Below are 461,373 nucleotides of genomic sequence, written 5' to 3'. Positions count from 1 at the left end.
CGAAGCCGACCTCGAGACCCTGGCCTCCGACCAGGCGTTCGTGGCCGAAGTCGCGTTGGCTGCCGCCGAGCTCGATGCCTACCTGGACGCCCAGGCGCCAGACCATCCGGGGATGAGCCGCGACAACCCGGTGGCGTATTTCTGCGCCGAGTACGGCATCCACGAGAGCTACGCCCAGTACTCGGGTGGGCTCGGCATCCTTGCGGGCGACCACTGCAAGGAAGCCAGCGACATGGACCTGCCGTTCGTGGCAGTGGGGCTGTTCTACCACCTGGGCTTCTTCAGGCAGCTGCTCGACCCTTCGGGCCGCCAGGTCGAGGCCTATCCCAGGTACGACCCGCGGCTGGCGCCGCTGCGCCAGGTGCTGGACGCACAGGGTGGCGAGCCCCTGACGGTCAGCATCGAGTTCCCTGGTCGACAGGTTCACGCCGGCGTGTGGCTGATGGAGGTGGGTCGGGTTCCACTGCTGTTGCTCGACACCGACATCGACGCCAACGAGCCTGCCGACCGGGCCATCACCGCCCAGCTCTACAACGCCACCCGCGAGATGCGTTTCCAGCAAGAGGTCGTGCTGGGCGTCGGCGGAGTGAAGGTGCTGCGCGCGCTGGGCATCGAGCCTGGCGTGTGGCACATGAACGAGGGCCATTCTGCGATGTTGTTGGTCGAGCGAACGGTCGAGGCCATGGCCGCCGGTGCCGATTTCGAGACCGCCACGTCGTCGCTGGCCGACTCGTCGATCATCACCATCCACACACCGGTTGCCGGCGGCAACGAACGCTTCGGTGCCGATCTGGTCGCCGAGGTGCTGGCACCAATGCTGGCCGCGACCGGAGCCGACATCGACGCCCTGCTGAAGCTCGGTCGCGACTCGCAGGACGATCCCGGTGTGTTCGACATGACGGCGTTCGCGCTGCGCCTGTCGCGCCAGGCCAACGGCGTCAGCATCCTGCACGGCGAGACCGCCGACGACACCTGGGCCGAGGTCGTGGGCATGCCTGTGGGCGCTGTCACCAACGGTGTGCACATGCCGTCGTGGCTCGGTCCCGAGATGGCGGCGGTGTTCGGCTCGGTTGGCGCCGAACTGGTCGGGCAGACGTCGCTGGCGTTGAGCCCAGCCCAGGATGCGCCCGCCGCTGGTGTCGAGCCCAGGTCCACATGGGAGGCCATCGCCCAGGTTTCCGACGCCGACCTGTGGAACGCCCACGTCGCACAAAAGACGCGCCTGTGCGAGTTCGTCACCGAGCGCCTGCGGCGTCAGCACGTGCGATATGGCGAAAGCCCAGAGCAGCTTCGCGCCCTCGACGGCGTGCTCGACCCGAACTCGCTGATCATCGGTTTCGCCCGCCGGTTCGCGGCCTACAAGCGCGCCGACCTGGTGTTGTCTGACCTGGCCAAGCTGAGCCAGCTGGTCGGCGACGACGAGCGACCCGTGCAGATCGTGTTCGCAGGCAAGGCCCATCCCCTGGACGAGGAGGGCAAGGCGATCATCTCGAAGGTGTACCAGGCGTCTCAGAGCACCAAGCTGGCCGGCAAGGTGGTGCTGATCGAGGACTACGACATCTCGGTCGGCCGGGCCCTGGTGCAAGGCGTCGACGTGTGGCTGAACAACCCGCTGCGGCCGCTGGAGGCGTCGGGCACCAGCGGCATGAAGGCCGCCGCCAACGGCGTACCCAATGCGTCGATCCTGGACGGTTGGTGGGACGAGGCCTGCATTGGTTCGGGCCCGCTGCAGAACGGCTTCGACATCGGCGCCCGCAAGCCGCGCCGCACCCGTGCCGCCCAAGACCGCTTCGATGCCGACGAGATCCACCGGGTGTTGTCACAAGAATTGGTGCCGCTGTTCTTCGACCGCACCGACGGTGTGCCCAGCGGCTGGGTCCAGGTGATGCGCCGATCGATCGCCACGAGCGTGTACGCGTTTTCCACGCTGCGTATGCTCGAGGACTATCGCGACACGATGTACACACCCGGCTCGACGTTCTCCTGAGCGTCACGCGTGAACGAATCGGGCATCGAGCACTTCGCCAACCTGGTCGAGGCTGCCGCCGACGGCCAGCACGTGCGGCTCGCCGAGATCGCCCTGGCGCTGGCGGCAGTGCTGGCACCAGACGAGGTCGACATCGACCATCGGCTCGCCCAGCTCGACTCGATTGCCCGTCTGGTTCTGACACCCGATCTGGCGGGTGTCAACGAGTTGTTGTTCGACGAGCTGGGGTTTCGTGGCAATAGCGGCCAGTACTACTCGCCGGCCAACAGCCGCCTCGACCTGGTTCTAGACAACCGCACGGGCATTCCGATAACTCTCGCTGTGCTGATGGCCGACGTGGGCGGTTCGGTGGGCCTCGAGCTGTCGCTGACCAATTCGCCAGGCCACGTGTTGGTGGTCGACCGGCTGTCGGGCCTCTGGTACGACGCTTTCAACCGGGGCGCCGAGCTGAACCGTGACGGTGTCGAGGCACTGCTGTCGCCCTTCGTGGGTGGGCGACGGGTTACTCCTGCGATGCTGCGGCCCGCACCCCCTCTGCAGGTGGTTTCGAGGATGCTCAACAACCTGCGGGCGATCTACTCGGGTTCCGACGACCGGTCGGGGCTGCTGGCCGTCGAACGGATGACCTGCGCCATCCCGGGCGCCGATGTGCGCCACCACCTGGTGCTGGCGAACCTCACCGCCGACACTGGCGACCTGGCCGGCGCCGCAGCGTCTCTGGAGGCGGCTGCCGAGGCCAACCCCGGCCGCTCGAACGACCTGCTGAAGCGAGCCACCATCCTGCGGGCCAGACTCAACTAGAAAGGTGCCCAACCCGCACCTTCGCGAACACCGGTGTTCAGACGTCGCCTGGCGCCCTGTGAACACCGGTGTTTGAGGCGAGACGCAGTCGAGGAGCTTCTGTCATGACAGCCTGGCAACGACCCACCGAGGTGAAACTGCTGTCCGGGGACAATCCCCAGGTTCCCAAGGGTGACGGCGAGGAGCCGGTGCGGTTCTACATCGAGCACATGCCGGAGTGGAAACGAGACATCGGCGAACGCATCGACCGGCTCATCGTCGACGCAGTCCCCGGCGTGTACCGCAAGGTCCGTTGGAACCAGCCGTTGTACGGGGCCGACGCCGACACGGTGTTCGCTTCGTTCCGCTGCTTCACCAAGAAGGTCCAGATCGCTTTCCACAACGGCGCATCGCTCGACCCCGAACCGCCCAAGTCTGCCAAGCACCCCAGCGTCCGCTACCTGGACATTCTCGAAGACGATGAACTCGACGAACAACAGCTTTCCGAGTGGTTCCGGCAGGCGTGCGAGCTACCAGGCGAGAAGCTGTGAAACGCGACCATGACTTCCCACAGGGCGTGGTCAGCGGGTGGCTCAGCCGCCGAGGGCGAGTACCCAGGAGACGAACTCGGCGGTGGTCTCGTCGCGGTAGCGGTCTTCGTTGAAGAAACCGTGACCACCACCGGCGGCGACGCGGTACTCGCAGTCGTCGCCCATCGACACGCACAGATCGAGGACGTCTTCCATCTCGACAAGGGCATCGCTGTCGCCGTGCATCACCAGGGTTGGCACGGTGGGTGTGTCGGGCGGCCAGCGCACCAGACCCAGGGCCGGGTTCAACCACACGAACGAGTTGGGTCGAACCCCGGCGTCGTCGTTGTCGGTCAGCGACCTGGACGCTGCCCTGGCACCCGCCGACGCCGCCGCGACGGTGATGCGGTTGGGGTCTATCCCCAGGTCGTCGGCGTTGTTGCGTACGAAGCTCACCACGTCGAACAGGTCTCGAGCCTGTCGTTCGGTGTCGGCACCTTCGGCGAACGTCGAATACTCGACCAGCACGCCAATGCCCCCGGCGTCGGCAAACGCCTGGGCCTGGGTCTGGAAATCGCCCGGATTACCCCGGGCGCCGTGAACGAACAAGATGGCGGGCAGAGCCGACTGCTGCACCTGATCGCTGCCGAGCAGGTGCAGGTACAACGGCCTGTCGTCGTTGGCGCCCCATTGCACCACCCGAGCGCCGACGTCGAGTTCGGGGTATCCGATCGGGTCGGGCAGGCGCGAATCGGCCACGCGAACCCATATCACCGCCCCGAACGCGAACACGATGCCGATGGTGGCCGCAATGCTGAGCCATCGCTTCGACGGCTTCATGGGTTACTTGAAATCGCGGGGGTGGGGGAGCGACCGGATGTGGGCGGTCTCGTTGATCGACATCAGGCTGCGCTGACCAGACGACGCCACCAGCACCCGGCTGATCGACGTGTAGTCGACGTTGCAGAACATGAAACGGTCGCGGCCACGCTCGAGCACGTCGTTCAGATAGGCGTTGATGACACCGCCGTGGCATACCACGGCAACCCGTTGACCCTTGTGGTCAGAAGCGATGCGCGCGACCTCTGCCAGCACCTTGTCCTGGAAGGTGGTGGAGTCGCCCATGCCCTCGTACCCGCCCTGCATCAGGCGCTGCCAGGCTTCGTAGTCGGTCTGCTTCAACACATCGGAAGGGATGTAGGAAGTGTGGTGCCGGTCGAATTCGGCCAGGTCGTCGCGGACGATGGCTTCCATCTTCAGCGCCCATTCCAGCGGCTGTGCGGTTTCGCGGGCCCTGTTCATCGGGCTCACGTAGATGGCATCGATCTGTTCCTGCGTGAGCCATGCGGCCATGGCCTCGGCCTGACGGCGCCCCAGCTCGGCCAGGGGTGGGTCGGCGGGCGACCCGTCTTCGGTTTCGATGTGTTCGGGAAGTCCGTGACGGACAAAAATCAGCTCCACGTGCGCCGAGGCTAGCGCGGTACCCTTCCGACCTATGACTCGGCGCACGAAGATCATCGCCACGATCGGCCCCGCCTCGAATGACGACGCGATCCTCAAAGAGATGATCGTCGCCGGAATGGACGTGGCGCGCATCAATACCTCCCATGGCCACCTCGACGATCACCTCGAGACGATGTTGGCCGTGCGTCGCGCCGCCGAGAACGTCGGCAAACACGTGGGTGTGCTGGCCGACCTGCCAGGCCCCAAGGTTCGCACCGCCCCGTTCCCCGAGGGTGGCGTGACGCTGGCCGAGGGCGACCGGGTGCGGGTCACCGCGGGCTCCAAGGCGTCGAACCGCGAGATGATCGAGGTCGACTACGAGACGATCGCCCTCGACATGCGCACTGGCGACAAACTCGCCTTCGGCGACGGCCAGGTGATAGCGGTGGTCGAGGCCAAAGACGGCGACGACCTGATCGCACGCGTCGCCTACGGCGGCCTGCTGGAGGGGCGCAAGGGTCTGCACATACCCAGCGATCGCCTGCGCGTCACCGCCCCGACCGATGTCGATCTCAAATATCTCGACGCGTTCGTCGAGCACGGCGTCGACATGGTGGCGTTGAGCTTTGCCCGGTCGGCCCACGACATTCGCCGCCTCGGGGTCGAACCGGCTCCGCGCGGCCCGCTGGTCGTGGCCAAGATCGAGACTCGTGCCGCGGTCGAGAACCTCGAGAGCATCATCGATGCCTCCGGCGCGGTCATGGTGGCCCGCGGCGACCTGGGCGCAGAGTGCCCCATCGAGGAGATACCGCACCTCCAGAAGGAGATCATCTCCGAGTGCATCGCCCAGGGGCGGCCCGCCATCACCGCCACCCAGATGCTCGAGTCGATGATCACCTCGCCCACACCCACCAGGGCCGAGGCATCCGACGTGGCCAACGCCGTTTTCGACGGTTCGTCCGCAGTGATGCTGTCTGGTGAGACGGCCGTGGGGCACGACCCCGTGAACACGGTTCAGATCATGGCCCGCATATGCCAGCGCGCCGATGCCGCGTTCGACTACGACAAGTGGGCCGAGCGCATCACGTCGATCCGCAGCCAAACCGCGGGGTGGTGCAGGCATCCGATCGCACCACAGACGCAATCACCCGCGGCGTGGGAGGTGTCGCGCCAGCTCGACGCTGCGGCCATCATCTGTTTGAGCCGCACCGGCTACACGGTGCGCTCTATCGCACGCTTTCGGCCCGACACACCCATCCTGGGATTCAGCTCAGAAGACCGCACCGTCAGCCAGCTGTCGCTCAGCTGGGGCGTCAAGCCGGCATTGCAGCCCGACCGCACCACGTCGCACGAGATGGTCCAAGACGCCCTGCACATGTCGCGCGACATGTACGGCCTGCGCACCGGCGACACGGTGGTGGTGATATCGGGTCACAGCACCGAGACCCGGGCCACCGACACCCTTCGGGTGATGACCATTCCCTAGACCCGGCAGGGGTCGGTCAGCGATCGAGGATCGAGCCGATGATGGCGCCCACGTCGAGCGTCATGGCCGCGTCGCCACACGCCGGATTGTCGGGCACCGTGACCTCTTTGCCGAACAGGCTGCAAGAGCACGTCGCCTGGCATTCTTTGAGGGCATCGCGTTGGGTCCACACGGCGAAGATCGCCAGGGCTATCAACAACAGGTAGACGGTCTTGGTGACCACGGTCTTGACGATCTTGGCCACCATCACGGCGGCCACCGCCAACAGGAACATCACGCCCATGCTGATTTGGGCGAGGCGTTCGGCATCGAGCCATTCGGGCATGTTCGCGGAGAGTACCGCGCAAACGTCAGCTTTCGAGGTCGGTCAGAAGATCGATGCGGCGCTGGTGACGCCCGCCCTCGAACTCGGTCGCCAGCCACAGATCGACGATCTCTTCGGCCATGAACGGGGTGACAACCCGGCCTCCCATCGACAACACGTTGGCGTCGTTGTGCAGCCTGGACATGCGGGCCATCCACAGGTCGTGGCACAGCGCGGCCCTGACGCCGGCGACCTTGTTGGCGGCGATCTGCTCGCCCTGACCCGAGCCGCCCATCACGATTCCGCGGTCGGCTTCGCCGGCCACCACCGCACGTCCGACCGCAGCACAGATGGGTGGATAGTCGCAGCTCTCGGTCGAGTTGGTACCGAAGTCGGTCACGTCGTGGCCTTCGGATCGAAGGTACTCGACTAGGTGTTGCTTGAGCTCGAAGCCGGCGTGGTCGGAACCGATCGCTATACGCATCCAGGAGATACTAAGGGCTGCCGCGCTAACGTTTCGACTATGAGCAACGTCAGCCTGACACCCTCGGGACCGCCCGAAACGATCATCGCTGAGGTGCCTGCCGAGCAATCGCAGGCTCTGGCCGCGGCCCTCTCCCGGCCCGCCGACCAGCAGAGGGCGGCGGTGGCAGAGGTCGTGGCCCGCTATCCGCGTTATCTCGATGCTTGGGCTGCGCTGGGCTGCCTGGGACGCGACCCCGTCGAGCGTTATGCGGCGTTTCGTGTCGGCTATCACCGGGGCCTCGACACCCTGAGGGCCAACGGCTGGCGGGGCAGCGGTTATGTGAGGTGGGCACACGACACCAACCGCGGGTTCTTGCGTTCGTTGCTGGGCCTGCATCGCTCTGCGGCCGAGATCGGCGAAGCCGACGAGGAAGAGCGCTGCGCCCAGTTCCTGCTCCAACTCGACCCGTCAGGGGTTCCCGCTGGCGAATGATGACCTCGTAGGCGCGGTGCTGGCCGGAGGCCGGTCGACGCGCATGGGGTCCGACAAGGCCTTGGTCCCGGTGGGCGATGTGCCGATGGTGCGAATCGTGGCCGACGTGTTGCGTGCGGCAGGTATCGAACGCGTCTATGTGGCCGGTTCGATGTCGCGGCGTGCCGGCCTTGTGGCGGGGTGCGAGGTCATCGACGACATAGCCGAAGGTCGCGGCCCCCTGGGCGGCGTGGCCACCGCTCTGGCATTGGCCGACACGGTGATGGTCTGCACCTGCGATGTTCCGGGCATCGACGCGCACGATGTACAGACTCTGTTGGCTGCACTGCGCAGCCAGCCGGCCGCCGACGTCGCCGTTGCCCGCTCGGGCGTGCAGATCCACCCCCTGGTGTCGGTGTGGAGGTCTGGGCCGACCCGGCCCATCGTGCTCGATGCCATCGCCGAGGGCCCCGCTTCGGTCATGTCGGTGCTGGACCGCCTTGCTAGCGTCGAGGTCGAACTGCCGGCCACACATCTGGTCAACATCAACACGCCGGGCGAGCTGGCAGAATTTGTTCAGCAACACTCGGGTCGTGCCGAACGGTAACGTCTGTGTCCGCTGTACATCCGAACACCCCAGGAGTTACCCCTGATGCCTGAAGTCGACACAACGGTGGCTGAGGCTCCGTGAGTCGCGCACGAAAGGGGAACAACAAGCCCGAACGGCGCACCAAGCCCCGCGCCGCCGGCGAGAGCTACCGATGGGTCGACACCGAACAAGGCCTAGACGAGGTCGTCGAGGCGATCTGCGAGGCCCCCAGGTTCGCGCTCGACACCGAGTTTCACCGCGAGCGCACCTACTACCCCAAGGTTGCGCTGGTCCAGTTGGCGTGGGACAACGCCGAACATGTTGTGCTGATCGACCCATTGGCCGTCGACATCGCCCCGCTGGCGAAGGCTCTCGAAAGCCCGGGTGTGGTGGTCATGCATGCGGCACAACAAGACCTCGAGGTCTTGACCCGGGCCTGCGGCACCGTTCCGACCGACCTGTTCGACACCCAGATAGCCGCAGGTTTCGTGGGTCTCAGCTCACCCTCGCTGTCGACCCTCTCCGATCGGTTCCTGAAGCGGCGCCTGCCCAAGGGCGATCGCCTCACAGACTGGTTCCAGCGCCCGTTGAACCAGGCCCAGCGCGAGTACGCGGCGTCCGACGTGCTGCATCTCGAAGAGATCCACGATCTGCTACTCGCCGATCTGGAACAGCGTGGGCGTGTCGCCTGGGCAGCGGGCGAGTGCGAGAAGCTGCGAGCCAAGCCCATAGCCGACGGCGACCCCAACCTGGCCTGGTTGAAGATCAAGGAGGCCAGGCATCTTCGCGGCCAGGCCAGATGTATTGCCAGCGAACTGGCAGCTTGGCGCGAGCGCACCGCCAGGGCCACCGATCAACCGGTGCGTTTCGTGTTGTCTGATCTGGCGCTGGTGACCGTCAGCCAGAACGCACCCAAGACCATCGACCAGCTCAAGGCGGTGCGGGGTCTCGACGGGCGCCATCTGAAAGACGGGGCCGGGCCCCAAATACTCGATGCGGTGGCGCGCGGCGAGCAGATGCCCCAGAGCGACATCGAGAGCACGTCTTCGACGACACAAACCCTCGAGCGGCGCCTGCGCCCGGCCGTTACCCTGGTTTCGGCGTGGATCAGCCAGCTGGCCAGGGACGAAGACCTCGATCCGACGCTGCTGGCCACCCGGTCAGACATCGTGTCTTTCCTGCGCGACGAACCCGACGCCGCCCTGCGCGAAGGCTGGCGAAACGAGCTCATCGGCACACGCGTGCGAGCCCTCGTGGAGGGCAAGGCGGCCCTCGCTTTCGACGATGGTTCGCTGGTGCTCGTCGAGAGGTGAAATCGCTGTGACCTGCGGTTTTTCGGGCTTCGTGTCGTGTTCTGGGTCGCCTGTGGCACTACACTCGCCAAGGTCCGCGGCCAGGAGGGCGCCCACGTGGTGAAGAAAGGTCGACATCGCCGCTACGAAGAAGCACGGCGATTTCAGCGTTCCTCGAGTTTCAACCTCGAGGAGTTCGATCTCGACGCTCCCGACCCGTTCGCCCTGCCCGACACCGGCGTCAACTTCGACGACGACGATGACGAGTACGACGACGAGGAAGACAAATACGCCGAGCTGGCCCGCAAGTACGCCGATTTCGACGACGGCGAGGGCGACGACTCCGAGGACGACGATCGCTCCTGATCGCACTCGGCCGACTTGGGGCCGGGTTCAGATCCCCAGGGCTGCCATTCCGGTGGTCAACCACGCACTGCTCGAGCGGGGCATCACCACTTCTTGAATCAGGTCGGTCATCTCGCTCATCCGACGCTCGTGGTCTGACCTGCGGGTCAATCCGTTGGTCAGATACACGCCCACGACACCATCGGCCGGGTCGCAGAACGCCCTGCCCGCAATGCCGTCGTGACCGAAGGCCCGGTGCCCGAACGATCCGCTGAACGATCCGGCCACCTGGAAACCCAGCCCCCACGGAACCGGCGCGCCCAGCGTGCGGTCGCGTACCCCGTAGCGGTGCACAGCGTGGAACAGCTCGGCCGTGGTCTCTGACACGATTCGGTGGTCGGGCCCTGTCAGAGCCTCGTACAGGCGTCCTAGGGCACGTGCCGAACCCCAAGCGCTGATTCCCGGATCGACCTTGGCCATGTGCCAGGTGGTGTTGTGGATGCTGTCGCGGCGGTGCTCAACACCTCCGGCGGTATAGCCCCTCCAGTGAACGGGCGAGATCTTGCCGCTGAGGCGCTCGATGTCGCGCGGACCCAGCCCCAATGCGATCTGGCCCACCAGGCCGGCGGGCTTCAAGACGTTTCGGTGCAGCAGCTTCTCGATGGGCTTGCGCTCGGCGCTTTCCAGAACCGCTTGAAGCACCTTCCAACCAGGCGACGAGTGGAACGCTGCGGCGACGCCGGGAGGGTGCTCGGCGCGGTGCTGACAGATCTGGGCCAGGGCATCGGGGCCGTCGAGGTCGCGGTCGCCCAGTTCGGCGCCTGCGAACCCGCCCATGTGCGTCAGTACGTGGCGAACGGTGCACGCCTCTTTGCCGTTGCCCCACTGGGGCAGATGTTGTGCGATCAGGTCGTCGAGGCCGATCTTGCCGCGTTCGACCGCCTGGGCCACCAGCACCGTCGTCAGGGGCATGCCGGCCTCGTACAGGCGCAGAACATGGTCGGTCCCCAGGGGATGATCTTGAATCAGGTAACCGTCGGCCATGTCGACCAGCGGTTCGCCACCCACCGAGACGTAGAGCTGTGATCCGGCCTGGAGGCCCCGCTCACGGTGGGTGGCCATGAGGGCGCGTAGCGACTCGATCGAAGCCATGTCGGCTATGTCGGCCGCGACCTCGGCCACATCAGCGGTGGGCTGGCCTTGCCCAGCTCGTCCATGCGTCGTGCCAGCTCGTCGTAGATGTGTTCACCACAGATCGCCACCAGCTCGTCGCGCAAGCTCACATAGGCCGGGCGGGCGTGGTTCAGTGCGCTGGGGTCGGTGGTGCACCACCAGCCGAAGTCGGCACCTCCCTCGCCCCAGTCGCGGCGGGCCCACTCTCGAACCATCGTGTAGATGTGGCCGGTTTCGGTTTCGTGGTCTTCTCGGCGAACCGGCACCTGCCAGCACACTTCGGGCTTCAGCTCGTGAGGCGAGACATCGCCGTCGAGCGCGGCCAGGTGAAGTGCACAGCCCGCACCTCGTGCAAAATCGGCCCGGTTCAGGAACACGCATGCGCCGTCGACCACCTTGGTCTTGCGCGAGGTCGAAGCGTCGTCGGCTTCAGGATCCGATGACACCGTCTCGAACGGGTCGTCGACCTGCAGCTGCCAGTTGTCGGGCCCCAGGTAACGAGCGACAGCGTCGGTCACGGCGCGCTCGTCGGCTTCGTCGCTCATGTATGCGCCATGCTCGCAACAGCCGATGGCTTCGTCGGGTTCGGGGCCGATGCCCTGGCAACCTCGCCCGTAGATGCACCCATAGCCCGAACCCAGAAACGTGACGTCGAACATCCATGTGCGTTCTTCGTCGGGGTCGTCGAACGAGATCCACTCGCGGCGATCTTCCACGCCGAGAGAGTAGGCCAGTCACACCCCGCCGGTACCGTGTTGACGATGAAAGGTCATGAACTCCAGGACGACCTCGACCGCGTCGCAGATTCGCTCGACACGCTCAGCGAGGCCCTCGCCGAGCTGGGCATCGCGGCGCTGCGTGCCGCCATCGACGATCCAGACTCAGACGGCCGACGTCCAGAGGTCGAAAAGCGCATCTCCCGTGCCCGCCGCAGCGTCGAGAAGGCCGCGGTGATACTGCGCAACGAGTCGACGGCGGGAATGCTGTGACGGATCCGTCAGGTCCGGTGGCCGCGGGCCCCACGGCCGAGCAGCTGATCGAGGCTCTGGCAGACGACGTCGGCAACGCCAACCGGCGCCACGTCGTCGAACTGCTGGAGGCTGCGGTGGGCCTGGTGTCAGATCATCCCAGCCGGCTCGACCTCAAGATCGCATCTGCCGCGCTGACCGAGATGCGTCAGGCGTTCGCCACCTTCGCTCCGTATCACGACCGCCGCAAGGTCACTGTGTTCGGTTCGGCGCGCACCACCCCCGACAGCCCGGCCTATACCGCGGCCCACGACGTGGCCGCCGAGATGGCCAGCCGCAATTGGATGGTCGTGACGGGTGCCGGGCCGGGCATCATGCTGGCCGCCAACCATGGTGCCGGACGCGAGATGAGCTTCGGGGTCAACATACGCCTGCCCTTCGAGCAGGAGGTCAACGCCTTGTTGCACGGCGACGAGAAGCTCGTCGAGATGAAGTACTTCTTCACCCGCAAGCTGATGCTGATGAAGGAGTCCTCGGGTTTTGTGGCCCTGCCTGGAGGTTTCGGCACCCAGGACGAGACCTTCGAGCTGCTGACCCTGCAACAGACCGGCAAGGGCGAACCCGCGCCCGTCGTGTTGCTCGATGTGCCTGGTGGCACCTACTGGCAGCGGTGGGTCGACTTCGTCGTCGACGAACTCGAAGGCGGGGGCATGATCAACCCCCTCGACCACACCCTCTACACGATGACCGACGACGTCCAGGTCGCCTGCGATGCGGTGACGTCGTTCTGGCACAACTATCACTCGATTCGTTATGTGGGCGACCGCCTGGTGGTGCGGATGCAGCGCCGCATCCCAGACGAGGCCATTGACGAACTCGGCGACCGGTTCTCGCACCTGCTCGACAGCGGCCGTTTCGAGCGGTCAAAACCGCTGCGACCCGAGGTGATCGACGAAGACTTCGTCGATCTTCCCCGAATCGCTTTCAACTACGGTCGCCGCCACTACGGCAAGCTGCGCGGCCTCATCGACGTCGTCAACCGCTACTAGGAGCATTCACGCGAACCCGAAGGGTTCAAGTGAAGATCACCTGGGCGCCCTCCGACAGTTCGATGAAGTCGGTGGCGGTGATGATGTCGCTGACCTCGTCGGCCAGGTCGTCTTTGGTGTAGCCCATCATGTCGACCGACATCTTGCATGCCCACAGCTGTCCGCCCGCGGCCTCGATCATCTCGATGAACTCGGGGATCTCTGGGACTTCCAGGTCGTGGATCTGCTTCTTCATCATCTTGGTGGCCATCGCCGTCATGCCCGGCAATCCGGCCATGCCCTGGGGCATGTGGAACCGGCCGCCTCCCGGAGGATGCATGGCGGTGTTGCCCATCCAGGTGAACTGCAGGTCGTGCATGTGCTTCTTGGTCACTATGTCGAGGCCCCAGAAGGTGAAGAAGATGTGGGTCTCGATGCCCTCCATCAGGGCGGCGTTGGCCATCACCAGCGACGGATAGGCCATGTCGAGGGTGCCCTTCGAGGCGATGAAGCAGATCTTGCGATCGCTGTCGTCGTCGCCGAAATCGGGAACCAGTGGCTTGTCAGACATTTCGGATCCTTTGGATCGGTTGAAGGCTGAGTTCAGACGCAACCGTGCGGCTTGGGTACGCCGGCGATGTAGGACATCTTCTTGGCCGGCTTCTTGGGGAACAGCTGGAACAGTTGCTTGGTCGGCACACCGCCGACGTTGGCGACACGGCGAAGCATCGGGGTTTCGCCCTGCTCCTTGTAGTCCTCGCGGAGGAACTTGATCACCGGCCAGTGGTCTTCGGTCATCTCGATGCCGATGTTGGCCGCCAGTTCCTTGGCGATGTCTTCGTTCCACTCTTCGTATTCGGTCATGAAGCCCTCGTCGTCGACGTGGACCTCAACTCCGGCGATGGTGGTGGTGCTCATTTCTTGTCTCCTGTTTCGATAGTGGGGCGGGTGGGGTCGACTTCTGAAACGACGCCCAAGGTGTTGAGTGCACGGCCGAGGCCCTTGCGGATCTCGGGGTCGCGCATGCGCTTCAGAAGCTGGAAGAAGCTGGGAGCCTCGGCCGGCTCGAGTTGCATCTGCGCCTGCTGATGCTGCACGGCTTCGATCATGCGGTACAAGACCGCCATGATTTCGGGCTGGGTCAGTTCTTTGACGGTGTTCAGGATCAGCACGACGTTGTCGCCCAGTGCCTGCACATCGTCTTCGGTGAAGTTGGTGACGACCTCGTCCACCACTCGCATCCCGCCCTTGGCAAAGGCGAAGTAACCCTTCTGGTCGGCCTCGACCAACCGGTCGGTGGCGAAATCCATCACCTGGTCGCTGAGAGGCCACATGTCCGATGCCAGCTCGGCGAACACCTCGAGGTATCCAAGCGCCTGGTCGAGTATCGGAGCCACCCGAACCACCCGGCGAAGCAGCTGGGCGAAGTCGGCGATCTCGACGTCGGCGCTGAGCTCGTCGAGCTCTCGGCTGACCACTTCGAGGAAGTCGCCGGCGATGGGCATGGCGTCGGCCTGTAGCTCGGTCCACATCTCGCGGCGCCGTTTGGCCTGCATGGCCTCGTCGGCCAGGAATGCGACCTGTTGGGTCAATACGTCGATCTTGGCTTCCAGCTCGGCGATCGACGGAGCTTGCGCCACGGTCATCGCAGGTCCTCCCTGACCTTGCCCGCCATCGACATCAGGGCCGGGATGGGCATGGCCTTGCCTTGCAGCAGGACGTTCCAGTAGATCCACTTGAACATCAGCTTGCCCCAGTGGTTTGCCTCGGTCTCCTCCAGCAGCGAGAACGGGCCTATTCCTGGCAGCGGGTACTTGCCCGGCAGGGGCTCGGTGTCGTAGTTGAAGTCGATCAGCAGGCCCTTGCCGTGGCCCGACTCGATGAAGCAGTTGGCGTGGCCGTCGAAGACCTCGCGCATCGGCTTGCCCTCGATGTAGTCGAGGAAGTTGTCGGTGAAGATGTCGATGGCGAAGTGGGCCACCGATCCGGCCTTCGATGTGGGTAGCGCCGCCGCATCGCCCAGGGCGAAGATGTTCTCCCAGTCCTTCGACAAGAAGTTGCCCTTGTCGACCGGAACGTGGCGCAGCTCGTCGCCCAGGCCGGAGCGGCCGATGTATTCGGCGCCCATGTTCACCGGCACGGTCACCAGCAGGTCGTATTCGACCTCACGTTCGTCGAAGCTGATCAGCTTGTGGTTCTCGCCATCGACCTGCTCGAGGAAGAAGTCTGCCTGCAGACCGATCTTGCGCTCGTCGAGCATGGCGCCGAGATGCTTCGACGCCACCGGCTTGGTGAATGCACCTGGCAGGGGAGTGACGTATTCGATTTCGACCCGGTCGCGCATGCCGCGCTCGGTGAAGAACGCGTCGGCCAGGAACGTGAACTCCAGCGGGGCCACCGGGCACTTGATGGGCATCTCGATGATCTGAACCACCAGCTTGCCGCCGTCCCATGTGTCGAGCTTGTCTCGCAGGGCCTCGGCGCCGTCGATGGTGTAGAAGTCGAACACCGACTCGTACCAGCCGGGCTCGCCTGCGCCCAGTCCGGGCGTTTCGTCCGGTGTGGCGTGGGTGCCGGTGGCGATGATCAGGTAGTCGTAGTCGAGGGTCTGGCCGTTGGTGAGCTTGACCGTGTTGTTCTGGGGCTCGACCAGGTCGATCTCGGACTTGATCAGCTCTACGCCCCGCGGCATGAACCGGCGCTTGGGCTTCTCGAGTTCGGCTCGGCTGTATCCGCCGAAGGGCAGGAACAGCAGGCCTGGCTGGTAATAGTGGGTCTCGTACTGGTCGACGAGGGTGATCTTCCATTCGTGTTCGTCCAGAACTGGGCGCAGCTTGTTGGCGACCATCGTTCCGGCGGTGCCGGCTCCGAGCACCAGTAGCTTCTTCACGGCTGACTCCTTTGGAATCGTGTGTTGTTCGTCATGTCGCCGTTCCTGCGATGGCGGCGATCGATTCGAGCTTGTTGACCAGCTGGCTGTGGTCGTCGGCCAGCCGCGAGATCAGGTCGCTGAACTGCGACAGGTTGCGTGCGATCCAGTCCTGGTGGGGCCGGTCGATCCAGTAGACCTCCATGGCGTGACCGGCGACCGTGGCCAGGGGTGTTGCGGTGTCGTCGGCGATGCGGGCGAGCTCGTCGTGCGACGGCGGCCACACCTGGGGTGCCACACCTCCGACGATGACCATTCCGCTGAGGGTGCTGCCGGTGCGGATGAAGCTGCGGGCGCACAACACACCCAGGTGGCTCTGGACGAAGTGTGGTTCCAGGTCGATCTGCTCGCCCAGCCGGCGCCAGCCGGCGCTGCAGCGGTCGGGGGCGTCGACGCTGTCGTAGATGGCTTTGAAGTATCCGCAGGGGTTGGCCACCGTGGTCAGCGCATGGCCGGCCATGTCGGTTACCACGGCCATGACGCCGAACAGATCGGCGGCCAGATCGGCTATGGCCTGCGCCGTGTCGGTTGGGATCAGCCGTTCGAGGCTCAGCGTGGAGGACCGCTGCACGGCGTGGGTCGCAGGCACCGGCTCGGTCGCAGCTGCAGGTGAACCACCACCCAGCAGCACCTGGACCTGGTCGGATGGGAAACGCCATTGGCGACCGACCTTGACGGCGGGGAGGCGCCCGTCCTCGGCCATCCGATAAACCGTCGACCGGTCGACTCGGAAGAGGTCTTGGACTTGGCGTGAGGTGAGCAGGGTCACCGGGTGCCTCCTATGCCGTCTAATGCATCATGTGCCTACTGATGCACCATCACCTAGAGGCATAAGGCCCTGCTCGGCTATCGCGATGGGCGATGTCCTATTTGTTCGAGGCGGCGACCACGTATTCGACCGGAATGAGCTTGCGGCGGCTTTCCTTGAGCCCGTCGACGCGCTGGCGCGTGACCTCGGCGACGTCGAGCTTGCCGTCGGCGCGGCCGTAGCTGGTGGTGCGCTGCTGAAGGGTGCGACCGAGCGGATCGACGAGGTTGCGGAAGTCGGCCTCGGTGAGGCCCTGGCCATGGCTGGCACCCGCGGCGCGGCTGATGTTCTCGTCCATCAGGGTGCCGCCCAGGTCGTTGGCGCCCGCCATCAGGATCTGCCGTGCGCCCTCGATGCCGATCTTCACCCAGCTGACCTGGACGTTGTCGATCAGGCCCCGATACGCGATGCGGCCCACAGCGTGCATCAGCAGTGTTTCGCGGAAGGTCATGCCTCGGCGGGCGCGTTTGTAGAGGTACACGGGTGCGGCCATGTGTACGAACGGCAGCGGAATGAACTCGGTGAAGCCACCGGTGCGCTTTTGCAGCGAGCGGGTGCGCACCATGTGGCGGGCCCAGTGCACCGGGTTCTCGACGGACCCCGCCATGATGGTGATGTTCGAGCCCAGGCCCACACTGTGGGCGGCCTCGTGCACGTCGAGCCACTCGTCGGTGGTGACCTTGTCGGGGCACAGCACGGCACGAATCTCGTCGTCGAGGATCTCGGCCGCAGTGCCAGGCAGCGAGGCCAGACCGGCGTCCTTCAGCATCGTCAGATACTCGACCAGGTCGACGCCCAGACGTTTGGCGCCCTCGTGCACCTCCAGGGCCGTGAACCCGTGCACGTGCATACCCGGAACGGCTTCCTTCACCGCCCGGGCGACCTCGATGTAATAGTCGCCGTCGAAGCTGGGGTGGATGCCGCCCTGCAGTGTCACCTCGGTGGCGCCCAGTTGGGCGGCCTCGATGGCGCGCTGCTGAATCTCTTCGAGGGTCAGCAGGTACGGCGTGCCGCGCAGGTTGTGGCTGAGCTTGCCCTTCGCGAAGCCGCAGAACGTGCACTTGAACGTGCACACGTTGGTGTAGTTGATGTTTCGGTTGTGGACCCATGTGGCCGTGTCGCCCACAGCCTCGCGACGCAGCTCGTCGGCCAGGGCCGCCACCGCAGTGACCTCGGGCCCTCGGGCACCAAACAGGGTCACGATCTCGTCTATGCCGACCTCTTGGCCGGCGCGCACACCGTCGAGGACCTCGGCCACGGGCCCTCGAATGGGCGTCGTGGTGCCCGGCAACAGGATGGGTGGGGGATTGGACGCGCCCGAGTACCAGGCGGTGTTGTCCTCGCCCACCACGGTGTATTCGGCGCCGTCGCCCACCTGCATGGCTTCCTCGATCTGTTCGGGGAAGTAGCCGCCGGGATCGTCGCGGCCGAGACTTTCTGCATCGCTGCGGTCGAGCACTGCGAAGCGGTTGGATTCGGCCAGCCAGGTTTGGGGATCGAGTGCGAACTCGGGGTAGATGGTCAGCCGTGGGGCCAGGACATGGCCCTTGGCCTCGGTCACCTCGCGCAGCCGGTCGAGCGCCGGCCATGGGCGTTCGGGGTTCACGTGGTCGGCGGTCACGGGCGAAACCCCGCCCCAGTCGTCGATGCCGCAATCGACGAGGCCACCGAAGTCGTCGGACAGGTTGGGTGGTGCCTGTAGGTGGATGTCTGGCGGCAAGATCAGGCGGGCGAGGGCTATCGCTTGGGCGTATTCGTCCGGAGGGCAGGCCGGATACTTGTGCATTGCCGTGCCCTGCTTGGGCAGGAAGTTCTGAACGATTACTTCTTGGATGTGGCCGTGGCGCCGGTGCGACTCGGCGATGGCCCACAGCGCCTCTACCCGGTCTTCGACCGTTTCGCCGATGCCGACCAGGATGCCGGTGGTGAATGGAATCTGCAGCTCGCCCGCGTATTCGAGGGTGTCCAGGCGACGCTGGGGAACCTTGTCGGGCGAGCCCCTGTGGGCGTCGAGGTCGTCGCGGAGGGTTTCCAGCATCATGCCCTGGCTGGGGGCGACCTCGCGAAGCAACTCGAGCTCGCTGCCGAACAGGGCTCCGGCGTTGGCGTGGGGCAGCAGCCCGGTTTCGTCGCGCACCAGCCGGCACATGGCGGCCAGATAGTGCACGGTCGACTCATAGCCGTGATCGTCGAGCCAGCGACGGGCGGCCGGGTATCGCTCTTCGGGGCGCTCGCCCAGCGTGAACAGGGCCTCGTGGGTTCCCATCGCGGCCCCGGCCCTGGCGATGGCCAGGACCTCTTCTGGGGTCAGATAGGGGCTGTCGAGACGAGCCGGCGGCTGGGCGAAGGTGCAGTACCCGCACTTGTCGCGGCACAACATTGTCAGGGGGATGAACACCTTGGGCGAATAGGTGATGCGCGTGCCGAAGTGCTGGTCGCGCACCGCCCCCGCCAGGGCCACGAGGTCGGCTAGGGGAGTGGCGAGCAGGCGCTCGACGGAAACTGTCGACTGGCTGGTTCTGGTCGGCATCGGTATCAGGCAGCCTCGATCTCGGTGGCGGGCACTTCGACCCCACAATTGGGGCAACTGACGGCGAGCGACACCTCGGTGCCGCAGGCCGAATGGTTCAACACGACCGGCCGTTCGCCGTCGGAACACCAGCGGTCGCCCCAGCGCATCATGGCGATCAGGGCGGGCGACAGCTCGCGGCCGCGCTCGGTGAGGTGGTACTCGTGCCGCAGCGGCCGTTCCTGGTAGGGGACCTTGTGCAATATGTCGGCCTCGACCAGCTTCTGAAGTCGGTCGCTCAGGAGGTTCTTTGCTATGCCGAGGTCTTCCTGGAGCTGCGAGAACCTGCGCAGTCCACGAAACACGCCACGGATCACCAGCAGCGTCCAGCGGTCGCCGACGATGTCGAGCGTGCGGGTGATGCTGTCTGTGGGCGGAGTCGGTCACGGTCGCGCCGCACCGTAACGCAGTAGGTTTCGATTTGCAACCTAGCTGGAACGTCGAGGATGGCGTGCCACCGAGTGTGTTCAGGCCGCTCAGCCTGACTGCGTGGTTTGGTTTGGCGGTTTGGCCCTCGTTGTTTTCGTGGTGGTGGTTTGGTCCATTCCCTGATGACAGCGCCGTGGCTATCCTCGAGTCGCCAATCGTCTGCTGTGTGGCCCATGAGCAGCCGTGCGTTCATGGCGTGTAAGCGGTCGTGGTGGTGTGGGCATAGCAGCGCCAGGTTGTCGAGGTCGGTGGTTCCTCCGTGTTCGCGGTGGTGTAGGTGGTGGGCTTCGCAGCGTGTGGCTTCGGTATCGCAGTGCCGCCACCTGCATGTGCCATCACGAACGGCCAGGGCGAGTTTCTGTGTTGGTGTGGCGTATTCGACGTCATATGCCAGGTCCAGCAGCCGACGGTCCGCCTGCTGAAACCAAGCATTGATCTGGGCCCTGCGCAACATCCCCGAGCGATAGATGCCGGTATTTGGGTTCCGTCGAGGGTGTAGGCCGATCCGTCGGGTTTGTCGAGTTGGTCGATGTCGATGATGAGGTTCACGCTGCCCCTGGCCTCTGCGGGGTGGTGTGTAGGAGGCCGTCTGTGAGCATGCTTGCGATGACGTCTGCGCCGCGTTGTTGGTGTGATCTGCGCTTTCTGAGGTCTGTGATGGTGCGCATGTCGTGGTGAAATGCGGCGCGTTCGCGGCGGTCGTATTCGGCTTTCAAAGCCGCACCAGTGACCGGGTCCAATGTTGCGGTGAACCAGATCATGTCTTCATCGTCGATCCCACAAGACCCACGCCGGCGCGTCCGCTGACGGGCCAGGCGGTCTTCAGGGTTTTCGCGGGTTTGTTCGCGTTCGGCCTCACGAACCGCCGCCTTGGTCTCATCCGCCGACTGACCCATGGCTTCATCCAGCAGGCGGGCTTTGATGTCGTCGGGCAGATCGGTGCTGGTCAGGTAGTCGGCCTGCTCGGAGTTGATGTCTCCAGCCTCCAACGCCTCCGCAACATCGGGATTCGTCGCTAGACGCTGTGACCTGGCCTCGGCCTCACGCTGGGCCTTACGCGACGGCGCAGGAGGCCCAGGATCCGGCTTGGACCCACCCTCCGACTCCTTGCCTTTACGGTTCGCAGCACGCTGACGGGCCTTGGTCAACGCGCTCAACAAACGAGCCTCGTGACCATCCAAACGTGCACGCACGCGACGAAGGCCGCCGAGCTCGGCTTCGAGCCCGGCGACATCCATCACTGCTAGTTGCTCGGCGCCGCTAAGCACCACCCGCACCGCTGTCACGCCACAAACCCTAAACAGGGGGTGGGACAACCAACCCAAGCCCACTCAGCAGCGGCGCAGAAACCTCAGTTGTCGCAAAGATGCGGGCACTAGGCGATGGGTCCCATCACCGCACCCAGCGCATCAGCAGCTGCTAGCTGCCCCTGGTGCACACAGTCGGGAACGCCGACACCTCGGTACGCGCTGCCGGTGACGAACACACCCTTGGGAAGGGCGGCCTCGATGGCGTCGATGCGGTCGAGATGGCCCACGTCGTACTGGGGGTTCGACCGGTCCCATCGGAAGATGCGGTGAAACACCGGTGTTGCTGTGACGTCCATGATGTCGGCCAGTTCGGCCCGAACCGTGGCGACCACCTCGTCGTCGGCCTTTTGCATCATCTCGGGCGTGCGCGACCCACCGAAGAAAACCCGTATCAGAACGTGGTCGTCGGGGGCTCGCTTGTCGAACTTGGTCGAGGTCCACGTGATGGCGTTTATTCGCCGCTTTTCGCTGCTGGGGATGACTATGCCGAACCCATCGAGGGGATGGCCGACCTCGGAACGTCGAAAAGCCAACGAGATGGTGCCGGTGCTGACGTAGCGAATGTCGGCCAGCATGGTGGCGGCCTCGGGCGCAACCGCAGCCAGCAGCGGCGCAGACGTGTGGGCGGGCGTCGCCAGCACCACGGCGTCTGCATCGAGCGTCGAACCGTCGGTGAGCGACAGCCGATAGGCCGAAGCGCCCTCGGCCGATGCACGCTCGATCGACTCGACACCCACACCCAGGCGCAGATCGCCGCTGAGCCGCGAAACGACGGCGTCGACCAGGGTGCTCATACCCTTGTCGAAAGACGTGAACATCGACATCGGCTTGCCGGTGGATGCGGGCGCGGGCGCGCTGGAGCGGGCTTTCTGCCCGGCCAACATTCCCTTGATGAGGCTGCCGTGTTCTTTCTCGAGCTGGCGGAACCGGGGGAAGGTGGCCATGATGCTCTGCATCTGGGCGTCCGCGTTGTGGATGCCCGACAGAAGCGGCTCTGCCATGCGATCGAGAGCCTCCGACCCGAGACGCCGCTTGATGAACTCGGCCAGCGTCTCGTCGCCATCGTCGGTGCGCGGCTTGATGAAATAGTCCATGCCCATGCGGATCTTGCCCCAAGGCGAGATCATGCGCGACTTGACGAACGGCATGACCTTGGTGGGCACGATCAACAGCACGCCGTCGGGCAGGGGAGTGGGCCGACCCTTGCGCAGCACCAACGTCTTTCGACGGTCGTCGTTGGTGGGCAACAACTCGTCGTCGAGCCCCAGTTCGCGAGCCAGCTGAAGCGCCCACGGCTTCTGGTTGATGAACGAGTCGGGGCCGCCTTCGATGACAAAGCCGTCCTCGGAGACCGACAGGATCTTGCCGCCCCACCGGTCGTCGGCGTCGAGCAAGGTGTAGGTGACGTCGGCGCCGGCCTCGGCGGCGCCCTTCTGCAGGTGGTACGCCGCGCTGAGGCCGCTGATGCCACCACCCACTACAACGACATGTTTGGTCTGCCCGGGCGACGAGCTCAAGCCGATCCGGCCTTGCCCTCGAGAGTGCTGATGAGGTCGTCGAAGGAATCGATGAACGCCTTGACCCCCTCGGCCTCGAGCACCTCCGACACGTCGGCGAGATCGACGCCCGCAGTGCTGATCTGCGACAGGGTCGCCAGCGCCTCGGGGATACCGACATCGATTGAACGGCTGGCCTGCCCGTGATCGAGGAACGCGTCGATGGTGGCGTCGGGCATGGTGTTGACGGTGTCAGGTCCTATGAGCGTGTCGACGTACAGGGTGTCTGGGTAGTCGGGGTTCTTGGTCGAAGTCGACGCCCACAGCGGTCGCTGCACACGGGCCCCACGGTCGGCCAGCGCCTGCCAACGCGGCCCCGAGAAGGTGTCGAGGAACGCACAGTAAGCGGCCCTGGCCTGGGCCACAGCGCCCTTGCCGCGCAACGCCAGCGCCTGGTCGGTGCCGATCGCATCGAGCCGCTTGTCGATCTCGGTGTCGACCCGCGAAATGAAGAACGAAGCCACACTGGCGATTCCCGAAAGGTCGCCCTCGGCTGCCTCGAGGCCCGAAATGTAGGCCTCCATCACGTCGCGGTATCGCTCGACCGAGAAGATCAGCGTGACGTTGATGGAACGCTTCTCGGCGATCATCTGGCGGATTGCCGGCAGGCCGGCCTCGGTGCCCGGAATCTTCACCATCAGGTTGGGGCGATCGATCGACTGATGCAGATGGCGGGCCGCTTCGATGGTGCCATCGGTGTCGTTGGCCAGCGAAGGATCGACCTCGACCGACACATAGCCGTCGACCCCGTCGCTGGCATCGTGAACGGGAGCCAACACGTCGAGGGCGCCCTCGATGTCGGACGTGACCATGGCCCAATAGGCCTCGTTCACCGACCGGCCCTCGCCGAGCAGCGACGAGAACTGCTGGTCGTACAGCTCAGACCCCGAGATCGCCTTCTGGAAGATCGAAGGGTTGCTGGTGAGCCCTCGGATTCCACCCTCGACCCAGCGGCTGAGGGTGCCGTCCTGCAGCCAGTCTCGGCGCAGGTTGTCGAGCCACGGGCTCTGTCCCAGTTCGGTAAGCGATTCGAGCGATGCCATTGGACGGCTCCTCAGTCGACAGCGGTGTTGTGTGCTTCGTCGAGCAACCGGCGGGCGGTGTCGACGACGTTGTCGACGGTAATGCCGCATTCGGCCATCGCCTCATCTCCCGGCGCCGACAGGCCGAAGCGGTCGATGGCGACGTGGGCGTGGGCATGTGCGGCCCAACCGAAGCTGGTGCCGGCCTCGACCGACACCGTCGGCACATCGCCTGGCAGCACACTGTTGCGATAGCGGGCGTCCTGGGCGGCGAAGCGCTCCCAGCAAGGCATGGACACGACGCGTGCATCGATTCCGTCGGCGGCCAACCGGGCGGCGGCGTCGACCGCAAGATGAACCTCGCTGCCGGTGGCGACCAATACCACCGCGGGGTCGTCGGGGGCCGAAGACTGCACCACGGTGTAGGCGCCCTTGGCCACCGCCTCGGCCGAGGTGTGCTGAAGCACAGGCACGTTCTGGCGGGTCAGGATCATCGCTGCGGGCCCGTCTCCGTCGACGGCGGCAGCCCACGCGCCGGCCACCTCGGTGCCGTCGGCAGGCCGATAGACGTCGAGGTTGGGGATGGCGCGAAGCGCGGCCACCTGCTCGATGGGCTGATGCGTGGGCCCGTCTTCTCCGACACCCACAGAGTCGTGCGACCAGACGTACATGACCTTGGCGTCAGACAGCGCGGACAACCGCACGGCGCCGCGCATGTAGTCGCTGAAAACCAGGAACGTACCAACCGCGGGCAACACGCCCCCGTGCAGCGCCATGCCGTTGGCAATGGCGCCCATAGCGTGCTCGCGCACCCCGTATGCAACCAGGCGGCCGTCGGGATGGTCGGCGGTCATCATCTCGGCGTCGAGGTCGGTGCCGGTGTTGCCGGTGAGGTCTGCACCACCCGACACGAGGCCGGGCACCATGTCGGCGATGGAGTTGATCACCTTGGTATTCGCCTTGCGGGTGGCCACCGACGCACCCGGCTCGAAGGTCGGCAACGAGTCGAGCCAGCCCGTCATACCCCGGCCTGCGAGGCAGGCGTCGAACCGTTCGCGGTTGCCGCCCCAGTCGGCTAGGCGCTTTTCCCATTCGTCACGAACCGACGAGCCCCTGCGGCCCGCGGCGCGGTAGGCGTCGAGCACGTCGTCGGCGACGTGGAACGGCTGGTCGACAGGCAGGCCCATGATCTGCTTGGCCCTGGCGATCTCGTCGGCGTCGGTGATGGCGCCGTGGGCGGCAGAGGTGTCGATCGAATCGGGCAGCGGATAGCCGATGTGGCTGCGCAGCACGACCAGTGAAGGGGCGTCTTCGACCTCGAGCGCCCGGCGGATGGCGGCCTCGAGGGCGTCGAGATCGTTGGCGACCTCACCTATGTCTTCGACGTGCCATCCGTAGGCGCGGAAGCGGGCCACCGCGTCGTCTGTCATGGTGATCTCGGTCGGACCGTCGATGGTGATGTGGTTGTCGTCGTAGATGCACACCAGGCGGCCCAGCTGCTGGTGGCCGGCGAACGACGCGGCCTCGTGGCTGATGCCCTCCATCAGGTCACCGTCGGAAACGATGGCGAAGGTGTTGTGGTCGACCAGGCCGGCACCGAAACGGGCTCGCAGGTGCCGCTCGGCCAGCGCCATGCCCACCGCGTTGGCGATGCCCTGACCCAGCGGGCCCGTGGTGACCTCGACGCCGGCGGTGTGGCCCACCTCGGGGTGTCCGGGGGTGGCGCTGCCCAGCTGACGGAACTGTTTGATGTCGTCCAGCGTCAGGCCATAACCCGTCAGGTGCAGCATCGAGTAGAGCAGCATCGACGCGTGGCCCGGCGACAGAACGAACCGGTCGCGATCTGGCCACGACGGGTCGGCGGCGTCGTACTTCATGATGCGGGTCCACAGGACGTGGGCCAGAGGAGCCAGGGCCAGAGCGGTGCCTGTGTGGCCCGAGTTGGCCTTTGCGACCGCGTCGAGCGCGAGTCCTCTGATGGTGTTGACCTGCATCAGCTCGAGGTCTGGTTCAACGGCGGGGCTCAATGTGGGTGTCCTTCCGGGCGAAACGCGCGCAAACCCTAGCGCGCGGTCAAATAAACAGGGCGGTGTCGGCTTCGGTGTGCAGGTGGGGGCGTCCCAGACGCCGACCCGCGGGGCCGACCTGGCTGGTGCACACCACACCGGCCATGGCGTCGACGCCCACCTCGGCCAGCTCGCTCAGGTCGTGGCGGCCAGGAGCTGCGGCCACGAGAGCCGTAGACGCGCGGCACGCAACGGCGGCTGCCGCCAAGGCGGTGCAGGCGGGGTCGCGCGGCATCAGGTGAAACTGGACCGCCGTGCCCACGGCGATGTCGCGGTCTGTCTGGATGGTGCCCTGAAGACGATCGGCCTCGACGACGCGTCCGAGCACGAAATCGGCCCCGACATAGTCTTCGTCGTGTTCTTCGAGCACGACACCGATCCTGAGGTGCCTTCGAATGGTGTCGGGATCGGCTCCCTCCCACTGGGGCCCCAACAGTTCGGTGGGACCCAGCACCAGCCGGTCGAGGGCATCGGTGGCCTTGGCACCTGCCAATGCCTGGACAGATCGCCCGACCGCAGCGGTGACCACCATCGCCTGCCCCACCGGGCTGGCGCCGTGGGCGGTGGCGGCGGCGGGCACATGGTCGTCTTGTGCGCCTAGCAGCAGCCCGACGGCGCCGTCGTGATGCAGCTGGCCGTCGACCCACATCTGGGTGGTCTGGGCTGCACCGGCCGAGATCGTGCCGCCAGCGATGCGCAGGTGCGAGTGCCTTCCGTGCAGCGCGCCCACCACGGCTTCGAGGGCAAAGTCTGGCGCGGCCAACACGAAGGCCGCGTCGGCGTGTTCGAGCTGCACCGACTCGACGCCGCGCATCGCCCGCTCGCCGCCGGGCGCACCCGTTGGTTCGAGGCTTAGATGGAAAGGTGTCGCCGCCGAGGTGATCGCCGCCCACACGCTGATGGCCGGCGTGTTCTCGACGACCCGTCCGTTGCCGATGACCGCAGATGCGCTGGCGCCGACCGTCACGCCGACGCCGGCCAGATCTCGAACCGCCGAGCAGATCGGGGCCAACAGGCCCGCGTGGGCGCCGGCCACCAGCACCACGGCGGCGTCGGGCGAGTCGCCCAGCGTGTCGAGCAGTTCGCCCACGATCTCGCCGGCGGCGGTGGGGGCGTGAGGGTGGGTCGATAGCGACGACGCAAACCTCATCGCGGCCGTGTCAGGGCGCAGGGGTGACGGTCAGGGGAACGATGGTGGCAGGTCCAGCGTCGATCTGGCAGTGCGCCTCGATGGTGCCGGGCTCATCGAACGTCAGCTCGGCACGCACCAGGCGATAGTTGAACTTGCCGGGCTCGACCTGCAGGGGCTGGCGGTTCTGGGCCACCATCTCGAGCTCGCCGTCGGCGCCCGGCCTCATGAACTTGACCACCAGTGCGCCCATGCCCTTGTGATCGGCCGGGCATCGCACCAACACCAGCAGATGGGGTTCGAGGGTCACCGGGAAGGGGCCCGGCGCCGAGGTGGAGAAATAGACCCCTCCGAGGTCCAGGCGGGCCGAGCCCGACGGGCTCTGGCGCATGTCGAAGTTCTCCACGAAAAGGGCTGAAACGATCTCCACCTGTCACAGGCTAGCCAGCCGATCCGCGCGTCACGGTGCCTACATTTCGACCCAAAGCTCATGCCGGAACCTCATGGATGTGGCCCGCGGAGCCGAAGGAGGCTCGTGTGGGTTAGTGGCTCTGGAAGTGATACGCGGGTGAAGCGTCCGCGGCGCAGCAAGCTCCTGCTGGGAGCCGCGGTCGCGTGTGCGTCGCTGGCAGCTTCGTTGGGCATTGCCGCTGCCAGCCCCGAGGCCGAGTCGGCCCCGGTGGTGAGCACCAACCCGCGAGTGCAGCCCGAGGGGCTACACAACGAACTAGTCGACGTGGTGGGCGATATCGGCGAGGCGCTGGTGATATCGCGCTGAGCCCTAGGCCGGTTTGCCCTCTATCCACACACCCACCACCGAGTGGTTCGGATCGAGGGCGACCAGGTCGCCTCGGCGACCAGCGACGATGGCGCCACGGTCTGCCAACCCCATTAGTGCGGCGGGGTTGGTGGACGTGGCCATCGTCGCAGTGACCGGTCGGCGCCCGCCAACAGCAGGTTGCGAAAGCAGCCGTCCATGGTGACCGTGCTTCCGGCGATCGTGCCGTCGGGCAGGCGGGGCCGGCTTGCCGCCACCACCGTCGCGAAGTCCGGATTTCAGGTGGGCCACCGAGTCGGTGACGGCGATGATCGCCTGGTGGGGTTTGCACCGCAGCGCCATCTGCACCGCCCGCATCGACACGTGGTGAAGGTCGATTATGACGCTGGCGGCGACGCCGTCGGTTGTCAGCGCCCAAGCCGCCACGCCCGGCTCGCGATGGCTGACGCCGGTCATGGCGTTGAACAGGTGCGTCACCAGCGAGGCTCCGGCCTGGCGCACAGCATCGAGGCGGTCGTCCTTGGCGGCGGTATGGCCGATGGCAACCCGCACGCCACGATCCACCAGCACCCGCGTGGCCTCGACCGCGCCCTCGGCTTCGGCGCCCAGGGTCACCAGCTTGACGATTGGGGGCAGCGACGCGACGAATCGTTGGTCGACCGGCTGGATCAGGTGAGTGGGGTGAGCACCGGGCCTTTCGCCCAGGAACGGCCCCTCCAGATGCACCCCGGCGATGTCCGCCACCAGCGGCGACCAGGGCTCGGCGGCACGGTCTGCAGCCGCCTGGATGCGCTCGAGGATGGGCATGTATTCGTCGATGGCGCGGGTGGTGACGGTGGGAAGCCAGGTAGTGGTGCCCGTCGACAGCTGGGCGCGGCCGATCTCGTCCCACTGCTGATCCGTGGTGGCCGACGCCACGTTCACGGCACCAACGCCGTTGACCTGCAGGTCGACGAAACCAGGCACCAGGGTCACGTCGGGGACCGAGCCGTGCGCAGGCCTCACCACGGCTATGCGCCCATCGCGTATCTCGACGGCGGCGGGCCCGACGATGCCGTGTGGTGTAACGACCCTTCGGGCGCGCAGTGAGGTGTCGGCCATCCCAGAACGCTACCTTCGTGCGGGTGAGCAGCCCTACCGACACACCCTCCGACCCTCTGGTTTCGGCCTCTGCGCAGCGGTCTACCTACACACTTTCCGAGGCCGAGTCCAAGCGTCTGTTGGCCGGCCACGGAGTGCCCATCGCACCCGAGGCCGTGGTCGACGACCCCGAGGCCGCCGTGGTGGCTGCAGCGGGCCTCGGGTTTCCGGTGGTGGCCAAGCTGTGCGGCGATTCGATCGCACACAAGACCGAGCGAGGCCTGGTGCGTCTGGGCCTGGTCGACTCGGCAGCGGTGCAGGCCGCGGCCGGCGAGCTGTTGTCGCTGGCCACCGTTGACGACGGCCCTGTGCAGGTGCTGGTGGCACCCATGATCAAGGGAAGCCGCGAGTTCATCGCCGGGCTGCACAACGACCCGGTGTTCGGGATGACGGTGATGTTGGGTGTGGGTGGCGTGCTGGCCGAGGCCATCAAGGACGTTTGTTTCCGGCTGGTGCCTATCTCGGAGAGCGACGCCAACGAGATGATCGACGACTTGCGTTCGCAGGCGCTGCTTGGCCCCTTCCGCGGCGAGCCCGAGGTCGACCGCGCATCGCTGGTCGCCGTATTGATGGGTCTGTCGGCTGCGGCCCAGGCCGACCAGCGCATCGTGTCTGTCGACCTGAACCCCCTGATCATCGCAGACGGCCGGCCCGTGGCCGTCGACGCGCTGGTCGAACTGGCCGCCGAAACGGGCGAAGGGAGCGCACAGCGATGATCGGTGCAGCGCATTTCAAAGCACTGTTCGAGCCAGAGGGCGTCGTCGTCGCCGGGGCATCGACCCATCCGGGCAAGTTCGGCTTCGTGTCGTTGCACAACCTGCTGCGCGCCGGCTATTCGGGCCGCGTGTATGCCACCAACCTGGCGGGCGAAACGGTGCTGGGAATCGAGACGGTGCCGTCGCTGGCCGACCTGCCAGACGGTTCGTTCGACCTGGTGTTCGTTTGCACCCCGGCCAAGACCAACCTCGAGTTGCTCGAACAGGCCCACGCCAAGGGGGCCAAGGCCCTGTTCCTCACTTCGGCGGGCTACGGAGAGGCGGGCGCCGAGGGTCTGGCCGCTCAGCGCGCCCTGGTGCAGCGCGCCGACGAACTCGACATGTTGGTCGCCGGGCCCAACGGCCAAGGAGTTGTGTCTACACCCGTCGATCTGTGCGCCCAGATCGTTGCCCCCTACCCGCCCAAGGGCAACATCGGCATCGCCAGCCAGTCCGGCAACTTCGTCAGCTCGTTCATGAACTACGCCAACGCAACCGGCATCGGCATCAGCCGCGCCGTTTCGGCCGGCAACGCCGCCCAGGTCACCGTTCCCGACTATCTCGACTTCTATGCCGACGATCCGGCCACCTCCGTTGGTCTGGCTTATGTCGAGGGAATCTCGGACGGGCGAGGCTTCTACGAGCGCATCCGGTCCATCGCCCAGCGCATGCCGCTGGTGTTGGTGAAGGGCGGTGCCACCGAGGGAGGGGCCTCGGCCGCGGCCAGCCACACCGGTGCCCTGGCCGCCGACGATGCCGTGTTCGACGGCATGGTCCGCCAGGCGGGTGCGGTGCGCGCCCCCACCGTCGAGTCGGCCTACGAGATCGCAGCGACATTCGCCACCCAGCCACTGCCCAAGGGCCCGCGCACTTGCGTGTTGACCACGGCCGGCGGGTGGGGTGTGGTCACCGCCGATGCCATCTCGAACTCGTCGCTCGAGTTGGCCCAGCTTCCCGACGACCTGGTGGCGGCGATCGACCAGCACCTGCCACCACGCTGGAGCCGTGGAAACCCGGTCGATCTGGCAGGCGGAGAGACCCGCGACACCATCCCCGAGGTCATGCGGCTGATCGCCGAACACCCCTCGATCGACGCCATCGTGTACCTGGGGTTGGGCATCCAATCGAACCAGGCCGAGTTCATGAAGACCGGCCGTTTCTATCCCGATCATGGCCTCGAGCGCATCGTCGACTTCCACGAACGCCAAGACGCCCGCTACGCACAGGCCGCGGCCGACATCAGCGCCCAGACCGGCAAGCCCATTCTGACGGCGACCGAACTGGCCATGTCCAACCCCGACAACCCGGGCCCGGCCACGGTCAGAGCCACTGGACGAGTCTGTTATGCGTCGGCGAACCGTGCGGTAACGGCCCTCGACGCCATGTGGAGACACGCCAAACGCAGGGCCTGAAACACCCGTGGCGCTCGGCATCGGTGGCGGGCGCCAGGGGTTGCCAGATGGTACCTATGGCGGTGTGAAACCGGCTTGGGTGCATAGGGCTGTCTACGCGGCGGGCTCGGCGTTGGTCGCGGGCCTGCTGATCGCTCCGATACCCAACCTCATCTCGGCCAGGCAGGCGGCCAACGAGGCCGACCTGGCCGCCGCCACGAACATCGTTCAGAACCTCGCCGAAGGCGCAGACACCGATCAGGTCGAAATAGACGGCGACCTGCTGACCGTGCGCCGGGTCGCCGAGCGGCTCGCCGTGCCGGTGCGCGAACGAAACATCGAATCGACCGAGGGTTCGGTCGTGGCCGACTATCCCGAGCCGGCATGTCTGGTGGTCAGCATCGACGGCATCGCCACCGTGTCGGTTGGTACCACCGACGCCTTGATCCCAGCGTCGGTACAAAAGCTGCTGACGGCGGTGGCCGCGCTGGAGGTGATCGGGCCCGAAACCACGTTCACGACCCGGGTCGAAGCGACCGCAGCTCCGTCGGCCGATGGCGTGGTCGCCGGCGACCTCGTTGTCGTCGGTGGTGGCGACCCGGTGATGGCCGAACGCGAGTATGCCGACTCCTATAGCCGCCAACCCCAGGTGCTGACCGACATAGGGGTTCTGGCCGATGCAGTGGCAGAAGCCGGCGTGACCCGCATAGAGGGTGACCTGCGGGTCGTCGACGACCGCTACGACACCATCAGGTACGTCGAGTCGTGGCCCGAGCGCTACTTCGACCAGCACAACTCTGGACCCATCGGGGCCTTGACGGTGAACGACGGCTTCGTCGCATGGGACCCACAACGGGTCGAGGCCGACAATCCTGCCGTCTACTTCGGTGAGGTGTTCAGACGCTTGTTGGCCGAGAGGGGTGTGGTGATCCAGGGCGCCGTCAGGTACGGATCAGACTCGGCGGCTGTCGCCGAGATCGCCTCCGTTCAGAGCCCTCCGCTGGCCGAGATCGTTCAGGGCATGTTGCGCGAGTCAGACAACAACACCGCCGAGGCACTGCTGAAGGAGATCGGGTTTGTTTCGGAGGGCACTGGTTCGACAGCGGCGGGAGCGAGTGTGGTCGAACGGGTCGTCAGCGCCAGGGTGGCTGACGCATCACAGCTGGTCGTGGTCGACGGGTCGGGGCTGGATCGGGGCAACAGGGTGACCTGCGCCATCTTGGTGACGCTCCTCGACCAGGAGGGCCGCCACTCGGTGATAGGTGACGGGCTGGCGGTTGCCGGCCAATCGGGCACGCTGGGGCACCGGTTCGCCGACACCCAGGTGGCCGGGCGCCTTCACGCCAAGACAGGTCTGTTGAACAACGTCAACGGTCTGGCCGGCTTCGTCGAGACGCTCGACGGCAACACGGTCACCTTCGCCCAGTTGCTCAACGGGATACCGCTGAACAGCCGCCTGGGAATCGAGCTGCAGGAAGACCTCGCCGCACAGCTGATCGAGATCGCTGCGGGGCCGGGGTTGGAGGAACTGGTTTCTCGGGCCAGGCTTGACCCATGACCGACACCAGCCCAACTCCGATGTTTCCCCTCGGAGCGGTGCTGTTGCCGGGCGCAGTATTGCCGTTGCACGTGTTCGAGCCGCGCTATCGCGACCTCATGGCCTTCTGCATCGAGAACCAGACCCAGTTCGGCGTGGTGCTGATAGCGAAGGGCCACGAGGTCGGCGGGGGAGACATCCGCCACTAGATGGGTTGCCTGGCCCGCATCGACCAGGCCGCACAAACCCCCGACGGCCGGTGGGGCCTGCTGTGCGTCGGAACGCAGCGCATCAGGGTTCTCGAATGGCTCGACGACGATCCATACCCTCAGGCTCTTGTCGAGACGGTCAGCTTGCCCCGCTTCGATGCCGAGGGGTCGCCCGAGACGGTCGAGCGAGTCGAGGCCCTGAAGGTGCTGTTGCGCCGGACGTTGGCCCTGGGGTCTGAGGCCGGGCTGCAGTTGGCGCCCGCCACCATCGATCTGCCTGACGACCCGGTCGAGGCCGTGTGGCGCGTGGGCGAGGTGGCTCCCATATCTCAGCAGGATCGCTATGAGCTGCTGGTCAGCGACGATTGGGACGACCGCGTCGAGCTGTTGTTCCGCACCATTGCCGGTGCGCGCGAAATCATCGAGTTCCGACTCAAAAGCAGTGCGGGCGAAGACTTCGGCGCCTGAAGGGCCCGCGCGCGTGGCATGCTGACGCCGTGGCAAATGAGGAACAGAACGGACTGGTGGGCGAGGCCAAGGATCTCTTCAAGCTCGTCCAGGACTATGCCAAACAAGAGACGGTAGAGCCGCTCAAGGGCCTGGCCCGCTACGTCGGCTTCGGTGTTGCCGGATCTCTCATGATGACCATAGGTCTGGTGCTGTTGGTTCTGGCCGGGTTGAGAGCACTGCAGACACAAACCGGCTCGGCCCTCGATGGCAACTGGTCGTGGGCCCCGTACCTCATCATGGTCGTGGTTGGAGCACTGATCATCGGGTTGGCTGCGCGTGCCATCGTCCGCGACCCCAACTCCGACTCTCAGGAGGCATGAAGTTGAGCAAGAAGAAGCAGGACGCGGCCGTCGAACCTTCCGACAAGATCACCCGCGACGATCTCGAAGCCAAGTTCCGCCAGATCACCGGCGAGGTCAACGAAAAGGCCCAGACCATGACCAAGGTCGGCATGGCCGCAGGCGCTGCCGCGCTGATCGCCCTGCTGATCATGGTGTTCCTGGTCGGGCGGTCGAAGGGTCAAAAGAAGACCACGGTTGTCGAAATCGTGCGGGTTTGACGTTGTCTCAGAGGCATTGACGTGAAGAAGCTCATAGCCGGTCAGGCGGCAAAACAGTTCCGGCGCCTCGGCGACACCGGCCTCAAGAGAGGTGCGGGTGGCAACGGCGTGTGGCTTGGCATCTGGTTGGTGGTCGGCGGCATCCGTTTGATGTCCAGACTGGGTGCCCGCAAGCGAGAGGTGGTGTTCAGTCGGGTGCTAGAGCCCGGCGAGACCCTCAACATCGCCCACCTGCTCGAAGACATGAAGGGTCGGCCAACAAGTTGACCGACACGCCACCCGCGGGCCCCAGGCCCTTCGCCGAGGGTGAGCGGGTGCTGCTGGTCGACTCCAAACAGCGCCGCTACCTCCTAAACCTCCAGCCGGGCGCGCAGTTCTCGAGCCATGCGGGCGTCATCTCCCACGACGCCATCATCGGGGCCCACGAGGGCATAGAGCTGCGCACCAACTCCAACGCCAAATATCTGGCGTTGCGCCCCACACTGGTCGATCACGTCCTGAAGATGCCTCGGGGCGCTCAGGTCATATATCCCAAGGACATCGGGCCGATCCTGGTGCTGGCCGACATCTTCCCAGGTGCGCGCGTGCTCGAGAGCGGCGTCGGATCTGGTGCGCTGTCCACCGCCCTGCTGCGCGCTGGCGCCCACGTCACCGGCTACGAGATCCGCGACGAGTTCGCCGATGTCGCCAGGTCGAACGTCGCCGGGTTCCTCGGAACCGAGGCTCTCGAGCGCTACGACGTTCAACTCAGATCGATCTACAAGGGCATCGACGGTGGCCCTTACGACCGCATCGTGCTGGACCTGCCCGAGCCATGGCACGTTGTCGAACACGTCGAGGCCGGTCTGGTGCCAGGCGGCATCATCTGCGCCTACACGCCCTCGATAGTGCAGGTGACCCAGTTTCGCGAGGCACTCGACGCATCGCGGTTCACGATGATCGAGACCACCGAGGTACTTCATCGGGGCTGGTATGTAAACAAACTGGCCGTTCGTCCCGATCATAGGATGGTGGCCCACACCGGTTTCCTGACCCACGCCCGCTTCCTGGGTGCGTGAGAATTGATGTCATGAGGACGCGGTATTGACCGTTCTCGACCTGCTGGTCGTCTTGTTCGTCCTGTCGGCCGGCTTCGGCGGCTACCGGGCGGGCTTTGTCGCGCGCCTCAGCGGCTGGGCCGGCTTGCTTCTGGGCGTGTCTGTCGCGTTGGCCGTGATTCCGCTGGTCGTGTCGATTCTCGACGGCGCCGACGATGCGTGGATACTGCTGGCCGCGCTGGTGGTTCTGGTTGCGTCGGCAGCCTTTGGCCAGGTTCTTGGCTTGCAGCTGGGCGAGCGGCTGCGGGGCAACATCTCGGGCCGTGTCGGATCGGCCGATCGGGTCGCGGGCGCCGTCGCCGGTTCGGTGGGCGTCCTGGTGGTGTTCTGGTTGCTCGTACCGACGTTGGCCGAGGTGCCGGGCTGGATCTCGGCCCAGGTGCGGGGCTCGTTTGTGGCCGAGGTCATCGAGGAGCGTCTTCCCGAGCCGCCTGACGCGCTGTCGGCACTGCGCGACGCGGTCGGCGAGAGGTCGTTCCCGACGGTGTTCGACGAGGCACCCGATCTGGCCGACCCCGGCCCGGCTCCCACCCAGGTGCCACTCGACCAGCGCACCCAGGCGCTGGTGGCCGAATCGGTCGTTCGTCTGCATGTGCCGGCGTGCGGCCGCATCCAGCAGGGCACTGGGTTCGTCGCCGCCGACCGAATCGTCATCACCAACGCACACGTCGTGGCCGGCGCTTCGGAGGTGACGGTCATCGACGACGTCGGCGTGAGGCACGCAGGTGTCGTTGTGGGGTTCGACCCCGAACGCGATCTCGCCGCGGTGAGGGTCGACGATCTCGACCGCCGCCCGTTGGTCACCGCGCCGGTCGAGCCAGACACCCTGGCCGCCGCGTTCGGCCATCCCGGAGGCGGCGAGCTACGAATAGCCCCCGTCCGAATCGCCGACGTGCTGAAGGCCAAGGGGCGCGATCTGTATGACGAGGTCGAGACGCTGCGCGAGGTCGTGGTGATGGCGGTGAACCTGCGCCTCGGCGACTCGGGCGCTCCGGTGGTCGACCAACGCGGCGCGGTGGTGGGTGTGGCGTTCGCAGTGGCACCAGACGGCGACGAGACCGCCTATGGCGTCACGGTGGCCGAACTAGACGCATTCATCGCCGCACAGGCTCCGGGCGGCCAGTGGCGGCCGAGCGCTGCCAGCGACTGCCTCTGAACGACGAAGACCCCGACCGGGTCGGTCGGGGTCTGTCGTACGAGAGTTGGCTAGCGGCCGTGAGCCGCCGCGATCAATCGGGTTCGATGAAGATGCACTCGCCCGGGCACTCTTCGGCCGACTCGATGACCGCATCGAGCTGCGAGTCGGGGAACGAGGCAAGACCCTCGGCGCCGCCCGGATCGGAGAAGACCTTGTCGCCTTCCTTCACGTAGGCGAGCCCGTCGTCGAGCAAGGTGAATACGTCGGGGGCGATCTCTTCGCACAGGCCATCGCCGGTGCACAGATCCTGGTCGATCCAAACCTTCATCTCTGGTGTTGCCTTCCTTTGGCCGCCGCGCTGCGGTGTTGCTTCCGGCATTGTACGGACACTGGACGTGCCGAGTTGACACCCTAGGGTCACCCGCCGACGAACAGCGTCCTTTGCATTGTCGGCTGTTCCGCCGTGGGTCTAAATGTAGCGGTTCGGCGCCGAGGTCAACGCGCAAGTCGCGTGTATCGTCGCCGACTGGAGCGCATGGCAACCGCGTCGAGGCTATGGGAGGACCGATGCCGTCGAGCAGGGACGATCACAGTCGGGGGAGCAACGGCGAAGCCGACGCTGTCCAGCGGGCTCAGCTGCGTGCGCTCGAAGAAGAGGTGATCCTGCTGCGCAGTCGCCTCCAGGATGCGCCCAAGCGGGTGCGCACCCTCGAGGAGAGGCTGCTCGAGACCAAGGGTCAGCTGGCCCAGGCGGTTTCGCAGAACGAGAAGCTCACCTACACCCTGCGCGAGGCCCGCGAACACATCGCGGCCCTGCGCGAAGAGGTCGACAAGCTCACCCAGCCACCTTCGGCCTACGGCACGCTGATTGCCATCAACGAAGACGGCACCGTCGATGTGAACGCCAACGGCCGCAAGATGCGGGTCACCTCGCACCCCGAGTTGGGTATCGACGACCTGGTTCCCGGTGCCGAGGTGGTGCTGAACGAGTCGTTCAACATCGTCCTGGCCCGCCGCCCCGACACTTCGGGTGAGATCGCCACCCTCAAAGAGGTACTCGAAGACCAGCATCGGGCCATCGTCATCGGACGGGCCGACGAAGAGCGTGTGGTCGAGCTGGCCGCCGCGCTGCGCGAGACCAAGATCAAGTCGGGCGACGCTCTGCTGATCGACACGCGGGCCAACCTGGCGCTCGAGAAGCTGCCAAAGGCCGAGGTCGAAGAGCTGGTGCTCGAGGAAGTGCCAGACGTCTCCTACGAAGACATCGGCGGCCTCAGCGACCAGATCGAGCAGATCACCGACGCAGTCGAGCTGCCGTTCCTGCACAAGGATCTCTACAAGGAGTTCGATCTGCCCGCACCCAAGGGCATCTTGTTGTACGGCCCTCCAGGCTGTGGCAAGACACTCATCGCCAAGGCGGTCGCCAACTCGCTGGCCAAGAAGGTCGCGGCAGCGTCGGGCGATGCAAGCGGCCGCTCGTTCTTCTTGAACATCAAGGGCCCCGAGCTGCTGAACAAATACGTCGGCGAGACCGAGCGCCAGATCCGCCAGATCTTCCAGCGGGCCCGCGAGAAGGCCAGCGAGGGTTGGCCGGTCATCGTGTTCTTCGACGAGATGGAGTCGCTGTTTCGCACCCGCGGGTCTGGCATCAGCTCCGACATGGAGTCGACGGTGGTGCCCCAGCTGCTGGCCGAGATCGACGGTGTCGAGGGCCTACAGAACGTCATCGTCATCGGTGCGTCCAACCGCGAAGACCTCATCGACCCCGCGATTCTGCGCCCCGGCCGCCTCGACGTGAAGATCAAGATCCAGCGGCCCGACGAGTCTGCGGCCAACAGCATCTTCAGCACCTATCTCACCGCCGACCTGCCGATCGACGACAACGAGATCATCGACCTGGGCGGTGGCGACCGTGACAAGGCCGTTCGAGTGATGATCGAGCAGACCGTCGAGGACATGTACCGCGAGGACGAGGCCAACCGGTTCCTCGAGGTCACCTACCAGAACGGTGACAAAGAGGTCATGTACTTCAAGGACTTCGCCTCGGGCGCCATGATCGAAAACATCGTGCGCCGCTCGAAGAAGCTGGCCATCAAGCGGGCCATCGCCGGTGGCAGCCAGGGCATCCGCCTCGAAGACATGATCGCTTCGGTCAAGCAGGAGTTCCGCGAGCACGAAGACCTGCCCAACACGACCAACCCCGACGACTGGGCCAAGATCTCGGGCAAGAAGGGCGAACGCATCGTGTTCATCCGCACCCTGGTCGGCAACGACGACGCCCAGAAGTCCACCGGCGGCCGCGCCATCGAGCGGGTTCAGACCGGTCAGTACCTCTAGCGCGGGCTCGCCTTCCCGATATGGAGGCGATTTCCCCTCGAAATCCGGGGCAAACCTGCCTCCATATCGGAGGAGGTCGGCTTCGCCGGCGGACTCGGGCGCTAACGTCGTGCGCCATGCCTCAGCACATCAAGTCGCCCTTCGTCGTACCCGGTGTCGAGCCCAAGCTCATCGAAGAATACGTCGGCGGGGTCAACACGTCGGCTTCGCACGTTTCGGTTGCCCGAATGGTGGCGCCGGGTGGTTGGGACGAGCCGGGCCAGACACCCGAGTTCGAAGAGGTCACCGTGGTGTTGCGCGGCACGCTTCGGGTCGAGCACGAGGGCGGCCACACCGACGTCAAGGCTGGCCAGGCGATTGTGGCGTCGGCGGGGGAGTGGGTCAGGTACTCGACCCCTTTCGAGGGTGGCGCGGAATACGTAGCGGTGTGCATGCCGGCGTTCTCGCCAGACAGCGCCAACCGCGACGAATAGCCACCATCACCTCGATGTGAGAACATCGCCGACATGGGTGAGATGGTTTCTTTCGCAAGCAATGGCAACGATGTACGGGGTTACCTTGCGGTGCCCGAAGGCGGTACGGGCCCTGGCCTGATCGTGGTGCAGGAGTGGTGGGGCCTGAACGACCAGATCAAGGGAACATGCGACCGCCTCGCAGCCGAGGGTTTCGTGGCGCTGGCTCCCGACCTCTACCACGGTGAGCTGGCCGGCCACGACGAGATGGACAAGGCCGGCCACCTGATGACCACCCTTCCGCCAGACCGTGCGGCCCGCGACATGAGCGGCGCCGTCGACTACCTGGCCGAGCACGAAGCCACCACCGGCGACGGAATCGGCGTCATGGGCTTTTGCATGGGTGGCATGTTGACGTTCATCCTGGCTGCCCAGCGGGGCGACAAGATCAAGGCAGCGGTGCCGTTCTACGGCTTCCCGGCCGGGGAAGGCGAGCCCGACTGGAGCGGCCTCACCGCCGTCGTCAGGGGCCATATGGCCAACCCAGACGACTTCTTCGGCCCCGAGGCCGCCCGTGATCTCGAGTCGCGCCTGCAGGCGATGGGCAAGGACGTGCAGCTCACGATCCACGACGCGGGCCACGCCTTCATGAACGAAACCGATGCCATAGGCACCTACGACGCCGAGTTGGCTGCCCAGGTGTGGCCCGAAGCGGTCGGTTTCCTGCACGGTCAGCTCGGCTGATCGCCCATCGGACTGAACGGGCGTTCACTTTTGGAGAACTGAACGCCACCTATTGTTGGCGCCGTGATTCAGCGAGTAGGTGTCGACCCGGGTTCGCAGGCCCGGTCGCGCGCGGTGTTCGAGCGCATCGTCGATGCGACCGAGGCGATGCTCGATGGTCGCGACTGGGAGTCGATAACCGTCGAGGACGTGTGCCTTTCGGCCGACGTGTCGCCCTCGTCGTTCTATAGGCGGTTCAGTTCCAAGGACGCGTTGCTGGACGAGATCCACAGCCGCTGGCTGACCCAACGCCTCGACTCGGCCAACGCGTTGGTCGAGTTGTTGCCGTGGGACACGGCCGAAACGCCGGAGCTGCTCCGAATAATCGCCGAGGTCTACATCGCCGACAGGGGCGAGGTTTCGGACCGGGCTCTATCCATGTTCCGGGCCCAGGTCAGCAACCCGCGGCTGGCCAAGGCCAGGATGGACACAGACCGGGCGATCATGTCGATAGTCGCCGACAGGTTGGCCGCTCATCTCGGCGCAGAGGCCGACGAGGTGCGTTTTGCCCTGATGATGCTGTCGGCAGGAATTCTGGCCGCGGTTCAGCCGCCGTCGCCGTTCGTCGAGTTGCTGGATTGGACCAACGAGGACCTCGCCGACAACTGCGTCACCATGTTCACCCGCATGTTGGGAATCTCAGAACAGGAGTGATCCCTCCCGTTTGGATCTGTACCTAACCAACTCATGCTTTCGACCCGTTTCAGCCGTATCGCCATTTCCTCCCTTCTCGCCGTGGGCGCCGTCGCCGGTTGCTCGAGCTCGGCCGAGGACCTCAGCGACGAAGAACTGCGCGATCAACTCATCGAGACGTTCACCAGCGGTGACGACGCTCTATCCGACGAACAGGCAACCTGCATCGCCGATCAGCTATTCGAGCGCGTCGAACGCGACGAGCTGAACCGCCTGGCCGACGCCGACGACGTCAACGACTTCACCGAGGAAGACACCGCCCTCATGATCGAGATTGCGTTCGACTGCATCTGATCCAACGCAGATACGCCTGATCACCTGAATCAACCGAATGGGGCCCGGCACAAGCCGGGCCCCATTTCGGGTTTTTAGCGCTGAGGAGGGGAACTATGGCAGCGGTGCCGCCGGGTCGAGGTTGCGCCCGGCCGTGACCACCAGCGACGCGCCGCGTTCGTCTTGAACCCAGAATGCTGCGAGGCCGTCGAGCAGACCGATGGGCTCAGCGGTAGCTGGCACCAGGGCGGCTTCGGGCAACGCGGTCGTCAGATGCTGCGACACCCGCTCGATGGGCAGCCATTGCCCGCCGGCGTCGAACGACACCGCAGACCAACCGGCCGCGTCGGCCACCATCACGGTCCACCGGTCGCTGACCCATCCCACGGCCGCAGCGGGCACGTCGACGTCTGCCCAGGTGAGGCCGTCGTTCGACATGACGGGTGCGCCTTCGAGGACAGCCAGGAACGCCGAGCCGAAGCCCGCGACCTCGCCAACGGCGGGTTCGATCTCGCTCCAGGACCCGTCGATCAGCGCCCAGCTGAAACGAACGGGGGTCGGGTCGCTGTAGGCATCGGCCCACAGGGTTCGCTCGGCAGCCGACAGTCCCAGTCGTTCCAGGTCGATATGCACGTGTTCGCCGCCCAGCAGGGCGATGACCGACTCGGCCGAGGCCCCTCGCACCGAGTAGCGGGGTATGTCGCTGCGCTCTGCAACACACTTCGGGTTTATCTGCGGCATCAGCTCGAGTCCCAACACCAACCCGGCGTTGCCGGCGGCGACGGTTGCCCGAGAGGACAGGGTCACGACGTTGGTGCCGAGCTCGACCTGGGGCCAGGGCGGCTGGACGTGCGTCCAGGTCTGTGCCGCATCGTCGGATAGGTACAGCGTGGGGGTGGCATCGGGGCCGCATGCTGCCGCGCGCTGGGGGTCGGGTCGGGCGACGGCTGCCACGAACGCCCCGCTCACGGTGAGCGACTCGACCTGTACCTGGGCGCCGCCTGGCCCGTTGCCCGAGGTCACCGGGCTCGGTTGCATGGTGACCGAGCCACCGGTCGGCTCTGTGGCTCCGGTCCAAACCACCTGGTCGACAAGGGCGTAGAGCCGATCGTCGCTCGAAAGCACGACATCGGGGTCGATCGGGCGCCCTGAGGGGTCGACCAGCAGGGCCGAGGCCCACTGGATGGTGTCGAGCCGCGGCGCGGTGGTGCTCGTGGTCGTCGGCGGACCTCCCGAGTTGCCTCCGCTGACAACACCCACCGCCACCAGCACGAACAGGCCGAGGGCCAGCACGGGCACCGCCCACGAACTCCGCGACCCACGCGGGTCGACACCGTCCGGGCCTGGGTCTTCGAGGATCAGGATGGGTCCGCGGTCGTTTACCCCCACATGTCGAACCTATCGGTACCCTGGCGGCTGTGGCAGTCCACAAGGTTTGCGGCATCGAGACCGAGTTCGGCATCCTTCATCGAAACCCCGACGGCGACAGCAATCCGGTGTCGGCGTCGTCGATGCTGATCAACGCGTTCGTCAACGACCGCCTCGACGGCCGCATCGGCTGGGATTTCGAGGACGAGTCGCCGGCCAACGACGCCAGGGGGTTCAACGAGTTCGACGCCCTGGCACCCGAGATCGAAACCCACCTGATCAACGCAGTGCTGACCAACGGGGCGCGCTACTACGTAGACCACGCCCACCCCGAGATGTCTTCGCCCGAGTGCTACGACCCGCGTGAGGCGGTGGTGTACGACGTGGCCTCCGAGCGCATCTTGCAGGCGTCGATGGCAGTCGCCGCCCGCCTGTTGCCCGCCGGCCAGGAACTGATTGTCCACAAGAACAACTCCGACGGCAAGGGCAACAGCTACGGCACCCACGAGAACTACCTGATGGATCGAAACACGCCGTTCGGGCGCATCGTGTCGAACATCACGCCGTTCTTCATCACCCGTCAGCTGTTCACCGGCAGCGGCAAGGTCGGCTCCGAGGCGCCGGGCTTGGGCATCGCAGAGGTGCCGTTCCAGCTGACCCAGCGCGCCGATTTCTTCGAAGAAGAGGTGGGGCTAGAGACCACCCTGAAGCGTCCGATCGTCAACACCCGAGACGAGCCTCATGCCAACTCGCGCCGCTATCGCCGTCTGCACGTCATAAACGCCGACGCCACCCAGGCCGAGGTCGCCACCTATCTGAAGGTCGGCACCACGGCAATTGTGTTGGCGATGATCGACGACGACGTGTTGCCCCGCGATGTGCAGTTCAGGCATCCGGTGCCGGCGATGCGACACGTCAGCTACGACCTGACCCTGACCGAGACCCACGAGATGCTGACGGGTGGTCGTATGACGGCCCTGGAGGTGCAGTGGGAGTACCTCGACCTGGCGCGCAAGTACGCCGAAGAACGCGGCCTCGACGTCGTGGGTGGCGAAGATGTGGGCCTCGACATCCTCGAGCGTTGGGAGCAGATCCTCACCGGCCTCGAAACCGACCCGATGTCGTTGGCCGGCCAGCTCGAATGGGTCGCCAAGCTTCGCCTTCTGCGCGGGTTCATGGACCGCCACGACTGTGGCTGGGACGATCCGCGTATCGCGGCGCTGGCCTTGCAATACCACGACCTGCGGCCCGACAAGAACCTGCACCAGCGGCTGGGTATGGAGCGAATAACCACCGATGCCGAGGTCGAGCACGCGGTGATGAACCCGCCCACGCGCACCCGCGCTTATTTCCGCGGGCGTTGTCTCGACAAGTTCAAAGACCAGATAGTCGCAGCCAACTGGGACTCTCTCGTGTTCGATGTGGGCACCGATCCGCTGAGGCGGGTACCGATGCTCGAGCCGCTGCGCGGAACCGAAGCACACGTGGGTAACTTGTTGGACACATGCGATTCGGTAGCCGAGCTGTTGGACCAGCTCGGGGCCTGAACAGCTAGAGAACGAGGCGGAGACCAATGGCTGAACGCGAACAGATCAGGCGCCCCGCACGTCGCGACGAACAACAAGACGTCGCCGAGGACGCCCCCGCGGCGTCCGAGCGGGGAAACGAACTGAAGGCCGACATCGACGACATCCTCGACGAGATCGATGATGTGCTCGAGACCAACGCCGAGGAGTTCGTGAAGAACTACGTACAAAAGGGTGGTCAATAACCCCCATGTCGATGCCCTACTTCACCCCAGGCGACGACCCGGGTCCCAACTTCGTCAGGTTGCTGGAACGCACGGGCACACAGGTGTTTCGTGAACTGCCAGGCCAGATAGACGCAGGCCACGCCACCACCGTCCTCGCGGTTCGCACCGCTCGTGGAGTTGTCATGGCCGGCGACCGCAGGGCAACTGCCGGCCACCTCATAAGCCACCGCACCATCGAGAAGGTCTTCGAGGCCGATCGTCACAGCGGCGTTGCCATCGCAGGTGCTGCGGGCCCGGCTATCGAGATGGTCAAGATCTTCCAGGTGCAGCTCGAGCACTACGAAAAGGTCGAGGGCAAGGAGCTGAGCCTCGAGGGCAAGGCCAATCAGCTGTCCGGCATGGTCAGGGGCAACCTCCCTGCCGCAATGCAGGGTTTGGCCGTGGTGCCGCTGTTCGCCGGATACGACGACCGGCGGGGCATAGGGCGCCTGTACCAGTTCGACGTCACCGGTGGCCGCTATGAAGAGCGCGACTACGCCACCAGCGGCTCTGGCAGCCTTCACGCCTCGACGGTGCTGAAGCTCGGGTTCCGCAACGACATGGACGCCGACGCAGCCATCGATCTGGCCCTTCGCGCCCTTTGGCATGCCGCCGACGAAGACTCGGCAACGGGCGGCCCAGACCCGATACGGGGCATTTACCCGATCGTGGCCACCATCGACTCGGACGGTTTCTCGAAGGTCGCCGAAGAACACGTCGCCGAGCGCGTCGCAGTGTTGACGGACGGGCTTCGAGGTGTCGACTCGCTGGGCGCCGACCAGGAAGGCGGCGACTGACATGGGCATGCCCGGCTTCTACGTTTCTCCAGAACAGCTCATCCAGGACAAGGCAGACTTTGCCCGCAAGGGCATCGCCCGAGGTCGCGCCCTGGTGGCCATGCGCTACACCGACGGCATCGCATTGGTGGCCGAGAACACCAGCGCCACACTGCGCAAGGTCAGCGAGATCTACGATCGCATCGCGTTCGGTGGTGTGGGTCGCTACAACGAGTTCGATCAGCTTCGTATCGCCGGCGTGCGTCACGCCGATCAGAAGGGGTTCGTGTACTCGCGCGAAGACGTCGATGCCAGATCGCTCGCCAACCAGTACGCCCAGATCATGGGCCAGATCTTCACCCACGAGCCCAAGCCGCTCGAGGTCGAGATCCTGGTGGCCGAGGTCGGGGTCGAAGCCGGCGACGACCGCATCTTCCACATCCTCTACGACGGCACTGTGGTCGACGAGACCGACTTTGCCGCCATCGGTGGTGATAGCGAGGCCATCCTGGCCCGCCTCGAGCAGGCCTGGTCGGCAGGTCTCGACTCGGCCGGCGCCGTCAGAGCTGCAGCATCGGTTCTGGCCGGCGAAGACCGTGCGTTGGCGGCGAGCGACCTCGAGGTCGCCCTGCTGGCCCGTGGCACTCACCGGCGCAGCTTCAAGCGGTTGTCAGATGCTGAGGTAGAGCAGCTACTGGGCTGATCGCGAACGCAGCGCGTGTTTTTGATTACGCGTTCAGTTTCGTAGCCGACTGGAAGCACCGGATCTCAGGAGGTCTGGTGCGCCCAAACGTCAAGCGCTTGTCCTCAACCTGTTTCGCCGCGTGCGCCCTTGTTGCGTCCGCCGTGTTTCCCGTCGGTTCAGCCGGGGCCGTCGAGCCCCACGTTGCCGACGAAATCGCCTCGTACGCACGCCCCGACATGGTGGTGCCCTCACCTCCAACCCCCGACTTTCGAATTGCGGTGACGTCCACCGTCGACGGGCCGTCCCAAGACACCGATGTGACCCTGCGCGGAGCCGTCGACCTGGCATCGCTGTTGGGTGGAACGGTCGAGATCGTTCTCGAACCGGGAGCCGACTATCGGCTGGGTTGCGGAACCGGCGAAGACCACAACCTCGACGGCGATCTCGACTACACCGCGTTGGGAACCTTGGTGCTTTCGGGAAACGGGGCGTCGATCAGCCCAGCGTCCGAGCTGTGCAGTCCCGACCGCCTGCTGCACGCGCCCAACGGGGGCATGGTGGTGGTCGTCGACACACATCTCAGCGGGGGCAACGGCACCGGTGACGGCGGAGCGATTCGGGCGTCGAGGGTGGCGGTCTTCGACTCGGAGCTCGTCGCAAACAGCGCGGCCGCAGGTCGCGGAGGTGCGGTATTCGCCGAAGAGTCGCTCACCATCGTGGGTTCCACCTTCACCGGCAACGAGGCACGAGCGTACGGCTCGGGCCGGCGCGGCCTGGGCGGTGCGGCGATGTCGGCGGGCACCCTGGTGGTGTTCGACTCGTTCTTCAGCGCCAATACCGCCGTATACGACGGGGGAGCGCTGGCGGTTTCGGGGTCGCCGCTCGCCGTGGTGTCCGGCTCGACGTTCGAGGCCAACGACACCTATTTTGGCCGAGGCGGCGCCCTCTTCGCCGGTGCGGGTGCCGACGTTGCAATCGTCGAGTCGGTGTTTCGCTCGAACAGGGCCAGCGCGACTACCGCTGGCGGCGGAGCGGTCTATGTCGACGGCTCGCTCGAGGTCTACGACAGCACCTTCGAGGCCAACGAGGCCGTCAGCCTTCCGGTGAGCCCCATTATCGAGATCGGTGGTGGCGGTGGCGCAATCTATTCAGAGGGCGTGTTGGCCGTGGTTTCGACCAGCTTCATCGAGAACCGATCGGGGCGTACGGGTGCCGGCGGCGCCGTCAGCCACAAGGGTTCGTTCGTTCTGATCGGTTCGATCCTGCGGGGTAACTCGGCGGGTGGGGCCGGTGGTGCGGTGTTTGCAGGCGGTGGCCGCTCCGACAACGACCACATAACGATCGACACCAGCGTGCTGACCGACAACGAATCGAGGTGGGCCGGTGGCGGGGCCTTGTTCCTGTCCAGCCCGGGCCACATCTCTGTCAGCAACAGCCGAATCTCGTCGAACCAGGCGATGCACACGGGAGCCAACGGCGGCGGGGTGCTGGTGAACGGCTCGGCGGTGATCGAGCGCACCACGGTCGACGACAACCGAGCGCACCACGCCGGCTCGGGCGGCGGGGTCCACGCCGATGTTGGTTCGAGCGTGACGCTCGACAACTCGACGGTGTCTGGTAACTGGGCCGGCTCGGGTGGCGGCGTTGGGGCAGGCACCAGCCCCAGTGGCGGCGTTCGGCTGCTGCACAGCACGATCGCCGGCAACGGCGCGCTGGTTGGTTCGAACCTGTCGGTCGGTTCCCTGCTGCAGGCAGCGGGCTCGATAGTGTCCGATCCGATCGGCCCCCAATCCTGTGCTGTCGGGCCCAGGCCGTTGAGCCTGGGAGGCAATATCGATGGTGATGGCTCTTGCGGGTTTGACGGCGCGGGCGATGTGGTCGTTGCCGACACGCCCGTCACGGCCGACCTGGCCGAGGTGGATGGCGTCGCCGTGCGCGAGCCTGTGGCGGTCGCAGCCCTCGACAATCTGCGCGGCCTTTGCGCCACGGCGGGGCTCGACCAGCTGGGCAACAAGCGAGGCGACGCCTGCGACAGCGGCGCGGTCGAGATGCCAGGCCTGCTGGCGGTCGACGACCAGATAGCTCTGCGTTCGGGGGCTGCATTCACCGTGAACCTGCTGGCCAACGACACCGTCGGTAACAAGCCGATAGTCGCCAGGTTCGTCGACATCCAGCCGGCGAACGGCGTGACCATGTCGGGCAGTCCCGAGGCCTTGACCCTGAAGGTTTCGCGACGGGCCCAGCCGACCGTTCTGGGTACCTACGAGATCTGTTACCCCGACGGCGCTGGGTGCTCGAAGGCCACCTTCGCCCTTGTCGACTCGACGGCTGTCGGGTTGGGTATCGCCTCGCTGAGGGTGCCCAGCACCGGTGCAGCGGGCCTGGCCAGGTAGCCTCACCCAGATGGAGCGGCGCATCTTCGGTATCGAGAACGAATACGGCGTCACATGTACCCAACGGGGGCAGCGACGGCTGAGCCCCGACGAGGTGGCCCGCTATCTGTTTCGACGGGTCGTCTCGTGGGGTCGCAGCTCCAACGTGTTTCTCGCCAACGGTGCCCGGCTGTACCTCGACGTCGGCAGCCATCCCGAGTATGCGACGCCAGAATGCGACACCGTCTACGACGTCGTGGTTCACGACCGTGCCGGCGAGCGCATCCTCGAACAGCTGATCGTCAACGCCGAGGAGCGCCTGAACGAGGAGGGCATCCGCGGCACGATCCACCTGTTCAAGAACAACACCGACTCGGCCGGCAACTCCTATGGCTGCCACGAGAACTACATGACCAGCCGCACCGACGATTTCAGTCACTACGCCGAGGTGTTGATCCCGTTCTTCGTGACCCGCCAGATCTTCGCCGGTGCCGGCAAGGTGCTGCACACCCCACGTGGGGCCATGTACTCGATCGCCCAGCGCGCTGAGCACATCTGGGAGGGCGTATCCAGCGCCACCACACGCAGCCGGCCGATCATCAACACTCGAGACGAGCCCCATGCCGACGCCGAGCAGCATCGGCGGCTGCACGTCATCGTCGGCGACTCGAACATGTCCGAGTACACCAACTTCTTGAAGATCGGGTCCACGTCGATCCTGTTGCGGATGCTCGAAGATCCGGCGGTGGTGCTTCGAGACATGACCCTCGAGAATCCCATTCGGGCCATTCGCGAGATCAGCCACGACATCACCTGCCGGCGCAAGGTGCGCTTGGCAAACGGCCGAGAGGCCTCGGCCTTCGACATCCAGAGCGAGTACCTCAACCGGGCGCTTCGTTATGCGGCCAACCACGAACTGCACCCAAACGAGGTGCAGGCTCTCGAGATGTGGGAGCACTGCATGACCGCTATCGAGAACGATCCGTTGACCCTCGACCGTGAGGTCGACTGGGTTATCAAGTACCACCTCATCGAGAAGTATCGGGCCAAACACGGCCTCGACCTCGATTCGGCCAAGGTGGCATTGCTGGACCTGCAGTACCACGATGTCAATCAGGAACGCGGCCTGTACTACGTGCTGCAAGACCGTGGCGCGGTCGAGCGGGTCTGCAACGACGACGACATCTATCACGCGGTCGAGAATCCACCCGCGACCACCCGCGCCCGTCTGCGGGGCGAGTTCATACGAAAGGCCAAGGAGCGCAAGCGCGACTACACCGTCGATTGGGTTCACTTGAAGGTGAACGATCAGGCCCAGAGAACCGTGTTGTGCAAGGACCCGTTCAAGGCTTACGACGAGCGGGTGGAGAAGCTCATCGAGAGCTTGTGACATGGCCAGCTTCCGAACCGGCGTGGTGACCGAACTGATCTCGTTGCGTCCGGGGATGCAAAGGGTGATGGTCGACGGCAGGCCTGCCTACGCACTCACCCAGATCGTCGGCGAGTTGGCTTTGGCAGATCGGGTCGTGGTGAACACCACGGCGCTCGACAGGGGGTTGGGCACCGGCGGCAGCGATGTCGTGCACTGGAACCTGTCTCGCGACTCGCTGAGTCTTCCCGGCCCCGGCCATGTCATGTCGGTCCGGTACACGTCGGTCCAACACGATGCGGGCACGTGGGACACCGACGATGGTCCCGGGGCGGCGGATGGGCCTCACGACACCAGGTCGCTGGTGCACGGTGTTCCGGTTGTGGGGTGTGTGCTGCACAGCCATGCCATGGCGTTGTGCGCAGCGATCTGTGCCGCCCAGCCGACAGCGCGGGTTGCGTTCGTCATGAACGAAGCCGGGGCGCTGCCGCTGGCCCTATCCGATCTGCTGGCAGCTTCTGTCGAAGCGGGCACGGTTAGCGTCACGGCTTCGGTCGGCCAGGCATTCGGCGGTGCGGTCGAGGCGGTCACAACCCCATCTGCTGTTGCCGGCTGCGTGCATGCAGGGGCAAATGTGGTGGTGCTGGGTCCTGGCCCCGGCCATGTCGGAACCGCCGACCCGCTGGCGTTCAGTGGCCTGTCGCTGGTGGGCGACCTCGATCTGTTGCGTGCTGTCGGCTGTCGCACCGCTCTGGCCCTCAGATGGTCCAGCGCAGATCTGCGCGACCGGCACCGTGGCCTTTCGCACCACAGCGCGACCCTTCTTGAGTTGATGGCCCGCGATCACGAGGTGCCTGTGCCAGATGCCGACTTCGCTGCGGCGGTCGAAGCGGTCGTTGCGAGCGCAGGCGCCGGTAGCTCACCGGTGATATCCGACCCCGTCGACGTAGCCGCAGCTTGTAGTGCATTCGGCCTCGAGGTCTCGACCATGGGACGCGCGCTCGCCGACGACCGAGGGGCACTGTCGGCAATAGGTGCTGCGGCGCGGTGGGCTGCGGGGCTTTCCTCGAAGGTTTCAGGGTCGACCTACAACGGGTGAATTGGCTGACGACCGACCTCTCCAGCACCTTGCGGCTCCTGTAGGCTCGGCGCTCAGTGACCTCCACCGACGCCGACAACGCCGAATCAGCCTCGGCTCCGTCGTACTTCGATGTCTCGGCAGAGTGGAATGGCCACGAGGATGACATCTTCGAGGACACTCCCGAGCTCGAAGAGGGCCGGTCTGCGTTGCGCCAGACGCTCGAGTGGGGTGCGGTCATCATCGGTGCACTCATTGCCGCGCTGGTAATCAAGACTTTTCTGTTCCAGGCGTTTTTCATCCCGTCGAGCTCGATGGAGCAGACGCTGCAGATAAACGACCGGGTCCTCGTGAACAAGATCGCCTACCAGTACGGGGACATCTCGCGAGGCGACGTGATCGTGTTCCATCGTCCGCCGGCCGCCGCCCCCAGCGACACAGACGAGTTCATCAAGCGGGTTATTGGCCTGCCGGGCGACACGCTCGAGGGCATCGACGGGGTCGTTTACGTCAACGGCGAGGCGATCGACGAGCCGTACATCGACCCCGGTGATCTCACTTACAACCTCCCGGTCACCGTTGTACCCGAGGGCCATCTGTGGGTCATGGGCGACAACCGCAACAACTCCCAGGACAGTCGGTACTTCGGACCGATCTCTCAGGACTTGGTCGTCGGCAAGGCCTTCTTGATCGTGTGGCCGCCCGGGTCGATCGGAAGCCTGTAACCCTCTCGCCGCGTGGCGCCACCTGTCTTCGTGCCCGCATCTTTGCGACAACTGATGTTTCTGCGCCGCTGCTGAGTGGGCTTGGGTTGAGTGATGCTCCTATGGGGTGTATGTGTCAAGCGGCTGACAGAGGTGCGGGTGGTGCTTAGCGGCGCCGACGAACTAGAGGTGATGGGTGTCGGCGGGCTCGAAGACGAGCTCGGCGGCCTTCGTCGTGTGCGTGCCCGTTTGGACGGCCACGAAGCCCGTTTGTTGAGCGCCCTGACCAAGGCCCGTCAGAGGGCCGCGAACCGCAAGGGCAAGGAGTCGGAGGGTGGTTCCAAGCCGGACCCTGGGCCGCCTGCTCCGTCGCGTAAGGCCCAGCGTGAGGCCGAGGCCAGGTCACGGCGTCTGGCGACCAATCCCGATGTTGCCGAGGCGTTGGAAGCAGGTGACATCAATTCGGAGCACGCCGACTACTTGACCAGCACGGACCTGCCCGATGACGTCAAGGCCGGCTTGTTGGCTGACGCGATGTGCCAGTCGGCTGATGAGACCAGGGCGGCGGTTCGTGAGGCCGAACGCGAGCAGACCCGCGAGGACCCTGACGAGCGGCTGGCGCGTCAGCGGAGGCGCCGGCGTGGGTCGTGTGGGATCGACGGTGACGACATGATCTGGTTCAACGCAGCATTGGACCCGGTCACTGGTGCGGCGTTGAAAGCCGAGTACGACCGACGTGAGCGTGCTGCGTTTCATCACGACATGCGAACTATCACAGACCCCAGAAAGCGGCGCAGCCATCAGCAGCGTGGTGCTGACGTGATCGCCAGCATGCTCACAGACGGCCTCGTACCAGCCACCACCGCCTCAGATGCCAGGGGCAGTGTGAACCTGATCGTGGACATCGACCAACTCGACAAACCCGACGGATCGGCCTACACGATCGACGGCGCACCGATACCGGCATCGATCGCACGTTCGATGCTGTGTCGGGCTCAGATCAATGTTTGGTTTCAGCAGGCGGACAGGCGACAGTTGGACCTGGCATACGACTGCAACACCGAAGCCTCGCGATGTGAGGCCCACCACCTGCACCATCGCGAACACGGCGGATCGACCGACCTCGACAACCTGGCGCTGTTATGCCCACAACACCACGACCGGTTGCACCAAACCGGCAACCGCCTGGTCATGGGCGACACGCCAGACCACTGGCAACTCCAAGACAGCCACGGCACCGTCATCAGCGAATGGACCAAACCACCACCACGACAACAAGAACGCGCCGGCAAACCGCCAAACCAAGCGGCCTGAGGTGTGGCGTCAGTGGGCGTTGATGGAACCCATCAGGCGGTCGACGTGGTCGCTGAATATGCCGTCGACACCGATGCGGACCAATTCGTCGATCTCGCGTTCGTGTTGGGCATCCCAGCCCAGCGCGTACCGGTCGAAGCGGTGGAACAGGGCGGCGAGTCCGCCAGACCAATCCTTGCGATGCATGTTGATGGCGTCGATTCCGGCCTCGGTTATCAGCGCCGCGCGCCGTTCGGGGCCTTCCTTGATGCGCGCCAGCCGGGTTGAATCGACGAGCTTGGCCGACGTCATCGAGCGCCACGACGCCACCAGTTTCCACTCCCAGTGGCACAGCCACAGCCGGGGCTCGGCACCAGCACGACGGGCAACATGCACCACTTCCTCGACGGCGCGCGGATCCTTGATGTCGAGCGACAGCTCGAAGTCGGTACCGCACTCGGTGTAAAGGTCGGCGAGCGAGGGCACGTGCTCTGGCAGCTCGGCCCGGTGCATCTCGGCGATTGGCCGCTTGAGCACACCAAAGACACCGTGGCGGAACTCGCCGTCGTGGTCCAGCACGGCGTGGCCGTCGACGGTGAGCCAGACGTCGCTCTCCAGACCAGAGGCGCCCATCTCGAGGGCCGTCTTGAAAGCCTCGATGGTGTTCTCGGGCGCGTGTGCCTTGGCTCCGCGATGTGCAAACCCGATGGGTGGCGTGCGAAGAGAGGGGAGTCGGGGCGCCATATCGGCAATTCTCGCGCGTGTTGAAGGCAAACGCGACGAGCCAGCAGCGTGAAATTGTTCCGCGCGAGGTATTCACAATCACGCTCGTCATGTCCTCAACGGTGGGGACACGGCTTCCGATGGATCAGGGCAAGTACCGAAGAGTCGGAGTCGAAGTGGCGAAGATCAGGGCCAGCTGCCCCACATGCGGCGACGTGGAGCTCACAACCGACGACGTTGTCGTTCGGGTGTGCGCTGATGACAACTCAGGGACGTACACGTTCTCTTGTCCGTCCTGTGCTACCAACGTCGTGAAGCCAGCAGAGCAGCACATTGTCGATCTCCTGGCGGCGTCGGGGGTGAAGGTGGTCGTGTGGACACTGCCAGCCGAGCTGAACGAAAGGCCGGTAGGCGAGCCGTTCACCCACGACGATCTGCTCGACTTCCATGCGATGTTGCACGACGACGGCGCCCTGAGCGCCGCGCTGGCGGCCATAACCCGTCACGCCTGAACTGGTGTACGCCACGGGTAGGGTTCTGTACGTGAGCCCCCTGTGGATCGTTGCAGCCGCCGTGCTGGTCGTCGGCGCCGTGCTGATCGGCCGTGCGGCAGTGCTGTGCGACTACGAGGCCCGCGGTGCCCAGGCCGACCTCGACGACGCCGCAGCCGCCCTGGCGGCGCTGGGCGTGCAACGCACCGGGTTCGACCAGGCCATTGGGCGACTCGGCCGAACGGCCCAGGCGGTCGGCGGCCCGGTCAAGGCTTCCCAGGCTTCGGTGCGCATCGCGCGCAGCTGGTGGCGTCGGGCACGTACCCTTTGATCCGATGAGCGTTTCCAGCACAGAGATCATCGTCGTCTTGTTGGTGGCGCTCATCGTGCTGGGCCCAAACCAGCTCCCCGATGCGATGCGGCGGCTGGGGTCGGCCTACAGAGAGTTCAAGAAGATCTCGTCGTCGGTCCAAAACGAGATCAACTCGGTCGTCAGCGAGACCACCGGCATGTTCACCAGCACCGCCGACACCGTTTCGGGCCGTGCAGAGGTGAAGAGCACGGGCGGTAGCGACGACCAGGACGACTTCGATGGCACGCTGCCCAAGTCGAACCAGAGCTACCGCCCTGCCGACGAGGATCTAGACGCTCCCGAGGACGCATGACGGCAGCCCGATCGCCCGCCCAGCGCAAGGCCGGCGAGATGACCTTCTGGGAACATCTGGCCGAACTGCGGACCCGCCTGATTCGATCGTTGCTGGCCATTGCGGTTGGTGCCGCCGTGGTGATCGCCATGTGGGACCCGATCTCGAACTTCTTCATCGAGCCCTACTGCGATGTGTTGGCCGACATCAGACCCGACGCCGACTGCAGCCTGTTCATCCGCGATCCGGTCGAGGGTTTGCGGGTGCGACTGAAGGTGGGCTTCTTTGGCGGTCTGGCCCTGGCGATGCCCGTGGTGTTGTGGCAACTGTGGCGCTTCGTCACACCCGCCCTGAAACCCAACGAAAAACGCTGGGCCATACCCTTCGTGACCGCGGCATTGATCCTGTTCGCATCGGGCGTTGCTCTGGGCTACTGGACGTTCCCCCGAGCACTCCAGTTCTTCGTGGACGTCGGCGGCGACAACATCGATCCGCTGTTCGGGCCGGCCGAATACTTCGACATCATCACCTTCCTGATGCTCAGCTTCGGCGTCGGGTTCGAGTTTCCGATCCTGATGATCTTCATGCAGCTCGCCGGTGTGGTGCAGCCCCGAACGCTGGCCCGATTCCGGCGCCACGCGATAGTCGCCATCGTGGTGTTGGCGGCGGTAATAACCCCCACGGGCGACCCGTGGACCCTCAGCGCACTGTCGGTTCCGCTGTACATCTTCTATGAGGCCAGCATCGTGGTCGGCTGGTTCCTGACGCGCAACCGCCGCGAAGACCCGCCGCCGGCGCTGCGCGACCGGTTGCCGCGCTGGCTCGGCGGGCGCAAGAACACGTGACCAAGGTGCGCGAGGCGTTCCTCGGCCGGCTCGGTTTCACGCCCGACGACTTCCAGCTGGCCGCCTTCGACGCCATCGACGATGAGCGTTCGGTGCTGGTCGCAGCCCCGACCAGCTCTGGCAAGACCCTGGTGGCCGAGTACGCCATTTCGGTTGCGCTCGAGGCCGGTCAGCGCGTGTTCTACACCACACCGATCAAGGCACTCTCGAACCAGAAGTTCAACGACCTGTGCGGCTGGCTCGGCTCTGAACGTGTGGGCCTGCTGACCGGCGACAACGTGATCAGGCCCGACGCCGACATCATCGTGATGACCACCGAAGTGCTGCGCAACATGATCTACGCCGGTTCGGGGGCGCTGAGCGACCTGGGCGTGGTGGTGCTGGACGAGGTGCACTATTTGCAGGACACCTACCGCGGCCCCGTCTGGGAAGAGGTGATCATCCAAACCCCCCAGCAGGCCAGGCTGGTGGCACTGTCGGCGACCGTTTCGAACGCGCAAGAACTGGCCGAGTGGATCGCCACCGTGCGCGGCGACTGTGAGTGCATCGTCGAGACCACGCGGCCTGTGGTGTTGCACCAACGCTTTCTCGTGGCCGACCGCGCCGAGCACAAGCTGGTCGACATGCGGGTGCTGCGCGGGCCAGACCCAGATCGTCACACCGCCAGGTATCTGGCCAAGCATGCCAGCGGGCCACGCGCCAGGGGGCGCAGGCGTTTGGCCAGGCCCCGTCGCAACGAGGTGGTCGAACATCTGCATCAGCAAGATCGTCTGCCCGCGATCTTCTTCATCTTCAGCCGTCAGGGCTGTGACGACGCCGTGCAGCAGTGCCTGCACGCTGGCATCGAGTTCCTCGACGCGACCGAACAAGCCCGAGTCGCCGCAATAGCCGCACACCACACCAGCGAACTGACCGATCAAGACCTGAAGGCGCTCGGGTACCGGAACTTCCTGGCCGGTTTGCAGGCTGGGGTCGCATCGCACCACGCGGGCCTGGTGCCGCCGTTCAAAGAAGCGGTCGAGGAGTGTTTCTCGCTGGGCCTGCTGCAGGTGGTGTTCGCGACCGAGACGCTGGCGCTTGGCATCAACATGCCGGCCCGGTCGGTGGTGATCGAGCAACTCAGCCGGTTCCGTGGCGAGGGGCACGTGATGTTGACTCCGGCCGACTATGCCCAGCTGACGGGCAGGGCGGGCCGGCGGGGCATCGACGACATCGGCTACGCGTACACACTGTGGAGCCCCTACGTCGAGTTCGACCAGGTCGCCGCGCTGGCAGGCAGCAAGGAGTTCTCGCTGCGATCGGTCTTTCGGCCCACCTACAACATGGCAGCCAACCTTGTCGCGACCCGAACCGAAGAGGGCGCGGTCGACCTGCTACAGCGTTCGTTCGCGCAGTTCCAAAGCGACCGCAGCATTGTTCGCCTGACCGGCGAGCTGGGCCGGGCCAAGGATCGCCAGGCCGAGCTGGAGGCAGCGATGATCGAGCGGTGGGGTCGCACCGGCCCGCCGCCGTCGCCCACCGGACGCCCACAGCGCGCGGCCGAGGTCGTCAAAGCAGACCCTCACGAGATCGACCGGTCGCTTTCGAGGTGCCGCCCCGGTGACGTTGTCGAGCGAACTCGCGACGGCAGTGTCGATCTGCTGCTGGTGCTGGGGGTGTCGCAGCGCCGGCACGGCGGGAGCCGCCTCCGGGTGGTGACGACGCGGGGCAAGTCGATGATGGTTGCCAGCCCCGACTTCGACCAGCCGGCAAAGGTCGTCGAACGGGTGAGCCTGCCCACCCCATACCAGCCGGCCCGACGCGAGTTCCAAAAAGAGGCGGCCGCCCAGCTTCGCAACGCCGAGAAGATCTTGAAGGCTCAGAGCTCAGAAGCCCCCGAACAGACCCAAGACCGGGGTGGTCTCGACGACCAGCAGCTGAACGAATGGGCCGCAGACCACAACCGCCACCTCCGTGCCGTGCGCACGTGTGAGCGCATAGAACGCAGGCTCGAGAACGCGGCCGACGGCCTGGGGCAGGCCTTCAGGGCTGTCGTAGCGGTGCTGCGCGAACGCGATTGTGTCGATGGCTGGTCGCTGACGCCCAAGGGAAGGCTGCTTCGCAAGGTGTTTCACGAGCACGACCTGTGGATCACAGAGGCGGTCGCAGCAGGGGTCTTCGACGGGCTCGACCCGGCCCGCCTGGCCGGCGTCGCCTCGGCCATCACCTTCGAGCGGCGGGGTGGTGGGCCGGGCCCCACACCATGGTTTCCCGACGATGTCACCAAGGGGCGGGTCGGCGAACTGAGGGGCATCTCCAGGTCGTTGGCGGCCGCCGAGCACCGAAACGGCATCACCGAGACCCCAGACCCCGACGCCGGGTTCTTGGCCGCGGCCCACGCCTGGGCCCTCGGCATCGACGTCGGCGAACTGTTGGCCGAAGAGGAGCTGTCTGGCGGCGACTTTGTTCGTCAGATCCGCCAGCTGGTCGACCTGTTGCGCCAGATCGCAGCCATCGCTCCGCTGCCAGAGACCGCCGAAGCGGCGCGCAAGGCCATCGACGACATCGACCGCGGGCTGGTGTCTGCCGCGACCCGCCTCAGCGAAGGCGAAGCCCTGTGAACCGGCGAAACCCTCGATGACCATCGAGAAGGGGGCGGCCTGGGGTCACCAGGGGGTGCTGGCCGAGGGGTCCCCGGTGTGCGCGACCGACGCCGAGCTACGCGAACTGGTGGTGAGCGCACTGTCGCACGGCGGCGACATGCCAGGCCAGGTCGGCCTCACCGGGGGAGACCTGTGGCGTACCTGCGGATCGCCCGGAGGTGGCCTCGACCGGTTGCACACCCAAGCCCTGGTAGCTCCCATAGACGTGGTGCGGGTCGATTTCGACGGTTCGGTCACCTGGTTCGTGGCCCACCTGGTGTTGCGGCGCTCGTGGTGGTACGGGCGCGTCGTCGGGGCCATGAACGCCGAGTTCCTGGGCAACTGGGACGTGGGCACGCGAACCCACCCCAACGACGGGCGGGTCGACGTGTACGACGTCAGCATGGACGTCGTACAGCGGTGGAGAGCGTGGCGCCGCCTGCCGACAGGACGCCACGTGCCCCACCCCGCAATATCGGTGCGCCGGGTCAAGAACATCGAGATCGAGCTCGACCGCGCCGCCGACCTGTATCTCGACGGCGAACGTGTAGCCCGCACCCGCAGGGTGGGTCTCACCGTTCTCCCCGACGCGCTCACAGTGGTGGTCTGACCGCCTAGGCGGGTCCACGACCATCGTCTGTTTCTCTCGTACCATCACTGTCCGTGCACGGGTACGCAACCGAGACCTTCACGGTCGAAGAACAGGACATTCTGAGGCGTTACTTCACCAACCTCGACCAGCCGGTTTTCGCCCTCGTGAACCTGCCCGAGGTGGTCAAGGGCGCCTTGTTCGCCAGGTATTCGCGAACCCACAAGAGCCTGAGGCGCCTGTTCCTGGACGAGTTCGTGCTCGATCTGGACGTCACCGGCGACTCGACCATCGACGCCACCGTGGGCCTCGAGCGTGCCGACGAGCTGTATCAGAAGGTGTTCTTCGAATACGGCGACGACTCGGTCGCCCAGCTGGGTGGAGTTCACCTGGCGTGCGAACAGGCCTCGAACCTGCTGACGAAGGTGCTCGAATGGGGTCGGCTGATGTCGTACCTCGAACAATCGACGCGCTATCTGGCATACGACACTCGTATCGAGGGCCGCTATCGCTACTTCCGCGACCCCGATCTGTTGGCGTCGTCGATGGGCACCAGGTACGTCGGCGACATGGACCGCATGTTCGAGTCTTATGCCCACGCCCTGCCGCTGCTGCAAGACCATTTCAAGGCGTCGCGGCCCAAGTCCGATGGCGAGAGCGACTTCGTGCATCGCCAAACCATCAGGGCCATGAGCTTCGACGCGGTGCGGGGGATGCTTCCCGCGGCCTCGATATCGAACGTGGGCATCTATGGCACCGGTCAGGGCTACGAGGCCCTTCTGCTGCGGATGAGGGCCCATCCATTGCCCGAGGCCCGCCAGTACGCAGACATGATGCTGACCGAGCTGCGCAAGGTGATTCCTTCGTTCCTGCGGCGTGTCGACGTCGCCGACCGCGGCGGTGCCTGGTCGGCCTACATGGCAAACACCCGATCGGCGATGGAAGACATCGCCGCCGAGCTGATCGACCAGTCGGGTCACGACATGGTCGACGGCAGCCCCGGCGTGCACCTGGTCGACTGGGATCCCGACGGCGAGAACAAGGTCATCGCCGCCATGCTTTACCCCGACACGCATCTGCCAGAGGCCACCCTCATGGCCCGCGTCGAGCAGATGACGGCCGATGAACGAATGAACGTGGTGCGCGCCTATGCGGGCGAACGTGGCAACCGCCGCCACAAGCCCGGCCGGGCCCTCGAGCGCACCTTCTATCGCTTTGACGTGCTCAGCGACTACGGCGCGTTCCGCGATCTGCAACGCCACCGGATGCTGACCGTCGAGTGGCAAGATCTCTCGCCCCTGCACGGATATGTTCGGCCTGCAGCGGTAGAGGCCGCCGGAGCAGACGACCTGTTCGACCGGGTCATGGACCGCTCGGCAGCACTGTACGAAGACCTGATGGCCGAGTATCCGCGCCAGGCGCCTTACGCGGTGTCGATGGCGTTCAGGGTGCGTTATGTCATGCAGCTGAACGTGCGGGAAGCCATGCACATGCTGGAGCTTCGCTCGGCACCCCAGGGGCATCCTGCCTACAGGCGTGTCGCCCAAGAGATGTACCGCCAGATCTCCGATGTGGCGGGCCACAGGGCCATGGCTTCGCTGTTCAAGTTCATGGACATGTCGGCCGGCGACCAGGGCCGCTCGGACGCCGAGGCACGCACCGAAGCCCGCCGCAGCTCGTAACTGCAGCGAACCTGCAACCAGCCCCTGGTTGGTAACCAGACGCCGGACGGCCATCCTTTAGGGGTGACGACAGAGCGCAATTCGGCCGAGCAACTGCTCGATGTGTTTCTCTACGCCCCGGTGGGCCTGGCCCTCGAGATGTGTGACCGCCTTCCCGACCTGGCCGACAAGGGCAGGCAGAGGCTGGGCAATCAGGCTCCGGCCGCCCGCCTGATCGGCGAGATGGCGGTCACGGCAGGCCGCAAGAAGCTCGAAGACATGTTGGCGGGCCTGCGCGAGCAGACCAGCGCCGAATCGGCACAGCCTGCCGAGTCACCTGCCCCCGCCGACGACGTAGTCGACACCCAGTCGGGCGAGCCCTTCGGCGGTTACGACGCCATGACAGCGGTCGACATCATCGGCCGCCTGGTCGACCTGTCCGACACCGAGAGGGCAGCGGTGAGGAGCTACGAAGCCTCCCACAAGGGCCGTCGAACGGTACTGGGCAAGCTCGATCAGCTCGACGGCCGAGATGGCTGACGCCCGTGTGGCGACGCTCGCCGACATCGACTCGATAGTGGCGCTGGCCCGCGACGGCCTTGACGAACAGCGCGACGCCCGCGGCGGGTCGATATTGGCGGTCCGCGAGACCCGATCTGCGCCCTATGAGCTGAGCTTGCGCGAGGCGATCTCCGATCCCGACGCCGAGGTGTTCGTCGCCTGTATCGACGAGGTGGTCCTGGGCTACCTGGCTGTGCGGGCTGAACACCTGCGCTCGGGCGACGCGTTGGGGGTCATCGACGACATCTTTGTCGAACCCGAAGCCCGCGAGGTCGGGTTGGGCGAGGCCATGGTCGAGTTGGCCGTCGAGTGGTGTCGGCAACGACAGTGCATAGGCATCGACGCCCACGCGCTGCCCGGGAACCGGGCCACCAAGAACTTCTTCGAGAGTTTCGGGTTCAAGGCCCGGCTGCTCGTGGTGCACCGACCACTGTTATGAACCCGTCACCCACCCTCGGCGTGGGCGGCATTGCCGTGCACCGGGGCCGCGTGCTGCTGGTGCAGCGGGGCAAGGATCCCGGACGTGGGCTTTGGGCGTTCCCTGGCGGCAAGGTCGAGGTGGGCGAGACCATGGCCGAGGCCGTAGTCAGGGAACTCGCCGAGGAGACCGGGCTGGCGGTGCGGTGTGGGCCATTGCGGGGTTGGGTCGAGCGCGTCGGCCCCGGCTATCACTTCGTGATCCTCGACTTCGACGTCGAGGTCGTGGGAACGATCGAACCCGTGCCCGGCGACGATGCGGCCGACGCAGGCTGGTTCAGCGCGGCCGACCTCACAAACCTGCCCCTGGTGGCAGGCATGTTCGAGTTCATGGCCGAGCACGGGGTTCTCGATCAGCTGAGCTGAGCCCGGGTCGGGCTCAGCCGTCTTCTGCTTCCTCTTCTGCCGACAGGCTGAATGCGCCCAGTTCGTTGATCTGGTCCTGTGTGGCCTCGTAGTTGTTCGAGATCACTCCGTCGACGAAGTAGGTCCAGCGTCCTGTCGGGCGTTGTACACCGAGCGAGTAGCGCCCGGCGGGCACCTCGGTGAACTCGAACCGCCCAGACGAGTCGGTGGTGGTCTCGAACACGACGGCCTGGCCGGTGCAGGGTGTGGTGCGGTTGTCGTCGATGGCGTCCAGGCAGATCTCTACCGGCGCGCCTACCAATGGCGAGCCCGTGGCGTCGAGGAACACACCGGCCATGCCGGCGAGAGGTTCTTCCTGGGGCTCGGGCAGGGCCACACCCGGGCCGGCAGTTGCCACCAAATGGGTGCGGTTGTCGGAAAGGTCTGAGTTGTCCATCCGGTACCCGACGAGATCGTCACCGTCGAGCACGGTCAGGCCGGCCTGGGTCGCAAACCAGACCCGGCCGTCGGAGTCGACGGTGATGTCTTTGACCTCGATGCTCGTCATGCCCTGCTCTGGGCCCAGGGCCGAGCCCAAGCCGTTGTCGAACACCCGCACGCCCGCCTGGAACTGTGAGACGTAGACGACGCCGTCGGACACCGCCAGGGCGTCGTCACCGCTGAGGTCGAGGTCGGTGGCCGTCCATTCGGTGCCGTCGAACGACAGCAGGCCGCGGAATCCTGATGACACGTAGACCGTCGGGCTGTTGTCGTCGAATGCAATGGCGCTTGGGAACACGTCGTCGTCGAAGCCGTTGTCGGCCCACCATGCGGTCCACTCGCCGTCGAGATACCGGGCAACCGAACGCCCGGTGGCGACCCACGTCGCACCGTCGGGGCCGATCTGCACATCGCTGATGTTGGAGACGAACTCGGTGTCACCCAACACTTCCTCGGCCTCGAAGACCGTCCATTCGCCATCGGCGACGAAACCGACGTACTGGAATCCGCCCAGCCAGATCGCATCGCGGCCACACGCTATGTGGTCTGGCCCCTGGAGATCGGGGTCGATCACCATCGTGCTCCAAGAGTCGCCATCCAGCACCGCCAGCTCGTCGAAGTCTTCGGTTACGACCCGCCCGTCGGGGCACACGTCCATGGCTTGGAACTTGCCCCGAACCGCCGAGTTGGACGCGTCCCAGGTGCTCCAGCCATCGTCGGTCAAGCAGTCGAGCGAGCTGTTCGACATGACGCACACGATGCCGGCATCGAGGGTTTCGACCGGCGCTTCGGTTGTGGTTGTGGTGGCCTCGGTGGTCGTCGAGGTCGTCGAGGTCGTGGTGGCCGGTTGGGTGGTGGTGGTCGCTGCCTCGGTGGTGGTCGTGGTCGCGTCGGCGTCGTCGGCGCCTTCGTCGGAGTCGCCCGATCCGCCGCACGCGGCAGCTACCAATGCGACCGCCAGCGCCGAGATGGCCACCCGTTTGTTGAAGCGCCCCTTTGCGCCATGCCGGCAGAATTTCATTTCACAGCCTCCTGGTGATTGCGAGGCGGATGCCCCAGCCCATCGGGCTATCCGACAGCGTGGGCGTTAACCGACCATTAACGAATCGGAGACAGCCCTAGGGGCGCGCTGTGATGCCGAACTAGCGTGGCGACATGCAGGCCGCCGATCCCTCAGATGTGCGCCGCTTCGCGCCGGCCGCTCCTGCGGTCGAAGTCATAGAAAGACATCATCTGTCAGAGGTACTGGCCGGCAGGTTTTTGCGGCGGCTCACCGTATTGCGCGCCGGCGCCGGGTTTGGCAAGACGACCCTGTTGCATCAGGCGTTGACAACCGAGGCCTCCGCAGGCATCGACCTGTGGCTCGACCTGGGCGGGAGGGCGGCCGCCCACTCGAACATCACAGAATTGCTTCGAGACCGGCTCTGGGCCCTGGCCGAGAGCCACGGGACACCGATTGGCTTGGCAGCCGACGTTGCTGATGCTGTTTGGCAGCTGGCTCCCACGAACGTGGCGCTGGTCATGGACAACCTGCATGCGTACCGCGACCAGGACGAGCTGGGGAGCATGCTCGAACGCCTGCTGAGCGAGCTGCCCACCAACGGCCATCTGGTGTTGTCCAGCCGGCGCGAGCCGCCTCTGAAGTACCGGCGATCGTTGGCGACCGGCGAAGCCGTGCTGATCGACGAGAACGACCTGAGCTTCGACAGCGAGGCCATAGCCAGATTCGCGGCGATTCGCGGCGTGGATCCCAGCGACCTGGGCGACACCGGCTGGCCCGCCCTCTTGGAACTGAGGGCCAGCGCCGGCACCGCGGCCGAACGCGAGTACATAGCTGAGGAGGTTCTTGCCGCACTGGGCGAGCAACGACTAGATGCGGTCGCAAAGCTGGCATTGCTGGGCCGATTCGACGACCGCATGGTGCGTGCCGTAACCGGATCGGACGCGAGGGCCGCGGACCTGGCCGACGGACTGCCCCTGACCAGTCGCGCGGCCGACGGCTCGATCGTGCTTCACGACATGTGGGCCACGCTGTTGCCTGCTCTTCCGCACGACGTCGAGGTCGAGGTGCTGGCGACCATGGCCGACGAGCTGAGAGGCCGCGATCAGCTGCCGACGGCCCTGTCGCTGTACGCACGGGCTGGCCGGGTTGGTGCCGCCCGCGAGCTGTTGCGCCCAATCGCCTGCGACTACGCCCTCAGATATGGCCTGTCCGAGCGTCGCCAGATGCTGGCCGCCGTGCCAGCCGAGCTGCAGAAGCTGCCCGAGACCGAGCTGATACGGGCCGACCTGGTCTTTGCCGCCACGCCGTCGGCGTCGGTGGCCATGCTCGAGAGCGCGCAGGCCGCGGCGCGCGAAGCGGGCGATTGCGAGCTGGAGCTGCAGGCGCTGCTGAGGCTGGCGGAGGTTCAATACCGAAGCGACGACAACGCGGGCTTGGCAAGCATCGCCGACCGGGTGCAGCAGCTGGCTCGATCCGACCTGGTGGCCGGGCGCGCCGTATTGGCCCTGATCGACATCTGGCGCAACATGTCCTCCGATTCATACTCGGCCGCCCTCGACCTGCTGTGTGAGGGCTGGCTCGAGCGATACGCACCCACCAAGACGATCGGCCACTACTACCGGGCGGTGCTGCCGGGGCTGATGGGCCACGCGCAGGCATCGCTGGAGGCGCTGGATCAGGTGATCGGCGACCTGCACGGGCGTCACGGGTCGCGGGCGGCCGGTCACCGATCGATCATGCGGTTCTATCTGGGCGACCTCGACCAGAAGGCTCGCGACGACGTCTGGCGGCTGGTCGAGACCATCAAGGAACAGGGCCACGTTCACCTGTTCATCGAGGGTGCGTGCACCTGTGCCATCTACAACGTGGTTGGTGGCTCGCCCGAGGACGCAAGGCATCAGCTCGAACAGGCCGTCGACGCCGCGGCGGGGTTCGCCCAGTCGTCCTGGGCTCATCACATGGTGTCGATAGCCGAGGCCACACTTGCAGCGTTCGACGGCGATGAAACCAAGGCGGCCCGGATACTCGATGACACCATGCCCGCCGGCGGCCCCTTCGACGGCTTGACCCGTCACGTCTACTACAACATCGCAGGCCTGGTGTACCTGTTGGTGCCCCGTTCGCGCCCCCACTGGGACGCAGACGACTGCGGCCCCGCGATGCGACTGGCGCGCGACGTGGGCCGGGCGATGGTGGCCCTGCGCGAACACTCCGACACGGCCCCTGCCGCCGCGCTCGATTGGAGCAAACCCCACCGGCTCAGAACCTGGGCGATAGAGCCCCACCTGGCCGAGTTGGCCGTGGCAGCCCTCAGCGCAGGCAACGAGACCGCCAGGGGAGTGCTCAGCGAGCTTCGCCATGATCCACACAAGGCGCTCACGTTCGTGGGTGATCGTCACGCTGAGACGCTTTCGCAATCGACTGGTGCGCTGCTGGTCGGTGTGCCACGGCGGCCAACCGAGGTCGTCGAGCTGTCGGTGTTGGGGCCAACCGTGCTGCGCACCGGCGCGACCTCGACGACGTCGGCCCAGATGCGCCGCCGGGTCAGGGAACTGCTGCACATCCTGGTCGATGGGCGCCGGGTACAACGCAGCCGCGTCCTGGGCCTCCTGTGGCCCACTCTCGATCGTCCCAAGGCCTTGAACAACCTGCGTGTGAACCTCAATCACCTGAACAGGCTGCTCGAGCCCCATCGAGCCCCCAACGAGGCGCCGTGGCATGTCAGGCGCGACAACGAGTGTTTGATGTTGGCCCAATCGCGGCTGTTGCGAATCGACGCCGATGTCTTCGACGACCTTCGCGCCAGGGCGGCTCGGGCTGAGAAAGAGGGCTCACCGGGCGATGCGGTCGAGAACTACTTGCGCGCCTGCGCCCTGTATCGCGGCGACTATCTGGTCGAATCGACCGACTTCGACATCGGTTTCGAGGAGCGCGAGCGTCATCGAATCAGCTTCACGGCCGCCGCCACCCGCTGCAGCGAGCTGTTGACCGCCCGCGACCGGCCGGACGAAGCCGCGGCGTTGGCCCAACGTGCCATCGACGCAGATCCTCTGTACGAGCCCGCCTATCGGGCCCTGGTGTCAGCGCTGACCCGAGCGGGGCTTGCCGGCCAGGCACGCGACGCTGCGCAGTCTTGTATTGCACTGTTCACGGCCGAGGGCCTCGCCCCTCCGCATTTCGCGACCAACGCCACACTTGGCAGGTCGATGCCCGGAATGCTGTGAGAGTTGCCACAATCACTCAAGTGACACAGCGCCGCGGCCGAAGGCAAACAGCGTGATCGGCGTTCAAGGCATTCAAGGTTGCGACCACGCAGGCGGCGCGACCGTGCAGAAGATGTATCTGCCCAGCGAGAAGATCGACCTATGCCGTTGCACCAAGTGCAAGGCAGAGTGGGACGAGCCTCACGCTTCTGAGGTGTTGTCCTCTTCGGCTGTTGCCTGAGCGCCACCGTCCTCGCCGGCCTCGGCAGTAGCGACCGCTTCGGCGGTCTCGACTGCTTCGACGGCTTCGACGGCCTCGGGCGCTTCGGCAGCTGGCAGGGCTTCGTGGGTTTCGGCTGCTGGCAGGGCTTCGTGAGCCTCGGCGGCCGGCAGCGCCTCAGGTGCGGGTGCAGCTTCAGGGACAGCCGCGGCCTCAGGTGCGGGTGCGGCCTCAGGTGCGGGTGCAGCCTCATGTGCGGGTGCAGCCTCAGGTGCGGGCGGGGCGGGCGGTGCCGGTGGCTTCTTCGAGCGCCGCGGGCGCCTGGACGGTGTCACCCCGAACTGGGTGGCAACCTCTGGCAGCTGCGAAGCGACCTTGCGCACCGTCTCGAGCAGTTCGTCCGAGGGCTTCTCGGGCACGTGCTCGAGCTTGAAATGGGGGCGCACCACCGAACGGCTCACGGCGTCGAGCACCGTGGCCAATCGCTGCTGGCCGGTCTCGGCGGTGACCGACGCATTGGTGGCCTCGATCAGGCGCTGCAGCAAGTCGTCGGGAAGGCGTGCCCCGGCCTTGGGCGAGCGTGAGCTGACGCGCAGGGCCCGCACGACCCGGCCGTCGGCCAGGGTGGATGCCACCTCGTCGACCCACTCGGTTTGGGCCCGCTCTACCCGGGCGTTGAGCCCATCGCGCAGCTGGTTGGCGAGCTCGCGGCTCTCCTTGTCGTGGGCCGACTCGGCGGCAACCACGCTGCGCAGGTCGCGAAGGTCGATCTCGTCGATGTCTGCCAACGCGGCCTCGGCGCGGTCGCGCCACTCTGCGTCGCGCAGCTTGGGCATCAGGGTCTCGGCAAGCGCTACGAGCGCCGAACCGTCGATGGGGTTGGTGCCGTCGGCCTTGGCCTTCTCGTTCTGGACATCGATTTCCTTACGAACGGCCTGAAGGCCGCCGCGCGACAGCTGCTCGGCCACGACCTTCTGCTCTTCGGGCAAGGAATCGATCCAGGCCTGACGATGAGCCCGGCCGGGGCGCAGGCGCTTGGGCTTCGGGCGCTCTTCGCGGGCTTCTCGCGGCTCGCGGCGCGGGCGCCGGTCGCCACGTTCGCGGCGACCGCCTTCGGATTTCTCGCCACCCTCGGGGCGGCCGCCACCTTCGCGATCGCGATCGCGACCTCTGCCCCGACCCTTGCCCTTGCCCTTGTCGCCGCCCTTGCGCTCCTTCCAGGTGGTGGTGACACCGCCCTCGAAGCTGCGGCCGATGAGCTCGATGGTCTCGTCTGGCTTGCGGCCCGAGCGAGCCTTGGGGGGCAGGACGTTCTCGAGGAACACACCGTCGAGGGCGAAATCGGCATCGGCGCGACACACGTCGCCAACCTGGGCTCCGTCGTAGAGGGCGCTGGTTTCTACCGTTCCCTTGGGCAGCTTGGCCCCGGCAGCACGCCAGGTCCAGGTTCCGTCACCGCGGTCGCTGGTGAGCTCGATGTCGATTCGGCGGGTCATGACGAACTCCATTGGGAGTGGGGGAGGGGCAGTGCCCCTGCGTTACGGGCGCCAAGGGTACTCAACCTCCTGGGCCATGAGATCCCTCGACGCAAAAACGCGTATGGTTGCCCGGGCCGATGGCTTCGTAGGGGGAACCACAGTGAGTACAGATCCGCTCGGCGACATCAGGGTTCTCGAGATCGCCAACTGGGCCGCGGCGCCGTCCGCCGGCGCGATCATGGCCGACCTCGGGGCCGATGTGATCAAGGTCGAAGCGCCATCTGGCGACAGCATCCGAGGGATGATGCGCCAGGCGGCGGTGCCACCCGAGCAGAACCCCGACCATTCGTTCCAGTTCATGAACCGTGGCAAGCGCTCGGTGGCACTCGACCTGGGATCACCCGAGGGTGCGGCAGCCGTTCGCCACATCGCCACCACCTGCGATGTCGTCATCACCAACCTCGTTCCCGAACGCCGCAAGCGCTTCGGCCTCGACGTCGACGACTTCCTGGCCGTCAAGCCAGACCTGGTCATCGGGCTGTTCAGCGGCTACGGCGAGGAAGGCGACGAGTCATCGCGCCTGGGCTATGACACCACGGCGTTCTTCGCTCGCAGCGGCATCCAGGGTTCGATTCCCGGGCCCGAAGGGCCGGCCCGTTTCCGGCCGGGAATGGGCGACCACACGTCTGGCCTGTCGCTGTTCGGGGCCTTGATGGCCGGCCTTCGCGCACGCGACCGCACCGGCGAGGGCCAGGTGGTGGAGGCGACCCTTCTGCGCACCGCAATGTGGACAGTGGCCATCGACGTGGTGCCAGCCGTCGCAGACGCCAAGCCGGCCAATCCTCGGCTGCGCAGCGAAACGGTCAACCCCATGGTCGAGCCGTTCAAGTGCGCCGACGGCAAATGGATACAGCTCACCAACCCCAACCCCAACGTGTGGGATCGCTTCTGCGCCTCGATCCGCAGACCCGATCTGGCCGAGGCGCCCTACGACACCCCCAAGGGGCGTTTTGTGCGCAACGCCGAGCTGATGAACGAACTGGACCGCGAGTTCGCCACCAGGGCGCGGGCCGCCTGGGGCAAGCTGCTCGACGCGGGTCGCATCACCTGGGCGCCCATCAACGACACGGTCGAGGCCCTCAACGACCCGCAGGTCAGGGCCACGGGCGCTTTCGAGCCCATCGACCACCCCACCTACGGCACGTTCGACACCGTGGCCTCACCGTTTCGGATGCGCACCGCCACCTCGAAGGTGCGCGGGCCGGCACCGGGAGTCGGTCAACACACCGCCGAGGTGCTGGCCGAGGTGGGCATGGACCCCGCCGACATCGAAGCGCTGAGCTGACGTGGGCCCGATCTCCGGTATCTCGAGCCCAGAGGCACTGCGGCGAGCCGTCGCCGACGGTTCGATCGACACGGTGATCGTGGCCTTCACCGACCATTTCGGCAGGTTGATGGGCAAGCGATTCGACGCCGAGTTCTTCTGCGACGATGCCCTCGGGCACGGCACTCACGGCTGCAACTATCTGCTGACCGTCGACATGGACATGGAGCCCGTCGAGGGATATGCCTACGCCAACTGGTCGAAGGGCTACGGCGACTTCCACCTGGTGCCCGACCTGTCGACCCTGCGGCTGGCCGGATGGACGCAGCGCACGGCCCTGGTGTTGTGCGACGTGGTCGAGGGCCATCCAGAGGCGCCCGTGCCTGTGGCCCCGCGGTCGATCCTCAGCAAACAGATCGACAGGCTGAACGCCGCCGGTCACGTGGCCAAGGCTGCCAGCGAGCTCGAGTGTTTCGTGTTCGACGAGTCGTACCGCGACGCCCACGATGTCGGGTACCGGGGGCTCACCACGTCGGGTTGGTACAACGAGGACTATCACCTGTTGCAGGGGGCACGCGTCGAACCCTTCATCGGCGCGGCCCGCAGGGCGCTGAAGGCGTCGGGGATACCGGTCGAGAACTCCAAGGGCGAGGCGGCGCCAGGCCAGCACGAGCTGAACATCCGCTACGCCGAGGTCATGGACATGGCCGACCGGCACACCATCATGAAGCACGCCATGAAAGAGCTGGCCGACGCCCAGGGCATCTCGTGCACGTTCATGGCCAAGCCGGTCGAGGGTCAATCGGGCAGCAGCTGCCATATCCACCTGAGCTTGTGGGACCAATCGGGCAGCCCGCGCTTCGCAGACTCCGACGGGCCCACCGACGCCTTCAGGTGGTTTCTGGGCGGGTGGATGGCCCACATCGAAGAGCTCATGGTCATGTACGCACCCACGGTCAACTCGTACAAGCGGTATCAGCCCGCGTCCTGGGCGCCGACGAAGATCGCGTGGTCAACCGACAATCGCACGGCAGGTTTTCGCGTGGTGGGGTCGGGGCCCAGCCTGCGCATCGAATGCCGCGTACCCGGTGCCGACGTGAACCCATATCTGGCATACGCGGCCGCTTTGGCCAGCGGTCTCGACGGCATCGAGAACCGCATCGAGCCACCGGCCGAGTTGAGGGGCGACGGTTACTCGACGGCGGGGGTCCAGGCGTTGCCAACCCGGCTGTCCGACGCCGTCGACGCGTTCGAAGGGTCGCAGTTCGCAAGGGACGCCTTCGGATCAGACGTCGTGGATCACTACGTCCACTTCGCCCGCCAAGAGGACGCGGCCTGGCGCACAGCGGTCACCGACTGGGAACGCCAGCGCTACTTCGAGCGCATCTGAAGGCCTAAAGACTTCGGCGGTGGAGGCCGAAACCTCGACCGGGCGGAGAATCGATTGGGGACATCGGTGATTCGGTCTTTTCGCGGACCCGGGTTCGGGTGTCGTTGTGCGCAGATGCTCGTCGAGTGCCGCCATTGCGAGCGCGCCAACCGCAAGGGGGCGCTGTTTTGTGCCGGCTGCGGCACGGGTCTTGCCGAACGGTGCCACCAGTGCGGGGCTGCGGTAGGCGAAGACCACCGGTACTGCGATGTGTGCGGCGAACCCATACCCAAGCCCGTTAGGTGCGGACCCTCAGAGCTGCCACCAGGTCGCCGCCCGGGTGCCATGGCCGCCCTGCCGCCCGCGCGGGCGCTGATGGCATTGTCGCCCGGGCGGGCGCAGGTGGCATTGTCGCCCGGCCGGGCGCTGATGGCATTGTCGCCTGCGGTGAGCCAACCGGTGGTGGTGGCTCCCAGTGGGCCGACGCCGGCCGACCCCAGGGTCCTGCACTGGTTGCAGCAACTCGACCGGGCGGTGTGCCAGCGAGATTGGGAGACCTACCGCACGCTGTTGTCCGACCATTTCGTGCACCGCGATCATCGGCTGGGGCAGGTCGGCTCGACGACCCCGGACGAAGCGGTTGTGGCCGAACGCCAGACCGCAGCCTTGTTCGGCGCCATGCAGCCGAGCCAGGTGGTGTCGGTTGGGCCTGGACGAATCGCCATCCGTTCCGGCGCGTATGGCTCGTCGCGGGTCATGCCTTTCGTCAACCTGGTTCTGTTCGACGAGACCGGCCTGGTGTTGCGCAGCGAGACCTTCGACTCGCAGCAGTCGTACCGGGCCTTCGCCTTGGCGTCGTTGTGGGATCGGACTCTGGCTCAGGGGAACGAATGTTCGGTCGGGTCCGCATGATCGTGCCAAACGCGTTCTATCTTGGGACGAATGGCTCGTAAACGAAGCGGACCACAGCTCCCAGACAGCATTGCGCGCGACATCATCGACATCTCGGTCGAGAACGAGATGCGCGACTCGTTCATGCCCTACGCCCTGTCGGTCACCACCGCGCGGGCCATCCCCGACGTACGCGACGGCCTCAAGCCCGTGCAGCGCCGCATCTTGTACGTGATGAACGAGTTGGGGCTGCGGCCCGGCACTCCGTTCCGCAAGTCGGCTACGGTCGTGGGCGAGGTGATGGGCAAGTACCACCCTCACGGAGACAGCGCCATCTATGAGGCGATGGTGCGGATGGGTCAGTCGTTCGCCATGTCGGTGACCCTGGTCGATCCCAAGGGCAACTTCGGCAGCCTCGACGATCCGCCGGCCGCCTACCGCTACACCGAGGCCCGCCTCACCGAGGCGGCGATGACGATGGTCGACGAGATCGACGAGGACACCGTCGAGTTCCACCCCAACTACGACGGCGAACGCGACGAGCCAGAGTGCCTCCCGGCCAAGCTGCCCAACCTGCTGGTGAACGGGGCCAGTGGCATCGCTGTGGGCATGGCCACCAACATCGCCCCTCACAACCTGGCCGAGGTCGTCGACGCTATCAGGCTGGTGCTCACGCAGCGCCGGCCAAAGCCCACCGTCGAAGAGCTGATGGAGCATCTGCCCGGCCCCGACTTCCCCAGCGGCGGCATCCTGGTCGACGATGGTGCGCTGGCCGAGGCATACCGCACGGGCCGCGGGGCGGTGCGCATCCGGGCCCGAGCCGAGATCGAGCCCATCAGCTCGCGCCGGCAGGCCATCGTGGTGACCGAGTTGCCCTACATGGTGGGCCCCGAGCGGGTGCTCGGCAAGGTCCGCGAGCTGGCCAGGGCCGGCCGCCTCGACGGCGTTCACGACATCGAAGACCTCTCCGACCGCAACCACGGGTTGCGGCTCGTCATCGAATGCAAGCCGGGCGTCAACCCTCACGCCCTGTTGGCCAAGCTCTACAAGCTGACCCCGCTGGAGGACACCTTCGGCATCAACAACGTGGCCCTGGTCAACGGTGTGCCCACCACCCTGGGCCTCTACGACATGTGCCTGCACTATGTCGAGCACCGACTCGACGTTGTCGTGCGGCGCACCGAGTTTCGCTTGGCCAAAGCCAAGGCGCGGGCCCACATCGTCGAGGGCCTGCTGATCGCCCTCGACAACATCGAGCTGGTCATCCGCATCATCAGGGGATCGCGCGACGTCCCAGAGGCCAGGCACGAGTTGATGACCCAGCTCAGCCTCAGCGAAATCCAGGCCAACCACATCCTCGACATGCAGCTCAGGCGCCTGACAGCGCTCGAGATCGAGAAGCTGCGCGCAGAACTCGAGGAGCTTCAGCGCCAGATCGACGAGTACGAGAAGATCCTCGCCTCCGACACGCGCCGGCGCACCATCGTGGCCAAGGAGCTCGACGACCTGGTCGAGCGCTTCGCCACCCCACGGCGCACCACCATCGTCCACGCCGACGATGTCGTGGTGCACGTCGACGAGGCCGTTGTCGAAGTCTCGGCCGACGATGACGACGATCTGTTGTGCGCCGTCACCCTGTCGACCTCGGGATCTGTGGGCCGGATGCCGGCGGGCGAGCAGTTCCAGGCCAAGCCAGGCCGCCACGATGTGCTGCAGGCGGTGGTCGAGGCCTCGACCTCGTCGATGGTGTTCGCCTTCACCGATCGTGGTCGCGTGCTGTCGGTCAGGGTGCGAGACATTCCCGAGATGGTCAGGGGCAGCAGGGGAGCGACCGCCACCGAGATGTTCGCCCTGGGCCGAGGCGAACGGTTGGTCGGCCTGGTTTCCGACTCACCGGCGCCGGTGGTTCTGGTCACCCGTGACGGGGTCGCCAAACGGATCGCAGCCGAAACCCTGGCCGGCACCCGCAGTGCCAACCCCGTCATCTCCATGAAAGAGGCCGATCGCCTCGTGGCGGCGTTCCACGCTCCCGACGAAGCCGAGGTCGTCATCGTGGCTTCCGACGGCCAAACCCTTCGTACCGCTGCTTCGGGTATCTCGGTGCAGGGTGCCGCAGCATCGGGCGTGGCGGGCATGAAGCTCAAGTCGGGTGTATCGGTTGTGGGCGCCGGGCTCGTCGAGTTCGGTTCGCTGGTGGTGGTGGTCACCGACGAGGGCACCATCAAGGTCACGGACGTCGCCGAGATACCCTCGAAGGGCCGCGCCACCGGCGGAGTGCGCGTGGTCAGGTTCAAGGGCTTCGAAACCAACGTCGCCTACGCCTGGGTTGGACGCAACCGCCAGCTCGCCGCCATCGTCGCCGACCCGTCCGATATCAAGAAGACCGACCCGACCCCAGTGCCGGTGACACTCGAAGCTACGCGCCGCGACGGCTCGGCCGTCGACTTCGGCCACCGACTCCTGGCTCTGGGCGAGTATCGCCTCGAAGGTGCCATCTAGATGTCTGCATCAAAGAACTACGACGCATCACACATCGAGGTCCTCGAAGGCCTCGAGGCAGTACGCAAGCGGCCGGGCATGTACATCGGCGGCACCGGATCGGGCGGTCTCACCCACCTGTTGTGGGAGATCATCGACAACGGCGTCGACGAAGCAGCGGCCGGCCACTGCGACCTGATAGAGGTCACTTTCCACCCCGATGGCTCATACGAGGTCTCCGACAACGGGCGAGGCATCCCGATCGACGTCAAGAAGCAGGGCAAGGACGGTGAACCGATAACGGCCCTCGAGGTCGTGTTCACCGAGTTGCACGCCGGCGGCAAGTTCGGAAACGGTGCTTACGCCGCATCGGGCGGTCTGCACGGCGTGGGTGCCTCGGTGGTGAACGCGCTGTCCAGCCGCATCGTGGTCGACGTCGACCGTGGGGGCGCCACCCACCGGCTGGCATTCGATCAGAGGGTGGCCGGGCACTTCACCGCCAACGGCGGTTTCAAGCCGTCGCACAAGCTGGCCAAGGTGGGCACCGTGCCCAAGACCCGCACCGGCACCACTGTGAGGTTCTGGCCAGACACCGACATCTTCGACCCAGAGGCCGAGATCAAGTACGAAGAGGCCCGCGAGCGGGTGGCCCAGGTCTGCTTCCTGGTTCCTGGCCTCAAGATCAGGCTGATCGACAAGCGTCGAGGAGCCAGCGGCCGGCCCGAGGAGTTCGTCTCCAAGGGCGGTCTCAGCGACTACGTCGAGTTCTTGTCGACCCCCGCCCCCGCGGTCAACGGCATCGTACGTCTCGAAGGGCACGGCACATTCGTCGAGAAGGTGCCGGTGCAGGGCAAGCTGACCGAGGTCGAGCGTGACTGTGTGGTCGACATCGCTCTGCGCTGGATCGCCAACTACGACACCAACATCGTCAGCTTCGTCAACACCATCCCCACACCGGACGGCGGAACCCACGTTGCGGGCTTCGAGCGGGCGCTCACGTTTGCGGTCAACGACGCCTTGAAGACGGCCGATCCCCGCAAGCTGAAGAAGCTCAAGGACAACGGCAAGGCCCAAAAAGAAGACGTACAAGAAGGCCTGGTCGCGGTGGTCAGGGCCACGGTGCCAGAGCCTCAGTTCCGAGGCCAGACCAAACGCGAGCTCGGCACACCCGACGTTCAAAAGATCGTGTACGAGGTCGCCAAGAACGAGCTCAACGAGTTCTTCTCGGGCAAGCAGCGCGGAACCAAGGCCCAATCCAAGGCCGTGCTCGACAAGGTCACCGAGGCCATCGTCAACCGGGTCAGCACCAAACAGGCCCTCGACACCAGGCGCAAGGCTGCGTCGCTGGGCAACAACGGCATGCCAGACAAGCTCGCCGACTGCCGCATGCACCCCCAGGGCGAGCTGCTGATCGTCGAGGGCGACTCGGCAGCTGGGCCTGCCAAGCGGGCCCGCGATGCCAACTGGCAGGCCGTGCTGCCGTTGCGTGGAAAGGTCGTCAATGCGGGCAAGGGCACGGCCAAGGCAGTGCTCGACAACGCCGAAGCTGCAGCGCTGTTCACCGCCATAGGCGGTGGGTCGGGTCGCGACTTCGATCTGTCAGCCAGCCGCTACGAGCGCCTGGTGTTGTTGGCCGACGCCGATGTCGACGGCAGCCACATTCGCTGCCTGGTTCTAACCCTGGTGTTTCACTACATGAGGCCACTGTTGGAGGCCGGTCGGGTCTACGCTGCTCAGCCGCCGACCCACTCGGTGACCGTCGGTCAGACCAAGACCTACGTCTACAGCGAGGCCGAAAAAGACGCCATGCTGGCCGAGTTGCATGCCAAAGGGCGCAACCCCAAGGTCACCCGCTTCAAGGGTTTGGGCGAGATGGACGACGGCGAGTTGCTCGAAACCACCCTCGATCCCACCACCCGTGTATTGCGGCGCATCACACTCGAAGATGCCAAGGCGGCCGAGCGAGCCTTCACCGTGATGATGGGGGCTTCGGTGGAGCCGAGGCGCGAGTTCATCATCCGGCACAGCCAGGATTATGGCCACGCACTCGATGTCTAGGACCATGTAGGTCATGACTAACGTGCACCCGCTGACATTGGCCGAGGACATCCTCGAGAACGGCCAGGGCGACCGGCCGACAAACCGCATCACCGAGGAGCTCAGCGAGCTGGCCGACGGCGTCTCGCTGATCGAGTCTTTCAGCCACGTCGTCACCCTCGACACACAAGACGGGCTGGTCTGTTTCGACACCAGCGGCAGGCGCAGCGGCAAGGCGGTGGTGTCGGCGCTGCGCGGTTGGTCTTCCAAGCCGGTGCACTCGATCGTCTACACGCACGGCCACGTAGATCACGTGGGTGGCAGCTCGGTATTTGCCGCAGACGCCGCCGACAGGGGACACCCGGCCCACAGGGTGTTGGGGCATCGGGCGCTGAACCCCAGGCTCGACCGCTACGACTACACCAACGGCTACAACCTGGCCATCAACATGCGCCAGTTCGGTGGCGCACCCAAGGGCGAGGGCATGCAGGGCAGCTTCGTGCCCGACGGCACGTTGCGGGTCGACACCGACTACGAGTCGGTGATGATCGACCAGGTCGGTGGGGTCACCTTCGAGCACAACCACGCCATGGGCGAGACCGACGACCATACGTGGACCTGGGTGCCCGAGTACCGCATGATCACCGCAGGCGATCTGTTCTGCTGGATGTTCCCCAACTGCGGCAACCCGCAGAAGGTTCAGCGTTACCCGCTCGAGTGGGCGCAGGCCCTGCGGGCGATGGCGGCCAAGGAACCCGACCTCATCGTGCCCGCTCACGGTCTGCCGATAGCGGGTCGCGACCGCATCGTCTCCAACCTCGACGTGGTGGCGTCTGCGCTCGAGCAGCTGGTGGCCGACGTCGTCGACGCCATGAACACCGGGGCCACCCTCGACGACATCCTGCACACGGTGCGCGTCGACCCGGCCTATGCCGACTCGGTGTTCTTGCGGCCCCAATATGACGAACCCGAGTTCGTCATTCACAACATCTGGCGGCTCTATGGCGGCTGGTGGGACGGCCACCCGGCACGTCTCAAGCCTGCGCCAGACGCAGCCATTGCGGCCGAGGTCGCTGGGCTGGCCGGTGGTCACCAGCCGCTGGTCGACCGAGCGGTGGCGCTTGCCGCCGCCGGCGAGTTTCGGCTGGCCTGCGAGCTGATCGAGTGGGCCGTGCGGGTTGCGCCCGACGACCGCGAGGTTCACGAAGCTCGCATCGAGATCTACCAACAGCGGCGCCGCATCGAGACATCACTGATGGCCAAGGGTGTGTTCCAGACCGAGGTTTCCAACTCGAAGCTGGCGCTGGGCCAACAGGCCGAGGCGCGCTTTCGTATCAACATCGTCACCGACGACTGAGCGTCGGGCCGCTGGTTCTAGTCGACGACCAGGATCTGGTAGATGCCCGGCGATTCGATGTCGGCGGGAATGTTGCCCTCGCCGCCCAGGCCCATGAACAGCTCGTAGGTGCCCGAGGTCAGGCTCGAGATCTGGAAGCGGAACGGCGACCAGACCTCGCCGCCGGCTAGCTCGGTTCGGTAGAAGTACCACGACCGTTCGACGGTGCCGTATGACGCTGTTCCCGAGAACACCACCTCGCGGGCCAAGGCGGTGCCGGGCTCGTCGCCCTCGGCCGGTGCGTTGCGGAAGGCGATCTCGCCCAGGCCGTTCGCCAGTCGGGCCCAACCGCTGATGACCACGACCTCGCCGTCGGCACCCGACTTGGCATCCAGGATCGACTGGCTCGAGATCACCACACCGCCACCGATGCCCGGACCTATTCCCGTGGTGTTCTTCGAGTCGATCACGATTCGGGCCGGCTCAGCGAGGAACGAGACCGTCACAGCAGAGGGCCCCCGGTCGATGATCAGGCGCACGTCGTTGGACGCGTACGACGTCAGGACCACGCCGCCACCTGGCAACTCGAGGTAGTTGAGCTCGCCCGCGTGTTCGGCGTCGTCGAGATCGATGCGCAGGAAGCCGCCAAAGTCGACCACCGCCAAGTCGTCGGGGAATGCCGCCGACAACGATGGTCCGTCTTTGGGTGCCAGCAGCAGCACCGTTCGGGTGCACTCGGCAGAGGTGTGGGTCTCGAGCGCTACCACCCCGTCGGCTGAGCCGTCGGCGGTGCCAGGGCGGTAGGCGAGTGGGGTCTGCGTGGGTTCAGCGGGAAGTTCGGCGCACGTCCGCCTGTCGAACCCGGTGGTCGATATGGCGAAGTCGGCGCTGGTGACCCACCCGGTGCCGTCGGGAGATATGGCCTCGAACCAGGTGTCGCCGCCGGTGCGATTCACCCGGCCTGTCATCGACAGCGACGTTCCCTCGTCGAGTTGTGCGCCTCCGGCATCGCCGGGCTGGGCGGCCAGGAATGTCGTACGCCTGGCGACCAGGGTGCCCACACCGTCGACGCCCGACGAACCCGCCTCTGTGCTGGTGGTGGTGGAGTCGGTTGTGGTTGTGGTCGTTGTTTGGGTGCTGGTGGTGGTTTCGGCCTGGCTGGTGGTGGTCTGGGCCTGGCTGGTGGTTGTCGGGGGTTGCGATGTTGTGGTCGAGGTCGCCTCGATAGTGGCCGTGTCGGCCGGCTCGCCGTTGGATCGCAGAGCGAACGCAATGACCACCACCGGAATCAACAACGTCGCGGCGACGATCAGGGTGCGAACCAATCGTGCCGTTGATGAGCCATCTCTCGAGAACGCGCCTGTCATCGGACCTAGTGTCCCGCGCGGAGCCCCTCGAGGGAAGGCAGACCCGGTGTTAAGTCGCGAACAATCATGTGAAGATGTAGCCCATCTCACCGTGTTCGGACACGTCGAGCCCTTCGGACTCTTCTTCGGAGCTGACTCGAAGGCCCACGGTTGCGTCGAGGATCTTGGCCAGCACGAACGTGACGGCGAACGAGAACACCATCACAACCACCATCGAGATGATCTGATTCAACAGCAGCTCGCCGCCTCCGCCATAGAACAGGCCCTCCAGGAAGTCAGAATCGGGCCCGGCCTCGGCGTTTGCGAACAGTCCGATGAGGGTTCCGCCAACGATGCCGCCGACCAGGTGCACACCGACGACATCGAGTGAGTCATCGAAGCCGAAGCGGATCTTCATTCGTGTGCCGAAGAAGCAAGCGACGCCCGCTGCCAGCCCGAACAAGATCGAGCTGAGTGTGCCCACGAACGTGACGGCCGGGGTGATGGCGACAAGGCCGGCGACGATGCCAGATGCTGCCCCCAGCGACGTGGGTTTGCCGTCGACGATGCTTTCGACGAGCAGCCAGGCGATCATGCCGGCCGAGCCGGCGATGAAGGTCGACAAGAATGCTTGGGCGGCCACACCCGGGTCGCTGGCGCCGCCGGCGTTGAAGCCGAACCAGCCGAACCACAAGATGCCGGCCCCCAGCATCGTCAACACCAGGTTGTGCGGCCGGCCCGTGGCACCCGGGAACCCCCGTCGATTTCCAAGCACCAGAACGAGGGCGAGGGTCGCAACACCCGCGTTGATGTGGATTGCCGTGCCGCCGGCGAAGTCGTGGGCCGGCAGGTCGGCGATCCAGCCGCTGTAGACCCAGAACACCACCGGGCTGTACACGACTATCAACCACACCGGCACGAACACCGCCCACGCCTTGAACTTGAGACGGTCGGCGACACCGCCCGATATCAGCGCAGGCGTGATCACGGCGAAGGTCATTCCGAACGCGATGGCTGCGATGTCGGAATCGGCTACGTCGCCGAGCCCCGCCGCGTCGAGGTTTCCGATCAGGGTGCCGCCGCCCGAGGAAGCCAGGCTGAATCCCACCAGCACCCACACCAACGGCACGATGCCGAGGCAGTACATGTTCATCATCAGCATGTTCAGGATGTTCTTGCGTCTGACCATGCCTCCGTAGAAGAGGGCCAGACCGGGAACCATGAACAACACCATCGCTGCGCAGACGAGCAGCCAGACCGTTTCGGCCATCTGAAGCTCTCCTTTGGAGATCGGCGATGCAGCGAAGGTAGGTCTCTCAACATGACCCGAACCTGAACTCTGATACAGCGATCGAACAGATTCTCGAAACACGCACGACACGAACACGAAACGTTGTGCATCGACTCACATCGCGCACGTTGCGTCATGAGGGTTTGTACGAAACAATCACTGGCTGAACTAGAGGGTGAGGTCGTAGATGTATCTGGTCGGCAAGGTCTGGCCATTCTTGTTGCCGGGATTGCTGCTGGGTGTCGCTTTGGCCTGGCTCGTCTGGCGCCAGAGGCTTCGCCAGGGCATCTGGTGGTGGCTCGCAGGCATCGCCGCCGTTGTGCTGGTTGGGCTCTGGTGGGGCGCTCGCACTGTTGAGAGCGACCTCGAGCAGCGTGCAAACGCCGAACTCGAACAGGCAGGAATCGATGCACGGGTAGTGGACGTCGATGGACAAGATGTCTACGTCTCGGGCGCCGACGCGCAGGCCGCACTGGACTTGCTCGACGGCATGTACGGAACGACGGGCGTGTTCGCGCGCGGTGGTGCAACCACGACCAGCACCACCACGACCAGCGCAACCACGACCACTGGTGTGGCGTCTTCGACGTCGACCTCGGCGCCCGACGTCACGACCACCACCGAACCTGCGCAGACGACAACCACCACCGAAGCTGCGACCACAACCACGACCACCACTCAGGCGCCCGCAGTGGCGACCTTCGATGCGCAGTTCACCGGTACCGACGTCGCAATCGGGGGAGTGGTCCCCGACGAGTCCACCGCCGAGCGTCTCGGTGTGGCCTATGCCAGCCTGGCCGAGGTCGCCGGCGGCCGGCTCACCGACGAGCTGAGCATTGAGGCCAACGCCCAAGGCGGTGGGCAGGAGCTGGTGCAGCTGGCCGCCGACATCGCCCGTTTCCTCGCCTCGGCGACCTCGGCACGGGTCGACCAAGATCTAGACCGAACACTCATCGAGGTCGAGGTCGGCGATGAAGCCGCCGCCCAGGGATTCCTCGAACTCGAGAGCTTCGTGCAGTCTGTTCCCGAGACCGCCGGGGCCATCGAACTGGCGGCCGTGGGAGATGGGGCGGCCGAGCTGATCGAAGCGGCCAGGCGGGGTGACGACGGTGCCCCCGACGTCGCCTTCGACGACAAGGCTGGCAAGCTGGCGGGCGAGGGCGAACGCAGTGTCGAATCACTCGACATTTCATGGGACGCCACCACCGTCACGGTGAGTGGTGTGGTTGTGAGCGATGCGCAACGCAGCGTGCTCGTCGATGGGGTAGTGGCCGCATTCGAGGGCCGAGCGGTGGCAGACGATTTGACGGTCGACAGCCGGCCGCCTGCCCTGGCCGGCTCCGATACCAGGGTCATCGCCATCGTCGACCGCTTGGGCGACCTGTCCGCGGTGGATCAGGGATCGGTCGCACTGCGAGGTTCGCGGCTCAGTATCGACCTGGCAGGCGCCGACGATGCCGCGACCCAAGCAGCACGGTCGTTGTTCGAGTCGGGCCTATACCGGCCGTTCCTGGCCCAGTCCCACTCGGGCGAGGCAATCGCCAGCGGTGGCGGTCTGCTGGGCACGGTGACCTTCCTGACCGACGACTCGGGCGACGACGTAGTCGACCGTGACGAGGTGGCGAGGGTGGCGGCCCTGCTGGGTACGCTGCCAGACGATGGCGACATCTATGTCAGAGGGCACGCAGACAGCCGTGGGTCTTCGGCGTACAACGATCGGCTGGGGCGGGCTCGGGCCGATCTCGTGGCAGGGCTATTGACCCAGGCCGGGGTAGATCCCGAGCGCCTCGTGATTTCGTCGGCAGGTGAGTCTGAACCGGTTGCCTCGAACAGTACGGCGGCCGGCCGTCAGGCCAACCGCCGTGTCGACATCGGCCTGATCGGAGTCTGACATGATTCAACTGATCATCAAGCTCACGATCCTTTTCCTGTTCTCGGTGGGCCTCGGCTACTTGCTGGGCTGGCTGATCCTTCGTATGTCGGCCAAGCCCCAGGCCGATGAGGCTCCAGTCGACGACCCAGAGCCAGTCATAGATCTCACCGAGCCTTCGGCCAGCTCCAGCGGGCCAGCCCAGACCGAAACGGCGCCAGAAATCGCCGCAGAGGTCGATGCCGACGTCGTCGAACCGGTACGACCAGCCATAGTCGATTCGGTCGACGATTCGGTGTTCGCAGCCGTGGCGGGCGTCTCGGTGGCCGCGGCCGGCTCGACCGCCGAAGCCAAGCCCAGGGACGACCTGAAGCAGATCTTCGGGATCGGCCCAAAGCTCGAGAAGCTGCTCAATGACTACGGCATCTTCACCTTCGAACAGCTGGCGGCCCTAGAAGCCCCCGACGTTGCAGAACTGCAGTCGTATCTGACCGAGTTCCCAGATCGCATCGAGCGCGACGACTGGGTTGGTCAGGCCCGTCGCCTCATCGGCGACTGATCCTCCCAGAACGCCGATAATCCTCATTATGTAAAGTAGATCAAAATCCCGTACACCGGTGTTGTGCGGGCGCCTGGCGCCCTGCATACACCGGTGTTCGCTGATGAGAGGTGTTTGTTGACGAGGTGGCCGGTGTCAGCCGGCGGGCCCCAAGAACACCACGCCCAGCGGCGGCAAGGTCAGCTGGATCGACTGCTCGAGACCGTGGGTGCCGATCTGTTCGGCGCTGAAGGTTCCTTCGTTGATCACGCCCGAACCGCCGAACCGGTGGTCGTCGCTGTTCAGCAACTCGACCCACGATCCGGCGCCAGGAACCCCGAACCTGTAACCAGGCCTGGGCACCGGCGTGAAGTTGATCGCAACAACAACCGGAGACGACCCTGGCGATCCGTGTCTGGCGAACACAAGCACCGAGTTGTCGGCGTCGTCGCCGACGATCCACTGGAAGCCCTCGGGTTCGGAGTCGACCTCGTACAGGGCGGGTTGTGAACGGTACAAACCGTTCAGCGCCGAAACCCATGCCTGGACGCCGCCGTGGCCATGGTCGCCCAGAAGGGCCCAGGGGAGTTCCTCCTCGTGGCTCCACTCCCCCGGCACCGCGAACTCGCCACCCATGAACAGCAGCTTCTTGCCCGGGCTGGCCCACTGATACCCATAAAGCGCCCGGAGGCCTGCGAGCTTTTGCCACCGATCGCCCGGCTGGCGCTCGAGAAGTGATCCCTTGCCGTGCACCACCTCGTCGTGCGACAGCGGCAGCACGAAGTTCTCGCTGAACGCGTAGACCAGCCGAAACGTCAGCTCGCCGTGGTGCCAACGCCGATGTACCGGGTCGTGCTGAATGTATTCGAGCGTGTCGTGCATCCAGCCCATGTCCCACTTGAAGCCGAACCCCAGTCCCCCGCTGTCTGTGGGTTTGGACACTCCCGGCCATGCGGTGGATTCCTCGGCCACCGTCAGGGTGTCTGGGTGGTGCAGGTAGATCCGCCGGTTCATCTCCTGGAGGAACGAGATCGCACCCAGGTTCTCGCGCCCTCCGTAGTCGTTTGGGATCCACTCGCCCGCTTTGCGTGAGTAATCCCGATAGAGCATGGAAGCCACCGCGTCGACGCGCAGCCCGTCGGCGTGATAGCGCTCGATCCAGAACCGGCCGCTCGACAGCAGGAAACTGCGCACCTCGTGGCGGTCGTAGTTGAATATCGCCGATTGCCAATCGGGGTGGAACCCCAGGCGCGGGTCGGCGTGTTCGAACAGGTGCGTGCCGTCGAACCTGGCGAGTCCGTGGGCGTCGGTCGGGAAGTGTGAGGGCACCCAGTCGAGCAGCACGCCGTATCCGCGCTGGTGCAAGTGGTCGATCAGGTACATGAGGTCTTGGGGTTGGCCGTATCGCGATGTCGCAGCGAAGTACCCCGTGGTCTGATATCCCCACGACCCGTAGAAGGGGTGTTCCATCACCGGCATCAACTCGACGTGGGTGAACCCGGTTTGGTCCAGATAGTCGGCCAGCTGATGGGCGATAGCCCGATAGCCGCCGGGTTCGTAACGCCACGACCCCAGGTGCAGCTCGTAGATCGAGATCGGCCGATCGTGGGCGTTCACCTGGCCGCGGCGCGCCATCCATTCGGCGTCGTCCCAGCGATAGTCCAACCGCCAGATCTTCGACGCCGTGCCCGGTGGCTCTTCGGCCGCGAAGGCAAATGGGTCGGCCTTGTCGACAGTGTTGCCGGCCCGGTCGGTTACCGCGAACTTGTACGACTGGCCTACCTCGACCCCGTCGATCCGTCCCGACCAGATACCCGAGTCGGAAGGCCACAGCGAGTGTGAACTGTGGTCCCAGCTGTTGAAATCACCGATGACGTGCACGCGGGCGGCGTTAGGAGCCCAGACACGGAAGGTGCACGAACCGCTTTCGTCGAGGTGTGCCCCGAGCAGATACGCCAGCCCGTCGTGCGTGCCTTCGGCGAATCGCCAGAGATCTTCACCCGGAATTTGCGAAGTTGGTGCGCTCATGTCTCGCCTTCGTGAGAGATTTCTGATGCAATCGGAGCATGCTCGATCAAGGAAACCGCCCGAAGGTACTCAGTGTGGTCCTCGCGGGAGGTGAAGGGAAGCGGCTGATGCCCCTGACCGCCGACCGGGCCAAGCCCGCTGTTCCGTTCGGCGGCCACTATCGCCTGATCGACTTTCCCCTGTCGAACCTGGTCAACGGTGGCTTCCGCAAGATCGTCGTGTTGACCCAATACAAGAGCCACAGCCTTGACGTTCACGTGTCTCGTACCTGGCGTCTCGCTGGATTCCTGGGCAACTACGTGACCTCCGTGCCGGCGCAGATGCGCCGCGGACCTCGTTGGTTCTTGGGTTCTGCTGACGCATTGTTCCAGAACATGAACCTCATCGATGACGAAAAGCCCGAGTTCGTGTTCGTATTCGGTGCCGACCACATCTACCGGATCGATCCGCGTCAGATGCTCGATCATCACATGTCGACCGGCGCGGGCGTGACCGTAGCTGCCATCCCGGTGTTGAAGAGCCAGGCAGACCAGTTCGGCGTGATCCAGACCGAGGGCGGCACCCAAATCTCCCAATTTCTGGAAAAGCCGGCCCCCGACACCGTAACGGCCCTGCCCGACCGACCAGACGAAGTTCTGGCCTCGATGGGCAACTATGTGTTCACCACCGAGGCCCTGGTCGAGTTGCTGAACGAGAACAACGCCAGCGACAAGACGGGTCACGACATCGGCGGCGATCTCATTCCGATGATGGTCGACAAGGGCCTGGCCCATGTGTACGACTTCGCCGAGAACGTCATTCCCGGCCAGGCGCGGGGCCGCCACTATTGGCGCGATGTGGGCACCGTCGACAGCTACTTCGAAGCCCACCAGGACCTGCTGGCCGAGTTCCCCGAGTTCGACCTGTACAACGAGGACTGGCCCATCTACACCCTGGCGCGTCAGAGCCCGCCGGCGAAGATGATCACCGACTCTCGCTTTGGGTCCTCGACCGTGCAGAGGTCGTTGCTGAGCAATGGTGTGGTCGTGTCGGGCGGCACGGTGCTGAACTCGGTGCTGTCGCCAGGCGTGCGGGTGCGGGGCGGAGCCTTCGTGGAAGATTCGGTGCTGCTCGATGGTGTGGTCGTTGGCGAAGGCGCACACGTGCGCAACGCGGTTCTCGACAAGAACGTCATCGTTCCTCCCGGTGCCAGCGTCGGCGACAATCCCGACCTCGATCGACTCCGCTACACCGTTTCGCCCGGTGGGGTGACCGTGATCAAGAAGGGTCAGATCGCCTACCTGGGCGACGAGATGCCTGACAGCTCTTCGTAGATGTCGATGTGACGCCTGGCAGGGCCGGACCACGACCAGTCGTGGGTCATCGCCCTGCGCTGAATTGCCGCCCTGCGCCCGGCGTGGCGCTGGGCCCTGACAGCTCGGTGCAGGGCATCGACCAGGCCTGCGGTGTCGACCGAAGCGGTGACGAAGCCGGTGCCCTCTGCGCGGTCTGCATCGGCGTCGATGACGGTGTCGTGGAGACCGCCGACGTCGGTTACCACCGGAATGGTGCCGTAGGCCATGGCCTGCATCTGGGCCAGGCCACACGGCTCGAACCGGCTGGGCATCACAAAAAGGTCTGCACCGGCGAAGATCTTGTGCGCCAGCTGTTCGTCGTAGCCCTCGTGGAAAAAGACCTGGTCGGGGCTCATGCGGGCCGCTTCGGCCAGGGTCCAGGCCAGGTGGGCCGAGCCGCTGCCCAACACGAACAGCCTCGCGGGCATTGCCTCGAGGAATCGCAGCGAATCGGCCACGATGTCGATGCCCTTTTGTTCGACCAGCCGGGTGACCATGCCCACGACCGGTGCCGTTGAGGGGCTCCAGCCGGCCAGCTCTAGCAGCTCGGCTCTGCAGGCCTGCTTGCCCTCGGTGCGGGTGTCGTCGTAGTTCTCGGCGATGTGAGGGTCGGTCGAAGGGTTCCACATCGAGGTGTCGATGCCGTTTCGGATGCCGACCAGCCGGTCGCCAAGTGCCTGCAAGCGTCCTTCAAGTCCCATGCCGGGGCCGGGCACGAGGATCTCGCGCGCGTAGTTGGGGCTGACCGCCACCACCCGGTCGGCCAGTGCCACGCCCCCGGCCAGGGGGTTGCACGCACCGAACCACTCGAACCGATGGGCACCTCGGACCAGCACTTTCATCCAGCCGGCGTCCATGGTGCCCTGATAGCCCAGGGTGTGGATGGTCAGCACGCTGGGCGTCTGGACGTGAACGAACCCCAGTGTGGCCGCGGTGTGCCAGTCGTTCAGGTGCAACACGTCGGGTTTCTGCTGGTCGTTCAGTGCGGCCACCGTGGCCGAGAACGCCATGAAACGCCGGTCGTTGTCGTGCCAGCCCTCGCCGTGTTGGTCGGTATAGGGGTGAGGACGGTCCATGCCCGGCACGTGAACCAGCGTCAGATCGCCGAGCACTTCGTGCAGGCCGCTGCGAACCGAGCACGGCCCCACCCATTCGGGCACGGCGACGTCGATGTGCTGCTGGTGCGAGAGCTCGGCGCCGCTGTAGTCGGGCATCACGATGGTCACATCGACACCCTGCTCACGCAGCGACTTGACCAGCCCGGCTGCGGCTTCAGCGAGACCGCCCACCCGGGCCAGCGGGGCCATTTCAGAGGTTGCGAACAAGACGCGCATGGCTACTCCCCTGTCGGCTGGACGTGACTTGATGGACCGGACATCGCTGGGTCGAAAATCAGGAGTGGTCGGTGTTCTTCAACACAATGGTGCCCCACGGGCCGACCGTAATGCGGTCATCGTCGCTGACGTGGTGCCCGACGGGGTGCCCGTCGGCGGTGTCGATCTCGACGGTCCACGGTCGTGGGCCCAGCTCGGGTGGGATCGCGAAGTCCAGCGCCTCGCCGTGGGCGTTGAACATCATCATGAAGTCGTCGTCGACGATTCGCTCGCCCCGACGACCCCGCCTGGTGATCGACTTGCCGTTCATGAACACGGTCAGTGCGCTGGCGTAGCCCACGGCCCAGTCGTCGCTGGTCATTTCGCTGCCGTCTGGCTGGTACCAGCCCATGTCGACGGCGTCGTCGCCGTGGATGTGGCGACCCTCGAACCAGCGTCGGCGCCGGAATATCGGGTGCCGCCGGCGCATGGCAATCAGATGGGTGGTGAACTCGATCAGGTCTCGGTCGGCTGTGGCCCAGTCGATCCACGACAGGGTCGAGTCCTGGCAGTAGGCGTTGTTGTTGCCGTGTTGGGTGCGACCCATCTCGTCGCCCGCCAGCAACATCGGCACGCCCTGCGACAGCAGCAACGTCGTCAGCAGCGAGCGGGTGCGGGTGCGGCGAATGCGCTTGACCTTCGGGTCGTTGGTGGGTCCTTCTACGCCCGAGTTCCACGACCGGTTGTGCGACTCGCCGTCGCGGTTGTTCTCGCCGTTGGCCTCGTTGTGTTTTTCGTTGTAGGCGACCAGGTCAGCCAGTGTGAACCCGTCGTGGGCGGTTACGAAGTTGATGCTGGCCGACGGAACCCGCCCCGACCACGCGTACAGGTCGGAGCTTCCGGTGAGCCGCGACGCGAAGTCGGCGAGGGTTTCGTCGGCGCCGCGCCAAAAGTCGCGCACACCGTCGCGGAACTTGGCGTTCCACTCGCTCCACAGCGGTGGGAAGTTGCCGACCTGATAGCCGCCGGGGCCGACGTCCCAGGGTTCGGCGATGAGCTTGACCTGGTTCACCACCGGGTCCTGGTGAATCAGGTCGAAGAACGAGCTGAGCCGGTCGACGTCGTGCAGGCCTCTGGCCAGCGTCGACGCCAGGTCGAACCTGAACCCGTCGACGTGCATCTCGAGAATCCAGTAGCGCAGGCTGTCCATCATCAGCTGCAGGGTCTGGCTGTGGCGCATGTCGAGGCTGTTGCCCGTGCCGGTGAAGTCGACGTAATAGCGCGGTTGTTCGGGGTTGAGCCGATAGTAGGCCCCGTTGTCGAAGCCCTTCAGCGACAGCATCGGACCCAGATGATTGCCCTCGGCGGTGTGGTTGTAGACCACGTCGAGGATCACTTCTATCCCCGCACGGTGGAACGCCTTGACCATCTGTTTGAACTCGGTGACCTGACCGCCCGAGTCGCCGGCCGCCGAATAGGCGCCGTGTGGGGCCAGGAACGCCAGGGTGTTGTAACCCCAGTAGTTGCGAAGGCCACGATCGACCAGGAAGTGATCGTCGACGAACTGGTGAACCGGCATCAGCTCGACTGCGGTGACCCCGAGGTTCACGAGGTGTTCGATGATGGGTTCGCTGGCCATGCCCGCATAGGTTCCCCTGAGCCCCGGGGGAACGTCTGGGTGCGCCATGGTCATGCCGCGCACGTGGGCTTCGTACACGACCGTCTGGTGCAGCGGATAACCCAGCTGAGTATCGCCTTCCCAGTCGAACTCTTCGTGGACGACTACCGAATGGGGCATGAACGGCAGGCTGTCGTCGGTGTTCATCCGGTCTGGTTCGACAGCGTCGGACGCGTAGACCGCCTCGTTCCAGGTGACTGTGCCCGACACGGCCTTGGCGTATGGATCGACCAGGAACTTGTGGGGGTTGCACAACAACCCCTGGGCCGGGCTCCAGGGCCCGTGTACCCGAAACCCGTAGCGCTGCCCCGGCATCACACCGGGCAGATAGCCATGATGCACGAATGCGGTCGTTTCGGGCAGCGGGACGCGCCGCTCGGATCCGTCGGTGTCGATCAGGCACAGGTCGACGACGTCGGCCACCTCGGAGTAGACGGCGAAGTTGGTTCCTTCGCCGTCGAAAGTGGCCCCCAGCGGGTACATCGAGCCGGGCCACGCGACCGAACGGTCGCGCCGCGCGACGGCGTCGTCGGGTGCGGTGGCCCCTGCTGGCTCGCGTGGAGTCGAATCGTCGATCTGGGTCATGGGTTCGCTCAGGTTAGACCGCGCTGATTCGGTGCGCAGCGACCTGAATAATCCTGTCGGTCGGTTACGCCGGCCGCGAGAGGAGTTACGCGACTTGCTCGGCGATTGCGTCGGCCAGAGCCTGGTGGAACAGGCCCAACGCGGGCTCGTTGGCCCCCAGGCGCAGCTTGTCTATGGCGCCAGAGGCCATTCCCCGCTGAGCGCTTTCCATGGCCGCGAAGTCCTCACCGATGACCGTGTCGATGGTGAGTTGCCAGTTCTTCTCCCAGTGCCGCTCTGACGACTCGGTGGCCGGTTGGTCGGGAATATAGAAGTCGAGGTCGACGATGCAGCGACCCGGATCGTCGCGGTCGGGGGTGACCCGCCAGGTTTCGATGTGGTCGATCTGCATGACGAACACGGTGTTCGGGAACATCACGTACACCATCGCCGTGTGGGGCACCAGGTCCCAGTCTGCGGGGTCCTGAGTGGCCATCTCGGCGAAGGTCTTGCGGGGCAGAACCTCGCGCACGTGCGGGCCGCTGCGGTGGGCGACGCACAGGTTGGCGACGAAGTAGGGGCCAACCGTTTGCTTGTGCAGCGCTGCGAAGTGGTACGGCTCGAGGAACGTGTCGATCACCAGCTTCCAGTTCATGGCCAGGTCGAAGCGGTGGGTGCGCCAGTAGCGGTGCCCGGCTATGTCGTAGTCGACGATGTCGTCTGCGAATGCTGCCATGTCGGTTCGCTCGAGGGCCGCGGCGTCGAACGCGGGGGCGCCAGGGCGCGGGTCGGCCCAGATGACCCCATCGCGTTCGACCACCGGAACTGGTGCCAGCCCCTCCGAGCCGGGGCATACGTCGGGGAACGCTCCGGCGTCGGGTACGCCGACCAGTGTCGTGGCCGAGTCGTATGTCCATGCGTGGTACGGGCACGTGTGGCGGCGGGCCTGGCCCCTGCCCGGGGCCACCACCTGGGCGCCACGGTGGGTGCACACGTTGGCCGCAGCATGCACCTGTCCGTGGGCGTCTCGGGTCAACAGCAACGGCACGTCGTATTGATCGCGCGTCACGAACGTGTTGGGCCCGGGCAGGTCTGGCGACAGCGCCACCACCTGCGGGCCCCGGAACAGGGTGTCCAACTCGAGCTGAAGGTGGGCACGGTCGGTGTAGTGAGAGGCGGGAGTTTCGTGAGGGCTGGTACGCCACGAACCACCCTCGTCGAGGTATCTGAGAACCTCGGCTACCAGTGGCTGAGCATTCGAGTTACGCATTGATCCTGTTCTGGCTCAAGAGAAGCGGACCGACACCTTGAGGGCGCCGGCGTCGACGGGCTCGTGGGCCATGTGCATGGCCTCGTCGATCTGTTCTACGTCGTACACATGGCTCAACAGTGGGGCCACGTCGATCTGTCGGTCAGCGATGAGGTCGAGCGCCTCGGCGAACGAAGCGGCTTTGGGTTCGTCTTGGGCTCCGTACACGCTGGCGGCCTTCAGACGCTTTCGGAAGAACCGGTTGAAGTCCATCTGGATGGGAGCGTCGTTGGAAGGCAGGCCGAACCACATCAGCTCGCCGTCGACTCGGGGCAACTCGACCGACGACAGGAACGTCTCGGATCGCCCCACCGCCTCGACGGCGTAGTCGACGCCACGGCCCCCGGTGAGGTCGGCTACGGCCTCGCCGAGCGAGTCGGTGCTTGCGTTGACGGTTACGTCGGCACCGTATTTGGCGGCCAGCGCCAGGCGGGCGTCGCTGAGATCGGACACGATCACCTTTTCGGCGCCGGCCCTTTTCAGCAGGTAGGTCCAGAACAGGCCTGCGCTGCCCTGGCCGACCACGGCCACGGTTTCGCCCGTGACATCGCGAGGGAACCGTTTGCGGGCCCACACCACCGTGCCCAACTGTTGGGCCATCAGCAGCTCGGTTCTGGCCACGTCGGTGTCGGGCAGCGCCATGCAGTACTTGGCGCCCACCCGTTGGTACTGGTTGAAGCACTCGCCCTGGAATGGGTTGGGAAACGTCAGAACGTGGGTGCCCGGCTCGAGGCCCTGGGCCTTGCTCTCGACGATCGTGCCTATGCCCTCGTGGCCGGGATAGCCGTGCGGGCACGGCGTTGGGTGGCTCACACCGGCGCCCATCATCACGATGTGCAGGTCGCTGCCACAGATCGATGCCATCTCGCTGCGAACCAGCACCTGCCCGTCGGAGATGGGAGGCACCGGAATTTCTTCGCAGATCATGCGGCCGACCTCGAGCATGCGGGTGGCCTTCATGGTTTCGGTCAAGTTCGTCACTCCCCGATCGGAATGGGCGTCACCGCGAACCTGCGCAGCCCCCAAAGTCTGTTGTTGGGCATCCACTCGAGGTCGCCGGCGGCCTCGAAGCCCGAATAGCGGTCGAGCAGCGCCTCCAGGGCCACCTTCATCTCCAGGCGCGCCAGGTTGGCGCCGAGGCAGAAGTGTATTCCCCACCCAAATCCGAGGTGGGGGTTGGGCGAGCGTCCGACGTCGAACTCGAACGGGCGATCGAACACCGTTTCGTCGCGGTTTGCCGACATCTCCCAGAACGTCACCTTGTCGCCGGCCCGGATGTTTGTTCCCGCCAACTCGACGTCGCGGCTGGCGGTGCGACGCTTGTAGATCGATGGGGTGGCCCAGCGAACCATCTCTTCGATGGCGGTGGGAATCAACGATCGGTCGTCGCGCAGGCGCTGGTACTGATCTGGGTACTCACAAAAGGCATGGATGGCCGACGCCAGGGCGCTTCGGGTGGTGTCGGCGCCTGCGGGGAACAACAACCCGAAGAAGGCCTCCAGCTCGCGGTCTGTCAGCTGCGAGCCGTCTTCGAGTTGGGCATGGACGATCGTCGACATGATCGCCCCGTCGGGGTTGGCCCGCTTGTCGGCGATCAGACCGGTCGCATACTGGCGCAGTTTGGCGCTGGCCTCTGCTGAGACGATCGAAGGCCCCGCATCCTCGATGCCCGCGTCTAGCCAGTCGACCAGGGCGGCCCGGTCGGGTTCGGGAACCCCCAGAACGATGCATATCGCCTGCGATGGCAGCTCGCGGGTGAAGTCGTGAACCGCGTCGAAGGTGTCGCCGCCGATGGCGTCGAGCAGGCGGCCTGTGATTTCGGCGAGCTCGCCCTCCAGGTCGGAGATCGCACGGGCGGTGAAACCCCGGTTCACCAGAGAACGCAGGCGGTGGTGCTGGTCGCCGTCGGTCATGTTCAGCATGCGCCCGGCCGCGCTCTCGTCGCGAATACCGGTGCCTCCGCGCTCGCGGATGCCGCCGCGATCAGACGAGAACGTCGTTGCGTCCATCTGCACGGCCTTCACGTCGGCGTGACGGCTGACCACCCAGAAGCCCTCGCCATCGGGTGTGGCCTGGGTGGGCTCGTGCCAATGCACCGGATCGTGTTGGCGCAGCCAGCCGAAGAAGGCATGGGGAAAGCCGGCCCGGAAGGTCTCGTGATCTGACAGATCGACCTGTTCGATGGTGTCGGTGTTCACGACCGCGGCCTCCTCTTCAGGGGCGGCACTTGCAGGTCGCCCGCCTTCAGCTCGAGCTGCTTGAGCGTTGCGTGGAACACCTCTGAGCCGAAGCCCGAGTCGACAGCGTCGCGGTACAGGTCAGCGGCCGCTGCGGTGACCGGCAGATCGAGCCCGGCTTCGGTGGCGGCGCTGCGAGCCAGCGCAATGTCTTTTGCGGCGATGTCGAGCCGGAAGATGACGTCGTCGAAGCGCCTGCTCAACAGGAGCGGCGCCAGCTTGGAGTAGGGCGCTGCCGAGCTGATCGAGATGACCTCGTGGGCGTCTGCGGGATCCATGCCCAGGGCGGCGGCCAGCGCGTATGCCTCCTGCACGATGGTGGCTCCGGCCAGGAACAGCTGGTTGTTGACGATTTTGGCGATGGTTCCCGAACCGCTGGGTCCCACGTGGACAACCGATTCGCCACCGCTGCCGAACGCGGCCAACACGGGGGCGGCGGCCTCGAACTCTTCGTCGCTGGCACCGACCAGAACAGCGAGTGTGCCTTCGCGCGCCTTGGCCACACCGCCGGACACGGGCGCATCGACGAACGCCGTTCCGGCTTGAGCGCAGGCCGATCGCAGGGAGGCCACCATCTGCGGCGAATTTGTCGAGACGTCGATCACCACGGCGGGCAGCGGGGATGCCGACAGGACGCCTTGGGCTCCGGCGACCGCCTGTTGCACCTCGGTGGGTCCCGGCAACGACAGGACCACCGCGTCGGCGCCTGCCGCGGCCTCGGCGACGGAGCCGGCGATGGCAGCGCCCGCAGCCGCCAGATCGCTGGTGGCTTCGGCGAACTGGTCGTAGGCAACCACACGATGCCCGGCCGCGATCATGTTGAGACCGATCGGTGAGCCCATCGTGCCCGTGCCGATCATGGCGATGGTCAGCGGCTTGGCAGTCGAGGTTTGCACTCCAATATGGTCGCAGGAACACCGCCCCGATATGGAATCGAGCACGGAGGCATCCATGACAAACGAAGACGACCGCCTGAACAAGGGCCGGGCGCTTGCAGCGCGCCTGTTCAAAGGGGCCCCTCGCTCCAGGCCCATGGGTCGCGAGATGACCGGGCACACCATGGCCCACCTGTTCGGCGACGTTTGGCAGGGCGAAGGCCTCGAAACCGAGGAACGGTCGCTGATCACCTGTGCCGTGCTGACGGCCATGGGCAAGGACGCCGAACTGCGCCTGCACATTCGCGGGGCGCGAAACCTGGGCATCGAGCGCTCAAAGCTGGAAGCGATGATGAACCACGTCGCTCACTACGCGGGCTGGCCCAACGGCGTGTCGGCACTGCGGACTCTCGACGAGGTATGGGAGCAGATGGACGCCGAGAGCCCCGGCTCGCAGGCCTAGCCGATCCAGTCTCTTGCCCAAGTGTTAAGGCGGCGGCCGAGCTGACGTCACTGGCCGGACACCCGGCGAACCTAGCTTCGACCTCGAGGTCGAGGACAGGAGCGTCCGTTGCGGGTGTTGATCAGTGCCGAGTCGTTCGTACCGAGTGTCAATGGGGTGGCGGGTTCGGTTCTGCAGATTGCAGACGAGCTCACTTCGGCGGGTCATGTCGTTCGAATCATCGCTCCGGCACCCGGACCATCTGAGGTTTGGTTCGGCGGCCCGGTCGATGGCCGTCGCGTCAGCGTCGATCGGGTCAAGGGCTGCACGGTACCCACCTATCCCACCCTCAGCTTCGGCCTCCTGACCGCTCGCAGCACTCGCGCGATCATCGAGAGTTTCGAGCCCGACGTCGTTCATCTCGCTGCTCCGGTGACGCTGGGGCACGCCGTGGCGCGGGCTGCCGCCCAGCTCGACGTTCCCACGGTCGCCGTGTTCCAGACCGACTTGGCAGGTTTCCTCGCCAGCCGCGGCGCCAGGGCAGCTGCGGCGCCGGTCTGGAGCTGGCTCAAGCTGGTGCACTCGTCCGCGACCCTGAACCTGGCGCCCACCGAAGGCGTAGCCCAAGAACTGCGGGCGCGTGGCTTCCACCGTGTGGGAGTTTGGGGCCGCGGGGTCGACCGGCAGACGTTCGACCCCTCTCGCCGCAGCGACACCTTCAGGCGATCGGTCGGCTGCGGCCCAGGCGACGTCCTGATCGGTTACGTCGGCCGCTTGGCCCCGGAAAAAGAGGTATGGCGGCTGGCCACCGTGGCATCCGAGGCCAAACGGCCGGGGTCGCGAGTGAAGCTGGTGGTGGTCGGCGACGGCCCGTCGCGACGCGAGCTACAGACGATTCTGGGCGGAGCCGTGTTCACCGGCATGCTCTCGGGACCCGAGCTCGGCGAAGCCATGGCCAGTCTCGATCTGTTCGTTCACACCGGTTCGCACGACACCTTCGGCCAAACGATCCAGGAGGCCATGGCTAGTCGAGTTGCCGTCGTGGCACCCGACGCGGGCGGTCCAGCAGACCTGGTAGACCACGGGCGCACCGGACTGTTGTACGACCCCACGAGTGCGAGTCAGCTCAACGACGCTGTCAGCTGGCTCGTCGACTCGCCCACCAAGCGAGCGCAGCTGGCCGAAGCCGGGTTCGAAGCCGTCCGCGAGCGCAGCTGGGGCGTCAGAACCCGTCAGCTGGTCGGATGGTACGAACAAGCCGGGGTGCTCTCGGCAGCAGCCCCGCCCAGCGGCCAACGTCCGCCACGAATGCGTCGGGCGGCTTGAGCCTGCCATGCGCAGCAACCTCGGCCTTTCGGGCACGGTTCGCCTCAGCGTGACAGACGCCAGCTATTTCGTCTGCGGACGCCGTGCTCCCTCAGCGGCTCGGACCCGCCTGCCTCGCAAAACCTCCGGCTTCGCGCGATTGCGGTCCTGGGGAAAGCGCCTGGGTGACCTGATTCACGAGCGTCCCGTACTGGCCAGCGCAGTGCTGTTCGCGCGGCCCTCGGGTCGTCACCTGGCAATAGCAGGCGCTTGCGGTGTGTCGGGTCTTCAGGCCAGCCTTTCGGCCGTACTGGGCACCATTGCCTATCTGGCCCTGATCCACCAAGGGCTCGCGTTGCTCTAGTCGCGCAGCAATTGCGCTGTGTCTCTAGTCGCGCAGCAATTGCGCTTTGAGATCGCGCTTCACGAATTTGCCGTTGGCGTTTCGGGGCAGCGGTTCGTCGCGGAACCACACATAGGCCGGAATCTTGAACCGGGCGAGCCTGTCATCGAGGTGGGCCCTCAGCTCGGCCTCGTCCAGGTGTGCACCCGGAGCCAGCACTATGGCGACTCCGACCTCTTCGCCCAAACGATCGTCTGGCACACCGAACACCGCGGCCTCGGCCACCGCTGGGTGTTCGTAGATCGCCGCCTCGACCTCGCCACAGTGAATGTTCTCGCCGCCTCGGATCACGATGTCCTTCTTGCGGTCGCGGATGTGCACATAGCCGTCTTCGTCGATGAAGGCGATGTCGCCGGTGTGGAACCAGCCGTCGCGGATGGCATCGGCGGTGGCCTCGGGCTGGTTGAGGTAGCCCTTGATGACGTTTGAGCCCCGAACGATCAGCTCACCCAACTCACCCTGCGGCATGTCGTTGCCGTTGTCGTCGACGATGCGTGCCTCCATCGAGGGCACGATGGGGCCCGCAGAGTCGGGCTTGTTGATGAAGAAGACGTCCGACAGCGACGTGACGATGCCACAGGTCTCGGTGAGGCCGTAGCCGGTTTGGGGGCTGCCACCCGACTTCGACAGGCCCTTGTCGATCTTGTCGACCAGATCCGGTTGCAGCGCAGCACCGCCACCGCCCATGGCACCGAGCGACGACGTGTCGGCATCGGCCCACTTGGGGCTCAGCAGGAGCTCGCGGCTCATCGTTGGCACGCCCGTGAACACGGTGATCTTCTCGCGCTCGATGATGTCGATGGCCTCGTCAGGGTCCCACTTGTACATCGACACCAGCTTGCCGCCGGCCAGGGTGATCGGATGCAGCACACAGTTGCACCCGGTCACGTGGAACAGCGGCACAGGCAACAACACGCTCGGAGTGGGAGCGCTGGCGGGATCTGGAACCTCCATCCCAGACATCTGCTTTGCCAGGGCCGCCGCAGTGGGCATCACGGCCATGTTCATCAGGTTCGCGACCGTTCCGCGGTGGGTCAGCTGCGCCCCCTTTGGGAACCCGGTGGTGCCAGACGTGTAGAAGATGCAGGCGTCGTCGTCGGGGTCGATGTGGGCCTCGGGCAACGCGGCGGGCGCCGTGGCGGGGTCGACGATGTCGTTCCAGTGCGCGGCGCCGTCGGGCAGCTCGGCTGCCTGATCGACACGCACAACGATCAGGTCGAGCTGATGTTCGGAGCGCAAGGTGCTGAGGTGTGGCTCGACATTGTGAAGCCGTTCACGGTCGCAGATCAGCACCTTCGGCGACGCGTCGCGCAGCCCGTACTCCATCTCGGGGCCCGTCCACCAGGCGTTCATGCCGACTATGGCAGCGCCCAACGACGTGATCGCCCAGTAGGACATGATCCACTCGGGATAGTTCCGCATCGACACCGCCACCCGGTCGCCGCGCTTGATGCCGTAGGTGTCGGCAAGAGCGTGGGCCAGCGACCTAACCCGTGCGTGGGTGTCGGCGTAGCTGTAGCGCTCGTCGTTGTAGACGATGTACTCGGCGTCGCCGTGAGCGGCCGACATCTCCCAAACGAAGCGCATGTTGGGAGGCGCCGCGGCGTAGGCCCGCAGCGGTATGCCTCGCACCTCGGTGGTTGTGATTGCGAAGGGTCCCTCGGCGGTGAGCTGTTGGATGGCGGCGGCGAAGTTGTCGGTCACGGAGGGGTTTGTATCGTCCCTGGAACCGCCGCGCAACCTGTTGGGGCTGTCTCACTGCTGGCGGTGCGAACCGACCGATATGATCGGCCGGGCCATGCTGATAGTCATCTCGCCCGCCAAGAAGCTCGACTATGAAACGCCGGTGCCGGCCAAGCGCCACACCATGCCGACCATGCTCGACCGATCGGCCGAGCTGGTCGATGTGATGGTCACCAAGACGCCCAACGATCTGGCCGAGCTGATGCACCTGTCGCCGGCGCTGGCCGACCTCAACGCCGAGCGTTTCCAGGATTGGGATCCAGACTTCGGGCCCAACAACGCCAGGCAGGCGATCTTTGCTTTCAACGGCGACGTCTATCAGGGCCTCGATGCGGCAACGTTCGATACACGCGACCTCACCGCAGCTCAGAAGCGCCTCCGGATCTTGTCGGGCTTGTACGGCGTTTTGCGTCCGCTCGACCTGATGCGTCCCTACCGCCTCGAGATGGGTACCAGGCTCGCCACGGCGCGCGGCAAGGACCTCTATGAGTTCTGGGGCGACGACATCACCGACAGGCTCAACGCCGACCTTGCCAACAACAACTTCAAGGTGTTGGTCAACCTGGCCTCGAACGAGTATTTCGGTTCGGTGCGCACCGACCGGCTCGATGCTCGTGTCGTGTCGCCCCGGTTCCTCGACGAAAAAGACGGTCAGTTCAAGGTGATGGCCTTCTTCAAGCGGGCCAGGGGCGCCATGACCGGCTGGCTCATCCGTGAGCGGATCAAGTCACCCAAGGCTCTGACCGAATTCGACGGGCTCGGATATCACTACGACCCGGCTCGCTCGACGCCAGACGAGCCGGTGTTCGTGCGACCCGAGGCCGCCCGCTGACGGCGCAATGAACCAGCACGGCTCCAACATGCCGGCCGCCGAGGTCGAGCTGTCTGTCGACCTGGTGAGGCGAATGGTCGCCGCCCAGTTCCCGCAGTACGCCGATCTCGAGGTGGTGGAGGTCGCAAACGGCTGGGACAACGTCGTCTATCGCCTAGGGGACGATCTGGGCCTGCGGGTCCCCCGGCGACAGATGGGTGCAGACCTGATCGAGAACGAGGTGGCGCTGTTGCCACTGGTCGCCCCCGATCTGCCCCTTCCCGTGCCTGCGGCGCTGCATGTCGGAGAGCCCCAGTTCGGTTATCCGTGGCGGTGGACGATATGCCCGTGGTTCGAGGGGCGTCACATGGGTCTGCAACCTCCGGCCGACGCCCAGGGCGCGGCACGAGATCTGGCCGCCTTCCTGGCGGCGCTACACCGCCCGTTCCCGGCGGCGCCGGCGAACCCCTTCGGGCGCGGCGCCCCGCTGTCCGAGCGCGACGAGCTGACTCGCCAGCGCATCGAGCTGACGGTGCCTGAGGCTCAGCGCAGGCAGGCGCTCGATTTGTGGCAGCTGTGCCTGGCGGCCCCGGTTTGGGACGGGCCACCGATGCTGCTGCACGGCGACATGCACGTGATGAACCTGGTGGTCGACGACCAGCGTCTGGTTGCGGTGATCGACTTCGGCGATATCTGTGGGGGCGACCCAGCTTGCGACATGGCCGTGGCGTGGATGTTTCCCGACGCCGAGTGCACATCGCAGTTCAGGGCCGCTTTGGCCCGTGCCGGCGGGGCCGCCGACGATGCGACCTGGCGGCGGGCGTTGGGCTGGGCCCTCGGATTCGCCGTCACTTACCTGGCCAACTCGGCCGATCACCCCGAGCTGAATCAAATCGGGCGACACACGCTCGAGCGGGCCCTACTGTGGTCTGCGTGAAGATCTGAGCCACCCCGACCCACCGCCGCGTCTGGCGCAGGCGGCTTGCTGGATGTCCGACCCTGCCCGCATTGCTGCGGCAAGTTCGATGGGACCGCTCGTGTCTGCCCAACTTCACCTATCCAATCTTTCGTTTTCTCATGGGCCCCAAACCATCTTGTCCGGTGTGAACCTGACAGTGGCCCCGGCCGACCGTGTGGGCGTTGTCGGCCCCAACGGGTCTGGAAAGTCGACGCTGCTGCGGCTGATGGCTGGCGACCTCGACCCCGACATGGGGAAGGTCAGAGCTTCGGGCACGGTGGTCTTGTTACCCCAGGTCATCGACTGGGGCCTCGATCTTGCAGCCATCGACTGGTTGCTAGAGCGCACAGGGGTGGCGGCGACTCAGCGACGTTTCGAGGCTGCGGCCACAGCGCTCGCCGACGGCGAGGCCGATGCCGCTGACCGCTACGACCAGGCCTTGGCTGCGTTGGTGGCAGCCGATCCATCGGGCTTCGAGGCTCGGGCGCGGGCTGTGGCCGAGGACCTGTCGCTTGGTGCGGTGTCGTTGGGCCAGAGCGTCGGGTCGTTGTCGGGGGGTCAACGAACCCGTCTGAAGCTCGCAGCGATACAGCTGAGCGCGGCCGACGTTCTGCTGCTGGACGAGCCCACGAACGATCTCGACCATCAGGGTCTGGCACAGCTCGAGCAGGCCCTGTCGTCGCGCCAGGGCCCCACCGTGGTGGTGTCGCATGATCGCTCTTTCGTCGAGGGGTTCGTCAACGTCGTAGTGGAACTGGACGACCACACCCACGAGCTGACCCGCTTCGATGGTGGATATCGGGCATGGATCGACGAGAGGGCGGCGGCCCGGCGCAGGGCCGAGTCTGACTTCCAGGAATGGACCCAGCAACGCGCCGAGCTGAAACAGCGTGCAGCACGACAGCGCCAATGGTCTCGACATGGCGAGGCCTCTGTCAGGAAGGGCGACGAACCAGATCGAAACATCCGCATGGCTCGTATCGAAAGGGCTCAGAAGCTGGGCAGTCGAGCTGCAACGACCGGGCGTGCCCTGGAGCGCCACGATCGCAGTCGGGTAGCCAAGCCATGGGATCGATGGGAGCTGAGGCTCGAGTTTGCCGAAGCCGGTCGCTCGGGTGACGTTGTTGCCGAACTGGCAGCGGCCGTCGTCGAGCGCGGCGCGTTTCGTATGGGGCCGCTGGAGCTCACTTTGCACGAGGGCGACCGGGTGCTGGTGCAGGGTCCCAACGGTGGCGGAAAGTCGTCGCTTGTAGGAGCACTGTTCGGCACCGTCGGCCTGTCAAGCGGAGTGTCGCGGCTGGGCCGCTCTACCAAGCTGGGAACAATGACCCAAGACCGCCGCATGTTTGGTTCTGGACCGCTGGTCGACTCGTTCGTTGCGCATACCGGCATGCCGATCGCCGAGGCGCGCAGCCAGCTGGCCAAGCTGGGCATCGACTCCGCGCGCTCCGAGCGCGACCCGGCAACGCTGTCGCCCGGTGAGGTCACCAGGGCGACCCTGGGATGTTTCGCTGCGGTGGGGGTCAACACCTTGGTGCTCGACGAGCCCACGAACCATCTGGACTTGGAGGCAATCGAGCAGCTCGAGGCAGCCCTCGGTCGCTTTGGAGGCACGGTCGTTCTGATCACCCACGACCGCCACCTTGCGAGCGCGTTCGAGGCGACTCGAACCTGGAACGTCAAGGATGGCGTGGTCACCGAGTGTGTTTAGACCGCTCAGCCTGACCGTGTGGTTTGGTTCGGTGGTTTCCCCGCCGGCCGTTGTTTTCGTGGTGGTGGTTTGGTCCACTCGCTGATGACGGTGCCGTGGGCGTCTTGGAGTTGCCAATCGTCTGGTGTGGGGCCCATGACCAGCCGCGTGTTCATGGCGTGCAAGCGGTCGTGGTGGTGTGGGCATAGCAACGCGAGGTTTGCCAGGTTGGTGGGGCCGCCGTGTTCGCGGTGGTGTAGGTGGTGTGCTTCGCAGCGTGTGGCTTCGGTGTTGCAGTGTTTCCATCTGCATGTGCCGTCGCGGATGGCTAGGGCGAGTTTTTGTGTTGGTGTGGCGTATTGGACGTCGTAGGCCAGGTCCAGCAGGCGCCTGTCTGCCTGCTGAAACCAAGCATTGATCTGCGCCCGGCACAACAACCCCCGAGCGATGGATGCCGGTATTTGGGTTCCGTCGAGGGTGTAGGCCAGCCCGTCGGGTTTGTCGAGTTGGTCGATGTCGACGATCAGGTTCACACAACCCCTCGCCCGTTCCCTGACGCCCGCGGTTGGGTCGCCATCGTCGGCTGCCGGGAGGAGGCCGTCTGTGAGCATGCTTGCGATCACGTCAGCGCCGCGCTGTTGGTGGCTGCGCCGTTGTCTGGGGTCTGTGATGGTGCGCATGTCGTGGTGGAACGCGGCGCGCTCGCGGCGGTCGTATTCGGCTTTCAACGCAGCACCTGTGACCGGGTCCAATGTGGCGTTGAACCAGATCATGTCTTCGTTGTCGATGCCACACGACCCTCGCCTGCGCCTGCGTTGACGGGCCAGCCGCTCGTCGGGATCCTCGCGGGTTTGTTCGCGTTCGGCGTCGCGGACCGCCGCTTTGGTTTCGTCCGCCGACTGGCCCTTCGCGTCTGCGAGCAGGCGGGCTTTGATGTCGTCGGGTAGGTCGGTGTTGGTCAGGTAGTCGGCTTGTTCGGAGTTGATGTCTCCGGCTTCCAACGCCTCAGCCACATCAGGATTGGCAGTCAGTCGCCTAGACCTGGCCTCGGCCTCGCGTTGGGCCTTACGTGACGGAGCAGGCGGCCCAGGGTCCGGCTTGGTTCCACCCTCCGACTGCTTGCCCTTGCGGTTGGCAGCACGTTGACGGGCCTTGGACAGGGCGCTCAACAAACGAGCCTCGTGACCATCCAAACGGGCACGTACACGACGAACACCACCGAGCTCGGCCTCGAGCCCGGCGACATCCATCACCTCTAGTTCGTCGGCGCCGCTAAGCACCACCCGCACCTCTGTCACGCCACAAACCCTAAACAGGGGGTGGGACAATCTCGTCGCTGCTAGTTCGCGACACCTGCCGGCGTCGCTCATACGCAGATCCCTCGCTGCTACCTTCGCCTCGTGAGCACCGGTGCATCAAATAGCTCGCGCGACTACTACGAAGCCGAGGCCGCAGCCGGCACCAGGCGAGAACTCCGGGGAGTGCGGCTGAGCATCCGTCGCCGCTTCGTGCAGCTACTGGTGGCCGAGGGTCGCCCGACTGTCGGCGACTTCGGCGCCGGACCCGGCCTGGACACACTCGGTTTCGCAGCTGAAGGAATAGGGGCCGTTGGCATCGACCTGGCGCACACCAACTGCGTCCGCGGAGCTGCGCACGGAGCCGCGATGGTTCAGGCCTCGGTCGACGCTGTGCCGCTCAGGACCGGCGTGTTGGCCGCTGCCTGGTCTATGAGCACGCTCATGCACCTCGACGACGCGTCGGCCCGGGCTGCGGTCGGCGAGATAGCTCGCACGGTGCAACCCGGTGGCCCTTTGCAGATCGGCGTTTGGGGCCTGCCGCAGGCGCAGTTGTTGGTGTTCAGCGACCCGTCGGGCAACACCCGGCCGTTCCACCTTCGCAGCCTTCACCAGAACTCGTCGCTGTTTGGTGCATCCGCCGACATCGCCGCTAGCGACGTCGTGCACCACGACGACAACGGTTGGGAATATCAGGTGTTCCTGCTGCGCTGTCGATGACTTGCCCGCCCGGCGTCAGCGTCGGGGCAGCATGTAGGCGGCTATGACACCCGTTGCCGAGAACCCTGCCGACAGCAGAAACACTGCAGTGAACGACCCGGTTGCGTCGGCCAGCGCTCCGCCCACCTGCGGGCCGAGCATCTGGGCGACACCGAAGGCCAACGTCGCCGCAGAGAACGCCGGGCCATAGTCGGCGTCTGATGCTGTCTGCACGATGTGGGTGGCAATAGACGCGGGCACGCCCGAGAACATGGTGCCGAGCCCCACCGCTGCCACCCATATCCATGGACTGGAGCCGGTGAGCATCAGCAGGGTGCATGCCCCGAACACGGCCGAACCCGTCATGAGAGTGGCGCGGACGCCGAAGCGTCCGGCGGCGGCACCTACCGACAGGCCACCGACGACGATGGCCACACCCAGCACCGAGAACACGGCCGAAGCGGTGTCTGGTGACAGGCCGGCGTCGTCTTCGAGCCTGGCGACCAGGAAGGCGATCACCAGCAGGTAGGCGAAGCCATAGGCGGTGTAACACGCGGTCAGAGGGGCCCAGCCGGGCACTCGTCGAAGCGACTGGAACCCTCCGATGCCTCCGCGGGCCGAAACGGTCTCGCCACGCGAGCGCAGCACCACGAAAGCCAACAGCAGCACCACGGCCCCGATTGCAGACTCGACCCGGTACACAGAACGCCACGTGTCGAGCCGCTCTGGGTCGCGAAACGCAGCCGCCAGCTGCCCTGAGAACACGATGCCTATGCCGATGCCCGAACCCACCAGACCCGCGGCCATGCCTTGCAGTCGTGGCGGCATCCTTCTGGCCGCCAGAGCAGGGGACGGTATCCAGATCAGCGCACCACCCAGGCCCATGGTGAACAGCGACAGGCCCATCACCGCCGGATGCGGCACCAGCCACATCACCGTCAGCCCGGTGAACGACAGCATCAGCCCCCGCCGCAGCATCTGGGTGAGTGAGCGTCGCGAGGCGATAACCGCCGCGGCGAAGGTGCCCAGCAGGTAGGCGGCGACGTTGAGGGTTCCCAGCAGACCGGCAAGGGTGTTCGAACCACCAAGCACGTCGTCGCGCGCGTCGGGCAGCACAACACCCCAGGTGAAGCGCCCGAATGCCTGGGCGACGGCCGCGCAAGCCATGACGGTTGCGATTACTGCTGCCGCGGGATACTCGCGCCGCGTCGGGGGCTCTGGCACTCTCGACGTTGTACCACCAACGCCGATTCGTGAACGAAACCCTTTCCCGCAAGCGTCGATCGACGACCAGCAACAGCAATCGGTGAAACAAACCGCCGGAGGCAGATCGATGGCTCGACCGCTGAGCACCCCATGGCCAACCGCTCGAGGAACCGTGTTCTTCGATGATCTTGCTTCCGCGCCAACGCTACGGAGAGCGGTCAACGCGGGCCGGATTCGCCGCTTAGCGAGTCACATCTACACCGCAGACCTCGAAACCCCCGCCGCCGACCTCGTGGTGGCAAATGTCTGGGAGATCGTTGCCCACCTGATGCCCGACGCCGTGGTGGTCGATCGAACAGCGGCCGCCGGTGGCGCCGTGGCCGAGGGCATGGTTGTGGTGGCGAGCGACCGACGCCGCTCGAACCTCGAGCTGCCCGGTTTGACCGTCGTGGTCAGGCCTCTGGAACGCTGCGACGACGACTCAGAGTGGGTGTTTGGCCTGCAGATGTCGTCACCGGCACGCACCGTAGCCGACAACCTCAGGCTGTCGCGGTCGGTTCGAGGCCGGGCCCCGCGGACCCTCACCCGCATGGAGCTGACGACCTGGGTGAAACAGAGCGCACGAACCTGGGTCGACCCGGCCGCGGTGTTCGCAGCGGCGCGGGAGCTGGCCCAGCGAAACGGCGACCTCGACGACGAACGGGCCGCGCTGTTGGCCAACCTGGCCCTCGCCGTCGGCGAGCGGGCGGAACCACGGTCCGAGGCTGTGGACGGCATAGGCGATGAAGCGCTGGCCGTCCTCGAGTCGGCTGTGCTGGCGCTTGGCGGCTCGCTCAGGCGTGTCTCGAAGGCCGAGATCGACGAGGCCGATGGCCGAGTCCAACTGCTGCAAAACCTTCACTCGGTCGTGGCCGACCTCGAACCGGGCCGGTTCCGAACCGAGCCGAACCGACTGCCCAGTTTGGAACTGGTCGATGCCGACGATGAGGTCGAGACAACGCTGAGGCACGGCCTGGCGCTGGTGTCGCCCATACGCAGTCACCTGGCACGTGCCGTAGGCGTGATGTTCGTGGTGCTGGTGGTCGACCCGTTCGCTGACGCGACAGCCGAGGTGGCGATGTTGGCCCTGAACGCCGAGCTGCGCTCGCACGGGCACGACCCCGTGATCATCCCCGCGAGCTGACCGATCGCTTCGAACGCGCCAAGCGACAGGCGGTGATCAAGGGCGAGGTCGGCCCGCTGCTGGACGTCGTGGAAGCCGCAGTGGCTCAGGTCGCAGATACCCTCCAGGGGCATGGGCTCTGACGAGGATCTGCTCGACTCTGTAACCGCCTGGACGTTCGACAACTCGTTCACCAGCCTGCTGCCGGGCGACCCCAACCCCGACAATCTGCGACGCCAGGTCCACTCGGCCGCCTACTCGCTGGTGCGACCGGCACAGGTCTCCGAGCCCAAGTTGGTGGCACACAGCCCCGAGGTCGCTGCGATGCTGGACCTCTCCCCCGCTGCGGTCGCCGACCCGGCTTTCACCCAAGCCATGTCTGGCAACGTGGTGCTCGAAGGCAGCGAACCCTTCGCCATGGCCTATGCGGGTCATCAGTTCGGCAATTGGGCCGGCCAGCTCGGAGACGGTCGCGCCATCGCTCTCGGCCAGGTCGCCACCCGCCGTGCGGGCCGCCAGATGTTGCAGCTGAAGGGCGCTGGGCCCACCCCGTTCAGCCGAACCGCCGACGGCCTGGCCGTGCTGCGCTCGTCGATTCGCGAGTTTCTGTGCAGCGAGGCGATGCATCACCTCGGTGTGCCTACCACCCGTGCGCTCAGCCTGGTGCTGACGGGCGAGGGCGTCGTGCGTGACATGTTCTACGACGGCAACGCCGAGGTCGAGCCCGGGGCCATCGTTTGTCGCGTGTCGCCCAGCTTCATCCGCTTCGGCACCTTCGAGCTGCCTGCGTCGCGCGGCGACATCGACCTGTTGAGGCAACTGGCCGACCACACGATCGTCCAGCACTTGCCAGATCTGGCCGATGGGCGCCCGGTCGGCCAGCTCGACGCCGACCACTACGTCGCCTGGTTTGAGGTGGTGCGCGACCGTACCGCCCGCCTGATGGCCGATTGGATGCGCGTCGGCTTTGTTCACGGCGTCATGAACACCGACAACATGTCGATCTTGGGCGAGACCATCGACTACGGCCCCTACGGCTGGATCGACGATTTCGACCCCAACTGGACACCCAACACCACCGACTTCTCGCACCGCCGCTATCGCTATGGCCAGCAACCTCAGGTCGCTCACTGGAACCTCATGCAGCTGGCGAACGCGATCTTCCCCCTGGTCGGCGACGTCGAGCGGATGACCGACGCACTCAATGGCTATGTCGATGTCTACAAGGACGCTTGGCGCCAGGCGGTGCAGGCCAAGCTCGGCTTGGGTAGCCACGTTCTGCAAGGCGACGTCGAGCTGGGCGACGGGGCCTTTGCCGTCTTGCAGCGCGTCGAGACAGACATGACGATCTTCTTCAGGGCATTGGGCTCGGCCGAGATGGACCTTGCGCTCGACCATGCCGAACCCCAGGTTCGTCACAACGCCATCGCCGAAGTGCTCGAGCCAGCGGTCTATTCGCCCCAGTCGTGGTCACGCGACGACATCGCAGCGTCGGTCGCTTGGGTCGAGCTGTGGGCCGAGCGTGTGGCCTCGGGGCCTGCGCCTGCCGAGCGCAGGGCTGCGATGAACTCGGTCAACCCCAAGTTCGTGTTGCGCAACTATCTCGCCCAGGTGGCCATAGACAAGGCTCACCAGGGCGATTTCGCCGAGATCGAGCTGCTGCTCGACCTCCTGCGTCGACCCTACGACGACCAACCGGATCGTCGACGGCTACGCCGCCAAGAGGCCAGACTGGGCTCGCACCAAGGCCGGTTGCTCGACCCTGTCGTGCTCTAGCTGAGCGCTCGACAGGTCATCCCCTGAACGCTGCGCTCTCGAAGGTCAGTGAGCGGCGGCAACCCCGTGACTTGCTCGCCGTGGCCGCATCGGCCAAGGCGGTGATGTTGGCAGCGATCGACTGGGCCTTGGCTGCGGTCTCGTCGACAGACTGGCTGATCTGAGACGTTGCGATCGTCTGCTCCTCCACCGCTGCGGCGATCATGCTGGAGATCTCGTCGATGCGGTGGATCGTGACGCTGATCCGCTCGTTGGCGGCGACGGCCTCTTCGGTGTCTGCCTGAATGGCCTGAATACGCCGCGACACCTCTTCGGTGGCCCTTGCGGTCTGGTTGGCCAGCCTTTACCTCGTTTGCAACGACTGCGAAACCCTTGCCGGCGGCGCCGGCGCGGGCGGCTTCGATGGTGGCATTCAGGCCAAGCAGGTTGGTCTGTTCGGCGATGGAGTTGATCACCATGATGACCTCGCCGATCTCCTGGGAGCTGTCGCCCAGCTTTGAGATGGTCGAAGAGGTTTCGCGTGCCACCTGCACCGCTTCGGAAGCGACCGTCGACGCCTCGGCGGCGTTGGCTGCGACCTCCCTGATGCTGCCGTCCATTTGATCGACCGCGGCTGCGACGGTGGACCGACGCCGACACGTCATCGCCGGCAACGGAGGCGGTGGCGGCCATCGACGTCAACGAGTCGATCATCGAGTTGAAGGACGTTCCCAACTCGCCCGGAACCGGTTCGCCCAACCTGTTGTGGTCGACGTCGTCACCGGCGATCGACCGGGCCTGTGCGGCCATTGTTGCCAGCATGCTGTGGATCTTTTTGAACGAGCGGGCCACAGAACCGATCTCGTCGGCCCGCTCGATGCCCACCGGCTCGAAGTCGATCTCGCCGGAGGCGAGGCGGTTGCCTCGGTCGGCCAGCGAGCGCAGCGTCTTGGCGAAGCCTCGTGCTATCACCAGCCCGCCTGCCAGGATTGCCAGGCCGGCAATGATGCTGATGATGGCGATCATGCGGCTGGTCGACACGGCACCGTCGAGGTCGGCCTGGAACTCGGACTGGTTCGGAACATAGATCTCTTCGACGATTCCGTCGAGAACGTCGCGAACGCCGTTGAACAGCTCACGGCTGGCCTGGATGTCTGCCAAAAGCGCCTCGTCGGGCAGGCGCTCGCCACCGTTGGCGATGCGGTCTGCCAACTCGTCGGTGGCGGCGACCCATGCCGAGCGGGCCTCGTCATAGCCGTCCCAGCGGGTGGTTTCGTCTCCGATGCCACGGCTGATCGACTTGTAGTCGTCCCAACGGCTCTGAGTCTGGTCGCGGTTGCCCTCGTAGTCCTCGACCAGACCGGCTACGTCGCCTTCGGGGGCGGTTGCCATCTGTTCGATCGCTATCTGGGCCTGGTAGGCGTCGCGATCTATGTTCAGCAGCAGGGCCTCGGCCGGCGCGTCGTGGTCGACCTGGTCTGACACTGCGTTGTTGATGTCGGAGGTTCCGCCGTACTGCATCACGGCCGCAAGCACCATCGCCAACACCGCCGCAGCGGTGACGAGGCCAACCTTGCCTCCTACCGAACCCAGGACCGAAATCAGTCCTCCGCGATTCTTCTTGCCCACGACTCCTCCAACTGCATCAGGCCGCACTACCTGGGTCTACGGTCGGCAAGCGTTGGCCGGTCTTGAGCGACCGCCGTCAATTTGGTCGATGCGTCGGTTCGGCGAGTTGGCCGATCAGCCGAACCACAGCCCGAAGCTGACGGTCCCGCGAATCTGGGTCAGCGGCAGCACTCCCATGGCGCTCATCGAGTCGTGCCGGCGGTCGTCTGTGAGGACATAGACCGATCCGGCGGGCACGATGAACGGCTCCAGAGTGGGTCCCGGGTCGTCGTTGGTCAGGTAGGCCTCGCGGACCGGCACGCCGTTCAGGAACAGGCCGCCCTCGGCGATGGAAACCGAGTCACCGCCCACCGCCAACACACGGCCCACCCAGTCTCGGTCGGTGCCAGGCCTGGTGAACACCACCATGTCGCTGTGCGAGGGGTTCCCACGGGTGTTCACCAGAACCTTCTGGTCCTGATGGAACTCGCCCGGGTTGGACGAGTCGCGGATGGTCACCACGTCGAACACCACTGTTGCGACCGCACCCAACACCGCGGCCAGAACCACAAGTGAGATTGCGCAGGGCAACACCCAGACACGCATTCGTTGCCAACGCGTCTGCATCGGTGTTTCGACGATCGGCCTCACCCGACCAATTGTGCCGGATTGATCGCTTGCCGTGGATAGGCTGAGCGAGTTCGTTTCACGAGGGGGTGCGGTCGAGATGAAGGTCGACTTCTACATCGATCCCATATGACCATGGTGTTGGGTGACGGCCCGTTGGGTCGTCGATGCTGTTGCACCAGAGCGCAATCTCGACGTCGAGTGGAAGTCGATCAGCCTCTATTTCAAGAACGAGATCGACGACGAAACGTCGCCGGTTTATGCCACGCACAGGCTGCTGCGCGTCTTCGAGTCGGTAAAGGCCTCGCTGGGCAACGAGGCCGCGCAGGCGTTCTACTGGGAATGTGGGCGTCAGATTCATCACGATGGCCGACGCGACGAGATCACGCCCGAGGGCATCTTGGAAGCTGCGGGCATCGACGTGTCGCACGCCGCTGCAGCCGACGATGCCCAGACTTGGGATCCGGTGATTCGTCAAGCCATGCAAGAGGGCCTCGACCTGGCTGGCACCGACATCGGAACCCCCATCATCGCCTTCGAGAACGCTCTTGGGCGACAAGGTCGCCTACTTCGGCCCCGTCATCACGAGGGTGCCCAACGACCAGGCCGCACTAGACCTGTGGGACGGCTTGGTGAAGATATCGACCGTCCCTGGATTCTGGGAACTCAAGCGCACCCGCACCGAACGCCCCGACTTCGGCGACCGCCCCTGAGGCTGGCATGAGCCGCGGACCCAAGCCCGAAGCGTCGCCAGACGCCACAGAACCCGTCAGCACCGATCTCGACAGCCACGAGTTCGACCAAGCGCGTTCGAGCGTAGGGTTCAGCGCGTCGGGCGGCCGTCGGTGCAGTCCCGTCAGCTGACCGGTCATTTGGGCAACATCTTGCGCAACGTCGTCATCATCGGGGGCGGCTTGGTCGCGTACCTTGCCGTGCGGGCCATCACCGCCGGCGAGGCTCACACGGCCGAGCACAATGCTTCGCTGCTGTTGCGATTCGAAAGAGCTGCCGGTCTCGAGTGGGAGGCCAACATCCAGCAGATGGCCTTGGACCACGACTGGCTGGTGTCGATCGCCAACTGGATCTACGCATTCGCCTATTGGCCGGTCATCATCGCCACCCTGGTCTTCACGTACTTCCGCCACCGTCACCTGTTCAGGCGCTACCGCAACTCGCTGTTCGTCTCGGGCCTGGTGGGCCTGCTGGTGTTCGCGATGTTCCCGGTGGCGCCGCCGCGGTTCTTGAGCGGCTACGTCGACACCGTCAACGAGGCGGCCAGGCACAACTACATCGCCCACCCCAGTTGGCTCATCAACGAGAACGCGGCTCTCCCCAGCTTCCACGTGGGCTGGGTCGCTCTCAGTGCTGTGCTGCTTTTCCGGTGTTGCAGAGCCGCCTGGCGAAAGTGCTGCTGTTGGTTCCGGCGGTGATAATGGGTGCCGTTGTCGTCGTAACGGGCAACCACTACCTGGTCGACGTCATCCTCGGGGTTGCGATCTGTATGGCAGCCCTGGCCGTGAACGTCTGGCGCGAGCGTCCGGCTCAGGCCTGGCGCACCCGACATCTGCAATGCCCACCGCTCACAGCTGGAAGCCCGACCTGTTGGAAGGCCACGAGGCCGCAACGATCGACCTGGGACTGCCTTCGACGGCGACATCGCGGCCACCCTGGTGACGTCGCCCGTACAGGCACGAGGCCGTCGTCGTGTACATCCATGGGTTCGCCGACTATTACTTCCAGGTACACATGGCCGACGCCTTCGACCGGGCCGGCTCGACCTCGTGGCCGTCGACCTGCGCCGGCACGGACGCTCGCTGCGACCTGGTAACCGTCGAAACTTCGTCGCGTCGATAGACGACTTCTGGCCAGAGGTCGACGCTGCCATCGCCGAGGCCCGCGACCACCGCCGGGTTGTGTTGCTGGGGCACTCCACCGGCGGCCTGGTGGCTTCCATCTACGCCCACCGCGGCCCCACTTCGTCACTCGATAGACGCTGTGGTGCTGAACAGTCCGTGGCTGGACGTGAAGCTGCCCCCGCTGATGCGCGTTGCGTGGGAGGTCGCCAAGCGGCTGGGTCACCTGAAGCCGCATCTCGACGTGGCCGCCGGGCCGTCGTATTACCTCGAGTCGATTCATTCGTCGCTTCGCGGCGAGTGGGACTTCGACCTGGCATGGAAGCCGCCGGAGGGCGACCCGGTGCAGCCTGGCTGGGTCAGGGCCATAGGCCGGGCGCATTCCGAGGTGCATCGTGGCCTCGCCATCGAGGTTCCGGTTCTGGTGCAGCACTCTGACCGGTCGGCCCCCAGCGACCGCTGGTCGCCCGAGTTGTTGTGCGCTGACGGTGTTCTCGACGTAGGTCAGATTCATCGCTGGGCGCCGGCGCTGGGGCCCGATGTGACCATCCAGACAATCGTCGGTGGTTTGCACGATCTGTGGCTGTCGCCGCCAGATGTCAGGGCCCAGGTGCAGGCCCGCACGATCGAGTGGGTTGCAGGCGTTCTAGGCGCCTAGTCTTTCGGGGCTAGGTGTCCCCCATTCTCAAGGAAGTGCGATGCGCCCCCCAAAGGACTTCTTCCGCCCGCTGGCCGTAGGTGCCCCCGAGCCGGTTCACGAGGTGCCGTTCAGGCCGTCGCGCATGATCCACTTCTTCCCGGCATCGAACGAGAAGGTCCGTTCGAAGCTGGCCGATCTGGCTCCGAAGGTCGACATCTTGTTGGCCAACCTCGAAGACGGTGTTCCCGGTGACCAAAAGGAAGCCGCCCGCGCCGGCATGGTCGAGGTGCGCGCACGCTCGACAAGGGCGACACCCAGCTGTGGACCCGCGTCAACAGCCTCGACTCGCCGTGGGGTCTCGACGACATCATCGCTGCGGTGACCGAGACCGACGGTGGCATCGACGTGATAATGGTTCCCAAGGTCGAGGGCCCTGAAGACATTCACTACGTCGATCGCCTGCTGGCCCAGCTCGAGGCCAAGGCCGGTTTGCAGACCCCAATCCTGGTGCACGCCATCCTCGAGACGGCCCGCGGGGTGGCCAACGTCGAAGAGATCTGTGGTGCATCGCCGCGTATGCAGGGGCTGTCGCTTGGCCCCGCCGACCTCGCTGCCAACCGGCGCATGAAGACCACCAGGGTGGGTGGAGGTCATCCGGGTTATCTGGTGCGTGCCGATCCGGGTGCAGACGCCGACGCCCCGCGAGCCACCGCCCAGCAAGACCTGTGGCACTACACGATGGCGCGTATGGTCGACGCGTGTGTCACCCACGGAATCTTGCCGTTCTACGGCCCGTTCGGCGACATCGCCGACGGAGTCGCCTGCGAGGATCAGTTCCGCAACGCCTACCTGTTGGGCTGCGTGGGAGCGTGGAGCTTGCACCCGAGCCAGATCGACATCGCCAAGCGGGTGTTTTCACCCGACCCCGCCGATGTAGAGCATGCGCGCCGCGTCATAGAGGCGATGGGCGACGGCACGGGTGCCATCATGCTCGACGGCAAGATGGAAGACGACGCCTCGGTCAAGCAATGCCACGTGGTGATGGGCTTGGCCCGCCAGCTGTCAGAACGCGACCCCGAGCTGGCCGAGCTGTACGGCTTTTGAGCCGCCGGCCAGACACGACCCCAAGCCTGAGGTACCAATGCGAGTAAGACGTTCCGTCCTGTACATGCCCGCTGCCAACTCTCGTGCACTCGAGAAGGCGGCCACCCTCGATGCCGACGCGTTGATCTTCGATCTGGAAGACGCCGTGGCTCCCGACTCCAAGCCCATGGCGCGCGATCAGGCGGTTGCGGCCGTGGCGTCGGGTTCGTACGGCCATCGCGAGCTGACCATCCGTTGCAATGGGCTCGACACACCTTGGGGCGCCGACGACATCGCTGCGGCTGCGACAGCGGGCCCGTCGGCGATAGTCATCCCCAAGGTCGCGTCAAGTGCCCACATCGACCAGGTGGCAGCGGTCATGGATGCTGCCGGCGCCGACGCCGGCGTCGCGATCTGGGCGATGATCGAGACGCCCGAGGGGATCATGAACGTCGACGAGATCGCGGCTCACCCACGCGTCGACTGTTTCGTCATGGGCACCAACGACATGGCCAAGGAGTTGAGGGCCCAGCTGGTGCCTGGTCGGGCTCCCCTGTTGGTTCATCTGGCCTCGGCGCTCTTGGCGGCGCGAAGGCATGGCATTACGGCCCTCGATGGCGTGTTCAACGATGTCAAAGACGGCGAGGCTTTCAGGGCCGAGTGTGTGCAGGGCTGGCAGATGGGTTTCGACGGCAAGACGCTGATTCACCCCAGCCAGCTCGAGCCGTGCAACGAGGTCTGGTCACCTTCCGAAGATGACGTCGTGTATGCCCAGCGTGTCATCGAGGCCTTCACCGAGGCAGAGGCGGCGGGCAAGGGTGTTTGCACCCTCGACGGACGGATGATCGAGAACCTGCACGTCGACAATGCCCGTCAGGTGCTGGCCGTCGACGCCGCCATCAAGAACCGCTGAAGGCTCGACGGAAGCGGAGTTAAGCAGAGCTGAAGGCTCGGGCTAGCTCGGGGCTGACGTTGTCGGCTTGGTCGGCGGCGGTTGCGAACAAACGGTACGAGCCTGGGGCCAGTTCGACGGCCAGGCTCCAACCGGTGGTTGTCGCGCCGGGCTCGGTGAGCTGGGCTTGCAGCTGTGTCCATGCGCCCCAGGTTCCGTCCGGTTGCAGCCACTGTTTCGATTCTCGGTCTCGTATCGCGATTCGTACCCAGCTGACCGAGGTGTCGTCGGTGGCCGTGCCGCCGAGCACGATGGTGCCGGCCGGCAGTTCGGCCTCGGCGGTCGGGGTGTCGACCACCAGCTGGGGTGCCTGATCGTCCAACCCGACGAGGAACTTGTTGTTGGCCTCTGGGGCGGCGTTACCCGCCTGGTCGCTGCCGTTGACGAACGCCGAGTATGACCCTGGTGGCAGCTGCACCGTGAGGCTCCAGTCGCTCTGTGAGCTACCTGGGGCCAACACGCTGGCCTCGAATTGGTGCCAGGCACCGAACGATCCGTCGGATCGCAGCCAGTCGCCCGTGTTGCGGTCGCGGATACCCACAAGAACCTGACCCACTGCGACGTCGTCGCCGATGGAGCCGACCAGTTCGACGTCGGGGCCTGGTTCCACTGCCCCGTCGGCCGGCGTGGCGAAGACCACCGAGGGTGCAACCGTGTCGTCTGGCCCGGTTCCGGTGTTCTGGTACACGACGACTTCGGACAAGAACAGCTGGCCCTGTCCGTCCAGCTGCACCCTGACATAGCGCGCCTGAGTCCACGCCTGGACCGTGACCTTGCGGTCTTGGGGGCCGGCGAGCAGGGTGGCGTCGACGTTTGGATCGCCTGCCAGAACGGCCGGATCGGTGCTGGCGAACGGTTGGTTGCTGGTGAACACCCACACGTCGGAGAACTCGTCCTGGCAGCAATCTGTGCGGGTCCACAGCGAGATTTCAGAAATGTCGTGCGAAGCGCCGAGGTCGACCTCCCACCACGGCTGGGTTTCGTTCTCGGTCGCGGCGATGGTGCCGGTGAACAGCTGCTTGTCGCGGTTGGCGTCGATGGCCAGCTCGGGGCCATATCCACTCCAGGTCGACGACTGGGTGGCGCTGCCCGACAGGGCCAGGTCTTCTCGGGCGTCTCGAATGTCGAAGAAGGCCATGCGGCCGGTACGCACGTCGGCTGTCCACGTCTGGTCGCCGCCCACCAGCAGGCCCGCCGGTATCACCTCGATGCTGCGAATGCCGTTGCGGGCGTCGGTGTCGGGGGCGTACTTGATGGCCTTGCCGGTGGCGGGGTCGAGCGCGGCGAAGGTGTCTCGATACACCTCGGTGGGGTCGTTGCGAGTCTTGTTGGGGCATTTGCCGACAGGTGCCGGATTGCCCCACGGCTCGGCTGTGGTGGGTCCTTCGGTCCAGCAGAAGTGCCCACCGATGTAGACGGCGTTGTTGTCGATACCAAGGGCGAAGGTCGAGTCGTGGTTGCGTGTCACCCACAGCGGCTGCGTGTTGGCGCCTCCCGCGACCGGAAACGCGGTGGCTGTATCTCGCCACGGTGGGCTGTCGCCCCAGCCGCCGCTGACCACCAGGTAGGTGCCATCGGGAGACACCTCGCCGTCGACGATCGACACCACCGAGGTGGCGTCCCAGAAGTCGGTCTGCCACGGCAGCAAAGCGGGTGGTGAGGTGCCGATGTCGATCATGGCAACCCCGCGACGCTCTTGTCCGCCCACGAACTTGGCGCGGTGCATGACCACCAGGGTCGATCCGTCCGGTGTGGCCCCTATGCGCTGCCCGGCGGTGCCAGCGACCTGGCCGATGTAGGTCTCGAGCGGGAAGTCGAAGTCGTCTCGAACCTCGCCTGTGGTCGCATCCACGGCGGCCAGCCCCAGCCTGGGCACGTCGTTGACCTCGGTGAAGCCGCCCGTCAGGTAGAGCGTATTGCCCACCAAGACCAGATCTTTCACCTGGGCGTTGGTGTGGGCGACGAATACGGGGTCGACCACGCCGGCGTCGAGGTCGAGTTTCGCGAGCTTGTGACGCGCGGTGCCGTCGATGTCGCTGAACGATCCACCGACGAAGACGTGGTCGTCTTCGGCCGCCGCAATCACAACGCTGACCCGGTCGTTGACCGTGAACTGGTGCGGGTCGAGCGTGCCTGTGTTGACGTCGAACACGTACATGTTGGCCAGGGCGATGGCGCTGGCTCCGCTGGTGGGCTCGACGGATGTGAACGTGCCGCCGACGATGATCCGGTCGCCCTGCTGGGCGCCGGCGTACACGCGCCCGTCGGTGGCGACCGGCGTGTCGGCTCTGGGCTCGGCGTTCTGCAGGCTCTGGGCGCCGTTTGCGCTCGAATCGTTGACGTCGGAGCCCAGCAGCAGGGTGGCGAAGGCCGCGCAGGCTGCCAACCCGACGACGATTGCACGTGTCCTGCGCGTCCTCGACTGTTTGATCATCGCCCGTACCCTGTGCGAGGCGGCAACCCATCATCTCGCAGAGCGTGGGAAGCCGGTTTCTGTGCGTGACGAAGCACCCACCCGAGGTGGCTAGTCCGTCACTTTCGGTACCTGTCGGACAAACCCCCTCCGGTATCCAGTGTTCGGTACCTTCGTCGGGCGTGGTGAGAACACAAACCCCCCGCTGGCAAACACAGGGAATCCTGGCCGGCAGCATCGACGACTTCAGGCGCAGGCACCCGTCTTCGTACCCCGAAGTGCAAGCAACGAAGGGCCTGGTGGTGTTCCACAACGCAAGCGGTCGCCGCGGACAGGTCGTGTCGGTCTCATCGTCGTCGGTCAAGCTCCGCATGGCCGACGGGAAGGTGTCGACATTGCGGCGCTTGCCCGGAGCCTTCCGCATCGACGGTCGCAACGTGTCGTTGGTGCCGCCCCGGCCTGCACCCGACCCCGCGGGCGCCCACACCACACGGTCGGGGTCGATCGCGGACCCGAAAGCCAAGGCCAAAGTCGCCAGGGCCGCGCGGATATGGGTCGAGGGCATTCACGACGCCGAGTTGATCGAGAAGATCTGGGGTGACGATCTGCGCCATGTCGGTGTGGTGATCGAGCCGATGCATGGCGCCGACGATCTGGCGGCCATGATCGCCGGGTTCGAGCCGGGCCCGACCAGAAGGCTCGGAGTGCTGCTGGACCACCTGGTCGAGGGCACCAAGGAGACTCGGCTGGCGGCCGCCGTCGACCAGGCCCACACCCTGATCCTGGGTCACCCGTTCGTCGATGTGTGGGAGGCGGTCAAGCCGTCGGTCGTGGGAATCGAAGCGTGGCCGAGGGTTCCCATTGGAACCGACTGGAAGACGGGCGTCTGCCGGGCTCTCGGCGTCGGCTCGCCGCCCGAGTTCTGGCGTCAGATCGTGGCCAGGGTCGATTCGTTCACCGACTTGGACGTGTCGTTGATCAACTCGGTCGAACGCCTCATCGACTTCGTGACCGAAGACCCCGGCGGCGAATAACCGGTGCACACCCACACGGCGGGCGCTAGACACTGCCGGTGGTGAATCGATCGTATGCGCGCCTGGTGGCGGCCAGCACCATCCCCAACCTGGGCGACGGCGTCGCTCTCATCGCCTACCCGTGGTTGGCATCGGCTATCACGCGCAACGCGACGCTGATTTCGCTCATCGCCGTTGCTCAGCGACTTCCGTGGCTGCTCTTTTCGCTTCCCGCCGGTGTCATCACCGACCGCGTCGACCGCAAGCGCCTGATGGTGGTGATGGACTTCACCAGGGGGATGCTGACCCTGGGCGTCGCTGCCGTCGTGGCATGGCGCAGCGCCTCTTTGCCCGGAGCTGACGAACTGGAGAACATCGTCGGCACCGATGTTGGGCTGTACCTGGTGCTGCTGGTGGCGACAGTGTTGTTTGGCTTCGCCGAAGTGTTGCGAGACAACGCAGGCCAGACCTTCCTGCCTGCAATCGTCGCCAAGGACGACCTCGAGAAGGCCAACGGCAGGCTCTGGAGCGCCGAGCAGGTCGCCAACAGCTTCGCCGGACCGCCGCTGGGTAGCCTCCTGATCGGGGTCGCGTTCGCGGCGCCGTTCTTCTTCGATGCCGCGACCTTTGCCGTGGCAGCCGCGCTGGTGGCTTCGATTCCTGGGCAGTTCCATCCCAAGTCGACGGCTGAACGAGCGCCCTGGCGCACCGAACTGGTCGAAGGCGTGCGCTGGCTCTGGAGCCACGAGCTGCTGCGGCCGCTGGCGATCACCCTCGGAGTGCTCAACGCGCTCGGCGCGCTTCCGTTCGCGGTGCTGGTGCTCTTCGGCCAAGAGGTTCTCGGCACGTCGGCCACCGAGTTCGCGCTGCTGGGCACGGGTGGTGCGCTGGGCGGCGTTCTGGGCGGGTTCGCAGCATCGGCAATCGCCAAACGAATCGGCGAGGGCGCGGCGCTGTTCCTGGTGCTGGTGGGCAGCGGTGTCATCAGCGCAGCCATAGGTTTCGCAGGCCACTGGCTGGTGGTGTGGGCGTTGTTTGCGACATCGACTGTGTTGGCCGTGGTTTGGAACGTCATCACGGTGTCGTTGCGACAGTCGATAATCCCCGACGGCCTGCTGGGGCGCGTCAACTCGGTCTACAGATTCTTTGCCTGGGGAATGATGCCCATCGGTGCGTTTGCCGGGGGTCTGCTGGTTGCTCTGGCCGACGGTCCGTTCGGCCGCACCACGGCGTTGAGGTTGCCCTGGGTGGTGTCGGGTGTGCTGCACCTGGCGCTGTTGGTGTACGCGGCGCCTCGCCTGACGTCGGCCAAGATCTCGGCTGCCAGGGCGGCCGCCGAAGCCGCCGGCTGAGTCACATCGAGCTGGCCGCAGCCTCGGCGTTGTCGATTGCCATGACGGCTCGGCTCAGCAGGTGGGGCATGTCGATGCCCTCGGTGCTCTTTTGTCCCCTGCGATAGCGGGCGTAGACCCCGTGGATGATGCACGCGGTCTTGAAATAGTTGAAGGCCCGATAGAAGTCGAGACGGCTCAGGTCGGCACCCGTGATGCGCTGGTATTCCTCGACCAGCGTTTCGGGCCCGACCATGCCCTCGGCCGTGGTCGGCGGCTGGGTGTCGGCGCCTGCCGGGCTGGCCGGCGTCGACCAGGCGTTGAGCGAATAGGCGAAATCGGCCAGTGGGTCGCCCAGGGTGGCGATCTCCCAGTCGAGCACCGCCACGAGGCTGCCGTCTGAGTCGATCATGGTGTTGTGCAGGCCGAAGTCGCCGTGTACGACCCTGGCCGGGCCTTGCGTGGGTGCCTCGGCCTGGAAACGTTCGTGCAGGGCGTGGATGCGTGCGTCGTCGTATTCGGCAGCCTCGGCAGACGAGGTCCAGGAGCCGTACCAAGTGCGCAGCTGTCGCTGAACATAGCCGTCGTGACGACCCAGATCTCCGAGGCCGATATCTACCGGATCGAGCGAATGCAGGGTTGCCAGCGTCGAGATGAAGCTGATGCCGACCCTGGGCCGGTTCTCGACGGGAATCCAATCGACGACATCGTCGGCGGTGTACAGGGCCCGGCCCCCGACCTTGCCCATTATGTAGAAGTGGGCGCCCGTCACCGACGGGTCTTCGCAGTATGCGTGTGGCGTGGCTACAGGAACCCCTCGGCCGTGCAGCGCCGAGATGATCTTGAACTCGCGGCCCATGTCGTGGGCCTTGGGCAACAGCTCACCCTCGGGTGGGCGGCGGATGACGGCCTCGACGCCGTGGGTGTCGGCGATCAGGTAGGTGAGGTTCGAGTGGCCGCCCTCCAGGCGTTCCCAGCTGAAGGGTGGCACCAGCGACGTGTGCTGCGCGGCCCAGTTCTCGACGGCAGCGACGTCGTAGCCTGGAATGTCGCTCACGGTGTCCCCCTAGAGTCTCAACGAAGTGTTGTCGCGCCCGCCCGGGCGCGAGCGGCAATAGTAATCGTCCGAGCCACGCGGAAGCACAGATGAGCGACCAGACCCGAGCCATGATCGAGCAGATCCACGCCACACCAGCGATGATCGTGCTGGTGGTTACCGGCGGTGGCGCCACCGCCATCGGCGAGTTGTTGGGCGTTGCCGGCGCATCTTCAACGGTGCTCGAGGCGACGGTTCCGTACGCGCGCACCGCTTTGGCCGGCTGGCTCGACCGAAGCGACGGCGGAGCCGATGCCGAGGCCGCCCTCGACATGGCGATGGTGGCCCACCGGCGAGCGGTCGAGCTTGCCGCGGGCCACGCGCCGGTGTTCGGGGTTGCATGCACAGCCGCGCTGGCCACACTTCGCGACCGTCGTGGCAGCGACCGGGCCCACATAGCAGCGGTGGGCGATGGCGCAGTGATAGCGCAGCACCTGCGGCTCGAGCGCACCGATGGACGCGAGGTCCAAGAGCGCCTGGTCAGCGATGCAGTCTTGGCGATGGTTGCAAAGGCCTGCGGGGTGGTTCCGGCAGAGCCCCAGGCCTAGCCGATCGATGTGAGGATACGGGCGACCTCGTCGGCACCCAGCTCGCCGGTGGCTCGCTGCACGACCCTGCCTTCACCATCGACGAACACCCAGTACGGGAACGCACTGAGGCCGTAGGCGTCGGCCACCTGGCCGGTGATGTCGACCAGAACCGGCGGGGTCCAGCCCTCGAAGTCGAGCCAGTTGTCGGGCGGGTAGTTGGCCCGGGTGGCATCGATTGCCGTGGCCACCGAGCGGATCTCGGTTCCTTCGGGCAGGCCGCCGTCGTCGATCCAGTTCTGGATTACGGGAACCTCGTTCTGGCAGTGGGGGCACCAGTGGGCCAGGAACACGATGCCCATCGGCTGGCCAGTGGGCTCGAGGACCTGGGCGTTACCGTCGAAGTCGACGCCCTCGACGAACGGGATCTCCTTGCCCACCGCTTCGTCGTTGGAGCTGTCGGTGAATATCGCAAGGGCGCGGCCCGACACCACGGCCGGTTCGATGTCTGCCAGAGCTGGGCTCTCGTCGGCGCTGGAGCCAGACATGGCGATGGCGATGACGCCGCCTATGGCCAGCACGGCGACAACCCCCAGCAGGATGATCCAGGTGCCCCTGGATGGCCCGGCATCGGCGTCGTAATGGGTGGGTTTATCGGACATAGGAAGGTCTCCTGGGTGAGAGAGATCTCAGGCGCTGACGGTAGCGGCCGAGCGGCGATTTTGGCGGGCAACCCACACAAGGGCGATTACGGCGAGGAAGGCCGAGCCGGCCATGTAGGCCAGCGACATGAAGCCGAAGCGGCGGAACAGGGCGACGGTGCACGGCACGACCACGTCGCAAGAGTCTGAGCCCCATTCGGGCTTCCACTCGATGGTGTAGTGGTATGTCGAGATTGCCAGCCCGATGCCTGCGATGACCCACGAGTACAGCGCCACCGACAGATCGCGCCTGAACGCAGCTATGGGCAGCATCACGCCTAGCGGGTACATCATGGTGCGCTGGAACCAGCAGAAACGGCACGGAATCAGGTTGCCGCCTGTCGACATCCAGAGGCTGCCGACCGAGGCAACCAGCGCCACAGCGGCGGCAAACGGCAACGCCAGCGGAGCCAGGTCGTGCAAGAAGCGCTTCGCCAGCCCCGACCCCGAGCGTGCTGCAACCGCCGCCACCACGATCGCGACAACAGCAGCGTTTGCCGCAAGGGTGAAGAAGGCGAACAGTAGCGACATCGAATCGACGGTGAACACGGCCAACACGATAAGGGCTGTCGACCGCTATGGGCCGTCATTGAAGACATGGCCGGTTTGTTCGCCCCCGTGTTTGGGCCACACTTGTCCGGTGCCACCAGCCGCAGCCATCGCCATATCGGGCGCAACCGTCAGACGTGGGGCCGTGATGGCACTGGACTCAGTCGATCTCGTAGTCGATCAGGGGACCACGACGGCGCTGGTCGGCCCCAACGGATCGGGCAAGTCGACCCTGCTCCACCTGATCGCCGGGCTGCTAGACCCGACGGTGGGAAGCATCGAGGTTGCGGCCCGGCGGGTGGGCTACGTGTTGCAGCACCACGCCGGCGAGCGCTGGATGCCGCTGACCGTGGCCGAGGTGGTGCGGATGGGACGTTTCGAGGGCCTGCTGGGCAGGTCCACGAGCGGCAGCCTGCTTGGCACGGCCAAGGGCGGCGGCTCCAAGGCCCACGACCGGCGGGTTGTTGCTGATGCGATGGAGCGCCTGGAGGTGGCGGGGCTGGCAGCGCGCCAATACAGCGCCCTGTCGGGCGGGCAGAGACAAAGGGTCTTGATCGCCCAGGCGCTGGCGCGAGAACCCCAGCTGCTGCTGCTCGACGAGCCGCTGACCGGTCTCGATGGGCCCAGCCAGGATCTCATCGTCAACCTGCTCGGCGAACTGAACGCCCAGGGAACCACCATCGTGTTGTCGACGCATCATCTCGAAGAATGCCGGCACGCAAGCCAGGTGGCGCTGTTGGCGGGTCGGCTCGTGGCCGCCGGCCCACCCGACCAGATCCTGGTGCCGTCGGTATTGCGACAGGCCTACGGGCTGAGGGTGCTCGAGACCGGCGAGGGTGGGCCCGTTCACATCGTCGACGATCACGGCCACGACCATCCACACGAACACTGATTACGAACGCCCGGCGGCCACAGCACGCTTCCGGGTCTGGCCCGCAGCGGCCGTGCACCTATGCTCGCCGATGTGAGCGACGTGCAAAAGGTTTCCGAGATCTTCGACCCCACGGCCTGGCGCCAGATCGAAGGGTTCGACTTCACCGACATCACCTATCACCGGGCACTCGACCAGGGCACGGTGCGGATCGCATTCAATCGGCCCGAGGTACGAAACGCCTTCCGGCCCCACACCGTCGATGAGCTCTATCGCGCCCTCGACCACGCCCGCATGAGCTCCGACGTCGGATGTGTGCTGCTGACCGGCAACGGCCCTTCGCCCAAGGACGGCGGCTGGGCCTTTTGCTCGGGCGGCGACCAACGCATCAGGGGCAAGGACGGCTACCGGTACGCCGAGGGCGAGACCAGCGACTCGATCGACCCGGCCCGAACCGGCCGGCTGCACATCCTCGAGGTACAACGCCTCATCCGCATGATGCCCAAGGTCGTGGTGGCCGTCGTGCCCGGGTGGGCCGTGGGCGGAGGCCACTCGCTGCACTCGGTCTGCGACCTCACCATCGCCAGCCGCGAGCACGCCATCTTCAAACAGACGGACACAGCCGTGGCCAGCGTCGACGGCGGCTACGGATCGGCATACCTGGCCAAGCAGATTGGGCAGAAGTTCGCCCGCGAGATCTTCTTCCTCGGGCACTCGTACTCGGCCGACGACGCCCACCGCATGGGCATGGTCAACGCGGTGGTGCCCCACGCCGAGCTAGAACAGTTCGCCCTGTCGTGGGGGCGCGACATCAACTCCAACTCCCCCACCGCCCAGCGCATGGCGAAGTTCGCCATGAACCTCGCAGACGACGGCATGGTCGGCCAGCAAGTGTTCGCCGGCGAGGCCACACGCCTCATCTACATGACCGAGGAAGCCGTCGAGGGCAGAGACTCCTTCCTCGAAAAGCGCGACCCGGACTGGTCTGCGTTCCCCTGGTACTACTGAGTTATAGGTGCTAGTTCGCGACACCTTTGGTGTCGCTCATACGCACATTGGTCTGCGCCGCTCGTCGGTGACACCTCCTCGCTACCTTCGGTGTCGCTCATACGTGTGACCTATCTCAAACTCCAGGGTGCGTGTGTTTGGCCGACTGGACTGTTACAGTCGGGTTTTCCGGTTTTCGCGTCGTTGTCTGACGCGCCCGTCGAGCGGGTGTCGGCGTCGCCGTTGCGCAGACCGGTAGCGACATCGGGTCGCACTGGCTCACCACTAGTGGTGGGCTCGGACGCGGTCCGTAGTCGGCACGTGTTGAACGAGTCGAGGAGGCGAACATGGCAACGAGCAGGACCAGTTACGGGAAGCTTCAGCGTGATCGCGCCAAGAAGGAAAAGGCCGAGTTGAAGCGGGCACGCCGCATGGCTCGCGAAGACGATCCAGAAGCCGCGAGCCAAGAAAAGCTCGAGGCCAACGTCGCTGCCGACCCGGCGGCATTGCTGGCCCAGGTCGAAGAACTGCACCGCCAGTTCGAGGCCGACGAGATCGATTTCGACACCTTCGAGGACCGCAAGCTGGAACTCATGGAGCAGCTCACACTCGACTGAGCTGCAGTCCCAACCAAAACGACCAGAGGGCCGCCCCGACGACATGTCGGAGCGGCCCTCGGCATTTTGGCCCTAGTCCTTCAGGTGGCGCAGAAGGGCCTCGACGGCCAGCGAGTAGCTGACCCGCCCAAAGCCCAGAATCTGTCCTAGGCACACACCGGCCAGCATTGTGGTGTGCCTGAAGCTCTCTCGCTGGTGAACGTTGGAGATGTGGATCTCGACAACCGGAACGGCCACACCGGCTATTGCGTCTCGCAACGCGATGCTGGTGTGCGTGTAGGCCCCTGCGTTCAGAACCACACCGTCGTGTTTGCCGTCGGCCTCGTGAATAGCCGAGACCAGCTCGCCCTCGATGTTGGACTGGAAGTCGACGATCTCGGCACGCCCGATGTACGCAGCCTTCAAACCGTCGACCAACTCGGCCAGGGTGCCCGATCCGTAGATGTCGGGCTCGCGGGTGCCGAGCAGGTTCAGGTTTGGACCGTTGAGTACAAGGATGCTTGGAGTCATCATCTTCTCACTGATATGGGGCCAGGGCCCGATGGATGAGTCCATCATGGCCCTTGGGGCCTAACTTGCGACGTCGATGCCGCAGATTGACAGTGCGGCGGGCAGCACCTCGACCCGGGCCGGAAGCGGGCACACGGGCTCGCCGTCGCCCCACAGCTCGAGCGCATCAGACGTCGGCTCGATGACGACCGAACTGGCCCTCGACACCTGTACGTGGCGGTTCTTGGTGTGGCGGCCGAACAAGGCCGCGGGCAGCAACCTCAGGTAGTCGCGCCTGGGCGCATCGTCCACCACGACCACATCGGCCAGACCATCGGTGGGGGCGGCGTCTGGTGCGATCTTCGTGCCCCCGCCGAAGCTGTGGGTGTTGGCGATCGCCAGCAACGACACCGCTTCTGTTCGAGACGCCGACCCGCGATCAAGGGTCAACGTCAGCTCTCGAGCCGACAGGCGCGGAAGCTCGCGCAGTGTGGCGATCGTGTACCTCAGCGAGCCGCGAGGGCGCGACATGGTGTTTGCCAGCCGGTTTACATCGACGGGAAAGCAGGCCGCTGCGATGGTCAGCACCGGTATTGACCGGCTGGGCTCGTTCAGCGGGGTGCAGCACAACACGTCGCACGGCCCTGAAGCGCCAAGCGCCAACCGGATCGACCTGTCCAACGCCCTGCCGGGTGTCGCTAGCGGTGAGCTTCGCAGTCCCAGGCCCCGAACCGCATCGTTTCCTGTTCCGGCCGCCACGATGGCCAATGCGGTCGTAGACCCCACCAGTGCCGGCAGGACGGCGTGTACGAGGCCATCGCCACCGACGCACACAACACGGTCGCTATGCCCTGCCACGGCCTCTCGGGCGACCTCCAGCGACTCAGCAGCCGACGAGGGCGAGTGCACGTGCGGGTCGAACCCTCCGAGTCTTGCTGCTTCTGCCACCCGCTGTGCCATCACCATTGCCTGGCCGCCACCCGCAGTGGTGTTGGCGACAACGTCGAGCCGCCCGCGTGGCCCGGTCACCCCTGAGCCCGGGCGCCTTGATCGACTGGGCGCAAAATGACGCCCGACCGGGCCTTGGGCGAGAAGTATGTCGATTTGGGTGGCATGATCTGCCCGGCGTCGGCGACTGCGAACAACTCGTCCATGTCGATGGGGTTCATGGCGCACAGCATGCCGCCATGGCCATCGACCGTGGCGGCCAGATCGGCCAGCGAACGGGTGCCCGGCAGATAATGCATCGGCACCGCACCCAGCCCCAGGTCGGTGATCAGACGGTCGAAGCGAACCGGCTCGAGCACGTCGAGGGCGGTGTCGGTGAACGCTCCTGGCAACTCGGCCAGCACCCAGCGCCCTGCTCCATAAAAGCCGATCTGGCCGTGCTTGCGGCGCTCGACCTCGTGAACCGTCACCCGGTGGCTGGCCAGCGAGCTCTCGATCAGAGCCAGTGTCGCCTCGGCGTCGTCGACGTGCATCCACCTGTGATGCGAATAGTTGCGCATCTCGTCTTCGGGGAAGATCGCGCTGAGCACCCACTGGGCATCGGGACCACCACTCTCGGCGATCACTTCTGAGGCGCCGGTGCGGTGATGGCCGTCGATTATGTACAGCGGCACACCGTCGAGGGCCTGCACCAGGCGCTCCGTTGCCCCTGCATCGACCTCCCAGATCGTCTGGTCGAGGCCGTCGGGCGACTCGAGATGAAGCACGGGCTCGTGCCTGGTGGCGGCCTCGATCTCGGCGCTGATGGACGCGACCGGACGATGGGCCACCACGACGGGGCTCGATTGGTGACCCACCACCTTCAGGTGTTTCGCCAGGTGATCGCGTCGACTACCGCGGACCTCCTCGTGGGCCCGCAGCTGCCCGGTGGCCCGAGATTTGGCCCACACACCACACAGCAGCCCGGTCTGGGTGTGGTCGGCGGTGCGCAGCCTGATCGCGTACATCGCAGGTTGGCGCAGGTCGCAGAACACGCCCTCGTCGAGCAATCGATCGAGGGCCTCCTTGCCGGCCACCAACAACTCCTCGTCGGTCTCGGGCGAATCGGGAGACGCATCTTCGGGGCCACGCGTCACGGCCAGATACGACAGCGGGTGCTGGGCGATGTGGGCCCGGCGCTCGGCCGGGGTCAGGGCGTCGTGTGGCGGCGAGGGAACCTCTCGGGAGAACTCGTCCTTGACGAACCTGACCTCGACTGGGCTGATGCGGGCCATCAATCACCCCCTGAGGCGAAGCTGCGCATGAACGATGCGAGGGCTTCGACCGATTCGGTGGGCAGTGCGTTGTAGATGCTGGCCCTGATCCCACCGACGCTTCGATGACCCTTGAGGTTCAGAAGCGCTAGCTCTTCGGCCGCGTTCAGGAAGGTCTTCTCCATGTCTGGGTCGGCGAGCCGGAACACGATGTTGGTGTGCGAACGATCGCTGCGGGCCACCGGGCTGCGATAGAAGCCGTCGCTCGAGTCGATCAGGTCGTACAGGATCGACGAGCGTTCGGCGGCCCGGGCCTGCATGGCCGGCACTCCCCCGTTGGCTTCGATCCACTCGAGCATCAGGCCCATGGCCCAGATCGAGAACATCGGTGGTGTGTTGGCCAGGCTGTCGGCGTCTGCGTGCACCTTGAAGTCGAGGTACTTGGGCAGGTTGTTCGGCCCTTGTTCGAGAACCGACTTGCGCACGAAAACCACAGCCACTCCGGCAGGGCCCAAGTTCTTTTGTGCTCCGCCATAGACGAGGTCGTAGTTGTCCCACGGAATCTCGCGCGTCAGATAGTCCGAGGACATGTCGGCGACCTGCGGAACGTCGAGACCGAAAAGCTCTGGCATGCGGATGCCACCGATGGTCTCGTTGGACGTGACGTGGACATACCTGGTGCCGTCGCGCACTTCGATCTCGTCGACCGACGGCATACGCGTGTAGTCGTCGGCCTCGCCATGCCACGCGGCGTAGACATCGCCACAACGGGTCGCGTCCGAGTGGGCCGCCTTACCCCAGCTGCCGCTGACGACATAGCCGGCGGTCTGGCCCGCGCCCAACAGGTTCATCGGGATCATCGCGAACTGAAGGCTGGCGCCGCCTTGCAGCAGCAGCACATCGAAGTCGTCCGGCACGGCGCAAAGCCGGCGGAGCAGGTCGAGCGTGTGGTGATGGACAGCGTCGTATTCGTCGGAGCGATGGCTCATCTCGATCAACGACATCCCGCTGCCGCCGAAGTCGACCATCTGGTCGGCGAGTTGTTCGAGTACCGAAACCGGCAGCGTGCAGGGGCCGGCGCAGAAGTTGTGGGCACGATTCATGTGTGATTCTCCTGTTGGGCCCGGGTCAGTGGGCTACCGACACGGCGATGATGTCGTCGTCGGATTCGATCTTGGCTAGAAGCTCTGGCGACAGCTCGCCTTCTACGTTGATGCTGGCGACTGCGGCTGCCGATCCGAGGAAGACCTGGTTCTGCATCTGCTGGATGTTGCAGCCGGCGTTGCGCAGATCGGCGAACACCTTGGCCAGAACCCCAACCCGATCCACGTGGCGCACCGACAACACACAGGTGCCGAGCGCCTCGTCGATGAGGTTCACACAGTTCTGGACCCGGCCGGCGGCATAGTTCTCGATGACATCGATGGTGCCCTCGGCGATGGCTCGCTGGGCCTGCTCGGTCGAGGCGCCGATGTGGTGAGTGCCGACGACCCTGGGGTGCGTCGCCAGAGTCGATTGGAACGCACCCTGCGATGCGGCCGGTTCGTTCGGGTACACGTCGAGACCGGCGCGCAGGCCGGCGTCGAGTGCGGCGAGCAGGTCTTGCCCGACCACCAGGTCGCCCCTGGCGGTGTTCAACAGGATCGCTCCGGCGGGCAACTTGGCCAGGAAAGCGGCGTCGACCATACCCGTGGTGGCCGGGCTCTTCGGAACGTGCAAGCTGACGACGTCTGCCTGGCTCAGCATCTCGTCGAGCGAATCGACCAGTTGCACCCCGGTCGAACGAATGCGTGCCAATGCGTCGGCCGTGCGTGGTTTGCGCTCGGCCAGCACCGTCATGCCGAACGCCTTTGCGCGCTCGGCCACTGCGAGCCCGATCTCGCCGAGGCCGATCACGGCCATGGTCTTGCCGTAGATGCCGTCGGCCTTGGTGTAGCGCTTCTTGTCCCACGCCTGGTTGCGCAAGTCGGCGACGTTGTCGGGTATCTGGCGGTCGATGGCCAGCAGCAGGCCCATCGCCAGCTCGGCCACGGCGATGGCGTTACGGCCTGGAACGTTGCACACATAGATGCCGCGCTGCGAGGCGGCGTCGATGTCGATGTTGTCGGTTCCGGCGCCTGCTCGGGTGATCAGGCCCAATCGATCGGCCGATGCGATGGTGTCGGCGGTGACCTTGGTCGACCGCACCACCAACACGTCGAACCCGCCGATGGCCGAGGGCAGTTCGTCTGCGCTGAGTGAAGCATCCACGACCGTTTCGTGGCCGGCGGCGCGCAGCGTTTCGAGGCGATCTTCTTCGATCGCGTCAGCGAACAGGATTCGCATATTCAGCTCCTTGTCTGTTCGACGCGGGCGGCGGCACCCGTCGGGTGCGGCCGGAGCGGGCCGAACGGAGCCAGATTAGCGCCTGCGGCGTGCTCGTCTAGCGGCTCGCTCGCCGGACTCCTCGGCCCGAGCCGTCGCGACACCGACCTCGACCTCTGGTACGTCGATGTCGCCGTCGAGAACCTTGCGCATGTGAGCCAGATGCTCGGGAGCGCTGCCGCAGCAGCCACCGATTATCTCAGCCCCCAATCCCCTGACCCGATGGGCGTGGGCGGCCATGACGTCTGGTGTGCCGCTGTAGTGCAGCTCGCTTCCGACCCACTGGGGTATGCCGGCGTTGGCCTTCGACACCACCAACAGGTCGGGGGCCGCGGCCCGTATCTCTGCGACGGCGGCCTCGGTGTCGGCGAGGTTGTTGCCACAGTTGGCACCCACCGCTGTGACGCCCATGGCCGAGAACCGCTCTGCGGCCATCGTTCCGGTGACGCCCATCATCGTGCGTCCTGCTGTGTCGAAGCTCATGGTCACGACGATCGGCAGCGACGTGACCGACCGCGCGCCTTCGACCGCGGCCTCGGCCTCTTCGAGCGAGCTCATGGTCTCGATCCAGATGATGTCGGCTCCGCCCTCTGCCAGACCCTTGGCCTGGTCGGCGAATGCGGCGCGGGCTGCGTCGGGTTCGAGGCTTCCCATGGGCACCAGCAGTTCGCCGGTGGGACCCACAGAACCGGCAACCAGCACCTTGCGGTCGACCTCGTCGGCTGCGGCCCTGGCGTTGCGCGCTGCTGCGGCGTTGATCTCGACCACGCGATCGTCGAGCGAGTGCAGAGCCAGCCGATACCGGGTACCCCCGAAAGAGTTGGTGAGAACGATGTCTGATCCCGCGGCCACGTAGGCGCGGTGCACGTCGGTGACCGCGGCGGGGGCGTCCAGGTTCATTCGCTCTGGTGCATCGCCCGGTTCGAGACCCGTCTCGAACAGCCGTGTGCCCATCGCCCCGTCCACGAGCAGCACGTCGCGTTCGCTGAGTAGTTCTCGAAGGCAGTCCATGGGCTTTCCAGTCGTCATCTTGGCCGAGATCAGTAGTCGATTCTGGCCTGTTTCATGCGCGATGGTGCATCATCGAGCGACGAAACGGTACGCCTGGAGGTCTGGTGAGCGAAGCGATCGAACGAGAAGTTGCGGCATGGGTCGACGACAACTGGGACCCCGACGCCACCGTCGCGCAGTGGTGGCAGCGGCTTGCCGACGCGGGCCTGTCGCATCCGATGCTGCCGCCAGAGGCAGGCGGTCGCGGCTATTCGCGACCCGAAGCCCAGGCTGTCAGCCGGGCGCTGGCATCGAAGGGGGTCATCAGCCCGCCCACCGGCTTGGGCACCATGTTGGCCGCACCCACGATCGCCACGCACGGCACACCCGAGCAGATCGAGCGCTTCGTGCCTCCGATCTTGAACGGCCAGCAGGCCTGGTGTCAGCTGTTTTCCGAGCCAGGCGCCGGATCTGACCTGGCCGGTCTGAACACCAAGGCCGACCGCGACGGCGACGAGTTCATCGTCAACGGCCAGAAGGTGTGGACCTCGGGCGGCCACATCGCAGATATGGGCATGCTGATCGCCCGCACCGACCCCGACGCTCCAAAGCACAAGGGAATCTCGTATTTCGCCATCGAGATGAACCAGCCGGGCGTCGATGTCAGGCCACTTCGCGAGATGACCGGCCGAGCCCTGTTCAACGAGGTCTTCCTCACCGATGCCAGGGTCGATGCAGCGGCAGCTATCGGCGGCCTGGGCGATGGCTGGCGGGTTGCTAACACCACCCTGATGTGGGAGCGAGCCAGCCTGGGCACCGGGTCGGCTTCCATGCCCCAGTGTGCGGCCGGCCAGATAGCGGGCAACCTCGACCGCAAGTGTGGTGATGTGGTGGCCAAGGCATCCCAGGCCCGGGGCGGTGGCGTCGTGGGAGTGGGCAAGTCGATGTTCGATCAGATCGTCGGTATCGCCCGTCAGAACGGCAAGATCGTCGACCCGGTCATCCGCCAGCGGCTGGTGGGTCTTCATTCGCTGCTCGAGATCAACCGACTGAACGCTCTGCGCTCTAAAGACGCCAATCAGCGCACCGGTGCCGAGGGCAACATCGGCAAGCTCCAGATGAGCGAGCAGTATCGGCAGTTCCGAGAGGTTGGTCTTTCTGTGATCGGGCCCGACGCCATGCTCATGGGGCGGTCCAGCGCGACGGGCGGGCTCATTCAAGAGGCGGCGATCTTCTCGCCCGGTCCGTCGATTTATGGCGGCACCGACCAGGTGCAGCGCAACATCATCGGCGAGCGGGTGTTGGGCCTGCCGCGCGAGCCCGGCCCTGCGGCAGACACCCCCTTCCGCGAACTGCCGAAGAATGGCTGAGCCGCACGGTGGGTGCTTCGGCCACCGGCCGTGTCTTCGGAGGTGTTAGTGCCCGCATCTTTGCGGCAAGCCACTGGCTTCGGTGTTCGCATTGCGTCTGTTGTCGCAAAGATGCGGGCAGAGGCTGACCACAACCATCGGAGGCTTTGGTGACTTCTTCTGGGCGACCCGATCCGCATTCGGTCGAACGCGCCATGAACCTGCTGGCCGAGCGTGGTGCGCTCGACTTCCACACTCATCTGGGACTGTGGGAGGTGCGCGGCCTGGCGCCCGACCTGTACCCCGGTGACGACGGTCTGGCGACCATCATCGATCAGATGCTGGCAGCGGGATGCCGCAGCGCTTCGATCAACCTCACCAGCGACATCCCGGTGATGAAGATGGGTGCGCCCGGAAATCGGTTGCGCGACTACGAGCCTGGAGAGGCATGGGCCGAGTATCAGCGCATGTTGTCGCAGTTGGCCACTCTGTGCGAGATGATGCCCCTCACGGTGGCACGCAGCGTCGCCGACCTCGAAAGAATCCACGACGCAGGCCGGCTGGCGGTTCTGCTGTCGATCGAGGGTGCACACATGGTCGAGGACGACCTGTCACGCATAGCGATCTTGGCCTCTGACGGCATCACCAAGTTCCAGCCAATCCATTACGTACGCACCAAGCTGGGTGACAGCCAGACCGATCCGCCGGCGGATGGTGGCCTGTCGGATCTGGGCAAGGAGGCGGTGCGGTTGGCCAGGGCCAACGGCATGGTCATCGATGCTGCACACGCCAGCCTGGCGTCGACCGCCGACATGGCTGAGGCTGCCGGGGGGCCGATTACGCTCTCACACACCCTGATGGCCTGCGCCGCGGCCCACGGAATCGACGTCGAGCCTCACCCCCGCTGGATCACCGAGGAGCACGCCAGGATGGTCGCCGAGACGGGCGGGATGGTCGGCACCTGGGCCGTGGACGCGCCGTTTGGGGCTGCCGACGCCGATGCGTTCGTGGCCAACGTCATGGCGATGGTCGAGGTCGCCGGCATCGACCACGTCGGTTGGGCCACAGACCACCTCCATTTCGCCATGGGTCCGTGGTTTCGCGACTATTCCCAATTCGCCGAATTGTGCGCCCGGTTCCTCGAAGCCGGCATGAGCGAGCCCGACCTGGTCAAGTTCGTCTCGGGCAACGCCAAGCGCGTTCAAGAAGAAGCCAGAACCAACTCCGAGAGGTAATCCCATGAAGTGCGGAATCATGTTCGCCAACACCGTCTTCCCAGACGGCCAGAGGGCGGCGGCGTTTGCCAGCGCGGCCGAAGAGGCCGGGTTCGAGAGCCTGTGGACTGTCGAGCACGTGGTGTTTCCCGACAACTACGGCTCGTCGTACCCCTACGACCAGTCGGGCAAGATGCCGGCTCATCCCAAGTCGAAGCTCACCGATCCCATCGTGTGGCTGACCTGGGTTGGTGCGGCTACCCGGCGCATGAAGCTGTGCACAGGCATTGTGATCTTGCCTCAGCGCAACCCGGTGGTGTTTGCGAAGGAGGTCGCAACCCTGGACCACCTGACCGAGGGTCGCGTCGAGCTGGGTGTTGGCGTGGGCTGGTTGCGCGAGGAGTTCGATGCTCTCGGAATACCGTGGGAGAACCGCGGCAAGCGCACCGACGAGTACATCGCGGCCATGCGCACGCTGTGGTCTGGGCCCTCGGTCGAGTTCCACGGCGACTATGTCGACTTCTCGGGTGTGTCGTCCTACCCGCAGCCGGCAAATGGCACCGTTCCCATCATCATCGGCGGACACAGTCGCGCTGCCGCCGAGCGGGCTGGCCGACTCGGCGACGGCTTCTTCCCGGGCAAGGGAAACATCGTCGAACTGGCAGACATCGTTCGCCAAACCGCTACCGATTGTGGGCGCGACCCCGACGCGATCGAGATCACGTTCTCGGTGCAAGGCCTGATGGGTGACGACCCGGCCGGTTCGGTCGAAGAGCTCGAAGCGGCGGGCGTCAACCGGACGATGCTGCCGGCCCTGCTGTTCCACCGCGACTTCGAGGAGAGCCTCCCGATGTGGGCCGAGAAGCTCTCAATCACCCCGGAGTGATCTGAGCACCCCAGTGCTTGGCACCGGGTCTACCAGGTGTCGATCATCGGGCGTTTCTTGCCGTCACGGGGCCGCGGGGGCCCGGCGGCGAGAAACGCGCCGGTTATCCAATGCCTGGTGTCGGCGGGGTCGATGACGTCGTCGATCTCGAACACGCTGGCGAAGTTGATTCCCTTGCCCACCTCGTACATCCGGGCAACCCGCTTGTCGTACTCGGCTTGGCGCTCGGTGGGGTCTTCTATGGCTGCCAGCTCGTTGCGGTAGCCCAGCTTCACTGCTCCTTCCAGGCCCATCCCACCGAACTCGCCCGTGGGCCAGGCGACGATGAACACCGGCGCCTTGAACGAGCCACCCGCCATGGCTTGGGCGCCCAGGCCGTACCCCTTTCGCAGCACGATGGTGCAGAAGGGAACGCTCAGCGACGATCCGGTGACGAACATGCGCGATGCGTGACGCACGGTGCCAGACCTCTCGGCCTCGGGGCCCACCATGATTCCTGGTGTGTCGCACAAGAACACGATGGGGATGTCGTAGGCGTCGCACAGCTGCATGAAGCGGCTGGCCTTGTCTGCACCGTCCGAGTCGATGGCCCCCGCCAGGTGGGTCGGGTCGTTGGCTATCACCCCAACGGGTCGCCCCTCTATGCGTGCCAGTGCCGTGACCATGCCCGGCGCAAAGCCGCGGCGCAGTTCGAGCACCGAATCGGTGTCGAAGATCAGCTCGATCGCGTCGCGTACCTCGTAGATGCGCAGGCGGTTCTCAGGGATCACGTGGCGCAGACGGCGCTGGTCGGCGGCCTCCCACTCGTCGACGGGGCCCTGGAAGTACGACAGGTACTTCTTTGCAACCTCGACGGCCTCTGCGTCGTCTTCGACGATGATGTCGATGACACCGTTGGGCCACTGGTGTTCGATGGGCCCGACCTCCGACGGGTGGAACACGCCGAGCCCACCGCCTTCGATCATTGCCGGACCACCCATGCCGACGTTGGATCCCTTGGTGGCGATGACCACGTCGCACATGCCCAGGAGGGCAGCATTGCCCGCGAAGCAATAGCCGGTGTTGATACCAACCAGTGGAACCAACCCGCTCAGGCGTCCGAAGATCCAGAACGCCAGACAGTCGAGGCCTGCGACCTGGGTGCCGTCGGTGTCGCCGGGGCGCCCTCCCCCACCTTCGGCGAACACGATCGTGGGCAGCTTCCAGCGTTCGGCCAGCTCGAACAGACGATCCTTCTTGTAGTGGTTCATGTGGCCCTGAGTGCCGGCCAGAACCGTGTAGTCGTAGGTCATGACCGCGACGCGCGGGTCGTCGAAGCGATCGGCCCCCACGGTTCCGATCCCGCCCACCAGACCGTCGCCCGGTGTCTTTTCGATCAGCTCCTGGAGCGTGCGACGCTTGCGTTGAGCGGCCAGAACAAGGGGGCCGTACTCGATGAACGACCCATCGTCGAGCAGGTCGGCGATGTTCTCGCGGGCCGTTCTGCGGCCCTGGCTGCGCCTGCGATCAACCGCGGCCGGCCGCCGGTGATCGAGCCCCACCTCGTGGCGTTCGAGGGTTTCGGCCAGGTCGGGCCTGATGTGGTCGAGGTCGATTTCGTCGGTCGTTGTCTCGCCCACGACCGAAACCGTGCCCGGCTCGATGACCACCAGAAGCGTTCCCTGGTCGATGGCGTCGCCTTCGTTGCCGTGGACTGCGGTGACGAAGCCAGACTCTGGGGCGGTCACCACATGCTCCATCTTCATGGCTTCCATGACCGCGAGCTGGCTGCCGGCGGCCACCTCGTCGCCCACCATGACGTCGAGCGAAACGATGGTGCCCAGCAGGGGCGCGCACACGCCGATGTGGCCGTCGGGAACGTCGGCAGCCGTCGGTCCGGCCGATGCCTTGTGGCCTGCCGAGGACAGCACCGCCAGCGGGTCGCTGTCGTGGGGAGCATCGGCCAGGCGCCGGCCTATCTCGACCAGCCGGGGTTCGACGGTGTTGGTGGTGAACTCGCCCGCAGCGATGTCGGGCTCGGCCAACAGGTGGCGCAGTACGGCGATGTTGGTGTTGGCGCCTGCGATGTCGAATTCGCCCAGCGCCCTGTCGAGTTTGCGGATCGCGGCGCCGAAATCGCTGCCGTGGACGACCACCTTGGCCACCAGCGAGTCATAGCGCGGGTTGATTCGCTGGCCCACGCGCGCTGCCGTGTCGACCCTGACGCCTGGTCCGGTTGGGGGCGTGAACACCTCGATGGTGCCTCCCGCGGGCAACGACTCGCCATCGGGGCTGAGGCGTTCGGCGATGACCCTGGCCTGAATCGACGCTCCGTTGGGTTCGGGGGTGAGTCCCGCGACCATGCCGAGGTCGATCAGGTGCCGCCCCGATGCGATGTTCAGCTGGGCAGCGACCAGGTCGATGCCGGTGACCGTCTCGGTGACCGTGTGTTCCACCTGCAGGCGGGCGTTGGCTTCGATGAAGAACAGGTTGCCTTCGGCGTCGACCAGGAACTCGAATGTCCCGATGCCGTGATAGTCGGCCGCCCTCGCGAGGTCGAGGGTGGCCTGCGACAGGCGGGCGCGGGTGTTTGCAGAGATTCCGATGGCCGGAGCGATCTCGACGATCTTTTGGCGCCGGCGCTGCAAGCTGCACTCGCGGTCGCCCAGAACCACCATGTCGCCGTGGGCGTCGGCCACGAGCTGAACCTCGATGTGACGGGCGGGCGACACCAGCTGTTCGACGTACAGACGCGGATCGCCGAAGGCGGTTTGGGCCTCGGAGGCGCAGCGTTCGAACATCACCGCCACGTCGGAGATCTGCTCGACGACACGCATGCCACGCCCGCCGCCCCCGGCCACCGCCTTGATCATCACCGGGCCGCCGAGCTCGGTCATGAACTCGGCAGCCTCGTCTGCGGTGGAGACGGGCTGGCCGCGGGTGATCGGCACGTGGTGTGTTGCTGCGAGGTCGCGCGCCGTGGCCTTGTCGCCGAACAGCCGAAGCGTCTCAGGCGATGGCCCGACGAACACCAGGCCCGCTGCCGCGCAAGCAGATGCAAACGCCGAGTTCTCGCTGAGGAACCCGTAGCCGGGGTGCACGGCATCTGCGCCGACCGAGCGGGCCGCTTCGACCACGGCGTGAATGTCGAGATACGCGGCCGGGCCGGTGCCTGGCACCTCGACGTGTTGGTCGGTGACCCTGGTGTGGGTCGAGTCGGCGTCGTCGGCGGGTGCGATCGACACCGTCGTCAGACCCAGATCGGCGGCACTGCGGGCGATGCGAACTGCGATCTCGCCCCGGTTGGCGATGAGAAGCTTGCTGAAGTTCATGGCCCGGCCGATGTTACGCCCGTCGCTTGCGACCAACCGCTTTCGACGCTGCGGGCTTTGCCTTGGGCCGGGTGCGGACGGGCCGTGTCGCCCCCATGGCCATCAGCGCCGAACCCGACGAGTCGAGCTGCTTGCCGACCTGATCGAGATCGTTGCCGGCGTCGACGACGCGGGCGGCGACATCGCGCAGCTGCGACGCCACCGTGGTGAGACCGGCGGCGACACCACCGACCCGATCGGCGCCGTCCTTGAGCCGGTCGGCCACCCCGTCGAGGAACGGATCGGAACCGAAGTCGATACCGGTGACGACGTCGAAGCCCATCACCTCGGTGTACCGGGGTGCAACGGTGGGAATCTCGACATCGTCGACCCGATCGCCGATGCTTCGCAGCAGCTTGGCCACATCGTCGAGCTCGTCCCAGCACGAGTCGAGGGCCTTCGCCGCGACCTCGACCAGCTCGACCACGCCATCGTCGGCCTGGCCGACCAGCCAACCCGCTGCAGTTGTGGCGCTGTGCCCTGCTTCGGTCAGCGCCTGGCCGGCCCGTCCCAATATTTCGGGCACCTTCTCCATCAAGTCGAGCAGATCGTCGCCGTGCTCTTTCACCCAGTCGAGAACCGGCACCAGACGTTCGCGGTTGGACCACACCAGGTCGACGACTTCGCCGATCTTGTCGCGATCGTCCCAGATCGTCTCGACCACATCCTTGACCTTGCCCAGATCGAGGTCGTCGAGCTTGCCGACGATGTCGCGAATGCCCACGCTCGTGTTCTCCGTCGTTTCCTCAGCGCCAGAAATCGGCCAGCACGTCGATGTACATCTGTGTGGTGAGCCGCAGCGATTCGACGTCGATGCGTTCGTTGTGGCCGTGGAAGCGAGACGCGAAGTCGCTGCCCTTGATCTCTGGGCTGAACAACCCGGTGCCATAGGCCACCGAACCCATCTGCCTGTAGACGCGTGCGTCGGTGAATCCGACGCTGAACTGGGGGCTGAGTCGGGCGTTCGCGAACGGCTTCACCACGGCGCGTTGAATGGCGTCCCAAAGTGGAGTGTCGGTGGGGCTGATGGTGGCCGCATCGTTCATCAGCGCCACCACCTCGACCTCGGTTGCCAGGTCGCCCAGCGCAGCGTCCAGATGCGCCTGAACCTCTTCGGTCGACTCGCCGGGCATGGTGCGGATGTCGACCTCGAGATCGATCGGGTCGGGTATCACGTTGGTCTTCATGGCCCCGCGGGCTGCGTTGACCGAGAAGGTCGTGTGGGTGCAAGAGTGCCAGTGGGTTGCAGCCCCGGCGTTTGGCACCGCGGCCAGGAAGTCGTCGATGCGGTCTTCGTCGAGTAGTTGTGCCTTTGCTTCCGCCGGCAGGTCGAGCGCGTGTATCTGGGCCCGCCACAGCTCGTGAAACTGAGGCTGGGGCCGATACTCGGTGAGGCGCTGCATGACCGCTCCGGCCTTCACCAGGGCGTTGTCCGACCGAAACGGCATAGAGCCGTGGCCAGGGGTTCCCTTGACGCGCAGCCTTCGCCAGGCCACGCCCTTCTCTGCGACGTTGATGCTGATGGAGGGTGCATCGGGCGATCCCGAGTGAACGCCGCCCGACTCGGTCATCACGTAGTCGGCGTAGATTGCGTCGCGGTGGTTGTCGGCCATCCACTGGGCGCCGTAGCTGCTGCCGGACTCCTCGTCGGCGACGGCGAAATAGATGACGTCGCCCTTGGGCCTGACCCCTCGCCGGGCCAGGTCTCGAAACGCCACCGCCTGAGCCGAGGTGAGGTTGAGCATGTCGAGTGCGCCCCTGCCCCAGACCTCGCCGTCGACCAGTTCGCCGCCGAACGGGTCGCGTCGCCAACCGTCGGGGTTCACCGGAACGACGTCGGTGTGGCCCATCAGGCACAGCGAGGGGGCGGCGGGGTCGCTGCCTTCGATTCGGGCCACCAGCGACACACGTCCTGGGGCCGCCTCGTATCGCTCGACGTCGACACCGGACCCTTCGATGAAGGTCTGCAGCACGTCAGCGCTGCGAACCTCGTTGCCCGACTGGGCGGTGCCGTCGTTGACACACTGGTTGCGGATCAGGGTCTGCAGGAGTTCGACCGTTTGGGCGGTCAGATCGTCGTCGTGGGCCACGCAGAAATGCTTAGCACTGTTCGCGCCGGCGGGTACCTGCTTGGGCTGGTCAATAGTCGATGCCGCGCTTGGCCGCGATGCCCGACTCGTAGGCGTGCTTGATCTGACGCATCTCGGTGACGGTGTCGGCGATCTCTATGAGGGCTTCGCTGGCATCGCGTCCGGTGGCGATGATGTTGACGTCGGGCGGGCGGTTGACGATGGCGCGGATCACCTCGTCGGCGTCGATCCAGCCCCAGTTCATCAGGTAGGTGATCTCGTCGAGGATCACCATCTCGTGCCGTCCGGCCTCGATCACCGAGCGCGCTTTGGCCCAAGCTTCGGCGGCGACCGCCTTGTCGACGCTGAGGTCGTCGGAGTCCCACGTGAAGCCTTCGCCCAGCGCGTGCCACTCGACCCCCAGCTGGCGGCCGACGGTTTCCTCGCCGACCTGCCACTCGCCAGACTTGAGGAACTGCAGGACCGCGACGTTCCAGCCGCGAGCCACTCCTCGGCACATCATGCCGAACGCCGAGCTGCTCTTGCCCTTGCCGTTGCCGGTGTTGACGATCACCAACGACCGGGCGTTGCGCAGCTGGGGCCTGGGGTCTTGTTCTGGTGGGGTGTCGGTCACGGTTCTGCTCCGGCTGGTAACGGGACCACGATGGGGCCCGATTCGTCGTGGAAGATGCGGACCCTGGCACCGTAGTGGCGCTCGAGGGTTTCGGCGGTGAGCACGTCGGTGCGGCTGCCTCGTGCGGCAACCGAGCCGCCATTCAAAAGCACGAGCTCGTCGCCATATCGCCCGGCGATGGTGAGGTCGTGAATGGTCATCACGATGGTGGTGCCCGAGGCCGAGTGTGCCTCGCGGACCAGCTCCAGCACCGCCTGCCCGTGGCCCAGGTCGAGGGCTGCGGTGGGCTCGTCCAGCAACAGCAGCGGGGCCTTCTGGCTGAGCGCCCTGGCCAGCGCCGCCCGTTGGGCCTCGCCACCCGACAACGACGCCATCGGACGGTGGGCCAGGTGGGCCAGGTCGAGCCTCTCGACTACCTCACCGACGATCTGGCGGTCTGAGGCGCCGGGCGCGCCGAACGTGCCGATGTGTGGTGTGCGCCCCAGCAGCACATAGTCGACCACCCGCATGTCGGGCGGCAGCGTCGGCTTCTGGGGCAGGTAGGCGACGACTTGAGCGCGAGTCCGCCCGCGTGGGTCGGCGCCGTCTATGCGCACGTTGCCCCCGATGGGCACAAGACCGGCGATGGCGCGCAGCAGGGTCGATTTGCCGGCCCCGTTGGGGCCCACAACGGTTGTCCACGAGCCGGCCGCCAGCGAAAGGTCGATGCCGTCGATGACCCGCGACGACCCCAGCTCGACCGTCAGGCCGGCCACGTCGACGGCTGCCCCACCTGCCCGGTGGCCGACCTCGGCGCTCACCACAGGGTCTTTCTGGTGGTGCGCAGCACGACTGCGAAGAATGGGGCACCGATAAAGGCCGTGACCACCCCTACCGGCAACTCTGCGGGCGAGATGACGGTGCGAGCGACCAGGTCGGCGAGCACCATGAACGCAGCGCCGACTATGGCCGACAACGGCAGAACGATGCGGTTGCTGGATCCAGCGGTCAGGCGCACCGCGTGGGCCACGACGAGACCCACGAAGCCGATCAGCCCGGCGACCGCAACCGTCGCCGCTGCGGCCAGAGATGCAAAGACCACCACGATGAGGCGCACGCGTGTGGGGTCTATGCCCAGGCTGCGCGCCTCTTCATCCCCAACCGCCATGACGTCGAGGGCCCGGGCGAAACGCAGCAGCACAGCCACGGTGACGACCGCGTACGGAAGCAGCAGTTCGACCTCGCCCCAGCCGCTGGTGCTGACCCGCCCGAGAATCCACGAGTAGACCTCCTGCACCACGTCGATGTTGCGCTGCAGAACATAGGTCTGAGCGGCGGTGAAGAAGCTCGCCACGGCGACGCCTGCCAGTACCAGGGTGACGCTGGAGCGAGCCCCGATGCTTCCCACCCCGAAAGCGACAGACACTGCGATCAGCGCGCCGATGAAGGCGGCCAGCGGCACGGGGTCGACGAAGCCGACAGCCGACCCCCAGTCGTTGACGATCGCCAGGGTTGCACCCAGGCCGGCGCCTGCGGCCACGCCCAACAGGTACGGATCGGCGAGTGGGTTGCGAAACGCTCCCTGGTACGCAGCTCCGCTCATCGACAGCATGGCGCCGACCAGTAGGCCCAGGACCACCCGGGGCAGGCGCACGGTGGTGACGATGGTGTGCTGCACCGGATCGAGTCCGTGGTCGAGGTCGACCCATGGCAGCTCCGACAACACCGCAGCCGCCACGCGATGAGCTGCGATGTCGACCGGGCCGACGCCCAGCGCCACTACCGACACCAAGACCGTGAAACCGATCGATCCGGCAACCCACGCGCCCCTCAATCGGGTTGGCGTGATGGTTTCGGTTGCGGTGTCGATGGTGGTCTTCAAGGTTGCTCGCTGCGGCCCGAGGTCATGGCGTCACCGGTGTCAGAGCGCGTTGACGGCGTCGACGACGGCTCGCACGAAGTCGACCACGCGAGGGCCCCACCTAGAGGCGACATCGTCGTCGAGCTCGATCACGTTGCCGGCCCGCACTGCGCTCAATGCATCCCAGCCCGGTCGTTCGGCCACCGTCTGCGCGGTCTGGCCGTAGCCGATGGTGTCGGCCAGGAAGATGATGTCTGGGTCGGCGTCCAGGATGAACTCCTCGCTGAGCTGTGGGTATCCGAAGAACTCGCCGTCGGGGTCGGCCGCGTCGGCGATGTTCTCGAGACCCAGCAGGCCGTACACCTGGCCGATGAACGTGGTCGACGTGGCCGTGTACAGCTCGGTGCCGAGTTCGTGGAAATAGGTCACCGGCTCGTCGCGGGGCTGCACCGACGACACCAAGGCGTCCAGATCGGCTCGCATCTCGGCAACGGCGGCCTCGGCCTCGTCTGTGGTGCCGGCCAGCTCGCCGATTTCGAGCATCTGGGCGTAGATGTCGTCGAAGGTGGTGGCGGCGAACTGATCGACGATCTGCACGCCGGCGGCGTCCAGCGAGGCCCGCACATCGTCTGGACCGCCCTGCCACACGACCACATCGGGTTCGTAGGACAGGATCGCCTCGACGTTTGGCGTATAGCCGCTGAGCTCGGTAACTGGCGCCTCTGGCGGGTAGTACGAGAACTCATCTACGGCGACCACCATGGGGCCGGCCCCCACCGCGAAGATGATCTCGGTTGCGCTCGGCGACAGCGAGATGATTCGCAGCTCGGGCGTCTCGGCCGGCACGGTTGCGTCTGCGGCGGTGCTGTCGGCATCTTCGCCGCACGCTCCCAGCAACAACAGCAGTGTCAGCAAGGGCAACAGGAATCGTCTGATCATGGGTGCTCCTTTGGCCGGGTACGGTCGACGCAGGCAGCACCTGACGATCGAACCTGCCCTTCCGCGAGGGTTGTCGGTTCGCGCCCCAGGTGGTTCGACCGGACTCGTCCTCGAATAGAGGCTCAACCGTTGCGGGACAGTGCCGGGCTCTAACCGGACTTCGTCCACCAGGGGAACTCGATCACCCTACACCCCAGCGCCTGGGCGCTCAGGTTCTGTCGAAAGCCGTCCTCATGGCGAAGTTCGACCGGATCTTCGACACACCGGGCAGGCGCGATAGATGAGCGGTGTGCACCCGCTCGTAGCCGGCCACCCCGTCGGCTTGAACTCGCAGCAGATAGTCGGCGTCACCCGAGATGAGGTGGCAGCCCACTATCTCTGGAACCTTCGACGCGGCTTCCTCGAAGGCCTCCAGAACGTCCTCTCGCTGGCTTTCGAGGCTGACCTCGACGAACACGGTGGTGGCCCGGCCTAAAGCCGCAGGGTCAACAACGGCGCGATACCCGACCACAACGCCGGTCTCTTCGAGCCGGCGGAGCCTGCGCAGGGTCGCCGAGGGGCTGAGACCCACGCGGTCGGCCAGCGCCGCGTTGGAGATGCGGCCCTCTGCGGAAAGCACCTGCAAAAGCGATTGGTCGAGTTCGTCGAGTCGATCGGGTGTGGCCATGCAACATCTTGTCGGCGCTGGGTTGAAGTGCGCAAGATAATGGTGTCGAACACCGCCTGGCGGCCTCAACTCTGCAGGATTCGTCTCGAGAATGTCCCTATGTTGTTCCCATAGTGCTTTCTGCGGGAGGAGCAGCGGTGATCATCGGGGTACCTACAGAGGTAAAGAGCGACGAGCGACGGGTCGGGCTGGTGCCCTCGAGCGTCAAGGAACTGGTGGGCGGTGGTCACCAGGTGCTTGTGCAGTCGGGCGCCGGGGTGGGCGCTGCATCACCAGACGACGAGTACATCGCCGCTGGTGCGTCCATCGTCGCCGGCGCCGACGAGGTGTTCGAGCGCGCCGACATGATCGTCAAGGTCAAAGAGCCTCAGCCGGCCGAAATTGCGCGTCTTCGCGAGGGGCAGATCCTCTTCACCTACCTGCATCTGGCCCCAGACCTGCCACAGACCCAGGGGCTGCTGGCCAGCGGTGTCACGGCTGTTGCCTACGAAACGGTCACCGACCAGGCCGGCCGACTGCCGCTTTTGACGCCCATGTCGCAGGTGGCCGGACGTCTGTCGGTGCAGGCCGGGGCCCGGTGCCTGGAAAGCCCGGTTGGCGGGTCTGGGACCCTGCTCGGCGGTGTTCCGGGTGTGCCATCGGGCCGGGTCGTGGTCATCGGCGGTGGTGTCGTGGGCCTCAACGCCATTGAGATGGCGATCGGCCTTGGGGCCAGCGTCACGGTTCTCGATCGCGACCTGGCAGTGCTGGATCGGCTTTCGCACCGTTTCGGCAATGCCCTCGAAACGGTGTTCTCGACCAAGTCGGCCATCGAAGACCTGGTGGCGGGCGCAGACCTGGTGATCGGCGCGGTTCTGGTGCCTGGGGCCGAGGCACCCAAGCTGGTCACCCGCGAGATGGTGTCGACCATGCGGCCTGGGTCTGTGCTGGTAGACGTCGCGATAGACCAGGGCGGCTGTTTCGAGACCTCGCGCCCCACCACCCACAACGACCCCACCTATGTGGTCGACGGGGTCGTGCACTACTGCGTGGCCAACATGCCTGGCGCGGTTCCGCGCACATCGACCAAGGCGCTGAACAACGTCACCTTGCCCTATGCCGTGCGTCTGGCCGATGCCGGCCTGGCTGCCCTGGCTTCAGATCCCAGCTTCCTTGCCGGGTTGAATGTCCACCGGGGCGTTTTGACCAACGAGGCGGTCGCCGTGGCCCACGAGATGAGCTGGACCGATCCGGCCGTCGCTTTGGCCGGCTAGCACGGGGCACGCAGGGTCAATATGTAGCCTGGGTCCATGGCTGATGCTGTCGTGCTCGAGATCGACGGGCGCGAGCTTCGCATCACCAACCCCGACAAGGTCTTCTTCGGCCGACGTGGCGAGACCAAGCTGGACCTGATCGACTATTACCTGTCCATCGCCGAGCCCGTCATGAGTTGCCTCGGCGGGCGTCCGACGTTGTTGCAGCGGTTTCCCGACGGTGCCGGTGGCAAGAGCTTCTTCCAGAAGCGTGTCGCCAAGGGCGCCCCCGATTGGCTTCACACCACGACGGTGATGACCCCCAACGGCACCCCATCCAACGCCCTGGTGCTCGAAGACATGGCCCATGTGGCGTGGGCGGTTCACATGGGGTGCCTCGGATTTCACCCGTGGCCCTTCTTGGCCGACGACCCCGGGTTCGCTGACGAACTCCGCATCGACCTCGACCCCCAGCCGGGCACCAGCTTCGACATGGCCAGGCAGGCCGCCCGCGAGGTGAAGCTGCTGTTGGACGAGCTGGGCATCGAGGGCTTCTTGAAGACCACCGGCAGCAGGGGGTTGCACGTGTACGTGCCACTCGCCAGACGGTGGGATTCGGTCGAGGTGCGGGCTGCGGCGGTGGCCATCGCTCGCGAACTCGAACGCAGGCGACCCGATCTGTTGACGGCCGCGTGGTGGAAGGAAGAGCGCGGCACTCGCATATTCGTCGACTACAACCAGAACGCGCCGCACAAGACGGTGTTCGGTGCCTGGTCGGTCAGGCCCAGGGTCGGGGCTCAGGTGTCTGCACCAATCGCGTGGGATGAGGTCGACGAGATCGATCCCGATTCGTTGACCATCGCCACGGTCCCCGAGAGGGTGCAGCGGCTGGGCGACCCTTGGCTGGGCTTTCACCAACGCCCCCAGGACATCACCACTCCCCTGGCCTGGTTCCAGCGCGACATCGACGCGGGGCTGATGGATGCGCCGTGGCCGCCGGTCTACCCGAAACAACCACTCGAGCCCCCGCGGGTCGCACCCAGCCGCGCCCGCTCGGTGCCAGACGACGAGGAGTCCTCCCAATGACAGACCCGATCAACCCGGCTGCCACCGAGGCCTGGGCTGCGCTGTCGCACCACCGCAGCGCGTTTCACGCTTCGCTTCGCGACCTGTTCCACGACGACCCGCAGCGCGCCGATCACATGACCTACCAGGTCGCAGACCTGACGGTCGACCTGTCCAAGCACCTGGCTACCAGCGACACCGTCTCTCTGCTGGTCGACTTGGCCAACAGCACGGGTGTGGTGCAGCGCTTCGAGGCCATGTGCAGGGGCGACCGCATCAACTCCACCGAAGACCGAGCGGTTCTGCACACAGCCTTGCGCCGCCAGCGTTCCGACAGCCTCGAGGTCGACGGCGTTGACGTGGTCGACCAGGTGCACGATGTGCTCGACGCCATGGCGGCGTTGGCCCAAAGGGTGCGGACCGGCCAGTGGATCGGTTTCGACGGCAGGCCCATCGACGCTGTGGTCAACATCGGCATCGGAGGCAGCGACCTGGGCCCGGCGATGGCGCTGCGCGCCCTCGAGCCTCACGTCATCGACGGGCTGAGCTTTGCTTTCGTGTCCAACGTCGATCCGGTGCAGATGAGCCAGACGCTCGCCCGGCTCGACCCGGCCACCACCCTGTTCCTGGTGGCGTCCAAGACGTTCACCACCGCCGAGACCATGGCCAACGCCCAAGCTGCCAGGCGCTGGCTGGTCGACGCGGCCGGAGGCGACAGCTCGGCTGTGTCCAAACACTTCGTCGCCCTTTCGACCAACGCAGAAGCAGTAGCCGACTTCGGAATCGACGAAGCCAACATGTTCGGTTTCTGGGATTGGGTGGGTGGCCGCTATTCCATGGACTCGGCCATCGGTCTGAGCATCATGATCGCGATCGGTCCAGAAGCCTTTGGCGAGATGCTCGACGGGTTCAGAGCCATCGACGAGTACATGGCGCACACCCCGCTGGCCCGCAACGCCATCGCCCTCAGCGCCATGTTGGGTGTCTGGTATCGCAACTTCTGGCACTGGCCGAGCCACGCGGTGTTGCCCTACGCCCAACTGCTCGACCGCTTCGCCGCCTACCTACAGCAGCTCGACATGGAATCGAACGGGAAGCGGGTGCGAATCGACGGCGAGCCTGTCGACTACGACACCGGCCCCATCGTGTGGGGCGAACCCGGAACAAACGGCCAGCACGCCTTCTACCAGTTGCTGCACCAGGGCACCTCGCCCGTTCCTTGTGACTTCATCGGGATGCTCAACCCACCTCAGGGCTACGACCAGCCCGGCGATGCCCTAGCGGCCGATCAGCCGACCCAACACGATCAGTTGTTCGCCAACATGGTGGCTCAATCGGAGGCTTTGGCATTCGGCAAGACGGCCTCTGAGGTGGCCGCCGACGGGGTTTCTGCCGGTCTGGTGTCGCACAAGACGTTTCCAGGCAACCGGCCCAGCACAACCATCGTCGCCGACCATCTGACCCCGCGGGTTCTGGGCCAGTTGATCGCTTTCTACGAGCACCGGGTGTTCGTGCAGGGCACCGTTTGGGGCGTGAACAGCTTCGATCAGTGGGGTGTCGAGCTGGGCAAAGTGTTGGCCGGTCGGGTGCTGTCGGAGCTGGTCGATGCCGAGGCACCACTGGGCCACGATGGCTCGACCAATCGGCTCGTCGAGCGCTACAGGGCCGCCCGCGCCTCTCGCTGAGACGACCAGGCGGGGTGAACGGTGGCCTTGGTTTCAACGATCCGCGGTCGGCGATGGCGAAGTCGGGCTCGCCTTCTGCGCGAACCGTGATCAGCGTCGTGTCGGCGAGTTTCACGGAGTAGCGAGTGGAGTGGCCGTAATACTCGATTGCGGTCACCACACCGCCCGAGGTGGCTTCGCCCGACGGCGAGATAGGGCGAAGAGCCAGCTGTTCGGGCCTGGCCAGCACCGTGAGCGGCCCGGCCGGCGCGCCGACGACGCGCAGCCGGCCCAGCGCGGTGTCGACCAGGGTGCCATCGGCGTCGGCCGCACTGGCCTGGATCAGGTTCGCCTCGCCCACGAAACCTGCCACCCAGGGGTTGGCGGGAGTTGCGTACAGCTCGGATGGAGTTCCGATCTGTTCGAGGTTTCCGTCTCGCAGCACGGCGACCCGATCGCCCATGACAAATGCCTCGTCTTGGTCGTGGGTGACGAACAGGGCCGTCACACCAACGTCGGACAACACCGACCTGACCTCGGTGCGCAGCATCACCCGCAGCGCAACATCGAGGCTCGAGAACGGCTCGTCCAGCAGCAGCAGTCGCGGCGATGGCGCCAGGGCCCGTGCCAAGGCCACCCGCTGCTGCTGGCCGCCTGACAGCTCCGAGGGCATCCTGGCTCCGAGACCACCCAGTCCCACCAGGTCGAGCATTTCGGACACTCTGCCAGAGCGCGCCTTGTTGCGCGCCAGACCGAACGCGATGTTCGACTCGACATCGAGGTGGGGAAACAGGGCGCCGTTCTGGAACACCATGCCGATGCCTCGGCGCTCGGGGGCCACCCACACCGTTGGCGATGCGACCACTTTCTGGCCGATGGTGACCTGGCCTGCGGTGGGTCGCTCCAGGCCGGCTATGCAACGCAACAAGGTCGTCTTGCCACAGCCGCTGGGGCCCAGCAACGCAATCGTTTCGCCTGCGGCGACCGACAACGACAGCGAGTGCAGCACCTGGTTGGCGCCGTAGGCAGCCGACAAATTCTCGACCGATACGTCGAGAGCTGTTTCGGCGGGCGGAGACACCGCGGTCACGATAGCGAGTGTGCCGTGCCCATCCGATCAGGGTCGACCCGATCCGCAACGAACCCACTGGCGGCAGCAGCGTCGGCCAGGATGGCTTCGAAGTCGCGTGCGCAACCGTCGGCCTCGGCCACCAGCTCGGCGGTCGACGATGCCGTCACGGCCTGGCCCTCGGCACAATCGAGCTCGATCCTCTCGCACACCGCGGCCAATCCGGTGGCTCCCAACAGCCGGCTGCTCGACTTGAGAGTGTGCGCCAGGCGTCGGCACGCGTCGGTGTTGCCGGCCTCGACAGCGGCGACGATCGACCCGACCTGCTTCGCCAGATCGCTCATGAACGTCTGCACCAGCTTCAGCACCGTGTCGCGATCGCCCAGGTCGGCGACCAGTCCGTCGATCTGGCGCGCATCTATGTGCCGAGACGGTTCAGGGTTGGGTTCGTCGGCCCCGGTCTCGGCCTCGGGTTGGCGAGGTGCCGCCTGTTGTTCCTGCGTCTGGCTGGAAGGCAACTCGACGTTGCGCTCGAGTACGCCTGACAGGCTGGCAAGCGACACCGGTTTGGCCACGAAGTCGTCCATGCCGGCTTCCAGGCACGCTTCGCGGTCACCCTCCATCGCCCGCGCTGTCACCGCCAGCACAGGGGTGCGACGCCACCCGTGGTGTTGTTCGAGTGCCCTGAGACGCCTGGTGGTCTCCAGGCCGTCCATGTTTGGCATGTGCCAGTCCATCAGCACGGCGTCGAAACGGGTGGCGGCCAGCAGCTCCAGTGCCGCGGCGCCGTCGGCAGCCAGAACGGCCTCGTAGCCGAGCTGCTCCAGTTGGGCCTGCGCGAGGGTGCGGTTGATCGGGTTGTCGTCGACGACCAGAACCGCAGCGCTGGAGCGACCACTGGCACGTTTGGTCAGCGGATCTGCAGCCCGCGCCTCGCTGGCGGCCGTGTCGAGCTCGAGGTCGAACCAGAACCTGCTGCCCTTTCCCGGTTCGCTTTCCAGCTCCAGCTTCGAACCCATCAAATCCAACGCGGCCTGGCTGATGGCCAGTCCCAGCCCCACGCCGCCCCGCCCGCCGTCTGGCTGTTCGAAGGCGTTGAAGATCCTGACTCGATGTTCGGGGCGGATGCCAGTGCCGGTGTCGCTGACCGAAAACGTCAGGCGACCGGGCCCCGACGAGGTGAGCTTGACCTCGATCGTGCCCACCTCTGTGTACTTGCATGCGTTCGACGCCAGGTTCACCAGCACCTGCTGGATCTTGGCCCTGGGCCCGAAGGCGTTGGCGGGAACCGAACTGCTGGCCGCCACCACGAACTCGACCCCTTTGGGGACGAGGCTCTCGACCGTCGAGCCGACGTCGACCAGCAGGCGGCGTGGGCTGAAGGTCTCGTGGGTCAGCTTCTCGGTACCCGACTGCAACCTGGTGATCGACAAGATGTCGTCGATGAGGTCCTGCTGGCTGTTGGCGAGTTGCACCATGGTGCGCCCCCGCTCGGCCAGTGCCTCGTCGCTCGAGTAGCTGATCAGCTCGGCGATTCCCATCATGGCGTGAAGTGGTGCACGCAGCTCGTGACTGACCGTGGCCACCAGCCTTTGTGCGAACAGCTCGACATCCTGGCGGGCGTTCACCGCCTCGATCTTTCGTGACACGTCAGACAGAGCGCCGAGGAAGTACAGCGGAGAGCCGGTCTCGTCGAACACCAGCTTGCCGTCGAGGTTGCCCCAGAAGGTGCCGCCGTCGCCGCGCATCAACAGCATGTCGGTGGTGATCGAATCGACCTCGCCGCGAAGCATCGCCCTGGTCAGGGTCGCTGCGTGGCGTCGGTAGGTCGGGTGAACAAAGTCTGCGACCGTCTTGGTCAAGGCGACGTCACTGGTCATGTTGAACAGGTCCGAGAACCGGGCGTTCACCCTCAAAAGTGGCCCGGCCAGATCGACTACGACGTAAGCGCTCGGCGCCAGCTCGAAGAAGTCGATGTCGTCGTGGTGGGTCATTGGTGTGTTTACCTGATCTGTTCCACCGTGTTTGGTGCAGGGCCGCGCCTTGCACTGAATGGCGTCGGCCGTCCGGGGGCGGTGATTAGGACCATCCGGTATCCTCCAACTCATGTCGGCGCCCGGATATACCTCGCCCGAGTACCACCCGGCCTTCGAGGAGTACTGCGAGGCCATCTTCGAGCTGAACGAAGACGGTGTCGACGTCATCCGGGCCCGCATCGCCGAGCGTCTCGAGGTCAGCCGGCCGGCTGTTTCGGAGATGGTGAAGCGCATGGAGGGTGAGGGGTTCGTCGATGTCACCGACGGGGCTATCTCGCTGACCGAGACCGGCCGAACGCTGGCTCGCACCGTGGTGAGGCGGCACCGCGTAGCCGAACGCTTCCTCACCGACATACTGGGCCTGTCATGGGCCGAGGCGCACCACGAAGCCGGCAAATGGGAGCATGTGATCTCGCCCACCGTCGAGGCGGCGCTGCTGAGGCTGCTGGACAACCCGACCACGTGCCCGCACGGCAACCCGATACCGGGCAGCGAATACCGGGCCCCAGAGACGGTGCCGCTCAGCGAGTTGGATGTCGGCAGCGATTTTGTGGTGTCGCGGATACCAGAAGAGCTCGAGTTCGTGCCCGGGATGCTCGAGTTCCTCGAGGGCGCAAACCTGGTTCCGGGCAGCTCCGGGGTCGTCACGGCGATATCACCCGACTCGACCATGACCGTGCGTCTCGACGACTCGGCCACCGTGGGCGTCGGCACGTTTGCTTGCGAGCGCATCCTGGTCACGCGCTGAGCCGAAGGCTCACTAGACCACGCAGAGTGAGATCAGCCTTCACAGAGAGTGGTTGACCGTCTAGCTTGTTGAATCCGAGGGCATTGCCATGCTCTCCGAGAGTCCTGCAAGCCCCAGATCGGTTCTCACATGTCGCAATCCTGTACTTCGCGCCGCTCGCGATTTGGTCGCGGTCTCGCGGCTGCCGGGTTGGCAGCGGCTTTGGTCGCTTCGGTGCTCACCCTTTCTCCGACCGCTGGCGCAGTGGGTGAGGCGCCCGGCTGCACCTTCAGCAGGGGCGAACTGGGAGTCGCACTTCAGTGGCAGCCGATTGCGGGCTGGCCGGTGGTGCGTCGCGACGGTGCGTGGTTGGCCAGCCCCGACCTGGGAGCCACCAGCTACCTCGACACCCAGGCTCCGGCCCAGGCGAGCTACTCGGTGCGGTACTGGAACGATGCCGAGGTCGCAGTCGACATCGACTGTGTCGAGGCCGACGCCGGAGCCGGCGGGCCGACATGTTCGGCGGTTCGAGACGGATCGGTCGTGACCATCCGATGGGACGTGCAGGCGGGTTCGAATGTGGTGCGCCGCGACGGGCGGTGGTTGGCAACACCGCCGGCCGGGGCCGCTTCGTTCACCGACACGGCCGCTCCCCCAGGCGCGGACTACGCGATTCGGGTCTGGACCACAGCCGGATCGACCGACATTGCGTGCGATCTGACGGGCGATCAGGTCGCGACCTGCACCCTCGAGTGGATCGGCGCCGACGCGGTGCTCAGCTGGAACGACCTCGGCGGTCGACACGTGGTGCGACTCGACGGTGAGTGGGTGGCAACACCCGGGGCCGGAAGCTCGCAGGCCACCATTTTGCGCGCCAGCCGCAACGGCATCTACGACATTCGCACCTGGTACTCGGGCGTAGCGTTCGACGACCGTGTCTGCACGTCCATCGACACCCAGAGGGTCATCCACATCAGCATCGACGGGCTGCGCTCCGACCACGTCACGGCTGCGCTCACTCCGAACCTGGTCGCCTTGATCGGCGAGGGTGCGTCAACTCTGAACGCCCGCACCGACTACGATGTCACCAAGACCCTGCCCAACCACGCGCCGCAGTTGACCGGTCGCTACGTGCTGGAGCCATGGGGTCACCAGGTTGCCGACAACCAGGACCTGGGCATGACCGTGCACGAGGAGGCCGGGTTCTACGTCTCGTCGGTGTTCGACGTGGTGCACGACAACGGCGGGCTCACAGCGATGTACGCAGGCAAGGACAAGTTCGACGTCATCGAGCGCAGCTACAACGCATTCAACGGTGCGGTCGACCGCATCGGAGCCAACGACGGTCGCAACAAGATCGACGTCTACGATCGCAACGATCCTGCCGCACTGGTCGCGCCGATGCTCGATCTGGTGGCCGCATCGCCATCAACCGAATTCGTCTTCTTCCACATCCGCTATCCGGACTCCGCCGGCCACGCCAGCGGATGGGCGACACCGGCATATCGCGAAGCTGTGCGCGACGCCGATGCGCTGGTGGGGCAGATCATCGACGGGCTCGATGCCGCCGGTTTGGCCTCGAGCACCAACATCATCGTCACGTCAGATCATGGAGGGCCCGACAACGGCCTGTTCCACGACGACCCGACCGACATCGACACTTACACGGTTCCGTTCATCGTGTGGGGGCCCGCGGTACGCCCCGGCGCCGATCTGTACGACCTGAACCGGGACCACCGGGTAGACCCTGGCACCGCGCGGCCGGACCACCTGGGTGCCCAGCCCATCCGCACCACCGAGGTGGCCAACCTGGTGACCTCGCTGCTGGACCTTCCGCCGGTTCCGGGGTCGGTGGTTGGGCGTGTGGTCAGCCTGCGCGTGGGGTGAAGCCCGCCAGACGCTGGCCCAGTTCGGCGATCTGTGACTCGGCCAGGTTGGCGAAGCTCATGCGCACCATGCGCTGATCGGTCGGTGTGAACGCCGTACCCGGAATGGTCAACACATCGTGCTCGACGATGAGCTGCTCGACCACCTGGGCCGTGTTTCCCGCACCATCGGGCGCCGACACCCACCCGAAATAGGCTCCCGCCTGCTGCAGGGTGAACCCACCGGGCCGCTCGGCCATGACGGCCTCGAACAAGGCCTGACGCTCGCGAACCCGCGCCGTCTGCTGGCGCCGCCACTCGTCGGCCATGGTCAGGCCCGCCCAGGCGGCCTCCTGGCCGATGCGGGGCGCGCAGATGGCCACGCAGTCCAGCAGCTTCATGGCTTCGGTGGTCAGTGCCGGTCCGGCCACCACAGCCCCAGCCCGGTAGCCCGGTATGGCGAACTCTTTCGAGAAGCTGTGCAGGGTCACCAGGTGGTCGCGCCAATCGGGGCGTTGGTGCAGGGTGTGAGGTGCTTCGTCGCTTGGCCTGAACGACCGATAGGTCTCGTCGAGCATCAACACCACGCCACGGCTCGCGCACAGGTCGAAAATGGCTTCGATGTCGACTGGCGACGTGGTGTGCCCTGTGGGGTTGGCGGGGCTCACGACTACGACCGCACGCGTGTTGGGGCCGAGCACTGGCTCGATCGCTGCGGCGGTGGCCTGGTCGACATAGCGGGGCACGAAGCCCTGAAGGCGAAGCCACATGTCGTGGTTGAAGTAGAACGGCACCACCAGCACGACCTCGTCGCCCGGGTCGCAAAGGGCAGACACGGTCAGGCAGAACGCCTGGTTGCACCCAGCGGTCACCAGTACGTCGGCCGTCTCGACCGTGCCGATTCCGGTGGCGGTGAGGTCGGCGGCGAAGGCCTCGCGAAGATGCGGCAGCCCTTCCTGGGGGCAATATCGGCCACCGTCGGGCGACGCCGCCACCCTGGCGATGTGGTCGGCGACCTCTGGTGCGCACGGATGGCTGGGCGCAGCCTGCGACAGGTCGAGTAGGTCCATTTTGCCGCCGCGCCTTTGCACCATGGCGAAGGCCTCACCGATGGGGCTGTGGATCTGAGCGGTGATACGGGGGCTGAGTCTCATGTCGCTATTGCTGTCTCATGTCGCTATCGCTGTCCGGCCGGGTCCTGCACCCGCGAGACGACCCACTGCAAGTTCTGCCACAGACGTTCGACGTCTTCGCGTTCGGTCGGGATGGCACCTATCGACAGGCGTACCATGCGCGACCCGTCGAGTGTGTCGGGGGTTACGAGGGCCCGCCCCGACTCGTTCAAGCGGCGGGCCCAGGCATCGGTGTATGCATCGAGCTCTGGGCCGGCCAACGCCGACAGGTCGCCACCCGGTCGATGGCGCACGCACACCGTCTGCAGGCGAACCGGCACCACCAGCTCCCAGTCGTCGGCCGCGGCAACCTGGCGGCCCAGCCATCTGGCGTTCTCGACGTCGCGCCTAAGCCTCTGACGTATGGCCTCGAGACCATCGATGCGCAGGTGCATCCAAAGCTTCATGGCTCTGAAGCGCCGGCCCAGGGGCACCGACCAGTCTCGGTACTGGGTGACCAGGTCGCCGTGAGCCGCCGACTCGGCCGATGGTATGTAGCTGGAGTCGATCGACATCACCCCTGTGAGCCGCCGGGGGTTTCGAACGAACAGCAGCGAACAGTCGAAGGCCGTGCCCAGCCATTTGTGGGGGTTGAGGCTGATCGAGTCGGCCCGTTCGATGCCTTCGAATCGCTCGGCGAACTCTGGCAACAGGGCTGCGCTGCCGGCCATGGCCGCGTCGACGTGCAGCCACATCGAGTGTTTGTTGGTGATGCGGGCGATGGCGTCGATGGGGTCGAAGGCGGTGACTCCGGTGGTTCCGAGCGTTGCCACTACCGCCGCCGGAATGCGGCCGAGGGCGATGTCTTCGTCGACCATCTCGGCCAGGGCCGAGGCGTCGATGGCCTGCTCGGAGTCGAGGGGCACGAACCTGAGGTTCTGGGCGCCATAACCCGCGGTCAGCACGGCACGCTTCACCGACGTGTTGGCAGTGGATGCGGCATAGACGATCAGGGGTGCGCCCAGCTCGCGCATGCCCCCGTGGTGCATCGACATGTTCGACGCGTGCTCGCGGGCTGCCACCATCGCCAAGAAGCCCCCCATCGACGCGGTGTCGATCACCGATCCGCGCCACGGGTCGGGCAGCCCCAGAATGTCGGCGAACCAGCCACAGACATGTTCTTCGACCTCGGTGAGGGGCGGACACGCCTCCCACGAGAGCCCCAGGCCGCCCAGACCGGTCGAGACCAGGTCGCCCAGCACCGAGGCCAGCGACACGTTGCCCGGAAACCAGGCGTAATAGTCGGGGTGTTGCCAGTGCGTCATTGCGGGCATGATCACCTGGTCGAGGTCGGCCATGATCGCGTCGAAAGACTCTGGAGTTTCAGGCACCGGACCCAGCTTTGACTTGACGTCACCGGGCTGGGCCTGCGAGAACACGGGGCGTTCGCCCACCGTTTGCCTGTAGTCGGCAATCCAGTCGATCAGCCGGTGGCCGAACTCTCTGAACTCATCTGGGGTCAACGCCAGCCTCCAAGCACGTGCAGCGACCTAATTTCCATGGTGTGAAAGGCCGACCTTATCCCTGAAAGGGTCAGTGTGGTCGAGCCGCACCGGCGGTACCGTTGTGCAGCGCGATAACAGGGAGTTTCGATGGCAGACGAGGCGACTAGCGGCGAGTCAGCCGATGGCGAAGAGATCATCCTCGAAGATCTCAACGACGACGACCTGGTCGCCCAGATGCAGGACGATCTCTACGACGGCCTGGGCGAAGAACTGGTCGAAGCCACCCATATCTTCCTGGGGCGTGGCTGGGATGCCGAGAAGATCCTGAACGACGCTCTGGTTTCGGGCATGAAGGTGGTCGGCGACGACTTCCGAGACGGCATCTTGTTCGTTCCCGAGGTGCTGCTGGCCGCCAACGCGATGAAGGCCGCCATGGAGGTGCTTCGTCCGCTTCTGGCCGAGACCGGTGCCGAACCGATCGGCAAGGTGGTCATCGGTACCGTCAAGGGCGACATCCACGACATCGGCAAGAACCTGGTGGCGATGATGCTCGAGGGCGCCGGGTTCGACGTCGTCGATCTGGGCATCAACACCGATGTCGACGAGTTCCTGGCCGCCATCGACCAGCACCGCCCCGACATCGTCGGCATGTCGGCCCTTCTCACCACCACCATGCCCTACATGAAGGTCGTCATCGACACGCTCATCGAGAAGGGTCTGCGCGACCACCACATCGTCTTGGTGGGCGGCGCACCGCTGAACGAAGAGTTCGCCACAGCCATCGGCGCCGACGCATACTGCCGCGACGCCGCCGTCGCCTCGGAGACCGCTACCCGCTTGGTCACCGAGCGCCGGGCGGCAACGGCCTGAGCCCCATGGCAACACCCGATCGCGGGGTCTGCGTCGTCGCGTGTGGTGCCTTGGCTGCCGAGCTGGTGGCTCTGAAGGCCAAACACCACCTGACCGACCTGACGATCGAGTGTCTCCCCGCCACCCTTCACAACCGACCCGAACGCATCGCGGATGCCGTGGCCGCCAAGGTGACCGAAGTCTCGGAGCGCTTCGAGCGAGTGTTGGTGGGTTATGCCGACTGCGGCACCGGGGGCCGGCTCGATCGTGTGTGCGCCGAGCTGGGGGTCGAACGCATAGAGGGCGCCCACTGCTATGAGTTCTTCGCTGGAGCAGACCAGTTCGCCGAGCTCAGCGCCGACGAGCCGGGCACCTTCTACCTGACCGACTTCCTGGCGCTGAACTTCGACACGCTGGTGTGGCGTGGGCTCGGCCTCGACCGCCATGGCGAGCTGCTCGACATGATGTTCGGCAACTATCGCCGGGTGGTGTTGCTGACCCAGACGTCGGCGGCCAAGGTCATCGAACGGGCACGCGCCGCGTCTCAGCGCCTGGGGCTGCCGCTCGAGATCGTGACCACCGGATATGGGGGTCTCGAGCCCGTGGTGCTCGGATTGACCAATCGCGCCCAGGCCGAGGTTCGGCAATGAGCCGCCGCAGACGTACCGCGGGGCCGCGCGCCACCGTCATCTGGTGGCGCGACCTGCCCGCCCAGGTCAACTGCATCGACGGAGACGCCAAGGGCCAATGGATACTGCCCGAGCGATTCCAGCACGCCATCGACCGCGCTGCGATGGTCGCCGGAGCCTCAGACACCGATACCTATGTGGCCCAGTGGCGCCAAACCACCGAACCTCTGCCCGACGCCGTATCGGTCGACGAGAGTGCCTCCGACGACGAGCCGCCCATGCAGGCGCTGGCCCGATCGCTGGCCGCGCGCTACGAATCGCACTACGACCCAGCCCGCGTTGCTGCCATAGTCGCAAACGGCGGGTGGGACCCGACGAACACATCCCAAGGAGAGTCATGACCGACACCGTGATCAGCTCGGCCACCAAGGAGGTGGTCATCGGGTTCGACCGTCCGTTCGTCATGATCGGCGAGCGGATCAACCCGACCGGTCGCAAGCTTCTGGCCGAAGAGATGAAGAACGGCGACTTCAGCCGGGTCGAGGCCGATGCACTGGCTCAGGTGGCGGCGGGAGCCCACATGCTCGACGTCAACGCGGGTATACCGCTGGCCGACGAACCGGCGTTGCTGGCCCAGGCGATTCAGCTCGTGCAGTCGGTCACCGACGTGCCCCTTGCCATCGACTCGTCGATCATCGAGGCCCTCGAGGCGGGTATAGCGGTCTACCAGGGCAAGCCCCTGATCAACTCGGTCACCGGCGAGAACGAGGTCATGGAGCGCGTGCTGCCCCTGGTCGCCAAGCACGGCGCGGCGGTGGTGGCCATCAGCAACGACGAGACCGGCATCAGCGAAGACCCCGACGTTCGTTTCGAGGTGGCCAAGAAGATCGTGCTTGCCGCCAACGATTTCGGTATCCCCACTGCGGATGTGGTCGTCGATCCGCTGGTGATGCCCATAGGTGCCATGGGCACCGCAGGCAAGCAGGTGTTTCGTCTTGTCGGGCGCCTGCGCGACGAGTTGGGTGTCAACACCACATGTGGTGCGTCCAACGTCAGCTTCGGACTGCCCAACCGGCACTCGATCACCGGCACATTCCTGTCGATGGCGATTGGGGCCGGCATGACCTCGGCCATCATGAACCCCTTGCACGCCGAGGTGAAGACGTCGGTGATGGCCGCCGACGTGTTGGCCGGCCAAGACCAAGACTGCATGGCGTGGATCCAGGCCAACCGCGACCCCAACGCCGACGGCGGTGCCAGGGCCAGGCGCGGCGGGCGCCGGCGTCGCACCGGTTGAGGCCGGCTCGGTTTCGTCATGTCCGATGAACCCCAGGCTCCCCCGTCGGGCCACCGCATCGTTTTCACCCCGTCTGGTCTCAGCGGCATCGCGTCTCAAGACGAGTCGGTGCTCGACGCAGCCCGTCGTCTGGGTGTCGACCTCGACTCGGTGTGCGGCGGCCGCGGCATATGCGGGCGGTGCCAGGTGGTGCCATCCAACGGCAGCTTCGCCAAGTGGGCCATCGAGTCTCGCCCAGACAGCCTCACGCCATGGTCCGAGCTCGAGTCGGGCTACAAGGGGCGGCGCGCCATCGTCGAGGGTAGGCGCCTGGGCTGCGGGGCCAGGGTGGTGGGCGACGTGGTCATCGACGTTCCCGCCGATTCGCAGCTGCACCGCCAGGTGATCCGCAAGGAGGTCGACGTTCAGGGCCTGCGCCTCGATCCGATCTTCACCCTGCACTACCTGCCCGATGCTCGAAGTGCTGCCCAGACCTTGGCCGACGAGTGGGACATGCCCGGTGTGACCATCGATACCCAGCTCCCTCAGGAAGGCGACTGCACGGTCGCGGTCCGCTCGGGTGCCCGGGTTGTAGCGGCCTGGCCCGGGTTCGTCGACCGTGCTGTCGGATTCGCCGTCGACATCGGCTCGACCACCATCGCCGGGCACCTCTGCGATCTGCGAACGGGCGAGGTGCTGGCCAGCTCGGGGCGCATGAACCCGCAGATCCGCTTCGGCGAAGACCTGATGAGCCGGGTCAGCTATGTGATGATGAATCCCGGTGGCGACGCCGAGTTGACGGCTGCTGTGCGTCAGGCACTCGACGAGCTGCTGGGCGAGGTACTCGACGAGGCTCAGCTGGGCCGCGGCAGCGTGGTCGACATCGTGCTTGTCGGCAATCCGGTGATGCACCACCTGGCACTCGGTTACGACCCGACCCCACTGGGCCAGGCGCCTTTCACCCTGGCTACCGAGACCGCCGAACACCGCACCGCAGCCCAGATGGGCATCGACGCACCCAACGCGTCGGTGTACTTCGGCCCGTGCATCGCGGGCCATGTCGGCGCCGACACGGCAGCAGCCATCCTGGCCGAGGGCCCGCACCGCACGTCGTCGGTACAGCTGCTGGTCGACGTGGGAACCAACGCCGAGATCGTCCTGGGCAACGATCAGACGATGTTCGCGGCGTCCAGCCCCACGGGTCCGGCGTTCGAAGGAGCCCAGATCTCGGCGGGCCAGCGCGCAACTGCCGGGGCCATCGAGAGAGTGCGCATCGACCCCGAGACGCTCGAACCTCGCGTCCGTGTCATCGGGTGCGACGCGTGGAGCGACGAAGACGCTTTCGCATCGGGCACCGCCAAGTCGGGGGTCACCGGAATCTGCGGATCGGGAATCATCGAGGTCATCAGCGAGCTGGTGCGCGCCGGTGCCATCGATCGCCAGGGTGTCATCGTCGGCGACCACCCCTCGGGATCGGCGCGCATCGTGCCTGACGGCCGCACGTTCGCCTACGTCCTGCACGGCGATACTGGCGACCCCAACGCCGTCAAGGTCGTGCAGGCAGACGTGAGGGCCATTCAGCTGGCCAAGGCGGCCCTGAAGGCGGGCATCGACCTGTTGCTGGAACACAGCGGTCTAGACGCCCCCGACGAGATCCGCCTGGCCGGGGCGTTTGGTGCCCACATCGACCCGGCCCATGCGATGACGCTGGGGCTGATACCCGACCTCGAGCTGAGCCGGGTCAAGGCGGTTGGCAACTCGGCCGGATCTGGTGCGGTGCGGGCGCTGCTGTCGGCCGAGCAGCGCGCCGAGATGGAACAGACTGTCAAGTCGGTGGTCAAGATCGAGACCGCAATCGAACCGCGCTTCCAAGAGCTGTTCGTGACCGCCCTGGGGTTTCCCCACTCTCCCAACGCCGGCTCGGGCGGTGGCGATGCCACCGACGGAGGCGCCAGGCGTCGACGCCGGCGGCCGGGGCGGGCGTGAGCGAGTTCGTCGAGTTCACGCACGACGGCACCACTTGGCGTGCAGACACCGACTTCATGGTCTCCAGGTGGCACTGCATCTGGGGCCGGGGCTGTCCGGGAATCGAAGACACGGCAGACCCAGATGCGATGCTCGGATGTTGCTCGGTGGGTGCGCAGATGGCCGACCAGGACGAGGCGATGGAGATCTCGGCCCTGGCGGCGTTGATCCCCAGGCACCTGTTCCAGCACGCGGACCACGAGGTGTTCCGCGACGATCAGCGGACGCTGACGGCCATCGTCGACGGGGCGTGCGTGTTCCTGAACCGGCCGGGCTTCGCCGGCGGCGCGGGCTGCGCCCTACACCTGGCCGCTGTCGACGCCGGCGAGTCGCCCGTCGACTGGAAGCCCGCCGTGTGCTGGCAGCTTCCGTTGCGCGTCGAGGTGTCGCCCGACGAGTCCACCGTCGTGCTGCGGCGCTGGCGGCGCGACGACTGGGGCCCGGGAGGCCAGACGATGGCGGCGATGTGCACCGATGTCGCCGAGGTTCCCGAAGCGTTCGACGGCCAGGCAGCTGCCGTCGAGACCCTGTCTGAAGAACTGACCCGGTTGATGGGCCCTTCCGCCTACTCGCAGCTGAGGGCCCGACTCCCCCGCTGAGCCTCGCCCGACAGCGCGCACCTGATCAGGGTTTTGTGCGCCGCCGTTGCAGCAGCACAGCGGCACGCTCCGACGCTCGCGCCGGGAAGGCCTGGTAGGGCGCCTGTTGATCCAGCGGAATCGCCTCGACCACGAAGATTCGGTACACCAGGAACACGGCGATCGACGAATAGGCGGCCATCTGTGCGATCCACAACAGGTCGGTGTCTATGGCCATCAGACCTGCCGTCACCAGCGGGCCGACGATGGCACCGGTGCCATTGGCGCGCACGAGGGTGGCCGACGCTCCCACGATCTGCTTGGGCTGAACCCAGTCTTGGGTGATGGCGATGGCCAGCGAATACAGCGGGTACGCGGTGGCGCCCAACATCAGCAACAGCAGGGTGCCTACCTTCGACGTGGCGTCCAGGGCGAACAGCGCGAACGACAGGGTGGCAGCGGCCACCGCCACAGCGGCGATGATGGCGCGTCGCGGAAGCCGGTCCGAAAGCCACCCGATGGGCCACTGCAAGACGATCGCCCCGAACACAGGGGCCGCAAGCCAGATCGACAGGCGGGCGCCTCCCAGATCTGTGTTGCCTGCATAGACCGCGGTGAGGCCGATCAGTCCACCAAGACCGGTTCCCGACAGGAACGACACCGCGACACCGCTGGGCGCCAACCTCAACAGCTCGCGAAACCCCAGCGGCACGGGTTCGTGCAGCGGCGGCGAACTGGTGGCAGACAGCGTCACCGGCACCAGCGAGATCGACACCAGCACCGAGGCCAACGCGAACAGGGTGAACGTTGCGGGGTCGGCCGCGTTCAGCAGGAACTGGCCGGCGGCCATGAAGCCCATCGACACCACCATGTACAGGGCCAGCAGCCTGCCGCGGTTTGCGTTGGTGCTGAGGTCGCTCAGCCACGACTCGACCACCACGTACAACCCTGCCATGCACAGGCCGAACACCAGGCGCAACCCGGCCCAGGCGTACGGGTTCACCCACAGAACGTGCATCAGGCTGGCGCTCGACGCGGTCGAGGCCAACGCTGCAAACACCCTGATGTGCCCAACGGTGCGCAGTGCGTGTTCGGCGTATCTGCTGCCCAACAGGAACCCGACGAAATATGCGGTCATGATGAGACCGCCGACGGTGACCCCGAAGCCCTCCGACTGCGAGCGTATGCCCAGCACCGCGCCCTGAAGGCCGTTGCCCATCATCACCAGTGCCAGGCCCGAGAACAATGCCCAGGTCTTGGCGGCTGTGCTGGTTTCGGCCAGTGCGGGGCCGCCCAGCACCACGTCGGGGTCGACGGCTTGAGCGGCCAGTTCGGCGGCCTGCCAGGCCTCGATGTTGGTGTCGGCAACGAGTTCGTCGAGGCCCTCGACCAGTTCGCCAAAGTCCTCGTTCACAGGTGGGTCATTATCGCAGAGAGATGCCCGCGAGCTTGGTCTCGAGGTATTCGTCGATGCCTTCGGCCGAACCCTCGCGCCCCAGGCCGCTGTCCTTCATACCTCCGAAGGGCGCCGACGCCGATGTCGGGTTGACGTCGTTGACGCCGATGATCCCGAAGTCGAGCCCTTCGACCGCTGTAATCGCAGTGGCCAGAGACCCGGTGTAGACGTAGGCCGCGAGGCCATAGTTCGTGTCGTTGGCCTCGTCGATGATGGTGTCGACGTCGTCGTAGACGATCACCGGAGCGACGGGGCCGAACGTCTCCTCGCTGCGGATCAGCATGGTCGAGTCGATTCCTGTCAGCAGGGTCGGGGCGAAGAAGTGGCCCTTGTCGAAGGGGGCCTCGGCCAGTCGGTGGCCGCCGACGGGGGCCGCAGCACCGCGGGCCAGCGCGTCCTCGACCTGGTTCTCGACCTTGGCCACGGCGGCTTCGTTCACCAGTGGCCCCACCCCGACACCGTCGTCGAAGCCGTTTCCGGCCCTGACCTTCGAGACGCGGTCGGTCATGGTCGCAATGAAGGCGTCGGCCTGAGACTCGTGCACATAGAGCCGGTTGGGGCTGATGCAGGCCTGGCCAGAGTTCAAGAACTTCAGTGCCGCGGCGCCCTTGGCCGCCTGCACCGGATCGGCATCGGGGAACACGATGAAGGGGGCATGGCCACCCAGCTCCACCGAAACGCGCTTGAGGTTTCCGGCGGCGGCTCCGGCCAGTTGGCGGCCCACCGGCGTAGACCCGGTGAAGGTCAGCTTTCGCACCCGTGGATCGGTGGTGAACACGTCGCCCACCGGGCGCGGGTCGGCTGCCGTAACCAGGTTGATGACCCCGGGCGGGGTTCCTGCGTCGGCGAACACCTCGTATACGGCCCGGGCACACAGTGGGGTGGCCTCGGCGGGTTTCAGCACAAAGGTGCACCCGGCAGCCAGCGCGGGGCCCATCTTGCGGGTCAGCATCGACACCGGATAGTTCCAGGGGGTGATCGCTGCGACCACGCCCACCGGAACCCTGATCGACAAGAACCTCTGGTCGGCGCGTTTCGAGGGCATCCACTGCCCCATCACCCTGGTGGCTTCCTCGGCGTAGAAGCGCAGGAAGTCGGCGGCGTAGGTCACCTCGGCCCGGGCCGCCTTCAAGGGCTTGCCCTGCTCTGTGGTCATCAGCCTGGCGAGGTCTTCGTGCCGCTCGTTCATGAGCTGCCACGCCCGGTACAACAGGTCGGCTCTCTCGGCTGCGGTGGTGCTACCCCATGCCTTTTGGGCAGCATCTGCCGCAGCGATGGCCTCGCGTGCGTCGTCGGCACCACCGTCTGGTACGTGGCCGATGACCTCTCCTGTCGCGGGGTTCGTCACCTCGAAGGTGTCGCCCGAACGTGCGTCTGTCCACTGCCCGTCTATGAACATCTGGCCTCCAGTCCTAGCCGCAATGGTGGCACCTCAGAACCGCCGACCGTGACCTGAGCGGAGCTGGCCCCATAATGTTACGAAACGCTTTCGATAATGTTACGACGCAGGGACGGAGCGGACTCCGCTGCTACGTTCCTAGTCCGGCCTTGGGGCCGCTGGTTTCGTGGTGCGCCGGTTTTCCGGCTGCGTAGTCGGCTGTCGCAGGGACGCAAACCGACGAGGGAGCACCGTGTGAGCGAAGGCGAGCCGATAATCCAGCTCGAGGAGGTCTACAAGATCTTCGGGCCACAACCCAGGGGGCGGGCCTTCGACCTGGCCCGGGCTGGGGTGAACAAGGACGACGTCCTGGCGCAGACAGGTCACGTCGTTGGTCTCGACAACGTGAACTTCACCGTTCGCCAGGGCGAGATCTTCGTGGTCATGGGTCTTTCGGGTTCTGGCAAGTCAACCGCCATCCGCACGGTCAACAAGCTCCACAGCGTCACCTACGGCAAGGTCATCGTCTCGGGAACCGACGTTCAACAGCTGTCGGGTTCGGCGCTGCAGGCCTTCCGTCGCGAGAAGATGGGCATGGTCTTCCAGCACTTCGCCCTGTTTCCCCATCACTCGGTCATCGAGAACGTCGGCTATGGCCTGAAGGTCCAAGGGGTCGACAAGGCCGAACGTGTCAGGGCATCACTTCGGGCGCTGTCGCTTGTGGGCCTCGAGGCCTACGGCACCAACATGCCCTCCGAGCTGTCGGGCGGTATGCAACAGCGCGTCGGGCTCGCAAGGGCCCTTGCCGCAGACCCCGAGGTCCTGTTGATGGACGAGGCGTTCTCGGCCCTCGACCCGCTGATCCGACGCCAAATGCAAGACGAGATGTTGGCAATCCAGGCCGACCTGAAGAAGACCATCTTGTTCATCACCCACGACCTCAACGAGGCCCTTCGCATCGGTGACCGCGTCTGCATCATGAAAGACGGCAAGGTCGTGCAGATCGGCACTCCAGAAGAGATCCTCACCAAGCCCGCCACCGGCTATGTGGCCGAATTCGTGCAAGACGTCGACCAAGGCCGCGTCATCGAGGTCCACGAGATCATGATCGAACCGCAGCCCCTCGACCCCGGCACCGATCTCAACACCGCCATCCGCCAGCTCGGCGACAGGGCGGGCCGATTCGTCACCGACCCCGAGGGACGCCCGATAGGTGTTCTCACCAGCGGCGAGGGCATTCGCAAGGCGGCCGAGGGTGAGACATCGCTCGCCGGCGCGTTGCGCACCGATTTCGACACCGCGCGGCCCCACGACACCCTCAACAAGGTCTATGCGGCCGCCGGTGTGGGGCTGCCCATTGCCGTTGTAGACGAATCCGGCCGCCTCGTGGGCAACCTCGATCCTCGCCACATCATGGAGGAAATGGGCCGTGTCGAGAACCTGATAGACGCCTTCGACCGGGAGGTGATCCTGTGAGCCGCATTGCTGTGCTCGCATCGGTGTTGGGTCAGTCCGATCCCGGGCTGCTCGATGACGAGGTACTCGACCAGTTCGAGATCCCATTCGGTGCCTGGATAGAACAGGCCGTCAACTGGATCACCCTCAACCTCGGCTGGCTGCTCGACGCGATCGAGTGGCCGTTCCGGTTCCTGCTCGACCGCATCGTCGGCGACTTCTTGCTGGCCGTGCCTTGGCTCGTGGTGGTGGGCGTGATGTTCGTGCTGGCGTGGCTGGTGCGAAACCTTCCGGTGGCTGTGGGTACCGCGGTAGGCCTCACGGTCTGTGGCCTGCTGGGCGACACCTACTGGGTTCAGACCGCTCGAACCATCGGTTTCATCACGGTGGCCGTCGTCGTGTCTGTGGTCATCGGCATACCGCTGGGCATCTTGTCGGGTCGCTTCGACTCGGTGTGGAATGTGGTGCGTCCGGTGTTGGACGCGGCCCAGGTCGTGCACTCGTTCGTGTACATGTTGCCCTTCATCTACTTCTGGGGGGTTGGCAACATCGGCGCCATCATGGCGACGATGGTGTTCGCCGTGCCTCCCCTGGTGCGGCTGACCAACTTGGGCATCCGCGAGGTCGACCCAGACGTCGTCGAGGCCAGCCGCGCCTATGGCGCGCCCGAGCTTCGGGTGTTGGTAGACGTCCAGCTGCCTTTGGCCAAGGACGCGATCTTGACGGGCGTCAACCAGACGCTGCTGCTGGCCTTCTCGATGTTGGGCCTGGCGGCCATCATGGGTGCAGGTGGCTTGGGCCAGCTCCTGTTCCGTGCGATCGGCCAGCAGGACGCCGCGCTTGCGGCCTCCGCAGGCCTGGCGTTCTTCATCGTCGCCGTCATCCTCGACCGCATCGCCCAACCTTCGAGCGCTGGCGGCGGCACCAGCCTGGCCGCCCGGGTCACGTCCGCGTGGCGTAACGCCCGCCAGCCCGAAGTGCTGCTGGACGACCCTGCGTTCAACCCCGGCGCCGCACGCGAGGAAGAAAAGCGCATCGACGCCGCCGCCGTCGACCGGGGAAGCATGGCGCTGGTCGGCGCTGCCGAGCGCTCACGCATCCTGGTCGCCGCCGCGGGTGGACTCATCGCTGCGGTATCGGTGTTGCTTCCGTGGGCAAACGATGCAGGCCTCATCTCGGGCTACTCACGGCGCGCCGACGAAGACCTCGCCGGCCAGTCGTTCAGTGGTCTGGCCGCCTCGGGTGGTTCGTGGTTCGGCATCGTGGTGTTGTTGTTGTCGCTGACGGTGGTTGCTTCGGCCGCCGCCTATCTGATCAAGCCCGACATGGGTGGGCGCTGGCTGGCTCCCGATGGGGCGACATTTGCGGCGGTAGCGTCGTTCATCACAGCGCTCGCCTATCTGCTGGCCCGCCCGTCGGACTTCGTTGTCGACTACAGCCACGGCGTCGGCGTGTATGTCGCTGTGCTGGGCACCCTGGTGGCGGCTGCGGGCTCGCTGGCTTGGATGGCCATCGCACCACATGCACCGAGGCGTCCCCTCAAGGTCGGTGTCATGGGCGCCCCGATAGTGATGGCTGTGTTCGCCGTTGTGCTCTCGATCGTGTCGATGCTGTCTTACTGGAGCATCGACGGGCGTCAGGACGCCGTCATCACCCCCGAGATCCAGGCCCAGATCGACGAGATCTTCGAGCGTGCCCGCAACGGCGAGGTCGAAGCAGCGGTGGCCACTACCCAGGTAGCGACGATTCGGGCCTCGGCAGAGGTCGCCGACCGCATCATCCTCGACGGCAAGGAATCTGCGGGCGCCGGCCTCGGAATATGGGTGGTCGTCTTCTCGGTGCTCGGAGCGGCCGCGGCGTTTGTTGCAGCAGGCGTTGCCGGATCGTCCGACCGGCGGCAATGGCTCGCCGGTGCCATCGCCATGGGCTGCGGATTGGGTGTCATGGGTATCGCCACCGGCTGGGTGGGCTCGCTCGCCAGGGCCTCCGACGCCAACTTCACCAGTGGCGTCGGTCTTCTGGCCGCAGGTATCTCGGGTTCGATCACCTTCGTCGCCGGCCGCCAGGTAGCCCATTGGTTCGAACGCTCGCTCGTGTACGCGCCCAGCGCGACTTCACAGCCAGTCGCAAGCCAGGAACCGATCCCGGAGGTGATACCAGCCTGATCTGATCCCGCACAGACGGGCCGACCACCCGGTCGCCCCTCTCGGCCCGATGCCGAGAGCAACGGGTATTGGCGTTCGCGCCGCCCGTACACAGAAAACGAACACACAGTACGAATAGAGAAACGAAAAGATCTATGGAAGCAAAGAAACCAAGAAAGACAGGACTGGCGAAGTTGCTGGCTCTGATCCTCGCCCTGGCGATGATCGCGGCCGCTTGTGGCGACTCCGACAGCGAAACGAGTGCCGGCGACGGTGGCGATGATGGCGGCGACGAGATGTCGATGCCAGGTGAAGGTGTCACCATCACCATGGGCAAGGCCGACTGGACCACAGAAGATCCAAACGCATACGTGGCCAAGGCCGTGCTCGAGGAGCTCGGCTACACGGTCACCGACCCGGCCGATCTCGAGCTGGGCCCGAGCAACGCCTACATCGCCATGGCGCAGGGCGACATGGACTTCTGGATCAACAGCTGGTACCCGGGCCACAAGAGCTGGCTCGCCAACGAGATGCCCGATGGCACCACCGTCGGGGACCACGTCACCGTTGTCGGCGAGATGATGATGGCTGGTGGTCTTCAGGGTTACCTGATGACCAAGTCGTTCGCCGAGGAATACGACATCAAGTCGCTCGACGATCTCAACAACAACCCTGAAGCCATCGCCGCCTACGACGCCCAGGACCCAGAGCCTGGCAACGGCAAGGCCGACATCTATGGCTGCCAGGAGAGCTACACCTGCGACGACATCATCACTTCGCAGATCGCGTTCTCGGGCTGGGAGAACATCGGCCAGGTCATCGCCGGCTACGACGCAATGGTTGCCGAGGCCATCACCAAGGCCGACGCGGGTGAGCCCATGGTGACCTACACCTGGACCCCCAGCGCCTACATCACCAAGCTGCGCCCCGGCGACAACGTCGTGTGGCTGACCGTCGACGAGGTGATCGACGACTCGAACCCCACCGGCGTCGAGGGTGGCGAGGAGCACAGCCAGCTTCCCGGCACCGCCGGTATTGGCACCGATCAGTGCCCCGGTTCGGTCGATGGCCAGTGCCAGCTCGGTTGGGTGGCCGCCGACATTCAGGCAACCGCCAACAGCGAGTGGCTCGAGGCCAACCCCGCCGCCAAGGCGTTCCTCGAACAGTTCCAGATGTCGGTTCTCGAGGTGTCGGTGATGAACGTCGAGATGGACAATGGTGCTGATCCTGCAGCGCTTGCCACACAGTGGATCGCCGACAACCGCGACGTCGTCGACGGTTGGCTCGAAGCAGCCCGCGCCGCTGCCTGATCCCTTCTAGTAATCCGGTAACCGAAGGGGCGGGGCCATTGGCCCCGCCCCTTCCCGCGCCCCTGATCCGAAGTGTCTGTCCCTGGCGCCCCTATCGGGGCGCCGGGACGCCACAGTTGTGCGGTCAAAGCCGGGTGTCCCACCCTCGTGGTTGCGTGGAATGGCATGGGACACATTGAGATAACCAACAAGGCAGCACTTCAGCATGGCGTGGTTGCGTCGTGGCAGTTCGCCGGTCTGCTCTCGGCGAAGGCCATCAGATGGGAACTCTTCTGTTCGGGCCGATGGGATCGCCTGGGCCGCCACGTCGTCCGATTGAGGGGTGCACCCGAGACGGAGGCCTCGAAGATATCGGCGGCGGTCCTGTTGGCCGGGCCGGGAGCACACCTGTGCCTCGCCAGCGCGGCTCGCCATTGGGGGTGGCCCAACTTTGCGTCGTCTCCGGTCCATGTACAGAGAACGAAATCGACCAACACGGTGGCTCACCGTGGCGACTCACGCCTTCACGAGTCACGCAGAGTGCCAGCCGGGCAGCTCGCGTTTCATGATGGGGTTCTGGTCACAACTCCGTCCAGAACTCTCGTCGACATCGCCGCCGTCGTGCACCGCGATCGTCTGGCCCGCCTGCTCGACTGGGGGTGGAACAGGCGCCAGTTGACCGGCCACACCGTCCTGGGCTGTCTGGCACAGATCGGCTCGAGGGGCCGCCACGGCGTTGCCGCGCTGCGTGAGTTGATCGAAGAACGCGGACAGCACTACTCGCCGCCTGCTACGGGTCTGGAGTCGAGGGCCGCAGCCGTCTTGCGCCGCCACGGATATTGCGGGGCGGTCAGCCAGGTGAATGTCGGAGGCAGGGTCTGGCTGGGCCGCGTGGACCTGTTGGTGGGTTCGCGGGTCGTCGTGGAGGTCCAGAGCGATCTGTTCCACAGTTCGCTGACCAGCAGGGAGGACGACAAGGCTCGCTTCGATGCCCTCGGCGAAGCCGGCTTCGAGGTCGTCGAAGTATGGGAGTCAGACCTGTGGCAGGGCGACGCCTGGGTCGTTCGTGTCGCCCGTGCCCTCGCGGGGACCAACCGTGTCGTCCCGGCGCCCCGATAGGGGCGCCAGGGACAGACACTTCGGGGAATCAGTCGGGGTTGGGTTGGACATATCGCCAGCCGAAGCGGCCCTTGATGCACAGCATCCCCGAGGTGACGTCGTGGTCGGCGGGCGAGGTGACCTTGACGATCTGGTTGTCCTGGGCATGAACCTCGAGGTTGCATCCAACGCCGCAGTAAGAACAGACCGTGCGGCTGACGGTCTGGTCCTGCGGCCGCCAGTTGCCGGCTTCGCGGAGATCGAACTCGGTGGTGAACTGGAGTGCCCCGGTGGGACACACCGCCACGCAGTTTCCGCAGTAGACACAAGCCGAGTCGGGAAGGGTGGCGTCGAACTCGGTCGAGACTCGGGCGTCGAATCCGCGCCCCGACACGGCAATGGCAAAGGTGTGCTGGGCGTCTTCGCCGCAGGCCTCGACGCACTTGTAGCACAACACGCACTTGTCGTAGGCCCGGATGTAGAGTTCGTCCTCGCGCTTGAGCGGAACCCCCGAAGTTTGCGCAGATGGCCCATATCGCGACGGGTCGGCCTCATAGCGCGTCGACCAAGATGCCAGCTCGGTGTCGTGCGCCACATCACGGGCCTGCGTCATGTCGACAGACGATTCGAGGAACTCGAGCACCATCTTGCGGCTGTGCCTGACTCGCTCTGAGTCTGTGTGAACCACCATGCCGTCCTCGGCGGGGCGTGAACACGATGGCACCAGGGTGCGAGACCCCTCGACCTCGACCACGCACAGCCGGCACACGTTGACCGGGCTCAGATTGTCGGCATAACAAAGAGTTGGCGTATCGATGCCTTGCTGACGGCAGCCGTCGAGGATGGTCTGGCCGGCGTCGAGCTGCACATCGCTTCCGTCGATGGTGATTGTGACGGTGTGTTCGTTCACCCGGAGCCCCCTATCAGGCCCAGCGCAATGGCCGATCTGACCGCGCCCGAGGCCGTGTGGCCCAACCCGCAGATCGACGCGTCGGCCATGGCCATGCCGATCTCGTCGATCAAGGCCCGTTCGCCAGCCCCCAGCGACGGTCGGTCGAGCAGCTCGACCTGGCGTTGGGTGCCGACCCGGCACGGCACGCACTGTCCGCACGACTCGTTGCGGAAGAACTGGGCTATGCGGCGAACCACCGCTGGCATGTCGACGCTGTGGTCGAAGGCCATGACCACCCCAGAACCCAGGCTGGCGCCCCGGGCTCGGGCATCCTCGACCGTGAGCGGCATGTCGAGTTGGTCTTGCCCGACGAAAGTGCCTGCCGCGCCGCCCAGCAGAACCGCTCGCAGGCGGCCACGCACCCCTCCAGCGAGGTCGAGCAGCTGGCCCAGGGTGGTGCCGAAGGGAACCTCGTACACACCGGGTACCCCGACCGAACCCGACAGGCAGAACAGCTTGGTGCCCGGCGACTGCTCGGTGCCCAGCGCCCGGTAGGCGTCCAACCCCACCTCCAGCAGATGCAGCACGTTGACCAGGGTCTCGGGGTTGTTCACAGCGGTCGGCTCACCGAACAGACCGTGGGTGGTCGGGAACGGCGGCTTGTTGCGTGGTTCGCCTCGGTAGCCCTCGATCGAGTTGAACAGGGCGGTCTCCTCGCCGCAGATGTAGGCGCCGGCGCCCCTGCGGATCTCGATGTCGAAGCTGTCGCCCAAGCGGCCGGCGCGTCGGCATTGTTGGACCGCACCGGCGAGGCGCTGCGTGGCCAGCGGATACTCGCCTCGCACGTAGATCCAGCCCTTGGAAGCCCCGGTTGCCAATGCGGCGATCATCAACGACTCGACGACCGAGAACGGGTCGAGCTCCATCAGGACGCGGTCTTTGAATGTGCCGGGTTCGCTCTCGTCGGCGTTGGCAATGACGTGGGCCCGGCGACCGGCTTCGACCTCTTGACGAACGGCCGACCACTTGACGGCCGTGGGGAAGGCGGCGCCACCCCTGCCCGACAGGCCCGATGCGCGCACCAACTCGATGAGGCGCTCTGGCCCCAGAGCCAAGGCCTCCTCGTACGCCTGGAAGCCACCGGCCGCAATGTAGGAGTCGAGGGAGGTCGGGTCGACCACACCGACCCGCCGAAGCAGCCTCAGGTGTGGCGAATCCTGCTGGGGTATCGAATAGGAATTCGAGTCGGCGGGAACGTGATCGGGGCTCTGGCGCCCCTGTACGAACACGGCGGGCGCCCGCTCGCACTGCCCCAGGCAGGGGCTGGGGTGCACGGGCGTGCCAGCAGCGGTCAGCTCGTCGAGAACTGCCTGCGATCCCGCGATCTGGCAAGCCGCATCGATGCACACGTGGGTGACCGGCAGGTCGTGTGGGGGTTCGGTGGTGCGGAACATCTCGTAGAAGCTCGCAACGCCGTAGGCCTCGGCAGGAGGCACCTGCAGCACTCGACAAACGTGGTTGAGCCCGCCCGGCGATATCCAACCGGCGTGATTGTTCAGGGCGTGCAGCGCCGGAAGCAGCAGGTGCCTTGCCTGGGCCCGCCGCCGCGTGCCGGCTCTGATAACGCGCGGATGGGGTTCGGCAACTGCGGCAGCGTCTGGCCCCAGGGCGGCATCGACCGCTTCGATCTCGCCCACGGTCGGCAGGTGATCGGAGAAGAACAGGTCAGCCACCGGCGCGCACCTTCTCGACCCGTACCGCGGCTGCCTTGAACTCCGAGGTGCCCGAACGGGGGTCGTAGGCGTCGTTGGTGACCAGGTTGGTGTCGACGAGTTCTGGGAAATGGAAGGTGGTGAACGCCAGGCCGGGCACCAGATCGGGCTGAATCCTGACACCCATCTGGACCATGCCGCGCCTCGACACGACGCGGACCACCTCACCGTCGACGACATCGAGCGCCGCGGCGTCGACGGGATGGAGGTCGATCTCGTCGCCGTACCGGATGGGCGAGTCGAAACCGCCCGACTGCACACCCGTGTTGTACGAGTCGAGCGCCCTGCCGGTGGTGAGACGCAGCGGGAACTCGTCCGACAGTTCGTCGAGGGGCCCCGCAGCGTGAACCACCGAGAACGGCGCCGGGGCGTGGCCATCGAGGCCTTCCTGCCACAGCCATCCGTGCAAGAAGGGTGACCCGGGGTGTTGCTCGTCGGGGCAGGGCCACTGCAGCCCGCCCTGGGCGTCGAGCCGCTCGTAGGACATACCGGCATGAAGCGGCGACAGCGAGCGCAGCTCGTCCCACAGATGGCGCGGATCTGCCGAACCCCACGAGTATCCGAGACGGCGGGCCAGATCGGCGATGATCTCTATGTCGTCGCGAGCACCTTGGGGCGGGTCGACGGCCTTGTGGCAGCGCTGCACCCGCCGCTCCGATGAAGTCACGGTGCCTTCGGCTTCGGCCCAGGCCACCGAAGCGGGCAGCACCACGTCGGCCAACTCGGCCGTTCGGGTCAGGAAAATATCCTGCACGATCAGGCAGTCGAGGCCCGACAACAGCTCGCGAGCGTGGGTGCTGTTGGCCTCGGAATCTGCAGGATTCTCACCGATGACATAGACACATCTGAGATCGCCCGTCTCGATGGACTCGAACATCTTGGTTAGGTTCTTCCCGGGCACTGGGTTCAGATCGGTGCCGTAGACATCCGCGAAGCGAGCCAGAGCCTGTGGGTCGGTGACGTCCTGGAAGCCCGGAAGCTTGTCGGGTAGGGCGCCCATGTCGCCACCGCCCTGGACATTGTTCTGGCCTCGCAGGGGCACCAGCCCGCTTCCCCACCGCCCGATGTGACCCGTGAGCAGCGCCAGGTTGCACAGCGCCAGCACGTTGTCGACACCGTTGTGGTGCTCGGTGATGCCGAGCGTCCACAGGATCTGCGCCCGCTCTGCGGTTGCGTACTGGTGGGCGACCTCGGCGATGACCTCGGCCGGAATGCCGGTGAGCATCTCGCCGCGCTGCAAGGTGTAGGGCTCGACCGCGTCGCGGTACTGGTCGAACCCGACGGTGGCCCGGTCGATGAAGCTCTGGTCGTGCAGGCCCGCAGCGATGATCTCTCGCGCCAGGGTGTTAGCCAGGGCGACGTCTGAGCCGACCTCGATGCCCAGCCAGACGTCCGCGAACTTGGCGCTGGACGTGCGCCGCGGATCTATCGCGTACAGCCGGGCGCCGTTGTCGAGCCCTTTGAGCAGGTGGTGGAAGTAGATCGGGTGGGCCTCGCGGGCGTTCGAGCCCCACAGGAGGGCGACGTCGACCTCCTCGATCTCTTGATACGAGCTGGTGCCGCCACCGGCCCCGAATACCGTCGCCAGACCGACGACGCTAGGAGCGTGTCAAGTTCGGTTGCAGGAGTCGATGTTGTTAGACCCGATGACGGCGCGCATGAACTTCTGCGCCGCGTAGTTCATCTCGTTTGTCGCCTTCGAGCAGCTGAACATGCCGACCGTGTGCGGCCCGACCTGGCGCGCCCGGTCGAGACCCGCCGCAGCGACCGCCAGCGCCTCGTCCCACGAAGCCTCGTGCAGGCGACCGTCAGAGCCCCGAACCAACGGCGTTGTCAGCCGGGGCCTAGGGGTGTGGCGGCGTGCCTGTCGCCGCCGCTCGACTGCGCTGATGTCGACCATGTAACCCACCCTACCGATCGCACCACACGGGCGCCCGCTCAGCCGAAGTCGTCGAACAAAGCGATGATCGCCTGGGCATCGGTGAGCGGGTTGACCACACAGATACGCAAGCACGTGCGGTCCTCGAACTCGACCGGATTGATCAGGGCACGCCCCTCGGCCGCTGTGCGCCTCGACCACTCGAAGTACTGCTGGCGGTTCCATCCGACCACCTCGAACAACACCACCGACAGGTCGGGCTCGAGCACCAGGCGCATGCGGTCGTCGGCCTTCACGGCATCGGCGACGGCGCGCGACACCTCGATGGTTCGCCGAACGGCAGCCTCGTAGGCCTCGGTGCCGTTCGCCACCAGCGAGAACCACAGCGGCAGCCCCCTTGCGCGACGCGAAAGGTGAAAGGCCAGGTCGGAGGGGTTCTGGTCGTGGCGATCGACCTCCTGCAGATACGAGGCGCGCTGGGGAAACGTTCGCCTCGCCGTCGACGGATCGCGATAGACCAAAGCCGCGCAGTCATACGGTGTGAACAGCCACTTGTGCGGGTCGATACCGAACGAATCGGACCGCTCGAAACCTGCGAAGATCGGCGACAGTTCGGGCAGCAGAAGGCCCGCACCCCCGTAGGCGGCGTCGACGTGCATCCAGGCGCCGGTCTCTTCGCAGAAGTCGGCGATCTCGTCGAGCTTGTCGACCATGCCCGTCAGGGTGGCTCCCCCGGTGGCCACGACTGCGACGATCAGGCAACCCTCGGCATCGGCGCGCCCGGCGGCGTCTCGCACGCCGGCACCGGTCAGCCGGCCCTTGTCGTCGCCGGGGGCGGTGAAGACGACCATGTCGAGCAACTCGGCGGCGCCGACCACCGAGGTGTGGGCAGCCTCGCCTGTGATCACGGCCAACCGCCCGTGCGTGCCGCGCTCGCGTGCCATCTTGCGGGCCACCGCCAAAGCCGACAGGTTGGCTGCCGAACCACCTGCGACGAAGACTCCGCCGGCCGATTCGGGATAGTGGGCCACGCCGGCCAGCCATCGCAGGGCCTCGTTCTCGGCGGCGATTGCGCCTGCCCCACCTTCCCAGTGGCCGGCGAAGATCGAGGCCACGCCCACCAGGGCGTCGCTGATCTTGGCCGACACCGACGGTGCCGTGGGAACGTACGACAGCATCATCGGGCAATCGTTGGGCCGACACGCCGGCAGCACCACGTCGCGGAACAAGGCCAGGGCTTCACGATCGCCACGTCCTGTGCTCCCGACCGATCCGTCGATCGATGCCACCAGATCGTCTACGTAGTCAGCGCCCCACTTGGGGTCTTTCGGGGTCGAGATGAGATCTTCGAAAATACTGAGCGCCAGTCCAAATTGGGCCTGGGAAGTTTCGGTCCACTGATGCATCGGTCCCCCTGGGTGCCGCGGCGCCGACGCTCGGGCCGGCGTCACCGCAGCCCAAGATAGGCACGGGCGCCCCGCGTCCGCGCGAATCAGCAGTTCGGGCGACCCCGGCAGCGATAACGTGATTGGCCATGCGTTGGTCGAACCTGTTCATTCCCACCTTGCGCGACGCCCCCGGCGACGCCGAGGCTGCAAGCCACAAGCTGCTGCTGAGGGGCGGGTTCATGCGCCAGCTTCACGCCGGCCACTACTCCATGCTGCCGCTGGGCTTCAAGGTCCACGAAAAGATCGCGGCCATCGTTCGTTCTGAGATGAACGCCATCGGCGGGCAGGAATACCAGCTGCCCACCATGCATCCGGCCGCGCTGTGGCAGCAGAGCGGGCGTTGGGAGGTGATGGGCGACGAGATGTTCAGGCTCAAGGACCGCAAGGGTGCCGAGCTCGCTTTGGGAATGACCGAGGAAGAGGTGTTCACGACCCTGGCCCTCGAGCTGGCCTCTTACAAACAGCTGCCCCAGATCTGGTACCAGATCCACATCAAGTTCCGTGATGAACCTCGCCCCAAGAGCGGGCTCCTGCGGGTTCGCGAGTTCACCATGAAAGACTCGTACAGCTTCGATCTGGACGAGGCCGGGCTGGACAAGTCGTTCGACCTGCACCACGACGCATACGTGCGCATCTTCGACCGCCTCAGCCTGCCCGCAATGCCAGTTGAGGCATCGTCCGGAGCGATGGGCGGTTCGGACAGCGTCGAGTTCATGGTCCCCTCCCCCGCCGGCGAAGACGATGTGGTTCGCTGTCGAGACTGTGGATATGCGGCCAACGTCGAACGGGCAACGTCGCAGCTCGCCGACATAGTGGATCAGCCCGGGCCCGACGCGCCCGAGCGCTTCGCCACGCCTGGCATCCGCACCATCGCGGCTCTCGAGGCGTTCGAGGGTGGAGCGTCGGCCGAACGCCAGATCAAGACCATGGTCATGGTGCTCGACGGCGAGATCGTTCTGGCGCTGCTGCGCGGCGACCACCAGCTGAATCTCCAGAAGCTTCAGGACGCCACCGGCGCCGCCGAGTTCAGGCCCGCCACGCCAGAAGAGGCGCTGGCGGCCTTGGGCGCAAACCCCGGCAGCCTGGGTGCGGTTGGCGTCGAGCTTCGGGTCGTCGCCGACCAGGCGCTGGCCGGGCGGTCGAACATGACCACCGGAGCAAACGAAGACGACTGGCACTATCGCGGCGTCTCCGTCGACCGCGACATAGCGGTCAGCCAGTGGGCCGACCTGCGCGAGGTGCAGGCCGGCGAACCCTGCCTCCACTGCGGCAACTCGCTCGAGATCGTCCGGTGCATCGAGGCCGGCCACATCTTCAAGCTGGGACGCAAGTATGCCGAGGCCCTCGATGCCAAGGTCCTGGACCCCGACGGCAAGGCCCGCACGATAATCATGGGCAGCTACGGCATCGGCATCGGTCGAGCGATGGCCGCCATAGTCGAGACCCACCACGACGAGCACGGTGTGGCCTGGCCTGTGGCGGTTGCGCCCTACGAAGCGGTCATCACCATCGCGTCGATGAAGGATGAGCGTGGCGTCGCCGAGGGCGAGCGGATTTATTCCCAGCTGCGCAGTGCTGGTATCGATGTTGTGCTCGACGACCGAGATGCCCGGGCAGGGGTCAAGTTCGCCGATGCCGAGCTGATCGGTATTCCCTACAGGGTCACCATCGGCAAGGCGCTAGCCGAGGGTGAGGTCGAGGTCACGGTCCGCGCCACCGGCGAAACCGAAAAGGTGCCGGTCGGCGATGTCGTCGAGCGGCTGGTGGGTGTCATCACCGCCCAACGCTGACACGACCGACGGTCTACGCAGCGAGGCGCAGGTGTCGTCATCCCCGACAACGAGGCAACCGACATGAAGACGACGCCCAGTCGCACGTACAGCGATTCTGAACAAGACAGGGCGGCGCTGCAGCGCCGCACGATCTGGGTGTTGCTGGCGGGCACATTGCCGGCCGGAGCTGCGATGTCGGGCGCCTTTGCAGCGGCCGCGACCCTGGGCGAGGACCTCACCGGCAGCGACAGGCTGGGCACCCTGGCCGCGGCCTGTGTGACGGTGGGTGGGGCCCTTTCTGCGGTGCCCGTGGCCCGCCTGATGGCACGCAGCGGGCGACGCCCCGGCCTGCGGGCAGCCTGGGTCACGGGGGCCGTGGGCGCCATCATCTGTGCGGTCGCTGCCATCGCCGAGATCTATCCGATACTGCCGCCGGGCCTGGCGATGATCGGTGTGGGCTCTGCCGGCACGCTGGCGGCGCGCTACGCGGCAGCCGACCTCGCATCGCCCGAAGACAAGGCCAGGGCCATCGGCATGCTGGTCTGGGGTGGAACGTTCGGCTCGGTTCTGGGGCCGATAGTCGCGTTGCAGGGCGCGGGCTCGGTGGCCGAGTCGGTGGGCCTGCCCGAGCTGGCTGGGCCATACATTCTTTCGCTGTTGTTGTTCATCCTGGCTTCGGGGGCCATCGACCGCCTGTTGCGGCCAGATCCCCTGGTGGTGGCGGGTGGTCTCGATTCCGACGCAGCCGAAGGCACGACCAAGCCTCCCCTTTCGGCAACCCTCGGGCGTATCGCCCGGGTGCCCGAGGCCCGCCTTGCTGTGTTGGCGATGATCGTGGGCCACGGCGTGATGGTTGGGGTCATGGTGGCAACGCCACTCCACATGAAAGACGGCAACCAGGCGCTCAGCGTGGTCGGCCAGGTGATCTCGCTGCACGTGGTCGGCATGTATGCATTCGCCCCACTGATCGGCCGCTTGGTAGACCGCGTTGGCGCCAAGCTGGTGGTCGCTGCGGGCGGCGTCATCCTTGCAGTTGGCGCCGAGATGGCCGCCCACACAGAAGCCCAGCACACACGCGGGGTGGCAATCGGGTTGTTCCTGGTGGGTGTCGGATGGAACTTCGGCATCATCGCTGCCAGTGCGCTGTTGACCCGTGCCTTCGACCTACACGAGCGTGTAGCGGCCCAGGGTGCCGCCGACCTGCTGATGACAAGCGCAGGCGCAGCCGCGGGCCTCAGCTCTGGATTTGTGCTCGAGCAATGGGGTTACCACACGCTCAGTCACAACGCCGGACTGTTCGGCGTGGCGCTGACCATATTCGCCGTGGTCACGCTGCTGCCGGGGCGCAGACCGGCCGCGGCCACCGGGGCCTGAACGCAGCGGCCGAAGGTGTCGGCCAGACCCACCGAACTGGCCGCCACGGCAACCATCCAGCAGGCAGCCACCAGCGCAGCCCCAGCACCGCCGCCAGGTGCATCCACCCCCGGCATCAGCGCCAGCGCTGCGAAGCCGGTCACGACCACGGCCGAACACTTCGACGGCCTGATCCTCGCCGACCACACCACAGCGGCCTCGACGACGAGCAGTCCTGCGACCACGTCGGCCGGTCGGTGACCGGTGGTCACCATGATCACGACCGCCCACGACACCAGCCCTGCCGCCAACAAGGCTCGTACGACGCGATGAGCGGGCACCTGCGTCGTAGCCCACAGACCGACGATGGTGGCGACGGCGGCAAACCCGAGGGTATGGCCGCTGGGAAGTGAATTGGAGGCCAGGATCGCGTCGTCGACGACGGGGCGTGGCAATGCGACCTTGGCCAGGGCGCCTATGACCACCGCCACCACTATCGACCATGCCACCGGGACCGACCGCAATGTCCGGCGGGCCGGGTTCGCACGGTGCCTGGCATGCAGAATCAGCCCCACGACGAAGGCCACCACCAGCGGGGTCGCCCACGTCGAGGTCGCAGCATGGTCGATCGAGCGCACCAAACGATCGGTGTCCACCGCCCACTCGGCCGGCAGCGAGCGCAGACCCTCGAGGCCCGCCGCGTCGAGGGCGCGTCCCCCTTCGGTCAACACTGCCGTGCCTGCAAACCCAGCTGGCAGCGCCAGGGCCAACAGCCGCATCATCGACTTGGCAGGCCGGTCGTTTCGAGATCGGGCGCTGTCAGGCCGGCTGCGAGCCGACCGACCAGAACCGGAGACTGGTTGCAGATGTCACCGGCCAGGTGGCGGGCCGCAGACGACACCGCGCCGCTGGAATCCAGCAACGCCTCGAACTCGACGTCGAGATAGGTCTGAACCAAAGCGAAGTGGTCGTCGAGATCGCTCAGCAGCACCGGGGCGCCGTCGCACGCCGCCAGATGGAGGCGAACCGACGCCCACGACTGGGCCACCTCACCGCTGTGAAGTACTCCACCACCCTCGACTGCAGCGTGCGTGTCGCCGAGCAATTGCATGGCAGCAAGCCGGGCACGCGTGGCCTTGGTGGGCACGAGCACGGGAGAGCCGGCGCCGGCCGACCCTCCCGTACCCACACTGCGATTGCCCGCAATCCATGAGACCAGACCCGTCATCAGCGCTATCGCTGAGACGAAACCCAACAGCATCATCGTCACTCGCCCGCTCCTTCCACCGAGTAGGGAAGGCGGATAACCGCTTCCGATTGCCTTGACACACAATTGACTATCGGTGGCCGGGGCCAATGCAGTGAGTGACTGTTTCGTTACTTGATCGTCATATAGTTCGTAACATTCGAAACCGGATGGGTGAGTGCGACGCCTCTCACAACGACCGCATCACCTCGATGCGGTTGGTGATGTCTATGAGGCGCCGGGCCAAGTCGTCGACTTGGTCTACGCGCAACCGCGAGACAGCGTCATAGCGCCGTGCCAAGGTCCAGGCATCGGAACCGTTGCGGGCATAGTCGATCGTCTGATCGATCAGATCGCCGTTGCTGTAGAAGTTCAGATCGTTCTGCACGACCGCTTTGGCGTCGTCGAACTCGGCGCTGTCGAGGCCCGCGTCCGCAATCGTCGCGAGTTCGCTGAGGACCCGCTCGTGAATCTGGTCGAGCCGTTCGGGGTCTCCGTCAACCGAGAACAGCAGCTCGATCGTCGACGTCTCGGGGTCGGCCTCTATATAGACCGACCCACCCGAATACGACGCTGCCAGTTCCTCTCGCACGGCTTCGAAGAACCGGGCGTTGAGGGCCGACTCGAGCACCAGCGCCGCGGCGCGGTCGGCGTCGGACACCCGACCCCCGACAGACATCAAGATGTCGAAACCTGCCCCTGCGCCCTCGTCGCCTGCCGAGACCTCTCGGGTGATGATGCCGGGTGGCATGGGCACGCTTCGGTCGATCGATTCGTCGCCGGGCCGGGTGGGCAACGAGCCCAGGTATGCGTCGGCTAGCTCGACCATGTCCGCGGTGTCGAAGTCGCCGACGATCACTGCGATCATGTCGTCTACCCCGACCAGCCGGCTGGTGTACAGATCCAGAGCATCGTCGGCGGTCAGGGTCTCCAGACGATCGACGTCGGGGTACACACGTCCCCATTCGCTGCCGTCGAAGCGCGCGTCCAACAATTCCGCGTAGGCCGCGGCCTGGGGCTCGGCCTCGAAGCTTCGGGCCCACGACCTGCCGCTCTCCTGCGCCGCACGCCACGCCGAGGTCTCGACGCTGGGCTCGGTGGCCAGCAGGTGCACGAGCTGGAAGGCAAATTCGGCGTCGTCCACCGCACCGCCGGCCGAGAACCCCTCGTCGACATCGCCGATGTAGGGGCCGGCCCCTACCGACGCGTCGGCCAGAATCGTGGCGACATCGACCGAGTCGAACCCGCCCACACCGCTGTCGCCAACGGCATCTGCGACCAACTCGGCGATGGGCCCGTCGCCTGGCTCCAGCAGGGACGCCCCGCCAGACGAGATCGTGTACAGCACAAACGATCCTTCTGCGATGGGCGACTCGACGAAGTACGCGACCAGCCCGTTGGCATAGGTCAGCTCTGTGGCGTCTATGGCCTGAATGGTTCGTGAGGCGACGGCATCGATGGCCTCGGGTCGGTCCATCAGCGGGTCACCGGGCGACACCGTCGACCCGGTCGAGACAGTGCCCTCGAACGCAGCCTGCTCGGCCTCGACTATCACCTCTGCCAGCCGCTCGGCTGTGGGGAAGTCGTCGTCGGGTGATCCGATTGGTACCAAGATCGGCGCCGATCGGCTCATCAGATAGCGCAGGTGCTGGTTGACGTCGTCTGCGCTGATCGACGACAGCACGGCGCTCTGGCGCTGGTGTGTTTCGGCCGGGTCGCCGAACGCGCTGCCGGTCAGGTGGTGATCGACCAAAGCCGAGGCGATCGAGGAGTCCTGGCGCGAGCCGAGTCCTTGAAACTCTTGGTCGATCCGAGCCTGCAAGGCGGCCACGGCTCTGGCTACTTCTGCTTCGCCGAACCCTTGGTTGGTGGCCCGACCGATTGCGGTCAGAACTTCGAGGCTGCCCTTGGCGACGTCGTCGGCGACGAAGTTGAAGCCGACGAAACGCCTGAAGCGTGAGACCGAGAACAAGCCACCGCCGGGGCGGACTATGTCGATCTCGCCTCTTGCTGCTCCGTCGCTGAGCATGGTGACCAGCAGGTCCGACACCAACGAGTCCAGCAGCGACAGTCTTTCTCCGCCGATGGTGGACGTGTCCCAGACGGGTATCGAGTAGTCGAGCGAGATGTTCGGCTCGGGTCCCTGGGGGTGGGTGGCAACCGCCGTGAACGGCTCGTCGAGATCGTCGACCTCGTAGTCGAAGCGGGGTGACTGCGAAGCCGGGGCGTCGAGCGGGCCGAACGAGCTCTCGATCAGTTCGACGATGTCGTCGACGTCGAGGTCACCGACCGCAACCACCGCCATGTTGTCGAGCCGGTACCAGGTGTCGTAGAAGTCTCGCAGCTCGTCGGCGGTGGTCGTCTCGACCTCCTCGACCGACCCCGAAGGATCGTGTCCCTCATAGGAGCTGTCCGCGTAATAGGCCTCCAGCAGCACCGACTGGATGCGGCCCGAGGGGCTTTCGTCGCGCAGGCGCAACTCTTCGCGCACCACACCACGCTCTTCGATGACGTCTTGTTCGTCGATGGTCGCAGCCGTGGCCCAGTCGACCAGGATGTCGAAGGCGGTTTCGACGGCGCCCTCGGTGCGGGTTGGCACCGACAGGATGTAAACCGTTTCGTCCATGCTGGTGTAGGCGTTGAGGTCTGGGCCGATCTCCATCCCGAAGCTGCGCAAAGCGCGGTCGAGTTCTAGCCCCGGGAATCGCTGCGTGCCGTTGAACAGCATGTGCTCGAGGAAGTGGGCCGAGCCGGCATCGGGGTCTGGCTGCTTGGCCGACCCGGCGTTCACCACAAGCCGCAGCTCCAGCTTGGCTCCTGGCGAGTCGTTCGACATCGCGTAGTACCTCAGGCCGTTGTCGAGAACGCCTGCAACTACCTCGGTGTCGAGGGCGATCGGCGTCGGGTCTGGGTCGGGGGTGACGACTTGGCTGACCCTGTCGATGACGGCGGCCGTCGTCGACGTCGTTTCACCAACGCCGGGTTCGGTGCTCGACACCGTGCTCGAGGTCGTGGGGTCAGCGCCTTCATCTGACCCGCCGCCCGTGCATGCCACTGCCAGCATCGCTGCGGCCAGCAGTGCCGCTACCAGCCGAAGCCGCCGTGGCAGGCCACTCGAGCGCGGGCTGGGGATGGTTTCCACCGATTCAGTCAAGATTGGCTCCTGGTCTGTTCGCCGGGCAACAGGCTCGCGCACCCGGTGATTGCACCCTCGTCGGGGGGCCGACGACAAGTACACCAGTCGTCGGGCGGGGACCGACGACAAGTACACCAGTCGTCGGGTGGGTATCGTCCTTCAGGTGTCGTCTTCCTCATTGCCCTTGCGTTTCGTGATGTCGGCGGCCAAAGAGTCGCAGCTTCCAGAGTCGCAGGCCGAGTTGGCGCTCGTCGGGCGTTCGAATGTGGGCAAGTCGTCGCTGCTGAATTCCCTGGCCAATCGCAAGAACTTGGCCCGCACGTCGAAGTCGCCCGGTGCCACCAAGCTCCTGAACGTGTTCGAGTTCGAGAACATGCCTGGCCACTGGCTCGTGGATCTTCCCGGCTACGGGTTCGCGAAGGTCTCGCCCAACGAGCGCAGACGGTGGCAGGCGATGATCGAGGGCTATCTGACCAATCGCAACCAGTTGCTGGCCGTGCTGATGCTGATCGACGGCGAGGTGGGCCCGACGGCGCTGGACCTCCAGACCCAGGAATGGCTGCAGCACATCGGGTTGGAGGTCATGTACGTGGCCACCAAACACGACAAGGTCAGGTCGTCCGCGCTTCAGAAGCGCAAGCGCGAGGTCAACTCGAAGCTGGGTGTCGACCGCGGGGTCTCTTGGGTGAGCGCCGCCAAGGGCACAGGAATCGTCGAGTTGCGACGCAAGATCATCAACCGATTGACCGGCGAAGACTAGGCAGCTAGGCGTTCTTGACCGGCCGCCCGAACGCCGATCGGCCGTCTGGGCCGTTGTCTTGGTTCTCTGCCTGGGCCGACCGGGTTATGTTCTCGACGATCTCGCGCAGCCCGGTGGGGTCGTTTCCCCACGTCAGGGCATACATGTCGGTGCTCACGCGCTCGAAGTCGGCGTCGCTGGCCGCAGCCGCTCCTGACAGGAAATCGATCAGGCGACGTCGCAGCGCCTTGTCGGCGGGGGCCTTCACCACGAACGCCCGACCGAATCGCAGCGAGGTCACCATCTCGCCGAAATCTTCGAAGGTCTCGGGTTCGAACATCTCCACTCCCGAAGCCTGGCACAGCGTTCTGATACCCGCCACAGCGGCCCCGGCGCGGCGCCATGGCGGCTTGCGTGCGGCCAAAGCTGTAAAACGGTTGTCGCCGATCGGCCACAACCTCCAGTAAGGAGCTTCACATGGGCTTTCCAAGCGACCTCGAGATCGCTCAGGCGGCCAGACTTCGGCCCTTGGCTGACGTGGCGGCCGACGCCCACATCCCCACAGAGTTGCTCGAACCCTACGGCTCTGGCGCCGCCAAGATCAGCCTCGATGCCATCGATGCAATGGCCACCAGGCCCAGGGCGAAGTACGTGATCGTCAGCGCAATAACCCCCACACCTTTCGGCGAGGGCAAGACCACCGTGTCGGTGGGTCTGGCGCAGGGGTTCAAGCACATCGGCAAGTCGGCGACGGTCGCCCTGCGCCAGCCGTCGATGGGCCCCACGTTCGGCATCAAGGGTGGCGCAGCCGGGGGTGGCTACAGCCAGGTGGTGCCCATGGAGTTGCTGAATCTGCATCTCACCGGCGACATGCACGCCGTCACGGCGGCTCACAACATGTGTTCGGCGGCACTCGACGCGCACCTGTTCCACGGAAACCAGACCGGCCTCGACATCCACAACATCACCTGGCGGCGGGTTCTCGACATCAACGACAGGGCATTGCGCAACATCACCATCGGTCTGGGCGGTCGCCTCGATGGCATCCCGCGCGAGACCGGCTTCGACATCACTGCGGCATCGGAGGTGATGGCCGCGCTGGCCCTGTCGACGTCGCTTCAAGATCTCAGACAGCGGCTGGGCCGCATAGTCGTGGGCTACACGAAGGCGCGGACCCCGGTCACCGCCGAGGAGCTCAAGATCGCAGGCGCAATGGCGGTGATCTTGCGCGAGGCGATAAAGCCCAACCTCATGCAGACGCTGGAGGGCACGCCGGCGCTCATCCACACCGGACCGTTCGGCAACATCGCCACAGGCAACAGTTCGATCGTGGCCGACCGCATCGGCATCCATACCGGTGATTTCCTGTTGACCGAGGCCGGCTTCGGGGCCGACATGGGCGCCGAGCGCTTCTTCAACATCAAGTGCCGCTACTCGGGTCTGGCCCCCGACGCTGCGGTTCTGGTTGCTACGGTTCGAGGCCTCAAGGCTCACAGCGGCAAGTACAAGATCGTGGCGGGAAAGCCTCTGCCGTCCGAACTGTTGCAGCCGAACCCCGACGAGGTCATCGAGGGTGGGGCGAACCTCCGCAAGCAGCTCGAGAACATGACCGTGCACGGGGTGACTCCTGTGGTGGCCATCAACGCGTTTCCAGACGATCACGACAGCGACATCGAGGCCATCCGGCGCCTGGCCGACGAATGTGGAGTGCGCTCGGCGGTCAGCCGCCACTTTGTCGAAGGTGGCGCGGGCGCGGTCGAACTGGCCGAGGCGGTACGCGACGCGGCCGACCAGCCCAGCGAGTTCTCGATGCTGTACCCCGACGACGCTTCGCTCGAGGACAAGATCCACAAGGTGGCCACCACCATCTACGGCGCCGACGCTGTCGAGTACTCGCCCGCCGCCAAACGCCAGCTGGCCACCTACACCGAGGCCGGCTTCGATCACCTGCCCGTTTGTATCGCCAAGACCCATCTGTCGCTGTCGGCCGACCCGAAGGCCAAGGGTGCTCCCACGGGATGGACCTTGCCCGTCCGCGAGGTGAGGGCCTCGGTGGGGGCCGGCTTCGTGTATCCGATCTGCGGCGACATGAGCACCATGCCGGGGCTGGGCGCAGACCCGGCCGCCCACCACATCGACATCGATGCAGAGGGCAAGATCGTCGGGCTTTCCTGACGTCTTGGTGCCCACCACACCCGCAACCACGAAACGAAATGCCGATGAACTCGATCCCCAAAGACCCATCCGATCAGCTCGCGCCGAGGCGTTCGTCGGGTGGGGCGGTGTTGATGGACGGAAACGACCTGCGCGACCGCATTGTCGACGAACTGGCCGCCGAGTTGGCGGCGCTCGGCAACCCTGCCGTGTGCCTCGCCACCGTGCTGGTTGGCGACGACAAGCCGTCGCACATCTACGTCAACATGAAACACAAGAAGGCGGCCCAGGCCGGCATGCAGTCTCGCCATGTCGAGCTTCCGGCCACGGCCAGCCAAAGCGAGGTCGAGGCGGCCGTCGCCGGGCTGGCGGCCGACCCCGGTGTGCACGGAATCTTGGTGCAGCTTCCCCTGCCCGACGGCCTCGACCCCGAACCGGTCCTCGATCTGATACCGCCCGAAAAAGACGTCGACGGTCTGACCGAGCGTTCGATGGGCCGGCTGGTTCGCAACAGGCCAGGTCTGGTGCCTTGCACCCCCGCCGGCGTCATGCGCCTGATCGAACGCTACGGCATCGATACTTCGGGCAAGCGCGCCGTGGTCATCGGGCGCTCGACGCTGGTCGGTCTGCCGGTTGCGCTGTTGCTGGCGCGCAAGGGCGTCGATGCAACCGTGACTCTGGCGCACAGCCGCACCGGCGACATGTCGTCCGTCTGCCGGGAGGCAGACATCATCGTGGCGGCGGCGGGCATGGCCAAGATGATCTCGGCCGAGCACGTCAAGCCGGGCGCCGCCGTGTTCGACGTGGGGGTGTCCCGAACCGAAGCCGGCATCCAGGGCGATGTCGATTTCGACGCTGTGCAGGCCATAGCGGGCGCCATCACACCCATGCCGGGTGGCACCGGGCCCATGACAATCGCCTGCTTGCTCGAGAACACCCTCGAGGCTGCAAGACTTCAAGGTGTGGTGGCGCGCTGACGATCATCGAAGCTGCGCCCTTCGACAGATTCGCCGCCAAACCCGCGACGGGCTCGGCGGCGTGTTACTGGTATGGGCAGCACGGCAGCTTCGGTTGCAGCAGGTATCGAATGGCACAACTGGAGCAACACGCCCGTACACCGATCGTCGTGGTTGTACCCGACAGCCTCGTGGGAGCGCCGGTTGTCTAGAGGGGTAGACCGCGAGTTCGACGAGTTCTTCCTGGCCAACTACGACCGGTTGCTGCGTTCGTTGACAGCAATAACAGGCCAGCGCGAGACGGCGCAGGACTGCGTGCAGGAAGCCTTCATCAAGGCGTACGCCCGCTGGCCCAGGCTTCGTACCTACGACGATCCGATGTTGTGGGTTCGAAAGGTCGCCATCAATCGTTCCCGTGACGCGGCCCGCTCGAACGCGCGGCGCAAGCGCCGTGAAGAGCGCTACGACGCAGAGCCCAGCCGCCCAACCGCCGGGGCCGACGTCGAGGGCAACATGAGCCTGGTTGAGGCTCTCGAGGTGTTGTCGCCCCGCCAGAAGATGGTCGCGGTGTTGTTCTATGTCGATGACATGGCGGTCGCCGACATTGCCAAGAGCCTCGGCTTGTCGAAGGGTGCGGTGAAGTTCCACCTCAACAAGGCGCGCGCTGCGCTGCGCGAAACGGTGTCAGAGGAGGGCGACCGTGTCTGATCCGCTCGACGAAGCCATCGCCAGGCGCATGCGCTCGGAGGTCCCGTTGCAAGCCGAGTCGTCAGCGGCTCTGGGCGAGTTGCGCGGGCCGATGTTGAGGGCCAGACGCCGGCGTGCGGCCGCCGTCAACGCGGGCCGGGCGGCCGTTGCGTTGCTGGTGGTTTCGGCCGGCGTCTTGGGCGTTGCCAGCCTCGACGATTCCGAGCCCGGTGTCGTGGCCGCCGGGTCGACCACCTCCACCGCTGCTGCGCCCGCGGGCGCGGCACCCATCACCGACGACGGTGAAGTCCAGGCACCCGATGCGTCTACCGAACCGCCGGCGACCGCAGCCGGATCCGAGCCGGGCTCGACGGCACCGACCAGCATCGGCCCTGCGTCGACGTCTGCGGCCGCCACGTCTGCGGCGCCGACCTCGGATGGGCCAACATCGACCTCGCCCACCTCCAACCCTCCCACCTCTGCGGTGGCCACGTCCGAGGCGCCGGCGTCGACTGCACCCACGTCGACTTCTTCTACATCTCCTGATCCGTCAACCTCGACCACGACCCTCGTCGCTTCGACAGGTGTCGAGACGATCAATACTGTGTGCGGCTCGATCCGGGTCAGCTGGACCGGCGACACGGTTGCCCTCGATCAGGTCAGTGCCGCCGACGGTTTCGATCATGACGTCAAGTCTTCAGGCCCAGAGGACGTCGAGGTGAAGTTCGACGGCGAATCGGGCCGCTGTGAGGTCAAGGCGAAGATCGTCGCGGGCGCGCTGTCGCCATCGGTTGTCGAGGACCTCGAGCATGGCGACGGCTCGCACGACGACTCTTCCGATTCAGAGCACAGCGACGACTGACTTCTGTGCCGAGGCGTTGTGCCTCTTGGTGCTTCTCATTGCCTGACGGGTCATTCCTAGCCCCTCGCTGCAATGCGTCTGGAATCTTTTCGTAAAGAAACTGCAAAAAACATGCCGAACCGCCAAACCGATTGCCCCGCCGGTGCCGTGGTCACACCAAACGTGCCCGACGAGGTTCAGAAAGGCCATCACGTGACAACACAGAACGCCAGACCGAGGACGATCATCGCAGCGTCGGCAGTGGCCGTCACGGCGCTGACCCTCAGCGTTGCCGTGCTCGACGAAGGTTCGCCCACCCCCACGGCATCGGCCGAGCTGGCCAGCAACTCGGCTCCAGCCCCAACAGAACCCATTCGTGTGACGGTCCAGCTCCCGGGCGACCCGGCAGCTGCTCCCACGGCGGGTGACCCTGCGGCCGCAACCGCCACGTCGGAGGCCGAGCAACAGGCGGTGTCCGGAATGGGAATAGCGCCGCCGAACCCAGTCGACGCCGGTGGCCAGTCGTCGCCCACAACTGCTGCGCCGAGCTTGCCGTCGGGCACCCAGGCCAGCACCACCACTGCAGCCACGACACCATCCACCGCTCCCGCCGACTCGCCCACATCGGCTGCGCCTGCGTCGAGCACGACCCAAGCCCCCAGCACCACGGCTGCGCCCGCCGAACAGGCTCCACAGACCGAGTACCTGTACTACACCTTCGACGGCGTCGCGTCGCAGATCATTCTCGCAGTCCACGATGGGTCGCAGCTCGAGTTCTGGTCGGTCACCCCCGAACCGGGCTGGGCCTATGCGGTCGAACAATCTCGCAACGAGATCGAGATCGAATTCCGGTCGACGTCGGGTGCGCGCTACGACGACGATGACGACGACGATGATGACGAGTACGAGGAACACGAGAGCGACGACGACCACGGCTCGTCGGGCGGCGAGGCCAAGTTCACCGCTCGGCTGATCGACGGCCAGGTTCACGTGTCGAGGGAGCGCTGATCATGACATCGCCAGAACAGTCCGATCGTCTGAAGGCGCTGATGGACCGCAGCCCCCGGGCCGAGTCGGCCCCTCGTGCGCCCCGCACGTCCGAGGCGCGGCCCCACAGCACAGAAGCACCTCAGCCTCGCACCGGCAGCGCAGTCGCGGCCAAGGCATCGATGGCAACCACCAAGATCGCCGCAGCAACTGCTTCGACGCTCACCTTTGCGGCGATCGTCGCAGCGATGGGGCCTCTGGCCCAGGAGGCAGTGCTGACAGCCGACGCCTCCGATGCCGAGGTTCCCGAACCCGATGGCCTGCCCATGGCCCAGGCCCAAGCACCAACCGTTCTGGTAGAGGTGGTCCCGCCCAGCAGCGTGGCCGCGGCGCCAGAGACCACCGAGTCGGTGCCTGGTGACCCTGCGGTGGCCGACACGGCCACAGGCGAGCCTTCCACCACCCAGGCGCCCGACGCCGCTGCGGCGCTGCCGGCGACCACCGCCGCCCCAAACGGGCACGGGCGCCCAGCCTGTTGCACCGGCGACAACGGCCGCTCCTGCAACGGCTGCACCGGCAACCACGGCCGCTCCGGCAGCAGCTGCACCGGCGACCACGGCTGCTCCTGCAACAGCGGCTCCGGCCACCACGGCCCCTCCTGCAACAGCGGCTCCGGCCACCACGGCCCCTCCGGCAACGGCAGCACCGGCAACCACCGCGGCGCCTCCCGCTCCCACCACCACGGCCGCACCACCGCCGCCAACGACGGCAGCTCCTGCGCCCACCACCACCGCTCCCCCGCGAAGCAACAAGAGCGGCTGACATGCACGACATCTATTTCAGGGCGATGGGGTGTCGGTGTCGCATAGTCGCCGACGGGGTCAGTGAGGACGAGGCGGTTCGTGCCCGCCAGACGATCGAACGCCTCGACGGGCTGTGGTCGCGGTTCCGCCCCACATCCGAGGTCTCCAAGGTCAACGGCTCGGGCGGCGCTCTGTGTGTCGTGTCGCCTGAGACCATGCGCTTGTTCTCGATGGCGGCAGCGGCACAGCGCGAGACGTCGGGCCTGTTCGATCCGTTCATGTTGAACCAGCTGGTGCGGCTGGGCTACTCGAGATCATTCGAAACCATCCGGGGCCGAGACATCCGCATCTCCCAGGGCGAGGAGCCCATCACAACCGACTCCAGCCTCTCCCGTTTACAGCTGTTCCCAGAAATCAGCGCAGTCGCTCTGAGTTCTGGATGCAGCTTCGACCCGGGCGGTATCGGCAAGGGCTTGGCCGCAGACATCGTCACCGAGCAGCTGCTGGCCGCCGGTGCCACCACCGCCTACGTCGAGGTCGGCGGTGACACCGCATTCGCCGGGACCTCCTGGACCGGTGAACAGTGGGTCGTCGAGATCGGCCACCCAGACGATGACTCGACGGTGGCTACGATCTCGTCGCCGGGGGGTGCGATCGCCACCAGCAGCACACAGGGCAGGCGTTGGCAGGTCGATGGTGTCGTCGTTCACCACATTCTCGACCCCAGTACCGGCCGGCCCGCCGACACCGATCTGGTCGGTGTCAGTGTCGCCGGCGGTACGGCTGCGTGGGCCGAGGTGTGTGCAAAGAGCATCCTGATAGGCGGCTCGCAAATGGCTCGCCACCTGGCCGACAGGTTTTTTGTGGCCGGCCTTGCGATCACCGATGAAGGAAACCTGATCGATCTGGGAACAGAATCATCGGTCGAGGTGGGCCGTCGAGGCGTGGAGGTGGCGGCATGAGCGAGCAGATCTGGTGGTACGTGGCACGCTCGGGCGGCATCGTGGCTTGGGGCCTGCTGGCCCTGTCGATGTGCTGGGGCTTGATGGTGTCGACCAGGGCCGCGAACAGCGCGGCCAGTCCCAAGAACATCCTCGGCATGCACAGGTACTGGAGCCTGCTGTCGGTTGTGTTCACGGGAGTGCACATCGCGGGCCTGGTTGCCGACAACTACGTGACCTTCGGGTGGGCAGAGGTTTTGGTTCCGTGGGCTTCTGAGTGGCAGCCGACGCCCGTGGCGTGGGGGGTCATCGGGTTCTACCTGTTGGTGGCCATCGAGGTCACCTCACTGTTGATGCGCCGGATGCCCCGGCCGATGTGGGGTGCAATTCACCGTATGAGTTTTGCGCTGTTCGTGTTCGCGACCCTGCATGGCATACAGGCCGGAACCGACATCTCAAACGTCTGGTACCGGTTGGCGCTGCTCGCAGCCATCAACATCGTTGCGTTCCTGACGGTCCTGACCCTGCTGGCAAAGGGCCGGCGAGCGGCCGACAAGGTGCCCGCACCGGCCGCCGGCTGATTAGCTACGCGGCACGCGCAGTGGCGTGCGGCGGCGCGCGCGACTACGCTAGGTGGTCATGCAGCAACGAATCCCCCGCAAGGGATCGACGCTGTGCGGCAAGATATCGATCCTCACCCTCACAACCGGCTTGCTGGCGGCCCTGCTGGGCCCACTCGCCGATGCCCCGCCGGCCTCGGCCGAGCCGGCACGCGTCGTCCAGGTCGGCGTGGCCGTCGACGGAGCCGAACCTGTTCTGGTCGAGGGCTTCGAGACCACGATCGGTCGTCAGGTCGACGTGGTGCGCGTGTTCAAGACATGGGACGACACGTTTCCCACCGCCGACGATCTGTCGCTGCTGCAATCGCGCGATCTGGCCCTGAGCATCAAGGCGGCGACCGACGCCGGGCCCATTGCATGGTCGGAGATCGCGTCTGCACAACCAGGTGACCCTCTGTACGACGACATGGTGCGTTGGGCAGACCAGCTGGCACCCTACGCCGACCAGATCCACCTGACCTTCCACCACGAGCCCGAGGCCGCGGTGAACCTCGACAACGGCTCGGCCGACGACTTCAAGGCCGCTTGGCAGCGCTTCATGCAGGTCATGTCGGACGAAGGCGTCGCACCCAAGACGCGCGCCTGGATCATGACCGACTACTCGTTTCATGTGTCCGCGGGTGATCGTCGACAGGCCGACAAGTGGTATCCGGGCGACGCGTGGGTAGACGCCATCGCGGCCGACGCCTACAACTGGTACGAGTGTCGGCCCCATGTCAGCGCCGACTGGACTCCGCTGTCGGTCAACGTCGAGCCGCTTCGCCAATTCGGTGCCGATCACCCCGACAAGCAACTGATGCTGACCGAACTGGGTTCGGCCGAGGACCCACAGGCCCCCACCCGTAAGGCCGACTGGATCGATGATGTTGCGGCCCTGATGGCCGACCCTGCGTACCAGCAGTTCACCCTGGTGTCGTGGTTCGACCTGACTCATCCGGTGCCAGGCACCGACTGCGACTGGCGGATCGAAACCAGCCAGGCCGCAACAGACGCCTTCGCCCGCCTGACCAATGCTCCGGTCTTCGGCGGAGATGGGCCTGTCCCGGCTCCCTACTGCAGCTTCGTTCGGGTCGAAGACACGGCCACGGTCTCGTGGACAGCCGACGACAGCACCCACGTGATCCGACGCGACGGCGCCTGGTTGGCGACGCCACCCGACGATGTCACCTCGTACACCGACGCCGATTCGCCACCCGGGACCTCATACGCTGTCAGGGCCTGGGTCGAGGGGATTCGTGTCGAGCACCAATGTGTCCAGCAACAGCCCGACGCGGAGGCACCCTGGTGCAGCGTAGAGAACGTAGGCGGCACGGCGGTGTTGACCTGGACCGATGATGGAGGACGGCACGTCGTGAGGCGCGACGGAAGCTGGCTGGCCACCCCCGGCCAGGGCGAGTCGACTTTCATCGACACCGATCCTCATCCCGACGCGCTGTACGTGATCAGAACGTGGAACGACGGCCAGACGACCGATCGCACCTGCGAGGGCGTCTAGGGTTCCTCGAACTCGCTCGCGGGGTCGACCAGGTGCGCCGCCAGCGGCGCGGGCAGGTCGGGATAGCCCCCCTCGAGCCACTGGCACAAGGCGGCCGTCGCACGATCGTCTGCCATACGCCCGAGGAAACGTGTAGTGCGCCCGCTGCGCACCACCACCACGTTCGACGCCGAGCACATGGCCAGGCAGTCGCCGACGCGCACCGAGCCGGAGCCGCGAGCCTCGACCGCTGCGGCGACAGCAGCGATCTGGGCTGGGTGGTCGAAGTCGGGGTGTTTGTCTCCGCCACAGCGTCCGCCACGGCACACGGTGACGACCAGGGTGTTGCGCTGGACCACGGGGCCACAACCTAGCCGACTCGCCGACGATCGGTTCTGGCGACGGTTCCAGGGACTACACTCGTGCGCCTATGGCGCGAGCCACCGATTCCTCCCCCCTCTCGGACCACTCCCTCGCCAACGCTCCTGTCGGCTCAGGCCGGCGCCAGGTTGTCGACGCGCACGGCGGTGCCGACGACAAGGCCGAGCGGGTTTTCAGCACCTCGATACTCATCTCCGCCACGCGCTGCACCCTCACCTATGTGGTGCTGCCGTGGGTGGCTCCGGCCATCGGGGTGGCCTCCGATGTCGGCCCCTTGCTGGGCCTGGTCATCGGTGTGGTGGCGATCTTGTTCAACGTGTTGAGCATTCGCCGGTTCGTGATGTCAGACCACAAGTGGAAGCGTCCGCTGGTCGCGCTCAACTCCAGCATCATCTTGCTGCTCGCGATCTTGATGGTGAACGACCTCAGAGATCTGCTGGGCTGATCGATTTCGCCCCGGCCGACGTCACGGTCCACCATGTGGCGAGGCACTTTGGACAGCAGGCAACAGAGGGTTGTGTGAAATGAAGACTGCCATCACCGAGATGCTCGGTGTCGAATTCCCCATCCTGGCGTTCAGCCACTGTCGCGATGTGGTCGCCGCGGTCTCCAAGGCCGGCGGTTTTGGGGTGCTGGGTGCCGTGGCCCACTCGGACACCCAGCTCGAGATCGACCTCAAGTGGATAGAGGACGAGATCGGCGGACGCCCCTACGGTGTCGATCTGATCGTGCCCGCAAAGTACGCAGGCGACAGCGAGGGCGGTTACACCCTCGAAGACATCAGGCGGCTGATCCCGGCCGAACACATCGCGTTCGTCGACGACATCTTGGCCCGCTACGACGTGCCTCCCCTGCCCGACGGTGAGCCCGGAGGCAGCTACACGAGCGGAGACGGCGACGCTCCGTTCTCGATCAACCGTGCCGGTTCGCAGCTCGACATCGTGTTCGCTCACAAGCCGACCCTGGTCGCCAACGCCCTGGGCCCACCTCCGGCCCAGATGATCGAGGGTGCAAAGGCCAACGGCCGATTGGTGGCCGCTCTTGCCGGCCGACCCGTGCACGCCGAGCGTCACATCCAGGCCGGGGCCGACATCATCGTCGCTCAGGGGTCCGAGGCCGGCGGGCACACAGGCGAGATCGGCTCGATGGTGCTGATACCCGAGATCGTCGACGCGGCGGGCGATACGCCGGTGCTGGGCGCTGGTGGTATCGGGCGTGGCCGCCAGATGGCCGCGGCCATGGCCTTGGGTGCAGAGGGCGTGTGGTGCGGCTCGGTGTGGCTGACCACCGAAGAGGCCGAGACCCATCCGGCGGTCAAGCAGAAGTTCCTGGCCGCAACATCGGCCGACACCATCCGGTCGCGTTCGCTGACCGGCAAGCACGCTCGCATGCTCAAGTCGGCCTGGACCGAAGAGTGGGAACGCGCCGACACGCCAGACCCGCTGGGCATGCCTCTGCAGCCGGTGCTGACCAACGCAGCCCAGGCCCGCATTCGCCGGGCGGCCAACCGGTCGGGCACCGGTGCCGAGAAATTGGCCAACTACTTCGTCGGCCAGATCGTCGGCAACATGAACCAGACCAAGAGCGCCGGCCAGGTCGTCTACGACATGATCGAAGAGTTCATCGAGTCGGTCGAGCGGATGGGCGCTCTGCTGCAGGACTGAGGCGGCTCAAGCCCACCAGCAGCATGGCTCCCACGGCCAGCATCAGGCCGGCGTGTATCGCCGTTGCGGTTCCGAAAGTGGGGTCGGCATCGGCCGCGACACCGGTCAGGTATGGCCCTGCCACTCCCCCGAACTGGGCTGCGGTGAAGAACAGGCTTCCGGCGCCTGCCATGTTGACGGGCCCTACATCGGGGTGATCCATCAGCACCAACATGGCGATCGGTACCACCGCGGCCCTGGCCAGGGTGCTGGCCACCAGCGCGGGCAGCACCAGCCAGGTCGCCGACGCGGTCAACAACAACGTCCCCGCGGCCCCCGCCGACAACAGCACAGCGAACATCAGGCGGCGTCGCCGTGGGGTGGCCAATCGGGGGATGAAGATAGTGCCCGCCATGCCGACCACCGAGGCGATCGAGGCCAGGTAGCCCGCAGCTTCGGCGCTGCGATCGCCTGCCTGCAGCAGGTCTACGAGCCACTGCCCTATCCCGTGAACGAACAAGAACGACATCACCGCCACCGCCAGGATCAGCCTCACGATGGGCCTGCCGGTCAACGAGGCGAACGACACGGGCTGGTCGTCGCCGGGCGCGCTGCGGGTTTCCAAGCCTCGGCTCGCCCAGAGCCAGAACGCCCCTGCCAGCCCGGCCAGTGCGGCGAACACCAGCATCACCTTGCGCCAGTCGTGCCCCACCATGGCGCCGACCACGCCGTTTGCGGTTGCCAGGGCGAGGGTGGTGCCCAGCGCCGGCGCTGCCCCGTAGAGGCCCACGGCACGGCGCCGGTCGGCATCGTCGAACAGAACCGCAGCGGCCTTGGGCGCACCTATCGAAACGATGGGTGCACCGATACCCAACAGGGCCACCGAACCGGCCAACGACCACAGACCCTGGGCGGCCGATCTGGCCACCCCCGACGCGACGATGACCACGATCGACACGGTCATGGCGCGCCGCAATCCGATGCGGTCGATCAGGCGCCCGGCCGGGATCGAGGCGCCGATGTAGGCAAACTGCCAGGCACCAAGCACCACTCCGATTTGGCTTCGCGACAACCCCAGGTCGTCGCGGATCGATGGCACCAGCGCACCGGTCGAACCGGCCACTAGCCCGAATGCGGCGTACAGGGCGCACACCCCACCCAGTACCCGCCAGGGAGATCCGGCTGTGCCCCGGTCGGGCACAGCGTCGTGGCTCACTCGGGAATCTGCCAGTCGATGGGTTCGCGGCCGGCGTCGATCAGGGCCTTGTTGGCGCGTGAGAATGGCTTGCTGCCGAAGAACCCGTTGTGGGCCGACAGGGGCGATGGATGCGGCGACTCGATGATGACGTGGCGGGCGGTGTCGATCATCGAGCGCTTCTTGCGCGCCGATGCTCCCCACAAGATGAACACGACTCGCTCGGGCTTTTCGTTCACGACGGTGATGACGCGGTCTGTGAAGCGTTCCCAGCCCTTGCCCTGGTGGCTGGCGGCCTTGTGGGCGCGGACCGTGAGCGTGGCGTTCAAGAGCAGCACCCCCTGTCGGGCCCAGTGTTCGAGGTTGCCATGCGAGGGTGGCGTGCAGCCCAGATCGTCGGCCAGCTCGGTGAAGACATTGCGCAGGCTGGGAGGCTGAGCGACACCGCGCCTCACCGAAAAGCACAGGCCGTGGGCCTGCCCAGGTCCGTGGTACGGATCCTGACCAAGTATCAGGACCTTTGTGTCCGCATACGGCGTCAGATGCAGCGCTGCAAACACCTCGTCGTGAGCCGGAAACACCGGCCCCGCCGCTCGCTCTGCCTGCACGAACCGTTGGAGCTCGTGCCAGTAGGGCTGGTCGAACTCGGTTCGCAGCAGAGGATTCCAGTCGGTCTTGGGGGCCACCGTTCCAACGATAGACGGCCCACAACGCGACATCGCCGCCCTCACGGGCGGCGACGTCTGCTGGTGCGTGTTGCGGGCTGGTGTGCCCTGCGCGGCTGGTTACATCTGGGCGGCGACGTGATCCCAGTTGACGAGCGAGTCGAGGAAGGTCTCGACGTACTTCGGCCGGGCGTTGCGATAGTCGATGTAGTAGGCGTGCTCCCACACGTCGATGGTCAGCAGGGCCTTGGCCGAGTGCACCATGGGCAGGTCGGCGTTGGGGGTCTTCATGATCGAAAGGCCAGAACCATCGTCGATCAGCCAGGCCCAGCCCGACCCGAACTGGGTCATCGCCGCCTGGGTGAACTCTTCACGGAACTTGTCGTAGCCGCCGAAGGCGCTGTTGATGGCCTCTCCCACCGCACCCGTGGGTGCACCGCCACCGTTGGGGCTCATGCAGTTCCAGTAGAAGGTGTGGTTCCAGACCTGGGCGGCGTTGTTGAACATGCCACCCTCGGCCGAGGTGATGATGTCCTCGAGCGACCGGTCGTCGCCGTCCTCGAGCATGCCGTTGAGGTTGTTCACATACGCCGCGTGGTGCTTGCCGTAGTGGAACGAGATCGTTTCGGCCGAGATATGCGGTGCGAGCGCATCGTCGGCGTACGGGAGTGCAGGAAGCTCGATGGCCATGGAACCATTCCTCGGTGTCTCGGGGCCTTGGCCCCATTGGTTGTGCATCGGATCCGGCCGTCTCGGCGCAACCACGCCGTAACGATCTTTTCGCAATGCCTGACTTGTGTATTCAGAGTAGGCCGACCGGTGTGCAACGGCACCCACTACCGCGAGATTTTGCGGGCTTTGTTGCCGCACCAGTGCGCCGCGGCGACAATGGGCGCCACTCACAACTGGGGGAACCATGGAAATCGACGGCGCCAACGTCCTGATCACCGGTGGATCGCGAGGTATCGGCGAGGCCATGGCCCGGCGCTTCTCGTCCGAGGGAGCCCGCGTGGTGTTGGTGGCGAGAAGCCAGCCAGAGATCCAGCGCCTGGCCAGCGAACTGGGCGGCGAGTGGTTGGCAGCCGACCTCAGCGACCCCGACCAGGTCGAAGCGCTGATTCCCGAAGCAGAGGAACGCTTCGGGCCGATCGACATCCTGGTCAACAACGCAGGCGTCGAGACAACGGCTGGGCTCAGCGAAGAGTCGATCGACACCATCCGCAGCGTCGTGCGTGTCAACCTCGAGGCCCCCATCCTGCTGACCAGGGCGGTCATCGGAGGCATGCACGAACGCGGCCGAGGCCATCTGGTGTACACGTCGTCGCTCGCCGGAACCACCGGATTCCCAGGGCTGGCGACCTACGCGGCAACCAAGGCCGGTCTGACCAACTTCGTGGCCTCCATGCGCATGGAGCTGAACGACACCAACATCGGCACCACCATCGTGGCCCCCGGCCCGGTCGACACCCGAATGTGGGACGCGCTCGAAGAAGAGACCTACAACGAAGGCCTCCTGAAGCGCTTCAACACGCTCAGGCTGATACCCAAGACCAAGCCAGACCGGTTGGCCAAGCGCACGGTGGCGGCCGTGAAGGCCGACCGACGCCACGTGCGACATCCCGCTCGCCTGTCGACCAACTTCTGGTTCAACGAAGCACCGCGCCGCGTAACCGAAGCGGTCACGGTGGGTGTCAAGTTCCGGCCTCCGGTTAAGCCGAGCTGACCCCTTCGCGAATCAGACCCTCGGAACCGGATGCGAGTGGAAGCGTGCATGGTCGAGCTTGGGCAGCACGTACTTGCCGAACAGTTCGGCCTCGTCTCGGTGGGGATATCCCGAGAAGATGAACGCGTCGATGCCGACGGCTCGGTAGGCCTCGATCTTGGCCAGCACCTGATCGGGGTCGCCCACGATGGCTGCACCGCAACCCGAGCGCGCACGCCCTATGCCGGTCCAGAGGTTGTCTTCGACATAGCCGTCGTCTGAGCCCTCGCGCAGCGCAGCCTGCCTGGCGACCCCGGCCGAGGCGGCGTCCAGCGAGCGCTCGCGGATCTTGCGGCCCTCGTCGTCGTCGAGCTTGCTTACCAGGCGTTCGGCTGCAGCTCTGGCCTCGGCTTCGGTTTCGCGCACGATCATGTGAACACGGAAGCCGAACTTCAGGGTGCGGCCGAAAGCGGCTGCACGCCGGGTCATGTCCTCGACCAGCTCGGCAGCCGCGGCAACGGGCTCTGGCCACATCAGGTAGACGTCGGCGCCTTCGGCGGCACACTGCCTGGCCGCTTCGCTGAGGCCACCGAAGTAGAACGGTGGACACACGGCGCCTGCCTTTCGAACCGCCGACGGCGGATCGAGGGTGATGTCGAAGAACTCGCCGTGGAAGTCGACAGACTCGCCCGACATCAGGGCCCTTACGATCTTCATCGCCTCGGTGGTGCGCCTGTAGCGCGGCTCTGACTCCATCTTGACCCCGGGAGGGTCAGACGAGATCCAGTTGACGGTGAGGCGCCCGTCCAACATCTGGTCCAGGGTGGCCAGCTGACGCACCAGCTGCGGCAGCCACATCTCACCGGTGCGCACGGCCAGCAGCATGTTGATCTGTTCGAGCATGGGGGCCATGCCCCCGGCGAAGGCCACGTTGTCGATACCCAGGTCGTACCCCGACGGCAGCAACACGTTGTCGAAACCGAGCCTGTCGGCGGCCAACACGATGTCGCGACAGTGCTCGAACGAGCTCTGCAGCTTGGGATCGGGTACAGCCTTCAATGTCTCCAACTGGACCAACATCTTCACGTCGCAGCTCTTCTTTGTGGCAGTTGCCCTGGTGGCGGCCGGTTTCATCGTGGGCATGGTCTCGGGCAAGAAACGCCACGGCATCAACACCTTCGAACGAACAGGGTCGTCGCTAGCCAGCATTTCGGTAGGAATCTTCTTGTTCCTGTTCGCGGCCTTCTCGGTGCTGCGAGGAACCTTCTTCAACAACCTGTGGTGGGTTCTCACAGTCACCACCATGTCGACGGTGCTCGGCCTGACAATTGCGGTGCTGGCTGAACGGTCCGGACGCCTCGAATCGCTGGCCAAGTCGTTGATCTTCATGCCGATGGCGGTTTCGTTTGTTGGTGCCTCGATCGTGTGGCGCCTCCAGTACCAGCCCCGCGACGTGTCGCGAAGCCAGACCGGCCTCCTCAATGCCGGGTGGGTCGAACTCGGCCGGTTGAGCCACTCAGGGTGGCCCAGAGTGCTGGTGTTGCTGGCGCTTGCGGGCATCTTCGCTCTGCTGGTCCGAAAGGCAATGCCACGGGTACAAGCGGGTGAAACGTTTGGTGCCTATGTCGCAGCCGGCATCGTGGTCGCCTATCTGTTCGTCGAATTGCTGCGGCGCAGCCTCGGCGGCTTCCGCTTCAACACCAACGGTGACCTGGTGCCCGACACGGTGCTGTTCATCCAGAACCAGCCGTTCAACAACGTGTTCCTCATGATCATCTTGATCTGGATCCAGACCGGCTTCGCGATGGTCATCTTGTCCGCAGCCATCAAGGCTGTGCCCGAGGAGTTCATCGAGGCTGCCAAGGTCGACGGCGCCACCGAGAGCCAGATCTTCTTCAGAATCGTTCTGCCTCAGATCCTGCCGACCATCGGCGTCATCGTCACGACCCTCATCGTGTTGGTCACCAAGGTGTTCGACATCGTGAAGGTCACCACCAACGGCAACTTCGGCACCAACGTGCTGGCCAACGACATGTACACCGAATCGTTCAGCTTCTTCAACCAGGGTCTGGGCGCCGCTATTGCGGTGTTCATCCTCATCTCGGTACTGCCCGTGATGATCATGAACATACGACGTATGCAGCAGGAAAGGAGCCTTCGATGACGGCGCTAGGTGTTGACATGGGTGCCGACACCCTCGGCAGGCGGATCTACCGCAAGCTCACCTCGGTGCCGTCGTGGGCGCTGTGGATCATCGTGGTCATCTGGACGCTGCCCAGCCTCAGCTTGCTGATCAACTCGTTCCGGGGCCGTCAAGACCAGATCAACGACGGCGTTTGGACGATCTTCGCCAACCCCGGTCAGTTCACCACCGAGAACTACGACATCGTCTTGAACCGCAGCGGATCCGGTGGACTGTTCGATTCGCTGATCAGCTCGTTCGCCATCGCAATTCCGGCCACGATCATCCCGATCTCGTTCGCGGCATTCGCCGCATATGCGTTCGCTTGGATCGAGTTCAAGGGGCGCGAGTGGCTGTTCATCGGCACAATCTCGTTGCTGGCCATACCCCTGCAGGTAGCGCTGATCCCGCTGCTGCGTACCTATGTCAACGGTGCGCACCAGAACCTGTTCGGCCGCACCCTCACGCTGATCCCCGACCTCGACCTCAACACGCAGGGCTCGATAGCGGTTTGGCTGACGCATACGGGGTTCGCCATGCCGTTCGCGATCTTCTTGTTACACAACTACATGACCGAGCTACCGGCCGAGATCTTCGAGTCGGCGCGCCTAGACGGCGCCAGCCATTTCACGATCTTCTGGCGGCTGGTGTTGCCGTTGTCTGTGCCGGCCCTGGCGGCGTTCGCGATCTTCCAGTTCCTGTGGACCTGGAACGACTTCCTGATCGCCATCACCATGCTCAGCGGTGGCGATCCTCAGAACCTCCCCACTACGGTGCGCATCGCCAACCTGGCCGGCGACTTCGGACTGAACGAGCATCTGCTGCCGGCGGGTGCGTTCGTGCAGGCCTTCGTGCCGCTGGTGGTCTTCTTCAGCCTGCAGCGCTACTTCGTCCGCGGCCTGCTGGCCGGCTCGGTCAAGGGCTGACCAAAGTCCCAACCCCCACCCACCCCTTGCGAAGTGTCTGTCCCTGGCGCCCCTATCGGGGCGCCGGGACAGGCCGGCTCCAGCCGCTCGTCACCCGCTGATGAGGGGTTCTGAACCACAGATCGCAAGTGACCCCATCTAGCGCCCCTCCAGGGGCGCTGGGGACAGACACCTCGCCGGAGGGTGGGTGTCAGGTTTCGGCGACGGTGGATGCTCGCACGATCAGCTCTGGGTTCTCGAGGCGGGTTTCGGGCTCGGTCGCAGGGTCGCCGATGGCATCCAGCAACACCCTGGCCGCCCAACGGCCGGCTTCGCGAACGCTCTGGTGAACGGTGGTCAGGCCCAGCGGGCCGGCCAGCTCGTGGCCATCGACACCCACCACGGCCATGTCGTCTGGAGCCACCAGGCCCTTGCGCCACATGGTGCCTAGAAGGCCGAAGGCTATTTCGTCAGAGACACAGAACACGGCCGTCGGCCGGTCGTCGCGGGCCAAGATCTGGGCCGCGGCATCGACACCACCGCTGGTGGTCATCTCGACGGTGTACACATCGTCTTCGCCGAACGCTACCCCGGCCTGGTTGAGCGTCGCCCCGAAGGCGGCCAACCGGGCGGCCTCGACGGGCGAACCGTTGTCGAGACCTCTGATCATGGCCATCCGGGTGTGCCCGAGCTCGAGCAGGTGCGCGGCGGCGAGTCGGCCGGCGGCGACGTTGTCGAGCATGGAATGGCTGCGGCCCTCGATGCGGTCTCCCACGCACACCAGCGGCACGGGCAGACGCTCTAGCTCTCCCCTGCCGGGCGCAGACGGGTACAGGTCGATGGTGATGACACCGTCGACGCGGCGTGCCAGGCTGCGTATCTGCGAGGCGAACTCCTCTGGCCCCGTGCGCCTGCTGATCGAAGACACCAGCAGGTCGTACTGGCCCAGGCGCAGCAGCGACTCGACACCTGTCAGGATCTGGCTGACGTACCAGGTGCCGAAGTATGGGGCGATGACGCCCACGGTCATGGTTCTGCCGGTGGCCAGGCGCGATGCGTTTGGGTTGGCCTCATAAGACAGCTCACGAGCCGCCAGTTCGACCGCTGCGCGCGTCGACGGGGCCACGTTCGCCAGCCCACGAAGGGCCCGGCTGACGGTGGCCGTGGACACACCGGCGTGTCTGGCCACGTCTTCTATTGAGACCGTCTTGTTGGAGTTCATGGTGCTTGGGGGGACCTGCTCGCGTGGGCTCGCTGTGCCAGCATGATACGCGCCCCGCAGAGGCCCGTCGGCCAGCCGGCTGTCGCCTATCTGTCGACCAGAGGTCAGAGACAATTCAGGGCCGCGAGACCAGCACCGTGTCACCGGTGGCGTCGGCTGCCGTGACCGACACGCTGACCCCGCTTACCTCGACGCTCTCGCCCACTCCAAGCAGCACGTCGGCGTCGGGGCCGTCAACACCGTGTACCCCTGCGACCTCGATGGGCCCATAGCCGCTGGCCACAGAGGCATCGACGGTGTACACGAGGGCGCCCGTCCTTGCCAGCGGCGCGTCGACGCCCACTCCCCTGCGGCTCTCGACCACCACCACACGGGTGGCCGAAACGGGCACGACCACTGCATCTGTGCCGCCTTGGGTGGCGACCGGCGACACGAGATGGGGTGTGGCGAGCTCGTCTACGCAATAGACCTGAGCGTCGTCGATCCAGTCGAGCTGCCACCGGTGCCAAGCCAGCATCTCGTTGCCGCCGCTGTCGGGGTCCAGGTTGCCCATCGGGTCGAAGATGCCGACGAAGCGGTGGAGGTCTGGGAATCCGCTGTCGTAGGCGTATGCATCGACCAGACCCAGTGTGTGGCCGAGCTCGTGATAGATGACCTCGGCGCCGTTCTGCGACCAGTCTGTGCCCCGAGCAAATCCGCTCATGATGATGTTGCCGTCGGCTTCCACACCCCACACCGGATGGTTCGGCACGAAGGCCGGGCTGACGTTCATGGACAAAGCAGAAGCCGGAGGCACGACGATGACCCCGTCGATGTCGCTGAAGTCGAACTGAGGATCGGCACGTTCGATGGCCTCGGTCATGTACCCGAACAGTGGGAAGAACAAGTCCTCTGACCGGTTGATTCGGTACTGCCACGACTGCTGGCTCATGCGCAGCCAGTTACCGATCGGCACGAACTGCACGTCGAGTCGGCCAAACGACTGGCCCTCGAGATAGGCCTCGGCTTCGGGGAAGCCAGCGTCGGTGTATCGCTGAGCTGTCGACGTAGTGGCGGCAACGTCGCTGAAGTCGACGAACAGCACCGCTATGCGGGCCGTGCCGGTTGACGGAAGGCGACGCGTCGAGCGCGGCCAGCCAACCTTGACCTCGTCGTTGTAGGGGCTGTTCAAACGGCACGCGTCGATGGTTCTGGTGCAGTCGCCTGCCGGGCCGCCAGTGGGCGCCGAGCCTCCGGGAGCGTTCCCGAACGCCACCGACCGACCCGACTCCAGAACCAGCCGGTAGCCAACAGCGTTGGGGTTGGAGAACAACGCAGCCACCGGGTCACAAACCAACGAGTCGAAGTCACTGAGGGCCGCGGCATTGCCGAACGAGTGCACCGAACCGTCGCTCCGGGCGATCCAGTAGCCGCCGTTGCCGGGCGTGGGTGCCATCGCGACCGCGTCGGCCACCGACAGGCCCAGCCCGGGAAGGCTGCCATGGAATGCGACGTCGCCGAAGCTGAAGATGCCGCCATCGCGGGCAACCATCCGATAGCCCCGGCCGGTTGAGCTGGTGGTGATGCCGGTGACGGGTTGGTCGAGGCGCTGCCCGCCCATCGACCCGTAGAACTGCGCGTCGCCAAAGCTGAATATGCCACCATCGCGCGCCACCAGCCAATATCCAGCGCCCGTGGCCGTCGGGGTCATGGAGAAGACCGGTTCGTCCAGGCGCTGTCCACCCATCGAGCCCAGGAAGGCGGCGTCGCCGTAGGCGAAGATTCCCCCATCTTCGGCCACCAGCCAGTAGCCGCTTCCCGACGGTGTTACGGCGCCACCGACGAGCGGCGCAACCAGCGCCAGTCCGGAGGCGTCTCCGAAGTGGCCTGCATCGCCGTGCGACTCGACCGTGCCGTCGGCGTAGACCAGCCAGAACCCTTGGCCTGTGGGCGTCGAGAAACCGCTGACGATCGTGTGAGGCCAGGCGTTTGCAGCGGCCTCGGCAGGCGCGGGCATTGCGATGGGCACCAGCACGGTTGCCAGGAACACGATCGACACCAGCAACCTTCGCATGGTCATAGTGTGTCGCATATGGGCGGTGAAAGAGCGCGGGTTGCGGCGATCATCGCTGTTGCCTTGTTGGCGGCCATTGGTCTGGCCGCTGCGGCTCCAGCCGAGTGGACCGGCGACTCGCGGCAACTCGAGGTCGACTACCTGGGAGACACCGTGATCTCCACGGCTGTTGGGTCGCAAGAGCTCGACTTCTCGGCGGCATTGGGTGCATCGGCTTCGGGCTCGGTATCGGTCAGCAGCGCCGAGGGGTTTGCGCCCGACGCGACGTTCCAGGTTCTGGTGACGGTGACCGACCCGCGGCACGAAGCGCAGCTGGGCGACGTCGAGGTGCGCCTGGTCGGGCCCGGAGACCAGACCGAGCTGGTGCCCGTGTTGTCCAGCGACGGCGGCACGTTCGACGCATCACGACGCGCGCCGGTGAAGGCCGGGGTGCTTCTGGCGGTTCTGGGGCTTGCGGTGGTGTTGTGGATCACCGAACTGGTTCCGCTGTTCGTCACTTCTCTGGCGATACCGGTAGCCCTTGCTGCCGCACAGGTGGGCCCGGCACGCGACGTGCTTGCGCCGTTCTTCGACCCGATAATCGTGCTGTTCTTCGGCGGGTTCTTGATGGCCGAAGCCATGCGCCGCGTCGGCCTAGACCAGATGGTGGCGGTGACCCTCGTCGACAAGGCGGGCCGCGGGCCTGTTCGGCTGTACCTGGCGATGCTGGGGTTGGCCGCTTTCTTGTCGATGTGGATGTCGAACACCGCGGCGGTGACGGTTCTGATTCCCATCGCCATGGCGGTCAGCGAGCCGCTCGACTCGCCCAGCTATCGCAAGACACTGGTGCTGGGTATCGCCTATGCGGCGACCATCGGCGGTGTCGGCAGCGCAATCGGAACGCCGGCCAACCCGCTGGCTATCACCTTCATCGAGCGGCTGACGGGGCGCCAGATCTCGTTCGTCGAGTGGTTCGCCTTCGGCTTGCCGGTGGTGTTCGTGCTGGTGCCGGTCATGGCGTTGTACCTGTGGAGGGTCGGTCGGGTCAGCGTCGATGCCGGCAAGTTCTCGCGGGCCGCCGACATCGCAGCTTCGCATCGGGTCGAATTCGGCAGGTTTACGACCCAACAGATGCAGGTACTGGGTGTGTTCAGCCTGGTGATGGTGTTGTGGCTGACCCAATCGTTCCATGAGGTGAACACCGGCATCGTCGCCCTGGGCGGTGCAGTCGTGCTGTTTGTTCTGGGTCTGTTGGAGCCTGAAGACGTCGGCAAGATCTCGTGGCCGACGCTGCTGACCTTTGGTGGCGGCCTGACGCTTGGCTCGTTCATGGTCCGCACCGGCACCTCGGACTGGATCGTCACCAGGCTCTCGGGTGTGGCCGACTGGCCTGAGATGTTGGCGGTTGCCCTGGTGGCCATGGTGGCGCTGGGGTTGACCACGGTCGCATCCAACACGGCAACCGCGGCGACTCTGATACCCCTGGCCATTCCCTTGGCCGGACTGATCGGCGCCGAGCCGGTGTTGCTGGTGGTGGTGATCGCCGTGGCATCGTCTATCGACTTTGCGCTGGTGATCGGCACACCACCGACGATGCTGGCCTATGACACAAAGCTGTTCACTGCCCGCGAGATATTGGGCAAGGGTGCACCGCTGGACGCAATCGGCATCGTCGTGCTGTTGGTGGCAGCGGTGCCGATCTGGACCCTGCTAGGCCTGCTCTGACCAGTGCGCAGCAGGCCAGCCTCTTGCAGAAGGTAGTGACGAGTCTTCGACGAGGAGCGGCGCAGAAAGATCTGCGAGGTGAGCGACACCCGAGGTAGCGACGAGTCGTCGACGAGGAGCGGCGCAGATCAGTCTGCGAGGTGAGCGACACCGGAGGTAGTGACGAGTCTTCGACGAGGAGCGGCGCAGATCAGTCTGCGAGGTGAGCGACACCGCACGTGTCGCGAGCCCGCAGCGAGTAACAGTGCCATCGGGGGAGTCGAACCCCTATATCGACGTTTCCATCGATCCGCTTCGCCGTAGCCCCGGCTGGCAACCAACACCCTATCGGTCCGATGACACCTTACCTAGAGTCGATGGACCCATCGTGTAGTGGGTCGGATCTGACACAGAGTTCGTTCGCCTCTGGACAACGAGCCCGGCCGGGCGGATGCTGCGGCTATGGCAGCACTTCAGATTCTCTCCAGTTTCATTCCGCTGCTGATCATCGGCGGAGTCGTTTGGGCCATCGTGTCGTCGAGAAGGTCGAGCCACTCCGAATGGGACCCGGGGGCGTCGGTGGGGCGTCTTCTGGTGTACGCGGTCTTGTTCGTGACGATGGTGGTGGCCTCGGCCGGCCTGTCGGGGGTTGCGGCTCAGTTGTTCACCGACGACGCGGTTGACCGCGAAGGGCTGGCGATGTCGATGGCGATGGCGATCGTGGCACTGCCGGTGTTCGCCTTGGTGCTGAGGTTCGTCCGAACGAGGCTGCGCTCGCGGCGGGAACGCCAGGCACTGTCTTGGTGGCTGTACTTCAACGTCGCCCAGCTGGTTTCGCTGGTGGTTGCTGTGGTCATGGGCGTGACCGCTCTCGAGCGCATGTTCTCGGGCGAGCTCGGCCGGGCGACGGTGGGATCTGTCCTGGCGGCCGGGGTGTGGTTCGCAATGTGGTCGCTGCATTGGTTCGGTCTGCGACGTGCCCACCAGGTGCCTGGCGACTTGCATCGCGCGGCCGCCGCAGTTGTGGGCCTGGTCACCCTTGCCGTGGGCGCGGTCGAGGTCGTCTACCACCTGTTCGATGCCCTCTACACCCAGATATCGGGCGATCCGTTGCTCGAGCGTGGCGGGCCCAGCGGGGCTGCTTCGGCCGCGACGCTGACGGTGGGCCTGGTGGTGTGGGCCTTCTTCTGGTTGCTCGACTATCGCAAGGGGCCGCGTACCACGGTGTGGTACCTGGCGGTGGTGCCCATCGCCAGCCTGGCCAGCTATGTCATGGCTGCTGTGGCCACGGCTCTGGTGGCCAACAGCGTTCTGGTGTGGTTCGTGGGCGATCCCAGCGAGACATCCGCCGTCCGCCACTTCGACCACCTGCCAGCCGAGGGTGCGTTCGCACTGGTCGGCCTGGCGGGTTGGGCCTATCACCGGTGGGTGTTCGGCCAGACCGAGCAGCGCACCGAGCCTGTTCGTGTCTATCAATACCTTCTGGCCGGGGCCGGTTTGGTCACGGGCGTGGTCGGGTCTTCGATTCTGCTGTCGTCGGCGTTGGCGCCTGCTCGCTCCGGCCGTCTCAACACGGCGATCGCCGGCGTGGTCGTTGTGGTTCTGGGTGCCTCGGTGTGGGCTCGCCATTGGGCATCGATACGCCGGGCACTGGGACATGAGCCCGACGCCGAATACGCCTCGACCAGCCGCCACGTCTATGTGTTTGCGCTGTTTGCGGCCTCGTTGGTGACGTGTGTGGTGTCGTTCATCGTGTTGCTGGCCATCGGTCTGACCGACCTGTTCGAGGGACGATTCTCGATGGACACGCTTCACCAGGCGCGGGGTGCCATCGCGGTGGTGGCTTCGGTTGCGATGGTCGCCTGGTACCACGTGCGTCTCTGGCTCGCCGAACACGATCGCTGGACCGTGGCCGAGAAAGTGGCAGCGGTTTCGTTGGCTGGGCGCCGTCACCTGATGCTGGTGGCGCCGGCGGGCACCGACGTCGAGCTGCTGGCCGGCTATGTGCCCGGCGCTACGTGGCATGTACTGGTTCGTACGGATGTGGCCGCAGCGCGACCGCCAGATGTGAGCGCCTTCTGCTCGCAGGTCGGCCATGTTGCGGGCGACGCGGTTGTGGTGGTCGAGGGCGACGGCGGGGTCGACGTGATAGCCGTCGACGACATCGATGCCGCTCTCCCCGTGGTGCAATCGACCTCACGGGTGCCGACGATCACGACTTGGTGGTGTAATTGACCCCTCAACCTAAACGAGGGGTCAGCAATGCAGAAGGTCGCAATCGTCACCGGAGCCAATAGCGGCATAGGCCGCTCGACGGCGATACACCTGGCCTCCAACGGCTGGACCGTCTATGGCACGATGCGCAACCTCGACCGGGGAGCCAAGCTGGCCGCCATGGCCGCTGAGGCCGGAGTGGTCGTCGAACCCCTGGTGTGCGACGTAACCGACACCGCAGGAGTGGAGGCCGCCGTGGCCACCGTTATCGAGCAGCAGGGGCGCCTCGACGCTGTGGTGAACAACGCGGGCATAGCCAACAACGGCACGGTCGAAGAGACCTCCCTGGCCGACTATGAGCGGGTGATGGACGCAAACCTGTACGGCATCGTCCGGATGGTGCAGGCCGCGTTGCCGCACATGCGGGCCCAAGGCGAGGGTTGCATCGTCAACGTGTCGTCGGTCATCGGCCGGTTCGCCTCGCCTGGCCAGGCGGCCTACACCGCATCGAAGTGGGCGGTTGAGGGGCTCAGCGAAGAGCTGGCACACGAGGTCGCAGCCTTCGGGATCAGGGTCGCCATCGTCGACCCGGGCGTGGTGAAGACGGCGATGTTGGCCAAGAACGTCGATGCCCCCAACGAGTCTGGTGCGTACGACCACACCTATCGCCGGATGTTCTCGTTGTACGCCGCCGGGCTGTCCGACCCCGGTAGCCCTCAAGAGGCCGCCGAGGTCATCTTCGAGGCCATCGCCACCGACGAACCCAAGCTGCGCTGGACCTGCGGATGGGGTGGTGAAGAGTTGTCGCGATCGCACTATGACGTGGCGCCTGAGGAGTTCGTGGCGCTGGGCGCACTTGACGATCAGGGCTTCTACGAAGGGTTCAAGCGGCTCTACGGGCTCGACATCGCCTGATCGGCGGCGCAGATGATCACCAGGCCGGTCTGAGGTGTGCCACCGGCTGGTGTGACCTCGACGGTACCTCCGGCCCATTGCACGAGCATCGGCCCCAGTGGCGTGCCGACGATGCCTTTGGCCCGCAGCAGGCCCCGGGTTTGGGCCAGCTCGCCGACGACGTCGTCGATCGTAACGACCTGGTCGCGGTGGCGAACGGTGATGTCAACGGTCGGTGGAACTCCCCCGGTCTGGGCCGCGGACTCATGCGGATTCGCGCGAAGACGCTCCACCGATCGACACCCCCTGTCGAACGCGACCTGGTTCGAGTCGCTGACCAGATCGGTGCGCGAGATGTGGATCACATCGGCCTGGCGAACCTGGGCCGCGGCTAGCCCGCCGTAGACCGCGTCTGACAGCATCCGCTCGATGTCGAACGGATCGACAACCGTGATGATGGTCGGCTCGGCCAGCACCTCACGGTTGCCGTAGGAGGCAACCCGTGCTGGTTCTGCAACACCCGAGGCTTCGATTAGCACCGCATCGGGCGGGTTGGGCGACGTCATCAGGTCGCGCAATGCCAGCGCCAGCGAGCCTCCGATGCTGCAACACACGCAGCCGTTGCTGAGCTCGATGGTGGCGCCATCGTGGGCCACTATCAGCGAGCCGTCGACGTCTACGTCGGCCACGTCGTTGACCAGCACGGCAAGCCGGTTGGCGCCCGCAAGACCAGCAGAAAGCGTCTGGTTGATCAGGGTGGTCTTGCCCGAGCCCAGCCAGCCGGCGACAACCGTCATGGGCACCGGCTCGGGCGCGGCGTCTGCCGTCACCCGCTGACCACCCTGCCCCCTACGACGGTTGCGACAACGTCGATTCCGCCGACGTTGGCGGCCCCGACCTCGAACGGATCGGCTGCCAGCACGGTCATGTCGGCGAACTTGCCCGAGGCGACGCTGCCGATGAGGCTGTCGAGACCCAGTTGGGCCGCGGCTTCGATGGTGACGGCCTCCAGCGCTTCTTGCGTGGTGAGGCATTCGCTGGGGCCAAGTACCAGCCCGCCACGGGTGGTGCGGGTTGCCATGTTGGTCACCGCTTGCAGAGGGTCGATGGGCCCCATCGGAAAGTCCGAGTGCACGGCCACCGACATTCCCGCCCGGCGCGCCGACCCCACTCGGGTGATGGCGCTGGCGCGCTCGAAGCCCAACCAGCGGTCCACGAACGCGTCGCCGAACATCTGAAGGAAGTACCCGTTGGCCTGAATCGACACGCCCAGTGCCGCGGCGCGCCTGACCTGGGCCTGGGTCGAAATGCCGAAGTGGTGCAGCACGGTTCTGTGGTCGAAGCGCGGCCGTTCGCGAGCAGAGCGTCGACGGCATCCAGGCACGAATCGACCCCAGCGTCGCCGTTGGTGTGGATGTTGATCTGGTAGTCGGCGTTCCACCAGGGCCTGGCCATCTTGGTGAGCTGTTCGGGCGTGGAAATCCAGGCTCCCTCGTGACCATCGATGTATCCGGGCGACCCGAGCTGCATGAGCTGTGCGATGAACGAGCCGTCGCTGAAGAACTTGGCCGCGCGCAGGAACTTGACCGCATTGGTCTCGCGCTCGCGGGCATGTTCTTCGAGGCGATCCATCAGGCCCTCACCGAAGGCGCCACGAGCACGTGGGATGTTGGCCATCAGCCACACCCTGACGTCGGGCTCCGACGAGCCGAAGACGTCGTCGATGGTGTCGAGCTCGAGGTCGAAGTCGACGATCCCGTAGCCCGCATCGGCGATGGCGGTCACCCCGCGATCGATGCAGAGCTGGGCAACCTCGCGCACGCCCTGCTGGAAACGGCCCCCGCCCACCAGGTGGGGCACCAGCGTCCGCAGGCCCCAAACCATGCCTGACTCGTAGAGCCGCCCTGTGTCGGTGTCGATGTGAGGGTCCCACTTGGCACCCTCGAACGCGTCGAGCCATTCGAGCGCGCTGGTGTTGCACCTGAGTTCGTGGAACGACCGCTGCCACAAAACCACGGGCCTGCTGTCGTCAAGAGCGTCGAGGTCGGCGCGCGTCACTTCACCATGCCAAAGCGACTGGAAGCCGAACGTGATCAGCGGACCATCGGGGTGTTCGGCGATCAGTGCTGCGAGCCGTTCGAGGTACTGGGCATTGGACTCGGTGGCATCGATGGACCCCGCCGGCAGTGTCCATGGCTCGGGGGTGATCCAGTGCATGGCCAGCAACAGCGAGGCCATCCCTGGATGCACGTGGGGGTCGATCAGCCCCGGCAGCATCACCAGGTCGGCGAAACGTTCGTCGACGACATGCTCGTGGCGATCGAGCCACGGGCGCATCGACTCGAGCGAGCCCACCTCGACCACCCGACCATCGCGGCAGGCAACAGCGGTGGCCTGCGGCATCGAGGGATCCATGGTGTGGATCTGCTTCGCGGTGAAAACGGTGATCATCGGTGCACAACGTAGCTTGGGGGCGTGAGCACCGATTGGCTCGACGAGCTGCAACTGGACCCCGCCGCACCGGCGCCGGCGATGGCCACCAGGGCGCTGGGTGCCAGGGAATGGCTGGTCGCCGACAACAACGCTGAAGCCGAGATGGCACTGAAGCGCAGGCTCAGCGGCGGCGTGCGCCATGCCGTGTTCGGCCAACTGGACGGTGCGGGTTATGAAGCAATCGGACACGATGCCGCCGGCGTGCTCGATCTGGTCTTGGCGCAAACCGGTGTGCCCGAGGCACTGAGGCCGGTACCCGACCGGGCACCTCCGCTGGAGGCTGCCGGGCTATCGACCCAGGAAGACCTGTGCATGCTGGCCAGGCGGCCCGACGGCTGGTACCTGGCGGCAGCGTCGTTGCACTTCCCGTCGCGGTGGCGCCTGGCCGACAAGCTCGGCAAACACATCAGCGCAGTACACCAACCGGTGCCCGGCTACGCCACGAGGCTGGCGAAGCGGGTCGACTCGCTGCTGGACGCCCTCGACGAGCGCCCCGTGTGGCGTCGCAACTGGTTCATCCACGAACTAGACGAGTTGCACCAGCCAACCCCTCCCCCGCCGCTTGTGGTGCCGGCCGAGGCGTGTGGCACTGCCCTGACGGTTCGAAGCGAGCGCCAGACGCTGCGCGGGGTGGGACGGTCGGTGCTGTTCACCATCAAGGTTCAGCGAACGTCGCTGGGCGAGTTCGTTCAATCACCCGACAGGCGCGAGGCGCTGGCGCGCTTCGTGTCGCAGGCTGATGCCACAAGGCTGCGCCGCCACGGCGTCGGGGCCCAACAGGCTGAACAACTGCGAATCTGGCTGTCCGAAGGGTCAGCGCGATGACTGTGTACGCCTGGACGCCTTGTCGGCGTACAACGCCTCGTCGGCAGACTCGGCGAGGCTTGCCAAGTGCTCGACGGTGTCGGCGACCGCCAGCCCCATGCTGACCCTGGGGACGACGACATCGTCGCCCACGTCGACCGGGTTCTCCACACGGTTGCGCAGGCGGGCCACGATGCCTTCGGCGTGAAGCCTGGAGGTGACCCGTGGACACACGACGACGAACTCGTCGCCACCCATGCGGACCCCCACGTCGTCGGCTCGGGTCGCCAGCTTGATGCTTTCGGCCACGTGCACCAGCAGGCGGTCGCCGGCCCCGTGCCCATACGTGTCGTTGACCGCCTTGAAGCGATCCAGATCGCAGTAGACCAGCGCCAGAGGCAGGTCGTCTTCAGAAACGTTCTCCAACACCCGCGCCAGCCCCGAGCGATTGGCCAGGCCGGTCAGGGCGTCGGTGCTGGCCTGGTGCAGCAGCGATCGGGCGTTGCGTTCCTGCAATATCGCCAGCCGGGCGAGGCTGCCGGCGAACTGGCCCGCACCCTCTGGCAGCCCCTGTTCGACAGGGCCAAACGGCAGCCAGGCGACGATTGCACCGATCAGCCCTCCGCCGATGTCGAGGATCGGATAGCTCACCACGTGTACCGCCCCGAACGCGGCGGCAAGAACAGACACTTCAGCAGGCAGTTCGGCCACGGGTGTGATCGAGACCTCGTTGAGCTTCGCCGGTCCCAGCGGTCCCCAACCATCGTTCCATTGCACCAGCGGATGGTCGTCGGCTGCCGACGCAGTACCGACGACGATGTTTCGGCCCACGATGCGCGTGGTGATCGAAGCCGCCACCGCCCCCAGGTGCTCGCCCAGATAGCTGGCGATGGCCCTCAGTGCACCTTCGAAATCGGTGCCGTCGGCCAGTAACTGGACAGCACGGTCCAGATGCGACCGGTCTGGCACCTGGCGCAGCACCACCGCCACGGCGTCGACGGCGGGTTCGCTGAGATGGCTCTCGAAGGTGGCTTCCAGCGGCACCATGCGCCCGCTGCGATGCCTCACTTCCAGCTCCACGCGCCGCTCGTTCGACGCATGTGGTCTGCCGTTGCGAGCCGCTCGGGTGGCCTCGAGGACGGTGGCCTCAACCGATGAAACGTCATCGGGAGACACAACGTCGAGCAGGCTGCATGCCTTGTGCTGTTCGGTCACTCCCATGAAGCGCCGAGCCGAGTCGCTGGCCCAGATGATGCCGAAGTCGCTGTCGATCAGCAGATACAGCGAGGCGTTCGACCGCCGCATCGCCTCGACCGCTCGCACCTCTTCGCCACATCGAGTCACCACGGCTCTCCAGTCGGACACGGCCGCTCGGGAGTGAGCGAATCGTCAAGAACGAACCAACCCCCATCGTTGAGCACGTGTGGTGGCGTCGTTTCGCGGCCCGAACTCGACAGCGCGCGTATCCTATCTGCGATGTCTCTCCACCCCGACGCCCGATTCGACCCGGCAGCCCAACAAGCCTGGGAACGCAGCGACGAGACCGAGGCAGCTGGTCGTCTACCGGCCGACCTGGTGGCCCAGATGGCTCAGGCGGGGGCGTTCAAACTGACCGTGCCCACCTGCTACGGCGGTTCACAAGCCCCGATGCAGTATGTGCTGGACACGATCGAGCGCTTCGCTTACCACGACGGGTCAGCAGGCTGGGCGGTCATGATCGCCAACACCACGGCAACTCTCAGTGCATGGATGGATCCGCATTGGGCCCAGGTGGTGTTTGGCCCCGACGGCGCCATCGCCGGCGGCCACGCCCAACCGAATGGGTTGGGTCGTCTGGTCGACGGCGGGTTGCGAGTCACGGGCAAGTGGGAGTGGGGCTCTGGAAGTTCGCACGTCACATCGATGGGCGGCGGCGTCCGGGTGGTCGACGCCAACGGTGAGCCTGCTGCTCACGCGTCGGGGGCCAGGGCGATGCTTGCGTTCTTCGACCCCGACGATGTCGAGTTGCTCGACACGTGGCACGTAGCCGGAATGAAGGGCACTGCCTCCACCGACTATCGGGTGACCGAGGCGTTCGTGCCCGACGGTCGCTGGGCCGATGTCGGCCCGCTCAGCGGCGGTCGGCCCACGGTCGACTCGGCCCTGTACCGGTTCCCGTTCTATGGGAACTTCGCAGTTTCGGTCTCGTACGTGCTGTTGGGTCTGGCCCATCGGGCCGTCGACGAGCTGGAACAACTGGGCGACAAGCGCCCGGCCGGGTCACGATCCGATCTCGCCCATCGGTCGTCGGCGCGTGCGGCGCTGGCGACGGCAGACGCCGCCGTGCGTTCGGCACGCGCCTTTGCCGAGGATGCTGTGGGTTCGGCATGGAGCTCGGCACAAGACGGCATCGCCGACATCGAGCAGCGTCGGCTGCTTCGCCTGGCCGCGTGCAACACCGCCGAACGAGCACTGTTTGCGGTGAACACATGCTTCGGCGCCGCAGGTGGCAGCGCCGTGTACAACAGGTGCCCGCTCAGCCGTATTCAGCGCGACGTGCTGGTGGGGGCCCAACACGCCATGGTGGCACCCGCTCAGCTCGACCGCATCGGCGGTGTTGCATTCGGTGCCGAGGTCGACACCCGGGTGTTCTGATACCAGGCTGATTGGATGGTGCGGCTACCCTCGCCCACAGCCTGGCCATGCCAACGTCTCTGATCACAGGAGTTACCCATGACGATGTCGGTCTCTGAAGCCGTCGACAAGCGGGCGTCCATCCGGGCGTTCCTGCCCACCCCAGTGGCAGACGAGACAATCCGCGATCTGCTGCACAAGGCGTCGCGCGCCCCGTCGGGTGGCAATGTGCAGCCTTGGCGCATCTACGTGGTGAACGGCCAGTCGATGAGCCGGTTCCGCGAGTTCATGGCGGGCCGGCCACTAGATCAGGCCGAATACGACATCTATCCCCCCGGGCTCATCGACCCGTACCGCACCGCCCGTTTCGAATTGGGCGAGGCCATGTACGCGCTGCTGGGCATCCCCCGCGAAGACAAGGCGGCGCGCCTGGCACGCATGGCCCAGAACTACGACTTCTTCGGCGCACCGGCGGCGCTGTTTTGTTACCTCGACCGCACCATGGGGCCTCCCCAGTGGAGCGACCTCGGCATGTTCCTGCAGACGTTCATGCTGTTGGCTGTCGAGGCGGGCCTGGACACCTGCCCGCAGGAGGCGTGGGCCAATCACCACACCGGCGTCACCGAATTCGTCGGAGCGCCCGAGAACGAGATGTTGTTTTGCGGAATGGCCATCGGTCATCGCGACGACGACGCCCCCGTCAACGCGCTGCGATCGGACCGCTTCTCGGTCGACGAGTTTGCCAGGTGGGTGTGACGAAACGCCCATTGGTGGTGCGCATCCGGCGTGCCGATGATGCCGAGGTTGTGCGCTGTCTGGGCGCGTACTACGCCGAACTCGACCAGCGCTTCGACACCGGTTTCGACGCCGAACTTACGCCCCAGGCCGAAATAGACGACACCACGCCGCCCGTCGGGGTTTTCTACACGCTGCAGTGGGCCGACGACGGCGACGATGCGCCAGCGCTGGGCATCGGAGCACTTCGCCCAGAACAGCCGGGCGTGGCCGAGATCAAGCGGATGTGGGTGGCGCCCGAGGCGCGCGGCCTCGGCGGGGGCCGGCTGCTGCTCGACGAGCTCGAGGCTGCCGCCAGGCGGTTCGGCTACACCGAGGTGTGGCTCGACTCGAACAGCTCGCTGACCGAGGCCATTGCCATGTACCGCTCGGCCGGATTCGTCGACGTGCCCCGATACAACACCCACCCCTTCGCCCAGGTGTGGTTGGGCAAGAAGCTCTGAGGCCGCCGGTCTGCAGGTATCGAGCGCTCAGGCGTCTTCGATGACCATCAATAGAGCGCCATTGTCGACCTGATCACCCGCGGCCACCCGCACCTCGGCTGCGACTCCGTCGTATGGCGCGCGCAGATGGTGTTCCATCTTCATCGCCTCCAGCACTACCAACACCTCACCGGCGGTGACGGGTTCGCCCTGAGCGACACGCACCTCGACCACTCGACCCGGCATCGGTGCGGTGAGGGCGCCGGCAGGCATCTCGACTTCGGGCGGAGCGAACAGCGGCACCACTGCAAGCGTGACCGTGCCGTGGGACGTGGTCAGGTGAAGCGAGTCGGCGCTGCGCGTCACCCTGACGATCTCGCGTACACCGTCCACCGCCACGTCGATCGACGTCGCATTGCTGCTGAACACCGTTGCGCTTGCGGTCAGCTCGCCGGCGCGTACATGAAAATCGCCGTTGCGGCGGCGTTGGTACGAAACATCCAGGCGGCGCTCGGAACCGTCGGCAACGTCGAACACCAGACTGGGCGCCGGAAGGCGGCCCGTGCGGAACCCAGAAGGCATGAATCGCAGCACGGGCGCCGACTCGCGGTTGGATGCCTGCAACCACAGGGCTGCCTGCACCCCAACGCGCTGCAGCGTCGCATCGTCGAGCTGGCGACGAAGGCTCGGGCCCACACGATCGATGAAGTCGGTGGTGGTGTCGGCTGCCCCGAACTCTGGCGTGCGTAACGTCGCCACCAACAGGTCGCGGTTGGTCACGACGCCGCCGATGTGGGCCCGCTCGAGCGCCGATGCCAAACACGACACGGCTTCTTGCCTGGTCGGGCCACCGGCGATGACCTTCGCGATCATCGGATCGAAGTCGGTGCCCACAACGCTGCCTGGGCCGACGCCGGTGTCGATGCGCACAGCGGGCGACTGGGCGAACTCGAACGCCTCGATGGTGCCCGTGGCGGGCAGAAAGCCGTTGGCGGGGTCTTCGGCATACAGGCGGGCCTCTATGGCATGCCCGCACAGGTCGATCTCGTCCTGGGTCCACTCGAGCCGCTGGCCCTGGGCCACCCGCAACTGGGTGCGAACCAGGTCGATGCCGGTGACCACCTCGGTAACGGGATGCTCGACCTGCAGGCGCGTGTTCACCTCGAGAAAGAAGAACTCACCTGTTTCGTCGTCGACCAGAAACTCGACCGTTCCGGTAGACGTGTAGCCGATGGCGCGGGCGAGGGCTACCGCGGCCTCACCCATCTGGGAACGCATGGCCTCGTCGACATAGGGCGAGGGAGCCTCCTCGATGATCTTTTGGTGGCGGCGCTGTATCGAACACTCGCGCTCGCCCAGGTGCACGACGTTGCCGTGCTGGTCGCCGACGATCTGAACCTCGATATGGCGGGCCCTGGGCACGTAACGCTCGGCGAACACCCGATCGTCGCCGAAGCCCGTCGCCGCCTCCCTGCGGGCCGCGGCGACGGCCTCGGTCAGATCATCTGGGCCTTCGACTATGCGCATGCCCTTTCCGCCGCCTCCGGCTGCGGCCTTGATCAGCAGCGGGAAACCGACCGACTCGAACACATCGGGGTCGTCGCTGGAGCCCAGCACCGGCACTCCCGCGTCGACGGCCCATTTCTTGGCCTCGATCTTGTCTCCCATGGCCACGATGGCCGCGGGCGGCGGGCCCACCCACACCAGACCGGCGTCGGCGACGGCCTGGGCGAAGGTCGGGTTCTCGGACAGGTAGCCGTAGCCGGGGTGAACCGCGCCTGCTCGTGTCGCACGCGCAGCCGCCAAGATTGCGTCGGCATCGAGATACGAAGGCACCTCGACAGCCATGTCTGCATCGGCCACGTGCAGTGCATCGGCGTCGGCGGCCACATAGACGGCAACGGTGCGCATGCCCATCGAATGAGCGGTTCTGAAAACCCTTCGTGCGATCTCGCCACGGTTGGCGACCAGAAGGCACCCGATCGAATTCGCCACAGCAGTCACAGCCGGAACACTCCGTAGTTCTGGGTTCCCTCGACGGGACCATTGGCCACCACCGACAGACACATTCCGAGCACGTCGCGTGTGTCGCGCGGATCGATGATGCCGTCGTCTGAGATCGCACCACTGGCCACCAAAGCCAGCGAGCCGGCCTCTTGGGCCTGCTCGACGGCAGCCACGATCTTGGCGTCTTCTTCTTCGTCGAACTCGATGCCCTTGCGGGCCGCTTGCCCCCGCCGCACGATCGACATCACGCCGGCGATCTGCGAGGGTCCCATCACGGCGATCTTCGCGGTGGGCCACAGGAACGTGAACCTGTTGCCGAACGCTCGCCCCGACATGCCGTAGGTTCCCGCGCCGTACGACGAGCCCACAATGACGGTCAGGTGCGGCACCTTCGAGTTCGACACCGCGTTCAGCATCTGCGAACCCTTCTTCACGATGCCGTTGGCCTCGAAGTCGCGCCCGACCATGAAACCGGTGATGTTCTGCAGGAACAGCAGCGGCACATCGATCTGGTTGCACAGCTGTATGAAGTGGGCTGCCTTTTCGGCCGCCTCTGGCATCAGAACCCCGTTGTTGCCCAGGATGCCGATGGGATAGCCGTGGATGCTGGCCCAGCCGCACACCAGGGTCGAGCCATAGCGGGCCTTGAACTCCTCGAACCGCGAACCGTCGACTATGCGTCCGATGACGTCGCGGATGTCGAAGGGCCGCTTGAGGTCGCGGCTCACCAGCCCGAGCAGCTCGTCAGGGTCCAGCACCGGCGGTTCGGCGGTGAAAGACGGTTCGGGCCCCTGCTTGCGCCAGTTGAGGTGCGACACGGCCTCGCGGCACATACGAATGGCGTCCATCTCGTCCTCGGCGAAGTAGTCGCCCAGACCAGACACCTCGGTGTGCATGTTTGCCCCACCGAGTGTTTCGTCGTCTGACTCTTCGCCCGTGGCCATCTTCACCAAGGGCGGCCCGGCCAGGAACACCTTGGTTTGCTGCTTGATGAAGATGTTGTAGTCGGACAGACCCGGTTGATACGCGCCGCCTGCGGTGGAAGAACCGAAGGTGACGCACACCGTCGGAATGCCGGCGCCCGAAAGCCCGATGAGGTCGTAGAAGACGTTGCCGCTCTCGGCGAAGTGGGTCGTCTGAACCTTGCGCCTGTTGCTGTCGCCGGTCTCGACGCGCAGGTCGGCACCTGCAGACTCGACGAAGCTGACATAGGGCATTTGGTTGTCGCGGGCGATCTCCATGGCGCGGGTCCACTTCTTGCCCGCGTACGGCGTCAGGGCCCCACCCAGCACCGACGGGTCGTTGGCCAGGATCACACATTCGGTCCCTGCGATGACACCAATCCCTATGACCATGCCGCCCCCGATGGTGTAGTCGGAGTCGTATCCCGCCAGCGGGCTGATCTCGAGGAACGGCGTGTCGGGGTCGATCACGTGGGCAATGCGTTCGCGCACGGGCATCTTGCCCCTCGACCGCATGCGCTCGATCGACGCGGGCCCTCCCCCGGCCTCGGCCTCATCGAGCAACTCGTCGATGACGGCGAGCTGCTCGAGCATGTCAGACCGGTTCTTTGCGAAATCGGGATCGTTCGGATTCACCGACGAACCCAACGGAGGAGCCAGGGACGTTCTCAGCACCCGCACATGGTGACACCCCAACCACAGCACGGGCCAAACCGACCTGCAACAATTGGCGCGTGACCGAATCGTTGGGCGTGCAGGATCTGGGCGGCAGTCGCCTGCGCGGCGCGGTGCCGTACGCGCCCCACGAGCCTGCGTTCCACTCCGACTGGGAGCGCAGGGTGTTCGGAACGTTGATGCCGGTGTTGCGCGCCATCGGCAGTACCCCCGGCGAGTTCCGCCACACGATCGAGCGGCTCGACCCCGCCGACTATTTCGACAACGGATATTTCGGGCGCTGGCTGGCAGCCCTCGAGCTGTTGGCCGTCGAACGTGGCCTGGTCGACTCGACTGATCTGGGGTCGACAGCGGTGGCTCGGGCCGCCCCCAGCGTGGCCCCGGCATCACAAGAGCTTCCTGAGCCCGCGGCCGGCCAGACCATCGAGGGTCGGCCGGCCAGGCGCGTCACCGACGTGCCCCCACGGTTCGCCACGGGCCAGGCCGTTCGGATCGTTGCGCCCCAGCACCAAGGACACACCAGACGTGCCGCCTACACGTTCGGACGAACGGGCCACATAGTCGAGATCCACCCCTGCGAGGTGTTGCCCGATGCCAGCGCCCATCGACTCGCCGAACGAGCGGTGTGGGTTTACACGGTCTCATTCGACGCCGCCGAGTTGTGGGGCGACGAAGCCGAGCCCGGGGTGACGGTGATGATCGATGCATACGAGCCCTATCTGACGCCCATCGACGAGGAGACGCCGTGACCGGCAGCCACGATCAGAGTCACGATCACGCCGGCGCCGACTCGCCCGCGACACGCATCGAGGCGCTGGAGGACCTGTTGGCCGAGGCCGGTCTGTTGGACCGCAGTCGGGTCGACGCGGCCATAGAACGATACGAGAACGACATCGGCCCGATGATCGGCGCCCGCCTGGTGGCCGAAGCCTGGACAGACCCCGCGTTCGAGCAGAGGCTGCTGCACGACGCCGACGGCGTCATCGCCGAGCGGGGCTTGTACGGGGCCGAGGTCGAACACCTCGAGGTCAAGGCCAATCGCCCCGGAGTTCACAACCTGGTGGTGTGCACCCTGTGCTCGTGTTACCCGTGGGCCGTGCTGGGGCTGCCACCCAACTGGTACAAGAGCCCCGAGTACCGCAGTCGTGCTGTCAAAGACCCCAGGGCGATGCTGGCAGAGATGGGATTGCAGGTCGACCCTTCGGTCGAGCTGAGGGTGTGGGACAGCAGCAGCGAAACCCGCTACATGGTGCTTCCAGAACGCCCTGATGGCACCGAGTTGATGTCTGTAGATCAGCTGGCGGCGCTGGTCAACCGAGACTCGATGATCGGGGTTGCGCTGGCGGACACGCCGTGAGCGACTTCGACTCGTGGACCGGCGACGGCGCGCCGCCAAGATCCAACGGCGAGTTGGTGTTCGACGCCCCTTGGCAAAGCCGCGCATTCGGCGTCGCAGCGGCCCTGGTCGAAGCCGGCCGGTTCAACTGGAGTGACTTCAGGTCAGAGCTGATCGTCCAAATCGCTGCCAGCGAGGCCGCAGGCGAGGAGTTCGAATACTACGGCTGTTGGTATGGGGCTCTGGAGGCCTTGGTGCATCGGCACGGTCTGGCCGACGCCCATGCGGTCGAAGGCCGGGCGCGTCAGTACGCTCAGCGATCGCCGGGACACGACCACTGAGCGTACTGCGAGGTCAAGGGGTCAGATAGCCCCGCCGCCCTCTTCACCTGAGCTGATGCGGATGACGTTCTCGAGGGGCAGCACGAAGATCTTGCCGTCGCCGATCTTGCCGCCATCGGCGGTCTTGGCGCCACGAACGATCGCGTCGATCGTGGGCTGGACGAAGTCTTCGTTGACCGCGATCTCGAGGCGCTTCTTGGGCAGTAGGTCGATCTCGTGGTGCTGACCACGATAGATCTCGGTGTGGCCCTTTTGCTGGCCGACACCGGATGCGTCCGAAACGGTGAGGCGGAACACCTCGACCGTGCTCAGTTCCTGCTTCACAGCATCGAGGCGCCAAGGCTGGATCACGGCGATGATGTACTTCATTGGGGTCTCCTGTAGGCCAGTCGCACTCTTTGTACCACCGACGACCCAACCCCAAACCGTGATCCGTGCCAGTTACGCGTCAGAATGTGCCGCTTCGCAGAAGATCTCCGACCTTTACGCGGCCTGGTTCGTCGACGATGCAGCCCAAGCCCATCAGCGACTGGCGTTGCGAGTTGATGGTGCGCAAGATCGACAGATCTCGTTCGGCTGCAGCGTGGCCGTCCGACGCCGGCAGGGGTCGCGTCACCATGACACAGCGGTCTATCCCCTTGGACACGGTCAGCTTGGTGCTCCCCAGTCGAACCGACGAACCCACTAGCTGCGACGGCTCGTCGCCGTCGATGATGACGTTGCCCCGGAAGCGGCGTCGGTCCCAGGCGCCCAGGGCGTCGGAGGCCAAGATCGACACGGCCGTGCGCCCCGAGTCGTGGAACGAATGTGTTGGGCCCTCCCAGCTGACCCAACGGCTGTTTGCCTCGTCCTCGAAGTCGGTGGCGATCTCGTAGCGCTGACCCCCGTCGACGGCGGAGCGCTCGACCAGCTCGACATCGCGCTCCAACCAACGCGACAGACCTTCGCCATCGCCGGTCTGGGTGCCGTCTGGCAACGTCACCACCAGTTCGCCCATCGGGTTCACCTGCGCCGAAGCGAACAGCAGGCGGGGCTCGCGCCGGGCGGTCAGCATCGTGGCCGTGGCAAGGTCGACCACACCCCACTGCCTGTCGCCCACGATTCCGGCCGGACCGATTTCGGCGGCCTCCAGCCGCTGACCACCCATCGACTTGACCGGATAGCGCCACAGCTCCAACACCCTCACGACAAGCCTCCGGTGCCCGCCTGCTCGGGGGCGTCTGCGGCCAGGTCGGCTTGGTAGCTGGCTTCGAGGGTGTCGTCGATGTCGGCGGGCGACATGTCCAGCGAGCTCATGTGTGAGGCCAGCAGCTCACCAGCGGTTGGTGCCCCTCCGCTCCACGAGTCGGGCTGCCACAGGCGCGCCCTGCGCAGCGCCTTGGCACAGTGCAACATGACCTCGTCGACGTGTACGCCGATGGCGCTGGTGGGCCTGCGGACCTCGTCGGTGAACATGTCGAGGATCTGCGGGTCGGTGGTGGGGTAACCCTGGCCGTTGATACGAAGTGACTCGCCGTTGGTGGGCACCAGGAACAGCAGCCCGATCGATGGGTCTGACAGCAGGTTGCGTATCCCGTCTATTCGGTTGTTGCCGTTGTAGTCGGGGATCACCAGACGTTTCTGGTCGAGAACCTTCACGAAGCCGGGTGGCCCGCCCTTTGGAGAAACATCGCCTCGGCTGTGTTGGCGGTTGGTGGTCGACACCACCACGAAAGGGCTGGCGGAGATGAACCGCTGCGACTGTTCGTCGATGTGGTCGCAGGCCTTGCCGGCAGCGATCGTGCTGGGCTTTCGGTACAGCGCGGCCAGCTGTTCTTCGCTCGTGATCGTGTGATCGAACGGGCTCGGCATGGTTACCCCCAATTGTTACGGCCCGGCCAGTGTATGAACCGCTACCGTTTCGGTGTTCGCGACTTCCCCGAGCCGGTAGGACCCATGCCTCCCCAGACACCCAACTCAGAGTCCGATTTCGTGCGAGACAAGGTCGTCGCCGATATCGAGCAGGGCACGTTCGCGGGTCGGGTACAAACCCGCTTCCCTCCCGAACCCAATGGCTTCCTGCACATCGGGCACGCCAAGGCGATCGTGCTCGACTTCGCCATCGCCGACGAGTTCGGCGGGGTGTGCAACCTTCGCTTCGACGACACAAACCCGCTGACCGAAGACCACACCTATGCCGAGAGCATCGTCGCCGATGTTCGTTGGCTGGGTTTCGAGCCGGCTCAGGTGTTCTATGCCAGCGACTATTTCGAGAAGATCTACGGGTGGGCCGAGCATCTCATAGGCAAGGGGCTGGCCTACGTCGACGATCAGGATGGCGAGACCATCTCCGAGCAGAGGGGCGGCTTCGGCAAGCCGGGCATCGAAAGCCCCTATCGCAACCGCAGTGTCGAAGAGAACCTCGATCTGTTCAGGCGGATGCGTGCCGGCGAGTTCGCCGACGGCACCAGGGTGCTGCGCGCCAAGATCGACATGCAGGCCGAGAACATGCAACTGCGCGACCCGGTCATGTACCGCATTCGCCACGAGCATCACTACCGGCAGGGCGACAAGTGGTCGATCTACCCCACCTACGACTGGGCCCACGGCCAGGGCGATGCCATAGAGGGCGTCACCCACAGCCTCTGCACGCTCGAGTTCTCCGACCATCGGGCGCTGTACGACTGGTTCTTGCAGCATCTTCCACTCGAGGGTGACAAGCCCGAGCAAACCGAGTTCGCTCGCCTAGAGCTGACCCACACCGTCACGTCCAAACGCAAGCTCAAGCAGCTCGTCGACGAGGGCGTGGTCGACGGCTGGGACGATCCACGGCTGCCCACACTGCGCGCGCTTCGCCGCCGGGGTTATCCACCCGAGGCCATTCGTGAGTTCTGCTCGTACATCGGCGTGGCCAGAACCAACAGCCGCCACGCCGTCGAACTGCTGGAATCGTTCGTACGCACGCGCCTCAATCAGGTCGCCCAAAGACGAATGGCCGTGTTGCGCCCCCTGAAGCTGGTCATCACCAACTGGCCCACCGACGCCAACGGCGAGCCGGTGGTCGAGTACCGCGAGGCGGTCAACAACCCCGAAGACGACTCAGACGGGGTGCGCCAGGTTCCGTTCTCGGGCACGCTGTACATCGAGGCCGACGATTTCATGGTCGACGCCCCGCCCAAGTACTACCGCCTCACACCCGGTCGCGAGGTCAGGCTGCGGGCCGGCTATTTCGTCACCTGCACCGGCTTCGAAACCGACGACGAGGGCAACGTCACCGAGGTGCACTGCACCTACGACCCCACCACCGCTGGCGGCAACGCTCCGGACGGACGCAAGGTCAAGGCCACCATCCACTGGGTGTCGGCAGATCACGCCGTCGACGCCCAGGTGGCTCTGTATGACCGGCTGTTCAGCGCAGAGGTTCCGGGCGCCGAAACGGGAGACCCGCTCGACGACCTCAACCCAGACTCGGTCGAGCTACTGGTGGGCTGCAAGCTCGAGCCGGCGCTGGGTCAAGCCGAGCCGGGACAGGTGGTGCAGTTCGAACGGCTCGGCTATTTCGCCCACGATCCGCGCACTCAGATGCTGTTCCACCGCACCGTGGGGCTGCGCGACGAGTGGGCCAACATCCAAAAGCGCCAAGGCGCCTAGGCGTCAGACGCCTCGTGGCGCAATCGAGTGCCAACGCAATGCACCGGCATCGGCGCCGCCCATCATTGCGCCCTCGGGTGTGGTCACCGTTCCCAGCCCGGTTACCGCTGAGTCGGCTGCGAAGGTCACGACCGGATGCGACACGGGGATGGTCACGGCGTTGTCCGACAGCGATCTGGCCACCGAGGTCAGCAGGTCGGTGAGGTCGGCTCCCGAGGCGCTGCGGGCGTCCAGCAGCTGCTGCGCTATGGCCTGGTCGTAGAAGTCGGCTACGTTCGCCGGCGAGGCGGCCGGGGCCCCTGTGAAGGCCTGCAGGTCCAGAACGTCTTCGTCGAGGGTTCCCGCCCACCAGCAGGCCACACCGAAGCTGCCGTCCAGCCCGGCCGACGCTGCCACCACAGCCTCCTCGACGTCGGAGGCCTCCGCTCGCCTGACCGACACCGAAACGGCAGGCGAGTCTGTCCAGGCCGCTATCACCGAACTCAGCTGATCTCCCAGCGGATGGTCTGTGGCGCACAGCACCTCCACCGCTATCGGCTCGCCCGGCTGTCTTGCATCGCTGCGGTTGGGATCTTCGACGTACTGGTCGATCAGCCCCAGCCCGACGCCAACGTCACGTTGGGCCGCGGCCGCCAGCTCGGCCGAGAACGACGCGGCCCCGGGTTCGAACCACTGGGTTGCGGGCGTTCCACCCAAGGCCTCGGCAGCGGCCTGCCGATCGGCTGCCATCGCCAGCCCCGACCGCACCCTCAGATCGTCGAACGGAGCCTGGTTGGTGTCGAACACCAGCACGCTCGACCTGGAGCCAACCGCCGTGTGCACCGTGAGGCCACTCTGGTCGTCGACCCTCAGATCGTCACCCGCGATCAGATCGAACCTGCCACCGGCCAGGCCTGCCAACCTCAGCGAAGGCGACGGCTCGACCTCGAACCGCAGTTCGTCGTACGTCGACGCGGGCGCGCTCGATTCGTTGTCGTGCCAGTACTGGTCGAACCGCACCATCGCCACATCACCATCAGGGTCGGACGCGATCACCACATATGGACCGGTGCCAACAGGGGCGCTCGCAAACCGCTGGGGCTCGACGGTTGCGGCGGGTTCGAACACCATGCCCAATGCCGGTGCGGCCAGCAGGGCCGGGAACGTCGACAGGGGTTCGGAGAGCTCGTACACAACGGTCAGCTCATCGACGGCTCGCACTGAGAGCAAACCTGCGGCACGCGCCAAGTCGGCGGCCGCACCCCCGGTCTGCTGCACCGTCCACATCTGCTCGATGATGCTCGACTCGAGGGGCGTGCCGTCGTGCATGACCACACCGGGGCGCAACGTGACCGTCCAGGTGGTGAAGTCTTCGTTGGGGATGGCCGATGTGGCCAGCCAGCCCACGGGCCGGCCCGCGACGTCCATCTCGAACAGCCGGTCGAATACGGCGTCGAGCACAGGGTCACAGCCCGGCGAGCAATCGTCTTGCCACGGCGCCATCGAAGCAGGCCCCACGCCGACGCCTATCGAGAGCACCGTCGAGCGGGGTGACCCTGGCGCGCCGGCGTCGACGGCCGATCCTCTTGCTGCATCACCATCCCCTTCTGCCCGCGATGTAGGCACCGGCTGGCTCGACGTGGTCGTCGACGACGAAGAGTTGGAAGACGGTGAAGACGAGCACCCGGCTATCAGCAGCGTTGCCGCCAGGGCCAGGGTCGGTATTCGACTGCCCAACACAGCACCTCTCGTGTCCTGACCGCCCGCAATGGGCGAGTGTAGAACCATCAGGCGCCGACGATGGGTCGGCCGGTTTGGCTCAGCCCAGGGCGGCCGAGCGGGCGGCGTTGCGTGCGAACAGCCAGTCGCCGACGATGTTCAACGACAGAACGGTGAGCACCATGGTGACCGATGGGTATACCAGCGGCCAGATGTTCTGGCGCATGTCGCCGCGGGCCTCGAAGATCATGGCGCCCCAGGTGGGGTCTGGCGGCTGCACGCTGAGGCCCAGGAAGGCCAGGCTGCCCTCGACCACCATGATGACGGCGGCAGCCACGAATGCGTACGCGACCAGCGCAGGCAACACGTTGGGGATGATCTCCCGGAACAAGATGCGCAACGGTTTGGCCCCGATGGCTCTGGCCGCCATGACGTACTCGCGGTTGGCCGCCGATAGTGCGTTGGCTCGAGCCACACGTGTGTACGGGGCAATCGACAGCAGGCCGATGACCACCGAGATGATCATGAGGCTGCGGGTCTCGAAGATCGAAACCATCACCAGCAGCAGGATCAGCGGTGGGAAGCCGAGGATGACGTCGATTATGGCCATCACCGATGTCTCGGTGAAGCCTCGGACCATGCCCACCAGCGAACCCAGGAAGCCGCCGAAGACGACGCCGAACGCCACAGCGGTCATGGCGACGGTGACCGAAACCCTGGTGCCGTAAACCAGCCGCGAGAAGTTGTCTCGGGCCAGCTTGTCGGTGCCCAGCCAGAATTCGCCGCTGGGGCCCTGGTTGGCGGGCTTACCCTCGAAGATGAAGTGGTTGTAGTTGGGGTCGGTGAGCCCCGGCAGCTTGGTGTTGAAGATCTCTACGATCCAGGCGCCGGCCGCCGCCAACAGGGCGATGGTGAGCCAGATCGAGGCGATCTTGATGGTGAGCGGCATCGACTTGAACAGCCCGACCAGCCCGCCGGGCTCGCTGCCGCCGGTGACCTCTTCGACTATGAGCGGCGTGATGATTTCTGGGTCCTCGTGCACGGTGGTCATGTCAGTGCCTCCTGCCGCGGATGCGTGGGTCGATGGCCAGGTAGATGAAATCGACGAAGGTATTCAGCACGACGTAGACCGAGGCGATGACCACGGTGATGCCCTGCACCACGAAGTAGTCGCGCCGCAAGATCGCGTCGTAGAGCTGGCGGCCCAGGCCACCGATGGCGAACAGTTGCTCGATCACGACCGTGCCGCCCAGCAGGGCGCCGAGGTTGAGGGCGATGACGGTGACGACGCTGAGCGAAGACGGGCGAAGTGCGTGCCGGAACAAGATGAACCGGTCGCTCATGCCCTTGGCCTTGGCCGACAGGATGTAGTTCTCCTGCAGGGTCGAGATCATGTCGGCGCGGATCAGGCGGGCGAACACCGCCATGTTGGCCAGCGACAAGGCCAGGGCAGGGAGCACCACGCCCTTGAGGTTCCCGCTGAGGCTGTCGCTTAGTCGGGTCCAGCCGGTGGCGGGAAGCCATCTGAGTTTCTCGGCGAAGATCAGGATCAGGAACACGCCGATGACGAAGTTGGGTATCGATAGTCCGGTTTGTAGCGCCGCTGACAGCGCTTTGTCTTCAGCCCGCCCCTGTCTGTAGGCGCTGAAAATGCCAACCGGTAGGGCTATCAGGACCGAGAAGAAGACCGAGAAGAGTGCAAGTTGGGCGGTGATGGTCCACCGCTCGTCGATGATTTCGCTGACACGTTTGGGTTGAGTGATGGCCTTGCCCAGGTCTCCCTGAACGGCTCCCCAAAGCCAGCGGCCGTACTGCTCGATAGAGCTGCCGTTGAGGTTGTATTCCTTCTCCTTGGCAGCGACGAGCTCTTCATTGTCGAGTTCCTCGAGGGGAACGATGAGGTTGATGGGGTCGCCCGGCAACAGCTTGAGCATGAAGAAGGTGATCGCCGACACGGCCAACAGGGTGGCGAGCATTCGTGCAAGGCGAACGAGGATGAGCTTCAGCATCTGGTTCCTCAGTTGACGGGCGGATCGATTTGACGATTCGGGGCGAACAACGGGTGGCACCGGGTAGTGCGCCCGCCCTGCGACGGGCGCACTACCCCTGTGACCAGCTAACTAGCTACGGATCAGCCGACGAAGCGGACCCGGTGCCAGCGGCCTTCGCCGCCGGGGAAGCCGGCGCCGAGCTGACCGTCTGGGGTGGTCCAGCCGTTGAGGCCGACCATGTCATCGGTGGTGGCGATGAGGGTTGCCGTGTGGCCCGAGTACCAGACCGGAGCCTGCTCGGCCAGGCGAATCATCACCTGCTCGTAGAGGCCCTTACGAGTCTCGAAGTCGTCGGTCTGGATGGCAGCGACCAGCCAGCCGAACATCTCGGGATCCCAGTAGTTGGAGAACGCCGTCGGCGAGAACGGAACCGTCGCGCCCAGTGCCTCCGAGGCCGCAGCTGCGATCTCGGGAGTGGGTGCTGCGAACTCTGAGTTCAGCGGCAGCGACGGGTCGTCGTCGGAGCTCCAGCGCCAGCAATGGGCCTGGTGGATGCCGACGAAGCCGTTCTCACGGCCAAGGGCGTTGTTGATGTGGGTTGCCTGGTCGAACTGCGTCAAGGTGACATCGACGAGACCCGATGCGCTCCAGACCTGCTCGATCACCTGCATGGCGGCGATAAGCGTTGGGTCTGGCGGGCACGACAGCTCGACAACGAGGTTCGAGCCGGGTGCCAGGCCGTCGGAACGAGCCGGGTCGTCGATGTATTCCTGAAGCAGCGCGGCGCCGCCTGCAGGATCGAACTGGATCCAAGCATCGGCAGCTGCCTGGCTGTACCAGGGGCTATCGGGGCTGAACCACTGCGTCGCCGGCAGCGAGATGCCGGTGCCGCCCAGGGCGTCGATGACGGCATCCTGGTTGTTCATCATCGTCAGACCGACGCGAACCCGAGTGTCGTCGTAGGGCGGAACCAGCGTGTTGAACATGCCGCCACCGGTGTTGTTGCCCTGGAACTCGTACAGAGTCAGGCCATCGGCGGCGTCACGGGCGTCACGGATGGTGCCCTGGCGCAGGGTCTGCATGGCGTTGATAGTGCCCGACAGGATCGACGAAAGGCGGGTGCCCTCGTCTGGGATCGGGCGGAAACGCATCTCGTCGAGGTACGGCAATTGGTTGCCGTCGTCGTCGCTGAGCCAGTAGTCGGCGTTGCGCACACCCACGGTCTCGTTGTCGACGTCGCGGCTGGCGATCACGAACGGGCCGGTGCCGACAGGTGCGTCGGCGAAGCCATCGGGATCAGCAGCAGCAGCAGCAGGCTCGAACACCATACCCAGGGGGGCACGGGTCAAGAATGCCAGGAACGCCGAGTTCGGGCTGTTGAGGGTGTAGGTGACCTCGTAGTCGCCCGTGGCCTCGACGCCCGCGAGACCCGAAGCTGCGATGGCACCCGCCGAGGCCGCACCGGCCTGCTGGATGGTGAACATGTCAGCGACGGTCTGCGCGTTGAAGTCGACACCATTGTGGAACTTCACGCCCTCACGAAGGGTGACCACCCACTGGGTGAAGTCTTCGTTGGGGGTCGCACCGGTGGCGAGCCACGGTGACGGCTGGAAGTCGCTGTTGATCTCGAACAACTTGTCGAAGAACGCGATGAACATGTTGTAGCAAGGCGGCGAGCACGAGTCTTCCCACGGGCGCAGGCCAGTGGCTTCGGCTTCGAGACCAAGGGTCACGACTCCGCCGTACTCGATTACTTCGCCCTCAGACGTCGTGGTGCTCTCGACCACTGTCTCGGTCGTGGGTGGCGACGTGGATTCGGTACCGCCGCCCTCGGTTGTGGTGCTGGCCCCGCTCTCGCCTCCGTCGTCACTGTCGCCACCACAAGCGGCGGCGATGAGACCGAAGGTGAGAAGCAGCGCAAGCAGCTTCAGGATCCGGTGTTTCATGTGTCTCCCTCCTGCGGACATCTCCTTGATGCCCAGAGAAATTGTTCTGTGTTCGATTCTGTGGATGCGAAGGCCATCTTGGACTTCGCGGAAGCCGTCATTGGTCAGCTACACCTCCACCGGCTCGATCAACGGATGGTGACAGGCGACGAAATGATCGTCGCCGACCTTGCGGATCTGGGGCTCCTCGGCCGCACAGATCTCGGATGCGTAGGGGCAGCGGGTACGGAACCGGCAGCCCGACGGTGGGTTGATGGGCGACGGCAGGTCGCCGGCCTCGACCATATCGGTATCGATGTCGACGGTGGGGTCGGGTTCGGGTACCGACTCGAGCAGCAGCGCCGTGTAGGGGTGGGCGGGCCGCTCGTAGAGCTCGTTGGCCTCCGACACCTCGCACATCTTGCCCAGGTACATAACGGCTACCCGGTCGCTGATGTTCTTGACCACGGCCAGGTCGTGGGCGATGAACACCAGGGTCAGGTTGTAGCGCTCTTTGAGGTCCTCGAGCAGGTTGAGGATCTGGGCCTGCACCGACACGTCAAGGGCCGAGACGGGCTCGTCGCAGATCAACAGCTGAGGATCGGTGACCAAAGCCCGGGCAATCGAAATGCGCTGGCACTGGCCACCCGAGAACTCGTGGGCCCGCTTCTCGCTGGCGACCTCGGGGTCGATACCGACCAACTCGAGCAGACGATCGACGATCTTCTTCTGCTCTTCTTTCCTTGGCCCCCACACGTCGAGAGGCTCGGCGACTACACGGCCGATCTTGCGCCGTGGGTTCAGCGACGAGATCGGATCCTGGAAGATCATCTGGATCTCGGTGCGCTTGTTGCGCAGGTTCTCGCCCCTCAGCTTGGTGAGGTCGGTGCCGCCGAGGCTGACCTCACCAGACGTGGGCGGCGGCAGCTGGATGATGGCCTTGCCGGTGGTCGACTTGCCACAACCAGACTCGCCCACCAGGCCCAGGGTCTCGCCGCCCTTGATGTCGAAGCTGATGCCCGACACCGCCTTGACGGTGTTGCCCCCAGCAGCCGGGAACTCGACCACCAGGTCCTCGACACGAAGCATGACTTCCGACGCGTCGCGAAGATGCGCCTTGCCAGTGCCGGCCATCAGGCGGCTCCTTCTTGCTCTGCAACCGAATCGGCGTGCAGCTTGATCGACACAGCTTGGGGAAGACCCGCGGCCAGATTGTCCTGGAACGCCTTGAGCCCCTCGGGCGACCCGACGGGGAAATGGCATCGGAACTGGTGGCCGGGGCCTGCTTCGCGCAGTTGGGGCATCTCCTCGTGGCAGATGTCTTGCGCGTAAGCGCACCGCGGCGCGAACGCACACCCCTTGGGAGGGTTGATGAGGTCTGGCGGGCGACCGGGGATGGCGGCCAATCGAGTGTGGTTGCGCTGCGTGGTGCGCGGGATCGAACGCAGCAGCGCCTCTGTGTAGGGCATCTTGACGTCGGCGAAGAGGTCGCGGGTGCGGGCCCGCTCGACCACGCGACCGGCGTACATGACGGCGATCTCGTCGGTGCGGCCTGCCACAACGCCCAGGTCGTGGGTGACCAGGATCATGGCCATGTCGCGATCGTTCTGTTCGCGGGCCAGCAGGTTCATGATCTGGTGCTGAACCGTCACGTCGAGAGCGGTGGTGGGTTCGTCCGCGAACAGAAGCTTGGGGCCACACGCGAGGGCGATGGCGATCGAGACCCTCTGGCGCATACCACCCGACAGCTGGTGTGGGTAGGAGTCGAGGCGCTCCTTGGCCTCGGGTATACGAACCTCACGAAGCAGCTGCAGGGCCACCTCGTTGGCTTCGTCCTTGTCCATGTCGAGGTGGTGGCGCAGGTGCTCGGTGACCTGGCGCCCGATCTTGACGACCGGGTTCAGCGAGGTCATCGGGTCCTGGAAGACCATCGATATCTCGCGGCCCCAGTAGTTGCGCATCTGCTTGGCCTTGAGGCCCAGGATCTCGCGTCCCTGGTAGAGGACCGAGCCGCTGGTCTGGACATTGGCGCCGAGGTTGAGGCCCATGATCGTTCTGGCCAGCACGGTCTTGCCAGAACCCGACTCGCCCACCACACCGAGCGTCTTGCCACGGTCGAGGGTGAGGCTTACACCGTCGACAGCCTTGACGTCGCCGGCCTTGAGGCGGAAGTGGGTCTTCAGATCGTCGACGACCAGCAACGGCTCGTTCGCGATCGACGTGTTGCTGATGTCGCCCAACCTTCTCCCCCTCGGTGGTTTGGAGGTGACTTTGTAGCACGTCCCGGAGCACAAGTGGAACACGTCACACCGTGTTCGGCCTGTGGCCTGGTCCGTGACCGTCGTCACATTCGGAACGCGCAGACTAGGTGCAACTAAACCTCGGGTCAAACACCCTCGGGGGGTTCGTCACCGAACCTACACACACCTACGGCGCCAGGAACTCGAGCGCCGAGTCGGCGCCCGCAGCAGAGGCCGCCGACGCCAGCTGGGCGACCGTGCCCTCGTCCAGGGGCACCGCGGCAGCCCTGGCGATGCGGGCGGCCCTTTCGGGGTCTCCGGGCATGAGCACCGACGAAACTCCAGAGCGGGTCGCAGAGCGCCTCACAGCGTCTGTGAGGTCGTCTGCAAGGGCGCGCAGCGCCGATTCGTCGCTGGTCGAGCCCGGGTCGATGGCCAGCGTCAGCATGTTGTTGATGACCGAACCATCGAGGCGTGAGCTGGTTGTGGTGGGCCCACCGATCAACGCGGCGCCCAGCAGCTCACACATCAGCGCCAGACCCGAGCCCTTGTGGTCGCCCATCGCCACCAGCGCCCCGGGAGGATCGCGGAACATCGTGGCCGGGTCGTCGGTGAGCTCGCCGTCGGGGCCCACCACCGAGTCGGTCGGCACACGATTGCCCGCCAGGTTGGCCACCCGGGCCTTGCCCAGCGCGATGATGCTGGTGGCCATGTCCAGCACGATGCGCTGGTCCGGGCCGGTACCCGGTCCGGCCGGAACGGCGATACACACCGGGTTGGTACCGAACAGGGCCTCCCTGGCGCCATAAGGGGCCACCAGGCCACGGTGGCCGACGACGTTCACGAAGTGCAGCGACACCAAGCCCGCGTCGGCACACATCTCGCCCCAGTGGCCGATGCGTCCTATGTGGAAGCTGTTGCGCAGCCCCACCATGGCCAGGCCGTGCTGCTTGGCCCTGTCGATGGCCACCAGTGTGGTCTCGTGGCCGGTGACCTGGCCGAACGAGTGGCCCCCGTCGAGCACCACGATGGCGCCGTCGTCGCGCACGGCCTCGACACCGCCGTTGATGGTGACCTTGCCGGCCAGCGCCCTGTCGACATAGGTGGGCATCATGCCGACGCCGTGCGAATCGTGGCCCGTCAGGTTGGCACCCACTAGCTGGTCGGCGACCAGGTTCTGTTCGCGTTCGTTGCTGCCCAGGGCGGCACACACCGTGGTGACGTAGTTGCGAAGCGCTTGCGGGGTCAGCTCGATCATGGCCCGAATCGTACGACGCGGCCGGGTGTGACTACCATCCGGCCATGAGCCAGACCGACATCGACACCGGCACCCAAGACCTTCTCGCCCACATCGACGGCAACGTCGGGGCCATCGTGTTCAACCGCCCCGAGCGAAGAAACGCTCTGTCAAACCCCATGTACGAGGGGTTCAGGCGTGTACTCCCCCGCTTCGCCGAAGACCCCGAGGTTCGTGTGGTCATGATCACCGGTTCGGGTGGAGCCTTCTGCGCCGGTGGCGACGTCAAGGGCATGCACGAGTCGAACGAGTCGGGTGCACCGCGCGAGGGTCGCCCTGGCACCCGCGAGGGAAACATCGACGTGTTGCGCCGCAACCAGCGCGACGTTTCGCTCTACATCCACAAGATGCAAAAGCCCGTGGTGGCCGCCATCCCTGGCGCTGCAGCGGGCGCGGGCCTGTCGATCGCCCTGGCGGCCGACATCCGATTGGCAGCCCAGCGGGCGCTGGTCGTCAGCGCGTTCTCGGGCATCGGCGCCTCGGGCGACTTCGGTGGCAGCTGGTTCCTCACCCAACTCGTTGGCCACTCCAAGGCCAAGGAGCTGTACTTCATGAACCCGCGGCTCACCGCCGCCGAGGCCCACGAGCTGGGCATCGTCAACAAGGTTCTGCCCGACGAGGGGTTCGAGGATGCCGCCCTGGCCTGGTGCCACGAGCTGGCAGCCCGTCCGCCCATCGCCATGCGCTACATCAAGGAAAACATCAACCGCGCCATCGGGTCCGACCTCGCCACCTGCCTCGACGCCGAAGCGGTCGCGATGATCACCACCATGAGCACCGAAGACCACCGCGAGGCCGCCGCGGCCTTCGTCGAGAAGCGCCAGGCCACCTTCAACGGTCGTTAGCCAACCGGGCCCGTTCCCGCCACTTGTGAAACACCGGTGTTGCGCGGGCGTCAGACGCCTCGCAAACACCGGTGTTTGATGAAGGTGGGCTCAGCCGGCCGGTGGGTGCGGGTTGGCCATGTCGAAGGCCTCTTGGGTGGGGCCGTGGGTGCGAAGGCGGCCCAAGCGCTCGGCCGCCTCGTCGACGCTCGGCGTGTGACCATCGGGCACCCACCACAGCACCGTCGTCGGCTGGGGCGGCTTCTCGAACCACTCACGCCGACGCCGCAGGTACATGCCGTGCCCAGAGCGGGCAACGTAGTGCCGCAGGCTGTCGAAGTCTTCCCAGACGCTCAGGTTTACGATGTAACGCTGGTCGTCCTCGTGACCCGGAAACCGGATGCCCGTGGCACCGGGGCCCTCGTCGTCGGCCAGTCGCCACACGAAGCCAGGGCTGGACTCGGCCAGCAGGTTCATTGCCGGAATGGCGGTCATGAACTCGGCGACCTCGGGGCCGTCGGGTTCGCCGACGAGCCTCCCCACATTCAGCTGAGCCAGATGCACGCGGCCGACCTCAGCGAGGCGAGGTCGGCGTGAACTCGGCCTTCAGGTGTTTGACGCCGTGGATGAACGACGACGCCAACACGTCGGGCTCGGATGTCGCCTCGATGTCGGGCAGCCGCTCGAACAACTCTCGGTACATGACCTTGATCTCGCGGCGCGCCAAGTGGGCCCCCAGGCAGAAGTGGGGACCTGGCCCGCCGAAGCCCACGTGCGGGTTGGGGTCTCGTCTGATGTCGAAGCGGTATGGATCTTCGAAGATCGCCTCGTCGCGGTTGGCTGCCAGGTAGAACATCAGCGCCTTTTCACCTGCCGCAACCGGCTGGCCGGCGATCTCGGTGTCTTGGGTGGCAGTGCGACGCATGTAGGTCACCGGGCTGGCCAAGCGCACGATCTCCTCGACAGCCGAATGCGACAAGCCCTCGAAATCGGCCCGCCACAGTTCGCGCTGGTCGGGGTTGGCCGTCAGATGGGTCAGACCCCAGCTGATGGCGTTGCGGGTGGTCTCGTTGCCCGCCACCACCAACAACACGAAGAAGCTGGCGATGTCGGCGTGCGACAGCTTTTCGCCTTCGATCTCGGCGTTGACCAACAGGGTGGTGAGGTCGTCGGTGTCGGCGCCCCTCTTGGTCTCGGCGATCTCCTGCATCAGGTTGGCCAGCGCTCCCCCGGCCGTCAGCAGGGCGGTCAGCGGGTCGGTGCCGTCTGGTGGCGCGTATTCGGGATCACCGATTCCCAGGATGATGTTCGACTGGTTGAAGCAGAACTCGAGCTCGCTGTCGGGGATGCCCATCAGATCACACACGATCTTCAACGGAAGCTGGGCCGCGACGTCGACGACGAAGTCGACCTCGCCGCGCTCGCAGACATTGTCGATGATCTGCCTGGCCTGCTCGGTGACGCTGTCCTCGAGCATCGCCAACATCCGCGGCGTGAACCCGGCTGCGATGAGGCGGCGCAGGCGACCGTGGCGCGGGTCGTCCATGCTGATCATCGAGCCGAAGAACTCGTTGAACTCGGGTGGCGTGTCCATGACGGTGATGCCGTTGGCAGACGACCAGATCTCGGGATGGCGCGACATTTCGAGGATGTCGGCGTGCCGGGTCACAGCGAAGGCCCCCGGCCCCAGCAAAGACAGCGTGACCGGGTCGACGATCTCCTCGTCGCGAGGCATCTCGGCGAACTTGGTCACCGGACGGCTGCGAATGTCTGCGAGGTCTGCCTCGATGTCGGCCTGTGGCCGCGACCAGAACCGGTTGAGAATGGGGTTGTGGATGTCGGCGACCTCGACGGCCTCGGTTGGCGTCAGTGACATGGGTTCTCCCTACCTCTGGGTGCCGACTCGAAGATCCTTGAACGCAACGCTGCGATCTACAGCTATGTCGCGTGGAAGGCCAAGCACTCGGTCTCCGATGATATTGCGCTGGATCTCGTCGGTGCCGCCGGCGATCGAAGAACTGAACGAGCCCACCGTCATGCGGGCCAGCTCGGCGGCCTGAGCGTCGCCTTCGACCCATGCCTGAGAAGCAGGTCCAGCCATGTTCATGAGGATCTCGCGCATGCGCCACTGGATGACCGAGCCGAACAGCTTGCCCAGCGACCCACCGGGCCCAGGGGCGCGGCCGGCCTTCATCTCGGCGCGTGTGCGCATGGCCATCAGCGACTTGGTGGTCTCCATCGAGTAGATGCGCATCATGTCCTGGCGCACGTTGGGGTCGTTCATGGTGCCACCGGCCTCGGCGGCCGCCTTCAGGACCTTGAAGTTGGGCTGGCTGATCTTGCCTCCGCCCACTGTTCCGATGGCCACACGCTCGTACATCAACATCGCGGTGGCCTGATTCCAGCCGTTGTTCAACTCGCCCAGCAGGTTGTCGGCGGGAATGCGAACGTCGGTGAAGAACACCTCGTTGAAGTGGCTGCCACCGTCGATCTGGTGGATCGGCCGCACCTCGACGCCCGGCGCGTCCATGGGCAGGATGAACATCGAGATGCCGGCGTGTTTGACAGCATCGGGGTCGGTGCGAGCGATCAGCACGGCGTATTGGCTCTTGTGGGCCAATGTGGTCCACACCTTCTGACCGTTGATGATCCACTCGTCGCCGTCGCGCTCGGCCTTGGTCTGGAGGCTGGCGACATCGGAACCGGCGCCGGGTTCGGAGAACATCTGACACCACAGGGTGCGGCCCGCGATGTTGTCGGGCATGAACGTCTTCTTCTGCTGTTCGGTGCCGAAGTCGTTCAGCACCGGCAGGCACATGCCGTGGCTGATGATGAACTCGTTGTTCATCGTCGGGAACTTCGACATCTCCTCTCGAACGATGCGGTCGTGAGCCTTGCTCAGCCCGGCCCCGCCGTATTCGCGGTCGAACACGATGCCCGCCAGCCCAGCCTCGGCGAGCTTGGCCTGGAACTGCTTCTGCTGCTCGAAATCGGCGGCAGGCACGGTGTTGGCCGCAAGGAAGCTTCGCACCTTCTCTCTGAACTGCTCGGCTTCCTCGGTGGTGAGAACGTCGTCTGCCATTTGACCACTCCTGGGTACTCGCGACCGTTGCGCTGCTGGACAACAGTATCTACCAGAACTGTATGCTGGCGAACAATCATGGGGTCAGAGTCGACGCGCCAGCCGGCACGACAACCGAACGTTGCTGCTCCACAGGCAGCACACGAGCTCGACGCGCCGCCCTGGTTGCGGGTCGAGTCGACGCTGATGGCAACAGCGCGCCTCATACGCGAGGCATACGACAAGGCCCTCGCCCCGCTGAGCCTCAACCTCACCACCGCATCGATGCTGGCCTACGTGGCCGAGCGTGGACCCACCACCCAAACCGTGCTGGCCGACCGCATGGGCATCGGTCGGGCCGCGGCCGGCACCGCCATCGATCGCCTCGAGTCCAGGGGACTGGTCGAGCGGCGACCCGATTCCGAAGACCGCCGGGTGTGGCTGGTGACCGTCACAGACACCGGTGTCACCGTGGCCGCAGACATCGCCTCGATCGACGGCCAGGTGCGCTCGCGCCTGCGCCGCGATGTCAGTCGCGAAGACCGTCAGATGCTGGCGTCGCTGCTGGTGCGGCTCCAGCACAACCTGATCTCCCCCAACCAACCAAACGGAGAACCAAGATGAGAGAAGCAGTCATCGTCGATGCCGTGCGCACGCCGGGCGGCAGGCGCAACGGCATGCTCAAGGACTGGCACCCGGTAGACCTCGCAGCCCACGTGCTGAAGGCCCTCGAGGAACGCAACGGCCTGGACCCGGCAATGGTCGACGACGTCGTCATGGGCTGTGTCATGCAGGTCGGCGAGCAGTCGCTGAACATCGGCCGCAACGCCGTGCTGGCCGCCGGCTGGCCAGAGTCGGTGCCCTCCACCACTGTCGACCGCCAGTGCGGTTCGAGCCAGCAGGCCATCCACTTCGCGGCTCAGGGTGTCATGGCCGGCGCCTACGACGTCGTCATCGCCGCTGGCGTAGAGGTCATGACCCGCACCCCCATGGGCGCTTCGGTCGTTCCCAACATGGGGTTCCCCTTCCCGCAGTCGATGCAGGACCGCTACGCCGACACCGGCCTTCCGCCGCAGGGCATCGGCGCCGACATGATCGCCGACGAATACGGCCTCACCCGTGAAGACCTCGATGCCTTTGGGGCCGAGAGCCAGCGCCGCGCCGCCGTGGCCACCGCCGAGGGCCGCTTCGAGAACGAGATCATCCCCGTTCCGGTGGTTGTCGACGGCGAGACGGTCATGATGACCAAGGACGAGGGCATCCGCGAGGGAACCACCCCAGAGACCCTGGCCAACCTCAAGCCGGCCTTCAAGGAAGACGGCAAGATCACCGCGGGCAACTCCAGCCAGATCAGCGACGGCGCGGCCGCCGTTCTCATCATGAGCGCCGAGAAGGCTGCCGAGCTGGGCCTCAAGCCCCGCGCCCGGTTCCACAGCTTCGCCCTGGCCGGCACCGACCCGGTCACCATGCTGAAGGGCCCGATCCCTGCCACCGAGAAGATCCTGGCCCGTTCAGGGCTGACGATGGACGACATCGACCTGTTCGAGGTCAACGAGGCATTCGCATCGGTGGTGCTGGCCTGGCAAAAGGAATACGACGCCGACCTGTCGAAGACCAACGTCAACGGCGGCGCGATCGCTCTGGGCCACCCGCTGGGTTGCTCGGGAGCCAAGCTCATGACCACCCTGCTCAATGAGCTCGAGCGCACCGGCGGACGCTACGGTCTGCAGACGATGTGTGAGGGCGGCGGAATGGCCAACGCAACCATCATCGAAAGGATTGGCGACTGATGCCACGCATGAATCTCGAAGGAAGCTCCTCGATCGTCACCGGTGGCGCGTCGGGTATCGGTGAGGCCTGTGCCCGCCAGCTCGCGGCGGCCGGGTCAAGGGTCGTGGTCGCCGACCTCAACGAAGAAAAGGGCGGCGCGGTCGCGTCCGAAATCGGCGGCCTGTTCGTCAAGTGCAACGTCGCCTCGGTCGAAGATGCCCAGGCTGCGGTGGCTGCCGGGTCGAGATGGGCCCCCTGCGCCCTGGTGAACTCGGCCGGCCTGGGTTATGCCGGCCGCACCGTCGACCGCAACGGCGACCCGTTCCCGCTCGACAAGTTCGAGTTCGTGCTGCGGGTGAACCTGATCGGCTCGTTCAACATGCTGGCCCAGGCGGCAGCGGCCATGGCCAAGACCGACCCGGTCGACGCCGACGGCGCCCGCGGCGCCATAGTCAACATGGCTTCGGCCGCGGCCTTCGACGGCCAGATCGGCCAGTGCGCCTACTCGGCATCGAAGGGTGGCATCGTCGGCATGACCCTGCCGATCGCCCGAGATCTGTCGGCGCTGGGTATTCGTGTCAACACGATTGCGCCTGGGCTCATCGACACGCCGATCTATGGCGAGGGCGAACAGAGCGAGGCGTTCAAGGCCCACCTGGGTCAAAGCGTGCTGTTCCCGAAGCGTCTCGGCACCGCCGAGGAGCTGGCGTTCGGTGTGATGGAGTGCATCACCAACCCGTACATGAACGGCGAGACCATCCGTCTCGACGGCGGCATCCGGATGCCGCCCAAGTAGTCCGGCCAAGAACGATCTGGGGACGATTAGGAGACACATGTCAGAAGAAGCAGCAGTACTCACCGAGCGTCGTGGGCGGGTGATGGTGATCACGCTCAACCGGCCCGACGCCATGAACGCCATCAACGGTGCGCTGTCCAACGGTTTGATGGATGCGGTCAAGGAGCTGGACTCAGATCCAGAGCTGACGGCAGCTGTCATCACCGGCAACGGCCGGGGCTTTTGCGCCGGCATGGACCTCAAGGCCTTCCACCGGGGCGAAGACATCGGACCATTGTTCGACTTCGTGAAGGTGGGCAGCCAAAAGCCACTGATCGGCGCGCTGCACGGCTTTGCGCTGGCCGGCGGATGCGAGATCGCCCTGACCTGCGACCTGTTGGTCGCCGACGCAGGCACCAAGATCGGTATCCGTGAGGTCAAGGTCGGCCTCTTCGCCGGAGCGGGTGGTGTGTTCCGCCTGCCGCTGCGCGTCGGCTACGCCCGAGCCATGGAGATGGCCCTCACGGGCGAGCCCATCAGCGCCGAGGAAGCCCTCGAAGCGGGCATGTTGACCCAGGTCACCGAGCCGGGTGGGGCGCTCGAGGCAGCTATCGCACTGGCCGAGCGCATCGCCGAGAACGCACCGCTGGCGGTGGCCGCATCCAAACAGCTCGTCAGGGCTGCGGGCATGGGCTACGACGAAGATCAGCTGTGGGAGATGCAGGTTCCCCTTCAAAAGAAGGTGTTCACCTCCAACGACGCCAAGGAAGGGCCTTTGGCCTTCGCCGAGAAGCGCAAGGCCAACTGGTCAGGCACGTGATCTGACCAAACCGGCAAACGCCGCAACTGCCGATATGGAGGCGACTTCTCCCCGGTTTCCGGGGTCTAGTCGCCTCCGTATCCAGTTTTGGGGATCCGAGCGGGCCGCCGAATACATCTGAAAGCCTTTTCATGTCACGCAGGGCGAGATAGCGTCAGATCTCTGCGGCACAAACCCCATTCCTTCGCCCTCGTTGGAGTTCTGATGCATCCATCTCGCCTCATCTGTGTGCCGCGCTTTCGCGCCTTGTTCGCGGCATTCGTTGCGCTGGCCGTTGGCACGGTGTTGCTCACTCCGGTAGCCGCTGGCGCGGTGGTCGCCGAAGAACCCCGCCTCGACGTGCCGATACCACGCGACGGCGAAGTCTGGGATGCCGAGCAGGTCGGGCCATACATGGTGGTCGCAGGCAACTTCACCCAGGTCGAGATCTACCGCAACGGACCCATCGTCAACCAACCGGGCATCTACGCCTATGAGATCGACAGTGGGCGGTTCCTCGACACCTTCAGGCCGACATTGAGTGCGGCCAACAAGGCGGTCGAGGTCCGCGACCTCGAGGCCGCACCCGATGGACGCAGCGTGTATCTCGGAGGCCGCTTCACCGCCATCGACGACCACACCGATGGGCGCACACGCACCCGCAATCGTCTGGCCCTGCTGTCGGTGCCCGATGGTCGCCTCGACCGAAACTTCGCCCAGGCTGGTGTCGACTCGAAGGTCCTGACCATCGCTGTTTCGGGCGGATACTTGTACGCCGGGGGCATCTTCCAGCAGGTTTACGACACCGCACCCGGTCGGCCACCAATCGTTCAACCCGTCCGCGGGCTCGCCCGTTTCGATGCAACGTCGGGCGCCTTTGATACCGGCTTCAGGTTCGAGACCAACGAAGACGCCGGAAGCATCAACGGAGCGATCCGCAACTTCGGCGTCTCCCGACTCGATGTGTCGCCCGACGGCAGCCGTCTGGTCGTCGCCCACCGCGGGATGCAGATCTTCAACCGGTCGAACAACACGGCGTACCGCCGACCGGGAGTCGCCATCATCGCTCTCGGCGGCACGCCGTCGGTAACCGCATTCCAGGCCCTGTACCCAGACCCGAACGACCCGGTGCAGGACTTCTACTGGGGTGGCCAGTGCAGCGGGCGCGGCATCCAGATCAAGGACCTCGAGGTCAGCCCCGACGGCAGCTTCTTCGTCACGACCCACCAGGGCGCCGATGGCGGCTACCAGTGCGACACCGCAACCAGATGGCCGATGAGCGACAATCCCAGTCGTCCCGACTGGGTTGCCCGGGCGTTCGACTCGGTCTTCTCGGTGGGCATCGACGACGACGCGATCTACATAGGCGGCCACTTCCGCTACATGGTCAGCCCTGCCGCGCCATCGTCGTATCCAGGGCGCACCGCGGCAAACGGCCAGCGCGTCGGCGACATGTATACGGCAAGTCCCACCAGCTCGCCCTTCCGCAACGATCTGATCAACCCGGGCTATGTCTATCCCGCCGACCAGATCGGTGCTCTCGACCCGGTAACGGGTAAGGGCATACCGGCGTTCAACCCAGGCAGCGATGCGTTCAAGGGCATCCTGGCCATCACTGTGGTCGACCGTGGCGTCGTCATCGGCCAGGACCGCAACTATGTGTCGGGCGAGCGAACAGGTCGCTCGGCCTTCTTCGACGAGAACCCGCTGGCCGGCGACCCCAGGTGCTCGGTGACACTGGGCGCGGACCGCAGCCCGGTGATCTCGTTCACCGACATCGGTGGGGTGAACACCTACAGCCTGGCGCGCAACGGCGCCTGGCTGTCGAATGTCGCCGGCACCACCTATACAGACACGAATGCCCCGCTCGACACCGACCTCACCTACGAACTGCGCTTCAACCGCAACGGGTTGAGCCAGACAGCGCCGTGCGGCACGGTTCGTGTTCCTTCGGTGGCCCTGGTTTGCACCGCGACGCCGCTGGCACCGACGACCGTCGAGATCAGTTGGAACGATGCCGAGGGTTCCCGATACGTCGTTCGCCGTGACGGCCTCTGGATAGCCGATGTAGACGGCCTGTCCTATACCGATTTCGCCGCAGAACCAGGTGTTGTCAACAACTATCGCATCGACGTCATCCGCAACGGACAGCTGATCCGGTCTGGCACATGCTCGACAACACCGGCCGCTCCCCCGGCGACCTGTTCGGTCAGCGTCGTCGGCAACGAGGTAACCGTCAGTTTCAACGGCGATGCCTTCAGCCGTGTCTCGGTGCGACGCGACGGGGTCTGGCAGGCGACCGTTGAGGGTGTCGACACGTACAGCCATACCGTCGAACCCGGCACCTATTCGTATTCGGTGCGCGGCACGGTGAACGGCGTCGACGTCGAGTCCGACTGCGGTTCGGTCACCATCGACCCCGCCGACGCCGCGTGCGTCATCGCAGTCGTGGGCGACGATGTGGTTATGTCGTGGCAAGACGTCGGTGCGCAGTCGTACCAGGCCCGTACCGACGGTTCGTGGGCTGCGACCCTGGGGGCCGGTGTCACGTCGTGGACCGACACCGGAGCCAATGGCCAGGGCAAGGTCTACGAGCTGCGATACCGCCTGAACGGCATCACCTCGACCATCCCCTGCAACTAGCTCTCCGGATTCATCAATTCGCTCGTGCGACGGCGGACCCTGGGGTACAGTCGCGTTCACGGCTAATCGGCTGAGAAGGGAGGACCTCGACATGCAAGCTGTGTTTGACGTCTCTCTCGCCGGTCGCGCCGTTTCCACCCTCGTGAGGTGATGTCGAGCGATCGGCGATCTGTTCAGATCCCGTTCGTTCTCACCCATCAGAGGTACCCAAATTGCGTCCGACTCCGGACTGGCTCGTTGACGAGCCCTATGACGACGTCGACCTCGGCGTCTTGAAAAGCGGCAAGGAAGCCCAGGTGAACGTCATCGAGCGTTCCGGGCCCAATGGCCGCACTTGCCTGATCGCCCGCAAGCGATACCTGCCCCGCGAGGTCAAGGCCAAGGGCACGCTGGAAGCCATGGGCGTCCAGCGTGCATCGACGTTTCGCAACGACGTCGAATATCGCGAAGGCAGGCAGTTCAGAAAGAGCCGCGACCGCCGTGCGGTCGAGAAGATGACCACACACGGCAAGCGCCTGCTGCAGGACCGCTGGACAGGTCATGAGTACGAGACCATGTCGAAGCTGTGGGAGCGAGGCGCTCCGGTGCCCTACCCCATCGACTATGGCGAGGACGTGTTCGATCTGGAATACGTCGGCGATGCGGCCAGTGCAGCGCCACAGCTGTATGCAGCTCGGCTCGACGCAGACCAGTTGATGTCGGCGTTCGATCAACTCATCGAGGGTCTGCGGACCATCACGTCAGTGGGCTACGCCCACGGTGACCTGTCGGCGTACAACCTGCTGTGGTGGCAAGAGCGGCTCTTGTTCATCGACTTTCCGCAGGCCGTCGATATCGCCGCCAACCCCCAAGGGTTGGGATACCTACACCGCGACGTGCTCAACGTGTGCGCCTGGTTTGAGCGACGTGGCGTTGCGGTGGATGCTGAGGAGGTGTTCGCCGACCTGCTGGCTTTCACCTAGGTGCCCGGGTGTACCGTCGCCGCCATGGTGTACAGACGGTTGGGCGTGGCCCTGGCATTGGCGCTCATGTGCGGCTTGCTGGCCGTGACGCTTGGCGCATCTGCCGGCCACGGCCAGAGCCCCGGCTCCTCGTTCTCGCAGGTCGACCGGATCCTGGTGTCGACCGTCGAGGACGGGGTTCAGCCGTTCTATGTGGTGCGGTCCAGCTCGGCGGTGAGCCCCGACGGGAACTGGGTCGCGTTCACCACGGGCGGCACCGGCATCCACGGGGTGCCCACCCTCGAGCGGCTGTATGTTCGCAACCTGGGTACGGGCCAGGCATGGACGCTCGACGCCGACGTGTCCAGTCGTTTCTTCCGGCTGGGCGCCGTCACCGATGACGGCGATGTGATCGTGTCGACCAATGTGGCACTGGTCGCGGACGATGTCGACACCACGGCCGACACTTACCGGGTCGGTCCCGACCTGGCCCCAGAGCTGGTCACCTCGGGCACCGACGGGTTTGCCGCGTTCAGCGATGTGGTGGCCTCGGGCAACGGCGACGTCACCGCATCGCTCGAGAAGCCCTCACCCGATGCTGCGACCTCGGTGGTGGTTCGCGATGCGTCGGGCGGGGTCGTGGTTGAGGGCGACTTCGACGACTGTGCCCCAGGCTCGTGCCAGCTGAGCCTGTCCGACGATGGGCAAACGCTTGTGGTGGCACGAACCGGTCCTGAGCCGGGTGACTGGCTGGGAAACCGGATTTCGGTTTCGGCCGCGTCCGAACTGGGGGCCAACACGGCTGGCACTCCCTTCCCCAGTACACCAGCGGCCGAGGCAGGGAGTGCCCAGCCCCGCACCAACTGGGACGGGTCGGCGGTGCTTTGGGCGCCGTACCCCGGCGATTCTGGCGTGGTCATGATGGATCGCACGACCCAAGCCAGCCGGAGCCTCCAGGTCGACGGAACCGTCCGCCCCCTGGATCTCAGCGCCGACGGCCAGTTCCTGTTGGCAGAGGTGCAGCCAGACGGCCTCGAACCCGCTGTGACCCTCATCGATCTCGGAACCGGTGACTCGTTCGCGATCGCCCAGGCAAACCTGGCCGAGGGCGTCGCCCTGGCCGACTTCGGCCGGTCGGTTCTGTGGGGCGACCAGGCCCCGACCAACAGCCGCCTGTTCGTCGACCGATTCGAGCACCAGTGCGACGTCGTCGGTGCCGAACGCAACGCAACCGACGAGCTGGTCGTGTGCTCGAACGGTCGAACGTTGGGCCACCTCGGCGACACTGCGGCGGGCTCGGCGTCGTGGCAGGCTCCCCGCGGGGCTGTCGACCTGCTGGCGACCGACACCGGTTGGTATGTGGCCGATGCCGACGGGTACGTCATGGCCCACGGCAACGCTGGCGAGGTGTCGGCGATCGGGGGTGCCCAGTTGGCTCAGCCGATCGTTGCGTTCATCGGCGACCCGACAGAGTCCCAGACGTGGCAGGTCGCAGCCGATGGGGGCGTATTCGCCTTCGGGCTCACCCAGTACTACGGCTCGACGGGCGACATCGCCTTGAACCAGCCGATCGTCACCGCCATGGCTACCCCAGACCTCGATGGCTACTGGCTGGTGGCCAGCGACGGTGGGGTCTTCAGCTTTGGCAGCGCTCAGTTCCACGGCTCGACCGGCGCCATTCGCCTCGACTCCCCCATCACCGCGGCGGTGCCCACCGACACCGGCGACGGATACTGGCTGATCGCCGAAGACGGCGGCGTGTTCACCTTCGGCGACGCCACCTTCGTCGGATCGGCCGCAGGAACGCTGGGCACGGGCGAACGGGTGGTCGACGCCGGTCAGCTGCCTCCAGGCCAGTCGGGTTATTGGCTCGTCACCAACACTGGGCGATTCATCGACTTCTCGGCTTGACGCACCCGCCCGGGCACGTGAACAGTGTCGAGGGTGACCACACCGAATGCCCCTGCGCCGACGCTAGAGCTCGTCTTGACCATACGAGCAGATATCTCGCCAGCCGTAGAGGTCGGGCCGAGCGACGGCGGTACCCGCCGGTACATACCGATAGTCGGCGGCAGCTTCGACGGCCGTGGCCTGACGGGCGAGGTGTTGCCTGGCGGCGCCGATTGGCAGCTGGATCGACCCGATGGCATCACCGAAATCGACGCCCACTATTCGATCCGCGCCGAAGACGGCACCGTGATAATCGTTCGCAATCGCGGCATTGCCGACCGAACGCGTCCGGGCGGGCAAGGGCCATACCTGCGAAGCTCGCCGCGGTTCCATGCTCCCGCAGGCCCCCACGACTGGCTCAATCGCAGCGTCTTCGTGGGCACGATCACACCCGCCGCAGATCGTTCGCATGTGATGGTGCGGGTGTACGAATCGAGCTGACACCGGCCAGGCGTCACCCGACGATCGAGAAACCCTTGCGGTACGGCACCAGGTTGCGTTCCTCGGTGAAGCCCAGCGATGCGTAAAGGCCGCGGGCGGGCGCGTTGTCGGCCCTGACGGTCAGGTGAACCCGCTTGCAGCCACGAGCAGCCAGCTCGCGACAAGCGGCCGATATGGCTGCTCGGCCGAAGCCGGCGACGGTGCGGATCCGGTCGTCGGCGCCCACCGATGCGGCGACCTTGGGCAGCAGGTGGCCGGTCGGGAAGGTGGCCGCGTGCAGCTGCTCGATGTCTGGAGCGTCGCCGGTGACGGCCAGGCGCCCGGCGTGGGCTTCGTCGGCGGCCATCTCCTCCTCGTGCACTGCCGGATCGAGTTGTGAGCGACCGGCCCGCATCAGGGCGTCGGCGACCGGGGCCCACTCGGGTGCATCGACGAACGGGCCCCACCACCAGACCCGGCCCATGTCGGGGTCGACCTCGGCCAGCAGCCAGCCGACCATCCGACCGGCCGCGGTGCGGATCTCGATCACGTGACTCCCTTGTAGTTGAGGACCGCCCTCAGCTCGTGCTCGATGGTCACCAGGTCGCTCTGGTCGGTCATCACCTGATCGATGGGCTTGTACGCGGCCGGCGCCTCGTCGACCAGACGCGACGCCTGAGCCCTTTGCCAGGTGACGCCGCGCATCTTGGCCCAGGTGTGGTCTGACCCTGCAAGCTCGCGGCGCGCCTGGGTGCGGCTCATTCGACGACCCGCACCGTGTGATGCCGAACAGTACGACGCCCCGGACCCGAGACCTCTGACGATGTATGACCGCTGGCCCATCGAGCCGGGGATGATCCCCAGGTCGTCGCGCCCGGCACGTATGGCACCCTTGCGGGTGATCCACAGGTCTCGACCATCGTGGTGTTCGAGCGCGGCGTAGTTGTGGTGGCACTGGATGCGCCGCTTCTCGATGGGCAGGCGTGCACCCTCGGCCACAGCGCCCAGGCCAATGGTTGCCCGGGCCACGGCTCGAATCGCCTGATCCATCATCAGTTCGCGGTTGAATAGCGCATAGTCCTGGGCCCACAACATGTCGGCGACATACGCGTCGAACTCTGGGGTGCCTTGGGTGAAGTACGCGAGATCCGGGTCTTCGAGCGCCTCCTCGAACCGAAGCTTGCGCGCTGACTTGATGTGGCCCTGGGCCAGCTCGTTGCCGACCCCGCGTGAGCCCGAGTGCACCACCACCCAAACGGTTTCGGTCTCGTCCAGACACAGCTCGGCGAAATGGTTGCCCCCGCCCAGGGTTCCGAGCTGATCGGCGGCCTTCGTGGGCCTACGCACCCGGGCCGGCTCTGGCATGGGGTTGTCTGCCATCCACTGGCCGGCGCGCCGGCCGCCCTTGGTAGCGGTGCGGCCCACACCCGACGGGATGTCGCGGTGCCATTGCGACAGAACGGGTTCGAGATCGTCGGGCAAGTCGCCCGCAGACAGGGTCAACTGAGCGGCGATCATTCCGCACCCGATGTCGACCCCGACCGCGGCCGGGATGATCGCGGACCGGGTGGGGATGACCGAGCCAACCGTTGCACCGATGCCGACGTGAGCGTCGGGCATCAGCGCAACCGGGCCGCTGACAGCGCGCGAGCGCGCCGTGCGCTTGGCCTGTTCGATCGTCTGGTCCTCGAGCAGGCTGGCCCACGAGCGGACCATGCGGTCTGCACCTGCTTGCATCTCGGTGGCTGACATGGCGCCCGAAGCTACAGAAGCACCAGCGGGCGGTCGCCTGAATTTCGGGGTCAGCCGTCGAGGTGCTGCAGTACGTCGGGCAGCAGCGAACTGGCACCGAAGCGGAAGGTGAACGGGGTTGCCCATGTGGGCCCCATGACCCGGTCGGCGATCTCGAGGTAGGCCGACGCTGCGGCCAGGTCTCGAACACCACCCGAGATCTTCACGCCGACGGTGTGGCCCTTCTCGCGGAACTCGTGTGCGACCTCGAGAAGGATCTCGGCAGCTTCGTGGGTGGCCGACCGTGGTGTTTTGCCCGACGACGTCTTGAGGAAATCGGCACCGGCCCCTGCGGCGGCTGTGGCGCAAGACCTGATGAGGTCGTCGTCGGCGAGCTCGCCGGTTTCGAGGATCGCCTTCAGCACGGTGTGGTCTTCGAGGGCGTCTCGCACCGCGCCGACCAGCCGCGCGACGGCCTCGAGGTCGCCGTCACGATGGGCTGCCCACGGCACCACTACATCGATCTCGGTTGCGCCGGCGGCAACGGCGCCCAGGGCTTCTTCCACCACGGCGTCGATGTCGCCGGTGCCTGCGGGGAAGTTGGACACCGAGGCGATTCCGACCTCTCCCCCGCCCAGTAACTCGTGAGCGATGGCGATCAGCCTCGGCCACGTGCAGATCGACGCGACCCCACCGTGAGGCGTCACCGCCTCAGCACAGAGGCGGGCGATATCGGCCTCGGTGTCGTTGTCGCCCAGGCTCGTGTGATCGATCATGGTGAGAACGCGACCGGCGATATCGGTGTAGCTCGGCGGTTCGGAAGGTTCCATGAGGCCATCTTCACCCATACGACACCGTTGGTCCAGCGCACCGGTGCGTTGAAAACCGGGGCCGGTGGGCTCACAATGCCACTGTGATGTCTCGCGCCGGGTCCCGCCGTCTGTTCGCACTGTTGGTCGCAATGCTGGTGGCACCCCTGGTTGCATGCGGGGACTCGAGCGACAGCACAACCACGATCGATACGACCCAGTCGACGACCACCAGTACCTCTGCGCCGAGCCCCTCGACGACGACCACTACGGTGCCGACACCGCCGACCACAGCCGGGCCGGACGGCACGACCTCTTCCACCCAGGCCACGACAACCAGCGAGGGCGACCCCTCGACAAGCACGACCACCGAAGCCGGCACCACGTCGACCACCGTCGCCAGCGAGGTCGTCGACTTCGGACCTCGTGAGGGCGACGTTCTGGCCGTCGTCGGGGTCGATCACGACGATGTGCTGAACGTCAGGTCGGGCCCCTTCCACACCTACGACATCGTGGCCACACTTGATCCGCTTGAGACCGACGTCGTGGCCGGCGGCGAGACGCGCATCGCCGGCGATCCTCCGTCGTTCTGGTACTACGTCATCACGCCCGGTGGCGCGGATGGCTGGGTCCGCGCCGCATACGTCGGCTACATCGGCTTCGGCGAGGACGCCACAGCCCAGGTCGTGGCAGATGCCGGCGAGTTGCCTATCGCCGAGACCCTGACCGACCTGGGCGTGTTGGTGGCCAACACCCTGGTTCCGCTGTCGCCGCCGCCTGATGTGGTCGTGGTGGCGGCGCCACAAGTTGGCGACGTCAACTCGATAACCGTCGACGTCATCGGCCTGCAAGACGACGCCCAGCTGGGTGTACGCCTCGAGATAACGGCCACCGAACACGAAAGTGGCGAGACGTTCGTACTCGAAACGGTAAACGCTGTTTCGTTGTGCAGTCGTGGTGTCGACCCCGGCAGCGGGTTCTGCGTCTGACCCCACCGAGGCGCAGCGTCAGGCAGCCGCAAACGGCACTCCACCCAGCACGGTGCCCCACACACCGATGTCTTTGAGCCGTTGGGGCTCGACCTCGAAGGGGTCATCGTCCAGGATCGCGAAGTCGGCCAGCTTGCCCGCCTCGATCGATCCGATCTCGTGATCCATCCGCAGTTGGCGCGCCGCTCCCAGGGTCGCCGCGTGCATCGCGCTCTCGACGCTGATCGCTTCCTCTGCCCCCAGCACCTGACCCGTAGAGGTCAGCCGGTTGACGGCGCACCACATGACGTGGAGGTGCCCCATGGGGGTGACCGGCGCGTCGGAATGGAACGAGAAGGGCACACCCAGCCGCTGGGCGGTGGCGCACGCGTCCATACGTGCCGCACGCTCGGGACCCACGGTGAGTGCTACGTGTTGATCGCCCCAGTAGAAGATGTGGTTCGAGAAGATGTTTGCCTCCATGCCCTGGGCTGCCATGCGGGCGTATTGAGCAGGAGTGGTGAGCTGGCAGTGCTGCACGGTGTGGCGGTGATCCCAGCGCGGATGGTTGCGCAACGCCTGGTCGACCGCATCGATGAACACCTCGGCAGCCTGGTCGCCGTTGCAGTGGCAATGGACCGTCAGCCCGGCGCGGTGGAACGTCTCGACCAGTCCCGGCATCTGTTCTGGCGGTATCAGCCACAAGCCGTTCTCGGCGTGGCCCTCGGGTGCGTCGAAGTAGTACGGCCAGCTGAGCCTGGCCGTGAAGCCTTGAATCGACCCGTCCAACACCAGCTTCACAATGCCGAAACGCAGCTTGTCGGACGACTCGGCCTGCAACTCGATGACGCGCTGGGCCATATCGGCTGCCCCGGCAGCGTCACCCCAAAGGCGGGCGGCCACCATGACACGCACGGGATAGTCGGGGCTGTCGGTGGCGCTGCGCCAGGCGTCGACCGCCCAGTCGGCCACAGACCCGGCGCCGAGGTCGCACACCGTGGTGTGGCCGGCGTTTCGGGCCTCGTGGGCATAGTTCCACATGGCCGTCTCGGTGCTGAAGCTGCGGCCCAGAGTCCGGAATGCCTCCTTGGCCAGGCTCATGGCCGCAGGCTCTTGCAGCTCGCCGTTGGGGCGCCCGTCCGGGCCCTTCTGCACACCTGGCGTGAGGCTCTCGGCGGTGATGCCCTCGGACTCCATCAGCGCGGTGTTGACCGTAGCCAGGTGTCCGCTGGCGTGATACACGAAGATCGGCCGCCGCTCGCTGACCGCGTCCAGATGAGCGCCCGCCAGACGCTCGCCCTCGAGGTATATGGGGTCGAGGCCCCACGCCAACATCAGCTGGTCGGGGTCGTCGATGGCATCGGATGCCTCGCGGAGCCTGTCGATGACCTCGTCGATCGTCTTGCAGCCGCTCCACACCTTGCCGGCGGGGTCGCGACGGTCGAAGAAACCGACATAGGTGTGTTCCCAGGACCCACCAGACATCAGGTGGCTGTGGGCCTCGACGAACCCGGGCACTATCACCTTGTCGGCGAAGCGGTCGTCGACGACGTGATCACCCCACCGGGCCAGTTCCTCGACTGTGCCGACCCCCAGGATCCGCCCGTCGCGCACGGCCACGACCTGGGCCGTTGGCACGGCCGGGTTCATCGTATGGATTCGCCGTGCGGTGAAGATCGTCGTCTCGGACATGGCGCCGACCGTACTGCGGGCCCGGGCTAGTTGGCCATGGCGATGGCCATCGCTGCGTACAGGGCGACGCCGTCCTTGAGCGGTTCCTCGCTGATGCGCATCAGGTTCGAGTGGTTGGGGGCGGTCGTGTGCGGATCGTCGCCTTCGGGGCAGACCCCCAGGAATGCCATGGCACCCGGCACCTTGTTCAGGACATAGCTGAAGTCTTCGGCGCCCATGACCGGTCTGGGCATTTCGCCATAGTGACCCTCGCCCAGCAGGGCCGTGGACACCCGGCCCACCAGGCCCGCCTGCTCTGGGTCGTTGATGGTGACCGGGTAGCCGGGGGTGACGTGGGTCTCGCAGGTGCAGCCGTGGGCCGCTGCGGTGCCCTGGGCGACTCGATCGATGTTGGCCTTGAGCGTGGCCCTGGTGTGCTCGTCGTGGGCGCGGATGGTGCCTTCCATGTACGCCGACGGCGGGATGACGTTGTTGGTGGTTCCGGCTTGGATGTGGGCAACGGTGACCAGGCCAGACAGCGTCGCATCGATCGAACGCCCCACCATGGTGTGCAGCCCGGTGACGGTCGCTGCGGCGGCCGGTATCGGGTCGACGGCGTAGTTGGGCATGGACGCGTGGCCACCCTTGCCGTGGATGGTCACCTCGAACTTGTCGGCGCTGGCCATCAGGGCACCGCCGCGGGTTGCGACATAGCCCGCAGGGGCGCTGGTGAACACATGGATGGCGAAGGCCCGGTCGACCCCGTCGAGCACGCCCTCACGAATCATGTACTCGGCCCCGCCGAAGCCCTCCTCGCCGGGCTGGAACATGAAGCGGATACGACCGGTGAGCTCGCCCTTGTTCGACGAAAGCAACTTGGCCGCGCTGACCAGCATCGATACGTGGGCGTCGTGACCACACGCGTGCATTCGACCGTCGTACTTCGACTTGAACGAGCTGGGGTGATCTTCCTGCATGGGCAGGGCGTCCATGTCGCCGCGCAACAGCACGGTTGGGCCGCTGCGGCCCGTGTCGAGATCGGCAACCACCGAAGTGGTCGATTCGCCGAGCTTGATGTCGAGGCCCAGTCCGGTGAGGGCATCGGTGATCTTCTTTTGAGTCATCGGCAGGTCCAGGCCCAGCTCGGGCTCGGCGTGGATGGCGCGCCGCAACTCGATGGTGTCTGCGTCGAGGCTGGCGGCGGCACTGCGGAGGTCTGGACCGATGGCTTCAATGCTCGTCATATGCAAACTCTGCCAGCTACCCCTCGCGGTGTCGAATACGGTTGCGTCGATGGCTCCGAAGTACGCAGTGGTAGGTAGCGGACTGATCGGCTCGGCCGCGGCGCGCCACCTGGCCGAGGCCGGGAACGACGTCACCCTCATAGGCGTGCCCGAAGAACGTTCGGCCGAGCTGAGCACGTTCGCCAGCCACCACGACGAGGGTCGGGTGACGCGAATAGTCGATCCCGACCCGGTGTGGTCGATCGCCGCCAGACGCTCGATCGAGCGCTACGGCGACATCGAGGCTCGATCGGGGATCAACTTCCATGACCGTGCGGGGCTGGTGTACAGCTCGGCACGGGTCGAGCTGGCCGCCGAAATAGGCGCGGCCAACGGAGCACAGGTGGTCCTGCGTGACGCAGCCTGGATAGCCGAGCGGTACGGCATTGCGTTGGCCGCCGATACACAAGCTCCGGTTGCTGTCGAGGCCGGTGCGGCGGGTGCGATCAATCCGCGTCGGATGGTCGCAGCTCAGCGGGCGCTTGCCGCGGCTGGCGGCGCCGCGCTGGTCGACGACCGCGTGACCGCTGTGGACGAGCACGCCGGCGGCGTCACGGTGGTCACCACCAGCTCGGCACGCTTCGAGTTCGACAGCGTCGTTCTGGCGACCGGGCCATATGGCGCCGCGGCCGCTGGGGTCGATCTGCTGCTCGAACGGCGCCTCCGCACAGTTGCCCTGGCCCGGCCTGCCCAGCCCGAGTCGCTGGTGTTGCCCTCGCTGATCGCCGACGACGTCGGGCGTGAAGACATCGACGGGGTGTACTGGACGCCTCCGTCGGTGTTTGCCGACGGAAACGTCTGGTTGAAGATCGGCGGCGACGCGCTCGATGTGCAGATCGCTTCGGGCGGCGACGACATAGGTGCCTGGTTCGCCGCTGGTGGAAGCCGGTCCGAGGCCGACATGTTGGCCGAGGTGCTGCAGGCCAGCCTGCCCGCTGTCGAGTTCGCCGAGTGGGCGCACAAGCCTTGCGTAGTGACCTACACCGCCCACGGTCGGCCCTACGTCGGGCAGGTCTCCGAGCGGTTGGTCGTGGCGGTGGGCGGGTGTGGCGGCGCCGCCAAATCGGCCGACGAGTGGGGCCGCCTGGCATCGGTGGCTGCAACCGGCGGGGCCGAGGACCCCGAGATCGGGTGGGACACCACCAAGCCCATATTCGTAGGCGACGGCGCCTACGCGAGCGTCCGAGACGAACGCTATTGACCGACGATCCGATCTCTAGCGCTCGCAGGCGCGCCGTTCGCGACGTGGTGCCCTTCGTGGTCGCCATGGCCCCGTTCGCCCTGGTCTACGGCGTTGCCGTAGCCGACAGCTCGGTGAACAACGTGGTTGGGGTGTCGGCTTCGTGGCTGATGTTCGCAGGCGCTGCGCAGCTGTCGGTGCTCGACTCGATCGACGCCGGCGCCGCTGCGTGGCTGACCATCGCCACCGCGGTTCTGATCAACTTGCGGTTTGGTCTGTACAGCGCAGCACTGGCGCCGGCGTACTCGCTGTATCCACTGCCCAAGAGGATGTGGCTGGTCTATGGCATGGCCGATCAGGTCGCCGCACTGGTGATGGTCGACCGCGACCCCGACGAGCAGCCGGACGCGAAGCTGGCCTACGCCATGACGTGCACGACGATCATCGTTTGTACCTGGTGGGTGGTTTCGATACTGGGAGCAACCGTGGGAGCCACCATCCCCGATGGCGTCGACATCGGGTTTGCCATGCCGCTGATGTTCCTGATGCTGGCGCTGCCCGCCCTGCGCGACCGGCCGTCGATGGTCGCGGGTGCCGTGGGTGCCACTGCGGCTGTTGTGTCCAAGGACCTTCCGCAGGGTGCCAACATCGTCGTGGGTGGGCTGCTGGGCATATCGGCCGGTCGGGTTGCACAACTGCGCCTCGCCCGACGCCAAGGCTCGGCCCGATGAGCCCGCTGGCGTTGTTCGCGCTGTGGGAGTCGCCACCCTGGCGATTCGCGGGTGGGCGGTGGTGGCTGTGAGTCTGGGCCTCGAGGTCAGCCCGGCGGTGGCCGAGACACTCAAACTGGTCGGGCCTGCGGTGCTGTCGGCCATCGCAGCCAACGCATTGTTGATCGACGACGGCAGCATCAGCACCAACTGGGCTTGGTATTTGGCCGCCGTCATCGCCGCAGCCGGGTGGCTGAAATGGCGCTCGGGTGGCGTGGCGTTTGCCATCGGTTTTGCTGCCGTGTCGGTTCTGAACCAGATCTTGTGAGGATGGGCCCATGGATCGCTCGCTTCACATAGGCCAGGGAGTGTCGGTCGATTCGTCGATCGTCACCTGGCGATTCGATACGTCCAGCGGTCCGGGTGGGCAGCACGCCAATCGATCCAACACCAGGGTCGAAGCGAGCTTGATCATCGCAGACGCCGACCTGGACGATGCGATCAAGGAACGTCTCGAGGCCAAGCTGGGTTCCGAGGTCAGGGTCAGCGTCGACGACACCCGGTCTCAGACCCGCAATCGTGACCTGGCCCTCGACCGCCTCGAGGACAAGCTGGCCAAGGCGCTGGTGCGCCCCAAGAAGCGCAGGCCGACCAAGCCGTCGCGGTCGTCGCAGCGCCGTCGGGTCGAGGCCAAGAAGCGCCGCTCGCAGACCAAGTCGCACAGGCGCAAGCCAGGACGCGACGACTGACTCCCACGCCTATAGGTTGGTTTCATGCCTGACGAAACCGCGCGAGCTGCCAGCAACGTGCTGGGCGGACAGCTCGAAGAGTGCAGCCGCGACCCCATCACCGGCTGGTTCAGAGACGGTTGCTGCAATACGGGGCCGGGCGACATGGGAGTGCACACGGTGTGCGCCGTCGTCACCGACGACTTTCTCGAGTTCTCGAAGTCGGTCGGCAACGACCTGTCCACGCCCCGACCCGAGTTGGGGTTCGCCGGCCTGAAAGACGGCGACGGCTGGTGCGTGTGCGCGCCGCGCTGGCAAGAGGCCTTTGATGCCGGTCACGCTCCGCCGGTGAGGCTGCGGGCGACACACATCGCAACGCTCGAATGGTGCTCGAAGCAAGCTCTCGAATCGCTGGCCATCGACCTATAGCCGTGGACACCTTCGACCACAGCCTCAGAACGCTCATCGGCGGGCGCATCGCAGCGCATCGCCCCCGCCTGCTGCCGACGAAGGGCTCCAAACCTGCAGCGGTGGCTGTCATCGCGGCAGCCGACGAGAGCGGCACGCCCGGGGTGCTGCTGACCCGAAGGTCGCCGCGATTGAAGGGGCACAGCGGTCAATGGGCGCTGCCGGGTGGCAGGATCGACGCCGGTGAAACCCCGCTGGACACCGCCATCCGTGAAACCGAGGAAGAGGTTGGCCTCGCTTTGACCCAGGCCGACCTTCTGGGCCGTCTCGACGACTACCCCACCCGTTCTGGGTACGTCATCTCGGGCTTCGTGTTCTGGGTCGAAGACACCTCGAATCTGCGCGCCAACCCATCCGAGGTCGAGTCGATCCACCACATACCGCTCAGCGAACTGACCCGAGCCGACTCGCCGCGAGTCATGACCATTCCCGAGACCGACAGGCCGGTGCTGCAACTGCCGGTGTTCGACGGCGAGATTCATGCGCCGACGGCGGCCCTCATGTATCAGTTCCGCCTTCTGGGCCTCGACGCCGACCACAGCCCCGTGGCCCATTTCGACCAGCCGGTCTTTGCATGGCGCTGAGCTAGAGGTTGGCCTGGGCGAACGCCGCAACCTGCTCGACGGCCTCGGCCAGGTGCTGCCTGCCGTCGGGGCCACCGAAGTAGTGGCCCGCGCCGGCGACCACGTGCTTGTACGTCACCGAGCCCGCTGGCCTGGCCAGCAGCGCTTGGTGCAGGCGTTCGGTGTGGCTGGGGGTGCAAGCGTCGTCGCATCCGGCACCCAACACCATGGCGGGCACCGACACTCCGGCGGCCGCAACCAACGCATCGGCCCGAGCGTGGTCGTAACTCCACTGGCTCAGCCAGCTGCGCAGCGTCGAGAAGCGGGCCAGACCCACCGGACCGTCGTTGACCACCTCCGGAACGCCCAGATAGCAGTGGTTCGCCGGTCGTCCGTTGGGCTCGATTGTCGTGTCGAGCCATCTGGGGTCGGCCATCGTGCCGTGAACGGTGAACGCCCGCTCTGCCATTGGCATGCGCGATGCGCGCACCTCGTCGAGCGTCTGCTGAACCCACGAAGTGATTCGCCGGTTGCGCGCCACCTGGGCGGCTCGAAACTCGGCGACGAAGTCGGCGCTGTATGGCGGCCGAGCGGGGTTGCCCGGGTCGTACAAGTTCAGCGCCGTCGAGCGCTCGAAAGGCCGCGATTCGTCGGTGATGGACGGATCGAGCCACTCGGTGAGGATCCCGTGACGGCTGATGTGGGCCGCCGACATGACGATGACATCGGCCGGGGGCATGTTGAGCGGTTCGACCTCGTAGGGGTCGCCAGCCGCGGTGTCGACGATGCCGGTGCCCGATTCGGCCACCGACTGGTACCACATCGACAGAGAGCCTCCCCCGGACCAGCCCATGAGGACCACCTTCGAATAGCCGAGTCGCTCCTTTGCGTCGCGTATCGCCATTCCCAGGTCGGCAGCGACCTTCTCCATGATCAGCGCCGAGTCGACACCGCGATAGCGCGAATTGGCCCAGATGACGTGGTGTCCGGCGCGGGCGAGACCGGGCACGATGGGCAGGTACATACCCCCGCCGGTCGGGTGCATGAACACATAGACCGTGTCCGATGGTTGCCCCACCGGGCGGACCAGATGGCAATCGAGGCCGATGATGTTGCCTCCGCCGCCATATACATCGCTGAAGGCGGCGTCTTCGCGGTGGACGACCACATACGCGATGCGCTCGCAACCATCGGGGGTTCCCGGAACTCGTGTCGACATGCGACGATCGTAGGGTGATCTTGTTCGTCGACACAGAACCCAGGCACAACCGTGACAGCCGGGTGTCAGAGCGCCTCGACGCCGCGCGCACCCGCTTGACCTATCGTCTCGAGGACCTCGCCGAGCGGCCTGTGCACCTGGTCCGATACGACCGCCTATCGCCCGAGTTGTTCCGCCAGATCGAGGTCGAGGCCATCTTCGTGTCGGGCAATTCGGTGGCGCCGGCCAGTTTCGGTGCCGAGGCCGATGCGCTGTTCGAGTTGGTTGCCAACACCGAACGCCCGACGTTCGGTTTCTGCGGAGGGCACCAACTGATCGCAAGGGCCCTGGGGGTCGACTCTGTACCGGTCGTCGACGGCGAGAACACACCCACCACCGAGTCTGGGTACCTTCCGGTCGACACGACAGCCGACCACCCGCTGACACAGGCGATAGGCCAAGCAGCAGTGTTTCGTCAGCACCATTCGTGGCAGGTTCCCAGCGAGCCCCCGGGGTTCGTCAACATGGCGTCGACGGCGCTGTCCGCAGTGCAGATGCTGGTGAACGAGGACCGACACATGGTGACAACGCAGTTCCACCCCGAGTACTGGACTTCCGAGCACCCCGCCGGAGCGGCTCTGATTCGAGCGTTTCTCGAGTGGTCGGGTGTGGTCAGCCCTGGGCCAGCAGGCGCTTGACCTCGCCGATGGCCTCCACACCTTCTTGTGCCGACCCGGCGATGGGCGTGAGGTTGAACATCGCTGCGCCGGCGTCGCGGTATGGGGCCAGGAACTGGGCGATGTCGGCCGGCGTGCCTGCCGGCGTGTATCGCTCGAACGCCCCGAACGGCACTCCGTAGAACGCCTCCATCGCAGGCCCGACCCTGCGCTTGGCCGTAGCGACGTCGTCGCCCACGCCAACCCACAACTGCATGCCGTGGATCCACCGCTCGACCTTGCGTCCCGCAGCGGCGGCCGTCTGGGACACGTCTGCCAGGGCAGACGCGAAACGGTTGGCCGAGCACCACGACGCCAGCCACCCCTCTCCCAACAGCGCAGCTCGCCGAACGGCAGCGTCCGAACGGCCGCCGACGACTATGGGCACCCGCGGCTCGGGAGCTGGCCTCACCGCCACGCCATCGAGGTTGACGAACTCGCCCTCGTAGGAAACCGCTTCGCCGGTGGCGAGCAGCCGAACGACCTCGAGGTATTCGTCTGTACGTCTACCCCGGCTGGCAGGATCGACCCCAACAGACCACATCTCTGAGCGATCCTCGCCACCCACCCCGACGCCGAACACCAGGCGCCCGGGCGCCAACTCCGACAGGGTCGACAGCTGCCTGGCCACCGCCGTGGGGTGCCTCAGCGCCAGCAGATAGACCCCGACGCACGCCTTGAGCTCGTCATTGGCCCCCAACACGTAGGCCATCTGGATGAGGCCGTCCATACCCAGGCCGCCACGAAACGAGACGTGGTCGGCCGTGAAGACGTGGTCGAGGCCAACGCCTGCAACGGCGTCAAGCCATCGCTCGAGCTGGGGCCGCCCGATGTCGTCGCCCCGGGGGATCGATACCCCCACCTCGACCGGTGTGTCAGCGCTGTTCATGGCCCGAGTGTGCACTTCGCCATCAACTCATCCCAAACCGGGTGGGCATGCGCTCTGAGCCATTGGGCGGTTGCGGACACACCTCCAAGCGCTCCAATGCCGCCATTGTCACCTTCACGTGGGCGGTCTACGCTCGCCGCTCTGTGAAGGCCGCGCTCGCATTTCCCCGTCTCCCCGACTCGCGCGACTTCAGGAAGGTCTGGATAGCTTCGATCATCAGCCAGCTCGGCGACTGGTCGGCCCGCCTCGCTATAGGCATCCTGATCTTCGATCGAACGGGCAGCGCCGTCTACGTTGGCACGGCCGCCCTGATATTCATTGCGCCCTATTTCGGCTTCGGTCAGATACTGACTGCGTGGGCCGAGCGATTTCAGCGGCGAACCGTCATGGTGAACTGCGACGCATTGCGCGGCGCCGCCTTTGTCGCATTGGCCCTTCTCGATCCGCCGCTGCCAATTTTCTTTGCGATCCTGTTCATCAGCGCCAGTGCAGATCCGGTGTTCGAGGCCAACGTGTCTGCGACCATCGTCGAGTCGGTCGACACCACCCAGTACGACGCCGCAATAAGGCTCAGGCATCTGTCGCTTCAAGCGGCGACGCTGGGCGGCCTTGGGCTCGGCGGGCTGCTGGTTGGCTGGTTCGACGCGCGCCAGGTGTTGTTGGCAGACGCCCTCACGTTTGCGTTCTCGGCACTGATCCTGGGGCGCATCACGGCCCGGCGTCACGCCGCTGGTGAGTCACCCAGCATCCGCGAGACGTTCATGGGCGGCATCGATTTCCTGCGACGCGACCAGACCTCGCGCAACGCCGTACTGGCCACGATGCTGACCATTGCCGCCGGAATGAGTGTTCAGGCCCAGTCGCCCGTCCTGGGTAAAGAACTCGCCGACCTCGAGCCCCAGATGATCGGCGTTCTGGCCATGCTGGCGCCAGCGGGAAGCATCTTTGCGATAACCGTGGTGTCGACCGCGGGCTCGGACAGGCGCCTGTACTACCGCAACCTCGTGGTCTCTATCGGTGCAGCCGCCGTGGCCGCCGTGCTGATCGGCCTCTCATCACGTCCCGTCGCGCTGTTCATCGCCTTCTTCACACTGGGGTTCGTCTACCAGACATCGATGACGTCCAACATCATCGTCGGCAAACGCATCCCCTCCGATCGGCGGGCGGTCGTGTTCGGCATGTTGCAGGCGCTGATAATCATCTCGAACGGTGCCGGAGCATGGCTCGGTGGCCTGTTCATCGAGCTCTTCGGTCCAGGGCGCGGTGCCCAGGTGGGCCTCGCCATGGCCGGCTTGGCGGCCCTGGCGGTCATTCCACGCGCCACCACACGGGTGGCGGCAGCGCCGCATGGATACACCACACGGCGTGGTGAACAACTCACAATAGACCTGAGTGACCATTCATCTATGGCTCGCACATCACCCCTGACGCAAACTTCTATGGGTGACAGCTGATCCTAGGCCTGATTGGTACAAAGAACAGGTTGGAACCCCGGCCAATCAGACACGTGGGCGACACGATCGGTAAGGAAAAACGAAAGGGCCGACCCCCAAGGGCCGGCCCCGATGTTTGTTTGAGTCTCAGCTCCAGGTCGAACGCTTCATTGTTGCGCCTCCTCCCCCGTGTTGGTGCAGCCGCACAGCGGTTGCAGTGTCTCAGTTTGCCCGCAGGTGTTCGCCTGGGATGAAGGCACGAATGTGCCCAAATCAGCCCATCCGAACGGCTACTCAGGGTGACTATTCGGCCGCTTCCGCAGCCTCATTCTCCCAAAGCATGGCGAAACCATAACGCGCGCTATGGGTGACCACAAGGCGGCCCACGAGATGAGGCCGTAGACTGCGACGGGCGTCACACCAACGAAGGGGGCTACATGGCGACACGCTGGATCATCGAGGGCGAGATCGACCCCAGATGGCCGATCAACACCCGTGGCAACGTCGGCGAGGTGTTTCCCGAGGTCGTCACCGCGCTGGGTTACGAACTGGGGGTGGTGCCCGCAGAGCGGGCCTGGCGCGAGGCCTACGCCGATCTGGGCATCTACACCGAGGGCGACTTCTCCTCTGACGATCCGGTCATCATCGGTCTCTACGGCGGCTACACCTACCTGAACCTCTCGTACCTGCGAATGATGGGCGTCCGGGCCCCAGGTTCGTCGGCCGAGGCGATCGACGTCGCCTTCTTCGGCGAGGGCAACCCGCCGCCATACGAACCCCGTAAGGGCGACAAGAGCATCAAGTCCAGCCTGCGGATTCTGAAGACGGTGTTGGGCGCCCTCGCAACCAAGGAGCTGCCCGAGATCGTCCCCGACAGCTTCCGCAAGGCCGCGGCCTACGAGGACAGGCGTCCATCGTTGGATGCCCCCGACGCCGACTTGTATGCCTATCTGATGGACTTCCCCAAGGCCTTCGGCCCACTCTTTGCCAATCACATGAAGTCGACGGCCATCGCTGCCATCGTGTCCGGCATCCTGGCCGATGCTGCCGCGGCCGCCGGCGAGCCGGGCCTTGTCACCCACCTTCTGGGCGCCTCCGGCGACGTGCTGTCTGCCCAGTACAGCCAGCAGCTCTACTCGATCGCATCGTTCGTGAAGTCGTCAACGTCATTGACTGCGGCGTTCGACGGCGGCGTCAGCGGTCTCCTCGACCGTCTCCCCGACGACGCCGACGCAGTCGAGTTCAACCGACGGTTCGGCAAGTTCATCGCAGACCACGGTCACCGCGGCCCCAACGACTGGGAGCTGTCGTCGCGAACCTGGGACAACACCCCCGAACTGGCGCTCGTGGCGATAGACCGGATGCGTCTGGCGACCAGCGACCTCAGTCCCAAAGGGCGCCTGGGCGACGACGGCTCCAAACGCGATGCGGCCGTGGCGCGGATCAGGCCCCACGTCAAGCTCCTCGACCGAATGAACTTCGACAAGGCCGTAAAGGCCGCCCCGTTCTGGTCCCAGGCCCGCGAGGCCACCCGCGATCGGGCCGTCAGGGTAGGTCTGCCGGCCAAGCAGGTTTATCGAGAGCTGGTCAGGCGAGCCGCAGAGCGCGGGGGCGAGCCCGATCCGGTCAAGGTGGCGCTGCTGTATCCCAGAACAGAGCTGGGCCAGTACCTCGAAGACCCAGCTTCACTACTTGGTGTCATCGCCGAGCGCGCCGAGTTGTTCCGGCGCTATTCAGCGGTCGAGCCGCGGTTCTTCATCCGGTCCCAGGAAGAGGTGCCGAGCCTCGAGGATCTCGAGGCCGATGCAGCGTCACGGGCTGTGGCCCAAACGGCCGGAGTCGGCGCGGTGTTGCGCGGCGACGCCGGCTGCAGCGGTGTCGCCCAGGGGCGAGTGCGTGTTGTGCTCGACCCCTCCGACGCCGTCGATCTCGAGCCGGGCGAGGTGCTGGTGGCTCCGCTCACCGATCCGTCCTGGACTCCCCTGTTCCTGCCCGCGGCCGCCGTCGTGGTGAACGTCGGCGCCCTGATGAGCCACGCGGTGATCGTTTCGCGTGAGCTCGGTATTCCCTGTGTGGTCGCCGTCGAAGGTGCCACACAACAACTGGCCGACGGGATGCTGGTCGAAGTCGACGGCACCGCCGGTTCCGTGACCGTTCTAGAAGCCGGAGACTGACCCAAATGCCCGACCTCAACACCCTCGCCGACATCACCAGGTTCCATGCCGCGAACAACCCCGACAAGGTCGCCTTGGTGGCCGGAGACGTCGAGTTGACCTATGCCCAGCTCGACGAGCTGTCGAACCGCGTCGCCAACGCCTTGGCCGTGGCCGGTGTCGGCAACCAGGACCGCGTGGGTTACGTTGCGAAGAACCTGATCGAGTACTTCGCGTTCACGTTCGGGGCGGCGAAGCTGAACGCCGTGACCGTGGCGGTCAACTGGCGTCTGGCGCCGCCCGAGATCGAGTACATCCTCGACAACGCCGAGGCCAAGGTGGTGCTGTTCGAGAACGAGTTCCTCGGCCACCTGGCCAAGATGAACCTGGCCGCCGATCCGCTGATAGTCGCCGTGGGTGGCGACGGCCAGCACGTCGAGTTCGACCAATGGATCGCCGATGCCACGACGACCGACCCCATGGTCGCCGCCACCATCGATGACACCGCCGTGCAGCTGTACACGTCGGGCACCACCGGTTTGCCCAAGGGCGCCGAGTTGAGCAACCGCAACCTGTTCAGCATCGTGGGTCCGTTGTCGTCGAAGATGGGGCTGAACTCCGACAAGGTGCTGATGCACATGCTGCCGCTGTTCCACATCGGCGGCTCGGGCGTGGCCATCATCGGCCTGTACAACGGCATGAAGAACGTCATCCACCGCGACGTCGACCCGGGTGCGATCTTCAGGGACATCCCGGCCCACGGCGTCACCCACGCGTTCATGGTGCCGGCACTTCTGCAGGTACTTCCGACGATTCCGGGCGCCTCCGACGTCGACTATTCGTCGCTCGAGCAGATCCTCTATGGCGCCTCGCCGATCACCGAGGAGGTTCTCATCGCTTCGATGGGGCTGCTGAAGTGCGACCACTGTCAGGCCTACGGGCTGACCGAGACCACCGGCGCCATCACCTTGCTGATGCCAGAAGACCACGACCCGGGCGGTCCTCGGGCTCACCTGCTGCGCTCGGCAGGTGGTCCCGTAGACGGGGTCGAGTTGCGCATCGTCGACGAGGAGGGCAACGATCTGCCCGACGGCGAGATCGGCGAGGTGTGGTGCCGCACAGTTCAGAACCTGAAGGGCTACTGGCGCAACCCCGAGGCCACCGAGGCCGTATATCCCGAGGGCCGAGACGAGACCGGGTTTGGCTGGTTCGCCACGGGCGACGCCGGCTATCTCGAAGACGGCTTCCTGTTCATCCGCGACCGGGTCAAGGACATGATCGTGTCGGGCGGCGAGAACGTGTATCCCGCCGAAATCGAGAACGTTCTGATGAGCCATCCCGAAATAGCCGACTGTGCGGTGATCGGTGTGCCCAGCCAGCGCTGGGGCGAGACGGTGATGGCGATCATCACGCCGGTGCCCGGCACCGACCCGTCGCAGGACGACATCATCGCTTATTGCACCGAGCGGCTCGCCAAGTTCAAGTGCCCGACGTCGGTCACCCGAATGGAGACGATCCCGCGCAACCCCTCGGGCAAGGTCTTGAAGACCGAGCTGCGCGAGCCCTACTGGGAGGGCATGAACCGCCAGGTCAACTAGCCCAGCACGCCAGGTCGGCTAGCCCAGCTGGCGGCGCAGTTCGCGGCGCGCTATCGACATCAGGTGCACCTCGTCGGGGCCGTCGGCTATGCGCAGGCCGCGCAAGCCTGCGAACATACGCGCCAGGGGCGTGTCGTCGCTGACACCGGCGGCGCCGTACACCTGGATCGCCCGGTCTACGACACTGGTGGCCATACGCATCACCTGCACCTTTATGGCCGACATGTGAGGCGCGGCCGCCTTGTCACCCTTGGTGTCCATCAGCCAGGCGGTGTGCAGCACCGACAGACGGCAGGCGTCGATGTCCATCCGCGACTCGGCGATCCAGTCGCCCACGTTGGCACGACTCGACACCTTGGCCCCAAAGGTCTCACGGCTGTCGGCACGCTTGCACATCAGCTCCAGAGCCTGTTCGGCCAGCCCGATGGTGCGCATGCAGTGTTGAACGCGCGCTGGGCCCAGGCGGGCCTGACCAACCGCAAAGCCACCGCCGACATCGCCCACGATGTCGTCGTCGCCGACGCGCACGCCGTCGAACTCGAGCTCGCAATGGCCGTCGGTGTCGAGATAGCCGAACTTGGGGAGGTTGCGCACCACGGTCAGCCCCTGTGCGTCGCGGGGCACGATGAACACCGTGTGGCGGCTGTGACGCCCGTCGGGCGACTCACCGGCCGTAACGGTGTTGGTCATGGTCATCAGATATGCGCAGTTCGGATGCAGCACACCGCTGATCCACCACTTGCGGCCGGTGAGTCGCCAGCCGTCTCCGTCGCGCTCGGCGACCATCGCCATGTTGGAGGCATCCGAAGAGGCGACCTGGGGTTCGGTCATGGCGAATGCCGACCTGATCTGGCCTGCGAGCTGGGGCAACAGCCATCGCTCGCGCTGTTCGGACGAGCCATAGGCGATGAGGGCGTCACCGTTTATCGAAGACGGCGCGTCGGTGTTGGTGGCCTCCTGGGCCAGCCTCGACCGACCGAGCCGTTCGGCCAGGGTGCATATTCGACCGAGCTGAGGCCGGGACCGTACTGCGGGTGCCTCACGTTGAGGTTCCACAGCCCGGCCTCCATCGCCTTGCGCTTCAGCTCCTCGACTGCCGTGGGCTGGGCGGCCGGTGCCGCTTGGCGGGCCTGCTCGACCTCGTCTTCGCGCGGCACCACCTCGTCGGCGATGAACGCTTCGAGGCGTTCGAGGTAGTCGTGCGACCGTGCCGTGTTCTCGAAATCCATGATCTCGGCTCTTTCTGGTTGTCGGCAGGTATGCCTGGTTCAGCGCTGGGTGCCCGTGCGCAGCTCGCGGAAGGGCACGTCTTTGTCGACTGCGGGCTCGCGTGGCAAGCCCAGGGCCTTTTCGCCCAGCGTGTTCTTCTGGATCTCGTCGGTGCCGCCACCCAGGCGCATGCCCCGACAGTTCAGGATCTGGAAGGCATACCAGTCGGGGTCGACGTCGCCGTCACTCCAGGCGACACCACCGGCAAACTGCAAACGGGCGGCCGTGTCGGCTGCCGCGAGCCCTTGAATCGATCTCCACAGCTTGCCGATCGATGGGTGGGTGCCCCGCTGGCGCAGGTAGCCGATGATCTGCTCGCCGGTGTAAAGCCGGGCCAGCTCCTGGCGCACCGTGGGATCTTGTGAACGCCCTTGCTGGCGGGCGAGCTCCATGAGCGTCTGTATCCGGATGGGCACGCGGCCGGTCTTGGATCTCGAGTTGGGGTCGCTGAGCGTCGACGAGACACCGGTCTGAACGCGCTCGTGCGCCAGCAGCGCCGTGCCCATCCGCCAGCCGTCGTTGACGTCGCCGACGACCCAGTCTCGGGGCACCCGCGCCTCGTCGATGAACACCTCGTTGAACTCGGCGTGGCCGGTCATCTGCTTCAGCGGGCGAACGGTGACACCCTCTTGGCGCATGTCGATGACCAGCATCGAGATGCCCCGGTGCTTGGGCTGGTCGGGATCGGTGCGCGCCAGCAAGATGGCGACGTCGGCGTCCATGGCACCAGACGTCCAGACCTTCTGGCCGCTTATGACCCATTCGTCGCCGTCGAGCACCGCTCGCGTCGACAGCGAGGCCAGGTCAGACCCGGCGCCGGGTTCGCTGTAGAGCTGGCACCAGATCTCCTCGCCGCGCAGACCCGGCTTCAGGAACCGCTGCTTCAAGGCCTCGCTGCCGTGGTCGCGGACGGTGGGCAGCGCCATTCCGATGCCGATGCCGTACGCGCCTTCTTCGGTGGGTACTCGGCCTGCGCTCAGCTCGGTATAGGCAGCCTTGAACTGCGCCCCCAGACCCAGACCTCCGTATTCGACGGGATAGTCGATGCCGGCCAGGCCCGCGTCGTACAGGGCTGCGCGCCAGGTCTTCGCCCTGGCCACCCGCCCCTGTACGCCATCGAGTGCGCTAGGCAGAACTTCGTCAAAGAACGAGTTGATGCGTGAGCGGAATTCGTCGAGTGTCACATCGGCCATCGTCGAATGATGGCACCCCGACCCGCGGACTACCTACCCGAGCTTCAGCGGAGTTCGTGCAGGAACGTTCCGGCCCAGCGGTGGACGTCGTGTGAGTGCAGGCGGCTGCGCATGGCGTCCATGCGTCGCCGCTTGTCTTCGGCCGGCGCATTGATGGCGTCCAGCAGCACCCGCTTGAGCCCATCGAGGTCGAAGGGGTTGCACAGGTATGCGTCGGTGAATTCGACGGCGGTACCCGCGAACTCCGACAGCACCAGCGCTCCCCTGCCCGACGTCTGTGCCGCCACATATTCCTTGGCGACCAGGTTCATGCCGTCGCGGTACGGGGTCACCAGCATCACGTCGGCGGCGACGTACATGGTCAGCAGCTCGTCGAACGGGAAGTTCTGGTGCAGGTAGTGCACCACCGGGGTGCCCATCGTGGCGAAGTCGCCGTTGATCACCGACACCAAGCGCTCGATGCGCTCGCGCATCTCGGCGTAGCCCCGCACGTCGTCGCGGCTGGGGGTCGCCACCTGTATCAGCGCTACGTCGCCCGCATCGAGGTCACCATCGGCCAACAACTCGTGCAGCGCTCGGAGCCGAACGTCTATGCCCTTGGTGTAGTCGAGGCGATCCACGCCCAGCAGCAGTGTCTTGGGGCTGCCGACCTGCACCCAGAGGTCGGCCGCGGCGGCGATGATGTCGGGCTCGCGCGATTTGACCTCGATGCTCTCGACGTCGATCGAGATGGGGAACGCTCCCACCGTGACCTCACGACCCTCCCAGTCGAGGGTCGCATTGTCGTCCTCGAGGAAGGTTCCTGGGGTATCGAGCATCCGACGACATACCGACAAGAACAGCTGGGCGTCTTCGGGGGTTTGGAAGCCGACGATGTCGGCGCCCAGCAGACCTTCGGCGATCTGGGTGCGCCACGGCAGGCGCTGGAACAGCTCGGCCGGAGGAAACGGGATGTGCAGAAAGAACCCGATGCGCACGTCGGGTCTGGCATCGCGAACCATCTTCGGCACCAACTGCAGTTGATAGTCGTGAACCCACAAGGTGCCGCCCTCGGCGGTGGTTTCGATGGCGCGACGGGCGAATGCCGCATTGACTCGACGGTACGCGTCCCACCAATGACGGTGGTACTGCGTGCTGAGTGCGCCCGAGTGATAAAGCGGCCAGATCGTTCCGTTCGAGAACCCCTCGTAGTAGTCGTCGATCTGGTCCTGCGACAGCGAGATCGGGTCTAGGTACAGCCCGTCGTGCTCGAATGGTTCGATGCTGCTGGGTGTGTCTGGATCGGCGGCCTCGCCGGACCATCCGATCCACGAACTGGACCGCTTGCGCATCACCGGGATGAGCGCAGTAACGAGCCCACCGGGGCTGAGGGTCCAGCCGCCCTGATCGTCGCGTCGGACGGGAAGACGATTGGCTGCGATCACGAACTCGTGAACATGTGCCACGCAGCCATGGTAACCGCCTGACCGACTCGACCGGAGATCGTCCGAGGTGCTACGAAAGCACCCGATGGAATCTGACCAGTGGCTACAGGGCGTACGAGTCCTCGACTTCACCCAATATCTCGCCGGCCCGGCGTGTACCCGGATGTTGGCCGAATTGGGCGCCGAGGTGATCAAGGTCGAGCAGCCGCCCTACGGCGACCCCAACAGGGGCGGGCGCCCGAGGCTCAACCGCAGGGCCGGCAACCACATCCAGCAGAACAGGCTGAAGAAGAGCCTCTGCGTCGACCTGTCGACCGACGACGGTGTGCGGCTGATTCGCGAGCTGGTGCCGCACTGCGACATCGTCGTCGAGAACTTCTCGAAGGGTGTCCTCGATCGCCGAGGCCTCGGCTACGACGACCTGCGCCGTATCAAGCCCGACGTCATCATGGCCTCGATCACCGGCTTCGGGCACACCGGTCCGCTGGCCGAGCGGCCGGGTTTCGAGTTCATCGCTCAGGCGATGACCGGGGTCATGCACCTGACCGGTGAGGCCGACGGCCCGCCCATGTTTGTAGGCATCGGCATGGCCGACACCAACGCAGGAGTGCATGCGTGGGGAGCAATCGGGCACGCCCTGTTTCGGCGCGAACGCACCGGCAAGGGCACCCATTTGGACATCTCGTTGGTCGACTGCCTGTTCCAGATGCACGAGACGGCCGTCTACGCCGAGTCGATGACCGACGGCCAGTTCGAGGCCATGCGCCGCGGTCGCCACTATGAGCCCATCTCGCCGGCGGGCGCCTTCCAGGGCCCCGAGGGATGGATCGTGGTCTTCTGCGCCGAGAACCAGGTCCGCAACCTGTTCGCGGCGATGGGCATGCCTGAGCTCGCCGACGACGAGCGATTCAAGGGCAACCCGGCGCGCATCGCCAACCGCGACGCTCTCACCGACATCATCGAAGAGTGGATGTCGCGGTTCGAGACTGACCAGCAGGTCATGGCCTCCCTCGAGGCGCACCGCGTGCCCTGCGGACCCGTTCTGAGCGTGTGGGAGGCCATGCACCATCCGCATCTGGTCGAGCGGGCGACGGTGCGCACGGTCGCCGACCCGCTGGCCGGGCCGGTCTCGGTGCCCGGCTTCCCGATACGCACAGTCGACCCCGCAGACCTTGCGGTCGCCGAAGGCGTGGCGCCGGCGCTGGGACAGCACAACACCGACGTACTGGGTGGCATCTTGGGTAAGCCGGCCGCCGAGCTCGAAGCCCTGGAAGCCGACGGGGTTATAGCTTCGAAGGATCGCTGACGGTCGGCGACGGCCGGCTAGGGGGAACAATGCAGGTAGTAGTGCTGGGCGCAGGATCGTGGGGAACCACCGTGGCTTCTATCGCTGCGCGGCGTTGCCCCACCTTGTTGTGGGCCCGCGACGAAACGGTTGCCGACGAGATCAACCGCGACCACACCAACAGCCGCTACCTCGACGGGTTCACGTTGCCGCGGCGCCTCGAGGCCAGCGCCGACCTGGGAGACGCGGTCAGGCGAGCGGACGTGTTGGTGGTGGGCATCCCATCGTCTTCGTTTCGCAGCGTGTTGGAGACCGCCTCGGACTTCTTGCGACCATGGGTGCCGGTGGTCAGCCTCACCAAGGGCTTCGAGCGCGACTCAAACCGCCGCATGACCGAGGTGATCAACGACGTAATGCCCGGGCATCCGGCCGCGGCACTCACCGGCCCCAACCTGGCCCGCGAAATCATGGCCAGACAGGCGGCGGCCGCCGTGGTGGCCACCTCTGACCTGTCGGTGGCAGCAAGGCTCCAGGACATCTTCAGCACCACGATGTTCAGGGTCTACCGCAACCACGATGTCGTTGGCTGCGAGCTGGGCGGGGCGCTGAAGAACGTCATCGCCATCGCCACGGGTATGGCCGATGGGCTGGGCGTTGGCGACAACACCAAGGCCATGGTCATGACCAGAGGGCTCGCCGAGCTGACCCGCCTGGGCGTGGCCCTGGGTGGCGAGCCTGCGACGTTCTCCGGCCTGGCCGGCATGGGCGACCTGATCGCAACCTGCATGAGCCCCCACAGCCGCAACCGTCACGTCGGCGAGCAGCTGGGGCTGGGACGCAGCCTGCAGGAGATCCTCGACGACATGCACATGGTCGCCGAGGGCGTCAGAACCACGGCCACTGTCGCGAAGATGGCGGGCGATCTGGGAATGACCTTGCCTGTCAGCGATGCGATCCACCAGGTGATCGAGGGCAATATCGGCCCCGCGGAGGCCTATCGAGGTCTCACTCCCGCAGCCCACGAAAGCGACGAGGGCTGACACGCGTGCCTGCCAGCCGCTAGCCGGCTCAGAGGTCGTCGAACTTGCTTTGCATGCGCGCCATCGAGCTGAGCGACCTGACCGCCACGCTCATGCCCGCCAGATCGAGGCGCCCGGCCGAGCGGATCTCTTCCAGCACGGCCTGGAATCGCGTCACGGAGCCGCTGTGGCTTTGTGACCAGGCCTCGACAGCACCGGCCGCATCCAGCGAGCCATCGTGACCCGCCATCCAACGCACCACCGCTGCCGTCAGCTCAGCGTGCTCGCGGTAGACGTCGTCGCGCAGGGTGCCTCGGGCCAGTGTCAGCCAGTGGTCGTCGCGCGGCAGGTCAGCGATATGTTTGCGCAGCCACACCAGCTCGAACGCTGCTTCGAGCTCGGCTGCAACCGACGCCACCACACGCAGGTCGGCGCCGGTCTGGCGACCGACCTCTGAAAGCTCGAGAAAGCCGAACGCACGGTCCAGCTCGTCGAGGTCGGCTTGAAGACCCGAGGGCATGCCGGTCTGGTCTACGGCCACATCGAGCTGGTGGGCGATACGCGCCCACCGCTCGCGGTTGGCCTGTTCGACCATCTCGAACAGCGCCGCCACCGGAGCCTCGTAAGTCTCGACAACTTCATCGACGTCGATGGGCAACGGCTCGTGGCGCAACAGCCACCGCGTAGCCCTCTCGCCCAGGCGCTTGATCTCGAGCTTCAGTGCTGTCTGAACCGCGGGCTCTACGATTCCGTCGAGGGCCCTGACCTGCTCGAAGCGCGCTTCCAGGTCGAATATACGCAGCGCCGCAGCGTGTGCCCGCGCGATGTCTGGCACCGACGCCGACGTCTCCTCGGTCAGCCGGTGCACCATCGAGATACCGCCGAGGTTGACCAGGACGTTTGACACCAGCGTGGCCGTCAGCTCTCGACGCAGCGCATGGGCGTTGATCAACGCCCCGAACCGCTCGACCACGTCTCGCGGGAAGTACGCGTCGAGCAGCGGCTCGAAGGCAACCTCGTCCACCAGCGAAGATGCCACCAGATCTTCGGTGAGGCTGTTCTTGACGTAGGCCAACAGCACCGCAAGCTCGGGGCGGGTGAGCCCCTTGCCTGCCTCTCGCCGCCGGGCGAGTTCGCCGTCGGTGGGCAGCGCTTCGAGCTGTCGGTCCAGCGATGCACGTTCTTCGAGCCAGTGCAACAGGCGCTGGTGAACGTCGACCATGCCGCCGGCGATGGCTTCGGCCAGGGTCAGAGTTTCGTTCTGGGACGAGTTGTTCTCGAGAACGTGGTCGCACACCTCGACCGCCAGCGAAGCCAGGAACGTGGCCCGCTCGGGCACATCGATCAGCTGCTTGGCTATCGCGTCGGCCAGGAGGATCTTGAGGTTCACCTCGTGGTCCGAGCAGTCGACACCCGCAGAGTTGTCGATCGCGTCGGTGTTTATTCGGCCACCGGCCGACGCGAACTCGATGCGGCCTCGCTGGGTGACCCCCAGGTTTCCACCTTCGGCGAACACACGGCATCGCAGCTGGGCGCCATCGACCCGCAGCGCATCGTTGCTGCGGTCGCCGACATCGACATTCAGCTCGCCAGAGGCTTTGACATACGTCCCGATCCCGCCGTTCCAGACCAGATCTACCGGTGCCTGCAAGATCCGCGAGATCAGCTCGGTGGGAGGCAGGGCGGTCACGTCTTCGATGCCGAGGACCTTGCGCACCTGGTCGGACAGCTCGATCGACTTGGCCGAGCGGCTGAAGACCCCTCCTCCTTCGGAGATGAGCTGGCGGTCGTAGTCGGCCCACGACGAACGCGGCAGCTCGAACAACCGTTGCCGTTCGTCGAAGGCTTCTGGCGGTGGGTTGGGGTCGAGGAAGATGTCGCGATGGTCGAACGCGGCCACCAGCCTGATGGCGCGGCTGCGCTGCATACCGTTGCCAAAGACGTCACCCGACATGTCGCCGATGCCCACCACCGTCAGCGGGGTCTGGCCGACGTCGTGCCCCAGCTGTTCGAAATGGTGCTGCACCGACACCCGCGCCTCTGGCGGTGATGGCCAGGGCCTTGTGGTCGTAGCCGACCGAACCCCCCGAGGCGAACGCGTCACCCAGCCAAAAGCCGCGCTCGACGGCGATCGCATTCGCAATGTCCGAGAAGGTGGCCGTGCCCTTGTCGGCTGCGACCACCAGGTAGGGATCGTCTCCGTCGAGCCGGCGAACGTGCTCGGGCGCAACGACTTGGCCGTCGACCAGGTTGTCGGTGACATCGAGCAGACCCGAGATGAACAACTTGTAGCAGCCGACGACCTCGTCGTTGATGGCGTTGCGGTCGCCGCCCGCAGGAAGTCGCCGTGCGACGAAACCACCCTTGGCGCCTACGGGCACTATCACCGAGTTCTTGACCGACTGGGCCTTCATAAGGCCCAGAACCTCGGTGCGATAGTCCTCGTAGCGCTCTGACCAGCGCAAGCCACCGCGTGCCACCGGGCCGGCCCTGAGGTGCACACCCTCGACCCTGGGCGCGTAGACGAAGATCTCTGCGTGCGGAACCGGCTTGGGCATCACTTCGATGCGATGCGGATCGAGCTTGAAGGCCAACGCATCGTGACGGGCCCACGCGTTGGTGCGCACGGTCGCGCCCACCAGCGACACCATCGCCCTCAGTATGCGGTCGGCGTCCAGGCTGGAGACCTCGTCGATGAGGCCCGCCAACTCACCTTCGAGTTCGCTGGTGAGAGCATCGTCGAACTGTTCGGGGTCGAAGCGCGCCGAGAAGTAGTCGACCAGCACCGAAACGATCTGGGGGTGAGCGACCAGGGTCTCGATGACGTAGGGCACCGAATACGAGCCGCGCAGCTGAACGAAGTAGCGCGCATAGGCCCTCACCACCGCGACCTCGCGCCAGGTCAGACCGGCCCCAACGACCAGCGTGGCCAGTCGGTCGCTCTCGGCATCGCCTCGCCATATGGCCAACAGGGTGTCGCGAAGGCGAGCCTGATCGTCGGGCTTCAGCACCGTACCGAAGTCGAGACCCAACTCGTAGATGTGTCCCAGCACGTGGGTATCGGTGGCGATGTTGTGGGGTCGTTCGTCCAAGACGACGGCGCCCAGGTCTTGCAGCATCGGTATCAGGCGGGTCAGGGTGGTGGCCCCTCCCGTGCGGTACAGGTGGCACTGAACCATGTGGGCGATGGTGGTGAACCTGACGTCGACATCGTCAGGACCCAACGCCAGTAGCCGCTCGAGGTCGTCCACTGCGCGCCGGGGCGACACCGCGGCGCGATACCCGGTCGGGAAGGCACCCGCGTACTGGGCGTATACCGCCGGGCCGTCGTCTGGACCATGCACATCGAGCGCTGCGGCCCTGAAGCCGTCTTCCCAAGTACGGATCAGATCGGTCAGCATCGACTCGATCGCGTCGATCGACGGGTCCGAGCGGGCCGCGGCGGGTGGTCGGTGGATGATCATGTGGATGCGCGCCAGGGGTGCATCGGAGATCTCGGTGGAGAACGTGGTGTGGGTTCCCTGGTATGCGTCCATGAGCGCCCGCTGGAACGCCAAACGCACGTCGGTCGAGTACCGATTGGTCGGGGCGAAGATCAACAGCGACAAGAACCGCCCGAACGCGTCCTTTCTGAGCACCACGTTGACCGACCGACGGTCTCTGATCTCGACGATCTGGGCGACCATGTGGTCGAGTTCCTCGACGTCCATCTGGAAAAGCTCGTCGCGGGGATAGGTGTTGAGGGCGTTCATCAGCCGGCTGCGATTGTGCGATGGACCCTCCAGGCCCGATCGCCTGATGATCTCCTCGACTTTTCCCCTGATCACTGGGACGGTCGACACCGCCTTGTTGTAGACGTCGGCGGTATACAGGCCGATGAAGCGACGCTCGCCCGTGACGCGGCCCGCGGGATCGATCTCTTTGACCCCCACGTAATCGAGCGGCGAGGCCCGGTGAACTGTGGAGGTCGTGTTGGCCTTGGTCAGGTTGGCCACGATCGGTCGGCGTGCCATGGCCGCCAGCTCTGGCGGATCGTGCAGCTCGCGCACCGGATTGGTCGGCTCGCCGGCCATGACACCGAGCCCAGTACCGGGCCTGGCCACCAGCCGCTCGCCGTCGATGAGGTCGTACTCGCGATAGCCGATGAAGGTGAACGACCCGTCGGCCATGAACCGCAGCAGCTCGGCGATCTCGTCGGCTCCGTGACCTATCGATCGCTCGAATCGGGCGTGGCCGGCATCGGCTTCTGCAGCCCAGCCGTCGAGTTCGCGAGCGATGCGGCGAGCCGTTTCGACCATGGCCGGCCAGCCCTCGACAGCGCTGCGAACGTCACCGACCACCGACTCGACCGCTGCGGCCAGTTCTGCCAAGCCCACCTCGCCCGACACCCTGTCGATGTGGAGGTGCACGAACGAATCGATCTCAGCAGCTGCTGGCGCCTGCTGTGGATCGGTCACCGAGGTGATCGCGGGGCCGTCGCGTTCGACCGCCGCCACCGGATGGGCCAGTAGGTCGACCACCAAGCCCATCGAGTCGAGCAGGGCCAGCACCGAGTCGACGATGAAAGGCATGTCGCTGGACACGATGTCGACCACGGTCGAGTCGAGGTGCCAACCGTCGGTATCGATGCACGGGTTGTAGACCCGAACCGCGATATCGCCGACCTGGCGCCCCAGCGCCAAGCTCCACAGCTGTCTGGCCGCTCCGAAGAGCTGGCCGGCATCCAGCCCCGATAGTTCGTCTGGCGAAACCTCGGCGTAGAGCCCGCGCACGAGCCTGGCCGCCTCTACCCCCGTTACCGTGACCGCTGCCTCGGCAGCGACCTTGGCCGCCGCGTCAAGCAGCGCCCGCTTGGCCTGCTCAGTCGCCACGAACTGCGAGGGTACTGCGGACGTCAGTCGGTGCCGTGGACCCGCACCAAACCGGCGGACGGGTCGAGGTCGACGATGGCTCCGTCGGGAATCGACGTCAGCGCGTCACGCACTCCGATTACCGCGGGCAGCCCCAGCTCGCGTGACAACACTGCGGCATGGCAAACGGGGCCGCCCTCCGCTGTGACGAGTCCACCAACCATAGACAGAACGAGGTTGTACGCGGGGCTCGTCGTCAGGGTCACCAGCACGTCGCCGGGTTGCAGACGCTCGAGCGCCTGCTCGGCGCTGGTTGCAACGACTGCGCGGCCTGTGAACGGCAACGTTCCGATGCCCAGACCGGTCAGTGACGGGCGTACATCGTCGGCCTGGCCGGCGCCCATGCCCATCTCCTCGACCGTCGTAGCCACCACCGACACCAACTCGGCCATCGCAGGCGGCAATGCATCGAGCGGTGGCGCCACGGCGGGCGGGCCAAGAGACCTGGGAGGGTCCAGATCCTTCTGAGCTCGCCGGATCGCCGCGCGAGCTGCCAGCTCCGAAGGCTTGGGCCCTGATACCTCCGATCCAGATGCCAACGCCTCCAGCGCTTCGATCGCCTCGTCCAGAGTGAACTCGAGCACGTGTTCGGCCAATTCGAGGTGGCCCGCGCTATGCAACCTCTGCCCCGTCTCGACCAGCGCCCGGCGCAGCAGGCCGGTCGGCCACTCGACCGTTATCGGGCCCTGGGCGTCGCGCATGCCCATAGCGGCCCTGGCGTCGGCCACAAGATCGTCGAACTCGTCCCTGTCGGCCTGGGGCACTCGCTCGCGCAGGCCGTCGATGGCCGCCATGTGATCCACGGTGCGTTGACGCAGCTCGCCCCTGAGGATCGTCGTGGCCAGCACGTTGGGCGTTTCGGCCATGGTCACGGCATCGAGGTCGTAGCCCGTATACAAGACCCACCCATGGCGTTCCATATAGCGGTCGATCGCTTGCTCGATGTCGGGCGAAAGCGCACGCAGGGCGTCCAGATCGGCCGGCAAGGAACCCAGGTCGGCTCCGGTTGCCTCGATGGCGGCTCGGATGCCGGCGACCTCCTCGACGGGGCCCGCAGTGTGAGGAGACGCTCCAGACAGCGTCTGCACCACCTCGGCCGCGGTTATCCCCCACTTCGAGCACCCGGCGGCAAGCCGGCCTACCGGGCCCAGGTCGTAGCCGTGGAGCCTGTGATGCTCGAAGTACATTCGCGCCGTGTGCAGATGTACCTCGGCCAGGTGGCGGGCCAGCGCCGAATCGTCCAAGTCGGCGGGCACCACGGCCTGGAAACCCAGGTTCATGGCGGTATAACGCCCCGACAGGTCGTCGAACCACTCGTCGACAACCGCCTTCCAAGGACGCTCGGAAAGAGTCTTGGCCGCGGCCGCCTCGCGCCTTCGAAACTCGGGATGCGAGCGCGCCAGCGCCCTGACCGCCCACGCCGGGGGCGGTTTCGAGCTGTTCGACTTGGCGCCAACCAGCGGCTCCTGGCGCGTGTACGCAAAGCCGTTCACCCACCGGAACCGGATCGCTCGCAGCGGCACTCCGAAGGTCTCGAACAACTGCTCGTATGCACTCTCGACACCGTCGGCCATCAGGTCCTGCATCATCGGTGTCGTGCCACCGTCGTAGTGCGACTTGTCGAGATCCCAGTGACCCGCGCCGGGTGGAGTGAATTCGAACATGGGCCAGTGTCGCACCCCACTGCTTTGCTTTCCAGATGGCATACCAAGAACGGCCAGTCGTCGGACAACCGCACCCGCTAGAGCTCCGCGGTCTCTTGACCTTCCTCATCCACGCCCGCGGAGGGGTAACGACCATCGCCGACCTCGTCGACGAGTTGGACGCCGCCGGAGTCAAGACCGCTCGCCCTGCCAGCCAGCAGATCTCCGACTCGTTGCGTGCCGAGGTCAGCCGCGGCCGCGTCGTGCGCGTCGCCCGCGGGCGCTACCGACCGGGCCACATACCGCGCACGACGCGACAACGAATCGACGCTCGGGCCAGACGAGCACTCATCATCGGGGCTCAGGCGCGCTCTGCCGAGATGGTACGCGACCCACAATCGGTGCTCGGGCCCACACCGACCGCCGCCGAGGTCGAGCAGTTCAACTCGTTGCGCCTCGAAGACGACCTCTCACACCGCAAGCTCAGCGAAACACAGGCCGCCGCTCGCCGGGCGTTTCTGATTCGGTTGAACCGAGGCTGCTGAGGCCCAGGTTGGTTGCTGCCCGCATCTTTGCGGGAGTCCACCGGTTCGCCGACCAGAAGATGACGCCCCGGTGCCCAACTCCGCGAGTTTGTCGCAAAGATGCGGGCAGCGACTGGGGTGTCGATGCTCGGGTATCAGGCGGTGCGGATCCGGTCGAGGATGGTGGCCACCACTACGGCCGCACATTCGTCGATGGTGTCCTGGGTGGTGTCTATCCGCAGCTCCGGGTTCGCCGGCGCCTCATAGGGCGCAGAGATGCCCGAGAACTCGGGGATCTCGCCGGCCCGGGCCTTCTTGTAAAGACCCTTGACGTCGCGGGTTTCGCACACCTCCAAAGGGGTGTCGACGAAGACCTCGACGAAACCGCCATCGGGATGTAGATCTCTGACCCCATCACGATCGCGCTGGTACGGCGAGATGAACGAGCTGAGCACGACTACGCCCGCGTCTGTCATCAGGCGGCAGACCTCGCCGATGCGGCGAATGTTCTCTTCACGATCCTCGGGCGAGAACCCGAGGTCTCTGTTGAGTCCGAATCTCACGTTGTCGCCGTCGAGCACATAGGCGAGAACGCCGGCGGAGACCAGGGCCTCCTCGACGGCGAAGGCCAAGGTCGACTTTCCAGAGCCCGACAGCCCGGTGAACCAAACCGTCAGGGCCGAGTGACCGAGCAGGTTCGCCCGTGCGGCCTCGCCCAGCCGTCCCTCGGCCCGAACGATGTTCTTCGAGACGGGTTCGTTCACTTGTCTCCCTCGGACAGCGGGGCTGCCGACAGCAGGCCGCGCTCGTCCAGCAGTGCAAAGACCCGCCTCACGCAGGTATCGATGTCGTCGACGCTGGTGTCGAGCACCAGGTCGGCGTCGGCGGGACGATCGTAGGTCGCCGAGACACCAGGGAACTGTGGAATCTCGCCACGATCGGCTGCCTCGTAGAGGCCGCTGTCGTCTCGTTCGCGGCACACCTCGAGGGGTGTGTCCAGGAACACCTCGACGAACCGGTCATCGCCGATGAGTTCTTTGGCCCTGGCCCTGACATCGGCCTTGGGCGCGACCAGCGAGGCGATCGCGATGAGGCCCTGGTTGTTGACCAACCTGGCCACCTCGGCCGTGCGGCGGACATTCTCGGACCGCTCCTGAGCCGAGAATCCGAGGTCGCGAGAGATACCCAGGCGCATGTTCGAGCCTGACAGGCGCACGATGGCACGCCCCCGGTCGAACATGGTGCGCTCGAGAGCCTTGCCCAGGGTCGACTTGCCGGCGCCGGTCAGGCCGGTGATGAAGATCGTGCACGGGCGCTGGCCATAGCGGATCGAGCGCTCCATGCCCGAGACCTCAGAGACCTCACGGGTGAGGCGAGCATCGGCCTGGCGATCCCAAGCCCCGGCCGCCGCCCGAATCATTCCTGCGCCCACGGTGGCGTTCGTAAGCCGATCGATCACGATGAACGAGCCGGTCTGGCGATTCACGTGATACGGATCGAACAACAACTCGGTATCGGCAGACAACGTAACCCGAGCTATGTCGTTGAGTTCGAGGGAATCGGCAGGGTTCTTCTCAAGGGTGTTGATGTCGACCCGCTCGTGGATGGATGTCACGCGGGCGTTCACTCTGCGATTGCCCTGCTGAACGATGTATTCCTTCGCCGACTCGAGCGGCACCTCGGACATCCACACGAGCATCGTGTCGACATTGTTCGACCGCTGCAGCGGGTGTGCCTGGTCTACGAGCACGTCACCCCTGGAGATGTCGACCTCTTCTGTGGTGGTGATTGTCACCGCCTGTCCGGGGCCCGCGACGTCCAGATCGCCATCGAAGGTCACGATGCGATCGACCGTGGTCTTGATGCCCGAGGGCTGGACCCTGATCTCGTCTCCGGGGCGAACCAGCCCAGAGGCGATCGTGCCCGCGTAACCCCTGAAATCGAGGTTGGGCCGAGAAACCATCTGCACCGGGAAACGCAGCCGTTCGAGGTCGCGACCCGACTGCACGTCGACGTTCTCGAGGTACGACATCATGGTCGGACCGTCGTACCACCCGAGATTCTCGCCGGCATCGACCACGTTGTCGCCCAGCAGCGCCGACATCGGCAGGAACGTGGGGTTGTGGATGCCGAGCTGGTCGGCGATACCCATGTAGTCGTTGACGATCTCGTCGAAACGCTCCTGGGAGTAGTCGACGAGGTCCATCTTGTTGATCGCCACAGCAACATGCTCGATGCCGAGCAACGAGGCGATGTAGCTGTGGCGCTTGGTCTGGGCCATCACCCCGTGCCGGGCATCGATCAGGATCACGGCCAGGTCACACGTCGAAGCGCCTGTGACCATGTTGCGGGTGTACTGCTCGTGGCCCGGTGTGTCGGCGATGATGAACTTGCGCTTGGCGGTGGAGAAGTAGCGATAGGCCACGTCGATGGTGATGCCCTGCTCGCGCTCGGCCTTGAGACCGTCGGTCAGCAGTGCGAGGTCGAGGTGCTCGCCGGCGTTTCCGACCTGCTCGCTGTCCTTCTGGAGAGCGGCCAGCTGGTCTTCGTACACCATCTTCGAGTCGTGCAGCAGCCGACCGATCAGGGTCGACTTGCCGTCGTCGACAGACCCGCAGGTCAAGAACCTCAACAGATCCTTGCGTTCGTGCTCGGCCAGGTAGGCGTCGATGTCTGTGGCGATGAGGTCTGACTGATGGCTCATTAGAAGTACCCCTCGCGCTTCTTTTCTTCCATGGACCCGGACTGGTCGTAGTCGATCACCCGACCCTCGCGTTCGGAGCGGGTGGCCAGGAGCATTTCCTGGATGATCTCGGGCAGGGTGTCTGCTGTGGACTCGACCGCACCAGAGAGCGGATAGCAGCCCAGGGTACGGAAACGAATCGAGCGCATCTCGGGCTCTTCACCGTCTTCGAAGCGGAATCGATCGTCGTCGATCATGATGATGACGCCGTCTCGTTCGACCACCGGACGCGGGGCCGAGTAGTACAACGGGACGATCTCGATGTCTTCGAGCAAGATGTACTGCCAGATGTCGAGTTCGGTCCAGTTCGACAGCGGGAACACGCGGATCGACTCGCCCTTGTGCACCCGGCCGTTGTACTGGTTCCACAACTCGGGCCGCTGGTTCTTGGGGTCCCAGCGGTGGAACTTGTCGCGGAAACTGAAGACACGCTCCTTGGCCCGGCTCTTCTCCTCGTCACGCCGGGCGCCACCGAACGCAGCGTCGTACCCGCCGGCGTCGAGGGCCTGCTTGAGGGCCTGGGTCTTCATGATGTCGGTGTAGTTCTTGGAGCCGTGATCGAAGGGGTTGATGCCCTGTTCGAGGCCCTCCTGGTTGGTCCAGCTGATGAGCTCGAAGCCCATCTCCTTGGCCATCCGGTCACGGAACTCGATCATCTCCCTGAACTTCCACGTCGTGTTGACGTGCAACAGGGGGAACGGCAACTTGCCGGGGAAGAAGGCCTTGCGGGCCAGATGCAGCATCACGGACGAGTCCTTGCCGATGCTGTAGAGCATGACCGGGTTCTCGAACTGCGCCACGACCTCGCGCATGATGTAGATCGCTTCGGCTTCGAGTTGCTTCAGATGTGTGAGCCGTTCGAGACCGAGGTCATCGACAGACGCGTGTTGGGTGGAGGCAGCCATCATCACTCTCTCTCAGTCGACGCTTGTGTAGCGCGCGTTTAGGCCGAAGCGGCCGCGAAGAGACGAAATTCTGCGAAATACCCCCGCAGGTCACCCTGCCTGGTTGCTGGCGACCTCGATCGGCGGCATCACCGCCCGCCCTCGACGGGCAGACAGCTGCTCGAGAAGCAGCGACACGCTCATCGCCGCTATGGCGATGACACCCATGATGACCATCGTGTTGGGGAGACCTATGGCCTCAGCCAGCATGCCAAGCGGCAGGCCAGCCATGCCGAACCCGGCGAACGACAGCTGCATCAATGACTGCACACGCCCTTGGTGCGACTCGGCCGACTCGCCGATGGCGATGCTGCCTGCCAGCGACTGGAAGCCCGTCGTCGCCCCGCCGATGAAGAAGATGACCACAAGCGACAGGGTCAGACTTGGAGCCGCACCCAGCAACATGACGCCCAAACCGAACCCGAACCCCGACACGGTGAACCAGCGTCCGGCCTTGGGCGAGTCGGCGATGGCGGCCACCGGGATGGCGATCAGGACTGCGCCGATCGAGCTGGCCGTGCTGGCGATGCCCACCCAGATGTCGTCCTTGTCGAACACGCCCTCGATGAGCGCCGGCAGGAACGACACGTACGGGAAAGCGATCATCACCACGACGAACATCGTCAACAGGAGCCGCGAGAGCTTGGGAACCGATGCGACGTAACGCACTCCCTCGACGATGTCGCCCAGCGGGCTCTTGTCGGACGCACCCGAAGGTTCAGGGTCGGGCAACTGCCAAACCATCAAGAAGCTGCTGACAGCGAACGTCGCGCTGACCAGGTAAGCACCGCCGATTCCGAACAGCGCTATGCCTGCGAGGAATCCGGCGAAGCTGGGAGCCACCACCCGCGTGGCGTTCATGCCCAGCATCGAAAGCGAAATTGCGTTGCCGATGCGGTCGCGTCCGACAAGTTGAGCAGCGAAGGTCACCCGGGCTGGGCCCGTGAGACCAAACATCACACCCTGGATGACGCTGGAAAGGGGCAGCATCCAAAATGCCGCAACATCGAACAGAACCACAGCGCCCATGAACACCGCGACGGCCGCCAGGATGGCCTGGCCCCACAACAACAGGGTGCGCTTGCGAAGGCGATCGGAGGCCACTCCGCCAAGCGGTGTGGCGAACAGCATCGCCAACCCGAACGCGAAGTACACGATGCCCAGCGCGCCTTCGCTCTCGGTCAGGTCCCACGCCAGCAGACCTCGCAGCAGGAACTGCATCTGCACCGACATGAACGACAGCAGGCTGCCTACCCACAGAACCCGGTAGGTCGGAATCGACAGCGAAGCGAACGACGCTCCGAAACGCCCACCGCTCGACTCTCCAGATTCTCCGTGCGGGCCATCGGCCGCGCGGATCATTTCGTCTTCGTTCGTACCTTCGGACTCACCGTTGCGCATAGTTCGATCCTCTAACCTATCGCGGCCAAGTCGTGGATACCGCCCTGGGCGGCGTATCTTCTTGCCGTGGCCTCCGACCGCTACCTGTCATTCACCCGTTCGCAGTGGGCGGCCCTACGGGCCAACACCCCCGTGACGTTGTCTGGCGACGACATCGACCGCCTGTCTGGCCTGAACGATCCCGTCGACCTGGTCGAGGTCGAAATGATCCACCTGCCGGTCAGCCGTCTGCTGAACCTGGAACACACGGCCAACTCGGCGCTGCGCGACGCCACCAGCGAGTTCCTGGGCGCCCCGGTTCCGGCGGTTCCGTACGTGATCGGAGTCGCCGGCAGCGTGGCTGTTGGCAAGAGCACGTTCGCCAGGGTGCTGCGAGCACTGCTGGCTCGCTGGCCAGAACACCCCAGGGTCGAACTGGTCACCACCGACGGATTTCTGCACCCCAACGCCGTTCTGCAGCAGCGCGGCCTGATGGAGCGCAAGGGATTTCCCGAGAGCTACGACACCGGGTCTCTGCTGTCGTTTCTTCAGGCGGTCAAGAGCGGCGTCGCCCACCTCGAGGTGCCCACCTACAGCCACGTCGTCTATGACGTGCTGCCGGATAGGCGCGAGACGATCGACGACCCCGACATCGTCATCGTCGAGGGGCTCAACGTCTTGCAGGTGGGCACCGATTCGACAGACTTCGTCAGCGACTATTTCGACTTCTCGATCTATCTCGACGCCGACGAAGACGACATCCAGGAGTGGTACATCGACCGCTTCCTGACCCTTCGCGAAACCGTGTTTCGCGACCCCGACAGCTACTTCGCCAAGTACGCCGCACTGACCGACGACGAAGCACGCGCCACAGCCACGTCGATATGGGACCGCATCAACGGCATCAACTTGCGCGAGCACATAGCCCCGACGCGCGAGCGGGCGTCGCTGATCCTGCACAAAGCCCCGGACCATCGCATCGACGAGGTCCGACTACTGCGCCGGTGAGGCGCTTGGTTCCGAAAGGTCACTGGATGTCTCGCAAGCAACCCAAACGCAAGCCCAGCCTCGACTGCCCGTGTGGCAGTGGGGACAAATTCAACGACTGCTGTGGCCCCCTGCTGCGACGCCAAGCCGAGGCCGAGACCGCCGAGCAACTGATGCGCTCGCGATACTCCGCGTTCGTGAAGCGCAACGGTGGGTACCTGATGTATTGCTGGCACCCCGATTCGCGCCCCGAGAAGGTTGGCCAGCTGCCCACCGAGGGCTGGGCGCCGCTGGAGATCCTGTCGACGGCCGCAGGTGGGCCCGACGACGACTACGGCACGGTCGAGTTCCGAACGGCATATATCCACGCCGACCACGACCATCCCGTTCACGAGGTCGCGCGCTTCGAGCGCCACGAAGGTCGTTGGGTGTACGCGGGAGGCACCGCCGGCTGAAGAGGCGGAGGCTGAGGCAGCCGGTCAGCTGACCGGCGGTATCGCCAGGTATTCGTCGAGTTTTTCCTGGGCGCGGTCAGAGAACAGGATCTGGGCCACGTCGACCAGGCCCTCGGATGCCCTGATCTCAGAGTCGCGCACGACGAGGTCGATCTTCGAGCGGCGACGCATGAAGTCCTCGAGTTTGGTGACCATCTCGGTCCGCGCTGCCATGTGCAGTTCGACTCGCAGATAGTCGGCGTTGTCCATGACATCGACGCCCATCGACGGGTCCTGTTCGATCAGGTCCAGCATCTGGAACGCCCTGCGGCCGTAGCGCCGCCACAGCCGCTCGGACAGCGGCTCGACGTCTGGTCGCTCGCGCAGATCGTCCAGCCGCATCAGGCGTGCACGTCGGAAGAACTCCTCGCGGGTGGCAGCTGCAGGTTCTCCGTACCAGTTGTGCCGATCTTTCTCGAGAGGCAGCCCGAGACGTTCGACGGCCTTGGCGACCTCCTCACCCACGTTCAGGCAGTCGGTGAGCTTGCCACCGAGCACTGTGACGACCTTGCGTTTGCGGTTGACCTCGACCTCGTGTTTGCGTGACAGCTTGGTCCAGTCGACCTGCCTGCGGTCACCGCCGCCAGCCTTCACCACCAGTGGACGCACCCCGCAACGTTCTGCGATGACATCGCTGGTATCGAGCGGCTTCTCGAGGTCGAGGCGGGCGTTGATCTGTTCGAGCAGGAACCGGCGGTCTTCGTCGTCGACAGCGGTGAAGGGGGTGTCGACCCGCGTATCGGTGGTGCCGATCACCGAGCGCCGACCCATGGGAATCACGTAGAACAAACGGTCGGTGTCGTCGAAGAAGGCCAGCACCCGATTGTCGTTGGTCAGCCTGGGAACGATCAGGTGGATGCCCTTGGAGTAGACGATGCGATGCTTGGTCTTGACATCCCACTGCGAGTTGAGATCGTCTACGAATGGGCCGGCGGCATTGACGATCATGTTGGCAGTGCACCCCAGCACTGCCGGACGGCCGTCGGCATCGACGGCGTCGAGGTCGTGGAACTTCGCCTGCCATCTGGCGCCGTCGAAGCGGGCATCGACCAGCTCGACATAGTTGGCCGCGGCGGCGCCGACGTCCATGGCCGAACGGACGAAGCTGAACACGAACCTCGAGTCGTTGTCGGCCAAGTATGCGTCGTAGTACTCGATGCCCCCGGCCAGCTCGGTGGTGTCGACCAGCGGCTCGAGCCGCTCGATCTTTTCGGGCCGGTACACGCGGGGTCTGGGCGTGCGGAAGTTGCCGATGGCCCAGTACCCAAGGGCTCCCATGTAGGCGAACCAGGGCGCATATTTGCCATCTCGCTCGAGCGAGGCCATGAACCCGATCGACTTGATGTTGTCGGGGTACGCAGACAACAACCGATTGCGAGACATACACAGCTTGCGAACCAGTGCCAGCTCGTATGTCTCGAGATATTTGAACCCGCCCCACACCAGGTTCGACGACTCCTGGCTGGTGAACGCGCCGAAGTCTCCGCGATCGACCACCGCCACCGACGCTCCGCGACCGGCCAAGACCGCAGCAGAGACCGCCCCGTTGATACCCCCACCCACGACGAGCACATCGAAATGGCCGCCATCGATGCGATCGAGGTTTCGCCGCCGCAGCGACATCGGTTGAGGCGCTGCACTGAGGGGCGTTTGGCCGACAGACGACCCGAGGACATCGTTCGAAGTCACCCCGACCAGGGTACCAACGCGCCTCGCGTGGTTGACTTGGGCGATGGACTTCAAGGGCAAGATCGCTGTAATAACTGGGGCCGGCAGCGGCATGGGAAAGGACCTGGCTCTGTTGCTGGCCGCAGACGGCTGCAACCTGGCTCTGGGCGATGTCGACGCGGGGTCGGTCGATGAGGTCGCAGCGCAATGCCGAGCGCTCGACGCCCAGATCACCGTCAGCACCGCCACCGTCGACGTAAGCGACGAGGCCGAGGTCTTGGCCTGGCGCGACCACGTGACCGAGGCTCACGCCACCGACCACATCAACCTGTTGTTCAACAACGCGGGCATCGGCGGGGGCGGCAGCTTCATCGAGCATCCGCGCGCCGACTGGGAGCGCACGTTCGGCGTCTGCTGGTACGGCGTGTACTACTGCTCGCGAGCGTTCGTCCCAATGCTGATCGCGTCGACCGAGGGGCACCTCATCAACACCAGCAGCGTCAACGGCTTCTGGGCTTCCCTGGGACCGACCCGCCCTCACACCGCCTATAGCGCTGCCAAGTTCGCCGTGAAGGGATTCACCGAAGCGCTTACGACCGATTTCGCCAAGAATGCCCCTCATGTCAAGGCGTCTGTGGTCATGCCCGGTCACATCAGCACCGGCATCACACACAACTCGACCCGCATCTTGGGACACGCACTGAGCGAAGACGTCGCCGCGCTCTCGGGCGCCTTCCAGGAGAACGCCCCAACCACCAGCGCCGAGGCCGCACGAATAATCCTCGACGGGGTTCAGGCCGGACGCTGGCGGATCCTGGTCGGCGAGGACGCACACATCATCGACGAGATGGTTCGCGCCCACCCAGAGGAGGCTTACGAGGCAACCTTCGTCAACCGCCTCCACGAAGCCGGGGCGATGCAGACGCTGATCCCTGCACCTCCCAGCGCACACATCGACTGACCGCTCGCCTACAGGTGCGCGGCGATGTGGGATGCCGCCGCCGCCACACCAGAGGCGCCCATGGGGGCGCGCATCGACACGAGCGCTGCTTCGATCGTTGCCAGCGTGCCCAGCACCACGGGTGGGTTGGTGTGGCCCATGTGCCCGATGCGAAACGACCGATCGGCCAGGTCGGCCATTCCAACGCCGAGGGTCAGCCCGGCGCCTTGCTCGCAGATGTCGCGCAGTCGGCCAGCGTCGACATCGCCCGTGCGAACCGTGGTCACCGAGTCGGCTCTGGCATCGGGATCGACGACGTAGAGCGACAGTCCGCCCAGGGCTTCCCATGCCTCCACAGCTGCACGCACAGCGCCGGCCAGCACGTTGTGCCTGGCCCAGATGTTCTCGAGACCTTCCTCTTCGATCATCTTCAGCGACTCGGCCATTCCGTACAGGTGGGTCACGGGAGGGGTGCCGCTGTATTTGGTGTACACCGGGCCGTCACCCGAGCGGCTGGCCCAATCGAAGTAGGCATTGCGCAGTGTGGCCTTCTCGTAGGCGAGCAGGGCCTTGGGGCCGGCCCACACGAAACCCAGTCCGGGCGGCACCATCAGACCCTTCTGGCTGGCGCCGACCGTCAGGTCGACACCCCAGGCGTCCATCTCGTAGCGCATACAACCCAGGGTTGCGATGCAGTCGACCATCAAGAGCGCCCGGTGCCCGACCCTGTCGAGGGCCGCACGGATGGCCGCCACGTCGTTCAAAGCCGAGGACGATGTGTCGGCCTGCACCATCAGAACCGCGTCGATCTGCTGGTCGACGTCGGCTGTCAAGCGCTGCTCGAAGGCCGCTGGATCGACAGGATGGCCAGGCGCCGAGTTCATCACCTCGACGTCGATGCCCGAGGCTTGGGCGGCGATGCCCCACAACGAGGCGAATCGACCACATTCCAGCACCAACACCTTGTCGCCGGGCGACATGGTGTTTGATATCGCCATCTGCCACGCAGCGTGGCCGTTGCCGATGACTGCGAACACGGGGCCAGACGTTCTGGCAACCGAGGGCAAGCGGTCCAGAACGAACGCGCTGACGTCGACGATCTCGCCGCCGTAGATATTCGGCATGGCCCTGTCCATCGCCAAGCGCACACGCTCGGGCACGATCGAAGGGCCTGGAATTGGAACTAGCGGCGGTCCGAACCGAAGCGACATGTTGCGCGAAGCTATCGCGCAGCGACCCGGCGGACGCGCCGCCAGCGAGATCAGCGGCCTAGAAGCCGACCCAGGAAGCCACCCGAGCGCTCACCGGTGCCACACGAGCAGCGCTCGTCGACCGGCACATCGCCGAGCACCTGCTCGACATGCATCCCACATCCAGAAAAGGTCGGGCGACCACAGCTACGGCATTGAGTCCTCTGGCACATGCCAGCCAGTATAACGTCCGAATGTACGTACAACAAGACCCGGCGGGTGAACTACGTCACTGCCCGGGAGTCGAAGACAACACCACGTCGAACGACAACAACTCGGCACCGGTCGAAACCGGCGCACTGTGCTGCTGCTCTGGGCCCCCGGTACCCCGGTGGCCTTGCTGTTCTGGGCCCCCGGTACCCCGGTGGCCTTGCTGGTCTGGGCCCCCGGTACCCCGGTGGCCTTGCTGGTCTGGGCCTCCGGTACCCCGGTGGCCGTGCTGAAAGTTCTCGCTGTTGACCCAGTTCTCGAAGTCTTGAGCCGACTCCCAGTGAGTGACGACGAAGTATCTGCGCTCGTTCTCACCGGTCGGGCGCAGCAACTCAAAGCCCAGGAAGCCCGGCTCCTTGTCGACGGCTCCGAGACGCTTCGAGAACATCATCTCGATGCGCTCGCCCATACCCTCAGGAACTTCGATTGCGTTGATTCGAACGACAGCCATGCCGCCAAATTATCGGCTCAGCGCCCTATCGCGGCCGGTCACCCTTGACGGTGATGCGTCGCACGTGGCGCCTCGCACCCGCATAGTCGTGCAACGCATAGTGCTGCACACTGCGGTTGTCCCACATTGCGATGGTGCCCGGCTGCCACTTGAGTCTGAACGTGAAGCGCTCGAGCACCGCGTGGTCGCACAAGAACTCCAGCAGCGCATCGGACTCACGGCGGTTGAGGCCCTTGATATGGCTGGTGAACGCCCGGTTGACGTACAACCCCTTGCGCCCCGAAACCGGATGGGTTCGCACGACAGGATGCTCGACCGAGGCATGCGCCATGTCGCTGTTCTTGGTGGACATGGCCTGCGAATAGGTCGACTGGCCACCGGGCGCGTACTGCTTGGCAGCGCTGTGAACCGCCACCAGACCGTCGATCATCGACTGCATGGTGGGGCTCAGTGCCTCGTAGGCCGCGATCTGGCTCGAGAACAACGTGTCGCCGCCAACCGGAGGAATCTCGACCCCGTACAGGATCGAACCCATGTCGGGCTGCTCGAGGAAGGTCACGTCCGTGTGCCATCCGCCGCCGAAGTTCACGCGATCCGACGGCTCGGTGATGATGTCGAGAACCTCGGGGTGTTCGGGCTGGCCATCGACGAATGGATGCTCGTCGAGTTCGCCGAACCTTCGGCCGAAAGCCATCTGCTGGTCGACCGTCCACTGCTGATCGCGAAACACCAGAACCTGGTGTTCGACGAACGCGGCCTCGATGGCCTCGAAATCGGTGTCGCTCAGGGTGTCGTCGAGGACCACACCGCTGACCTCGGCACCGCAAGGACCTGCGAGCGGGGTGATGCTCAGCATTGCTTCACTCCCCTATCGGCTCTCACTCGACGATCGATATTGCGTGCTCTGGGCAGTTGGCGATGGCCAGGTTCGCCTTCTCGACCAGGTCGTCGGGGACGATGCCGTCGTTGAGCGCCGTAGCGGTTCCGTAGTCGTCGACGTCGAACAGTTCAGGTGCCAGCGAGTAGCAGCGGTTGTGACCCTCGCAGGCGTCCTGGTTCACTTCGATCTTCATGAGCTGGGCCTCCAAGCCTCAACGGGTCTGCCGGATACGAATGGGAAGAATACGCGGTCCGCGCACCTGACCTGCAGCCCAGGTCACGGCGCCCGGGTCTGCCAGTTCGAAATCGGGGATGCGAGCAAGGAATTCTTCTATCGCAACCCTCATTTCGAGGCGGGCCTGGTTCGAGCCGCCACACCTGTGGATGCCCACACCGAACGCTATGTGACGGTTCTCGGCCCGGTCGATGATGACCTTGTCGGCGTCGGGGAAGGCCTCTGGGTCTCTGTTGGCCGCAGGGAAGTTCATGATGATGCGATCGCCCTCGCTCATCGGACATCCGGCGTACTCGGTGTCTGCAGCCACGATGCGGGCCATGGTCACCGGCGAGTAGGCCCTCAGCAACTCCTCCACCGCCAAAGGGATGAGGCCGGGGTCGTCCACCAATCGCTGACGGTCCTCTGGATGGCCGGCCAGATGCCAGATCGCCGAGCCGATCGAGGACCACGTCGTGTCGATGCCGGCGATCAGCAGCAGGTTGCAGGTCTGGGCGACCTCTATGGGTTCGATCGCCACCCCGTCGACCTCGCCGTGCAGCAGCTGGCTGATGAGGTCGTCGCCAGGGTTTTCCAAACGCTCGGCCACAAGCCCGATGAAGTAGTTCAGTATCGAGTCGCGAGACTTGATGCGTAGATCGTCGTCGAAGTACCCCAGCTCGAGGATGCCGCGCACCCAACCGACGAACTCGTCCGTCATCGATTCTGGGATGCCCAACAGGTGACCTATGACGCGTGGTGGAATTTGCTGGGCGTATTCGGCGGCGCCGTCGACGACGTCTTCGCCGGCCTGGAATCGCTCGACGAACCCGTCGACCAGGCGCTTGCACAGCGCGCGGGTGAACGGCTCGTCGCGCTCTTCGACCAGCTGGGGCGAGAAGAACGGAAGGATCATGCGCCGGGCGCGGAGGTGCTCCGGGGGATCCGAATCGATCGGAGGCACCCTCATCTCTATGCCGTTGTCGGGTGGTGGGTCGTCGGGCCCCGCTATGACGGCCACGTCACGCGAGCTGAAGCGATCGTGGTCGCGCGCTATGGCCCTGAGGTCGTCGTATCGCGTCGGCATGAACGAGCCGCCGTGGCGCTGGGTGTGGGCCACCGGGCACTGCTGGCGCAGCTCGTCCCATATCGGGTACGGATCGACCGCATATCGCGGGTCGAGCAGGTCGTAATCGGTCTGCCAGTCGCGTGTTGGCTCTGGTGCGGTGTCGGTCATGTGGCCCCCTCCGGGGGCAACCATACCAGCAGCTGTCAGCCGAGGGCTAGCCGGCAGACTGGCGCGCTATTTCGAGCAGATGGCCCAGTTCGGCACCGAAGTCGTCGGCCAGATCTTCGAGATCTGGCATGAGTTCTCGACATGCCACCAGCCCCAGGTCGAGACAGTTCTCGAGGCTCTGCACCGTGACGTTGAGCCCCTGACCTTCGGCGATCGTCGACACCGGGTAGTAGTGAACGAGCCGCGCCGACCCCAGGAACATCGGCTTGCGGGGCCCGGGGACGTTCGACACGATCAGATTGGACGGCTGGGCGATGTGGTCGCCCATGCGGAAGCGGGTCATGGCGCCGGCAGCCTGCGTGAACAGGGCCGGTGGCGAGAACTCCGACAGATTCACAAGCGCCTCGGCAGGCACCAACTCGAAGTTGCCCTTGGCCTCGTTCATAGCCCCTGCGGCGAACGAGATGCGCTCGCCAGGGTCGGTCAGGTGGGTGGGTATACGGGCCACGATCGACGAGACGCGGTTGGTCCACATGTCTTCTTCCTGGCCTGTGCGGATCGACACCGGCACCGCTGCGACCAGCGGCTTTTCGGGCAGGGCCTGATGCCGCTCGAGGTAGCGGCGCAGCGCGCCTGCGGTGGTGGCCATCACGACGTCGTTCACCGTGGCGCCGAAATGGTTCTTGATCTCCTTGACCTCGTCGAGGGAGTAGGTCCGGTAAGCGAATCGCCGGTTTGCGGTGATGGCGCGGTTGAACGGCGTGCGCGGTGCCAACAGACCTGTGCCGTCGTCTCGCGTCTCGCCATTGCCACCCGGCAAGGTGTTGCGGGCCATGCCGGTGACGGCCCCGGCCAGCGCTCCGCTGTTCTTCGACATGATCTCGAAGAAGTCGGCGGCCATCCGCGATTGAGCGGCGAAGAATCGCCGGGGGCGCGACGCATAGCTCATCGCGGTGCGGCCCATCATCTCGAGGGGCGTCGGAAGACGCTCGGGCGCCGGCAGCGGGGGCATGGCGAGATCGGTGCGGGCGTCCTCGGAGTCGAGCAGCATCATCATCATCTCGGCGCCCGCGGCGCCGTCGATGGTGGCGTGGTGCACCTTGGTGAGGGCCGCCCAGCGCCCGTTCTCGAGCCCCTCGATGACATACACCTCCCACAGCGGCCGCGAGCGATCGAGCGGGCGGGCAATGATGCGAGCCACCAGGTCGGACAGCTCACGAGCCCCGCCGGGCGGCGGCACAGCTATGTGACGCAGGTGGAAGTCGAGGTCGAAGTCGGGGTCTTCGATCCACCACGGATGGTCGAGCCCGAAGGGCACCTCGACCAGGCGGCGACGGAATGGGTCGAGCACCGCAAGCCGCTCCTCGAGACGGTTGCGATAGAGCTCGTAGGGGGTCTCGTCGGAGTTGGCTGGGGCGTCATAGATGCCGAGCCCGCTGACGTGACCGAAGGTAGTGGGCGTCTCCATATAGAGGAACGCTGCGTCCAGGCCTGTGAGCTGCTTCATTTCATCTTGATCCCGTGTTCGGAGAGGCGTTTGGAGAATACGTTTGATGCGGTGTTGTAGGCAGCCAAGGCCACGGCGGCGCGCTTGGACCCGTCGAGCATGTTCGGCCCCATGGTGTGCAGGTCGTCGGGGCCAGGGCGAATCACCACCGAGTGCGCGGCATCGAGCCGCGCGACCTCGCTGTCGGTCTGACGCCGTGTCATCACCCTCAACGGATGCCAGGGCCCGCTGAGGCGCCCGACGTCGTGTATCGACATAGGCGAGCTCACCACGACGAGGTCCCAGCGAACGCCGCTGATGACGTCGGCGTTGTCTGACGAATGAACCCCGCCGTCGGTGTAGGTGCGGCCGCCGATGACAACCGGTTCGAAGACCGAGGGCACAGAACACGAGGCCGCCACGGCATCGCCAAACGACACGCCGCTCTGTGAGCCGTCGAAGACGGTGCGACGGCCGCTTCGCAGATCGACTGCACACACCGAGATGTGTGGATCGCCGGGCCACGCCCACGTGCCCGCGGGCCGGTCACTGACCAGACCATCGACCAGCGCACGAATCGGCTCGACGGGCGTGGTGCCCCTGGGGGCGAGCCCCGCCAGAGCAGCGCCTGGCGACACCGAACCATCGCCGGCCAGCGCAGACATGGCCGATCGCCACATCAGATGGGGAGCAACCGGCCATCCCAACGACGAGCGGCGTGGCCCGCTGTAGCCACTGCCGACCCTGGCGCGGGCCTCCGCGAGCAGCCTGGCGCCGGCTGGGCTGAGGGTGCCGCCCGTCTCACGCCGGTAGAGGTCGTTTGGATGCAGCCGCGCACCCAGCAGCGCCCCCGAGATCGAGCCCGCGCTGGTTCCGACGATGACTTGGAAGTCTCTGGCGTCGACACCCACCACGTCGTAGAGCGCTTTGACGACGCCGGCGTGAAAAGCACCACCCAGCACCCCACCAGATCCGAGCACCAAAGCCGCCTTCATCGGCGGTACGGTAACCATATGCCTGACGCCATGCAACTATCGGTCGGGGTCAAGTCATGATCGGCATCATCTGTCCCAGCGATGACCGCGCGATGCCGCCGAGATCAGATCGATCAAACTGTGAACCGCGCCACAGGTCATTCCGCTACCCCCATCGCATGTGCAAGGCTGGGCACCGTGGATAGCTCGCTAAATGTGCCGGCGCCCAGGCCACGGACGCTGGCCCTTCCGGCCGAGGGCCCCGACGACCAATGGGACGTCGACCACAAGCTCGCCACATCATGGCGGGCCCAGAGGCTGGGCCCCACCGTCGAGCGCCTCCGCAAGCACATACTGTCCGGCGGCGAACACTCGATAGAGCCCGGGCAATTCCGTGCCCTCGACAGCATCGCGGCTCACGGTCCGTGCCCGGTTCGCGAACTGGCGATGGCGATGGACGTCGAACCGTCGACGGCCACCCGGGCAACCTCGCGCCTCGAGGCGCTAGGGCTTGTGGTCAAGCGCCGCGGCGAGGCCGACCACCGTGAGGTGTTGCTAGAACTGACCGCGGCCGGGCGCGACTTGCACACTTATTTCGTCGACCGCGCCTTCGACACCTATAAAGAGATATTCAGCGTGTTCACCCTGGACGAGCGCATCATCTTGTCCGACCTACTCGAACGAATGCTCAAGTCCACCGAACACACCCTGGCCAGACCGGAGGCCCACAGATGGCCGACACCATGATTCCGCCATTCATCCCCTCGCTGGGCGACGTCGCCGAATGGGTTCGTGGCCACTCCGAAAAGGGACTGCCCGCCGCTAAGCCGACGCCTGCAGCGGCCTTCAAGTGGGTCACCGACGAATATCTGCTTCAGATAGAACTGGCCAGCAGCCGGCTTCGAGTCCCGGATGGCTCGTTCCGCAGGAGGCTTCGCAGCGAGCTGAGCGAAGCCCACGACATGTACACAGACCGGGGCTGGATGGCCGACCCACGCAGCTTCCACCGAGATCCTCAGGGTCCGCTGCAGGATGTAGAGAGCCGCCCGGCCCGATCGGGCCCATACCGCTACGAGCACATCCGCTTCACCAGCACGTACGAGCCCTGGGAGGGCGAGCCGGGCGCCGACCGTTGGATGGACTATCGCCCGGTGCGCAAGGGCCACGTCTGGATGATGCGCCACGAGGGCGAGCCCCGCCCATGGATGGTGCTGGTCAACGGGTACCGCACCGGCAGCCCGGCCATCGACCTGGCGTCGTTTCGGGCCAGGCACCTGTTCGAGAAGCTGGGCGTCAATGTCGCAGCGGTGGTGTTGCCCCTGCACGGCCCCCGGTCGCTGGGGCCCAGTGGCAGCCGCGTGCTTCACGCAGGTGCCATGAACACCGTTCACACCCTCACGCACGGCGCTTGGGACGTACGCCACGTGATTTCTTGGCTGCGCAGCAACTACGAGGCGCCGGCGGTGGGGCTGTCGGGAATATCGCTCGGCGGCTACATGGTGTCGCTGGTGGCGGGCCTCGAGCCCGGCCTGGCGTGTGTCATCGCCGGTGTGCCCGAAAGTGACCTGGTGCGCGGATTCCGCCGCCAACTCGACCCGCTGCTGCCCCCCTTCTACGAGCAGTGGGGCCTGTCGTGGGACTCGCTTTCCGATGTGTTGCAGGTGGCTTCTCCCCTGGCACTCGATTGCCAGGTCGACCACGATCGCAGGTTCATCTACGCAGGCCTGCTGGACCGGTGGGTGCGCCCCGGCAACGTCAAGGCACTGTGGAGCCACTGGGACGAGCCCAGCATCCTTTGGTATCAGGGCTCGCACCTGTCGTTCCCGTTCGAGAAGTCGGTCACCGACTACATCGACCAGGCGATAGTCACCTCGCTGACACCAACCGCCTGAACCCGTTCAGAGACGGTCGGGGTCGCCCAGCACCCTCAGCTCGCGGCGTATGACCTTGCCCGTGGTGGTCATGGGCAGCGAGTCGACGATCCTGACCTCTTTGGGAACCATGAAACGCTCGAGATCGTGTCGTGCGAACTCGAGCAGATCGGCGACATCGAGCTTGCGACCGGCCCGGGGCACTATGAAGGCCACGACCCGTTGGCCGTATTCCTCGTCGGCAAGCCCGACCACGGCCGCGTTGTCGACATCGTCGTAGCGTTCCAGAACCTCCTCGACCCGGCTGGGGAAGACGTTCTCGCCACCGGTGACGATCATGTCGTTGACCCGGCCCTCGACGTGCAAGAGGCCGTGTTCGTCCATGTAGCCCAGGTCGCCGGTCGCCATGAGGTTGCCGAACGACTCGCTGGTGGTTCCGTCTGTGTATCCGGAGAACCGCATCGAGCTACTGAGGTGTACGCGTCCGCGGGTGCCGGCCGATACCGGCATGCCCTCCCGGTCGAGAATGCCGATGACCACTCCCCTGGGCGCCCTGCCAACGGTGCCTGGCGACAGCCGTAGTGACTCGGGGTCGGCGACGGTTCCCAGCGCAGCCTCGGTCGAACCGTAGAAGTTGTAGAGGGTGTCGCCGAAGCGATCCATCCATTCGAGGGCTACGTCACCCGACAAGACGTTGCCGCTGCTGAGCACCAGACGCGGCCGCCTGATGTCGGAGATCTCGGGCGAGCGCAGCATGCGCTTCAGCATCAGCGGCACCACGGCGACGGCGTCGAACCGCGTCGATCGCATTAGCCCGATTGTGGACTCGACCTCGAACTTGGGTCGAAGGTGCAGGGTGGACGCAGTCGACAGGGCGATGGTGGCCTGACTGAGGCCCCAGGCATGGAAAAGCGGCGGGCACACCAGCACCTGGCCGCCAGCCCTGTATGGCACCTTCGCGAACATCGACAGGGCGTCAAGCCCCGGCGCCTTGTTGTCGCGTCGCGCCCCCTTGGGCGGACCCGTGGTGCCCGACGTCAAGATGACCAGGCGGCCCCGCCTCGTGGGCGGTGGGCAGCGACGCCGCTCGGCGGCCAGGGCCTCGAGCCCGCCGGGTTCGGACGAGTCGGCGAACACCACCCGCACCGAACCCTCGTTGACTATCGGCTCGACCAGGTCGGCGAACTCGAGGTCGGCGATTATCACGTCGATGTGTTCGCGGGCGACCACGTCCAGCAGGCTCGCTTGCGGCAGGGCGGTGCTGAGCATCACTACGTCGCGCCCGGCGCGCTCGGCCCCCACCTGGGCCAACACGAAGCCTCGATGGTTGCGGCACAAGATTCCGACGGTGCCGTCGCCCAGTTGAGACGAAGCCCTGGTGCGCAGCAGACCACCGATGTTGGAGGCGTACCGATCGAGCGTTGCGTAGTCGATGCTGCCGCGATGGTCGACCACCGCAGCGCGGCGCGGATAGCGGGTGGCGCTGGCGGCCACCATCGCGGAGATGCCCGCACCCCACCTGGCCACGGCCAGCGCCCGCGCCGAATTGAAAAACGGGTCGAGGCCGCCCAAGCGGGCGGCCATCGACATCAGTTCCGTCGCCTCAGCCATGCGACACGTCCTCGAATCGTTCACGAGTGGTCACTTCGGAAGCTCCGGTACACCCCCAACAGAGCGATCTTTTGATCCTCGCTCAGATGTGGGTCGGCCTGGATCGCTTCCACGACCGTGATCTTGGCATCGTCGTCGTCCTCGATGAGACCGGCGTACGACAGCAACGTCTCGGCCCTGACATTCAGCGCCGACGCCAGGGCCTTCAGCACACGAACCGACGGCTCGTGCAGGCCCCTCTCGAGCTGGCTGACGTAAGGGTCGGACAGGCGTGTGCGCTTGGCCAGCTCTCGCTGGCTGAGCTTCAGCAGGGTGCGCTGGGCCTTGATGAACTCGCCCAGCGTCTCGAGGCCGGCCTTGGGGGAGGACCCCCGGCCGGGCTCTTGACTCACTTGGACTGCTCGGCCTCGGGCTGGTCGGCCTCGTCGCGGTTCCAGATGCCAACGAGGCGGGTGGCGAAGTCGCGGTTGGCCTCGTGCATCATGGCCATGAACGAGAAGTAGTTCTCGACGACCTCGGCGGGCTTGGGCAGGTACTGTCCGAAGGGGGCTTCGAAGCTGGGAACGGCACCCAGGACGGTGTCGGCGATGCGCTCGTTGAACGAGATCACCTGCTCTTGCACGGTCTTGACGGTGTCGATCGAACGGGTCTGTGCGTCCTTGACGGTTTCCATGACGGCCATGGTTGTTCTCCTGATGTGATTAGCGAACTGCTAAGTAGAGTACGCAACCTTCGAAGTGATGACAACCCTCGCGCTAAGAATATTTCGCACGAGCCCCATCGCGGGTCGGGTCAGACGTAGGTAGACCCCTTCATGGCGTCCTTGTCGGTACGCATCACGACGTTGACCAATGCCGGCTTGCCGCTGTCGAGGGCCCGACGGATGGCCGGACCTATCTGGTCTGGTTCGGTGACGTATTCGCCGTGTCCGCCCAACGCCTCGACGACCTTGTCGTAGCGGGTGCTGGCCAGTTCGGTGGCCACCAGGCGATCCTGGCCATAGATCATGGCCTGGGGCCTCATCATCTGGCCCCACGCTGCGTCGTTGCCGACGATGCCCACTATCGGCAGCCCGAAGCGCACGGCCGTGTCGTACTCGAAACCGTTGAGGCCGAAAGACCCGTCGCCGTACACGATGACCACGCGCTTGTCGGGATGAGCCTTTTGTGCCGCCAGCGCAAACGGCATGCCCACCCCCAGGGTGCCGAGCGGCCCCGGGTCCATCCACAGACCGTTGCGCGGCACCCTGATGACCTTGCTGGCCTGGGCGACGATGTCTCCCCCGTCGCCGATGACGATCATGTCGTCGTCGATGGCATCGGCGATCTCGCGGCACAGGCGCATGGGATCGATGGGCACCTCTGCGCTGTTCAGCTGGGCGGCCAGGTCGGCTTCGATGCGCTCTTCGGCCGCACGCAGTTCGTCTCGATACGAGCGGTGATCGATGGCCAGACCCCGTTGGGCCGCCCGGCTGGTCAGGGCCGCGAAGTTGGCTCCCAGGTTGCCGACCAGGCCAACGTCGGCCGGGCGGTTCTGGCCGATGAGGGTCTCGTCGAGGTCGAGCTGGACGATCTTCGCATCCTTGGGAATCGAACCGCCGAACTTCATCCGGAAGTCCAGCAGGGTGCCGGCGAGCACCACCACGTCGGCGCCGTCGAGCGCTTGTCGTCGGGTGCGGTTGAAGAACTGCGCATTGTCCCAGGGCACCTGGCCCCGCCCCATGCCGTTGACGAAACACGGCGTGCCCGTCTGGTCGATGAACTCGACCAGGGCGGGGCCACCCTCGCTCCACTTGAGCGAAGTGCCCGCCATGATCATGGGCCTTTCTGCGCCCGCGATCAGGTCGAGGGCCTCGTCGAGCAGGTCGTCCGGAGCCGCAGCTGCTACTCGGTAGTCGCGGAATCTGGGCATCTTCACGGCGTCGAGGTCGATCGGTGCGTGCAAGACGTCCATGGGTATCTCGAGGAAGCTGGGTCCTGGGACACCCGACAGAGCGTGCCTGACGGCCAGCTCTACGTACTCGGCGATGCGGCCGGTCTCGTAGCACGCGTCGCTCCACTTCGAGATGGGGCGCATCAGCGAAACGTGATCCATCTCCTGCAGCGAACCACGCCGCAGGTTGTTGAACGGACCCTGGCCACCTATCACCACGATGGGCGAGTTGGCGCGCCACGCATTGGCCACCCCGGTGACCCCGTCGGTCACACCAGGACCGGCGGTCAGTACCGCGACTCCGACCTTGCCCGGGTGCAGTCGGGCCCAAGCGTCGGCCGCGTGCACCGCTGCCTGTTCGTGGCGTACATCGACCACTTCGATGCCTTCGTCGATGCACCCGTCGTAGATGCCCATGACGTGGCCACCCGACAACGTGAAGATGCACTCGACACCTGCGGCCTTCAGTGCCATTGCCGCCAGGCGGCCTCCGTGCGACATGTCGGTCATGGAACCGCCTCCTGCCTCCCGACTTCGGGACGCGCAATGGTGTGGTTGAATCTGCACCCGTGATCGTTTCAGCACCGGCCAGCAGTGGCAACTTGGGCCCGGGGTTCGACTGCCTCGGATTGGCGATGGAGCTGACCCTCGACGTCGAACCGGGCGCCGCCACGCTGTCCCCGGCGGGCGAAGGTCATCCCGCCATGGTGGGCTTTCGGTCGGCTGGCGGTGAAGGGCCACTGGGTTGGCAGTCGAAGATCCCCCCTGGCAAGGGCATGGGCTTTTCCGGGGCCTCATATGTCGCCGGAATCGCTGCTGCCATGCTTCAACACGGAGCCGACCTCGACGCCAGCCGCCCCGAGATCTGGCGGCTGGCGACCGAACTGGAAGGGCATCCCGACAACGCGGCCCCCTCGACGTTCGGCGGGCTCACCGTGTCGGCGGCAGGCAAGACGGTGTCGGTGCCTTTGCCCGACGACTTGTCGGTGGTGGCGTGGATACCCAAGGGTGAGGTGTCGACCAACGCCTCCAGATCGACCCTGCCGGCGACCGTCAGCCACGCCGACGCTGCCCACAACGTGGCCCACGCCACCATGCTGGTCGCCGGGCTGGCCACGGGCGATCTCGATGTGTTGTCGCTGTGCACCGACCGTTTGCACCAGCCTTACCGCCTGCAGGCCCTCCCCCACACCGAGGCGGCAATCGAGGCTGCCCTTGCGGCCGGGGCACTGACAGCGTTCTTGTCCGGCAGCGGGCCAACCGCAGCCGCTCTGTGCCGGCGAGCCGACGCGGATCGTGTCGCCGCGGCGATGCCCACAGAGGCGGCCCAGGCCCACACCAAGGTGCTGGCGATCGGGCTGCCGGTGCGTGTCGCACACTGAGCGCTCGCCGCGCTCGGGTGCTGGCCTGCCCCTCTGTGCGCCCTAGTCTGGGTGGGTGGCAGACAACTCAGCTATCACCGACGTGCAGGTCACCTTCGAGCGTCCGTTGCTCGAGACCTGGGTAGCGGCCGCCGAAGCCGCCTTGCGAGGCCGTTCCATAGATTCGCTGGTGGTCGACGGCCCCGACGGAACCCAGATCCATCCCCTCTACACGCGCGAACAACATCAACGCCCTACCTCTCTGCCTGGCACCGGAGACCACAGGCGAGGCGCCACGGCCGCCGCGACAAGGGCCGGTTGGGACGTCCGTCAGCAGCTCGACGCCACGTCGCCAGAGGTCAACGCCCAGATCCTGCAGGGTCTCGAGCGAGGCGTCACCTCGATTGCGCTGGTCAACTGCCCCGCCGACCGCTCACAGCTGGAGGCCGTGCTCGAGGGCGTGTACCTCGACATGGCCGGTGTTCACCTCGACGGCGCCCACCCGACGCCGATGATCGAGCTGTGGAGGGCCCGCGACCTGGGCCAGATGCCCATCGGTTCGCTCGGAATCGACCCCATCGGGCGGCTGGCCGCCACCGGGTCGCTGCCCAGCACCCTCGAAGCAGCACTGCACGAGATGTCCGAGGTCGCCTACGAGGTGGGCGACATGCCCATGGTCGTGCCGGTTCGCGTCGACGGCCGTCCATACGGCCACGCGGGCGCCGGGGCAGCCACCGAGATCGCATGCATGCTGTCGACGGCGGTCACCTACCTTCGCAACCTGGTCGACCAGGGGCGCAGCGTCGACGAGGCCGTCCATGACCTCGCCTTCTCGATGACCGTCGACGCCGACCAGTTCACCTCCATCGCCAAGCTGCGGGCCGCCAGGGTGTGCTGGGCGCGAATAGTCGAGGCATGTGGCGGCCACGAGCGGGGCATGCGCATACACGCCCAGACCTCGTCGTCGATGATCACCCGTGTCGATCCGTGGGTGAACATGCTTCGCACCACCATCGGCGCGTTCGCCGCCGCAGTCGGCGGCGCCAAGGCCATCACCGTCACCCCCTTCGACGCCGCACTGGGCCAACCCGACGATCTGGGGCTGCGCATCGCCCGCAACATCCAGTTGATCCTGGCCGAAGAATCGGCTTTGGCGTCCGTGATCGACGCCGCGGGCGGTTCGTACTATGTAGAGAACCTCACCGATCAGATCGCCCAGCGGGCCTGGGCGCTGTTCCAGCAACTCGAGGCTGGGGGCGGCATCGCCGCGGCCCTGCTCGATGGGCGCTTGCAGAGCGACATCGCAGCAGCCAGGCAACGCACCGAGGCCAAGGTGGCCAGGCGCAAGCAGGCCATCACCGGCGTCACCGAGTTTCCCGACCTGGCCGAACAACAGCTCACCAGGGCACCTGCTGCTGCAGGCGGAGACTCCTCCACCGGGGTCGTAACCTGTGAACCGCTTGGCCTGTTCCGACCCGCCGAGACGTTCGAGCAGCTGCGTTCGGCGGCCCCGGCCGCCTCGGTGTTCTCGGCCAACCTGGGCTCGGTGGCAGCACACACGGCACGAGCCACCTTCGCGGCGAACCTGTTCGCCGTGGGCGGGGTTGCAACCCTGGCCACCGACGGGTTCGACGACAACGAAGCGATGGCCGAGGCATTCGTGTCGTCTGGGGCGAGCGTGGCGGTCATCTGTGGATCCGACGCCCAGTACGCCGAGTCGGCCGCAGCCGCCGCCCGGGCCCTCAAGGATTCCGGAGCGACATACGTTTATCTGGCAGGATCGCCCGGCGACAACGAGTCGGCTTGGCGCCAGGCCGGCATCGACGAATTCGTGCATCTCGGCGTCGACGTCGCCGAGGTGTTGACCCGAGCTCACCAGGTTCTGGCCCAGGGAGGCGCCCGATGACCGCGGTACCCGACTTCACCAGTGTCGACCTCGCCGGCGGATCGTCCGGCGACGAAGGCGACCTCGATCGTTGGCTGCTGATGGCCGAGGCCCAGATCGGCTCAGAGGACGTGTTCACCAACACGCCAGAGGGCATCGAGGTGGCGCCTCTGTACACGGCGGCCGACCTCGATGGCCTGGGCGACCTCGACTCGCTGCCCGGATTCGCCCCGTTCGTGCGTGGCCCGTACTCGACGATGTACACCAACCAGCCGTGGACGGTTCGTCAGTACGCGGGCTTCTCGACCGCAGAAGACTCGAACGCGTTCTATCGCCGCAACCTCGCAGCGGGCCAAAAGGGCCTGTCGGTGGCGTTCGACCTGGCCACACATCGCGGCTACGACTCCGACCACCCCAGGGTGGCGGGCGACGTCGGCATGGCCGGTGTTGCCATCGACTCGATCTACGACATGCGCACACTGTTCGGTGGCATCCCGCTGGATCAGATGAGCGTGTCGATGACCATGAACGGTGCGGTGCTGCCCGTTCTTGCGCTGTATGTCGTGGCCGCCGAGGAGCAGGGCGTCAAGCCCCAGCAGCTGGCCGGAACCATTCAGAACGACATTCTGAAGGAGTTCATGGTCCGCAACACCTACATCTACCCGCCGGCGCCCAGCATGCGCATCATCGGCGACATCTTCGAGTTCACCAGCCAGAACATGCCGCGGTTCAACTCGATCTCGATCTCGGGCTATCACATGCAAGAGGCCGGGGCCACGGCCGATCTCGAGCTGGCCTACACCCTCGCCGACGGTGTCGAGTACATCCGAGCCGGTATCGATGCCGGGCTCGGCGTCGACGACTTCGCTCCGAGGCTCAGCTTCTTTTGGGCCATCGGAATGAACTTCTTCATGGAGGTGGCCAAGCTGAGGGCGGCGCGGCTGTTGTGGTCGCAGCTCGTTTCGGGCTTCAACCCAACCAACCCCAAGAGCCTGTCGCTGCGCACCCACAGCCAGACCTCGGGCTGGAGCCTCACCGCTCAGGATGTCTACAACAACGTGGTTCGCACTTGTGTCGAGGCCATGGCCGCCACCCAGGGCCACACGCAGAGCCTGCACACCAACGCCTTCGACGAGGCGTTGGCCCTGCCGACCGACTTCAGTGCCCGCATTGCGCGAAACACCCAGCTGGTGCTGCAGCAAGAGTCGGGCACGACGCGCTCGATCGACCCTTGGGGCGGCAGCTATTACGTCGAGGCCCTCACCCACAAACTGGCCGCCCGTGCCATGGAACACATCCGCGAGGTCGAGGAGCAGGGCGGAATGGCCAAGGCCATCGATGCCGGCATCCCCAAGCTGCGCATCGAAGAGGCCGCGGCGCGCACGCAGGCCCGCATCGACTCGGGCCGTCAGACGGTGGTTGGTGTCAACAAGTACCGTCTCGACGGCAACGAGGACATTGCTGTTCTGAAGGTCGACAACGCCGAGGTGCGTGCCGCCCAGATCGCCAAACTCGAGCGACTGCGCGCCGAACGCGACCCCAGCCGGGTTGCCAGCGCTCTCGATGCGCTCACCAACGCAGCGTCGCGGGGTGATGGAAACCTGCTGGCGCTGTCGATCGACGCGGCCCGTGCGATGGCGACGGTCGGCGAGATCAGCGACGCCGTCGAGAAGGCATTCGGGCGCCACGTCGCCCAGGTGAAGACGATCTCGGGCGTGTACAGCTCTGAGATGGGAGGTTCGGCCGAGGTGACCAGCGCCCGCGAACGCATCGAGTCCTTCGAGGCACAACACGGCCGCCGGCCCCGCATCCTGGTGGCCAAGATGGGCCAGGACGGCCACGACCGCGGACAGAAGGTCATCGCCACCGCGTTCGCCGATCTGGGCTTCGACGTCGACATCGGCCCCCTGTTCTCGACCCCGGCCGAGGTTGCGCTGCAGGCCGTCGAGAACGACGTCCACATCGTCGGTGCCTCGTCGCTGGCGGCAGGCCACCTGACCCTGGTGCCAGAGCTCAAGGCCGAGCTCGCCGCGCTGGGCCGCGACGACATCCTGGTGGTGGTGGGCGGAGTCATCCCGCCTCAGGACTTCGATGCACTGCGCCAGGCCGGCGCAGCAGCGATCTTCCCACCCGGCACCGTCATCGCCGACGCTGCTCTGGAGCTGTTGGACCGCCTCGACTAGGCAGCCCCCCACATGGCGGCTTGCGCTTGTGCCGCCCCGGCACCGGCCGACAGGCTTGGCGATGTTCACGCGCCACACACCAGCTCGCGCCCTCGTTTGCCTGGTGGCCATAGTGTCTTGCGTCTTGGCAGTGGACAACGCCGGAGCCCAAACCTGGCGGGCCTCAGCGCCCACGCCCGGCGTGATAATCCCTCCGGCCGCGCTGACCCCGGTGCGGGCCATCGTCAACCCGTCGTTCGAGGTCGCCTCGGTGGTGACCAACCCGACCCTGTTCGATGCGCTCAACGGGGCTCAGTCGCCCAAGATCACCGGTTGGCAGTCGACCCACCCACCCACGGCCACAGCGGGCGGACGAGACCACCCGATCGAGGTCATCAACTCTGGCAAGTACGGCATCGCAGCCCTCACAGGTGATACCTATATCGAGCTCAACGCCGAGACGGGGTCGGCGGTGTTCCAGGATCTGTGTTTGCAGGCGGGCGAAGCCGTTGCCTGGACCGCTCATCACCACGCGCGCACCGGCAGCTTCAACGAGACCATGCAGGTGACCATCACCGAGCCCGCCGACTGGGTCGACGTCGTGCCACCCGCTTCGCCCGACTATTCGTCTGGGCCGCTAGAGGCCCGCAAGAACGAGGGTTGGAAGACATGGACCGGAACGTGGAGCGGGCCCGCCGCCGCCGGCCCATACCGCTTCGCTTTCGACGTGTTGGTCGGCGCGCCCACCGCTGACATCGGCAACCTCCTCGAGGACATCTCCGTCGACCTGCCCGCCCTGGTCGAGTTCTACGACCAACCTTCCACCAACCCGTCGTTGACCACAGAGTCGGGCGGCGCAGTGCTGTCACTGGTCGTCAACGGTGAGCTGACAGGCCCCACGACCCTGACCCTGGCGCCAACGGCTGCCAGCGAAATCACCAGTGCCGACCTCAGCATCGGCACCATCCGCGACGGCAACGGCAACCCCATCGTCGGGGCAACCACCTCGGAGGGGGCCAACGGGGCCATCTCGGTGACGCTGCCCGCCGGGACCTATTGGCCCAACGATCGTTCGGCCTATGTGCAGATACCGCTCGATCTCGTCGACGCCATCGCAGACCCAAACGAGTTGGCCGAGTGGGTCGTGCAAGGCCCGGCCGGTGTGCTCGAGGCCGGCGACGCGTTGTGCAACGGCACGCCCGACACGGTCCACTCGATGACCATCGGCGCAGGCCACGATCTCGCCTTGGCGTTCTCGACACCCGACGCACCGGCCCTGGGATCTGATGTCGTCTGGGAAGCCACGGTTTCCAATATCGACGCCCAGGACGAGCCGGGGCCGGTCTCGGTTTCGGTCACGTTCTCGCCGACGTACACCTCGCTGGGTGGTAGCGGTTTGGGATGGTCGTGTTCAAACAATCCCAACTCGATCGTGTGCTTCTTCATCAATCCGCTGAACGCGGGCGACACCACGCCACCTCTGACGATCCTGACCACCGTCGGAGGCACGGTCGGCGACGTGGCCAACGCAACCGCGGTTGCCACCGGCGTTGCCACCGACGTCAATCCTGCCAACAACACCGTCGCTGTGTCCGACACGGTGCAGAACGGGCTGCCCGGCACCGGCATCGACACCACGTCGGGCCTGTCGATGGGCACCACCCTGATCGCAGCCGGATTGGCACTGCTGTATCTCGCCCACCTGCTCGATCTCAGGGGCCGGGTCCTGAAGGCGGGCATGACGATGGTGGCGACCACGTCAGACCACTGGCGTCGCTGACGCTACCGTCGGGGCAATGCCAGCCACGCCGCCGTCCAGCGAAGAGCTCGCCGCAGGGGTGAAGGCCCAGGATCGGGCGATGCTCGGTCGTAGCATCACCCTCGTCGAGTCGACTCGCCCATCCGACCGACAGCGTGCACAGGACCTCCTCGCCCTTCTGGGGTCGGCCGAGGGGACCCACCGCATCGGCATCACCGGCGTACCAGGGGTGGGCAAATCGACGTTCATCGACGAACTCGGCACCTATCTCACCGGCCTGGGCCACCGCGTTGCCGTGCTGGCGGTCGACCCCACCAGCAGTCGCAGCGGGGGCTCGATCCTGGGCGACAAGACCCGCATGGCACGGCTGTCTGTGGATCGGCAGGCCTTCATTCGCCCCAGCCCCACTGCCGGGACCCTGGGCGGTGTGGCTCGCCGCACCCGAGAGTCGATCGTGGTCGTCGAGGCGGCCGGCTTCGACGTGGTCCTGGTCGAAACCGTCGGCGTGGGCCAAAGCGAGACGGTCGTAGCCGACATGGTCGATGTGTTCCTGGTGTTGATGCTTCCGGGCGCTGGCGACGAACTGCAGGGAATCAAGAAGGGCATACTCGAGATTGCAGACATCATCGCCGTGAACAAGGCCGACGGCGACAACGCCGCACGGGCCCGATCGGCGGCGCGCGACTACATGGCCGCCATGCGCCTGCTCGAGCCCAAGTCGCCGAACTGGAACCCCACCGTGGTGACATGCGCCGGTCTGACCGGGCTGGGTGTGCCAGAGCTGTGGCAGCAACTTCAGCTGCACCGCAAGAAGCTCACCGACGCCGGCGAGTTCGTCTCGAAGCGCAGCGCTCAGCGCGTCAGGTGGATGTGGGACGCATTTCGAGACGAGCTGGTCGACCGGGCCCTGGCCGACCAGCGGGTGGCCGACCTGGTGCCGCAACTGGAGGCTCATGTTCTGGCCGGCGACGAGCCTCCTGGCCGAGCAGCGACGCGGCTGCTCGACACGTTCCTGTCCCGCTGACGGTTTGTCGTGGGCGCGGCAACGTCGGTACGGTGCGGCCCATGATCATCATCGCAGGAACCCTCTCCGTCAACGCCGACGACCGCGACGCAGTGCTCGAGGCTGCCAAGGCCGCCATGGCGGGCACCAGCCAGGAAGAGGGCAACATCGAGTATGTGATGTCGCCAGACGTCAACGATCCGTCGACCATTCGCCTGTTCGAGATGTGGGAATCGGCCGCGAACCTGGCAGGCCACATGGGCACCGACCACATGAAGGATTTCGGTCGCGCCACCAAGGGCATGTTCACAGGTCGGTCGATCAAGATGTACGAAATCGGCGAGATCAAGGATCTGTAACGCCACAACCGGTCCCTATCGTGGGGCCATGAGTTCGTCGGACCTGCTTGCAGAGGTGCTGCTCGGGGCAATGCCCAAGGTCGACGATCATCCCGACATCGCAGGGCTGTTCCGCGACCCCGAGATTCTCCCTTTGCTGGGCCCCGCGCTGGCCCATCCTCTGCGAGACCTCGGGGTCGAGGTCGTGTTGGGGCCAGAGGCGCGGGGGTTTGCACTGGGAACCCTGGTAGCCGCCGAGCTCGGAGTCGGCCTGGTGCTGGCCCGAAAGGCCGGCACCAATCACCCAGGCGCCGACATTCGGGCCGTGTCGTCCTCCACCTGGAGGGGCCGCAGCGAGACGTTTCTGCTGAGGTCGTTCGACATCGAGCCCGGTCGGCGATTTGCCGTGGTCGACGACTGGATCACCACCGGCAACTCCACCCGGGCCCTGCGCGACGCAGCCGTTGGGCTGGGTGGCGTCTACGTGGGCTGTTCTGCCATCGTCAACAAGGCCACCCCCGCCACCATCGCCGAGCTCGGCGCCCACACCGTCGTCGACTTCGACCGCCTTTGACCCCACCCCACCGCCGGCCCTTTCACCCCTAAGCTCGGGGCATGGCCATGGCGCTCGAAGCATTCACGACGTATCCGCCCATTCACTACGCCTCGAAGCCGCCGGCACTGCCCAGCGACCCAGAAGAGGCGCGCTTCGTTCGCAAGTACGAGGCCGCCATCGGGTACCGCATCTTCGCCTCGATGCGCTGGGGTCAGCTCGGTGACGGTCACATCTCGGCCCGAGACCCGATCCTCACAGACCACTTCTGGATGCTCGGCTACGGAATCCCGTTCCACCGCGCAACCGTCGACGATCTGGTGCTGGTGTCACCCGACCGCCAGATCGTGGCCGGCCCCACCGAAGGTGGTGTCAACCACGCGGGCTACAACATCCACTACCCCATCTTCGAAACCAAACCATGGGTGGTGTCCGCGGCTCATACCCACACGCCCTACGGCACTCCCTTCAGCGCCGAGGTTCGGCCCTTCGAGCCGATCAGCCAGGAGTCGTGCTGTTTCTACGGCAACCAGTCGATCTATATGGGCGAAGACCTCGAGGTTCACTCGACCGATGGTGGCTACCGCATCTCCGAGGCGATGGGCACAACACGGCTATGCGTGCTGCGAAACCACGGGCTGTTGACCGGGGCCGAGTCACCGGCCGCGGCGGTTGGGTGGTTCGTGGTCGCCGAACGGGTCGCCGAGGTGCACATCAAGGCGCGTGAGGCCAAACCCATCGGCGACATACAGGCGGCAGATGTGGCCACCCGTATGGGCGACCCGGACCTTGGCTGGCGCATGTTCCAATGGCTGGCGCGCGACCTGGTGCCCGATCCGTCGGTGGTGCTTTGAACCACCGCCTCCGCCCGCCAGACCCGACGCGGGCGATAATCCGCCCGCTGGACCGCTCTGACTTTCCGGTGATGGCCCGCTGGCGCCGCGACCGCGAAATGGTCAGATGGTGGGGCCCCGCAGCCGACGAAGACCAACTCGAGACCGAATACGGCGACCAGATCGACGAGCGCTTCAGCGCCGACAGCGGCCCCGCACGGCTGTGGATCTACGAAGTCGACGGTGTCGCGGTCGGTTTCGGTGAGAGCTATCTGATCGACGATCACCCCCAGTGGGCTCAACGGCTGGGTGTGCAATCCGCTATCGGCGTCGACTACGCGATCGGTTCGCCACACCACCGAAGAGCCGGCCACGGCAGCCGTCTGATCCACCTGCTCATCGCGGCCGGCTTCGACGACCACCCGACCGCAAGCCGGGTGGTGTCGGTGCCCAAAGCGGCAAACACCGCTTCACGCCGAGCCCTCGAGCGAGCCGGGCTGAGCCTGCTGGAAGTGCGCCCCCTGGAGGGCGAATACCCCGCAGAAGGCGACAGCGCCATCTACTCGATGACCCGCGACGCCTGGAACGCCCTGACCTGACACCGCCCCACGCCGAACACCGGTGTACTCCGGGCGCCAGACACCCGCCAAACACCGGTGTTTGCGAAGACGATGGGGTTAGAAGTCTTCGTCGAACGAAACCTCGCCCGACACACCAACCTGGTAGGCGCTGACTGTGCGCTCGAAGAAGTTGGACAGCTCCTGGACGTCCTGGAGCTCCATGAAATCGAACGGGTTCTTCGACCCGAAGATGGGTTCGAGGCCGAGCTGCACCAGCCGCTGGTCGGCCACGAACTGCAGGTAGGTGCGCATGTCGCGAAGCGACAGGCCGGCTACGCCCTCTTTCAGGACGTCTTCGGCGAACGCGTACTCGCAGTCGACCGCCTCTTCGATCATCAGGCGAATGGCCTGCTCCATACCCTCGTCGAACAGCTCGGGCTCTTCGGTGCGGGCCGTCTCGATGACCTCGAACGCGAAGTTCATGTGGGCGCTCTCGTCACGAAACACCCAGTTGGTGCCAGCGGCGAGACCGTTGAGCAGGCCCTTGCTGCGAAGGAAGTACACGTAGGCAAATGCGCCATAGAAGAACAGGCCCTCGATGCATGCCGCGAAGCAGATCATGTTGAGCAGGAAGTTCTGGCGGTCTTCGCGGGTGCGGAGCTGGTCGAGGTGTTCGATCGAGTTCATCCACTTGAACAAGAAGTCGCCCTTTTGGGCGATCGACGGGATGTTGTCGATGGCGGCGAACGCCTGCTCGCGCTCGGCGATGTCTGGGATGTAGTTGTCGAGCAGCGTCAGATAGAACTGGACGTGCAGCGCCTCTTCATAGAGCTGACGCGACAGGTACATGCGCGCTTCGGGCGCATTGACGTGCTGGTAGAGGTTCAGCACCAGGTTGTTGGCCACGATCGAGTCGCCGGTGGCGAAGAAGGCCACCAGCCGGTTGATCAGGTGCCGCTCGGCCGGGCTGATCTTGCGGTGAAGGTCTACGAGATCGTCGGAGAAGTCGATCTCTTCGACGGTCCAGGTGTTCTTGATGGCCGCCTTGTACATCTCGTAGAAGACCGGGTAGCGCATCGGGCGCAGTGTCAGGTTGAACCCAGGGTCGAGGATGTGCTTGGCATGGCCGACGTGGCTGGCGTCGACAGAGCCGTCGGAGGGCACCGAGTGGATTGGGCCGGTCCGGGGATTCGGTTCGTAGAAGTCGTGGTCTTCGACGAGTGCCATTGGGGGCCTTTCGAGCGTGTTCGTTCAGGAGTCGGGTGGGAAAGAGGGCTTCCTCGAAGTGTGACGAGGGGGTGTGACACCCCCGCCGGTCAGTCGCAGGCTTCGCAGCTCTCGGGGTTCTCGAGCGAGCAGGCAAGGGCCTCGGCGTCGGTGAAGGTCTTCTTCGGCGCCGGCTCGGGAGACGTCGGACGGGTGCCACCGCCCGAGGTCGTCTGGTTGATGCGGGTAGCGGGCCTGGACCTCAGGTAGTAGGTGGTCTTCAGGCCCGACTTCCAGGCGTGCACGTACATCGAGCTGAGCTTGCCGATGGTCGGGCTCTCCATGAACAGGTTGAGCGACTGGCTCTGGTCGATGAAGGCACCCCTGGCCGCCGCCATGTCGATCAGCGACCTCATGGGGATCTCCCAGGCGGTGCGATAGATCGTCTTCAGATCCTCGGGGATACCCTCGACGTTCTGGATCGATCCCTCGGCCCGCTTCACTGCATTGGCCATGTCGTCGTCCCACAGGCCACGGCGCTGCAGCTCGCGCACCAGATAGCGGTTTATCTGGATGAACTCGCCCGACAGCGTCTCGCGCTTGAACAGGTTGGACACCTGGGGCTCGATGCACTCGTAGCAACCGGCGATGGAGGCGATGGTCGCGGTGGGAGCGATGGCGATCATGAGGCTGTTGCGCAGCCCGTGCTGACGGATGCGGTCCTTCAGCATCTCCCAGCGTTCGCCGTCGTGCACGGTTGCGCCATCCCACAGGTCGAACTGAAGGACACCCTGCGCGGCGCGGGTCTCGGCAAAGGCCTCGTGGGCGCCATTCTTCATGGCCAGGTCACAGCTGGCCGACAGGGCCCAGTAGTAGATCTCCTCAGAGATGCGCGTAGACAGGGCGCGGGCCTCGTCGGAATCGAACGCCATACCCATCTGGAAGAACACGTCCTGCAGGCCCATGATGCCCAGGCCCACCGGGCGCCACCGCGAGTTGGAGGCCGCGGCCTCGTCTGTCGGGTAGAAGTTGATGTCGACCACACGGTCGAGGTACGGCACCGCTGTGCGCACGACCTCGCCCAGGCGCTCGAAATCGAAGCTGGTGCTGCCGTCGCCTGCGGTGCGCACCAGGCGGCCGAGGTTGACCGAGCCCAGGTTGCACACGGCGGTTTCGGTTGCGCTGGTGACCTCGAGGATCTCGGTGCACAGGTTGGACAGGTGGATCACGTTGCCCGGCTGGCCGGTCTGGTTGGACTTGGTGTTGGACGCGTCCTTGAAGGTCATCCAACCGTTGCCGGTTTGGGCCAGGGTGCGCATCATGCGGCTGTAGAGGTTGCGGGCGGGCACCTGGCGCTCGTAGAGGCCCTGCGCTTCGGCCTCCTCGTAGGCCCGACGGAAGTCGTCGCCGTACAGGTCGGTGAGGTGGGGCACCTTCTTGGGGTCGAACAGGCTCCACTGCCAGTCTTTTTCGACCCGCTCCATGAACAGGTCGGGTACCCAGTTGGCCAGGTTCAGGTTGTGGGCGCGCCGGGCTTCGTCACCTGTGTTGTCGCGAAGCTCGAGGAAGTCCTCGATGTCGGCGTGCCAGGTCTCGAGGTACACGCACGCAGCACCCTTGCGCTTGCCGCCCTGGTTGACGGCTGCCACCGAAGAGTCGAGCGTCTTGAGCCACGGGATGATGCCGTTCGACAGCCCGTTGGTGCCCTTGATGAGCGAGCCGCGGCTGCGAACCCGGTGGTAGGCCAGACCGATGCCGCCGGCGTGCTTGGACAACCTGGCGACGTCGGTGTAGCGGTCGTAGATCGAGATGAGGTCGTCTTGGGGGCTGTCGAGCAGGTAGCAAGACGACATCTGGGGGTGGATGGTTCCACTGTTGAACAGGGTGGGGCTGGATGGCAGGTATTGCAGGCTCGACATCAGCTCGTAGAACCCGATGGCGTCTTCGGGAGAGGTCGACAGCCCGCAGGCCACGCGCATGAAGAAGTACTGGGGCGTCTCGATGACCGAGCGCAGGTCGGGGTGGCGCAGCAGGTAGCGGTCGTAGACGGTGCGCAGGCCGAAGAACTCGAAGAGGTTGTTGCCGTCGGGGTCGATGGCGTCGTTGAGCTTGCGGGCGTGGGTACGGACGAACTCCAGAATCGGTTCGCCGATGAGGCCCTGTTCGTAACCGAGCTCGATCGACTGGCTGAACGAGTAGACGTTCTGGTTCTGGACTTCCTTGTCGATGAACGTGGCCAGCAGGCGTGCCGCCAGCTTCGAGTAGTTGGGCTCCGAGACGATGAGCCCAGCGGCGGTTCGTATCGACAGCTCGTCGAGTTCGGTGGTGGTGGCGCCGTCCGACAGACCAGAGATGGTGCGAGTGGCCACACGCATCGGGTCTACGCCCGAGAGTCCGCCCGAGCAGCGCTCGACCGCCTTGACGATCTTGTCGAGGTTCACCGCCTCGAAACGGCCGTCGCGCTTTTGGACCCGCATAGTGGTTCCACCAGCATCGTCGCCACTCTCGATGTTCCTCAGCTCACCCTCGGTGATCGTCACGGTCGTCCCTTCCTGCGTCTTTCCCCGCCGGTCGGCGCCTCGAACGTGCCCTGGTCCGGCCGTTCCGACTTTCTAGCGGGCCTGTCATTACACCCGTGAAATTTCAGCGGTGTCAAGCATTGGTACAAGGGGTCTGCCACGGCCGCAAGCATTCGATGCGGCATCGCTGGAGTCACTTTCCGGGGTCGTCTCCCACCCTGCGAAACGGGCTTCGCGCCCTGAGCGCGAGCCGAGCCGATTTGTATGGTGTACGCGCCAGCTCACGCCCCGTGGCCGAGGTTGCGAGGCCACACCCGGCGCGCCGCCGAAACCGTGGTACCCCACGGGTGGAGGGTGTGCCGGGCCACGTTCTCGGCCACGCCTCGCGCGCCTGAACCCAAGCTGATCCGTGCCCCGCACAGGCGAAGCACGCGCGATATCTGGTGCCCGTGCCGACTCTGGGTGAGGTGACGAACACTTCCATTACGAATCGAGATCACCCGAGAGGTGTCGAAAAAAATTTGTGGCCGATGTGCCAGACTGCGGTTGTGACCGAGGCCGGGCAGACCCCCATCATCACAGCATCGGGTCTCACCAAGCGTTTCGGAGACCGGGCGGCCTTGGATTCGCTCGACCTCTCGATCGCCTCGGGCGTCACGGCGCTGGTCGGCGCCAACGGAGCGGGCAAGACCACATTCTTCAACCTGCTGATGGGCCTGTTGCCCGCAAGCTCGGGGACATTGACGGTAAGGGGGCTCGACCCGTTCGGCGATGGTCCGGCCGTGAGGTCGCTGCTGGGCTTCTCGCCCGAGCATCACATCCTGCCCGACGAGATGCCCGCAGACGAGTTCGTACGCCACATGGCCCAGGTGAGGGGTTTGCCCCGCTCGGAGGCCAGGGGCCGCGCGTCCGATGCGCTGTGGCTGGTCGGCCTGGGCGAGGAGAGGTTCCGCCCGCTGGGAACGATGTCGACCGGGCAGCGCCAACGGGTGAAATTGGCCCAGGCACTTGCGTCTGATCCAGCCATCATCTTGCTCGACGAACCCACCGACGGGCTCGACCCGTTCCAGCGCGACGAGATGCTGGGGCTGATCTCTTCCATACGGGCCAAGGTCGGCATCGACGTTTTGGTCAGCTCTCACCTTCTGGAGGAAGTTGAGCGCGTGTGCGACAACGTGGTGGTGCTCGATGCAGGGCGACTGGTGGCCGCCGGGTCGATCGCATCGGTGATCGGCGGCTCGACGCCTTCGATCAGGGTCGAATTCGCCGACTCGGCAGCCGCGATCAGCGCGGTCGACGCCGCGGTGGTCATAGGTGACGAGCTGCTCGGTCTGGGGTTCGAGGTCGTAGCCGAACGCACCGCGCTGTTGGTTTACGGAGACCCCGACTCGGCCTTGGCTGCGACCACCGAACTGGTGGCCAAACACGGCGTGAGGCTTCATCGCCTGGGGCGCAGCCGCAGGCGCCTCGAGGACGTCTTCGTCGACGAGGGGGTCAGCTCGTGACCAGCCCTTCGGCCGACGGCTTCGACGACACCCGAATTGTCGATCGGGGCTATCGCACCTACGACGGAGTGCGTCGGGGACAGCTGGGGGCCGCAGCGACCATCTCGGCCCAGGGTATGCGCGCGGTGTTGGGTCTGGGCCGCCGAGCCCGCTCCAAAGCGGTGCCGGTGGTGTGCATCGTCATCGCCTTCTTGCCGGCCGTGGTGTTCGTAGGCATCGCTGCTCTGTTGCCGGTCGAGGTTCTGGAAGCAGCCGAGGTGGCGAACTACTCGGGTTACTACGGCATCATCGTGTTGGCGCTGGTGCTGTTCACCGCGTTCGTGGCCCCAGAAGCCCTAACCGGCGACCGCCGCTCGGGCATGCTGGGTCTGTACCTGACCACACCCGTGTCGCGCCTCGGTTATCTGGCTGCCAAGACCGTTGCGGTCATGCTGATCCTGTCCATCGTCACCATCGGGCCACTGGTGCTGAACCTCATCGGCTACAGCTTCGAGGGTGCCGGACCCGGAGGCATTGTCGACACCGTCGAATTGCTGGTGCGCATGTTCGTTGCGGGGATGCTGGTGACCATCGTCTATACGGCGTTGTCGATGGGTGTGTCTTCCCTGACCGACCGGCGCGCCTGGGCATCAGCGGGCATCGTCGTGCTGATGATCCTCAGCTCGGTGGTGCCCAGCCTGCTGGTCGACGCGGCCGACATGTCTGACCAGCTGATGCTGCTGAACCTGCTGGTTGCACCGCTGGAGCTGGTCGTTCGCATCTATGGGGACACTCCCGAGTTTCCCGAGCTGTCCACAGCGTCGCTGGTCGGGGCGTGTGCCGCATGGGTTGCCGTGGGTTTTGCGACTGCCGTGGCGAAATATCGCAACATCGGAGGCACCCGATGACGGCACCCATCTTGTCGGCGCGCTCGGTCACCAAGTGGTTCGGCGGCGTCGTGGCGGTATCTGATGTGTCGTTCGACCTGGGGCCGGGCGTCACCGCACTGTTGGGACCCAACGGGGCGGGTAAGTCGACACTGCTACGAATGTTGGCCGGGCTCACCTCGCCGTCCAGCGGCTCGGTCGAGATCTTGGGGGTCGACCCACGCCTCGATCCGGCGGTGCGTGGCCGCATGGGTCTGGTGCCCCAACAAGACGGGCTCTTCGAGCGCCTCACCGCGCGAGAGTTCGTGAGCGTGGCCGCCGCCACCCAGGGGCTGGAAGACACAGGGCCCGCGGCAGCAAGGGCGCTGGCGACGGTGAATCTCGACCCCGACGACACCCGCCCATGTCGCACGTACAGCAAGGGGATGCGCCAAAGGGTCAAGATCGCCCAGGCCATCGTGCACGACCCCGATGTGCTGTTGCTGGACGAGCCGTTGAACGGGCTCGACCCCGTGCAGCGCCGCCATCTCATCGATGTATTCAGGCGCCTGGCCGCCGACGGAAGGTGCGTGGTCGTCTCCAGCCACGTACTCGACGAGGTCGCCCGCATCGGCAACCGGGTTCTGGTCATAGCTCAGGGCCGCCTGGCAGCCGCCGGCGACTATCGGCGCCTCCGCGAGCTCATGGACGACAGGCCTCACCGGATTCGCGTCGAGTGCGACGACCCGCGCCGTCTGGCGGCCGTCGTGATGGCCCAACCTGCCACCTCCAGCGTGCGGCTCGAGGGCGATGATCGGGTGCTGGTCGATACCGTCGACCTGGACTCCTTCGGCCGCTCGATCGCTTCGATGGCCCTGTCGGCTGGTGTGACGCTGCGGGCATTGGAACCCCTCGACGACGATCTCGAGTCGGTATTTCGGTACCTGGTGCAGCCATGACCTCGGCCTCCGGTTCCTCACCCACCTTCGCTCCCGTCGCGGTCATCCATCGGCTGATGCTGCGCTCGTCGCTGGGCCCCGCCAGGGTCGCCATGATCGCCGGGCTCGGGGCGTTGGTGCTGGCGGTTGCCTTTGCGGTCGGAGCGTCAGATGGCAACAGCCAGACCCGGGTGGCCCACCTGGTCCAAGGCCTGGGCTTGGGAATCGTGGTGCCCGTCGTGTCACTGGTGTTCGCGTCGGCCGTGCTGGGCGACCACCGCGACGACTCGACCATGGTCTACCTGTGGCTGCGGCCCATGAAGCCCTCGGTCGTGCCACTGACCGCTCTGGCAGCGGTCTGGAGCATCGTGGTGCCCGCTTGTGTGGTCATCGTGTCGGCCGGAGCGCTGGCCGCCGGTGGCGACGCCGGCGGGGTGGGCCATGCGGCACTGTCGGCAGGAGCCGGGGCCGTCGCCTACTCGGCGCTGTTCACCCTGGCGAGCCTGGTGCTGGGCCGGGTACTGATCTGGGGTCTGGCCTACATCTTGATCTGGGAGGGTTTCGTCGCCGCAGGGGCCGAGGGCGCCGCGAGGTTGGCCCTTCGGTCGTACACGATCTCGATCTTGGGCGCCGGCAGAGACGTCGACCTTTCGCTGGCGCGCCACTCGCTGTTGGTGTCGCTGATAGTGCTCGGCGCGGTGACCGTGGTGTGCGCTGTGGTTTCGGTTCGGATCTACCGGCGTCTGGACGTCGCCTGAGACGCCTTCGTGGCGGGGTCGCGCCGAACTGTGGTCCCGGCGTGTAATGATGCACCGATGCGCAGAATCGTGGCCTGTCTCGCCGCGGCCACCGTCGCCCTCGCCTCTTGTACCTACGACGACGGCCTCGAAGCAACCCCGGGCGAGCCGACCGTCAGGCCCGGCGACGCCGGTTCTGATTCGCTGGTTCCCGACATCGCCATCGGCGGAAACCTGCTGCCCGATGGCTGCCCGTTCCCCGAGCCAGACGGCACCCAGCCCGACTGTTACCGCCTGGAGGTTCCCGCTGCGTGGGACGATCCATCGCTGGGTGACATATCGGTTCAGGTGGCGGTGTTCCCGGCGACGCAACGTCCGGCCGAAGGCACCGTGCTGTGGATCGAGGGCGGGCCGGGAGTTGGCCCGCTCGAAGGCGTCGGCGGCTGGTTCGATCTGGCGTTCGCCGACATCTCGACATCTCACGATGTGGTGCTGTACGACCCGCGCGGCACCGGTTTCTCGCGACCCTCGCTGGACTGCCCCGAGATCGACGAACTGTTCGACACCGACGAGATGGTGCCGATCATCGCGGAAGCCCGCGCCGCCGACGATTGCGCCACCCGGCTGGCCCTCGAAGGGATCGATCTTTCCCACTACGGCACGCTGTCGGCAGCGCGCGACCTCGAAGCCCTGCGCAAGGCCCTGGGGGTCGACCGGTGGGACATCTGGGGCCAGTCATACGGCACGCGCATGGCCCAGACCTACGCGCGCGAGTTCGGTGATGGCGTGCGTTCGATGGTGCTCGACGGCGCCTACTCGATAGCCGACGATCCCGACGACGACTACACGACCGGTGGAGCCGAGGCGCTGGATGCGTTCTTGTCGCTGTGTGCTTCGCAGAGCCGCTGCGCCCGCCAATACCCAGATCTGGGCCAACGGATCGACGACCTCATCGCTCGGGCCGACAGCTCGCCCATCGACGTCGACTATCTGGACCCCGACGATGGCTCGACGGCATTCACCTACACCATGTCGGGCCAGGACATCTTGTCGACCTTCTACGGAGCCCTGTATTCCGACTACACCGCGGCGTCGATACCCCGGGTGGTGGCCGATCTCGAAAACTCGGTCACATGGAGCCTCGACCTGTTGGCGTCGCAGACCGGGCCCGGCTCGGGCGGCGAAGACTATGCGGCCTTCGTCGCGGTGCAGTGCATGGACGAGTGGAGCTACATCACGCCCGACCTCGACGTCGAAGGCCGGTTCGGCGAACTGCAGTCGAGTTCGAATGTCTATTGGACCTCGGTGTGCACCGCACTCGACCTACAGGATGCACCGCCGGTCGAGGACCAGTTCGTCGCCCTCGAGCAGCCCGCGCTGGTTCTGTCCGGCAGCTTCGACCCCATCACGCCACACCGCGAGGCTGTCGAGTTCGCCGGCCAGCTCGGTGCGCAGCTGGTCCAGTTTCCCCGCTCGGGCCATGGCCAGCTGGGGGTGTCGGCCTGTGCTTCGAGTCTGGCCGCCGAGTTCACGCGCACACTCGCCCAGGTCGACGCCGGGTGCGCCCAAGACGACGTCGCACCGATGATTCCTGATGCGCCGACTGCCGCCGATTTCTTCGAAGTGGCTCTCGAACACCCGGCCGGCGCCACCGCTACGGCCTTGGTGCCCATCGGCTGGGTCGGTTATGGACCCGAATCCTTCGACGGGTACGCCATCCGCGACCGGCACCTGGTCGATGTGGCCGGCTTCACGATCGATCTGTTCGACGACACCGACTCGGTCGACTCGCACATCGAGGCGGTGGTCGTCGACTGGCTCAACACCTCGGTTGGTGCGTTCGAACGCACCGGCGGCATAGCGGTGCCTCCTGGCTGGGTGGTCCTGAGCGGTGCCACCGACGACTCGCCCGTTGCGCGAGGCACGCCCGCAATGATCACGTTGGCCGCCGGTGAGATCGACGGCGAGGTCGTGGTTCTGTCGGTGTTCGGGACACCAGACGATCATCAGGAGCTGGCCAAGGCACTGATCGAGACGATGGTGCCGGCGTTGAACCCGGCGCTGCCTCCCGGATCATGATGCACCGGCGCAAGGCCCGCTGGTCGGCGCCGGTGCTCGCTGTTGTGTTGGCGATGTCGGCGTGCACGTCTGGCGGCGACACGCCGCCCGATACCACCATCGCTCAAACCACCTCTACCACCGTCGTGGTCGAGGGGTCCACCCTGACCGTCGCCACCAGAGCCCCCGAGTCGCTGGAGGCCCATCACGCCATCTCTACCCGAGCTGTCGACATCGCCAGCCTGCTGCACACGGGCCTCACCCGCATCGACTCGGAAGGTCGCGCCGTGCCGGGTCTCGCCGAGTCGTGGACATCGGACGATCTCGTGACTTGGACGTTCGTTCTTCGACCCGGATCGACGTTCTCGGACGGCACACCGATAACCGCCCAGACCTTCGTCGACTCGTGGTTTGCGCTCGCGTCGCAACGGACGAGGGGCCGCACCGCCTACCTGGGTGTCGAGGCCGGTATCGCCAATTGGAGAGACGTGCTGGCCGGCGTCGAAGGCCGTCAGCTGGGTCTGCGGGTGGTTGACGAGCGCACGCTCGAGGTGCAGCTCGAACAGAACAATCCCTGGCTGCCCGAGTACCTGGCCCACAACGCTTTTGCGCCCGTTGCTCCGTCGACACTGGCTGCCTTGAACCCCGACGGCACCAGCACGACGCCGCTGCTGGGCAGCGGGCCGTTCGTCATCGAAAGCGGCTCGCTCGACGATGCGACAATGACGCTGGCGCGCAGGGCTCCGACGGGCCAGGCGGGTGAGGTTGGCAGAATCACTCTTCAGTTCGTCGACTCCGACCAAGCCGCTGCCGATGCCGTCGGTCTCGGCACAGCCGACGTGGGCCTCGCCGACGGCGCACTCGACGTAGACGGGCTGCAGATGGCCGAGCATCCATCGAACCAGGTCTGGTACATGGGCTTCCCGACCCCACGTGGGCCCGCCTCGAGCCCCGAGCCCCGAAGGGCGTTGTCGTTGTCGATCGACCGCTCGCGGTTCGGCACCGACCTTGCGACGCCGCTGGCCACACCCTCGAATCTCTTTGCCCCGGACGCCCAGGCGAACGGCTCGCCCATGACGTGCACCTGGTGCCGGTTCGACCCAGAAGAGGCTCTGGCCGTGATCGCCGACAACGACATCGAGGTACCAGAGGACACCTTCTTCGTGCACGTCGTGGCGGGCTCGCCGGTGCAGCCGTGGGCCGAGTCGATAGCGGCCGGCTGGCGAGACAACCTCGGCTGGCCCGTCGAGGTGTTCGAGCATCCGTCTTTGCAGGCGCTGGTCGGATATCTCCAGAGCGGGGTGCCCAGCGGGCCCTTCCTGTTGCCGTGGAGCGGCGACCACGTCGGCGCCGAGGCGTTCATCGCTCCCCTGTTCGCCCCCGACAGCAACGACGCTTTCATCCGCTACAGCACCAACGAGATGATCACCCTGCTGTCCAGGCTCGACGCCACGCCAGTCGACGACCCTCAGCGCGACATCGAGATCTCGCAGCTGACGTTCGAGCTGGACGACATCTTGGCCTACCTGCCGTTGGCTGTTGTTCCCAGACGCATCGCCCACAGCGGCCGCTTCGACCTGTCCGGCATTGCCGGCGGCGTATCGCGGCTGGACCTGGCGGCGGTGGAGGCACTGCCCTGACCCGCCTGGAAGTGCTGGGCGTCACCTGGTCTGGTGGCTCTGCGGGCCTACGGGTCCGCGACCAAGCTCAGCCCGCTTCTCGCGTGGTTCCGCTGAAGGGTTCGTCGTGGCGCTTCAGGGTTACCGCTCAGCGGGTGTGTCCAGGCACGACCAAGTTCGCCGACGACGGCACCCGCAGCTTCATCGAGTGTCAGAACCCGGTGGGTCAGTCGGCGCGCTGCGACCGGTGCAGCACCATCGACACCGTCTTTGCCGCCAACATGCACCGAGCTCACAAGCTGGGCCGGGCCTATGTCGATCGTCGTTTCGCAGCCCATCTCGACCAGCCCCACCGCCTTTATGTCGCGGGCTTTGCCGACGGCAGCATCAAGGTGGGCACCACAGCAGGAGCGTCTGGTGGTGTGCGCCTGGCCGAACAGGGCGCATGGATCGCCCGATACGCGCTGGTAGCCGACGACGGCTACGTGGTTCGAGATGTCGAAGACGCTGTCACAGACGTGTTGGGGGTTTCGCAACAGGTGTCGTCTACCCGCAAGCTCGCAGGCCTGCTGTCGCCCGTCGCCACAGAGGCCCTCGAGGCCCGGGTGGCCGGCACCACCCAACGAGTGCTTCAGATGGTCGATGCCAACGCCGACTTCGCCGCCGCCACTACGCCGCTGGACCTTGCCTGGAGGTTCGAAGGTGTGGGCTCGGACACGTGGTCGGGGCTGGTCGCCTATCCCAATCGACTCGACACCGGCAACCACGCCTTCGAGGTCGCCGACATGTGCGGTCGCTTTGCCGTGCTGGCACGCGAGGGCGTGCTCGATCGGTTCGTCGCCGACCTGGGCACCCTCGAGGGCTGTGTCATCGACCTGGGCGACCACGACCCCGATCCAGTCGAAGTGCAGGCGTCGCTGTTTTGAGCCGCAGAAGTCACTAGGCTCCGACCATGCTCTGGTTGGTCGTCATCATCGTGCTCATAGTGCTCATCGGTTTGTTCCTGATGAGCGTGTACAACAAGCTCGTCAAGTTCCGCGAGAACGTTCGCAACGCGTTCGCCCAGATCGATGTGCAGCTCGAGCGGCGCCACGATCTGATCCCCAACCTGGTCGAGGTTGCAAAGGGCTACATGAGCCACGAGCGCGACACCCTCGAGGCCGTCGTGGCCGCCCGTGCGGCGGCTACACAAGCCCGCATCGAAGTCTCCGGCGACCCGCAGAACCTCGAAGCCATGCAACACCTGGCGCAGTCCGAGGGTGCGCTGGGCGCATCGCTGGGCCGCCTGCTGGCCGTGGCCGAGGCCTACCCCGACCTGAAGGCCAACCAGAACATGATGCAGCTCACCGAAGAGCTCACCACCACCGAGAACAAGATCGCCTACTCGCGGCAGAACTACAACGATCAGGTCAACAAGTACCAGACGTACAAGGTGTCGTTCCCGCCGGTGATCTTCGCCAACATGTTCGGCTTCAGCGACAGCGCCTACCTGAACCTCGAGGACGAGGGCAAGGAGTACAAGCGCGAGAACATCGAAGTGCGCTTCGATGATCGACCCCAGGACGGCTAGTCCCCTCAGATGGACTTTCAGGGGCACCAGGAAACGGCCCAGCAGAGCACATTCAAGCTGGTCGCGCTGTTCGTCGCGGGCGTAGTCGCCATCATGGCGATAGTCGCCGCGTTCGTGTCGGCGCTGTTCTTCTACGACTCACAAGAGGTCGACCCGCTCGCGGCCTTCGTCGTAGCGGCTCCGATAACGATCCTCGGCATCGGTGGCACGTCCCTGGTCAAGTCCAGCCAGATCCGCGGTGGTGGAGGGGCCTATATCGCTTCGTCGCTGGGCGGCCGCCAGATCGACTTCAACACGCTCGACCCGGTCGAACGCCAGCTGGGCAACGTCGTAGAAGAGATGGCCATCGCGTCTGGCATGCCGGTGCCCGATGTGTTCGTGCTCGACGACGAGCCCGGAATAAACGCCTTCGCAGCCGGTTGGAGCGCCGACACGGCCGCCATAGGTGTCACCCGCGGTGCTCTCAACCATCTCAACCGCCGCGAGTTGCAGGGCGTGATTGCCCACGAGTTCAGCCACATCCGCAACGGTGACACCCGGATAAAGACCCGCATCATCGGCTGGGTGTTCGGCATCACCGTCATCACGCTGCTGGGCCGGCTGCTGTTGCAGCACACCCTTTGGGCACCCAGACGCCGCAGCAGCAAGGACAACAGCGCGATGGTCATCATCCTCGTCGGTGGTGGGCTGATGCTGATCGGTGCACTGGGCACCCTGTTCGGCCGAATGATCCAAGCGGCGGTGTCCCGCCAGCGCGAATACCTGGCCGACGCCTCGGCGGTGCAGTACACCCGCGACCCGACCTCCATCGGGGAGGCGTTGGTGAAGATCGCCAGCGTGGGTTCGCAGAACCGGATACGCACCGCTCACGCCACCGAGGCCAGCCACCTGTTCTTCTCGTCGGCTCTCGGCTCGACGTTCGCCACCCATCCGCCGCTCAAGGAGCGCATCAAACGCCTGATGCCCGACTGGAACGGCGAGTTGGCGGTCCTCGACGACGCATACGGCGAATCGGTCGACGACACAACCCTGGGCGCGGTACCCCTGCTGTCGCCATCGTCGCCGTCTGGCGCTGCCGTGACCAGTTCGGTCGCAGGCGGCCCAGCCGCAGGCGGTGCGGTCGCCGCCCGCTACGAGCAGCCGTCGCTGGCCGGACCCACCGATCGCCATGTGGAACACTCGCGGACCCTCATCGCCCAGATTCCGGCGCAGACCCAGAGTTTCCTGCGTACACCGCAGGGCGCCGTAGCTGCTGTTCTGGGCTCGCTGGTGTCGAGCGACCCCGAGGTTCGGGCACGCGAGCTAGACGAGCTGGGCCGCTTCCTGTCGATGTACCCCGCCGACCTCGCCGCTGCCAGCGAGACCATCTCGAGCCTGGCTCGACCGCTTCAACTGCCCGCCATCGATGTGGCACTGCATGCCATACGCCAGACGCCGCGGCCGTACCGCGTCCGGCTGGCCAAGGCGATCCACGACCTCGAGGCTTCGCACCAAGACCAAGACCTGTTCCGGTGGGTGCTGAGACGCGTGATGTTGCGCCACATCGAAGACCAGGGAGACGATGGCGCCGATCGCAAGCAGTCGACGCTGCAACAGTTGTCGACCGAGGCCACTCAGGTTCTGGCGATCCTGGCCTACTTCAACAGCTCAGGGTCGGCCCAGACTCAAACCACCTTCGAGGCCGCTTTGCAGGTAGCCGGCTTGCAAACAGCACAAATGCCACCCAACGAGAGCCTCACCTACGACCGCCTCGACGATGCACTCGGTCGGCTGGCCGATCTCGACCCGCCGTCACGGCGAACCTTCGTCGAGGCGTCCACCAAGGTGGTGCTCTACGACGAGACTGCAACCCCAGACGAGGTCGAGCTGCTGCGCGTGGTAGCCGACGCCGTGCGGGTACCGGTGCCGCCGCTGTTGCCTGCGACATGACGGGCCTCAGGCCCGACTGGCAGAGGCCGGCTTCCGAGCGCTTTGGGCCCGATGCTCCATACTTCGACGAGGCGATGGCTCGCCACGACCGCGCTGTGGCCGAGGGCCTGTCGCTGTACCCAGACCCCGTCACAGGCCTGTATGTCATGACCGCGGTGGCCTTGGCAGCGCGCCCATGTTGCGACAACGGCTGTCGCCATTGTCCTTGGCAGCGCTGAGTACCCGGTCTTTCCATTTTTGTCACACCATCGGCATTGGGCCAGGCAAGCCGTCCGTCTTCGCGTCCGGCTCTTAGCGACAACTGGATTCTCCGTGCTGTTGTCTGGTTGATCCTGGGTTGAGTGATGCTCCTATGGGGTGTATGTGTCAAGCGGCTTGTTGGTTGGGGTGGAGGAGGAGTTGGTAGCGGTGGGCGAGGTCGGCGTCGTGGGTTAGGTTTCGTTCGAGTTTTGAGATGCGGATGGGCCAGGTGCCGAGGGCTTGGGCGACGTCTGTGAGTGTGAGGCCGGCGTTGGTGCGTTGCGTGCGTAGGTCTTTTCCGGCGGGGATGGTGGATGGGTTGGTGAGGAGTCTGAAGATCTCGCGGGCCACGTGGCGTTTTAGGCAGCGGATTATCTCTTTCTTTGACTTGCCTTCGTTGGTGCGTTTCGCGACGTAGGCCATGGTGCGCTGGTCGCAGGACATGCGCACGAGCACGATGCGCCAGAGCGCGTTGTTGGCGTGTCGGTCACCGCCTCGGTTAAGTCGGTGACGGGTGATCTTGCCTGATGATGCCTCGACCGGGCTCGCGCCGCATAGCGCCGCGAAGGCGGCTTCGGAGCGCATGCGGTGTGGGTTGTCGCCAGCGGTGACCAGCAGTGTGGCGGCGACTTCGGGGCCGACACCGCGGGCTGCGAGCAGGGCCGGGTTGATCGCTGCGCACAGTTGAGCGATCTGAGTATCGAGGGTTTCGATCTCGGCGCTGAGGTCGAGGTGGCGACGGGCCAGTGTGCGCAGTGCCGCCTTGGTCGCGTCGCTGGGATCAGTCACGTCAACAGTTCGTAACCGCGCGCACACGGTGACGCGCTGAGCAGTGTTGAGGTCTCTCAGGCGCGCCCGAAGCTGGTCGGGTCCGGTCACGATCAGGTCCCGGATCTGGTTCGCTGCCTGGGTTCGGGCCTTGATCGCGGATCGTCGAGCCAGGCGCAGGACCCGGACGCTCTCCACCGGCCCGAAGCCGCTCTTGGGGACCGCTGTTGCATCACCGTTGAGAGCGGACCGGGCAGCAGCCTCGGCGTCCACGGTGTCGGATTTGCCTCGGCGTCGACGCCGCTGCCGATCGGGTCGATTGACCTCGACAACCTCGACACCTTCATCTTTGAGATAGCGGGCGAGACCAGCACCGTAACTACCGGTGCCTTCCACACCGACTCTGACGACATCTCCGTGGCATTGCATCCATCGCAACAATCGTCGATAGCCCGCCCCATCGGCGCGAAACGACTCAGTCGCGACGATCCGCCCGATGACATCGACAACAGCAGCGACATGAACCTCGCCGTGAGTGTCGACCCCTCCTGTCACTTCCTTGCTGAGTTGGTGCATGCTGGTCACGGTCTTCCTATTCGACGCTCGGATGGGTTGGCACCACCGGCCGGGACGACGGACAAGACATCGACGGGGAACAGCCAAGCTCCTAATGAGGTCACGTTCGTCCGACCGGCTGGTGCGCGTTCGATGCCCGAGCGGATCAGCCGACCGATCAGTCAAAAGACACAAGGCCAGTCACACCCAGAGTCAGACCGACCCACTCGAACACCAAACACATCCTCCCGAACCAGTGAACGACCCCGGTGGACCCTTCGATGTCCCACCCCCTGTTTAGGGTTTGTGGCGTGACAGAGGTGCGGGTGGTGCTTAGCGGCGCCGACGAACTAGAGGTGATGGGTGTCGCCGGGCTCGAAGCCGAGCTCGGCGGCCTTCGTCGTGTGCGTGCCCGTTTGGACGGCCACGAAGCCCGGCTTTTGAGCGCGTTGGCCAAGGCCCGTCAGCGTGCCGCGAACCGGAGGGGCAGAGAACCTGACTCCGATACCGGGAGCGAAGACGAGGCGGGGTCTGGGTCCAAGCCGAATCCTGGGCCGCCTGCGCCGTCGCGTAAGGCCCAGCGTGAGGCCGAAGCCAGGTCACAGCGACTGACTGCCAATCCCGATGTCGCCGACGCATTGGAGGGTGGGGACATCAACTCCGAACAGGCCGACTATCTGGCCAACACCGATCTACCCGACGACATCAAAGCCCGCCTGCTCGCGGGCGCGAAAGGCCAGTCGGCTGACGAGACCAGGGCGGCGGTTCGTGAGGCCGAACGCGAACAAACCCGCGAGGACCCTGAAGAGCGGCTGGCGCGTCAGCGTCGACGCAGGCGGGGGTCGTGTGGGATCGACAACGAAGACATGATCTGGTTCACCGCCACATTGGACCCGGTCACTGGTGCGGCGTTGAAAGCCGAGTACGACCGACGTGAGCGTGCTGCGTTTCATCACGACATGCGAACAATCACAGACCCGCGAAAGCGGCGCAGCCACCAACAACGGGGTGCTGACGTCATCGCCAGCATGCTCACAGACGGCCTCATACCCGCAGCCGACCAAGCCGACCCAACCGCCGGCGCCAGGGAACGAGCCGCGGGTTGTGTGAACCTGATCATCGACATCGACCAACTCGCCAAACCCGACGGCACGGCCCAGACACTCGACGGGACCCAAATACCAGCATCGATCGCACGATCCATGCTGTGCCGGGCCCAGATCAACGCCTGGTACCAACAGGCAGACAGGCGACAGTTGGACCTGGCCTACGACGTCCAATACGCCACACCAACACAAAAACTGGCCCTAGCCATACGCGACGGCACATGCAGGTGGAAACACTGCAACACCGAAGCCCAACGCTGCGAAGCCCACCACCTACACCACCGCGAACACGGCGGAACCACCAACCTCGACAACCTCGCCCTGCTATGCCCACACCACCACGACCGGCTACACGCCGCGAACAAACGGCTGGCCATGGGAGACACACCAGACCACTGGCAACTCCAAGACGCCCACGGCACCGTCATCAGCGAATGGACCAAACCACCACGACGACAACGAAAACGCGCCGGCAAACCACCAGACCAGCACGCAGGGGCCGGCTAGCGGCCGAACCGTCAAGGATTTCGCGGAAGCGTCTCAGCCCACGCGAAGGCCTTTCGCCGACGGCTTCGTCAGCCGGCCAGGCCGGACAAGACGTTGCGCAACTCGATCAAGCCGTCGGCAAGGGCCTTCGTCAGCGAAGCCAACTCGGTGTCGGCCACATCGACGGTGATCGGAATCGCCAGCTTCACCGGCACCTCGGCGGTGACCGGAATGGTCTCGTTCACAGGTATCGACACGTCGAGCTGAATTGGCACATCCAGCTTGACGGGAACCTGCACGTCGACGGGGATATTTCCTAGCGGAGTGTCGATCCTGATCGTCGTGTCGATGACCTCATCGATCGGAATCGTCTCGTCGATCGGCACGTCGATGTCGCGGTCGATGACCACCTCGGTGTCGATCTGGATCGTCTCGTCGACGTCGACGTCAAACGTCAGGGTCGAAGAGCCGAAGGACTCGAGGCCGCTGATCGCCTCATCGATGCCGGCCGAGAACTCGGGCTCTAGGGCCACGATCCGCTCCTGGAAGGCTGTCACCTGGCCCGCGAACAACGCAGCCCCGGCTTCGACCCTTTGCAGGTCGTCGGCCAGTTGGTCGCGCTGGTCGGTCATTTCGTCGAGCTGTGCCTCCAGCTGCGCAACACGGTCGTCGGCATCGCTGGTGCGTCCGAAAAGCACGGCTACGGCCAGGATCGTGAACAACAGCGCCGAAGCCAGCGACGCCAGTGCGATCCGCAATAGACGGTCGTTGGGGCCCATCGTCTGCCCTCCTTGTTGTGCAAAGGTGCCGTTGGTCGCGCCGCGAACACCGGGGCGACCTTGGGTGCGGTTGGTGAGAAACATCCCCGCTATCACTCCCGCCAGCACCACCAGTGCGGCGGCCAGGAAGGTCTCGGCGATGGCGTCGGCCGTGAGCTTGGCCTGCACGGCTTGAGCGGCATCGGCAAAGCCGGGGTCGGTGATTGGAGGCAAGTCGACGGTCGAGCGAAGCTGGTCGTATCGGTGCAAACCCCAGGCGGTCAGGGCCGACAACCCGATGCTGAGGCCCACCAACCGGGCGACCATCACCAGCGACGCCGCCGCGCCGCGGTCGCCAGGCTCGGCGCTGTCGACCACGACCGCCGACGTGGGGGCAACCACCATGCCCACACCCGCACCCAGCAATGCGAGATGAAGCGCCATCGCCGCGTGAGACGTAGCGGGTTGCCACACGATGCCCATCACGAGATAGGCCACAAAGGCTGCTACCAGGCCCGAAACCACAGCTATCCGATAGCCGGACGTCTCGGTGACACGACCGCCGACGTAGCTGGTGATGGCCATGGTCGACGTGAGGGCAGCCAGCACCCAACCCGACGCCACGGCCGAGTCTTCCAGATCGATCTCGACCGCGTTGATGAACAGCGGAACGTCGACCATGGCAATCACCAGCGCGGCGCCGACAACGGCGTTCACGCCGAGCGCCAGCTTCACGTTGCGGCCGCCGAACAAGCCCCGCGCCAGCAGTGGGGATTCGGCGCTGCGCTGGCGCCGCCAGGCCACCCAGGCCGAGCCGGCGGCGGGTATCAACAACCAGCGGAAGTCGAACCCCGTCGACGGGTCGAGCTCGTCGAACCCGGTGACACTCTGGATCTCGGCATTCCCGAGAAGCGCCAGGTTCAGCGTCACCAACAGCGTGGTCAGGGCCGCTGCCCCAATCCAGTCCACCGATCCGGGACGCTCGTGACCTGCTCGGCGCACGTGCCCGGCCAGCGCCCACCACACGATCGCCATGCCAAACACGGTCATGGGTACGTTCAGCCAGAACTGCCATTCCCAGCTGAGGAAACGCACCAGCATGGCGCCATACAGCGGACCCCAAACCCATCCGAGGGTCTCGATGGCCCCCAGTGTGCCCAGGGCTCTGGCTCGTCCCGGTTCGGCGTATTCGTCGCCCACGACCGCCAGCGCCACAGGCAACATGGCTCCCCCGCCCAGCGCTGTGAGTACGCGTCCCACCAAGAACGGCCCCATCGAGGTCGAGAGCGGTATGACGACCGTGCCGACCAGAAACACGCCGTAGGCCAGCATCACGGTGGCCCTGCGGCCGATCACGTCGCTGATGCGCCCAGCCAGGGGCATGATCGCCACGAATGCGATCAAATAGGCGTTGACCGCCCAGGCCGCGTCGTCGAGACCGTCAGGCAGGGTCAAGCCCATGTCGGTAACGATGGGCCGCAGCATTGTCGACACGACCGTCAGGTCGTCGGCCGCGACAAACACCGCCCAGCCAACCGCGAACATCACCCAGCGCGAACCGGCCGCAGGCCGAGCGCTGGCGGTTGAGGCTGGCTGTGCCTCAGCCCGAGACATTCTCGGGTATCTCGATCGTCATCTCTTCGCCGTAGCGGTCGAGGTCGAGGCGCCACGAGCTGGTGCCCAGGTCGTGGTCGTTGGTGAACTCGACGCTTCGCACCAAGGCCGTATCTGTTTCGATCCAGAGGTCGAGTTCGAGATCCTGGTCGTCGACCAGGCCTGCGGTGACGTTCTCGACCCTGGACGCGGGCGCGGTACCGCGAAGGTGGTAAGTACCACCGGCACGGTCGTCCTCGCCGATCAGCTCGACGTCGGACATCTCCAGCAGCAACGGACGCCAACCGTCGACAGGGTCGAAGAACTCGGTGGGGTCGACGTCGTATCCGTCGGGCAAGGGTTCGAAGTCGCCCGTGATCGGATTGGACAGGTAGACCAGGCCGTCGACCGATACGGCGCCCAGCTTGGTGTTGATCGAGTCGTTGATCTTGACCTCCAACAACGCGTCGGCGCTGTCGGGTGCCACCCATCTGCCCTCGACCGCTTCTATTGCGATCAGGTCGGCAGGGTCGATGTGAACCGGCGCGCCAGTGCGTTCCAGCTGGAAATGAACGCTGCTGACAGCACCTATGGCCTCGGCGGCCGCGGGCATCAACACCTCGGCCGAGGCCTCCAGGGCCTCGCCCTCAGCGCTTGAACCATCGCCCGTCGCCGAGTCGTTGCCGCCCGAGCACGCCGCCACCAGCACAGCCAGAACGGCGACCAGCGATGTGAGCCCTGCCCGCTTCGGTTTCATGGCGACGAGCCTACGACCGCAAACCACCCTTCACCCGTCACCCGGTGTGGCCGACCAGCACGGTCAGGCGGGATTCGGGAACGAAGCGATGGCCGACACGATGTGCCGCGAGGGCGGCGTCGTCGACGTCGCGATGCAGCACCAGGCGCATAGACGCACCACCACGCCCGACGTTGATGCCCTGGCCCGCCATGTGCTTGGCAAAGGCAGCACCGGTGGCGGGGTCGCAGGTGAGCCAAACCATGTTGGTGTGGCTTGTTCCCTCCTTCACCTCGAAAGCCGGATGCTCGGTTAGCGCGCGGGCCACCTGGGCGGCTCGGGCGTGGTCATCGGCCAGGCCGGCAACGTGGTGCTCGAGCGCATGGAGGCCCGCAGCCGCCAATATCCCGGCCTGGCGCATGGCCCCACCGGCGAGCTTGCGAAGTCTTCTGGCCCGAGCCACGTTGTCTGCGGGCCCAACCAGAACAGACCCGACCGGTGCGCCCAGCCCCTTCGACAGGCATACCGAGACGGTGTCGGCCACGGCAGCGATGTCGCGGGGGTCGCAGCCCAGTGCGGTGGCGGCGTTGAAGATTCGTGCGCCGTCGAGGTGAACGCCCAGCCCGGCTTGCCTGGCGGCCTCGGCGGGTGCCTTCATACGGTCAAGCGAAACCGCTCGTCCGTCGGTGGTGTTCTCCAGACACAGCAGCCGGGTGCGGGGGAAGTGCTGGTCGTCGGCCTTGACGGCGGCCACAACGTCGGCCGCCTCTACCGCACCATCGGGCTGCACCGGTATGGCGAAAGGTGCGGCACTGCCGAACACCGCGGTGCCCATCGCTTCGTGTCGCAGGACGTGGTAGCTGTCGCCGATGACGTATTCGTCGCCACGCTGACAGTGCGACAACACTCCGATCAGGTTCGACTGGGTACCCGATGAACAAAAGACAGCGGCCTCGGCGCCGAGCATCTCGGCGAGGTGTCGCTCGAGCCGGTTGACCGTGGGGTCCTCGCCATAGACGTCGTCGCCGACCTCGGCTTCGGCCATGGCCTTGCGCATGGCCGCCGACGGCTTGGTGACCGTGTCGCTGCGAAGATCGACGGGCAGTGGGTTCTCAGTCATCGGAGCCTTTCACCTGATCGACCGCAAATCCGGCCGTGCGCCGGTACGAGCCGACGATTTCTTCGCGCTCACCCTCGGCGAACACGTCTTCGATGCGCTCGAAGCCGTTTGGCGCACGCTCATAGGCGATGTCGAGAACGCGTTCGGGTCCGAAGCTGCGATTGGCTCGCACCACCGCCGCTGTGGCCGGGCGGCGTTCGGCATCGTAGGCAACCAGGGCCTCGGCGACCGTGGGGTGGTCGTCGAGCGCCTGGGCCAGCACCGCGGCATCGATGATGCCCTGCGAGGCCCCGTTGGAACCCACCGGGTACATCGGGTGCGCTGCGTCACCAAGCAGGGTGAGACGTCCGTCTATCCACGTGTCGAGCGGGTCGCGGTCGACCATGGGGAACACGTATACCGGACCCGATCCGTCGCCGTCGGGCGGAGGTCCGGAACCGTCACCGATCAGCGCCGCGATGTCGAGCCAGTCCCAGTTCCAGTCGGCGAAGTGTGACTGGAACTCCGATCGTTGCCCCAGCCGGTTCCAGTCTTCGCGGTCGGGCATGTCGTTGGGGTCCATCCGAAGCTCGGCGATCCAGTTGATGTCGCACATGCCGTCATCGCCCACCTCGGTCAGCGGGTACGCGACCAACTTGACCTCGTTGGTGCCTGCCATGAACATCGTTCGGCCATCGCGGTATGGCTTCATGCGCGTGACCGATCGCCACAACATCTGGCCGTTCCACAGCGGCGGGCCCTCGTCGCCTGCGAACTCGCGCCGCACACGGCTGTGGATGCCGTCGCACCCGATGACGAGGTCGGCGACCACATCGACACGCTCGCCAGAGTCGCGGTGCTCGACCGTCAGCACGGCCTGATTGCTGTCGGGCTCGTCGCGGCCAGCCACCGCCCGCATACCCGACACGACAGCATCATCGCCCAGTCGCTCCTTGACCGCGGCCAACAGCTCGAACTGCAGCACGCCGCGGTACATGGAGACCTGCGGAACCGGATAGCCGGCCGACAGGCCGCGCGGCTCGGACCAGAGGGTCTGACCCTGGATGTTGATGTAGTCGAGGTTCGACGTCGCGACGCCCCTGGCCAGCATGCGGTCCAGCACACCCAGCCGATCGAGGTGAACAGCGCTGTGAGGCAAGATGTTCAGCCCCACGCCCAAGGGCTTGATGTCTTTGACCTCCTCGAACACCCGCACCCGGTGGCCGCGCTCGTGGAGTTCGAGGGCGGTGACCAACCCGGTGATGCCGGCACCCGCAATGGCGACTTCGTATCGGCTCATGTCGCCCATGATTGCAGGTATCGCTCGGGCTAGCGGTTGTTGCCGGGTAACGGCCGAGTCAGTCTTGTTCGCCGGCGAGCATGCCGCCCTTGGCCGCCTCGTAGGCGCGGATCACCGACTGGGCGGTCGCCACGCCCAACAGGCGCTGGTTCCAGTCGACGATGGGCACCATGGTGACGCCGCTCTCGAACAAGGCCATGCCGTCGGCCAGCGACTTGTCTGGGTAGCCGACCGGATGCTCGTCGTCGGCGACCTCGATCAGTTGCTTGGGCTGATCGGGATCGAGCTCCTCGAGGTCGTCCAGCCAAACCACCCCTTTGTACGAGCGGTCGGGCGCCACGATGAGCGCGAACTCCTCGCGGCTTTCCTTCATCAGGCGCACGGCGTCGTTGGTGGTGCGGGTACGAAACATCGACAGATACTTGGCCTCGGCGGCATGCGACAGCGGTATCGATGCCAGGTCGCTCGGGTCTGGAGGAGCGTCGATGGTCACGTGCCTTCGGCGGATCTTCTCCATGTAGATCGAGTTGGGGTTGACGGCCGTGTACACCACGGTCGCGGCAGCACAGGCCAGCATCAGCGGCATGATCAGGCCAAAGTCCGAGGTCATCTCGAACACGATGAATATCGACGACATGGGTGCCTGCGCCGCGGCGGCGAACACGGCCGCCATTCCCACAACTGCATAGGCTCCGGCGGGGGCCGAGGACCCAGGGAACAGCTCGGTGATCACGTCGCCGAACAGGGCCCCCAACAGGGCGCCGGTGAACAGGCTGGGCGAGAACACGCCACCCGAACCGCCCGAGCCCAACGTGAACGACGTCGCCAAGATCTTGCCCAACACCAACAACAGCAGGGTGCTGGTGGCGAACTGGCCCGCCAACGCCTTGTCTATGCCGGCCAGGCCTGCGCCCAACAGGTCGAACGAAGCGATACCGACGGCTCCAACCGCCAAGGCACCCACGACCGGACGCAGCTCGGGCCGTATCGGAGACTCCTCGAACCAGTCCTCGATGATGTAGAGCACCTTGACGAACAGCAAGGCGACTATCGCCGCCGAGATTCCGAGCAGGCCGTAGAACACCAACTCGACCGGTTCTTCGAGCGCGTACACCTCAGAGGTCAGAACCGGGTCGTCGCTGACCAGCACCCGCCACACGGCATTGGCCGTTACCGCCGAGATCACAACGGTGGAGAACCCGCGTGCGGTGAAGCTGCGCAGTATGACCTCTAGTGCAAAGAACACGCCGGCCAGTGGGGCGTTGAAGATGGCTGCGATGCCGGCCGCTGCTCCGGCGGCAACGAACGTGCGCCTGCGACGGTCCGACATCTTGAACGGCCGGGTGATGATGGAACCGATCGCTGAGCCGATCTGGACTATCGGCCCCTCACGCCCGGCCGAACCACCTGAGCTGATGGTTATGGCCGACGCTATGGCCTTCACCACGGGCACCCGGGCCCGTATCCGCCCGCCGCGCACGGCCACGGCCTCGATGACCTCGGGCACACCGTGACCCTTGGCTTCGCTGGCCCACCGCGTCACCATCGGCCCCACCAGCAAGGCGCCGACCAACAGCCCTGGCACCACAGCGAACCGGCCCCAACCACCGAGCGCCTCGTCGATGCGACCGAACACGTCGTGGCTCAAGAAGTCGATCATCTCGTGGAACACCACCGCCGACAGCCCACCACCGAGGCCCACCACCACGGCCAACACGGCGAACAGCTGGTTCTCGCTGAGACGAACCGGGCGGCCCATCAGCTGCACCGGGCCGGTGCGCGACACGGCGACGATCGGTCGTTTGCCGTCCCCGTCTGCCCCCAGCGCCACGGGGTTTCACCGTACACGCCACCCCGGGCACGGCCCCAAGCCGTCGTGACTTCAGGCCAATTCGTCGCGGGTCACGGCGATGTCGTGTGGGTGAGACTCGCGCAAGGCCCGCACCCGTGACCCTGGTGAGCCTGGTGCCAAAGCGCAGGTCGTCGAGGCTGCCGGCCCCGGCGTAGCCCATGCCAGACCTGAGCCCGCCCACCAGCTGCGAAACCAGGTCGCTTAGCCGACCGGCATACCGGACACGACCTTCGACACCCTCGGCTACGTGTTTGCCTGGCGCTTGACCAGTGCCATAGCGGTCGGCAGCCCTGCCGCGCATGGCGCCGGCCGAGCCCATGCCGCGATAGGTCTTCCACATCGCACCGTCGACCAACTCGAGGTCGCCGGGGGCCTCGTCGACTCCGGCCAGCAGGTTGCCCAGCATGACCGCGTCGGCCCCGGCGACGAAGGCCTTGACGATGTCGCCCGAGGTCACGACCCCTCCGTCGGCGATGATCGGGACCCCGAGTTCGCGCCCGGTTCGAGCGCACTCGAAAATGGCGCTCATCTGGGGCATGCCGGCCCCGGCCACCAGGCGGGTGGTGCAGATCGACCCAGCACCCACGCCAACCTTGACGACGTCGGCGCCGGCATCGACCAGCGCAGCCACACCCTCGGCCGTCACCACGTTGCCGCCCACCACTCGCAGGTCGGGCCAGCCCTTCTTGATGGACCGCACGGCGTCGACGACACCCCTGGTGTGTCCGTGGGCGGTGTCGATGACGACGAAATCGACGCCCTTGTCGGCGAGCGCCTCGACGCGCTCGACGGTGTCGGTCACCCCAACGGCTGCGCCAACCCGCAGGCGACCCTGCTCGTCGAGCGACGCATTGGGCTTCTCGATGCGCTTGTTGATGTCCTTCACCGTGATGAGCCCGCCTAGGCGACCAGCTGTATCGACCAGGGGAAGCTTCTCGATGCGGTGGCGGTGAAGTATCTGCACCGCCTCGTCGAGCGTGGTGCCCAGGGGCGCGGTGACCAGGCCCTCCGATGTCATGAAGTCGCTGACAGGCCGGGTGTCGTCGGCCGACGTGCAGAAGCGGACGTCGCGGTTGGTCAAGATGCCCACCAACACACCAGACGGATCACAGATGGGAACGCCGCTGATCTTGTGGCGGCTCATGACCAACTCGGCGTCGGCCAGACTCGCAGTTGGCGGCAGGCTGACGGGCGCCGTGATCATGCCTGATTGCGACAGCTTGACCCGCTCGACGTGGTCGGCCTGATCCTCGACCGACAGGTTGCGGTGCAGCACACCGATGCCGCCCTCGCGGGCGAGAGCGATCGCCAGGGGCGCCTCGGTGACGGTGTCCATTGCAGCCGACAGCAGGGGAACCCCCAGGCCCATACCGGCAAGCGAGGTCGACACGTCGACTTCGTGAGGCAACAGCTCGCTCCATCCCGGCACCACCAACAGGTCGTCGAATGTAAGCGACTCGAACCCCTCGAACAGCTTGGAGTTGTGCTCTAGAGCACGGTTGGGTGTGGTCATGATGTCACCTCTCGTCTGGTGAACCGACGTGGGCCGCGGCGGCCAGGTCGAGCTGTTCGAGGGCCGCGGCGATGGCCTCGATCAGCAGTTCGTGCTCTGCGTGGTGCATGCGCACCTCGAAGTCTTCGAGCGTGTCGCCTGGCCGGAACACCACCTCGCGGACGGCGATCACCGGCCCGGCGTCGACGGCCTCATCCGGAACCCAGTGAACCATCACTCCAGAGCGGTCGATGGCTCGATCCTGCCATTGCTGGTATGCCCGCTCGATGGCACGCACACCAGCGAACTGGCCGGGGAGGGCGGGGTGCAGGTTGATTATCGGAAACGTCGCGCAGAAGGTGCGCCCCAGCAGCCTCATCCATCCGGCCAGCACCACAAGGTCGGGGCGGTACCCCGCGAGCAGCTGGGCCAGGCGTTGGTCGTCGTCGGCGCGCTGGGCCGCGCTGCGGCCCTGGTGGCTGACGATCTCGACCTCGATGCCGGCGCGTCGGGCCCGCTCGACCACTCCGGCCTGGGCGTTGTTGGTCACCACGACGGCGACATCGGCCCCGAGCCGGCCTTCGGCGCACGCATCGATGATGGCCTGGCAGTTCGTTCCCCCGCCCGAGGCCAACACGGCCAGTCGCGCCCGCTGCGACCTCAAGACAGCTTCACCCTCGGGCCGAACCCGTCGTATTGCACGACGCTGCCGATGACCCAGCTGGATTCGTCGAAGGTGGCTTGCAACACCTCGACCTTCGCTGGTTCGACAACACACACCATGCCGATGCCGCAGTTGAGGATTTGGTGGGCGTCGTACAGGTCTAGATCGGCCCAGTCGATCAGGAAGTCGAAGATCGGCAGTCGGGGCCACGAGGTTGTGTCGATGACCGCGCCAAGCGAGTCGGGAAGCACCCTGGGCAGGTTGTCGACCAGGCCGCCTCCAGTGATGTGGGCGAGGGCATCGATGAGGCATGCCTTCAAACCCGACGCCAGCACGTCGAGGTAAGACCGATGCACCGCCAACAGCGCGTCGGCGAAGGTCTCGCCCGATCCACCGGGCAGTGGCTCGTCGAGCGATCGGTCGGCGACGGCGCGGCGGGCCAGGCTGTAGCCATTGGTGTGAAGACCCGAACTGGCCAAGCCCACCAAAACGTGACCCGCGGCTATGCCCGAGCGCGGAAGCAGGTCGGGCCGGTCGACGACCCCGATCATGGTGCCCGCAACGTCGACAGAACCTGGGGTCAGAACCCCTGGAACCTCGGCGGTCTCGCCACCGATCAGAACACACCCCGCAGCGCGGCAGGCCTCGGCCATGCCGTCGACGACCTGTCCGACGATCTCCGGATCGAGATTCGCCGCCGACACGGTGTCGAGCATGAACAACGGTTTGGCACCCTGAACCAGCACGTCGTTGATGCCGTGGTTGACGATGTCGGCCCCGATCCCGCGCCAGCGACCGGTCTGTTCGGCCAGGATGGGTTTGGTGCCGGTGGTGTCGGTGGAAGACACCAGCAACGGTCGGCTCATGCCCCCTACCGCCGCCAGGTCGAACACGCCGCCGAACGAACCCAGGCCCGACACGACGAACTCGTTGTGGGTGCTCTTGACGGCATCGGCGATGCGGTCGATTGTGGCTGCCCCGGCCTCGAGCGACACCCCCGACGCGGCATACGCATCGACGGCACCGGCCGCGGACGCAACATCAGCGGAGGTGGCGCCGGCCGCTGCTCGTCTGGGGTCGTGTCGCCAGCCGATGTCGGGGCGGGCGAACAGGCCGTCGCCCACCACCTGGTCAACCACCGAGTAGGCCGCATCGAGGGCGGGCCCCAACCCGCTGCCACGACCGGTGATGGTCAGTACCCGCCCGCCGGCGCTGACCAGACGTCCATCGGTGTCGCGCCGGGTGCCGGCGTGGAACACGGTGACGTCCCGGCCCGGCGACACGTCGGGGACGGCAACCCCCGTCGTGGGCGCTGCCGGGTAGCCGTCGGCGGCAACCACAACGCAGGCGGCTGTTTCGGGCGACAAGTGAACCTCGACGTCGGCCACGGTTCCGTTGGCCGCGGCCCACAACAGCTCGAGTACGTCGGACTCGACCAGCGGCAACAGCACCTGCGCCTCGGGGTCACCGAAGCGACAGTTGTACTCGACCAGCTTGGGGCCATCGGATGTCAGCATCAGGCCGGCATAGAGCACGCCCGCATAGGACGTTCCGTCGGCAGCCATGCCATCTATCGCTCGTTGGAGGAACACCTGGGCCAGCTGATCCTGCAACCCGGCGTCGATGCCGGGCACAGGGCTGAACGCCCCCATGCCGCCCGTGTTGGGCCCGGTGTCACCGGCGCCCACCCGCTTGTGGTCCTGGGCGGTGCCAAGAACAACGACCGAGCGCCCGTCGCTGATGCCGAACAGGCTGATCTCTTCGCCCACCATCAACTCTTCGAGAACCACCGTTGCTCCGGCAACGCCCATGGCCGCATCGACCAACATGGCATCGAGGGCCGCCTCGGCCTGGGCCCGGTCGGTCGGCACCACGACGCCCTTGCCCGCAGCTATTCCGTCGGCCTTCACCACAGCCACGCCGCCGAACGCGTCGAGAGCCGCCTTGGCAGCCTCAGCGTCGCTGAAGGTCTCGCTCCGGGGGCCGGGAATACCGTGGCGGGCAGCGAATTGGCGGGTGAACGCCTTCGAGCCCTCGAGCCGGGCGGCGGCCGCGGTGGGCCCGAATGCAGCCACTCCCCTGGCGGCAAGCACGTCGACGATGCCCTCGACCAGCGGAGCCTCGGGCCCCACGACGACCAGGTCCATCTGCTCGGCGACGCACCAGTCGGCCACCGCTTCGTGGGATGTCACGTCGAGATCGACGTTCCACACGCCGGTGCCTGCGTTGCCTGGGGCCACCGCCAGCGATGTCAGCTTTGGCGAGCGTGAAATGGCCGAGGCCAGCGCGTGCTCTCTGGCTCCCGATCCGATCAGCAGGACCCTCACGCCAACACCCCGTCGAAGCGCTGCTTGGTGCCCCCCAGCTCGAGCTGCACGGGCACCGGGTACTCGCCGGTGAAACAGGCGTTGCAGTAGCCGTCTTCGCGGCCCAGCGCATTCATCATCGCGTCGACGCTGAGGAACCCCAGGCTGTCGGCTCCGATGTGGCTGGCGATCTCGTCGACGCTCAGATGGTGCGCTATCAGCTCGTCGTAGGTACCCATGTCGACGCCGAAGAAGCACGGGTGCGATAGGTGGACATGTGATGCGCACATGCACTTCGACCGCGCCTGCCTCGCGCAGCAGCCGAACCAGTGGGCCGCTGGTGGTTCCCCGAACTATCGAGTCGTCGATCACCACAACGCGCCTGCCCATGATGTTCTCGGGCAGGGTGTTGAACTTGAGCGCGACGCCCTGGCGGCGCAGATCGTCGGTGGGCTCGATGAAGGTGCGCCCGATGTAGCGGTTCTTGACGAACCCCTCGTTGTAGATGACTCCCGAAGCCGCTGCGTAGCCGATGGCTGCCGGGGTGGACGAGTCAGGAACCGGAATCACCACGTCGGCGGCAACCGGGTGCTCGCGGGCCAGCGCCTCGCCCAGCCGCTGCCTGGCCTGGTGAACGTTCATGCCGTCCCAGTTGGCGTCGGGCCTGCTGAAGTAGATGTGCTCGAACGTGCACCTGGCGCCCCGTTCGGCCGGTGGCAGGGCGTGATACGTGCGAGCCACCGGACCCTGCAGCACCACGATCTCGCCGGGCGTGATCTCGCGAATCGACTCGCACCCCAGGGTGCGAAGGGCTCCGGTTTCGGAGGCCACGGCGTGACCGCCTGTAGGAAGCCGACCCAACGACAGGGGGCGAAACCCCCACGGGTCGCGGCGATCACCTTGGTGCCGCTGAGGATCACCAGGCTGTACGCACCGGTCCACGACGGCATCACCGAAGCCAGGCGCTCCTCCCACGACGTTCCCTCGGCTGCGGCCAACATCAAGGCCAACACCTCGCTGTCGGACGAACTCTGCAGGCCGGCACCACGTTCCAAGAGCTTCACGCGCAGCTGGTCGGCGTTCACGACGTTGCCGTTGTGTGCCACACCCAGCGGACCATGGATGGTCTCCACGACATATGGCTGCACGTTGCGCTCGTTGTTGGACCCGGTGGTCGAGTAGCGCGTGTGGCCGATGGCCAGATCACCTACCAGTGGGTCGAGTGTTCCCGATTCGAAGACCTGTGAAACCAGGCCTCGACCCTTGTGGGTGCGAATCGCGCGGCCATCGGCCACCGCTATGCCTGCGGCTTCTTGACCGCGGTGCTGCAACGTACAGCCCGAAGAACGCTCGCCTGGCGGCGTCACCGCCCGGCGCCGAAACGCCTACGACGCCGCATTCTTCCTTGGGCGAGTCGGAGTGGGCGGGTTCCTCCGCTGCGGGTGAATCGATCACGAGATCTCCTCTCTGGCCAGCGCCTCGGTGATGCGCTGCGCCGCGGGCTGTGGTCCCGGTACGAACTCGAGTCCGGTGAGCCGCTCGTATATGGCCACATACCGCTGCGAGGCAGCCGCGACCACCTCGGCGGGCAGGGCGGGCGGCGGCCCATCACCGCGGTAGCCCAGGCCTCGCAGCGCCAGACGTACAGGCTCTTTGTCGAAGCTCTCGGGCACCAACCCGGCCGCGATGCGCTCGTCCAAGGTCTCGACGGCCCAGAATCGAGACGAGTCGGGCGTGTGCATCTCGTCGATCAGCAGCAGGGTTCCGTCTGCGGCAGTGCCGAACTCGTATTTGGTGTCGGCCAGCACGAAACCCGCGGCAGCGGCCAGCTCGGTGCCCCGCTCGAACAGGGCCAAGGCGACCTTTTGCACCTCGGCCCACAACCCCGACTCGACCAGCCCGCTGTCGGCGACCTCGGCCACCGAGATCGGCTGGTCGTGCTGGCCGGCGAGGGCCTTGGTCGTGGGTGTGATGAGGGGTTCGGGAAGCAGCCCATGGGGTTCGATGCCATCGGGCAGCGTGTACCCGTACATCTGGCGAAGGCCCTGCATGTACATGGGCAACACCGATGTCGAAGTACTGCCGGTCAGGCGTCCTCGCACGACGACCTCTACCGGCAGTGGGTTGGCGTCTATGGCGATCGTGGCGTTGGGATCTGGAACCGACACGACGTGATTGGCAACGATGTCGTCGGTGCGGTCGAACCACCATGCAGCCAGCTGATTCAGCACCTGACCCTTGTGGGGAATGGCGCCGATGACCCTGTCGAAAGCACTGATGCGATCGGTGGTGACGATGAGCCGCCGCCCCGAACCGAGGGCCCACGATTCGCGAACCTTGCCGCTGCGGTGGTCGGGTAGGTCCAGTGCCAGATCGGTGAACGTAGGCAGAGGCTCCACGGGTCGATACTAATCACATTGCTGTATCTCTCCGACACAGGCCACACCGATGCAGCCCGCTGAACAGCGATGTCTGTCACATTCAGGCGACGGCCGCCACCCCAGACCGAAACAGCGGAAGGCACAAGCCACCCGCGCCGCGGCCCCTGAGTGTGTCCTGGCGCTCGAGGACGTGGTTCTCGGGGTGAGGCATCAGACCCATGATCATGCCAGTCGAGTCGGTGATGCCCGCCACATCACCTGCCGACCCGTTGGGGTTGAACGGATACGAACCCCCGGCTAGGCCACCATCGGGGCCCGCGTAACGGAAGGCGACACCGCTTCGCGCATCGATCCCATCGAGGTCTCCCGCCACAAAGCGCCCCTCGCCGTGAGCGACCGGGCACCGCAGTGGCTCGTCCACCTGCGCCAGCCACGGCGACGCGTTGCCCGGCTCTGGCTGCAAAGTGACCCACCGGCACTCGAAGCGTCCACTGTCGTTGTGCACCAGCGACGCCGGCGAGTCGCCTGGCAGCAGCCCGGCCTTCACCAAGGCCTGGAACCCGTTGCACACACCGAACACCGGTTTACCCGCTGCTACGGCGGCCATCACCTGGTCGGAGAACCAGCCGGCGAGGTCGAGGCCCAAAAGGCGACCCGCACCCAGTGCGTCGCCATAGGAGAATCCGCCCGCGACGGCCAGAATCTGAAAGTCGGACAAGCGCCGCTCGCCCGCTCGCAGCGCCGCCATCGGCACACATTCGACATCGGCGCCCGCCAACTCGAAGGCGTGCGCCAGGTCCGCGTCGCGGTTGGTGCCCAGCGCCACCGGGATCAAGACCTTGGGGTTGCTCACTGCTGCACCTCCGGCGACCGGCCATGTACGAAGGCACCCTGAATCTGGTCGTGGGTCAGGCGTACCGGCCCCACCCTGACCACATCGGTATCGGTGACCACGCCTATGCGACGGGCGAACGACACCACCTCGCCAAGACGGGGGGCCAGCTCGGGCGATACCTCCAGCAAGTACCGGCCTGCGCCCTCACCGAACAGCGAGAACTCGTCGTCGCCGATGTCGAGGTCGAGCCCCAGACGGCCCGCAAAAGCCCATTCGGCAGCAGCGACCGCGATGCCGCCCTCGCTGATGTCGTGGGCGCTAGCCACCAGGCCCTCGCGGATCGCCGCGGCGACATGATGGTGGCGCTGCACGGCGGTTATGTCGGGCCTGGGAACGTCGCCTCCGAGGTCTTCTCCCAACACCGCGTCGAGGTGAGACCCGCCCAGCGCAGCGGCCTCGGGACCCACCAGCCAGACCTCGTCGCCCGCTTTGGCGACGCCTGTGACCGGAATACGCGAGGGGTCCTCACACACCCCGACAGCGGTCAGCACCAACGTCGGCGCCACGGGATCTGGGGTGCCGTCCGGCCAGACGAACACGTTGTAGAGGCTGTCCTTTCCGCTGACGAACGGTGCGCCCACGGTGATCGCAGCGTCGTGGCAACCCCGACAGGCCTCGACCAGAGCACCCAAGGTGCCAGGATCGGTGGGGTTACCCCATGCGAAGTTGTCCAGCAGCGACAACCGGGTCGGGTCGGCACCAGCGACCACGGCGTTGCGCACGGCCTCGTCGACCACGTGCCAAGCCATCGCCTCGGCGTCTATGGCACCCAGCAGCGGGTTCAGGCCGACACCGACCACCATCGCCTTGCCAGACCGGGTACCGGCGGGCACCACGGCGGTGCCGTCGCTCGGCCCGTCGCCCGCTACCCCGCCATATGGGCGCACCACGGTTCCGCCCTGCACCTCGTGGTCGTAGGTCCGCACCTCCGCCTCGCGAGAGACGATGTCGGGGTGGGCCAACAGGGCCAGCGTGGCCCACGACGGGTCGAGGTCGTCGGCAACTGGCCGGCGTGGGAGCCTCTGGGTCGACGGCTTCAGGGCGGTCATGTGGCGCCGAGGTCGCCCGTCGTGCAAGAACCCGCAGTCGATGTCGATCACGGTTTCGTCGCCGTCGACGACCACCAGACGGCCCTTGCCGGTGAACGTTCCGATCACTGCGGCGCCGACGCCCCAGCGCTGGGCCAGCGCCAGCAAGGGCGCGGCGTCGGGTGCCGCCAGCACCATGCGCTCCTGGGCCTCGCTGAGCCAGACCTCCCACGGTGCCAGGCCAGGGTATTTGCGCGGCACGCGTGCCAGGTCGACTATCGCCCCGAGCTCCTCGGCCATCTCGCCAACCGACGAGCTGAGCCCGCCGGCGCCACAGTCGGTGATGGCGTTGTACAGGCCCGCGTCGCGAGCTGCCACGACCACGTCGATGAGACCCTTCTCGACGATGGGGTCGCCGATCTGAACCGACGAACCCGCCACCTCGGCCGTCTCGGCCTGCATGGTCTGAGAGCTGAACGTGGCCCCGCCCACACCGTCGCGGCCGACAGCTCCGCCCAACACCACGATCGCATCGCCGGGCTGGGGGCTGGTGGGGTTCGAGCCCGTGGGCAAGATGCCGAAACAACCGGCGAACACCAGTGGTGTGGTCGTGTAGGAGGGGTGGTGCACGATGGCACCTGCGATGTTGGGGACGCCGATCTTGTTGCCGTAGTCGCCCACACCTGCCACGACACCGTCGCGAACTCGACGCGGATGAAGCACACCGGCGGGCAGCGCGGCGGGGTCGATGTCGGTTGGGCCGAAGCAAAGGATGTCGCTGACAGCTGTGGGTTTGGCCGACACGCCCAGGATGTCGCGCACCACGCCACCCACGCCGGTGTTCGCCCCGCCGAAGGGCTCCAGGGCCGACGGGTGGTTGTGGGTCTCGGCCTTCAGAGCGATGTCGTGTGCCGCATCGAACTCGACTATGCCCGCATTGTCGACGAACGCACTGCGTACCCACGGTGCGCCGATGTGGTCTGTGGCCTTGCGCAGGAACTGGTTCAGCAGGCCATCGACCGTTTCGACCAGATTTCCGTCGGTGTCGTAAACGTCGATGTGGGCACGGAACGTCTTGTGAGCGCAGTGCTCGCTCCACGTCTGGGCCAACGTCTCGAGTTCGGCGTCGGTGGGGTTGCGACCCAGGTCGGCGAAGTGCCTGCTGATCACCAACATCTCAGCCGGGTCCAGACCCAGCCTGCGCGACGCATTGACCTCGGCCAGTTCGGATTCGTCGAGCCCGATCAGCTCGACCGTCTCGACCGCCGCAGATTCGACCTCATCTGCCACGAAGGCCGGCTCGAGGTGCCCGACCGCCCAACGTTCGATCACCTCGTTGTGCAGCACTCGATTGGCGACGGTGGCGATGGCATCGGTGTCGAGCACCGTTCCCTCGGCCGGATGCAGCACGAATCGTTTGCCCACCGTGGCTGCGGCCAAGCCCACACCCAGCACGGCTGCCTCGCGCACCAACTCGGCGCCCTCGCGGTCGGTCACGCCCGGGCGCAGGCCGGTCTCGACGACAACCCCTGCACCAGCCGGCGACGTCCCCGAAGCGCTCGGCAGGGTTTCCGCGGGCGCCCACCACTCGCCCACCGGGCTGGCCAGCATGGTGTCGGCTATGCGGGCGATGTCGCGCTGGGCCACGAACGCCGGCGCGTGCATGTGCACCAGACAAAACTGTTCTATCGAAGCCAGCTCGACTCCGAACATCGCGGCCGCATCGAGCATGGGCGTCGATCGGCCCGAGCCTCGGCTCTCGGTGGCTGGAGGACCAAGCACCAGGGCGTGGTTCGCGTAGATCACCGGCCAACCCTAACCCGCTGCAAAGTGCCCTAGTTGCAGTGTCGTAAGATCGGCCATTCAGCCGCTCGATCCCGGAGGGCCACCGTGCCAGACCCGACCGCCAGCACGCCCGCAGACCGCGCTGACCAGTTCGTGGCGGCCATCGCAGAGCTGGGGCCGACCTTCGCCGAGCGGGCCGAGCGCTACGACAGAGAGGCCTCGTTCCCCTACGAGAACTTCGCCGACCTGGCAGCCATCGGCTTTCTGGGGCTGTGCATACCCGAGCGCTTCGGGGGCATGGGCGCCACGTTCGCCGAATACTCTCGCGTGGCCGAGGAGATCGGCCGCTACTGCGGCAGCACGGCTCTGACCTTCAACATGCACACGGCCACCTGCCTGCTGGTGGGGCCGGTCTGCGACGACCTGGGCCTTTCGGGTGAAGAGCTCGAGTTCATCGAACAGCGCAGAGCCACCATGTTCGCCGACATCATCAACAACGGCACCATCCACGCCCAACCCTTCTCCGAGGGGCTCAGCGGCCGGGCAACAACCGGCGTGGCCACCATTGCCGAACCTGTCGAGGGCGGCTACCGAGTCAACGGTCGCAAGATCTTCGCCTCGTTGTCCGAGGCGGCAGGAATGCACGACATCGTGGCTCTGGCACCCGGCGACGACCGCATCCGCTTCATGGGCGTGCCCGCCGACGCCGAAGGGCTCACCATCACCGGCGACTGGGATCCCCTGGGCATGCGCGGCACGGTGTCGAAGACACTGCTGTTCGACAACGTCTTCGTTCCAGCCGAAAACGAGTGGATACCTCCTGGGGTTTTCAACCGCCTGGCCACCCGCTGGCCGTTTTTTTACATGACGCTGTCTTTCGCCTACCTGGGCGTGGCGCGGGCCGCGCTCGACTACACGCAGGCCTACCTGAGCGGCCAGATCGACGGCAACGACCGATCGGCTCACCCCCAGAAACAGGCGGTGTGGGCCGAGATGAACCTCACCTATCTGAAGGCGCGTGCCCTTTCCAGAGCGGTGGTGGCCACCGCAGGGGTCGATCCCGACCCGGCCGATGTCCAGGCTGCGTGGGCCTCGATGATCGCAAGCATGGAGGCGGCCCCAGACATTGCCAGCATGGCCATCAAGGCGTGCGGGGGGCGCTCGATCCTGAGGCCCCAGCCACTCGAGCGGCTGTTTCGCGACGCCCGCTGTGGCGCCACCATGCTGCCGTGGTCGGTCGAGGTGTGCATCGATCGGCTGGGCCGCTACGGCATAGTCGCCGACCAGGACGAGGATTTTGCCTGACCGGCGGCCCCGAGCCGGCCGACCGAAGGAGTTCACATGAGCACCACCGAATGGGCCTGGATTCAGCGCTACGCCCAGCAGATGCAGGCGTGCAACCTGGTCGCCGGTGAGACGGTGGTCGTGTTGTCCGAGACCAGGAGCCGCGCCGCTGTGGTCGACACCGCCAGGCTGGCAGCCCAGTCGCTTGGTGCCCACGTCGTCGACATCGTGCTGACCACCCAGCCCAACCCCGGTCCGCTGCCGATCCGCTCGACCGGGGCATGTCAGGCCATAGCCGGCCACCGCAGTGCCGTGGCCGCCTGCGCAACGGCCGACTTCGTGGTCGATTGCACCGTCGAGGGCCTGCTGCACTCGCCCGAGCTGAGCGACATCCTCGCCGGCGGGCCTCGGGTGCTGATGATCTCCAACGAGCATCCCGAAAACGTCGAACGGTGGCCGTTCGACCCCGATCTGGGCCGCCGCGGCCGCCGGAGTTCAGCTGATGAGCTCGGCCGCCCAACTTCGTGCCACCTCCCCGCCGGAACCGACATCACCGTCGACCTCGCAGGCTCGTTCGTGGCGGGTTCCGACGGCACCTGCACCGAACCCGGATCGATCGCCCACTGGCCCGGTGGGCTGGTGCTGGCCTTCCCGGCCAAGGGCACCGTCAACGGCACGGTTGTTCTGAGCCCAGGCGACGTGAACCTCACTTTCAAGGAATATGTACGCGACCAGATAGCCCTGACCTTCAGGGACGACTTCGTGGTTTCGATCGAGGGCTCGGGTCTCGATGCTGCCTTGTTCGAGTCTTACCTGGCCGCGCCTGGCGAGCCCGAGGCCTACGCCGTCAGTCACGTCGGTTGGGGCATGAACCCCGGGCGCGCTGGGAGGCGATGGTGATGTTCGACAAGGGCGACCACAACGGCACCGAAATTCGGGCCTTCGCCGGCAATTTCTTGATATCGACCGGGGCAAACGAGGTGGCCGGGCGCTTTTGCCGGGGTCATTTCGACCTCCCCATGCGAAACCACACCGTCGAGCTCGACGGCCACGCTGTGGTCACCGCTGGCGCACTTCACCACGACCTCGCCTGACACGTTCGCGTCTCCTATCATCTCCACGCTTCTGCGTACGAAGCACACACAACGGGACATAGGTTGAGCACTGCACCGAACGAACCTCCCGCGTCCATCGCCGCCGCCCAGGCCAGCATCGACGCCGGATCAAACCTGGCGGCCATGAACACCCTGGCCTCGCGATCGTCGACGCTCAACGCCGCAATCCGGGTAGCCGAACGCATCATGTGGGCCGAATGTGCCGCGCGGCTGGGAGATCTGGGAAAGGCGCTCAGCGAACTCGATGTGGCCGAAGCCGAAGCCGCTGTGCTCGAAACCCCCCTGTTGTCGACGAAGGTCCGAACCGTGGCGGCCAGCATCCTGGTGGGGCGTGGTCGAACCACCGAGGCGCTGACCTCGGCACTGGAGGCCATGGTAGAGATCGACGAGATCGAGGCCGCCGGCGACGACATCGACCGCGATCTGGTGGCTTCGGTGCGCTGCGACATCGGGGCCCTGATGCTCGAGCTGGGCGTACCATCGCGCGCCATTGACCAGCTGCGGCAGGCGGTCAACACCGCAGCCGACGGCCCGGCGTCGGCCCGGCACCGCCTGATGTTGGGGCGGGCTCAACTGGAGCTGGCGTCGCGCCAACACGACCTGGTCGATCGTCGTTGGGAGCGCTCGGCGCGCATGGCTTCCGACCAGGCCCGCACCGTCGGCGCGTGGGGTCTACGCCAGCCAGGCGTCGAGGCGGCGATCCTGCTGGCCAACGTCGAACTGTTGCGCGGCGAACCCTCGGGCGCAGGCCGGATCCTCATGGACGCGGCCGACGACCTTGCAGCAATCGACGACCCGTCAACCCACGCCAGGCACAACCTGGCATTGGCTGCGGCCCTTCGCCGTGCCGGCTACCCCGAAGATGCAGTTCGGTGGCTCCATCGGGCCTCTTCGGAGCGACAGCACAAGCCTCGACGGTTCAGGGCCGCCATCGAGTACGAGCTGTCGGCTGCTTACAGCGAGCAGGGCTCGGCCGAACTGGCGCTCGAGCACCTGCACAACGCCGTCGGCATCGAGGCCCAGAGGGGCAACGAACACATCGCAGCGTTGGTAACCCACCTCGTACAGCAGGCCGAGTTGGCCACTGAACACCGGCGCCTGGTGCGCACCAGCAGCGAGCTCGCCAACCAGGCCAGGCTCGACCGGCTGACAGACGTACCCAACCGGCTGGCGCTGAGCCTGTATGTCGCCGAACTGGCCGCGGGCGACCCGTCCGAGGTCGCAGCACTGTTCATCGACATAGACAACTTCAAGGTCGTCAACGACACCGGCGGCCACGGTGTGGGCGATGCCGTGCTGCGCAGTGTGGGCGAGGTCGTGCGCAACACCATCCGAGCCGACGATCAGGTCTTCCGGTACGGCGGCGACGAGTTCGTGGTGTTGCTCCCTGGAACCGACTCGGTTGTGGCCCACGAGATCGCCGAGCGTATACGAGCCTCGGTCGAACTCTCGGCGGTCGAGGCGCCCGACGCGGATGGCTCTCACCTGGTGACCGTGTCGGTCGGCTGCTGTGTGGGCTCGGGTGTGTCGGCCGCATCGGTCATCGCCGGCGCCGACGCCGCGGTGTATCTGGCCAAACGTTCCGGCCGCAACCGGGTTGCCGTGGCGGCCCCTCGCGCACCGATGACCATATAGGGCTGGCCCTCCACCGCTGCGGTCGGTCGGGTGCCTTATCCGGCGACGTTGCCGCCCGTTATCACCGCCACCACGGTTCGGCCCGCAAAGCGGTCGGGCGATCGTGCAATAGCGGCTACGGCCACAGCCCCGGAGGGCTCTACGGGGCCGCCCGTAGCCGCCTCTAGCCCCGCCACGGTGGCCAGTATCTCGTCGTCGTCGGCTACCAGGATGCCGTCGACGAGCCCTCGGATCAGCTCGAAGTTGGGTCGGCCAACCGTGGTACGCAACCCGTCGGCGACGGTGTGTGGAGTGTGAGATGCGACCCGCTGACCGCTGGTGAATCCGGCCAGACCATCTGCGGCCCCTGCCGGCTCGGCGCCCAGTACCTGTGTCGAAGGCGCCAGCGCGTCGCACGCCACGGCGATGCCCGCCAGCAACCCACCCCGCCCAACGGCACCACGACGACGTCGGGGGACAGCTCCTCGAGGATCTCCAAACCAACGGTGCCCTGCCCTGCCATCACAAGCGGATCCTCGTAGGGGTGAACAAAGCGGGCTCCCGTGTCGGCGACCACCTCGGCCAGACGCGACTCACGCGCCTCCAGGGTCGGCTCGCACAAGACGATGTGTGCACCGAAACTCTCGATCAACGCTCGTTTCGTCGGGTTGGCATCGGCAGGAACGACGATGTGGGCGGGAATGGAGCGCCTGGAGGCGGCCAGTGCCAACGCAGCGCCGTGGTTACCCGACGAATGGGTGGCCACACCATTGGCAGCAGCGGCGTCGTCGAGGGCGAATACGGCGTTGTGTGCCCCTCGGGCCTTGAACGCCCGAGCGACCTGGAGGTTTTCGCACTTGAGCCACAGGTCACAGCCGATGGCCTGGCCAAGCGAGGTTGCCCTCACCAGCGCGGTTCGCTCGACCATACCGGCTATGCGGGCCTGAGCAGCGGTGATGTCGCCGAGGGTGATCGTCGGGCTGTCGGGCACGGTGCAGTTCCTGTGCGTTCTAATGGCGGCCGGCAGCGCCCGAGCCGCCTTCGTCGGGATATCGGAACCAGCGAAGGTGCTCGAAGTCGGCGTTGGTGGCGGGGCGTTCGGCGCCTGCGACGTCGTCGACGGCTGCATCGAGGATGCGCGCCGCCTCGTCCAGGTAGTCGCGCAGGTCTGAGGTCTCGAACCCGGGCGCGTGCTCTTGGTAGTGCATCTGTCCCGACGAATAGTCGATGTCCAGCAACGACCGCGGCGGAGCACCCCGCCCACTGCGGTGGGTCCACAACCCGCTGTCGGGCTCGAAGCGGTATTGGGGCAACAAGGCCGCGCCCCGGTCGGCGATCAGCTCGACCGCGCTGACTATGTAGTCGAAGGTCATCTCGTCGATGAAGTAGTTGAAGTTGACCCTGACCCAGCCGGGCTTGATTCCTTCACAGCCCCGCGTGATCTCGCGCTCGAACTCGTGCGAGCGATCGAGGTCGATACCCAGCAGCCGGTGCCCGTAAGGGCCTGCACACGAGCACCCGCCCCTGGACTGGATTCCGAAAAGGTCGTTCAGGACCGCCACCACCAGGTTGTGGTGCAAGAAGAAGCTCGGACCCCCTGCCGGGTCCTTCACCACGAACGACACGATCGACAGACGTTCGGCTTCGCTGCTGCCCAGGACGAACAGGTTCTCGTGGCTGCTCCACCGCTCGATCGCACGGGTGACGAACTGCTTCTCGCGGCTGGCGATGGTTTCGACACCCACAGCCTGCTTGAGCTGGAACACCAGGCCGCATCTGATCGAACCGACGATGTCGGGTGTGCCGCCCTCTTCGCGGTGCTCGATATCGGGCAGATAGTCGTGTTCTAGGAAGTTGACGTAGGCGACGGTTCCGCCGCCGGGCGTGTCGGGCACCCGGTTGGTGAACAGATCGCGCCTGGCCACCAGCAACCCGGGGGTGCCCGGCCCGCCGATCAGCTTGTGCGGAGACACGAACACAGCGTCCAGATAGCCGTCAGACTCGGCAGAGCTGCCCATGTCGATGTCGACATAGGGAGCTGCCGCGGCAAAATCCCAGAACGCCTTCGCTCCATAACGATGCAGCAGTGACGAGACGGCGGCGGTATCGGTGACGATGCCGGTGACGTTCGACGCCGCCGAGAACGAGCCGATCAGGCGGGGCCGGTGCTTGTGGGCCTCGAGCTCTTGTTCCAGATGGGCGAGATCGACGTGGCCGTCGGCATCCTCGCGGATGGTCACCACATCGGCGATCGACTCGCGCCACACCAGCTCGTTCGAGTGGTGCTCGTAGGGACCGATGAAGACCACCGGGCGCTGCTGGGGGTCGATGTGCTGGGTGAGGTGATAGTGGTCTTCCAGCTCAGAGGCGACTTTCAGTCCCATCACGCCAACGAGCTTGGCGATGGCTCCGGTAGAACCACTGCCCGTGAACAACACGACGTGTTCGTCGGTGGCTCCGAAGCAGTCGGCGATGATGCGCCTGGCGTCCTCGCGAAACCGCGTTGTCTGCAGGCCTGTGCCCGACGATTCGGTGTGGGTGTTGGCGTACAGCGGCAGAACCACGTCGCGGATGTAGTCCTCGATGAACGACAGCGAGCGACCCGAGGCCGTGTAGTCGGCGTACACCACGGGGCGCTCACCGAAGGGGCCCTGGACCGTTTCGTTGTTGCCGATCACCGAGTCACGAATGGTGTCCAGCAGGTTCATGGAAACAGCGTACCGAAAGGCTCATATCGCCCCGCTCGTGTCCGACCAGAAGGTCAGATGGGAGGTGAGTCTCTGATGACCATGGTGAAGGTCCAGTCGCGAGTTGAGGAGGCGAGGGCAAAGCTCCGGCTGTTGCCTGGCGAGTCGATGCTGTGTGCATGTGCAAGCGCTGACGGCGCAGCCACCCAGCGCCTGAGAGCGGCAGACGTCGGGGGCTTCGTGGGCAGAGCACTCGCCAGACACAGGGTGGGCCGCCCCCCTGACAATGGTGGCCGTGCAGCGACGTTCCCAAGCGGCAACTTCTATGTGTGTTTGACGAACCGCCGCATGGTCGTCACCAACGTGGTGGCGCCCGCGATGAACCCGACTCGCATCCTGGCCGCGTACGACAAGGACGATGTGATCGCTCTGGTGTGGGACGAGGAGAGCGGCGATGGTGGGCACAGCGACAAGGTCATCGTCGCGTTCGCTGACGGCACCGCCGTGAAGTTCCCCGTGGCGCACAACAACGAGTCCGAGTGCCTGCCTGAGAAGTTCCTCGAGTGGTAACCGGCTGAGCCGCGGCGGCTCAGCCCTGGCGCAGCGGCACCATCACCTGCTCGACGAACCTGAGAATGTGTTCGGCGGTCTCCGGATGTCCGAAATCCATCACGAAATGGCGAACGCCCAACTCAACGCGGTGTGAAAGCTCGTCCAGCAATGCCTGTGACTGTTGATCGTCGGTTGGCAGCGACCGCTCGAGGGTGGTGCTGACCTCGATGTCCATCGGGTCGCGGCCGGCGGCCGCTGCCGAGGTCATGACTATGTCGAGTTTGCGCCGCCAGTCGTCGTCTGAGCCGCGCGACGAGCCGTTCCAGATGTCTGCCTTGCGGCCCACGAGGGGCAGGCCGACCTTCTCACCGCTGGCACCGATACAAACACGCGGAACCACTTCGGGAAGCGGCGGTGCCGATGCCCCCGAGATCTGGAAATGGCGCCCCTGGTAGCTCGGTTCGTCCTCGGTCCACATCAGGCGGCAGATGTCGATGACCTCTTCCAGTTGGGCAAAGCGCACCGACGGTCGAGGAAACTCATAGCCGTACGCCTCGTACTCGTGGTCGCGCCAGCCCGCGCCGATTCCCAGCACGAACCGGTTTCCCGACAGCACCTGCAGGGTTGCCGCCATCTTGGCCGTCAACGCCGGGGGCCGGTAGCCGTGCCCCAGCACGTGGTGGCACAACTCGATGCCGTCGAACTTGGCCGCCAGCCAGGTGAGTGTGGTCCAGGCTTCCATGAACGGATCGGTCTTGGCGTCGAAGCCATAGAAGTGATCGGCGATCCACAAACTGTCGAAGTGCTGAACCGCCGTCGGCAGAATGTGCTGCTCCTGGTACATGACGATCGGCTTGTGGTCGCTCCACCGGTTGCCGATGACGGGCGACAGCCAACCGAACCTGACCTGCCCTGGGTTGCGTTGCTCGGTCATTGCGCTCCGTTCTGGCTCGACCCGTCGATGCGATTGGGTCGTTACCGGGTCGATGGTCGATGATGTCGGCTGTGGGGGAAACCGCCGTTGGGCAACACAGGGTAGACGGGGCCCGGGCGTGGGTCGTCGCCGCAGCGGCGGCGGTCTCGACCTTTGCCGTGTTCGGCGTTGCCTACAGTTTCGGGGCGTTCTTTCGCGAGATGAGCGACGAATTCGGCACCAGCAGCAGCGCTACGGCATTCGTCTTCTCGCTCACCGTCAGCATGTCGTTCTTCTTCGGCTTGTTCACCGGCCGGTGGGCCGACCGCGTCGGACCTCGGCCGGTGGTGCTGGCGGCCGCGGCGTCGTTGTGCGCCGGCCTGTTGGCCACCTCCAGGGTCAGCTCCATCTGGTTGGGTTACCTGACGTGTGGGCTGGGTGTCGGCTTTGCGGTCGCGTGCGGCTACGTGCCGATGGTCTCCACAGTCGGCGGCTGGTTCGAGCGCAAGCGGGCTACGGCGCTGGGCGTCGCGGTGGCCGGCATCGGGCTGGGCACCCTTGCGGGCGCTCCCCTGGCAGCCAGCCTCATCGACTCCATCGGTTGGCGCGACACCTACGTGGTGTTCGGAATCGGCGGAGGACTGCTGCTGTTGTGCGTGGCCGCGGTTGCGCAGAAGGGTCCGGCGGCACCACCGGTGGCGCCGCCCAAGCCGTTGCGTGAGCTGGCCCGCGTGTCAGACTTCCGCAAGCTCTACATGTCGAGCCTCTGCGACCTTCGGGCTGTTCATACCGTTCGTGTTCATCGCCGACTATGCGTCTGACCGGGGTGCCAGCGACGGCTCGGCAGCGCTGCTGATCGGGCTGATAGGCGGTACCAGCGTTGTGGGTCGACTCGTGCTGGGCGGTATCGCCGACCGCGTCGGGGCCATAGGGCTCTACGTCGGTTCTTTCGCCACCATGGCGTTGGCCCATCTCATCTGGCTGACGGCTGGCGAGCGCTACCCGCAACTGGTCCTCTACACCGTGGTGTTGGGGCTGGGATATGGCGGCTTCATCGCGTTGTCGCCTGCCGTGGTGGCCGAACGTATGGGGCTCGATGGCCTGGGTGGCGTGCTGGGCACCCTCTACACGTCGGCGGCGGTCGGCAGCCTGTGCGGGCCACCCATCGCAGGCGTGTTGATAGACGGCTTGGGCTATGGCTGGGCCATTGGGTTTGCCGCCGCCATGGCAGCGTTGGGCACCTCGTTCCTGATACCGCTGCTGCGCCCCTCCTAGCGCGGCAGTCGGGGACGCAGGCTCGCCGCCAACGTTCCGTACAACACCCCGGCGACGATCACCGCTGCCCCCACCATGGTCGTCGCCTCCGGAACCTCAGCGAATGCCAGCCATGCCCACAGGGTGGCCGCAACGGTCTCGACCGGAGTGAACAGTGCGACCTCCGACGACGGCGCAAATCGGGGCGCGTTGCTGTGGGCTATTCGACCGGCCGTGTTGAACAGCAGACCCATCGCCGCAGCACACAAGTAGGCCCGCACATCCAGGCCCAGCGGATCGGCGAATGGCGCCGTCATCAGCAACGTCGCGCCGGCGCTACCGGCCAGGCCCACGAAACGGCTGAGATCTGGGTTCCTTCGCCACACCACGATGCTGAGAGCAAACGCTGCGATTGCCGCCAGGGCGGTCAGGTCGCCGTCGAGCCTGGGGGCTCCGATCGATCCGCTGACCACGATCGCGACACCCAGCACGGTCACTGCTATGGCAGCCCACACGCGTCCTGGGGTCTGCTCGCTCAGGAACGCCCAGGCGAACAGTGCGGCCATCACCGGCGCCGACGCCACTATGGCTACGACGTTGGCGACATCGGTGCGGGTAACGGCGACGATGAAGGCGGTTTGACTGACGCCGCCCAGAAGGGCCACCGAGGCGAACGCAGCCGGAGCGGCCCTGATCACGTCGAGCGGTTTCGTAGGCTCCAGACGCCTGTTGAGAACCAGGTAGACAGGAAGCGAAACCGCTGCAACCAGGAAGGCCATGTCCACGCCGCCGGCATGAGACAGGCGCACGAAGAACGAGTCTGTCGACACCAGCAGCATGCCCACGGCCGCGAGTGCCCATCCCCTGTGGCGTGCTTCGGGCATCGGGTCACCGTATCGAACAACTCGATCCGCACCCACCTCGGCCGACGGGCCTACCGTGTCAGACGTGCAGAATTCGAACGATCACGCCGTAGCGTCCGCTATCGCCACCCTCGCGGGTGAGCTTCTGGTAAAGGTCCGAGCCGACATGGCCGAGGCTGAGCCATCCGAGCGCAAGGATGCAGGTGATCAGCGGGCCCATGAATTCATCATGGAGCAGTTGCGAGCCGTCAGACCAGACGACGCCATCTTGTCCGAGGAGGGTCGTGACGATCTGGCACGCCTCGAGCACAAGCGGGTTTGGATCGTCGACCCCCTCGACGGCACACGCGAGTTCGGCGAGATCCCCAGAACCGACTGGGCTGTTCACGTGGCCCTCACCATCGACGGAGTTCCGGCGGCGGGAGCCGTAGCCCTGCCGGGTCTCGAGATGACGCTGTGCACCAATCCTGCGCCTGCCATGCCCGACGCGCACGGCGGGCCGCCTCGCGTCATAGCCAGCAGGTCGCGCCCGGGGCCCGCCGCCGAGGCAATCGCAGAAGCCCTTGGCGGAGAACTCGTTTTCATGGGCTCGGCAGGCGCCAAGGCCATGGCCGTGGTGCGGGGTGAGGCCGATATCTATGCCCACACCGGTGGCCAGTACGAGTGGGACAACTGCGCTCCGGCCGCTGTCGCGCTGGCGTGTGGGCTGCATGCTTCTCGTCTGGATGGGTCTCCCTTGGTCTACAACAACGAGAATCCTTACCTGCCCGACCTGCTCATCTGTCGGCCCGAGTACGCCGCTGCCGCGATCGAAGCCGCTCGAGGTCTGTGAGTCGACGCTGGTGTCCAGCTCTTAGCGACAACTGAGGTTCTTGCGCCGCCGCTCAGTGGGCTTGGGTCGGGTGTCCCACCCCCTGTTTAGGGTTTGTGGCGTGACAGAGGTGCGGGTGGTGCTTAGCGGCGCCGACGAACTAGAGCTGATGGATGTCGCCGGGCTCGAGGCCGAGCTCGGTGGCATTCGCCGCGTGCAGGGCCCGGTTGGACGGCCACGAGGCCCGTTTGCTGGCCGCGTTGAACAAGGCGTCAGAGGGTCGCGAACCGCAAGGGCCAAAGCACCCGACACCGGGAGCGAAGACGAGGCAGGGTCTGGGTCCAAGCCGGATCCTGGGCCGCCTGCTCCGTCGCGTAGGCCCAGCGCGAGGCCGAGGCCAGGTCACAGCGTCTGGCGGGCAATCCCGATGTCGCCGAGGCGCTGGAAGCCGGGACATCAACTCAGAGCAGGCCGACTACCTGACCGACACCGACCTGGCCGACGACACCAAAGCCCGCCTGCTCGCGGACGCGAAGGGCCAGTCGGCTGACGAGACCAAGGCCGCGGTTCGCGGCCGAACGCGAGCAAACCCGCGAAACCCGAAGAGCGCCTGGCCCGTCAACGCAGACGCAGGCGAGGGTCGTGTGGCATCGACAACGAAGACAGATCTGGTTCACCGCCACACTGGACCCCGTCACCGGTGCTGCGTTGAAAGCCGAATACGACCGGACGTGAACGCGCTGCGTTCCACCACGACATGCCGAACCATCACAGACCCCAGAAAACGTCGCAGCCACCAACAACGCGGCGCAGACGTCATCGCAAGCATGCTCACAGACGGACTCCTACCCGCCACCACCGCCGCAGAGGCCAGGGGTTGTGTGAACCTCATCATCGACATCGACCAACTCGCCAAACCCGACGGCACGGCCTACACCCTCGACGGAACCCAAATACCCGCATCGACCGCACGATCCATGCTGTGCCGGGCCCAGATCAACGCCTGGTACCAACAGGCAGACCGAACAACTCGACCTGGCCTACTGACGTCGAATACGCCACACCAACACAGAAACTCGCCCTGCGCCGTCCGCGACGGCACATGCAGATGGAAACACTGCGACACTCGAAGCCTCACGCTGTGAGGCCCACCACCTACACCACCGTGGCCCAACACGGCGGATCGACCGGACCTCGACAACCTCGCCCTGTTGTGCCCACACCACCACGACCGCTTGCACGCCATGAACGCGGCTGGTCATGGGCCACACACCAGACCACTGGCAACTCCAAGACACCCACGGACCGCATCGCGTGCCAAAACCGAGCTCCCCCACGGGCCGCCGGATCGCCGGGGCCTTTGTGGCGGGCAGCAGGGGACGGCCGAGGCCGAGGCGCTCGGTGCAGGAGATGCCGCGCCGATGGTTCGACGGTACGGGTCACCCCGCTGAGTGAGCTGCGATCGGGCCGGGTCCCAAGCGGTGGACGGCTGATCTGCCATGCACGTCGGATCGCCCGCAGGTATCCCCGGAGGATGCCCGCGTGCCGGACCGGGGCCATCGCCGGGTCCAGAGTCGGTGGGTTGGCCATCCTACCCGAGCAGGGCGCATCCGGGATCGATCTCGGATGCAGCCCTGCTCGGGTAGGATGGCCAGCTGCGCATCTGGACCCGGCGATGGCCCCGGTCCGGCAACGCGGCATCCTCGCGGGCGATACCTGGCGGGCGATCCGGCGGCCATGGGCCGATCGCCGCCCACCTGTTGTGGCACCGCGCCGATCCCAGCTCACTCAGCGGGTGACCCGTACCGTCGAACCACGGCGATCTGCCATCCCTCACCGAGCGCCTCGCCTCCGGTTCGTCGCCTACCTCGGGGCGCCCGTCATAGCCCAGGCGACCCGGCGGCCAGCGGGGGAAGCTCTGTCCGGGCAGCACCCACCAACGGCAGCCGACTCTCACCGGCCTCGCTCGTACGCCCACCCACCGAACTCGCCAGCCGGCGAGCACGCGTGGAACCTCACCCACCTCACGCCGGGCCCACCACCCACCACCGCGACCGGCGTCGACGACTCGCATCGTGTTGCCCCACCACCACGACCGCGCCGCCTGACCGGCGTAACACGCAGACCACTGGCCTCCAAGACATGGCACCGTCATCAGCGAATGGACCAAACCACCACCACGACAACGAAAACCGGCCGGCAAACCACCGAACCAAACCACACGAGCCGGCTAGGCCCGGCTTCCTGTCTTCGCGCACGTCCAGGACATCGGGCTAGCATTTGTTACACCTGCGATGTCCTCGCGGGATGGTTTGGGTGAAAGTCCCGACCGGCGGTTACAGCCCGCGAGCCCTCACCTTCGGGTGGGTGGTTGATCCGGTGAAACTCCGGAGCCGACGGTGAAAGTCCGGATGGGAGTGAGGACGCGGGCGTCGTTCGTCGCGCGCGTTCCCACGGGATAACAACCGACGAAAGGTAGACGCTCATGTTCACCGGAATGGTGGAAGAGCTCGGAACCGTGCTGGCCATAGACCGGCAACGCTTCCGTTTCGGATGCGAACGCGTCCTTGATTCGGTCGCCATCGGCGACTCGATCGCAGTCAACGGCTGCTGCTTGACCGTGGTTGCCTTCGGCGATGGCTGGTGGGATGCCGACGTCAGCGAAGAAACGCTGTCGCGGACATCGCTCGACAAGGCCTCGATCGCCGACCGGGTCAACCTCGAACGACCCGTCCGCCTTGAAGACCGGCTCGGCGGGCACCTGGTTCAAGGCCATGTCGACGCTGTGGGAGTGGTCACCCAGCCGGCGCCTGACCTGCGGGTGCAAATCGGCGGCGATCTGATGCGTTACGTCGTCGAGAAGGGCTCCATCACCGTCGATGGCGTCAGTCTGACGGTCGTAGATGTCGACGAAGACAGCTTCAGTGCGGCGATCATCCCCCACACTGCGGCGGTGACGACTCTGGGCCTGCGCCAGGTCGGCGACCCGGTCAATATCGAGGTCGACATCACGGCCAAGTACGTCGAACGGTTGCTGGCCTGGAAGCTGGAGGGCGCAGCATGAGCCCCGACACCCAAGAGCGGCCCAACGCGACCTTGCTCGATACGGTCCCCGAAGCCATTGCTGCCATCGGCCGCGGCGAAATAGTGGTCGTGATCGACGACGAAGACCGCGAGAACGAGGGCGACCTGATCATGGCCGCCCAGCACGCCACCCCCGAGGCGATGGCCTTCTTCCTCAAGCACACGTCGGGGCTGATATGCACGGCGATAACGGGCGAACGGGCGGCCCAACTCGAACTGCCACCAATGGTGGCCAACAACACCGAGTCGATGCGCACAGCATTTCTGGTCACCATCGACAAGATCGAGGGCACCTCCACGGGTATCTCGGCCCACGATCGCGCCGCAACCATCGTCTCGCTGGTCGACCCGGCGACACGGCCGGACGACCTCGCCAGGCCGGGTCACATCCTGCCTCTCCAGGCCCGCGACGGAGGAGTCCTGAAGCGCGCCGGGCATACCGAAGCGGCCGTAGATCTCGCGCGGCTGGCAGGGTGCGACCCTGCCGGGGTTCTTTGTGAGGTTGTCGACGAGGACAAGCTCACCATGGCCCGCACCCCTGCCCTGCGGCGGTTCGCCGACGAACACGGGCTGGTGATGATCTCCATCGCCGACCTCGTGGCATACAGGCACGCAACCGAACAGCTCGTCGAGCGAGTGGTGACAACGTCGCTTCCCACGCCATGGGGCTCGTTCGACTGCCACGCCTATCGCTCGGTTCTAGACGGGGTCGAGCACCTTGCCTTCACCTTGGGTGACCCGGGAAGTGCACCAGCCCCGCTGGTGCGGGTGCACAGCGAATGCCTCACCGGCGACGTCTTCGGTTCATACCGATGCGACTGCGGCCCCCAACTCCAAGCGGCCATGAAGATGGTGGCCGACGAAGGAGTCGGGGTCGTCGTCTACCTGAGAGGCCACGAGGGACGTGGAATCGGACTGGGCCACAAACTTCGCGCCTACTCACTGCAAGACCAGGGCCGCGACACAGTCGACGCGAATCTCGAGCTGGGCCTGCCTGTCGACAGCCGCGAATATGGCATCGGCGCTCAGATACTGGTCGACCTGGGTGTGTCGTCGCTCAGATTGCTTACGAACAATCCGGCGAAGTACGGCGGTTTGAAGGGATTCGGCCTCGAGGTCCTGGAACGGGTGCCCATCGAGATCAGCCCCCGGCCCGAAAACATCGCGTATCTGCGAACCAAGCGTGACCGGATGGGTCACCTGATCAACCTCGACGAGCCGGGTGTCGATTCGACTGGAGCCGCAGGCTGATGGCGGGCGCACACAACAGGCCAGACCTGCCGGAACCCGGCAGTGCGGCCGGTCTACGGATCGGGCTGATCCGGTCTCGATGGAACGCTGAGCTGGTCGACAGGCTCACCGCAGGAGCCGAGGCGGCGCTGCAGCACTGTGGGGTATCAGAAACGGTGCACGTCCAGGTAGCCGGAGCACTCGAGCTGCCGTTCGCCACCAACGTCGTTGCCCGCTCGGGTCGCGTCGATGCCATCGTGGCCATGGGAGCCGTCGTAAGGGGCGAGACAACCCACTACGAAATCGTGTCCCAGGGCTGCGCAGCCGGTCTGCAGCAGGTTCAACTCGAGACCCAGATTCCCGTGACCTTCGGTGTTTTGACAGTCGAGAACGAAGCACAGGCTCTGGCGCGTAGCCAGCCGTTTCCCGGAGCCAACGCGGCGGCCGACGCTGCGTTGGCTGCCGTCGAGTTGGCCCAGCTGGCGAAGGAGTTCGGACGAATGCGCTGAGCTCGGTCTAGAGCGCTCTGCCCGAGATGGTTTCGCTGCCCCCAAAGTGATGAGGTGTTCAGATTTCGATCAGCTTCGCGAATGACCGGACGTCACCCACGAACAGATCGGGCTGTTCATAGGCCGCGAAGTGGCCACCCTTGTCCATATCGGTCCAGTGCACGATGTTGTAGACCTCCTCGCACCAGCGGCGCGGGCGCCTGACGATCTCGGCCGGGAACGAAGCCACGCCGGTGGGCACCTCGACACGCCCCGAGCCGCCAAAGGCCCCGAAGCTCTCCCAGTAAAGGCGGGCCGACGATGCCCCACTGGCGGTGAACCAGTAGATCGATACGTTGTCGAGCAGCTCGTCGCGGGTCAGGGCATTCTCGGGATGACCATCACAATCGGTCCATCGCCAGAACTTCTCGACGATCCAGGTCATCTGGCCCACCGGCGAGTCGACCAAGCCGTAGCCGACCGTCTGAGGTCTTGTTGCCTGCTGTGTCGAGTAGCCCGAGTCCCACCGGTTGTAGTAGCGACCTGCATCGATGGCGGCCTGTTCCTCTTCGGTGTAGCCCTCTTCGCCGGGCGGCAGCGGACGCGCCACCGGCATGTTCGTATGAATCGCAACACAGCCGTTCTGCGAGCGGCCCAACTGGGTGGTCACTGCTGCACCCCAGTCGCCACCTTGGGCCACGTAGCGTTGGTATCCCAACCGGGCCATCAGCTGGTCCCAAGCCTGGGCAATCCGCTCGACGCCCCAGCCCGAAGCGCTGGGCTTGGCGCTGAACCCGTATCCGGGCAACGAGGGGCAAACGACGTGAAACGCCGGCGTGCCCGCATCGGCGCCGTGCGCTTCGGGGTCGGTCAAGGGGCCGATGACCTTCGAGAACTCGACTATCGACCCCGGCCAGCCATGGGTCATGACCAGTGGCATCGCATCGGGCCTGGGAGAACGCTGGTGTATGAAGTGAATATCCAGCCCGTCCAGCTCGGTGGTGAACTGGTCGAACCCGTTCAACCGCCGCTCGCAGGCCCGCCAGTCGTAGTCGTCGGCCCAGTATCGAGCCAGCTCACGGGCGTATCCAAGGGGCACCCCTTGGCTCCAGTCATCTACACACTCGGTCTCGGGCCACCTCGTGTTGCGCAGCCTGCGGCGCAGGTCTTCGACGGCGTCTTCCGACACATCGATGACGAACGGGACGATCTCATCGCTCACGAGACCGTTGTTAGCAGATTCACACCGACAAAGGCCTCACCTACCCCATGACGCCTGCCGATGGGACCTCGCTGACAGCGATCGGTCCCGCGGACGGGCCGGCAGTGGGAGGTTGTGTGAAAGGGATCATCTTCAACATCACCGAACTCGCCGTCACCGAGGCGCTGGGAGCCGAGGTCTGGGAAGACCTCCTCGATGCCTCCGGTGTTGCAGGTGTGTATTCGGCTCTGGGCGACTACCCGGCATCCGAGCTCGTTGCCATCTCGCAGGCGGCAGCCGACCACCTCGGGATCACCCTCGAGGAGACCCTGGTGTGGGTCGGCGAGAACGTGGTGCCGACTTTGGCCGACCGTTACCCCCAGTTCTTCGAGCACGACAACACCATCGAGTTCATCCAGACCCTCGACGGCCTGGTCCACGAAGAGGTTCGCAAGCTCTACGAGGGAGCCGACCCTCCCCGATTCGAGGTCGAGCCAGTGGGCCCCAATCGGGTCCTCATCACCTATTCGTCGCGCCGGTGCATGGCTGCGCTGGCCCACGGCATGATCCAGGGAACCGCAGCCCAGTACGGCGAGCAGGTCGTAATCGAGCGAACCGACTCGGTCGAGGATCGCGTGCAGACGGCACGCTTCTTGTGCACGTTCAGCCGCGAAGTCAAGGCCCACCCGGCCGGCACGGAACCGAGCGAAGCGATCGGCTGATGTCCACCGTCTCCACCGACGCGGAGAAGCGGGTCGCCGCGCTCGAGCGCAAGCTCGAGCGCGAACGGATGGCGCGCGCCGAAACCGAGCGCATCGCCGAGAAGGCGACCACACGGCTCTACGCGATGGTGCGCGATCTCGAGATGTTCGAACACGTTCTCGAGATCATCCCCGACCCGCTGTTCATGATCGACCTCGACTACACGCCGAAGTTCATGAACGCGGCGGCACGCAGACTGTTTCTCGGCGACGCGAAGTCCGAAGAGCCGATCGAATCGCTGAACCTCACCGAGCGCTACCCACGCTGGTCGTTGCGCCTTCTGGAAGAGGTGGCACTGCCGGTCGTGTTCGAACGTGGCGCCTGGCGGGGCGAGCTGACGATGCTGCGTGCCGATGGCCTGGAGATTCCGGTTTCTCACGACGTCGTGCGCCACACCGTCGACGATCGCCCATGCCTGACCGTGCTGGTGCGTGACCTTTCAGAATCCAAGGCCGTCGAGGCCGAGCTGCGCACCGCTGCCTATGTCGACCCTGTGTCCGGTCTGCCCAACCGTCGGGCAGCCATCGATGACCTCGCCAACCGGTTGCGCCAGGAGGACGACCGGCACGAGTCTTCGTCGGTGGGTGTCATCTCGCTGGGCATCGAGGGTATGAAGGACGTCGCCGCAAACTACGGCCACGACGTCTCCAACCGCCTGCTCATCGCCATCGCCGACCGGGTGCAGTCTGTGCTTCGCCCCGGAGATGTGCTGGCTCGTCTGGGTCCGAGCGAGTTCGCGATCTTGTGCAACCTGGGCGTCGATGGGCCAGGCATCATCGACGACCTGGTCGGCCAGGTGTTCTACGAGCTGACCAGACCCTTCGGCCTGCACGGTCGGCACCACACCCTCAGCGCGTATGCCGGTGCGGCCCTCACGACCTTCACGTCCACGACCGCAGAAGCGCTGTTGCGCGACGCAGACATCGCGGGTGCCAGGGCCCGGTCGCAGGGCAGGTTCAAGTTCTCGCTTTTCGACCCCAGCCTCAGAATCACCCGGATCTCCCAGATGGAGATCGAGCAGGAGCTCCATCAGGCGGTAAACCACGACCAGCTCCGTGCCTTCTTCCAGCCCATCGTCTCGACCCGCACCGGCATGGCCGTGGGACACGAGGCGCTGTTGAGGTGGATCCACCCGACCCGGGGCATGATCAGCCCGGCGACCTTCGTGCCCATCGCAGAAGAGAACGGCCAGATCGTCGAGATCGGCCGCTGGGTGACCCGCAAAGCGGTCGAACAGCTGAGCGCCTGGAACGCCCTTCGAGACGACGAGCCGCTGTACATGTCGGTCAACCTGTCGCCCCGGCAGTTCGTCTGGCCTGGCCTTCTGCCCTATCTGAAGAGCCTCGTCGAGACGATGTCAGACCCGTCGCTGCTGCAGATGGAGATCACCGAGACGGCCGCCATGGGCGACCCGCGCGAGTCGATCGCAAGGGTGCGCGAGATCCGTGAGCTGGGCATCCAGGTCGCCATCGACGACTTCGGCACCGGCTACTCGTCGATGACCTACCTGAAGGACATGCAGGCCGACACGCTGAAGATCGACAGGGCCTTCGTGCGCGACCTGTTCGTGTCCGAGCAGGACAGGGCAATCGCCACCGCAATCGTCGAGCTGGCCCGGGCCCTCGACATGAAGGTCGTGGCCGAGGGCGTCGAAAACGACGAGCAACTTGGCGTACTGACCGAGATGGGCGTGGCCCAGGTGCAGGGCTTCTGGTTCAGCCAGCCCGGCCCGCCCGAACAGTTCGCCGCCAACGGCGACTTCATGTTCCAGATGTAGTCACTCGCCCATCGGGGACCGAGCCGCTCGCTGTCAGGACTTGACGTCGAAGACGATCTTGCTCGCCTGACCCGACTCGAGCAGACCAAACGCCTCTTCGAAGTCGCTCAGCCCCATCCGATGGCTGATCACCGGCGCGATGTCGAGCCCGCTCTCGAGCATCGCCGTGGCCTTGTACCAGGTCTCGAACATCTCCCGTCCGTAGATCCCCTTGATGGTCAGGCCCTTGAAGATGACACGGGTCAAGTCGACGGTCGGCGGGTCCGCGAAGAGGCCGAGCAGACCGACCTTTCCTCCGTGGTTGATGGTGGAGATCACGTCGACCACTGCGCTCTGGTGCCCCGACATCTCCAGCGCCACATCGAACCCCTCTGCCATGCCCAAATCGGCCATCGCAGCACGCAGGCTGTCCTCGCCCGGCGAGGTCGCAACGTCGACACCCATGTTTCGAGCCGTTTCCAGCCGAGCGCCGGACGGGTCGGTGATGACGATGTGCCTGGCCCCTGCGTGCCTGCAAATGGCAGCAGCCATCTGGCCGATCGGGCCTGCCCCGGTGATCAGTACGTCCTCGCCCACCAGGTCGAACGACAGCGCGGTGTGTACCGCATTGCCCAGCGGGTCCAAGATGGCGGCGATCTCGTCTGGCACGAACTGGGGCACGCGGTAGGCGTTGACGGCAGGGAACGAGATGTACTCGGCGAAGGCGCCGTCGCGGTTGATGCCGATGCCGATGGTGTTGCGACAGAAGTGCCCGTCACCTGCTCGACAGTTGCGGCAGGTGCCGCACACGATGTGGCCCTCGCCCACCACCCGATCGCCCACGTCTACCAGCTGGACTTGGGCCCCCTTGTCCACGACCCGGCCAACGAACTCGTGACCGATGGTCGTTGGGGGAACCACTGTGGCGGCAGCCCAGTCGTCCCACTGGAAGATGTGCAGATCGGTTCCGCACACGGCGGCGTGAGTCACCTCGACCAGCACGTCGTTGGGCCCGCACTCGGGCTTGGCGACGTCGACCAGTTCGAGCCCTGGGCCTCGGTTCGTCTTCGCCAGGGCTCTCATCGAACAACTCCTGCCTCGCGACCGGCGGTTACGAACGCCTCCACCGCCCGGTCGATGTCATCGCTGCTGTGCGCGGCGTTCATCTGGGTGCGGATGCGAGCGGTTCCCATGGGCACGACGGGATACGAGAAGGCTGTCACGTAGACGCCGAGGTCGAGCATTCGGGCCGCCATCTGCCCGGCCACCTTGGCGTCGCCCAGCATCACCGGAATGATCGGATGATCGGCTCCGGTCAGGTCGAAGCCGGCCCGCTGCATCGCCGTCCGGAAGTGTCGGGCGTTGGCGGCCAGCCTGGCCCGCAGCTCGTCACCGGTGCCAGACCGGGCGATCGCGATGGCGGCCCTGGCCCCGCCCACCAGGCCGGGGCTGAGCGCATTGGAGAACAGGTATGGCCGGGCCCGCTGGCGCAGCAGGTCGACGACTGCGCTCCGCGCCGCAACGAAACCGCCCATTGCGCCGCCCAACGCCTTTCCCAGGGTCGAGGTGACGATGTCGACACGGTCGGCCACCCCGTGGTGTGCGGGCGTGCCGCGTCCTGCGGACCGATGAAGCCGGTGGCGTGGCAGTCGTCGACCATCACCAGAGCGTCGATCTCGTCGGCGACCTCGCAGATGCCAGGCAGATCGGCGAGGTAGCCGTCCATCGAGAACACGCCATCGGTGACGATCAGCACCGTCTGGGCGCCCTCGTCGAGCGCCTGCGTTGCCTGCGCTCTCAGGTCTGCAATGTCGCGTCGCAAGCGGTATCGCCGGGCCTTCGACAAGCGGATCCCGTCGATGATCGAGGCGTGGTTCAAGCTGTCTGACACGATGGCGTCGCTCTCGCCCAGCAGCGGCTCGAACACTCCACCGTTTGCGTCGAAGCACGCTGCGAACAACATCGAGTCGTCGGTGCCGACGTAGTCGGCGATGTCGCGCTCGAGCTCGCGGTGCTGGGTCTGGGTTCCGCAGATGAACCGAACCGATGCCATCCCGTAGCCGTTGGCCTGCATGGCGGCGTGCGATGCCGATATCAGCTCCGGATGATCGGCCAAACCCAGATAGTTGTTGGCACAGAGGTTGAGCACCTCACGGCCGGCCACCAACACCGAGCCGCCCTGGGCTCCCTCGATCAGCCGCTCGGCCTTCCACAGCCCGTCGTTTCGGATCTGACCCAACGTCTGGTCGACCCGCTCGTAGAACGCATCTCTGCCCATGCGCCCAACATAGGTCCACGCAGACCCGCATCTGGTGCCGGGTTCAGGCGTTGTATGCCCGGACGGCGTCTTTCAAGAACTCCTGCACCGGGCGGGCGATCTCCCACTGGTCGAGGATGAACTGGTCGAGTTTCTCGCTGGTGAACAGCGATGGGTCGTCGAACGACCGCCAGAACACCCACTGCTTGTTCAAGACCAGTGGCTCGACGGCCGCCAGGTCTTTCAGTTCGGCCGGGGCCCGTTTGTGTGCCTCGCCCTGCAGATCTCCAAACGTCGAGCGGTACGGCTCGGCCGTCATCAGGTCGCGAAGCCGGGCCGAATGCTCGCCGACATAGCGGCGCAGGTGGTCTCGCAGTTCGGTCGATGGTTGGTACATGCCCCCGGCAACCCACACGCCGGCCAAGCCGATCCGGCAGGTGTAGGCGGGCCAAGCCCAGTCGTGACGGGCGCTGCGGCCGACCGTTATGCCCAACTCGGTCTTGTAAGGCGTCTTGTCCTTGGCGAACCTGACGTCGCGGTTGATGCGATAGGTCGCGTACTTCGCCGGCATCTGGTACTCGGGCTCGAGTTCGGCGACCTGCTCGACCAGAGCCGCAGCCAGCGCCTGGTAGGGCTTCTTGAAGTGCTGCTCGTACTCCTTGCGGTGAGCGTCGAACCAGGCCTTGTTGTTGTTGGCAGACAGGCCTTTCAGCCACGCTGCCGACTGGTCGGTGAAGAACGCCATAGCCGAAGCGTAGCCACCCGATCTGGCATCGGCGGCCGGTCAGTGAGTCGGCTTGGATGCCTTCCACGCCTCATAGTCGGTCAGGGGCAGTCCGTCGTCTCGCCACCCGGTGAACCCGGTTTCGATGTGGCTGACCCTCGGGACACCCATGTCCCTCAGCGCCTTGCACGCAAGCGCCGAGCGCCACCCGCTGGCGCAGTGGAGGATGAACTCGCGATCTTCCCCGAAGCCGCTCTTGAAGTAGGGCGAGTCGGGGGCGAACCAGAACTCGAGCATGCCCCGTGGAGCGTGCTGGACACCCGGAATGACTCCCTCGCGCTGCAGTTCCCGGACGTCGCGGATGTCGAGGATCAGGGCGCCCTCGTCTTCGACCCGGCGCTTGGCCTCGGCGGGCGAGATGTTGTCGATCTCGGCCTTGGCGTCGTTGACTACGTCGTGGATGGACCTCACTGCCATCTCCGAAGTCTGCCACAGGGCCGGTCGTCGGCGTTCCTCGAACACCCGGCCGGTGTTGCGCTGCCCAGGTGTCGGGATTTCGCAGGGGTGGGGCCAGGGCGCCATCATTGGCGGGTTGACTCCAAGGGGGACCTTCATTGAGACGCGTGCTGATCGCCAACCGTGGCGAGATCGCCATACGCATCGCCCGGGCCTGCACCGACCTGGGGCTCGAGTCGGTTGCGGTCTTCTCGGCCGCCGATGCAAAGAGCCTCCACGTCAAGGCGGCGGATCAGGCGGTTGAACTGTCGGGCGCAGCCATTGGCGCCTACCTCGACATCGACCAGCTGGTGCGGGTGGCCTCCGACAACGGGTGCGACGGTGTTCACCCCGGCTATGGCTTCCTGGCCGAGGACGGCGACTTCGCACGGGCGTGCAACGCCGCCGGCCTGACCTTCATAGGGCCCACGGCACAAGCCCTCGACCTCTTCGGAGACAAGATCGAAGCCCGCAACGCCGCCATCGCCGCCGGTGTGCCCGTCATCGAAGGCACTTCGCACGCCGTTGGCTCGGTGGCCGAAGCCACCGCCGAGGCCGAGCGCATCGGCTATCCCGTGATGCTCAAGGCTGCCGCGGGCGGAGGCGGACGGGGCTTGCGTCTCGTCCACAACTCAGAAGAACTGCCCGCCGCCTACGAGCGGTGCCGCAGCGAGGCGGGCGCCTCGTTCAGCGCTGACCACGTCTTCGTCGAGCGTTACGTCGAGCGGCCTCGACACATCGAGGTGCAGATACTGGCCGACGCCACCGGCGCGGTCGTGCACCTGCACGAACGCGACTGCTCGGTTCAGGTACGCAACCAGAAGGTCGTCGAGATAGCTCCGGCGGCGGGTCTGGATCCTGCGCTTCGTTCGAAGATCCTCTCCGATGCGGTGACCCTGGCCGCCTCGGCGGGCTTCGTCAACGCGGGCACGATGGAGTTCCTGGTGATCCCCGAGACCGGCGAACACTTCTTCGTCGAGGGCAACGCCCGCATCCAGGTCGAGCACACGGTCACCGAAGAGGTCACCGGAATAGACCTGGTAGCGGCCCAACTGCGCATCGCCGCGGGCGAGACCCTCGCCGACCTGGGATTGGCCGACCAGCAGTCGGTGCCGCAACCACGCGGTTTCAGTGTGCAGGCCCGGGTCGTGGCCACGGGCCACGGGTCGATCACCGGGTTCCACGAACCGACAGGGCCCGGCATTCGCGTCGACTCACACGCCTATGCGGGATATGCGCCCGCGCCACAGTACGACCCACTGCTGGCCAAGGTGATCGCCACCGCACCCAGCGCCTCCGACCTGTCGCCGGCGCTCAATCGCCTGGCCCGCGCCCTCGACGAACTGCATGTGGCCGGTCTGCCCACCAACGTCGGGCAGCTCCAGATCATCATCGCCAACGAAGCGGTCCGAGCCGGCGACGCACGCACGACCTTGATGGCCGAGATCGAACCACCGTCGGCTGCGACGAGGTCGCGGTTCGGTGACCTGCTGGGGTCGGTATCGTCGGCCGACGCAGCCACGTCGCTGCGCGATCGGCTGCCCATCGCAGAAGGCCAACAGGGCGTCGCAGCGCCGATGGCCGGTGCTCTCGTGAGCCTGGCCGTCGAGGTGGGCGACGAGGTCACGGCGGGCCAGACGCTCGGTGTGATCTCGGCCATGAAGATGGAGACCGAACTGATCTCGCCATGCACAGGAGTGGTCAGGGCCCTCGCCGACGTGGTGCCCGGCGACTCGATCGGCGGCGGCGAGATCGTCGTGGTCGTCGAATCGACCAGCGACGAGGCTCTTCCCGAGCCCGACTACGAAGACACCTGGGGCCCCACCATCGACAAGGTGAAAGCTCTGCAGGGGCTGGCGCTGAGTCGCCTGGCCGACGGCAGCGAAGACCCCGGCGTGGTTCGCCAGCGCAGTCGCAACAAGCTGACGTGCCGCGAGCGAATCGAGCTGCTGCTCGACGACGGGTCGTTCCGCGAGGTCGGCAGCCTCGCCGGCTTCACGACCTACGACGAATACGGCGAGATCGCGGCGTTCACACCCGCCAACCACGTCGGAGGCAGCGGCACCATCGAGGGACGGCCCGCAATCGTGTGCGCCGACGACTTCACCTCACGCGGCGGCCACTCGGACGGATCGATCGCCGAGAAGAGCCGCTACCTCGACCAGCTGTCGATCGAGCTGCTGATTCCGTCGGTGCGCCTTCTGGATGGTTCGTCTGGTGGGGGCTCGGTGGCGTCGATGGTCCCCAAACAAAAGGCCGACGGCCAAAGTGTCGCCAAGGAGAGCAGCGGGGCCATCGAAGCCGGAAAGCCGAGGGTGTCCGGCGGTGGCGGGTCGTTCCTGCCCCCGCATCTGGGTGCCAGCGAATACACCGAGCAGCTGCAGAAGGTGCCGGTGGTCAACATGCTGCTGGGAAGCGTGGTCGGGTTGGGTGCGGCCAAGGCGGTGCTCGGCCACTTCAGCGTGATGGTGCGCGACATCGCCCAGCTGTTCGTGGCCGGCCCACCCGTCGTCGCCCACGCCGTTGGATACGAGGTCACGAAGGAAGACCTCGGCGACTGGCGTATCCACTGCACGAACGGCTCGGTCGACAATCTGGCGGTGTCAGAAGAGGACGCGGTCGAACAGGCACGCCGTTTCCTGTCGTACCTTCCGTCGTCCAGCTACGAATTGCCACCGGTGTGGCCCGTACCCATCGGCGACTCGGTCGAACGCTCAGAGCAGGAGCTGTTCACCATCGTTCCACGCAAGCGCACCGCCACCTTCGACATCAGGCGAGCGATAGAGCTGATCGCTGACAAGGGCTCGTTCTTCGAGATCGGGCCCATGTGGGGCACCGATCAGGTGGTGGGATTCGTTCGGATGGGCGGCTATCCGATGGGTGTGGTCGCCACCGACAGCCGCCACGAGAACGGCGGCGCCATGACCGCTGACGGGTGCGACAAGATCACCCGCCACATCGACCTGTGCGAGCTGTTCAACATCCCCATCCTGAACCTGGTCGACAACCCCGGATTCGCCGTCGGGATAGACCACGAGCGCGCCGGCACCATCCGCAAGGGCGGCGAGTGGATGGTGGCCATGGCTCAGATGACCATGCCGATGTACACGGTGCTGATGAGGCGCAGCTTCGGGGTGGCCGGCAACCATGTCGTGACCCCGCGGCGGCGCCACAGCAGTCGGGTTGCATGGCCGTCGGCCGATGTGGGCGGCATCCCGCCCGAGGGCGGAATCGAAGCGGCCTACAAGCGGCAATTGGCCGAGGCCGAGGACCCCGAGGCGTTCCGCCAGGAGCTGATGGCGCGCATCGAGTCTGCCCGAGGTCCCGTGGGCCCGCTCAACCGCTTCGAACTCGAAGAGATGATCGACCCTCGCGACACCCGGCGCCTGGTATGCGACTGGGTTCCCAACGCCTACCGGGTCATCGACGCGAACCTTCGGACCTCGGGCAACGGCACCAAACGCCACTTCCGCCCCTGACCCCACAACTACCGAAGTGTCTGTCTGCAGCGCCCCTGACGGGGCGCTGCGACAGGGCAGTTCAGCCGCCCGAGAGGGCGGGAAGGAAGTGAACCTCGCACGAGTCGGGCAGGTCTTCGAACAGGGCGTCTTGCACGATGTCGCCGTCGATGGCGACGGCCGTGCCCGTGGTGAGCCGCTCACCGATGCCCGGGAAGCGTTGTTCGAGCAGCTTCACGAGGGCGCGCACCGAACCAGCCTCGACCTCCAGACTGGCCACACCACCCGTCATGTCGCGCAGCTCGGCCGAGAAGTGAACCGCCACCGCCACGATCAGTCGTCCTCGGACATCAGCCTGTCGACCACCCGCGGCGGATTGATCGGCAGGTCATAGAACCGCTTGCCCGTGGCGGCACTGACGGCGTTGGCCACGGCCGCCAACGGCGGGACGATGCCCACCTCGCCCACACCGCGCACGCCATATGGATGACCAGGGTTAGGCACCTCGACGATGACGGTGTCGATCATGGGCAGATCGGACGTCACCGGAATGCGATAGTCGAGGAACGACGCGTTGCGCAGGTGGCCCTCGTCGTCGTAGACGTACTCCTCGTTCAGCGCCCATCCGATGCCCTGGGCTGCACCGCCCTGGAACTGACCCTCGACATAGCTGGGATGGATGGCCTTTCCGGCGTCTTGTGCGGTCGTGTATCGCACCACCGACACCACGCCGGTTTCGGGGTCGACCTCGACGTCGCAGACCTGGGTCGAGAACGCGGCGCCCGCTCCCCTGGCGTTGTGGCTGAACGTGGCCGATATCGGACCGCCCGTGCGGCCCCAGTTCTTGGCCAGCTCGGCCAGCGACAGCGGCGGCACCGAGCCGTCGACCTGCTGGGCTTGACCGTCGACCCACTCGACCTTGTCTACGTCTACGTCCCACGTCTTGGCGGCGCGTGCACGCAGGTCGGCGACGACCTTGCGGCAGGCCTCAACGACGGCCATGCCGGTAGCATGGGTGACTCGGCTGCCGCCGGTGGTGTCGTTGAAGCCCACGGTTTCGGTGTCGGCGATGACCGGCTTGATGCGCTCGAAATCGATCCCGAGTTCCTCGGCGGCGAACAAGGCCATCGAGGCCCGGCTGCCGCCGATGTCGGGAGAACCGACCACCACGGTCGCCGTGCCGTCTGGGTTGACGTTGACCGTCGCTGTCGAGTTCATGCCCGCGTTGAACCAGAACCCCGTGGCCACACCACGACCCTGGTTGGGCCCGAGCGGCGCCGAATAATGGGGGTGAGCCTTGATGGCTTCGAGGGTCTCGACCAGACCGATCGCCTGGAACTTGGGCCCGTACGGCGCCTGCGTGCCCTCGGTTGCAGCGTTGGCCAGACGCAGGTCGATCGGGTCGATACCCAACTCGGCAGCCAGCATGTCGACGACGCTCTCGACCGCGTACCCCGAAATCGGAGCACCCGGAGCGCGGTACGCGGCAACCCGTGGCTTGTTGACGACCACGTCGTAGCCCTCGATGAGGAAATTCTCGACCTGGTAGGGCGCCAGGCAGGTCATTGCGGCCGCGCCCACGGGCGAGCCCGGAAACGCTCCGGCCTCGAAATAGAGCTCGACCTCAGCGGCCGTGATCTTGCCTGTGGAGTCTGCGCCCATCTTGACGCGCATGCGACTGCCCGATGTGGGGCCCGAGGCCTTCAGCACCTCGGCACGGCTCATCACGAGCTTCACCGGCCTGCCGGCCTTGGCCGAAAGTGCGATGGCCAACGGCTCGAGGTAGGTGACCGTCTTGCCACCGAAGCCGCCACCGATCTCGGCCGGGATCGCCTTGATGCGGGTGATGTCCCAGCCCAGCACCTCGGCCGACAGGTCGCGCATGTCGAAATGTCCCTGGGATGAAACCCACAGGGTGCTTCGTCCGTCGGGTGTGGTGTCGGCCACGCAGGCGTGGGGCTCGATGTAGCCCTGGTGCACCGGCTTGGTGGTGAACTGGCGCTCGATGACCACGTCGGCCTCGGCGAAGCCCTTGTCGAGGTCACCTCGCTGAAGCACGTTTCGCTTGGCAACATTCGACGGCTCGGTTGGTGCAGGGTCCACGCCGGCGGTGATCATGTCTTCGTGCAGCAGCACGGCCCCGGGTGCCATGGCCTGATCGACGTCGAGCACGTGGGGCAACGTTTCGTACTGAACCTCGACCGCGGCCGCTCCGGCCCTGGCGGCCTCGCGGCTGGTGGCGGCCACCGCGGCGACCGGATGTCCCTCGTAGTAGACCTTGCCGCGCGCCATGGTGTTCTCGCCCAGGTTGCGCGCCGAGACGTCGCCTTCGACCGGGGGGAAGTCGGCGCCGGTGATGACGGCCTTCACACCAGGAACAGCCATGGCCGCAGTGGTGTCGATCGACACGATGCGGGCGTGAGCGTGGGGCGAACGAACCACCTCACCTACGAGCATTCCGGGCAGGTAGTGGTCGGCGCCGTATTTGGCACGACCGGTGACCTTCTCGAACCCGTCGGGGCGAATGGGCCTGGTGCCCACCCACTTGTAGCCGGGCTTGCTGGTCGCTGGGTCGTCTGCGATGGTCATGCCGATGCTCCCGTCTGGTCGTCTTGGCGGGCGATGGCGGCGGCGTCCAGCACCGACCGCACGATCTTGTCGTAGCCGGTGCACCGGCACAGGTTGCCCGCCAGCGCGTACCTGACCTCGGTTTCGGTGGGGTCTGGGTTCTTGTCGAGCAGCGCCTGGGCCGCCACGAGGAATCCGGGGGTGCAGATGCCGCACTGCAGCGCCGCCCCCTCGAGGAAGGCGTTCTGCAGCGGGCTGAGGTGGTCGCCCTGGGCAAGTCCCTCGACGGTGACGATGGTGGCACCTTCGGCCTCGGGAGCAAACACCAGGCACGAACACGTCAAGACGCCGTCGAGCATGATCGAACACGCCCCACAGTCGCCGGTGCCACAACCTTCCTTCGCCCCGGTCAGGCCCACCTCGTCGCGTAGAGCATTTAGCAACGACTCGCCGTCTGTAGTGAGAAAGTCGACCTCGTCGCCGTTGATCGTGCAGTGGACATGGGTTCGGTTCGTCATCGGGCCCCTCCCTTGGTTGCTGCCCGGCGGGCCGCTTCCAACACTGTTCGTCTGGCGAGCACACCCGCTACGTGGGTGCGGTATGCAATCGTGCCCCGCATGTCGTCGATCGGGGCGCACACCGATCGGGCCGCCTCGGCCAAGGCATCTAGCGCCGCTTGGTCGGGGTCGTCGCCGACCACAATCGCGCCCGCCAAGGCCTCGGCAGCGCCCGGCACCAACACCACGGTTGGCGCCACTGCGCCCAGTGCCACGGTGGCCGCCGTGCACCTGCCTTCGGCGTCGACACTGACCCGGGCTCCGCCGCCGACGATGGCGATGTCCATTTCTGTGCGGGGCGTGACCCGCTGATACGAGTCGCTGGTCGACTGGTCGGGACGATCGATGTGGAACTCGACGACGAACTCGCCTGGCCCCAGCGTGGTGCGCCCCGGACCAGCCGGTATGTCGGCGACGGCGACCGTGCGTTCGCCCGCCGGACCGGCGATGACAGCTCGAGCCGAGTTCGCCACCATCGCTGGCACCGAGTCGGCGGCCGGCGACGCGTTGCACAAGTTGCCGCCCAAACTGCTGCGGGCCTGCACTTGATCCGAGCCGATCAGGCCGGCACCGTGAGCCAACCCGGGCAGGTCGGCGACGAAATCGGCGTTGGCCGTCAGCCGGATCGTCGGCGTGGCCGCGCCGACCACCCACGTGTCGCCGTTGAGTTCGACTGCAATCAGCCGCTCGATCTTCTTCAGGTCGACAAGCACCTGTGGATTGGTGCGTCCCGAACGCATCTGGGGGATTACATCGGTGGCGCCGGCGAACACGCGACTGCCCGGCTCGGCGCCGAGCATGGCGACGGCCTCGTCGACACTCGTCGGAGAGAGATATCTCACCCGACCCTCCTCATCTTGGGTGGCGGACCCGCCAACCGTACCGCGCCCTCGCCCACCGGGCCGCAGTAACGTGCGGGCATGTCACTGCCGCTGTCTGGGGTAAAGATCGTCGAGGCCTGTCAGATGGTGTCTGGCCCTCTGGCCACCATGATGTTGGCCGAGCAGGGCGCCGAGGTCGTCAAGATCGAGATGGCCGACGGCGTCGGAGATCGTTTCCGCTACATCGCCCCGATTCATCAGGGCATGAGCGCGGCCTTCGGCAGCACCAACAGGCTCAAGCGGTCGGTCGTGCTCGACATCAAAGACCCTCGGGGCCTGGCGGCGGCCAAGGACCTCATCGCCACCGCCGACGTGTTCGTCCAGAACTTCCGGCCGGGAGCGGCCGAGCGCATGGGCCTGGGCCCCGACCAACTGGCGCAGGTGAACCCCGACCTGATCTATGTGTCGATTTCGGGGTTCGGCGACAGCGGCCCCGACGCCGACCAGATGGTGTACGACTTCGTGATCCAGGCCCGAACGGGTATGGCGGCGCTGCAGAAGGGGCCAGACGGTCAGCCCCAGTTGATCCGCAACATCGCGATCGACAAGGCCACGTCGCTCACCGTGGCTCAGGCGGTTACGGCGGCGCTGTTCCAGCGCCAGCGCGGCGAGGGCGCGCCGCACGTTCGCGTCAACATGCTGGACGTGGGCCTGTGGTTCTTCTGGCCCGACGGCATGTCTGCCGACACCTTCTTGGACGATGTTCCCGACCAGGGACACTTTGCCGACACCTACGAGGTACGAGCCACCAAGGACGGTCACATGGCCTTGATGGCCAACGGCAACCGCACGTGGCCTCGGCTCTGCGCTGCGCTGAACCCCGCGTGGGCGTCCGATCCGCGGTTTGCCACCTACGAGGACCGGGCGGCCAACAGCGCCGCTCTCAGCGAAGAGGTCTCGGTGGCCCTGGCGGCGCTGACGACCGAGGAGGCGCTGGCCAGCCTGCGCGCAAACGACCTTCCCGGAGCGGCGGTCACCCCGCTGGATCAGGTGCACCTCGACCCGCAGGCAGCACACAACGGTTCGCTCGTTGAGGTCGAGTGGAGCGCAGGCGGCCGTGTCAGGCAGGTGCTGCCCGTGGCGTCGTTCGCCGACCAGCCCAAGCCGGCCGTGGGCGAGCCTCCGGCCTATGGCCAGCACACGGTCGAGGTTCTGACCGAATTGGGCCGATCATCCGACGAGATCGAGGCGATGGCCGCCGACGGTGTGCTGGGCCCGCGGGCCGACGGCCACCGATGATGATTCGGCGCTGACGATTCGCGATCATCTGCGGCATGGATTTCTCGGCCAACCCAGACCACGAGGCGATTCGCGAAGGCATCCGGCGGGTGTGTGCCGACTTCGGCGACGAATACTGGGCCGAGAAGGACGCAGCCCACGAGTTTCCCTGGGACTTCTACGCGGCGCTGGCCGAGGGAGGCTGGGTCGGCATCGCCATTCCCGAGCAATACGGCGGTGGAGGGCAGGGCATAGCCGAGGCGTCGGTGATGCTCGAGGAGATCGCTGCTTCGGGCGCGGCGATGAACGGCTGTTCGGCGGTGCACCTGTCGATCTTCGGAATGGAACCCGTGCGTCGCCACGGCTCGCCAGAACTGGCGGCGGAGGTGTTGCCCAAGGTCGCGTCGGGCGAACTGCACGTGGCGTTTGGTGTGACCGAACCCGACGCGGGCACCGACACCACCCGCATTCGCACCAGGGCGGTGCGCGACGGCGACGAGTACGTCATCACCGGCGCCAAGGTCTGGACCACCAAGGCGCCGTATTCGGACATGTGCCTGCTGCTCGTGCGGACCACCCCGCGCGAGGAGGCATCGGGGCCCACCAAGGGCATCTCGCTGTTCCTGGTCGATCTGGACGACCCCGCCGTCGACATCACCCCCATCCCCAAGCTCGGCCGCAACGCCGTCGTGTCGTGCGAGGTCCGCTACGACGGCCTTCGGGTGCCGGCATCCAGGCTCATCGGAGAGGAGGGTGAGGGGTTCCGGTACATCCTCGACGGTCTCAACCCCGAGCGCATCCTGATCGCATCCGAGGCGTTGGGCATCGGCCGCGCCGCCATGCGCAGGGCTGTCGGCTATGCCAACGGCCGGGTGATCTTCGACCGCCCCATAGGTCAGAACCAGGGCATCGCCTTCCCGCTGGCCGAAGCCCACATGAAACTCCACGCCGCCGAACTGATCGTGCGCGAGGCCGCCTGGCGCTACGACAATGGAATGGACTGTGCCGAGGCCGCCAACACCGCCAAGTATCTGGCTTCGGAGGCAGCCTTCTTCGCCGCCGACCGGGCGATGCAGACCCACGGCGGATTCGGCTACGCCGAGGAGTACCACGTCGGCCGCTACTGGCGCGAGGCCCGCCTGATGAAGATCGCACCCGTCAGCCAAGAGATGGTGCTGAACTTCGTCTCGACCAAGGTGCTGGGCCTCCCCCGCTCGTATTGAGCACCGGCAGGTGCCCAACAACCGTCGGGAGGAAGGTGGCCGCGCCGACAGCTCTAGAGTTGCCCACATGGGATATGAGTGCTTCGACCTCGAGATTGTCGACAAGGTCGGCCATGTGAAGATGAACCGACCCGACCGGGCCAACTCGATGATCGCCGCATTCTGGCGAGAGCTTCCCCAGATAGTGGACGAGCTGTCGGCGTCGGGTTCGGTGCGGGCGATGGTGTTGTCTGCCGAGGGCAAGCACTTCTGTTCGGGGATGGATCTGGAGGTGTTCGCCGGGAACGAGACCGTCGGAACCAACGCAAAATCGAGGGGCCATCGCAGCCGCCGCAACGAGGGCTTTCGCAGCATGGCGCTGAAGCTGCAGGACTCGTTCACCGCGCTCGAACGGGCCCGCATGCCGGTGCTGTGCGCCATCCAGGGTGCATGCATCGGCGGCGGAATAGACATGGTGTCGGCCGCCGACATGCGTTATGCCGACGAGTCGGCGTATTTCTCGATTCAGGAGATCAACATCGCCATGACCGCCGACGTCGGCACCCTGCAGAGGATGCCGAAGCTGGTTGCCGAGGGCATCGTCAGGGAGCTGGCCTATACCGGCAGGCGGTGGTCGGCCGCCGAGGCGCTGGCCGCCGGGTTCGTCAACGCCGTCTATCCCGACCACGCCACCATGCTGGACGCGGTGATGGGTGTTGCAGCCGAGATCGCGTCGAAGAGTCCGATGGCGGTGTGGGGCACGAAGCAGACCATGAACTTCACTCGCGACCATTCGGTGGCCGACAGCCTCGAATACATCGCCAACTGGAATGCCGCCATGTTCGACACCGATGACATGGCCGAGGCGTTCGCGGCCAAGGTCGAGGGCCGCGAGGCCGACTTCCCCGACCTGAACCCCCTGGCAGAAGGCCTCTAGAGGAGGCCGCGTCCACATTGCCTCTAGAGGAGGCCGCATCAACAGCGCCTCTAGAGGAGGCCGCGTCCGGTCACGAGCCCAGCGAAGTGCCCAGGTTCGAGCCGATCAGGCCCAGTTGCTCGTCGGTGACCGCACGACTGAATCGGCAGGTGACCCGAAGCGTCGAGCGGCCTCGACGAACCGACTCGACGTTGGCTGCGTCGACGACAACGCCCAGGTCGGTTGCGCCCAACGACTCGGCGACGGCCTTGGCGATGGCAGCGGTCACGGCGGCGCGCGCTTCGCCGTCGGTGTCGAACACCCGCTCGACGTGTACGTCGAACTGGCGCTGGTGGCCACGCTGAGACAGGTTGCGCACCTGGAAGGCACGCCGGTTGGCGATGTGAAACGAACCGTCTTCGTTGTCGATGCGTGTCGCAAAGGCACCCAGGCGGGTTACGACCCCCTCGACCGTCTCGCCCATGTCGGTGGTCAATTGCACGGTGTCGCCCTCGCCGAAGCGATCCTCGAGCAGGATGTGCAACCCGTTCATGTAGTCGTGCACCGAGTTCTGGGCGCCGATGGCGATGGCCGCACCCAGGAAACCGGCGCCGGATACGGCGATGATGACGTCGACCTCGAGGCGCTGGAGGACGACGATCACGGCGATCAGCCACAAACCCACCTTGACCAGCCGGGTGATCATGGCGGCAGTGGCATTGACCCTGTGTTGACGCCGCAGTTCGGCTACCGGAATCGACTCGGCCACCAGCCTAGGCACACGCACCCGCCAGGTCGAATAGGCGCCGAGCAGGCTGCGCGACGCCAGCCGCCGCAGCACCGCGCCAACCACGATGCGCACGAACCGGCCGACGACGATGGTCACCACCATCACGGCGACCACGAAGATGGCGTCTTCGGCTATGACCTTTGCTGACACGGCTAACACTGCGCCGACAATACGGCTATTCCATGACTCGCAGCGTGTCGGGGATGTTCATCTTGACCAGCCGTCTGGCCAAGAACAGCGGAGCCACCGCCATGGCCAGCACACCAACCACCGCTGCGGTCACCATCGTTGAAACCGACAGGGTCGCTGTCATCAGCAACTCGGGCACCGTGGTTTCGACCAGGTTGTCGACCATCCACCTGAGGAAGCCGAATCCCGCCGCTGTGCCGATCACGGTTGCCAGCACGCCGATGAGGATGCTTTCTTTCACCACCCCTGCCAGCACCGTCGAGGCGGGAAGGCCGAAGGCCTGCATGGTCGCGTGCTCGCGCCTGCGCTCGTCGACGGTGATCCGCGAAGAGTTGAAAGCGATCAGAAGCGCCAGCACCAGCACAGCGCCGGCGGCGATGAACAACACGCCGATGAACTGTTGCAGGTACTCGTCGAACGACTCGCCCAGGCGCGACATGCCCTGAATGCTGGCGACACCGGGCTGACCGAACAGCTCGCGTTGTACGTCGGACCAGGTCGAGCCGTCGGCGGGATAGGCGTTGACGACATTGGTCAGTCCGTCCAGGCCGAACCGCCGAGCCTCGGTCAACGGCATGTAGGCGAATGTCCGCACCGGGTTGGCGTGGATCGCTGTCACCTCGACCTGCGAGGTCTCTAGACCGAAACCGTCGGGCCCTGCCACCGGGTGGCCAAGCGCCACCGTGTCGCCTACCCCCACCCCCAGATCCCTTGCGGCCTTGTCCGCCAAAATCAAACCGCCGTTTGCGTCATCGCCGTCGCGGGCGTCTCCGGCGATGATCGTTGGAGTCCAGGTTCCGTCGACAGGGTCGATCAGATCCACCAGCAGGGCCAGGGGTTCGCCGTCGTCGCCTGGCACCGAGACCATGGCCGGGAAGCGCAGACCGGGCTCGGCAACGTCGACCGACGTCGCGTCCTCGATGGCGGTCACGACCGGGTCGTCGACGCGGTGGAAGGTGTCCAGTTGCACCACGACTCGCTCGGCTTGGCCGCCGGTCAGTTCGTCGCCCACCTGGTCGATGGTGCGGTTGAAGCTGTCGAGCAGCCCGAATACCGCGACCAGGGTGGTAACCGCCGCCCCCACCCCCAGGGCGGTCAGCACGGTTCGTCTGGGCGCCCGCACCAGGTTGCGCACCGGCATCACCGCAAACGTCGAGCCGGGCAGCCGCAGTTTGGCCGTCCAGTCTCCCAGCCGGCTCTGGCGCGCTGCCAGGTGCCCCATTCGGATTGCCTGGATCGGTTCGACCGCCAACGCCCTTCGCACCGGTATCGCCGCCGCCAGCAGGGGCAGCACAACCGCCAACACAGCGGCCCGCAGGTACACACCGGCCTGGAACGGCGTCAGGTAGACGGGCAGCGGCAGGAACGAATCGAACACCCCTCTCATTGCCGACCCGATTGCATACCCCACCCCCACACCACCCACCACACCCACCAGTGCTACCTCGGCCCCGACGGCCATCGGGCGCACGGCCAGGCGCCTGCGATCGACACCCAGGGCCATGCCGATTCCGATCTCACGCCGCTGCGACTCGACGATCCGGTTGATCAGGTTGAACGCTGCCAGCGCTGCAGCCCCCAAGATCAACGCCGACACCATGGTGAAGACCTTCTGATCGGACTCGATGTCGTCGTAGAGGATCCGCACCGCGTACTCGTCGTCGCCGACCGTTCGCGTGTAGCTGAGACCCTCTTCGTCGAGGGCCGAGGCGATCCGGTCTGCCAGGGCGGTCACATCGCCCGGGCTCGCCGCCTCGCCGGCGCCAACGTGAACGACGACGTCGTTCACCTGCCCCGGCCGATCGACTATTCGCTGCAGGGCACCCAGCTCGACGTACACCGGGGCGAGCTCGCCCAACGACAACAAGCTTCCGGGCGGACCCTCGTAGTAGAAGTCTTCCGGAATCAGGCCGGTGCCCGAGTACTCGATGCTGGCTCCGCCGGCGGCCAACAACGTGCCGGTCGCATCGATGCCGGCCGCGTCGGCGAACTTGGCCTCGACCACGGCCCCCGCAGCCGCCGAGCCATCACGCAGCCACAGGTCGTCGACCCCCACCGACCCCGTCAGGTCCATCCCCACCAGCCTGGCCACCACCAGGGTTCCCCCGTCGGATGTAGCCCCGACCGTGTCGACCTGGCTGTCGACGACCAGACGTTCGGCGACCGACAGCGCCACACCCTGCGAAGCCGATTCGACCGCCTCGCGCAGCTGGCCCTGATCGGTGAAGGTGCCAGGGCTCAGCTCGAAGCGGATGTCGTGTATCGACAACTCGTCGAAGCTGTGGTCGTACGACGTCCGCAGCCACGTGGCGGTGCTGCCCAACCCCGAGTACACGCCGGCGCCGATGGCCAGCACGAAACCGATGGCGACCACCGCCACCCACTGGCTTCGAAGGTCGCGCCAGACCCAACCCAACCACAGCCGACCGGAAGGGGCGGGGCGCCTCACCACCGGAGCTCACCTATCGAGGCCCGGCCGCCCTCGGGCGGGCCGTCGCCGACCAAACGGCCCGACGACAGCTCGACGACGCGGTCCGCTATCCGCGATATCTCGCGGTTGTGTGTCACCAGCAGCACGGTCATGCCCTGTCGGGCTTGCGTCACCAGCACCTCCAAGATCTGCACTCCGGTGCGGAAGTCGAGTTCGCCCGTCGGCTCGTCGGCCAGCAAGATCGGGTTGCCTGTGGCCAGAGCTCTGGCGATCGCCACCCTCTGCTGCTCGCCACCCGACAGCTGGTGCGGGAAATGATCGGCCCGCTCGCCCAGGCCCACCTCGGCCAGCGCCGCCTTGGATCGTCCCACCGGATCGTCGGCCCGTGCTGCGTCGGCGCCGAAACGCACGTTCTCGATGGCGGTGAGTCCCGCGAACAGGTTGAACGACTGGAAGACGAAGCTGACACCATGCCGGCGCACCCTGGCACGCACCGCCTTAGACGCACCATCTATACGTTCGCCGGCAACCGCTATCGAACCCGCTGTGGGGGTGTCCAGGGCCCCTACCAGGTTCAGCAGCGTGGTCTTTCCGCAGCCCGAGGGTCCCAAGATCACGACGAATTCGCCCGGAGCGATCTTCAAAGACAGATCGTCGAGCGCTGTCACCGTGGTCTCGCCGACCTCGTATCGCTTCGACACACCAACGAGGTCGATGCCGCCACCGTCAATTCGCGAATCGTGGCCCATAGGGGAAGCCTGGCCGACACCGCCCAACTCGACCAGGGCCGATGGACACGCTGTGGGCTCGGCTCTGAGATACCTTCGCCAGGTGTGAAAGCTCCACCGTTCGAGTACCACAGGCCGTCGACACTGGATGAGGCGCTCGATCTGCTGGCCACCCTCGACGACGCCAAGGTCATCGCCGGTGGCCAGAGCCTGCTGCCCCTGATGGCGTTGCGTCTCAGCCGACCGGCTCATCTGGTCGACATCGGCGACATAGGGGTTCTCCAGTCGCTGGCCCAAGAACCAGACGGATCGCTCAGGATCGGGGCGCTGGTGACCCACCGCCAGGCCGAGACCAGCGATCTGGTCGCCCGCTGCGCTCCCCTGCTGGCTGCGGCCACGCCGCAGATAGGTCATCGGGCGATCCGCACGCGGGGCACGGTGTGCGGCAGTCTCGCCCATGCCGATCCTGCGGCCGAGTTGCCCGCCGTGGCCGTCGCCTGCGGGGCCAGGGTCACAGCCGTGTCCACGCGGGGCGCCCGCGACATCGCCGCCGCCGAGCTCTTCCAGAGCTACCTGCAGAGCTCTCTGGCCCCCGACGAGCTGCTGACGCGAGCCACCTTCCCGGCATGGCCCGAAGGTCGGTATGGCACCGTGGTGGAGGTGGCCAGGCGCGGCGGCGACTATGCGGTTCTGGGCTTGGTGTGCTGGATCGGAATCGAAGATGGCCACATCGCCGACGCCCGCCTGGTCTATTTCGGCGCATCCGACAAGCCGGCGCGCTCGATGGCGGCCGAGGACGCTCTCAAGGGCAAGTCGCCAGGCCACGATGCGTTCGCTGCCGCAGGCGAGGCCGCAGCCGAAGAACTGAACCCGACGGCAGACATTCACGGCAGCGCCTCCTACAGACGCCACCTTGCAGCTGTGCTGGCCGAACGAGGGCTGGCCGACGCCCACCGCTCGGCACCGATCGCAGGAAGGTCGCAATGACGGCACACCACAACATCACCATGATGGTCAACTCGATGCCTGCCACCCTGGCCGTCGATTCACGCACGTCACTGGTCGACACGCTGCGCGACCAGATGGGTCTGACCGGCACCCACGTGGGTTGCGAACACGGCGTTTGTGGGGCCTGCACGGTTCTGGTAGATGGCGAGCCGGTTCGATCGTGCCTGATGCTGGCGGTGCAGGCAGACGGCGCCATCATCACCACGATCGAGGGGCTGGCCGACCCCATCAGTGGCGAGCTTCATCCGATACAGCAGGCCATGCACCAAGCCCACGGTTTCCAGTGCGGCTTCTGCACACCGGGGTTCCTGATCAGCGCCGTTGCGATGCTGGCAGACAATCCGTCACCGACGCGCGAGCAGATTCGCGAGGAACTCGGCGGCAACATCTGCCGCTGCACCGGCTACCAGACCATCGTCGATGGTGTGCAGGTGGCCATCGATCTCATGCGAGGGTCCCAGGCGGACCAGGAGGCGGACGACCGATGAGGTTCGTCGGACAAAGCGTCCACCGTGTGGAAGACGACCGGCTATTGCGCGGCGCGGGCCGCTATGTCGGCGACATCAACCCGCCAGGCGTGCTTCACGCGGTGTTCGTGCGCTCGCCTGTGGCCCACGCGCACATCGTGTCGATAGATGTCGAGGCCGCCAGGCGCGGCGCGGGCGTGGTCAGGGTGTTCACCGGCGCCGAGATCAACGCCGCCACCTACCCGATGCCGCCCGTGACGATGCTGCCGCACCTGTACACGCCCCTCGTTGCTGCCATGTGTGCCGACAAGGTCCGCATGGTCGGCGACCCGGTGGCGCTGGTGGTTGCGGCCTCCAGGGCCCAGGCCGAGGACGCCGCCGAGCTGGTCGAGGTCGAGTACGAGGCATTGCAGGCCGTGCCCGACATGGCCACGGCCCTGAGATCTGATTCCGAGAAGATATGGGAGCGAGCCGACGGCAACGTCCTGTACGACAACGTCGACACCTTCGGCGAGGTCGACTCCGTGTTCGCCGCCGCCGACAGGGTGATCACCGAGCGCTTCAGCTCGCATCGCCAGTCGAACCAACCGATGGAACCCCGCGGAACGGTTGTCGAAGTCGATCCGATCACCCGACACCTCACGGTTCACAGCGCCACTCAAAGCAGCCACCTGCTGCGGTGGGCCATCGCGGCGTTGACCGGCCGCGAGACGCTTCGCAGCTCGCTGCGTGGCCTGGCGTCGAACAAGCAACGGCGCACGGCCTTCGTCGAAGCCGCAAAGCGCTTCACCAGCGACAACGCCGAGGCGCTCGGCGCGTCCGACAACACCGGTGCCATCCACCAGATCAGGCGCGACCCTTCGCTCATCGGCCAGATGAACCGAATGGGCCTGGGGCTGTTGGGCCAGGCCGACTTCCCGACCGTGGTGGCCCAGGACATCGGCGGCGGTTTCGGCTCCAAGGGCGCAGTTTCGCGCGAAGACATCGCCGTCGCAGCGGCCGCCATCGAGTTGGGTCGATCGGTCAAGTGGATAGAGGACCGCAGCGAGAACCTCGTCGATGGCGGCCAGGCCCGCGAAGAAGACATCCAGATCTCGGTGGCGGTCGATGACGACGGCACCATGCGTGGACTTTCGGTCGACCTGGTTCTCGACCAGGGCGCCTACCCGGCCTTCCCGATCTCGGCGGCCTTCTTCACGCGCATCATGAAGTTGATGTTTCCCGGGGCCTATCGCTTCGAGGCGTTCCGTATGCGTACCCGGGTGGTGGCCACCAACAAGGGACGCTATGTCGCGTACCGCGGGCCGTGGGCCAACGAGACCTGGGCGCGAGAGCGCATCATCGACGTGGTGGCGCGCGAGCTGGGCATGTCACCCGCCGAATTGCGGCTGAAGAACATGTTCGGGCCCGAACACATGCCCACCAAGATGATCACCGGCCCGTCGCTCGACGTCACCATGTCGACCAGGGCCACCCTGCAGCGGGCGCTCGAACTCATAGACGGCGACGAGATCGCCGCGATGAAGCGCAAGGCCCAGGCCGAGGGGCGCCGCGTGGGTGTGGGCCTGGCCTGCTATCACGAGGCCGCTCCGGGGCCGCCCGAATACACCGACCTGATCAACCCCGGTTCGGGCTTGTTGGCCGTCGAGACCGCCCGCACCGTCGTGCGCTCCGACGGATCCATCGTGGTGTTCACACCCCAGATGCCCCACGGCCAGAGCCACCAGACCACCTACGCGCAGGTCGTCGCAGACGAGCTCGGCGTGGGCCTGGACGATGTCGAGGTCGTGTGGGGAGACACCGACCGAACACCGTTCTCGTTGCTGGGCACCGGTGGTTCGAGGGGTGGGCCGATCGGCGGAGGTGCCGTCAAGTTCGCGGCCCGAGAGGTCAGGCGCCAGGTCGCCCAGAAGGCAGCCGAAATGCTCGAAGCATCGGTTGACGACATCGACATCGTCGACGGGAACATCCACGTTGCCGGTGTGCCGTCGAGGGGCCTGACCTACGGCGAAGTGGCGGCCGCCGTGGAAGCCGACGATGGGGAAGCGTTCGCCCACGCCCAGTCCTATACCGGCAAGGGCGACGGCGGCTGGTCGTGTGCGACCCACGTGTGCGTGGTCGATGTAGACCTCGACACCGGCCGTGTCGCGATACCCCGATACATCGTCGTCGAGGACTGCGGTCCGGTGATCAACCCCGCGATCGTCGACGGCCAGGTGAGGGGCGGTGTGGCGCAGGGCATTGGGGCCGTGCTGTACGAGAGCGCTGTGTACGACGCCGAAGCCAACATCCAGACCACCACCTACATGGACTATCTGGTACCCACCTCGACCGAGATTCCCGACATCGAGGTACATCACCTGGAGACCCTGTCAGAGGGCGAGAACGACTTTCGTGGCGTGGGCGAGGGCGGCATGATCGGAGCTCCCGCCGCCATCACCAACGCGATCGAGCACGCACTGGCTCCCCTTGGCGCCAAGGTCACATCGCAGTATCTGCCACCCACCCGCATCCTCGAGCTAGCCAGGGTGATAGATCCCGACTGAGCACCGGCACCGCGGTCGGCGCCGGGCCGGTCGAGTCGTTTTGCCCTATGCGCTCGACCCGCCTTGGCGCAAGCTGAACCCATGTATACGCGGTTGTTGGTTCCTGTTGACGGCGGCGAGCGCAGCGAGGTCGCACTCGAGTTGGCTGCCCGATTGGCGGCGGTGACAGGTGCGCACGTCGACGTCCTCGAGGTCGTAGAACCCACCGATGGCGAGGTCAGAAGCCAGGCCACCACCGAGGTGCGCTTCGGCGGGGTGTCGGTGCGCGAGAGCAAGATCGTGCGCAGCGTCAAGACCGTGGTGGGCGACGAGATCGCCCGCGAGGTACTTCTCGAAGGCGGAACGCTGGTGGTGATGGCCACAGCCGCCCGCGGACGTATGGCGGGTTTGGTCGGCAGCGTCGCCGAAGACGTGATGAGTCGCGTCGACAGCCCCGTGTTGCTGGTGGGCCCTTCGGTCGAGTTGCCCGAGCCAGATGCCCAGTGGGCAGGGCCCATGTACGTGTGTACCGACAGCTCCGACTACTCGGATCGCATCCTCGAACCGGCGGCCGAGATGTGCAGGACAACGGGGCTTCATCCCTGGATCATCTCGGTGGGCGCACCCGGCATGTCGGGACGCGGCCCACGAGGCCAACCACGTCGCCAACCTGGCCAAGCGGATGGGCCAGATGATCGGCCAGACGGTCGACTTCGACGCCCTGCACGAAAAGCACGTCGCCGAAGACATCGTCGACTACGCCACCCGTGGCGGAGCGTCGGTGATCGCCATGGCCACCCACAGCAAGACCGGCTACAAGCGCATCTTCGAGGGCAGCGTGTCGATGGACGTAGTGCACGACGCCCACTGCCCGGTGCTGGTGGTGCATCCCAGTTCCTAGGCCCACCAACCCGCGCCAGATCTAGGTCTCGGGCTTGTCGCCTTCGCCCTGGTCTTCGGCCAGCGAACCCAGGCCCATCGGGTTCCAGCCGAACAGCTTGGCGGCATTGGTCCACGCGCCATAGAACTCGTTGAGCGTTTCGGTGGCGGCCGCCAGGCGATCGACCGAGGCCGCCATACGGTCGAGCTTCTCGGACATCTCGGCCACCATCTCGCGGTGGGCGTCTATGTCGGCCTGCAGGTTCTTGACCTGGGTGGCGGGCGGACCGAACGACTCGATCAGGTCCTGCATGGCCTGCATCTGTTCGCGCGGCAACATCAGCTTGCGCAGATTCTCGGCCAGCGCCTTTTGCTGGTCGACGGGCAGGGCAAACCTGGCGATCTGCTCCTGGACCTTGCCCAGCGTCTCCTGGGCCGCCATCAGTCGCTTGAACAGGTCGGAAGGATTGGTCGCAGCCACGGCAGCAAGGGTACCGGGGCTAGAACACGGTGTAGCCGCCGTCGACGACCACCTCTTGGCCGGTGTGGTAGGTGATGGTCGGGTCGGCCAGGAAGGCCCCAACCTCGCGGAACTCGGCCGGTTCGGCCCAACGCCTGACCGGCGTTCGCTTGATCGTTGCGTCCCGGAACACGTCGTTCTGGTACCCACCCGAGGCGAGGTCGGTGATCGTCCAGCCGGGCAGCAACGAGTTGACCCGAATCTGATAGCGCGCCAAACCGACCGCAAGGGCTCTGACCAGCCCATTGAGGCCCGTCTTGGCCGTTCCGTACGCTTCGTTTCCCGCAGCACCATGGATGGCCGACGTCGACGACACCGCCACCAGGCTGCCTCCGTTTCCCTGGTCGATCAGGTGCCTGGCGGCCTCGCGAAGGGTCAGGAACACGCCGTCGAGATTGATGCGCATCACCTCGCGCCACTCGTCCAGGCTGGTGTCGACGAACTTCTTGCCGAAGCCTCCCCGGCCAGCGTTGGCGAAGCAGCCATCGATCCGCCCGAAGTCAGATCGCGAGCGCTGCATCGTCTCTACGATCTGGTCCTCGGCGCCCACATCGCAGACATAGGCGCGGGTGTCGACGCCAAATCGGGCCAGGGTTTCGAGCGCTTCGGCGTTCTTGGCCTCGTTGCGCCCCCAGATGGCCAGCGATCCGCCCGCTCTCGCAATGCCCTCGGCCATGCCCAGGCCGATACCTCCGTTGCCTCCGGTGATGACAAAAACCCTGCCGTTGAGATCGATCATGCTTTCCTCCGCGTCGAGACAGTACGCGTACTGTCGGCCCATGGCAGATTCGTGGACCAGAGTTCGATACGACCAACCGGCCGATGGCGTGGCACGCATCACGCTGGCCAGGCCCGAAGCGGCCAACGCCCAGGACTACCTGATGTTGACCGAGCTCAACCAGGCGTTCGACCGCGCCGCCCATGACGAGGCGGTGAGGGTCATCGTGCTGGCCGCCGACGGCAAACACTTCTCGTCGGGTCACGACCTGCGCGACAACCCAGACATGGACGCCCTGCCGACAATAGGCACCCAGTGCCACTTCGGTGCCGACGGCGCCGAGGGCTATATGGCCAGAGAGGCCGAGATGTACGTGGGACTTTGCTGGCGGTGGCGCAACATACCCAAGCCCACCATCGCGTCGGTGCAGGGCAAGGTCATCGCCGGAGGCCTGATGCTGGTGTGGCCCATGGACCTGATCGTGTGTTCAGACGACGCCACGTTCTCCGACCCGGTGGTGGCGTTCGGGGTCAACGGACACGAATATTTCGTGCACCCCTACGAGGCGGGTGCGCGGCTGGCCAAGGACATGTTGTTCACCGGCAGGGCCATCGGCGCCCAAGAGGCGCTGCAGCACGGAATGGTCAACCGGGTGGTGCCCCGCGATCAGCTCGAAATCGCCACCCTGGAGCTGGCGGCCCACATCGCCAAGCGGCCGATGTTCGGGCTGACCCTGGCCAAACAGTCGGTGAACAACTCCCAGGAAGCCATGGGTATGTACACCGCAATTCAGTCCGCGTTCGGGCTGCACCACGTGGGGCACAGCCACAACAAGATCAAGTTCGGCGGCCTCGTCGACCCAGCTGGTGTGCAGGTGATCCGCGACGAGGCCTGAACTCAGGAGGTCGGGCTGACGAGGGTGCGGCCCACCATGCCACCGGCCAGGATGCGATCGAGCTCGGCCGGCAGGTCGGCAAATCCGACCACAGTCGGCGCGTCGCCCTCGTCGAGTTGTGTCGGCCTCATGTCGGTGGCAATGCGCTTCCAGACCGCGATGCGCTGGTCGATGGGGTTGTTGACGCTGTCGATGCCCGCCAGCGTCACCCCGCGAAGGATGAAGGGCATCACCGTGGTGGACAGACCGGGCCCTCCGGTGAGGCCCGATGCCGCCACGGTCGACCCGTAGCGCGCTGTGCGAAGTGCGAACTCCAGCGTGGTGCCGCCCACACAGTCGACGCAACCGGCCCAGCGCTCGGACTCGAGCGGGCGCTTGGACTCTGCCGACGTCTCCGACCGATCGATCACCTCCGAAGCCCCCAACGCCTTGAGCCAATCGGCCTTGTCGGCCTTGCCGGTGCTGGCGACGATCTCATAGCCACGCTTTGCGAGCATTCCCACGGCCATCGAGCCGACACCGCCCGTGGCGCCGGTTACCAGCACGGGCCCGTCGCCGGCGCGCAGGCCGTGATTTTCGAGCGCCTCGACCGACAGGGCGGCCGTGTAGCCGGCGGTGCCCACCAGCATGGCCTGCATCGAGTCGAGGCCCTCTGGCATCGGCACGACCCAGCCAGCCGGAACGCGGGCATAGCGGGCATAGCCACCGTGGTGAGCGACGCCGATGTCGTAACCGTGGGCGATCACCTTGTCGCCCGCCGAGAAACCGCCGCCGTCGGCGACGACGGTGCCCGCCAGGTCGATTCCCGGAATCAGCGGATCGACCCGGGCCACCCGGCCGGCTTCGCTGGAAGCCAGGCCGTCCTTGTAGTTGATGCCCGAGTACTCGACCTCGATCAGAACGTCACCGGCGGGAAGGTCGTCGACGGTGATCTGTTCGACCCGGCGGGTCCACTGGTCGTCGATCTTGCCGACGAGGAATGCTTCGAACGAATCCATCCCCCGAACCTAACCCACCGCACCGGCGGTTCAGAACTCGTTCTGGATAGACAGCGCCAGAACCGAGCCCACCACGGTGAGAGCGGCCACCACGAGCCACATGGGGCGATACCCGTGATGGTCGATGATCCAGCCTGTCACCAGCGGAGCGCTGAACACGCCGACGTACACACCCATCTGTGTTATCCCGGTGGCGGCCGCCGCGGCCGCCCCGTTGGCCCTGACGATGCCGTAGTTGGTGAAGATGGGCCACACCCAGCCGCTGCCGAACGCCACGAGCGTGGCGACCACGTGAATGGCCGGTACTCCGAACGACAGCGAGGCCAGACCCAACGAGCCGATGAGGGCCAAAATCGCGCCGGCCCGAAACGGCGACGCCGACATCGAATCGAGCCGGAACCCGAAGAACAGCCGCATGCTGATGCCCGCCAGCGCCCCAAAGCTCAACAGCAAGCCGGCTGCGCCTTCGCTCATGCCCGCCTCGACACCCGAGCTGACCAGCCACGAGTTCGTCGCTCCAGCGGCAAACGACAAGCAGGTTCCGGTCACGGCGGCGATCACCAGTATCCGCGTGGGGCTTGCAGGCACCAGGCGGCGGCGCGCTGCTCGCTGCGGGTCGGGTGCGCCCAACACCAGCAGCGTCGACGCGGCTGCAACCCCTGCACCGAACACATAGGCCCAGCGCCAACCGACGGTCAGCGCCAGCGCAGGCACCATCAGACCGCACAGCAGCGAAGCGGTGGGCATCCCCGACTGTTTCAGCGCCACGGCCAGGCCCAGGCGCGGCAGCCGAGCCTGAGCGAGAAACAGGTTCACCGCGGTTTGGTTCGCCGCATTGCAGACCCCTGCCACGACCAGGAAGGCCACGATTGCGGCGAACGAGTCGGCGACCGCGGCTATGCCGAGCTGCGCCAGCGCCGAGGTGATCAGGGCCGCAACGATCTGGCGGCGAGCCCCTATTCGCTGAGCGATTTCGCCCAGCGCCACCGAGCCCAGGGTCGAGGCCAGGAAGAAGCTCCCCAACCCCCACCCGTAGATGGCCTCCGAGACGTCGAACTCGGCCCGAACCTGCACCGCCAGAGCGCCCACCAGGAACCCCGGGAACACCGCCGAGATCGTCGACATGATCGAGGCGGCCACGACCCGTCTGGCGGGTTCGACGTCGAGGGTGGAGGTCACTCGTGGGGTGAATGCGTTAGCCGAACAGGCCAAGCAGCTTGGCCGCGAGGGCGATGGCGGCGGCAACCATCACCATCCGTATCAGCCTCTCGCCACCCCTGACCGCCGCGTGGGCCCCCAGCCAGCCACCGATGGTGAGGCCTACCGCCAACGTCAGCGCCGGAATCCAGTCGACCTTGCCCTGGATGATGAACACGGGCAGCGCCACCGCGGTCAGAACCACGTTTATCAACACCTTGACGCTGTTGGCCGTGACCAGATCGAACCCGGCCCTGGTGAGTGCGGCCAGCATCACAAGGCCCACACCGGCCTGCACGGCACCGCCATAACAACCGATGCCGAAGAACACCGCCAGGGTCACCGGCTTGCTCCAGTGGGTGACCCCCTCGGTCCGGAACTTCGGTTTGCGGACCGACAGGATTATCAGCGGCACCATCAACAGACCGAACGCCGTCTCGAACGTCTCGTCGGTCAGCTGGCTGATCAGGTACGAACCTGTCAACGAGCCCGCCACCACCGGCAACAGAACCGGCGCCGCGTGCGCCACCCCGTCGACTCCCAACCGCTTGAACGAGGTCGCCGACGCCGCGTTCTGGGCCAGGATGCCAACACGATTCGAGCCGTTGGCGCTGTTGCCTGGAACGCCGGCCAGCACCAACAAGGGAACGGTCAGCGTCGAGCCGCCGCCGGCGACGGCGTTGATCATTCCGGCGACCACTCCGCCGCCGACCAGAAGCAGTGCCTGCCACCAGGTCATAGGTCGCGCAGCCTACGCCTCGCCCGACCCGGCGGGGGCTTCCATCCCTGGAGGAATCACGAACAGGGCGTGACAGTGGGTCAACACGTTGTCGCCATCGGGTCGCGTGCCGTCGGTGCATTCGCCCTCGATGAACAGCTTGCGCCCCTCCTGGCGCTCGAGCCAGGCGCTGAACGTGATGGGGTGTCCCAGGGGCGTGCCGTGGCGAAACTCGACCCGTATCCACGCGGTGAAGGCCATGGTCTGCAGCATGGTCAGCACGTATCCGCACAGATCGTCGAAGATTGCCGTGACCACTCCCCCGTGGCTGCGCCCGGGTGCACCTTCGAACGCTTCGCGCAACGAAACCGTCGTGACCGCCCGGTCGCCCTTGCGGACCACCGACAACGGGATGCTCCACGGATTGCCTGCTCCCGAAACCGGGCGGTCGAGGTGCAGGGGAAACGCCGCCTCGTCGTCCGGCAGCTCCTGGGCCCGCCTGTCCTGCGACCACCGGTCGAGCGACCTGATGTTCTTTGGGCCCGATCGGAGGTCTGGCAAGACCTCGTCCAGCATCTTCACCAGCTTGTCGAGGTTGGCCACGTCCTGGTGATGACCCATCAGGGCGTGCGATACGTCGCGCATGCGGTCGGCGGCCGCGATACGGGCCGCGTCCAGCACGGGGTCGGCCAAGGGTTCGGGTTCTGTCACCCGACGATGATCCCGCCTCGCGAGCTGCGATTCAAACCAGGCCACAACGCCAAGCGGTAGGGTCGGCACCATGGGCAACTCTCCAGATGCGGTCGTCATCGGCGCAGGCATCTTCGGATGCGGTATCACCTTCGAACTGGCCCGCAGGGGCCTCGAAGTCGTGTGTGTAGACATGAACTCGGCCCCGGGCATGGGCTCCACTTCGGCGTCGGGGGCGATACTTCGCTTCAACTACTCGACCGTCGCGGCCGCACGGCTGGCCTGGGAGGGAAACCAGTACTGGGAGAACTTCGCCGACTATCTCGAAACCGATGTCGACGGCGAGGTTGCCCGCAAGGTCACTACGGGCAAGCTGTTCCTGCGCCACATCGACGAGCTGCACGAGCTGTACGTCAGGGTGTTGACCGAAGCCAACGTTCCATTCGAAGACTGGGATGCCCAGCAGGTCGCCGACCGCTTCCCCTTCCTGTCGCTCGACGACTACGGCGGCCCGTGCCCGATCGACGACGAGCGCTTCTGGAACCCGCCCCTCGGGTCGCACAAGGGTGGCCTCTACACACCAGACGCCGGTTACGTGAAAGGGCCCCAGCTGGCGGCGCAGAACCTTCACGCCGCGGCTGTGGCCAAGGGCGCGACGTTCGTGTTCAACCGCAGGGTCACCGGGTTGGTCACCACCCCTGACGGATCCAGGGCCACGGGCGTCGAGTTGTCCGACGGCACCACGGTCGAGGCCGGCGCTGTCGTGGCCGTAGGTGGGCCCTGGTCGTCGGGTTTGGTGAAGATGGCGGGCCTCGACGGCTCGATGGCCATCACCACCCGGCCCATGCGCCACGAGGCTCACGTGGCACCGGCACCCAAGGAGATCGACTTCGATGCAGACGGGGCGATCTTCGCCGACCTCGACCAGGGCATGTACTTCCGGCCCGACGGCGCCAACACGATCTTCGTCGGCTCGGCCGACCCCGAGTGCGACGGCCACGAATGGGTCGACGATCTCGACACCATGAACCGCGAGATCACCGAGCCCATCTGGAACCGCCAGATGATGCGCCTCGCGAAGCGCATTCCCAACTTCGGAGTTCCGCACCAGCGCATGGGCGTTGCCGAGGCCTACGACGTGTCGACCGACTGGGGGCCGGTGTACGACCGAACCGACCTCGACGGCTTCTTCGTGGCCATGGGCACCAGCGGCAACCAGTTCAAGAACGCTTGCGTGGCTTCCAACCTGATGGCCGAGCTGATCACCGCAGTGGGTGGCGGACACGACCACGACACGTCACCGCTGCAGGTCCGGGCCAGGTTCACCGGCGACACCATCGACATGTCCGCGTTCTCGCGCAACCGCACCGTCAACGCCGACTCGACCGGCACCGTGCTGGGCTGAACCCGGGACCGATTCTCCCCCACCCTCGCCCGACATGTACGGTTTGGCCCATGCGTGAAGCCGTAATCGTCTCCTATGCCCGCACCGGTCTGGCCAAAGCCGGCCGAGGCGGATTCAACATCACCCCCGCTATGTCGATGGCAGCACACGCCATCAAGCACGCGGTGGCCAAGGCCGGCGTCGAGCCAGAAGCCGTCGAGGACGTTGCCCTGGGCAACGGCGCTCACGGTGCCGGCAACCTCGGCCGCCTCGCCAGCTTGTTGGCCGGCCTGCCCGTCACCACGGGCGGCAACACCATCCAGCGTCACTGCTCGTCTGGCCTCAACTCCATCGCCATCGCCGCCAACCACATCAAGAACGACGGTGTCGATGTTGCGGTCGGCGCAGGTGTCGAGTCGATCTCGATTCCCAGCCCGGGTTTCGGCGGCAGCGTCAACATGGATCCGGCCCTCACCGAGATGTACCCCGCCATCTACATGGCCATGATCGAGACCGCCGACATCGTCGCCGAGCGCTACGGCGTTTCGCGCGAATACCAGGACGAGTACTCGTTCGAGTCGCAGATGCGCATGGCCAGGGCCCAGGAGAACGACCTGTTCGCCGACGAGATCGTGCCCATGGAAACCAAGATGCGCCTCGTCAACCGCGAGACCGGCGAAGAGTCGATCGTCGACTACGTCGTCGAGCGCGACGAGTGCAACCGCCCGTCGACCACCCTCGAGGGCCTGTCGCAGCTGCAGCCGGTTCGTGGTGAGGGCAACTACATCACCGCAGGCAACGCCAGCCAGCTCTCCGACGGCGCTGCCGCCGTGGTGTTGATGTCAGACGAGGAGGCCTCTCGCCGTGGGCTCGAGCCCATGGGCGCCTTCAAGGGCTTCGCCATCGCCGGCTGCGAACCCGACGAGATGGGCATTGGCCCGATCTACGCGGTGCCACGGCTGCTGGCTCGCCACGGCCTGACGGTCGACGACATCGACATCTGGGAGCTCAACGAGGCGTTTGCGTCGCAGTGCCTCTACAGCCGTGACCAGCTGGGCATCGACCCCGAGAAGTACAACGTCAACGGCGGCTCCATCGCCATCGGTCACCCATTTGGCATGACCGGCACCCGCTGCACCGGACACCTCCTGCAAGAGGGCAAGCGTCGGGGCGCCAAGTGGGGCGTCGTCACCATGTGCATCGGTGGCGGCCAGGGCGCTGCCGGGCTGTTCGAGATCTACTAGACACCAGCCACCCTCCATTCGTCATCCAGACAGCTGGGCCGCGTGAAGCGGCCCAGCTGTCGGCGTTTTCGGGCGCCCTATAGTGGCGGGGGCACCAGCGATCGGAACAGGCATGAGCGACGTCAAGGTAGGCATCATCATGGGCAGCCAGTCCGACTGGCCCACCATGCGTGAGGCCGCCGCGGTGCTAGACGAACTCCAGGTGGGCTACGAGACGAAGATCGTGTCGGCCCATCGAACCCCCGATCGGCTCTGGAACTACGGCACCACCGCTGCAGAACGGGGCTTGCAGGTCATCATCGCCGGGGCCGGGGGCGCGGCACACCTTCCGGGCATGATGGCCTCCAAGACCCGCATTCCCGTCGTAGGGGTGCCGGTTCAGACCCGGGCGTTGTCCGGCCTCGACAGCCTCTACTCGATCGTGCAGATGCCGCGAGGGTTTCCCGTGGCCACCATGGCCATCGGCGCTGCCGGCGCTGCCAACGCCGGCCTGATGGCTGCCGCGATCCTGGCAAACCACGACGACTCCTTGGCCCAGCGGCTCGACGCATGGCGTGCCGCGTTGTCGGCATCCATCCCAGACGAACCAACCGATGACTGACCGCCTGCCCGTCGGCAGCACCATCGGCATCCTCGGTGGCGGCCAGCTGGGGCGCATGCTGTCTGTCGCCGCATCGCGGCTGGGTTTCACAACGGTCATATTCGACCCGGCTGCCGACTGCCCGGCCGCTCACGTGTCGCACCTTCACATCCAGGCTGCCTACGGCGACGCTCAGGCGCTTCGGCAGTTCGCAGATCTGGCCAGTGTGGTCACCTTCGAGTTCGAGAACATCCCGACCTCGGCGCTCGATCTGCTCGAAGGCTTGCGCCCGGTTCGCCCGGGCCGCAACGCGCTTGGCGTCAGCCAAGACCGCCTGACCGAGAAGCGATTCTTGGCCGATCTGGGCCTGCCGACCGCACCCTTCGCCCAGGTGGACACACCCGACCAGCTGCGCTCGGCCATGTCCCGCCTGGGCACACCGGCGATCCTGAAGACCCGGCGCTTCGGCTACGACGGCAAGGGTCAGGTGTTGTTGACCGACCAGCGGCAGGCCGCCGAGGCTTTGGCCGCCATCGACCATGCGCCCGCGATTCTCGAGGGCTTCGTCGAGTTCTCCCACGAGGTATCGGTCATCGCTGCGCGCAGCGTCGATGGCGCCTTCGCTTGTTTCGACCCGGGGCAGAACGTGCACCGCGACGGCATCCTGGCCACCACCACCGTGCCAGCCCACCTCACCGCCGAACAGACCGCCCAAGCCGTCGAAACCGCCCGCCATATCCTCGACCGCCTCGACTACGTGGGCGTCATGGGTGTCGAACTGTTCGTCACCAGCGAACACATGGTGGTCAACGAGATCGCACCCCGGGTGCACAACTCTGGGCACTGGACCCAGCAGGGCTGCACGGTCGACCAGTTCGAGCAGCACATCCGAGCCATCGCCGGCTGGCCCCTGGGCTCGACGACCCGCTACGCCGACGTGGTCATGGAGAACCTGATCGGCCACGACATCGATCGCACCGCCGCGATCGCGGCCGAGCCCAATGCAGCGTTGCACCTGTACGGCAAGTCAGGGGTCAAGCCCGGCCGCAAGATGGGACATGTCAACCGGGTGGTCTCGCCGGGCGGGTGACACCCCTGAGACTGCCGGACGGGCGCGCGGTGGCCGCCCCGAGGTCAGGCCTCGAACCTCGCCGACGTCAGGCTGTCCAGGCCCAGAGCGGTGCGGATGTCGCCGGAGATCTGCTGGGTGCCGCGATCCAGTGGCGTTCCGGTCGCGTCGGCGATGCGGGTCAGCATGGTGAAGTTGGCCACGACTGCGGCGGCATCGACCAGATGGTCGAAGCCGAGCGTTCGGGTCACCGCTGCTTTGGCTGCAGCGAGCCGGGCAGGGCTGTCGAAGGTGGCCTCGACGAACTCGACCAACAGCCGACCGTGGGGCACCCCGGCGCCGCTGCTGATCTGGGACGGGTCTGTCCCGTCATGCTGTCCGGAACTGCTCAGACCGAGCAGCGTGGCATGGGAGGTCGTTCAGTAGAAGCAGTCGTTCTTGATCGACGTCATCGCCGCGATCAACTCGATCTGGCGCCTATCGAGAGTGCCGCGGTTCCATTCGAGGTCGCCCATCAGAGCCTCGGGAGGAACGTATTGGGCCCGCGTCAACACCGCCCACAGGTCTCGCCCACCGGCCACACCCGACAACGCCTTCTGCACGTTGGCGCCTCGGATCGGCACCGTTGGCACCCAGTGGCTGGTGACCTCGGCGCCTTCGACCCTGTCGTGTGATGGCGGCCGTTGGTCGGCCTGACCGGGCGCCAGCAGTTCCAGGTCCATGATCTCGGCGAAGCGGTCGAGCGAGTTGACGGCAGCGGTCACCGCCACCAACTCGACGTAGTGCTCGGGCGAAGGCAGCCCGGCGACGATCGCGTCGTACCAGGCTCGCGTCAGGGTGCCCGGGTGGTTCGAGATACGCCAGATCGCGTCCACGGCAGCAGGCGGCAGCGTGTCATCGGAACCTGCGAGGCCTTCGGCCGACGATGGCGCCTGCCAGGGCGGCAAGTCTGAGTGGGCTCGGGCCCGGCGTACCTCAGCGAGCATGGCAAGGCGCTGCACGCCCGACCACCAGGGGCCAGATGCGGCGATCAGCCCCGCCGCCGTCTCGTGAGCCTCGACCAGATCGGAGCGAAAGCCCGACTCGAGCACGGTTGACATGCTCAGATCCTGCCACCTCTACCCGTACCCTTCCCAAAGTGAGCTTCCAAGAGATCTATGCGTCGGGCGCCGAGGGCTATCAGGCCCTGGTCGGGGCCGAGGACGCCGATGGCAACCTGCCGAGCGCTCTCGGCGAGCTCATCGCCCCAGGCACCAGCACCGTCGAGATCGGGGCGGGCACCGGCCGAGTAACCCGCATCCTGTCTTCGCTCGCCATACCCGTGGTGGCGACCGAACCCTCGGCGGCGATGCAGAAGGTCGCCACCCAACTGGGTCTGGGCCCGACCACGGCCCTGTGCAGGGCCGAGGCGGCGGCCTTGCCCTTCTCCGACGGCAGCTTCGAGTGCGCCGTCGCAGGCTGGGTGTTCGGTCACTACGTCGAGTGGCAGCCCGACGGTTGGCGTCACGAGATCGGGCGGTTCCTGGCCGAGTGCGAGCGCGTCACCAACGGCGGTCGGGTCATAGTCGTCGAGACCCTGGGCACCGGCCACGAGCTTCCCTCGCCGCCGGCGCCACTGGTCGACTACTACCGCTTTCTCGAGCAAGACCACGGCTTTGAGCGCCAGTGGATCCGCACCGACTACTCGTTCGCCACCATCGACGAAGCAGCGACCGTGTGCGGAAACTTCTTCGGCGCCGAGTTCGAACAAACCGTTCGCGCCAAACAATGGAGCCGGGTGCCCGAGTGCACCGGCATCTGGTCTCGCCCGGGTTCTTCCGCCGACTGACCAGCACAGCGCTGCTGATGTCGGGATTTCGCCGTTGGGGGTCGCAGCGGCCAGTATTGGCGACGATGAGCATCAAGAACGCGGCCCACATAGCCGGGGTCTACGAACACCCGGGCAGGCATCTGCCCGACCACACCGTGCCCAGAATCCACTTCGAGGTCGCTGCGGGCGCTTTGGCCGACGCCGGTCTGACCTTCGCAGATGTCGATGGGTACTTCTGCGCCGGCGACGCCCCCGGATTCGGCGGGCTCAGCATGGCCGAGTACATGGGCCTTCGGCTGCGCTACACCGACTCGACCGAGACGGGCGGCTCGTCGTACCTGGTGCACGTTCAGCACGCCGCCGAGGCCATCGCCGCCGGGCACTGCTCGGTGGCCCTGATAACCCTGGCGGGCAAGCCACGCACCGGCGGCGCCCAGCCGGGCGGCAGCGCCCGCACCACTGCGCCCGAGAACTCCTTCGAGAGCATCTTCGGGCTCAACGTCATCAACGGCTACGCCATGGCCGCCCGTCGGCACATGTTCGAATTCGGAACCACCTCCGAACAACTGGCCCAGATAAAGGTCGCCGCGTCGCTGCACGCTCAGCACAACCCCAACGCCTTCCTGCCCCAAGCGGTGACGGTCGAAGAGGTTCTCGACAGCCCCATGGTGGCCGACCCCCTGCATCGGCTCGACAGCTGCGTCATCACCGACGGTGGCGGCGCCCTGGTGGTGGTGAGTCCCGAGATCGCCGCCACCCTCGATCGCCACACCATCCCGGTGCTGGGCTCCGGGGTTGCAGTCAAGCAGACCCGCGGCCGGATCGACCTCACCCACACCGGCGCCGTCGTGTCGGGCCCGGCAGCCTTCGCCGAGGCAGGCGTGTCGCACGACGACATCGACTATGTGTCGATCTACGACAGCTTCACGATCACCGTCCTGCAGACCATCGAAGACCTGGGCTTCTGCGAGAAGGGTCAGGGGGGCCGCTTCGTGATGGATGGTGCCCTCCAGGCACCCCACGGGCGCCTGCCCTTCAACACCGACGGCGGGGGGTTGTGCAACAACCACCCGTCCAATCGTGGCGGCATGACCAAGGTCGTCGAGGCCGTCCGTCAGCTTCGCGGCGAGGCCCATGCCGCTGTTCAAGTTCCAGACTGCGAAATCGCACTGGCCCACGGCACGGGCGGCAGCCTGGCCACCCGAATGGGCTCGGCGACACTGATCCTCGGAAGGGGCGACTGATGCCAGGCCAAACCGATCTACCCACGCCAACACCCAACACGAACCTCGACGATCAGCGCTTCTGGGACGCCCTTGCCGAAGACCGCCTCGAGCTGCCGCGGTGCAACTCGTGCGAAACGGTGGTTTGGTATCCCCGACCCTTCTGCCCCGAGTGTGCAAGCACCGACGTCGAGTGGTTCGAGGCCTCGGGTCAGGGCACGGTTTACAGCTATGCGGTCACCCACAAGGCGCCCGGAAACTGGGGCGCCCACGCTCCGTACGTCATCGCCTATGTCGAACTGGCCGAGGGCCCCAGGGTCATGACCAACATCGTCGATGTCGACCCCGCCCAGATCGAGGTCGGAATGGCGGTCAGGGCCGTGTTCCACGCCGGCAAAGACGGTGGCGCCGTGCTGCGCTTCACGGCAGCCTGAGCCGCTACCCGGTCTCTGAGGCCAGACGCTCGAACACGCTGGCCACTACGGCTCTCTCGCGCGGCGCGATCCAGTCGATCATGCTGCGCCTGACCTCTGCAACGTGGCCACGGGCCGCCTGCTCCAGCGCCTCGCGCCCCTGTTGGGTAAGCGCCGCATAGGTTCCCCGGCGGTCTTCAGGACACTTCTGACGCTCTACCAGACCGCGCTTGGCAAGCCGGTCGACTCGCTGCGAAAGCCGGCTCTGCGAGTGCAACAAGAGGTCTGACAGGTCGGTCATCCTGAGCCTTTGTTCGGGAGCTTCCGACAGGTGCACCAGCACCTCGTAGTCGTCGAGACCCATCCCGGAGTCGCGCTTGAGCTGCTCGTCCACCGATTGGTGCACGCGCGCGCTGGCGGCCAGGAAGCCTCTCCAGATCTGCATTTCCTCGGCGTCGAGCCAGCGCGGTTCGTCCATCACGTCAGGTTATTCGACCGATGGTTGCTTTTCTTAATTCTTGAAGTATTGTTACTTCAAGTTTGAATTACCCCCAAGGAGCCATCATGCAGACCCTCACAGAAGCCCTCGATCGTTTCGCCGGCAAGAAGCTCGTCGCCGAGACGATGCACTCCGAGGTCGGGTTCACAGTTCGGCATCTGGGCCTGTCCAAGGTCCGCGGCCGTTTCAACCGCTTCGACGCCACGGTCGCGGTCGGCGACGACCTGAGCACAACCACCATCGAGGCCAACGTCGAGCTGGCCTCGGTCGACACCAACAACGAAGACCGCGACAACCACCTGCGCAGCACCGACTTCTTCGGGGTCGAGGCGAACCCGCTCATGACCTTCCGTTCGACTTCGATAGAAGCCGAGCGCATCGTCGGAGACCTCACCATCAACGGCACGACACGTTCGGTCGAGTTCGACTTCGAGTTCCATGGCGTGGCGACCGACGCCTACGAGATGACCCGGGCCGGCTTCAGTGCATCGGGTCAGATCACCCGCTCGCAGTTCGGCATCGACTTCAATGCGCCCCTGGGAATGGACGGCATGTTGATCGGAGACAAGGTGAACATCGAGCTCGAGATACAGCTGGTCGAGGCGCCATGAGCAGCATCGACATCAGGAGGGCCGCCGATCGGTTCACCACCCGGCTGAGCTGGCTGGAAAGCCATCACAGCTTCAGTTTCGGCCACCATCACGATCCGACCAATGTCGGCCATGGCCTGCTGCTGGTATTCAACGACGACCGGGTTGCACCAGGTGGCGGCTTCGGCCAACACGGCCACCGCGACATGGAGATAGTGACCTGGGTGCTAGAGGGAGCCCTCGAACACCGTGACTCGACCGGAACCCACGGCATCATCCGTCCGGGCGAGGCTCAACGAATGAGCGCCGGGTCTGGCATCTTGCACTCGGAGATGAACGCAAGTCAGTCCGAGCCGGTGCACTTCCTCCAGATGTGGGTGCCGCCAGACCAGCGCGACCTGGAACCCGGGTACGAGCAGCGCGCCGTGTCGGTGAAGCCAGGAGCCGGCCTGGTGGCCGTTGCTTCAGGCCGTGGACACGACGGGGCCGTCATCATCAATCAGCCCCATGCAGTGATGTGGGCCGCCGAGATGGAAGCCGGCGAGGCCGTTGTGCTGCCCGACAGCCAGCACGTCCACGCCTTTGTTGCCCGCGGCCGCGTGGCCTTGTCAGGCCACGAGTTGGCCGCAGGCGATGCGGCCAGGCTCACCGCCGCCGGCGCGTTGCCGGCGACGGCGCTAGAGCCCACGCATCTGGTCGTCTGGGAAACTGCGGCCGACTAGCTGTACTGCAGGCCGTCGTCGAGGTCGATCTCGGGGAACACCTTGCGCTCGCTCCAGTAGTCCTGGGTGTGGCGCCACGGATCACGGTCGCCCTGCTTTGGCAGCAGGTGCATCGACCGGTTGATGTATCCGGGGTTGAAGTCCTCGGGGTCGACCCACGGCAGGCGGGGCATGCCCTCGTCTTCTTCGCGAAGCTGCGGCACCACCACCGACGCACCCTTGGCATCCATGTGGTCGAGCAAACGGCAAACGAAGTGACCGATCATGTCTGCCCGCAATGTCCACGAGGCGCGGAAGTAGCCGAAGACCCATGCCATGTTGGGAATGCCGGTGAACATGGTGCCGTGATATCCGATGCGGCTCGGCCAATCGAGCGGCGCACCGTCGATGTCGAACTCGACGTCGCCCAACACGTTCATGTTGAATCCGGTGGCGGTGATGATGATGTCGGCATCGACGGTGGTGCCGTCGGTCATCTTCAGACCGGTCTCGGTGAAGGTCTCGATCTCGCCGGTCACCGCCGACGCCTTGCCGCTCTTGATGGCGTGGAACAGGTCGCCGTCTGGAACGAACGCAAGGCGCTGACGCCACACCCGGTACTGCGGTGAGAAGTGCGGCTCGAAGTCGAAGTCTTCGCCCATGATCTCGCGGATGCCGTTGAACAGCTCCTCTTTGACCATGTCGGGGTGCTCCCGAGCCATCTCGGCGATCATCTTGCCGTCGAACAGCCGCTTGCGGCGGACGATCTCGTGGATCCACGTTTCGTCGATGTCGAGCTGGCGGAGCTGGTCGGCCAGGTCGTCGACGTTGCGACCCACGGCAAAGTAGGTGGGCGAACGCTGCACCATGGTGATGTGATCGACGTCTGGGGCCATCGCCGGGATGATGGTGGCCGCCGTCGCACCCGACCCAATGCAGATCACCTTCTTGCCGGTGTAGTCGAGGTCGCGGGGCCATAGCTGGGGGTGGATGATCTGGCCCTGGTAGGCGTCCATGCCGGGCCACTCGGGGGTGTAGGGCTGCTTGTGGTTGTAGTAGCCCTGACACATCCACAGGAACCCGCAGGTGAACGTGACATCCTCGTCGGTGTCGGTGCGATGGGCGCTGATCGTCCAACGCTTGTCCTGGCTCGACCACTGGGCGTTGGTGACCTCGTGGCTGTACCGGATGTACTTGGCCAGGTCGTTCTCTTCGATCACCTCACCCATGTAGGTGAGGATCTCCTCGGCGGTTGCGATTGGCGGACCCGTCCATGGCTTGAACTCGTAACCGAAGGTGTACAGATCGCTGTCGGAGCGGATTCCCGGGTACTTGTGAGTACGCCAGGTGCCTCCGAAGCCATCCTGGTTCTCGAGCACGACGAACGAAGTGTCGGGGCGCTCCTGGGTGAGGTGGTACGCACCACCCACTCCCGAGATGCCGCCTCCGACAATGAGGACGTCGAAGTGCTCGACGCCGGTTGTTGCAGACATAGTGACCCCTTCCGCCGGACAGATTGTCACCTTGAACGCAGCGCTCCAAACCAGGGTCGAAGGTCCCAGACCGCCTCATCGCTCCAGGCCCTTCGGCGAACACCGGTGTTCACGCGGCGCCAGACGCCTGGCGAACACCGGTGTTGCAATATGGGATGGAAGTGAGGTCCCGGATCTGGTCGACGACCACCTCGGGTGTGTCCTCGAGGTGACGAATCGTGTATCGGAAGGTGCGCAGACCCATCGAGGCCAGCTCATTTTGCTGGCTTCGGTCCTTGTGGAAGCGCCCATGGTCGCTATGCCAGCGGTAGCCGTCCAGGTACACGACTGCGCCTGCCGAAGCGAAGTAGTTGTCGACGCGGCTGACCGGGCTGCCGTCGCTTCGGCGAAGCACAACCTGCGATTCGGGGAGCGGAAGTCCGTTGTCACGCAAAAGACGATGGAACATCGACTCGAGTTCGGATTCGCTGATGGCCTCCCAGCGCAACCGACACTCGACCTCGTCCAGCAAGGCGCGGATGCCGGTCCTGCCCTTGCCGGCTCGGGCCTCCAGGAATCTCTGGATTGTCGTGAGCTTGGTGCGATACCGGCGTCCCGCAGCGTCGAGCAGCTTTCCGGCATCGGAACCGTACGCAACGCAGTCGATCAGTGTCTGGATGACCGAAGTGGTGGGAATAGCCCGGCGCGAAGCACGGGCCACATCCGGGGCGTTGTGGCGCCTGTGGATGATCCATGGGCGGTCGGCGGTGAACGACTTCGTCGTCGATACCTCGATCTGATCTGGCCTGGTCTCGATCAGACCCAGCATGAACGCAGCCGTGTAGTGCGAGGCAACGGCGCCGGTGCCTGTCGACAACACCGCTGCCATTACCGACCTGGCCCACGTGGCCCCCGAACCCGCCAGGGCAAAAACCCCGGGAGCCACCGGCTCATACATTCCAGAGCGCACCCGCCGGGCGACGAAGTGAGAGTCGCCCCCAGCTTGTGCCACGTCGGCGCGCGTCAGCAGACCGAGTTGGGTCGCCGCTGTCTGCGCCAATCGAACGTCGCGCGATGGTTGGCTGCGCTGGCTGCCCAGCTCACGTCGGTTGTCCGGTGTCGGTGAATACATGCAAAGTTTCTAGACACACGGTGGGACACCGAAGGCCACGAAGAGTCCACGAAAACGCGCAACCCCGGTGTTCAGACGGCGCCAGGAGCCGCCCAAACACCGGGGTTTGGGGAAAGGTGGGTTGAGAAGAGCGGGTGGGTCAGTCGACCCAGCCGGAGACCGACTTGACCTCGAGGAATTCCTCGAGACCCCAAACGCCGCCCTCACGACCGTTGCCCGACTGGCCGTAGCCGCCGAATGGTGCACCCATCCCGCGACCCTGGCCGTTCATCTCGACCATGCCCGAACGCAGGCGACGAGCAAGCCGACGAGCCCGCTCGTTGTCGCCGGTCTGGACATAGTTGGTGAGGCCATAGCTGGTGTCGTTGGCGATCGACAGGGCTTCTTCCTCGGTCTCGAAAGGCATGATCGACAGGACCGGGCCGAAGATCTCTTCCTTGGCGATGGTCATGTCGGGCGTAACGTCGGCGAACACCGTCGGCCGCACGAAGTAGCCCTTGTCGAGGCCTTCGGGGCGGCCGGTTCCGCCGGCGACCAGGGTGGCGCCCTCGTCGATGCCCTTCTGGATCAGGCCCTGGATCTTGTTCCACTGGATCTCGTTGACCACAGGGCCGATGTGACGGCCTTCCTTGTCTGCCATGTCGACCGCGGTCTGCTCGGCAGTGGCCTTGGCCGCAGCGACGGCCTCGTCGTACTTGCCGCGCTGCACCAGCATGCGGGTGGGTGCGTTGCACGACTGGCCCGAGTTGTTGAAGCAGTGCGCAGTGCCGCGGACAACGGCCATCTCGTCGGCGTCGTCGAAGATGATGTTGGCGCCCTTGCCACCCAGCTCGAGAGCAACCCGCTTGACGGTGTCGGCCGCGTTCTTTGTGATGGCGGTGCCGGCACGTGTCGAGCCGGTGAACGACACCATGTCGACGTCGGGGTGACCCGAGAGCTGGGTGCCAACACCCAGACCGTCACCGTTGACCAGGTTGAACACACCGGCGGGGAAGCCGGCCGCGTCGATCATCTCGGCGAACAGCATCGACGACAGCGGAGCCTCCTCGGAGGGCTTCAACACCATGGTGCAGCCGGCACCGAGAGCGAATGCGACCTTGAGAGTGACCTGGTTCATCGGCCAGTTCCAGGGGGTGATCATGGCGCACACACCCACGGGCTCATAGAGGATGCGGTCGTTTGGCGCATGGTCGCCGAGCGGCTGGTCGAAGTGGAAGTTCTCGACCTGGTTGATGGCGTCCATGATGTGCATCATGCCGGCGCCGACCTGGGCCGAACCTGCGAGCTTGATGGGGGCGCCCATCTCGAGGGAGATGGCGTGGGCCATCTCTTCACGCCGTTCCTTGTAGATGCCCAGCAGGGTCTTGAGCTTCTCGACCCGCTCTTCCCTGGGCGTCTCGGCCCAGCCCCAGAAGGCGGCCTTGGCCGCGGCGACAGCGGCGTTTGTGTCGTCCTCGGATCCGAACGAGATGACAGCACAGGCCTCTTCGGTAGAGGGGTTGATGACCTCGTGATCGTTGGGGACCTTCGGGTCGACCCATTCGCCGTTGATGTAGAACTTGCGACTATCGAGCATTTGATCGGTGGTCATTGAATTCTCCGATTCGTGCGGACTTTGATGACCTACAAGCTACGCCCTCGAGAGCAGCTCTCCCACAATCGCCGCGGCGCCGCCGTCGGCCACCGCGATGGTGTAGTGGTTGACATCGTCGACGAGCCTGGCCTGCAGGTGGGCCAGCTCGTCGCACGCCTGTGCGACCTGCTGGGCGCTATAGAGGCCTGGCGTCTGGTCGAGCAGACCGCGCGGAGCCCACAGCAGTGTCGCTGGAACGTCGATGCGCTCGATTGCCGCCGCCGATGTGGGGTCGACGATTGCGGCCGCTCCGTCGACCAGCACCGCGGCCTTGGCGACGCTCGACCTGATGTCGCCCTCGTCGGTCAGCACCGCGTCGTACCTGACATAGGCCTCGACCGCCGTGGTCCATTCGTTCGGTGGCTGGAACGCGGGGTGAGAACGGAAGAAGTCGACATATGCCTCCTCGTCCGGCCACCGCTGGTTCAGGCGATCGAGAGCAGGGCCGATCACCGACTGCACGATGACCTCGATGGCGTCGTCGTCGAGGGCGTCGGGTGTGAGGCCACCGGGCAGATCCATCGCGAAAGGCAGGCCACCGTCGATCAGGACCAGGCGCTCGACCCGATCGGGGTGCCTCTCGGCGGCGTTGGCAACCACGAACCCGCCCATCGAGTGCCCGGTGAACACCGCAGTCTCGACACCCATGTGATCCAGCAGTGCGACGGCGTCGTCGGCGTGCTGCGCCAGCCCGTAGGTACCAGGAGTTGCAGCACTGCCCGCCCGCCCCCGGTGGTCGAGGGCGACGAGGCTCAGCTGTCCCCCGCTGCGTTCGTCCAACAGCTCACCGACCGTTTGCCACGATCGGTGGTTGGCCGTGATGCCGTGTGATGCCACGACCACCGTGGGCCCGGCACCCCACCGCCCCGCCACCAGCGATCCGCCCTCGACAGGCACCTGGAACAGTTCGTAGTGCGTCATGGCTCGAAGGTACCCAATGCGACAGCCAGCGTCACCGGAACACGACCTCCGGCCATCGCGGCTACGTGAACGGATCTGGAACCACCTGGGTGACCCACGCATCGATCTCGGCGACCAAGTCGACGAACCCATAGGTCGTCTGGTTGGGATCGGTACGTTCGTTCAACAGCACCACATAGTCGATGCGACCGAAGTTGCGAGCGATCGCGTAGGTGCCGGGCAGCGAGCCGTCGTGCCAGCCGTCGCAGAAGCCGTCGTTGGGCACGCCGTCGGTGCAGTACGCGGCGAGGAAGTCGAGCACCGCCGAAGCCGGCGCCACCAATCGACCGTGTGCGGTCATGGCCTCCAGATTGAAGCCACCGTCTGGCCAGCACACCTCGGGCCCGTCGAGGTCGAACACGTTCAGGAACAGGCCCTCGTTGCATCCGTACTGGACCTCGCCGGGCTGGCGCTGGGTGGGCAACGTCGAGCCCAGCACGATGTCGTCGCTGACGCCCAGGTAGTCGTGCAGCAAGTCGATGTAGGAAGTGCCCGTGTGGGTCTCGATCGCCAAGCCTGCGATCAGGTACCCGAGGTTCGAGTACGAGTAGACGTCTCCGGGCGCGTGCGGTAAGGGTTCGGCCAGGGCCCAGGCCACCATGTCGGCCTCGTCGGGCAGCCCGTCGAGGCCCATGTCGGCCGCAACCAGCAGCGGCGCGAACATCGGATCGAAACTGAGGTCGCGGTCGAAACCGGCCGTGTGGTCGAGCAGTTGCCTGAGCGTGATTTGCGAGAGCTGCTCGTTGACGGTGCGTCCCGCCGCCTCGGACTGGGCCACGACGTCGACGATGCAGTCTTCGCGAGTGTCGGGGGTGCAGATCACCTGGCTGTCGAGATCGATCCGACCCTCGGAGGCCAGCCGAAGCGCCAGGGCCCTGGTGAAGGGCTTGGTGACGCTGGCCACCCGAAACGACGAATCGACGTGCAGGGGTTGTGTGCGCTCGAGGTCGGACCAGCCCAGTGCCACCTCGACCACGGGTTCACCGTCGACGGCGATGGCCAGCACTGCGGCTCCGATGTCTCGTTCCAGCACGTACTGCTCGAACGAAGCCACAGCCTCCGCCCAGTGGGTATCCGCGATGGTTCCCTCGGCCGGGCGGGTCAGCTCAACGGCTTCGGCCACCTCGATGGCGGTGGGAGCGGGTGCAGCCGTGGTGGTGGGCGCTGCGGTTGTCGGCGCAACAGTGGTCGTTGCACCTTCGGCGGTGGTCGACGTCGTCGCGGCAACCGTGGTGCTGGTGGCTCTGGCAGCCGTGCCGGCAGAGTCGGCATCGGATGAAGAACCACCACACGCCGCCAAAATCAGCATCAGGGAGACACACGCGAAGGCAACACGATGGATTTGGCGCATGTGGCCAAAAGTTACACCGTGAGCGCGCGATCTAGATCCAGCCCACCACTCTCTGCACCATGAGATCCAGGAAGCTGTCGGGTTCGTCGGCCATCTGTGTGTTGAGGACATCGGCCGAGCACACCATGCGGTGAGCCAGCACCAGCTTGCTGACCTCGACGTCCGAGCACAGCATCTGCCACGAATAGTCCTTCACACCCGCCGCCACCAGAGCGGTGTGGTAGCGGCGCAGCATGTGCTCTTCGGCCTCGCGATGCTGGGGGTGCAGCGCTGTGGTGACGAAGTAGGCGACATCCCATCCGGGCCTGCCCCGGCCGATCAACTGGTAGTCGAGCACCACCAGCGAACCGTCGGGTCTGAACAAGATGTTGTCGAGCCGATAGTCGCCGTGCTGCAGTGTCCACGGAGCCGAGGCCAGAACCCCAAGCAGCTGGGGTATCCGGTCTTGGACGTCGTCGAGCTTGGCGACCATGTCAGCTCCGATGACCTCGCCAAAGCGGTCGACGAAATCGTCCCTGTTGCGCAGATAGCTGGCCTGCCAAACGCGAGGCGTTCGATCGAGCGGCCAGATCAGGTCGGAGGCCGTCGCCGCGGATTGTGACATCCAGTTGGATGCATGGAAACGAGCCAACACATCCAAAGATGCGAGTGCGTCTTCGAGAGAGCCGCCCTCGGCTTGGGCCGGGGGTCTGGCGTCGGCGATGTCCTCCATGACCAGCGCGTATCTGCGGCTGCTCTTGGTCGAAAAGCCGATGAAGCGCATGATGATCCAGTTGACGGCCTTCACGGGCAACCGGTCGAACAGCGACGCCACCACCTTGTCGATCCAGGGGGCGGGATGCGGGTCGAGGTCGGAATGGAAGTGTTGCGGCATCGGCAGGCCCATGTCGGAGCCGATGTCGCGATAGGCGACGATCTCTCGCTCGTAGACCTGAAGCGCCTCACCAACGCCACGGTTCGAATCGAGTTCGGCCGGCACCTTGACGATCACGGATCGTGGCAGGTCGGTGTCGCCGACAGGGCCCTGCCACTCGATACGGCATCGATACAGATCGCCGATGAAGCCGATGCCGTGGCCGACCCTTTCGATCTCGACGTCGGCTACCGACACGCCAGGCGGGGGCGAAAGGGCATGGGCGATCCACGCCGCATCGATCTCGCCGGGCGACTGAGCGATGACACTCGGCGTGCGCCTTCTGATCAACCCCATGGCTCCCCCTGGGCCGCCACACTAGCGCTGCTGTTGGGACCACCTGCTCTAGTCGGCAACGCAGCGTCGCCTTACGTTCGTCTGATGCGCGGTCGAGACGGACTGATGGTGCTGGCCATCGGAGGCCATTCGCTTCTCGATCCCGGTCGCGAGCCCACCGTCGAGAACCAGTTCGACGTGACAATGAATGCCATGGGCCCCGTCGCCGAGCTGATCGCCGCCGGAACCAGGATCGTGCTCACTCACGGGAACGGTCCCCAGGTCGGATTCATGCAGCGCCGGTCCGAGATGGCTTCGGGCGAGCTGCCCGAGGTGCCACTGGACTCGTTGGTCGCCGACAGTCAGGGTGCCATCGGATACATGATCGAGCGTTCGCTGCGGGCGCGGCTGGCAGAACGAGACCACACCGACCCGGTCGTGACGATCTTGACCGAGGTCGAGGTGGATCCGAGCGATCCGGCTTTCGACGATCCGGACAAGCCGATCGGTCGATTCCTGGACCCGGCCGAGGGTGCCGAGCTTGCCAGAGCCCGGGGTTGGCAGACCGCCTACGACCCAAAGCGCGGGGTCCGGAGGGTGGTCGCCTCACCCCTGCCCAAACGAATCGTCGAACTCGACACCATCGCCAAGCTCGTCGATCTGGGGGTAACCGTCGTGTGCTGCGGCGGTGGGGGCATACCCGTGGCCCAGATGCCAGACGGCCGCACTGTGGGTCTGGAGGCCGTAATAGACAAGGACAGGGTCAGCATGCTGTTGGCCATCGAGCTCGGGGCGCCGCGCCTCGTGATCACCACCAGTACAGACCGTGTATACACCGGCTACTACGGCCCAGATCCGGTCGGCCACAGCCGATTGTCGGTGGACCAGGCACGTGCATTCGCGGCAGCCGGTGAGTTTCCGGCCGGCAGCATGGGCCCAAAGATCGAGGCGGCGATCGGTTATCTCGAGGCCGTCGACGGCGAGGCGATCGTGTGCCAACCGGACGACTTGCTGGACGCCCTGGCCGGCAGGGCTGGCACGTCGATGACCAGAGCCAGTCAGAACCGAAACCCCATCGCCAAGTGAGGATGTCGTGCACAAGATCGAAGCACTAGACCAGGAACGTCTGAACGCCCTGCTGGGCAAGAGCCTGCTGACCACCCAGGAATGGGACGTGGCCGAGCTAGACACAGTGCGCGACCTGGCCCGGGTGTTCGCAGACCTCGACCGCCGGGGAATCAAGACCCCCGTGTGCGAGCACGAACTCGCTTGGGCGGTGTTCTTCGACCAGTCGACCCGCACCAAGAGCGCTTGGGCCGGAGCCGCCAGCCGCCTGGGTATGCAGCCGGTGATCGTCGATGGCTCGTCAACCCAGGTTTCGCACGGCGAGACGGCGGCCGAAACGGGTGCGATGCTGGGCATGAACGCCCACGCCATGGGCATTCGCCACGACCTCATCTTGGGCGAGGGCAACACGTTCATCCGCGATATCAAGAGGGGCATCGACGAGTACCTCGACGCCACCGGCGACGGGCGCAAGGTGCCGATCGTCAACCTCCAGTGCGACGTCGACCACCCCACCCAGAGCATGGCCGACCTCCTTTGGCTGGAGGAGAACTTCGAGTCTCTGGCCGGCAAGAAGATCGCCATGTCGTGGGCCTATTCGCCGTCGTACGCCAAGCCGCTTTCGGTGCCACAGTCGATCATCACGCTGCTAACGCGCTTCGGTGCCGACGTGACCCTGGCGCACCCGCCCGGCTATCAGTTGATGGACGACTGCGTCTCGGCGGCCGCAGACAACGCGAGCGACGGGGGGTCGTTTCGAATCGTTCACGACATGGACGAGGCCTTTGCCGATGCCGACGTCGTCTACCCCAAGAGCTGGGGCGCCTACGACCTGATGCTGGAACGTGTCGACGCCAACAAGGCCGGCGACTCGGCGGCGATGGCGGCCATCGAGCGGCGGGCGCTGGAACGCAACGCCGAACACACCGACTGGATATGCGACGAGCGCCGCATGTCGCTGACCCGCAACGCAGACGCGTTGTACATGCACTGCCTGCCCGCCGACATAGGAGCCGAGGTGAGCCCCGGCGTGATGGCGGCCCACACCGTGAACGTGGCCCGCGAGGCGAACTGGAAGGTCTATGTGCAGATGGCCCTGATAGCGGGCGCCAAGGTGCCCGCTATCAAGTCGGCGCTGGCCACCGTCGCCGCAGACGCCGCAGATCAGATCTGAACGAGGAGACGACCATGAACCACCTCGATGAACGCATCGGCGAGCTCAGCCAGAAGTACCTGCCCCTGGCCGCCGAGATATTGGCCGAGTGCATTCGTATACCGGCCGATCACGTCGACCGACCGGTAGAAGACGGTGGCGACCCGCTGTGTGGCCTCAGCAACCACGAGGGACCACGGCTCGAGTATCTGAAGGCCAAGATCGTCGAGATCGGTGCTGTCCGCTCGCCCGCCGATGTCTGGTTCGACGACTTCGGCAGCCTGGTGTGGACCGTCTCCAACCCCGACGATGGCGTCGAGCCCCCAGACAAGCGGGTCGTGTACATGGACGGTCACAGCGACACGGTCAAGGCGCTTCGCAGCACCTGGATCGACAAGCTGGTGGGCATCGATGCCTACGACGGGCTGGTCGACCAGTCGGCGATCGACCGCGACTATCTCAGGTCTCAGCTGGGGTACCTGCCACCAGATGACGAATGGCATCACCTGCTGTTCGGGCGGGGTTCGGCCGATCAGTTGGGCGGCGTGGTGTCGCAGGTGATCGCAACGAAGATCGCTCTCGAGCTGGCCCCAGAAGGCGCACTCGACGGTGTCATCGTGCGTTCCTACGCCACCGCTTGTGAGGAAGACAACGACGGCGCGGGCCCGATGTATCTGATGCGCGAGGTGTTGCCAGGTGCCACGCCCGACCTGGTGCCAGACGTGGTGATACTGACCGAGGGCACCGGCGACGCGCAGAAGGGCGCCCTGGGCATATACCGGGGTCAGCGCGGCCGAATGCAGATAGCGGTTGAGGTAATCGGGCGATCTTGCCACGGCTCGATGCCCTGGGAGGGCCTCAACCCCCTCGAGTTCGGGGCTGCCATCATCACCGAGGCCGCCCAGCGGTACCAACGGCGAGACGGCTTCGGCGACGATGCGTTCCTGGGGCACGGCACCCGCACCGCCTCATGGGCCCACCTGGACACGCCCAGCGATTGTGCGGTGCCAGACCGCTTCGTGTTCCGGTTCGACAGACGCCTGACCGTCGGCGAGACACCAGATGAGGCTCTGGCCGATGTCGAGCACTTCCAGTCGGTTGCTGCTGCCCGCGACGCCGGGCTGGCCGTGAACATCACCGTTCCGACCTACGACGAGGCATCGTGGCGGGGATACGTGCTGGGCAACCAGCAGATCTACATGGGCTGGGCCACGCCCGAGGACCACCCGGCCATCACCGCCGCGGTCGACGTATATCGCAGCGTCGTATCACCCAACATCGAGGCGCCGCAGAGCGCCGGCGGGGGCCTGCGCTGCGAGCCACGCGTCGACCGTTGGATCTTCTCGACCGATGGTGTGGGCTTCCCCATACCGGTCGATGACGACACCATCGAAGTGCCCCAGTCGAAGCGGTGGGTCAGCTCGGGCGACTACAAACACCCCGCCATGTTCGGATTCGGTGCAGGCATAGAGCAGAACACTCACAAGATCGGCGAGTGCACCGATCTGCGCGAGTTGCGGCTGGCCATCGGCTTCCTGGCCCGGTTCCCCAGCGCATACGCCCAGGGCTAACTTCTGTCGGATGCCCTCCAGACACGAGATCGAGATTCCGAGCCCCGCCGCGGTCAACGCATTGGTGGCCGAGGTCTACCCGTCAATTTCCACCCAGGGTTTCCGGTGCGAAGAGATGGGACCCAGCACCAGCGTGGTCCGCTGGCCTCTCGACCGGGCCGAGTTGAGGCCCGGGGGTCTGATCTCGGGCCCCACCCAGTTCGCTGTAGCCGACCTGGCGTTGTGGTTCCTGGCGTTCACCGTCATGGGGCTCGAGCCCATGGCCGTCACATCAAACGTCACCATCGACTTCCTGCGCCCGGCCGCCGGCGGCGATCTGCTGGGGCGCGGCACGCTGCTGCGCTCGGGCAGGACGAGAATGACCGGGCGGGTCGAGCTGTGGGTCGACGGAGCCCCGGAACGCATCGTCGCACACGCAACCGGCGGCTATGCCCTGCTGTCTCTCAAGGAATAACCTCGGCCAAATGGAAAATCTCGAAGGCAAGACAGCCGTCGTGACCGGTGCCGCCAGCGGCATGGGTCTTGCGTTCTCGCATCGCTTCGCCCAAGCCGGAATGAACGTCGTGATGAGCGACATCGAGGCCCCTCGCCTGACCGAGGCCGCCAACGATGTAGCCGCCCACGGAACCAGGGTCATCGGTGTTGTCACCGATGTCAGCGTCGAAGAGTCGGTCGACAAGCTCGGCGCAACCGCCTTCGAAGCGTTCGAAGACGTCCACATCGTGTGCAACAACGCCGGTGTGGCGGGCGAGCTTCGGGGCACCGGCATCCGCGCCGCAGACTGGAAGTGGGTGCTCGACGTCAACCTGTGGGGTGTCATCCACGGCCACAGGGTGTTCCTGCCCCACCTCATCGAACGCGGCGAGGGCCACATAATCAACACCGCTTCGATGGCCGGTCACATCCCGGGCCACTCGGCCTACTCGGCCAGCAAGTGGGCTGTGGTGGGCATCACGATGGGCCTTTACCAGCAGATGAAGGCCCTCGACACGGGTGTGGGCGTCAGCTGCCTGTGCCCCGGGTGGGTCAACACCGAAATCGCCAACTCAGACCGCAACCGGCCCGAGTGGGCGGCACCCAGCGCTTTGACCGAGCTCACGGCCGAACAAGAGGCACACAGGGCTTTCCTGCACGACGTTCTGCGCAGCGGCGCCGACCCCGTTTCGGTTGCCGAACAGGTCTACGACGCCGTGGTCAACGACAAGTTCTGGATCTTCACAGACATGGACATGGTTTCGCTGCTCGAGGACAAGCACGACTCGATCATCAACAACCGCAACCCAGAGGTGCGGACCCTGTTCAGCTGACCGGCACGAAGGTGTGCTGGTCGTAGGTCAGCGACCAGCCGCCGTCGCGTTGGGGCGACGCCATTCGCGCAATTCCGTGCAGCGTCGTTTCGGGCTCGGCCGAGCGCCGCAGCGCAACGCCAGACAGGTCTGCGATGGCCTGCAACAACTCGTCGCTGCGGCTGAGGCCGCCGTCGACGACGATTTCGCCGGCTACTCCCATGGTGGCGAACACCTCGCTGACACGCCGGGCGATGCCCAGCACCGCACCCCTCACGATGTCGTCGCGCGTGCTCGACAGCGCCAAGCCGCTGATGACGGCGCGGGCGTCAGGGTCGTTGTGCGGGGTGCCCAGACCGGCGAAGGCGGGCACTACATCGACCCCGGCGCGCCCCCGGCGCACCGATTCGTCGAGCAGCTCGACGCTGTCGAGAAGACCCACCGAGGTCAACCACTCGACGGTGGCGCCGGCCGCATGAACCGAACCCTCCAGCACGAACTGCTCGCCGGGCGGGGCGTCAGCGACGGGCCTCGACAGCCGCCACAGCGGCAGCACGTAGGCCCCCGAGGGCGCAGGCGAGCTGTCGGCGCCCCGGGCCGGGTCGACCATGGCCGATGTGCCCAACGTCAGCTTGGCGCGCCCTGGTGTCAGGTCGTGGGCGAACGCGGAGGCCACCTGATCGCCGCAACGGGCCGACAAGGCCACCGGATGTCCCAGCGGCGACCTGGCCGAGGTGTGCATCATCTCGTCGCTGGCGACTACATCGCCCAGGGTTCGATGGTCTATCCCGAACAGCGACAGGCTGCGCTGGTTCCAGCCGCCCGCCTGAGCCGAGTACAGACCCGTCGAGCCCGCGTTCGACGGGTCTGTGACGTGAAACGCGCCACCGCTGAGCTTCCAGCCGAGCCAGCTGTCGACGGTGCCGAAGCGCAGCACCCGAGCGCGGGCGGCTTCGGCGCATGCGGCGTCGTTGCGATTGAGCCATTCGATCTTGGTGCACGACGCCGCCGTGGTCATCGGTATTCCGACGGCCCGCAGTTCGTCGACCCGATCCGCTGTGCGCGTGTCCTGCCAACCGATGACCGGCGCCAGAGCCCTGCCGCTCGCCACGTCCCACGCCACCACGCTGGCCCTCTGGTTGGTGATGCCGACATGTCTCACCCGAGACGGGTTCACCCCGGCCAGGGCGGCACACTCGGCCAAGAGGTCGACCGCAGCCTCGAAGATCTCTTCTGCGTCCTGCTCGACGGCGTCGGCCGTGGGGTGCTCGACGCCGACGCGCCGCCGCGACTGCGCAACGAGCTGCCCAGATTCGGTGAACAACCCGGCTCGGACGCTGGCCGTGCCCGCGTCGACCGCCGCGACCAGCGACATCAGGGCACCAGAACGCCAGGGTTCATCAGGCCGTCGGGGTCGAGTGCGCGCTTCAGCGCTCGCAGCACATCGACACCCGCCTGGCCCACCTCCGAAGTCATCCAGCCCCGCCGCACCCTGCCGATGCCGTGATGATGGGCCACGCCCACGCCCAGGTTGGCCACAGCCGACATGGCGGCATTCCAGTAGGCGTCGTAGGTCGACTCGAACTGCGACGGATCCTGTGGTTGAGCGGCCACGGTGAAGTAGAGGTTTGCGCCCGACCTGTAAGCGTGCGACGAGTGTCCGCTGGCGGCGATCACGCCCGGAACCGCGCGCATGGCCTCGACCACGTCGTTGTACACGGCGGGCAGGATGCTCCATGGGGCGGCCACCTCGATGGTGTCCGACACCAGTCCCTGGCGGAGCAGTTCATCCCACGTCGGAACCGTGTTGCGGTGTTCGAACCAGCGGTCGACAGCCTCGCTGGGAGCCTCGACTCCCCCACCATCCGTGCACAACGCCCCAACCGCCGCGGCCTGCAACGGGGCCAGTCCGGGCGGTCCCTCGTGCAAGAAGATCAGCATGCAGTGGCCCTTGGGCATCTGGTCGCGGAAGTGGCGCCACGACTCGCGCCCGTCGTACAGACGAACCACCGGCGGACGCCATCCCTGCCGCATCACCGCAGCGATGGCGGCGAGGCCCGCCGAGAAGTCGGCGAAGTGAAAGGCCTGGCGTACTCCCGGCTCGGGCTGTTCCCTCAGCGACAAGGTCACCTCGGTGACCACGCCCAACACACCCTCGCTGCCCATCAGCAGGTGCCTGAGGTCTGGTCCCGCGGCCGCCCGCGGGGTGTTGCGGCTGCGATAGACAGAGCCATCAGGCAACACGGCCTCGAGCCCGTACACCATGTCCTCGATGTTTCCGTAGGCGGTCGAGTACTGGCCAGAGGCGCGGGTGGCCACCCAGCCGCCGACCGACGACAGTTCGATCGATTGAGGCCAGTGGCCGATGGTCAACCCATGCTCGGCCACGTTGTTCTCGGCCACCAGGCCGTTGGTGCCGGCACCGAAGGTGGCCAGCAGGTCTGCGTCCGACAGCTCGCGCATTCCGGTCATGCGCTCGGTGCTGAGCACCACCGATTCGGCCGAAGCCAGCACACCGCCGCACACGCCAGATCCACCGCCCCGAGGGATCATCGGTGCACCGTGGGCTCGGCAGACCTTGACCGCCTCTGCCAATAGCTCTGTGGTGTCTGGTGCACACACCGCCACTGGTGCCACTTCGGGCCTTCCGCCGGTGATGGCTATCTGGCTGCGCGACCAGGTGTCGCGGGCGCGGCTTACGCGTTCGGTTTGCTCCAGGATCAGGGCATCTCCGAGCACCGAAGCCAGATCGTCGGTCAGTGAGGTCATCGGGTCTCCTTGAATGCGAGTTCGTCGGCGAACAGGTGCTGCACACGTTCCAGTTCGGCGGTTGTGCGGGCGTCGTCCCAGCCCAGCTTCGTTGCCATCCGCCGAGCCATGGCGTCGGCAAGTTCGTTCCTGTGCGTGGGCAGGTACCACGCCACACGTGTACGCCGATAGACGACGTCCTCTAGTGTCACCGCTGCCTCGACGTCGATGGCCCAGTCGACCTCGCCCTCGACGGCGGGAACCCCCTCGACCAGCGGGTCTGCACCCAGCGAGATCACCTGCTGGGCCTCGCTGCCGTACAGCCTGGTCAGCCGACGCGCCAGCGGGTCTTCGGCCAACGGCACCGGTTCACCGCCGGGTATCGGCGCGGTTCCGGGACCGTCTGAAAGGGTCACACCCAACTGCCGACCCACCAGCTCGACGATGTCTTCAGCCATCTTCCGGAACCCCGTCAGCTTCCCACCGGCGATCGAGAGCATTCCGCCGGGCCCCGACACGATCTCGTCCTTGCGCGAAATCTCCTTGGCCGACTTTCCGGGTTCGGCCACCAACGGTCGCACCCCGGCCCAGGCGGCTATGACATCGTCTGGCGTCGGCGGCTCGACATCGAAATAGCGGCCCAGAGGGGCCAGCAGATAGTCGACGTCTGCCCGCTCGATCTCGGGCCACAGTGGCCGCGAGCCGTAATACGAGGTGTCGGTGGTGCCCACGTAGACCACCTCGCCGCGCGGGATGACGAAGATCGAGCGGCGGTCCTCGGCGTTACAGATCACCAGGTGGTTCACCGGCAGCCGGGCGCGCTCGAGCACTACATGGATCCCCTTCGACAGATGAAGGTGGGTCGCGGGTTCGGCTCCGGGCGCGACACCGTCGATCTCCATGCGGGCAACATCTTCGACCCACGGACCTGCGGCGTTGACCACAACCTGGGCGCGCACGCGCACCTCGCGACCGGTCGTCGCGCACCTGCACACAACGCCGGTGACCTTGCCGGCTTCGTGCAGCACGCCGACCATCGGCAGCCTGCTGGCCGCAGTCGCGCCGTCGCGCACTGCGGCCCGCAGCACTCCCAGCACCAGCCTGGCGTCGTCGGTGAGGTACTCGCGATAGGCCACGGCACGCGTATACGTGTCGGTCCGCAGCAGCGGCTCGTGCTGGGCGATGTCGTCGACGCCCCAGTTCTGGTGACGGTCGGCGTCACCGATTGCTCCCAGCTTCTCGTAGGTGCCGATTCCGGCACGAAACTTGGTGGCGCCCGCCAGGTTGCGCGCCGGAACAACCATGTAGCAGGGCTCGGCCAGGTGTGGCGCCATGGCGTACACCGCCTGTCGCTCGCGCGCCGTCTTGCGCACCAGGTCGACCTCGCCGCTGGCGAGATACCTCAAGCCTCCGTGTATCAGCTTCGAAGAACGCGACGAGGTGCCCGAGGCGAAGTCGTCGGCCTCGACCAGCGCGACCCGCAGACCCCTCGCTGTGGCGTCGCGGGCTATGCCAGCCCCGGTTATGCCACCACCCACCACGACGACGTCGAACTCGTCGGCCTCGAGCTGGTCGAGGTTGCTGGCGCGGTCTGAACTCAAGGCAGCCTTCACCGCGGCGAGTATAAGTCGGCCCTCCGGGCGGCCCTGTGGTCGGCCACAGCGCCGAATCGTTCGCGCACTAGTCTCGGGCGATGTTGTTCAGCAACGTCACCGTCATCGACGGCACCGGATCTGCTCCATTCGTCGGCGACGTCGAAACAGAAGGCCAGCGCATCAAGTCTGTGAGGCGAACCGATGCCGAGGGCTGTGGTCTGGCGCTGGCGCCCGGGTTCATCGACGTCCATACCCACGACGACATCCAACTGCTGCGAACACCCGACATGGCGTTCAAGACGCTTCAGGGTGTCACCTCGGTGGTCGTGGGCAACTGCGGCATTTCGGCGGCGCCCGAACACGACGGTGCGCCGATGAAGCCGACGTTCCCGACCATGAGCGCGTATTTCGGCGCGCTCGACGACGAACCGGCCGCCGTCAACGCCACGGTGCTGCTCGGTCACGGGGCCGTGCGCGCCGCGGTGATGGGCCTGCACGAGAACCGAGCCGCAACCCGCGACGAGCTGGCCGCGATGTCAGATCACGTAGCCGAGGCGCTCGAGGCTGGCGTGATCGGCTTGTCCAGCGGCCTGGCATATGAGCCCGGCCGATACACCGGTATCGACGAGATGGTCGAACTGGTACGCCTGATAGCCGATGCCGGTGGCATCTACACCACCCACATGCGCGACGAGGCCACCGGCCTGCTCGACAGCATCGACGAGTCGATCGCTGTGGCTGAGGCAACCGGAGCACGGCTGCAGATCTCGCACCTGAAGGCGTCGGACAAGTCGGTTTGGGGCATGGTCGTGCCGGCGCTGGCCCGCATCGACCAGGCTCGCGACCGTGGTGTCGACGTCATGTTCGACCAATACCCCTACACCCGGGGCAGCACGTTGTTCGACCAGGTGGTCAGCTCGGGCGCCCTCGACGGTCAGTCTCAGTTCGGGTTCCTCGAACCCCAAGACATCCTCATCGCAAGTGCGCCCGGACACCCCGAGTGGGAAGGTCTCACCCTCGACCAGGTGGCTGCGGCCGAGGGGCCCCAACCCCGCGACATGGCCGATCGCATCGCGTCCGAGCTGAACCGACGCTGCGTGGTGATCCTCGACCGGATGAGCGAAGACGATGTCCAGACCGTAATGGCACATCCCCAGCTGATCGTGGGTTCAGACGGCGTGTTCGGTGGTTCTCGCCCTCACCCCCGGCTGCACCACACCTACCCCCGGATACTGGGTCACTACGTTCGAGAGCTAGGCCTGCTGGGCCTGCCCCAGGCCGTGAAAGCGATGACCTCGACTGCAGCCCAGCGCTTCGGCTTCGCCGACAGGGGTGTCGTGGCCGAGGGTGCCTTCGCCGATCTGGTGTTGTTCGACCCGGCCACCATCGCCGACACAGGCACCTACATGAACCCGACCACGGTTCCCAAGGGCATCGACGGCGTCTGGGTCAACGGTGTGCGCGTGGTCGAGGGCGGCACCATCACAGGGGAACGCCCAGGGCACACCATCCGCCGCAACTGAAACGGACGGCTTCGGTCGGCTCACCAAGCCGACCGGCTATTCGAGGGTGGCGTAGTTGGTAGAGCGGTCATCGGTGCTTGTGCCCCTGACCTCAGCAACACACTCGGCAAGGTCAGACAGGTACTGATCGATCACGCCGGTGTTCGAGTTCGACACCGTCGAATGCAGCGAATCGGGTGGCCCTTGGCGGTCGTGGAACCAGCCGCGGCGCTCGAGTGCGTCGCCAAGAGCGAACATGTCGATGGGCGTCGGGTCGGATGGTTCGTAGCTCATCGCAATCAGCTGGAACTTGCCGTCGCCCAGCACCCGAACCCCATCGATGTCGGCGATTCCGGCTCGCATGGCATCGGCGTTGGCCAGCACCGTTCGGGTCAGGTCGACATAGCCGTCGATGCCCAGATGGCTCATGACTGCCCACGCTGCGGCCATCGGCAGACCCGACCTGGTGCCCTGCAGGTTGGGCGATCCGTAGAAGCCGCCGAGCCAGTCGTCGAACAGGAAGGTCTGGTAGCGCCTCAGCTCCTTGGTGCGATGCAATATCACCGACACGCCCTTGGGGGCATAACCGAGCTTGTGCACGTCGGCGCTGATCGAGGTGACGCCCTCGACGCGGAAGTCCCATGGCGGGACCTCGCGGCCCAACATCTCAGCGAACGGCAACACGAAACCGCCCATGCAGGCATCGACGTGACAGTTGGCGCCAGCCTCGGCCGCCAGGGCCGCGATTGCGGGTATGTCGTCGACAACACCCTGGGGATACTGGGGTGCCGAGCCGACGACCAGCACGGTGTTGTCGTTGATGTGTTCTGCCATCGCCGACACGTCGGCGGTCCAGTCGTCGGCCACGTCGACCTTGCGGATCTTGATCCCGAACAGGTGGGCGGCCTTGTGGAACGCGGCGTGGGTGCTGGACGACACCACCATCTCGGGTGTTGTGATGCCTCGCTCGATGCGCCCGCGTTCGCGCGCCGCCTTGACCCCGCACAGAATCGACTCGGTGCCGCCACTGGTCAGGAACCCCGCGGCTGTTTCGGGGCCGTTCAGCAACGAGGCTGTCCAGCCGACCACTTCTGACTGGATCTCGCCCAGGGACGGGAACGCCTTGGTATTGAGTGCGTTCTCGTGCAGGTACATCTCGGCCGCGAGCCTGGCCACTTCGTGAACGCCGGGGCCTCCGTCGTACACCATGCCGAACGCCTTGCCGTCGGCCCAGCGGACATCTCGGTCACGCTTGGCCTCCAGGTCGGCGATTACGGCTTCGACGGGACGACCCTGCTTGCTGAACGCTGCCATGGTCACAACCCTACGCTCTGTGGCGCCGAGACTCCCGTCCCGCCAGTTGATCTCGCCGAGACTCCAGTCCGGCCAATTGATCCCGCCGAGACTCCAGTCCGGCCAATTGATCCCGCCGAGACTCGAGTCCGGCCAATTGATAGAGTCCGGCCGGGTGTGCAGCCCCGGCGGTGGACCAAATCGGCGACGAGACTAGATTTGCCGTGCCACCCATGCTAAGCATTCGACCACTCTCCGAGATCGAAAGGTCGCTCAATGTATTTGCGTAGCGTCTCGAAGGCTTTCGCGGCCCTTGTTCTGCTCGTTTCAAGCCTCGCTCTTGTTGCGGCTCCGTCTCGCGCCGCGGGCGCAGATGGCTCTGGATGGCTCGTCACCGCGTCAGGTGACGTCATCGCGTTCGGCGGCGCCCCCGACTTCGGCGACTCCATGTCGGCGTCGCCTGCAGTCGGGCTGGCAGTTACATCGACCGGACAGGGCTACTGGGTCGCCCACGCCGACGGTTTGGTCACTGCCCACGGCGATGCCAAGTACTTCGGCGACGTCAGCTGGGTCGCTCTGGATCAGCCAATCGTGGCTATCGCTGCCGCGGCCAACGATGCGGGCTACTACCTCCTCGCCGCCGACGGTGGCGTCTTTGCCATTCCGGTCACGCTCCCCTGGTATGGCTCGGTACCCGAAGTTGCCGGAGACACCGGCACCCGCGCCGTGGCGATTCAGATCACCGGCGCCGGCTATCGCGTGTTCCACGATGACGGTGGCGTGTTCGCATTCGGCGACGCGACCTTTGCCGGGTCAGTGCCCGGCGTGTTGCCTCCCGGCGCAGCGCTCGACCGCCCCATCGTCGATGCAATCCAGGGCCCCGACTCCGACTCGTACGGCCTCATCGGTGGCGACGGTGGAGTGTTCGCCTTCGGCATGGTGTTCGCAGGCTCTGCCGGCGGCACCGGACGCAGCGACATCGTGGGTGCTTCGCCAGACGGCGAAGGCGGCTATGTGCTCGCGTCGACCAATGGCGAGCTGACCCGGTTCGGGGGCGACGCCGTCAGCTCGCCCAACACTCCCGGAACTGTCGACGTGGCGATTCGCACCAACATCGCGGCAACTGCGACCACCACCACAACGACGCAGAAGCCGACCACCACCACAACGACGCAGAAGCCGGCCACCACGACCACAACGCAGAAGCCGACCACCACGACCACAACTCAAAAGCCGACCACCACCACAACCCAAAAGCCGACAACCACCACAACCCAAAAGCCCACCACCACCACAACCCAAAAGCCCACCACCACCACGACGACCAACCCGCCGGTGCCGTCGGGCAACGCCGTTACGGTTTGGGCATCGCAGACTCAGACCGCGACCAACTCGGTCTATTGGACGCCGAACTGGGTTGATCACGGCAACTGGCGCAGCCCCAACATCGTCAGTGGTGGTGATGCCATTCTCGAGATCGAGATCCTCGACAAGCCCACGAGCAGAGAGGTCATCATCCAGGTGTGCATGTGGCGCTGGAAGAACGGCCGCAACTTCAGTGGCGGCTTCGACGAGACCTGCACCTCGGAACGGACCGCTGGGATGAGGTTCACCGACGAGACCGGCAAGCGCACCATCAACCTCGGCAAGCCCTCCAACTGGTGGGTGATGGGTGGCGGCTCGTTCCCATGGGACAAGGGCCCCGACGTCGTGCGCCTGATGATCAAGGACGCGGCAACCAAGACGCTGTTGATGGACAACACGTGCGGCAACTATTGCTTCTCGGGGCCAGGATCGGCTGCTGCACACACGCCAATCCGCATCCGCTCGTCGCTGACTTTCAACAACTGAGCGACGCTCAGGCGGCCACCTGCGAAGGTTGAGCACCAGGCCAGGTCCAGCTTCGGCTGGACCTGGCCTGGCCAGTTTTGGGACCGTCCCTCAGCTCGCGCCGTCGAGGGCGCCCTTGAAACCGGCAGGCTCGTAGGGTCCGATCACGATCTGTTCGAGCACTCCGATGCCACTGCGCTCTCCGTCGGTGGCTCGCACCACCTGTTGCACGTGGATGTTCTCGGGAGCCAGCAGATCGAGTTGGTCGGGCTCATAGACCTCGTGGTGGGTGGCGAACTCACCGTGATACATGCCCTGCTTCCAGGTCGGGTGGTTGTATCCCAGACCCTTCATCTGGAACCGCAGAAGCGGTTCGAGCGAAATCGTACGCTTCGACCCGTCGAGCCCAAGCAGATCTATTTCCGCAGATGAGGCCAGACGAGTGCCCTGGTGATATTCGACGCGATGAAGGGCAGTGGCCATGCGCTCGGCCGGATCGTCCAACGTCGACGGTATGTCGTGTTCAGAGTCATAGAGCGGAGCGATCAGTCCCTCTCTGGCCAACGCCTCTCCGCGCCGCCCATCGAAGAAGATCGCATGCGAAACGTGGTCGTCCCAGAACAACGGGGCCCACAGGAAGAAGAACACTCGACCGCCGCTGGGTTTACCGCCCTCGGGTTCGCCAACGCCTCGCACACCCCACGACCGATCCTTGGTTCCGTACCAGTCGTCGACCTCGAACTCGCCGTCAGGTGTCTTGACCGTGCCCGTCCAGCGGCCGAACACGTCCATGCGCGTGGCGTCCATGATCCGACGCACACCCGACCACAGAGTCTGGCGATTCTCCTGTATCGCCGACGTGCGGGCCGAGAACGTGAGGTCACATGCCAGACCGGTCTCGTTGTCGTCGAGGATCACACGGCTGCGTCGCAGCGGCTCGATGATCTCTATTCGAAACGGACCCACCTGCATGTCGGTGCGCTCCTGGGGGGCCGATCGGCTGGCGATGTACGCGTGCTGTCGGCCGCCGCGCTCGACGGTGCTGAACGCACAGTCGAGCACCCCTCGATAGGGGTAGATCGCCATCCCTATGCCGAAGTACTGGCCGCCGTCGGCCGAGTACCCGTTGAACCAGGTGCGGTCGTAGAAGTTCCGGTCGGAGTCGGCCGGGTGGGCTATCGGCTCGGGCGTCTGGTGTATCGGATAGTCATCGAACTTGTTCAGCACGCCACCTTGATAGCGGGTGTCAGCTCGCTACATCGAATCCGGCTTCGTCGATAGCCGCGACCAATGCGCCACGCTCGCCACCGACGACCGTGACCTTCTTGGTGTCGAGGTCGACGTCGACTGACTGCACCCCGTCAACCGACTGAACTTCCTTGGTGATCGAAGCCACGCAGTGGCCGCAGCTCATCCCCGGTACATCGAACACGATGGTGTCGCTCATGCGATTGCTTCCGTTTCTCTTGGCGGTTCGGTCGGCGATGCGTTTTGACCTTGCTGGCGCCCTGTGCGGGGCCGATAGCCGGCGAATCGACGCAGCCGAAGGCTGTTGGTGACGACGAACACAGACGAGATACCCATCGCTGCGGCGGCGATCATGGGGTTGAGGATCCCAAAGGCAGCCAGCGGTATCGCCGCCGCGTTGTAGGCGAACGCCCAGAACAGGTTGCCCTTGATGGTCGTGAGGGTGCGCCTGGACAAGGCGATGGCGTCTGCGACCGCGCGCAGGTCGCCAGACACCACCGTCAGGTCAGAAGCCTCCATAGCCACATCGGTGCCGGTGCCCACGGCTATTCCGAGGTCGGCTTGCGCCAGCGCGGGAGCGTCGTTGATTCCGTCGCCCACCATGGCCACGCGGTGGCCCGCGGCCTGCAACGCCTTGATCTCGTTGGCCTTGTCCTCGGGAAACACCTCGGCGATGACCCGGTCTACACCCACGGTTTCGCCGACCGTATTGGCCGCGCGCCTGTTGTCGCCGGTCAACAGGGTGACCTCCAACCCCAGCTCGTGAAACGACTCGACCGCCCGCGCCGACGACGCCTTTACGGTGTCGGACACGGCGATTGCGAGCTCTGCGGTGTCGCCCCGGCCGCCGAACACCACGGTGGCGCCGGCGCTCTCGGCCTGCTCGGCGGCCGCGGTTAGTGCGGCCGAAACCTGCTGGAAGAGCATCGGACGGCCCACACGCACCGGTTGTCCATCGACCACGCCGATGACTCCCCTGCCCGCCAGGTTCTCGAACTCCGACACTGGCGCCAGGTCTGCCGACATGGCTGCAATGGCCCGGGCGATCGGGTGTTCTGACATGTTCTCGACGCTGGCGACCATCCCCTTGACCTGGGCGGCCTGAGCTGCGTCGAGCCCAGGGGCCGAGACCGAGGCAACCGACATCTTGCCTTCGGTTACCGTGCCGGTCTTGTCGAGCACGATCACGTCGACGGCCCTGGTGTCTTCCAGTACTTCGCCGCCCTTGATGATGACGCCCAACTGTGCGCCTCTGCCGGTGCCGACCATGATCGCCAAAGGTGTGGCTAGGCCCAGCGCACATGGGCAGGCGATTATCAAGACCGCAACCGCGGCAGTAAACGCCTCGTTGGCGGGGTGCCCGGTGACGAACCAGGCGACAAGCGTCAGCAACGCGATACCCATGGCCGTCGGAACAAAGATCGCCGAAACCCGGTCGGCCAGGCGCTGAACCTCGGCGCGGCTGCCCTGAGCCTCGTCGACGAGCCGGATTATCTGGGCCAGGGCGGTGTCGGCGCCTACTCGGACGGCCTCGACCTCGATGACACCGCTGGTGTTGATGGTGGCGCCGATGACCTCGCTGCCCGGGCCTACCTCGACCGGCACCGGCTCGCCCGTGACCATCGACTCGTCCACAGCCGACCGACCGTCGACGACTACCCCGTCGGTGGCCACTTTCTCACCGGGACGCACCACAAATCGCATACCGACCTGAAGCTGCTCGAGGGCTATCTCCGTACCATCGGCCAGCCGTGCAGTGCGCGCTCCCAGGTCGGCGAGCGCCCTTATCGCGTCGCCCGAACGGCGTTTTGCCCTGGCCTCGAACCACTTGCCCAGCAAGATCAGGGTGACGATTACAGCACCGGTCTCGAAGTAGATGTGGCCCTCGCCCACGCCGAACAACAACACGACCGCCGACCACACCCACGAGGCGGTCGACCCCATCGACACCAGGGTGTCCATGGTGGTCGAGCCGTGCCTGATGTTGAGAATGGCGGCGCGATGAAAGGTGTATCCGGACCAGAAGACAACGGGCGTCGACACCGCCGCCACGACCCACTCCCAGCCTTGGAAGTGCAGCGTGTGCACCATCGAGATGACCATCGCCGGCAGGGCCAGCGCGACACCCACGATGAGCCTGCGCCTCAGATCGGCCTCGCGGCGCTCCTCGGCCGACTCGCTGGTGTCGTCGGGGTCGAGCAACCCATAGCCCAGGTCCTCGATCGCCTGCCGGATCGCTTCCAGGTCTATCGCGGGGCCGTGCACCACCGTGGCCTTGCCGGTGGCGAAATTCACGTTGGCCTCGTCGATGCCGTCCATGCGCCCGAGCTTGCGCTGAATCCGGTTGGCGCAGGCGGCACAAGTCATGCCGTCGACGCTCAGGTCTCGCCTGGTCTGGGTAGCCATGGGTCGAGTCTAAGGGTTCCAGCCGACTGGAAGGTCAAGGGTCTGAGCGAGAAAGGATCACCTGGCACCGGTTCGGGTCGGTGCATTCGGCGGGGTCGAGGGTGCTGGCCCGAGCGGCCAGCTCGGCCAGCGCCGAGCGGGTCGACTTGAGGGTCTCCAGCTGAGCGTCGATTTCGTCCAGCTTCGCCTCGATCAGACGCCGGGTATGGGCACACGAACCAGCGCCGGCACCCTTCAGCTCGAGCACCGACGCGACCTCGGCCAGTGACAGGCCGGCCGACTGGGCATCCTTTACGAACCTCAGGCGCTCGAGATCGCTGTCCGCGTACTCGCGATAGCCCGACGGCGTGCGAGCGGGTTCGGCCAACAGGCCTATCGACTCGTAATAGCGGATGGTCTTGGCGGTAACGCCGACCGAGTCCGCGAGTTCGCCGATTCGCATCGGTGAGCCTCCCGGGCCGCGTTGGGCCTACTCCCAGATGGCGAGGTGGGTGTCGTGGTCGAAGAAATGCAGGTTCTCCATGGTGATCGCGACGACCAGGTCGGTACCGGCGCGAGCCCGGCTGCGAGGATCGAAACGTCCAACGGCCATGGTGTCCTCGCCGATCTCTTCGACGGCGTCGGGGTCACCGGCATCGACAGCAGCAGCATCGAGCGGGAAGTGAGCAATGATCTCAGATCCCAGAGCCTCGATGTGAGACACCTTCGCCGGGATGGTCACCGCACCTTCCTTGGACGGCACCATCTCGAGATCTTCGAGATCCTCGGGACGGAACCCGACGATCAGGTTGCGGCCCGCATAACCGGCCAGACCCGGCCGCTCGGCGAACACCTTTTCTGGCACCTCGAGCCGGTGCGAACCCAGAACCAGGGTGTGACCGTCCAGCGACGCCTCGCGCAGATTCATCGAAGGCGAACCGATGAAGGCCGCAACGAATACGTTCGAGGGCTTGTCGTAGAGGTTCTGAGGCGAATCGACCTGCTGCAAGAAGCCGTCCTTCAGCACAGCCACTCGGTCGCCCATGGTCATGGCCTCGACCTGATCGTGGGTGACGTACACCGTGGTGACGCCCAGCTCGTGCTGCAACCGGGCGATCTCTGCACGCATCTGCACGCGCAGTTTGGCGTCGAGGTTCGACAGCGGTTCGTCCATCAGGAACGCCGAAGGCTGACGCACGATCGCACGCCCCATGGCCACGCGCTGGCGCTGGCCACCCGAGAGCTGCCCGGGCTTCTTCTCCAGCTGGGCGTCGAGCTCGAGAATGCGAGCCGCCTCGCGAATTCGCTGGTCGGCCTCCTGCTTGGGAACCCGGGCCAGCTTCAAAGCAAAACCGATGTTGTCGTAGACGCTCATGTGCGGATACAACGCGTAGTTCTGGAACACCATCGCGATGTCGCGATCCTTGGGCTCCACGTCGTTCACGACACGGTCGCCGATGCGCATCTCGCCAGAGGAGATCTCTTCGAGGCCGGCGATCATCCGCAACGCCGTCGACTTGCCACAGCCCGACGGCCCTACGAGAACAAGGAATTCCTTGTCGGCGATGTCCAGATCCAGGTCATGGATGGCATGAAACCCATTCGGATAGACCTTGTTGATCTTGTCCAGCTTCACTTCAGCCATGGATCCTCCATTCGGTTCGCGACCCGCGAGTCTATGCGATAGGTCACAGTTGTGTAAGGGCTTGCGGCCCGATCCGCCAGATTGCGACGCCCGGGCCTTCCAGATCGAACTCGAGATTGCCGTCGACACGGCTGACCGTGCCATCGCCGAACACCAGCTCGGCCTGGTTGGTGCCCAGCAGCTGTTCTGAAAGCCGCAGGGCCGGCGCGCCTGCGCGACACGCACGCACCAACATGCGCTCTTCGGCACTCTCGCGGATGAAAGCCAGCGCGTCGTCGGCCCTCTCGGCCCAGCGCAGCCCCCCGTGAGCAAGCGCCTGCGAGGAGCCTCGGAGGGCGATCAGCGAGCGATACCAGTCGAGTTCGGCACGATCCCAGCTGTCACGATTCCACGGCATGGTGCGGCGCGACTCGTGGTTGCCAACTCCGGTGAGCCCGATTTCGTCTCCATAGAAGATGCATGGCGAACCGGGCAGCGTCATCGTCAGGGCCACGCCGATACGTGCAAGCTCGGGCGATGCCGCCATCGAATGCCACCGCGAGGTGTCGTGTGATCCGATCAGTGCCATCGAGCCCAAGACGAATTGCCAGGGCACAGACGACATCACAGCGTCTATCGAGGCCGCGACGGAGCCACCGGCGCGGGCGTCGACGCCCGGGCCTGGCATGAAGGTGCGGCGCGCTGGTTCTGAACCCAACCAGCTGAGAATCGGGCGCGCCACCCCTCCATAGTTCATGCAGCCGTGCCACCCGGGGCCTGTGGCGTCGAGCGAGTAGTCGAAGAAGTGTTCGCCTACCAACCACTTGTCGGGATCGATCTGGTCGAGTGTGGCCCGCGCCGCGGAACGCACCTGTCGATTGAGGTCGGACAGTCCCAACCGACCGGTCATGTTCGCTACATCGATGCGCCAACCGTCGAGTTCGAAGGGTGCGCCGAGGAACTTGCCGAAGGCAGACCGCGGACCTTCGTACAGTCGGCGGCGCAGTTCACCCGACGAGTGGTCGAGCTTGGGCAATGAGGCCACCCCCAGCCACGCCTCGTAGTCATCGGGCTCGTCGCCGAAGAAATAGAAGCCTGCCTCGGGACTGCCGAGATCGGCCTGCGCGGCCTGAAACCACTCGTGCGAGCTTCCGGTGTGGTTGAGGGTCAGGTCGCTGATCACCCGAATTCCGGCACGGTGGCAGGCTTGGGCCAAGCGCACCAGAGCCTCGTCGCCACCCAGCAATGGGTCGACCCGGTCGAAGCTGGACGCGTCATAACGGTGGTTGGACCGGGCCTCGAAAACCGGGGTCAGGTAGATGCCGCCAACCCCAAGGTCGATCAGATGGTCGAGGTGGCCGCTGATGCCGTCGAGATCGCCGCCGTACACCTGAGACATCGCGGCCCGGCCGCGCGCTATTGGGGCATCCCAGTCGCTGTGTCGCGCCCATTCGGGCAGAGGCTTGTTCGGGTCTGCCGAGGCGAACCGGTCGGGGAAGATCTGGTACCAGACCGTCTCCGGAACCCACTTGGGCGTAGCGCCGGTGGTCGCCAGCTTGAAGTCGCTGCGATCGGTCGGGTCGTGGCCCACCAGGCCCTCGCCGGTCAACCAGTGGGGTTCGCTGCCGCCACACCAGAAGCGATAGTTGACGATCTCGTTGTGGCAGCCCAGGTCGAAGGTCCACACCGACGATGCCCCTACACGTCTCGATCGGCCCTCGACAAAGGTCGCCTCACCGTCGTGAACCGTGCGCAGCATCACCGGCCCGACGCCAGACTGGTCCGGCACGACGACGCTGACCTCGACCGTCTCGCCGGACGCAGGCGTCGGGTTCGACACCATGTAGGCGCTCGGAGAATGGTGCGGCGAGGCCAGCAGTGGCCCAGACGGGTCAGCCATCGGCGGGCACCAGCCAAACGGCCGTGTCGGGTGGCAACTGGACGACTCCGTCAGCGGGCGAGCTCAGGGGCGACGAAGACAACAGCACCAAGCGGCCGTCGGTGTTCACGGACGCGGCGGCCGAGCCCATGTTGACCACACAACGTGCACCGGTGCCACGCTCGAAGGCCACCAGGTCTGGACCCAACTCGAGCATCTCGAGCTTCTCGTCCGCTGCGAACCACTGCGAACGCAACGACAGCGCGTTGCGGTACAGGTTCAACATCGACTGTGGGTCGTTGTGCTGGGCCTCGACCGACATGGAGCCAAACGACGGCGGTTGAGGCAGCCAAGCCGGGCCACCGAACCCAAACGACTGGCCTTCGATGGTCCACGGAATTGGCACCCTGCAGCCGTCTCTTCCCTTGACCGTGTGCTCGGAGCGCTCCCAGGTGGGGTCGTCGAGCACATCCTCGGGCAGGTCCCACACCTCGGGCAGCCCCAACTCTTCGCCCTGGTATATGTAAGCGGCTCCGGGCAGCGACAGGGTCAGCAAGGTGGCCGCCCTGGCCCTTGTGGCTCCGAGTTCGACATCGAGCGCGCCGTGAGGGCCGGCGATGAACCAGTTGCGCCAGTCGGTGCCGGGCGGAAGCCCGTAGCGGGTCGCGTGACGCATGACGTCGTGGTTGGACAACACCCACGTTGTGGTGGCCCCGACCGCGCTGGCTGCAGCCGCGGATTGGGCGATGACGGACCTGAAGCCCTGCGCCGACCAGTCGGTGTCGAGGAGGTCGAAGTTGAACGACTGGTGATACTCGTCGGAGCGCAGGTACAGGGGCAGCCTGTCGGCGTGCACCCACGCCTCGGCCACCATCATCCGCTCGTCGTAGCGGTCGAGCACCTGCCTCCACCCGCGGATGATCTCGTGCACACCGTCGCGATCCCAATGTGGATGGTTGGGCACGTGTTCTGATGCCAGCACCGCGGTCTGGTGGTCTACGTCGGGGAAAGTCGGGTCCTTGACCAGGCCGTGGGCGACGTCGACGCGCATTCCGTCGACACCACGGTCGAGCCAGAACTCGAAGATGTCCAGGAACTCCTGGCGAACCTCGGGGTTCTCCCAGTTGAGGTCTGGCTGGGTTACATCGAATATGTGCAGGTACCACTGACCATCGGGCAGACGCGACCATGCCGGCCCACCGAACACCGACGTCCAGTTGGTGGGCGGCTCAGAGCCATCGGCGCCCTTGCCCTCGCGAAAGATGTAGCGGTCGCGTTCGGGGCTGCCCGGGCCGGCCTCGAGCGCAGCCTTGAACCATGCATGCTCGCTCGAAGTGTGGTTGGGCACCAGGTCGACCAACAACCTGATGCCCAGATCGTGGGCCTCACGAATGAGTGCCTCGGCCTCTTCGAGGGTGCCGAAGCCAGGGTTGATGTCGCGATAGTCGGCGACGTCATATCCGCCGTCGTGAAGTGGCGACGGATACCAGGGTGTGATCCAGATCGCGTCCACACCCAGTTCGTGTAGGTAGCCCAACCTGCTGCGCAGACCGGCGATGTCGCCGGTGCCGTCGCCGTTGCCGTCGGCGAACGAGCGTATGTACACCTGATACACGACGCCGTGGCGCCACCATGGCAGCTCTGAAGCCGAGCGGTTCCGCGAGCCGGCATTGGTGGTGAGGGTCATTGACGGTCTCCAATCGTTGCGGTTGCCCTGTCTGCCCGTGGTGCCGAGTCGCCGTCGACCACCGTGGCGATGATCTCGAGGGTGGCGCCGGGGTTCAGGTGCGAGTTGTCCCAATAGACGCGGTAGGGCGCAGCGTCGTCCACGCCAATTACCTCGGGGGTGGCGCCGTCGACCGATACGGCGAAGGTGACCTCGGCGTGACGGCTGGCGGACACGTCGGCCTCGATCCGGTAGCGATAGCTGGGTATCTCGGCGCCGTCGTTCGGCCTGCTGAGCGCTATCTCGGGACCGGTCTCGACAGGCGCCAGGGTGCGCTCAGCCCGAAACACCACTGTGGCTAGGGGTGCGATGTCGACCAGTACTTCACCGGTTGAGTCCGACATCACGGGCTCGACCACGGCTTCTGACCTGGTCCAGACGGGCACGAACGTGGTGTCGGGTGTGAGTGCCTGGAATCTCGCCGGCACCGACAGCGATGCGTTGCTGTTGGTGACCACCAGGTACTCGGTTCGCTCGTCGCGGTCGAACCTCGAGAACGCGAACACCGGGCCCGGCGCATCGTGAACGATCTGGGCGCCGGTCACCAGAGTCGGGTGCTGCGACCTCAACTCGTTCAGCTGGGCGATGTGGCGGTAGAGCGGATGGTCGGGGTCGAAGTTGTCGTCGCCAGGCGTGGCGTCAGACCCGATGTTGTCGTCGTCGATGAACTCGTCCGACTGGGCGGGAAACATCGGCGCCCGCGCCAGCTTGTCGCCGCCGCTGCCGGCGAATCCCTGCTCGTCGCCGTAGTAGACAACGGGCACTCCCCTGGTCAGGAACAGCAGGTCGAACCCCAGCCGCATGCGCTCGGTCAAGACCTCGTCGGACGCGGACGGGTTCTGGTTGCGGATCTGCATTCCCATGCGACCCTGGTCGTGGTTGCCGAAGAACTTGACCTGCATCGAGGCGTTGTTGTCGGCATCTGTGAACCAGTCGTCCTTGTCGAATGCCTGCACCAGCAGATCGCCGCCGCCTCCGCCCGCGTAGGCCGAAACCGCCGCGTTGAAGATGAAATCGAGGGTCGACGACACACCGACGTTGGTGAAGCTCGACTGCAGGATGGGGCTGGTGTTGGCAACCTCGCCGAAGATGAAGAAGTCGTCGTTTCCGCTCCGCTCGGCGGCTGCCTGCAACGCCGGCGCCCATTGTTGCCAGAACTCGATGTTGACGTGCTTCATCGTGTCGACCCGGAAGCCGTCGACACCGAATCGGTCGACGATGTCGGAGTAGATGTCGACCATGCCCTGCACCACCAGCGGGTGTTCGGTCATCAGATCGTCGAGACCGAAGAAGTCGCCCAGGGTGTCCGACTCGCCGTTGAAGGTCGTGTTTCCCCGGTTGTGGTAGAGCGTCACGTCGTTCAGCCATGCCGGTGACTTGATGGTGGCCAGGTCGGGCGAGGCGAACGTCGGGATGTGAGGAAACGAAGTGGCAGGGTCGAACAGGGGCCAATGGTCAGGGTCGGTCACCCCGGCCAACTCGGCCAGGTCGACCGGGTTGCCTTCGCTGTCGAGGTACGGACGGGCGCTCGTCGACCAGTAGACGAAAGAACCGTCGGCATAGGTGATGACGTCGCCGGTGTGGTTCACGACGGCGTCGAGGAACACCAGCATGCCGCGTTCGTGTGCTTCGTCGACCAGCTGGCGCAGGTCTTCGTTGGTGCCCAGATGTGGGTCGACGTTGTCGAAGTCGATCTGCCAGTAGCCGTGATAGCCGGCCGACGAACTGGTGATCTCGCCGCTGCCCTGCACCGGGTTGTTGGTGAATGGTGGAGTCAGCCACAACGCAGTGACGCCCATGCCCTGCAGATAGTCGAGACGCCCGATGACACCCTGGAGGTCGCCACCGTTGAAGAAGCCCTTGTCGGTGGGCAAGAACCCGTGGTCGAGCGGACCTCCCTCGATGCCTCCCGTGTCGTTGGTGGGGTCGGCGTTGTCGAAGCGGTCGGGCATCACGAAGTAGATGCTGCGTGAGGTCACCGGGTGCCGTACCGGTGCGGCCACCGGACCGGGCTGAGGGCCCGCGGGCCCAGTTGTTGTCGGGGCAGTTGTTGTCGGGTCAGTGGTAGTCGGGGCAGCGGTGGTCGACGGCTCGGGTTCTGTGGTGGGCGCGGACGAATCTTGTGAGCCCGAGCAGGCAGCGGCCACGACGATCAGTGCCGTCGTGACCGCTGCGGCCCGGAGGGACCAGCGCATCAGCCCTTGACCGAACCGCCGGTGAGTCCGGCGATGATGTGCTTTTGGGCATACAAGAACACCGCTACGACAGGAGCTGCAGCAAGCACTGCGGTGGCGGCCAGCACTCCCCATTTGGCGCCGTAGCCGTCCTGCAGGAACACCTGGAGCCCGACGGGCAAGGTGAATTGGTCGGCGCCGCTCAGCAAGAAGCTGGCCAAGATGAACTCACCGAACAGGCTGACGAAGCTGATCATGAAGATCACGGCCAACATCGGGCGGGCCAACGGGATGATGATCCGCGAGAAGATCACCCAACTGCTGGCGCCATCGATGACCGCAGCCTCGTCGAGCGAGGGTGGTATCGAGTCGAGGAAACCCTTCAGCAGGAAGGCGTTGAATCCCGCGGCGCCACCGATGTACACCAGGATCAAGAACAGGTGGGTGTTGAGACCGATGTGTTCGTTGACGTCGCGGAACTGCTGGGCCAGCACGAAGAAGGCAACAAATCCGAGGAACTGGGGGAAGATCTGCATCACCAGCAGCGACGTCAGCAGCGCCCGACGGCCGAAGAACTTGATGCGGGCAAACGCGTAGGCCGAGAACGACGCCACGACCACGTTCAAGAACGCGGCGATCAACGAGATGTAGAAGCTGTTCCACATCCAGGTGTCGACCGGCGACACGTCGTTGTTGAAGATGTCGCGGAAGTTCTGCGCCGTGACGTCTTTGGGTATGAGCGACGTCGATTGCAGGCTGTTGACGCTGTTGAAGGCGGCAGACACGACCCATGCGATCGGATACAGCGAGAACGCGCAGGCCAGTAGCGCCAATAGATGCTTGCTGCCCGATTTGCGGAACCATCGGCCGAAGCTCTGGCGTTGGCGGGTGGGCGCACCGGCGGGAGCGTCAGTTGGCATAAATCTCCTCCAGCTTCTTGGTGAGCCTGAAGCTCATCGCCGACGTGGTGGCCAGGGCCAGGAAGATCAACACGATGATGGCGGTCGACAGCCCGAACTGCTGTCCCCTGCCCGACCCCTGCGCCAGGTTGAACGTGAACGAGATCAGCAGGTCTGTGGCGCCGACGGGCACGTCGTAGCCCACCAGCGGCGGACCTCCGCCCGTCAGCAGGAAGATCAGGATGAAGTTGTTGAAGTTGAAGGCGAATGACCCGATCAGCAGGGGCGCCGTCGATACCAGCAGCAGCGGCAGGGTGATGGACCGGAAGATCTTCCACGGCCCGGCGCCGTCGACCTTGGCCGCCTCGATCAGTTCTTCTGGTATCGACGTCAGTGCACCTGACGAGATCAAGAACATGTATGGAAAGCCGAGCCACAGGTTCACCAGCAAGACCGCGGCCATGGCCTGATTGGTGCCGCCCAGCCAGTTGACGCCTGGTATGCCAAAGGTCTCCAGCAGACCGTTGACCTTGCCGTACTGGGTGTTCAGCAGGCCTCGCCAAACCAGGATGCTCAGGAATCCGGGTACGGCGTAGGGGATGATGTAGATCGACCGGTAGATGTTGCGGCCCTTCATCGCCTCGTTCTTCACCAGCATGGCCAGACCAAGGCCCAGGGCGAAGGTCATGATCACCGAGGCGAACGCGAAGAAGACGTTCCAGGCGAACACCCTCAGGAACGGGGTGCGGATGCGCTCTTCTTTGATGAGATCGACGTAGTTGTCGAAGCCGATGACCGTGCGCCACCCGGTGAAGGTGGCATCGAGGGCATAGAGCGGCACGTTGTCGCAGACGCCGTCGGCGCAGACGATGCGACTGTCGTTGGCCAGCAAGGCCACCCGCGACACCTCTTCCTCGCCTACGCCATCGCAGTAGAAGTTGCCCTCGAAGGGGCTGCAGTCGCGGTCGTATTGCAGGTCGCGTAACACGTCGGTACCCGCGTCGTAGCTGAAGCGTGCGCCCGACACGACCAGGCGGTACGAGCTGAGCGTCTCTACCCGGGCAATGTTGCCACCGGGCAGGTCGACCTCTGAGTTCTCGAGTTGGTTGGCCACCCGGGTCAGCGCCAGGCGGGTCAGCAGGTTGTAGTTGCCGATGGTCTCGGCGGGAGCCTCGGTGTCGAAACCGGCCGGTACCTCGAAGGCCGGAACCGGCTCGCCGGCCTGCCCCCTGGGTCGCGGCACACCCGCGAAGGGTTCGACCGATTCGCCTACCACCAGCAGGGCCAGTGCCCCCTGGGCGTTCTCGTAGACGAACAGATCGCCCGATTCGCCGGATTCGGCGACTCGGATCTCCTTTTCGAGGAGTCGTTCGATGGCCTGATCCTTGGTCAAGATGTTGCCGGTCTGCCAGTTCGTGAACGACACGTAGGCCGTGTACAGGACCGGGTACACCACGAAGAAGGCCATCAACACCAGGCCCGGAGTGAGCCACCTGGAAGCCCTGGCGCGCGGGCCCAGATAGGCCCAGTTCACCAGCGCCAACGCGAACGCCATCAGGGCCACTACCGACCAGGCGCCGTTGGACATGAATGTAAGGGATGCGCTGACGGCGAAGGCGTCGAATACCGCAACCGCAAGGGTGCGAACCCAAAAGGCCCGACCGGTGTATCGAGCGAAACGTCGAGCAGACTTCTCTGCGCGGATCTCGTTCACCGGTCGGGCCCCCTGGTCAGTTAGCTGATTGATTCTGGTTCAGATGATCGGTCGGCTATCAGCCGGCCACTGCGGCGCGGACGGCCTCGGCGGCAGCGGTCATGGCGTCGGCGGCTGCGCGTTCACCGTTGCGGACCAGCAGCAGGTTCTCGCCGAGCGGACCCCACACATTGTTCATCTGGGGGATGTTGGGCATGGGGATGCCGTTGGCGGCCGAGTTGCCGAAGGTCTGGACCTGCGAGTCGTCGGCGATGCCCTCGAGGACGTTCACCCAGGCGGTGCCACGGGGATCGGCGTCGTAGAAGGCCTGCATCGTGTCGTCGGTGGCGACGAAGTCGAGCAGGAACGACTGTGCGATCAGGCTCTGCTCGGAGAACGCCGACAGGAAGAAGCCCTGTGCGCCCACGAAGGGCTGGGCCGGGTTCGAACCCATCTGGGGGATCAGGGCAACGTCCCAGTTCTCGCCAACACCCTCGGCCTTGCCGTCACGAAGGTCGCCGAGCTCCCACGGGCCGGTGATCCATGCGGCGGCCTCACCTGCATAGAACAGGTTCTTGGCGGTGTCGTAGTCGGTCGAGGGAACCACGCCGGCTGCAATCTGCGCCTCGAGGAAGCTGATGCCCTCGGTCGTGGCCTCGGAGTCGAGGTTGACCTGGCTGGCGTCGAAACCGGTCGACGGATCGAACGCGAAGATCGAGCCGCCGAAGGCCGAGACGAATGGGTAGTTGTGGTAGGCGTCTGTGGCTGCGCCACCACCGGGAACCACAACGCAGTTGTCGACAGCGGCCGCTTCGCAAGCCGCGACCAGCTCGTCCCAGGTGGCCGGGGCCTCGGGGATCAGCTCGGTGTTGTAGTACATCGCGATGGCTTCGGTGACGTAGGGAACCGCATAGTTCTGGCCCTCGAAGTTGAAGCCGTTCAGAGCAACCTGCACGAACGAATCAGAGATGCTGCTGACGTCGACGGGCGAGATTACGCCGCTGGCGGCGAGCTCACCGGTCCAGTCGTGGGCGCCGGCGAAGATGTCGGGGCCTTCACCCGCGGGGCCGGCCTGGGTGACCTGCTCGCGGATGTCGCCGAAGGGAACCAGCTCGACGATGACCTCGATGCCGGTCTGCTCGGTGAACGCGGGCACCACAGCCTGCAACGGTTCGACCTTCTTCTCGTCGGCCCAGATGACCAGCGGCGGAAGCGCCTCGGCCTCGGTCGTCGTCGCCGCCCGAGTCGCTATCGCCGCAGGCTGCAGCGAGCAGACCGAACAAAGCGAGCAAGGCGATCAAAAAGCGTGAACGCTTGATCATTTCCCTCTCCTTGGAATCCGGTCGATCCCGACCGGGGCTCATCACGAGGGGACATAGATTTCCCCTCCGTTTCGGCAATCTACTCCGACCTTTCATGAAAACTCAAGCACGCTTTCAGAAAGTTGTGGGCGCCGTTCTGCAAAGTGGCTAACATCAGCCAACATGACCAAGCCTCGACTTCGAGACGTTGCCAGCCTGGCGAACGTCAGCGAGCCGACGGTCAGCCGCGTCCTGAACGGAAAACCAGGGGTTGCCACCACCACCCGCGAGCGGGTGATCGAAGCGCTCCGCCAGCTGGGCGTCGACGAGATTCCCGAACCAAGGGCCAGCCGCCGCGGCGTGGTCGGCATCGTCGCCGGCGACTTCACCAACCCGGTGTTTCCCACCTTTGTTCACCACATCTCGGCCGCTCTGGCGCGCAGGGGCATGCTGACCTCGGTGGTGCTGGCCGACCCCGACACCAACACCGAAGAGCGTTGTGTCAAAGAGCTTCAGTCCTGCTCGGTCGACGCGATCGTGTTCATGGGCGGCAGGCACGCCGAGATCGACGGCGACCTCGACCACTACTCCGACATCGTCGCCGACGGCACACCGATCGTGTTGATCAACGGCAGAGCCACCACCCTCGATGTGCCGCACATCCGCTGCGACGAGCGCGCCGCCACCAACAAGGCGGTCGACCACCTGGTGGACCTCGGACACACGCGCATCGGATGCCTCATCGGCTCAGAGATGTACATACCCACACACCGCATCATCGACGGATTCCATCAGACCCTCCGCAGGCACGGCCTGTCGGCGCCCAGCAGCGCGGTGGCGCACGCAAACTTCACCTTCGAAGGGGCACGCGCCGGCGCCAAGCGTCTGTTGTCCAGCGGCATCACAGCCATCGTGGCCGCCAACGACCTCATGGCCCTGGGCGCGATCCACTCGGCCACCAGCATGGGTCTCGAGGTCCCCGGAGAGCTGTCGGTGGTGGGCTACGACGGCACCGATCTGACGGCGGTCACCAGTCCCCCACTCACGACCATGCGCCAGCCCTTCGAAGACATGGCCGACCTCGCAGCAGAAGCCATCGTCGCCGAACTCGAGGGCTCTGATCGCTACCGCGATCACTACGTCTTCGAACCAGACCTGTTGTCTCGCTCGTCCTCAGGCCGTATCAGCCCCGGCCTCGTCCAGCAGGCCTCGCGTGTCGGGAATCTGAGCTAGCACGTCCCTGACATACAGCGGCACGGCTTCGATCAGGTCGACCTCGTGCCCCCTGGCCCTCGACAGCGACATCGCATGGTCCAGCACGCCGTAGAAGAGCTCGGCGTCTTCCATGCGTGGGCGCAGATCTGCGGGGATGGCAGCCAGGGCGGGCTCCCACCTCTCGCCCAGCCAGCGATAGGCCGCCACGGCTTCGGGTACGGCGCGTCCGTCCTTGGCCGAAAGCCAGGCTCCATAACCGTGGATCGCCGCCAGCAGCCGACGCGCCTGATTCTCGTGGGCGACGATGCCGGTGAGCCGCTCGAGCTGGCGCTTGTGATGGCCCTCCTCCACCACGGTTGGTCGAAACCGCACCTTTCCGGTGCCGGTCGGTGACATCTCGACCTCTTCGGTGTCAAAGCCCAGCTCGTTGACCCTACGTAGCCTGTCGTTTATCCGCCACAGCTCGTTGTCGTCGACCTCTTGAACCGCGGTCAGCTCGTCCCACAACTTGGTGTAGCGACTCTCGACCAGGTCGGCGACCGCGCCAGGATCTATGTCGGTGGCCAGGCGACCCTCGGCGGCCAGGTCCAGGAGCCCCCCGGCGATGTTGGCGGTGGCGATGTCGAGGTCGTGGACCCGCTGTCCGTCGCTCAGCTGTGGATGCCGCTCGGCGGTCTCGGTGTCGACTATGTAGGCGCGCAGGGCCCCGGCGTCGCGTCGGAACAGGGCATTGTTCAGCGAGCAATCGCCCCAGAAGAACCCCTCCAGGTGGGCCCGCACCAGCAAGACCGCAAGCGCGTCGACGCAACGATCGCGCGCCTCCACGTCGCTCAGCCCGCCGAACAGCATGCGGTACGGGACCGAATAGCTCAGATGGCGGGTTACCAGCACACCTTCCAGAGGCTCGCCATCATCGTCGGTTCGCTCGGTGACGATTCCCACCAGCGACACGGCGGGCAAGCCCTCTTCTCGCAGGAAGTCGAGCATTTCGTACTCGCGCCTTGCGAGGTCGTCGCTGAGCTCCTTCAGGGCATAGTACGAACCGTGGGCCTGCAGGAACCGCACCACGTGGCGGTGTAGACCTCGCGGCAACCTGACGAACTCGTCGTCGGGCCAGTGTTCGAGTGGTCGAGACCAGGGCAGCGCCAGCAGGTCGGGCTGGGGCTCGTGACTGGTTTTCATCGTGATCTTCATGGCTGTCCCGATATTGGCATCTCGCGTACGGTAGGCCGATGCACTGGCGCGTCGGAGATGTCACAGTCACCCGGGTCGAAGAGCGCATAGTGGCCGTGCCTGCGGCTTCACTCCTGCCTGGGGCAACCGTCGATCTGCAGGCTGCCACCGGCGCTTGGCTGGCCCCCTACTTCGAACCCGACGGCCGCATCCGGCTGTCGAACCACGCCTTCGTGGTTCAGACTCCCCATCGGGTGATCGTGGTCGACACCTGTGTCGGGCACGGGCGCGAGCGCCCCCTGCCGGGCGACGCCGGGTTCGTCGATCGGCTGGGCGACGCTCTCCCAAGTGGGCTGGCCGGTGTGGACGTGGTCGTTTGCACCCACATGCACTTCGATCACGTCGGTTGGAACACCGTCGAGGTCGATGGCATCGTCGTTCCGACTTTCCCCAACGCCAGGTACCTCTTTGCCCGTACAGAGCTGGCGGCGCTGCAGGCCGACGACCACTTCGATCTGCACAGTGTCAGCATCGAGCCTGTCATCGCGGCCGGTAAGGCAGACCTGGTCGACACCGACCACCACATCGACCGATGGGTGAGGCTCGTCCCGACTCCCGGCCACACCCCAGGGCACGTGTCTGTGGTCATCGAATCGCAGGGGGCCCGGGCTTTGATAACAGGCGACGCGTTCCATTCGCCCATCCAGATCGCCCACCCCCACGTGGCTGCCGAACCCTTCGACCACGACTCGGCGCAGTCCACCGCCACCCGCGCCTCGCTGTTGGACGACCTCCAAGACACCGAAACTCTGGTGCTGGGAACCCACTTCGCCCCGCCCACCGCCGGCCACGTACGCACCCGCGGGTCCGAACGAACCTTCGAGCCGGTCGACGCCCAGCCGGTTCGCCCCGCGACAGAAACAGTTCAGAGTTAACCCACGCTCTATCGCAGCCGACGGGAGCCTCGACGATGATCGAGGAGAACCGATGACCGACACACTGCCGGCCAGCACCCCCGTCGCCGACGAGCCTTCCCCGGCGTTCGACGGCCCACCCAAGCGCCGCCTGGTCGACGTGTTGGCGTACGAAAACGAGCGGCTGGTCGAAGGTCTCGGCAACATCCAGGCCAACCTGGCCGAGTCGGTGGCGTTCAACGGTGAGGTCCTGCAAGAGTTCGGCGAGGTCGAGCGAGAGTTCGACAGCCTGGCCGCCGATTCCAGGCGCATCTCCGAGGAGATCGACAGCCTCACGAACATCGTGGTCGAGTCCAAGGACAACACCGAGACCATGAACGAGCTGGTCAAGAACATCACCAAGCTGCTGCAGGTGATCGTCAACATCTCCGAGCGCACGAACCTGCTGGCGCTGAATGCGACCATCGAGGCCGCCCGGGCGGGAACTGCAGGCAAGGGCTTTTCGGTCGTGGCCAACGAGGTCAAGAACCTGTCGAACCAGACCAAGAGTGCCGCCGAGGACATCACCAAGGCCGTCGAGGAGATCAACTCTCAATCGCTGCGGGTCACCGAGAGCATGGACAACTCGGCCGAGATGTGCGAGGACATACGCACGATCATCAGCGAGTTCGATACGCGACTTCACGCCACCAACGCCGCGAATCAGCGGGCAATGAACAAGATCTACAGCACCAAGGACATGATCTTCATGGTGCTAGCCAAGCTCGACCATGTCATATGGAAGACCAACACGTATCGGTCGGTACTGCACCGCGAGCAGATGTTCGACTTTGTCGATCACCACAGCTGCCGCCTGGGCAAGTGGTACACGACCGGCGAAGGTCGCACCGGCTTCGGTCACGTCAACAGCTACCGAGAACTCGAACGGCCCCACTCGGTCGTGCACAACGGAACCAAGCGCGTGTTCGAGATGCTGGACTATGACGAGAACGACTGCGAAGAGCTCGAAGCGGCGCTGAAGGTGATGGAAGAGGGCAGCGACGGAGTGTTCCGGGTGCTCGATCGGATGTTGTCCGAGAAGCGCTGAGCGCAGACGCCCAGGCCGACGGCTAGGCAGCGGCCCTGACAGCGCGCGCCACCTCGCTCCACTTGGCCAGGTGGTTCGGGTCGGTCTGCATCTGCTGTTGGCCCAGGTACATGACGACGCGTGCAGCCGTTCCGCTGTAACGGGCGATCAGCTTGTCGGCCATGTCGTCCCACGACGCAACCAGGCCGTAGGTCTCGAGCATCTCGTCGGTTATCTGGGCCTTGACCCCGTCCAAGTCACCGGCCTTCATCTTCTCCCTGATGCGCCCGGTGGTTCCCTCAAAGCCCAGGTCGTCGAACTGGAAGGCGTAGTTGGGTGTGCTCCCATAGAAGCCGATCTGGGTCTTGGCCCGCTCGGTGTAGGCCGCCCGCTCTTCTGGCGTGTCGCCCGGACAGGCGAACACGGGGATGATCAGATCGATGTCGTCAGGATCGCGGCCCGCTCTGGCGGCGCCCTCGGCCACGCCGGGCAGCAGTCGGTTCTCGATGTAGGGCATCGAATGCAACGGGTGCACGTGTATGCCGTCGGCCACCTCGCCGGCCACACGGGTCATCACCGGGCCGACCGCCGAGATGTCCAGCTTCATCGGGTGCTGATGCGGCGGCGGCGACCACTCGGCCGGCAACAAGCTCATCTTGTAGAACTCGCCCTCGTGGTTCAGACGCTCCTCGCGGCCGAACGCACGCCAGCAGGCCTTCACCGCCAGCACATAGTCGCGCATGCGCGCTGCGGGCCTGTCGTACTCGGCCGAGTATCGGCGTTCGATGTGGGCCTTGACCTGGCTGCCCAGACCCAGCCGGAACCGCCCTCCGGTGTTGTCGGCCAGTTCATAGGCCACAGCGGCCGACACCATGGGGCTGCGGGGGAAGGCCACTGCTATCCCGGTGGTGAAGAACATGTCGGGCGCAGCGGTTGCCGCGGCGGCGATCTGCATCCATGGCACCTGGCTGGTCTCGGTGTACAGCAGGCCCGAGAACCCCGCGTTCTGCAGGCTCACGGCCAGATCGGCTGCGGCCTTCCAGGTGGTTCCACCTGTCATCAGGTCTATCTCCACGAGCTCCCCCTCGTTCGTCGCGTGGCGATTCGGTCGCAACCCGAAGCATGTCAGACCCGACGGGCTTGAACCCGATCGGCGGCGAGCGGCAGGCAACCTGCGATTTCCCGACCCGACGGGGTTCTGCAAATCTTTGTCCATGACGACGATCGACCGCGACGCCCTACACGCCAGGTATCGAGCCGAGCGCGACAAGCGGCTCCGGCCCGACGGCAACGACCAATACTTCGAGCCCGTCGGCAAGTACGCCCACTTCCTCGAAGACCCCTACGTTCCCCCGGCCGAGCGCGAACCACTGTTCGACGAGGTCACGGTTGCGTTCATCGGGGGAGGCTTCGCCGGCCTCACGGCGGGGGCGCGCCTGAAGCAGGCCGGCATCGACGACGTACGCATCATCGAAAAGGGCGGAGACTTCGGTGGCACCTGGTACTGGAATCGCTACCCCGGCGCCCAGTGCGACACCGCCGCCATGATCTATCTGCCGCTGCTGGAAGAGGTGGGCCACATGCCCACCGAGAAGTACACGCACGGGCCCGAGATGCTCGAACACTCGCTCAACATCGCTCGCCACTTTGGCCTGTACGACAACGCATGCCTGTCGACCGAGGTCACCAAACTCGAGTGGGACGACTCGGCGGCCAGGTGGATCATCCACACCAACCGAGGCGACCGGATGCGCGCCAGGTTCGTCGCCATGGGCACCGGCCCGCTACATCGGCCCAAGCTGCCGGGCATCGAGGGCATCGAGACCTTCGAGGGTCACGCCTTTCACACCAGCCGCTGGGACTATGCGTATACGGGCGGAAGCCCCGACGGAGAGCCGCTCGACGGCCTCGCCGACAAGCGGGTGGGCATCATCGGCACCGGAGCCACCGCCGTTCAGTGCATTCCCCACCTGGCCCGGTCGTGCGGTCAACTGTTCGTCTTCCAGCGCACACCGTCTTCCATCGACGTCCGAAACAACCGACCCATCGACCCCGAATGGTTCTCCTCGCTCGGGCCCGGATGGCAGGAAGAGTGGAAGCGCAACTTCACCATCCTGCAGACGGGTGGCTTCACCGACGAAGACCTCGTGCAAGACGGCTGGACCGACATCAGCCAGCGCATCAGAGACCGGGTGGTCCAGTTCGGCGAGTTCTCGCCCGCCGCCATGGAACGTGCCTACCACGAGACCGATGACGAGAAGATGGAGGAGATTCGCGCCAGGGTCGATGCCATAGTCAACGACCCGGCCACGGCGGAGGCGCTGAAGCCCTGGTATCGCCAGCTCTGCAAGCGCCCGTGCTTCCACGACCAGTACCTGCAGGCGTTCAACTCGCCGTCGGTGTCACTAGTCGACACCGACGGCAAGGGTGTGTCGCGAATCGATGCAACCGGCGTCTGGGTGGGCGACACCCACTACGAACTCGACTGCATCATCTTCGCCTCGGGTTTCGAGGTGGGCACCGATTACTCGAGGCGAGCCGGTTTCGAGACCTTCGGCCGCGATGGCGAAGCGCTGTCCCAGCGCTGGGCCGAAGGGATGCGAACACTGCACGGCGTCCACGTGCACGGTTTCCCGAACCTGTTCGTGGTGCAGCCCAATCAGGGCGCCAACCTGATCTCGAACATCCCGTCCAACCTCACCGACACCGCAGCCACCATCGCAACCGTGGTTCGACACGCCCTCGACGTCGGCGCACAGCGCGTCGAGGTCACCGCCGAGGCAGAGAACGCGTGGGTTGAGCGGCTCGAAGGCGGGGGGCGACGCTTCGCGGGCAACCTCGAATGCACCCCCGGGTACTACAACAACGAGGGTCAAGACACCGGGCGTCGCGGTCTGCTGAACACCGTCGGCTACCCCGAGGGCCCGGTCGCTTATTTCGACTACATCGAGGCCTGGCGCCAGTCGGGCGACTTCGACGGCCTCGACTTCCAGTAACACCGCCGCCCGCTTGCCCCCCTTCCGAAGTGTCTGTCCCTGGCGCCCCTATCGGGGCGCCGGGACAGGACGCCCCCGAGCACACGGCACCGCCCACCCGAGGTGGGCTGGCGCAGCGCCCCTATAGGGGCGCTGCAGACAGACACTTCGCAGAGGGGTGGGGCGGGTCGGTCAGCGGTAGTTGGCCAAGACAGCGTCTGCACCGTCGCCCAGCAACAGGACGTAGGCCCCGCCGCTGGTGATGTGATCGACGACGGGCAGGGGTTCGGCCTGGGTGGCGGTCTGCAGCATCCGCGCCAGCGAGTACATGTCGCCCATGCCTGCACCGCTGTCGACGCGGACCGCGCCGACGATGCCGCTGACAGCTCCGTTCAGCGTGAACGGGTTGCGAATAGAAGCCAGCTTGTTGCCCAGCGCCCTGAGGAACGCCTGTTGTCGCTGGTTGCGCCCGAGGTCGCCGGTGGGGTCGTACCGCTCTACCCCATCGATGATCTCGGTCCATTTGCGGGTGCGCACATAGGCCAAGGCCGTCGCCCCATCGAGGGTGACTTCACCGGCCTGGTCTATCCGCAACCCGATCGAGTCGTCGTAGCCGGGGTTGGGAATGTTCATCGTGACGCTGCCGACGGCGTCTACCACGTCATCGAGACCAGCGAGGTTGACATCGGCGTATCGGTGGATCGGAATTCCCAACTCGGTCGAGATCAGCTCGACGAGCGCAGCCGGACCGTCGTTGTAGGCGCCGTTGATGCGCGTTGCGTTGTTGTCGCCGGGCGGGTCGATCCACAGGTCCCTGGGCAGCGACAGCATCTGGACGCCAACACCGGGGATGTCGCGTACCAAGATTATGGCGTCGGCTCGCTCGCCATAAACCGGCTCGCCGATGAGCCCCCCGGCGTCGGGGCGATCTGGGTCGATGCCTGCACGCGAGTCGGAACCTACGATCAACCACGTGGGCCCGCTGTCGGGGGTCGGCGCCAGCACGTCAGCGAGATCGACCCGCTCGATCTGGCCAACGCGCCACGTCCCATACAGCAGGCCGAACAGCGCCATTACAACCAGTGCGCCCACGCCGATCACAGCGAACTTCAGCTTGCGGTTGGCGCCGCCGCGCGCCCTGCGAGGCCGGGTGGCCTTGCCATCGAGCTCGCGGCCCATCTCCTCGAGGCGCTGCATGGGGTTGGGTGCGCCGCTGGCGGGCTGGGTTGTGTGGGGCGAACCGGTCTGCACGGCGTCAGTGTCGCAGCTTGCAAGCCGGAATCGCTCGCGCCGCTGAGGTTTGGTCGAAGTTCACATCAGCGTTTGAGCACGAAGTCGAGGATCCATCGAGACACTCGAGAACTGTCGACAGGGGCGCCCAGGGACGCTATTGCCGCCTCGGCGCGATCGACGCCGAGTAGCTCGAAGCGGGTTCGGTAGATGGCTTCGGCCAGCTCGGGAAAGAACTCGGGGTGGCCCTGCACGGTGAGAATGTCGTCGGCCACCATCGCGGCGATGGGGCATGTGGGTGCCGACGCCAGCAGGGCCATGCTGTCGGGCAACTCGAGCACCTGATCCTTGTGGCTCGCGATCAGGCTGTAGGTGCCCTCTGCGGTGATCTCGCCGGGCGGCGGCAGGTGAAGGTCGTATTCGACCGTGCCCACACTCCACCCCTGCGACGCTGCCCGAACCGGAGCCCCCAGCTCGAGCCCCACCATCTGGTGCCCGAAGCAAACGCCCACCAGCGGTTCTTGCCGCTGGATCGTTTCTGCCACGAACCGACGCAGGGCGACTATCCACTCGACGTTGTCGTAGACGCTGTGGCGCGAACCGGGCACCAGCCAGGCGTCGCACTCTGATCGATCCTGCGGAAGCTCGCCTCGATGGGCGTTGTAGAAGCGCAGCGAAACGCCCGGGTGCTCCAACAGTCGTGTGAACAACACGTCGTAGTCGCCGCCCACTGCGGCGTGTTCGGGATTGAGGTTGTCGCACAGCAGCACGCCAAGACGCATCATCGGCGCGAACGATAGCGCCACGCACACAGGCTCTAACGCCTATCGCATTGCGTTATACCCCATAACGCAACGTGATAGTGTGCCGCGATGGACCTCAGCCTGGCATCGATAGCCGACGTCGCCGAGGCGCTCGTCGAGGCCGAGGGTCTCGATTCGGTCACCGGCTCACGCATCGCAGCAGAACTGGGCGCTTCGCAGCCCGCCATCTATCGCCATCTCGACACGGTCGATGACGTCTGGCGCGAGCTGGGCCTTCGCGGCCGAGCCAGCTTGCGTCGCCACCTCGCCGAAGCCGCCATCGGGCGCAGTGGCCAAGAGGCCGTGGTGGCCATGGCTCACGCCTGGCGCGACTGGGCTCTCGCTCACCCCGGCCTCTACCAGGCGACCGATCGCTACCCGTGCGCCGGCGACCCCGAGTTGGAGGCTGCGGTCGAGGCTGTGGTGTCGACGATCGCCATGTCCTTGCGGGGCTTTCATCTCGACGAGGTGTCGGTGGTCGACGCGGCGCGCACCATGCGCAGCTTCCTCCACGGATTCGTGCACCTCGAGCTCGGCGACGGACACCCCCACAAACACGACAACGACGCCTCGTTCGCGAGGGCCGTACAGCTGTTGGCCGGCGCACTACCGCGCCTGGCCCAACTTCCCCATTCACCCGATGAGGCTCTCACTGGAGACGGCCGATGACCATCAAGCTGCATTGGTTCCTACCGACGGGCGGCGACAGCCGCGACGTACTGCCCGGTGACGGGCCCGGCAATCGTCCCCCATCGCACGACTACCTGGCCCAGGTGGCGATGGCCGCCGAACAAGCCGGGTTCGATGCGATGCTGACCCCTTGCGGAACCGGTTGCGAAGATGCCTGGATAGCCACCGCTTCGTTGATCGCTCGCACCAGCCGCATCAGGTTCCTCGTGGCGTTCAGGCCCGGCCTGCTGTCGCCGACGCTGGCGGCCCAGATGGCGTCGTCTCACCAGCGGATGTCGGGCGGGCGAACCCTGGTGAACATCGTCACCGGGGCCGAACCCCGCGAGCTGCACCGATTTGGTGACTACGCCGATAAGCAGACCCGCTACGAACGCACCGCCGAGTTCATGTCGGTGATACGGGCCGCCTGGGGCGCCGAACCGATCGACCATCAAGGCAACCACTACAAGGTCGAGGGCGCCACGACCCGCCAAATCCCTGACCCGGTGCCCGAGATGTACTTCGGTGGAGCCTCCGACTCGGCAAAGCAGGTGGCCGCAGAGCAGGCCGACGTATTCCTGGTGTGGGGCGAGCCACCTGCCGCCGCCAAGGCCCAGATCGCCGACGTGGCCGACAGGGCCGCCAAGCTCGGTCGAACCCTGCGTTATGGCATTCGGTTCCATGTGATTGCACGACCCACGTCCGAGCAGGCGTGGGCATTCGCCGACGAACTTCTTGCTGGTATCAGCCCCGATGCCATCGCCGAGGCCCGCAAGGACTTCGAGACCACGATGTCGGAGGGCCAACGGCGAATGGCCGAGCTGCACGGCTCAGACCCGGGGCGCCGGGTGATACACCCCAACGTGTGGGCAGGCATCGGCCTGGTCCGCGGTGGAGCCGGCACCGCCCTGGTCGGCTCGTTCGAAGAGGTCGCAGACCGCATCGAGGAGTACCACCAGCACGGCTTCAGCGAGTTCATCTTCTCGGGTTACCCGCACCTCGAGGAAGCCCAGTGGTGCGGCGACGGCCTGATCCCCGAGCTGCAGAGGCGCGGTCTGCTCGACGGGCCCGACACCGCCCAGGAGACCAGGGTCTTCTCGTTCCGCTAGCCGACTGGCAGCCTGTCAGTCGCCGATTCGGTCGAACTGTGGTGGGCGCTTCTCGACGAAGGATCGAACGCCCTCGGCGAAGTCGGGCCGCTTGAAGCTGTCGGCCATCAGCTGCTGGGCGTTCAGCTCTGCTCGGCCCAGGCCCTGGTGCAACTCTTCGTAGACCTGGCGCTTCATCACCGCGACCGAGGCAGGCGAGCAGTTTGCAGCGATGCCTTCGATGTATGACCGGCAAAAGCCCAGGAGCTCGTCTGGTTCGACCATGTAGTTGAGCAGGCCGAGATCGAGCGCCTCCTGACCCTTCACGCGCCGCGAGGACATCAAAAGGTCGAGTGCCACCGATGGCCCAACCAACTTGGGCAACAACCAGCTGAGACCCCACTCGGCAATCAGACCCCGCTGAGCAAAGGCGGTGACGAACAGCGAGTTCGGCGTGCCTACGCGCAGGTCGCAGCTGAGAGCGAACGGGTAGGCCATGCCCGCGACGGCACCATTGACCGCTGCGATGATCGGCTTGGGCACCATCATCATCTTCGGGAACCGGCCGTCGAAGTCTCCAGGTTCGGTGTCTTCGGAGCGCACCGGGTCGGAGGCCTCTGCCCCGGCTTCGGCGGCATCGCGCGAGCTCAGGTTCTGCAGCGTGTTCATGTCGGCGCCGGCACAGAAACCCTTGCCGGCGCCGGTGACGACTATTCCGACCACCGACTTGTCGTTTGCCGCGCGCTGCAGAGCATCGGCGACCTCTCGCTCGATGGTGCCCGTCCAAGCGTTAAGAGCCTCGGGTCGGTTCAAGGTGATGGTCGCTACCGGGTCGTCGACCTCGTAAAGGATCTCGTCGTACATTGCCTCACGATGCGGCCAACCCGGGCCGCAGGTCAAATCGCGCCCTCTCCGATCGAACCCACGGCGAACCGAACCGCAGCCTCGGCGTGCAGCCGCGTCGTTGCGAAGTACGGAACTGCGACGTCGTGCGAACCGACCAGAAGCTCGATCTCGGTGCAGCCGGCGATGACTCCCTGGGCGCCCCGCCCGACCAGCCTGTCGATGATCGCCAGGTAGGCAGCCTTCGACTCGGCGGTGGTGATGCCGCGCACCAGCTCGTCATAGATCACCGCGTGCACCACCCCACGATCGGCCTCGTCGGGCACCATTACATCTAGGCCGTGAGCCTCGAGACGCCCGCGATAGAAGTCGTGCTCCATGGTGTAGCGCGTGCCCAACAGGCCGACCCGTTGAACACCCTGAGCGTTCACTGCCTGAGCGGTCGCGTCTGCCAGATGCAGGAACGGAACCTCCAGAGCGGCTTCGATGACGTCGGCCACGCGGTGCATGGTGTTGGTGCAAAGAAGCACGACATCGGCACCTGCCGCTTCCAACATCTTGGCGTCGGATGCCAAGAGGCGACCCGCGCCGTCCCAATCGTCGGCCTCCTGCATGGCCTCGATGACCGAGAAGTCATAGCTGCGGATGATGAGATCGGCCGACGCCGTGGCACCCCGGGCCCGGCGCACGCCCTCGTTGATGAGGCGCTCGTACTCGATCGAGCTCTCCCAACTCATTCCGCCGAGCAGTCCGATTGTCTTCACGTCTACTGAACCTGCACCTGGGCACCCGATTTCGTACCAGTACGCAACCCTGACGTTCTAGTGGATGTTGAGGTGATGTCTTCAGAGCCCACCATCACTGGGTTCCGAGCGCCGTCCTGATTTCGGCCGCCATTTCGTCCTCGGGCCGCAACGCACGTTTGGTCGATACCTCGACCTTGTGTAGAGACCCTTCGAACACGAATGGCGCCTCATAGTCGTCGCTGACGCCGGTGGGATTGCGCCCCAGATCCATTCCGATCGAGCTGATCATCACCGACAGCTCGGGCACCACACCCTCGCCGATCACACGATCGTCTGCATACAAACGCACCCTTGCCGGCCCTCGCGAAACCCGCTCGAGCTCGACGCCGAGCACCACGTCACCCACCGGCACTTCCTCGTCTGACCTGATGACCGCGTGGTGGGTGAAGTAGTTGTGGTCGTAGACCAGACGGTTGTCCTTGACGTACGCAACCAGGCCGTTGTTGACCGTTCCGGCAGCCATCAGCACACCACCCTGCGTGGTTTCAGACCTGGAGACGGTGGCGCGCATGTGCCACGACCTGGCTCCCAATGGTGGGGCCGTGTCCATCGGGTTGCGGTCGCTTGGGGTGTGGTAGGTGAACGAGTCTCGCGATCTCGGCGTGCCCGGTACGGGATGACCTCTGAACACCATCTGCGAGTGGCCGGAGTCGATCGGCAACACGCCGTTGGCCTCGGCTTCCTCCCAGAACATGTCGACCATCTCGGCCAGCTTCTGTGGCTCGGCCTCGGCGAGGTCGTTGCACTCGGAGAAATCCTCGTCGAGGTTGTACAGCTCCCAGACGTCGTCATCGAGACGATTGCCGGCACGGTGATACGTGACCGCCTTCCAGCCGTCGGCCCAGATGGCTCGGTGGCCGAACATCTCGAAGTACTGCCGCTGCTTGCGCGACCTGACGGTGTTGGCGTCGGCGGCCTCGGGGTCGAACGTGTAGCCAAACGAGGTGCCGTGCACCGGCATCTGCTGGACGCCCTTGACCGTGTCCGGAGGTTCGATGCCGAGGATCTCGAAGATGGTCGGGGCGATATCGATGACGTGATGGAACTGGTTGCGCACCTGGCCCCTGACATCGGCGGCAATACCGGCCGGCCATGAGACGATCAGCGGATCGCGCACTCCCCCGCCATGGGTGTTCTGCTTGTAGCGCTTGCCCGGTGTGTTGCCCACCTGCGCCCAACCCCACGGGTAGTTGCAGAAGCTGCGTCGGGTTCCGACGTCGTCGAGGCGGCCGATGACCTCGTCGAGGTTCTCGGGGATGTTGTTGAAATAGCGGAACTCGTCCATGACACCGGTGGCATTGCCCTCCTGGGATGCGCCGTTGTCGGACAGGGCAAACACGATGGTGTCGTCGGAGACGCCGAGTTCATCGAGGGCGTCGAGCAGACGTCCGAGCTGGGCATCGGTGTGGTCGAGGAACGCAGCGAACGCCTCCTGCAGCCTGCACGCGAAGGCCTTCTCATCATCGGACAGCGTCTCCCATGGTTCGACACCCGGGTTTCGTGGAGCCAACTCGGTGCCCTCGGGGATGACCCCCAGTTCGAGCTGGCGCTCGTACACCCGCTGGCGCCACACGTCCCAGCCCTCGTCGAACTTGCCCCGGTACTTGGCCAGGTAGTCGTCGGGCGCCTGGTGTGGTGCGTGGGTGGCGCCGAACGCGAGATACAAGAAGAACGGGCGCTCGGGCACCAGCGACTTCTGGTTACGGATCATGCCGATGGCCTGGTCGACCAGGTCTTCGGACAGGTGGTAGCCCTCGTCGGGCGTGGCCGGCGGGTCGATGAAGTGGTTGTCGGCCACCAGCTCGGGGTGGAACTGGTCGGTCTCGCCGTTCAGGAAGCCGTAGAAGCGGTTGAACCCCCGTTGCAGGGGCCAATCTGTGAAGGGCCCTGCCGCCGAGGCCTCCCGCATTGGGGCCAGGTGCCACTTTCCCACCGCCATCGTGTGATAGCCGATTGGCCCCAGAACCTCGGCCAGGGTTGCCGCGCTGGGCGGGATCCGGCCGCGCATGTTGGGGAAGCCGGTGTCGAAGTTGGAGATCGCGCGCATGCCGACGGCGTGGTGGTTGCGACCGGTGAGCAGGCATGCCCGAGTGGGCGAACACAGTGCCGTGGTGTGGAAATTCGTATAGCGCAGCCCGCTGTCGGCCAGACGATCGAAGTTGGGCGTGTCGATGAACGACCCGAAACAACCGAGGTGGCTGAACCCGGTGTCGTCTAGCAACACCACGACGATGTTGGGGCTCGAAGCGCCTGGCAGCACGGGCTCGGGCCACCACGGCTCCGAGTCGTACACCTCGCGTGCGATGACGCCCCCGAATTCCCCTGCGCCGTCTGTGTTGGTCACGGCCAGCCCCCTTCGATGTTGCCGAACTGACCGCAACTTAGCCACTCGGCCAGTCGAGTGGCGAAATCGGGCCGAACAGTGGCAGGCTCGCGCCATGACGACCGAGATACGCGCCGCGGTTCTTCGCCAGTACAACCAGCCGATGGCAGTCGAAACGCTGACACTCGACGAGCCCGTTGCCGACGAGGTGCGCGTACGCATCGTCGGGTCCGGGCTTTGTCACAGCGACCTGCATGTCATGGAGGGCCTGCTGCCATTCCCACCACCGGCGGTGCTTGGGCATGAGGCCGCCGGAGTGGTCGAGGCGGTCGGTCAGGCCGTCACCGGTCTGGCTGTGGGCGACCACGTGATCGGCTGCCTCAGCCAGTACTGCGGTTCGTGTCGTTGGTGTGCCAGGGGCAATACGTGGCTGTGCGAGCGCCGGCTGGCGCCAGGGCTGCGATCCGACGATCACCCGAGGCTCGTCGACACCAATGGCCAGGCTGTGCTTCCGATGGTGGGCATGGGTGCCTTCGCCGAGCAGATGGTGGTGCACAGGTCTGGGGTAGTGAAGATCGATCCCGACATGCCGCTCGACCGCGCCGCGCTGATCGGGTGTGCGGTCGTAACCGGTGTGGGCTCGGCCATCAATGCGGCACGAGTGCGGCCCGGCGAGACGTGTGTTGTCATCGGTTGTGGAGGAATTGGGCTGAACGTCATCCAGGGTGCAGCGTTGGCGGGTGCCAGGCGCATCATCGCCGTCGATCTCCAGTCGTCCAAGCTCGAACTCGCCCGCCAGTTCGGGGCCACCGACACCGTCAACCCATCCGACGGCGACCCGGTCGAGGCGGTCATGGCTCTGACCGGTGGCAGTGGCGTCGAGCATGCTTTCGAAGCCATCGGCTTGAAGACCACAGCCGAGCAGGCCCTGGCAATGGCGGGAATCGGCGGCAGCGCCTACATAATCGGCCTGGTGCCGGCGGGCACCGAGCTGCAGGTGCCTGGCACCGCACTCACACAGTTGGGCAAGTCACTGCATGGAGTTCGGATGGGTGCCAGCAACATCGACGCCGACTTTCCTCGCTTCGTCGACCTGTACAAGCAGGGCAAGCTGCTGCTCGATGAGCTGATCGCCGAGACGATCACCCTCGAGCAGGTCAACGAGGGCTACGACCGCATGCGCGCCGGCGAACAGGCACGTTCTGTGATCGTGTTCGACTCGTGACGCGTACCATGCGCGCATGGCCTTCGACGACGACCTGCTGAGCAGCATCCGCGACCGTTTCCACCACGTCGACCGATGCCCGGTCCAGGGGCCGCGGGCGTTCTTCGAGAACGCCGGCGGATCGCTGACCCTCAAGGCGGCGGTAGAACGCACCGCCGAGCTGATGGCAATGCCCGACAACCTCGGTCGGGCCAACCCGGCCTCGGCCGCACTGGGGGCAATCGTCGAAACTGCCCGGGCCGATATGTTCACCTTCTTCGGCGCCACCTCGGGCCGAGTGTTCATAGGCGAAACCGGTACCGCCTTGCTGAACCGCCTCATCCGCAGCGCGATCTTGGCGTCGCCAGGTTCCGAAGTGGTCGGCAGCGCCCTCGAGCACCCCGCGACCTTCAGCGCTAGTCGCCGCAGGTCCGAGGTCGCCTCCAAGACCTACCACCAGGTGGGCTTCGACACCACGTCTTCGGTCGTCGTGGCAGATCATTACGCGCCTGTTCTGTCCGAACGCACCGGCGTAGCCACGATCATCCATGCGTCTCCGGTCACCGGGATGCACGTCGACATCGCAGCCATCGCCTCGCAGATCCGTGAACGGTCGCCCGAGTGCTTCATCATCGTCGACGGCATCCAGCACGCAGCCCATGGCCGCATCGACATCGACACATACGGAATCGACGGCTACGTGATCAGTGGTTACAAGGCGTTCAGCCGGCACAACTTCGGCGTCGCCTGGGTTTCGGAGCGGTTGGCGCACGTTCCCCACGACAACCTCATCGACTCTCCAGCAGACGTGTGGGAGATGGGAACCCGCGATGTTTCGGCCTATGCGGCGTTCTCCGAAGTGGTCCGTTACCTCGAATGGCTCGGGACCCAAACCGGCGAATCCGCCGATGCGTCTTCGAGGGCCAAGTTGGAGGCCGCAGCCAGGGCCATCGCATCACAGGAGCATCACCTGGTCGACGCCATGTTGTGGGGAACAGGCAGCCATGACGGGCTGGCCCAGATGCCAGGAGTGTCGGTGATCGGGCCCGCATCCAGCGAGCACCGCTCGGGCATGGTGTCGTTCGAGGTCGATGCGATGTCGGCGTTCGATGTGGTCGAGGCGCTCAACGCGGCGGGCGTACGCACCCACGCCCGCAAACGCGACTATTACTCGTCGTCTGTGTTGGTGCCGTTGGGCATCGATTCTTGCATTCGTGCGTCGGCCGCGCACTACAACTCGATCGCAGAGGTCGACAAGCTTCTGGCCGTGGTCGCCGATCTCGCCGGTTAGTCAGGAGCGATACGCCGCTTCGCCTTGCATCTGCGCCACGGCGGGCGGCACGGCGACGTCTGCCCTCAAGTCGCCGGCGGGCACAACCTGTCCCCAGCTGGTGTTCAGCGGCACCACACCAGCCCAGTGCGGACCATCCAGGTCGGCTTCCTCATCGATCGGGTCGCCGCCGCGCACCTTGGCCGACGCCTCGGTCAGCGAGATGGCCAAGACCATCGTCTTGCGAAGGTCGCTGTCGGATGGTTGACGAGCCGTGTCCCAAATCGGCACGGCATGATCGTTGATGGCACGCAGCGCCGCCACCTTGTCCTGTGGGTCGGTCACCGGGGTTGCCGTGCCGCGCACCACTACCGATCGATAGTTCATCGAGTTGTGGAACGGAGTACGAGCCACGACCAAGCCGTCGACGATGGTCACGGTCACGCAGACCTCGACCCCGCTTCCGGCCCGCATCATTGCGTTGGCCACCGCCCCATGGATGAACAGACGATCGTCGATCAGCCCGTATGCCATGGGCAACACCACAGGTCCGTCGTCGGTGTTGACACCGACATGGGCGATCAACCCCGCACGCAGGATCTGCCTTATCTCCGCAGGTTCATAAACCGCTCGGTTCGCGCCCCGTCGCAGTCTCGTTCGTTCGCTAGCCGGCTCTGCCATGACGACGAAGCTAACGGGCCCAAATCGGTCCGATCAGCCCCGAGCGGCCTACCATCGCGGCGTGACTTCAACACAACTGGCCGGATTCACGGTGGCCTGCACCGATGTCGATCTGGCAGCCGAGACCTTCGCAACGATTACTGGCGGCGACCTGACCCGCCGAGGCGAAACAGCCGAGGTCGCGTTCGACGACGTGACGATCGAGATAGTCACAACCCAAGCCGCCGGCGTTTCGCGGCCCGGTGTGTGCCGCGTGGCCTTGGCAGGCTCACCGTCGGGGTCCCAACCGTACACCCAGCTGAACTCGGTCGCCGTGCATCGAACCGACGACGACCGCCCACACCGTCCCGCTGGTGACGTCGAGTTCGACCACGTCGCACTTGCGGTCGGCGACCTCGCGGCCGCGACCGACGCATGGGCCGACCTCACCGGCTGCGAGGTGCACCAGATGGGCACACACCCGATCTCGGGTGGAGCGTTCGAGGCCGCTCGAGTGCTGCTGGGCAACCGGATGATCGAGCTGCTGTCGCCCGTGCCGGGAGTCGCCAGCGCCATGGCGGAACGCATCGCGAAGTTCGGCGACAACGTCATCGCGGTCGCTATGCCCGCGAAGGACCTCGATGCCAAACTCGCCCAACTCGAACAGGCCGGTATAGCCGTGCTGGACCAGCCGCCCCACAAGATGGTTCACCCCCGTGCAACCGGAGGTGTCCTGCTGCAACTCACACCAAGGGTCCAACACTGATGCTCGAAGACATCGTCATCCGCGACGCCACCACCGACGACTGGGCCCGCATCAACGACATCTACAACTGGACAATCGTCGACAACCACGTATCGTTCGACCTGGACCCGTTCACGCTCGAAACACGGCGGCAGTGGTGGGACGCCAGATCACCCGAACTCGACTGCCTGGTCGCCGAGGTCGACGGGCACGTGATCGGGGTCACCTACTCGAGCTGGTATCGGCCCAAGCTCGCCTACCGCTCGACGGTGGAAACCACCATCGTTCTCGACACCGACCACCTCGCACGAGGACTGGGCTCGAGGCTCCTGGGGGCATTGCTCGAGCGGCTTCGCCAGCGCGGGCTTCACATGGCCGTGGCAATCGTCGCCCTTCCCAACGAGGGCTCGATCGCCCTGCACCACAAGTTGGGATACACGACCGTCGGCGTCGTCCACGAAGCCGGGTTCAAGCTCGGCCGCTACTGGGACATCGAGATCCTCGAACTGCGCCTCTGACGCGCCGATGCCCGCCACCACGAGCGGGTGCCGGGCATCGGACATCGGCGGCTCTACTGCCAGAGGTCAGCCGGCTTCGACCTCTCTACTGACGGAGGTCAGCCAGCTTCGACCTCTCCACCAATCGAGGTCAGCCAGCTTCGACCTCTCTACTGACCGAGGTCAGCCAGCTTCGACCTCTCCACCAATAGAGGTCAGCCAGCTTCGACCTCTATGGGCCCGGCCTGGCCGGCGTTGATCGCGATCTTGCGAGGCTGGGCCTTCTCGGCCACCGGAATCCGAAGGGTCAACACACCGTCGTGGTAGTTGGCCTCGATGTTCTCGGGGTCGAGCCCATCACCGAGGTGAACCTGGCGGGTGAAGGT

Annotated in this window: 411 protein-coding genes, 8 pseudogenes and 1 riboswitch (2 of these 420 cut by a window edge); of the genes and pseudogenes, 220 read left to right on the top strand and 199 right to left on the bottom strand. The window is 65.7% G+C overall.

What is annotated here, in order from left to right:
* From glgP to R2770_05940, 3 genes are all read left to right on the top strand, one after another.
* Positions 1–1,987 carry the 3' portion of an alpha-glucan family phosphorylase gene (glgP, locus tag R2770_05950; GenBank protein MEZ5279995.1) on the top strand. It extends 176 nt beyond the left edge of the window, so only the last 1,987 of its 2,163 coding nucleotides appear in the window; its start codon lies off the left edge, out of view; its stop codon occupies positions 1,985–1,987.
* Between the two features lie 9 nt (positions 1,988–1,996).
* Positions 1,997–2,788: a transglutaminase-like domain-containing protein gene (locus R2770_05945; GenBank protein MEZ5279994.1), complete on the top strand. Its 792-nt coding sequence runs from the start codon at positions 1,997–1,999 to the stop codon at positions 2,786–2,788.
* Between the two features lie 104 nt (positions 2,789–2,892).
* Positions 2,893–3,318, top strand: a complete 426-nt coding sequence (locus R2770_05940) for a DUF1801 domain-containing protein (protein MEZ5279993.1) — start codon at positions 2,893–2,895, stop codon at positions 3,316–3,318.
* Positions 3,319–3,360: 42 nt separating this feature from the next.
* On the opposite strand, the gene R2770_05935 is transcribed toward R2770_05940, so the two are convergent.
* The gene (locus tag R2770_05935; protein ID MEZ5279992.1) at positions 3,361–4,137 is read right to left on the bottom strand and encodes a hypothetical protein; all 777 of its coding nucleotides are present in this window, start codon (positions 4,135–4,137) and stop codon (positions 3,361–3,363) included.
* Between the two features lie 3 nt (positions 4,138–4,140).
* Positions 4,141–4,758 carry a histidine phosphatase family protein gene (locus R2770_05930; GenBank protein ID MEZ5279991.1) on the bottom strand — a complete coding sequence of 206 codons (618 nt, stop codon included), beginning with the start codon at positions 4,756–4,758 and terminating at the stop codon, positions 4,141–4,143.
* A 34-nt stretch (positions 4,759–4,792) separates the two neighbouring features.
* On the opposite strand from R2770_05930, the gene pyk reads away from it, so the two are divergent.
* Positions 4,793–6,226: a pyruvate kinase gene (gene pyk, locus R2770_05925; GenBank protein MEZ5279990.1), complete on the top strand. Its 1,434-nt coding sequence runs from the start codon at positions 4,793–4,795 to the stop codon at positions 6,224–6,226.
* A gap of 16 nt (positions 6,227–6,242) precedes the next feature.
* Here pyk and R2770_05920 read toward each other — a convergent pair whose 3' ends face one another.
* Together R2770_05920 and rpiB are read right to left on the bottom strand one after the other, a co-directional pair.
* Positions 6,243–6,551 carry a hypothetical protein gene (locus R2770_05920; protein MEZ5279989.1) on the bottom strand — a complete coding sequence of 103 codons (309 nt, stop codon included), beginning with the start codon at positions 6,549–6,551 and terminating at the stop codon, positions 6,243–6,245.
* A 25-nt stretch (positions 6,552–6,576) separates the two neighbouring features.
* Positions 6,577–7,014 carry a ribose 5-phosphate isomerase B gene (gene rpiB, locus R2770_05915; protein MEZ5279988.1) on the bottom strand — a complete coding sequence of 146 codons (438 nt, stop codon included), beginning with the start codon at positions 7,012–7,014 and terminating at the stop codon, positions 6,577–6,579.
* 39 nt (positions 7,015–7,053) lie between these two features.
* Between rpiB and R2770_05910 the strand changes: the two genes are divergently transcribed.
* From R2770_05910 to R2770_05895, 4 genes are all read left to right on the top strand, one after another.
* Positions 7,054–7,488: a DUF3151 family protein gene (locus R2770_05910; GenBank protein MEZ5279987.1), complete on the top strand. Its 435-nt coding sequence runs from the start codon at positions 7,054–7,056 to the stop codon at positions 7,486–7,488.
* Positions 7,489–7,504: 16 nt separating this feature from the next.
* Positions 7,505–8,074 (top strand): molybdenum cofactor guanylyltransferase, encoded by a 570-nt coding sequence (locus tag R2770_05905; GenBank protein MEZ5279986.1) that lies wholly within the window; start codon positions 7,505–7,507, stop codon positions 8,072–8,074.
* Positions 8,075–8,154: 80 nt separating this feature from the next.
* Positions 8,155–9,369 (top strand): HRDC domain-containing protein, encoded by a 1,215-nt coding sequence (locus tag R2770_05900; protein ID MEZ5279985.1) that lies wholly within the window; start codon positions 8,155–8,157, stop codon positions 9,367–9,369.
* Between the two features lie 99 nt (positions 9,370–9,468).
* Entirely contained in the window at positions 9,469–9,714 is a 246-nt protein-coding gene (locus tag R2770_05895; protein MEZ5279984.1) for a hypothetical protein, read from the top strand.
* A 27-nt stretch (positions 9,715–9,741) separates the two neighbouring features.
* Here R2770_05895 and R2770_05890 read toward each other — a convergent pair whose 3' ends face one another.
* A complete protein-coding gene (locus tag R2770_05890; protein MEZ5279983.1) occupies positions 9,742–10,845 on the bottom strand; it encodes a serine hydrolase domain-containing protein in 1,104 nt (367 codons plus the stop codon).
* A 5-nt stretch (positions 10,846–10,850) separates the two neighbouring features.
* On the bottom strand, positions 10,851–11,582 hold the full coding sequence (locus tag R2770_05885) for a hypothetical protein (protein MEZ5279982.1): 732 nt from the start codon (positions 11,580–11,582) through the stop codon (positions 10,851–10,853).
* Between the two features lie 45 nt (positions 11,583–11,627).
* Here R2770_05885 and R2770_05880 point away from each other — a divergent pair, with 45 nt between their 5' ends.
* Both R2770_05880 and R2770_05875 read left to right on the top strand, forming a co-directional pair.
* Positions 11,628–11,855: a hypothetical protein gene (locus R2770_05880; GenBank protein MEZ5279981.1), complete on the top strand. Its 228-nt coding sequence runs from the start codon at positions 11,628–11,630 to the stop codon at positions 11,853–11,855.
* Entirely contained in the window at positions 11,852–12,883 is a 1,032-nt protein-coding gene (locus R2770_05875) for a TIGR00730 family Rossman fold protein (protein MEZ5279980.1), read from the top strand. Before R2770_05880 ends, R2770_05875 begins: the two co-directional genes overlap by 4 nt.
* Positions 12,884–12,908: 25 nt before the next feature.
* Here R2770_05875 and R2770_05870 read toward each other — a convergent pair whose 3' ends face one another.
* The 13 genes from R2770_05870 to R2770_05810 form a co-directional block, all read right to left on the bottom strand.
* Positions 12,909–13,433, bottom strand: a complete 525-nt coding sequence (locus R2770_05870) for a DsrE/DsrF/DrsH-like family protein (protein ID MEZ5279979.1) — start codon at positions 13,431–13,433, stop codon at positions 12,909–12,911.
* A 32-nt stretch (positions 13,434–13,465) separates the two neighbouring features.
* Positions 13,466–13,780, bottom strand: a complete 315-nt coding sequence (locus R2770_05865; GenBank protein ID MEZ5279978.1) for a TusE/DsrC/DsvC family sulfur relay protein — start codon at positions 13,778–13,780, stop codon at positions 13,466–13,468.
* Positions 13,777–14,508 (bottom strand): DUF1641 domain-containing protein, encoded by a 732-nt coding sequence (locus R2770_05860; GenBank protein MEZ5279977.1) that lies wholly within the window; start codon positions 14,506–14,508, stop codon positions 13,777–13,779. Before R2770_05860 ends, R2770_05865 begins: the two co-directional genes overlap by 4 nt.
* Positions 14,505–15,752: an FAD/NAD(P)-binding oxidoreductase gene (locus R2770_05855; GenBank protein ID MEZ5279976.1), complete on the bottom strand. Its 1,248-nt coding sequence runs from the start codon at positions 15,750–15,752 to the stop codon at positions 14,505–14,507. The genes R2770_05860 and R2770_05855 overlap by 4 nt, the downstream gene beginning before the upstream one ends.
* Positions 15,753–15,783: 31 nt before the next feature.
* Entirely contained in the window at positions 15,784–16,560 is a 777-nt protein-coding gene (locus R2770_05850) for a helix-turn-helix domain-containing protein (protein ID MEZ5279975.1), read from the bottom strand.
* Positions 16,561–16,657: 97 nt separating this feature from the next.
* Positions 16,658–19,129 carry a 5-amino-6-(D-ribitylamino)uracil--L-tyrosine 4-hydroxyphenyl transferase CofH gene (gene cofH, locus R2770_05845; GenBank protein ID MEZ5279974.1) on the bottom strand — a complete coding sequence of 824 codons (2,472 nt, stop codon included), beginning with the start codon at positions 19,127–19,129 and terminating at the stop codon, positions 16,658–16,660.
* A gap of 5 nt (positions 19,130–19,134) precedes the next feature.
* Positions 19,135–19,512, bottom strand: a complete 378-nt coding sequence (locus R2770_05840) for a helix-turn-helix domain-containing protein (GenBank protein ID MEZ5279973.1) — start codon at positions 19,510–19,512, stop codon at positions 19,135–19,137.
* A gap of 630 nt (positions 19,513–20,142) precedes the next feature.
* A complete protein-coding gene (locus R2770_05835) occupies positions 20,143–20,883 on the bottom strand; it encodes a hypothetical protein (GenBank protein MEZ5279972.1) in 741 nt (246 codons plus the stop codon).
* An 89-nt stretch (positions 20,884–20,972) separates the two neighbouring features.
* Complete coding sequence (gene hemG / locus R2770_05830) at positions 20,973–22,424, bottom strand: protoporphyrinogen oxidase (protein MEZ5279971.1); 1,452 nt, start codon at positions 22,422–22,424, stop codon at positions 20,973–20,975.
* Positions 22,421–23,506 carry a transaldolase gene (gene tal / locus R2770_05825; protein ID MEZ5279970.1) on the bottom strand — a complete coding sequence of 362 codons (1,086 nt, stop codon included), beginning with the start codon at positions 23,504–23,506 and terminating at the stop codon, positions 22,421–22,423. The genes hemG and tal overlap by 4 nt, the downstream gene beginning before the upstream one ends.
* A gap of 11 nt (positions 23,507–23,517) precedes the next feature.
* The gene (gene tkt, locus R2770_05820; GenBank protein ID MEZ5279969.1) at positions 23,518–25,512 is read right to left on the bottom strand and encodes a transketolase; all 1,995 of its coding nucleotides are present in this window, start codon (positions 25,510–25,512) and stop codon (positions 23,518–23,520) included.
* A gap of 46 nt (positions 25,513–25,558) precedes the next feature.
* A complete protein-coding gene (locus tag R2770_05815; protein ID MEZ5279968.1) occupies positions 25,559–26,701 on the bottom strand; it encodes an FIST N-terminal domain-containing protein in 1,143 nt (380 codons plus the stop codon).
* Positions 26,702–26,711: 10 nt separating this feature from the next.
* Complete coding sequence (locus R2770_05810; GenBank protein ID MEZ5279967.1) at positions 26,712–27,110, bottom strand: hypothetical protein; 399 nt, start codon at positions 27,108–27,110, stop codon at positions 26,712–26,714.
* A 138-nt stretch (positions 27,111–27,248) separates the two neighbouring features.
* Between R2770_05810 and R2770_05805 the strand changes: the two genes are divergently transcribed.
* Positions 27,249–27,458, top strand: a complete 210-nt coding sequence (locus tag R2770_05805; protein ID MEZ5279966.1) for a hypothetical protein — start codon at positions 27,249–27,251, stop codon at positions 27,456–27,458.
* Positions 27,459–27,461: 3 nt separating this feature from the next.
* On the opposite strand, the gene R2770_05800 is transcribed toward R2770_05805, so the two are convergent.
* A complete protein-coding gene (locus tag R2770_05800; GenBank protein MEZ5279965.1) occupies positions 27,462–28,559 on the bottom strand; it encodes a hypothetical protein in 1,098 nt (365 codons plus the stop codon).
* A 23-nt stretch (positions 28,560–28,582) separates the two neighbouring features.
* On the opposite strand from R2770_05800, the gene R2770_05795 reads away from it, so the two are divergent.
* The 9 genes and pseudogenes from R2770_05795 to R2770_05755 all read left to right on the top strand — a co-directional run bounded on the left by R2770_05795 (position 28,583) and on the right by R2770_05755 (position 35,812).
* Positions 28,583–29,314: an acetate--CoA ligase family protein gene (locus R2770_05795; GenBank protein MEZ5279964.1), complete on the top strand. Its 732-nt coding sequence runs from the start codon at positions 28,583–28,585 to the stop codon at positions 29,312–29,314.
* Positions 29,311–30,765, top strand: a complete 1,455-nt coding sequence (locus tag R2770_05790) for a CoA-binding protein (protein MEZ5279963.1) — start codon at positions 29,311–29,313, stop codon at positions 30,763–30,765. The genes R2770_05795 and R2770_05790 overlap by 4 nt, the downstream gene beginning before the upstream one ends.
* Before the next feature lie 64 nt (positions 30,766–30,829).
* The gene (dacB, locus tag R2770_05785) at positions 30,830–32,302 is read left to right on the top strand and encodes a D-alanyl-D-alanine carboxypeptidase/D-alanyl-D-alanine-endopeptidase (GenBank protein ID MEZ5279962.1); all 1,473 of its coding nucleotides are present in this window, start codon (positions 30,830–30,832) and stop codon (positions 32,300–32,302) included.
* Positions 32,299–32,958, top strand: a pseudogene (locus R2770_05780) (LON peptidase substrate-binding domain-containing protein). Before dacB ends, R2770_05780 begins: the two are co-directional and overlap by 4 nt.
* A gap of 29 nt (positions 32,959–32,987) precedes the next feature.
* Positions 32,988–33,320: a phage holin family protein gene (locus tag R2770_05775; GenBank protein MEZ5279961.1), complete on the top strand. Its 333-nt coding sequence runs from the start codon at positions 32,988–32,990 to the stop codon at positions 33,318–33,320.
* Complete coding sequence (locus tag R2770_05770; protein ID MEZ5279960.1) at positions 33,317–33,559, top strand: hypothetical protein; 243 nt, start codon at positions 33,317–33,319, stop codon at positions 33,557–33,559. The genes R2770_05775 and R2770_05770 overlap by 4 nt, the downstream gene beginning before the upstream one ends.
* Before the next feature lie 21 nt (positions 33,560–33,580).
* Positions 33,581–33,826 carry a hypothetical protein gene (locus R2770_05765; GenBank protein MEZ5279959.1) on the top strand — a complete coding sequence of 82 codons (246 nt, stop codon included), beginning with the start codon at positions 33,581–33,583 and terminating at the stop codon, positions 33,824–33,826.
* Positions 33,823–34,617 carry a tRNA (adenine-N1)-methyltransferase gene (locus R2770_05760; protein MEZ5279958.1) on the top strand — a complete coding sequence of 265 codons (795 nt, stop codon included), beginning with the start codon at positions 33,823–33,825 and terminating at the stop codon, positions 34,615–34,617. The genes R2770_05765 and R2770_05760 overlap by 4 nt, the downstream gene beginning before the upstream one ends.
* A gap of 25 nt (positions 34,618–34,642) precedes the next feature.
* Entirely contained in the window at positions 34,643–35,812 is a 1,170-nt protein-coding gene (locus R2770_05755) for a MarP family serine protease (GenBank protein MEZ5279957.1), read from the top strand.
* 73 nt (positions 35,813–35,885) lie between these two features.
* Here R2770_05755 and R2770_05750 read toward each other — a convergent pair whose 3' ends face one another.
* On the bottom strand, positions 35,886–36,122 hold the full coding sequence (locus R2770_05750; protein MEZ5279956.1) for a ferredoxin: 237 nt from the start codon (positions 36,120–36,122) through the stop codon (positions 35,886–35,888).
* A gap of 239 nt (positions 36,123–36,361) precedes the next feature.
* On the opposite strand from R2770_05750, the gene arc reads away from it, so the two are divergent.
* From arc to R2770_05725, 5 genes are all read left to right on the top strand, one after another.
* Positions 36,362–38,131, top strand: coding sequence for a proteasome ATPase (gene arc, locus R2770_05745; protein ID MEZ5279955.1), 1,770 nt, complete (start codon positions 36,362–36,364; stop codon positions 38,129–38,131).
* A 116-nt stretch (positions 38,132–38,247) separates the two neighbouring features.
* Positions 38,248–38,604: a cupin domain-containing protein gene (locus R2770_05740; GenBank protein MEZ5279954.1), complete on the top strand. Its 357-nt coding sequence runs from the start codon at positions 38,248–38,250 to the stop codon at positions 38,602–38,604.
* Between the two features lie 33 nt (positions 38,605–38,637).
* On the top strand, positions 38,638–39,327 hold the full coding sequence (locus R2770_05735) for a dienelactone hydrolase family protein (GenBank protein MEZ5279953.1): 690 nt from the start codon (positions 38,638–38,640) through the stop codon (positions 39,325–39,327).
* 63 nt (positions 39,328–39,390) lie between these two features.
* Positions 39,391–40,020, top strand: a complete 630-nt coding sequence (locus tag R2770_05730; GenBank protein MEZ5279952.1) for a TetR/AcrR family transcriptional regulator — start codon at positions 39,391–39,393, stop codon at positions 40,018–40,020.
* Between the two features lie 33 nt (positions 40,021–40,053).
* Positions 40,054–40,353: a hypothetical protein gene (locus R2770_05725; protein ID MEZ5279951.1), complete on the top strand. Its 300-nt coding sequence runs from the start codon at positions 40,054–40,056 to the stop codon at positions 40,351–40,353.
* A 93-nt stretch (positions 40,354–40,446) separates the two neighbouring features.
* Here R2770_05725 and R2770_05720 read toward each other — a convergent pair whose 3' ends face one another.
* Complete coding sequence (locus R2770_05720) at positions 40,447–41,721, bottom strand: hypothetical protein (GenBank protein MEZ5279950.1); 1,275 nt, start codon at positions 41,719–41,721, stop codon at positions 40,447–40,449.
* Between the two features lie 29 nt (positions 41,722–41,750).
* Here R2770_05720 and dop point away from each other — a divergent pair, with 29 nt between their 5' ends.
* The 9 genes from dop (at position 41,751) to R2770_05675 (ending at position 51,790) form a co-directional block, all read left to right on the top strand.
* Positions 41,751–43,247 (top strand): depupylase/deamidase Dop, encoded by a 1,497-nt coding sequence (dop, locus tag R2770_05715; GenBank protein ID MEZ5279949.1) that lies wholly within the window; start codon positions 41,751–41,753, stop codon positions 43,245–43,247.
* A 26-nt stretch (positions 43,248–43,273) separates the two neighbouring features.
* Positions 43,274–43,471 (top strand): ubiquitin-like protein Pup, encoded by a 198-nt coding sequence (locus R2770_05710; protein ID MEZ5279948.1) that lies wholly within the window; start codon positions 43,274–43,276, stop codon positions 43,469–43,471.
* 5 nt (positions 43,472–43,476) lie between these two features.
* Positions 43,477–44,289, top strand: a complete 813-nt coding sequence (gene prcB, locus R2770_05705) for a proteasome subunit beta (GenBank protein ID MEZ5279947.1) — start codon at positions 43,477–43,479, stop codon at positions 44,287–44,289.
* Between the two features lies 1 nt (position 44,290).
* Positions 44,291–44,971 carry a proteasome subunit alpha gene (gene prcA / locus R2770_05700; GenBank protein ID MEZ5279946.1) on the top strand — a complete coding sequence of 227 codons (681 nt, stop codon included), beginning with the start codon at positions 44,291–44,293 and terminating at the stop codon, positions 44,969–44,971.
* A 77-nt stretch (positions 44,972–45,048) separates the two neighbouring features.
* Complete coding sequence (locus tag R2770_05695; GenBank protein MEZ5279945.1) at positions 45,049–47,346, top strand: right-handed parallel beta-helix repeat-containing protein; 2,298 nt, start codon at positions 45,049–45,051, stop codon at positions 47,344–47,346.
* Between the two features lie 10 nt (positions 47,347–47,356).
* Positions 47,357–48,715, top strand: a complete 1,359-nt coding sequence (pafA, locus tag R2770_05690; protein ID MEZ5279944.1) for a Pup--protein ligase — start codon at positions 47,357–47,359, stop codon at positions 48,713–48,715.
* A 1-nt stretch (position 48,716) separates the two neighbouring features.
* Positions 48,717–49,793 (top strand): DUF3866 family protein, encoded by a 1,077-nt coding sequence (locus R2770_05685; protein ID MEZ5279943.1) that lies wholly within the window; start codon positions 48,717–48,719, stop codon positions 49,791–49,793.
* 56 nt (positions 49,794–49,849) lie between these two features.
* The gene (lepB, locus tag R2770_05680; protein ID MEZ5279942.1) at positions 49,850–50,497 is read left to right on the top strand and encodes a signal peptidase I; all 648 of its coding nucleotides are present in this window, start codon (positions 49,850–49,852) and stop codon (positions 50,495–50,497) included.
* A 93-nt stretch (positions 50,498–50,590) separates the two neighbouring features.
* Complete coding sequence (locus R2770_05675) at positions 50,591–51,790, top strand: DUF222 domain-containing protein (GenBank protein MEZ5279941.1); 1,200 nt, start codon at positions 50,591–50,593, stop codon at positions 51,788–51,790.
* A 9-nt stretch (positions 51,791–51,799) separates the two neighbouring features.
* Here R2770_05675 and R2770_05670 read toward each other — a convergent pair whose 3' ends face one another.
* Entirely contained in the window at positions 51,800–52,513 is a 714-nt protein-coding gene (locus R2770_05670; protein ID MEZ5279940.1) for a glycerophosphodiester phosphodiesterase, read from the bottom strand.
* A 290-nt stretch (positions 52,514–52,803) separates the two neighbouring features.
* Here R2770_05670 and R2770_05665 point away from each other — a divergent pair, with 290 nt between their 5' ends.
* From R2770_05665 to R2770_05620, 10 genes are all read left to right on the top strand, one after another.
* On the top strand, positions 52,804–53,004 hold the full coding sequence (locus R2770_05665; protein ID MEZ5279939.1) for a hypothetical protein: 201 nt from the start codon (positions 52,804–52,806) through the stop codon (positions 53,002–53,004).
* Between the two features lie 31 nt (positions 53,005–53,035).
* Positions 53,036–53,314 (top strand): hypothetical protein, encoded by a 279-nt coding sequence (locus tag R2770_05660; protein ID MEZ5279938.1) that lies wholly within the window; start codon positions 53,036–53,038, stop codon positions 53,312–53,314.
* 4 nt (positions 53,315–53,318) lie between these two features.
* A complete protein-coding gene (locus R2770_05655; GenBank protein ID MEZ5279937.1) occupies positions 53,319–53,648 on the top strand; it encodes a twin-arginine translocase TatA/TatE family subunit in 330 nt (109 codons plus the stop codon).
* Complete coding sequence (gene tatC, locus R2770_05650) at positions 53,645–54,472, top strand: twin-arginine translocase subunit TatC (protein MEZ5279936.1); 828 nt, start codon at positions 53,645–53,647, stop codon at positions 54,470–54,472. The genes R2770_05655 and tatC overlap by 4 nt, the downstream gene beginning before the upstream one ends.
* Positions 54,469–57,072: a DEAD/DEAH box helicase gene (locus R2770_05645; GenBank protein MEZ5279935.1), complete on the top strand. Its 2,604-nt coding sequence runs from the start codon at positions 54,469–54,471 to the stop codon at positions 57,070–57,072. The genes tatC and R2770_05645 overlap by 4 nt, the downstream gene beginning before the upstream one ends.
* Positions 57,073–57,088: 16 nt before the next feature.
* Complete coding sequence (locus R2770_05640) at positions 57,089–57,703, top strand: hypothetical protein (protein MEZ5279934.1); 615 nt, start codon at positions 57,089–57,091, stop codon at positions 57,701–57,703.
* Between the two features lie 53 nt (positions 57,704–57,756).
* Positions 57,757–59,364: an FAD-dependent thymidylate synthase gene (locus R2770_05635; GenBank protein MEZ5279933.1), complete on the top strand. Its 1,608-nt coding sequence runs from the start codon at positions 57,757–57,759 to the stop codon at positions 59,362–59,364.
* A gap of 63 nt (positions 59,365–59,427) precedes the next feature.
* Complete coding sequence (locus R2770_05630) at positions 59,428–59,883, top strand: hypothetical protein (protein MEZ5279932.1); 456 nt, start codon at positions 59,428–59,430, stop codon at positions 59,881–59,883.
* Entirely contained in the window at positions 59,876–60,343 is a 468-nt protein-coding gene (locus tag R2770_05625) for a GNAT family N-acetyltransferase (GenBank protein ID MEZ5279931.1), read from the top strand. Before R2770_05630 ends, R2770_05625 begins: the two co-directional genes overlap by 8 nt.
* Positions 60,340–60,747, top strand: a complete 408-nt coding sequence (locus R2770_05620; GenBank protein ID MEZ5279930.1) for an NUDIX hydrolase — start codon at positions 60,340–60,342, stop codon at positions 60,745–60,747. Before R2770_05625 ends, R2770_05620 begins: the two co-directional genes overlap by 4 nt.
* Before the next feature lie 13 nt (positions 60,748–60,760).
* On the opposite strand, the gene R2770_05615 is transcribed toward R2770_05620, so the two are convergent.
* Positions 60,761–62,248, bottom strand: a complete 1,488-nt coding sequence (locus R2770_05615; protein ID MEZ5279929.1) for a two-component regulator propeller domain-containing protein — start codon at positions 62,246–62,248, stop codon at positions 60,761–60,763.
* A gap of 134 nt (positions 62,249–62,382) precedes the next feature.
* Here R2770_05615 and R2770_05610 point away from each other — a divergent pair, with 134 nt between their 5' ends.
* Complete coding sequence (locus tag R2770_05610; GenBank protein MEZ5279928.1) at positions 62,383–65,454, top strand: BTAD domain-containing putative transcriptional regulator; 3,072 nt, start codon at positions 62,383–62,385, stop codon at positions 65,452–65,454.
* Positions 65,455–65,634: 180 nt separating this feature from the next.
* On the opposite strand, the gene R2770_05605 is transcribed toward R2770_05610, so the two are convergent.
* Positions 65,635–67,149: a hypothetical protein gene (locus tag R2770_05605; protein MEZ5279927.1), complete on the bottom strand. Its 1,515-nt coding sequence runs from the start codon at positions 67,147–67,149 to the stop codon at positions 65,635–65,637.
* A gap of 142 nt (positions 67,150–67,291) precedes the next feature.
* Between R2770_05605 and R2770_05600 the strand changes: the two genes are divergently transcribed.
* The 6 genes from R2770_05600 (at position 67,292) to R2770_05575 (ending at position 76,587) form a co-directional block, all read left to right on the top strand.
* A complete protein-coding gene (locus tag R2770_05600; GenBank protein MEZ5279926.1) occupies positions 67,292–68,476 on the top strand; it encodes a CoA transferase in 1,185 nt (394 codons plus the stop codon).
* A gap of 1 nt (position 68,477) precedes the next feature.
* On the top strand, positions 68,478–69,845 hold the full coding sequence (locus R2770_05595; GenBank protein MEZ5279925.1) for a glutamine synthetase family protein: 1,368 nt from the start codon (positions 68,478–68,480) through the stop codon (positions 69,843–69,845).
* 114 nt (positions 69,846–69,959) lie between these two features.
* Positions 69,960–70,736, top strand: coding sequence for a zinc ribbon domain-containing protein (locus R2770_05590; GenBank protein MEZ5279924.1), 777 nt, complete (start codon positions 69,960–69,962; stop codon positions 70,734–70,736).
* A 30-nt stretch (positions 70,737–70,766) separates the two neighbouring features.
* Positions 70,767–73,214 (top strand): DNA topoisomerase (ATP-hydrolyzing), encoded by a 2,448-nt coding sequence (locus tag R2770_05585; protein ID MEZ5279923.1) that lies wholly within the window; start codon positions 70,767–70,769, stop codon positions 73,212–73,214.
* On the top strand, positions 73,215–75,251 hold the full coding sequence (locus tag R2770_05580; GenBank protein MEZ5279922.1) for a DNA topoisomerase IV subunit B: 2,037 nt from the start codon (positions 73,215–73,217) through the stop codon (positions 75,249–75,251).
* Positions 75,252–75,264: 13 nt separating this feature from the next.
* Positions 75,265–76,587, top strand: a complete 1,323-nt coding sequence (locus tag R2770_05575) for an alkyl sulfatase dimerization domain-containing protein (protein MEZ5279921.1) — start codon at positions 75,265–75,267, stop codon at positions 76,585–76,587.
* Positions 76,588–76,604: 17 nt separating this feature from the next.
* Here the strand turns inward: R2770_05575 and R2770_05570 are convergent, their stop codons facing one another.
* Both R2770_05570 and R2770_05565 read right to left on the bottom strand, forming a co-directional pair.
* The gene (locus tag R2770_05570; protein ID MEZ5279920.1) at positions 76,605–77,933 is read right to left on the bottom strand and encodes a hypothetical protein; all 1,329 of its coding nucleotides are present in this window, start codon (positions 77,931–77,933) and stop codon (positions 76,605–76,607) included.
* Between the two features lie 64 nt (positions 77,934–77,997).
* Positions 77,998–79,182 carry an ammonium transporter gene (locus tag R2770_05565; GenBank protein MEZ5279919.1) on the bottom strand — a complete coding sequence of 395 codons (1,185 nt, stop codon included), beginning with the start codon at positions 79,180–79,182 and terminating at the stop codon, positions 77,998–78,000.
* A gap of 208 nt (positions 79,183–79,390) precedes the next feature.
* Here R2770_05565 and R2770_05560 point away from each other — a divergent pair, with 208 nt between their 5' ends.
* Complete coding sequence (locus tag R2770_05560) at positions 79,391–81,094, top strand: OmpA family protein (protein ID MEZ5279918.1); 1,704 nt, start codon at positions 79,391–79,393, stop codon at positions 81,092–81,094.
* A gap of 1 nt (position 81,095) precedes the next feature.
* The gene (locus R2770_05555) at positions 81,096–81,632 is read left to right on the top strand and encodes a hypothetical protein (GenBank protein MEZ5279917.1); all 537 of its coding nucleotides are present in this window, start codon (positions 81,096–81,098) and stop codon (positions 81,630–81,632) included.
* A gap of 135 nt (positions 81,633–81,767) precedes the next feature.
* On the opposite strand, the gene glgB is transcribed toward R2770_05555, so the two are convergent.
* Positions 81,768–83,639, bottom strand: coding sequence for a 1,4-alpha-glucan branching protein GlgB (gene glgB, locus R2770_05550; GenBank protein ID MEZ5279916.1), 1,872 nt, complete (start codon positions 83,637–83,639; stop codon positions 81,768–81,770).
* A 38-nt stretch (positions 83,640–83,677) separates the two neighbouring features.
* On the opposite strand from glgB, the gene glgC reads away from it, so the two are divergent.
* Positions 83,678–84,952, top strand: coding sequence for a glucose-1-phosphate adenylyltransferase (gene glgC / locus R2770_05545; protein MEZ5279915.1), 1,275 nt, complete (start codon positions 83,678–83,680; stop codon positions 84,950–84,952).
* On the opposite strand, the gene R2770_05540 is transcribed toward glgC, so the two are convergent.
* The 6 genes from R2770_05540 to R2770_05515 all read right to left on the bottom strand — a co-directional run bounded on the left by R2770_05540 (position 84,916) and on the right by R2770_05515 (position 92,970).
* On the bottom strand, positions 84,916–86,307 hold the full coding sequence (locus tag R2770_05540; protein ID MEZ5279914.1) for a glycogen synthase: 1,392 nt from the start codon (positions 86,305–86,307) through the stop codon (positions 84,916–84,918). The genes glgC and R2770_05540 overlap by 37 nt on opposite strands.
* A gap of 58 nt (positions 86,308–86,365) precedes the next feature.
* Positions 86,366–88,549: a glycogen debranching protein GlgX gene (gene glgX / locus R2770_05535; protein MEZ5279913.1), complete on the bottom strand. Its 2,184-nt coding sequence runs from the start codon at positions 88,547–88,549 to the stop codon at positions 86,366–86,368.
* A gap of 85 nt (positions 88,550–88,634) precedes the next feature.
* Positions 88,635–89,798, bottom strand: a complete 1,164-nt coding sequence (locus R2770_05530; GenBank protein MEZ5279912.1) for an aromatic ring-hydroxylating dioxygenase subunit alpha — start codon at positions 89,796–89,798, stop codon at positions 88,635–88,637.
* A gap of 15 nt (positions 89,799–89,813) precedes the next feature.
* Positions 89,814–90,818 (bottom strand): zinc-binding dehydrogenase, encoded by a 1,005-nt coding sequence (locus R2770_05525; GenBank protein ID MEZ5279911.1) that lies wholly within the window; start codon positions 90,816–90,818, stop codon positions 89,814–89,816.
* The gene (locus tag R2770_05520) at positions 90,815–92,035 is read right to left on the bottom strand and encodes a cytochrome P450 (GenBank protein MEZ5279910.1); all 1,221 of its coding nucleotides are present in this window, start codon (positions 92,033–92,035) and stop codon (positions 90,815–90,817) included. Before R2770_05520 ends, R2770_05525 begins: the two co-directional genes overlap by 4 nt.
* Entirely contained in the window at positions 92,032–92,970 is a 939-nt protein-coding gene (locus R2770_05515; GenBank protein ID MEZ5279909.1) for an NAD(P)-dependent oxidoreductase, read from the bottom strand. The genes R2770_05520 and R2770_05515 overlap by 4 nt, the downstream gene beginning before the upstream one ends.
* Before the next feature lie 55 nt (positions 92,971–93,025).
* Here R2770_05515 and R2770_05510 point away from each other — a divergent pair, with 55 nt between their 5' ends.
* From R2770_05510 to R2770_05500, 3 genes are all read left to right on the top strand, one after another.
* Positions 93,026–93,412: a carboxymuconolactone decarboxylase family protein gene (locus tag R2770_05510; protein ID MEZ5279908.1), complete on the top strand. Its 387-nt coding sequence runs from the start codon at positions 93,026–93,028 to the stop codon at positions 93,410–93,412.
* Between the two features lie 114 nt (positions 93,413–93,526).
* A complete protein-coding gene (locus R2770_05505) occupies positions 93,527–94,717 on the top strand; it encodes a glycosyltransferase family 1 protein (protein ID MEZ5279907.1) in 1,191 nt (396 codons plus the stop codon).
* 7 nt (positions 94,718–94,724) lie between these two features.
* Positions 94,725–95,060, top strand: a complete 336-nt coding sequence (locus R2770_05500) for a hypothetical protein (GenBank protein MEZ5279906.1) — start codon at positions 94,725–94,727, stop codon at positions 95,058–95,060.
* A gap of 24 nt (positions 95,061–95,084) precedes the next feature.
* Here R2770_05500 and R2770_05495 read toward each other — a convergent pair whose 3' ends face one another.
* A complete protein-coding gene (locus R2770_05495; protein ID MEZ5279905.1) occupies positions 95,085–96,803 on the bottom strand; it encodes a class I adenylate-forming enzyme family protein in 1,719 nt (572 codons plus the stop codon).
* Between the two features lie 94 nt (positions 96,804–96,897).
* Here R2770_05495 and yaaA point away from each other — a divergent pair, with 94 nt between their 5' ends.
* The 3 genes from yaaA to R2770_05480 all read left to right on the top strand — a co-directional run bounded on the left by yaaA (position 96,898) and on the right by R2770_05480 (position 100,322).
* The gene (gene yaaA, locus R2770_05490; GenBank protein MEZ5279904.1) at positions 96,898–97,674 is read left to right on the top strand and encodes a peroxide stress protein YaaA; all 777 of its coding nucleotides are present in this window, start codon (positions 96,898–96,900) and stop codon (positions 97,672–97,674) included.
* A gap of 7 nt (positions 97,675–97,681) precedes the next feature.
* Positions 97,682–98,590 carry an aminoglycoside phosphotransferase family protein gene (locus R2770_05485; protein MEZ5279903.1) on the top strand — a complete coding sequence of 303 codons (909 nt, stop codon included), beginning with the start codon at positions 97,682–97,684 and terminating at the stop codon, positions 98,588–98,590.
* 166 nt (positions 98,591–98,756) lie between these two features.
* Positions 98,757–100,322: an ATP-binding cassette domain-containing protein gene (locus tag R2770_05480; GenBank protein ID MEZ5279902.1), complete on the top strand. Its 1,566-nt coding sequence runs from the start codon at positions 98,757–98,759 to the stop codon at positions 100,320–100,322.
* A gap of 5 nt (positions 100,323–100,327) precedes the next feature.
* Here R2770_05480 and R2770_05475 read toward each other — a convergent pair whose 3' ends face one another.
* Positions 100,328–101,599: a hypothetical protein gene (locus R2770_05475; GenBank protein MEZ5279901.1), complete on the bottom strand. Its 1,272-nt coding sequence runs from the start codon at positions 101,597–101,599 to the stop codon at positions 100,328–100,330.
* Positions 101,600–101,701: 102 nt separating this feature from the next.
* Here R2770_05475 and R2770_05470 point away from each other — a divergent pair, with 102 nt between their 5' ends.
* Positions 101,702–102,316 carry a class I SAM-dependent methyltransferase gene (locus R2770_05470; protein ID MEZ5279900.1) on the top strand — a complete coding sequence of 205 codons (615 nt, stop codon included), beginning with the start codon at positions 101,702–101,704 and terminating at the stop codon, positions 102,314–102,316.
* A gap of 15 nt (positions 102,317–102,331) precedes the next feature.
* Here the strand turns inward: R2770_05470 and R2770_05465 are convergent, their stop codons facing one another.
* Entirely contained in the window at positions 102,332–103,519 is a 1,188-nt protein-coding gene (locus tag R2770_05465; protein MEZ5279899.1) for a YbfB/YjiJ family MFS transporter, read from the bottom strand.
* 109 nt (positions 103,520–103,628) lie between these two features.
* Between R2770_05465 and R2770_05460 the strand changes: the two genes are divergently transcribed.
* Both R2770_05460 and R2770_05455 read left to right on the top strand, forming a co-directional pair.
* The gene (locus tag R2770_05460; GenBank protein MEZ5279898.1) at positions 103,629–104,684 is read left to right on the top strand and encodes a hypothetical protein; all 1,056 of its coding nucleotides are present in this window, start codon (positions 103,629–103,631) and stop codon (positions 104,682–104,684) included.
* A 111-nt stretch (positions 104,685–104,795) separates the two neighbouring features.
* The gene (locus tag R2770_05455) at positions 104,796–106,439 is read left to right on the top strand and encodes a YdiU family protein (GenBank protein ID MEZ5279897.1); all 1,644 of its coding nucleotides are present in this window, start codon (positions 104,796–104,798) and stop codon (positions 106,437–106,439) included.
* A 16-nt stretch (positions 106,440–106,455) separates the two neighbouring features.
* Here R2770_05455 and R2770_05450 read toward each other — a convergent pair whose 3' ends face one another.
* From R2770_05450 to lepB (R2770_05435), 4 genes and pseudogenes are all read right to left on the bottom strand, one after another.
* Positions 106,456–106,644 (bottom strand): hypothetical protein, encoded by a 189-nt coding sequence (locus tag R2770_05450; GenBank protein ID MEZ5279896.1) that lies wholly within the window; start codon positions 106,642–106,644, stop codon positions 106,456–106,458.
* Positions 106,645–106,840: 196 nt separating this feature from the next.
* A pseudogene (locus R2770_05445) lies at positions 106,841–107,038 on the bottom strand (methyl-accepting chemotaxis protein).
* A 220-nt stretch (positions 107,039–107,258) separates the two neighbouring features.
* Positions 107,259–108,047: pseudogene (locus R2770_05440) on the bottom strand (Tar ligand binding domain-containing protein).
* 114 nt (positions 108,048–108,161) lie between these two features.
* Positions 108,162–108,677 carry a signal peptidase I gene (lepB, locus tag R2770_05435; protein ID MEZ5279895.1) on the bottom strand — a complete coding sequence of 172 codons (516 nt, stop codon included), beginning with the start codon at positions 108,675–108,677 and terminating at the stop codon, positions 108,162–108,164.
* Between the two features lie 121 nt (positions 108,678–108,798).
* Between lepB (R2770_05435) and R2770_05430 the strand changes: the two genes are divergently transcribed.
* On the top strand, positions 108,799–109,377 hold the full coding sequence (locus tag R2770_05430; GenBank protein ID MEZ5279894.1) for a hypothetical protein: 579 nt from the start codon (positions 108,799–108,801) through the stop codon (positions 109,375–109,377).
* Between the two features lie 121 nt (positions 109,378–109,498).
* Positions 109,499–110,083 carry a phosphatase PAP2 family protein gene (locus tag R2770_05425; GenBank protein MEZ5279893.1) on the top strand — a complete coding sequence of 195 codons (585 nt, stop codon included), beginning with the start codon at positions 109,499–109,501 and terminating at the stop codon, positions 110,081–110,083.
* Between the two features lie 300 nt (positions 110,084–110,383).
* Here R2770_05425 and R2770_05420 read toward each other — a convergent pair whose 3' ends face one another.
* Positions 110,384–110,617 (bottom strand): hypothetical protein, encoded by a 234-nt coding sequence (locus R2770_05420; GenBank protein ID MEZ5279892.1) that lies wholly within the window; start codon positions 110,615–110,617, stop codon positions 110,384–110,386.
* 34 nt (positions 110,618–110,651) lie between these two features.
* Here R2770_05420 and R2770_05415 point away from each other — a divergent pair, with 34 nt between their 5' ends.
* Genes R2770_05415 through R2770_05400 form a run of 4 tightly spaced genes read left to right on the top strand, consistent with a single transcriptional unit; the run spans position 110,652 to position 113,142 of the window.
* The gene (locus tag R2770_05415; protein ID MEZ5279891.1) at positions 110,652–111,164 is read left to right on the top strand and encodes a hypothetical protein; all 513 of its coding nucleotides are present in this window, start codon (positions 110,652–110,654) and stop codon (positions 111,162–111,164) included.
* A 40-nt stretch (positions 111,165–111,204) separates the two neighbouring features.
* Positions 111,205–111,528: a hypothetical protein gene (locus R2770_05410; GenBank protein MEZ5279890.1), complete on the top strand. Its 324-nt coding sequence runs from the start codon at positions 111,205–111,207 to the stop codon at positions 111,526–111,528.
* The gene (locus tag R2770_05405; protein MEZ5279889.1) at positions 111,465–112,250 is read left to right on the top strand and encodes a CoA ester lyase; all 786 of its coding nucleotides are present in this window, start codon (positions 111,465–111,467) and stop codon (positions 112,248–112,250) included. The genes R2770_05410 and R2770_05405 overlap by 64 nt, the downstream gene beginning before the upstream one ends.
* Positions 112,251–112,287: 37 nt before the next feature.
* A complete protein-coding gene (locus tag R2770_05400; protein ID MEZ5279888.1) occupies positions 112,288–113,142 on the top strand; it encodes a CoA ester lyase in 855 nt (284 codons plus the stop codon).
* Positions 113,143–113,161: 19 nt separating this feature from the next.
* Here the strand turns inward: R2770_05400 and R2770_05395 are convergent, their stop codons facing one another.
* Complete coding sequence (locus R2770_05395) at positions 113,162–115,615, bottom strand: discoidin domain-containing protein (GenBank protein ID MEZ5279887.1); 2,454 nt, start codon at positions 115,613–115,615, stop codon at positions 113,162–113,164.
* 161 nt (positions 115,616–115,776) lie between these two features.
* Here R2770_05395 and R2770_05390 point away from each other — a divergent pair, with 161 nt between their 5' ends.
* Both R2770_05390 and R2770_05385 read left to right on the top strand, forming a co-directional pair.
* The gene (locus R2770_05390) at positions 115,777–116,628 is read left to right on the top strand and encodes a DUF3097 family protein (GenBank protein MEZ5279886.1); all 852 of its coding nucleotides are present in this window, start codon (positions 115,777–115,779) and stop codon (positions 116,626–116,628) included.
* A gap of 41 nt (positions 116,629–116,669) precedes the next feature.
* On the top strand, positions 116,670–117,959 hold the full coding sequence (locus tag R2770_05385; GenBank protein ID MEZ5279885.1) for an MFS transporter: 1,290 nt from the start codon (positions 116,670–116,672) through the stop codon (positions 117,957–117,959).
* Between the two features lies 1 nt (position 117,960).
* Here R2770_05385 and R2770_05380 read toward each other — a convergent pair whose 3' ends face one another.
* Positions 117,961–118,995: a phosphotransferase family protein gene (locus R2770_05380; GenBank protein MEZ5279884.1), complete on the bottom strand. Its 1,035-nt coding sequence runs from the start codon at positions 118,993–118,995 to the stop codon at positions 117,961–117,963.
* Between the two features lie 89 nt (positions 118,996–119,084).
* On the opposite strand from R2770_05380, the gene R2770_05375 reads away from it, so the two are divergent.
* Positions 119,085–119,582 (top strand): hypothetical protein, encoded by a 498-nt coding sequence (locus R2770_05375; protein ID MEZ5279883.1) that lies wholly within the window; start codon positions 119,085–119,087, stop codon positions 119,580–119,582.
* Here R2770_05375 and R2770_05370 read toward each other — a convergent pair.
* Positions 119,579–120,223, bottom strand: coding sequence for a thioredoxin fold domain-containing protein (locus tag R2770_05370; protein ID MEZ5279882.1), 645 nt, complete (start codon positions 120,221–120,223; stop codon positions 119,579–119,581). The genes R2770_05375 and R2770_05370 overlap by 4 nt on opposite strands.
* A gap of 27 nt (positions 120,224–120,250) precedes the next feature.
* The gene (locus tag R2770_05365) at positions 120,251–120,811 is read right to left on the bottom strand and encodes a disulfide bond formation protein B (GenBank protein ID MEZ5279881.1); all 561 of its coding nucleotides are present in this window, start codon (positions 120,809–120,811) and stop codon (positions 120,251–120,253) included.
* A 91-nt stretch (positions 120,812–120,902) separates the two neighbouring features.
* On the opposite strand from R2770_05365, the gene R2770_05360 reads away from it, so the two are divergent.
* The 3 genes from R2770_05360 (at position 120,903) to R2770_05350 (ending at position 123,286) form a co-directional block, all read left to right on the top strand.
* Positions 120,903–121,703: a metal ABC transporter ATP-binding protein gene (locus R2770_05360; protein ID MEZ5279880.1), complete on the top strand. Its 801-nt coding sequence runs from the start codon at positions 120,903–120,905 to the stop codon at positions 121,701–121,703.
* Between the two features lie 72 nt (positions 121,704–121,775).
* Entirely contained in the window at positions 121,776–122,690 is a 915-nt protein-coding gene (locus R2770_05355; GenBank protein MEZ5279879.1) for a 1,4-dihydroxy-2-naphthoyl-CoA synthase, read from the top strand.
* Between the two features lie 326 nt (positions 122,691–123,016).
* The gene (locus R2770_05350) at positions 123,017–123,286 is read left to right on the top strand and encodes a hypothetical protein (GenBank protein ID MEZ5279878.1); all 270 of its coding nucleotides are present in this window, start codon (positions 123,017–123,019) and stop codon (positions 123,284–123,286) included.
* Positions 123,287–123,358: 72 nt separating this feature from the next.
* Here the strand turns inward: R2770_05350 and aroQ are convergent, their stop codons facing one another.
* The 6 genes from aroQ to bmt all read right to left on the bottom strand — a co-directional run bounded on the left by aroQ (position 123,359) and on the right by bmt (position 129,351).
* Positions 123,359–123,799 (bottom strand): type II 3-dehydroquinate dehydratase, encoded by a 441-nt coding sequence (gene aroQ / locus R2770_05345; GenBank protein ID MEZ5279877.1) that lies wholly within the window; start codon positions 123,797–123,799, stop codon positions 123,359–123,361.
* A gap of 57 nt (positions 123,800–123,856) precedes the next feature.
* Complete coding sequence (locus R2770_05340; protein MEZ5279876.1) at positions 123,857–124,804, bottom strand: diacylglycerol kinase family protein; 948 nt, start codon at positions 124,802–124,804, stop codon at positions 123,857–123,859.
* Positions 124,801–125,997, bottom strand: a complete 1,197-nt coding sequence (locus tag R2770_05335; protein MEZ5279875.1) for a DUF1015 family protein — start codon at positions 125,995–125,997, stop codon at positions 124,801–124,803. Before R2770_05335 ends, R2770_05340 begins: the two co-directional genes overlap by 4 nt.
* Positions 125,997–127,079 carry a 3-phosphoserine/phosphohydroxythreonine transaminase gene (gene serC, locus R2770_05330; protein MEZ5279874.1) on the bottom strand — a complete coding sequence of 361 codons (1,083 nt, stop codon included), beginning with the start codon at positions 127,077–127,079 and terminating at the stop codon, positions 125,997–125,999. Before serC ends, R2770_05335 begins: the two co-directional genes overlap by 1 nt.
* Before the next feature lie 25 nt (positions 127,080–127,104).
* On the bottom strand, positions 127,105–128,301 hold the full coding sequence (locus tag R2770_05325; protein ID MEZ5279873.1) for an NAD(P)-dependent oxidoreductase: 1,197 nt from the start codon (positions 128,299–128,301) through the stop codon (positions 127,105–127,107).
* Between the two features lie 75 nt (positions 128,302–128,376).
* Positions 128,377–129,351, bottom strand: coding sequence for a betaine--homocysteine S-methyltransferase (bmt, locus tag R2770_05320; protein ID MEZ5279872.1), 975 nt, complete (start codon positions 129,349–129,351; stop codon positions 128,377–128,379).
* 104 nt (positions 129,352–129,455) lie between these two features.
* Here bmt and R2770_05315 point away from each other — a divergent pair, with 104 nt between their 5' ends.
* The 3 genes from R2770_05315 (at position 129,456) to R2770_05305 (ending at position 132,779) form a co-directional block, all read left to right on the top strand.
* A complete protein-coding gene (locus tag R2770_05315; GenBank protein MEZ5279871.1) occupies positions 129,456–130,700 on the top strand; it encodes an acyl-CoA dehydrogenase family protein in 1,245 nt (414 codons plus the stop codon).
* Positions 130,701–130,849: 149 nt separating this feature from the next.
* Positions 130,850–131,914, top strand: coding sequence for a membrane dipeptidase (locus R2770_05310; GenBank protein ID MEZ5279870.1), 1,065 nt, complete (start codon positions 130,850–130,852; stop codon positions 131,912–131,914).
* Between the two features lie 4 nt (positions 131,915–131,918).
* On the top strand, positions 131,919–132,779 hold the full coding sequence (locus tag R2770_05305; GenBank protein ID MEZ5279869.1) for an LLM class F420-dependent oxidoreductase: 861 nt from the start codon (positions 131,919–131,921) through the stop codon (positions 132,777–132,779).
* A 29-nt stretch (positions 132,780–132,808) separates the two neighbouring features.
* Here R2770_05305 and R2770_05300 read toward each other — a convergent pair whose 3' ends face one another.
* The 8 genes from R2770_05300 to R2770_05265 form a co-directional block, all read right to left on the bottom strand.
* Positions 132,809–136,090 (bottom strand): carboxyl transferase domain-containing protein, encoded by a 3,282-nt coding sequence (locus R2770_05300; GenBank protein ID MEZ5279868.1) that lies wholly within the window; start codon positions 136,088–136,090, stop codon positions 132,809–132,811.
* 13 nt (positions 136,091–136,103) lie between these two features.
* A complete protein-coding gene (locus R2770_05295; protein ID MEZ5279867.1) occupies positions 136,104–136,853 on the bottom strand; it encodes a hypothetical protein in 750 nt (249 codons plus the stop codon).
* A gap of 22 nt (positions 136,854–136,875) precedes the next feature.
* Positions 136,876–138,219: a M20/M25/M40 family metallo-hydrolase gene (locus R2770_05290; protein ID MEZ5279866.1), complete on the bottom strand. Its 1,344-nt coding sequence runs from the start codon at positions 138,217–138,219 to the stop codon at positions 136,876–136,878.
* A gap of 49 nt (positions 138,220–138,268) precedes the next feature.
* Positions 138,269–138,832, bottom strand: a complete 564-nt coding sequence (gene cobO, locus R2770_05285; protein ID MEZ5279865.1) for a cob(I)yrinic acid a,c-diamide adenosyltransferase — start codon at positions 138,830–138,832, stop codon at positions 138,269–138,271.
* On the bottom strand, positions 138,829–139,632 hold the full coding sequence (locus R2770_05280) for an ABC transporter ATP-binding protein (GenBank protein MEZ5279864.1): 804 nt from the start codon (positions 139,630–139,632) through the stop codon (positions 138,829–138,831). Before R2770_05280 ends, cobO begins: the two co-directional genes overlap by 4 nt.
* Positions 139,629–140,693 (bottom strand): iron ABC transporter permease, encoded by a 1,065-nt coding sequence (locus tag R2770_05275; GenBank protein MEZ5279863.1) that lies wholly within the window; start codon positions 140,691–140,693, stop codon positions 139,629–139,631. Before R2770_05275 ends, R2770_05280 begins: the two co-directional genes overlap by 4 nt.
* Positions 140,694–140,732: 39 nt before the next feature.
* Positions 140,733–141,611: an ABC transporter substrate-binding protein gene (locus R2770_05270; GenBank protein ID MEZ5279862.1), complete on the bottom strand. Its 879-nt coding sequence runs from the start codon at positions 141,609–141,611 to the stop codon at positions 140,733–140,735.
* Positions 141,612–141,819: 208 nt separating this feature from the next.
* Positions 141,820–142,278, bottom strand: coding sequence for an Lrp/AsnC family transcriptional regulator (locus R2770_05265; GenBank protein ID MEZ5279861.1), 459 nt, complete (start codon positions 142,276–142,278; stop codon positions 141,820–141,822).
* A gap of 137 nt (positions 142,279–142,415) precedes the next feature.
* Between R2770_05265 and ald the strand changes: the two genes are divergently transcribed.
* The 4 genes from ald to R2770_05245 all read left to right on the top strand — a co-directional run bounded on the left by ald (position 142,416) and on the right by R2770_05245 (position 147,264).
* A complete protein-coding gene (ald, locus tag R2770_05260) occupies positions 142,416–143,531 on the top strand; it encodes an alanine dehydrogenase (protein ID MEZ5279860.1) in 1,116 nt (371 codons plus the stop codon).
* A 36-nt stretch (positions 143,532–143,567) separates the two neighbouring features.
* Positions 143,568–144,596 (top strand): non-homologous end-joining DNA ligase, encoded by a 1,029-nt coding sequence (gene ligD / locus R2770_05255; protein ID MEZ5279859.1) that lies wholly within the window; start codon positions 143,568–143,570, stop codon positions 144,594–144,596.
* Positions 144,593–146,260, top strand: coding sequence for a glucose-6-phosphate isomerase (gene pgi / locus R2770_05250; GenBank protein MEZ5279858.1), 1,668 nt, complete (start codon positions 144,593–144,595; stop codon positions 146,258–146,260). Before ligD ends, pgi begins: the two co-directional genes overlap by 4 nt.
* A 467-nt stretch (positions 146,261–146,727) precedes the next feature.
* Positions 146,728–147,264, top strand: coding sequence for a hypothetical protein (locus R2770_05245; protein ID MEZ5279857.1), 537 nt, complete (start codon positions 146,728–146,730; stop codon positions 147,262–147,264).
* Between the two features lie 61 nt (positions 147,265–147,325).
* Here R2770_05245 and R2770_05240 read toward each other — a convergent pair whose 3' ends face one another.
* Complete coding sequence (locus R2770_05240) at positions 147,326–149,302, bottom strand: response regulator (GenBank protein MEZ5279856.1); 1,977 nt, start codon at positions 149,300–149,302, stop codon at positions 147,326–147,328.
* Between the two features lie 112 nt (positions 149,303–149,414).
* On the opposite strand from R2770_05240, the gene R2770_05235 reads away from it, so the two are divergent.
* Positions 149,415–150,092: a metal-dependent transcriptional regulator gene (locus R2770_05235; protein MEZ5279855.1), complete on the top strand. Its 678-nt coding sequence runs from the start codon at positions 149,415–149,417 to the stop codon at positions 150,090–150,092.
* A gap of 213 nt (positions 150,093–150,305) precedes the next feature.
* On the top strand, positions 150,306–151,958 hold the full coding sequence (locus R2770_05230) for an alkaline phosphatase family protein (protein MEZ5279854.1): 1,653 nt from the start codon (positions 150,306–150,308) through the stop codon (positions 151,956–151,958).
* Here R2770_05230 and R2770_05225 read toward each other — a convergent pair.
* Together R2770_05225 and R2770_05220 are read right to left on the bottom strand one after the other, a co-directional pair.
* On the bottom strand, positions 151,939–153,090 hold the full coding sequence (locus R2770_05225) for an aminotransferase (GenBank protein MEZ5279853.1): 1,152 nt from the start codon (positions 153,088–153,090) through the stop codon (positions 151,939–151,941). The two genes, R2770_05230 and R2770_05225, sit on opposite strands and share 20 nt — an antisense overlap.
* A gap of 23 nt (positions 153,091–153,113) precedes the next feature.
* Positions 153,114–154,571, bottom strand: a complete 1,458-nt coding sequence (locus R2770_05220) for a pyridoxal-dependent decarboxylase (GenBank protein ID MEZ5279852.1) — start codon at positions 154,569–154,571, stop codon at positions 153,114–153,116.
* Positions 154,572–154,700: 129 nt separating this feature from the next.
* Here R2770_05220 and R2770_05215 point away from each other — a divergent pair, with 129 nt between their 5' ends.
* From R2770_05215 to R2770_05190, 6 genes are read left to right on the top strand one after another with little or no spacing between them, the layout of a single operon-like run.
* A complete protein-coding gene (locus R2770_05215) occupies positions 154,701–155,423 on the top strand; it encodes a B12-binding domain-containing protein (protein ID MEZ5279851.1) in 723 nt (240 codons plus the stop codon).
* A 5-nt stretch (positions 155,424–155,428) separates the two neighbouring features.
* Complete coding sequence (locus R2770_05210; protein MEZ5279850.1) at positions 155,429–156,052, top strand: DUF1638 domain-containing protein; 624 nt, start codon at positions 155,429–155,431, stop codon at positions 156,050–156,052.
* Complete coding sequence (locus R2770_05205; GenBank protein ID MEZ5279849.1) at positions 156,049–156,432, top strand: virulence factor; 384 nt, start codon at positions 156,049–156,051, stop codon at positions 156,430–156,432. The genes R2770_05210 and R2770_05205 overlap by 4 nt, the downstream gene beginning before the upstream one ends.
* Positions 156,429–157,328 carry a dihydropteroate synthase gene (locus R2770_05200; protein MEZ5279848.1) on the top strand — a complete coding sequence of 300 codons (900 nt, stop codon included), beginning with the start codon at positions 156,429–156,431 and terminating at the stop codon, positions 157,326–157,328. Before R2770_05205 ends, R2770_05200 begins: the two co-directional genes overlap by 4 nt.
* An 18-nt stretch (positions 157,329–157,346) precedes the next feature.
* Positions 157,347–159,293 carry an ASKHA domain-containing protein gene (locus tag R2770_05195; protein MEZ5279847.1) on the top strand — a complete coding sequence of 649 codons (1,947 nt, stop codon included), beginning with the start codon at positions 157,347–157,349 and terminating at the stop codon, positions 159,291–159,293.
* On the top strand, positions 159,290–159,931 hold the full coding sequence (locus R2770_05190) for a hypothetical protein (protein ID MEZ5279846.1): 642 nt from the start codon (positions 159,290–159,292) through the stop codon (positions 159,929–159,931). The genes R2770_05195 and R2770_05190 overlap by 4 nt, the downstream gene beginning before the upstream one ends.
* 25 nt (positions 159,932–159,956) lie before the next feature.
* Here the strand turns inward: R2770_05190 and R2770_05185 are convergent, their stop codons facing one another.
* Positions 159,957–161,324 carry an MFS transporter gene (locus R2770_05185; GenBank protein ID MEZ5279845.1) on the bottom strand — a complete coding sequence of 456 codons (1,368 nt, stop codon included), beginning with the start codon at positions 161,322–161,324 and terminating at the stop codon, positions 159,957–159,959.
* A 10-nt stretch (positions 161,325–161,334) separates the two neighbouring features.
* The gene (locus R2770_05180; GenBank protein ID MEZ5279844.1) at positions 161,335–162,765 is read right to left on the bottom strand and encodes an NAD-dependent succinate-semialdehyde dehydrogenase; all 1,431 of its coding nucleotides are present in this window, start codon (positions 162,763–162,765) and stop codon (positions 161,335–161,337) included.
* Positions 162,766–162,999: 234 nt separating this feature from the next.
* Between R2770_05180 and R2770_05175 the strand changes: the two genes are divergently transcribed.
* From R2770_05175 to R2770_05160, 4 genes are all read left to right on the top strand, one after another.
* Positions 163,000–164,220, top strand: coding sequence for a glycine betaine/L-proline ABC transporter ATP-binding protein (locus R2770_05175; GenBank protein MEZ5279843.1), 1,221 nt, complete (start codon positions 163,000–163,002; stop codon positions 164,218–164,220).
* Complete coding sequence (locus R2770_05170) at positions 164,217–166,364, top strand: ABC transporter permease subunit (protein MEZ5279842.1); 2,148 nt, start codon at positions 164,217–164,219, stop codon at positions 166,362–166,364. Before R2770_05175 ends, R2770_05170 begins: the two co-directional genes overlap by 4 nt.
* A gap of 173 nt (positions 166,365–166,537) precedes the next feature.
* On the top strand, positions 166,538–167,653 hold the full coding sequence (gene proX / locus R2770_05165; protein MEZ5279841.1) for a glycine betaine/L-proline ABC transporter substrate-binding protein ProX: 1,116 nt from the start codon (positions 166,538–166,540) through the stop codon (positions 167,651–167,653).
* 519 nt (positions 167,654–168,172) lie between these two features.
* Positions 168,173–168,751, top strand: a complete 579-nt coding sequence (locus R2770_05160) for a hypothetical protein (GenBank protein ID MEZ5279840.1) — start codon at positions 168,173–168,175, stop codon at positions 168,749–168,751.
* Positions 168,752–168,779: 28 nt separating this feature from the next.
* Here the strand turns inward: R2770_05160 and R2770_05155 are convergent, their stop codons facing one another.
* Genes R2770_05155 through R2770_05140 form a run of 4 tightly spaced genes read right to left on the bottom strand, consistent with a single transcriptional unit; the run spans position 168,780 to position 174,679 of the window.
* Entirely contained in the window at positions 168,780–169,640 is an 861-nt protein-coding gene (locus R2770_05155) for a 2Fe-2S iron-sulfur cluster-binding protein (GenBank protein ID MEZ5279839.1), read from the bottom strand.
* Positions 169,637–171,355, bottom strand: a complete 1,719-nt coding sequence (locus R2770_05150) for an NAD(P)H-dependent oxidoreductase subunit E (protein ID MEZ5279838.1) — start codon at positions 171,353–171,355, stop codon at positions 169,637–169,639. The genes R2770_05155 and R2770_05150 overlap by 4 nt, the downstream gene beginning before the upstream one ends.
* On the bottom strand, positions 171,348–173,294 hold the full coding sequence (locus R2770_05145; protein MEZ5279837.1) for a molybdopterin-dependent oxidoreductase: 1,947 nt from the start codon (positions 173,292–173,294) through the stop codon (positions 171,348–171,350). The genes R2770_05150 and R2770_05145 overlap by 8 nt, the downstream gene beginning before the upstream one ends.
* Positions 173,295–173,332: 38 nt before the next feature.
* On the bottom strand, positions 173,333–174,679 hold the full coding sequence (locus tag R2770_05140; protein MEZ5279836.1) for a pyridoxal-dependent decarboxylase: 1,347 nt from the start codon (positions 174,677–174,679) through the stop codon (positions 173,333–173,335).
* Positions 174,680–174,807: 128 nt separating this feature from the next.
* On the opposite strand from R2770_05140, the gene R2770_05135 reads away from it, so the two are divergent.
* A complete protein-coding gene (locus R2770_05135; protein MEZ5279835.1) occupies positions 174,808–176,511 on the top strand; it encodes a proline--tRNA ligase in 1,704 nt (567 codons plus the stop codon).
* 63 nt (positions 176,512–176,574) lie between these two features.
* On the top strand, positions 176,575–177,867 hold the full coding sequence (locus R2770_05130; protein ID MEZ5279834.1) for an MFS transporter: 1,293 nt from the start codon (positions 176,575–176,577) through the stop codon (positions 177,865–177,867).
* Here R2770_05130 and R2770_05125 read toward each other — a convergent pair.
* The 3 genes from R2770_05125 to R2770_05115 all read right to left on the bottom strand — a co-directional run bounded on the left by R2770_05125 (position 177,774) and on the right by R2770_05115 (position 182,246).
* On the bottom strand, positions 177,774–178,616 hold the full coding sequence (locus R2770_05125) for a hypothetical protein (GenBank protein MEZ5279833.1): 843 nt from the start codon (positions 178,614–178,616) through the stop codon (positions 177,774–177,776). The two genes, R2770_05130 and R2770_05125, sit on opposite strands and share 94 nt — an antisense overlap.
* An 8-nt stretch (positions 178,617–178,624) precedes the next feature.
* Entirely contained in the window at positions 178,625–179,116 is a 492-nt protein-coding gene (locus R2770_05120) for a hypothetical protein (GenBank protein MEZ5279832.1), read from the bottom strand.
* A gap of 166 nt (positions 179,117–179,282) precedes the next feature.
* Positions 179,283–182,246, bottom strand: coding sequence for an insulinase family protein (locus tag R2770_05115; protein MEZ5279831.1), 2,964 nt, complete (start codon positions 182,244–182,246; stop codon positions 179,283–179,285).
* Between the two features lie 145 nt (positions 182,247–182,391).
* Between R2770_05115 and yihA the strand changes: the two genes are divergently transcribed.
* The gene (yihA, locus tag R2770_05110) at positions 182,392–182,988 is read left to right on the top strand and encodes a ribosome biogenesis GTP-binding protein YihA/YsxC (GenBank protein MEZ5279830.1); all 597 of its coding nucleotides are present in this window, start codon (positions 182,392–182,394) and stop codon (positions 182,986–182,988) included.
* Between the two features lie 4 nt (positions 182,989–182,992).
* On the opposite strand, the gene R2770_05105 is transcribed toward yihA, so the two are convergent.
* A complete protein-coding gene (locus tag R2770_05105) occupies positions 182,993–183,307 on the bottom strand; it encodes a cell division protein SepF (GenBank protein MEZ5279829.1) in 315 nt (104 codons plus the stop codon).
* 137 nt (positions 183,308–183,444) lie between these two features.
* Here R2770_05105 and R2770_05100 point away from each other — a divergent pair, with 137 nt between their 5' ends.
* The 3 genes from R2770_05100 (at position 183,445) to R2770_05090 (ending at position 186,785) form a co-directional block, all read left to right on the top strand.
* Positions 183,445–185,142 carry a formate--tetrahydrofolate ligase gene (locus R2770_05100; GenBank protein ID MEZ5279828.1) on the top strand — a complete coding sequence of 566 codons (1,698 nt, stop codon included), beginning with the start codon at positions 183,445–183,447 and terminating at the stop codon, positions 185,140–185,142.
* 44 nt (positions 185,143–185,186) lie between these two features.
* Complete coding sequence (locus tag R2770_05095; protein MEZ5279827.1) at positions 185,187–186,098, top strand: bifunctional 5,10-methylenetetrahydrofolate dehydrogenase/5,10-methenyltetrahydrofolate cyclohydrolase; 912 nt, start codon at positions 185,187–185,189, stop codon at positions 186,096–186,098.
* A gap of 183 nt (positions 186,099–186,281) precedes the next feature.
* Entirely contained in the window at positions 186,282–186,785 is a 504-nt protein-coding gene (locus R2770_05090; protein MEZ5279826.1) for a SigE family RNA polymerase sigma factor, read from the top strand.
* Here the strand turns inward: R2770_05090 and R2770_05085 are convergent.
* Positions 186,762–187,286, bottom strand: coding sequence for a hypothetical protein (locus R2770_05085; GenBank protein MEZ5279825.1), 525 nt, complete (start codon positions 187,284–187,286; stop codon positions 186,762–186,764). The genes R2770_05090 and R2770_05085 overlap by 24 nt on opposite strands.
* Positions 187,287–187,368: 82 nt before the next feature.
* Here R2770_05085 and R2770_05080 point away from each other — a divergent pair, with 82 nt between their 5' ends.
* From R2770_05080 to R2770_05055, 6 genes are all read left to right on the top strand, one after another.
* Positions 187,369–187,626, top strand: coding sequence for a hypothetical protein (locus R2770_05080; GenBank protein ID MEZ5279824.1), 258 nt, complete (start codon positions 187,369–187,371; stop codon positions 187,624–187,626).
* 111 nt (positions 187,627–187,737) lie between these two features.
* Positions 187,738–188,613 (top strand): hypothetical protein, encoded by an 876-nt coding sequence (locus R2770_05075; protein ID MEZ5279823.1) that lies wholly within the window; start codon positions 187,738–187,740, stop codon positions 188,611–188,613.
* Between the two features lie 2 nt (positions 188,614–188,615).
* Entirely contained in the window at positions 188,616–189,461 is an 846-nt protein-coding gene (locus tag R2770_05070) for a hypothetical protein (GenBank protein ID MEZ5279822.1), read from the top strand.
* Complete coding sequence (locus R2770_05065; protein MEZ5279821.1) at positions 189,416–190,357, top strand: FAD:protein FMN transferase; 942 nt, start codon at positions 189,416–189,418, stop codon at positions 190,355–190,357. The genes R2770_05070 and R2770_05065 overlap by 46 nt, the downstream gene beginning before the upstream one ends.
* Positions 190,354–190,917 (top strand): ferric reductase-like transmembrane domain-containing protein, encoded by a 564-nt coding sequence (locus tag R2770_05060; GenBank protein ID MEZ5279820.1) that lies wholly within the window; start codon positions 190,354–190,356, stop codon positions 190,915–190,917. Before R2770_05065 ends, R2770_05060 begins: the two co-directional genes overlap by 4 nt.
* A 58-nt stretch (positions 190,918–190,975) precedes the next feature.
* Positions 190,976–192,451, top strand: a complete 1,476-nt coding sequence (locus R2770_05055) for a hypothetical protein (GenBank protein ID MEZ5279819.1) — start codon at positions 190,976–190,978, stop codon at positions 192,449–192,451.
* On the opposite strand, the gene R2770_05050 is transcribed toward R2770_05055, so the two are convergent.
* A complete protein-coding gene (locus R2770_05050) occupies positions 192,448–192,789 on the bottom strand; it encodes a hypothetical protein (protein ID MEZ5279818.1) in 342 nt (113 codons plus the stop codon). The two genes, R2770_05055 and R2770_05050, sit on opposite strands and share 4 nt — an antisense overlap.
* A 71-nt stretch (positions 192,790–192,860) precedes the next feature.
* Here R2770_05050 and R2770_05045 point away from each other — a divergent pair, with 71 nt between their 5' ends.
* Together R2770_05045 and R2770_05040 are read left to right on the top strand one after the other, a co-directional pair.
* Positions 192,861–193,256 (top strand): hypothetical protein, encoded by a 396-nt coding sequence (locus tag R2770_05045; protein ID MEZ5279817.1) that lies wholly within the window; start codon positions 192,861–192,863, stop codon positions 193,254–193,256.
* A 79-nt stretch (positions 193,257–193,335) separates the two neighbouring features.
* Entirely contained in the window at positions 193,336–194,475 is a 1,140-nt protein-coding gene (locus R2770_05040; GenBank protein ID MEZ5279816.1) for a nitronate monooxygenase family protein, read from the top strand.
* Here the strand turns inward: R2770_05040 and R2770_05035 are convergent.
* The 3 genes from R2770_05035 to R2770_05025 form a co-directional block, all read right to left on the bottom strand.
* The gene (locus R2770_05035) at positions 194,432–195,670 is read right to left on the bottom strand and encodes an MFS transporter (GenBank protein MEZ5279815.1); all 1,239 of its coding nucleotides are present in this window, start codon (positions 195,668–195,670) and stop codon (positions 194,432–194,434) included. The two genes, R2770_05040 and R2770_05035, sit on opposite strands and share 44 nt — an antisense overlap.
* A complete protein-coding gene (locus R2770_05030) occupies positions 195,667–196,335 on the bottom strand; it encodes a uracil-DNA glycosylase (protein MEZ5279814.1) in 669 nt (222 codons plus the stop codon). Before R2770_05030 ends, R2770_05035 begins: the two co-directional genes overlap by 4 nt.
* A 99-nt stretch (positions 196,336–196,434) precedes the next feature.
* Complete coding sequence (locus tag R2770_05025; GenBank protein MEZ5279813.1) at positions 196,435–197,004, bottom strand: superoxide dismutase; 570 nt, start codon at positions 197,002–197,004, stop codon at positions 196,435–196,437.
* A gap of 226 nt (positions 197,005–197,230) precedes the next feature.
* Here R2770_05025 and R2770_05020 point away from each other — a divergent pair, with 226 nt between their 5' ends.
* Positions 197,231–198,037 (top strand): SDR family oxidoreductase, encoded by an 807-nt coding sequence (locus R2770_05020; protein ID MEZ5279812.1) that lies wholly within the window; start codon positions 197,231–197,233, stop codon positions 198,035–198,037.
* 12 nt (positions 198,038–198,049) lie between these two features.
* On the opposite strand, the gene R2770_05015 is transcribed toward R2770_05020, so the two are convergent.
* Positions 198,050–199,084 carry an LLM class flavin-dependent oxidoreductase gene (locus R2770_05015; protein ID MEZ5279811.1) on the bottom strand — a complete coding sequence of 345 codons (1,035 nt, stop codon included), beginning with the start codon at positions 199,082–199,084 and terminating at the stop codon, positions 198,050–198,052.
* Between R2770_05015 and R2770_05010 the strand changes: the two genes are divergently transcribed.
* Both R2770_05010 and R2770_05005 read left to right on the top strand, forming a co-directional pair.
* Positions 199,053–200,180, top strand: a complete 1,128-nt coding sequence (locus R2770_05010) for a sugar ABC transporter permease (GenBank protein ID MEZ5279810.1) — start codon at positions 199,053–199,055, stop codon at positions 200,178–200,180. The genes R2770_05015 and R2770_05010 overlap by 32 nt on opposite strands.
* On the top strand, positions 200,177–201,124 hold the full coding sequence (locus R2770_05005; GenBank protein MEZ5279809.1) for a carbohydrate ABC transporter permease: 948 nt from the start codon (positions 200,177–200,179) through the stop codon (positions 201,122–201,124). Before R2770_05010 ends, R2770_05005 begins: the two co-directional genes overlap by 4 nt.
* A gap of 190 nt (positions 201,125–201,314) precedes the next feature.
* Here the strand turns inward: R2770_05005 and R2770_05000 are convergent, their stop codons facing one another.
* Positions 201,315–202,325: a LacI family DNA-binding transcriptional regulator gene (locus R2770_05000; GenBank protein MEZ5279808.1), complete on the bottom strand. Its 1,011-nt coding sequence runs from the start codon at positions 202,323–202,325 to the stop codon at positions 201,315–201,317.
* A gap of 115 nt (positions 202,326–202,440) precedes the next feature.
* Positions 202,441–204,378, bottom strand: coding sequence for a hypothetical protein (locus R2770_04995; protein MEZ5279807.1), 1,938 nt, complete (start codon positions 204,376–204,378; stop codon positions 202,441–202,443).
* 18 nt (positions 204,379–204,396) lie between these two features.
* Here R2770_04995 and R2770_04990 point away from each other — a divergent pair, with 18 nt between their 5' ends.
* The 3 genes from R2770_04990 to R2770_04980 all read left to right on the top strand — a co-directional run bounded on the left by R2770_04990 (position 204,397) and on the right by R2770_04980 (position 209,190).
* Complete coding sequence (locus tag R2770_04990) at positions 204,397–206,082, top strand: DASS family sodium-coupled anion symporter (protein ID MEZ5279806.1); 1,686 nt, start codon at positions 204,397–204,399, stop codon at positions 206,080–206,082.
* Positions 206,083–206,523: 441 nt separating this feature from the next.
* Positions 206,524–208,296 carry a DUF5671 domain-containing protein gene (locus R2770_04985; protein MEZ5279805.1) on the top strand — a complete coding sequence of 591 codons (1,773 nt, stop codon included), beginning with the start codon at positions 206,524–206,526 and terminating at the stop codon, positions 208,294–208,296.
* 27 nt (positions 208,297–208,323) lie between these two features.
* Entirely contained in the window at positions 208,324–209,190 is an 867-nt protein-coding gene (locus R2770_04980; protein MEZ5279804.1) for an SDR family oxidoreductase, read from the top strand.
* Here R2770_04980 and R2770_04975 read toward each other — a convergent pair.
* Positions 209,169–209,999, bottom strand: coding sequence for a GTP-binding protein (locus tag R2770_04975; GenBank protein MEZ5279803.1), 831 nt, complete (start codon positions 209,997–209,999; stop codon positions 209,169–209,171). The genes R2770_04980 and R2770_04975 overlap by 22 nt on opposite strands.
* Positions 209,996–211,407: pseudogene (locus tag R2770_04970) on the bottom strand (amidohydrolase family protein). The gene R2770_04975 and the pseudogene R2770_04970 overlap by 4 nt, the downstream one beginning before the upstream one ends.
* Before the next feature lie 237 nt (positions 211,408–211,644).
* On the opposite strand from R2770_04970, the gene R2770_04965 reads away from it, so the two are divergent.
* On the top strand, positions 211,645–212,487 hold the full coding sequence (locus tag R2770_04965) for a DUF3445 domain-containing protein (GenBank protein MEZ5279802.1): 843 nt from the start codon (positions 211,645–211,647) through the stop codon (positions 212,485–212,487).
* On the opposite strand, the gene R2770_04960 is transcribed toward R2770_04965, so the two are convergent.
* Positions 212,476–213,831, bottom strand: coding sequence for a GGDEF domain-containing protein (locus tag R2770_04960; protein ID MEZ5279801.1), 1,356 nt, complete (start codon positions 213,829–213,831; stop codon positions 212,476–212,478). The genes R2770_04965 and R2770_04960 overlap by 12 nt on opposite strands.
* Positions 213,832–213,942: 111 nt before the next feature.
* Between R2770_04960 and R2770_04955 the strand changes: the two genes are divergently transcribed.
* The 3 genes from R2770_04955 to R2770_04945 all read left to right on the top strand — a co-directional run bounded on the left by R2770_04955 (position 213,943) and on the right by R2770_04945 (position 216,317).
* A complete protein-coding gene (locus R2770_04955) occupies positions 213,943–215,100 on the top strand; it encodes an acyl-CoA dehydrogenase family protein (protein ID MEZ5279800.1) in 1,158 nt (385 codons plus the stop codon).
* A 78-nt stretch (positions 215,101–215,178) separates the two neighbouring features.
* Positions 215,179–215,835, top strand: coding sequence for a nitroreductase (locus R2770_04950; protein MEZ5279799.1), 657 nt, complete (start codon positions 215,179–215,181; stop codon positions 215,833–215,835).
* On the top strand, positions 215,832–216,317 hold the full coding sequence (locus R2770_04945) for a GNAT family N-acetyltransferase (GenBank protein MEZ5279798.1): 486 nt from the start codon (positions 215,832–215,834) through the stop codon (positions 216,315–216,317). The genes R2770_04950 and R2770_04945 overlap by 4 nt, the downstream gene beginning before the upstream one ends.
* A 27-nt stretch (positions 216,318–216,344) precedes the next feature.
* Here the strand turns inward: R2770_04945 and R2770_04940 are convergent, their stop codons facing one another.
* Positions 216,345–218,300: a biotin carboxylase N-terminal domain-containing protein gene (locus R2770_04940; GenBank protein ID MEZ5279797.1), complete on the bottom strand. Its 1,956-nt coding sequence runs from the start codon at positions 218,298–218,300 to the stop codon at positions 216,345–216,347.
* Positions 218,297–219,901: a carboxyl transferase domain-containing protein gene (locus R2770_04935; GenBank protein MEZ5279796.1), complete on the bottom strand. Its 1,605-nt coding sequence runs from the start codon at positions 219,899–219,901 to the stop codon at positions 218,297–218,299. The genes R2770_04940 and R2770_04935 overlap by 4 nt, the downstream gene beginning before the upstream one ends.
* Before the next feature lie 98 nt (positions 219,902–219,999).
* On the opposite strand from R2770_04935, the gene nthB reads away from it, so the two are divergent.
* From nthB to R2770_04920, 3 genes are read left to right on the top strand one after another with little or no spacing between them, the layout of a single operon-like run.
* Positions 220,000–220,689, top strand: a complete 690-nt coding sequence (nthB, locus tag R2770_04930; GenBank protein MEZ5279795.1) for a nitrile hydratase subunit beta — start codon at positions 220,000–220,002, stop codon at positions 220,687–220,689.
* Entirely contained in the window at positions 220,686–221,297 is a 612-nt protein-coding gene (gene nthA, locus R2770_04925; GenBank protein ID MEZ5279794.1) for a nitrile hydratase subunit alpha, read from the top strand. Before nthB ends, nthA begins: the two co-directional genes overlap by 4 nt.
* Entirely contained in the window at positions 221,294–221,617 is a 324-nt protein-coding gene (locus R2770_04920) for a nitrile hydratase accessory protein (GenBank protein MEZ5279793.1), read from the top strand. Before nthA ends, R2770_04920 begins: the two co-directional genes overlap by 4 nt.
* A 21-nt stretch (positions 221,618–221,638) precedes the next feature.
* Here R2770_04920 and R2770_04915 read toward each other — a convergent pair whose 3' ends face one another.
* The 3 genes from R2770_04915 to R2770_04905 all read right to left on the bottom strand — a co-directional run bounded on the left by R2770_04915 (position 221,639) and on the right by R2770_04905 (position 223,468).
* The gene (locus R2770_04915) at positions 221,639–221,986 is read right to left on the bottom strand and encodes a P-II family nitrogen regulator (GenBank protein ID MEZ5279792.1); all 348 of its coding nucleotides are present in this window, start codon (positions 221,984–221,986) and stop codon (positions 221,639–221,641) included.
* A 79-nt stretch (positions 221,987–222,065) separates the two neighbouring features.
* Positions 222,066–222,803 (bottom strand): MOSC N-terminal beta barrel domain-containing protein, encoded by a 738-nt coding sequence (locus R2770_04910; GenBank protein ID MEZ5279791.1) that lies wholly within the window; start codon positions 222,801–222,803, stop codon positions 222,066–222,068.
* Complete coding sequence (locus tag R2770_04905; GenBank protein ID MEZ5279790.1) at positions 222,800–223,468, bottom strand: pyridoxamine 5'-phosphate oxidase family protein; 669 nt, start codon at positions 223,466–223,468, stop codon at positions 222,800–222,802. Before R2770_04905 ends, R2770_04910 begins: the two co-directional genes overlap by 4 nt.
* A gap of 33 nt (positions 223,469–223,501) precedes the next feature.
* Between R2770_04905 and R2770_04900 the strand changes: the two genes are divergently transcribed.
* Positions 223,502–225,247, top strand: a complete 1,746-nt coding sequence (locus R2770_04900; protein MEZ5279789.1) for a glutamine--tRNA ligase/YqeY domain fusion protein — start codon at positions 223,502–223,504, stop codon at positions 225,245–225,247.
* Positions 225,248–225,250: 3 nt separating this feature from the next.
* Here R2770_04900 and R2770_04895 read toward each other — a convergent pair whose 3' ends face one another.
* The 7 genes from R2770_04895 to R2770_04865 form a co-directional block, all read right to left on the bottom strand.
* A complete protein-coding gene (locus tag R2770_04895; protein ID MEZ5279788.1) occupies positions 225,251–227,014 on the bottom strand; it encodes an ABC transporter substrate-binding protein in 1,764 nt (587 codons plus the stop codon).
* Between the two features lie 31 nt (positions 227,015–227,045).
* Positions 227,046–227,996: an ABC transporter permease gene (locus R2770_04890; protein MEZ5279787.1), complete on the bottom strand. Its 951-nt coding sequence runs from the start codon at positions 227,994–227,996 to the stop codon at positions 227,046–227,048.
* A 1-nt stretch (position 227,997) separates the two neighbouring features.
* Positions 227,998–228,954: an ABC transporter permease gene (locus tag R2770_04885; protein ID MEZ5279786.1), complete on the bottom strand. Its 957-nt coding sequence runs from the start codon at positions 228,952–228,954 to the stop codon at positions 227,998–228,000.
* Positions 228,955–229,076: 122 nt separating this feature from the next.
* Positions 229,077–230,882 carry an ABC transporter substrate-binding protein gene (locus R2770_04880; protein MEZ5279785.1) on the bottom strand — a complete coding sequence of 602 codons (1,806 nt, stop codon included), beginning with the start codon at positions 230,880–230,882 and terminating at the stop codon, positions 229,077–229,079.
* A gap of 108 nt (positions 230,883–230,990) precedes the next feature.
* The gene (locus tag R2770_04875; protein ID MEZ5279784.1) at positions 230,991–231,995 is read right to left on the bottom strand and encodes an ATP-binding cassette domain-containing protein; all 1,005 of its coding nucleotides are present in this window, start codon (positions 231,993–231,995) and stop codon (positions 230,991–230,993) included.
* Entirely contained in the window at positions 231,995–233,101 is a 1,107-nt protein-coding gene (locus tag R2770_04870) for an ABC transporter ATP-binding protein (GenBank protein ID MEZ5279783.1), read from the bottom strand. The genes R2770_04875 and R2770_04870 overlap by 1 nt, the downstream gene beginning before the upstream one ends.
* A gap of 187 nt (positions 233,102–233,288) precedes the next feature.
* Complete coding sequence (locus R2770_04865; protein MEZ5279782.1) at positions 233,289–234,359, bottom strand: malate/lactate/ureidoglycolate dehydrogenase; 1,071 nt, start codon at positions 234,357–234,359, stop codon at positions 233,289–233,291.
* A 44-nt stretch (positions 234,360–234,403) separates the two neighbouring features.
* On the opposite strand from R2770_04865, the gene R2770_04860 reads away from it, so the two are divergent.
* Positions 234,404–235,243, top strand: coding sequence for an enoyl-CoA hydratase (locus R2770_04860; protein MEZ5279781.1), 840 nt, complete (start codon positions 234,404–234,406; stop codon positions 235,241–235,243).
* 90 nt (positions 235,244–235,333) lie between these two features.
* Here R2770_04860 and R2770_04855 read toward each other — a convergent pair whose 3' ends face one another.
* Genes R2770_04855 through R2770_04845 form a run of 3 tightly spaced genes read right to left on the bottom strand, consistent with a single transcriptional unit; the run spans position 235,334 to position 238,304 of the window.
* Positions 235,334–235,786, bottom strand: coding sequence for a DUF3291 domain-containing protein (locus tag R2770_04855; protein MEZ5279780.1), 453 nt, complete (start codon positions 235,784–235,786; stop codon positions 235,334–235,336).
* A gap of 10 nt (positions 235,787–235,796) precedes the next feature.
* The gene (locus R2770_04850; protein MEZ5279779.1) at positions 235,797–237,098 is read right to left on the bottom strand and encodes a cytochrome P450; all 1,302 of its coding nucleotides are present in this window, start codon (positions 237,096–237,098) and stop codon (positions 235,797–235,799) included.
* 9 nt (positions 237,099–237,107) lie between these two features.
* Positions 237,108–238,304 carry an acyl-CoA dehydrogenase family protein gene (locus R2770_04845; GenBank protein ID MEZ5279778.1) on the bottom strand — a complete coding sequence of 399 codons (1,197 nt, stop codon included), beginning with the start codon at positions 238,302–238,304 and terminating at the stop codon, positions 237,108–237,110.
* Positions 238,305–238,382: 78 nt separating this feature from the next.
* Between R2770_04845 and R2770_04840 the strand changes: the two genes are divergently transcribed.
* The 8 genes from R2770_04840 (at position 238,383) to R2770_04805 (ending at position 247,602) form a co-directional block, all read left to right on the top strand.
* The gene (locus R2770_04840) at positions 238,383–238,907 is read left to right on the top strand and encodes a MarR family transcriptional regulator (GenBank protein ID MEZ5279777.1); all 525 of its coding nucleotides are present in this window, start codon (positions 238,383–238,385) and stop codon (positions 238,905–238,907) included.
* Positions 238,904–240,073, top strand: a complete 1,170-nt coding sequence (locus R2770_04835; GenBank protein ID MEZ5279776.1) for a thiolase family protein — start codon at positions 238,904–238,906, stop codon at positions 240,071–240,073. The genes R2770_04840 and R2770_04835 overlap by 4 nt, the downstream gene beginning before the upstream one ends.
* Positions 240,073–240,849: an SDR family NAD(P)-dependent oxidoreductase gene (locus tag R2770_04830; GenBank protein MEZ5279775.1), complete on the top strand. Its 777-nt coding sequence runs from the start codon at positions 240,073–240,075 to the stop codon at positions 240,847–240,849. The genes R2770_04835 and R2770_04830 overlap by 1 nt, the downstream gene beginning before the upstream one ends.
* A 37-nt stretch (positions 240,850–240,886) precedes the next feature.
* A complete protein-coding gene (locus R2770_04825; GenBank protein ID MEZ5279774.1) occupies positions 240,887–241,648 on the top strand; it encodes a crotonase/enoyl-CoA hydratase family protein in 762 nt (253 codons plus the stop codon).
* 204 nt (positions 241,649–241,852) lie between these two features.
* On the top strand, positions 241,853–244,270 hold the full coding sequence (locus R2770_04820) for a hypothetical protein (GenBank protein MEZ5279773.1): 2,418 nt from the start codon (positions 241,853–241,855) through the stop codon (positions 244,268–244,270).
* A gap of 212 nt (positions 244,271–244,482) precedes the next feature.
* Positions 244,483–245,232, top strand: a complete 750-nt coding sequence (locus tag R2770_04815; protein ID MEZ5279772.1) for an RIO1 family regulatory kinase/ATPase — start codon at positions 244,483–244,485, stop codon at positions 245,230–245,232.
* Between the two features lie 24 nt (positions 245,233–245,256).
* On the top strand, positions 245,257–247,122 hold the full coding sequence (locus tag R2770_04810; GenBank protein MEZ5279771.1) for a hypothetical protein: 1,866 nt from the start codon (positions 245,257–245,259) through the stop codon (positions 247,120–247,122).
* A gap of 33 nt (positions 247,123–247,155) precedes the next feature.
* Positions 247,156–247,602: a DUF3237 family protein gene (locus R2770_04805; protein ID MEZ5279770.1), complete on the top strand. Its 447-nt coding sequence runs from the start codon at positions 247,156–247,158 to the stop codon at positions 247,600–247,602.
* 13 nt (positions 247,603–247,615) lie between these two features.
* Here R2770_04805 and R2770_04800 read toward each other — a convergent pair whose 3' ends face one another.
* The 3 genes from R2770_04800 to deoC are packed head-to-tail and all read right to left on the bottom strand — an operon-like array spanning position 247,616 to position 250,142.
* Positions 247,616–248,131 (bottom strand): GNAT family N-acetyltransferase, encoded by a 516-nt coding sequence (locus R2770_04800; protein MEZ5279769.1) that lies wholly within the window; start codon positions 248,129–248,131, stop codon positions 247,616–247,618.
* The gene (locus R2770_04795) at positions 248,128–249,333 is read right to left on the bottom strand and encodes an RtcB family protein (protein ID MEZ5279768.1); all 1,206 of its coding nucleotides are present in this window, start codon (positions 249,331–249,333) and stop codon (positions 248,128–248,130) included. Before R2770_04795 ends, R2770_04800 begins: the two co-directional genes overlap by 4 nt.
* A gap of 50 nt (positions 249,334–249,383) precedes the next feature.
* Entirely contained in the window at positions 249,384–250,142 is a 759-nt protein-coding gene (gene deoC / locus R2770_04790) for a deoxyribose-phosphate aldolase (GenBank protein MEZ5279767.1), read from the bottom strand.
* Positions 250,143–250,228: 86 nt separating this feature from the next.
* Between deoC and R2770_04785 the strand changes: the two genes are divergently transcribed.
* A complete protein-coding gene (locus tag R2770_04785; protein ID MEZ5279766.1) occupies positions 250,229–251,110 on the top strand; it encodes an SH3 domain-containing protein in 882 nt (293 codons plus the stop codon).
* Positions 251,111–251,128: 18 nt separating this feature from the next.
* On the opposite strand, the gene R2770_04780 is transcribed toward R2770_04785, so the two are convergent.
* Both R2770_04780 and R2770_04775 read right to left on the bottom strand, forming a co-directional pair.
* A complete protein-coding gene (locus R2770_04780; protein ID MEZ5279765.1) occupies positions 251,129–252,781 on the bottom strand; it encodes an amidohydrolase in 1,653 nt (550 codons plus the stop codon).
* A gap of 26 nt (positions 252,782–252,807) precedes the next feature.
* Positions 252,808–254,004, bottom strand: a complete 1,197-nt coding sequence (locus R2770_04775) for a M20 family metallopeptidase (protein MEZ5279764.1) — start codon at positions 254,002–254,004, stop codon at positions 252,808–252,810.
* Positions 254,005–254,053: 49 nt separating this feature from the next.
* Here R2770_04775 and R2770_04770 point away from each other — a divergent pair, with 49 nt between their 5' ends.
* The 6 genes from R2770_04770 to R2770_04745 are packed head-to-tail and all read left to right on the top strand — an operon-like array spanning position 254,054 to position 257,713.
* Positions 254,054–255,244, top strand: a complete 1,191-nt coding sequence (locus R2770_04770) for an FAD-dependent oxidoreductase (protein ID MEZ5279763.1) — start codon at positions 254,054–254,056, stop codon at positions 255,242–255,244.
* The gene (locus tag R2770_04765) at positions 255,241–255,954 is read left to right on the top strand and encodes an AzlC family ABC transporter permease (protein MEZ5279762.1); all 714 of its coding nucleotides are present in this window, start codon (positions 255,241–255,243) and stop codon (positions 255,952–255,954) included. Before R2770_04770 ends, R2770_04765 begins: the two co-directional genes overlap by 4 nt.
* Positions 255,955–255,976: 22 nt before the next feature.
* Positions 255,977–256,261, top strand: a complete 285-nt coding sequence (locus tag R2770_04760; GenBank protein MEZ5279761.1) for an AzlD domain-containing protein — start codon at positions 255,977–255,979, stop codon at positions 256,259–256,261.
* Between the two features lie 10 nt (positions 256,262–256,271).
* On the top strand, positions 256,272–256,682 hold the full coding sequence (arfB, locus tag R2770_04755; protein MEZ5279760.1) for an alternative ribosome rescue aminoacyl-tRNA hydrolase ArfB: 411 nt from the start codon (positions 256,272–256,274) through the stop codon (positions 256,680–256,682).
* A 24-nt stretch (positions 256,683–256,706) separates the two neighbouring features.
* Positions 256,707–257,090: a DUF2237 domain-containing protein gene (locus tag R2770_04750; GenBank protein MEZ5279759.1), complete on the top strand. Its 384-nt coding sequence runs from the start codon at positions 256,707–256,709 to the stop codon at positions 257,088–257,090.
* Between the two features lie 2 nt (positions 257,091–257,092).
* The gene (locus tag R2770_04745) at positions 257,093–257,713 is read left to right on the top strand and encodes a CoA pyrophosphatase (GenBank protein ID MEZ5279758.1); all 621 of its coding nucleotides are present in this window, start codon (positions 257,093–257,095) and stop codon (positions 257,711–257,713) included.
* Between the two features lies 1 nt (position 257,714).
* Here the strand turns inward: R2770_04745 and R2770_04740 are convergent, their stop codons facing one another.
* Positions 257,715–258,911 carry a hypothetical protein gene (locus R2770_04740; GenBank protein ID MEZ5279757.1) on the bottom strand — a complete coding sequence of 399 codons (1,197 nt, stop codon included), beginning with the start codon at positions 258,909–258,911 and terminating at the stop codon, positions 257,715–257,717.
* A 14-nt stretch (positions 258,912–258,925) separates the two neighbouring features.
* Between R2770_04740 and R2770_04735 the strand changes: the two genes are divergently transcribed.
* Positions 258,926–259,588 (top strand): gamma-glutamyl-gamma-aminobutyrate hydrolase family protein, encoded by a 663-nt coding sequence (locus tag R2770_04735; protein ID MEZ5279756.1) that lies wholly within the window; start codon positions 258,926–258,928, stop codon positions 259,586–259,588.
* On the opposite strand, the gene R2770_04730 is transcribed toward R2770_04735, so the two are convergent.
* On the bottom strand, positions 259,563–260,495 hold the full coding sequence (locus tag R2770_04730) for an LLM class flavin-dependent oxidoreductase (GenBank protein MEZ5279755.1): 933 nt from the start codon (positions 260,493–260,495) through the stop codon (positions 259,563–259,565). The genes R2770_04735 and R2770_04730 overlap by 26 nt on opposite strands.
* A 47-nt stretch (positions 260,496–260,542) precedes the next feature.
* Here R2770_04730 and R2770_04725 point away from each other — a divergent pair, with 47 nt between their 5' ends.
* From R2770_04725 to R2770_04715, 3 genes are all read left to right on the top strand, one after another.
* A complete protein-coding gene (locus R2770_04725) occupies positions 260,543–261,949 on the top strand; it encodes an MFS transporter (protein MEZ5279754.1) in 1,407 nt (468 codons plus the stop codon).
* Positions 261,950–262,365: 416 nt separating this feature from the next.
* Positions 262,366–264,102: a PEP-utilizing enzyme gene (locus R2770_04720; GenBank protein MEZ5279753.1), complete on the top strand. Its 1,737-nt coding sequence runs from the start codon at positions 262,366–262,368 to the stop codon at positions 264,100–264,102.
* Between the two features lie 5 nt (positions 264,103–264,107).
* Entirely contained in the window at positions 264,108–265,679 is a 1,572-nt protein-coding gene (locus R2770_04715) for a long-chain-fatty-acid--CoA ligase (protein MEZ5279752.1), read from the top strand.
* Between the two features lie 18 nt (positions 265,680–265,697).
* Here R2770_04715 and R2770_04710 read toward each other — a convergent pair whose 3' ends face one another.
* Genes R2770_04710 through R2770_04695 form a run of 4 tightly spaced genes read right to left on the bottom strand, consistent with a single transcriptional unit; the run spans position 265,698 to position 269,586 of the window.
* Positions 265,698–266,549: an acyl-CoA dehydrogenase family protein gene (locus R2770_04710; protein MEZ5279751.1), complete on the bottom strand. Its 852-nt coding sequence runs from the start codon at positions 266,547–266,549 to the stop codon at positions 265,698–265,700.
* 53 nt (positions 266,550–266,602) lie between these two features.
* Positions 266,603–266,908: an acyl-CoA dehydrogenase family protein gene (locus R2770_04705; protein ID MEZ5279750.1), complete on the bottom strand. Its 306-nt coding sequence runs from the start codon at positions 266,906–266,908 to the stop codon at positions 266,603–266,605.
* Positions 266,909–266,947: 39 nt separating this feature from the next.
* On the bottom strand, positions 266,948–268,141 hold the full coding sequence (locus R2770_04700) for an acyl-CoA dehydrogenase family protein (protein ID MEZ5279749.1): 1,194 nt from the start codon (positions 268,139–268,141) through the stop codon (positions 266,948–266,950).
* Positions 268,142–268,185: 44 nt separating this feature from the next.
* Positions 268,186–269,586, bottom strand: a complete 1,401-nt coding sequence (locus tag R2770_04695; protein ID MEZ5279748.1) for a trehalose-6-phosphate synthase — start codon at positions 269,584–269,586, stop codon at positions 268,186–268,188.
* A 64-nt stretch (positions 269,587–269,650) separates the two neighbouring features.
* Here R2770_04695 and R2770_04690 point away from each other — a divergent pair, with 64 nt between their 5' ends.
* Together R2770_04690 and R2770_04685 are read left to right on the top strand one after the other, a co-directional pair.
* Positions 269,651–270,871, top strand: coding sequence for a CoA transferase (locus tag R2770_04690; GenBank protein ID MEZ5279747.1), 1,221 nt, complete (start codon positions 269,651–269,653; stop codon positions 270,869–270,871).
* A 29-nt stretch (positions 270,872–270,900) separates the two neighbouring features.
* Positions 270,901–271,890, top strand: coding sequence for an NAD(P)H-dependent glycerol-3-phosphate dehydrogenase (locus R2770_04685; GenBank protein MEZ5279746.1), 990 nt, complete (start codon positions 270,901–270,903; stop codon positions 271,888–271,890).
* 28 nt (positions 271,891–271,918) lie between these two features.
* Here the strand turns inward: R2770_04685 and R2770_04680 are convergent.
* A pseudogene (locus R2770_04680) lies at positions 271,919–276,464 on the bottom strand (NAD-glutamate dehydrogenase).
* A 299-nt stretch (positions 276,465–276,763) separates the two neighbouring features.
* Complete coding sequence (locus R2770_04675; protein MEZ5279745.1) at positions 276,764–278,443, bottom strand: PEP-utilizing enzyme; 1,680 nt, start codon at positions 278,441–278,443, stop codon at positions 276,764–276,766.
* A 35-nt stretch (positions 278,444–278,478) separates the two neighbouring features.
* Between R2770_04675 and R2770_04670 the strand changes: the two genes are divergently transcribed.
* Positions 278,479–278,967: a hypothetical protein gene (locus R2770_04670; GenBank protein ID MEZ5279744.1), complete on the top strand. Its 489-nt coding sequence runs from the start codon at positions 278,479–278,481 to the stop codon at positions 278,965–278,967.
* A gap of 134 nt (positions 278,968–279,101) precedes the next feature.
* Here the strand turns inward: R2770_04670 and cysC are convergent, their stop codons facing one another.
* The 4 genes from cysC to R2770_04650 form a co-directional block, all read right to left on the bottom strand.
* Positions 279,102–279,710, bottom strand: a complete 609-nt coding sequence (cysC, locus tag R2770_04665) for an adenylyl-sulfate kinase (protein ID MEZ5279743.1) — start codon at positions 279,708–279,710, stop codon at positions 279,102–279,104.
* A complete protein-coding gene (gene cysN, locus R2770_04660) occupies positions 279,707–281,650 on the bottom strand; it encodes a sulfate adenylyltransferase subunit CysN (protein ID MEZ5279742.1) in 1,944 nt (647 codons plus the stop codon). Before cysN ends, cysC begins: the two co-directional genes overlap by 4 nt.
* Entirely contained in the window at positions 281,650–282,594 is a 945-nt protein-coding gene (cysD, locus tag R2770_04655) for a sulfate adenylyltransferase subunit CysD (GenBank protein ID MEZ5279741.1), read from the bottom strand. The genes cysN and cysD overlap by 1 nt, the downstream gene beginning before the upstream one ends.
* A gap of 90 nt (positions 282,595–282,684) precedes the next feature.
* Complete coding sequence (locus R2770_04650) at positions 282,685–284,034, bottom strand: MFS transporter (protein ID MEZ5279740.1); 1,350 nt, start codon at positions 284,032–284,034, stop codon at positions 282,685–282,687.
* A gap of 66 nt (positions 284,035–284,100) precedes the next feature.
* On the opposite strand from R2770_04650, the gene coaA reads away from it, so the two are divergent.
* Both coaA and R2770_04640 read left to right on the top strand, forming a co-directional pair.
* On the top strand, positions 284,101–285,021 hold the full coding sequence (coaA, locus tag R2770_04645) for a type I pantothenate kinase (protein MEZ5279739.1): 921 nt from the start codon (positions 284,101–284,103) through the stop codon (positions 285,019–285,021).
* Between the two features lie 26 nt (positions 285,022–285,047).
* Positions 285,048–285,455: a YchJ family metal-binding protein gene (locus R2770_04640; GenBank protein ID MEZ5279738.1), complete on the top strand. Its 408-nt coding sequence runs from the start codon at positions 285,048–285,050 to the stop codon at positions 285,453–285,455.
* 24 nt (positions 285,456–285,479) lie between these two features.
* On the opposite strand, the gene R2770_04635 is transcribed toward R2770_04640, so the two are convergent.
* A complete protein-coding gene (locus R2770_04635; GenBank protein MEZ5279737.1) occupies positions 285,480–287,183 on the bottom strand; it encodes an FAD-dependent oxidoreductase in 1,704 nt (567 codons plus the stop codon).
* Positions 287,184–287,226: 43 nt separating this feature from the next.
* Here R2770_04635 and R2770_04630 point away from each other — a divergent pair, with 43 nt between their 5' ends.
* Positions 287,227–288,123 carry an SDR family NAD(P)-dependent oxidoreductase gene (locus tag R2770_04630; GenBank protein ID MEZ5279736.1) on the top strand — a complete coding sequence of 299 codons (897 nt, stop codon included), beginning with the start codon at positions 287,227–287,229 and terminating at the stop codon, positions 288,121–288,123.
* 8 nt (positions 288,124–288,131) lie between these two features.
* Here the strand turns inward: R2770_04630 and R2770_04625 are convergent, their stop codons facing one another.
* The 7 genes from R2770_04625 to R2770_04595 form a co-directional block, all read right to left on the bottom strand.
* A complete protein-coding gene (locus tag R2770_04625; GenBank protein ID MEZ5279735.1) occupies positions 288,132–289,262 on the bottom strand; it encodes an aminotransferase class V-fold PLP-dependent enzyme in 1,131 nt (376 codons plus the stop codon).
* 319 nt (positions 289,263–289,581) lie between these two features.
* A complete protein-coding gene (locus tag R2770_04620; protein MEZ5279734.1) occupies positions 289,582–290,013 on the bottom strand; it encodes an antibiotic biosynthesis monooxygenase in 432 nt (143 codons plus the stop codon).
* Positions 290,014–290,038: 25 nt separating this feature from the next.
* The gene (locus R2770_04615; protein ID MEZ5279733.1) at positions 290,039–290,869 is read right to left on the bottom strand and encodes a TauD/TfdA family dioxygenase; all 831 of its coding nucleotides are present in this window, start codon (positions 290,867–290,869) and stop codon (positions 290,039–290,041) included.
* Positions 290,870–290,891: 22 nt separating this feature from the next.
* Positions 290,892–291,086, bottom strand: coding sequence for a ferredoxin (locus R2770_04610; protein ID MEZ5279732.1), 195 nt, complete (start codon positions 291,084–291,086; stop codon positions 290,892–290,894).
* 18 nt (positions 291,087–291,104) lie between these two features.
* Positions 291,105–292,343 carry a cytochrome P450 gene (locus R2770_04605; GenBank protein MEZ5279731.1) on the bottom strand — a complete coding sequence of 413 codons (1,239 nt, stop codon included), beginning with the start codon at positions 292,341–292,343 and terminating at the stop codon, positions 291,105–291,107.
* A gap of 46 nt (positions 292,344–292,389) precedes the next feature.
* Positions 292,390–293,850, bottom strand: coding sequence for a wax ester/triacylglycerol synthase family O-acyltransferase (locus R2770_04600; protein ID MEZ5279730.1), 1,461 nt, complete (start codon positions 293,848–293,850; stop codon positions 292,390–292,392).
* On the bottom strand, positions 293,847–294,824 hold the full coding sequence (locus tag R2770_04595) for a patatin-like phospholipase family protein (protein ID MEZ5279729.1): 978 nt from the start codon (positions 294,822–294,824) through the stop codon (positions 293,847–293,849). The genes R2770_04600 and R2770_04595 overlap by 4 nt, the downstream gene beginning before the upstream one ends.
* A gap of 177 nt (positions 294,825–295,001) precedes the next feature.
* On the opposite strand from R2770_04595, the gene R2770_04590 reads away from it, so the two are divergent.
* Complete coding sequence (locus R2770_04590; GenBank protein ID MEZ5279728.1) at positions 295,002–295,550, top strand: MarR family transcriptional regulator; 549 nt, start codon at positions 295,002–295,004, stop codon at positions 295,548–295,550.
* A complete protein-coding gene (locus R2770_04585; protein MEZ5279727.1) occupies positions 295,535–296,695 on the top strand; it encodes a hypothetical protein in 1,161 nt (386 codons plus the stop codon). Before R2770_04590 ends, R2770_04585 begins: the two co-directional genes overlap by 16 nt.
* A 6-nt stretch (positions 296,696–296,701) precedes the next feature.
* Here R2770_04585 and R2770_04580 read toward each other — a convergent pair whose 3' ends face one another.
* The 4 genes from R2770_04580 to R2770_04565 form a co-directional block, all read right to left on the bottom strand.
* Positions 296,702–298,285, bottom strand: a complete 1,584-nt coding sequence (locus R2770_04580) for an AMP-binding protein (GenBank protein ID MEZ5279726.1) — start codon at positions 298,283–298,285, stop codon at positions 296,702–296,704.
* Between the two features lie 20 nt (positions 298,286–298,305).
* The gene (locus tag R2770_04575; protein ID MEZ5279725.1) at positions 298,306–298,677 is read right to left on the bottom strand and encodes a helix-turn-helix transcriptional regulator; all 372 of its coding nucleotides are present in this window, start codon (positions 298,675–298,677) and stop codon (positions 298,306–298,308) included.
* The gene (locus R2770_04570; protein ID MEZ5279724.1) at positions 298,674–298,967 is read right to left on the bottom strand and encodes a hypothetical protein; all 294 of its coding nucleotides are present in this window, start codon (positions 298,965–298,967) and stop codon (positions 298,674–298,676) included. The genes R2770_04575 and R2770_04570 overlap by 4 nt, the downstream gene beginning before the upstream one ends.
* A gap of 110 nt (positions 298,968–299,077) precedes the next feature.
* Positions 299,078–300,727, bottom strand: coding sequence for a thiamine pyrophosphate-binding protein (locus tag R2770_04565; GenBank protein MEZ5279723.1), 1,650 nt, complete (start codon positions 300,725–300,727; stop codon positions 299,078–299,080).
* Between the two features lie 59 nt (positions 300,728–300,786).
* Between R2770_04565 and R2770_04560 the strand changes: the two genes are divergently transcribed.
* From R2770_04560 to R2770_04520, 9 genes are all read left to right on the top strand, one after another.
* Positions 300,787–301,599, top strand: coding sequence for a homoserine kinase (locus R2770_04560; protein MEZ5279722.1), 813 nt, complete (start codon positions 300,787–300,789; stop codon positions 301,597–301,599).
* Between the two features lie 55 nt (positions 301,600–301,654).
* Entirely contained in the window at positions 301,655–303,484 is a 1,830-nt protein-coding gene (locus tag R2770_04555; GenBank protein MEZ5279721.1) for a methylmalonyl-CoA mutase family protein, read from the top strand.
* Positions 303,481–305,646, top strand: coding sequence for a methylmalonyl-CoA mutase (gene scpA / locus R2770_04550; protein MEZ5279720.1), 2,166 nt, complete (start codon positions 303,481–303,483; stop codon positions 305,644–305,646). The genes R2770_04555 and scpA overlap by 4 nt, the downstream gene beginning before the upstream one ends.
* A 124-nt stretch (positions 305,647–305,770) precedes the next feature.
* A complete protein-coding gene (locus R2770_04545) occupies positions 305,771–307,405 on the top strand; it encodes a hypothetical protein (protein MEZ5279719.1) in 1,635 nt (544 codons plus the stop codon).
* 16 nt (positions 307,406–307,421) lie between these two features.
* Complete coding sequence (gene meaB / locus R2770_04540; protein MEZ5279718.1) at positions 307,422–308,408, top strand: methylmalonyl Co-A mutase-associated GTPase MeaB; 987 nt, start codon at positions 307,422–307,424, stop codon at positions 308,406–308,408.
* Between the two features lie 41 nt (positions 308,409–308,449).
* Positions 308,450–308,746 carry a putative quinol monooxygenase gene (locus R2770_04535; protein ID MEZ5279717.1) on the top strand — a complete coding sequence of 99 codons (297 nt, stop codon included), beginning with the start codon at positions 308,450–308,452 and terminating at the stop codon, positions 308,744–308,746.
* Positions 308,747–308,774: 28 nt separating this feature from the next.
* Positions 308,775–309,299 (top strand): phosphoribosyltransferase family protein, encoded by a 525-nt coding sequence (locus R2770_04530; GenBank protein MEZ5279716.1) that lies wholly within the window; start codon positions 308,775–308,777, stop codon positions 309,297–309,299.
* Positions 309,300–309,340: 41 nt separating this feature from the next.
* Positions 309,341–310,132: a class II aldolase/adducin family protein gene (locus tag R2770_04525; protein MEZ5279715.1), complete on the top strand. Its 792-nt coding sequence runs from the start codon at positions 309,341–309,343 to the stop codon at positions 310,130–310,132.
* On the top strand, positions 310,129–310,710 hold the full coding sequence (locus R2770_04520; protein ID MEZ5279714.1) for a GNAT family protein: 582 nt from the start codon (positions 310,129–310,131) through the stop codon (positions 310,708–310,710). The genes R2770_04525 and R2770_04520 overlap by 4 nt, the downstream gene beginning before the upstream one ends.
* 78 nt (positions 310,711–310,788) lie before the next feature.
* On the opposite strand, the gene R2770_04515 is transcribed toward R2770_04520, so the two are convergent.
* Positions 310,789–311,898, bottom strand: a complete 1,110-nt coding sequence (locus tag R2770_04515; GenBank protein ID MEZ5279713.1) for a ribonucleotide-diphosphate reductase subunit beta — start codon at positions 311,896–311,898, stop codon at positions 310,789–310,791.
* Between the two features lie 89 nt (positions 311,899–311,987).
* On the bottom strand, positions 311,988–314,417 hold the full coding sequence (locus R2770_04510) for a ribonucleoside-diphosphate reductase subunit alpha (GenBank protein MEZ5279712.1): 2,430 nt from the start codon (positions 314,415–314,417) through the stop codon (positions 311,988–311,990).
* Positions 314,418–314,944: 527 nt separating this feature from the next.
* Between R2770_04510 and R2770_04505 the strand changes: the two genes are divergently transcribed.
* The 10 genes from R2770_04505 (at position 314,945) to R2770_04460 (ending at position 325,815) form a co-directional block, all read left to right on the top strand.
* Complete coding sequence (locus R2770_04505; GenBank protein ID MEZ5279711.1) at positions 314,945–315,901, top strand: ABC transporter ATP-binding protein; 957 nt, start codon at positions 314,945–314,947, stop codon at positions 315,899–315,901.
* Complete coding sequence (locus R2770_04500; protein ID MEZ5279710.1) at positions 315,898–316,788, top strand: ABC transporter permease; 891 nt, start codon at positions 315,898–315,900, stop codon at positions 316,786–316,788. Before R2770_04505 ends, R2770_04500 begins: the two co-directional genes overlap by 4 nt.
* Entirely contained in the window at positions 316,785–317,705 is a 921-nt protein-coding gene (locus R2770_04495) for an ABC transporter ATP-binding protein (protein MEZ5279709.1), read from the top strand. The genes R2770_04500 and R2770_04495 overlap by 4 nt, the downstream gene beginning before the upstream one ends.
* A complete protein-coding gene (locus R2770_04490; GenBank protein ID MEZ5279708.1) occupies positions 317,702–318,442 on the top strand; it encodes a hypothetical protein in 741 nt (246 codons plus the stop codon). The genes R2770_04495 and R2770_04490 overlap by 4 nt, the downstream gene beginning before the upstream one ends.
* A 57-nt stretch (positions 318,443–318,499) precedes the next feature.
* The gene (locus tag R2770_04485) at positions 318,500–320,500 is read left to right on the top strand and encodes an alpha/beta fold hydrolase (protein MEZ5279707.1); all 2,001 of its coding nucleotides are present in this window, start codon (positions 318,500–318,502) and stop codon (positions 320,498–320,500) included.
* Positions 320,497–322,119 carry an ABC transporter substrate-binding protein gene (locus tag R2770_04480; GenBank protein MEZ5279706.1) on the top strand — a complete coding sequence of 541 codons (1,623 nt, stop codon included), beginning with the start codon at positions 320,497–320,499 and terminating at the stop codon, positions 322,117–322,119. Before R2770_04485 ends, R2770_04480 begins: the two co-directional genes overlap by 4 nt.
* A gap of 83 nt (positions 322,120–322,202) precedes the next feature.
* Positions 322,203–323,024, top strand: coding sequence for a DUF2797 domain-containing protein (locus R2770_04475; protein MEZ5279705.1), 822 nt, complete (start codon positions 322,203–322,205; stop codon positions 323,022–323,024).
* A gap of 26 nt (positions 323,025–323,050) precedes the next feature.
* Positions 323,051–323,668 carry a LemA family protein gene (locus tag R2770_04470; protein ID MEZ5279704.1) on the top strand — a complete coding sequence of 206 codons (618 nt, stop codon included), beginning with the start codon at positions 323,051–323,053 and terminating at the stop codon, positions 323,666–323,668.
* 9 nt (positions 323,669–323,677) lie between these two features.
* Positions 323,678–325,597, top strand: a complete 1,920-nt coding sequence (locus R2770_04465; protein MEZ5279703.1) for a M48 family metallopeptidase — start codon at positions 323,678–323,680, stop codon at positions 325,595–325,597.
* The gene (locus tag R2770_04460) at positions 325,594–325,815 is read left to right on the top strand and encodes a DUF5522 domain-containing protein (protein MEZ5279702.1); all 222 of its coding nucleotides are present in this window, start codon (positions 325,594–325,596) and stop codon (positions 325,813–325,815) included. The genes R2770_04465 and R2770_04460 overlap by 4 nt, the downstream gene beginning before the upstream one ends.
* Before the next feature lie 343 nt (positions 325,816–326,158).
* On the opposite strand, the pseudogene R2770_04455 reads toward R2770_04460, so the two are convergent.
* Positions 326,159–327,181: pseudogene (locus tag R2770_04455) on the bottom strand (IS110 family transposase).
* 290 nt (positions 327,182–327,471) lie between these two features.
* Here R2770_04455 and R2770_04450 point away from each other — a divergent pair.
* Positions 327,472–328,773, top strand: coding sequence for a hypothetical protein (locus R2770_04450; protein ID MEZ5279701.1), 1,302 nt, complete (start codon positions 327,472–327,474; stop codon positions 328,771–328,773).
* A gap of 68 nt (positions 328,774–328,841) precedes the next feature.
* Here the strand turns inward: R2770_04450 and R2770_04445 are convergent, their stop codons facing one another.
* Genes R2770_04445 through purD form a run of 8 tightly spaced genes read right to left on the bottom strand, consistent with a single transcriptional unit; the run spans position 328,842 to position 341,383 of the window.
* A complete protein-coding gene (locus R2770_04445; protein MEZ5279700.1) occupies positions 328,842–331,055 on the bottom strand; it encodes an MFS transporter in 2,214 nt (737 codons plus the stop codon).
* Positions 331,056–331,110: 55 nt separating this feature from the next.
* Positions 331,111–331,860, bottom strand: a complete 750-nt coding sequence (locus R2770_04440) for an LppX_LprAFG lipoprotein (GenBank protein MEZ5279699.1) — start codon at positions 331,858–331,860, stop codon at positions 331,111–331,113.
* A 37-nt stretch (positions 331,861–331,897) separates the two neighbouring features.
* Positions 331,898–332,959 carry a low-specificity L-threonine aldolase gene (ltaE, locus tag R2770_04435; protein MEZ5279698.1) on the bottom strand — a complete coding sequence of 354 codons (1,062 nt, stop codon included), beginning with the start codon at positions 332,957–332,959 and terminating at the stop codon, positions 331,898–331,900.
* Positions 332,952–334,238 (bottom strand): flavin-dependent oxidoreductase, encoded by a 1,287-nt coding sequence (locus R2770_04430; protein ID MEZ5279697.1) that lies wholly within the window; start codon positions 334,236–334,238, stop codon positions 332,952–332,954. The genes ltaE and R2770_04430 overlap by 8 nt, the downstream gene beginning before the upstream one ends.
* A gap of 58 nt (positions 334,239–334,296) precedes the next feature.
* Positions 334,297–335,745: a chloride channel protein gene (locus R2770_04425; GenBank protein MEZ5279696.1), complete on the bottom strand. Its 1,449-nt coding sequence runs from the start codon at positions 335,743–335,745 to the stop codon at positions 334,297–334,299.
* Positions 335,627–337,603, bottom strand: coding sequence for an IMP dehydrogenase (gene guaB, locus R2770_04420; protein MEZ5279695.1), 1,977 nt, complete (start codon positions 337,601–337,603; stop codon positions 335,627–335,629). Before guaB ends, R2770_04425 begins: the two co-directional genes overlap by 119 nt.
* 4 nt (positions 337,604–337,607) lie before the next feature.
* Positions 337,608–338,246, bottom strand: coding sequence for a phosphoribosylglycinamide formyltransferase (gene purN, locus R2770_04415; GenBank protein ID MEZ5279694.1), 639 nt, complete (start codon positions 338,244–338,246; stop codon positions 337,608–337,610).
* Entirely contained in the window at positions 338,243–341,383 is a 3,141-nt protein-coding gene (purD, locus tag R2770_04410; protein MEZ5279693.1) for a phosphoribosylamine--glycine ligase, read from the bottom strand. The genes purN and purD overlap by 4 nt, the downstream gene beginning before the upstream one ends.
* Positions 341,384–341,455: 72 nt before the next feature.
* On the opposite strand from purD, the gene R2770_04405 reads away from it, so the two are divergent.
* The gene (locus tag R2770_04405; GenBank protein MEZ5279692.1) at positions 341,456–341,734 is read left to right on the top strand and encodes a hypothetical protein; all 279 of its coding nucleotides are present in this window, start codon (positions 341,456–341,458) and stop codon (positions 341,732–341,734) included.
* Positions 341,735–342,003: 269 nt separating this feature from the next.
* On the opposite strand, the gene R2770_04400 is transcribed toward R2770_04405, so the two are convergent.
* From R2770_04400 to purL, 3 genes are all read right to left on the bottom strand, one after another.
* Positions 342,004–342,951, bottom strand: coding sequence for a phosphoribosylaminoimidazolesuccinocarboxamide synthase (locus tag R2770_04400; protein ID MEZ5279691.1), 948 nt, complete (start codon positions 342,949–342,951; stop codon positions 342,004–342,006).
* A gap of 82 nt (positions 342,952–343,033) precedes the next feature.
* Positions 343,034–343,786: a phosphoribosylformylglycinamidine synthase subunit PurQ gene (locus R2770_04395; GenBank protein ID MEZ5279690.1), complete on the bottom strand. Its 753-nt coding sequence runs from the start codon at positions 343,784–343,786 to the stop codon at positions 343,034–343,036.
* On the bottom strand, positions 343,783–346,662 hold the full coding sequence (gene purL, locus R2770_04390) for a phosphoribosylformylglycinamidine synthase subunit PurL (protein ID MEZ5279689.1): 2,880 nt from the start codon (positions 346,660–346,662) through the stop codon (positions 343,783–343,785). Before purL ends, R2770_04395 begins: the two co-directional genes overlap by 4 nt.
* 84 nt (positions 346,663–346,746) lie before the next feature.
* Between purL and R2770_04385 the strand changes: the two genes are divergently transcribed.
* The 4 genes from R2770_04385 (at position 346,747) to R2770_04370 (ending at position 350,675) form a co-directional block, all read left to right on the top strand.
* Positions 346,747–347,946 (top strand): acyl-CoA dehydrogenase family protein, encoded by a 1,200-nt coding sequence (locus R2770_04385; protein MEZ5279688.1) that lies wholly within the window; start codon positions 346,747–346,749, stop codon positions 347,944–347,946.
* A gap of 36 nt (positions 347,947–347,982) precedes the next feature.
* Positions 347,983–348,825, top strand: coding sequence for a hypothetical protein (locus R2770_04380; GenBank protein ID MEZ5279687.1), 843 nt, complete (start codon positions 347,983–347,985; stop codon positions 348,823–348,825).
* Positions 348,825–349,019, top strand: coding sequence for a hypothetical protein (locus tag R2770_04375; GenBank protein MEZ5279686.1), 195 nt, complete (start codon positions 348,825–348,827; stop codon positions 349,017–349,019). The genes R2770_04380 and R2770_04375 overlap by 1 nt, the downstream gene beginning before the upstream one ends.
* Before the next feature lie 63 nt (positions 349,020–349,082).
* On the top strand, positions 349,083–350,675 hold the full coding sequence (locus R2770_04370) for a GGDEF domain-containing protein (protein ID MEZ5279685.1): 1,593 nt from the start codon (positions 349,083–349,085) through the stop codon (positions 350,673–350,675).
* 35 nt (positions 350,676–350,710) lie between these two features.
* Here R2770_04370 and R2770_04365 read toward each other — a convergent pair.
* Both R2770_04365 and R2770_04360 read right to left on the bottom strand, forming a co-directional pair.
* Positions 350,711–351,582, bottom strand: a pseudogene (locus R2770_04365) (pyridoxal-phosphate dependent enzyme).
* An 82-nt stretch (positions 351,583–351,664) separates the two neighbouring features.
* Positions 351,665–353,362: an aminotransferase class V-fold PLP-dependent enzyme gene (locus tag R2770_04360; GenBank protein MEZ5279684.1), complete on the bottom strand. Its 1,698-nt coding sequence runs from the start codon at positions 353,360–353,362 to the stop codon at positions 351,665–351,667.
* 75 nt (positions 353,363–353,437) lie between these two features.
* On the opposite strand from R2770_04360, the gene R2770_04355 reads away from it, so the two are divergent.
* The gene (locus tag R2770_04355; protein ID MEZ5279683.1) at positions 353,438–353,911 is read left to right on the top strand and encodes a hypothetical protein; all 474 of its coding nucleotides are present in this window, start codon (positions 353,438–353,440) and stop codon (positions 353,909–353,911) included.
* A gap of 19 nt (positions 353,912–353,930) precedes the next feature.
* On the opposite strand, the gene R2770_04350 is transcribed toward R2770_04355, so the two are convergent.
* Positions 353,931–354,827: an LLM class flavin-dependent oxidoreductase gene (locus R2770_04350; protein ID MEZ5279682.1), complete on the bottom strand. Its 897-nt coding sequence runs from the start codon at positions 354,825–354,827 to the stop codon at positions 353,931–353,933.
* Between the two features lie 71 nt (positions 354,828–354,898).
* On the opposite strand from R2770_04350, the gene R2770_04345 reads away from it, so the two are divergent.
* Both R2770_04345 and R2770_04340 read left to right on the top strand, forming a co-directional pair.
* The gene (locus tag R2770_04345) at positions 354,899–355,627 is read left to right on the top strand and encodes an MFS transporter (protein MEZ5279681.1); all 729 of its coding nucleotides are present in this window, start codon (positions 354,899–354,901) and stop codon (positions 355,625–355,627) included.
* Complete coding sequence (locus R2770_04340) at positions 355,602–356,081, top strand: MFS transporter (protein MEZ5279680.1); 480 nt, start codon at positions 355,602–355,604, stop codon at positions 356,079–356,081. The genes R2770_04345 and R2770_04340 overlap by 26 nt, the downstream gene beginning before the upstream one ends.
* On the opposite strand, the gene R2770_04335 is transcribed toward R2770_04340, so the two are convergent.
* On the bottom strand, positions 356,078–356,944 hold the full coding sequence (locus R2770_04335; GenBank protein MEZ5279679.1) for a DMT family transporter: 867 nt from the start codon (positions 356,942–356,944) through the stop codon (positions 356,078–356,080). The two genes, R2770_04340 and R2770_04335, sit on opposite strands and share 4 nt — an antisense overlap.
* A gap of 64 nt (positions 356,945–357,008) precedes the next feature.
* Here R2770_04335 and R2770_04330 point away from each other — a divergent pair, with 64 nt between their 5' ends.
* The 5 genes from R2770_04330 (at position 357,009) to ribH (ending at position 362,557) form a co-directional block, all read left to right on the top strand.
* The gene (locus tag R2770_04330; GenBank protein MEZ5279678.1) at positions 357,009–357,755 is read left to right on the top strand and encodes a 3'(2'),5'-bisphosphate nucleotidase CysQ; all 747 of its coding nucleotides are present in this window, start codon (positions 357,009–357,011) and stop codon (positions 357,753–357,755) included.
* 710 nt (positions 357,756–358,465) lie between these two features.
* On the top strand, positions 358,466–358,879 hold the full coding sequence (locus R2770_04325) for a hypothetical protein (GenBank protein MEZ5279677.1): 414 nt from the start codon (positions 358,466–358,468) through the stop codon (positions 358,877–358,879).
* 1,149 nt (positions 358,880–360,028) lie between these two features.
* Positions 360,029–360,161: riboswitch (FMN riboswitch) on the top strand.
* A 58-nt stretch (positions 360,162–360,219) separates the two neighbouring features.
* Positions 360,220–360,798, top strand: coding sequence for a riboflavin synthase (locus R2770_04320; protein MEZ5279676.1), 579 nt, complete (start codon positions 360,220–360,222; stop codon positions 360,796–360,798).
* The gene (locus R2770_04315; GenBank protein MEZ5279675.1) at positions 360,795–362,069 is read left to right on the top strand and encodes a bifunctional 3,4-dihydroxy-2-butanone-4-phosphate synthase/GTP cyclohydrolase II; all 1,275 of its coding nucleotides are present in this window, start codon (positions 360,795–360,797) and stop codon (positions 362,067–362,069) included. The genes R2770_04320 and R2770_04315 overlap by 4 nt, the downstream gene beginning before the upstream one ends.
* On the top strand, positions 362,069–362,557 hold the full coding sequence (ribH, locus tag R2770_04310; protein ID MEZ5279674.1) for a 6,7-dimethyl-8-ribityllumazine synthase: 489 nt from the start codon (positions 362,069–362,071) through the stop codon (positions 362,555–362,557). The genes R2770_04315 and ribH overlap by 1 nt, the downstream gene beginning before the upstream one ends.
* A 58-nt stretch (positions 362,558–362,615) precedes the next feature.
* Here ribH and R2770_04305 read toward each other — a convergent pair whose 3' ends face one another.
* Positions 362,616–363,758 carry an epoxide hydrolase gene (locus tag R2770_04305; protein MEZ5279673.1) on the bottom strand — a complete coding sequence of 381 codons (1,143 nt, stop codon included), beginning with the start codon at positions 363,756–363,758 and terminating at the stop codon, positions 362,616–362,618.
* A gap of 116 nt (positions 363,759–363,874) precedes the next feature.
* Between R2770_04305 and R2770_04300 the strand changes: the two genes are divergently transcribed.
* Together R2770_04300 and R2770_04295 are read left to right on the top strand one after the other, a co-directional pair.
* On the top strand, positions 363,875–364,459 hold the full coding sequence (locus R2770_04300) for a heme NO-binding domain-containing protein (protein MEZ5279672.1): 585 nt from the start codon (positions 363,875–363,877) through the stop codon (positions 364,457–364,459).
* A complete protein-coding gene (locus R2770_04295; protein ID MEZ5279671.1) occupies positions 364,459–366,276 on the top strand; it encodes an EAL domain-containing protein in 1,818 nt (605 codons plus the stop codon). The genes R2770_04300 and R2770_04295 overlap by 1 nt, the downstream gene beginning before the upstream one ends.
* 33 nt (positions 366,277–366,309) lie before the next feature.
* Here R2770_04295 and tdh read toward each other — a convergent pair whose 3' ends face one another.
* From tdh to R2770_04270, 5 genes and pseudogenes are all read right to left on the bottom strand, one after another.
* Positions 366,310–367,338 (bottom strand): L-threonine 3-dehydrogenase, encoded by a 1,029-nt coding sequence (gene tdh, locus R2770_04290; GenBank protein MEZ5279670.1) that lies wholly within the window; start codon positions 367,336–367,338, stop codon positions 366,310–366,312.
* Positions 367,335–367,847, bottom strand: coding sequence for an aminotransferase class I/II-fold pyridoxal phosphate-dependent enzyme (locus tag R2770_04285; GenBank protein MEZ5279669.1), 513 nt, complete (start codon positions 367,845–367,847; stop codon positions 367,335–367,337). Before R2770_04285 ends, tdh begins: the two co-directional genes overlap by 4 nt.
* 26 nt (positions 367,848–367,873) lie before the next feature.
* Positions 367,874–368,533 (bottom strand): annotated as a pseudogene (locus tag R2770_04280) (aminotransferase class I/II-fold pyridoxal phosphate-dependent enzyme).
* 43 nt (positions 368,534–368,576) lie between these two features.
* The gene (locus R2770_04275; protein MEZ5279668.1) at positions 368,577–369,257 is read right to left on the bottom strand and encodes a DUF2461 domain-containing protein; all 681 of its coding nucleotides are present in this window, start codon (positions 369,255–369,257) and stop codon (positions 368,577–368,579) included.
* 39 nt (positions 369,258–369,296) lie between these two features.
* Complete coding sequence (locus R2770_04270) at positions 369,297–369,713, bottom strand: rhodanese-like domain-containing protein (GenBank protein ID MEZ5279667.1); 417 nt, start codon at positions 369,711–369,713, stop codon at positions 369,297–369,299.
* 146 nt (positions 369,714–369,859) lie between these two features.
* Here R2770_04270 and R2770_04265 point away from each other — a divergent pair, with 146 nt between their 5' ends.
* A complete protein-coding gene (locus R2770_04265) occupies positions 369,860–373,210 on the top strand; it encodes a carboxyl transferase domain-containing protein (GenBank protein MEZ5279666.1) in 3,351 nt (1,116 codons plus the stop codon).
* A gap of 61 nt (positions 373,211–373,271) precedes the next feature.
* On the opposite strand, the gene R2770_04260 is transcribed toward R2770_04265, so the two are convergent.
* Genes R2770_04260 through R2770_04245 form a run of 4 tightly spaced genes read right to left on the bottom strand, consistent with a single transcriptional unit; the run spans position 373,272 to position 377,156 of the window.
* A complete protein-coding gene (locus R2770_04260; GenBank protein ID MEZ5279665.1) occupies positions 373,272–373,520 on the bottom strand; it encodes a MoaD/ThiS family protein in 249 nt (82 codons plus the stop codon).
* 2 nt (positions 373,521–373,522) lie between these two features.
* A complete protein-coding gene (locus tag R2770_04255) occupies positions 373,523–375,778 on the bottom strand; it encodes a xanthine dehydrogenase family protein molybdopterin-binding subunit (GenBank protein ID MEZ5279664.1) in 2,256 nt (751 codons plus the stop codon).
* Positions 375,775–376,275, bottom strand: coding sequence for a (2Fe-2S)-binding protein (locus R2770_04250; protein ID MEZ5279663.1), 501 nt, complete (start codon positions 376,273–376,275; stop codon positions 375,775–375,777). The genes R2770_04255 and R2770_04250 overlap by 4 nt, the downstream gene beginning before the upstream one ends.
* On the bottom strand, positions 376,272–377,156 hold the full coding sequence (locus tag R2770_04245; GenBank protein MEZ5279662.1) for a xanthine dehydrogenase family protein subunit M: 885 nt from the start codon (positions 377,154–377,156) through the stop codon (positions 376,272–376,274). The genes R2770_04250 and R2770_04245 overlap by 4 nt, the downstream gene beginning before the upstream one ends.
* A 78-nt stretch (positions 377,157–377,234) precedes the next feature.
* Here R2770_04245 and R2770_04240 point away from each other — a divergent pair, with 78 nt between their 5' ends.
* The 3 genes from R2770_04240 (at position 377,235) to R2770_04230 (ending at position 380,552) form a co-directional block, all read left to right on the top strand.
* Positions 377,235–378,434 carry a CoA transferase gene (locus R2770_04240; protein ID MEZ5279661.1) on the top strand — a complete coding sequence of 400 codons (1,200 nt, stop codon included), beginning with the start codon at positions 377,235–377,237 and terminating at the stop codon, positions 378,432–378,434.
* 35 nt (positions 378,435–378,469) lie between these two features.
* Positions 378,470–379,636: an acyl-CoA dehydrogenase family protein gene (locus tag R2770_04235; GenBank protein MEZ5279660.1), complete on the top strand. Its 1,167-nt coding sequence runs from the start codon at positions 378,470–378,472 to the stop codon at positions 379,634–379,636.
* Positions 379,637–379,703: 67 nt separating this feature from the next.
* Positions 379,704–380,552: a crotonase/enoyl-CoA hydratase family protein gene (locus R2770_04230; GenBank protein MEZ5279659.1), complete on the top strand. Its 849-nt coding sequence runs from the start codon at positions 379,704–379,706 to the stop codon at positions 380,550–380,552.
* Between the two features lie 70 nt (positions 380,553–380,622).
* On the opposite strand, the gene R2770_04225 is transcribed toward R2770_04230, so the two are convergent.
* Genes R2770_04225 through R2770_04215 form a run of 3 tightly spaced genes read right to left on the bottom strand, consistent with a single transcriptional unit; the run spans position 380,623 to position 384,690 of the window.
* On the bottom strand, positions 380,623–381,480 hold the full coding sequence (locus tag R2770_04225) for a mechanosensitive ion channel (GenBank protein ID MEZ5279658.1): 858 nt from the start codon (positions 381,478–381,480) through the stop codon (positions 380,623–380,625).
* Between the two features lie 16 nt (positions 381,481–381,496).
* On the bottom strand, positions 381,497–383,962 hold the full coding sequence (locus R2770_04220; GenBank protein ID MEZ5279657.1) for an FtsX-like permease family protein: 2,466 nt from the start codon (positions 383,960–383,962) through the stop codon (positions 381,497–381,499).
* Positions 383,956–384,690 (bottom strand): ABC transporter ATP-binding protein, encoded by a 735-nt coding sequence (locus R2770_04215; protein MEZ5279656.1) that lies wholly within the window; start codon positions 384,688–384,690, stop codon positions 383,956–383,958. Before R2770_04215 ends, R2770_04220 begins: the two co-directional genes overlap by 7 nt.
* Positions 384,691–384,774: 84 nt before the next feature.
* Between R2770_04215 and R2770_04210 the strand changes: the two genes are divergently transcribed.
* Genes R2770_04210 through R2770_04200 form a run of 3 tightly spaced genes read left to right on the top strand, consistent with a single transcriptional unit; the run spans position 384,775 to position 388,690 of the window.
* Positions 384,775–385,656, top strand: coding sequence for a xanthine dehydrogenase family protein subunit M (locus tag R2770_04210; protein MEZ5279655.1), 882 nt, complete (start codon positions 384,775–384,777; stop codon positions 385,654–385,656).
* A complete protein-coding gene (locus R2770_04205) occupies positions 385,653–386,165 on the top strand; it encodes a (2Fe-2S)-binding protein (protein ID MEZ5279654.1) in 513 nt (170 codons plus the stop codon). Before R2770_04210 ends, R2770_04205 begins: the two co-directional genes overlap by 4 nt.
* Positions 386,162–388,690: a xanthine dehydrogenase family protein molybdopterin-binding subunit gene (locus R2770_04200; protein MEZ5279653.1), complete on the top strand. Its 2,529-nt coding sequence runs from the start codon at positions 386,162–386,164 to the stop codon at positions 388,688–388,690. The genes R2770_04205 and R2770_04200 overlap by 4 nt, the downstream gene beginning before the upstream one ends.
* Positions 388,691–388,735: 45 nt before the next feature.
* Here R2770_04200 and R2770_04195 read toward each other — a convergent pair whose 3' ends face one another.
* Entirely contained in the window at positions 388,736–389,269 is a 534-nt protein-coding gene (locus tag R2770_04195) for a hypothetical protein (protein MEZ5279652.1), read from the bottom strand.
* On the opposite strand from R2770_04195, the gene R2770_04190 reads away from it, so the two are divergent.
* Positions 389,166–389,570 carry a universal stress protein gene (locus R2770_04190; protein ID MEZ5279651.1) on the top strand — a complete coding sequence of 135 codons (405 nt, stop codon included), beginning with the start codon at positions 389,166–389,168 and terminating at the stop codon, positions 389,568–389,570. The two genes, R2770_04195 and R2770_04190, sit on opposite strands and share 104 nt — an antisense overlap.
* Positions 389,571–389,591: 21 nt before the next feature.
* On the opposite strand, the gene R2770_04185 is transcribed toward R2770_04190, so the two are convergent.
* A complete protein-coding gene (locus R2770_04185) occupies positions 389,592–390,029 on the bottom strand; it encodes a hypothetical protein (protein MEZ5279650.1) in 438 nt (145 codons plus the stop codon).
* 19 nt (positions 390,030–390,048) lie between these two features.
* The gene (locus R2770_04180) at positions 390,049–390,807 is read right to left on the bottom strand and encodes an SDR family oxidoreductase (protein MEZ5279649.1); all 759 of its coding nucleotides are present in this window, start codon (positions 390,805–390,807) and stop codon (positions 390,049–390,051) included.
* A 40-nt stretch (positions 390,808–390,847) separates the two neighbouring features.
* Here R2770_04180 and R2770_04175 point away from each other — a divergent pair, with 40 nt between their 5' ends.
* On the top strand, positions 390,848–391,681 hold the full coding sequence (locus R2770_04175; GenBank protein ID MEZ5279648.1) for an enoyl-CoA hydratase: 834 nt from the start codon (positions 390,848–390,850) through the stop codon (positions 391,679–391,681).
* Positions 391,682–391,683: 2 nt separating this feature from the next.
* On the opposite strand, the gene R2770_04170 is transcribed toward R2770_04175, so the two are convergent.
* Genes R2770_04170 through R2770_04155 form a run of 4 tightly spaced genes read right to left on the bottom strand, consistent with a single transcriptional unit; the run spans position 391,684 to position 395,305 of the window.
* Positions 391,684–392,679, bottom strand: a complete 996-nt coding sequence (locus tag R2770_04170; protein ID MEZ5279647.1) for an oxidoreductase — start codon at positions 392,677–392,679, stop codon at positions 391,684–391,686.
* 30 nt (positions 392,680–392,709) lie between these two features.
* Positions 392,710–393,858, bottom strand: a complete 1,149-nt coding sequence (locus R2770_04165) for an MFS transporter (protein MEZ5279646.1) — start codon at positions 393,856–393,858, stop codon at positions 392,710–392,712.
* Between the two features lie 16 nt (positions 393,859–393,874).
* Positions 393,875–394,615 carry a sulfite exporter TauE/SafE family protein gene (locus tag R2770_04160; protein MEZ5279645.1) on the bottom strand — a complete coding sequence of 247 codons (741 nt, stop codon included), beginning with the start codon at positions 394,613–394,615 and terminating at the stop codon, positions 393,875–393,877.
* A gap of 12 nt (positions 394,616–394,627) precedes the next feature.
* Complete coding sequence (locus R2770_04155; GenBank protein ID MEZ5279644.1) at positions 394,628–395,305, bottom strand: PaaI family thioesterase; 678 nt, start codon at positions 395,303–395,305, stop codon at positions 394,628–394,630.
* Positions 395,306–395,375: 70 nt separating this feature from the next.
* Between R2770_04155 and R2770_04150 the strand changes: the two genes are divergently transcribed.
* The 4 genes from R2770_04150 to R2770_04135 all read left to right on the top strand — a co-directional run bounded on the left by R2770_04150 (position 395,376) and on the right by R2770_04135 (position 399,582).
* Positions 395,376–396,689 (top strand): FAD-dependent oxidoreductase, encoded by a 1,314-nt coding sequence (locus tag R2770_04150; protein ID MEZ5279643.1) that lies wholly within the window; start codon positions 395,376–395,378, stop codon positions 396,687–396,689.
* Between the two features lie 50 nt (positions 396,690–396,739).
* Positions 396,740–397,912, top strand: coding sequence for an acetyl-CoA C-acyltransferase (locus R2770_04145; protein MEZ5279642.1), 1,173 nt, complete (start codon positions 396,740–396,742; stop codon positions 397,910–397,912).
* Positions 397,913–398,024: 112 nt separating this feature from the next.
* Entirely contained in the window at positions 398,025–398,513 is a 489-nt protein-coding gene (gene purE, locus R2770_04140; GenBank protein ID MEZ5279641.1) for a 5-(carboxyamino)imidazole ribonucleotide mutase, read from the top strand.
* A complete protein-coding gene (locus tag R2770_04135; protein ID MEZ5279640.1) occupies positions 398,506–399,582 on the top strand; it encodes a 5-(carboxyamino)imidazole ribonucleotide synthase in 1,077 nt (358 codons plus the stop codon). The genes purE and R2770_04135 overlap by 8 nt, the downstream gene beginning before the upstream one ends.
* 44 nt (positions 399,583–399,626) lie before the next feature.
* On the opposite strand, the gene R2770_04130 is transcribed toward R2770_04135, so the two are convergent.
* The gene (locus R2770_04130; protein MEZ5279639.1) at positions 399,627–399,893 is read right to left on the bottom strand and encodes a hypothetical protein; all 267 of its coding nucleotides are present in this window, start codon (positions 399,891–399,893) and stop codon (positions 399,627–399,629) included.
* A gap of 87 nt (positions 399,894–399,980) precedes the next feature.
* Positions 399,981–400,661 carry a hypothetical protein gene (locus tag R2770_04125; GenBank protein ID MEZ5279638.1) on the bottom strand — a complete coding sequence of 227 codons (681 nt, stop codon included), beginning with the start codon at positions 400,659–400,661 and terminating at the stop codon, positions 399,981–399,983.
* Positions 400,662–400,699: 38 nt separating this feature from the next.
* Here R2770_04125 and R2770_04120 point away from each other — a divergent pair, with 38 nt between their 5' ends.
* The 3 genes from R2770_04120 to R2770_04110 all read left to right on the top strand — a co-directional run bounded on the left by R2770_04120 (position 400,700) and on the right by R2770_04110 (position 403,028).
* Positions 400,700–401,389, top strand: coding sequence for a class I SAM-dependent methyltransferase (locus tag R2770_04120; protein ID MEZ5279637.1), 690 nt, complete (start codon positions 400,700–400,702; stop codon positions 401,387–401,389).
* Between the two features lie 65 nt (positions 401,390–401,454).
* Entirely contained in the window at positions 401,455–402,615 is a 1,161-nt protein-coding gene (locus R2770_04115; GenBank protein MEZ5279636.1) for a thiolase domain-containing protein, read from the top strand.
* Positions 402,615–403,028: a Zn-ribbon domain-containing OB-fold protein gene (locus tag R2770_04110; GenBank protein ID MEZ5279635.1), complete on the top strand. Its 414-nt coding sequence runs from the start codon at positions 402,615–402,617 to the stop codon at positions 403,026–403,028. Before R2770_04115 ends, R2770_04110 begins: the two co-directional genes overlap by 1 nt.
* A 4-nt stretch (positions 403,029–403,032) precedes the next feature.
* On the opposite strand, the gene R2770_04105 is transcribed toward R2770_04110, so the two are convergent.
* Positions 403,033–403,485: a MarR family transcriptional regulator gene (locus R2770_04105; protein ID MEZ5279634.1), complete on the bottom strand. Its 453-nt coding sequence runs from the start codon at positions 403,483–403,485 to the stop codon at positions 403,033–403,035.
* 86 nt (positions 403,486–403,571) lie between these two features.
* On the opposite strand from R2770_04105, the gene R2770_04100 reads away from it, so the two are divergent.
* Positions 403,572–404,117, top strand: coding sequence for a YceI family protein (locus R2770_04100; GenBank protein ID MEZ5279633.1), 546 nt, complete (start codon positions 403,572–403,574; stop codon positions 404,115–404,117).
* Positions 404,114–404,818, top strand: a complete 705-nt coding sequence (locus tag R2770_04095; protein ID MEZ5279632.1) for a pirin family protein — start codon at positions 404,114–404,116, stop codon at positions 404,816–404,818. The genes R2770_04100 and R2770_04095 overlap by 4 nt, the downstream gene beginning before the upstream one ends.
* On the opposite strand, the gene R2770_04090 is transcribed toward R2770_04095, so the two are convergent.
* The 6 genes from R2770_04090 to R2770_04065 all read right to left on the bottom strand — a co-directional run bounded on the left by R2770_04090 (position 404,815) and on the right by R2770_04065 (position 412,555).
* Positions 404,815–406,290, bottom strand: a complete 1,476-nt coding sequence (locus tag R2770_04090) for an NAD(P)/FAD-dependent oxidoreductase (GenBank protein MEZ5279631.1) — start codon at positions 406,288–406,290, stop codon at positions 404,815–404,817. The genes R2770_04095 and R2770_04090 overlap by 4 nt on opposite strands.
* Before the next feature lie 109 nt (positions 406,291–406,399).
* A complete protein-coding gene (locus R2770_04085) occupies positions 406,400–407,401 on the bottom strand; it encodes a hypothetical protein (protein ID MEZ5279630.1) in 1,002 nt (333 codons plus the stop codon).
* 139 nt (positions 407,402–407,540) lie between these two features.
* Entirely contained in the window at positions 407,541–408,992 is a 1,452-nt protein-coding gene (locus R2770_04080) for an aldehyde dehydrogenase family protein (protein MEZ5279629.1), read from the bottom strand.
* Positions 408,993–409,031: 39 nt separating this feature from the next.
* Positions 409,032–409,955: an alpha/beta hydrolase gene (locus R2770_04075; protein ID MEZ5279628.1), complete on the bottom strand. Its 924-nt coding sequence runs from the start codon at positions 409,953–409,955 to the stop codon at positions 409,032–409,034.
* Between the two features lie 61 nt (positions 409,956–410,016).
* Complete coding sequence (locus R2770_04070; protein MEZ5279627.1) at positions 410,017–411,345, bottom strand: serine hydrolase domain-containing protein; 1,329 nt, start codon at positions 411,343–411,345, stop codon at positions 410,017–410,019.
* Between the two features lie 31 nt (positions 411,346–411,376).
* A complete protein-coding gene (locus tag R2770_04065) occupies positions 411,377–412,555 on the bottom strand; it encodes a phosphotransferase (GenBank protein MEZ5279626.1) in 1,179 nt (392 codons plus the stop codon).
* 84 nt (positions 412,556–412,639) lie between these two features.
* Here R2770_04065 and R2770_04060 point away from each other — a divergent pair, with 84 nt between their 5' ends.
* Genes R2770_04060 through R2770_04040 form a run of 5 tightly spaced genes read left to right on the top strand, consistent with a single transcriptional unit; the run spans position 412,640 to position 417,630 of the window.
* Entirely contained in the window at positions 412,640–413,620 is a 981-nt protein-coding gene (locus R2770_04060) for a carbamate kinase (protein MEZ5279625.1), read from the top strand.
* Positions 413,621–413,627: 7 nt separating this feature from the next.
* Complete coding sequence (locus tag R2770_04055; GenBank protein MEZ5279624.1) at positions 413,628–414,773, top strand: hypothetical protein; 1,146 nt, start codon at positions 413,628–413,630, stop codon at positions 414,771–414,773.
* A 14-nt stretch (positions 414,774–414,787) separates the two neighbouring features.
* On the top strand, positions 414,788–416,323 hold the full coding sequence (locus R2770_04050) for a peptidase dimerization domain-containing protein (GenBank protein MEZ5279623.1): 1,536 nt from the start codon (positions 414,788–414,790) through the stop codon (positions 416,321–416,323).
* 10 nt (positions 416,324–416,333) lie between these two features.
* Complete coding sequence (locus R2770_04045) at positions 416,334–416,777, top strand: PaaI family thioesterase (protein MEZ5279622.1); 444 nt, start codon at positions 416,334–416,336, stop codon at positions 416,775–416,777.
* 10 nt (positions 416,778–416,787) lie between these two features.
* The gene (locus R2770_04040; GenBank protein ID MEZ5279621.1) at positions 416,788–417,630 is read left to right on the top strand and encodes an SDR family NAD(P)-dependent oxidoreductase; all 843 of its coding nucleotides are present in this window, start codon (positions 416,788–416,790) and stop codon (positions 417,628–417,630) included.
* Here R2770_04040 and R2770_04035 read toward each other — a convergent pair.
* Genes R2770_04035 through R2770_04025 form a run of 3 tightly spaced genes read right to left on the bottom strand, consistent with a single transcriptional unit; the run spans position 417,623 to position 421,970 of the window.
* A complete protein-coding gene (locus R2770_04035; GenBank protein ID MEZ5279620.1) occupies positions 417,623–418,984 on the bottom strand; it encodes an FGGY family carbohydrate kinase in 1,362 nt (453 codons plus the stop codon). The genes R2770_04040 and R2770_04035 overlap by 8 nt on opposite strands.
* Positions 418,984–420,378 (bottom strand): FAD-binding oxidoreductase, encoded by a 1,395-nt coding sequence (locus R2770_04030; GenBank protein MEZ5279619.1) that lies wholly within the window; start codon positions 420,376–420,378, stop codon positions 418,984–418,986. Before R2770_04030 ends, R2770_04035 begins: the two co-directional genes overlap by 1 nt.
* Positions 420,375–421,970, bottom strand: coding sequence for a glycerol-3-phosphate dehydrogenase/oxidase (locus R2770_04025; protein MEZ5279618.1), 1,596 nt, complete (start codon positions 421,968–421,970; stop codon positions 420,375–420,377). The genes R2770_04030 and R2770_04025 overlap by 4 nt, the downstream gene beginning before the upstream one ends.
* A gap of 80 nt (positions 421,971–422,050) precedes the next feature.
* Between R2770_04025 and R2770_04020 the strand changes: the two genes are divergently transcribed.
* Positions 422,051–423,475, top strand: a complete 1,425-nt coding sequence (locus R2770_04020) for a D-aminoacylase (protein MEZ5279617.1) — start codon at positions 422,051–422,053, stop codon at positions 423,473–423,475.
* 36 nt (positions 423,476–423,511) lie between these two features.
* Here R2770_04020 and R2770_04015 read toward each other — a convergent pair whose 3' ends face one another.
* A complete protein-coding gene (locus R2770_04015; GenBank protein MEZ5279616.1) occupies positions 423,512–424,768 on the bottom strand; it encodes an aspartate aminotransferase family protein in 1,257 nt (418 codons plus the stop codon).
* Positions 424,769–425,023: 255 nt separating this feature from the next.
* Between R2770_04015 and R2770_04010 the strand changes: the two genes are divergently transcribed.
* Complete coding sequence (locus R2770_04010) at positions 425,024–426,598, top strand: hypothetical protein (protein MEZ5279615.1); 1,575 nt, start codon at positions 425,024–425,026, stop codon at positions 426,596–426,598.
* Between the two features lie 90 nt (positions 426,599–426,688).
* On the opposite strand, the gene R2770_04005 is transcribed toward R2770_04010, so the two are convergent.
* The 11 genes from R2770_04005 to R2770_03955 all read right to left on the bottom strand — a co-directional run bounded on the left by R2770_04005 (position 426,689) and on the right by R2770_03955 (position 441,403).
* Positions 426,689–427,804: a hypothetical protein gene (locus R2770_04005; protein ID MEZ5279614.1), complete on the bottom strand. Its 1,116-nt coding sequence runs from the start codon at positions 427,802–427,804 to the stop codon at positions 426,689–426,691.
* Between the two features lie 19 nt (positions 427,805–427,823).
* The gene (locus tag R2770_04000; GenBank protein MEZ5279613.1) at positions 427,824–428,024 is read right to left on the bottom strand and encodes a heavy-metal-associated domain-containing protein; all 201 of its coding nucleotides are present in this window, start codon (positions 428,022–428,024) and stop codon (positions 427,824–427,826) included.
* Positions 428,021–430,231: a heavy metal translocating P-type ATPase gene (locus tag R2770_03995; protein MEZ5279612.1), complete on the bottom strand. Its 2,211-nt coding sequence runs from the start codon at positions 430,229–430,231 to the stop codon at positions 428,021–428,023. Before R2770_03995 ends, R2770_04000 begins: the two co-directional genes overlap by 4 nt.
* A 34-nt stretch (positions 430,232–430,265) precedes the next feature.
* The gene (locus R2770_03990) at positions 430,266–430,673 is read right to left on the bottom strand and encodes a heavy metal-responsive transcriptional regulator (protein MEZ5279611.1); all 408 of its coding nucleotides are present in this window, start codon (positions 430,671–430,673) and stop codon (positions 430,266–430,268) included.
* A 27-nt stretch (positions 430,674–430,700) separates the two neighbouring features.
* Positions 430,701–431,855 (bottom strand): sn-glycerol-3-phosphate ABC transporter ATP-binding protein UgpC, encoded by a 1,155-nt coding sequence (ugpC, locus tag R2770_03985; GenBank protein MEZ5279610.1) that lies wholly within the window; start codon positions 431,853–431,855, stop codon positions 430,701–430,703.
* A 43-nt stretch (positions 431,856–431,898) separates the two neighbouring features.
* On the bottom strand, positions 431,899–433,734 hold the full coding sequence (locus R2770_03980) for a glycoside hydrolase family 13 protein (GenBank protein MEZ5279609.1): 1,836 nt from the start codon (positions 433,732–433,734) through the stop codon (positions 431,899–431,901).
* Positions 433,727–435,400: a glycoside hydrolase family 13 protein gene (locus tag R2770_03975; GenBank protein MEZ5279608.1), complete on the bottom strand. Its 1,674-nt coding sequence runs from the start codon at positions 435,398–435,400 to the stop codon at positions 433,727–433,729. The genes R2770_03980 and R2770_03975 overlap by 8 nt, the downstream gene beginning before the upstream one ends.
* A complete protein-coding gene (locus R2770_03970) occupies positions 435,397–437,418 on the bottom strand; it encodes an alpha-amylase family glycosyl hydrolase (GenBank protein MEZ5279607.1) in 2,022 nt (673 codons plus the stop codon). Before R2770_03970 ends, R2770_03975 begins: the two co-directional genes overlap by 4 nt.
* A 215-nt stretch (positions 437,419–437,633) precedes the next feature.
* Positions 437,634–438,533: a sugar ABC transporter permease gene (locus R2770_03965; GenBank protein ID MEZ5279606.1), complete on the bottom strand. Its 900-nt coding sequence runs from the start codon at positions 438,531–438,533 to the stop codon at positions 437,634–437,636.
* A complete protein-coding gene (locus R2770_03960; protein ID MEZ5279605.1) occupies positions 438,523–440,226 on the bottom strand; it encodes an ABC transporter permease subunit in 1,704 nt (567 codons plus the stop codon). Before R2770_03960 ends, R2770_03965 begins: the two co-directional genes overlap by 11 nt.
* Before the next feature lie 58 nt (positions 440,227–440,284).
* Positions 440,285–441,403: an extracellular solute-binding protein gene (locus tag R2770_03955; GenBank protein MEZ5279604.1), complete on the bottom strand. Its 1,119-nt coding sequence runs from the start codon at positions 441,401–441,403 to the stop codon at positions 440,285–440,287.
* Between the two features lie 286 nt (positions 441,404–441,689).
* On the opposite strand from R2770_03955, the gene R2770_03950 reads away from it, so the two are divergent.
* A complete protein-coding gene (locus R2770_03950) occupies positions 441,690–442,739 on the top strand; it encodes a LacI family DNA-binding transcriptional regulator (GenBank protein ID MEZ5279603.1) in 1,050 nt (349 codons plus the stop codon).
* On the opposite strand, the gene R2770_03945 is transcribed toward R2770_03950, so the two are convergent.
* Entirely contained in the window at positions 442,680–443,903 is a 1,224-nt protein-coding gene (locus R2770_03945; GenBank protein ID MEZ5279602.1) for a DUF4032 domain-containing protein, read from the bottom strand. The two genes, R2770_03950 and R2770_03945, sit on opposite strands and share 60 nt — an antisense overlap.
* A 50-nt stretch (positions 443,904–443,953) precedes the next feature.
* Here R2770_03945 and R2770_03940 point away from each other — a divergent pair, with 50 nt between their 5' ends.
* Entirely contained in the window at positions 443,954–444,829 is an 876-nt protein-coding gene (locus tag R2770_03940) for an MBL fold metallo-hydrolase (GenBank protein MEZ5279601.1), read from the top strand.
* 52 nt (positions 444,830–444,881) lie between these two features.
* Positions 444,882–445,895, top strand: a complete 1,014-nt coding sequence (locus R2770_03935) for a methyl-accepting chemotaxis protein (GenBank protein MEZ5279600.1) — start codon at positions 444,882–444,884, stop codon at positions 445,893–445,895.
* Between the two features lie 22 nt (positions 445,896–445,917).
* On the opposite strand, the gene R2770_03930 is transcribed toward R2770_03935, so the two are convergent.
* Positions 445,918–446,934 carry a TIGR03617 family F420-dependent LLM class oxidoreductase gene (locus tag R2770_03930; protein MEZ5279599.1) on the bottom strand — a complete coding sequence of 339 codons (1,017 nt, stop codon included), beginning with the start codon at positions 446,932–446,934 and terminating at the stop codon, positions 445,918–445,920.
* A gap of 154 nt (positions 446,935–447,088) precedes the next feature.
* Between R2770_03930 and R2770_03925 the strand changes: the two genes are divergently transcribed.
* Positions 447,089–448,870: an NAD(P)/FAD-dependent oxidoreductase gene (locus R2770_03925; GenBank protein MEZ5279598.1), complete on the top strand. Its 1,782-nt coding sequence runs from the start codon at positions 447,089–447,091 to the stop codon at positions 448,868–448,870.
* 171 nt (positions 448,871–449,041) lie between these two features.
* Here the strand turns inward: R2770_03925 and R2770_03920 are convergent, their stop codons facing one another.
* A complete protein-coding gene (locus R2770_03920; GenBank protein ID MEZ5279597.1) occupies positions 449,042–450,100 on the bottom strand; it encodes an LCP family protein in 1,059 nt (352 codons plus the stop codon).
* A gap of 65 nt (positions 450,101–450,165) precedes the next feature.
* The gene (locus R2770_03915; protein ID MEZ5279596.1) at positions 450,166–450,864 is read right to left on the bottom strand and encodes a hypothetical protein; all 699 of its coding nucleotides are present in this window, start codon (positions 450,862–450,864) and stop codon (positions 450,166–450,168) included.
* 87 nt (positions 450,865–450,951) lie between these two features.
* On the opposite strand from R2770_03915, the gene R2770_03910 reads away from it, so the two are divergent.
* Together R2770_03910 and R2770_03905 are read left to right on the top strand one after the other, a co-directional pair.
* A complete protein-coding gene (locus R2770_03910) occupies positions 450,952–451,551 on the top strand; it encodes a WHG domain-containing protein (protein MEZ5279595.1) in 600 nt (199 codons plus the stop codon).
* Positions 451,548–452,660, top strand: coding sequence for an LLM class flavin-dependent oxidoreductase (locus tag R2770_03905; GenBank protein ID MEZ5279594.1), 1,113 nt, complete (start codon positions 451,548–451,550; stop codon positions 452,658–452,660). The genes R2770_03910 and R2770_03905 overlap by 4 nt, the downstream gene beginning before the upstream one ends.
* Before the next feature lie 15 nt (positions 452,661–452,675).
* On the opposite strand, the gene R2770_03900 is transcribed toward R2770_03905, so the two are convergent.
* From R2770_03900 to R2770_03890, 3 genes are all read right to left on the bottom strand, one after another.
* Positions 452,676–453,503: an enoyl-CoA hydratase-related protein gene (locus R2770_03900; protein ID MEZ5279593.1), complete on the bottom strand. Its 828-nt coding sequence runs from the start codon at positions 453,501–453,503 to the stop codon at positions 452,676–452,678.
* Between the two features lie 32 nt (positions 453,504–453,535).
* Positions 453,536–454,246, bottom strand: a complete 711-nt coding sequence (locus tag R2770_03895) for an aspartate/glutamate racemase family protein (GenBank protein MEZ5279592.1) — start codon at positions 454,244–454,246, stop codon at positions 453,536–453,538.
* A 94-nt stretch (positions 454,247–454,340) separates the two neighbouring features.
* Positions 454,341–456,632, bottom strand: a complete 2,292-nt coding sequence (locus R2770_03890) for an arylsulfatase (protein ID MEZ5279591.1) — start codon at positions 456,630–456,632, stop codon at positions 454,341–454,343.
* A gap of 94 nt (positions 456,633–456,726) precedes the next feature.
* Here R2770_03890 and R2770_03885 point away from each other — a divergent pair, with 94 nt between their 5' ends.
* Positions 456,727–457,836: a Zn-dependent alcohol dehydrogenase gene (locus R2770_03885; GenBank protein ID MEZ5279590.1), complete on the top strand. Its 1,110-nt coding sequence runs from the start codon at positions 456,727–456,729 to the stop codon at positions 457,834–457,836.
* Between the two features lie 16 nt (positions 457,837–457,852).
* Positions 457,853–459,106 (top strand): aminotransferase class V-fold PLP-dependent enzyme, encoded by a 1,254-nt coding sequence (locus R2770_03880; protein ID MEZ5279589.1) that lies wholly within the window; start codon positions 457,853–457,855, stop codon positions 459,104–459,106.
* Here the strand turns inward: R2770_03880 and R2770_03875 are convergent, their stop codons facing one another.
* Complete coding sequence (locus tag R2770_03875) at positions 459,107–459,766, bottom strand: pyridoxamine 5'-phosphate oxidase family protein (protein ID MEZ5279588.1); 660 nt, start codon at positions 459,764–459,766, stop codon at positions 459,107–459,109. It lies immediately after the preceding gene.
* 61 nt (positions 459,767–459,827) lie between these two features.
* On the opposite strand from R2770_03875, the gene R2770_03870 reads away from it, so the two are divergent.
* A complete protein-coding gene (locus R2770_03870) occupies positions 459,828–460,511 on the top strand; it encodes a VOC family protein (GenBank protein MEZ5279587.1) in 684 nt (227 codons plus the stop codon).
* Positions 460,511–461,008 carry an N-acetyltransferase family protein gene (locus R2770_03865; GenBank protein ID MEZ5279586.1) on the top strand — a complete coding sequence of 166 codons (498 nt, stop codon included), beginning with the start codon at positions 460,511–460,513 and terminating at the stop codon, positions 461,006–461,008. Before R2770_03870 ends, R2770_03865 begins: the two co-directional genes overlap by 1 nt.
* Positions 461,009–461,202: 194 nt before the next feature.
* On the opposite strand, the gene R2770_03860 is transcribed toward R2770_03865, so the two are convergent.
* Positions 461,203–461,373, bottom strand: the final stretch of a protein-coding gene (locus R2770_03860; protein MEZ5279585.1) for an Hsp20/alpha crystallin family protein. Its footprint extends 261 nt past the window's final position; the window shows 171 of its 432 coding nt (coding positions 262–432); the start codon falls outside the window, past its right edge; it ends in the stop codon at positions 461,203–461,205.

It is taken from the genome of Acidimicrobiales bacterium (genome assembly GCA_041394185.1).
In the GTDB taxonomy this organism is placed as follows: domain Bacteria; phylum Actinomycetota; class Acidimicrobiia; order Acidimicrobiales; family Poriferisodalaceae; genus JAAETH01.
Note: the sequence above shows the minus strand (reverse complement) of the source record. Positions and strands in the feature narration are given on the sequence as shown.

Excerpts from the sequence above, each read along its gene's own strand:
- R2770_04205 (MEZ5279654.1), top strand. The coding sequence starts at position 385,653 with ATGACGGCACACCACAACATCACCATGATGGTCAACTCGATGCCTGCC.
- arfB (MEZ5279760.1), top strand. The coding sequence starts at position 256,272 with ATGGATCGCTCGCTTCACATAGGCCAGGGAGTGTCGGTCGATTCGTCG.
- tatC (MEZ5279936.1), top strand. The coding sequence starts at position 53,645 with ATGACGGCAGCCCGATCGCCCGCCCAGCGCAAGGCCGGCGAGATGACC.
- R2770_04690 (MEZ5279747.1), top strand. The coding sequence starts at position 269,651 with ATGGAATCTGACCAGTGGCTACAGGGCGTACGAGTCCTCGACTTCACC.
- R2770_05560 (MEZ5279918.1), top strand. The coding sequence starts at position 79,391 with ATGTATCTGGTCGGCAAGGTCTGGCCATTCTTGTTGCCGGGATTGCTG.
- R2770_04915 (MEZ5279792.1), bottom strand. The coding sequence starts at position 221,986 with ATGAAGTACATCATCGCCGTGATCCAGCCTTGGCGCCTCGATGCTGTG.
- prcB (MEZ5279947.1), top strand. The coding sequence starts at position 43,477 with ATGTCGATGCCCTACTTCACCCCAGGCGACGACCCGGGTCCCAACTTC.
- R2770_05940 (MEZ5279993.1), top strand. The coding sequence starts at position 2,893 with ATGACAGCCTGGCAACGACCCACCGAGGTGAAACTGCTGTCCGGGGAC.
- R2770_04730 (MEZ5279755.1), bottom strand. The coding sequence starts at position 260,495 with ATGAACAGCGCTGACACACCGGTCGAGGTGGGGGTATCGATCCCCCGG.
- aroQ (MEZ5279877.1), bottom strand. The coding sequence starts at position 123,799 with ATGATGACTCCAAGCATCCTTGTACTCAACGGTCCAAACCTGAACCTG.
- R2770_05740 (MEZ5279954.1), top strand. The coding sequence starts at position 38,248 with ATGCCTCAGCACATCAAGTCGCCCTTCGTCGTACCCGGTGTCGAGCCC.
- R2770_04085 (MEZ5279630.1), bottom strand. The coding sequence starts at position 407,401 with ATGTATTCACCGACACCGGACAACCGACGTGAGCTGGGCAGCCAGCGC.
- R2770_03915 (MEZ5279596.1), bottom strand. The coding sequence starts at position 450,864 with ATGATGCGTCTTGGCGTGCTGCTGTGCGACAACCTCAATCCCGAACAC.
- tdh (MEZ5279670.1), bottom strand. The coding sequence starts at position 367,338 with ATGAGAGCCCTGGCGAAGACGAACCGAGGCCCAGGGCTCGAACTGGTC.
- R2770_04380 (MEZ5279687.1), top strand. The coding sequence starts at position 347,983 with ATGAGCACCACCGAATGGGCCTGGATTCAGCGCTACGCCCAGCAGATG.
- R2770_04850 (MEZ5279779.1), bottom strand. The coding sequence starts at position 237,098 with ATGTCACTGACGCCAACCGAGGCCGTCGAGGTCGCCGACATCCACAAC.
- R2770_04990 (MEZ5279806.1), top strand. The coding sequence starts at position 204,397 with ATGGGCGGTGAAAGAGCGCGGGTTGCGGCGATCATCGCTGTTGCCTTG.
- R2770_04835 (MEZ5279776.1), top strand. The coding sequence starts at position 238,904 with ATGAGAGAAGCAGTCATCGTCGATGCCGTGCGCACGCCGGGCGGCAGG.
- bmt (MEZ5279872.1), bottom strand. The coding sequence starts at position 129,351 with ATGGACTGCCTTCGAGAACTACTCAGCGAACGCGACGTGCTGCTCGTG.
- R2770_04105 (MEZ5279634.1), bottom strand. The coding sequence starts at position 403,485 with ATGGACGAACCGCGCTGGCTCGACGCCGAGGAAATGCAGATCTGGAGA.
- R2770_05640 (MEZ5279934.1), top strand. The coding sequence starts at position 57,089 with ATGACCATCGAGAAGGGGGCGGCCTGGGGTCACCAGGGGGTGCTGGCC.
- R2770_05615 (MEZ5279929.1), bottom strand. The coding sequence starts at position 62,248 with ATGAAATTCTGCCGGCATGGCGCAAAGGGGCGCTTCAACAAACGGGTG.
- R2770_04150 (MEZ5279643.1), top strand. The coding sequence starts at position 395,376 with ATGGGCAACTCTCCAGATGCGGTCGTCATCGGCGCAGGCATCTTCGGA.
- R2770_05235 (MEZ5279855.1), top strand. The coding sequence starts at position 149,415 with ATGTCGGCGCCCGGATATACCTCGCCCGAGTACCACCCGGCCTTCGAG.
- R2770_05005 (MEZ5279809.1), top strand. The coding sequence starts at position 200,177 with ATGACGGCGCTAGGTGTTGACATGGGTGCCGACACCCTCGGCAGGCGG.
- serC (MEZ5279874.1), bottom strand. The coding sequence starts at position 127,079 with ATGAATCGTGCCCACAACTTCTGCGCCGGCCCCTGCACGCTGCCGGTT.
- R2770_04090 (MEZ5279631.1), bottom strand. The coding sequence starts at position 406,290 with ATGTCTGCAACAACCGGCGTCGAGCACTTCGACGTCCTCATTGTCGGA.
- R2770_04685 (MEZ5279746.1), top strand. The coding sequence starts at position 270,901 with ATGCAGGTAGTAGTGCTGGGCGCAGGATCGTGGGGAACCACCGTGGCT.
- R2770_03945 (MEZ5279602.1), bottom strand. The coding sequence starts at position 443,903 with ATGAAAACCAGTCACGAGCCCCAGCCCGACCTGCTGGCGCTGCCCTGG.
- R2770_04270 (MEZ5279667.1), bottom strand. The coding sequence starts at position 369,713 with ATGGCAGTGAGGTCCATCCACGACGTAGTCAACGACGCCAAGGCCGAG.
- R2770_04465 (MEZ5279703.1), top strand. The coding sequence starts at position 323,678 with ATGGACTTTCAGGGGCACCAGGAAACGGCCCAGCAGAGCACATTCAAG.
- R2770_05735 (MEZ5279953.1), top strand. The coding sequence starts at position 38,638 with ATGGGTGAGATGGTTTCTTTCGCAAGCAATGGCAACGATGTACGGGGT.
- R2770_04190 (MEZ5279651.1), top strand. The coding sequence starts at position 389,166 with ATGCCCAGTGGGCAGGGCCCATGTACGTGTGTACCGACAGCTCCGACT.
- R2770_04650 (MEZ5279740.1), bottom strand. The coding sequence starts at position 284,034 with ATGCGCAACGGTGAGTCCGAAGGTACGAACGAAGACGAAATGATCCGC.
- R2770_05710 (MEZ5279948.1), top strand. The coding sequence starts at position 43,274 with ATGGCTGAACGCGAACAGATCAGGCGCCCCGCACGTCGCGACGAACAA.
- R2770_05100 (MEZ5279828.1), top strand. The coding sequence starts at position 183,445 with ATGGGCTTTCCAAGCGACCTCGAGATCGCTCAGGCGGCCAGACTTCGG.
- R2770_03950 (MEZ5279603.1), top strand. The coding sequence starts at position 441,690 with ATGACCAAGCCTCGACTTCGAGACGTTGCCAGCCTGGCGAACGTCAGC.
- R2770_05590 (MEZ5279924.1), top strand. The coding sequence starts at position 69,960 with ATGCTCGTCGAGTGCCGCCATTGCGAGCGCGCCAACCGCAAGGGGGCG.
- R2770_05530 (MEZ5279912.1), bottom strand. The coding sequence starts at position 89,798 with ATGCGTAACTCGAATGCTCAGCCACTGGTAGCCGAGGTTCTCAGATAC.
- yaaA (MEZ5279904.1), top strand. The coding sequence starts at position 96,898 with ATGCTGATAGTCATCTCGCCCGCCAAGAAGCTCGACTATGAAACGCCG.
- R2770_04515 (MEZ5279713.1), bottom strand. The coding sequence starts at position 311,898 with ATGGCACTCGTCGAAGACCACGACTTCTACGAACCGAATCCCCGGACC.
- R2770_04015 (MEZ5279616.1), bottom strand. The coding sequence starts at position 424,768 with ATGGCAGCGTTCAGCAAGCAGGGTCGTCCCGTCGAAGCCGTAATCGCC.
- R2770_04100 (MEZ5279633.1), top strand. The coding sequence starts at position 403,572 with ATGCAGACCCTCACAGAAGCCCTCGATCGTTTCGCCGGCAAGAAGCTC.
- R2770_05670 (MEZ5279940.1), bottom strand. The coding sequence starts at position 52,513 with ATGGCGCCCCGACTCCCCTCTCTTCGCACGCCACCCATCGGGTTTGCA.
- R2770_04045 (MEZ5279622.1), top strand. The coding sequence starts at position 416,334 with ATGCCCTCCAGACACGAGATCGAGATTCCGAGCCCCGCCGCGGTCAAC.
- R2770_04950 (MEZ5279799.1), top strand. The coding sequence starts at position 215,179 with ATGACGATGTCGGTCTCTGAAGCCGTCGACAAGCGGGCGTCCATCCGG.
- R2770_04180 (MEZ5279649.1), bottom strand. The coding sequence starts at position 390,807 with ATGATCGATCTCAACGGCAGGGTTTTTGTCATCACCGGAGGCAACGGA.
- R2770_05510 (MEZ5279908.1), top strand. The coding sequence starts at position 93,026 with ATGACAAACGAAGACGACCGCCTGAACAAGGGCCGGGCGCTTGCAGCG.
- R2770_04570 (MEZ5279724.1), bottom strand. The coding sequence starts at position 298,967 with ATGGCCGTCATGGAAACCGTCAAGGACGCACAGACCCGTTCGATCGAC.
- R2770_05205 (MEZ5279849.1), top strand. The coding sequence starts at position 156,049 with ATGAGCCGCCGCAGACGTACCGCGGGGCCGCGCGCCACCGTCATCTGG.
- R2770_04240 (MEZ5279661.1), top strand. The coding sequence starts at position 377,235 with ATGTCACTGCCGCTGTCTGGGGTAAAGATCGTCGAGGCCTGTCAGATG.
- R2770_04620 (MEZ5279734.1), bottom strand. The coding sequence starts at position 290,013 with ATGGCTGTCGTTCGAATCAACGCAATCGAAGTTCCTGAGGGTATGGGC.
- R2770_05585 (MEZ5279923.1), top strand. The coding sequence starts at position 70,767 with ATGGCTCGTAAACGAAGCGGACCACAGCTCCCAGACAGCATTGCGCGC.
- R2770_04535 (MEZ5279717.1), top strand. The coding sequence starts at position 308,450 with ATGATCATCATCGCAGGAACCCTCTCCGTCAACGCCGACGACCGCGAC.
- R2770_04840 (MEZ5279777.1), top strand. The coding sequence starts at position 238,383 with ATGGGGTCAGAGTCGACGCGCCAGCCGGCACGACAACCGAACGTTGCT.
- R2770_04355 (MEZ5279683.1), top strand. The coding sequence starts at position 353,438 with ATGACCATGGTGAAGGTCCAGTCGCGAGTTGAGGAGGCGAGGGCAAAG.
- R2770_05655 (MEZ5279937.1), top strand. The coding sequence starts at position 53,319 with ATGAGCGTTTCCAGCACAGAGATCATCGTCGTCTTGTTGGTGGCGCTC.
- R2770_05045 (MEZ5279817.1), top strand. The coding sequence starts at position 192,861 with ATGGCGCGAGCCACCGATTCCTCCCCCCTCTCGGACCACTCCCTCGCC.
- R2770_04890 (MEZ5279787.1), bottom strand. The coding sequence starts at position 227,996 with ATGACCACCGTGCACGAGGACCCAGAAATCATCACGCCGCTCATAGTC.
- R2770_03965 (MEZ5279606.1), bottom strand. The coding sequence starts at position 438,533 with ATGCCAACTGACGCTCCCGCCGGTGCGCCCACCCGCCAACGCCAGAGC.
- R2770_05675 (MEZ5279941.1), top strand. The coding sequence starts at position 50,591 with ATGCTCCTATGGGGTGTATGTGTCAAGCGGCTGACAGAGGTGCGGGTG.
- pyk (MEZ5279990.1), top strand. The coding sequence starts at position 4,793 with ATGACTCGGCGCACGAAGATCATCGCCACGATCGGCCCCGCCTCGAAT.
- R2770_05210 (MEZ5279850.1), top strand. The coding sequence starts at position 155,429 with ATGGCAACACCCGATCGCGGGGTCTGCGTCGTCGCGTGTGGTGCCTTG.
- R2770_04195 (MEZ5279652.1), bottom strand. The coding sequence starts at position 389,269 with ATGAAGCCCCGTTGTCCTGCACATCTCGGCCGCCGGTTCGAGGATGCG.
- R2770_03930 (MEZ5279599.1), bottom strand. The coding sequence starts at position 446,934 with ATGACAGGTGGAACCACCTGGAAGGCCGCAGCCGATCTGGCCGTGAGC.
- R2770_04360 (MEZ5279684.1), bottom strand. The coding sequence starts at position 353,362 with ATGAACCTGCTGGACACCATTCGTGACTCGGTGATCGGCAACAACGAA.
- R2770_04035 (MEZ5279620.1), bottom strand. The coding sequence starts at position 418,984 with ATGTCGCTGGTCGCGGCGGTCGACGCGGGCACGGCCAGCGTCCGAGCC.
- R2770_04020 (MEZ5279617.1), top strand. The coding sequence starts at position 422,051 with ATGTTGTTCAGCAACGTCACCGTCATCGACGGCACCGGATCTGCTCCA.
- R2770_04700 (MEZ5279749.1), bottom strand. The coding sequence starts at position 268,141 with ATGGCCGATGTGACACTCGACGAATTCCGCTCACGCATCAACTCGTTC.
- R2770_05625 (MEZ5279931.1), top strand. The coding sequence starts at position 59,876 with ATGGCTGACGCCCGTGTGGCGACGCTCGCCGACATCGACTCGATAGTG.
- R2770_05180 (MEZ5279844.1), bottom strand. The coding sequence starts at position 162,765 with ATGTTCATAGACGGGCAGTGGACAGACGCACGTTCGGGCGACACCTTC.
- R2770_05065 (MEZ5279821.1), top strand. The coding sequence starts at position 189,416 with ATGCACGACATCTATTTCAGGGCGATGGGGTGTCGGTGTCGCATAGTC.
- R2770_04075 (MEZ5279628.1), bottom strand. The coding sequence starts at position 409,955 with ATGACGCACTACGAACTGTTCCAGGTGCCTGTCGAGGGCGGATCGCTG.
- R2770_05225 (MEZ5279853.1), bottom strand. The coding sequence starts at position 153,090 with ATGAGACTCAGCCCCCGTATCACCGCTCAGATCCACAGCCCCATCGGT.
- R2770_04880 (MEZ5279785.1), bottom strand. The coding sequence starts at position 230,882 with ATGAAACACCGGATCCTGAAGCTGCTTGCGCTGCTTCTCACCTTCGGT.
- R2770_04565 (MEZ5279723.1), bottom strand. The coding sequence starts at position 300,727 with ATGACCGACATGTCGCACGGAGGCCGCCTGGCGGCAATGGCACTGAAG.
- R2770_05485 (MEZ5279903.1), top strand. The coding sequence starts at position 97,682 with ATGAACCAGCACGGCTCCAACATGCCGGCCGCCGAGGTCGAGCTGTCT.
- R2770_05500 (MEZ5279906.1), top strand. The coding sequence starts at position 94,725 with ATGCGCAGCAACCTCGGCCTTTCGGGCACGGTTCGCCTCAGCGTGACA.
- R2770_04600 (MEZ5279730.1), bottom strand. The coding sequence starts at position 293,850 with ATGAAGCAGCTCACAGGCCTGGACGCAGCGTTCCTCTATATGGAGACG.
- R2770_04170 (MEZ5279647.1), bottom strand. The coding sequence starts at position 392,679 with ATGGATTCGTTCGAAGCATTCCTCGTCGGCAAGATCGACGACCAGTGG.
- R2770_05335 (MEZ5279875.1), bottom strand. The coding sequence starts at position 125,997 with ATGGCCCGCATCAGCCCAGTCGAGGTCAGGTTCGTCAAGGACGAGTTC.
- R2770_04905 (MEZ5279790.1), bottom strand. The coding sequence starts at position 223,468 with ATGCCGAGCCCGTTCGATCACACGATCACGAGCGAAGAACAGCTGGCC.
- R2770_05890 (MEZ5279983.1), bottom strand. The coding sequence starts at position 10,845 with ATGGCTTCGATCGAGTCGCTACGCGCCCTCATGGCCACCCACCGTGAG.
- R2770_05265 (MEZ5279861.1), bottom strand. The coding sequence starts at position 142,278 with ATGGCCACACCCGATCGACTCGACGAACTCGACCAATCGCTTTTGCAG.
- prcA (MEZ5279946.1), top strand. The coding sequence starts at position 44,291 with ATGGGCATGCCCGGCTTCTACGTTTCTCCAGAACAGCTCATCCAGGAC.
- R2770_04770 (MEZ5279763.1), top strand. The coding sequence starts at position 254,054 with ATGGCTCCGAAGTACGCAGTGGTAGGTAGCGGACTGATCGGCTCGGCC.
- R2770_05070 (MEZ5279822.1), top strand. The coding sequence starts at position 188,616 with ATGACATCGCCAGAACAGTCCGATCGTCTGAAGGCGCTGATGGACCGC.
- glgX (MEZ5279913.1), bottom strand. The coding sequence starts at position 88,549 with ATGACCCAGATCGACGATTCGACTCCACGCGAGCCAGCAGGGGCCACC.
- R2770_04460 (MEZ5279702.1), top strand. The coding sequence starts at position 325,594 with ATGACGGGCCTCAGGCCCGACTGGCAGAGGCCGGCTTCCGAGCGCTTT.
- R2770_04065 (MEZ5279626.1), bottom strand. The coding sequence starts at position 412,555 with ATGGGGTTGATCAGAAGGCGCACGCCGAGTGTCATCGCTCAGTCGCCC.
- R2770_05860 (MEZ5279977.1), bottom strand. The coding sequence starts at position 14,508 with ATGACCGTGGCGCAAGCTCCGTCGATCGCCGAGCTGGAAGCCAAGATC.
- R2770_04440 (MEZ5279699.1), bottom strand. The coding sequence starts at position 331,860 with ATGAAACCGAAGCGGGCAGGGCTCACATCGCTGGTCGCCGTTCTGGCT.
- ribH (MEZ5279674.1), top strand. The coding sequence starts at position 362,069 with ATGGCGGGCGCACACAACAGGCCAGACCTGCCGGAACCCGGCAGTGCG.
- tal (MEZ5279970.1), bottom strand. The coding sequence starts at position 23,506 with ATGGCATCGCTCGAATCGCTTACCGAACTGGGACAGAGCCCGTGGCTC.
- R2770_05790 (MEZ5279963.1), top strand. The coding sequence starts at position 29,311 with ATGATCGGTGCAGCGCATTTCAAAGCACTGTTCGAGCCAGAGGGCGTC.
- pafA (MEZ5279944.1), top strand. The coding sequence starts at position 47,357 with ATGGAGCGGCGCATCTTCGGTATCGAGAACGAATACGGCGTCACATGT.
- R2770_05410 (MEZ5279890.1), top strand. The coding sequence starts at position 111,205 with ATGCGCCCCCCAAAGGACTTCTTCCGCCCGCTGGCCGTAGGTGCCCCC.
- R2770_04315 (MEZ5279675.1), top strand. The coding sequence starts at position 360,795 with ATGAGCCCCGACACCCAAGAGCGGCCCAACGCGACCTTGCTCGATACG.
- meaB (MEZ5279718.1), top strand. The coding sequence starts at position 307,422 with ATGCCAGCCACGCCGCCGTCCAGCGAAGAGCTCGCCGCAGGGGTGAAG.
- R2770_04295 (MEZ5279671.1), top strand. The coding sequence starts at position 364,459 with ATGTCCACCGTCTCCACCGACGCGGAGAAGCGGGTCGCCGCGCTCGAG.
- R2770_04830 (MEZ5279775.1), top strand. The coding sequence starts at position 240,073 with ATGCCACGCATGAATCTCGAAGGAAGCTCCTCGATCGTCACCGGTGGC.
- R2770_04480 (MEZ5279706.1), top strand. The coding sequence starts at position 320,497 with ATGATGCACCGGCGCAAGGCCCGCTGGTCGGCGCCGGTGCTCGCTGTT.
- R2770_04095 (MEZ5279632.1), top strand. The coding sequence starts at position 404,114 with ATGAGCAGCATCGACATCAGGAGGGCCGCCGATCGGTTCACCACCCGG.
- R2770_04070 (MEZ5279627.1), bottom strand. The coding sequence starts at position 411,345 with ATGCGCCAAATCCATCGTGTTGCCTTCGCGTGTGTCTCCCTGATGCTG.
- R2770_04615 (MEZ5279733.1), bottom strand. The coding sequence starts at position 290,869 with ATGCTGAGCATCACCCCGCTCGCAGGTCCTTGCGGTGCCGAGGTCAGC.
- R2770_05240 (MEZ5279856.1), bottom strand. The coding sequence starts at position 149,302 with ATGACCCACCACGACGACATCGACTTCTTCGAGCTGGCGCCGAGCGCT.
- R2770_04580 (MEZ5279726.1), bottom strand. The coding sequence starts at position 298,285 with ATGGCTGAGGCGACGGAACTGATGTCGATGGCCGCCCGCTTGGGCGGC.
- R2770_04670 (MEZ5279744.1), top strand. The coding sequence starts at position 278,479 with ATGGCATACCAAGAACGGCCAGTCGTCGGACAACCGCACCCGCTAGAG.
- R2770_04610 (MEZ5279732.1), bottom strand. The coding sequence starts at position 291,086 with ATGAAGATCGAAGTGAACCAGGACGCCTGCGAGGGTCACAACCGCTGC.
- R2770_05270 (MEZ5279862.1), bottom strand. The coding sequence starts at position 141,611 with ATGATCAGACGATTCCTGTTGCCCTTGCTGACACTGCTGTTGTTGCTG.
- R2770_05880 (MEZ5279981.1), top strand. The coding sequence starts at position 11,628 with ATGAAAGGTCATGAACTCCAGGACGACCTCGACCGCGTCGCAGATTCG.
- R2770_04810 (MEZ5279771.1), top strand. The coding sequence starts at position 245,257 with ATGGTGTACAGACGGTTGGGCGTGGCCCTGGCATTGGCGCTCATGTGC.
- R2770_04200 (MEZ5279653.1), top strand. The coding sequence starts at position 386,162 with ATGAGGTTCGTCGGACAAAGCGTCCACCGTGTGGAAGACGACCGGCTA.
- R2770_04955 (MEZ5279800.1), top strand. The coding sequence starts at position 213,943 with ATGTCTCTCCACCCCGACGCCCGATTCGACCCGGCAGCCCAACAAGCC.
- guaB (MEZ5279695.1), bottom strand. The coding sequence starts at position 337,603 with ATGACCACACCCAACCGTGCTCTAGAGCACAACTCCAAGCTGTTCGAG.
- R2770_05200 (MEZ5279848.1), top strand. The coding sequence starts at position 156,429 with ATGACCGACACCGTGATCAGCTCGGCCACCAAGGAGGTGGTCATCGGG.
- R2770_03995 (MEZ5279612.1), bottom strand. The coding sequence starts at position 430,231 with ATGGCTACCCAGACCAGGCGAGACCTGAGCGTCGACGGCATGACTTGT.
- R2770_05580 (MEZ5279922.1), top strand. The coding sequence starts at position 73,215 with ATGTCTGCATCAAAGAACTACGACGCATCACACATCGAGGTCCTCGAA.
- R2770_05215 (MEZ5279851.1), top strand. The coding sequence starts at position 154,701 with ATGGCAGACGAGGCGACTAGCGGCGAGTCAGCCGATGGCGAAGAGATC.
- R2770_04630 (MEZ5279736.1), top strand. The coding sequence starts at position 287,227 with ATGGACTTCAAGGGCAAGATCGCTGTAATAACTGGGGCCGGCAGCGGC.
- R2770_03875 (MEZ5279588.1), bottom strand. The coding sequence starts at position 459,766 with ATGGCAGAGCCGGCTAGCGAACGAACGAGACTGCGACGGGGCGCGAAC.
- R2770_05610 (MEZ5279928.1), top strand. The coding sequence starts at position 62,383 with ATGCAGGCCGCCGATCCCTCAGATGTGCGCCGCTTCGCGCCGGCCGCT.
- R2770_05020 (MEZ5279812.1), top strand. The coding sequence starts at position 197,231 with ATGGAAATCGACGGCGCCAACGTCCTGATCACCGGTGGATCGCGAGGT.
- R2770_04985 (MEZ5279805.1), top strand. The coding sequence starts at position 206,524 with ATGGCAGCACTTCAGATTCTCTCCAGTTTCATTCCGCTGCTGATCATC.
- R2770_05140 (MEZ5279836.1), bottom strand. The coding sequence starts at position 174,679 with ATGCATCAGTGGACCGAAACTTCCCAGGCCCAATTTGGACTGGCGCTC.
- R2770_04525 (MEZ5279715.1), top strand. The coding sequence starts at position 309,341 with ATGGCCATGGCGCTCGAAGCATTCACGACGTATCCGCCCATTCACTAC.
- R2770_03905 (MEZ5279594.1), top strand. The coding sequence starts at position 451,548 with ATGACCATCAAGCTGCATTGGTTCCTACCGACGGGCGGCGACAGCCGC.
- R2770_05325 (MEZ5279873.1), bottom strand. The coding sequence starts at position 128,301 with ATGCGAATCCTGTTCGCTGACGCGATCGAAGAAGATCGCCTCGAAACG.
- cofH (MEZ5279974.1), bottom strand. The coding sequence starts at position 19,129 with ATGCCGACCAGAACCAGCCAGTCGACAGTTTCCGTCGAGCGCCTGCTC.
- R2770_04335 (MEZ5279679.1), bottom strand. The coding sequence starts at position 356,944 with ATGCCCGAAGCACGCCACAGGGGATGGGCACTCGCGGCCGTGGGCATG.
- R2770_04885 (MEZ5279786.1), bottom strand. The coding sequence starts at position 228,954 with ATGCTGAAGCTCATCCTCGTTCGCCTTGCACGAATGCTCGCCACCCTG.
- R2770_05135 (MEZ5279835.1), top strand. The coding sequence starts at position 174,808 with ATGCGTTGGTCGAACCTGTTCATTCCCACCTTGCGCGACGCCCCCGGC.
- R2770_05865 (MEZ5279978.1), bottom strand. The coding sequence starts at position 13,780 with ATGAGCACCACCACCATCGCCGGAGTTGAGGTCCACGTCGACGACGAG.
- rpiB (MEZ5279988.1), bottom strand. The coding sequence starts at position 7,014 with ATGCGTATAGCGATCGGTTCCGACCACGCCGGCTTCGAGCTCAAGCAA.
- R2770_04795 (MEZ5279768.1), bottom strand. The coding sequence starts at position 249,333 with ATGTCAGCCACCGAGATGCAAGCAGGTGCAGACCGCATGGTCCGCTCG.
- R2770_04375 (MEZ5279686.1), top strand. The coding sequence starts at position 348,825 with ATGTTCGACAAGGGCGACCACAACGGCACCGAAATTCGGGCCTTCGCC.
- R2770_04445 (MEZ5279700.1), bottom strand. The coding sequence starts at position 331,055 with ATGTTCGCGGTTGGCTGGGCGGTGTTTGTCGCGGCCGACGACCTGACG.
- R2770_04135 (MEZ5279640.1), top strand. The coding sequence starts at position 398,506 with ATGACTGACCGCCTGCCCGTCGGCAGCACCATCGGCATCCTCGGTGGC.
- R2770_05460 (MEZ5279898.1), top strand. The coding sequence starts at position 103,629 with ATGGCTCGACCGCTGAGCACCCCATGGCCAACCGCTCGAGGAACCGTG.
- R2770_04215 (MEZ5279656.1), bottom strand. The coding sequence starts at position 384,690 with ATGGGCCACGATTCGCGAATTGACGGTGGCGGCATCGACCTCGTTGGT.
- R2770_04125 (MEZ5279638.1), bottom strand. The coding sequence starts at position 400,661 with ATGTCAACCGTGCTCGAGTCGGGCTTTCGCTCCGATCTGGTCGAGGCT.
- R2770_04820 (MEZ5279773.1), top strand. The coding sequence starts at position 241,853 with ATGCATCCATCTCGCCTCATCTGTGTGCCGCGCTTTCGCGCCTTGTTC.
- R2770_04000 (MEZ5279613.1), bottom strand. The coding sequence starts at position 428,024 with ATGAGCGACACCATCGTGTTCGATGTACCGGGGATGAGCTGCGGCCAC.
- R2770_04255 (MEZ5279664.1), bottom strand. The coding sequence starts at position 375,778 with ATGACCATCGCAGACGACCCAGCGACCAGCAAGCCCGGCTACAAGTGG.
- R2770_04720 (MEZ5279753.1), top strand. The coding sequence starts at position 262,366 with ATGGCGACACGCTGGATCATCGAGGGCGAGATCGACCCCAGATGGCCG.
- cysD (MEZ5279741.1), bottom strand. The coding sequence starts at position 282,594 with ATGGCTGCCTCCACCCAACACGCGTCTGTCGATGACCTCGGTCTCGAA.
- R2770_04860 (MEZ5279781.1), top strand. The coding sequence starts at position 234,404 with ATGAGCCAGACCGACATCGACACCGGCACCCAAGACCTTCTCGCCCAC.
- ligD (MEZ5279859.1), top strand. The coding sequence starts at position 143,568 with ATGGCTGATGCTGTCGTGCTCGAGATCGACGGGCGCGAGCTTCGCATC.
- R2770_03935 (MEZ5279600.1), top strand. The coding sequence starts at position 444,882 with ATGACCGACACACTGCCGGCCAGCACCCCCGTCGCCGACGAGCCTTCC.
- R2770_04780 (MEZ5279765.1), bottom strand. The coding sequence starts at position 252,781 with ATGTCCGAGACGACGATCTTCACCGCACGGCGAATCCATACGATGAAC.
- R2770_04175 (MEZ5279648.1), top strand. The coding sequence starts at position 390,848 with ATGGCAGATTCGTGGACCAGAGTTCGATACGACCAACCGGCCGATGGC.
- R2770_04145 (MEZ5279642.1), top strand. The coding sequence starts at position 396,740 with ATGCGTGAAGCCGTAATCGTCTCCTATGCCCGCACCGGTCTGGCCAAA.
- R2770_04115 (MEZ5279636.1), top strand. The coding sequence starts at position 401,455 with ATGAGCATCAAGAACGCGGCCCACATAGCCGGGGTCTACGAACACCCG.
- R2770_04495 (MEZ5279709.1), top strand. The coding sequence starts at position 316,785 with ATGACGGCACCCATCTTGTCGGCGCGCTCGGTCACCAAGTGGTTCGGC.
- R2770_04775 (MEZ5279764.1), bottom strand. The coding sequence starts at position 254,004 with ATGACGAGCATTGAAGCCATCGGTCCAGACCTCCGCAGTGCCGCCGCC.
- deoC (MEZ5279767.1), bottom strand. The coding sequence starts at position 250,142 with ATGGAACCTTCCGAACCGCCGAGCTACACCGATATCGCCGGTCGCGTT.
- R2770_03910 (MEZ5279595.1), top strand. The coding sequence starts at position 450,952 with ATGGACCTCAGCCTGGCATCGATAGCCGACGTCGCCGAGGCGCTCGTC.
- R2770_03880 (MEZ5279589.1), top strand. The coding sequence starts at position 457,853 with ATGGCCTTCGACGACGACCTGCTGAGCAGCATCCGCGACCGTTTCCAC.
- R2770_05350 (MEZ5279878.1), top strand. The coding sequence starts at position 123,017 with ATGGCAACGAGCAGGACCAGTTACGGGAAGCTTCAGCGTGATCGCGCC.
- R2770_04895 (MEZ5279788.1), bottom strand. The coding sequence starts at position 227,014 with ATGGTTCTACACTCGCCCATTGCGGGCGGTCAGGACACGAGAGGTGCT.
- R2770_05725 (MEZ5279951.1), top strand. The coding sequence starts at position 40,054 with ATGCTTTCGACCCGTTTCAGCCGTATCGCCATTTCCTCCCTTCTCGCC.
- R2770_05605 (MEZ5279927.1), bottom strand. The coding sequence starts at position 67,149 with ATGACCCGCCGAATCGACATCGAGCTCACCAGCGACCGCGGTGACGGA.
- R2770_04595 (MEZ5279729.1), bottom strand. The coding sequence starts at position 294,824 with ATGAAGGCGGCTTTGGTGCTCGGATCTGGTGGGGTGCTGGGTGGTGCT.
- R2770_04080 (MEZ5279629.1), bottom strand. The coding sequence starts at position 408,992 with ATGACCACCGATCAAATGCTCGATAGTCGCAAGTTCTACATCAACGGC.
- R2770_04740 (MEZ5279757.1), bottom strand. The coding sequence starts at position 258,911 with ATGTCGACACGAGTTCCGGGAACCCCCGATGGTTGCGAGCGCATCGCG.
- scpA (MEZ5279720.1), top strand. The coding sequence starts at position 303,481 with ATGACCGCGGTACCCGACTTCACCAGTGTCGACCTCGCCGGCGGATCG.
- R2770_05455 (MEZ5279897.1), top strand. The coding sequence starts at position 104,796 with ATGGGCTCTGACGAGGATCTGCTCGACTCTGTAACCGCCTGGACGTTC.
- R2770_03980 (MEZ5279609.1), bottom strand. The coding sequence starts at position 433,734 with ATGGCTGACCCGTCTGGGCCACTGCTGGCCTCGCCGCACCATTCTCCG.
- R2770_05095 (MEZ5279827.1), top strand. The coding sequence starts at position 185,187 with ATGAACTCGATCCCCAAAGACCCATCCGATCAGCTCGCGCCGAGGCGT.
- R2770_04060 (MEZ5279625.1), top strand. The coding sequence starts at position 412,640 with ATGCGCGGTCGAGACGGACTGATGGTGCTGGCCATCGGAGGCCATTCG.
- R2770_05130 (MEZ5279834.1), top strand. The coding sequence starts at position 176,575 with ATGAAGACGACGCCCAGTCGCACGTACAGCGATTCTGAACAAGACAGG.
- R2770_04640 (MEZ5279738.1), top strand. The coding sequence starts at position 285,048 with ATGTCTCGCAAGCAACCCAAACGCAAGCCCAGCCTCGACTGCCCGTGT.
- R2770_05025 (MEZ5279813.1), bottom strand. The coding sequence starts at position 197,004 with ATGGCCATCGAGCTTCCTGCACTCCCGTACGCCGACGATGCGCTCGCA.
- R2770_04865 (MEZ5279782.1), bottom strand. The coding sequence starts at position 234,359 with ATGATCGAGCTGACCCCGCAAGCGCTTCGCAACTACGTCACCACGGTG.
- purE (MEZ5279641.1), top strand. The coding sequence starts at position 398,025 with ATGAGCGACGTCAAGGTAGGCATCATCATGGGCAGCCAGTCCGACTGG.
- R2770_05800 (MEZ5279965.1), bottom strand. The coding sequence starts at position 28,559 with ATGGCCGACACCTCACTGCGCGCCCGAAGGGTCGTTACACCACACGGC.
- R2770_05870 (MEZ5279979.1), bottom strand. The coding sequence starts at position 13,433 with ATGTCTGACAAGCCACTGGTTCCCGATTTCGGCGACGACGACAGCGAT.
- ltaE (MEZ5279698.1), bottom strand. The coding sequence starts at position 332,959 with ATGACTGAGAACCCACTGCCCGTCGATCTTCGCAGCGACACGGTCACC.
- R2770_05395 (MEZ5279887.1), bottom strand. The coding sequence starts at position 115,615 with ATGATCAAACAGTCGAGGACGCGCAGGACACGTGCAATCGTCGTCGGG.
- R2770_04995 (MEZ5279807.1), bottom strand. The coding sequence starts at position 204,378 with ATGCGAAGGTTGCTGGTGTCGATCGTGTTCCTGGCAACCGTGCTGGTG.
- R2770_05575 (MEZ5279921.1), top strand. The coding sequence starts at position 75,265 with ATGACTAACGTGCACCCGCTGACATTGGCCGAGGACATCCTCGAGAAC.
- R2770_05935 (MEZ5279992.1), bottom strand. The coding sequence starts at position 4,137 with ATGAAGCCGTCGAAGCGATGGCTCAGCATTGCGGCCACCATCGGCATC.
- R2770_04875 (MEZ5279784.1), bottom strand. The coding sequence starts at position 231,995 with ATGGCCGGCACTGGCAAGGCGCATCTTCGCGACGCGTCGGAAGTCATG.
- R2770_03975 (MEZ5279608.1), bottom strand. The coding sequence starts at position 435,400 with ATGACCCTCACCACCAATGCCGGCTCGCGGAACCGCTCGGCTTCAGAG.
- R2770_05375 (MEZ5279883.1), top strand. The coding sequence starts at position 119,085 with ATGAGCGACCAGACCCGAGCCATGATCGAGCAGATCCACGCCACACCA.
- R2770_04320 (MEZ5279676.1), top strand. The coding sequence starts at position 360,220 with ATGTTCACCGGAATGGTGGAAGAGCTCGGAACCGTGCTGGCCATAGAC.
- R2770_05075 (MEZ5279823.1), top strand. The coding sequence starts at position 187,738 with ATGCCGAACCGCCAAACCGATTGCCCCGCCGGTGCCGTGGTCACACCA.
- R2770_05815 (MEZ5279968.1), bottom strand. The coding sequence starts at position 26,701 with ATGAGGTTTGCGTCGTCGCTATCGACCCACCCTCACGCCCCCACCGCC.
- R2770_04675 (MEZ5279745.1), bottom strand. The coding sequence starts at position 278,443 with ATGTTCGAATTCACTCCACCCGGCGCGGGTCACTGGGATCTCGACAAG.
- R2770_05040 (MEZ5279816.1), top strand. The coding sequence starts at position 193,336 with ATGAAGACTGCCATCACCGAGATGCTCGGTGTCGAATTCCCCATCCTG.
- R2770_04350 (MEZ5279682.1), bottom strand. The coding sequence starts at position 354,827 with ATGACCGAGCAACGCAACCCAGGGCAGGTCAGGTTCGGTTGGCTGTCG.
- R2770_04605 (MEZ5279731.1), bottom strand. The coding sequence starts at position 292,343 with ATGACCGACACCGCACCAGAGCCAACACGCGACTGGCAGACCGATTAC.
- R2770_04040 (MEZ5279621.1), top strand. The coding sequence starts at position 416,788 with ATGGAAAATCTCGAAGGCAAGACAGCCGTCGTGACCGGTGCCGCCAGC.
- R2770_04430 (MEZ5279697.1), bottom strand. The coding sequence starts at position 334,238 with ATGAGCCGATACGAAGTCGCCATTGCGGGTGCCGGCATCACCGGGTTG.
- R2770_04010 (MEZ5279615.1), top strand. The coding sequence starts at position 425,024 with ATGTATTTGCGTAGCGTCTCGAAGGCTTTCGCGGCCCTTGTTCTGCTC.
- R2770_05570 (MEZ5279920.1), bottom strand. The coding sequence starts at position 77,933 with ATGACAGGCGCGTTCTCGAGAGATGGCTCATCAACGGCACGATTGGTT.
- R2770_05060 (MEZ5279820.1), top strand. The coding sequence starts at position 190,354 with ATGAGCGAGCAGATCTGGTGGTACGTGGCACGCTCGGGCGGCATCGTG.
- R2770_03940 (MEZ5279601.1), top strand. The coding sequence starts at position 443,954 with ATGCACTGGCGCGTCGGAGATGTCACAGTCACCCGGGTCGAAGAGCGC.
- R2770_05770 (MEZ5279960.1), top strand. The coding sequence starts at position 33,317 with ATGAAGTTGAGCAAGAAGAAGCAGGACGCGGCCGTCGAACCTTCCGAC.
- R2770_04825 (MEZ5279774.1), top strand. The coding sequence starts at position 240,887 with ATGTCAGAAGAAGCAGCAGTACTCACCGAGCGTCGTGGGCGGGTGATG.
- R2770_05750 (MEZ5279956.1), bottom strand. The coding sequence starts at position 36,122 with ATGAAGGTTTGGATCGACCAGGATCTGTGCACCGGCGATGGCCTGTGC.
- R2770_04230 (MEZ5279659.1), top strand. The coding sequence starts at position 379,704 with ATGGGATATGAGTGCTTCGACCTCGAGATTGTCGACAAGGTCGGCCAT.
- glgC (MEZ5279915.1), top strand. The coding sequence starts at position 83,678 with ATGCTCGATCAAGGAAACCGCCCGAAGGTACTCAGTGTGGTCCTCGCG.
- R2770_05555 (MEZ5279917.1), top strand. The coding sequence starts at position 81,096 with ATGATTCAACTGATCATCAAGCTCACGATCCTTTTCCTGTTCTCGGTG.
- R2770_04485 (MEZ5279707.1), top strand. The coding sequence starts at position 318,500 with ATGCGCAGAATCGTGGCCTGTCTCGCCGCGGCCACCGTCGCCCTCGCC.
- pgi (MEZ5279858.1), top strand. The coding sequence starts at position 144,593 with ATGACAGACCCGATCAACCCGGCTGCCACCGAGGCCTGGGCTGCGCTG.
- R2770_04030 (MEZ5279619.1), bottom strand. The coding sequence starts at position 420,378 with ATGACCTCACTGACCGACGATCTGGCTTCGGTGCTCGGAGATGCCCTG.
- R2770_04110 (MEZ5279635.1), top strand. The coding sequence starts at position 402,615 with ATGCCAGGCCAAACCGATCTACCCACGCCAACACCCAACACGAACCTC.
- arc (MEZ5279955.1), top strand. The coding sequence starts at position 36,362 with ATGCCGTCGAGCAGGGACGATCACAGTCGGGGGAGCAACGGCGAAGCC.
- R2770_04530 (MEZ5279716.1), top strand. The coding sequence starts at position 308,775 with ATGAGTTCGTCGGACCTGCTTGCAGAGGTGCTGCTCGGGGCAATGCCC.
- R2770_03900 (MEZ5279593.1), bottom strand. The coding sequence starts at position 453,503 with ATGTACGACGAGATCCTTTACGAGGTCGACGACCCGGTAGCGACCATC.
- cysN (MEZ5279742.1), bottom strand. The coding sequence starts at position 281,650 with ATGAGCCATCAGTCAGACCTCATCGCCACAGACATCGACGCCTACCTG.
- R2770_04785 (MEZ5279766.1), top strand. The coding sequence starts at position 250,229 with ATGTCTCGCGCCGGGTCCCGCCGTCTGTTCGCACTGTTGGTCGCAATG.
- R2770_05540 (MEZ5279914.1), bottom strand. The coding sequence starts at position 86,307 with ATGCGCGTCTTGTTCGCAACCTCTGAAATGGCCCCGCTGGCCCGGGTG.
- R2770_04585 (MEZ5279727.1), top strand. The coding sequence starts at position 295,535 with ATGGCCGACACCATGATTCCGCCATTCATCCCCTCGCTGGGCGACGTC.
- R2770_04845 (MEZ5279778.1), bottom strand. The coding sequence starts at position 238,304 with ATGGCAGACGACGTTCTCACCACCGAGGAAGCCGAGCAGTTCAGAGAG.
- R2770_05450 (MEZ5279896.1), bottom strand. The coding sequence starts at position 106,644 with ATGATCGCCGCAGCGGTGGAGGAGCAGACGATCGCAACGTCTCAGATC.
- R2770_05910 (MEZ5279987.1), top strand. The coding sequence starts at position 7,054 with ATGAGCAACGTCAGCCTGACACCCTCGGGACCGCCCGAAACGATCATC.
- R2770_04160 (MEZ5279645.1), bottom strand. The coding sequence starts at position 394,615 with ATGACCTGGTGGCAGGCACTGCTTCTGGTCGGCGGCGGAGTGGTCGCC.
- R2770_03925 (MEZ5279598.1), top strand. The coding sequence starts at position 447,089 with ATGACGACGATCGACCGCGACGCCCTACACGCCAGGTATCGAGCCGAG.
- R2770_05685 (MEZ5279943.1), top strand. The coding sequence starts at position 48,717 with ATGGCCAGCTTCCGAACCGGCGTGGTGACCGAACTGATCTCGTTGCGT.
- R2770_03865 (MEZ5279586.1), top strand. The coding sequence starts at position 460,511 with ATGCTCGAAGACATCGTCATCCGCGACGCCACCACCGACGACTGGGCC.
- R2770_04275 (MEZ5279668.1), bottom strand. The coding sequence starts at position 369,257 with ATGGCGTTCTTCACCGACCAGTCGGCAGCGTGGCTGAAAGGCCTGTCT.
- R2770_05000 (MEZ5279808.1), bottom strand. The coding sequence starts at position 202,325 with ATGAACTCCAACAAGACGGTCTCAATAGAAGACGTGGCCAGACACGCC.
- R2770_04490 (MEZ5279708.1), top strand. The coding sequence starts at position 317,702 with ATGACCTCGGCCTCCGGTTCCTCACCCACCTTCGCTCCCGTCGCGGTC.
- R2770_05055 (MEZ5279819.1), top strand. The coding sequence starts at position 190,976 with ATGCAGCAACGAATCCCCCGCAAGGGATCGACGCTGTGCGGCAAGATA.
- R2770_05195 (MEZ5279847.1), top strand. The coding sequence starts at position 157,347 with ATGTCCGATGAACCCCAGGCTCCCCCGTCGGGCCACCGCATCGTTTTC.
- R2770_03885 (MEZ5279590.1), top strand. The coding sequence starts at position 456,727 with ATGACGACCGAGATACGCGCCGCGGTTCTTCGCCAGTACAACCAGCCG.
- R2770_05400 (MEZ5279888.1), top strand. The coding sequence starts at position 112,288 with ATGCGAGTAAGACGTTCCGTCCTGTACATGCCCGCTGCCAACTCTCGT.
- ugpC (MEZ5279610.1), bottom strand. The coding sequence starts at position 431,855 with ATGGCTGAAGTGAAGCTGGACAAGATCAACAAGGTCTATCCGAATGGG.
- R2770_04715 (MEZ5279752.1), top strand. The coding sequence starts at position 264,108 with ATGCCCGACCTCAACACCCTCGCCGACATCACCAGGTTCCATGCCGCG.
- R2770_04250 (MEZ5279663.1), bottom strand. The coding sequence starts at position 376,275 with ATGACGAACCGAACCCATGTCCACTGCACGATCAACGGCGACGAGGTC.
- R2770_04470 (MEZ5279704.1), top strand. The coding sequence starts at position 323,051 with ATGCTCTGGTTGGTCGTCATCATCGTGCTCATAGTGCTCATCGGTTTG.
- R2770_03990 (MEZ5279611.1), bottom strand. The coding sequence starts at position 430,673 with ATGCGAATCGGCGAACTCGCGGACTCGGTCGGCGTTACCGCCAAGACC.
- R2770_05920 (MEZ5279989.1), bottom strand. The coding sequence starts at position 6,551 with ATGCCCGAATGGCTCGATGCCGAACGCCTCGCCCAAATCAGCATGGGC.
- R2770_05370 (MEZ5279882.1), bottom strand. The coding sequence starts at position 120,223 with ATGTCCGATAAACCCACCCATTACGACGCCGATGCCGGGCCATCCAGG.
- R2770_04900 (MEZ5279789.1), top strand. The coding sequence starts at position 223,502 with ATGAACCGCTACCGTTTCGGTGTTCGCGACTTCCCCGAGCCGGTAGGA.
- R2770_04980 (MEZ5279804.1), top strand. The coding sequence starts at position 208,324 with ATGCAGAAGGTCGCAATCGTCACCGGAGCCAATAGCGGCATAGGCCGC.
- R2770_05300 (MEZ5279868.1), bottom strand. The coding sequence starts at position 136,090 with ATGAACTTCAGCAAGCTTCTCATCGCCAACCGGGGCGAGATCGCAGTT.
- R2770_04725 (MEZ5279754.1), top strand. The coding sequence starts at position 260,543 with ATGCGCTCTGAGCCATTGGGCGGTTGCGGACACACCTCCAAGCGCTCC.
- R2770_04705 (MEZ5279750.1), bottom strand. The coding sequence starts at position 266,908 with ATGGATTTCGAGAACACGGCACGGTCGCACGACTACCTCGAACGCCTC.
- R2770_04750 (MEZ5279759.1), top strand. The coding sequence starts at position 256,707 with ATGCCTGACGAAACCGCGCGAGCTGCCAGCAACGTGCTGGGCGGACAG.
- R2770_05305 (MEZ5279869.1), top strand. The coding sequence starts at position 131,919 with ATGAAGTGCGGAATCATGTTCGCCAACACCGTCTTCCCAGACGGCCAG.
- glgB (MEZ5279916.1), bottom strand. The coding sequence starts at position 83,639 with ATGAGCGCACCAACTTCGCAAATTCCGGGTGAAGATCTCTGGCGATTC.
- R2770_04050 (MEZ5279623.1), top strand. The coding sequence starts at position 414,788 with ATGAACCACCTCGATGAACGCATCGGCGAGCTCAGCCAGAAGTACCTG.
- R2770_04235 (MEZ5279660.1), top strand. The coding sequence starts at position 378,470 with ATGGATTTCTCGGCCAACCCAGACCACGAGGCGATTCGCGAAGGCATC.
- R2770_05565 (MEZ5279919.1), bottom strand. The coding sequence starts at position 79,182 with ATGGCCGAAACGGTCTGGCTGCTCGTCTGCGCAGCGATGGTGTTGTTC.
- R2770_05620 (MEZ5279930.1), top strand. The coding sequence starts at position 60,340 with ATGAACCCGTCACCCACCCTCGGCGTGGGCGGCATTGCCGTGCACCGG.
- R2770_05105 (MEZ5279829.1), bottom strand. The coding sequence starts at position 183,307 with ATGTTCGAACCCGAGACCTTCGAAGATTTCGGCGAGATGGTGACCTCG.